The sequence below is a fragment of the Noviherbaspirillum pedocola genome (assembly GCF_016632335.1).
In the GTDB taxonomy this organism is placed as follows: domain Bacteria; phylum Pseudomonadota; class Gammaproteobacteria; order Burkholderiales; family Burkholderiaceae_D; genus Noviherbaspirillum_A; species Noviherbaspirillum_A pedocola.
This window is the reverse complement of the sequence record NZ_JAEPBG010000001.1, coordinates 512741-974113: the sequence shown is the minus strand read 5'-3', so window position 1 is coordinate 974113 and position 461373 is coordinate 512741. Positions and strand designations below refer to the sequence as shown.

The window sequence follows — 461373 nt, the reverse complement described above, 5'->3', positions numbered from 1 at the left end:
GGCATCGCATCAGCTTCTTCGGCAAGCTGGCCGAGATCGCCGGTCAGTATCTGAAGAAGGGTTCGCAGGTGTATGTCGAAGGCTCGCTGCGCACCCGCAAGTACACCGACAAGGATGGCGTGGAGAAGTACGCTACCGAGATCCGCGGCGACACGATGCAGATGCTGGGCAGCCGGCAAGGCATGGGCGGCGGCGCGCAGTCCGATGACAGCTACGGCGGCGGCTACAGCGCCCCGCAGCAGCAGCGTCCGCAATCCGGTGGCGCGAGCCGCCCGGCGCCGCAGCAGCGCCCGGCGCCGAGCTTTTCGGATATGGATGACGATATTCCGTTCTGATTCCTTCGTTTTGCCGCAAGCAGCATGAATGACGGAGCCGTTCGCGGCTCCGTTTCCATTTGTGTGTTGCCGGACCCCGATACGGTTTACAACCCCAGCAGCCATCCCGCCGCTGCCGCTAGCAATACCACCCACACCGGCGACACCCGACCCACCGTCAGCAGGCCAAACCCCGCCAGTGCCAGCCCGAAATCCGCGCGTGAATGAATGGCGCTCGTCCACACCGGTTCATACAGCGCCGCCGCCAGCACGCCGACCACCGCCGCATTGATTCCCGCCATTGCCCGCCGCACCATTTCCCGGTGCCGCAGCGCTTCCCAAAATGGCAGCGCGCCGGCGATCAATAGAAAGGCCGGCAGGAAAATTGCCGCCAGCATCAGCAGTCCGCCGCGCCAGCCGCCCAAAGGTGCCATCGCGGCGCCGAGATAGGCAGCGAAGGTGAACAGCGGTCCTGGCACTGCCTGCGCCGCTCCGTACCCGGCGAGAAAGGCTTCATTGCTAACCCAGCCGTTCGGCACGACGCTGGCCTGCAGCAGCGGCAGCACCACGTGGCCGCCGCCGAAGACCAGCGCGCCGGCGCGGTAGAACGTGGAAAAGGCGGTGAGGGCCGGGGAGGCAAAGGCGCTAGCCAGCGCCGGCAGCGCCAGCAGCAGCGCGAAGAAAAGCAGTAGCAGCGTCGCGCCAAGCCGGCGACTCACGCCGTAATCCCGGTGCACCGCGCTCGGTAATTGCGGCAGCCGCAACCAGGCCAGGCCAATGACCCCGCCAGCCGCGATCGCTGCCAATTGCCCGGCCGCGGACGGCAGCACCAGCACCAGCAGCGCGCAGGCAATGGCCAGCGCCGCGCGCGGGCGGTCCGGGCACAGCGATTTCGCCATGCCCCATACCGCCTGCGCCACCACCGCGACCGCCATCACCTTCAAACCATGCACCGCGCCCGATTGCGCGAAACCTGCGAGATGCGCCACGCCATACGCGAACAGGATCAGCGCGGCTGCCGAAGGCAGCGTGAACCCGGCCCAGGCGGCGAAAGCGCCGGGCCAGCCGGCGCGGCCCAGACCAAGCGCGATGCCGACCTGGCTGCTGGCCGGGCCGGGCAGGAATTGGCACAGCGCCACCAGGTCGGAATAGCTGACGTCGTCCAGCCATTTGCGCCGCTCAACGAATTGCGTGCGGAAATAACCGAGATGCGCGATCGGCCCGCCGAAGGAAGTGAGGCCCAGCGCCAGGAAGGCGAGAAACACCTCGCCGGCCGTGCCCTTGGCGGAGGCCTCGGTATGCGGCGCGGCGCGCGCATCGGTGTCGGCGGAGGACGTCGGCGGGAGAGAGCTCATGGCTGGGCGCAGGCGCGTCGTGAAGTTGACGATCCGGCATTGTATGCCGCGGCGTGTTGCCGGCGTCCCGACCAGCACCCTGGAAACTGCGATGGACGCTTCAAGGAAGCCATCAGCGCCTGCAGGCATTAAAATCCCGTTTCTCCGTGCGGACGTCGGTACGCCCGTCGACAATCACAGCGAATGAACAAGACTTCCCACAGCAAGCAGAACCGCTTTGCCCGCGTCATCGGCAGCCGCCCGGTGCTGGTTGCCGGCGCGCTGGCGACCGTGTATCTCGCTGGCGGCCTGTTCGGCGTGCCGGCACTGCTGCAGTGGCAATTGCCGCAGCAGGTCGAATCCCGGCTCGGCGCTACGCTGGAACTCGGCAAGGTGTATTTCAACCCGTTCACCCTGGTGCTGGAGCTGCGCGACATCAACCTGCGCACCCGGCGCGAAGGCGCGCTGCTGTCGGCGGACCGGCTGCGCATCGACTTCGAGCTGTCTTCCCTCTGGCACCGCGCCTGGACCTTTGCCGACATCCTGCTCGACCAGCCCACGCTGACCCTCGAACTCGACAAGGACGGCAAGCTCAACCTGCAGCCGCTGCTCGACGCCATGAAGTCGCCGCAGGACCAGAAGAAGGGCGCGCCGCCGCGCCTGCTGCTGCAGCGCCTGGTGCTGCGCAATGGATCGGTCAATTACACCGACGCATCGCTGACCCAGCCGCTGGTGACGCATCTGTATCCGCTCTCCATCGAAGCGACGGATCTGACGACGATTCCTTCGCGCACCGGCAGCATCCGTTTCTCGGCGCGCAGCGAAGCCGGCGAAATCCTGAAGGGCGCCGGCACGCTGGGCCTGCAGCCGTTTTCCGCCGGCGGCAGCCTCGAGCTTTCGGCACTGAAGGCCAACACGCTGGCGCGCGCGCTGCATCGGCAACTGCCCTGGCGCCGCGCCGACGGCAGCATCGCGCTGCGCAGCGACTGGCGCTTTGGCATGTCCGGCGATGCGCTGTCGGGCGAACTCGACAAGCTGGAACTGACGTTGACCGGCCTGGCCCTGGCCGAGCCAAAGGGCGCGGCGCCGGCAATGTCGCTGGACACGGCGCGGCTGCTGCTGCCGAAGACCACGCTCGGTTTCGGCAGCAACAGCGTGCGCATCGATGCGGATGCGCCGGAACTATCGCTCGGCGCCGCCAGCGTTGTGGCCAGTGGTGCCAGCGTGCAGACGCCGGGAGCATCGCTGCGCGGCAAGACGGTGACGCTCTCTACCGGCGCGAACCTCGCGCTCGCCTTGCAGGGCATGGAACTCGCGCTGCAGCGACTGCAGGTGAAGGCGGCGGGCAATGCCATCGATGTCGCCGCACCGGCGCTGCAGGCCGCCAGTCTCGACATGACGCAGGATGACAAGGGCATGGCGTGGGTCGCACAAGCGCCGGCCCTGTCGATCCGGAGCATGAACCGGCAGGGCGCGGACGGCACCGTCCGACTCGGCGCGGCCACGCTGGGCGCGCGTCGCCTCGAAGCCGGCAGCCGTGACAAGGCGCCGTTCGGCCTGCAGGCGCAGGCGGCACGTCTGACGCTGGCCGACGCCGCCTGGCGCCGGTCGCGCGATGCGGACAATCTCGCCACGCTCGGCAACGGCACGCTGGATGCAGCTGCCCTGAAGCTATCGCTGCCGACCTCGGGCGCGCAGCTGGCAGCCAGCGGCATGGAGGCGAAACTCGGCAAGCTCTTGATGAAGGACCCGCGCGCGCCCGGCGAACTGGCGCATGTCGACGCCGCCAGCATGCAGGGTGCCGCGCTCGATCTGGCGGCGCGTCGCGTCGACCTCGGTACGATCACGCTTGCCGGTGGCGCGGCGACGCTGCGCGTCGACAAGGATGGCGCTTTCAACTGGAGCGCGCTGGCTGCGCCGTCAGCGTCCACCGCGTCCACCGCGTCGTCCACGCCTGCCGCGCGCGACGCATCCACCGCTCCGACTGCGCCCGTCGCATCCACGGCTGCTTCCGCGTCCGCTGCACCCGCCGCATCCGCAACCACATCCGCCGCGCCCGATGCAGCGCCCGCGTCTCGAGGCACCGCCCCGTCATGGCGCGTCACCGCCAACAGCATCGCGCTGCAGCGTTTCACCGCGAACCTGGCCGATGCGCGCCAGACGCCAGCCGCAGCGCTGACACTCGAAAGCATCGACGCGACGCTGGCTAATGTCGACACCGCTGGCCGGGCGCCGTCCCAACTACGCTTCGCGGCCCGTTCGGGCGCCGGCAGCCTGTCGGTCGATGGCAGCATCGGCCTGTCCGACGGCGCTGGCGATCTGGCCCTGAAGGCCATTGCCCTGCCACTGCAGCCGGTGGAGCCTTACCTCGCCGGCATTGGCCGCCTGGCGCTGGCTTCCGGCACCTTCTCGGCCGATGGCCGCCTGAAACTCGCCGGCCGCGGCGGCGCGCCGATGCTGGCTTACACCGGCGGCGCCGCGCTCAATGGCGTGGCCATCGACCAGACCGCGCCGCGCCAGCGCTTCCTGTCATGGAAAACGATGGCGGCTGCCGACATGCGACTCACGCTCGCGCCGAACCGGCTCGCCATCGGCCAGCTGCGCATCGACGGCCCGGTCGGCGAACTGCTGATCGCGCAGGACGGCAGCGTGAACGTCGCACGCGTGCTGGGCCAGGACAAGGCGGCCAAGGGCGATGCGGCGCAGAAGCCCGTGCCTGCCGCAGCCGCGACCGACAACGCCGCAGCAGCCCAAAGCGATGCGGCCGATCCCTTCCCGGTGACGATCTCGCGGCTGCGCGTGGACAACGGCACGCTGACCTTCGCCGACTTCAGCCAGCAGCCGCAATTCAGCACGAAGATGCGCGATCTGCATGGCGTGATGACCGGCCTGTCCACCGTGCCGGGCCGGCGCGCGCGGCTGCAGTTCGATGCCGCAATCGCCGAATACGGCGAAGCGCGCATCGAAGGCAGCATGAATCCGTTCAAGCCGGCCTATGCGACCGATGTGCGCATGGCTTTCCGCAATGTCGACATGTCGGCGCTGTCGCCCTATGTAGTGCGTTTCGCTGGCTACGAGGTGAACTCCGGCACGCTGGCCATGGATTTGCATTACCAGGTCGAGCAGAGCCGCCTGGTCGGCGAGAACCGCGTCGTGCTTGACAAGGTGCAGCTCGGCAAGAAGGTGGAAAGCGAAGGCGCGCTCGATATTCCGCTCGAGCTGGCGCTGGCGCTGCTGCGCGACGAGAACGGCGTGATCCGCATCGGCGTGCCGGTGTCGGGCGATTTGCAGAATCCGCAGTTCAGCTTTGGCGCCGTGGTGCGCCATGCGCTGGGCAATGTGCTGCGCAATATCGTGTCGGCGCCGTTCCGGGCGCTGGCTTCGCTGCTGAAGATAGGTGGCGGCGAGGAGCTTGACAGTATCGGGTTCGATCCCGGCAGCGCCAGCCTCGCGCCGCCCGAGCGGCAGAAGCTGGACCGGCTGGCGAAGGCGCTGGCGCAGCGTCCCGGTGTGAAGCTGCTGGTGCATCCGGCGCTGAACCGGGAGGCGGATGCGGCCGCACTGCGTTCGCTGGCGCTGCGTCGCGAAGTGCTGACGAAGATGGGCGTGACGCTAGAACCGGGCGAGGACCCCGGCCCGCTGAACACTTCCGCGCCGCGGGTGCAACGCGTCATCGATGCGCTTGCCGCCGAGAGGCTGCCGGATGCGCGTGGCTTGAAGGCGCCCCCCGGCATGGCGCCGGATGCCTGGCGTGACCGCCTGCTCGAGCGCCTGATTGCCGTTCAGCCTCTGCCGAGCGAAGCCCTCGCAGCGCTGCAGCGCGAGCGCGGCGAAGCGGTACGCGCGGCGCTGACGCGGCAAGAAGGCCTCCCCGTCGAGCGTGTCGCGCTGGCCCAGCCGGAGGAAGCCGACAAGCTGCAGGATGGCGAGGTGCCGATGCGGCTGGAACTGGCGGCGCAGGAGACGCCGCAGGCGCAGCCGGCTCAGTAGGTCAGTCCCACCGAAAACCGGTTCTGCGTCGCGCGTCCGAAGTTCGCATACGGATCATGCGCGATGCGCAGAAAGCCGTGGCGATGGGTATAGGTCAGCGTCAGTCCATGCCCGTGCACCTGGACGCCGTCGTCGGACAGCCCGCGCTTGTAGGTGCCGTCGATGGAGACGCGGTCGGTATCGCTCAGGTCCACATGCGCATACAGGTGGGTGACGCGCTGCCCGGTACCGAGCCTGTCATCGCGGATCTCGTACAGCGACAGATCGGTTCTCGGAATCAGCCCGGTCCCAACGCCGATGGTATAGGCATCGTTGGGATCGAAATTCAGGTTGTAATAGTTGCGCAGGTTGGTGCGGCCGAAGCCGGCGATCAGATAGACCGGGCTTGCGGTCTGCAGCGTCGCCGAGCCGCCGAGGAAGCCGCCACTGGCCGCCTGTGCCGACCAGACCACATGGCCGGCGCGAAAGTTCTCTGTGTATTCATAGCCGGTACGTTCCTGCCGCGCGCCGCTGCGCTCGCTGTAGTAGCCGAGCCAGGCGGCGTGTGGGCCGGTGTTGGCGCGCAGGTTGAAGTCCCAGGCGTGGTTGCCGTCGGAGGATTGGTACCAGGAGGGGGTGAGTTTGAGGGAGAGCTTGTCGTCGGTGTCGGCGCATGACGCGACCGCGGGGAACAGCCAGACCACAAGCCAAGTAACAGAGTAGCGCAACGCAGAGTGTGATGGGAACGCCATCATGATTCGCAGGAATGGAAAAGCGCCCATCTTATCCGGTACGCGTCGTTTTCTCCGTTCCGGGATTCGTCGCATTGTTTTTCACGCAATCTCCGTAGGAATGCGCTTCGCCAGCCACTTGGAACCGGCGCATTCAGGCGCATGCCGCAGATGTGCCTGGACGTTCTGGCGACATGGTCGATGTCCGTGGATGCGCTCGCGCAGAAACAAAAGGTCCGGTAAAAACCGGACCTTCTTCAAAAACAGCGGCTGCCGAAGAGCGGCTCAGGACGCCTTTTTTTTCATGCGGGAGAGCGAGAATGCCGCCAGTCCCATGCCGAGCAGCACCAGCGGCATTGGCTCGGGCACAGGTACCGGGTCGCCGGTCGGCGTAATCTTGCCGTCCTTGGTGCCGATCGAACCGGAGTTGCCAACCGTGATGCCGCGAATGTCAGCGGCGGTGTAGTAACCGCCAGCGATCTGCTTACCGTCAGCGGAGCTGGTGGTGAGGAAAGAGGTTGCGCTCAGGCCAGTGGCAGACAAATCGAACACCGAGGTCATGCCGCCAGTGAAACGCGGATCATTGCCCGAGCAATTGTCACTCGAACAGGCGAAATTCATGTCAAAAATGCCAGCCTGGACGTTCGAGCCGCCGTTGGTGTCGCCGAGCAGGAAAGTTGCTTTGAAGCCGCTGACATAGCTTGCGGTGATAGGCAGCACGTTCGAATTGAACAGCCAGTCGACAACGAACTCACCCGTCGGCGTATTGGTCGTTGCATTCACCAAGTTGTTTTTCAACGTGAGCTGCACATGGTTTGCGGTGGTGTCGGTAAATGTCGCGGTAAGCCAAGGCGTGATGTCCGTCGCGGCCGGCGTGGCACCATTGATGCTCTCGGTGAGGTTGAACGTAAGGACAGCAGCATGAGCAGATACCATGGCGCCCAAAGCAGACAAGACTACTGCACACAATAGTTTCTTCAAGATGTTCTCCGTGAAAGTTGTTCGTTACGCATTCCTCTATGCAATATTGATGCCAGTAAATTTTTACTTTCATAAACAATGACTTGGAGAAATTAGGTTTCGGTACCATTAGTTGGCTGTAAATTTTATCGACAGGTCTCGCAGAAGCTTTTTGGCATTCCGCGGTAGCGTTGTTCTTGTCGACAGCGTTTACTTGTCCGCAAGAATCCATGCCATAGCTGCGCGGGGAATTTCTGCCGATATCCTATGCTGTCATCGAATTTACAGTTCGTCAGCGTATATCCGGCCCACTCGAGCTGCAGGCTGCAGGGGCGATCGGCCTCTCTTTTCCAGTGCGCCGTCCGAAAAGCGGCCAATGGCCAAGCGCGCGATGTCGACCGCATAGCGTGCAAACACGCTCTCCAGGCAACGGCTGATGAGGGTCCCATCAATGCCTTGGCGGCGACGCGAGATGGCGTCAGCAGTGGCATCCTTTAAAGCCGGCGCGAGCAGGATCGCGCCGGCTGCGTCGGTGAGAAGCTGCAGCAGCTCCAGCCTGCGATGCGTATGGCTATCGGCGCCACATGCGCCAAGGTACAGGAGGGCGGAGCATGAGATAGCTGTCGCGCGACGTATCAACCGGGAGCGTTTGCAGGCTAGACGGCGTGGGAGCAGCAACTGCCTGCGGACAGGAGTGCAGCTGAGATGAAGTGGGCATGGCAAGGAAGCGGCAACGATTGGCCTGCATCTTGGGGCAATGCAAGGCGGTTCAGTGCGAGCTCACGATTTTGATGACCTTAGCACGCCAAGCTTGGCGGCGCGGACAAGGCTTGGATCGTGCTTGATGTCGAAAGCCGTTTATATCGGTACCGAATAAAGAATGGATGCAAAAGTCGCCGCAATCAAAGATCCGTAGAGAAGTTTTTCGAGCAGCATCATGATGTTCTCCCGCTTGTGTATGTATTAATTATTTGTCATCTTGACGGGAGGATTCTTGAGTGAACGCAACAAAAATCCATAGAAGCCATGGATGCCGTCAGTCTTGCGAGGGTCTTGAGCAAGCGATATACAGCCAGGCTCCTGCTAGTGATATTGCCTGTTCTCAGTCGACCAGTTCTGCAGAAATGTGCCCCAAATCCCTGTTGTTCACTTCCCCAATATCTGGGCTTTGTTGTACAAATAAGTAAAGGGCGAGTTTGCTCTTTTGCAGGCGGACTTATGGCATAGGGATCGTGACGGGCGTGCCAAGACGCGTGAAGCGATTCAGCAAAGCGGCACGCACCTGCAATTCGGCCACTTGACGATCGAAGTCCCGCGCTCGGATGCGCTCGCCAAGGAGCTTGAAGCAGCGCATTTTCGTTTCGACGAGACTTCGTCGATGATAGCCACTCCAGTTTTCCATATCGTGCGTCCAAGTCGGCGCGTCGCTCGCAGGATCTCATTACGCGCCTGCGCGCCAGGGCGATTCGTCTTCCAGGGCTTGGCATTTCTTCGGGTAGGGATGACGGCGTGCGCCTGGCGTAGCGCGATGGTTTCATGACAGGCCTTGGTGTCATAAGCGCCATCGGCGCTGACACTGGCAATCTGCCATGGCCTGACGCAACGGCAGATTGAACAGACACTTGATGCTCAGGCAGAACTGAATCGCTTCGTCACTGAAGCATGGACTCCGCCCGCGCTTGCCAGTGGCTCGGCCCTGCCAGTTCATTGCAGGGTCGAGCCAGATCAGCAGCGAGCCGCGCGCTTTCAATGCCGCGTTATACATCTTCCAGTTCGTCGTTTGGTACTTCCGGGGAGCGGGTTTCATGCGCCTAGGCTACATGAGTACCCGACGCAGTGCCGCCTCGTCGATTTATGCAACAGAGTCGATCGGATCGTTGAAATCAAAATCCAATTTCGGCTTTCCCCACACATTCCATTCCCTCGTGGAACGCCGCTTCATTCTGCCGTCGCCTTGGCTTGCGGTCCGGGCCTGCAAAACCGATCTCATGTTTCGTAAAAGAAATTTCGCTTTCTCAGGAAGCCTGCGCCTTTAGGAGCGCCATCTGCGAACAACATGCAAACGTACTGAAATCTAGTACGAATCTCCTATTGTCTTCCAGTAAGCATGGTGCAAAATTCCTACAAATTTCGGTAGCAATGTGCGATTTGTCTGACAGACGACTTACATAAAATGGCGCTCGACGATGTGACATTTGCCTGCTGGCGTTTGACATTCGATGCCACAACAGTGCCTCAGCGGCGGTATGCAACCCAGATCGATCCAACCGACGGCGGTCCGCAAAACAGCAGCACACAACAGGATTTCTGAATAAAGACCCGCCCCATGCAGCAGACGAACGCGCTTGCCGTCGATGAAGACGGCGCCTGGGATTTGCCTCCCGCCGCAAGCATGGCCGACGACCCCCTGCTGGGCTGCCTGCTTGCGCTGACCCGCTTGCATAACAAACCGGTTTCCGCCGATACGCTCACCGCGGGGCTGCCGCTGGTCGACCATGGCCTGACGCCCGCACTGTTCATCCGCGCCGCGCAGCGCATCGGCTATTCCGCCAAGTTGGTTAAGCGTCCCCTCAAAGACATCTCCAGCCTGGTGTTGCCGGCAGTGTTGCTGCTGCACGGCAGGCAGGCCTGCGTGCTGCTCGGCATCGAGGCAGGCCAGGCTCGCATCCTGCTTCCCGAATCAGGCACCGGTATACAGGACATCGTGCCCGATGAACTGGCGCAACGCTGCACCGGCCACGCCATCTTCGTGCGGCCGGCGCACCGCTTCGATGCCCGCACCCAGGACAGCGCCGTGCCGCGCGCGCACTGGTTCTGGGGCGTCGCCGTCAAGGCCTGGCCGATCTATGCCGAAGTGCTGATCGCCTCGGTGCTGATCAATTTGTTCGCGCTGGTCATGCCCCTGTTCTCGATGAACGTGTATGACCGCGTAGTGCCTAACCATGCGACCGAAACGCTGTGGGCGCTGGCCATCGGCGTGACCATGGTCCTGACCTTCGACCTCGTCATCCGCGCGCTGCGCGGGTATTTCATCGACGTCGCCGGCAAAAAACTCGACGTGGTGCTGTCCGCCAGCATCTTCGAAAAGGTGCTCGGCATGCAGCATGCCGCGCGCCCGGCCTCGGTCGGCGCCTTCGCTTCCAACCTGCAGGAATTCGAAGCCTTCCGCGAATTCGCGACCTCGGCCACCATCACCGCAGCGATCGACCTGCCCTTCGTCTTCATCTTCATCATCGCGATGGCCTGGATCGGCGGCCCGCTGGCCTGGATTCCGGTGGCCGCCGTGCCGCTCATCGTCGGCTTTGCGATGGCGCTGCAAATGCCGCTGGTGCGCATCGTCCAGGAAAGCAGCAAGCTCGCGTCGCAGCGCCAGGCCACGCTGATCGAAAGCCTGGTGGGCATGGAAACCATCAAGGTCCATGGCGCGGAAGGGGCGATGCAGCGCAAGTGGGAACAGCTGCTCGGCCACATCGGCAAGCATGCGCTGAAATCGCGCTTTCTCGCCTCCTGCGTGGTCAACTTCTCGACCTGGGTGCAGCAACTCGCCTATGTCGCGGTGATCCTGTACGGCGTCTACCTGATCGCCGACGACAAGCTCACCACCGGCGCCCTGATCGCCTGCACCACGCTGATCGGCCGCGCGCTGTCACCGCTGTCGCAGGTAGCTGGCCTTTTGACCCGCTACCACCAGTCGCGCGATGCGTTGAAATCGATGAACCGGCTGATGAACCTGCCATCCGAGCGCCCGGCCGACAGGGACTTCGTGCATCGCCCCGAGATCCATGGCGCAATCGAATTCCGCAATGTCAGCTTCCGCTATCCGGAGCAGAGCCATGACGCGCTGTCCGGCGTGTCGTTCTCGATCGCGCCCGGCGAAAGGGTGGCCATCATCGGCCGCATCGGCTCGGGCAAGACTACGTTGGAGAAACTGATCCTTGGCCTGTATGCGCCGGCAGAAGGCGCGGTATTGGTTGACGGCACCGACCTGCGCCAGCTCGACCCGGCCGCGCTGCGCCGCGGCATCGGCCATGTGCCGCAGGACATCACGCTCTTCTACGGCAGCGTGCGCGACAACATCGTGCTTGGCGCGCCGTATGCCGACGATGCCGCGGTGCTGCGCGCGGCCGCCATCGGCGGCGTCACCGACTTCACCAGCCGCAGCGCGCAAGGCTTTGACCTGCAGGTCGGCGAGCGCGGCGAACGCATCTCGGGCGGCCAGCGCCAGGCGATCGCGATCGCGAGAGCCGAGCTGATGGCGCCGCCGGTGCTGCTGCTGGACGAGCCGAGCAGCGCCATGGACAGCCGCACCGAAGAACAATTCAAGGCGCGCCTTGCCGCGCAACTGGACGGCCGCACGCTGATCCTGATCTCGCATCGCGCATCGCTGCTGTCGCTGGTCAACCGCGTCATCGTCATCGAGCAGGGCAGGGTCGTGGCCGATGGGCCCAAGGAAGCGGTGCTGGCCGCGCTGGCGGGAGGAAAGATCCATGTCGCAGCCAATTAAGCTTCCACCCGAGCCGCGGCGCAGCCTCGCCCGTCGCGCGATCGACGCGATGATGCCCGCCGCGAACGACACCGACTACATGCGCGAATCCAGCGCCGCGCTGATGGAAGGGCCGCGCTTCTTCAGCCACTGGATCCTGTGGCTGACGCTGCTGTTCGTCGCCTGCGCATTCGCCTGGGCGGCGCTCACCGAGGTCGATGAATTTGCCGTCGGCGAGGGCAAGGTGATTCCCTCGAGCCAGGTGCAGATCGTGCAGAACCTGGAAGGCGGCATCGTCTCCGAAATCATGGTCAAGGTTGGCGACAAGGCGCAAAAGGACCAGCCGCTGATGCGCATCGACGAGACCCGCTTCGCCGCTTCCTCGCGCGAAGGCCAGGCCAAGGACCAGGCGCTCCTGGCCCGCATCGCGCGCCTGAGCGCCGAAGCCGAAAACACGCCCTTCGCACCCGCCGCCCGGCTGGAGAAGGACATGCCCGGCCTGATCGCGGAAGAGCGCAAGCTGTACCTGAGCCGTCGCAGCGAGCTGCAGGCCAATCTCGCGATCCTGAAGCAGCAGCTCGATCAGAAACGGCAGGAGCTCACCGAGAAGCGCGCGCGCGCCGCGCAACTGCAGGAGAGCCGCGCCCTGATCGGCAAGGAAGTGGCAATGATGCGGCCGATGGCGCAGCAGGGCGTGGTCTCGGAAATGGAAGTGCTGCGCCTGGAGAGGCAGAGCAGCGACCTGCAGGGCGAACTCGACGCGACCCGGCTGGCCATCCCGCGGCTGGAGTCAGCGCTGCGTGAAGCGCAGCAGAAGCTCGACGAGCTGGTCGCGCGCTTCCGCGCCGATGCCGCCAAGGACCTGAGCCAGGCCCGCGCCGACCAGGCAGCGCTTTCCGCCGCCAATGCCGCGCTCGACGACCGAGTGACACGCACCATGGTGCGCGCGCCGCTGGCCGGCACTATCAAGCAGATCAAGATCAACACCGTCGGCGGCGTGGTGCAGCCCGGCATGGACATGATCGAGATCGTGCCCGACGACGACACGCTGCTGATCGAAGCGAAGGTCAAGCCAGCCGACATCGCCTTCCTGCACCCCGGCCAGGAAGCGCTGGTGAAGCTGACCGCCTACGACTTTTCGATCTACGGCGGTTTCCCGGCCACGCTGGAGCAGATCAGCGCCGACAGCATCACCCCGGACAAGCCCGGTGAGAAGCCCGAAAGCTATTACCTTATCCGGGTGCGCACGAAGAGCAATCACCCTAGCGGCCGCAAGGACGCGGTGGCCATCATCCCGGGCATGGTGGCGACGGTGGACATCAAGACCGGTCGCAAGACGGTGCTGCACTATCTGCTCAAGCCGATCATCAAGACCCGGGACATGGCGCTGCGAGAGAGATGAGATGAACACCGCCATCATGATTGCAAGCCCATCGCCGCAGTGGCTGGGCACTTGGGCGCAGGGACTGGAAGACCGCTTGATAACGACGGCATCCAGCCTGGACCGGCTCTACGAGGAACTGGTGCGCCGGCAGCCAGAGGTGCTGCTGCTCGATCTCGCGTTGCCGGGAATGGGCACGCCCATGGAAATCGCGCCGCTGTTGCGAAGGCACGCCGGCATGCGCATCGTCGCGCTCGGAACCGACGGCGACGACCACCGCGAACTGGCGCTGTTCCGCATCGGCGTGCGCGGCTGCTGCAGGGACGACATTGCGCCGTCGCAGTTGGCGCAGATCGTCGCTGCCGTGATGCGCGGGGAACTCTGGATACGCAGGACGCTGACGCCACGGCTGCTGGACGAACTCGGCGCGCGCCTGCGCGAGGAAAGCGAAGGCAGGCGCGAAGCGGTGGCAAGGCTGCAGGAGCTGACGCGGCGCGAACGCGAGATCGCCGACCTGGTGGGCAATGGCGAATCCAACAAGGAAATCGCGCGGCGGCTGGATATCACCGAGCGCACGGTGAAGGCGCACCTGACAGAGATCTTCAGGAAGCTGCGCATTGGGGACCGGTTGAAGCTGGCGCTGCTGATCACCGAGGCGCCAATGTGTTGAGCGGGGCGATTGCGCCGCAGTCGCCTAGAGATTCCTACGTGGTTGAGGCCGGCGACGATGCCGGCTATGGATGGGCGGCCATACCCAATACGCTCTTTGAAGCACCTGGCGATACCCCGTACCTCGATACCTCGACATCGCGATACCTCGATACCCCAATACCTGGATACCCCAATACCGTTCGCCCTGAGTAGGCCACGAAGTGGGCGTATCGAAGGGTCTGCTCGCGCGGCTATAACGCCTTATTCCGATCTGAGCGCCAAACACCGCCCCAGCTAATGCTCCTGGCTGTAACCCACAGAGTGCTTACGTGCGCACGCCCGTCCGAACAGCCATAGCCTGCGCACGCACAGCAGCTTTCTTCACTCTTGCACCTCATGGAACGGCATTGCCTCCCAATTCCACGGAAGGCGCTCGCACACGCCATTCAGTTCCTTTATCGGCGCGCTGTGGAACTCGGGTGTACCAAAGTCCAATGGTCGCGCGTAATTAAGTTGATTAACTTCGCGGCATGGCAGTTCAAGTCTGAATAAATCCGTTCCGACGCAGGAATGGGAATACCAAGATCAACGATGCCGGAACCGCAATGGATACCGGCCCTGGAACCAGGATAGGGGGAAGCGATGGCTACCACGACGACGACCAGCAGCACCGGCACTATTTCCATGAGCAATACGCCGCAGGCGGTGGATGACATTTACAGCTTCAGCGAAAACGACATCACGTCCAATGTGAAGCTGTACAACGTCAGTACGCAGACGCTGATGCTCAACGTGATGAGCAACGACCTCGGCGGCAATGCGAAGACCCTGTATTCCATTGACGACGGCAAGGGCAATGTAATCAGCGGGACCGACTTCGACCTGATCGTCAAGGACGTCGGCTCCGATGGCACTTCGGCATGGGAAAGAACGACTGCCGGCAACTGGGTGCGGATCAACAATGGGCAAATCGAATTTGCACTCGGCGCGCCGGATGGAATAAGCGGCGCGCCGGCTGGAGCAACTGGCCCGACGGACAAAATGGGCTTTGACTCGCTGAAGGGGACCGACGTCGTCAACGACAGCTTCGTATATGCGATCCGCCTGGGTAATGGCACGCTTAGCGAGGCGCATGTCACGCTGACGATTCATGGGTCGAACGATGCGGCGACAATCACTGGCTACGTTCCCCAGGATATCATCGAGAAGGGCGGCAGCGCCGATATGACGACGCCTGGGGACCCGGTTGGCGGAACGCTGACCGTACAGGATGCGGACCGTGGCGAATCGATTTTCCAGACACCAGCCAGCCTGGCAGGCAATTACGGCAATTTCAGCTTCAACTCGAATACCGGGCAGTGGAGCTACGCGCTGAGCAATGATTCGCCCGCCACCCAGGCCTTGAACGTAGGCGATATCAAGCATGACTACCTGACGGTGAAGTCCCTGGATGGTACGGCATCGCAGATTATCGATGTCACGATCCACGGCACCAATGACGCTGCGGTAATCTCGGGTACCAGCACCGCTTCCATTACCGAGACCGATGCGGTTCAAGGCACGGGTGGCACCTTAAGCGCAACTGATGTTGACAGCTCAGCTGCCTTCGTAGCGCTAACGGACGCGGCGGGATCAAATGGCTACGGCAAGTTCAGCATCGATGCGAGTGGCCACTGGACTTACACAATGAATTCGGCGCATAACGAATTCGTGGGCGGCAAAACTTATACCGACAGCATCGTGGTGCAGACTGCCGATGGCACTCAGCAAAAGCTGACTGTGACCATCACTGGAACCAACGACGCTCCAGTCATTACTTCCGGCAGCACTGCGTCGCAAGCTGAAAATACCGCGACTTCCCATGTGGTGTACCAGGCAGGCGCCAGCGACGCGGACGCTGGCGATACCAGCTTCACCTACAGCCTGAGCGGCGACGACGCTGCGCGATTCAATATCGACGCGCAGACCGGCGCGGTCACGTTCAGAGCTTCTCCGAATTTTGAAGCGCCGGCGGATGCAGACCAAGACAATGTCTATCACATCGTCGTAACCGCGACCGATGCGCATGGTCTTGCCGGCCAGGGGCAGGCTGTTGCAATTACCGTTACCAATGTCAACGACGTGGCGCCGGTTATTACTGGATTTACACGCGACAGCGGCCAGTTGGGCGACCACATTACGAACGATAGCCACCCGGGATTCAGTGGAACTGCCGAATCGGGCACGACGGTCGTGGTGTATGACGGCAAAAATGTGCTGGGATCCACTACTACTGGGAGCGATGGACATTGGAGCGTCAGTATTGACACGCAAGCTGAGCTTGCGGATGGCGTACATGTGATCAGCGCAACATCGTCGTACGCAGGATCGCTAGGCGACATTCTGCAATCGCAAACGCTGTCACTGACCATCGATACGACAATTGCCACGCCGACGGTTGCACTAACCCACGATACAGGCAGCTCGAATAGCGACGGCATCACGAAGGATGGCTCCCTGACCTTCAGCGATGCGGCGAAGGATGTAACGCGCAGCTATGTGATCGATGGCGCTGCTCCGGTCAGCACCTATACCGCCCCGATGGAAGATGGTCCGCACACGGTGAAAGTGGTTGATACGGATACGGCTGGCAATACCGCTAGCTCGACCATCAGCTTCACCCTGGACAACACCATCGCCACGCCGACCGTTGCACTGACCCACGATACGGGCAGCTCGAATAGCGACGGCATCACGAAGGATGGCTCGCTGACCTTTAGCGATGCGGCGAAAGATGTAACGCGCAGCTACGTGATCGATGGCGCTGCTCCAGTCAGCACCTATACCGCCCCGATGGAAGATGGTCCGCACACGGTGAAAGTGGTTGATACGGATACGGCTGGCAATACCGCTAGCTCGACCGTCAGCTTCACCCTGGACAACACCATTGCCACGCCGACCGTTGCACTGACCCACGATACAGGCAGCTCGAATAGTGACGGCATCACGAAGGATGGCTCGCTGACCTTTAGCGATGCGGCGAAGGATGTAACGCGCAGCTACGTGATCGATGGGAAAGCGGCTGACAGCTACATCGCTCCGATGGAAGATGGCCCGCACACGGTGAAAGTGTTTGATACGGACACCGCTGGCAATACCGCTAGCTCGACCGTCAGCTTCACTCTGGACAACACCATCGCCACGCCGACGGTTGCACTGACCCACGATACGGGCAGCTCGAATAGCGATGGCATCACGAAGGATGGCTCGCTGACCTTTAGCGATGCGGCGAACGATGTAACGCGTAGCTACGTGATTGATGGCGCTGCTCCGGTCAGCACCTATGTGGCTCCGATGGAAGATGGTCCGCACACGGTGAAGGTGGTCGATACGGACACCGCTGGCAATACCGCTAGCTCGACCATCAGCTTCACTCTGGACAACACTATCGCTACGCCGACGGTGGCACTGACCCACGATACGGGCAGCTCGAATAGTGACGGCATCACGAAGGATGGCTCGCTGACCTTTAGCGATGCGGCGAACGATGTAACGCGTAGCTACGTGATTGATGGCGCTGCTCCGGTCAGCACCTATGTGGCTCCGACGGAAGATGGTCCGCACACGGTGAAGGTGGTCGATACGGACACCGCTGGCAATACCGCTAGCTCGACCATCAGCTTCACTCTGGACAACACTATCGCTACGCCGACGGTGGCACTGACCCACGATACGGGCAGCTCGAATAGTGACGGCATCACGAAGGATGGCTCGCTGACCTTTAGCGATGCGGCGAACGATGTAACGCGTAGCTACGTGATTGATGGCGCTGCTCCGGTCAGCACCTATGTGGCTCCGACGGAAGATGGTCCGCACACGGTGAAGGTGGTCGATACGGACACCGCTGGCAATACCGCTAGCTCGACCATCAGCTTCACTCTGGACAACACTATCGCTACGCCGACGGTGGCACTGACCCACGATACGGGCAGCTCGAATAGCGATGGCATCACGAAGGATGGCTCCCTGACCTTCAGCGATGCGGCGAAGGATGTAACGCGTAGCTATGTAATTGATGGCGCTGCTCCGGTCAGCACCTACACCGCTCCAACGGAAGATGGTCCGCACACGGTGAAGGTGGTCGATACGGACACCGCTGGCAATACCGCTAGCTCGACCATCAGCTTCACTCTGGACAACACTATCGCTACGCCGACGGTGGCACTGACCCACGATACGGGCAGCTCGAATAGCGATGGCATCACGAAGGATGGCTCCCTGACCTTCAGCGATGCGGCGAAGGATGTAACGCGTAGCTATGTAATTGATGGCGCTGCTCCGGTCAGCACCTACACCGCTCCAACGGAAGATGGTCCGCACACGGTGAAGGTGGTCGATACGGACACCGCTGGCAATACCGCTAGCTCGACCATCAGCTTCACTCTGGACAACACTATCGCTACGCCGACGGTGGCACTGACCCACGATACGGGCAGCTCGAATAGCGATGGCATCACGAAGGATGGCTCGCTGACCTTTAGCGATGCGGCGAACGATGTAACGCGTAGCTACGTGATTGATGGCGCTGCTCCGGTCAGCACCTATGTGGCTCCGACGGAAGATGGTCCGCACACGGTGAAGGTGGTCGATACGGACACCGCTGGCAATACCGCTAGCTCGACCATCAGCTTCACCTTGGACAACACCATTGCCACGCCGACCGTTGCACTGAGCCACGATAGCGGTATTGATAGCGACAGGCTGACCAACAATGGCAGCCTCAACATCAGCGCCGCTGCTGGCGATGTCAGCCGCGTCATTACGGTAAATGGCGCAGCGGTGGACCACTACACGGCACCGACGGTAGATGGCACCTATGTCGTCCAGGTGACAGATACGGACACTGCCGGCAATACTGCAAGCTCGAGCCTTACCTTCACGCTGGACAAGACGATTGCTACACCGACCGTTGCGCTGAGCTCTGATAGCGGCAGTGACCATACGGACAAGCTGACGAACGATGCATCGCTGACGTTCAGCACACCGAGCGAAACGGTGACGCGCACCTATTCAGTGGACGGCGCTACTCCGGTAAGCAGCTATGCCGTACCGACTGGTGATGGCCAGCACACCGTGCAAGTGACGGATACGGATGCCGCCGGCAATACCGCCAGCTCGAGCATCACCTTCACGCTGGACAAGACGATCGCTACGCCTACCGTTGCGCTGACCCACGACACTGGAAGCTCAAGCAGTGACCGGCTGACTAACGATGCATCACTGACGTTCAGCACACCGAGCGAAGCGGTGACACGCACCTACATTGTGGACAACGGTACGGCGACGAGCACCTATACGGCACCGACGGCAGACGGCCCGCACACGGTCAAGGTGGTCGACACGGACACCGCCGGCAATACCGCCAACTCCAGCATCACCTTCACGCTGGACAAGACGATCGCTACGTCGACCGTCGCGCTGAGCGTCGATAGCGGTAGTGACCATACGGACAAGCTGACGAACGATGCATCACTGACGTTCAGCACGCCGAGCGAAGCAGTGACGCGCACCTATTCAGTGGACAATGGAGTGGTGTCGAGCAGCTATACCGCTCCGGCAGCGAATGGCCAGCACACCGTTGTGGTGACGGATACGGATGCTGCCGGCAATACCGCCAGCTCCAGCATCACCTTCACGCTAGACAAGACAGCCCCAGCTGCCGGTACGCTGAGCTTCGCCAATCTAATTGATTCGGGTAGCTCGCAGACTGACGGTCTGACCAATGATAATGCGTTCAACCTGCGCCTCAGCGGCCAGGAGCAAGGCGCATCGGTGATGTATGAGAAGTCAACGGATGGTGGTACCACCTGGACGACTACCACGGCATCGCAATCGGCACTGGCGGACGGCAACTATAGCTTCCATGCTGTCGTGACCGACGCCGCTGGCAATCCATCGACCACCAACGCCATCTCGGTCACGATCGACAGGACGGCGCCGACCGCTAAGGCCACTGTAACGGAACTGAGCCAGGATACCGGCAGCAGCAGCAGCGACTTCGTCACTCGCGTGGCCAGCCAGACGGTGAGCGGCACGCTCGACACCACGCTGGGCTCTGGTGAAAAAGTCCAGGTGTCGGCCGATGGTGGCAGCACTTGGGTGGACGCAACTGTATCGGGTAAGACTTGGAGCGCCGCTGACGTGGCGCTGAGCAGCAGCGGTACGGTGCTGAGCGTGCGTACCATTGATATGGCAGGCAATGTCACAGTAGGCGTTGGCCATGGTTACACTCTGGATACGACGCCGCCTGCTGCGCCTACGTTACACGACGTACTTAATGCCAAGAACGCAAGCTATGACAATGGCTTTACGGTGGATAGCGGTGCAGCAGTGAGTGTAATGGTCAATGGAATCGTGTTGACGTCAGCACAGCTGGCGAGCGACTTCACTCTGAAATCGGATGGCGCGACCGATACTTATACAGCAAAAGCGAATGTGTTTGTCGGTTCTGAAACGATCAAGGCATCGGCAACGATCGCTGATACTGCCGGTAATACCAGTTCGGCTGCTACATTGAATCTGCAGCATATAGACACCACTGGACCAACAGTAGATTTTGCGAACAACAGTGCAACTTACTCAAACAGCAGTAAGACCTGGACATTGAAGGGAACCTATTCGGACAATGCGAGTGGAACGATATCAATCATTGATACGGCCACATCCAAAAACAACGCGGCCGTGGGCACGACAACGGTAAATTCTGGTGCTGGAGTAAGCTGGACTATCGTTGATAGTAGCGTTGACCTCACAACTGGCAATGGCAGCAACGCGACACGCGACTCCATCTCCATAACCGCTACAGATGCCGCAGGCAACTCTACAGTCATTGCAAGGACTGCGCCGGCCGGTATTGCTGGTGAAGCTATCAATCTCGGTCTTTCTCATCGACCAGAGATAACCGATGTTCTCGTCAATGTTTCTTTGCCATCCGGTTGGATACTAGCCGGCGGCACGATGCATCAAGACGGAAGCTGGACAATTCAAACCGATGATCTCAGTGCTCTTGCCGTTATAGCGCCTTCAGGCTCTAGCGGCGCAACTGTGCTGAACGTCAGTGCTAGCTGGACCAACGCCGACGGCACCACCTCCACCATGTCCATCGCCGACAACATGGAGGTCTACGCCAAAGGCTCTCCCATCTTCGCCTGGTCCGGCGACGATCACCTCACCGCCTCCAGCGGCGCCGACACCTTCGTGATTGCCCAGCCCATCGGTCATGACGTGATCTACAAGTTCGACACCGCCGCCGACAAGGTGGACCTGATCGGCTATGCCGGCTTCCACAGCTTCGCCGACGTGCAATCGCATCTGTCGCAGGACGCGGCCGGCAATGCGGTGATTACGCTCGGCGACGGCCAGGTCATCACGCTGCAGGGCGTGCAGGCCGCAGCGCTTACCGCGGACAACTTCGTCTTCGACCAGACGCCGACCATGACCAACACCGGCACCATGGCGCTTGACGACGGCACGATGCTGCCGCTGTCTGGCGACATCCATAACAGCGGCACCATCGCGTTGAACTCGGCCGGCAGCGAAACCGATCTGCTCCTGATCGGCAATGGCATCACGCTGCAGGGCGGCGGCCATGTGACGTTGTCGGACAGCGGCGCCAATGTCATCTCCGGCACCGGCGCGGCGGTCACGCTGCACAACGTCGACAACACCATCTCCGGCGCTGGCCAGATCGGCGCAGGGCAGATGAGCCTGGTGAACGAAGGCAGCATCATTGCGACCGGCAGCAATGCGCTGGTAATCGATACCGGCGCCAACACTGTCCACAACAGCGGCACGCTGGAAGCCGTCGGCTCCGGGGGCATGCATGTCATGAGCGCGGTCGACAACACCGGCACGCTGTGGGCCAATGGCGCGGAACTGGTGGTCTTCGGTCCGGTCAGCGGGGAAGGTCATGGCCTGATCAGCGGCAGCGGCACGCTGGAGTTCATGTCGGCCTCGTCGGCACATGCCAACTTCGCCGCCGATGCGGCGGGCACGCTCAAGCTCGACGATGTGCTCGACTTCACCGGCAGCGTGTCCGGCATGGACGGCAACGACAAGCTCGACCTCGGCGACCTGCACTTCAGCGACAGCCTGTCGCTGTCTTACGCGGCGAATGCAGACGGCAGCGGCGGCAAGCTGACGGTCAGCGATGGCAGCCACACCGCGAGCATCGCGCTCACGGGCCAGTACGACGCGGGCAGCTTCCATGCGGCGGCGGATACAGGCAGCGGCACGCTGGTCACCTACACGCCGACCAGCATCGCCACGCAGCTGTTCGACCCGCTGCATCAGTCGCAGCCGACCAGCGCATGATGACGGGGGCAGGCACGATCGGGCCCGCCGCGGCAACGCAGATCCCGCGGACGGCGCGACAGCGAACGCTGTCGCGCCGTCCCGGGCGCTGCGCACCTGCCGGGCCGCGTCCAGCTACGACGCCTGGGCCGAGCCGATTCGGGGCAGCCGGCACACTACGGAGGCGCGCATGCGGACCATCACGGTAGCCATCGCCGGCCAGGACCCGCGTGGAATGACGGCCTGCGAGCAGCTGCTGCGCGACCAGGACGGCATCACCGTGCTGCAGGGCGCCGGCGACACCGCGTCCGCTGTCCTTGCGCTCAAGCCGCGCATCCTGCTCCTGGCCTTGCGAGAGCGCGGCCAGGAGCAGGATGCGCTGCTGCAGGCGCTACGGCAAAGTTCGCCGGATACCCGCGTGGTGTTGCTGGCGGATTCACCGGCGGACGATGAAGACATGGTCGCGGCGCTGATGCACGGCGCGCGCGGCTACCTGGAGCAATCCGCGCTGGACCGGCATCTGGTCAAGGCGGTGCGCAGCGTCGACCAGGGCGAAGCCTGGGTGCCGCGCCGGATCCTGGGCAAGGTGATGGACCGCATGCTGCATTGAACACATGATGACCGTAGCGTGGTGTCAAAAAGCCCACGGCAAATCGCTATAGCAATTGAAGCGATTTTTTCCCTGCGGTACCATCGTTCGGCTCGTCCCTGTCGCCACCGCATGATGCCTGGCTCGACGCGCATGCGACGCTTCTCCCGGTTCGAGTGCAGCCTGCATGGCCATGCCCCGGGCTCGGCGCGCCAAGTCACTGGAATTCGATGAAACTCAATAAAGCCTTGCCCGCGGCGGCCCTCATTGCCGCGTATGCCCTATGCAGCGCCGCCGTCGCGGATACCCTGCGCGATGCTATCGACCAGGCGATCCACAGCAATCCCGAAGTGCTCGCGTCCGCCAGCCGCCGGCTACAGGCCGGCGAAGGCGTGAAGCAGGCGCGCGCCGGCTACCTGCCGCGCGTGGATGTGACCCTGGGACGGGGCCGCGAATGGCTGGACAGTCCGGATACCCGCATCTACGGCGTCAACGACCAGCTGATGACCCGGCGCGAAGCCTCGGTCACGCTCACGCAGATGCTCTTCGACGGCTTCGCGGTGAGAAGCGAAGTGAAGAGGCAGGAAGCGCGGGTAGCGTCAACCAGCTACAACGTCGCCGCGACCGCGGAGGACCTGGCACTGCGCGTCGTCACCGCCTATCTCGAAGTCCTGCGGCGCGAGGAGACAGTAGCCGAAGCGCAGGACAACCTGGACGCGCATGAGCGCATCTCCCGCCAGATCCGCACCCTTGCCGAAGGCGGCGTCGGCCGGCGCGCCGACATCGACCAGGCAGAGACCCGCCTTGCGCTCGCGCGCGCGAGCCTGCGCCAGGAACAGAGCAGCCTGCGCGATGCGCAGACGAGCTATCTGCGCCTGGTTGGCAAGGCGCCGAACGCGCTGGAAGCGCCGGCGCTGCCCGACGCGCTGCTGCCCGACAGCGAAGCCAGGGTCATCGACGAAGCACTGCATGCGCATCCATCGGTGAAGGCAGCCGAAGCCAATGTCGCGCTAGCCAGCGCAGCCAATGCCGGCGCCAAGGCCGCGCTGTCGCCGCGCGTCGACCTGGAACTGGCTTCGAGCCGCAGCAACGACCTGGTCCGCGGCCAGGTGAATGACCGCAGTGTCATGCTGCGCCTGCGCTACAACCTGTTCCGCGCCGGCGCCGACACGGCGCGCGTGGCCGAAACCGGGTACCAGGTGCAGGAAGCGGGCGAAGTGCTGAACCAGGTTCGGACCGAGGTGCGGGAGAATGCCGCGCTTGCCTATAACGCCAACGTCACTGCCCGCGAGCGCATCGGCGACCTGGAACGCTATGTGAACGCAAGCGTGGCCACGCGCGAGGCTTACCAGAAGCAGTTCAGCATCGGGCAGCGCTCGCTGTTGGACCTGCTGAATTCGGAAGGGGAGGTGTTCAATGCGCGGCAGGCTTATACGACGGGGAAGTTTGCGTTGCTGGCGGGGGGGTATCGGGTGTTGGCGGGGATGGGGGAGCTGGTGCGGGGAGTGGGTGTAGCGCCGCCGCCGGGCATGGTCGGACAGAAGGCACCGACCAAGAACGTACAGTAAATGTGCATGTCACGCCTCGACATTGATAGCGGGGACGAGGCCACACGGTAATGGCCAAACTGCGGCCATGCCGAATTCTGCCGTTCTACACCCCTGCTTGGCCCGGAGGACGGCGGCCGTAGCCGCCATACACGGCTATTTTGTAGGCGCGGCGCCAGACAAGAAATCAGGGAAAGTCACGCGCATCGCAGTAACCGGCGAGCCTGCGAGCTGCCAAGTTGCTTCTTCCGCAGGCGGAAGTCCATAGCAGGAAATTTTGGAAAATGTCTTGACTGGTATCCCTGGCAAACCAATCGCTTCCCGATTGAAGTTGTCCGCAGCACGCGAGTGATAGCCCGTGTTCAGCCGCCAAATCGCACTTAGCCTTCCGGCAGAAAATAGCGGTGCGCGTACAGCCTTGCCGACATCTGCCTCCAGCGCAGCGATTTTAGGATCCCGGACGAGGTTTTTATTTACTACTAAAGATTGCAGATAACCGGCTGGGAATGCGCGTTCATAGTGGCCGACGCGAGCATTTCTGCGTGAAGGAAGTCGAGCCAGCAAGGGATCAGCCAGACCCAGTGGATCAACCCATTTAACATTTGGGCCTGCCATGTATCCGGCCATTCCAATATTGCAGCGGGTGTACCACCCTGTATATGCACGTAGGAATTTTCCCTCTTGCAACCAAATATGGGATTCCCATGTGCCACGCCTGATGGAAGGGATCAGGCCAAGTGCTCGGTAGTAAAAGCCGCGTTCGTCTGCGATCCCGCCGGCCGAGAAGGCGCTTTGCTCATAATGGGTTGAGGAAAACAGCGTCCATTTCAGTATGCCGGACGTAAATATCAACGTAAGAGCGATGCCCCAAACGATCCTCTGGTTAGGCTGCTTCTTTACATAGATGGCGATCAACGCTGTGGCCACCAATACCGCGCCACTGAAAAAACGCCCACCCATATAGTCGGCTCCTACATAAGAAAGATATGCCTCCCAGAGCAGGAGTCCGAATGCGATAGGGCGCAGACGAGCACTGCCAGATATGCCGAGAATAATGCCTGCGATGACCAACAAAAGAGTACCCGGGTCATTTTGCAGCGCCCATTCATGATAGTAATATGCTTGAATTAAATTGTGGAGAAAACTGTTTCCCGTTTGGACCTTGGCTAGAGCCGTGTTTGGTACAGGAGTGCCATAGTAAAAGAGTGAAAATGCAATCCATAGAATTGCCGGAAGGGTGCCAACGAGGACCATCAAAAAATGCTGTTTTATGCGCCGACGCATGCTCCACAGATAAAAAATGAAACTCGGTGTCACAAGTACGATTGCGTCTGGACGTGTGAGGAACAATGCGGAAATGATGCCGGATAAGAGGAATGGTCTATATCGAAAATCCGGGTCTCTGGTCCACACAAAAACGTACCCAGCGAGAAGCGCGTGGGTAAGAGGGTTTTCGAGGCCTGAGCTTGAGTAGTCGATAAAGGAACGTGACCACAGCAATGATGCTATTACCATCAATCCGGAAATGCTTCGTTCATTGATTGTCCGGAACAGAATGATGAGCGTAGTAAGCAGCAATAAATAACTTGTAATCAGACTAACGTAAAAGGGATCGTTGAAAAGCCCAATAATAGGTAGCAATAGGCAGAGCCATAGCGGATGGGTATAGGTTTGTACTCGGTCCCCCGGGTTCCAAGTTAGCCCCAAGCCGTGAAGCGCATTATCAATCGTCCGAAACGTGATGAAAGCGTCTTCTGCAACCCAGGCTGTGCGCAAAAAAGCAATTGAGAAAAGCGCAAGGAGGACGGGAAGAAGTAATAAATGCGCGCGACTGGTAGAAAAAATCGACCGAGTTGATGCGGCCGACTGAAAATTTTTTGTGGACATATAAGTCCTGGCGAGAAGTGTGAAATATGATGGTTAAAGCAATGGCAAAGTAATGAGTTTGTGGCACGAGGACGTGAAAAATTCCAAAAATACAAGAGCGCTTGGCCTTGTACATTATTCTTGCGCAAATACTGTTGGACTAAGACTTGGCGCGTTGGGCCTTACAAGATTGGATCTTTATTATCCGCGTCACAAAAATTGCACACGCCGCGTCGAAATTAATGCTTGATTCGTATGCTTGCAACCAAAACGGGCCATACATCATTGCCACGGGCAGTTATGGAGAACTATGAGAGTCGCTGCAGCTATAACCATTCCACGTGTCCAAGGCTTTTCGATCAGCGCTGGGATTAAAAATAGCATGTAATGAAACCATGCCAGAATCGCTACCATCAACAAAATACTACTTGCATCGAATTCGCTTGGTCGGCGACGCCTTCGGGAAGGTGATCGCGGTGAATTGATTTCATGCGCATATTTACCATGTTATTGTGATGACCTTCATCGGCGGCATAATGATCTTTTCTCTACGGGAATCATGCTGCGTAAGGAATTATTAATGTGCATGTAACGCAGGAGGCTTAGGTTCGGAAGCGTCGGAATGATGAATCGTTGTGCGAGTTATATCGCGCATAATGTCAATAAAAATAAGTAGAATGGCGGTGAAGTAAATACTTCCGCCAACAATGGTTTTCCAAATAGGGCCATCCATTAACATATTCGGTATGCTGACCGGCACCAAGAGTAATATTGCCGCCAAAGTTAAAGTACGGTTCCAAGGGCGCATGATCATCGCTGGTATTAAAAACATTGCATAATCTACCCAAGCAATTGGTGACGCCAAGATTGCAACAATGAGCGCAAGCCGTGTGGTATCGATTTTCGAGAAGCGTTGACGCCAAACTAAAACTGTCGTTGTAGCCAATAATATCCCGGCCAGAGCAGTTCCAATTGCGGGTGCGCCCAGCCTAGTCATAAAGCCGTGGATTGATACTTCTATGAGAAACCTCGCGGCATGGGTATCTGCTGCTACTGCTGCATGCCACTGCTTGTAAGCGTTTATGCCATAAAGATTTAATGAAAGTGCTGCTGCGCTCGCTCCAGCCAGGAGAGCAAACCTAACAGGCCGCCAATGCTCAGCAATGAGAAGGAAGAACGGCCATACGGCTAAATTGGGTTTGACGGCAACAATAATTCCGATAATGACTCCGGCAACTCTCTCATGTCCACGTTTCAGACATATCCAAGCTGCAGTTACCATGGCAAATATGAAAATATAGATTTGGCCAATTACCAAAGTGCTTGCGAGGGAGGGAAGAAAAAATACCCATAACATTTGCCGGCGCTGGATTAAATCATCTCTTCTATCCACGAAGAGCCATAGAATTGCGATGATCAGCACGATCCCGGAAATTAATGTCCACACTCTGGCGGCAAAGACTGGGGGAAAATGCCCAATGAAATAAAATAAGGGAAGTATCGTGGGTGGATTTAAATTTACTTCTGGTATATTGAAAAAGCGTGACCAAGTGAGTGGATATATGCCAAATGGATTCATTCCTTGCATGAGAGCCTGACCCGAGGCCCAATAAGCTCCAAAAACTTTCATTCCATCTGGTTCGTCCAATCGAAAACGCAACGCAGACGTAAAAATAATTAATAGTAAATGCGCAATTCCTAAAATAATCAGTTTGTTGCGATCAATCCAAGGAAATGATGTCATAATAAATAATTGCCTTAAATGGTTATTATTCGCTTTTTTGGTATATTCGTTTATTGAATTGAAGGTCGTATAGGTGAGAGGTGCAATAAAATGTATGTGCTATAACTGGAAAATTCTACTTGGTTAATCTGTTTGCCAATTTTTTAAGGTTTGCAGATTAATGAGTTTGGATACGGATATAAAGTGCTGGTATGGCGAGTACTGATTGGTAGATAAGCCCCAGCCGCGTTAATATGCATAAACCATAATACGGAAGTCAAAAACGCTCGATGGTCATGCCTGCGTGGGCGGTTGCGTCTATCCGCTCGCGTATGGCGTTTCACTTAATAAAGTTACGGCAGTCCATTTCTTTTCTGCAAAGAATCTCCAGTTCACTGTTTCTTGCCTCTACTCTTCTGTAATTCCTTCAGGCCAGCATTTATAAAGTCAGTTCTGCCGAAGAATTTGACAGCTCTGCTTTGAATTACGCAAATACCGAGGTGCCCTCTGACTTGACACGTTGTGCCATAGAAGCCTTGATCTCTGTTAACCACATCACAAAAATTGTGCATACTGCACCAAAATACACGCTTGATCCGAGCACCTGCAACCAGAACGGGCCATACATCATTGCCATGGGAACTATTGGGGGAACCATGAGTGTAACGGCAGCGATAGTCATTCCACGTGTCCAAGGCTTTTCGATCAGCGCCGGGATCAAGAACAGCAGGTAATGAAACCACGCCAGTGGCGATGCCAGAATCGCTACCATTAACCCAATACGACTTGCATCGAGTACGCTTGGTCGGCGACGCCATACCCAATAACCTGTGCATGCGAGAAGAGCGATGGAAAGGCTCGTCCCGAGAGTTCCGAAGCCAAGACGTGAAAAATACCCATGAATCGATACTTCTACTGCTAATTTAACTGCATGAGTATCTGTCGAGAATGCCGCAATCCATTGTTGGTAGCTTTCTATTCCATACAGGAGAATTGACGCCCCCAGTATGGCCAGTCCGGTTATTCCGGCAGCAACCGCGGGTCGCCAATATCCGGCAAGAAGTAGAAAGATTGCCCATAATGCAAAATTTGGCTTCAATGCTCCAATAAATCCAATGCAAATGCCTGAAGCGAGCTGGTGTCTACTCCGCAAAAGTAGCCATGCACCAGCTGCCAATGCAAATAGGACAATGTATATCTGCCCGAGCTTTACCGTATCTGTGAAGGCCGGTGCAAGAAATACCCAAACAATCTGTCGTCGCTGGCTGCCATTTCCTTTTTCTAAAAATAGTACGAGGCATGTGGCAAGAAAAAGCAGGATTGAGAATGTTGCCCATGACTTCGCGCCTATGGTTGGATCGAATTGAGCAAAAAATTGAAACAAGGGAAGCATTGTCGGCGGGTTTAAATTTACATCAGTAACATACCCGGTGAACCAAGTTAATGGATAAACTTCAAATGGATTCTCACCTGTTAGCGCTGCTCTGCCAGCTTCCCAATAAGTGCCAAAAACTTTCAGCTTGTCATTATTTTGGATGTCAAAAGATAGTATGACAGGAATGATCAGCAAGAATGAGAACGCGCTGGCAATGAAAAGCAACTTTTTTCGCGTTAGTGCCGGAAGAAGATAAGTCATTTTTTTGCTCGCCGATAGGGAGTGACGCATTTATGTTGATTAGCGGGTAGAGGCATTGACTTTAGTTTTTGCATTCCTTTTCAGCTCTATTGGCAACATAAATTCCACGTCTCAAGATCGTTAGGAATAACAGGCACGTAATCAGCGGGCCAACTTGGATCGAACTTAGATTGGCCATGGATGGAACCAGTAATGGTGATAGCCATGCGGCGAGCAGCGTTTCCCTTTCCAGTTTCAGCCACCCATGCCGCAGTCCGTCTATCGCAATCCACGCGATTGGGAAAGCGAGCCACACGAGGTCATAGTCGTAGAGGTACGGGGTGATTAGCAGGCTACCGGTAAGCAGGGCGGAGGCTCGCAGGTAGAAAGGCCATCGCTTGAACCAGGCAACCGCAACCCCGAAAGCGACAAGGCAAGCCACAACAATATGCGCTGCATAAGATGCAGTAATGCCAGCTCCTAAAAGCCGCATGAATGCAAAGACGGTAGGCATTTTGATCCATGGGAGCATTCCGGCTTCCAGCGCGGTGCGAGCCAGCGCCATGTTCTCGATGAAAGCCTTGAGCGACTCGATACCGACCGCCGAGATGCTGAGCGCGGTGAAAACAAGCGCCGAAATGATCATCGTCATTGCTGCTTTTGTCTGACCGGAAAAAAGAAAGGCGAGTGGAAAGAGCACGGCAAGGTGCGGCTTGATGACCAACAAGCCCGCAAGCGCTCCAGCTCGTACTGATCGGCTTTCAATAAGCATCAACGAGCAAGCAGCGAGCATCGCTGTAAGGAAGCCGTTTTGACCATGAGCGGCATTGACAAAAACGCCGGGAAAGGCGAACACAGCCAAAAGCGCATTCGGAACGGGAACTATCTTGCGGATAGCCGCGATGAAGCCAAGAAAAGAAGCGCCTACGAAACTCAGATACGACGCCGCATAGGGAAGTACGGCGAGCGGGAGAATAACGAAGTAGAAGGTGGGCGGATAAAACCAGGCGAACGGGGTTGTGGTGCCTGCAACGGCAAGCTTCTGTACTTCAAAAAGCTTCGACAAGTCGTAGGCGTCTGCGGGATCGCCATGCAACCACGTATAGGAAGCACTCCAGAAGGTGATGAAGTCGTAGCCTAGAGGCTTCCCATTTGGGCTTATGCCTTCCCTGGACATCGCCACCCATCCGATGGCGATGGCGATGTACAGGGCGATGAAGATTTTCGAATAGCTCGTGACGCGCTCTGCGTTGAGCCAATGACGGCTCTCGCCCATCCCCAGCCATTCCTCGCGGGTTTCTTCGCTAATCATGGCTTCATATCTCCCGGCTTTCAGCGCGTCCCGCGAATCGATCTCTCGGCGTTTTACAAAGGATTGCTGCAGTCAGTACTGCGTCCATAAGGACTGATGGCGCCCGGCGGAGAGACATTTTGCGAACTCACATCGCCGGCCGCGACCGGGAGGGTGAAGCTTGTCGTCGCGGTCGCCTCAGTGCCCGACACCAGCGCGGTTGCCTTCAGCGTGACAGCGGTCCAGTTCGCACGGTCTTTCGGATAGGTGATTGTGGCGACCGCATAACCGGAGTTGTTGGTTGTGAGGTCCGAGTTCACCGAGAACGGGTTACCTGGGTCGAGCACTTGGTTGTGATTATTGTCTTCGCCGTATGTTAGTCCGGGCACAGGGTCGAGAATGCCGTTGAAGTTTAAGTCTTCGTTGTAGCACCCTGTTGGAGCAGGGATCGGGGCAGTGCCCCCGACATAGTCCCCATTCGTCCGCGTCCATATCGTTCCATTCCAGACGTAATAGCCCTTGAAGTAAGCATAATCGCCATCGGTCCGGCCGAAGATGCCTGCACCATAGAGCGATGGATCCACATCCTGCCGCGGTCTGATCGTGAACTGCACCGTCGCATTTGGCACCGGATTGCCTGCGGCATCGGTCACGAAAGCTGAATACTGCTTCGTATAGTTCGGCGAATTCGTCGCGGTGCCCACCAGGTTGTCCGTGCCGATACGCACGAACAGATTCTGCTGCGCGACCGTGAGTTTCACCGTCGGAGAACTCAGCGCCGTGCCGCCAACGCTCGCCGCGATCACCACGCCATTCGTCGGACTCGATTGCGAGGTCGGCACATACTGCGTGCGCGCCACGCCATTGGCATCGGTCACGGCCGACGCAGTGCTCAATGCGCCGCCGGTCGGATCCTGGTCGATGTGGAAGTTCACCACGGCGCCGGCGACGCGGTAATTATTCGCATCGCGTGCCACCGCAGTCAGCGTTGACACATTGTTGCTGCTACCTGCCGGATTGGTGCCGACGACGGTCTTGTCCGCCTGCAGATCCAATGCCGTGGCTGGCGCAACGCTGACGAAGGACAGGTTCAGCGAACCGGCGACGCCGCTGCCCGAGGGGCCGGAAGCCGTGAGCGTCGCCGGGCCGGCGGAAGTCGCCTGCAGCGTCACTGAAGCGTCGCCGCTGGCACTCGTCGTCACCGATTGCGGACTCACCGTGCCGCGCGTGCTCGCGAAGCTTACAGTCTGTCCCGCGATGGGCTGGCCATTGTTGGTCCAGCGTACCGTCACTACGGTGGAGCCACCGACTGCGACGCTGCTGCCGTTCGCCGGGCTGGAGAAAGCGAAGCCATTACTGCTCACGTTCACCGAGTAAGCCGCGCTCGCGCCGCCACCGGAAACGCTCAGGGTATCCGCACCCGACTTGGTGCCGGTAAGCGTGGCAACGGCCTTGCCCGAGGCATCGGTATTCGGGCTGGACAGGCTGACGGTATTGCCTGCGGACGAAGCGAGCTTCAGCGGAATTCCGGAAATCGGTTTGCCGGCCGAATCCGTCATGACGATGTTGTATTGCGCCGATGCGCCGAACACCAGTGCATTGGAGCCGCTGATGCTCAGAGAGGTGCCGGTGACGTTGACCACGTTGGATGCCGTCGCGCCGTCCACGCTCGCGGTGATCGTGATGCTGCGGTTGGCCTTGCTGGTGCCGAGGAAGAGGCTCGCGCCGAGCTGGCCATTGCTGCCGGTTGCGTGCGTGCTGCCGCTGGTCTGGCTGAAATTGGAAACGTAGGCGGTGTTCTCTGGATCGGAAACGACGAACTGCACCGCGCGTCCCGCTAGCGCCTGACCATTCGCGTCGCGAGCGACCACGGTCAGATCGATGGGGGCGGTGCCGGCCGAGTTGAACTGCTGGCTGCTGACCAGGAACTGCACTGTTGCCGCAGCAGTGCCGGTGGAAGTGGATGAGCCCGAAGAACCCGTGGAGCTCGAGGCGCAGCCGGGAAGCGCTGTGCTCCGGCTCGCTTCGAGAGTCGCGCATCCGCTGCTGCCGCCACCGCCGCCGCATGCGCCGAGCACTGCGGCGCCGAGCAAGGCGGCACCCATCGTCAGCATGCGCAGCGGCTTATCCATTCCTGTCCTGTGAACCATGTTCCCCCCGGTGTCGTTGGATCTCTGTTGATGTTTTTTGCCCTGGCTCTTATCGACGACTGTCGTTCAAGGCCAGCTTCGATGAGCCGCTCAGAAGCGCCAGGTGACCGCCGGCGTCCTTGCCAAGCAACAGCCGCACATCCGCGTTGGCCGGCATGTCCTTCATCGCCGCGAGCGCCACCGGAGCCTGCAATGCGCGACGCACCCGCTCCGCTTCCTGCAGATAGCCGGCCCGGTACTGGATGGCGGTCAAGGTGGTGTCGTAGGGCTTCTTGTTGCTCAGATGCCCGACCGCGATGCCCCGCTGCTCGAGTGCCGTGCGCATCCTGGCTGCCATGCCTTCGATGCCATTGCCATTGGCGATGTCGACGCGGAAGGTCTTCGCTTCCTGCTTCGGCTGCTGCCTTGTCTCGATTTCATGCGGCTTCACGGGAGCCGCGGTCGTCGCAAGGATTATTTCTTCCCGTACGGCGGCATGCGAGACCTGCGGCGCATGCGTGTCGGTCGTCACGGGAAGCTCGCGAGCAGCCTTGGCCGGTGCGCTGCGCGGTCTGAGTTCGATTATGTTCGCTTGCAGTTGCACGACACGCAGGCTTTGCTCCGGCTGTACGTATGCAGCGGCGACCGGCGTGGGAGCGGGTGCAGGCGCCACTGCGGGCGCCGCCGGTGCGACTTGCAGGGCCAGCGCGGAAGCTTTGCGCCGCAGCTCGGCGGGAGCCGGCTTCGGGAGCGCTTCGCGAGCAGTGGTGACGGCCATCTCGATGTCGGCATCCTGGCGCGGCGCCGTGGCTGGAGGCGTTGTGTCAGTCTTGGCCTTGTCTTCGTGCGCCGCATCGGCTTGCGGTGCCGGCGCACCGGTATGCCCGGCCACTAAGCTTTGCTTCTTCTCGATCAGCGCCGCCTGTACCAAGTCGAGGTTGGCATGCGCGCGCGCACTGCCCGGCTCTATCGTCAGCGCGTGCTCCAGCGCGGAAAGCGCGGCGCTGTAGTCGTGGCGCAAGTACTGAACATAGGCGAGGTTATTCTGGAGATAGGCATCCTGCGGATAGTCGCGCACCAGCGCTTCCAACAGCCGCGCCGCGTCTTCAAGCCGTCCCTGCTTCGCATCGATGACGGCCAGCGCATTGCGCGCGTCGGCTTGCCGCGCATCCAGCGCGATGGACTGCAGATAAGCCGTACGCGCCGCATCAAGGTTGCCGCGCTCCTGGTGAAATTTGCCGAGCTTGTAATAGGTCGATGCGGATTGCGCGCCGGCATGGTTCAGACGCAGCACTGGCTCGACCTGCATCGCCTTGGGCGCCACCGGCGCAGAAGGGCTGGCGCAGGCCTGCAGCAGGCAAACCATGGAAACGGCGATTGCAACGGGACGACGTGTGCTCATGTCATGTCTCCTTTCAGTGGCCGCCAGCCATGGTGGGCAGCAGCACGCGATAGATCTGGATGAACGCGGGGCCCATCAGCACTACCATCAGCGACGGGAAGATGAAAAAGATCAGTGGGAACAGCAGCTTCAAGGCGATTTTGGCCGCCGCTTCCTCGGCGCGCTGGCGGCGCTTGGTGCGCAGCATGTCGGATTGCACCCGCAGCGATTCGGCGATGCTGGTGCCGAAGCGCTCGGCCTGGATCAGCATCGCTACCAGTGCATCGACATCCTGCACGCCGGTGCGCAGGGCAAGGTTCCGCAGGGCTTTTTCCTTCGAGCTGCCGGCACGGAGCTCCAGCGTGACCAGTTGCAGTTCTTCCGCGAGAACCTGGCTTTTCAGCATCATCTCCTGCGCCACGCGATTCAGCGCCGCGTCCATGCCGAGACCGGCCTCGACACATACCGTCATCAGGTCCAGCGCATCCGGGAAAGTCTCGAAGATCTCGCGCTGCCGGCGCGAGATCAGGTTGCGCAACAGGACGTTCGGAAGGTAGTAGCCGATCGCTGCCGACAGCAGCAGCCAGAACAGCAGGTAATTGGTCCCGTGCTTGGCCGAAGAAAAGCTCAGCGCGATGAAGGTGCCCAGCGGCAGTACGATGGCGAGCAAGGTCTTCGCACCGAAGAAGACGGCTGGCGCGGAAGGATTGCGAAAGCCCGCATTCATGAAGCGGGTGCGCATTGCCGAGGCTTCCCACCCTTCTTCAGGAAGTGACAGTTTCGCAAGCGGCCCGGTCAGCTTGACGATGGTTGCCAGCCATTCATTCGCTCCGCTTTCAGGTACTTCGGCCGGGCGGCCCACGACTGCGTCGAGTCGATCGCGCATCGGATTGCCGGCGAACAGGCGCATGGCTAACAGCGCCAAGGCAAACACTGCGAGAAAGACCAGCGCCAGAAAGACGATCTGCATTGGGTTCATCACATCCTCGCAGCGGAAGGTGGTGTGGTCATGTTCATGTTCAGACCCGGATGCGGATGATCTTGCGCATGGCCAGCACGCCGAAGAACATCATCACCAGCGCGCCCGCGATCATCTTTCTGCCGAAAGGGTCGGTGTAGAGCACGCTTAGAAAGCCGGGGTTCACCAAGTGCATCAGCGTAGCCGCGCCAAAGGGTAGAAGCCCGAGTATCCAGGCCGAGAGCTTGCCTTCCGCCGACAACGCCCTGACATGACCGAGCAGCTTGATGCGGTCACGGATGATGCTGCTGATATTGCCCAGCAGCTCGGACAGATTGCCGCCGGTTTCGCGCTGTATCAGCACCGCGATGACGAAATAGCGCAGGTCGATGCTCGGCACACGGGTCGCCAGATTCACCAGCGCATCCTGCATCGAGACGCCGAAGTTGACCTCGTCGAAGGCAGTAGCGAATTCCCCTGCGAGCGGCTCACTCATCTCGTCGCCGACCATCTGCAGCGCAGTGGGAAACGCATGACCTGCGCGCAACGCGCGGCCCATCAAGTCCAGCGCATCGGGCAATTGCTCTTCGATACGCGACAAGCGCTTCTGCTTGGCATGCAGTACATACAGCATCGGCAATGCCGCCGCGCCGAGGCTGGCAGCGAGGCGGAGCAGCAGCGGCAATGCGAGAAACGACGTGCCGATAAGGACAAGGAGGAAGGCGGCCACGGTGATGCCGATCAGCTGTGACACATTCCAGGTCAATCCGGATTGCTCGAGCAGTCGGTCCACCGCATGCACCCGCGGCAGCTTCAAAAGGGCCGCCTGCAGCCCCGGACTTTCGCTGAGCAGCCGCTGCTTGACAATGGAGACCTCGGCATCGTTGCCATGCGCGCCGGCCGACATCGCGCGCAGCCGCCGCTCAATGCGGCTGGCCTCCGGACCCTTGCTGGAATTCCAAGCGGAATAGGCGCCTTCGATGAAGAGCACGATCGCGATGAACAGCAGGATCGCGAACAGATAGTAGAGATTGTCCATGGTCTGTCAGCGATATTGCCGGGTGGGATCGAACAGCTTGTCGGACACCGTGATGCCAAAGGCGCGCAGCCGCTCGAGGAAACGCGGGCGGATGCCGCTGGCCTGGAAGTGGCCGATGATGCCGCCCTTGTCGTCCATGCCGGTCTGGCGGAAGGAAAAGATTTCCTGCGTGGTGATCACATCCCCTTCCATGCCGGTGATCTCGAGGATGGACAGCATCTTGCGCTTGCCGTCGGAGAGGCGGCCGATCTGCACCACCACACCGATCGCGGAACTGATCTGCTGGCGCATCGCGCGTGTCGGCAGGCTCGCGGCGGCCATGCTGATCATGTTTTCCAGGCGGGTCAACGCATCGCGCGGCGTATTCGCATGCACGGTCGCCATCGAGCCTTCATGGCCGGTGTTCATCGCCTGCAGCATGTCCAGCGCCTCGCCGCCACGCACCTCGCCGAGGATGATGCGGTCCGGCCGCATGCGCAGCGCATTCTTCACCAGCGCGCGCTGCGTGACTTCGCCGCGGCCTTCGATGTTGGGCGGACGGGTTTCGAGCCGCACCACGTGCGGCTGCTGCAGTTGCAGTTCGGCCGCGTCTTCGATGGTGACGATACGCTCGTTGTGGCTGATGTAGCCGGACAGCACATTCAACAGCGTCGTCTTGCCGCTGCCGGTGCCGCCCGAGATCAGGATGTTGACCTTTGCCTTCGCCAGCCCCTGCAACAGCTCGGCCATCTCGGCCGTCAGGCTGCGGTATTTGACCAGGTCTTCCATCTTCAGCGGCACCGCGGAGAAGCGGCGTATCGACATGCACGGACCGTCGATGGCCAGCGGCGGAATGATCGCATTCACGCGCGAGCCGTCGGGCAGGCGCGCATCCACCATTGGGCTCGATTCATCGATGCGCCGGCCCACGCGCGAGACGATCTTGTCGATGATCTTCATCAGGTGCGCATCGTCGAAGAAGACCACGTCGGTCAGTTCCAGCACGCCGCGCCGCTCGACATAGACCTGCTTGTAGCTGTTGACCAGGATGTCCGAAACCGTCGGATCTGCGAGCAGCTCTTCCAGCGGCCCGAAGCCGAGCATCTCGTTCTGGATGTCGCGCGTGAGCAGCCGCCGCTCGGTATCGTTGACGACCGCGCCTTCCTCTTCCAGCAGCCGTTCGACCAAGGTACGCAGCTCGCTGCGTATCTGCTCCTGCGACAGACGCTGCATGCTTTCCAGGTCAATACGGTCGAGCACGACTTGGTGGATGCGGTGCTTCAGGTCTTGGTAGGCGCGGTTTTCAAGGTTGTCTGCGCGCACGCCCAGCAAGATGCCGTTGCCGAGTCCGCCTGAGGAGCGCAATCTGTCCCGCAATGTCGTTGGTTCCGCGCTCATGGTCATATTCCTTTCCAAGTTGCCTGCATGTTCATTTCCTCAGGAGCGATGTAATACCCGCCGCAGCCATCCCGACGTCGTTTGCGTAGACGTGCCGAGCAGCGACTGTGCGAAGTCGAGGAGCGCTCTGGAGACCGGGCTGACTTTCACAAGCTTCAGGATCGGCACGCCCTGATTGACCGATGCCGCCGCCGCTTCGTAATGATTGGGGATGGTGCGGGGCATCTTCATACCCAGCGCCCGCTGCACATCTTCCAGCCGGATGTCGCCGCTCTTCTCATGCCGGTTCACGATCAGCTGAATCTTGTCGCGACGATAGTCCAGCGACTGGAACACCGCGAGCAACCGCTTGCCGTCACGGATGTAGGGTAGGGTGGTTTGCAGCACTGGAAAGATGATGTCGGCTTGGTCCAGCGCGCCGATGCTGACCGCGTCGAGGTTGCGGCCGACGTCGAGCAGGATGTAGTCGTAGTTGCGGCGCAGGAGCTTCAACAGCTTGTCCACATGCTCGGGCCGCACATCGTTGGCCTGGGCCGGGTCTTCCGGCGCGGCCAGCACGTTGTAGCCGGGCGCGACTTCGATCATGCTCGCATCGAGGAAGGAGGCATCCAGGCGATGCATCTGCTGCGCGACGTCGGCGATGGTCGCCATCGGTTTCTGTTCCGACACGAAGAGCGACGCGTCGCCGAATTGCAGGTTCAGGTCGACCAGAGCGACGCGCTTCTTCAGCGTGGACAGCGCATAGCCGAGATTGGCCGCGAGGAAGGTCGCGCCGCTGCCGCCCTTGCAGGAAATGAAGGCCATGATCTTGCCTTCGGACTGCGCCTGGCCGCTGCGCTTGGCTTCGATGCGCTGGATTGCGGCGAGCAGCGCATCCCCGTTCACCGGGGCGGGCAGCACTTCGCGCACGCCGGCGCGCATGGCCTGGATCAGGAACTCCGGCGTGTTGTTGCGGGAAACGATGATGCAGGCCAGGCGTGGGTACAGATGGCTGAGGCGCTCCACGCGATCGAGCTCGCCATCTTCGATCGAGGGCTCGTTCAGAACCAGCAGATCGGGTGCGGATGGATCTCCTCCGGAAATGAGCAGATCCGGAATGGCGGGCAGCATGACCAGTTCTCCCGAAGGCAAACGCGACCGGAGGAGTTTCGCTGCTTCTGCACAGCCAGCCTCGCTTTTCGAGATAAGGGCGATTTTCAAGGGTGCTCCTGCAACTTGCAAATTCATTTATCCAATGCGTCGGAACCGTCAGACGCCCTTCTTCATCCTTCGAATCAACATGGCGTGGCATTGGGCCTGTAGCCCAGGCTTTCCGCCGGCATCACCACCGACGAAGCCGGAATCGGCAGCGAGATGTTCAATTTCTTCAGGATGGAAAAGAAGGTGCCAAGCGGCGAATAGATGATTGGGCTGCAGGCATTCGTCTGGCCGGTGCCGGGTTGGCACAAACTGACTTCGACGAAGCGGATGCAGCTCGAGCTGGTCGGGTCCTGTATGCAATTGCTGATGTTTTTTGCCGGGCAGGTGGTGGTCGGGTCGATGACCTGCTGGCTCAAGCTTAGGTAGTTGATGACAACCGAGCTGTCGGTGATTTCCATGCCCGCGGGCAGCGATCCGGAATCGGACCGGAATATCGCGTTCTGCCTGATCGTGGTCATTGCGGCCGCGTTCGTGAAGTCGGTGACTACTGCCGCTCTTGCGGCCCTGCGCGTGATTTCCTGTGCCGTGTTCCACAGGTACATGACCCGTCCCATCTCTATCATTCCGAACAGCAGGGGCAGGAAGATGAAGAGCGCGATCAACGCGAATTCGACGCTTGCCGCGCCGAGGATCTTTTTGGATTGAGGGAAGGGGCGGGTCATGGCGTTTGCTCAATTCATGTACCGCATGGTGGTTCCGGGGTTCAGCGGAATGTCCCCAAACGTGCCCCCGCTATGCGAGAAGAAGGGAAAGAGTTGCCCTATGCGCACGGAAAAATTGACGATGCTGACGGTGATGTAGGTCGGGGCGGTGCCGGAGCATGCGGCGGCATCGCATTTGATGTCGATATTGTTGGTAGTCAGGGCCGGCTGAACGTTCGCGCCGTTCGCTGTAGTGAGAGCAATGGTCTTCGCAGTGCTGATGGCGCTGGCAAGCTGCGTGGCGTCCTTCATGTCGGTAGACGCGACCATGGACATGAACCGAGCGGCATCCCTGGTTGCCTTGTCGAGCGCGTTCCTGTACCAGAACGCGCGAGAGAACTCGATCATCCCGGCCGTGATCAGCAGCATCACGGTGGCGATGATGGCCATCTCGACGGTTGCTACGCCTCGTTGAAAATGGCTTGAGCGCGACAGGGACTTGGGCGGTTTCATTTTTCCTGGCTCAGTGGTAAAGCTTGATGTCCGTCGTGAGCTCGTTGTCCGGGACGAGGCCGGCGAATTCGACGTAAAGATTGCTGGGGATATTTGCTTGAACGGGCATGAAGAAGCGCCCGATGCCCATGATTTTCAGGGTGCTGCATTTCCCATTGCTTTGATAAGTGCTGCAGTCCGCAAGGGCAACATTCAGCACGCGTCGATCGCGGGATCCGCTGCCCTGTGAAAAGAATTGGCTTCCGCTTGATTGGTTATACGGAGAGGGAGGATCTGAGAACGTCGTACTTGTCGGATAAGCAGGCAAAGCCTGAACTTGCGGCGCGGCGGTGCTCGGATAAAGCTTGGACCAGTCCGGCGTCGTGTAAGGCGTGTATCCGCCGGATGGAGGCGTGGCGGCCCATTGGACTGCTGGACTGTAAGACCACAGCACGCCCCAGTTGCTCGCGCTTGCCGCTGGCGGCGTGAAGGGAAGAGTGATCTTGTTTTGTCCGTTTCCGCTCTGGACGAGAGAAACGCCTTGGTTAGCGGGTGCCGGAGTCATCCATTGACTGGGAAATCCCTGACCCGTTTTGTTTGCCGTGTATTCCCGGATGTTGGCATCAGGAGGAGTGGTGCAGGATGCCTTGTTAGTTTTAGGATCAAGAAAGCGGGAATTGAATTCGGCGTTCAGGCTGGATTGGAAACCTGTATTCGCGAACACATATCCGGGGAGCGTGGTAATGATGGATGCCGTACCCGAGCAAATATAAGGCAGTGCCGTCGTGGTGCTTCCGTTGCTGGGATTGCAGTTGTTATCGCTGGCGCCGGTCGGGATATCAACCGGATTCAACAGATATTTATTAGCGCTTGCGCCGAGCGGATTGAGATTGACGAGGTCATAGGTCAGGCCGCGACGATATCCGAATTCCGACAGTTCATCAGGAATTCCGGCGGCGCTGTGGCTGACTTTGCCATATTTGTTCGCAGGGTCAAGCGCACAGACTGCTATCGGGGAAATGCCCAGGGAGAAGCGGCCAGCGACTGCGCTTCCATAGGTGGTTGGCGCAGTCGTGCTGCCGTCGCCGCGGGCGACAGCAGCAACCTTCATGAAATTGACGATGTCCTGAGTTTTCGAGCCCGTGTCCACTTTGATGAACAGCAATCCCGCCGGTGAACTCTGCGCCTGAGCAACCGTCTTCCAGTTGGTCGTGTCGGGATCGTCGCCAAAGCTGATGTTTGCGTCCTGCAGCGTGACAGGCGTTGAGTATTTGAATTTGTTGCTGGACGCTGCAGACTTCGCGTTGCTGACTGCAGCGTTGATGCCGACCAGTGTGCCGTTCAATGCCTTCGCGCCGGCAAGGGCAGCCGCATCGGCTGCGTTCTGAAGTTCTGTTTTCATTTCATAGGTCTGCGCGAGATCCAGGGACAGGCCCATGAAGCCGAAAACGACAGCGAGCATGAGGCCAAAAGTAATGGCCACATTTCCTTTCTCCCTGCGAACTTTAAATGTCGCTCTCATCGCGCACCTTCTTCCATGCTGGCCTGTGCCGGCTACCTTCCTATCCCAATCGTGAACACATTCGTCTGCGGCTCCTGCGCCCGATACGACTTCTGATACTGGTCATACCCGCTCTTGCCCGCCTTGCCATCGATGCCGGCCACCGGGTCCGGATTGCGACCCGCTTCCGGATTGATGATCTGCTGCGCCTTGAGCATCGTGACCGCATCGCCGAGATGGCTGTCGAGCACCGGGGCCGGCTGCACGCAACCAGCGATCAGCAGGCATAGCGGAGTAAGCGTGAAAAGTCTGCGGCTCATGTCTGGCTCCTATTTCATTTCAAAGCCCGCGCCCAGCGCGGCATCGGCGGATTCGCGGCGCGCTGCCCTGGGCGGCGTGCCTTCCATCTTTCCGTTGATGAAGAGATCGGTGCGGCTGGGTTCGATATAGCTATCGGTCGGCAGCGGATAGTCCGGGCCGAGCGGCTTGACCAGGTGCGGCGTGATGATGAAGACCAGTTCCGAGCGATCGGTCTGGAAGTCGCTGCTGCGGAACAGCGCGCCGAGCACGGGCACTTCGCCCAGCACCGGGAAGGCCTTGATGTTGGTGACCACGTTGTTCCTGATCAGGCCGCCGATCGCGAAACTCTGGCCGTCGCGCAGCTGCACCGTGGTGGTCGACCGGCGCGTGGTGAACGAAGGCAGGATCGCGGTGGTATTGGTGCCGGTGGCGCTGATGCCGACGCCATCCTTGTTCAGGTCCGACACCTCGGGCGCGACCTTCAGATTGATGCGGCCGCCATCGAGCACCGTCGGCGTGAACTTGACCGCCACGCCGAATTCCTTTTCTTCCAGCGTGATGGTCGGCGTGGCGCCGTTGTTGGTCTGGCTGACCGGGATGAAGATCTTGCCGCCGGCGAGGAAGCTGGCTTCCTGGCCGCTGATTGCCATCACGGTCGGTTCGGCCAGCACCTTGATCAGGCCATCGGTTTTCTGCGCATCGAGCGTGGCGAAGTTGCCGTTCTTGTTGTTGAACGCGTCGAGCACACCCGGGCTGCCCGTCAGCAGGTTGTTGAGCAGCGTATAGGTCCAGCTGCCATGGGTGTGGCTCGCGCCTATGCTGGCGCCGAGCTTGTCCACTAGCGTCTTGGACACTTCGGCCACCTTCACTTCCAGCATCACCTGCTGCGGCGCGCCTATGCCCATCATGTTGATGACCTTCGGCGCGCCGCCCTGCGGGCCGGCCGCAGGCGCGCCATCCTGGCCCGGCGCGCCCTGCGGCGCACCGCCCTGGCCACCGCGCGCACTGCGCTGCACATAGGCATTCGCCAGCGCCAGCACCTGGTCCGCCTTGACGACATCCGACACCGTGCCGGAGAGGATCAGCGTATCGGCCGCAGTCGTGATCTTGATGTCCTTCTCTTCCGGCATAAGCTGCGCGAGGCGTGACTGCAGGCCGGCAGTGTCCACGTTGACCGCGATGTCGACGATGGTGGCGTCATTGGTCTTGTTCCACAGCATTAGGTTCGTGCTGCCCACCGATTTGCCGAGCATGTAGACCTCGCTCGGATTCAGCAGGATCACGTCGGCCACGCGCGGATCGCCGACCGACAGCCTGCTTGCGGCATAGGGCAGTCGCATCAGTGTGGATTTGCCTTCGGACAGATTCACCTGCGGCGCGAGTTCGACATTGTTCGTCGGCGGCATGCGCATTGTTTGCGGCGCCGGGGTGGCTACGGTCCCGGCCACGGGTGCCTTTGCCGCAGCGGCTGTCCCGGTCTTGGCGGCGGCCTTTGGCGGCGTCTTCGCCGTCAGCATGCCCGCTTCGATGCTGGTCTGCCCATGGGCATGGGTAACGGCGATCACGCCGGCAATTGCCAGCGACATACGCAGCAGGCCTTGGCTCCGTTCGATCCGGGTGTTTTTCATGAAGGCTTCTCCCTCGGGTGTTTTTGTTCCTCAGAATTCCTGCGTGCTGCGCGCCAGGCCCTTGATCACTTCGACCTGTGTGCCAGCCGGCCGCGGCGCGCGCACGGCGACATGCTTCACTACAGGGCGCGGCGCGGCCGGCTTCGTCTCGGGTTGCGCCGGCGCCTTCACATTGAACAGCGTCGCCTTGGTCGCGCCATCGGTGTTCACCGGGCTCGGATCCACCTGATTGCGCAGCACCAGCGACAGCGAGCCGACGCTGCGCGCGAGATCGAGCTTTTCCGCCTGGTCGGGCGTGACTTCCAGCGTCACCGCATTGACCACCTTGGGCTTGGTGTCGTCCCGGCTCGCTTCCTGCGCGATCGCGAGCACGAGGATGCGCTCGAGCACGATCTTCGAAATGTTTTCGCCCCTGCCATTCGCACCCGCGCCTTCGCCCTGCGTGTTGACCAGGATGTCGACGTAATTGCCCGGCAGCGCGAAGCCGGCCACGCCGACCACGTCGTTGACCCGCACCGTGATGGCGCGCTTGCCTTCGGCCACCACGGCGGAAAGGCCGCCCTGAGTTCCGGGCGGCGCGAGCTTGCCTTCCATGATCGGCTCGCCGCGCGTGATGCTGGTGCGCGTCACGCGGCTCTCGAGCGTCTTGGCATCGTTGAAGATGCCGGGTGGCTTCGAGCCCGAAGGCCAGTCGACCATGCGGATCATGTCGGGTGTGATCTTTGCGCCGAGGCCGATGTCGGTCGCAGCCACTGCAACCTTGTCCGTCGATCCTTGCGCCTGTGCGCTGATCCAGCGCGCCGCGACGACCACCGCGGCGAAGGCCAGTACGACGGCGATGATCATCGTGACTAATGCGCGGGTGTTCCTCATTTTTATCCCCTCGTTGCAGCGTCAGGACAATGCCGCGGCATTGTCGAAATAATTGCGCCAGGCCCAGTCCAGCACCCGGCTGTCCAGCTCCACCGGCGTGCCTTCGTAGCGGGCCAGGTCGCGCGCCTGGCTCACGAGGTCGCGCGGATAGCAGGCCAGCAGCGGCCGGTCCTCGGTGTAGTGCTTCTTCTCGAGCAGATAGCGGAAAGCCGCTTCGGACCATGGCACCTCGTACTGCGCGCAGGCCTGGCGGAAGATGCGTGCGTATTCTTCCTCGGTCAGCTGCCCGACATGGATCTTGTAGCCGAGCCGCCGCGTGAAGGCACCGTCGGCCAGCGCTTCCGGCGCATGGTTGGACGAGAACACCACGATCACATCGAAGGGCACCATAAACTTGTGGCCGGTATGCAGCGACAGGAAATCGCGGTTTCTATCCAGCGGCACGATCCAGCGGTTCATCAGGTCGGTCGGCGAGCAGCGCTGGCGGCCGAGGTCATCGATGATGAACAGGCCGTTGTTGGCCTTCAAATGCGGCGGCGCTTGGTAATAGCGCGTGGCCGGATCGAAATGCAGGTCGAACATGTCCATGTTCAACTCGCCGCCGGTCAGCACCGTAGGCCGCCTGCAGCGCAGCCAGCGCGCATCGCCCTGCGCGCCGCGGTCCAGCGAGGGCGCGGCGGATGCGTCTTCCAGCGCGGGCAGGTGAATCGCGGGATCGTAGACCTGCACCACTTCGCCATCGACCAGCAATGCATGCGGCACCCAGATGTCGCCCTTGAGCAGCGTGGTCAGATGTTCGGCGAGGTAGGTCTTGCCGCTGCCGGCGGGCCCATGGATGAAGATTGCACGGCCGGAGTTCATTGCCGCGCCGAGCTGCTCGAGGATGCGCGGATCTAGGACGATGTTCTCGAAAACACGCGCAAGGTCTTCGCGGCGGATGCGCATGTCGGCCACCCGCTGGCTTCGCACCTGCTCGCAATAGCGTGCGAGGCTCACCGGCGCAGGGCCGGCATAGGCATTGCGGGCCAGGCATTCGCCGGCGCGCTCGCGGCCCGGGCCGGTGAGCCGGTAATGCAGGTCAGCGTCGGTATTGGTGCCGCCGACGCGTAGGGCTTCCACCAGTTTTTCAGTGCGCATGAAGTCGACCACGCCATTGAGCACAGTCGAAGGCAGGCACAGGTGCGAGGCCATCTCGCTCAGGCGGATCTGCCCGCGCAGGAACAGGATCTTCGCAATCAGCTCCAGCATGAATAGGAAGGGCAGACCGGTTTCCTCGATCGTGCGCGGTGAACGCATCCGGGTCGTGGCCTCGGATGGCGGCGGGTCGCGGTCGGATGGATTCATTTCCATGGCTGGCTGTTCGTTGGTTTGCCGCTAGCCGCGGAAGACGTAGAGGTGGAGCAGGGTGCCGGCGAAAATGGCGACGGCGTATGGAAGATGTCCGCTGGTCTGAACCGGATATTCCGCGAGGTAGACACGCTTCGCGAGCACGCTGGAGAACATGTGCATGCCGATCAGCGTGACATTCTGAAAGCTGCTCTTCCAAGTGCGTTTGAACAGGATGAAGACGAGAGCGAGCACGCCGCCCGAAATTAGTGTGTAGATCAGAGTTGAGAACGCGGCACTGCCACCCAAGAAGCTTCCAACGGCTGCCATTAGCTTTACGTCACCGGCTCCCATAACCCGCAGAGCATATAAGGGGAAAAGGGTCAGCAGTCCGACACTTAAACCAGCTAACCAAGTGCTGAAGCCGAAGCCGTAAGGTGATAGGACTTGGTAGAGAAAGCTTGATGTGATTCCGGCCAAGATCAACCAGTTTGGGATTTTCCTGGACACGATATCAGTGATGCTCGCAATCGAAAGCATCAGGATCATTAGCGCTGTTTCGACTTCAATGAAGAAACTGCCAACGTGGATCATGCCGGAATCGATCATCACTTATTCCATCAGAGCGCTATTAGATGACTGGTGTTCTAAGTCCACTTAAGGACAAGTGCCTGAGCCTTTGTTTGCGGCATAAGCCATACAATTTCTCGCCTGTTGCCAGAGTGCGGCAAGGTTCTGTCCTAGAAGGCTTACTGTAGTAGCGATCACAATCGCTATCAGTGAAGCAAGAAGGGCGTATTCGATCGAAGTGACGCCGGACCGATCATTAAGGAAAGCGTGCATTACTTCGTTTGAAAAACAATTCTTCACAGTGCCCCCTTGCTGTTTTTGGAAATACAGGCCACGTAAAGGTGGCCTGGCTTTAACTTCAGCAAGTGTGGGAGGATGAGAGGCAATCCCTAACCGAGCCGAAAACTGCGTTAAGGTTGGTTCCAACTGCTTGCACAGCCCCAGCAATAACAACCGCAATTAACGCCGCAATCAGGCCATACTCAACAGCCGTCACACCGTCTTCTTCCCGAATAAAGTTCTTGATCATTTCCATGACGTTTCCTTTCAAGTAAAAGTAAGAGATCAATTTTTCTACCGACTACCACTACGCAGGTTTTATTGTTGGCCGGCCCACCCTCGCAACAGCGCACGCCGACGACCTCCCGCTCTCCTGCCGCTCTCATTTGCCGCTGATGCGAAAAATCAGAGCCAGCCATTTTTCCCCTTGCTCCATGCGAGCGCCGCGATTCCCGCAACGACCGCAATCAGCGATGCCACCAGCGCGCATTCGATGAAGGAGACCCCGGCCTCGTCCCGCATGAACTGCATGACCCCGAGGTCCATGCCATCGATCGAATGCATTCCCATCCCCGAATGTGTTTTGGCCGTTTCGGTCGCGAGACTGAAACCGCTTCGCTGATGATGGAAACGATACCGACAAGGCCGTCAGAGAACATCTGACAAACGCACCGATTTTTGTAGGAATTGATGACCCTGGGTTGATCGAACACCCGGGAGTTAAGTACTAGATGGATCGGGACAAATGATCAGGGAGGGGGAGGGTGTCTGACGGGTTCCGTCGCTGCGCGGGCTGTGCGAACTGCGCAGGTTAGGCTTCGATATGCGTCTGTACAACTTCTCTTACGAAGCGGCACAAGGCTGAACAAGGCTGATGCGATGCTTCGATCCGCCGCGATGCAGCGGCTCGGCACGAGCGGATTGGTGGGGTGCGTCTGGATGGCTGTCAGGCTGGCGCTTCCGGCTGCCTTATTGCCCTTTGTCGTAAGGCTTCTTTGGTTGTTTGAACTTGCAGGAGCTTATGCATGCAGGCCCGGACGTATTCATCGGAGAAGGCGCAGCCCTAGCGGTTTGATTGATCGCCCGTTGACCACGCGGGCTGCGCCCACTTTGCGAAAATACCGGGAAGGGAGAATGCCTTTTCTCAGGTGGCCCTCAGGCTCGCATTTCCACGTCGCCTCCGGCTCTAGCCGCCCCCAGCCCATGCTTCACCGCATACACATACAACTCCAGCCGATTCGCCACATCCAGCTTCTGGTAAATCGAAGTCAGATGATTCCTCAGCGTGTGCTCCGAGATGCACAGGCTCTGCGCGATGGTCTTGTTCAGCGCGCCATTGCCTTCGACGATAGCTTGAATGACGCGGCGTTCCTTGCCGGTTAGGCGGCTCTGGCGTTCCAGCTCGGGATCGGGACGCTGCGGGGCCGGGTTGATCAGGTGCCCCAGCACGCGCGAAAGCATGGCCTGGTCCAGCCACAGCTCGCCGCGGTGCACCTTTTCGATGGCCTTCACCACGTCCTGCGGCGCGGAAGCCTTGCTCAGCACGCCGCGCGCGCCACGGCGCACCGCGAGGTCGAGCTTGTCCTGGTCGGTGCTTGCGGTCAGCACCAGCACCTTGGTCTTGCCGTTCCTGATGAGGCTGGGGATCAGGTCCAGCGAGTCCTGTCCACCGAGGTCCAGGTCCAGCAGCACCAGGTCCGGCGCGAACAGGCCGGCGCGCGTCGCCGCTTCCTCGCCGTTGCGCGCGGTAGCGACCACCTGCATGCGAGGCGCTTCGCAATCGATGAGCTTTTCCAGGCCCCATAACATCGTCTGGTGATCGTCGACCAGCATCACCTGAATTTCCACTGCATTGCCCTGCATGCCTATCCCTCTTCTTATATTGGTATTTCTATGCGCACCACGGTGCAGCCGCTGCCGGCCCGGTCCACCCAGGCCTGCCCGCCCAGCGCAGCGGCGCGCTCGGACAGGGAGCGCGGCGTGAAGGCCGGCGACGCTTCCATGCATTCATTGCCGATCTCGATGCCGATGCAATGGTTTTCGTCGCGCAGCTTGAGCCAGGCGCGACGCGCGCAGGTGTGCTTGCGGATGTTGGCGTAGCCTTCGCTGATCATCTGAAAGATTTCGGCGCTCAGTCGGTCGGAAAGGTCGAGCGCGCCTTCGATGCCGAGGTCGATGTCGATGCCGTAGAAGCGCGACATCTGTTCGGCCTGGCGGCGCAGCGTGGTCTGCAGCGTGGAGCCGTTCCCGATGGCGGGGTTGCGGATGCTGCCGGCATAGCGGCGCAATTCCTGGATGACCTGGCCGCCCATCTCGGTGAGGCGGTCCAGGTCTTCGATCAACGGGTTGTCGTCGCCTGCCTTCTTGCGCATCGCATGCAGGCAAAGCTCGAGGCCGATGTAGGGCTGGATCGTGGTGTCATGCAGATCGCGCGCAATGCGCCTTCGCTCTTCGGCCGCGGCCTCGGTCGCCATGCGGTCGAGCAGGGCGATGTTCTCGATCACCGGGAAGGCTTGCGCAGCAAGCTGACTCAGAAACAGCGCATCGTTCCTGGAGAAGCCGCCGCGGCGCGATGCGATGTAGAGACGGCCTTCACCATTGCGCAGCGGCACCGGTGCGGAAATGAACTGGTCGGCGTCGAGCAGCTCGGCTACCCCGGCCGCATCCTCGCCTTCCACCGCGTTCCAGCGCCGGGTTTCGGCGTCATGCAGCCGCAGGCCGCCTATGCCGGCGAGGGCGCCGAGCAGCGAGGGCGGACGGCCGTCATACACCGCGGCGTGGCCGCGCGCCAGCGCCAGCATCGGCGCGGCAATGTCGACGCCGATGCGCTCGGCCCGGGCCGAGCGCGCGCCCTGGCTGCGTACGGCGCGGTAGCTGCAGTCGGCGCTGTCGACATCGCGGCTGACCAGGATGCAGTTGTCGGCGCGGAAGAATTCCCGGGTCTTCTCCAGCACCGTGGTGATGGTGTGATCGACGCCGAAGCGCGGATTCGACAGCCGGCTCACGTCGCGCAGCAGCGCGAGCCGGCGCTTCAGGGCGATTTCCGATTCGCCCCAGTAGGCGATCATGTAGCCCAGGCCGAGCGTGAAGGCGTCACGCAACAGCAGGCGCGGCACCTCGGTGCTGGCATTGGTGGCGATGCCGATGGCGAAATACAGCGCCGCGCAGGCGACGACGACGCGGCAGCCCTCATCGAAACCCCAGCGAAAGGATGCGGTCAGGATCGCAAAGAAGAAGAAGGGGAAGAACAGGCTCTGGCTGCCGCCGGTCGAGAGCACCATCAGCGCATACCAGCACACGTCCAGCCAGTGGATCAGCTCGCTGCCGGTGAAGGGCTTGCGCAGCTGGGTCAGGACATAGAGCGTGGCGGTGTGCAGGGCATAGCCGCAGAACACCATCCAGCTCAGGTCCATGCCCTCGTGCGGCATTTCGATGAATGCGGTGAGCAGGGCGGACACCGCCAGCACCAGTCTTACCCTGGCGATCAGCAGGGCATCGGATACATCGACCGCGATTCCGCCAGTCAGCTTGTTGTTCTTCAAGATCGGCCCGAACCAGGTTTACTGAATGTTCTGAAATTTGTAGAGAAACCCGAGGCGCTGCACTAAAAGTGAAACAAATACTTAATCAGGGCGGGTGAAACTTAAAGTCAGTTCGTTCGATAGTAGCACCAGAAAAACCCATTTGCCAATGGATGAGGTTCGTTCTGTTACCCGTTGATAAAAAACGTAATTTCCTGCCGTTAAATTCGCGACAAGGTTTCTTAATATCAATTTTTTCTTTCTGGAAAATGATTCTAAACTTTATATCGATTTCGCGCATCTCTTGAGCAAGTCTTTGTTACTTTTTGGGTGCGCTCCCGCAACCGTTACAATGGCGGCTTTCCTTCGCTAGCGTCCGCTTTTTCATGGCCCGACTTTCTCGCCTCGTCGTTCCGCAGCAGCCGCACTACGTCAGCCAGGTCGGGCATGACAGGCAGCCGGTCTTCCGCGACGCCGAGGATTGCTCGGCCTATCTGAACTGGTTGCGCGAGGGTGCCCGGAAGTTCCGCGTGGCGATTCATGCCTATGTCCTGCTGCCGGAAGCAATCGATCTGCTCGCCACACCCGCCGACGCGGAGGGCCTGCCGCGGCTGATGCAGTGGCTCAGCCGCTATTACGTGCCTTACTTCAATCGCAAATACGGCCGCACCGGCACGCTCTGGGGCGGACGCTACCGGGCGGCGGTACTGGATGCGCCGAGCTGGCTGCTCGATTGCTGCCGCTACCTGGAAATGCAGCCGGTGCGGCTTGGCGCGGCGGCGGAGCCTCAGGAGTATCGCTGGTCCAGCTTTGCCCACCATGCCGGCATACAGGCCGATCCGGTGATCACCGACCATCCGCTGTACTGGGCACTGGGCAACACGCCCTTCGAGCGCGAAGCGGCTTACCGGCACCGCATGGAAGCCGGGATGTCGGCTGCGGAAACCGAGCGGCTCGCCTCGGCGCTGCGTTCCGGCTGGGCGCTGGGTCCGGAAGCGTTTCGCAGCGAGATGGAAAGAAAGACTGGACGCAGAGCTGGTCCGGCGCGGCGGGGAAGGCCGCCAAAAGCGGAAGTCGTATCCTGAAAGAGGCACAAGCTACGCGTCTCATTGATCAGGCATGGGTCCCTGCGTTGAACCTGCCGCCCGGAACGGGAACTTGCCCGAATTGCGCATTTCGTAAGCAGAAAACCAGCGATACACCCGCTTCCTGCACCGTAACCACTCTGTCCCCAATTAAAATGAACCTTGATGGGGCGTAAATTTTAATTGACTCCGACCCCAATTTTTCCTCTTGAACCGCGTACGGTGATCGACTATTCTTCAGGCTCATTTGTTAAAGCAGTGGAGAATCCCCATGCACGCGCAAGGTCTATACGATCCCCGCAATGAGCACGACGCCTGTGGCGTTGGTTTCATCGCCCACATCAAGGGCGTCAAGAGTCATTCCGTCGTCGAGCAGGGACTGCTGATCCTGAAGAATCTCGACCATCGCGGCGCGGTCGGCGCGGACAAGCTGATGGGCGACGGCGCCGGCATCCTGATCCAGATCCCGGATCAGTTCTACCGCGAAGAGATGGCCAAGCAGGGCGTGAATCTTCCGCCGGTCGGCGAATACGGCGTGGGCATGGTGTTCCTGCCGAAGGAAAGCGCTTCGCGCATCGCCTGCGAGCAGGAAATCGAGCGCGCGGTGCTGGCCGAAGGCCAGGTCGTGCTCGGCTGGCGCGATGTGCCCATCGATGTCGACATGCCGATGTCGCCGACGGTGCGCGCGAAAGAGCCGGTGATCCGCCAGATCTTCATCGGCCGCGGCCAGGACATCATGGTCACCGATGCGCTGGAGCGCAAACTGTATGTGATCCGCAAGTCCTCCGGCCATGCGATCCAGGCGCTGAATCTCCTGCACGGCAAGGAGTTCTTCGTGCCGTCGATGTCGGCGCGCACCGTGGTCTACAAGGGCCTGCTGCTGGCCGACCAGGTCGGCTTGTATTACAAGGACCTGCAGGATGCGCGCTGCGTGTCCGCCCTGGCGCTGGTGCACCAGCGTTTCTCCACCAATACCTTCCCCGAGTGGCCGCTGGCCCACCCGTACCGCCTCTTGGCGCACAACGGCGAGATCAACACCGTCAAGGGCAACTTCAACTGGATGCGCGCGCGCGAAGGCGTGATGAAGTCCGCCGTGCTGGGCGACGACCTGAAGAAGCTGTTCCCGCTGATTTATGAAGGCCAGTCCGACACCGCCTGCTTCGACAATGCGCTCGAGCTGCTGGTCATGGCCGGCTATCCGATCGCCCAGGCGATGATGATGATGATTCCGGAAGCGTGGGAAAACCACACGCTGATGGATGACAACCGCCGCGCCTTCTACGAATACCATGCCGCGATGATGGAGCCCTGGGACGGCCCCGCCGCGATGGCCTTTACCGATGGCCGCCACATCGGCGGCACGCTGGACCGCAACGGCCTGCGCCCGGCGCGCTACATCGTCACCGATGACGACTTCGTGGTGATGGCTTCCGAATCCGGCGTGCTGCCGATTCCGGAATCCAAGATCATCAAGAAATGGCGCCTGCAGCCGGGCAAGATGTTCCTGATCGACCTGGAAGCCGGCCGCATCATCGATGACAAGGAACTGAAGGACACCTACGCCAACGCCAAGCCGTACAAGCAGTGGATCGAGTCGGTGCGCATCAAGCTCGACGACCTGGCCGCGGAAAAGAGCGAGCAGAATTCCGAGCAGGCGCTGCTGGACCGCCAGCAAGCCTTCGGCTACACCCAGGAAGACCTGAAGTTCCTGATGTCGCCGATGGCGGTGCAGGCCGAGGAAGCCACCGGCTCCATGGGCAACGACTCGCCGCTGGCGGTCATGTCCAACAAGAACAAGACGCTGTACCACTACTTCAAGCAGCTGTTCGCGCAGGTGACCAACCCGCCGATCGACCCGATCCGCGAAGCGATGGTGATGTCGCTGGTGTCCTTCATCGGCCCGAAGCCGAACCTGCTCGACACCAACAACATCAACCCGCCGATGCGCCTGGAAGTGTCGCAGCCTATCCTGGACTACAGCGACATCGCGCGCCTGCGCAACATCAGCGCCCACACCGGCGGCAAGTTCCGCTCGCATGAGCTGGACATCTGCTACCCGGTCGCCTGGGGCAAGGAAGGCATTGAAGCGCGCCTGGCCTCGCTGTGCGCGCAAGCCGTGGACGCGGTGCGTTCCGGCCACAACATCCTGATCATCTCCGACCGCAACCTGAATGCGCAGAACGTTGCCATTCCGGCGCTGCTGGCGACTTCGGCCATCCATCTGCACCTGGTGTCCAAGGGCCTGCGCACCTCCACCGGCCTGGTGGTGGAAACCGGCTCGGCCCGTGAAGTGCATCACTTCGCGCTCTTGGCCGGCTACGGCGCCGAAGCGATCCACCCGTATCTCGCGATGGATACGCTGTGCGACCTGGCGCGCGGCCTGCCGGGCGACCTGTCGGCCGACAAGGCGATCTACAACTTCCAGAAGGCGGTGGGAAAGGGCCTGATGAAGGTGATGTCCAAGATGGGCATCTCGACCTACATGTCTTACTGCGGCGCGCAGATTTTCGAAGCCATCGGTTTGAACAAGGCACTGGTCGACAAGTACTTCAAGGGCACTGCGTCCAACGTGGAAGGCATCGGCGTGTTCGAAGTGGCCGAGGAAGCGCTGCGCCTGCATCGCCTGGCTTTCGGCAACGACCCGGTGCTGGCCAATGCGCTGGACACCGGCGGCGAATACGCCTTCCGCGTGCGCGGTGAAGACCACATGTGGACGCCGGACGCGATCGCCAAGCTGCAGCACTCGGCGCGCGCCAACAACTTCAGCACCTACAAGGAATACGCGCAGATCATCAACGATCAGTCGCGTCGCCACATGACGCTGCGCGGCCTGTTCGAGTTCAAGCTCGACCCGGCCCGCGCGATCCCGCTGGACGAAGTCGAACCGGCCAAGGAAATCGTCAAGCGCTTCACTACCGGCGCGATGTCGCTCGGCTCGATCTCGACCGAAGCGCATGCGACGCTGGCCATCGCGATGAACCGCATCGGCGGCAAGTCCAACACCGGCGAAGGCGGCGAGGACGAGGCGCGCTATCGCATGGAGCTGAAGGGCATCCCCATCAAGAAGGGCGAGACCCTGGCTTCCGTGATCGGCAAGGACCAGGTCGAAGTCGATCTGCCGCTCCTGGAAGGCGATTCGCTGCGTTCCAAAATCAAGCAGGTGGCATCGGGCCGTTTCGGCGTGACCGCCGATTACCTGGTGTCGGCCGACCAGATCCAGATCAAGATGGCGCAGGGCGCCAAGCCCGGCGAAGGCGGTCAGCTGCCTGGCCACAAGGTGTCCGAGTACATCGCCAAGCTGCGCTTCTCGGTGCCGGGTGTGGGCCTGATCTCGCCGCCGCCGCACCATGACATCTATTCGATCGAAGACCTGGCGCAGCTGATCCATGACCTGAAGAACGTCAATCCGCAGGCATCGATCTCGGTGAAGCTGGTCTCCGAAGTCGGCGTGGGCACCGTGGCTGCGGGCGTGGCGAAAGCCAAGGCCGACCACGTCGTGATCGCCGGCCATGACGGCGGCACCGGCGCGTCGCCGCTGTCCTCGATCAAGCATGCCGGCACGCCCTGGGAACTGGGCCTGGCCGAGACCCAGCAGACGCTGGTGCTGAACGGCCTGCGCAGCCGCATCCGCGTGCAGACCGACGGCCAGATCAAGACCGGCCGCGACGTCGTGATCGCTGCGATGCTGGGCGCCGACGAGCTCGGTTTCGCGACCGCGCCGCTGGTGGCCGAAGGCTGCATCATGATGCGCAAGTGCCACCTGAACACCTGCCCGGTGGGCGTGGCCACGCAGGACCCGGTGCTGCGCGCCAAGTTCCAGGGCAAGCCGGAACACGTGGTGAACTTCTTCTTCTTCGTCGCCGAAGAAGCGCGCCAGATCATGGCGCAGCTGGGCATCCGCACTTTCAACGAGCTGATCGGCCGCACCGACCTGCTCGACAAGTCGAAGGCGGTCACCCACTGGAAGGCCAAGGGTCTGGACTTCACGCGCATCTTCCATCAGCCACAGCTGCGCGACGCCACCCCGCTGTACCAGGCCGAGTTCCAGGACCATGCGCTGGAAAACGCGCTCGATCACAAGCTGATCGCGCAAGCCAGGCCAGCGCTGGACAAGGGCGAGCGCGTGTCCTTCATCTCGCCGGTGAAGAACGTGAACCGCACCGTCGGCACCATGCTGTCGGGTGAAGTGGCGAAGCGCTATGGCCATGCGGGTCTGCCGGACGACACCATCCATATCCAGCTGCAGGGCACCGCGGGCCAGTCGGCCGGCGCGTTCCTGGCGCATGGCATCACGCTGGACCTGGTGGGCGAGGGCAATGACTATGTCGGCAAGGGCCTGTCGGGCGGCCGCATCATCGTGCGCCCGAACACCGAGTTCCGCGGCCGCGCGGTCGACAACATCATCATCGGCAACACCGTGCTGTACGGCGCGATTGCGGGTGAAGCGTTCTTCAGCGGCGTCGCCGGCGAACGCTTCGCGGTGCGCAACTCCGGCGCGGTCACCGTGGTGGAAGGCACCGGCGACCATGGCTGCGAATACATGACCGGCGGCACCGTGGTGGTGCTGGGCAACACCGGCCGCAACTTCGCGGCAGGCATGTCGGGCGGCGTGGCGTATGTGTATGACGCCGACGGCGACTTCGCGAAGAAGTGCAACATGTCGATGGTGGCGCTGGAGCCGGTGTTGACCGCGGCCGAGCAGGAGAAAGCGATGCCGCGCGCGGTGTGGCACAGCCTGCAGCGCAATGGCGCAGGGCAAGCCGACGAGGCGATCCTGAAGGGACTCATCGAGCGCCACTTCAAGTACACCGGCAGCACCCGCGCCCGCGCGCTCCTGGACGACTGGGCCAATGCCCGCGCCAAGTTTGTCAAGGTGTTCCCGACCGAGTACAAGCGCGCCCTGGGCGAGCTTGCCGCGGCGCGGGAAGCGAAGTCCAAGGACAAGGTCGCAGCATAAGCAATCCACATAGTTACCCGCGCGGCGCATGGCCGCCGCGCGGCTTCGAGGCGAGATCACACAATGGGTAAAGTAACCGGCTTTCTGGAATTCCAGCGTCTGCAAGAGGCAAGCGAGCCTGCGAACGCGCGGATCAGGCACTACAAGGAATTCACGCTCCACCTGAGCGACGACCAGGCCAAGGTGCAGGGCGCGCGCTGCATGGACTGCGGCATCCCGTTCTGCAACAACGGCTGCCCGGTCAACAACATCATCCCGGACTGGAATGACATGGTGTATCGCGGCACCTACCGCGAAGCGCTGGAGAATCTGCATTCCACCAACAACTTCCCGGAATTCACCGGCCGCATCTGCCCCGCGCCCTGCGAGGCGGCATGCACGCTGGGCATCAACAGCGATCCGGTCGGCATCAAGTCGATCGAGCACTTCATCATCGACAAGGGCTGGGAAAACGGCTGGGTCGTGCCGCAGCCGGCCGAAACCAAGACCGGCAAGAAGGTCGCCGTCGTCGGCGCCGGCCCGGCCGGCATGGCCGCGGCGCAGCAGCTCGCGCGTGTCGGCCACGACGTGACCGTGTTCGAGAAGAATGACCGCGTCGGCGGCCTGCTGCGCTATGGCATTCCTGACTTCAAGATGGAGAAGTCGCACATCGATCGCCGCGTCGAGCAGATGAAGGCCGAAGGCGTGACATTCCGCACCGGCGTGCTGGTCGGCAAGGACTTCCCGGCCAAGATCATGAACCTGGCCAAGGAAACGATCTCGCCGGAACAGCTGCAGAAGGACTTCGATGCAGTGATCATCACCGGCGGCGCCGAGCAGCCGCGCGACTTGCCGGTGCCGGGCCGCGAGCTCGACGGCGTGCACTACGCGATGGAATTCCTGCCGCTGCAGAACCGTGTCAATGCCGGCGACAAGCTCAAGGACCAGATCAAGGCCACCGGCAAGCATGTGGTCGTGATCGGCGGTGGCGACACCGGTTCGGACTGCGTCGGCACCTCGAACCGTCACGGCGCCGCATCGGTGGTGCAGTTCGAACTGCTGCCGCAGCCGCCGGAGACCGAGAACAAGCCGCTGGTGTGGCCGTACTGGCCGACCAAGCTGCGCACCTCGTCCTCGCACGAGGAAGGCTGCGACCGCGACTGGGCGGTGGCGACCAAGCGCCTGGAAGGCAAGAACGGCAAGGTCGAGAAGCTCATCGCCGCGCGCGTCGAATGGAAGGACGGCAAGATGGTCGAAGTGCCGAATTCCGAGTTCGAGCTCAAGGCCGACCTGGTGCTGCTGGCCATGGGTTTCGTGTCGCCGGTGCAGGGCATCCTCGATGCCTTCGGCGTGGAGAAGGATGCCCGCGGCAACGCGCGCGCCGCTACCGAAGGCGACAAGGCCTATTACACCTCGGTGGACAAGGTCTTCGCCGCCGGTGATATGCGCCGCGGCCAGTCGCTGGTGGTGTGGGCGATCAGAGAGGGTCGCCAGTGCGCCCGCGCCGTCGATGAATACCTGATGGGTTCGTCGGTTCTGCCGCGCTAATAAGAGCGGATCGCGCGGCATGCGATTGCAAGCGCATGCCGCGCTCATTCGAAAACAGGCTCCGGCCTGTTTTTTTATTGGCGCGTGGACAGGAAGGCGCGCCAGGACGCTCGTAGCTCGTAGGTTGGGCTGCCAAGCCCAACATGGCAATCGCGGGCCGCGAACCTGTTGGGCTTGGCAGCCCAACCTACAATTTGTGGCGGCCGCCTCTTCAAGCGCTCATCTGCGTTGCAGCGGATGACGCACCGCCGCAGGCATTTTCGCTTTCTGCTCTACAATCACGTCTTTCCAAAAAAAATACCTCCAGTGCCCAACCTAGTAGAAATCCGCGACTTGCATTTCGGTTATGGCGAGCGGCCCATACTTTCGGGGCTGCAGATGGACTTCCCGCGCGGGAAGGTCGTCGCCGTGATGGGCGGCTCCGGTTCTGGCAAGACCACTATCCTGCGCCTGATCGGCGGCCAGCTGGCGCCGCAGCGCGGCAGCATCAGCGTCGATGGCGAGCCGGTGCGCACCAATGACACCGCCGCGCTGTACCGCATGCGCCGCAAGATGGGCATGCTGTTCCAGCACGGCGCGCTGTTTACCGATCTGACGGTGTTCGAGAACGTCGCCTTTCCGCTGCGCGAGCATGCCGACCTGCCCGAGGAGCTGATCCATGACCTGGTGCTGATGAAGCTCGAAGCGGTCGGCCTGCGCAATGCGGCAGAGTTGAAGCCGGCCGAGATTTCCGGCGGCATGGCGCGCCGGGTTGCGCTGGCGCGCGCGGTGGCGCTGGATCCGCAACTGATCATGTATGACGAACCCTTTGCCGGGCTCGATCCGATTTCGATGGGTGTGACCGCGAACCTGATCCGCCGTCTCAACGACGCGCTCGGCTCGACCTCGATCCTGGTGTCGCATGACGTGCACGAGTCGTTCATGATCGCCGACTATGTGTATTTCCTGTCCGCCGGCGCCATCGTCGCCCACGGTACGCCGCGCGAGATGATGGATTCCACCGACCCGTATGTGAAGCAGTTCGTGCATGCCGAGAGCGACGGGCCGGTGCCTTTTCACTATCCCGGAAAATCTCTCGCCGAAGACCTCGGGCTGGGAGGCCGGCCGTGATTGCGCGTTTCCTCGAGGCCATCGGCCGCGCGGTGCGCGAGTTCGTGGTCAATCTCGGTTTTGGCGCACGCACCTTTCTGACGCTGCTGCGCAGTTCCGGCAGCCTGCTGCGCCGCCTGCGCCTGGTGACCGACCAGATTCACTTCATCGGCAATTACTCGCTGGTGATCATCGCGGTCTCGGGCCTGTTCGTCGGCTTCGTGCTCGGACTGCAGGGTTATTACACGCTGGCCAAGTACGGCTCGGAACAGGCGCTGGGCGTGCTGGTGGCGCTGTCGCTGACGCGCGAACTCGGCCCCGTGGTCACTGCCTTGCTCTTCGCCGGCCGCGCCGGCACCTCGCTGACCGCGGAAATCGGTCTGATGAAGGCAGGCGAGCAGCTCGCGGCGATGGAAATGATGGCGGTCGATCCGATGGGCAGGGTATTGGCGCCGCGCTTCTGGGCCGGCGTGATCGCGATGCCGATACTGGCGACCATCTTTTCCGCGGTCGGCGTCGTCGGCGGCTACGTGGTCGGCGTGCTGCTGATCGGCGTGGATTCCGGCGCCTTCTGGTCGCAGATGCAGGCCGGCGTCGATATCTGGCAGGACATCGCCAATGGCGTGCTCAAGAGCATCGTCTTCGGCGTGGCGGTCACTTTCATTGCGCTGTACCAAGGCTATGAAGCCAGTCCGACGCCGGAGGGCGTATCGCGCGCAACGACGCGCACCGTGGTGATCGGCTCGCTGACCGTGCTGTGGCTGGATTTCCTGCTCACCGCGCTGATGTTCAATAAATAGAAGCAACCAGGATTACGCATATGCAACGAAAATCTCTTGATATCTGGGTCGGACTGTTCGTGGTGCTCGGCGCTGCGGCGCTGCTGTTTCTGGCGCTGAAGGCCGGCAACATGAGCTCGCTGTCCTTCGGCAAGACCTACGACGTTACCGCCCGCTTCGACAACATCGGCGGCCTCAAGGCGCGCGCGCCGGTCAAGAGCGCAGGCGTGGTGGTCGGCCGGGTCGCGTCGATTGCGCTCAACAACAAGACCTTTCAGGCGGATGTGATGCTTGAGCTGCAGAGCCAGTATCAGTTCCCGAAAGACACCTCGGCGAAGATCCTGACCTCGGGCCTGCTCGGCGAGCAATACATCGGGCTGGAACCGGGCGGCGACACCGCCAACCTGGCGCAGGGCGACCGCATCGAGATGACACAGTCGGCGATCGTGCTGGAAAACCTGATCAGCCAGTTCCTGTTTTCGAAGGCCGCAGAAGGAAGTCCGGGCAATGGCGGCGCCCAGGGAGCGAGTGAGGGCAACAAGAAATGAGGCATGCAGCATGGCGTCTTGCGGCGCCGATCGCGCTGGCAACGGCGCTGGCCGGTTGCGCCACCGGGCCGAACCGCAATCCGGCCGATCCGCTCGAGCCGTTCAATCGCACGGTGTTCAGTTTCAATGACAAGGTCGACCAGTACGCATTGAAGCCGGTGGCGACCGTCTACAAGAACACCGTGCCTTCGTTCGCGCAGACCGGCGTGTACAACTTCTTCGGCAATCTCGCCGACGTCTGGACCGCGATGAACAACCTGCTGCAGGGCAAGGGTGCCGACGGCGTGTCGGACATCATGCGCGTGGCGGTGAATTCGACGCTGGGCCTGTTCGGCGTGCTTGATATCGCCAGTGAAGCCGGCTTGCAGAAACACAAGCAGGATTTCGGCGCCACGCTCGGCGTCTGGGGCGTGGGTGCGGGGCCGTACGTGGTGCTGCCTTTCCTCGGCTCGTCGACGGTGCGCGACACCGCGGCGCTGCCGGCGGATTACGCCGCCGATCCGTGGCGCTATGTCGACCCGGTCTGGACCCGCAATACCGGCTCGGCGCTTCGCATCATCGATTTGCGCGCCGGCGTGCTGAACGCATCGAACCTGGTCGAGGAAGCCGCGCTGGACCGCTATGAATTCATCCGCGACGCTTATCTGCAGCGCCGTGCGAACAAGATCAACAGCGGCCGCGAGCGTGAGGGGCAGGGCGCGGACGACTATTCGTTGCCCGAAGACTTCGATGCCGAGTCGAAAACGGACAAGCCTTCATCAACGAATGCCCCTGCGGCCAAGCCTTCTCCGGAACCCGCCCCGGCGGTTGAGCTCCAACAGGAAAAGGCGCCGGCGGCGCCGGCGAACTCGGGCAGCCAGCCTGCGTTCATTCCCGAACCCGCCGCTGTCCCCTCCCGGTAATGCAGCGCCGGGCGCGATCCGCCCGGCCATCAACAAAGGAAACGCTATGTTCAGGAAACTGTTTGCATTGATACTGCCCGTCGTCATGGCGGGTTTCATGGGCGCGGCGCAGGCGCAGGAATCGCCGGAAGCCTTTGTCCAGCGCATCAGCACCGATGTGCTGGATGCGGCCAAGAACGACAAGAGCATCCAGAGCGGCAACCAGCAGCAGGTGTTGAAGCTGGTACAGGAAAAGATCCTGCCCTATGTCGACTTCAAGCGCATGACCGCGCTGGCCGCCGGCCGCTACTGGCGCGAAGCCACGCCGCAGCAGCAGGACCGGCTGTCTTCGGAATTCCGCGATCTGCTGATCTATACCTATGCCGGCGCGATCGCGCAGATCCGCGACCAGCAGCTCGAGTTCAAGCCGTCCCGCAACGATCCGTCCAGCAGCACCGTGGTCGTGCGTTCGCAGGTGGTGCAGCCGCGCGGCGAGCCGATCGAGCTGGATTACCGGCTGGCCAAGACGGGCGACGGCTGGAAGATCTATGACCTCAACGTGCTTGGCGCCTGGCTGGTGGAAACCTACAAGGGCAATTTCGCCAGCGAGATCAGCAAGGGCGGCATCGACGGCCTGATCAATACGCTGGCCGAGCGCAACAAGCGCCTCGCCGCCGGCGGCCTGCGCCCGGCGGGCAAGTCTTCCTGATCGTGGCGATGATGCAAGTCCCTGATCGTCTCACTTTGGCCAACGCGCGCGCCGCGCTGGCCGAGGGCCTTTCCGCCATCGCCGCCGGGCAACGCGAATTCGATTTGTCGCCCGTGACGGCGGTCGATTCCTCGGCGGTGGCGCTGGTGCTGGCGTGGAAGCGCGCCGCCCGTGCCAGTGGCTCGGAACTCGTCATTGCCCATGCGCCGGAGAGTTTGCATAGTCTGGCGCAGCTCTACGGCGTGGCGGGCTTGTTGTAGGGTGGGTGAAGCCCACGCGGTCTGCGCGAGATCGACCGGATGGTGGGTTTCACCCACCCTGCGGCCTTCCAAGGTCTTCGCAGGAAATCCCCTATAATCGACCCTCTTTTGCCGGCGGCTCTGTCCGCCGGTGCTCTTTTCTGAACAAGACCCAGCCAGCATGGCAGCCATACAGATCAACGACGTAAAGAAACGCTACGGTTCACTGCAGGCGCTCGGCGGCGTGTCCTTCGCCATCGAAGAAGGCGAATTCTTCGGGCTGCTCGGCCCGAACGGCGCTGGCAAGACCACCCTCATTTCCATACTCGCCGGACTGAATCGTGCCGATTCGGGCAGCGTGTCGGTGATGGGCTACGACGTGGTGAAGGATTACCGCCAGGCGCGTCGCCACCTCGGCGTGGTGCCGCAGGAACTGGTGTTCGATCCGTTTTTCACGGTGCGCGAAACCCTGCGCATGCAATCCGGCTACTTCGGCCTGAAGAACAACGACGCCTGGATCGACGAGGTGATGCACAACCTCGACCTGACCAACAAGGCCGACGCCAACATGCGCGCGCTGTCCGGCGGCATGAAGCGCCGCGTGCTGGTGGCGCAGGCGCTGGTGCACAAGCCGCCCGTGATCGTGCTCGACGAGCCGACCGCCGGCGTGGACGTGGAGCTGCGACAGACGCTGTGGAAGTTCATCGCGCGCCTGAACCGCGAAGGCCATACCGTGGTGCTGACCACGCACTATCTCGAAGAGGCGCAGGCGCTGTGCAACCGCATCGCGATGCTGCGCGGCGGGAAGGTGGTGGCGCTGGATACCACGTCGGCGCTGATCCGTCGCATCTCGGGCTCGCAGCTGGAAATCCGGTTGGCGCAGGGGCAGTTGCCCGAATCGCTCAAGCCCCTGCTCGCGCATGCGCCGACCAATGGCAATACCTATGCGCTGCGCATCAGCGAATACGCAGATGTCGAGCCGATCCTGGCGACGCTGCGCCAGGAAGGCGCGCTGATCGAAGAGATGCAGCTGCACCAGGCCGACCTGGAAGATGTGTTCATCGAAATCATGGATGGCAATAAATGACCGGCTTTTCCACGCTGTTCTACAAGGAGATCCTGCGTTTCTGGAAAGTGGCGACGCAGACGCTGACCGCGCCCGTCGTCACCGCGATGCTGTACCTGCTGATCTTCGGGCATGTGCTGCAGGGCAGGGTGGAGATTTATCCCGGCGTGACCTACACCGGCTTCCTGGTGCCGGGCCTGGTGATGATGAGCGTGCTGCAGAACGCCTTCGCGAATTCTTCCTCCTCGCTGATCCAGTCCAAGATCACCGGCAACCTGGTATTCGTGCTGCTGCCGCCGCTGTCGCACTGGGAGATCTTCTCCGCCTATGTGCTGGCGGCCATGGTGCGCGGCATCGCGGTGGGACTGGGCGTGTTCATCATCACCGCGTGGTTTGCGCATCTGTCCTTCGTCGCGCCATGGTGGATTGCGATCTTCGCATTGCTCGGCGCAGCCATCCTCGCGACCATGGGCTTGATCGCCGGCATCTGGGCGGAAAAATTCGATCAGCTCGCCGCCTTCCAGAATTTCCTGATCATGCCGGCAACATTCCTGTCCGGAGTGTTCTATTCCATCCACTCGCTGCCACCTTTCTGGCTTGCGGTATCGCACGTAAATCCGTTTTTTTATATGATTGACGGCTTTCGTTATGGCTTCTTCGGACAGTCCGACGTCCCGCCGACCACCAGCTTCGCCATCGTGGCAATCTTCTTCATCGTGCTGGCCGGCATCGCCATTCATCTGCTGAAAAGCGGCTACAAGCTGCGTCATTGACGATGCGTTCGCAACTCACCAATCTATCCAAGGCAAAAATCATGTTGCCCACCCCCGAGCTCGTGAAGAGCTATATCGCCGCCGGCCTGGAATGCACCCACCTCGAAGTGGAAGGCGACGGCCAGCATTTCACCGCGGTCATCGTGTCGCCGGCTTTTGCCGGCAAGCGCCCTATCCAGCGTCATCAACTGGTGTATGCGGCCCTGGGCGATCGCATGCGTGAAGAAATCCATGCGCTGTCGATGAAGACGCTGACCCCGGAAGAGTTCTCGCAATAATGGACAAGCTGTTGATCAAGGGCGGAAAGCGCCTGTCTGGCGATATCGCCATCGCCGGCGCGAAGAACGCCGCGCTGCCCATTCTGTGCGCCGGCCTTTTGACGGCCGATACGCTGCATCTTTCCAATGTGCCCAAGCTGCAGGACGTGGCCACGATGCTGCGCCTGTTGCAGCAGATGGGCTTGCGCGTGGAGCAGGACGGCGAGCGCGTGGCGCTCAATGGCGGTCGCATCGACAAGCTCGAAGCGCCGTATGAAATGGTCAAGACCATGCGCGCCGCGATCCTGGTGCTGGGGCCGCTGATGGCGCGCTTCGGCGAAGCCTGGGTGTCGCTGCCCGGCGGCTGCGCCATCGGCTCGCGCCCGGTGGACCAGCACATCAAGGGCCTGCGCGCGCTCGGCGCGGATATCCGCATCGAAGCCGGCTACATCCATGCCAAGGCCAAGCGGCTGCGCGGCGCGCGCATCGTGACCGACATGATCACCGTTACCGGCACCGAAAACCTGCTGATGGCAGCCACGCTGGCCGAAGGCGAAACCGTGCTGGAAAACGCGGCGCGCGAGCCGGAAGTCAGCGACCTGGCCAACCTGCTGGTGGCCATGGGCGCGAAGATCGATGGCATCGGCACTGACCGCCTGGTGATCCAGGGCGTGGAGGCGCTGCATGGCGCATCGCACTCGGTGATCCCGGACCGCATCGAGACCGCCACCTTCCTGTGCGCCGTGGCCGCGACCGGCGGCGATGTCACGCTCACCAATGTGCGCACCGACATCCTCGACGTCGCGCTCGACAAGCTGCGTGAAGCCGGCGTGGTGCTGACGACGGGGCCGGACTGGATCCGTGCGCAGATGGCGGCCAGGCCGAAGGCGGTGAGCTTCCGCACCACCGAATACCCGGGCTTTCCGACCGACATGCAGGCGCAGTTCATGGCGATCAACGCCATCGCCGAAGGCAACAGCCGCGTCACCGAAACCATCTTCGAAAACCGCTTCATGCATGTGCAGGAGATGAACCGCCTGGGCGCTTCGATCAGCATCGAAGGTCATACCGCGATCATCGATGGCGTGGATAAACTCATCGGCGCTCCGGTGATGGCGACCGACCTGCGCGCTTCGGCTTCGCTGGTGATCGCCGGCCTCGCGGCCGAGGGCGAGACCCTGATCGACCGCATCTACCACCTCGACCGCGGCTACGACCGCATGGAAGCCAAGCTGTCCGCGGTCGGCGCCGATATCCAGAGGGTCAAATGAGCACGCGCCAGCTGACGCTGGCCCTGTCCAAGGGCCGCATCTTCGAGGAGACGATGCCCTTGCTGCAGGCGGCCGGCATTACCGTCACCGAGAATCCGGAAACCTCGCGCAAGCTGATCCTGCCGACCAACGACGCCGATCTGCGCGTGATCATCGTGCGCGCGTCGGACGTGCCGACCTACGTGGAATACGGCGCTGCCGACTTTGGCGTGGCCGGCAAGGATGTGCTGCTCGAGCACGGCGGCGAAGGCCTGTATCAGCCGATCGATTTGAACATCGCGAAGTGCCGCATGTCGGTCGCGGTGCCGGCCGACTTCGATTACGCCAGCGCGGTGCGCCAGGGCGCGCGGCTGCGCGTGGCGACCAAGTACACCCAGATCGCGCGCCAGCATTTCGCTTCCAAGGGCGTGCACGTGGACCTGATCAAGCTGTACGGCTCGATGGAACTGGCGCCGCTGGTCGGCCTGTCGGACGCCATCGTCGACCTCGTCTCCACCGGCAGCACGCTGCGCGCGAACCGGCTGGTCGAGGTCGAGCGCATCATGGACATCTCCTCGCGCCTGGTCGTGAACAAGGCCGCGCTGAAATTGAAGCGCGAGCGGCTGCAACCGATTCTGGACGCCTTCGCCAAGGCATCGAACCCATAAAGACCACCATGCCCGCAGACATACGCAAACTCGATTCCACCGACGCCGGCTTTCGTGAACAGCTGCGCGCGGTACTGGCCTTTGAAGCGAACGAAGACGAAGCGATCGACCGCGCCGCGGCCGATATCCTGGCCGATGTGAAGGCGCGCGGCGACGCCGCCGTGCTGGAATACACCGCGCGCTTCGATAACGTATCCGCCGGCTCGATGTCCGAGCTCGAAATCCGCCAGGATGCGCTGCATGCGGCGCTGGCGAATTTGCCCGAGGCGCGCCGCGCGGCGCTGTCCGTGGCGGCCGACCGGGTGCGCGCCTACCACGAGCGGCAGAAGGAAGAATGCGGCTCGGACGGCTTCCTGTACACCGAGGACGACGGCACCGTGCTGGGCCAGAAGGTCACGCCGCTGGACCGCGTCGGCATCTATGTCCCAGGCGGCAAGGCGGCCTATCCGTCGTCGGTGCTGATGAACGCGATTCCGGCCAAGGTGGCCGGCGTCGGCGAAATCATCATGGTGGTGCCCACGCCTGGCGGCGTGCAGAACGAACTGGTGCTGGCCGCGGCCGCCCTGGCAGGCGTGGACCGGGTCTTTACCATCGGCGGCGCGCAGGCGGTCGGCGCGCTGGCGCATGGCACCGACATCATTCCGCAGGTCGACAAGATCGTCGGCCCCGGCAACGCCTATGTCGCCGCGGCCAAGCGCCGGGTGTTCGGCATCGTCGGCATCGACATGATCGCCGGCCCGTCGGAAATCCTGGTGCTGTGCGACGGCACCACCGACCCCGATTGGGTAGCGATGGACCTGTTCTCGCAGGCCGAGCACGACGAGCTGGCGCAATCGATCCTGGTGTGCCCGGACGCCGATTACCTCGCGCGGGTGCAGGAGAGCGTGGACCGCCTGCTGGAAACCATGCCGCGCCAGGACACGATCCGCACCTCGCTGCAGAACCGCGGCGCGATGGTCCGCGTGCGCGACATGAACGAGGCTTGCGAGATCGCCAACTTCATCGCGCCGGAACACCTGGAAATCTCGGCCGAGAATCCGCTGCAGTGGGCGCACCGGATCCGCCATGCCGGCGCGATGTTCCTGGGTCGCTTTTCGTCGGAGTCGATCGGCGACTACTGCGCCGGCCCGAACCATGTGCTGCCGACCTCGCGCACCGCGCGCTTTTCGTCGCCGCTGGGCGTGTACGACTTCCAGAAGCGCTCCAGCGTGATCGAGGTCAGCGAAGCGGGCGCGCAGACGCTGGGCAGGATCGCCGCCGAACTGGCATATGGCGAAGGTCTGCAGGCGCATGCGCGCTCGGCAGAACTGCGCATCAAGTAAGGCTCGACACCGCTTGGACGACTGGCGCAACCGGGTATTCTGTGAAGATGCGCTGTCGGGATTGGCGCGCCTGCCCGAGGCATCGATCGATTTGATCATTGCCGATCCGCCGTATGGCCTGGGCAAGGATTACGGCAATGATTCCGACAAGCTCGAAGCGCGCGCCTACCTGGAGTGGACCGAGCGCTGGATCGACGCGGCGCTGCCCAAGCTCAAGGCCAGCGGCAGCCTGTACATCTTCCTGACCTGGCGCTATTCGCCGGAGGTGTTCGTGATGCTCAAGCAGCGCATGACCATGCTCAACGAGATCATCTGGGATCGCCGCGTGCCGTCGATGGGCGGCAGCACCCGGCGCTATTCGTCGGTGCATGACACCGTCGGCTTCTTTGCGAAGGGCCGGGACTATCATTTCGACCTCGACGCGGTGCGCATCCCCTACGACGAGCAGACCAAGAAGGCGCGTTCACGCTCGATCTTCGTCGGCGCGAAATGGCTGGAACTGGGCTACAACCCGAAGGATGTGTGGAGCGTGTCGCGGCTGCACCGCGAGCATCGCGAGCGCGAAGACCATCCGACGCAGAAGCCCTTGGAAATCATCGAGCGCATGGTCAAGGCTTCGTGCCCGCCGGGTGGCGTGGTGCTGGACCCGTTCATGGGCAGCGGCACTACCGCCGTGGCGGCGCGGCGCTGCGGCCGCGATTTCACCGGCTTCGAGCTGAATCTGGAGTACTGCAAACTGATAGACAGCCGGCTCGCCGCGCTGCAAGACGCGCCGGCGAACCCGGCGCCCACCGAGAGCACATCATGTCCCTGATCGAAAACATCATCCGTCCCGAAGTCCGCGCGCTGGCCGCCTACCATGTGCCGGATTCGACCGGTTTCGTGAAGCTGGACGCGATGGAGAATCCGTACACGCTGCCGGAAGCGCTGCGCGCCGAACTCGGTCGCCGCCTCGCCGACGTGGCGCTGAACCGCTATCCGGTGCCGAGCTACAGCGGGTTGAAGCAGCGCATCCGCGCGCGGCTCGGCGTGCCGGCGGGCTTCGACGTGGTGCTGGGCAATGGCTCGGATGAATTGATTTCCATGGTTTCAGTGGCATGCGCGAAACCCGGCGCCAAGGTGCTGGCGCCGGTGCCGGGCTTTGTGATGTATGAAATGTCGGCGCGCTTTGCCGGCATGGAATTCATCGGCGTCGATCTGCGGCCGGACTTCAGCCTCGACCTGGAAGCGATGCTGGCAGTGATCGCGGCGCATCGGCCGGCGGTGACTTATCTGGCGTATCCGAACAATCCGACCGGCAACCTGTTCGATGAAGGCGCGATGTTGAAGATCCTGGAAGCGGTAGGCGACACGGGCATCGTCATCGTCGACGAGGCTTACCAGCCGTTCGCCCAGGCCAGCTTCATGCCGCGCCTGCCGGACTTCCCGAACCTGGTGGTGATGCGCACCGTTTCCAAGCTCGGTCTGGCCGGCATCCGGCTTGGCTACATGTCGGCGTCGCCCGGGCTGCTGAACGAATTCGAGAAGGTGCGCCCGCCGTACAACATCAATGTGCTGACCCAGGCCGCGGCCGAATTCGTGCTCGATCATGCCGACGTGCTCGATGCCCAGGCCGCCAGCCTGCGCGCCGAGCGCGAGCGCGTGGTGCAGGCGCTCGCCGGCTTCGACGGCGTAAAAACCTATCCGTCGGCCGCCAATTTCCTGCTGCTGCGCATCACCGCGCCGGGTCTCGACGCGGCCACCGTCCACGCTCGCCTGATGCAGGCAGGGGTGCTGATCAAAAATGTCGGTAAAATGCACGCTTCACTGCAAAATTGCCTGCGCGTGACGGTTTCGACGGCGGAAGAAAACACGATCTTCCTGAACGCGCTCCAAACCGCGCTGGCTTCCTAACGATTTCATTTCATGTCTACGCCACGCTCCGCGGAAGTCGTCCGCGATACCAATGAAACCCAGATCCGTATCGCCATCAATCTCGATGGCAGCGGACGCCAGAAGCTCGACACCGGCGTGCCCTTCCTGGACCACATGCTGGACCAGATCGCGCGCCACGGCCTGATCGACCTCGATGTCGTCGCGAAAGGCGATCTGCACATCGATGCGCACCACACCGTGGAAGACGTCGGCATCACCCTGGGCCAGGCGGTGGCGAAGGCGGTCGGCGACAAGAAGGGCATCCGCCGCTACGGCCATGCCTATGTGCCGCTGGATGAAGCGCTGTCGCGGGTAGTGGTCGATTTCTCCGGCCGTCCCGGCCTGCACTTCAATGTGCCGTTCACCCGCGCGATGATCGGCGGTTTCGATGTCGACCTGACGCGCGAGTTCTTCCAGGGCTTCGTCAATCATGCGCAGGTCACACTGCACATCGATAATCTGCGCGGCGACAATGCACACCACCAGTGCGAAACGGTATTCAAGGCATTTGGCCGCGCGCTGCGCGCGGCAGCCGAACTGGATCCCCGCGCCGCGGGCACCATTCCCTCAACCAAGGGCAGCCTGTAAGCGAAGCGCCAACCGGGTTTGATTTTCGACATGAACAGGATAGTTGTGGTGGATTACGGTATGGGCAACTTGCGCTCGGTGGCGCAGGCCTTGCGCCATGCCGCGCCGGAAGCCGATGTGCGCATTTCCGGCGAAGCGGAAGATATCCGGGCGGCCAGCCGCGTGGTGCTGCCGGGGCAGGGCGCGATGCGCGATTGCATGGGCAGCCTGCGCAGCTCGGGCCTGGTGGACGCGGTGCTGGAAGCCGCGTCCACCAAGCCGCTGTTCGGCGTGTGCGTGGGCGAGCAGATGCTGTTCGACTGGAGCGAAGAGGGCGACACGCCGTGCCTGGGCCTGTTGCCCGGCAAGGTGGTGCGCTTCCGCCTCGATGGCATGACGCAGGCCGATGGTTCGCGCTACAAGGTGCCGCAGATGGGCTGGAACCGGGTGCGGCAAACCGAATCGCATCCAATGTGGAACGGCGTGGCCGACAACAGTTATTTCTACTTCGTGCACAGTTACCATGCAGCGCCGGCCGAAAGCGTGCACGTCTTGGGCGAAACCGAATATGGCATTCCCTTTGCATGTGCCGTTGGCCGCGACAATATCTTTGCAACCCAGTTTCACCCCGAGAAAAGCGCATCGGCCGGATTGCAGCTGTACCGCAACTTCGTCCACTGGAATCCCTGATTCCGCTCATCCATCAACCATGACAACCCTTATCACGCTGTAGCCATGCTGCTCATACCTGCTATCGATCTCAAAGACGGACACTGCGTACGCCTCAAACAAGGCGACATGGACCAGGCGACCGTATTTTCCGACGACCCCGGCGAGATGGCGCGGCATTGGCTGGCGCAAGGCGCGCGGCGGCTGCACCTTGTCGACCTGAACGGCGCCTTCGCCGGCAAGCCGAAGAATGAGGCGGCGGTCAAAGCCATCATCCAGGCGGTGCGCAACTTCGCGGTGGAAAACGATGTCGAGGAAGTGCCGATCCAGCTTGGCGGCGGCATCCGCGATCTCGACACCATCGAGCGTTACCTCGACGGCGGCCTGTCGTACATCATCATCGGCACCGCCGCGGTGAAGAACCCGGGCTTCCTGCACGACGCCTGCAGCGCCTTCCCGGGGCAGATCATCGTCGGCCTGGATGCGAAGGACGGCAAGGTCGCCACCGATGGCTGGAGCAAGCTGTCCGGGCATGAAGTCGTCGACCTGGCGCGCAAGTTCGAAGACTATGGCTGCGAAGCGATCATCTACACCGACATCGGCCGCGACGGCATGATGGGTGGCGTGAACATCGAAGCCACGGTGCGCCTGGCGCGCAGCATGACGATACCCGTCATCGCTTCCGGCGGCGTGCACGACATCCGCGACGTCGAAGCGCTGTGCGAAGTCGAAGACGAGGGCATCGAGGGCGTGATCTGCGGTCGCTCCATCTATGAAGGCACGCTGGATCTGCGCAATGCGCAGGCGCGCGCCGATGAACTGAACGGCTACGAGCAAGAGCCGGAAACCGATAATTTATGACGCTGGCAAAACGCATCATCCCGTGCCTGGATGTCACCGCCGGACGGGTGGTGAAGGGCATCAACTTCGTCGAGCTGCGCGACGCCGGGGACCCGGTCGAAATCGCGCGCCGCTATGACGAGCAGGGCGCGGACGAAATCACTTTCCTGGACATCACCGCCTCGTCGGACGAGCGTGACCTGATTTTGCACATCATCGAGGCGGTGGCGTCGCAGGTCTTCATCCCGCTGACCGTCGGCGGCGGCGTGCGCGCGGTCGAGGACGTGCGCCGGCTGCTCAATGCCGGCGCCGACAAGGTCAGCATCAATACCTCCGCGGTCACCAATCCGCAGCTGGTCGAGGATGCGGCCGGCAAGTACGGATCGCAATGCATCGTCGTGGCCATCGACGCCAAGCGCGCCGGCGACGGCCGCTGGGAAGTGTTCACCCATGGCGGACGCAAGGCTACCGGCCTGGACGCAGTCGACTGGGCGCGCCGCATGCAGAAGCTCGGCGCCGGCGAAATCCTGCTCACCAGCATGGATCGTGACGGCACCCGCTCGGGCTTCGACCTGGGACTGACGCGCGCGGTGTCGGATGCGGTCGATGTCCCGGTGATCGCCTCGGGCGGCGTCGGTGGTTTGCAGGACCTGGCCGACGGCGTCACCAAGGGCCATGCCGACGCGGTGCTGGCGGCGAGCATCTTCCATTACGGACAACACACGGTTCAGGAAGCCAAGCGCTACATGGCCGACCAAGGCATTGCAATGAGGCTGGCATGAGCGTGAAGGCGAAGTGGCTGAACAAGGTGAAATGGGACGAGCACGGCCTGGTGCCGGTGATCGCGCAGGAAGTCTCGAGCAACGATGTGCTGATGTTCGCCTGGATGAACCGCGAAGCGCTGGCGCGTACCGTGGAAACCGGCCAGGCGGTGTACTGGAGCCGCTCGCGCAAGAAGCTCTGGCACAAGGGCGAGGAATCCGGCCATGTGCAGAAGGTGCATGAACTGCGCCTGGATTGCGACGAGGACGTGGTGCTGCTCAAGGTCGAGCAGGTGGAGGGCATCGCCTGCCACACCGGTCGCCATTCCTGCTTCTTCCAGAAATTCGAAGGCAGCGCGGCCGACGGCGAATGGGTCGCGGTCGACCCGGTACTAAAAAATCCCGACAGCATCTACAAGTGACGATGAACGACACACTGAGCCACACACTGAGCCGCCTTGCCGCGGTGATCGAAGCGCGCAAGCCGGCCAATGGCGGCGATCCGGAAAAATCTTATGTCAGCCGCCTGTTTGACAAGGGCGACGACGCGATTCTGAAAAAGATCGGCGAGGAAGCCACCGAAACCGTGATGGCGGCCAAGGATGCGCGCGTGTCTGGCGAGGCATCGAAGCTGCTGTATGAATGTGCGGACCTGTGGTTTCACAGCATGATCATGCTCGCGCAGTTCGGCCTGACGCCGGACGACGTGCTCAATGAGCTGGCGCGGCGTGAAGGCGTCTCGGGCATCGAGGAAAAGGCGAATCGCAAGCTTGCCGAGCGCGAGCAGGCCGAACGCCGCGATTGATCGTCAGAGACAGGGCGACGTCGCAAACGGAGAGAGATTTGGACAACTGCATTTTCTGCAAGATCGCAGCGGGTGCGATTCCGTCGAAGCGCATCCACGAGGACGAGGACTTGGTCGTGTTTCACGACATCAATCCTGCCGCGCCGGTGCATTTCCTGATCGTGCCGAAGGAGCACATTCCGACGCTGGCCGATTGTGAAGAACGGCATGCTGCTTTGTTAGGTAAAATGCTCCTTCTCGCGCCGAAACTGGCGCAACAGCAGGGTTGCGGTTTCGAGGCCGAAGGAACCGGCACTGGCGCCGGCGGCTTCAAGACCTTGTTCAATACCGGACCGGATGGCGGGCAGGAGGTTTACCATCTGCATCTGCACGTCTTCGGCGGACCGCGCCCATGGCGCGGCCAGCGTTAATCAGCAAGTGCTTAGTCGGGGCGTAAGTCCCCAAGGAGAATGAAATGGGTTCGTTTAGCGTTTGGCATTGGCTGATCGTATTGGTGATCGTCATGCTGGTGTTCGGCACCAAGAAGATCGGCAACATGGGTTCGGATCTCGGCAAGGCGGTGAAGGGCTTCAAGGACGGCATGCGCGACGACGAGCGGCCGGCCGGTCAGGCGGTTCCGCCGTCGCAGGTGGCTGACAAGAGCACCATCGACGTCGAAGCCAAGGAAAAGAGCCGCGGCTGATCGACGACATGACTACGGCTGAGCGTGGCGCCCGATGATCGATCTGGGCATTTCCAAGATGGCGTTGATCGGCGTCGTGGCGCTGATCGTGGTCGGGCCCGAGAAACTGCCGCGGGTGGCGCGCATGGCCGGCACCCTGTTCGGCCGGGCCCAGCGCTACATCAATGACGTCAAGCGCGAAGTCAGCCGCGAAATGGAGCTCGACGACTTCCGCAAGATGCAGCAGGACATCAAGGAAGCGGCCAGCAGCGTCGAACAAACCATCTCGCAGCATGTGTCCGAGGCACGCGATGCGGTCGAGTCCGGCTGGAACGACGGCACGGACTCCGGCAGCGCGGGCAGCAGCTATTCCAGCATCTCGCCAAGCTCGGCTCCGAACCCGGAAACCCTGGCGGTCAAGGCGAAAAGCTTTCGCAAGAAGCGCCTGGCGCACAGCTCGGCCGTTCCTTCCTGGTACAAGCAGCAGCAGGGCAGACGCAGCCGCGTGCAGTCCGGTGCGGCGCGCGTGGCCCGGCACCGTCCCGCCGGCGGTCGCAAAACCTCTCAATTCTTCCTGTAAATGCCTGACGATACGGAAAACGGCGCACAAGAAACTTTCATTTCGCACCTGATCGAATTGCGTAGCCGCCTGGTCAAGGCGGCTGCGGTCGTGCTCCTGGTGTTTCTTGTGCTGTTCGCAGTGTGGCCAGGCGCGGCCACCATCTATGACATCGTCGCGCGGCCGATGATGTGGGCATTGCCAGCCAATGCGCACATGATCGCCACCGGCGTGATCACGCCCTTCCTGGTGCCGATGAAGGTCACGCTGCTGGTGGCCTTCGTGATCTCGTTGCCCTGGGTGCTGTACCAGATCTGGGCCTTCGTCGCGCCGGGACTGTACACCCATGAAAAGCGCCTGATTGCGCCGCTGGTGATTTCCTCGTCGCTGCTGTTCATCCTCGGCGTGGGATTCTGCTATTTCTTCGTCTTCGGCAAGGTATTCAGCTTCATCTACAACTTCGCGCCGAAGTCGATCACGGTAGCGCCGGACATCGAAAACTATGTCGATTTCGTGATGACGATGTGCCTGGCTTTCGGCGTGACCTTCGAGGTGCCGGTGGTCGTGATCGTCCTGGTGCGGATGAACCTGGTGCCGATCGAGAAGCTGCGTGCGATTCGGCCTTATGTGATCGTCGGCGCCTTCATCATCGCCGCGGTGGTGACGCCGCCAGACATCATGAGCCAGTTGTTCCTTGCGGTGCCGATGTGCCTGCTGTACGAGATAGGCCTGCTGCTCGCGCCGGCCTTCGCCAGGGCGACTCGCGCGCCCGAAGAGGAAACTGCGCCGCAGCAGTAATCAATCGGCGGCGGTCGGCTCGATCGAAGCCGGCACGCCGCGCAACCAGCGCACCAGCGGCAACGCGGCGCGGAAATTCTCCAGCACGATGCCTTCCAGCGCATCGGCCGGCATGCCGGTCACGGTGCGCTCGTTCCAGACGATGAAACTCTTGTAGCGCAGATAGTCCGCGTGCTTTGCCCCGGCGTCGAAGCCGCGCGGCAGCCGCGCCAGCATGCCTTCCTGCTGCAATTCACCGAAGGATTCGCGCATGCGCTTGTCGGCCAGGACCTTGGAAAAGCCATTCGCATCGGCGAGCAGATGCTGCCGGATTGCACGCAGTCGGTCCGGCGGCGGCTGATATTCGCCGCCGGCAACCAGCAGCTGCGCCTTTTCATCAATGTGGAAGTAATACGCCGGACCGCCGCCCTGGTTCGGCCGCTTCAGGCCGCTGGCGGTGATCGCCGCGGAAAAATAGGTCTTGTACGGCCGTGGATCGCGGGTGAAGCGCAGATCGCGGTTGATGCGAAACAGCGCCTTTCTCGGGTTGCAGGCCGCGACCGCCGGATCGAAGCGGGCGATGCCGTCGATCAGGCTGGCGGTCAATTCCAGGAATTCCGCACGCAGGATGTCGTAGCGCGGCTTGTTCATGACGAACCAGGCGCGGTTATTGTTTTCAGCCAGTTCGGCCAGGTAGCCGGCAAGATCGCGCAGGTGCATGGTCTTACTCCGCCTCGCGCTGCTGCCGCGGCCGCGTGCCAACCTGGATGTCGAGACTCGCTTCCTCGCTGCGGCGCAGCACCTTCATCCGCGCCTTGCTGCCCGGCTCGAGTTGCGCGATCAGGTTCAGCATTTCGGTGGTGTCCCGCACCGGGCGGCCGTTGACTTCAACCAGGATGTCGCCGGGCCGCATGCCGGCGCGGTCCGCCGGGCCATTGCGCAGCACGCCGGCGATGATCGCGCCCGAATTGCGTTTCAGGTTGAAGCTGTCTGCCAGTTCCGGTGTGATGTCCTGCGGCTCCACGCCGATCCACCCGCGCACCACCCGGCCATTCTTGATGATGGCATCCATCACTGTCTTCGCCGTGGAGGCCGGGATCGCAAAGCCGATGCCGAGCGAGCCGCCGGTGCGCGAATAGATGGCGGTATTGATGCCGAGCAGATTGCCGCCGACATCGACCAGCGCGCCGCCGGAATTGCCCGGGTTGATCGCCGCATCGGTCTGGATGAAGTTTTCGAAGGTATTGATGCCGAGATGGTTGCGGCCCAGGGCCGAGACGATGCCCATCGTGACCGTCTGGCCGACGCCGAAGGGATTGCCAATGGCCAGCACTACGTCGCCGACCTGAACGCCGTCGATCGGCGCGAAGGTGATCGACGGCAGGTCCTTCATGTCGATCTTGATCACCGCCAGGTCGGTTTCAGGATCAGTGCCGACCAGCTTGGCATCGACCTTGCGGCCATCGGCCAGCGCGATCTCGATTTCATCGGCCGCCTCGACCACGTGGTTATTGGTCAGGATGTAGCCGTTCGGATTGACGATCACGCCCGAACCGAGGCTGTACTGCTTGTCTTCCTGTTCGCCCTGGCGGTCGCCGAAGAACTTGCGCAGGAAAGGATCGTCCATGAAGGGATTGCGCGATGGCTTGGCGCCCTTGGAGGTGAAGATGTTGACCACCGCCGGCATCGCATGGCGGGCACCTTCCCGATAAGTGGCCGAAGCCGCCGAGGCGCTCGGCGCAGCGCTCGTTGCCGGCGCTGCGACAGGAGTCCGCGCGCCATCGCCGGCATGGCTGATCCAGCCTGGTTTCAGGGTCGCTACAATGAACCAGACCGCCAAACCGACCGTAACGGTTTGGGCGAACAGTAACCAGAGACGTCGCATACGAAAAGGGTGAAGGAATTGGAAGAGCAAACTGTCGATCGCGAGGCGCTATCGAAATACCTGGCTTGCCTGCTTGATATCAATCGCGTCCGTGATTTTAGCCCAAACGGACTGCAGGTCGAGGGACGGGAACGCATCGCCACGCTGGTCACCGGGGTCACCGCCAGCATCGCGCTGATCGAGGCCGCGCTGGCGGAGAACGCCGATGCGATCCTGGTGCATCACGGCTATTTCTGGCGCGGCGAGGATGGCCGCATCGTCGGCACGCGCAAGCAGCGGCTCGGGCTGTTGCTGCGCAATGATTTGAACCTGTACGCCTACCATTTGCCGCTGGATATGCACCCGGAACTCGGTAACAACGCCCAGCTCGGCTTGCGCCTGGGACTGCGCGCCGATGACCGTTTCGGTGAAAACGGCATTGGTTGGCTCGGCATGGTCGACGATCCCACGGTAAGGACCGTCGGTGACCTTGCCAGGCGCATCGAGCAAGGCCTCGGGCGCCAGCCTATGGTCATCGGCGATCTCGAGCAGCCGCTGGGTCGGATCGGATGGTGCACCGGCGCCGCGCAAGCTTATCTCGAGGATGCGATCGCCGCCGGCGCGCAAACCTATCTCAGTGGCGAAATCTCGGAGCAGACCGTGCATCTTGCGCGTGAGACCGGGGTGGCCTATATCGCATGTGGCCACCATGCAACCGAGCGCTATGGCGTTCAGGCACTCGGTGCGCATATCGCTGCCGAATTCGGCATTCGCCATCTTTTTATCGATATCGACAATCCGGTGTAGGCCCTGCGTCGAATTTCGTGCGCAGCACTGCACGGATTTGTTGAACCGATTTCGTCCCTTTGACACAAAGCGCGGCCAGCATGCCTGGAAGAGAACGCAGGCGTCGCTCGATCCGGCGACGTCAGCGAGGGGCGCGACAGGCTGACGGGGGCCTTACCTGGTGCCCGTCAGCGATCGCGTGCGAAGCGCATATCCTGCGCGTATGACACGAGGGAAGACCATGTTGAATTCGGCAGCAAAGGCATCGATAGACGTATTGATTGTTGAAGACGACGCGATCACGCGCAGCATGCTTGCAGCGGCGATCGCCACGGAGCCGCATCTGAAGCTGGTTGCGGCCCTGGGCAGCGTAAAGGAGGCGCAGGACTGGCTCGCCACCGGCCGCGCGGACATGCTGCTCACCGATATCGGATTGCCTGACGGTTCGGGCATCGGCGTGATCCGGACTTGCCTGCAGCGCAATCCGGATTGCGACGTGATGGTGATCACGATGTCCAGCGACGAGGAAAGCGTGCTGGCCTGCATCGAGGCGGGCGCAGCCGAGTACGTTCTGAAAGGGACAGGCGGGATCGATATCGTCCGGTCGTTGATGGAGTTGCATGCCGGCGGTTCGCCGATCAGCCCGGTGGTGGCGCGCAAGGTGCTTGCACGCCTGCGCTCGGGCAAGTCGGGTCCGGCAATGGTGCCGCAAACGCCGGCGCTGACCAGGCGTGAATCCGACATCCTTTGCCTGATCGCCCGTGGGGACAGTTACGACGCCATGGCGCGCGAATTATGCGTATCGGTGAGCACGGTACAGACGCATGTCAAGAATCTCTATGGGAAGCTGTCCGTGCATTCGCGCGGTGAGGCGGTGTTCGAAGCGAATCGGCGCGGGTTGTTGCAGATGCATGCGCTGAAGGCGCGGTGCTGATGCGCCTTCACGGCTTGTCTGGTAGGGGTGAGCGGCCATTCCCGTCACGGTGGAGGAGGCCAGCGCACTGTTCTAGATTCGGCCTTGCGGCGTCTTCAGCGCGTCCCTGATCTCGCGCAGAAGCAGTACGTCTTCGGGGGGCGGCGCCGCTGGTGCCGCTTCTTCTTTGTCGCCGAGGCGTCCGAGGGTTCTTGCCTTGTTGATCAGTCGGACCATCTGAAAAATGATGAAGGCCAGGATCAGAAAGTTCAGGAGGATCGTGAGGAAATTGCCATAAGCGAGCACCGCGCCAGCCTTCTTTGCTTCAGCCAGGGGCAGATTCATTCCCTGATGGTTCAAGGGTAGGTAGTAATTGGAAAAGTCCAGTCCGCCGATCAGCTTGCCGACGACCGGCATGATGATGTCCTGGACCAGCGAATCGACGATCTTGCCGAAGGCTGCGCCGATGATGACCGCGACCGCCAGATCCACCACATTGCCCTTGATCGCGAATGACCTGAATTCCTGCAGCATGCCCATGCTTGTCCTCCTGGTTGACGTAGCTGTCGTTGGTAAGGGGCGTGCGATATCGCACCGCCGACAATGATGCGAGAGCATCTTGTATCGAGCAAGCGTTTACCGGCGATCTTGTTTGTGTATCGACCGAAAGCTCATGCAGTTTATTAAAAAGTGACTATCTCTTCGGATATAATCGCTGGCTGCTAGTGTCCTGAATTGCAAGTTCGTTCAATTAATAGAAGTGGCGAAATCGTGTCGAGGCAAGGGAAACGCGCGGCAAGGGTAATTCGCTCTGCGCGCATTTTCGACGCCGTCTCGGTGCGGTTCTCGCCACTTTTATTGAACGCACTTCGGCGACGGGGCACCGAAAGTTATATACATATTTCGCAACAACTTTGGGGTTGGTATGAGTGACGAGAAGCGGGTCGACGCGAGTCGACGTGTGCTGCTTGCTGCGACTTGCGCGGCAGGTGGAGTTGCTGGACTGGCTACTGCAGGAGCATTTGTATCAACTTTCCAGCCATCCGAGCGCGCCAAGGCAGCTGGCGCGCCAGTCGAGGTCGATATTGCCGGCATGGCGCCCGGCGAGATGAGGACCGTGGAATGGCGCGGAAAACCGGTATGGATTCTGAAGCGATCGCAAGAGATGGTGGCGGCTCTCCCCAAGCATGATGGCGAGCTTGCCGATCCGCTTTCGAAACGCAATCCCGACGAACTGACGCCACCCTACGCGCGCAACGAGCACCGCTCGATCAAGCCGGATGTCTTCGTCGCCGTCGGCATCTGCACCCACCTCGGTTGTTCTCCGAGCACCAAGCTCAGTCCCGGCGCCCAGCCCTCGCTGCCCGCGGACTGGCCCGGCGGCTTCCTCTGCCCGTGTCATGGATCGACCTTCGATCTCGCAGGTCGCGTATTCAAGAACAAGCCCGCGCCGGACAATCTCCAGGTGCCGCGCTACATGTTCGCCGGTGACACGAAGATCATCATCGGCAAGGACGAGAAAGGGGAGGCCTGAGCATGGCATTCGTCGAAAAGAAACTGCCCGCCGACGCACCGGCGTCCGCGAAGGCGCTGAACTGGGTTGATGCGCGTTTCCCGCTGTCCAAGCTCTGGAACGAACAGTGGGGCAAGTACTACGCGCCGAAGAACTTCAACATGTGGTACCTGTTCGGCTCGCTGGCTACGCTGGTGCTGGCGATACAGATCGTCACCGGCATCTTCCTCGTCATGCATTACAAGCCGGATGCGAACCTCGCCTTCGCGTCGGTCGAATACATCATGCGCGATGTGCCCTGGGGCTGGCTGGTGCGGTACATGCACTCGACCGGCGCTTCGGCCTTCTTCATCGTGGTCTATCTGCACATGACCCGCGCCCTGATGTACGGCTCCTACCGCAAGCCGCGCGAGCTGATCTGGCTGTTCGGCTGCGCGATCTTCCTGGCGCTGATGGGCGAAGCCTTCTTCGGCTACCTGCTGCCCTGGGGCCAGATGTCGTACTGGGGCGCGCAGGTGATCGTCAATCTGTTCTCGGCGATCCCGTTCATCGGTCCGGACCTGTCCCTGTGGATCCGCGGCGATTACGTGGTCTCGGACGCTACCCTGAACCGCTTCTTCTCCTTCCATGTGATCGCGATTCCGCTGGTGCTGATCGGCCTGGTCGCCGCGCATCTGATCGCGCTGCACGAAGTCGGATCGAACAATCCGGACGGCGTTGAAGTGAAGGATTATCTCGGTCCGGACGGCCATCCGCTTGATTCGATTCCTTCGCATCCGTATTACACGACGAAGGATCTGTTCGGCGTATCGGTCTTCCTGCTGCTGTTTTCCGCAGTAGTGTTCTTCGCGCCGGAAATGGGCGGTTACTTCCTGGAAGCCAACAACTTCATTCCGGCCGACTCGCTGAAGACGCCGCCGCATATCGCGCCAGTCTGGTACTTCACGCCTTACTACTCGATCCTGCGTGCGACCACCTCGGAATTCATGTACTGGCTCATCGCCGGCGTAGCTGCCTATGTCGCATTGCTGCTGGTGCGCTCGCGCCTGTCCGGTCGCAGCAAGCTCGCCGCGGTGGTGATCGGCCTTGCCGTCATCATCGGCATGCTGATCTTCGATGCGAAATTCTGGGGCGTGGTGCTGATGGGTGCTTCCGTGCTGATTCTGGCCGGTCTTCCCTGGCTGGATCATTCGCCGGCGCGTTCGCTGCGCTACCGTCCGACCTGGCATAAATACGTGTATGTGGTGTTCGCCATCATCTTCGTGGTGCTGGGTTATCTGGGCGTACAGCCGCCGACTGCGACGCGAACCTTGATTTCGCAGATATGCGCCTTCATTTACTTTGGCTTCTTTTTGCTGATGCCCTGGTGGAGCGCAGCCGGCAGCTTCAAGCCGGTCCCGACCCGAGTCACGTTTCATCCGCACTGAGCCGAAAGGGATCGCAGAATGAAAATACTGAAAAGGCTGATCGCGATTCTGGCATTGCTGCCCACGCTGGTTCTGGCATCCGAAGGCGGTTTTCCGTTGGACCATGCTCCGGCGCGCACTGATCTTGCTTCAATGCAGCGCGGCGCGAAGCTGTTCGTCAACTATTGCCTTAACTGCCATTCGGCAGCGGCAATGCGTTACAACCGGCTGCGCGATATCGGGCTGACGGAAGACCAGATCAGGAACAACCTGTTGTTCACCTCGGACAAGGTTGGCGACCTGATGAAATCGGCGATGACCCCGGCTGACGGCAAGCGCTGGTTCGGCGCCGCGCCGCCGGATCTGTCGGTGATCGTGCGCGCGAAGGATTCGGAGGCGGGTAGCGGTGCGGATTACATCTATACCTATCTGCGCACCTTCTATGCCGATTCGAGCCGGCCGACCGGATGGAACAATATGGTGTATCCGAATGTCGCAATGCCACATGTAATGTGGGAGCTGCAGGGCATACGCAATGCCAAGTTCGTCGAGGAAAAGGACGAGCATGAGGGCGGTGCGCCGGTCAAGAAGTTTGTCGGTTTCGAACAGGTGACGCCCGGCTCGATGTCCGAGAGGGATTATGATGAGGCAGTCGCCGATCTGGTGTCGTACATGAGCTGGATGAGCGAGCCGGTGCAATTCAAGAGGCGACAATTGGGTACTTGGGTTCTGATCTTTCTCGGATGCCTGATGTTCCTGATGTGGCGCTTGAATGCGAGCTTCTGGAAGGAAGTGAAATAAGGGTATGGCCCGCATGCATGAGCGCATGCTCTTGCCGCGGGCATGATGCAAGGGTGAGCCTTACGGGCCTCACCCTGTTTGTTTTTAAGGAACTGCAAAATGATGGTTCTCTATTCGGGCACGACCTGCCCGTTTTCTCAGCGTTGCCGACTCGTCCTGTTCGAAAAGGGCATGGATTTCGAGGTGCGCGATGTCGACCTGTTCAACAAGCCGGAAGACATTTCCACCATGAATCCGTATGGCCAGGTGCCTATCCTGGTCGAGCGGGACCTGGTGCTGTACGAATCAAACATCATCAATGAATACATTGATGAGCGCTTTCCGCATCCGCAGCTGATGCCGGCCGATCCGCTGATGCGGGCAAGGGCGCGCCTGATGCTCTTCAATTTCGAAAAGGAATTGTTCATCCACGTCCATACGCTGGAAAACGAGAAGACGCGCGCGACCGACAAGGCTCTGGAAAAGGCACGCTCGGAAATCCGTGACAGGCTTACGCAACTCGCGCCGCTGTTCATCAAGAACAAGTACATGCTGGGTGATGAGTTCTCGATGCTCGACGTCGCCGTCGCGCCGCTGCTGTGGCGCCTGGATCATTACGGCATTGAATTGTCGAAGACGGCTGCGCCGCTGATGAAGTATGCGGAACGCATCTTCTCTCGTCCTGCATATATCGAGGCGTTGACGCCATCGGAAAAAGTGATGCGTCGATAACAGACTTCGCGTCATTGTCGGTGTTGGCATCGGGCGGCCAGGCATCATGGCGGGCCGGCCCGCATAACAACGCCATATGATGTTCCAGCCGGACCATGAACCATGCAAGAAACCTCCACCAAACCCTATCTGCTTCGGGCGATTTACGAGTGGTGTACCGATAACGGCTACACCCCGTATCTTGCGGCGATGGTCGACAAGCATACCCAGGTGCCGCTGGAGTTCGTGAAGAACAATGAGATCGTTCTGAACATCAGCTTTTCCGCGACCAGCGGATTGAAGATGGGCAACGATTTCATCAGTTTCCATGCCCGTTTTGCCGGAGTCTCGCGCGAGATATTCGTCCCGGTCGACAATGTCGTCGCGATTTATGCGCGGGAAAACGGCCAGGGCATGGCATTCGAAGTCACCAGGAAACAGGATGCGGCGGATGCTCCGGCACCAGCCGAGGCGCCTTCGCTTTCCGCAGTGCCAGCGCCTTCTGGCGGTGAAGAGCAGACAAAGGGCGATGATGGTCCGGAAGACCATCCCGAGCCCCCGAAAAAAGGCGGCCGTCCAACGCTTACCCGAATCAAATAACGTATAATCGCGATCTTTCGCCGGCTTAGCTCATCAGGTAGAGCACATGATTTGTAATCATGGGGTGGCGGGTTCGAGTCCTGCAGCCGGCACCAAGATTGCCAATTCCGCACCCAGCCTCATGGCTGGGTTTTTATTTGGGCACGTCTTTCAGGTTTGCCTGGTGCATCAGCACTATCGGAGCCAGGCATGCACTAGGGTACAAGCCGATACGGTTCGATTATCGGTTCAACAGGTCGGAATGATGCATTGCACGATAGACATCCCGACAATTTCCGGTCATGATCACGCCTACAAAAATCTATCCCTTAAGGGAAGGCTGAGGAGACTAAGCAAAGCCTGCTACCGATTACGGTAGCGGGCTTTTCTTTTTCGCGGTGTCTTACCGAGCATAGCCTCTTAAGTTCAAAGGAGCGCAGGTATTCTGGCCGCCTTACCCGATCATGGCCGATCGTATCGGCTCGGCATGCCGAGCCGGTGAGCTTAGCCCCTGCCGGACCTCAGGGGATCGCGTTCGGCGCTTCATGTGGGAAGTCCAGTGCCTGCGCCACGCCGGCGGCATAGGCCGGATCGGCCCGGTAAAAATGATCCAGCTGCTTGCGCTTGATATCGTTCGGCACGCTGGCAATCGATGCCGCGATATTGCCGAACAGTCGCTGCCGTTGTCCATCGTCCATCAGGCGGAACAGCGCGCCGGCCTGACTGTAATAGTCGTCATCGACGCGGTGGTCATAGCGGTCTGCCGCGCCGCTCAGCGCCAGCGGCGGCTCGCTTGCATTCCTGTCCTGTTCGAAGCTGCCGAAACGGTTCGGCTCGTAATTCGGCATGCCGCCGAGATTGCCATCCACGCGCATGCCTCCGTCGCGATGGAAGCTGCCGTGATACGGGCAACGCGGCGCGTTAACCGGAATTTGGTGATGATTCACGCCCAGGCGATAGCGCTGCGCATCGCCATACGAGAACAATCGTCCCTGCAGCATGCGATCCGGCGAAAAGCCAATGCCGGGCACCACGTTGGCTGGGGTGAATGCCGATTGCTCGACTTCGGCAAAATAATTTTCCGGGTTGCGGTTCAACTCGAGTACGCCGACTTCGATCAGCGGATAGTCCGTATGCGGCCAGACCTTGGTGAGATCAAAAGGGTTGATGCGATACGCATTGGCGTCGCGCTCGGGCATGACTTGCACGCACATGCGCCAGCGCGGGTAATTGCCCTGTTCAACGTTGTCGAACAAATCCTGTTGCGACGATTCGCGGTCGTGGCCGATCACCTCGAGCGCCTCTTCGTTGCTCCAGTTCGCAATGCCTTGCAGCGACTTGAAGTGAAACTTGACCCAGAAGCGTTCGTTGTCGGCATTGATGAACGAGAAGGTATGCGAGCCATAGCCATGCATCTGCCGATAGTTCTGCGGAATGCCGCGATCGCTCATCAGGATCGTGATCTGGTGCAGCGATTCCGGGTGGCGCGACCAGAAGTCCCAGGCAGCGGTCGGATTGCGCAGATTCGTCTTCGGGTCGCGCTTCTGCGTATGGATGAAGTCGGGAAATTTCAGTGGATCGCGCACGAAGAACACTGGCGTGTTATTGCCGACGATGTCCCAGTTGCCTTCCTCGGTGTAAAACTTCACCGAGAAGCCGCGCACATCGCGCTCGGCATCAGCCGCGCCGCGTTCGCCAGCAACGGTGGAAAAACGCAGGAAGAGGTCGGTCGTCTTGCCGATCTGCGAGAACACCTTCGCCTTTGAATAGGCCGTGATGTCATTGGTGATGGTCAGCGTGCCGTAGGCGCCTGAACCCTTCGCATGGACTCGGCGCTCGGGAATGACTTCGCGGTCGAAATGGGCGAGCTTCTCGAGGAACCAGACATCCTGCAGCAGCAACGGACCGCGCGGGCCGGCGCTCAGGGAATTCTGGTTGTCGGCGATGGGAGCGCCGGCTGCGGTGCTTAATTTCTTCATGTTCACTCTCGGTGGTTGGTGTCGGACATGCCTTGCGGCCCGGACTGCATGCGCCTCCTGCAGCCTGTCCTCCCTGCAAAAAGCACCAGCGCATTATTCGGGAAGCACCGAGATAGATAAAGATAATTAATTTTATGAAACTGATAGCCTGTCGTGTCGGTGCAAGATCGCTATTCGCTTCCGCTCGGACTCCAGAAGGCTTGCCGAACATCGGGCGAGGCGAGCAGCCGGTCGATCAATCGGTCGAGCAAAGCCGCATCGACTGAAGTGCTGGGCAGCGTGGCCCGGATTTCCACTTCGTCGCTGCTGAAGGAGCGCATGACGAGATCGCTGATCGGATAATCGCTTTGCGCGAGCTCGGTATCCAGCATGGCAAGCACAGTTTTTCCTCGTTCCCGGCTCGTTACGACATGCACGACGCTGCTCATCTCCACCGCGGTAGCATCGAGTGGTTTGCGATTGATGGCATCGACAACCGGGCGCAGCAGGGTATTGGCGCACAGCACGAACAGCGCACCCAGTGCCGCTTCGAGTATCAGGTCGGCACCTGCGCAAGCGCCGATAGCGGCAGAGCACCACAGGGTTGCGGCCGTGTTGATGCCGCGCACATTCCCTTCCTCGCGCATGATCACGCCGGCACCGAGAAAACCGATTCCGGACACGACGTACGCCACTACATGCAGCGCACCATCCGCACCATGCAGACGGTTCGCCAAATCCACGAACATTGCCGCGCCAACTGATACGAGCACATTGGTGCGTAAGCCGGCGGTACGTTGCCGGTATTGCCGTTCGAGGCCGATCAATGCCCCAAGTAGAAAGGCGGAGAAGAGGCTGATGAAGCTGTCCCGCAGCGACAGCAAATCGATGTTGTGGATGGCTTGCATGTCACCCCTTGCGTTTGGGCGGTTTGATGCGCAACGCTGATTCAACCTTCGAATACCCGTTGCAACTGCGCAAGATCATAAGGCTTCTTCAGCATGATGGCTCGTTCGCCGCGCATATCTACCGTATCGCCGTAACCGCTGGCAAATACCACGCGGATATCCGGTCGCAAATCCCTGGCCTGCCTGGACAGCGCAATGCCATCCATGCCCGGCAGGTTGATATCGGTGAACAGCCAGTCGAACTCCTGATGACGGAGCATCTCCAGCGCTGTTTCAGCATCCTCGGCACAACTCGGATGTTGCCCGATCATCGTCAGCAATTGGACGGACATCTGGCGCAAATCCGGATCGTCCTCGACCACGAGTATGTGCTGTGCCGACCCTTGCCGCGCCACTTCAAAAGCCGTCGCGACGCGGTCGGCACGCCGATCCAGCAACTGCCTTACCCTGCGCGCCAACTGATCGCGACGATAAGGCTTGCTCAGCAATTCCACGTCGGCCTCAAGCTTGCCGTCGCGCACCATCGCATTGCGGGTATAGCCGGAAGTGAACAGGACAACGATGCCCGGATGTCTCTCGCGCGCGCGTTGCGCCAGCTCGGGGCCGCGCATACTGCCCGGCATGACGACATCGGTAAACAGCAGATCGACATGCGGCTCGTGCTCCAGGATCATGAGCGCTCTGTCGGCATCGGTGGCATGCAGGACCCGATAGCCAAGCATGGACAAGGTCGCCACCACGATGTCACGCACGCCGGCATCGTCTTCCACCGCGAGCACGGTTTCACTGCCGCCAGGCAGTGGCGCGGCGGTATCCGCGTCGGCGTCGTGTGTCGGCAGATCCTGCTGTGCTTCCAGCGAACGCGGCAGGTAGATCGACACCGTCGTGCCGCGCCCGACTGCGCTGTCGATATCGATGTGTCCGCCGCTTTGCCGCACGAAGCCATAGGCCATCGACAAGCCAAGTCCGGTGCCCTTGCCTTCGGGCTTGGTGGTAAAGAAGGGTTCGAATGCCTGTTCGATGATTTCCGGCGGCATGCCGGTGCCGGTGTCGGCCATCGTGAGCGTCACGTAGTCGCCCGGCGGCAGATCCGGATGCGTGGCCACATGCGCCGCGTTGAGCGTGGCATTGGCCAGCCGGATCGTCAGGCTGCCGCCTTCCTCCATCGCGTCGCGCGCATTGATGGCGAGATTGAGGATGACGTTTTCGAGCTGCCAGGGGTCGACCTGGGTATTCCACAGCGCGTCATCGACGACGGTCGTCAGACGGATGCCGCCGCCCAGCGCGCGCCGCAGCAGCGCATCGATGTTGACCAGCAAGCGGCCCAGGTGGATCACCATCGGCTGCAGCGGCTGTTTTCGCGCGAATGCCAGCAGCTGCGAAGACAGGCGCGAGCCGCGCTCGGTGGCAGCCAGCGCGCTGAGCAGCTGCGTGCGTTGGGTGTCATCAAGGCGGGCATCGCGCGCCAGCATGTCGAGGTTGCCGGTGATGATCTGCAGCACATTGTTGAAGTCGTGGGCGACACCGCCGGTGAGCTGGCCGACTGCTTCGAGCTTTTGCGCATGGAACAGGGCCTTGCGCGTGTCTTCGAGCGCCTGCCGTCTTTCGGCTTCCCGCCGTTCCGCTTCCTTGCGGCTGTCGATGTCGGTATGGGTGCCGATGATGCGCAGGGGCTTGCCGTCCTCATCGCGGCTGACCGCCATGCCGCGTGCCAGCAGCCATTTCCAGCTGTCGTCCTTGCAGCGCATCCGATATTCGGCGATGTAGGCGGGCGTGCGGCCTTCGAGATGGTCGGTGATGGCGGCAAGAGTCTGGTCGCGGTCATCGGGATGCAACATGCCCAGCACATCGCCGACCCGGTTGGACAGCTCGTTGTCGGCATAGCCGAGCATTTCTTTCCAGCGCCGGGAATAAAAGATTTCTCCGGTGCGGTAGTCCCAGTCCCACAGGCCGTCGCCGGCGCCTTCGAGCGCGAATTTCCAGCGGAATTCGCTGTCGCGCAATTCGCGCGTCATGTTCATTGCCAGCGCCATCGCGCGGCTGCGGCTGGAAGCCAGCGTCCAGACCAGTGCAGCCAGGAGCAGACTGGTAACGATGCCGGCGTCGCGGATGATGCCCGGCGTATCGCTGGCCATGCGCTCACGCAGCGAGGGCGTGGCACGGATGTCCAGCAGCCACGGATGGCCGGCGGTTTCGATATGGCGCTGCGCGCGCAGCATGCCATCGTCCCAGGGTGTCGACTGATCGCCGGCGCAGCCGTACAGGCAGGCTGCATTGCTAACCGATTGGCCATCGTAGATGCGAATGTCGAGGTCGGCTGAGCGTTCGCCGCCCAGGCCACGCATGAAGTCGTAGCTGCGAAATGCCGCATAAGTCCAGCCGATCAGCGCCGCACGACGCTCGGCGGCGCTGCCCGCCGGCATGTCCTTGCGGTAAATCGGTAGATACATCAGGAAACCCGGCTGCGTGCCATACCCGTTTTCCTGCACCAGCGTCACCTTGCCAGTCAAGGCGACGCTGCCCGAGTCGCGCGCACGTTCCATTGCCGCGCGGCGCACCGGATTGCTGTACATGTCATAACCAAACGCGCGCTGATTCATCGGAGAAAACGGCTCCAGCTCGCGCACCGCGGTATAGATCTCGCGCGGGCCGCTCGGATGTACCGCGTAATCGGGAAATCCTTGGGCCTGGATCGCCGCGACGTGCGCGGCCAGCCGGTCGGGCATCACCAGTTCGGAAATGCCCAGCCCCTGGATGCCGGGATAGTGCTGTTCCAGGCCCAGCGACTGCACATAGTCATGGAATATTGCGCGCTGGGGCGTTACCGATCCTTGCAGAAAGCCACGCATGCCGCGCAACACCTGTTGATAGGTATCCATGCGCTGCTGTATGCGTTCGGCGGTTTCCCGCACCCGGAAATCAAAGTCGGCGCGCACATTGCGCTCGACGACGTGCTGCGCATTGCGCGACAGCACCGCGGTGAGACCGAGCGTGATGATCAGCATCGCGATCGCCAGCAGGACCGGGCCATGTCTGCCCGTGAATGGCTTGCGGGAAAAACTCATGGATGCGCTGCACGAGGCCGGCAGGCCGCAGCAATTGTGCGAAAGCGATGATTGTAGGCGCTAGGCATCCGGCCGCTTTCCCGACGTCGCAGCTTCTTTGCGGATTTCGGGCACGCCGTTAAGACTTCATTCCCTGCCAGCGCGGCGCGAGCTCGTGCGCGATGCCGTACAGGTCGAGCACGCGGCCCAGCGTATGGTCCACCATTTCCTCGATGTTTTGCGGCCGGTGGTAGAAGGCGGGAAGCGGCGGAAACACGATGCCGCCCATCTCGGTAACCGCCGTCATGTTGCGCAGATGGGCCAGGTTGAACGGGGTTTCGCGCACCATCAGCACCAGGCGCCGGCGCTCCTTCAGCACCACATCGGCGGCGCGGGAAATCAGGTTGTCGGACAGGCCATGCGCAATCGCGGCCAGGGTTTTCATCGAGCAGGGCGCGATGATCATGCCGTCGGACTGGAACGAGCCGCTCGCAATCGACGCGCCGATGTCGCGGATGTTATGCGCCACGTCGGCCAGCGCCTCGGCCTCGCGCCGGTTCATGCCGAGTTCCTGGTGCAGATTCAGCACGCCGGCCTCGGACAGCAGCAGATGGGTTTGCACGTCGGCGCGCTCGCGCAGGGCCTGCAGCAGCCGCACGCCGTAGAGCGCGCCGGACGCGCCGGTGATGGCGACAATCAAACGCCGGGGAGGGGCCCCGGCGCTGGTTGCGGTGTCGTCGATCGCCGGCACCGGTTGCCTTACTTCTGCAGCAGCGACTTCAGTTCGCCGGACTCGTACATCTCGGTCATGATGTCCGAGCCGCCGATGAATTCACCGTTCACATACAGCTGCGGAACCGTCGGCCAGTTCGAATAGTCCTTGATGCCCTGGCGGACTTCCGGATCTTCCAGCACGTTGACGGTGACGATGTTGTCCACGCCGGAAGCCTTCAGGATCTGAATCGCGCGGCCGGAAAAGCCGCATTGCGGGAACTGTGCCGTGCCTTTCATGAACAGCACGACCGGATTGCCGGTCACGGTTTCTTTAATCCATTGCTTCACATCGCTCATGGCTGCCTCTCAAGGGGTAATAGGGGTATAGGGGAAAAGGGAAATAAGGGGGGACTGCGAACGTACCCGCCATTATAGGTAAAACCGCCGGACAGCGCCGGCGGTCCTTTCTGCTTCGGGCTTGGAGGGCCTGTTAGCGCTTGAGCTTGGCGAATGCCGCAGCCATGGCGCCGGCCGGCTGCGCTTCGACGCGTTTGCCATGCTGCGCCAAGCGTTTGGCGTCATTGCGGTCGGCGCGCTGCTCGGGCCGGCTGCCGGGCGTCGGCGCGCTGTCGGACAAGCGCATGGTCAGCGCGATGCGCTTGCGTTTCGCGTCCACCTCCAGCACCTTCACCTTCACCACCTGGCCGGCCTTGACCACGCTGTGCGGATCCTTCACGAAGCTGTTGGACAAGGCCGAGATGTGCACCAGGCCATCCTGATGCACGCCGATATCGACGAAAGCGCCGAATGCGGCCACGTTGGTCACCACGCCTTCGAGCACCATGTCCGGGCGCAGGTCGCTGATCTCTTCGACGCCTTCCTTGAAGCTTGCCGTGGTGAATTCCGGGCGCGGATCTCGGCCCGGCTTTTCCAATTCCTTCAGGATGTCGGTCACCGTCGGCACGCCAAAGCGCTCATCCGCGTATTTCGTCGGAGACAGCGCCCCGAGCAGGCGGCTGTCGCCGATGACGGTTTTCACATCCTTCTTCAGGTCAGCCAGGATCTTTTCCACCAGCGGATACGATTCCGGGTGCACCGCCGAGGCATCCAGCGGGTTCTCGCCAGCCATCACCCGCAGAAAGCCCGCCGCCTGCTCAAAGGTCTTTTCGCCCAGGCGCGGCACCGCGCGCAGCGCCGCGCGCGAGCTGAACATCCCCTTGGCTTCGCGATGGCTGACGATGCTCTGCGCCACGCTCGCATTCAGGCCCGACACCCGCGCCAGCAGCGGCGCGGAAGCGGTGTTCACATCCACGCCGACCGCGTTTACGCAATCCTCGACCACCGCATCCAGCGTGCGCGCGAGCTGGCTCTGGCTGACGTCATGCTGGTACTGGCCCACGCCGATCGACTTCGGATCGATCTTCACCAGCTCGGCCAGCGGATCCTGCAGGCGGCGCGCGATCGATACCGCGCCGCGCAGCGACACATCGAGTTCGGGCAATTCGCGCGACGCATATTCCGACGCCGAATACACCGACGCGCCCGCTTCGGACACGACGATCTTGGTCAGCTTCAGTTCCGGGTGGCGCCGGATCAGGTCCTGCGCCAGGCGATCGGTTTCGCGCGACGCAGTGCCATTGCCGATGGAGACCAGCGCCACATTGTGCTTGGCCGCCAGCAACGCCAGCTGGTGGAGCGAGCCTTCCCAGTCATTGCGCGGCTGGTGCGGATAGATGGTGGCGGTGTCGACCACCTTGCCGGTGGCGTCCACCACCGCGACCTTCACGCCGGTGCGCAGACCCGGGTCCAGGCCCATGGTGGCGCGCGATCCGGCGGGCGCGGCCAGCAGCAGCGATTTGAGGTTGGTGGCGAATACCCGGATCGCTTCCTGCTCGGCCTGCTCGCGCAGCGCTCCCATCAGCTCGGTTTCCAGATGCATGGCCAGCTTCACGCGCCAGGTCCAGCGCACGGTGTCGGCAAGCCACTTGTCGGCCGGCCGGCCCTTGCTGGCCACGCCGAAGCGGCCGGCGATGCGCGATTCGCAGGGGTTCAAGGGCGCGTCCCACTTCGGCTTTTCCTCTTCGCTGTCCAGGCGCATCGTCACGTTCAGCATTTCCTCGCGCCGGCCGCGGAACAGCGCCAGCGCGCGGTGCGACGGGATGGCGCCGATCGGCTCGGAATAATCGAAGTAGTCGGCGAATTTGGCGCCAGCATCTTCCTTGCCTTCGATGACCTTCGATTCCACCACCGCATGCTCCTGCAGATAGGCGCGCAGCGCGGACAACAGCTCGGCATCCTCGGCGAAGCGTTCCATCAGGATCTGGCGCGCACCGTCGAGCGCAGCTTTCGCGTCCGCCACGCCCGGATTCTCGCCGTTGTCCGTGCTGAATGCCGGTTTCAGGTATTTCTGCGCTTCGGCTTCCGGCGAAAGCAGCGGGTCGGCGAGCAGAGCTTCGGCCAGCGGCGCCAGGCCCGCTTCGACGGCGATCTGCGCCTTGGTGCGGCGCTTCTGGCGGTAGGGCAGGTACAGGTCTTCGAGGCGGGTCTTGTCTTCGGCCAGGCTGATTGCCTGCAGCAGTTCGGGCGTCATCTTGCCCTGTTCCTGGATCGAGGCGATTACCGCGGCGCGACGGTCTTCGAGTTCGCGCAGATAGCGCAGCCGTTCCTCGAGCAGGCGCAATTGCGTGTCGTCCAGCCCCCCGGTGGCTTCCTTGCGGTAGCGGGCGATGAAGGGAACGGTGGCGCCTTCATCCAGCAGGGCGATGGCGGCGGCGACCTGCGCCGGCCGGGCGGCCAGTTCATTGGCCAGGCGTTGTTCGATGGAAGGCAGCATGATGAAAGGAAGAAAAACGGGAGCGGTGGATGATACGCAATCTGGCTGCGGGAGGGTAGGTTGGGTTGCCAGGCTTGGCAAGCTGTCCGCGGGCAATGGGTCCTTGGGTTTGGCGTAGGGTGGGCATAGCCCACGCGTCTGTTCGACCACCGCGTGGGCTGCGCCCACCCTACGTCTTATGCGACCAGGCGCCCGCCCGACGCGCGCTCGATCCCGGCCAGGTCGCGCCAGCTCTGAACTTCGGCAAAGCCGCGTGCTGCGAGCAGCGAGCGCACCGCTTCGGCCTGGTCGTAGCCATGCTCCATCAGTAGCCAGCCGCCATCGGCCAGATGCGCCGACGCGCCCGAAACAATGGTTCGCAGTGCGCTCAGGCCATCGGCATGGTCGGTGAGCGCATCGACCGGCTCGAAGCGCAGATCGCCCTGCGCCAGGTGCGTATCGCCAGCGACGATGTAGGGCGGATTGGAAACGACCAGATCGAAGCGCATGGCCGGCAGCGCGGCATACCAGTCGCTCTGCAGGAATTCGACGCGCACGCCATGACGCTCGGCATTGCCGCGCGCCACCTCCAGCGCCGCAGCGCTGGCGTCGAGCGCGGTGAGATGGGCGTCCGGCCGCGCATGGGCGATGGCCACCGCAATCGCCCCGGAACCGGTGCCCAGGTCCAGCAGGCTGCCGCCTTCGGGCAGACGTTCGATTGCCAGCTCCACCAGCAGCTCGGTCTCCGGACGCGGAATCAGCACCGCCGGTGTCACCCGGAATTCCAGGCCATAAAACTCGCGGCTGCCGGTGAGATAGGCGATCGGCTCGCCAGCCTGCCGGCGCAAAAGCAATTGCGCCAGCAGCTCGCGCTGCGCCGCATCCGGCACCTGTTCCGAACGCGTGATCAATTGCACCCGGCTGAGGCCCAACGCATGACACAGCAGGATGCGGGTTTCCAGCGGCGGCAGCGTGCTTAGCCGCTCGATCTGCGCAATCGACAGTCCGGCCAGCGATGCGGCATCCATCATGCTTATTTGGCCCGGCGCAGCGTCGCGAAGGCCAGCAGCACGGCGAACAGCGCGAACCACAGGAAAGACCATTGCGGAATCGACAGGCCGAGGATCGGCGGATATTCGGTGGTGCACAGGCCGTCTGCCTGGAACAGGAAGGGCAACAGGCGCGCGGTCGGGATCGTGTTCAGCGGCGTTTCCAGCGGATCGATGCCGCAGGACGTGCCGGGATGTGCCAGGATCCACACATGGTGGCCGGCAATGCCGGCGCCGATCAGCGCGGTCAACAGGCCAAGTCCGGCGCCGATGCGCCGGCCGCCTTCCTGGCGTGCCGCGGCCACCAGGCAGACGATCGCCAGCACCAGGAATGCATAGCGCTGCAGTACGCACAGCGGACAGGGCGGCATGTCCTTCACATGCTGCAGATACAGCGCCTCGCCCAGCAGCAGCAGGGAAATGATGGCGACGGCGAGCAATACGGAGCGAGAGGCGCGCATGGTGGGATTCCGTTGAGATTGAAGGGAGAAGGTCAGGCGTCTTCGGCCAGCGCTGCCAGCTGTTCCGCCTGGTGTTCGGCCATCAGGGCGCTGGTCAGTTCGTCCAGGTCGCCATCCATGATGAAGTCAAGTTTGTAGAGCGTTAGATTGATGCGGTGATCGGTCATTCGACCTTGCGGGAAATTATAGGTGCGAATGCGCTCGCTCCGGTCGCCGGAGCCGATCAGGGATTTGCGCGTGGCCGCTTCCTCGGACTGCTGCTTGCGCAGCTGCACATCCTTCAGACGCGTTGCCAGCACCTTCATCGCCTGCGCCTTGTTCTTGTGCTGACTGCGGTCATCCTGGCATTCGACCACGATGCCGCTCGGCAGATGGGTGATGCGCACTGCCGAGTCGGTCTTGTTGATGTGCTGGCCGCCGGCGCCGGAGGCGCGGAAGGTGTCGATGCGCAGATCGGCCGGGTTGATGTCTACATCGCCGATTTCATCCGCTTCCGGCATCACCGCCACCGTGCAGGCCGACGTGTGTATCCGGCCCTGCGTCTCGGTCGCCGGCACCCGTTGCACCCGATGTCCGCCGGATTCGAATTTCAGGCGCGAATACGCGCCAAAGCCGACGATGCGCACAATGACTTCCCGATAGCCGCCCAGCTCCGACGCCGATTCCGACACCATTTCCACCTGCCAGCGCATGCGTTCGGCATAGCGGGTGTACATGCGCAGCAAATCGCCGGCGAACAGCGCCGATTCATCGCCGCCGGTACCGGCGCGGATCTCGAGAAAGATGTTGCGTTCGTCGTTCGGATCCTTGGGCAACAGCATGCGCTGCAAATCCTTCTCCAGGGCTTCCATGCGCGAGCGCGCGGCGGCGATTTCTTCCTGCGCGAATTCCTTCATGTCGGGATCGGACAGCATGTCCTGCGCGGCCGCAACATCGCTGCCGGCGCCCACATACTGGCGGTACAAGGCCACCAGCGGATCGAGCTCCGCATGCTCGCGGTTGAGCCGCCGGTAGTTGTCCATGTCGGCGGTGACATTTTCCTGCATCAGCAGGCTGCTGACTTCTTCCAGTCGGTTGGCGAGCTGGTCGAGCTTGGCAAGCATCGATGGCTTCATGGCGTCTCTGAGGCGAAAGGGGAGAATGCGGCCGGTAGCCGCGCGGAATGCGAAGCGGGGGCGGCGCTAGCGCCGGGTGCGGAACAGCTGCGGCAACAGGCTTGCCAGGCGCGCGCGCTCGTCGCCCTGTGCCTGGTGCAGCGCCTGCTGCGGACCGTGCAGGAATTTCGCGGTCAGGCCACGCGACAGCGCATCGAGCACGGTGTCGATATCTTCGCCGCGTGCCAGCAGCCGGCGCGCACGTTCCAGCTCGGCCAGGCGCATTTGTTCGGTGTTCTCATGCAGTTCCTGGATCACCGGCACCACGGCACGACTTTCCAGCCAATGCATGAACGATTGCACCCGGGTTTCGATGATCGCCTCGGCTGCGGTCACCGCGGCCTGGCGATTTTCCATGCCGGTTTGCACTGCGGCGCCGAGATCATCGACGGTGTACAGGAACACATCGTCGAGCCGGCCGATTTCGGCTTCGATATCGCGCGGCACTGCCAGATCGACCATGAACATCGGTCGGCGGCGGCGCGCCTTGATGGCGCGCTCCACCATGCCAAGTCCGATGATCGGTAGCGACGACGCGGTGGAAGACACGACGATATCGAAATTCGCCAACTGGTCTGGCAGGTCGGCCAAGCGGATCGCCTGGCCATGCAGGCGGTGCGCCAGCGCTTCGCCGCGTTCGAGCGTGCGGTTGGCAATCGTGACCGATTTCGGGTTCTGCGCGCAGAAATGCGTCGCGCACAGCTCGATCATTTCGCCGGCGCCAATGAACAGCAGGCGCTGGTCGGCGATGTTGTCGAAAATGCGTTGCGACAGACGCACCGCCGCGGCGGCCATCGACACGCTGTGCGCGCCGATCTCGGTAGCGGTACGCACTTCCTTGGCCACGGCAAAGGTGCGCTGGAACATCTGGTGCAGATAGGTGCCCAGTCCGCCGGCGGCTTCGGCCTGACGCACCGCATCCTTCATCTGGCCGAGAATCTGCGCCTCGCCGAGCACCATCGAGTCGAGGCCGGAAGCCACGCGGAAGGCATGACGCACTGCATTGTCCTGCGGCAGCGTGTACAGATAAGGACGCAGCTCGGAGTAGGGCATGCCGTGGTATTCGGCGAGGAAGTAGGCGATGGCGTCGATGCTGCTTTCGGCATCACCCGCCGGCTGGTAGGCGGAATACAGTTCGGTGCGGTTGCAGGTGGACAGGATTGCCGCTTCGCCGCCGCTCTTGGCGTTGCGTCCAAACCACGCACGCGCCGCCGCCACCGCGTGACCGATGGTATCTGCCGGAAACGCAACGCGTTCCCGCAGAGCGAGCGGAGCGGTGTGGTGATTGAGGCCGACGGCGAGAAGTTGCATTGCTGGGCGAAAGCGCGAAAAGAGCGCCATTATAGCCTGACGCTCTTCATCCCGCCTGTTACCGAACAGCGGGCTTTTTCAATGAAATCAAGCCTTATCAGCTCTGCATTTGCTCGAGACGGTAGCCGTAGCTGTAGACCGGAGCCAGGCGGAAACCATGTTCCGGCCGCAATTGCAATTTGCTGCGCACCCGCGATACATGGGTATCCATCGTGCGCGACGGCACCTGGATATCGCGCGCCCAGACCGCTTCGAGGATGTAAGCGCGCGACAGTGGCCGACCGAGGTTGCGGAAAAACAGCAGTGCCAGGTCGAATTCCTTTTGCGTGACTTCGATCGGCTTGCCCTGCATCGTCACGCGGCCGGTGCGTGCCTGGAATATATAGGGACCAAACTGGATCTGCTCGGCTTCGTTCTGCGCTGGATAAGCGCGCCGCAGCAATGCCTGCACCCGCGCCACCAGTTCGCCGCGACGTATCGGCTTGATCATGTAGTCGTCCGCGCCGGCGGCGAGGCCGGCGACGATATCGTCTTCACTCGATCGCCCGGTGATAAACAGCACCGGCAGCGTCGGCGACAGTTTTTCACGCACCGCCCGCAACACTTCCTCGCCGCTGGCATCCGGAACCTGCCAATGGATGATCAGCATGTCGAAGCTGTCACGTCGGAGATTGGCCAGCATGTCTCTGCTGGTGGAATAGGAGTGGCAGGAATGCCCCGCAGAAGAGAGCACCTGGCAGACCAGATCGGTCTGACTGCGATCATTATCGAGTACGGCAATTCTCATAACGGTAGCGGATGAGTGGAAGAGCGTTGAACGACAATCGGTTTGACTGCCGGTTATCTTGTCTTAATGTAAATCAAATTGCAAGGTAACAATATTTCACACTATCAATTTATTTTCAAGCTTGTTCGACACAATACTCCAAGGAAAAAACAATTTGTAACCATTCGTCAATCGAACATAAAGCGCAGGTTTAGTAACGACAACATTCCTTTGTATTCATGATTTTTGAAAAAAATCCGCACGGCAATCCGGTTAACACAGGAACAACGCGTGCACTCAAGACTTTCAGCACGGTTTTCCCATGCGTCGTATTCGAAACAAACAAAAAAATTAAATTCCTTTTGAAAACAAACTGAGTTAGTGCTGCTATGATTTTACAGTTCGACTATCGATCAATAATGTCGTCTTTAGAACTATAAAGCGTCGGCGGGTGGCGTGCTTGCAACCACCTCAGACATCCGAGCCATGCAGAACTGTCGATGCAGGTGATGCGTTATTGCCGCCTTCTCCGCCAGCCTGTAACCGGTAGTAGGAAGGAGCTCAGCAGTGGCAAATATTCCGAGCGAACGGGAACGTTTCAGCCAGCGTCTTCAGCAGACACTTCGCAATGCACATCATTCCCCGGATAGTCCCACCGAACTGGCACGGGAATTCAATATCCGTTTTAGCGGGCGGCCGATCACCGTGCATGCGGCAAGAAAGTGGCTGGTGGGCGAGGCCATTCCGACACAGGACAAAATGCGCACCCTGGCCGACTGGCTGATGGTGCCAATCGACTGGCTGCGCTTTGGTACCGAAGACGAGCGCGGCGATGCGCCGCCCACCTCGCTGCAGGCGAATTCAATCGACATCAAGCTCATCGCCGACATGCAGTTGCTGGATGAGCATCATCGGCAGATCGTGCGCGAGTTCGTGCGCATACTGATTCGTACCAGTCGTGCCCGGCACGATGATAGTGAGCAGGGCACAGCCGCCAGGCAAGCCTGAGTTCCCATGACTCGCCATTGCGGGATGCGATAATCGCGATCCCTTTCCCGCTACTGGAAGCTGATCGATGAATTCCGAACCGGGCGGCGCGTTGCCGGGCGCCGCCGCATCCCTGTTGCGCGGGCGCCGCGGCCGTCATCGCGGCTTGTCATTCAACGGACCCGGTGTGCGCTGACCCCGTCATGCCGGCGCACGAATCCCTTCCATTCCTGCGGGAAGCCCTGCTGTTCCTGGCGCTGGCCGGCATGCTGATGCCGCTGCTGCAGCGCCTGAAAATCAATCAGGTGCTCGGTTTTCTTGCCGCCGGCGTTGTAGTCGGTCCCTACGGCGCGGGATTGTGGATCGCCGAGCATCCATGGCTGGCGCGCGTGGCTTTCCTGCGTCCCGAGGGCGTAGCACCGCTGGCCGAATTGGGCGTGCTGTTCCTGATGTTCATGATCGGCCTGGAATTGTCCGCCGCCCGGCTGTGGGCGCTGCGGCGCTGGGTATTCGGTGCCGGCAGCGCACAGGTGCTCTTGTGCGCGACGGCCATTGGCCTGTGCGCTCGTGCCTTTGGCAATCCGGGCGCCGCGTCGCTGCTCCTCGGCCTGGTGCTGTCGCTTTCCTCGACCGCGGTGGTGATGCAACTGCTATCCGAGCGCCGGGCGCTGGGCTATCCGCTCGGCCAGGCGGCATTCTCTATCCTGATGCTGCAGGACCTTGCGGTGGTGCCGATCTTTATCCTCATCAGCGTGCTCTCCGGCGGCCAGAGCAACTGGCTGCCGCTTGCCGGCGCCGCGCTGGCGAAGTCGATAGGCGCCATCCTCGTGATCTACCTGGCCGGCCGTCCGGCGGTGCGCTTGCTGCTGCGCACCTTTCTGCGTCAGCGCCAGCCGGATGTCTTTGTGGCGCTGACGCTGCTCATCGCGCTCGGCATCGCCGCGCTCACCGCTCTAGCGGGCCTGTCGCTGGCGCTCGGCGCCTTCCTGGCTGGGCTGCTGCTGGCCGAGACCGAGTTCCGGCATGAAATGGAAACCGTGATCGCGCCGTTCCGCAGCCTGTTGATGGGCCTGTTTTTCCTGTCGGTCGGCATGCAGACCGACCTGCGCGCGCTGGCCGACACGCCGCTATGGCTGCCGCTGTCCGTGCCCGGACTGTTCGCGATCAAGGCGTTCTTTACCGGCACGATCCTGCGCATCGGCGGCTTTTCCTGGGGACGCGCACTCGAAGGCGGACTGTTGCTCGGGCAGGGCGGGGAATTCGCGTTCATCGTCGTGGGCCAGGCAGTGGCGGCGCATCTGATGAGTCCGGCGCTCGGGCAATTCATCATGCTGGTGGTGGCTTTCAGCATGTTCGCCACGCCGCTGGCCTGGCGCGCCGGTCGCGCCTTCGGCGACTGGTGGCAATTGCGCCATCCGGACACGGCGCTGCGCCGCGAAGAGCCGCTGCCGGAAGGGCATGTGGTGATCGTTGGCTTCGGCCGCGTCGGCCGCATGCTGGCGCAGATTCTCGACGGCCAGGGCACGCCCTATGTCGCCATCGACAACGATCCGCAGCTGGTGACCTCGCTGCGCGGCGGCGGCGGCCGGCTGCATTACGGCGACGCCGGCGCCCATGCACTCTTGAAAACGCTGCATGCGGAAAGCGCCGCCGCCATCGTGCTGACGATGGACGACTCGGCATCGGCGCTGCACACGACCCTGGCGATACGCCGTGACTTCGCCAGCGTGCCGATCTTTGCGCGCGCCCGTGATGAACGTCATGCCGGCGCGCTGCTGCGTGCCGGCGCAACTCAGGTGGTGCCGGAGACGCTCGAATCCGGTTTGCAGCTGTCCGGTTTCGTATTGCAGCGCCTGGGTTTTCCCGACAGTGCGGCCGCGCAGGTCATCGACGAGGAACGCGAGCGCCGCATCGCGCAGACCCGGCCGCGCAAAGCCTGATGAAGGCGGCGCAGGAAATTTCTGGAGGAATGCCGGGCGTACCAAGAGTTGTGTTGACGAAACGCCATACCTCACCGAGTATCCCGAGTTACCTTCACGCTTCCTCTTCCAGTCAAATCGAGCAGCGCTCAAAACTGCTGCCGGCAGAATCGAATCAATGAATACGTTCCCCATCCGGGTTGATCATGATTGAAATGCGCCTTCGTCCGCGCGTGCTCGTCATCGATGACCAGGAAATTTCAGCCGGACTGGCATGCGACATGCTGTCGGCCGAGCCCGATATCAGCATCGAGGCGCTGTACGAATCCTCCCTCTCCCTGGAAAAGGTGCGCGACTTCTCGCCCAGCGTAATCCTGGTCGATGTCTGCATGCCCGGCGTCGATGGTTTCGCCGTGATCGCGCGACTGCGAAAGTCTGCTGAAGGCGCGGCCATCCCCATCATCCTGCTGTCCTCCGAAGACGCGCCCGAACGCAAGGCGCAGGGCTTTGCCGCGGGCGCGAATGATTACCTGGTCAAATGGCCGGCGCGCGCCGAGCTGGTGGCCCGGGTGCGCTATCACTCGGATGCGCATTACGCACGCGTGGAGCGCGATGCCGCCTATGCCTCGCTGCAGAGCAGCCAGGCGCAGCTGCTGCAGCGCACGCGCCAGCTCGAACTGAGCCAGGCCGCGCTGCACCAGGCGCAAAAGCTCGAAGCGATCGGCCAGCTCACCGGCGGCGTGGCGCACGACTTCAACAATGTGCTGCAGATCATCAGCGGCAACCTGCACCTGCTGCGCGAAGGCGCGGTCGACAGCGCGGGCGCGCGGCGCATCGATGCGGCGATGTCCGCGGTCCAGCGCGGCGCCAGCCTGGCTTCGCAGCTGTTGGCCTTCGCGCGCCAGCAGCCGCTGCAGCCGTTGGTGGTCAAGCTCGACGGCATGATCCGCAACATGCATCAGATGGTGCATCGCACGCTGGGTGACGATATCGAAGTCTCGACGGTGGTCGACGACGATCTGTGGAACAGCCTGGTCGATCCGAGCCAGTTCGAAACCGTGATCCTGAATCTGGTCATCAATGCGCGCGACGCGATGGATGGCCATGGCCGGCTCACGCTGCAGGCGACCAATGTGGTCCTCGACAACGCTTATGTCGACGCGCATCCGGAGGTCAAGCCGGGCGAGTATGTGCGCATTGCCGTTTCCGATACCGGCTGCGGCATGACACCGGAGTTGATCGACCGCGTGTTCGAACCCTTTTTCACCACGAAGCGTCCCGGTCGCGGCACCGGGCTCGGCTTGTCGATGGCCTATGGTTTCGTACAGCAGAGCGGCGGCCACATCGATATCGAAAGTCGCGTCGATGCAGGCACCACGGTGACGGTCTATCTGCCGCGCTGCACCGGCGAAGTCGAGCCCATGCCGGACATGCACGCGGGCAGGGTGCTCGGCGGCGAGGAAAGCATCCTCGTGGTCGAAGACGACCATGCGCTGCGCGACACCGTGGTGGCCATGCTCACGGGCCTCGGTTATCGCGTGGCGCAGGCGCATGATGCGCTGTCGGCGCTGCGCCTTCTGGAAGGCGGCCGTCGCTACGACCTGCTGTTCTCCGACGTGGTCATGCCAGGGCCCATGCATGCGACCGAGCTGGCCGAGCGCGCAAAGGCGCTGCTGCCGGACATCGAAGTGCTCTATACCTCCGGCTATGCCGAACATGCGATCACCCATGGCGGCCGGCTCGATCCCGGCGTATCACTGCTGTCCAAGCCCTACCGCCATGAGCAGCTCGCACGCAAGCTGCGGCAGCTGCTGGACGCCCGCGCCGAACGTCTTGCCGAGCGCAGCGCCGACGGCAAGACGCCGCGTGTGCTGATGGTCGAAGACAATGCCGACCTGCTCGATCTGACCATGATGATGCTGGCCGAACTCGGCCATGAAGGCGTGGGCGTGGGCAGCGCCGAGGAAGCCCTGGCAATGCTGGAGCGCGAGCGCTTTGGCATGCTGATGACCGACATCACCTTGCCGAAGATGTCCGGCATCGAACTGGCGCGCCGGGTGCGGACCCGGCATCCGGCAATGCCGATCGTGGTGGCTTCCGGCTACGGCCGCAGCAATGAGCTCGATGGCCTGGATGTGGCTTATCTGAAAAAGCCCTTCCAGCTGGCTGAGCTGGAAGGCGTGGTGGCGGCGGGATTCAGAAACGTCAGCGCCTGATGGATTGTGCAGCGCGCAGCCTCACTCGACATGGCGCGCGTTCATGCGGATTGCGAGCGCAGCGCGAAATCGAGCGCGATGCCGGCGAACATCGCTGCGCCCAGCCAGTTGTTGTGGCGGAAGGCGGCGAAGCAGGGCATGCGCTCGCGGCCGCGAATCAGGAAGTAATGGTAGATCGCCATGCCGGCCGCGCAGAGCATGCCGATGAGGAAGATCGTGCCAAGACCTGCAGCCAGGCCAACCAGGGTGAACAGCGCCAGGCTCGCCGCATAGCACAGCATCACGGCCAGCACATCGTAGCGGCCGAAGGTAATTGCCGATGTGCGTATGCCTATCTTCAGATCGTCGTCCCGGTCCACCATCGCATATTCCGTGTCGTAAGCCAGTGCCCAGAAGATGTTCGCCGCCAGCATCACCCAGGCTTCCGGCGGCACCCGGTCCTGCACCGCGGCGTAGGCCATCGGTATGCCAAAGCCGAAGGCGATGCCCAGATATGCCTGCGGCAAGGCAAAGAAGCGCTTGAAATACGGATAGGTCGCGGCGATGATGACAGCCGCTACCGACAGCTCCTTCGTCAAGGCATTCAGCGGCAGGATCAGCAGAAAGGCGATGAGCGAGAGCCCGGCTGCGATCGCCAGCGCTTCCCAGGCGCGGATGCGGCCGCTGGTCAGCGGACGTTCCGCGGTGCGCTTGACGTGGCGATCGAAGTCGCGGTCGGCATAGTCGTTGACGGCGCAGCCGGCCGAGCGCATCAGCAGCGTGCCGATCACGAAGATCGCAACCAGACTGGGCGCGGGATGGCCTTGCGCGGCAAGCCACAGTGCCGAGAGCGTCGGCCACAGCAGCAGCAGGCTGCCGATCGGCTTGTCCATGCGGACCAGGCGCAGGTAGAGATGGAATCGATTCATCGGAAGCAAGTGAAGTGAGAAACAAGGGTAGCGGGCGCAGACCCGGATTATAGATGGCACGAATGACAGTGGACCGACGGGTTGAATCGTCACCACGGCGTCATGCGCAGTCATTAACATGCAGCATCTTTTCGGAGGAGACTCGACATGCAACACAAGATCAGCAAACTGCGCGGCGCAATGGCCGCCATCACCCTGCTCGGCGCCAGCGGCCTGGCACAGGCCGCCACCGAAGTCACCTGGTGGCACTCGATGACCGGCGCGCTCGGCGACCGCGTCGTCGCGCTGGCCGATGAATTCAATCGCGGCCAGAGCGATTACAAGATCGTCCCGGTATTCAAGGGCAATTACGATGAATCGATGGCCGCAGCCATCGCGGCCTACCGCGCCGGCAATGCGCCGGACATCCTGCAGGTGTTCGAAGTCGGCACCGCGACGATGATGTACTCCAAGGGCGCGATCGTGCCGGTGTCCGAGGTGATGAAGCGCGGCGGCGAGAAGTTCGACACCTCAGCCTACATTCCCGCAGTGGCCGGCTACTACACCTCGCCCAAGGGCGAGATGCTGTCCTTGCCGTTCAACAGCTCGACCACCGTCTTCTTCTACAACCGCGACATGTTCGCCAAGTCCGGCCTCGATCCGAACAAGCCGCCAAAGACATGGGAAGAAGTCGTGGCCGCCGCGGCCAAGATCAAGGCCAGCGGCAATGCCTGCGCCTTCACCACCGGCTGGCAATCGTGGACGCAGCTGGAAAGCTTCTCGACCTGGCACAACGTGGAATTCGCGTCCAAGAACAATGGCTTCGGCGGCCTGGATGCGCGCCTGAAGTTCAACAGCCCGCTGCATGTGCGCCACATCGGCAACCTGGCGAACTGGGCCAAGCAGGGCTACTTCACCTATGCCGGCCGCAAGACCGAGGCCGAGTCGAAGTTCTATTCCGGCGAATGCGGCATGCTCACCTCGTCGTCCGCTGCCTACGGCAACATCGCCAAGAATGCCAAGTTCAAGTTTGGCGTCTCGCAGCTGCCGTATTACAGCGATGTCCAGGGCGCGCCGCAGAACACCGTGCTCGGCGGCGCTTCGCTGTGGGTCATGAATGGCAAGAAGGCCGACGAGTACAAGGGTGTGGCGAAATTCTTCCAGTTCCTGTCGCGCCCGGAAGTGCAGGCGAAATGGCATCAGGAGACCGGCTACCTGCCGATCACCAAGGCCGCCTATGAAGCGACCAAGGCTTCCGGCTTCTATGAAAAGAACCCGGGCACCGACGTCGCGGTGCAGCAGATGATCGTCAAGACCACCGACAAGTCGCGCGGCATCCGCCTGGGCAATTTCGTGCAGATCCGCACCATCATCGACGAGGAACTGGAAAACGTCTGGACTGGCAAGAAGACCGCGCAGCAGGGCCTGGACGACGCGGTCAAGCGCGGCGATGAGCAACTGGTGAAGTTCCAGCGCGCCAACGGCGGGCAGTAAGAAGAAAGGCGCGGACGTGGTCCGCGCCTCGCATTGCAGCATTGCCGGCGGTCCGGCTTGTCCGTGCCGCCGGCTTTAGCTTTTCAGTCTTCCTCGGGCTGCGCATCCGGCAGCATCTGCGCGCCGTGCAGATTGCAGGCCAGCACCGCCTGGCGCACCGCCTCGATCGCTTGCGGCCGGGTGAAGCTCTTGCGCCAGGCAATGACCACGCGCCGTGACGGCACCGGTTCCTCGAACGGGATGTAGCGCAGCATGCCGCCCTGTTCCTGCATGTCCGGCACTGACGCCGTGGGCAGCACCGTGATGCCGATGCCTGATGCCACCATGTGGCGGATGGTTTCCAGCGATGAGCCTTCGAAGCTACGCGCGATGCCGTCGCCGGAGGTCGAGAAGCGCGACATCTCCGGGCAGACTTCCAGCACCTGGTCGCGGAAGCAATGGCCGTTGCCAAGCAGCAGCATGGTCTCGGCCTTCAACGCATTCGAATTGATGGCCGCATGCTGCGCCCAGGGATGCTGACGCGGCACCGCGACCACGAAAGGCTCGTCATACAGCGGCTGCACCAGCAGGCCCGGATGCGGAAAGGGCAGGGCCATGATCGCCGCATCCAGGTCGCCCTGGCGCAGCATCTCGATCAGCTTGGTGGTGAAGTTTTCCTGCAGGATCAGCGGCATCTTCGGTACCCGCTCGATCATGGTCTTCACGAGTTGTGGCAACAGGTAGGGCGCGATGGTGTAGATCACGCCCAGGCGCAGCTGGCCGACCAGCGGGTCCTTGTTCTGCTTGGCGATTTCGCGGATGGCCGCGGTCTGCTCCAGCACGCGCTCGGCCTGGGCCACGATCTGCGCGCCCAGCGGCGTGGTGGAAATCTCGGAACCGCCGCGCTCAAAGATGATCACGCCGAGTTCATCTTCGAGCTTCTTGATAGCCACGGAGAGCGTCGGCTGCGCGACGAAACAGGCTTCGGCCGCATGGCCGAAGTGCTTTTCGCGGGCGACCGCGACGATGTATTTCAATTCAGTGAGCGTCATGGGGCGCCATCATGACACAGCTTGCGCATGGAGGCGTTCGCACTTTACGGCAGTTCGTAGGTTGGGCTGACAAGCCCAACGTGAAGCTCGATCAACCGCCGGCGCTATTGTTGGGCTTCCTGCGTCAGCCCAACCTTCGCACTGCCGCTCCAAAGCGGGACGCGCTCACACCTTCAGATATTCCTCGCGTGAACCCAGCCAGCGCGCCAGATGCGCTTCCACCGTAGCCAAGTCCTCGCGCAGCAGCCGCTGCGCCGCTTCGCGCGCGCCTTCGACCAGCACGCTGTCATGCTCCAGATCGGCAAAGCGCAGCAGCGCCTGGCCCGACTGGCGCGCGCCGAGGAATTCACCCGGGCCACGGATTTCCAGATCGCGCCGGGCGATTTCGAAACCATCGGTGGTTTCGCGCATCGTCACCAGACGCTGGCGCGCCACCGGTCCCAGCGGCGACTGGTACAGCAGCACGCACACGCTGGCCGCGCTGCCGCGACCGACACGTCCACGCAACTGGTGCAGCTGCGACAGCCCGAAGCGCTCGGCATGCTCGATCACCATCAGCGAGGCATTCGGCACATCGACGCCCACCTCGATCACCGTGGTGGCCACCAGCACATGGATTTCCGCGCGCAGAAAGGCATCCATCACCTCGGCCTTCTCCGCCGGCTTCATGCGCCCGTGCACCAGGCCCACGCGCAGATCGGGCAGGGCCGCGGCCAGCGTGGCATGGGTATCGGTCGCGGTCTGCAATTGCAGCGCTTCGGATTCCTCGATCAGCGGGCAAACCCAGTACACCTGCCGGCCCTCGAGCGCGGCCGCATGCACCCGCGCGATGACCTCTTCGCGCCGGTTCTGGTCGATGACGCGGGTGACGATGGGCGTGCGGCCCGGCGGCAGTTCGTCGATCACCGAGACTTCCAGGTCGGCGTAATACGTCATCGCCAGCGTGCGCGGTATCGGCGTGGCCGACATCATCAGTTGATGCGGCACGATGCGCGACGCCTCTTCCTCGCCTTCCGCCCCCTTGTTGCGCAAGGCCAGCCGCTGGCCGACGCCGAAGCGATGCTGTTCGTCAATGATCACCAGGCCAAGCCGCGCGAACGCTACGGCTTCCTGGATCAATGCATGGGTGCCGACGACGAGCTGCGCCACACCGGCTTCCACCAGCGCCAGCGACTCGGTCTTTTCCTTCTTTTTCTGGCTGCCGGTGAGCCAGGCTACCTTGACGCCCAGCGGCTCCATCCACGCGGCGATCTTGCGGAAGTGCTGCTCGGCCAGGATCTCGGTCGGCGCCATTAAGGCGGCCTGACAGCCGCTGTCGATGGCCTGGGCCGCGGCCAGCGCCGCGACCACGGTCTTGCCGCTGCCCACATCGCCCTGCAGCAGCCGCTGCATCGGATGCGGCGCGACGAGGTCGTTGCGGATCTCGGCCAGCACCTTCTGCTGCGCCCGTGTCAGCGAAAACGGCAGCGTTGCCAGCAGATCCTTCGACAGCGCGCCCACGACCGTGAGCGGCACCGCACCCTTGCTGCGTCGCGCCTCCTGGGCACGCTTCAACGAGAGCTGCTGCGCCAGCAACTCATCGAACTTCATGCGCATCCAGGCCGGATGGCTGCGGTCTTCCAGCGCCATCTCGTCGACGTCCGGCGGCGGATGATGCAGCAGCCGCACCGCGTCGGCGAAAGGCATCAGGCCCAGCGCGTCGCGCAGCGCAAGGGGCAGGGTATCCGCAAGGTTAGCGCGCGCAAGCGCGGTTTCGATCGCGCGCCGCAACGCCGTCTGCGACACGCCTTCGCCGCTCGGATACACCGGCGTCAATACGTCCGGCAGCGGCGCGCCTTCGTTGATGACCTTGTAGGCCGGATGCACCATCTCCGCGCCGAAGAAGCCATGACGCACTTCGCCGCGGGCGCGCACCCGGTTGCCCACGGCCAGCTGCTTGGCCTGGCTGCCGTAGAAATTCAGGAAGCGCATCGTGACCTGGCCGGTGTCGTCCGCGATCGTCACCACCAGCTGGCGCCGCGGCCGGTACTGCACTTCGCAATCGGTGACCACGCCTTCGACCTGGGCCGCGCCGCCGCTCATGAAACCGGCGTCATGCATGTCCACGACGATGGTCTCGTCCTCGTAGCGCATCGGCAAATGCAGCACGAAATCCATGTCGGATCTGAGGCCCAGGCGGGCCAGCTTGTCTTCCAGCTTGCCGGAGCGGGCCGCTCGGGAAGTCTTGGCGGAGGGTTCGGTCTTTTGCTTGGTTTCGGGCATGTACGGGAAGAACTCGGGCGGCTCGGCGTAAAATAGCGGACTTTTGTGCCTGCGGCGCCGGCTTTGCCAGGCTGCTTGTTAAGGCTTCAACTCAGGGCTGTAACCATAGCAGTTCCAGACCCGCTCCGATACCCGTCCCATCGCATGTACTCACTGTCCGACTTCGACTTCGCGCTGCCCGAGGAATTGATCGCGCAATTCCCGCTGCAAGAGCGCAGCGCCTCGCGCCTCTTGCACGTCGCCCCCGATGGCCTGCACGACCGCGTCTTCACCGACATCGTCGACCTGCTCTCGCCCGGCGATGTGCTGGTGTTCAACGATACCCGCGTGCTGAAGGCGCGCTTCTTCGGCGTCAAGGAAACCGGCGGCAAGATTGAAGCCCTGGTCGAACGGGTGCTGGATGCGCGCACCGTGCATGCGCAGGTGCGGGCCTCGAAGTCGCCGCCACCGGGCACGAAGATCCGCCTGGCCGATGCCTTCGACGTCACCGTCGGCGAGCGCGCCGGTGAATTCTTCACGCTGCATTTTCCCGGCGATGTGTTCGAGCTGATCGATGCGCATGGCCGCCTGCCTCTGCCGCCATACATTGAGCATGCGGCCGATGCGCAGGATGAAACCCGTTACCAGACCGTATATGCGAAACAGCCCGGCGCGGTCGCCGCGCCCACCGCCGGCCTGCATTTCGATGAAGCGCTGCTGGCGCGCCTGCGCGAGAAGGGCGTGCTTCTTGCCTTCATCACGCTGCATGTCGGCGCCGGCACCTTCCAGCCGGTGCGCACCGAGAACCTGGCCGAGCACCAAATGCACAGCGAGTGGTACACGATCCCGCCGGAGACGGTGGCCACGGTGCGCGAAGCGCGCGCTGCCGGACGCGATGTGATTGCCGTGGGCACCACCAGCCTGCGCGCGCTCGAATCGGCGTCGCAGTCGGGTCAGCTCGAAGCCGGCAGCGCTGACACCCAGCTTTTCATTACCCCGGGTTACCGCTTCCACACGGTGACCCGGTTGATCACCAATTTCCATCTGCCCAAATCCACGCTGCTGATGCTGGTGTCGGCCCTTGCCGGCTATGACACGATGCGCGCGGCCTACCGTCATGCGATTCAAGCGCGCTACCGCTTCTTCAGCTATGGCGACGCCATGCTTCTGACCTGTACCTCCCATGCTTAAATTCACCCTCAAGAAAACCGACGGCCGCGCGCGCCGCGGCACCGTCGAACTCAATCACGGCAGCGTCGAGACGCCGATCTTCATGCCGGTCGGCACCTATGGCACGGTCAAGGCGATGTCGCCGCTGGAGCTAAAGGAAATCGATGCCCAGATCATCCTCGGCAACACCTTCCACCTGTGGCTGCGCCCCGGCACCGAGATCCTCGACCGCTTCGGCGGCCTGCATCGCTTCATGGGCTGGGACAAGCCGATCCTGACCGACTCCGGCGGCTTCCAGGTGTTTTCGCTGGGCGCGATGCGCAAGATTACTGAGGAGGGCGTGAAGTTCGCCTCGCCGATCAATGGCGACAAGCTGTTCCTGTCGCCGGAGATCTCAATGCAGATCCAGCGTTCGCTGAACTCCGACATCGTGATGCAGTTCGACGAATGCACGCCGTACGAAATCAATGGTCGTCCCGCTACCAGCGAGGAAGCGGCGAAATCGATGCGCATGTCGCTGCGCTGGGCCAAGCGCTCGCGCGATGAATTTCATCGGCTCGAGAATCCGAATGCGCTGTTCGGCATCGTCCAGGGCGGCATGTTCGAGGATTTGCGCGACGAATCGCTGGCAGGCCTGAACGACATCGGCTTCGACGGCATTGCCATCGGCGGCCTGTCGGTGGGCGAGCCCAAGGAAGACATGATGCGAGTGCTGCGCCATGTCGGGCCGCGGCTGCCGGCGGACAAACCGCATTACCTGATGGGCGTGGGCACGCCGGAAGACCTGGTCGAAGGCGTGGATGCCGGCGTGGATATGTTCGACTGCGTAATGCCGACCCGCAATGCGCGCAACGGCTGGCTGTTTACCCGCTTCGGCGACGTGAAGATCAAGAACGCCCGCCACAAGGATGAAGACCGGCCGCTCGACGAGAGCTGCGACTGCTACACCTGCCGCAACTTCTCCCGCGCCTACCTGCACCACCTGCACCGCGCCGGCGAAATCCTCGGCGCGCGGCTCAATACCATCCACAACCTGCATTACTACCTGCAGCTGATGCGCGAGGCGAGGGATGCCATCGACGCCGGCCAATTCCAGGCTTTCCGCCTGCGCTTTCATGCGGATCGGGCGCGCGGCGCATAGAAGCGGGCGAAGGCCGGACATGTGGCACGAGCGCAGCTTGTCCAAACACAAGCTGGCGCACTATCCGGGGGCGGCCTGGGAACAAGCTTTTGCGCATTCTTCCTAAGAGGTCCCGCGCTTGCTGAAGGCGGCAGCGCACACCTACCGCAAAGGAGAGAGCATGAGTCAACCCGCAGACCAACGCTTCAATCGCACTGGCAGCATCCCGACGCCGCCATCGCCCATTCCACCTTTTCCGCAGCCACAGTCCGGGGAAGCGGCGCATCCTGGCCATCGGCATGCGCCAAGTGTGCATGCACAGGATGGCGAGCTGTCGATACTGGAGAAGTTCGCCCCGGTACAGGACGGCAAAGAAAGCCCGGAGCATGATGTTCAGGTCGAATACGGAATTTCCTGGCTGAGCGGCCCGGCCGCCTCTTCAGCGCAAGCCGATGCGCAAGACACGGTTCCTGGACACAGCCGCAAGCGTACGGCTGGCAGCGCATTTCATTTTTTGCCGTTGCAGCCGTCGCCGAAGCGCGTGCGCCTGAGTCCTGCAACGGCGCCGGAAGCCGCGCGTTTGCCCCGGGGGGGCAGGGCGGATTCACGGCGGGGTGAACAAGCGATCACATCCAACCTGGTCCATGCTTTCGCGCTGTCCGATTCCCGGTCCTCCCCGGCAGGCGGTGTTGATGCGGACTTGCCACCAGTGGATTCGAGCAATGACGAAAGGTCGGCCGATGACGATGAAGCAATGCGCTCGCGTTTGGCCAACCTGCTTCGACATGGTTTCGTCATTACCGATGAAAGCGATGCAAACAGCTACGTGCTGACGCTGTTCAATCCGGATCGCACCAGGGCCAGAGCCATTGTTCAAATACCCACAGACCTGCTTGCGAAAATGCGCGACCCGGCCGAATTGACTGAACTGATCTTCGCTCAGTCCATCGAGCGTTCGCGGCTGGATGTGGCTGAAGTCATTGCCAGCCAAGGTTGGCGACCCAGCGCTGCGCAAGCGCGCGATGCAGAGCTGGTTGAGCGAGCGGCGCTTGAAGATCGGTTTCATTTGCTGCGCGGTCTCATGGAGGCGGGCGCGGACATCGCCAGACTGGATGGCCACGGCAATTCTCTGTTGCACCTGGCAGTACAGGGAGATTTTTCCGAAGTGGTGCAATTGCTTGCCGTGCCCGCGGTCATCAATCTCGTGAATCAGTCCCGCGACACGGCGCTGCATCTGGCGATCAAGAGGGAGAGGGGCCTGGACAGGTGCGTGGCCCTGCTCAAAAAGGGCGCCGATACGGAAATTCCGGACGCGAATGGCGATACGCCGTTGCTCTGCGCCATCCGGCTCGGCAAGACCCAGGAAATGACGGCGTTGCTAAGCGCTGGCACGAATCCGGATGCCGCTGATCGTGCTGGAAGCACATCATTGCACCTCGCATGCGCGGCAGCCAATGAGACAGCCGTGCAGTTGCTGCTTGCCAAAGGCTGCAATACCAACGCTGTCGATGCCTTTGGTCGCACCGCGCTGGACATCGTTGAACGGATGCTCGATGCCCAGGAGGGCCTGGCCCAGGAAGCCATAGACCAGGATGCCTTCGGCCAGGACACCTACGACCTGTTGCGCTATCACACCCTGACGCAGGAGGAAGAGCACGCGCTTGCTGCCGAGCTCGACCGGAACACGCACTGATCGCTCTTCGTTTCGCGGTGCGGGATGCGCGATGATCCGGTGCTAAAATGCCGGGTCTTTCGACGTTCCACCACCACCATACCCATAACGGAGAGCAGTTGATGTTCATTTCCAATGCCTACGCCCAGGCGGCTGGCGGCGCCGCCGGCATCGAGGGCAGCCTGACCAGTTTCCTTCCCATCATCCTGATGTTCGTGGTGCTGTACTTCCTGATGATTCGTCCGCAGATGCGGCGTCAAAAGGAACAGAAATCGATGATGGACGCGCTGGCCAAGGGAGATGAAGTCGTCACCTCCGGCGGCCTGCTCGGCCGTGTGACCAAGGTGGCCGATGCCTATCTCACCCTGGACATCGGCAACGGCACCGAAGTCGTGGTGCAGAAAGTCGCCGTCACTACCCTGCTGCCCAAGGGCACCATCAAGTCGCTGTAAGCGCGCCACGCCGGGGTCCCGCCCCGGCGGCCAACCCCGCCGCCGCTTTCCATCCTTCCCAGCCATGAACCGCTATCCCCTCTGGAAAAACATCCTCATCGCGATCGCGCTGCTGTTCGGCGTGATCTACACCCTGCCCAATTTCTTCGGCGAGTCGCCGGCGCTGCAGATCAGCAGCGCCAAGGCCACGGTGAAGATCGATTCGAGCCTGACCGGTCAGGTCGAGGCAGCGTTGAAGAAGGCGGCCCTGCCTTACCAGGCCATCAGTTACGACAGCGCCGGCGATCAGGGCTCGGTGCGGGTGCGCTTTGCCGACACCGATACCCAGTTCAAGGCCAAGGGCCTGCTGGAGAAGGAACTCAACACCGACCCGGCCGACCCGACCTATGTCGCGGCCTTCAACCTGCTGCCCAATACCCCGGCGCTGCTGCAGAGCCTGCATGCCTTCCCGATGTATCTCGGCCTGGACTTGCGCGGCGGCGTGCATTTCCTGATGCAGGTCGATACCAAGGCGGTGATCAACAAGCGGCTGCAGGGCATGCAGTCGAGCGTGCGCAGCATCCTGATCGACAAGAAAGTGCGCTATGCCGGCATCTCGCGCAGCGGCGACAGCGTCGAGGTGCGGCTCAATGACGAAGCGTCTCGCAACGCCGCGCGCGACATCCTGTCGGCGCAATTGTCGGATGCGGTATTGAAGGACGGCGGCACGGCGACCGAGCCGTCGCTGATCGTCAGCCTGAATCCGCAGGCGCTGAAGGGCACGCTCGAAGACGCGGTACAGCAGAACATTTCCACGCTGAGTAAGCGCGTCAATGAGCTGGGCGTGGCCGAGCCGGTGATCCAGCGCCAGGGTGCGGACCGCATCGTGGTGCAATTGCCGGGCGTGCAGGACGTGACCCGGGCCAAGGACATCATCGGCCGCACCGCGACGCTGGAAGTGCGCTTCGTGGATGAGTCGGTGCAGCGCGGGACCGAAGACAGCGCGACGATCCCGTTCGGCTCCGAGCTGTTCAAGGTCGGACGCGGCGCCCCGGTCGTGCTGTACAAGGATCCGATCATCACCGGTGACTACATCTCCAATGCCACCGCCAGCTTCGACCAGAACCACCAGCCGGCGGTCAGCATCGATCTGAACGGCGACGGCGGCCGGCGCATGCGCGAAGCCACGCGCGACAAGATCGGCAAGCTGATGGCCATCGTGCTGTTCGAGAAGGGCCGCGGCGAGGTGCTGACGGTGGCCACGATACGCGATGAGCTCGGCGCGCGCTTCCAGATCACCGGCATGGGTTCGCCACAGGCCGCTACCGACCTGGCGCTGCTCTTGCGCGCCGGCTCGCTGGCCGCGCCGATGGAGATCATCGAGGAACGCACCATCGGCCCGCAGCTCGGCGCCGACAACATCGCCAAGGGCTTCCATTCGACGATCTACGGCTTTGCCGCGATCGCGATCTTCATGATCATTTACTACCTGATGTTCGGCGCCTTCTCGGTGTTCGCGCTGGCGGTGAACCTGCTGCTGCTGATCGCGGCGCTGTCGCTGTTGCAGGCCACGCTGACCTTGCCCGGCATCGCGGCAATCGCCTTCACGCTCGGCATGGCGATTGACGCCAACGTGCTGATCAACGAGCGCATCCGCGAGGAGCTGCGCAACGGCAGCACGCCGCATGCGGCCATCGCGGTCGGCTTCGACCGCGCCTGGGCGACGATTCTGGACTCGAACGTCACCACGCTGATCGCCGGCGTGGCGCTGCTGATCTTCGGCTCCGGCCCGATCCGCGGCTTCGCGGTGGTGCACTGCCTGGGCATCGCGACCTCGATCTTCTCTTCGGTGTTCGTATCGCGCGGCGTAGCCAACCTCTGGTATGGCCGGCGCAAGAAGCTTTCGCGCATCTCGATCGGCCAGGTCTGGAAGCCGAACACCTGAACCACGCATAGGGAAACACAGTCATGGAATTTTTCCGCATCAAGAGGGACATTCCCTTCATGCGCCACGCGTTGGTGTTCAACGCGATCTCGGCAATCACCTTCATCGCCGCGGTGTTCTTCCTGTTTCACAAGGGATTGCATCTGTCGATCGAATTCACCGGCGGCACCGTGATGGAAATGCATTATTCGCATCCGGCCGATGTCGAGGCGATACGCAAGTCGGTCGAGGGCATGGGATTTGCCGACAGCCAGGTGCAGAGCTTCGGCACCGCGCAGGATGTGCTGGTGCGCCTGCCGACGCAAAAGGGCATGAACTCGACCCAGGTCAGCCAGAAGGTGATGGATGGCCTGAAGGCCCAGGATAATGGCGCCGAATTGCGTCGCGTCGAGTTCGTCGGCCCGCAGGTGGGTGACGAACTCACGCATGATGGCCTGATGGCGCTGGGCATGGTGGTCATCGGCATCATGATCTACCTTGCCTTCCGCTTCGAATGGAAGTTCGCGGTGGCTGCCATCATTGCCAACCTGCATGACGTGGTCATCATCCTTGGCTTCTTCGCCTTCTTCCAGTGGGAGTTCTCGCTGACGGTGCTGGCCGCAGTGCTGGCGGTGCTCGGCTATTCGGTCAATGAATCGGTGGTGGTGTTCGACCGGGTGCGCGAAACTTTCCGCGACCGCCGCTATGGCAAGCTCTCTACCGCCGACGTGATGAACCATGCGATCACCAGCACCATCTCGCGCACCGTGATCACCCACGGCTCCACTGAAGTGATGGTGCTGTCGATGCTGATCTTCGGCGGCCCGACGCTGCATTACTTCGCCGTCGCGCTGACCATCGGCATTCTGTTCGGCATCTATTCGTCGGTGTTCGTTGCTGCCGCGGTGGCGATGTGGCTGGGCGTCAAGCGCGAGGATCTGTTGAAGCCGGCCAAGGAAAAGGACACCACCGGCGGCGCGGTGGTGTGAAGGTTCGGGAGCGCCGCGCGCTCCCGGCTTGTTTTCCGACCGGCGCTGCAATGGCTGTCGGTCTGGCGCCAAGGTGCCTTACGCCGGGTCGACCCGGCGTTTGTTTATTGTCAACGCGTTCGCGTGAATCTTTTACGTTTCTTTGCCACATACCCTCCTGTTTTGCGGCCAATGTCGGTCGCTTGCGCAACAATCTTTCAGGAGGGATTTCATGGCTACATCCATTGGCGCCGCCTCGGCTGCAGGCTCGCATGTCAATTCTGCCCAAGGGGGTGGATCGCCGCCGACTTCAGCTGTGCCGCAGGAAAAACCAAGCCTGGGATACAAGCCGTCCTTTATCTTTAATACGGCCCATGGGGTGGGAGAGGTTGCCAACGCATCCATTCCATTGCCGCTTCCTTTAGTAAATTCCTCACAGATGCCAATGCCGAAGGGCAGTGAGCCGGGTGTCAGCTCGAAGAAACCTGCGCCGGGGTTTTTTGAAGAGATCAGCAGCAGTTCGGAGGATGAAGCCCCCATTAAGTCGAACAGTGGGGCGAAAAATTCAGGCAAGCAAGCTGACCTTGAAAAAAAGCGGCGCACGCCTAGCATCATTGCGGAGGCTAATCCGGGGCTAGCAGGTCTGGGAGACGCCGAGTTCGCTGCTTCGGAAGACAATAGTTCCAGTGAGGAGCATGAAAAGGCGGAAAAGACTGTGCCAGATCCCATCAGTGGCGCAACCAAAAAGGAAGCATTACCAGAAGAGATTGAGGCCGCTATAGACTCCGTCCTTGCTGACCAAAACATTTCAAATGAGCGAAACTCATCTGTGCCGTCTTCCTCCACGAATGGCGATTCGCACAGCGGTGGGCCTGCGAAGAAGACCAATGCGAAAAAGCTTGCCAGTTCGAGCGCGACACCGAAAAAAGACGAGTCAGCCTCGCGCTCCAGCCAGGACGAACCACCGCAACCCGTATCGCCTTCGACGCCCCAATCACTCAAGCCCGATAGCAGCAAGCGGACCAAACCCGCCTCGGCAACCATAACCCCAGCTGTGCTGCCTGCGACACCGGCACCATCCTCCAGCACAACACCTCCATCATCCGCCCGGTCTCCGAAGCTGGATAAGTTCACTTCGATTCGTCCCAAGAAGGCCGAAGCCAAGACCGAAGTTGAGATCGACGGCAAACAACCCCCTGAGCCGGAAAAGCGGACAAAGCTGAAGAAATCTCCCCGTTCGGAAAGACCGGAGAGGGCAAAACGCCGCTCGCAACGCATGGCCGCACTCACGCTGCAGCCGCGCTATGTCCCCGATACGGGTGATCGCGATGTCCCTACCAGCTCGCAAGCCAGCCTCGAGCAGTGCCGGGGCTTGCTGCAGTTGCTGGAGGCGGGCTGCGATAAGGAACTTCGCTGGCAGCTACTCGGCGCGCTGGTCGAGATGGCATTCGCGTTGCCAAAGAAGAGCCGGGCGGAGGTGCTGGAGCGTTCCTGGCGCTGTGCACGCGCGCTGCCGGATGCGCAATTGCGGCAATGGGCCCACCAGGTATTGAGCAGGTACTACAAAGCCAAAGGCGCTGACGATGATGATTCAAGCGAAGAGTCTTCCGCGGCATCATGCCATCAGGCGATGGAAGAATTCACCGCGCTGTGCAGAGATGTGAAGGGCGCCACAACTAGAAAGGCATGGAACGAGTTGGCGGCAAAAATCGCCGGCAGCAGGCTTGACGTTCAGGCCCAACTGGAAGCTACGGCAGTGGCAATCGATAGTTTTAAAAGCATGAAGGACAAGGCCGCAATCCGCGATGCCATGTCCGCATTGAAGAAAAAACTGGGCGCAAAACTGCTGGTTCTGGCGTTTTTTCAGTCGTCGGCATGTCCTGGCGCCAAGAGCTTGCGCGGGGAGATTCAACATACTGCTTCCGCGGTGCTGCGGGGCATCCTGGCCGGTGAACCTAGGGCCATCGAGGATTTTAAAAGTTTGTTGAGCCTGGACATCATCGCCGACGGTATCGAAGAGGCACTGCACGGCTGCATGCGGGAATTGGCTACAGATCTCATGGCACGGCAGCCGGGCAACGCCAGCCCGGCGCCCGCCAATACCGGAGATGTCAGGAGCGCCACTGCGACGAGCAACGCGCCAACGGACGCCACGACCGCAACGCCCCAACCCGTTTCGGCCCCGGAGACGATTCTTGACATCGTGCGGGAGTTGTTGCTGCTGGAAGGGCAGAGCGGTGTGCCCGGCGCGACCTGGCTGCCCGACCGTAGCATCTGTCTCCTGCTAAGCGTGCTCGAACTCGAGCATGATGCGGCCTTGCGTGCCATCGACGATGTTGCCTACGACAACGCGACGTCCTTTATCCACGGCGTATGCGCCAGCACGCTCACGCCGCTGTCCTGCAAGATACTGCTCGAGGATATGGTGCCGGACCAGGACAATAAACCCACGCTGCCGCTGCTGCAGCACTTGATGGTCAGCGGGAACATCCATGTTGCGCGTGAATATCTGGGCAAGCTCGACGCATCGGATATGCGGAAGAGCGATTTGAACCGTTTGCTCAGGCGAATCGATGGTAGCGGCCCAAGCGCAATGGAGTTAGCCATCATCCTGGGGCGCGATGACAATATCAGGGAGTTTATCGACATCGTTGCGGGACTGGGCAAGCTAGGCGCGGATGAAAAGCTCGCGCTGCTCGAAGCGAAACGTAACGACGGCACGCCAGGCTTGCTGTGCGCAATACAAAGCGATAGCACAAAGATGGAAGCGAGCGTTTACGCCTATATGACAGGTTTGCTGCAGTTTGACGAAAAGCATATTCGCGATGTGATTGGCATGCTGTCCGCGCCGAATAAGGACGGCAATTCTCCATTTCGGCTTGCCTTGATGAAGGATGATGCCAGCCTGGTATACAGCATGGTGCGCGCCATCTGCGAGGACAAAACGCTCGCCCCCGATGAGAAGGCGGCTCTGCTTTCCGGGCAAACGTCGGTGGCCGATGCCAATGTGGACTATAGGGAAAAAGGATTGACTGCCTATTATTTGGCTGTAAAGGCGATCTATCTGAAAAAATTCCCGAACGACGGTATTCCCAAGAGCAAGGCCGCGGATAACGGCAAAATCACTTACTTCACATCCACCCCAGTTTCATTCGAAAAGCCTTTCGATAGGGTTGATGCGGACGCCAAACTGCAATGGGACAAGGCGCGTGATGAGTCCCTGTTCGCGATGATGTCTCGATTCACCGAGAGTGAGCGCAAGGAGTGCAAGCAATTGGGGCGCCGCCTGGTGCGCCAGGAACGGGAAAAAGCGACCTCCGCCTTTCATGCGGCGCTTCGAAATGGAAAGGCACAGTCGGTTACCGGGTATATCAGGGCGATGATCGAATACGCTGTAACTGGCAGCCATATCAGGCCGATCAGCTTTATCCTCGCCGAGGACGCCAGTGGAAATCCTGCGTTGTTCAACGCAATGGAAAACGATGAATTCCGCGCGGTCGGGGCGTATGTCGAGGCCGTGCTGTCTTCGGACTTGCAAATCGAAGACAAATATGCCTTGCTGAAGCCTTACGGAGAAGATGGTTATACCCCATTGCAAATCGCGATGGCTTCAGGAAGTCGCCGCGCAATGAGTGCCTACGTTGCTTCCGTTCTGGACTCGTCGTTGAGCGACGACCAAAAACAGCAATTGTTGCTTTCCATAGGGAAGAATGGAAAGTCGGCCAGGCAAATGCTCGACGATCTTCTGCAAAGAAAGCCGAACATGGATAGGGCATCCCTGCAGCAGTTCGACGCGATGATCACCGAGTCGAATCTTGGCGGGCTAATCAAGAGGTTCCTCATCCATGACTACGGGAACAAGGGCGGCGTCAAGAAAACCTGAAGCCTCGTCATGGGCCTCCTTCCCGGCAGGCCCATGGCTGCCGGGAAGGCGGCGCAAGCGCCTCAGATCTCCTTCGCCAGCCTCGCTGCGATGCCGGTATAGCTCGCCGGCGTCATCGCCAGCAGCCTGTCCTTCGCTTCCTGCGGCATGGCCAGCGTCGCCACGAAGGCTTGCAGCGCCTCCTTCGAAATGCCCTTGCCGCGGGTCAGCTCCTTCAGCTGCTCATACGGATTCTCGATGCCATAGCGACGCATCACCGTCTGCACCGGTTCAGCCAGCACTTCCCAGGTTGCGTCCAGGTCCTCGGCCATGCGCGCCGGATTGGCTTCGAGCTTGTTCAGGCCGCGCAGGCAACTGTCGTAGGCCAGCAATGCATAGCCGAAGCCCACGCCGATATTGCGCAGCACGGTGGAGTCGGTGAGGTCGCGCTGCCAGCGTGAGACCGGCAGCTTTTCCGCCAGGTGCTTGAGCACGGCGTTGGCCATGCCGAGGTTGCCCTCGGAATTCTCGAAGTCGATCGGGTTGACCTTGTGCGGCATCGTCGACGAGCCGATCTCGCCGGCGCGGGTGCGCTGCTTGAAGTAGCCGAGCGAAATATAGCCCCAGATGTCGCGGTCCAGGTCGAGCACGATGGTGTTGGCGCGGGCGACCGCGTCGAACAGCTCGGCCATGTAGTCGTGCGGCTCGATCTGGATGGTGTAGGGATTGAAAACCAGGCCGAGGCGCTCTTCGATGACGCCCTTCGAAAACGCCGGCCAGTCGACTTCCGGATACGCCGACAGATGCGCGTTGTAATTGCCGACCGCGCCATTCATCTTGCCGAGTATCTCGACGGCGGCGATGCGTTGCGCCGCGCGCCGCAGTCGCGCCACCACGTTGGCGATTTCCTTGCCCAGCGTGGTCGGGCTGGCCGGCTGGCCGTGGGTGCGCGACATCATCGGCACGTCCGTATGCGCATGCGCGAGTTCGGCCAGCTTGTCGATCACGGCTTGCAGCGCCGGCAGCATCACCTCGTCGCGCGCGGCCTTGAGCATCATGCCGTGCGAGGTGTTGTTGATGTCTTCCGAGGTGCAGGCGAAATGGATGAATTCGGACGCAGCCACCAGCTCCGGCATGTCCTTGACCTTGTCCTTGAGCCAGTATTCGACCGCCTTTACGTCATGGTTGGTGACGGCTTCGATTTCCTTGATGCGCGCCGCGTCGGCTTCGCTGAACTCGGCGGCGATGCGTTCGAGCAGCGCGCGCGCCTCAGTCGAGAACGGCCGGATTTCGGGCAGGCCCGCTTCCGACAGCGCCTGCAGCCAGGCCAGCTCGACCTTCACGCGGTGATGCATGAAGCCGGCTTCGGAAAGAATCGGGCGCAGTTTGTCGGTCTTGGCGGCATAGCGGCCGTCGAGCGGGGAAAGGGCGGTCAGTGCGGAGAGACTGGACATGGCGGTGGAAAGTGGATGAAAGCGGAATCGGTGGGAAGCCGGCCCGGCGCGGCCGCGAAGCTTGGTGGAACCCGGTACATGCACCGGCCTGGTACGGGCCCATGCAACGAGCGCGTCGCCGGCAAGGGCGCCATTCTAACATTGGCGTTCCCCTCGGCGCGGCAGGCCCGTACGAAGATGGTCGGATTGTCAATGCTATAATCGGCCGCATCCTTTCCAAACATCATCTATGAAACTCATCGGCTCACTCTCCAGTCCCTATGTGCGCAAGGTGCGCGTTGTCATGGCGGAAAAAAAGCTGGATTACGCGCTGGTGCTGGACAATGTCTGGGGCCCGGATAGCGTTGTGCCGCAATCGAATCCGCTGGGCAAGGTGCCTTGCCTGATCATGGAAGACGGCGCAGCGATGTTCGATTCGCGCGTCATTGTTGAATATCTCGATACGCTGACCCCGGTCGGCAAGCTGATTCCCACACAGAGCCGCGAGCGCGCGCAGGTCAAATGCTGGGAAGCGTTGGCCGACGGCGCGGTTGATGCCGCAATACTGGTACGGCTGGAACGCACGCTGCGGCCGCAGGAGCAGCAAAGCCCGGCCTGGATCGAGCGCCAGATGGGCAAGGTACACGCCGGCCTGAAGGCGATGGCGAGCGGTCTGGGCGACAAGCCCTACTGCATGGGGAATCACTTCACGCTGGCCGATGTGGCCCTGGGCTGCGCGCTCGGATGGCTGGCGTTCCGCTTTCCCGAGATCGGCTGGCGCGATGAATATCCGAACCTGGCCAAAGTTTTCGACCGCATCTCGGAGCGCCCCTCGTTCCGGGATACGATGCCGCAGTGAGCATCGTCTTCGCGAGCAAGGAAAAAACGGCGCTTTCCGCGCCGTTTTTCATTCCTCTCCCATCTGCGATTGCAGGTAATTCTGGATGCCGATTCTGCCGATGAGTTCCAGCTGGGTTTCCAGCCAGTCGATATGCTCCTCGGTGTCTTCGAGGATGGCGACCAGGATCTCGCGCGACACATAGTCGCCAGCCGCTTCAGAAGCCGCGATGCCTTCCGTTACAGTCTGGTGCGCGGCGCGCTCGAGCTGCAGGTCACAGTCCAGCATTTCCTCGGCGTTCTCGCCAATCAGCAGCTTGTTCAGGGCCTGCAGATTGGGCAGGCCTCCCAGCATCAGGATGCGGTTGATCAGATTGTCGGCATGCTTCATCTCGCCGATGGATTCTTCGTATTCCTTCTTGCCCAGCCGCTCGAAACCCCAGTGTCGATACATGCGCGCATGCAGGAAATACTGGTTGATCGCAGTGAGTTCGTTGGTGAGCTGCGCATTGAGCAGCCGAATGATGTTCGGATCGCCCTTCATGGATTCCTCGCTGTTGTTGTGAGAGAAGCGCCGCGCTTCCCTGTGTGCGGCGCCAAGGCGATGATAACCCAACAATTTCAGGCGCCGCTTACCAAATGTCGCTGGCATCGATCCGGCGCAATATTGTTAAGTCTATTGGTCTTCAACTGTTAAATTCGACAGGTTTTCAGCAAAGCGACCCTTCCTATACTGGCGCGCGGCGGTCGCATTCCACGACCGCGATTCCAGCCACCCAGCGTCACCGGCAAGCAGATCCGGCCGGCGCCATTCATACAAGGGGAGTGTTTGCCATGCAAAAAACCAGGACGCCGCAGCGCGGTCAGGGCATGACCGAATACATCATCATCGTGGCCCTGATCGCCGTCGCGGCGATCGCGGTGTACCAGTTCTTCGGGCAGACCATACGCAGCCAGATGTCCGCGATCGCCAATGAAGTCGGCGGCAATTCCGGCGCATCGGCGATGAGCGCCGCTGCCAGCGCGGCAGCGAAGACCGATGCCGAACAGGCCGCCAAGGGCCTGGCGAAGTACGCCGACGGCGCCGACAAGGCCAAGTAGGGCGCGCCATGGCATCGCAGCGCATCGCCTGCCGCAATCGACCGGCACTGGCTGTGCACTTCGCGCGGCGCCAGCGCGGCCAGGCGCTGGTCTATGGCATCGGCCTGCTTCTGGCCGGCCTGGCGGGGCTGTATCTGCTGTTCAATCTCGGCCAGGTGACGGCCGAGAAGACCCGGCTCATCAATGCCGCCGACGCGGCGGCGCATGCCGGTGCGCTGATGCAGGCGCGCGCGCTGAATTACGACGCCTATTCGAATCGCGCTCTGGTAGCCAACGAGGTGTTGATCGCGCAGATGGTGAGCCTGTCGTCGTGGGCGCAATATGCGCAGCAGCACGCGTCGATGCTGCCTTACCAGTTCCCCGAATGCCTGGATCCCCAAGGATATGGCTTCGCGATCGGCGCGGCTTTCAAATATGGACCGGAGTACGCGGCTAAGTGTTATCTGATGGCGCAGTACACCGGCGACGCCGTCGAGGCCGTCGCCGAACAGATACCCGACATCGCTGAAACGCTGGTGGATATCGTCGAAGCCAGCAAGGCCGCCATCCTCGGCGCGCGTCGCCTGGTGCACGGCAGCGGCGATGCGGCCGGCGCATCGCTGTTTTCCTCCCTGCGCGACCAGGTGATACAGCAGGTTGCCGACGCCAATTACCGTGGCGACGGGCCGGTCAAGGCGAGCGTGAAGCCGGGCAGCGACGGCTGGGCCGGATTTCTGCGTCTCTACCAGGGCAACGAGCGCGGCCGCTTCGCCGATGTCGCGCAAGAAGCAGCCTGGAGCGACGAATTCGTCAAGCAGCGCAATGCGGATGGCGCCGCTCCATCGCCGCCGCCCTGGGAATGGACGTGTGTCGCGGCGAACCGCAGGAACTCGGTCAAGCGCCGCGGCGGCACGGAGCTGGTCAACTACGATGAATGGAAGGCCGAGGACACCGAATCCTACTGGGAAGTGCGCAATACCGGACGCTGGTTTCCGCGTTGCGGCAGCGCCGAGCAGCCGATCGCCTGGGGCGGACAGGCGGCGTATGCGAGCGCCGAAGATGGCGACGACGGCACTGCCAGTTTCGGCGGCTCGGCGGCCACCAATCCGAGCGCGCATGCCTATGTGTCGAGCCAGGCGTGGGCGCGTTACAGCGGCTTGCCGGGCTATCTCGACCTGGCTCCGGAATGGCTTCGCATCGACTCTCCGGAGCCGCGGCTCGGCCTGACGGTCACGCTGTCGCGCGAGCGCGGCGACCTTGCCATCCCCGAGGGGCGCTCGGTGATCCGCCAGGCGGAAGATACGCCGGGACGCGTCAGCGTGACTGCCTACCATGGCGACTTTGCCTCCGGCCGAATGGCGGCAAGCGCGGCGGCCGAGGTATTTTTCGCCAGGCCACCAGACAGCGCGGACAATGCCTGGGGCGAGCGCTTCGGCAAGCCGCGCGAGCTGGCCAGCCTGTTCAATCCGTATTGGCAGGTGCGATTGATCGACGCGCGCGACAGCGGCGGAGGGAAGCCATGAGCCGCCCCGCGCCCTTGTGTATCGACGCTGTTCGGGGACAGGCGTTGACGGAGTTTCTCGTGATTTCGCTGGTGCTGCTGCCACTGTTCCTGCTGCTGCCGCTGATCGGAAAGATTCAGGACATCGCACACCAGGCGCAGTTGGCGAGCCGCTATGCCGCATTCGATGGGCTGCTGCGCAACGACAGTCACAACCAATTCAAGCAGCCCGAGCAGCTCGAGCGCGAACTGGCGCAGCGCTTCTTCAGCGCCGGCGTAGCGATATCAACCGAAGACAGATCGCAGTCTTTCACATCGCGACCCCAGTGGAGCGATCCGTGGGCGCATCCACTCGTCGGCGCGGCAACGGCGGTGCGGCTGTCCTTCGGACCGTCGCATGGCAAGACACACCGTGACGCTTTCACCGCGGCAAGCGACGCCGAGCGCTTCATGCTGGCATCAAAGGCCGGGCTGCACACGGATGGCATCTACAACGTCAATGTCTCGGCGGATGTCGCGAACCTGCCCGCCGGCCTGAAGCTGATCGAACCGTTCGACCGCCTGAACCTGCGCATTGAACGGCATGCCAGCGTGCTGCTGGATGCCTGGACGGCGAATGGACCGGCGCAGGTTGAGAGGCGTTTCGGCCCGCTGGCCGGGGTGAACAAGCCGCTGCAGGCGATCGAAGGAATATTTGGCACCGCCATGAAACTGGTCGACCTGCACGATGTGGCAGCGCCTTCCTTCGGCGCGCTCGAGCGCTGGCGCGATGCGGTGCCGAGCGACCGGGTGGTGCCGCGGGAGGCGGCGCAATGAAGAGAGCTATTCCGTCGCTGACCTGCCTGCCGGCCTTGTTGCTGGTCCTGTGGCTTGCATTACCGCGGGAAGCGCAATCGCAGGCTGCGACGGCGCAAACCGGCTGGCGCCTGCCGTCCGAGGCGCAACGCATCGACATCGGGCGCGAGCTGAAGGCTGGCGACATGAGCCTGCGCCTTTGCGGCTTCGTATCCGCGTTGCCACCACAGCGCCTCGCCGAGCGCTTCGCGCAGTCCCTGGGCGAGCCGCTGGCAAGAACGGCCTTGCCGCACGGCCGGGGCATCGTGCTCGGACGTCCGCAACGGGATGGCTACCTGACGGTGCAAATCACCGAGGCTGGTTCCGGCGCGCGCGGCATCGTCGCGCTGGCCAGCATGGCGCATGAGAGGCCGGACGGTGGCGCAGCGGCGGATGTTCGACGCTGGCTGGAGCGGCTGCCGGCCGGTACGCGCGTGCTGTCCGATAAGGGCAGCCGTGACGGCGGCCGATCATGGCGCCAGCGCGTGCTGTCGAACACGGCCACAGCCGAGGTGAATCGAAACGCGCTGGAGGCGGCCATGCGCGAAGACGGCCTGCTCATGCGGCATGCGAGCAAGACGCGGGAGGAAGAAGCGCTGTTGTTCGCTGCGCCGGGCCGGGAAGCGGTGGCAGCCATCCTGCGCCGTGCCGATGGTTCCAGCACGGTCGTGCTCGATACCATCGACAACATCGACAACATCGGCAGCACCAATCCAGGCAGCTGGACCCATGCAGGCGATGCGGCCGGTACGTCACGCGCCATCGGGCATGAAGGGAGCAGGCGATGAAACAGGCTCGCAGCCGTGGCCAATCCTCAATGGAATACACGGTGATCTGCGCCGCGATCGCGGCAGCACTCGGCCTGGGCATGGCCGACCGTGACAGCGTTCTCTGGCAACTGGTGCAGGCCTTTCGTGCCGGCTACCAGAAGATTACTCATGCGATCTCCGTTCCCGACTGATCCCGACTGATGCGATGAAACTTAGGCTCCCATCCTTTCCGCGCGTTCGCAAAGCCTGGCTGTTGCCTGCGGCGGCGCTCGGCATCGGCCTGTTCGCCACCGTGGCCGCGAATCGCTTTCTCTCCGGCCGACTTGCCGATATCGAGGCCAAGGCGCGCCGTGCCACGGTCGATGTGGTGGTGGCGCGGCGCGACATCGGCCGTGGCGAAGCGTTGAAGGCAGACAGCCTGGCGCTGCGCGCGGTGCCGAAGGACTATGCGCCTTCGGGCGCGGTGCGGCCGGAAGACTACCGGCAGCTCGAAGGTCGCGTATTGCAGGTCGATGTGAAGGATGGCGAGATGATCCTCTGGGGGCTTCTGCAGTCGCAGCGGCCGCCGAGCTTTTCCGCCAGAGTGGCGGCCGGCCGCCGGGCAATGACGCTGTCGGTGGATGAAATCAACTCGATTTCCGGCATGCTCGAGCCGGGCGACAGCATCGACATGCTCGCCAGCATCGAGCGCAAGGGCAAAAGGCTGGCCTTGCCACTGGTGCAGGACGTGCGCGTGATGGCGACCGGCCAGCGCGCCGCGGAGGATCCCGCCACCGGAGAGCGCCGCCAGTTTTCTACCGTCACCGTCGACGTCACGCCGCAGCAGGCCGCCAGCCTGATCCTGGCGCGGGAAACCGGCAGGATCACTGCGCTGCTGCGCAACCCGGCCGATCGCGATCATGCCCGCGGCGCTGCGTTCGACCTTGCAGCGCTGCTCGGCGGCGCCCGCGATGTGGATGAGGTACCGGTACTGTACGGCGGCACGCCGCTGAAGCTGCCGCCGGAGGCGCTGCAGTTGCGCGGCGCATCGGGCGCGGCATCGAATGCCGCGGCGGCTTACATCGCAAATCCGCCATCCATTGCGCAGCCCGAGCTGTCAGCGCATTCCGCACGGGCAAGCGCCGAGACCATGACCGCCGTTCCCGTTCTTTCCTCACAGCGCGCCGATGGCGTTCGCCGCTAGTCCTGCCATGCCAATGACGCCATGCCGATTCTCCGCCGCAGCCTGATGCCCTGTCTTGCTGCGCTTGCCTGTGCAGGGCAAGCGCTCGCCGACGCCACGCCGGTCGCCACGGCAGCGGCGTCCTCGCCACGCAACGTCTTCGCCGATTCCCTCAAGCGCGCCAGGCATCCGGCCGCCGCGCAAGCGCCGTATGCACCGATCCGGGTTGATGACGATAGTGCGCAGTTGCCCGAGATAGAGATGTTCGTCGGCGAGTCACGGGTTTTCCCTACGCCGGGCGTCTCGCGCATCGCGGTCGGTAATGGCCGCATCATGACTGCCGCCGCGCTCGATGGCCGTGAAACCCTGATCTTCGCCAATGAGGTCGGCACGTCTTCGCTTTTCGTCTGGAACGAGGATGGCCGCTATCAGCGCATCAAGATCAACATCGTCCCGGGCGACACCAGCCGCCATGCCCGCGAGATCGCCGCCTTCCTGTCTGCGATGCCGCGCGCACGGGCTTCCGTCATCGGCGACAAGGTCATCGTCGAAGGCGATGGCTTGTCCGATGTCGAGCTCGACAAGATCGATGAACTCGGCAAGCGCTATCCGCAGATCGTCAATTTCACCAACCGCCTCGGCTGGGAGCGCATGGTGCTGCTGGATGTGAAGATCGCCGAGTTTCCATTGAGTGCATTGTCCGAGGTCGGCGTGCGCTGGACGCCGGCCGGCGGCGGTGCGCTCGGCGCGATCTGGGCGCCGCTGCGTTATGGCAGCGACGGACCGTATCAGATCAATGTCCAGAACAGCGGCGGCGGCAATGCGGCGCCGATCACGTCGCCGCAAAGCGGGGGCGGCGGGCAGGGCGGCGTGCCGCTGCCCTCGGGGCTCAACATTCTGTCCGGCGTCAATCTCGGGCTGAATGCGCAATTGAATCTGCTGGCACAAAACGGCCGCGCCGCCATCCTGGCCGAGCCGCAGCTCTCGGCGCGCAACGGCGCCAAAGCCAGCTTTCTCGCTGGCGGCGAATATCCGTACACCGTCTCCACGATCAATGGACCGACCGTGCTGTTCAAGCCCTATGGCGTGAAGCTGGAAATTCAACCCAGGGTCGATAGCGCCGGCGTGATCCGCGCCAAGATCGATAGCGAAGTCAGCTCCATCGATGCCGCGATTTCCACGCCCGCGGGGCCAGGGCTGCGCACCCGCAAGACCAGCACCGAATTCAATGTGAAGAGCGGCGAAACCATCGTGCTCGGCGGCCTGCTGTCGCGAGAGACCAGCACCGACATCGACAAGGTGCCGCTGCTCGGCGATTTGCCGGTGCTGGGGCCGCTGTTTCGCTCAAAGCGTTTCCAGAACAAGGAGACCGAACTGGTGGTCTTCGTCACGCCGACGGTGGTCGACAGCCAGACGCCCGAGCTTGCCGAGCGCATCACCAGCACGAAGCGCAGGCTCGAGCAAACCATGGGCCCGCCGCCTTACCTGAGCGATGCGCTGCAGCCGGGGCAGGATCCCGGCAGCTTCCGTCCGGCACGGAGCGAGGCCGAGGGGCCGCATGCCGATGCCGCGACTTCAGCTACGTCCGATGCCGGCGGCAGCCTGCTCGTCACACGGCGCGCCCACACGCTGCTGCGCGCCGAGCCAGCGCGCGATGCCGCGATCCTGTTGAGCTTGTCGCGCGGCGCGCGGCTGCGCCTGGGGGAGAGCGATGCGCCCGATGGTCGCTGGCGTCATGTCGTCGCTGGCGAGATTGCCGGTTGGGTCGAAGCCGAAGCTGTCGCGCCGGCGAGCGAGGCCGACGCGGCGACATGGGCGCGCGGACGCGACGCGACGGCCGAACAGCGCGGCGCAGCGCTCGCGCCGATCACGGCGCAAGCCGCGCCGACGCAGGCAATGCCGCCGCGCGAGATGCGGGTGACGCTGGACAGGCTCGCGCTCCGGGTAGCTCCGGACATTAATGCCGCGGTACTGCGCAAGCTTCAGGCCGGCACGATCGTGCGCCTGTTGCCGCAGGCGCAGCGCGGCTACTGGAGCGCGGTGGAAATCGATGGTCGGCGCGGCTGGGTGGCGACCCAGTGGCTGGCGCCGCAGGAAGGAATGCCGCGCGCCGCGCGGTGATGGGCGCCCGGTCTGCCGGGTTAGGCCACATGGCAGCACAGCTTCATTTACCACCACACCAAACGGCGATGCCGCGTGTGAACCCCGACGACACGGAGTAAGTCATGCTCGAAGTCGAAGTGCTGGACGCCGACGGCGCCCGTCGCACGCTGCGCGTGCCGGACGATTGCATGATCGGCAAGGCGGCGCAAAGTGAAATCCGGCTCGAAGGCTGGCGCATTGCCCGCGAGCATGCGCGGCTGTTCGCCACGCCGGCCGGCGTGGTGCTGGAAGACCTCGGCGCCTTTGGCGGCGTCACGGTGAATGGCGAGCGCATCATCGGACAACACGGGCCGCTGTCGGGCGCGGATCTGATCGGCATCGGCGCATACCGTCTGCGCATACTCGAAGGCGAGACCTCGCACGCCGATGCGCCGGCGGCAGTGTGCGCGCCACTGTCCCCGTCCACCGCCGCGGCGCCTTCGCACGATGCGCCAGCCGCCACGGCGCGAGCACAGATGAAGCTGCCGCAGACGGGGACCGAACCACCGCAGACGCGAATCGAGCCGCCGCTGCGCCAGCTGGAATTCGCCTGGCGCCAGCGCCTGCATGCGCGCCTGCTGGAAACGATGGATTTGCGTCGCCAGGATGTGCACGGCATGTCGGATGCGCAGCTGCGCCGCGAAACCGAAAGCCTGGTGCGCCAGATCCTGCAGGAAGCCGAGGCCGAATTGCCGCGCGAACTTGACCGCGATCTGCTCGCCACGCAGGTCATCCATGAAGCGATTGGTCTCGGCCCGCTGGAGGAATTGCTGGCCGATGAAGCGGTGACCGAAATCATGGTCAACCGACACGATGAAATCTATGTCGAACGCGCCGGCCGGCTGTTTCGTCATCCGCTGGCATTCACTGGCGAGCGCGCGGTGCTCGGCGTGATCGAGCGCATCGTCGCGCCGCTGGGGCGCCGCATCGATGAATCCTCGCCCATGGTCGATGCCCGGCTCAAGGATGGCTCGCGCGTGAATGCAATCATTCCGCCGCTGGCCTTGAAGGGGCCGTGTCTGACGATACGCAAGTTCGCGCGGCGCAAGCTCGATGCCGCCGATCTCATTGGCTTCGAGGCGATCAGCCCGGAAATGGCGCGCTTTCTCGAGGTCTGCGTGGTCGCGCGCAAGAACATCATCGTTTCCGGCGGCACCGGCTCGGGCAAGACCACGCTGCTCAACATCCTGTCGAACTTCATTCCGCCCGGCGAACGGGTGATTACGGTGGAAGACGCTGCCGAGCTCAAGCTCAACCATGCGCACCTGGTCAGCCTGGAATCGCGTCCGGCCAATGTCGAAGGCAAGGGGGCGGTGCCGATCCGCGAACTGGTGAAGAACACGCTGCGCATGCGGCCGGACCGCATCGTCGTCGGCGAATGCCGAGGCGCCGAGGCGCTGGACATGCTGCAGGCGATGAACACCGGCCACGAGGGATCGCTGACCACGCTGCATGCGAACACGCCGCGTGATGGCCTGGCGCGGCTGGAAACCATGGTGCTGATGGCCGGCATGGAATTGCCGCTGGCGGCCATCCGCGAGCAGATCGCCAGCGCGGTGCACATCGTGGTGCAGCAGACCCGCTATGCCTGCGGCAGCCGCAAGGTGTCGTGCATCGCCGAAGTCACCGGCATCGAGAGCGGCAAGATACAGATGCAGGAACTGTTCCGCTTCGTCAACTGCGGTTACACCGGACCGGGCAAGCGCGTTGCCGGGCATTTCACCGGCTGCGAGGTGGTGCCGAGCTTTTATGAGGAATTGCGCGCTTGCGGCACGGCGCTGGACATGGGGTTGTTCGCGGCGAACCCGGTGGAGTCGACGCGCAGCGCTGGCATCGGAGACGTGCCATGAGCGCGCCGTCGGCCTTGCAACTTGCGGTGCTGATGGCCGTTGCCCTGGCTGCCACGCTGCTCGCCTGGTTCATGCTGCGCGCCGGCGCCGCGGCCATGACACGCTATCGCGAGCACTTCACCGAGCGCACCCGCTTCCAGGCGCAGGAATTTTTTCTGTTCATCGATCCGCGCCATCTGTTTGTCGCCAATCTTGGCGTCATGCTGGCCGGTGCGCTGGCCGCATGGCTGGTTACTGGCAGCCTGGCCTTCGCGCTGCCGACGCTGTTGTTGCTGGCGCTGCTGCCGCGTCTGCTGTATGCGGCCCTGCGCCGACGCCGGCTGCGTCGCTTCGAGGAGCAATTGCCGGATGCCTTGATGATGCTGTGCGGCGGCCTGCGCGCGGGCGTTGGCATGAGCGCGGCGATGCAGCAGCTCGTGGCCGAAGCGGAGGCGCCGCTGGCGCAGGAATTTGCCCTGGTTTTGCGCGAGGGGAGGCTGGGCGTGACGCTGGAGCAGAGCCTCTCCAATCTGGCGCGGCGCATGCCGACGCAGACGACGGTACTGGTGGTATCGGCAATGCGCATCGCCGGCGAAACCGGCGGCGGCCTGGCCGAAACCCTGGAACGCACCGCGCAGACGATACGCAGCCGGCTGCAGATGGAAGGCAAGATCCGTGCGCTGACGGCGCAGGGCAAGCTGCAGGCCTGGGTAGTGGCGCTGCTGCCGCTGTTGCTGATGCTGATCCTTGACCGGATGGAGCCTGAAGCGATGTCCTATCTCTGGCACAGCCGCATTGGCTGGGCCGCGCTTGTGGCGATCGGCCTGCTGGAAACCTTCGGCGTGCTGCTGATTCGCCGCATCGTTGCCATCGATGTCTGAGGAGCGAACGATGTCCAGCCTGTCTTCCACGATCCCGGTCACACTGTTGCTCGCGCTGGTCTTCGGCTCTGGTTTCGCGCTGCTGGCCTGGGCAGCCGGCCGTGCGCTTGCCGCGGTGCCGCCCGAAGATCGCAGCTACCGGGATGCGCCGCCGCCGGGATTTCGCCTGTTGTGGTGGCCGATTCATTGGCTCGCGCATTTCCTGCAGCCGCTTCTGTCGGCACAACGCGTCGATCGCCTGCTGATCCGTCTCGGCCAGGCTGGCGTTGATTTCAGCCTGAGTCCGGCGCAGTTCATTGCCAGCCGTGCGCTTGCCGCGGTCAGCACAGCCGCGCTGCTGTGCTGGATGCTGGGCGCGTTTGATCACGGCGCAACCAGCATGCCACTGTCGCGCTATGCCTGCGCCGCCTTGCTCGGCGCGCTCGGTGGCTGGGCCTATCCTGGCATTTGGCTGCGCGAGCGCATCGCGCAGCGCCGGCGCGAACTGCAGAAGACGCTGCCGTTCTATCTCGACATCATCACCTTGTGCGTCGAGGCCGGGCTCAACATCCAGGGCGCGCTGAACCAGGCGGTGGTCAAGGGGCCGAAGGGCGTGCTGCGTGAAGCTTTTCAGCGCCTGCTGCGCGACATCCGCGCCGGCAAGCCGCGTGCCGCCGCGCTGCGCAGCCTGGCCGCGCGCCTGAACGAGCCTGCGGTGAGCGCCTTCGTCACCGCGGTGATCCAGGCGGAGAGCATGGGCACCAATCTGGGACCAATTCTGCGCGCCCAAGCCGATCAGCGCCGCGTCGAGCGTTTCCTGCGGGCGGAAAAACTGGCCATGGAGGCGCCGGTGAAGCTGCTGTTTCCGCTGCTGGCCTTCATCTTTCCCTGCACCTTCATCGTGCTGTTTTTCCCAATCGCGATGAAGTTCATGCATGCCGGCCTGTGAACATGCGCATCGACGTCGCGACGCTGAGGACCGCCAGGGGCAGCCACAGTTTGCGACTGCGCCTGGCGGAGCGCTTTGCGAGCCGCCTTGTCGGGCTGATCGGCGCCCCGGCGCTTGGCATCGACGAAGGGATGCTGATCACCCGCTGTCGCGCGGTGCATACCTGTTTCATGCGGCAAAGCCTGGACCTGGTGTTCCTGGACGCCGGTGGCCGGGTGCTGTGCTGCGTGCCGAGGGTGCCGCCATGGCGCGCGCATCGCGCTGCCGGTGCGGCGCATACGCTCGAACTGGCGCCAGGGAGCATTGCGTATTACCGCATCGCGCCGGGCGATCGGCTCGAGCACGCGCGCCTGTCGCCGCCGTGCACGGGCCTAAAAAGCCAGCGCGGCGCGGCCATGGTCGAGTTTGTCATCATCGCGCCGGTACTCACGATGATCGGCCTCGGCGTGCTGCAGGCAAGCCTCCTGTATTTCGCAAGGAACGGCGTCAACCACGCAGCCTTTCTCGCGGCCCGCGCCGGCAGCATGCACAACGCCAGCCTCGCTTCGATACGCGACGCCTATCTGCGCGGTCTGGCTCCGCTGTATGGCGGCGGCGCGAATGACGTGGAGATCGCGGCCGCGCGTGTTCGCGCCGGGGCCGACATGCGCGGCAACTTGCGCATCGAACTGCTCAATCCTGGTCGCGCCAGCTTCGACGATTTCAACGATCCGGCGCTGCAGGCACTGCTGAAGACCGGCGCACGGGTGATTCCGAACAGCGGCCTGGCATTCCGCGATCCGGCGCGCATCGGTCCGACGTCGCAACAGAATTTGTTCGACGCGAATCTGCTGAAGCTGCGCATCACCCATGGCTATGCGCCGAAAGTGCCGCTGGTGCGCAGACTGATGCAGGCGGCGCTGCAGGCGCACGATGCGGCTGGCGGCGGCGATGCCTTTGTGCGCAGGCTGCATGCCGAGGGCCGTATCGACATGGTGTCGGAAGTCACGCTGCACATGCACAGCGACGCCATTGAATGGAGCGAGCCGGTCTGGATTTCGCCGGCCGATGGAAAGGAGCCGGCGCCGCAGCCGCCTGCCGATATGCCACCGTCCACGCATCCGCCCGGTACTGGCGTCCCTGGACCCGGCGTCGGCGCGCCGCAGACGCCCACACCGGCCATCGGGCAGGATCCGCCAGTCTGCGGCGCCTGGGGGTGCTTCTCCTGCCGGGCCGAGGTACAGCCAACGCAGAGCTATGCACTGTCGGCGGATGTGCTGTTCAACTTCGACCAGGCCACGCTGCGCGCCGACGGCCTGGCCGACCTGGATGCGCTGATCGAGGAGGCGAAGGCGGCGCAGGCTGAAGGGCAGGGCATCGCATCGGTACGCGTCTCGGGTTACACCGACCAGCTCGGCAGCGAAGCGGTCAATGCCCGACTGTCGACCGCGCGTGCTGAAGCGGTGCGCGATTATCTGAAAAGCCGGGGTTTTCCGGACGTGCCAATTTCGGTGCGAGGCATGGGCGCAGCCGAGCCGAAGGTCGCGCTGGAAGCCTGCGCCGGGACACAGGAAGAGCGCATTGCCTGCCTGGCGCCGAACCGGCGCGTGGTGGTCGAGATCACTCGCGCGCAAAAGGAGAAATGAGGTCATGGATAGCCAACTGTGGGGCGAAGCCGGCGACTGGTTCGCCGCGAACGAAGAAGCGCAAACGTGGGCCGCGCATGAGCCCGGCTGTACTTGGGTGCGGCCGATGCCGGCGCAGGCGCACGCAGCGGCATGGAGCAATGGCCGGATGCTGTGCGTGTTCAGCCGGCCGGCCGGCATCGACCCCTGGCTGCTCGGACGGGCGCGCATGCTGCATCCGGATATCAACGGCCCGGACGGTCGGCTCGGCGCGGCGATCAGGGCAGCGCTGCTCCACAGCCGGCTGCGCGCCGAGGCGCCGCGGCAGCTTCCGATGGCCATGCTCAGCCGGCGCGAACGCCGCATCCGCTATCTGCGCTGGCTGACGGCACTCATGGATCGCCATGGCTGCCGCACGATACGCAGCTTTCTGCTGCACATGCAGTGCTGCCTGATCCTGCAGCGCGAAGACGGCATGCTCATCGTGCCGAGCCGGCACGAGCGCATCGAGGGCTGGACTTGCCTGCCGCAGGAAAGTGCGCTGACGCTGTCGCCCGAAAGCGGCAATGGCGAACTTGGCGCGGCGCTGCGGCAAGGGTTCGCGCGTTGCATCGATGACTATGGGATGCGCGTGCGTGCGGGTTAAGATGCGCGTCGCGGTCGACGGAAGCATGGTCGGATGTGGCCGCGCCCTTTCCCGAAACCCAGGCACGAGGCTATGCCGGTAAGCACCCAGAACAGGCACGACGTCGTCGGCGAGGAACAGCCGCTGGTGTCAGTCATCATCCCGGCCTACAACTGCGCCGCCTATATCCGCGAAGCGATTGACAGCGTATTGGCGCAAGATTATCCGGCGCTTGAAGTCATTGTCATCGACGACGGCTCCACCGATGGCACCGGCGCAGTGCTGGCTTCCTATGGCAAACAAATCCGCCTGCTGTCACAGGAGAACCGCGGCTGCGCAGCGGCGCGCAACGCCGGGATAGCGCATGCCCAGGGCCGCTATGTCGCCTTTCTTGATGGCGACGATGTGTGGCGACCAGACAAGATCTGCCTGCAGCTTGCAGCAATGCGGCGCAGCGGACATGCAATGTCATATAGCCGCTTCATTGTCTGGCGACCGGATGCGGATGGCGGCTATCCCAGCGCCGAGCGCATGTTCGGTGAAGATGGCGCGGCCCATGTATCCGATTGCGTGCTGCTTACCGGCGATACTTATGACGCGCTGCTGTTGGATTGCATCGTGTGGACATCGACGGTGATGGTGGAACGAGAAGTGCTGATCGAGGCGGGCGGCTTCGATGAATCGCTGCAGCTGGGCGAGGACTACGAGCTATGGCTGCGCCTGTCGCGCCGGCTGACCATGCTCGGCATCGACGAGCCCACCGCGCTGTATCGACAGCATCCGGCAAGCCTTACGCGCAGCGCGCGGGCGATCAACTACGAATATCTGGTGTTGAAGCGGGCTCTGGAAACTTGGGGCGGCGGCGCGTCGGGTGGGTCGGCGGCGATCGAAAAGCGGCTTGCAGGCAGTGCGTTCAATCATGGCTATGCGCATTACAGGCATGGCGATGCGCGCATCGGCGCCGCATCCTTCCTGCTATGCCTGCGCCATGGTCACAGGCGCACCAAATCATTGCTCCTGTTGCTGGCCTGCGCCGGACGCGCAATGCTGGACCGAGGCTGACTTGTCTATGCAGCCAGCGCATCGACCCGGAACAGCACCGGCTGCGCCTTTTCCTTGTCAGACACGCACTTTTTCAACACCTGTTTCGCGCTGAAATGGCATTTTCCGCAACAGGTGCCCAGCGCGAGGTTCTCGCGCAATTGCGGCATGGTGTCCATGCCAGCATCCACCGCCTGGCGGATCTTGCGGTCGGAAATGTTGTGACAGACGCAGACGATCATCGATATTCCTTGCGATGGCGGCCGGTTGGACGGCGGAAAGAAGATGCTTACGCTAGACAGGAAGCAATGCGGATGGCGTTTCCGAATTCAGGCGCTGTTGAACGACCATACAAGCCATCCGTGTTCAGCTCCGCTTCCTGTCAAAATGCAAATGCGAACAATTCGCATTAAGATTATTCCCGATGATTCGTCCGCTGGCAAGAATTAATTTGCATTTGGCAGGAATGCGCTCAGAAAGCGACGGCGCAGGCTTGTCCCAGCCGGTGGAGGGCGTGTGTCAGTGTTAAATCGGGAAGGCAAGACTGGCGGAGACGACAGCGAGCGGGGCGAATGTGTGGGCGCGGACGGCGTCAGGGAGGGAAGATGAGCGGCGGGCGCAGTCGGCGCCGCGCCGCGGAGTCAAACCAGCGACAGGGCTTCGGCGCTGCTGATGATGCCGCCGCCGAGGCAAACCTCGCCCTGGTACAGCACGGCCGACTGGCCGGGGGTGACTGCCCATTGCGGCTGGTCGAAGGCAAGCGCGAAGTCGGCATCTACATCTTCGAGACGACGGCAGGACACGTCGGCCTGGCGGTAACGGGTCTTGGCCGACAGCATGCCTGCCTCGGGCGCCTCGCCTGCGATCCAGCTCGCCTGGCCGGCCTGCAATGTGCCGGACAGCAGCCACGGATGGTCGTGACCCTGCACCACATACAGCGTGTTGCTTTCCACGTCCTTGCGCGCGACATACCAGGCATCGTGGCTGCCGTCGTCGTTGCGGTTGGATTTTATGCCGCCCAGGCCGATGCCCTTGCGCTGACCCAGCGTGTAAAAGCTCAGGCCGACATGCTCGCCGACGGTCTTGCCGTCCGGCGTCTTCATCGGGCCCGGCTTGAATGACAGATAGCGGTTCAGGAAATCCCGGAACGGACGTTCGCCGATGAAGCAAATGCCGGTCGAATCCTTCTTGCGCGCATTCGGCAGCCCAAGTTGCTCGGCGATGCGGCGCACCTCGGTCTTGTGGATTTCGCCCAGCGGAAACAGTGTCTTCGACAACTGCGCCTGGTTCAGCCGGTGCAGGAAATAACTCTGGTCCTTGCTGGCGTCGACCGCCTTGAGCAACTGGTGCCGGCCATCGGCGGCCTGGCGCACCCGCGCATAGTGGCCGGTGGCAATCAGATCCGCGCCGAGCTTCATCGCATGGTCGAGGAAGGCCTTGAACTTGATTTCGGCATTGCACAGCACATCCGGGTTCGGCGTGCGCCCGGCCTGGTATTCGCGCAGAAATTCGGCGAAGACCCGGTCCTTGTACTCGGCGGCAAAATTCACCGCCTCGATGTCCACGCCGATCACATCGGCTACGCTGACCGCGTCGATCCAGTCCTCGCGCGTCGAGCAGTATTCGGAATCGTCGTCGTCTTCCCAGTTCTTCATGAACAGGCCGACAACGTCGTAACCCTGCTCCTTCAGCATCCACGCGGCCACCGACGAATCAACGCCGCCGGACATGCCGATGACCACCTTCTTACGCATGCAACTCTCCAAGCACGCTGGCATGGGTATAGAGCAGCGACAGCGGCGCGCGCTTGCCGGCAAGGTAATCATCAACGCTGCGCAACACCAGTTCGCTGCGATGGCGTTCGCGGCTGGCCAGCAGTTCCGGATAGTCCATCCATACCGCGCGCAAAATGCCAACGTCCAGCGGCGTGTCGTAGCGCGCGCCGACCTTGCCGGCGAACGCGAATCGCAGATACGTCACTTCCTGGCCGGTGCGCGAAGACAGATAGCGCGCCATGTAAATGCCGATCAGTTCGGTCGCGGTGAAATCGTGCGCAGCTTCTTCCATGGTTTCGCGTTGAACCGCCTGCTCCAGCGATTCGTTCGGGTCGAGATGGCCGGCGGGCTGATTCAGGCGCACGCCGTCGCTGGTCTCTTCTTCCACCATCAAAAACTTTCCGTTGCGCTCGATGACCGCTGCCACCGTAACCGAGGGTTTCCAAACTTCACTCATAGGCTTCCTCGAAAGAATCCGGCATTTTACCGTGGTGCGGTCAATAGCTGCCCAGACATATGGCAAAGGAAATGGCTGGGCCTCTGCGTGGAAACGGTCGCCGTAGCAGAAAAGACATTGCGTGCTCTTGCGCTTTGCGAAGGAAAAGCGCCGGATGAGTCTTGTAACTTTTTTAAAAAAGCCGTGTAAGATCGTGCCCGGATTTTTTCATCTGGAGATGGCAATGAGGATAGGCATACCGGCGGAAACCCGTGCCGGGGAAACCCGCGTAGCCGCAACACCCGAAACGGTCAAGAAGCTGGTGTCGGCCAAGCACGATGTCATCGTGCAATCCGGCGCCGGCGTGGCGTCTTCGATCACCGACGAGGCTTATGCTGCCGTCGGCGCCCGCATAGTCAGCGCCGCTGAAGCATTGGGCGCAGAGCTCGTGCTCAAGGTGCGCGCACCCAACCCCGAAGAGCTGCCGCAGATGCAACGCGGCGCCGTGCTGGTCGGCATGCTCAATCCCTTCGATGCCGAAAACATCGCCACCATGGCCTCCGCCGGCATCACCGCCTTCGCCCTCGAAGCCGCCCCGCGCATCACCCGCGCGCAAAGCCTGGACGTGCTCTCCTCGCAAGCCAACATCGCCGGTTACAAGGCCGTCCTCCTCGCCGCCAACACGTATGGCCGCTTCATGCCCATGCTCATGACCGCCGCCGGCACCGTCAAGGCAGCGCGTGTGCTGATCATGGGCGTCGGCGTGGCCGGCCTGCAGGCCATCGCCACCGCCAAGCGCCTGGGCGCGGTCATCGAAGCCTCCGACGTGCGTCCGCCGGTCAAGGAACAGGTCGAGTCGCTCGGCGCCAAGTTCATCGACGTGCCGTATGAAACCGATGAGGAACGCGAAATCGCCCAGGGCACCGGCGGCTATGCCCGGCCGATGCCGGCCGCATGGATGGCGCGCCAGGCAGCGCTGGTGCACGAGCGCGCCAAGCAGGCCGACATCGTCATCACCACGGCGTTGATCCCGGGCCGCAAGGCGCCAGTGCTGATCAATGAAGAGACCGTCAAGGCCATGAAGCCCGGCTCGGTCATCGTCGACATGGCCGTGGAGCAGGGCGGCAATTGCCCGCTGTCCGAGCTTGGCAAGATCGTCACCAAGTACGGCGTGCACCTCATCGGCCTGCCGAACCTGGCCACGCTGGTGCCGGCCGACGCCTCGGCCCTGTATGCACGCAACGTGCTGGACTTCCTGAAGCTCGTCATCGACAAGGAAGCCCAGCTCGTCATCGACCGCAACGACGAGATCATCGCCGCCACCCTGATGTGCCAGGGCGGCGAGATCGTGCGCAAGAACGGATAAAGGAGACGCATCATGGAAGTCAGTCATACCATCATCAACCTCATCATCTTCGTGCTGGCCATCTATGTCGGCTACCACGTGGTCTGGACCGTCACCCCGGCGCTGCATACGCCGCTGATGGCCGTCACCAATGCGATCTCCGCCATCATCATCGTCGGCGCCATGCTGGCCGCCGGTCTGACCGAAGGCACGCTGGGCCGCGTCATGGGCGTGCTGGCCGTGGCGCTGGCTGCGGTCAATGTCTTCGGCGGCTTCCTGGTCACGCAGCGCATGCTCGAGATGTTCCGCAAGAAAGAGCCGAAGGTAGCCAAGCCGGCTGAAGCCGGCAAGCTGGCAGGCGAAGGAGCGAAATAATGAATCTGGCATTCGTATCGATGAACCTGGTGACGATGCTGTACCTGATCGCATCGGTGTGCTTCATCCAGGCGCTGAAGGGCCTGTCGCATCCCTCGACGGCGCGGCGCGGCAACACCTTCGGCATGAGCGGCATGACCATTGCCGTGCTGACCACGATCCTCTTGATCGTCAAGCTGCAGGCCGAGATGAACAGCAGCGGCCTGGGCCTGGGCCTGGTGGTGCTGGGCGTGGTGGTAGGCGGCGCGATCGGCGCGACACTGGCCAAGCGCGTGGAAATGACGAAGATGCCGGAACTGGTGGCGGCGATGCATTCGCTCATCGGTCTGGCGGCGGTATGCATCGCGGTGGCCGCGGTGTCCGAGCCGTGGGCCTTCAGCATTGCCGCGCATGGCACGCCGATTCCGACCGGCAACCGCATCGAGCTGTTCATCGGCACCTTCGTCGGCGCGATCACCTTCTCCGGTTCCGTGATTGCCTTCGGCAAGCTGGCCGGCAAGTACAAGTTCCGCCTGTTCCAGGGTGCGCCGGTGGTGTTCAAGGGCCAGCACTTCGTGAACCTGGCGCTGGCGGTATTGATGATCGGCTTTGGCATCATCTTCGTGCTCACGCAAGCCTGGCTGCCGTTCGTGCTGATGACGGTGATCGCGTTCGTGCTGGGCGTGCTGATCATCATCCCGATCGGCGGCGCGGACATGCCGGTGGTGGTGTCGATGCTGAACTCGTATTCCGGCTGGGCGGCGGCGGGCATTGGCTTCTCGCTGAACAACTCGATGCTGATCATCGCCGGCTCGCTGGTCGGTTCCTCAGGCGCGATCCTGTCGTACATCATGTGCAAGGCGATGAACCGCTCGTTCTTCAACGTGATTCTGGGCGGCTTCGGCGGCGACGCGGCAGCGGGTGCGGCAGCGGGCGGCGCGCAGGCGCAGCGCAATGTGAAGTCGGGCTCGGCTGATGACGCGGCCTTCCTGATGACGAATGCGGAGACGGTGATCATCGTGCCGGGCTACGGTCTGGCGGTGGCGCGGGCGCAGCATGCGCTGAAGGAGCTGACCGAGAAGCTGACCCATGCGGGCGTGACGGTGAAGTATGCGATCCACCCGGTGGCGGGCCGCATGCCGGGGCACATGAACGTGCTGCTGGCCGAAGCCGAGGTGCCGTATGACCAGGTGTTCGAGATGGAAGACATCAACAGCGAGTTCGGCCAGGCCGACGTGGTGCTGGTCTTGGGCGCGAACGACGTGGTGAACCCGGCGGCGAAGGATCCGAAGTCGCCGATCGCGGGCATGCCGATCCTGGAAGCGTACAAGGCCAAGACGGTGATCGTGAACAAGCGCTCGATGGCATCGGGCTACGCGGGCCTGGACAATGAGCTGTTCTACATGGACAAGACCATGATGGTCTTCGGTGATGCGAAGAAGGTCATCGAGGATATGGTCAAGGCCGTGGAGTGAATGCGTAGGTTGGGCTGCCAAGCCCAACATCAGGCGTCTGCGGCCCGCGAGCTTGTTGGGCTTCCTGCGTCAGCCCAACCTACGAGCCAACACGAGACACTCGCGGCCCGCAAGCAGGTTGGGCTTCCTGCATCAGCCCAACCCGCAAACATGGTCAGCGTGCGGCAGTTTCAGCAGTTCCCCTTCTTCGCCTGTCCCGGCGGACAAAAGCCGCGGTCCTGGGACGCTGGCGCGCAATTGCCTTTCTTGGCCTGCCCTGGCGGGCAGAAATTTTCGTGATGCGCTTCACGTGTCACCGGCACGACCGGAACTACGTCGCAAGCGGACAGCAAAAGCGCAAACGTCAGGGAAGTCAGCAAAGCCTGTTTCATCAGTTATCCATGCAATCTCGCGGCGGGTTCATTCATCCATGGCCGCGCCGCCGCGCTTCCGCGCCCATAGTAGTCGTTGCCCGTGGCATGTCCTCATGCGCACGGGGCGCTCAATGCGTGCGGGCCAGGCTTTCCCGCAGTCGCTCCAGCGTCAGATAGGCCGGCATCACCTGCGCTACGCTGGTCACGGCTTCGCGCCGTTCACTGATCGCCGCGATGAATTCCCGGTCCTGCAGCGCGATGCCGTTGCCGCTTTCCTCCATGCCGGAAAGGTCGACCGCATTGTCATGGCCGTCCACCAGCGCATCCTCGCGCGCGACCCAGGTGCCGTCGTCGCACAGGTAACGGAAGGCGCTGCCGAAAGGCCCATCGTTGTTGAACGACAGCGCTAGCGTACATAGCACACCGCGCGGCGAGGCCAGTTGCACCGACATGTCCATCGCAATGCCGAGCTTGGGATGCGGCGGTCCCTGCATCGCATGCACCCGTAGCGGCGGCTGGCCGGTCTGGTGGTGGAACAGGTCCACGGTATGACAGGCATGGTGCCAGAGCAGGTGATCGGCCCAGTTGCGCTGCTGGCCGAGCGCATTCAGATTCGAGCGACGCAGGAACCAGGTCTGCGCAACCAGATGCTGCAACTTCGCCTTTCCGCCGCGCAGCCGCTGATGCATCCATTGATGGCCATGGTTGAAGCGTCGGGTATGGCAAACCATCGCCACCAGGCCGGTTTCGCGTTGCAGGCGCACCAGCATGTCGGCATCGGCAAGCTTGTCGGCCATCGGGATTTCGATCAGCACATGCTTGCCGGCGCGGAGAACGGCTGCGGCCTGCGCGGCATGCAGCGGCGTCGGCGTGCACAGCACCACCGCATCGATGTCGCGCCGCTTGAGTGCTTTATCAAGCTCGGTGCAGACATCGACAATGCCGAAGCGCAGCGCCGCCTGGCGCGCGCGCTCGCATTCCGGATCGATCAGGCAGACCACCTCGGCATCGCGCATTGCCGCGAAGGCCGCGAGATGGCGCAGGCCGATTGCGCCGATGCCGGCGATGGCAAGGCGAATCATGATGCGCGCCGGCCGAACATCATTTGTTCGGCGAACAATCGCCGCGCCGGCGCGACCGCATCGAGCAAGCCCAGCGACATGCCGAGCAGGCTTTGTCCGGCGCCCCCGGACGTGTCGGCGAACAGGCGCGCCATCGCATCGGTGATGCCGATGGTGAGGCCGCGGTCGGGGCGGCGCGCGGCGGTAAAGCGCGTCAGCGTCGCCGGCTCGGGTTCGCGCGCCAGCATGCGCGCCAGCACCGCCGCGTCGCGCAGGCCGAGATTCAAGCCCTGGCCCGCGACCGGATGCAGCGTCTGCGCCGCATTGCCAATGGCAACGGTGCGTGCGCTGGATCGGCTGCCGGCATTCAGGCCGAGCGGATAGGTCAGGCGCGGCGAGGCGCTCAGAAAGCGGCCCAGGCGCTGGCCGAAGGCCGCCTGCAGCTGCGCCAGGAAGCCCGACTCGGGCAGCGCGGCGACCAGTTGCGCGCGCGCCGGCCGCAGGCACCAGACCAGCGCATAGCCATCGTCCTGCGGCAACAGCGCGAGCGGACCTTCGTCAGTGAAGCGCTCGAAGGCGCGCTGCGGCTGGCGCTCGGACACGGTGACATGGCAGATCACCGCGCTCTGGTTGTAGTCGCGCGAAATCGGCTTGCCGGAGCGCTCGGCATACAGTCCGCCCTCGGCCTGCACGAACAGGCGCGCGTGCACTTCGCGCTTGTCGGCGAGCGTGAGTACGACGCGGTCCGTCCGCTCGTCGGCGGCGGCAATCTGCACCGGCCGCAGCGCGCGCACCCCGACGCGTTCGCCGGCCGCGGCCAGCGCCGTCACCACCGCGCCGTAGCGGCTGACATAGCCGAGCGCCGGCACGCCGGCATCGCGGCTTTCGATGAGCGTGCGGCCGAAATGACCGCGGCGCGACACATGAATTTCCTGTATCGGATGCGTTTCCTTCGGCCAGGCGCCGATGTCCTCGAGGATCTGGCGGCTGCCCCAGGACAGCGCCAGCGAGCGCGGATCCATCGCCGCCTTTGCCAGCTCGCGCGCATCGATCAGGGCGATGCGCGACGCCGCCATGCCGCGCTTGACCAGCAGCGCCGCCAGCGCCAGGCCCACGGGGCCGGCGCCGCCGATGGCGATGTCGTAGTCGATGTGATGGTCGATGTCAGCCACGCCGCTTCAGGACCGCATCAGGGCTTCGATGTCGGCGATGCGCTTGGGCGCATTGCGCGTGATGATGTCGCAGCCGTCCGGCGTGATCACCGCATCGTCCTCGATGCGGATGCCGATGTTCCAGTACTGCTCGGGCACGCCTTCGGCCGGGCGCACATAAATGCCCGGTTCGACCGTCAGCACCATGCCGGGCTGCAGCACGCGCCAGGGTTGCTCGATGCCGTCGGCGTCCTCGTCGCGGTACTGGCCGACGTCATGCACGTCCATGCCCAGCCAATGGCCAGTGCGGTGCATGTAGAACTGGCGGTAGTCGCCGTTGGCAATCACGTCATCGAGCGTGCCGACACGGTCGCGGTTCAACAGGCCGGTGTCGAGCATGCCCTGGGCCAGCACCCGCACCGCGGCATCATGGCCGTCGGTGAAGCGGCGTCCCGGGCCGGTGGCGGCGATCGCCGCTTCCTGCGAGGCCAGCACGATTTCATACAAGGCCTTCTGCGGCCCCGAGAACACGCCATTGGCCGGGTAGGTGCGGGTGATGTCGGAGGCGTAGCCGTCCAGCTCGCAGCCGGCGTCGATCAGCACCAGGTCGCCGTCGTTCATCACCGCATCGCCGGCGCGGTAGTGCAGCACGCAGGCGTTCGGGCCGGCGGCGACGATCGAGGTGTAGGCCGGAAATTGCGAGCCGTTGCGGCGGAATTCATGCAGCAGTTCGGCCTCGATCTGGTATTCGCGCATGCCGGGTTTGGTCATGCGCATTGCGCGCGCATGGGCTTCGGCCGAGATGTCGGCGGCGCGCTGCATGATGGCGATCTCGTCGGCGTCCTTGATCAGCCGCATTTCATCCAGCAGGCGGCGCACGTCATGCGCCGAGGCCGGCGCGACCACGCCGGCGCGTGCCTGCATGCGCACCGCAGCCAGCCATTGCCGCATCTGCGCATCGAACTTTTCGCTTGCGCCCAGCGCATAGAACAGTGCAGGAGCGTTGGCCATGAGCTTCGGCAATTCGGTATCGAGCGCTTCGATCGCATGGGCGGCATCGAAGCCGAAGGTCTCGCGCGCGGCTTCGGGGCCATAGCGGTAGCCGTCCCAGATTTCGCGTTCCAGATTCTTTTCACGGCAGAACAAGATAGCCTGATTGCCCTGGCCATTCGCGATCAGCACCAGCACCGCTTCCGGCTCGGTGAAGCCGGACAGGTAATAGAAATAGCTGTCGTGGCGGTACGGATAGTCGGCGTCGTTGTTGCGCTGGGCTTCGGGCGCGGTCGGGATGACGGCCACGCCGCCGCCCTGGGCGCGCATCTGGTCCAGGAGCTTGGCACGCCGGGTGGAATACGGAGTCATGGGCGGTTTCCTTTGTCGTAGGGAGCGTTCAATTGTGCCAGTCGTTCCGGCGTGCCGACGTCGAGCCAGTCGCCGCGCCAGACTTCGCCGCCGACCTGGCCGCGCGCGGCATATTCGCGCAGCAGCGGTGCGAGCTTGGCGGCTTCACCGGGTGTGATTGCGTCGAACATCTGCGGCCGGTACACGCCGATGCCGGAGAAGGTGTGCTTGTCCTCACCCTCGTTGGCGATGGAAAAGCTGTGCAGCGCGAAGTCGCCACCCGGGTTGTGCGTCGGGTTCTTCACCAGGTACAGCCAGGCGACGTCGCGTGCATCGAGCGGCAGCGGATTGCCCCAGACGTCGTTGTCCGGCAGCGTCTCGGTCGCAGCGGCGAAATCGAAATGCGGGCACCAGATGTCGGCAGCGATGGCGATGAAGGGCTCCTCGCCGAGCAGATGGCGCGCTTTCGCGATGCCGCCCGCGGTTTCCAGCGCCGTGCCTTCCGCCGAGTAGACGATGGAGGCGCCGTAGCGGCTGCCGTCGCCGAGCGCTTCTTCGATCATGCCGCCCAGGTGCGCATGGTTGATGACGATCTCGGTGATGCCGGCGCGCACCAGGTTCAGCACATGCCAGACGATCAGGGGCCGGCCGCGCACCTTCAGCAGCGGCTTCGGGCAGGTGTCGGTCAGCGGGCGCATTCTTTCGCCGCGTCCGGCGGCAAGCAGCATGGCTTTCATGGGTGCCATCAGAAGGTAAAGCCGACGCCGGATTCCGTGCCTTCGATCGCATCCAGGATACGGATCAGCGGCGCCAGTTCGCGGTAGCGGCCCGCGGTCTTGCGGGTGTATTCCATCACCAGCGGGATGTCGTCGAGATAGGCGGCCTTGCCGTCGCGGTGATACAGCCGCGCGAAGATGCCGAGCACCTTCAGGTGGCGCTGCAGGCCCATGAATTCGAAGTCGCGGTAGAAACTGTCGACGTCCGGCGGCACCGGCAGGCCGGCGCGGCGCGCCTTTTCCCAATAGCGGATCGCCCAGTCCAGCACCTGCTCCTCGTCCCACTGGATGTAGGCGTCGCGCAGCAGCGAGACCAGGTCGTAGGTGATCGGGCCGTAGACCGCGTCCTGAAAATCCAGAATGCCGGGATTGCCGCGCGGCAGCACCATCAGGTTGCGCGAATGATAGTCGCGGTGCACATAGACCTGCGCCTGCGCCAGGTTGTTGGCCAGCAGCGTGTCGAACACCTTGTTCAGCTGCGCCGTCTGCGTCTCGTTCAGCGTCGCGCCGCGGTGCTTCGCGACATACCACTCCGGAAACAGATTCAGCTCGCGCAGCAGCAGCGCGCGGTCGTATTCGGGCAATACATCGGGCTGGCTCTGCGCCTGCAGCACGACCAGCGCATCGATCGCATCGATGTAGAGCTTGTGCGCGGTGTCGGCATTGAGCTGATGCAGATAGGTGGTATTGCCGAGGTCGCTCAGCAGCAGGAAGCCGCGCTCGCGGTCTTCGGCCAGCACTTTCGGCACCGACACGCCGGCACCGCCGAAGACTTCGGCGACATGGATGAACGGCCGCACGTCTTCCTGCGGCGGCGGCGCGTCCATCACGATGTAGCTGGCGCCGTCGGCGGCGTCGACGCGGAAATAGCGGCGAAAGCTCGCGTCCGAGGAGGCGGCGCGCAGGGTGTCGGGAAGCAGGGCGGGCGCGGAAAGCGCGGCCAGCCAGGCGCGGATCAGGTTCTGGCGCTCGTCGGAAAGATTGTGCTCGGGCATGTGCAACAGGGATGTGGGATCGGAAAGGATTGGGTCTTGCTGCGGAGGTAGGGCCGCGGAGTTCCCATATAATAAGGGATTCATCCCGAAAAATCCGTCTTCTTCCCCGACCAAATTTCCCTACTGCATGACTCGCCGCCAACGCCCTCATTCCTCAAGAAGCCTGGTTCGCGCGCTGACGGTAGCCGTTACCGCTGTCTCCATTCCGACGCTGTCCATGGCGCAGACCGAGGCGGCACGCGCGCCGGAAGATCCGAACGCCCCGACCCAGGTCGGCGCCGAACGCATCACCGGTCGCCCGGACCGCGAAGTCACGCTCGACCGCGACGCCGAAGTCACGCGCGGCCCGATGACGCTCAACGCCGACCATGCGACCTATGACATCGTCGATGACCGCGTGAAGGCGGAAGGCAATGTGAAGATGCGGCGCTACAACGAGCGCTATTCCGGCACCGACCTCGACATCAAGCTCGATACCGGCGAAGGCTATATCAACAACCCGACCTACAATCTCGGGCCGCGCGCCCGTAATGCGCAGGGCAAGGCAGGCCGCATCGATTTTGCCTCGCGCGAAGAAGCGGTGGTGCAGAACGGCACCTACAGCACCTGCGAAGGCCCGGACCCGGACTGGTATCTGCAATCCGGCACGATGAATCTCGACAGCAGCCGCGACATCGGCACCGCATCGCGCTCCATCGTGTATTTCAAGGGCGTGCCTATCCTGGGCACGCCTTTCATCACCTTTCCGCTGTCCGACCAGCGCAAGTCGGGTTTCCTGCCGCCGGCGATCGGTACCACCAGCAAGGGCGGCATCGAGGTTTCCACGCCGTATTACCTGAACATCGCGCCGAATCGCGACCTGACGCTGTTTCCGCGCATCATCAGCCGGCGCGGCGTGCAGCTCGGCGCCCAGGCACGCTATCTCGGCGAAGACTATTCCGGCCAGATCCGGGCGGAAGACCTGCCGAGCGACCGGATCACCGGCACCAACCGCTATGCGTACAGCATTACCCATGCGCAGAAGCTGGCGCCCGGGCTGACGTTCGGCGCGAATCTGAATGGCGCATCGGACGACAACTATCCGAACGATTTCCAGAGCAGCATCACCAACAGCAGCCTGCGCCTGTTGCCGCGTGACCTGAATCTGACCTACGCGCGCCCGTACTGGACGGCGGTGGCGCGCACCACGAGCTACCAGGTGCTGCAGGATCCGGCCGCGCCGATCACCAAGCCCTATTCGCGGCTGCCGCAGATCACGGTCACAGGCAATCGCGCCGACTATGGCGGCTTCGATGTCAGCATGGTCACGGACTACACCCGCTTCTCTCAGGACCAACTGGTCGAAGGCGACCGGATGGTGGTCAATCCGCGGATTTCCTACCCGATCATCGCGCCCGGCTATTTCATCCGGCCCAGCGTCTCGCTCAACGCCGCCAGCTACAATTTGCAGAACACCGCGCCCGGCCAGCCGACCACGATCACGCGCACGCTGCCGACGCTCTCGGTCGACAGTGGCCTGGTGTTCGAACGCGATACCAGCTTTCTCGGCCGTCCGGCGACGCAGACGCTGGAGCCGCGCCTGTTCTATGTCTACACGCCGTACCGCAACCAGAACCAGATCCCGCTGTTCGATACCGCGCTGTCCGACTTCAGCTTCGCCCAGCTGTTCAGCGAAAACCGCTACATCGGCTATGACCGCATCAGCGACGCCAACCAGCTCACCGCGGCGGTGGTGTCGCGCTATCTGGAAGAGGATGGCACCGAGCGGCTGCGCCTGGCGTTGGGGCAGCGCTTCTATTTCAATCAGCAGCTGGTAACCACCGGTACCGCTGCATCGGAAAACAAATCTGATATTCTGGCCGCCGTTTCCGGTCAGGTGACGCCGACGCTGCAGTTCGATGCCGGAGTGCAATACAGCCAGAGCCTGCACAAGACCAATGCGGAAACCTACGGCGTGCGCTGGCAGCCGGGGCCGCAGCGCGTGCTGAATCTGCAGCGCCGCCGCGATGTCGCCACCGCGCTGGACCTGGTCGATGCATCGGCCCAGTGGCCGCTGGCGGCGCGGCTGTACGGCGTAGCACGCGTCAATTATTCAATGATCGAGAAGAAAGTCTCCGAAAGCTTGTTCGGACTGGAGTACAAGGCCGACTGCTGGGTGTTCCGCGTTGTGGCGCAGCGCACACCTACCGCCACCAACGTCGCCACATCCTCGCTGTTCTTCCAGCTGGAGCTCAACGGCCTGTCGCGCCTGGGTTCCAACCCGTTGACGGCGTTGCGCAACAACGTTCCCGGCTACACGCCGGTGAACCAGCCGCCGCTGCCATGATCCGATGCGGCGCGGCGCATTTTCCGATTCAAGGCTAGCCATGAGAAATCCACACAACCCGCGTTTCCCTTCACGCTTAGTGCGTGCCAGCCGGCTGATGCCGGCGCTCATCGCCGCGCTTGTCGCCGCGCCGCAGGCGTGGCCGCAATCCTTCAAGCTGCCGGGTGCAGGCAGTCCCACGCTGCCCGCCGCGACCGCGCCCGCCACGGCGTCACCAACTTCTCCGGCATTGCCGGCATCCACCACTTCGGCGACCACTTCTGCGCAGAGCCGGCCGTCGGCTGCGCCGGCGCAGGCCGGCCGCGTGGTGCCGGTCGATGCGATCGTCGCGGTAGTCAACAACGAAGTCATCACCGCGCAGGAACTCGAATCGCGCATGCAGCTGGTCGAGGCGCGCCTGAAGAGCCAGGGCGTGAGCCTGCCGCCGCGCGCGGAATTCCAGAAGCAGCTGCTCGAGCGCATGATCGTCGACCGCGCCCAGATGCAGGAAGCCAAGGAGCAGGGCATACGCGTGGACGATAATCTGCTCGACAACGCGATCGCCCGCATCGCGCAGCAGAACAGCATGTCGCTGCAGGAATTCCGCAACAAGGTCGAGCGTGACGGCACGCCTTACAACCGCTTCCGCGAAGACATCCGCGGCGAAATCATGATGCAGCGGCTGCGCGAGCGCGAAGTGGTGAACAAGGTGCAGATCACCGAATCCGAAGTCGACAATTTCCTCGCGGCCAACGGCGGCGCGATGTCGGCGCAGCCTGAACTGGACATTGCGCAGATCCTGGTGCGCATCCCGGAAAACGCCACGCCCGAGCAGATCGCCCAGCGCCGCGCGCGCGCCGACGAAGCGCTGCAGCAATTGCGCGGCGGCGCCGATTTCGCGCGCGTGGCCGCCACCTATTCGGATGCCTCGGACGCATTGAACGGCGGCGACATGGGCTGGCGCAGCCCGGACCGCCTGCCGCAATTGTTCGTCGATGCCGTGGCGCAGCGCCAGGATGGCGAGATCAGCGTGGTCAAGAGCGCCAACGGTTTCCATATCCTCAAGCTCGTGGGACGCCGCAGCGCCGCCGCCGGCAACGGCAAGAATGGCGCCGCGCTGCCGGCCGTCACCGAGACCCATGTGCGCCATATCCTGATCAAGGTGAACCAGGTAGTGCCGGCCAACGAGGCGCGGCGCAAGCTGGTCGAGCTGAAGGAGCGCCTGGACCATAAGGCCGCGACTTTCGAAGAACTGGCGCGGCTGTATTCGAACGATGGCTCGGCATCCAAAGGCGGCGACCTGGGCTGGATTTATCCGGGCGACACCGTGCCCGAATTCGAGAAGGCGATGAATGCGCTGCAGCCAGGGCAGATCAGCGATCCGGTGGAGTCGCCCTTCGGCTTCCACCTGATCCAGGTCCTCGAGCGCAAGACCGACGACATGTCCAGGGAGCGCCAGCGCACGCTGGCCAAGCAGGCGCTGCGCGAGCGCAAGGTCGATGAAGCCACCGAAGACTGGCTGCGTCAATTGCGCGACCGCACCTACGTCGAATACCGCAACGACGAACTGGCCGGACTGGCCGGCGCGGCCCGGCAATGACAGACGTGGCCAATGCGGCACTGCATGCCGACCCGAAGCCGACACTGGGCATCACCGTCGGCGAGCCGGCCGGCATCGGCCCCGAGATCGCCATCCGCGCGGCCTGGGAATTGCGCGAGGAAGTCCGTAGCGTGCTGATCGGCGATTCCGCCTTTCTTGCCATGCTCGCCGCCGAGATCGATCCGGCAATCCGCCTGGTGGCCATCTCGCAGTTCGCGCTCAGGAACGATGGTTTGCCGAGCTTTCCGGCGGATCGCATTGCCGTCGTCGATTGCCCGCTCGCCGCGCATGTAACGCCGGGCATGCCGAACGCGCTCAATGGCCGTCAGGTGCTGCAGACGCTGGACGTGGCGATTGAAGGCGCAATGGCCGGCTGGCTCGATGCCATCGTCACTGCGCCGCTGCAGAAAAGCACGATCAACGATGCCGGCGTGCCCTTCACCGGGCATACCGAATACCTGGCCGAGAAAACCCGCACGCCGCAAGTGGTGATGATGCTCGCCACCGAGGCCACGACGCCGCCGCTGCGCGTGGCGCTGGCCACCACGCATTTGCCATTGAAGGACGTGCCGGCGGCGATCACCTTCGACAGCCTGTCGCGCACGCTGGACATCCTGCATGCCGATCTGCGCGGCAAGTTCGGCATGGCTACGCCGCGCATCCTGGTCACAGGCCTGAATCCCCATGCCGGCGAAAACGGTTATCTCGGCCGCGAGGAAATCGAGGTGATCGCGCCGGCACTGGAAGCGGCGCGCTCGCGTGGCATCGACGCCGCCGGGCCGTATCCGGCCGACACCCTGTTCCAGCAGAAGTACCTGAAAGACGCCGACGCGGTGCTGGCCATGTACCACGACCAGGGCCTGCCGGTGTTGAAGCACGCGAGCTTCGGCCGCGGCATCAACATCACGCTCGGCCTGCCCATCATTCGCACCTCGGTCGACCACGGCACCGCGCTGGACGTCGCCGCGCAGGGCCTGGGTCGGGCCGACCATGGCAGCATGATCGAAGCGATCCGCGCCGCAGCGCGCATGGCCGCAACAAAAACCGCAACACAATGAAACACATCCCGAGAAAACGCTTCGGCCAGAACTTCCTGACCGATGACACCGTCCTGTTCGACATCATCCGCGCCATCGATCCGCGACCCGGCGACACGATGGTCGAGATCGGCCCCGGCCTGGCGGCGATGACGGCGCTGCTGCTCGATCAGCTCGATCATCTGCACGTGGTTGAACTCGACCGCGACCTGGTGGAGCGGCTGAAGAAGCGCTTCGATCCGCAGCGCCTGACGATACATGCCGGCGACGCGCTGAAGTTCGATTTCGCCTCGCTCGCGCCCGAAGGCGGCAAGCTGCGCGTGGTCGGCAACCTGCCTTACAACATTTCCAGCCCGCTGCTGTTTCACCTCGCCGACATCGCGCCACGGGTACGCGACCAGCATTTCATGCTGCAGAAGGAAGTGGTCGAGCGCATGGTGGCCGAGCCGGGCAGCAAGACCTATGGCCGGCTGTCGGTGATGCTGCAATGGCGTTACCACATGGAGCTGCTGTTCGTGGTGCCGCCGACCGCGTTCGACCCGCCGCCGCAGGTCGATTCGGCCATCGTGCGCATGATCCCGCTGGCCGCTCCGCTGCACTGCGATGCCGGCAAGCTCGAGCGCGTGGTGCAGAAGGCGTTCTCGCAGCGGCGCAAGGTGATCCGCAATTGCCTGGCCGGGATGTTTGCGGAGCAGGACCTGGTCGATGCCGGCATCGATCCGCAGGCCAGGCCCGAGGCGGTGGCGGTGGAAGCCTACGTCGCGCTGGCGAACCGTCTGCGCGACTGAGCCGGACCGCGCTGCGCGGCAACGGCGTGCGCCTGACATTGCCACCCAGTGCCGCGCAGCACATCAGACGTCCCAACTTCTCTTGTACTTGCTGATCAGCTTTACTTTCTGTTGATTGCCGCTTTCCTGCGCCATCTTTGTCGCTGCCTCGATGACTTCCGCAAGCACCTCTTCGGGTTCATCGTCATCGATACTTGTTGCTATGGGCATCAAGCACTCGAAATATTTTCTTGCCCGGCTTTCGGCCATCGACAAAGTCTCGACCGCATGGTCAGGCGACGCGAAAATGAGTGCGCACATGATGTCGATCTTTCTGTCGTCGTCGATCAGTTGCGAGGTCAAGGCTTCCAGCAGCCTGTTCTCCTGCGCAAGACTGTAGCCCGGCACGCCGAAGACCGTAGCGCCTTCCTTTTCGCTGGCTCCCCCCGAAGAAGACGCCGTATCAGCGAGCAGCATGCCGGCGCATTCGAACGAGAAGGAGTCGCTGTCGAGCAGGAGAGCCAGCGCATCGGCGCCGCAGGGATGCTCATGCTGCGGATCGGCGCCGCGCTGCAGCAACTCCGTGATTACCGCCTTGTCCCCCGAGCGCGCCGCCGAAAAGAGCAGTGCCTGCAACGCCGGTTTCGGCACCGGCATGTCTTTCGTATGCTGCAGCAGGCATGCAAGGACTTCCCCTGGTATTTCTGGCACGAGGTCGACTTCCATGATGCTCTTCTCGATCAATGCGCCCAGCGACGGCAGGATGGCGCCGAGCTCGGCGGGTAAGTGCGGATCGTGTTTCATCAGGATGGGCAGCGCCTTCCATGTTTCACGCTCCCACGGTTCACGCTTACACTTCCAGGCCACGTGCAACGCGCTCTTATACGAGTTGCTTTCAGGAGTTTTCCTGACCATGGCGCAGGCGTGAGCGCCATGCTCGAGCAGCAGTGGAATCAGCTTGATCTTGTTCAGCCTCACCGCGAGCATCAGCGGATTACGGTCGCGCAGCGCGTCCGGCTGCAAGCGCAGTTTTCCTTTCTTCAGGATCAGCTCGCAGGAGGGTTTGCTGCCAATTTGCACCGCCAGGCACAGGCGATCCAGAAGCTCGTCTGGATCGTCGTGTGGCGAGATATCGCAGGCTTCGAGGATGGCGTTGAATACTTCCTTCCCATGAAAGGCGCGTCTTTTGACCAGGCTTTTCAGCACGGCGTTGGCATTGCCGTTTTCCGCGTTCAACAGGCGTTGCACGGGCGCCGGCGGGCTCAGCAGCACGCGCACGAACTGTCCTGAACAGAACTCGGAGACGGACATCAGCAGTGATTTCTCGCGATCGTCATGATCGTCGTAATCCACCTGGCCGTCCCGGATCAATCGCTCGAGCAGCTCCGGCATGTCCATACTCAGCGCGATACGCAGCAGCATCTTGGCCGCTCCCTTTTCGGCATAGGGCGCGGGATGGTGGTCCAGCAGGAACATCACCAGGTCTTGCGCCTTTTCCTCAGCCTTTGTCGCCGCTTCGAGCGGGGAAGAGTTTCCGTCAAAACCGAATCTGTCATCACCATCGTCACCGAAGCAAATGCGCGCGCCGCGTTGCAACAGAATCTTGATGATGTCGCGATTGTCTTGCTGTACCGCCGCGGTCAACGCCGTCATTTTGGTGTCCGGGCTGGCGCCGTCGACGTAGGCACCGCCATCAAGTGCGTAAAGGACAAGGTCAAGGCTGCCGAATTTCGCGGCAAGACGCAGCAGCGACTGGCGCCACGCGCGACCGAGCTGTTGCGGTTTGCCCGATAAGGCGAAGGCCATCAGCGCCTCGAGGTTGCCGCGGTCGCAGGCCCCCACCTGGGGCGGCATTCCAGATTTATTGACCTGTTCGGCCGATGCGCCATGGCGAAGCAGCCAGGTGACGACGGCGGCATTGTCGTTCACATTCAGCGCCGACCACAGCGCCCGTTGCGCGGCTTTGCGCAGGCCGGCGGCATCGACGCATTGCGTGAGCCGGGCATGGATGTTTTCCAGCACCGTGATGTTGCCGCGCTTCGCTGCATGGCGCAGGTCGGCGGCCAGCTTCGCGCCCATGCTCGTGTCCTGCGTCTTGCCGGACAGGCTGATTTCCCATTCGGCCAGCGCATTGAAGGCATCGGTGTGCTCGCGGATGGCGGCGAGTTCGCGCGCGGTGCGGCCCTGCGCATTCGGCAGGTCGGCGCGCGCGCCGCATTCCAGCAGCAGCCGGATGATGCCGGCATTGCCTATCCTGGCTGCTTCCATCAGCGCGCTGTGTCCCTTGCCATTGCAACGATCGATATCGATTTGCGCGCCCGATCGCAGCAGCAGCTTGACGACTTCGACATTGCCGCTGGCCGCGGCCAGCGTCAGCGGCAGGTTGCCGTTGCCATCCGCCCCGTTCAGCAGGGCGGGGGTATGTCTGGCGCAATGCTCCACCAGCAGCGCGATCACTTCCATCGGCGCTTCGTAGGAGATCGCCAGGGTCAGCGCGTTCTCGCCGGCATGCGCGGCGAAAACGGTGGCGCGCACGCCTTCTGCCTGGTCACGCGCTTCCTGCAAGGCATCGACGATGTGCTCTTTCAATTTCGCGTCGAGCGCATCCTCGTTTCCGAAGGAGTACTCGAATGTCTTGCTCGCCTCCCTGCGGTCGCTGTCGTGCTTGGCGGCTACTGCTGCCATCGCGTCGGCCTCTCGTTGCCGCTGCTCCGGTTGCAGCACGTCGCCCGGTGACGCGCTTTGACGCAGCAGCTCGCGCACCAGCGCGCCATCCCAAGTCAGGATTGCTTCATGCAGTGGCCCCGAGCTATTCACGATAGGCTTCTTGTTCTCTCCTCCTTTTTTTTCTGCTTCCCCTTGCTGCCTGAGCGGCAGGAACAGGATGCGCCGCTGTGCAACCAGCTTTTGTTCACGCGCCTTGTTGAGCACGAAAGCAACCACACCTTCATGGTCGAACGGCATTCCCTTGTCGACGAAGTCCTGGTGAAAGGCGGCAAGCTCGTCGACCTCGGGAAAGGTGGCTTCGATCGCGCCGCGCAGCCTGTCGGGAAAGCGCGCCAGCAATTCCGCATACCCGTTGGGGGCGGTCGTGTTGTGCAGGGGCTGGGCGCCGGAAGTTACTGTCGGCGCGTTGGAAGTCGAAAAAGCGGAACTCGAAAAGGCGGAACTGCTGCTGCGGTCCATAAGCGCATCTCCATGGTTGAAGACGAGCGTGACATGCACATGTCAGGCTCGAGGGAGCGCTTAGTGAGATGCGGTAGGGGGCGGTTCAGTAGTGCGAACCGGAATGCGAAAGCCGCACCGGGCCATGCGGCGGGAGGCCAGGGAAGGTGCAGGGGCCACGCACCGGCAGTGCGCTAGACCAATCCGAACCAGCCCAGCAGCGCCCCCGCGCCGAGCAGCCATAGCAGGTGTATGCGGGTGCGCCAGACGATCAGCGTCGATGCTGCAGTGACCAGCCATAGCGGCCAGTCGGTGGCCAGCTGGTTGTGCGCCGCGGTCATCAGCCAGCCGGTGGCGATGATCAGCCCGATGACAATGGGAGACAGCCCGGCCTTGAAGGCCCGCACGGCGCGCAGGTCGCGGTTGCGATGGCCCCAGCGCGCGGCGTAGTAGGTCAGCGTGGTGCTGGGGATCAGGATGCCGCCCATCGTGATGGACGCGCCGAGCAGGCCCAGCAGCATGCCGCCGGCATTGGTGCCGACCGTCCAGCCCATCAACGCGATGAACAGCACGTTCGGTCCCGGCGCGGCCTGCGCCAGCGCGATCGAGGCATTGAACTGGGCGTCGGTGAGCCAACCCTGCTGGTCGACCAGGTAACGATGCATGTCCGGCGCGGTGCTGATCGCGCCGCCCACGGCCAGCAGCGACAGGCCGAGGTAATGGATGAACAGGCTCAGCCAGTCGGCCGCCTGCAGATGCAGCGTCGGGCTCATGCGCGGATCCTGTGCCAGGTCAGCACGCAGGACAGCGTGCCGAGGATGCCGAGCACCCAGGCCAGCGGCACATGCCACAGCGCCACCGCGACGAAGCACAGGCCCGCGATGGTCAGGCCCGCCGGACGGCCCAGCGGATGCCGGTTCAATGCCGTCACCAGCTTCAGGCCCGAAGCGATGATGAGTCCCGCGGCCACCGCGCCCATGCCGCGCAGCGCGCCGGCCACGCCGGGATGCTGCGCATACTGCGCATAGGCGATCGCCATGGCCAGCACCACGATCGTCGGGAAGGTCAGCATGCCGGCCAGCGCTGCGATCGCGCCCGGCAGGCCGAAATAGCGCGAGCCCAGCATCAGCGACAGGTTGACCACGTTCGGTCCCGGCAGAATCTGCGCGACCGCCCATTCCTCAACGAATTCTTCTCGGGTAAGCCAACGCTTGCGCTCGACCAGTTCATGCTGGACTACGGCCAGCACGCCGCCAAAGCCTTGCAGCGCGAGGAAGGACATGGACAGGAACAGGTCGAGCAGTGAGCGGGGTTGCGGACGGTCGGGTGAAATGGTGGGCGTGGACGCGGACATGTGCTTGTTCGAGGCGAGGTACCGGAAGCCGCCAGCGCGGAAGGCGCCGGGGCTCGTGCATCCTATCATCCACCGGCCTTTGCACCCAACTCTTCTATAAGACTTGCGGCCCGCGCAAACGTTGGCGCGCGGTTTCGGGTTAAGCTCTGGCCTCTTCGTCAACCCTTATCAACAACGGAGCGATCCATCCATGCGATTTCGAAACAGCATTCTGGCTGGCGCGCTGCTGCTCGCGGGCGCGGCGCACGGCGAGACAGTGGGCGAGGTCAGCACCGTGTTCAAGCTGGTCGGACCGAATCACAAGATCGTGGTCGATGCCTATGACGATCCGAAGGTCGAGGGCGTGGCCTGCTACCTGTCCCGTGCCCGCACCGGCGGCATCAAGGGCGCGCTCGGCGTGGCCGAGGACAAGGCCGAAGCGTCAGTCGCCTGCCGCCAGGTCGGCGAGATCCGTTTCAAGGGCAACTTGCCGCAGCAGGAGGAAGTGTTCAACGAGCGCGCATCGATCATGTTCAAGCGGGTGCGGGTGGTGCGCATGGTCGATGCGAAACGCAATGCGCTGGTCTACCTGGTGTATTCGGATCGGGTCATCGAAGGCAGTCCGCAGAACAGCGTGACCGCCGTGCCGCTGCCGGCGGGCACGAGCGTGCCGCTTGCCAGATAAGCGCGAGGGAGAACCTGGATGATGCAAGCAATGCGCACCGCCACCCTGGTCACCGCGCTGACGCTGTTGGCCGGCTGCGAACAGGCCAGGCTGCCGCTGATGGCCGGCACCGGTCCGAACCCGACGCTGCCGCCGCCGGTGCACAGCCTGGTTCCGACGGTGCATATCGCGCCGGCGCAGGGCTGGCCGCCGGGCGCCGCGCCCACCGCCGCCGCCGGGCTCGAAGTCAAACCCTATGCGACCGGGCTGGACCATCCGCGCTGGCTCTATACCTTGCCCAATGGCGATGTGCTGGTGGCCGAGACCAATGCGCCGGAAAAGCCGCAGGATGCGAAGGGCTTGCGCGGCCGCATCATGAAAATGGTGATGAAGCGCGCCGGCGCCGGCATGAAGAGTCCGGACCGCATCACGCTGCTGCGCGATGCGGATGGCGACGGTGTGGCCGAGACCAAGACCGAATTCCTGAAGGGCCTGCATTCGCCGTTTGGCATGGCGCTCATCGGCGACGCGCTGTACGTGGCCGATACCGACGCGGTGCTGCGCTTTCCCTACAAGCCGGGCGCGACCGAGATTAGCGCCAAGGGCGAGAAGGTGGCCGATCTGCCGGCCGGTCCGATCAACCATCACTGGACCAAGAACATCCTGGCCAGCCCGGATGGCAAGACGCTGTATGCGACCGTCGGCTCGAACAGCAACGTTGCCGAGAACGGCATCGAAGCCGAGGAAAACCGCGCCGCGATTCTGGAGATCGATCTGGCCAGCGGCAAGTCGCGGGTCTATGCATCCGGCCTGCGCAATCCGAACGGCATGGCCTGGCAGCCGAAGACCGGCGCGCTGTGGACCGTGGTCAACGAGCGCGACGAGCTTGGCAGCGACCTGGTGCCGGACTACCTGACCTCGGTGAAGGAAGGCGGCTTCTACGGTTGGCCCTACAGCTATTACGGCCAGATCGTCGATGCCCGGGTCAAGCCGCAACGGCCCGAGCTGGTGGCGCGTGCCCTGAAGCCGGACTATGCGCTCGGCGCGCACACCGCATCGCTCGGTCTGCTCTTCTATCAGGGCAGGCTCTTGCCCGAGCGCTATCGCAACGGCGCCTTCATCGGCCAGCATGGTTCCTGGAACCGCAGGCCGAGAAGCGGCTATGAAGTCGTGTTCGTGCCCTTCGATGATGCGGGCATGCCATCGGGGCCGGTCGAGGAAGTGCTGACCGGTTTCGTCGACAAGGATGGCAATGCGCTCGGACGGCCGGTCGGCGTGACGGTGGACAGAGCCGGCGCGCTTCTGGTGGCCGACGATGTCGGCAATGTGGTGTGGCGGGTGACGCCGGCGAAGTAGGCTGCGGCGAAGACCGCGCGTCGGTGCGGCTTGCGGCGCAATTGGTGTACCCTCACGCGATGACGAATCCAGCCACCACCACTCCATTCGCCGCCGGGCGCTTCATCAAGGAAATCGGCCGCGGCAAGAAGGGCGCGCGCAGCCTCTCACGCGACGATGCCCGTGAGCTCTATGCCGCGATGCTCGACGGCCGCGTGTCCGACCTGGAAATGGGCGGCCTGCTTCTGGCCATGCGCATCAAGGGCGAATCGGTAGACGAGATCGCCGGTTTTCTCGATGCCGCTGAAGCCTCGTTCTCCCTGCTTGCAGCGCCAGCCGCCAGCCATGCGCCTGTGGTTATCCCGAGCTACAACGGCTCGCGTTCGCTGCCCAATCTCACGCCGCTGCTGGCGCTGCTGCTTGCGCGCGAAGGCGTGCCGGTGCTGATGCATGGCGTGCTCACCGATCCGGGGCGGGTGACCAGCGCCGAAATCCTGCGCGAGCTCGGCTTGCCGGTGGCGCAATCCGCCGCGAACGCCGCCGCAGCCTTTGCCGCCGGCAGGCCGGCCTTCCTGCCCATCGAAGCGCTGGCGCCGAAGATGGCGCGGCTACTGGCCTTGCGGCGCATTCTGGGCGTGCGCAATTCCACGCATACGCTGGTCAAGATCCTGCAGCCCTTCAGCGCTCCGGCGCTGCGGCTGACTTCGTATACCCATCCCGAATACTTCACGATGCTTTCCGAGTATTTCGCGCAATGCGCTCCCGCCGACCGTGGCGATGCGTTCCTGATGCGCGGCACCGAGGGCGAGACCGTGGCCAATCCGAAGCGCGCGAACCGTATCGACTGGTTCCATGCCGGCGCGGCGCAAGTGCTGGTGGAGCGGCAGCCGCCGCAGGAAACCCTGCCGGATCTGCCCGATGGCAGCGATGCCGCGACCACCGCGCGCTGGATCGAAGCCGCGCTGCGCGGTGAACGGCCGATGCCGCCGGCGATACTCGAGCAGGTGGCGCATTGCCGCGAGGTGGCGGCCAGCCTGCGCGTCTGAGACGCTCTGGCTTCGCTGGCGCCCTTTCCGGGTGAGTCGCGGCACCGCGCTGGTGCTCGGGCTCACCGCGAACCGGCGCCATACGCTCGCGCATGCGTTGCAATGGGGCATGCGGCAACTCTGGAGCATGGAACGGGGCTTGCAAGTAGCGGGCATTACGCCTTTCAGCAGACTTCCCATGACCTACGCAGCAAAAACCTATCTCGTCGGCGCCGGTCCCGGTGATCCGGAACTGTTGACCATCAAGGCGGCGAAGGCGATCGCCGCTGCCGATGTGATCCTGATCGACGATCTCGTCAACCGCGCGGTGCTGCAGCATGCGCGGGTTGATGCGCGCATCGTCGAAGTCGGCAAGCGCGGCGGCTGCCAGTCCACGCCGCAGGAATTCATCGAACGGCTGATGATCGCCGAGTCGCGCGCCGGGCATTGCGTGGTGCGATTGAAGGGCGGCGATCCGTACATCTTCGGCCGCGGCGGCGAGGAATGCGCGCATCTGCGCGAAGCGGGCATCCCGGTGGAAGTCATCAACGGCATCACCAGTGGCCTGGCCGCGCCGGCCTCGATCGGCGTGCCGCTGACCCATCGCGACCATACCCAGGGCGTGATCCTGGTCACCGGGCATGGCAAGAGCGCGGACACGGAGCCGGACTGGGCCACGCTGGCGAAGCTGGATTTGACCCTGGTGATCTACATGGGCATCGCGCGCTGCGGCGAGATCGTCGCGGCGCTTCTGGCCGGCGGCAAGGCGGCCGATACGCCGGCGGCGGTGATCCATGCGGCCACCGGCACGGGGCAGGCGCATCTGATCAGCACCCTGGCCGCGCTGCCGCAGGCGCTGGCTGAGTCAAGCTTGGGCAGCCCGGGCATCATCGTGATCGGCGATGTGGTGCGCTGCGCCGAACAATTGCAGACGCTTGCCGCGGAGCAGGCCGCGGCCGCATAGAAACCGCGTGGGGCAGGGCGCGGCGGATGCCGCTACAATCGCGGCTTTTCCCGCTTTCCCCATTTCCATGTCCCAGCAGTTTGATGTCGCCGTCATCGGCGCGGGCGCGGCCGGCATGATGTGCGCCGGCGTCGCCGGCCAGCGCGGTCGGCGCGTAGTCATCATCGACCATGCGAGCCGGCTCGCCGAAAAAATCCGCATCTCCGGCGGCGGTCGCTGCAATTTCACCAATATCGATGCCGGCCCGCAGAATTTCCTGTCCGGCAATCCGCATTTCTGCCGCAGCGCGCTGGCGCGCTATACCTCGCGCGATTTTCTCGATCTCGTGAATCGGCATCGCATTCCCTGGCATGAGAAGCACAAGGGGCAATTGTTCTGCGACCGTTCGGCGGAAGACATCATCGCCATGCTCAAGGCCGAATGCGATGCCGGCGGCGTAGCCTGGCGCATGCCGGTGAAGGTGGCGGGCGTGAGTCGTGCCGGCGAGCGTTTTCGCATCGATACCGATGGCGGTGTGATCGAGGCGGCCAGTCTCGTGATCGCGACCGGGGGTTTGTCGATACCGAAGATCGGCGCTACTGATTTCGCCTTTCGGATCGCCAAGCAGTTTGATGTTCCGGTGGTAGCGACAAGGCCGGCGCTGGTGCCGCTGACCTTCGATGACGCCGGCTGGCAGGCTTACACGCCGCTGGCGGGCATCGCGCTGCCGGTCGACATCGAAACCGGCGAGAAGCGCTCGCGCATGCGCTTTCGCGAAGACCTGCTGTTCACCCATCGCGGTCTTTCCGGGCCGGCGGTGCTGCAGATATCGAGCTACTGGATGGATGGCGCGGCGCTGACGATCAACCTGCTGCCGGAAGTCGATGTCGCCGCAGAACTGCTGGGCAACAAGGGCGCGATCCGCAAGAACCTGGCCAATCACCTGTCGGGCTGGCTGCCGGCGCGGCTGGTCGAGGGTTTGCTTGCCGCCAACCGCTTCGATCCCGCCGCGCGGGCGGCCGACATGCCGGACCGCGAATTACGTCGGCTGGCCGACATCCTGAACCGCTGGACCATCGTGCCGAGTGGCTCGGAAGGCTATCGCAAGGCTGAAGTGACTCGCGGCGGCGTCGATACCCGGGCGTTGTCGCAGCAGACCATGATGGTCAATGCAGTGCCGGGTTTGCACTTCATCGGCGAAGCGGTCGACGTCACCGGGTGGCTCGGCGGTTACAATTTCCAGTGGGCATGGGCTTCCGGCGTGGCGGCGGGGGTGGCGACTTGAAGAAAACCGTTGACTTGTCAATACGCGCTGTTATACTCGCCGACTCCCAATTCAAAACCAACTTTCCTGGTTTAAGTACATGACCACTATTCGTCTGAAAGAAAACGAGCCGTTCGAAGTCGCAATGCGACGCTTCAAGCGCACCATCGAAAAAACCGGTCTGTTGACCGAACTGCGTGCGCGCGAGTTCTACGAGAAGCCGACCGCAGAGCGCAAGCGCAAGCTCGCCGCTGCCGTGAAGCGCCACTACAAGCGCATCCGCAGCCAGCAGCTGCCCAAGAAACTGTACTGAGATTTCGCCGCCATGATGCGGCCGCGTTGTTAACCCGCTCCGGAATTCCGCAGCGGGTTTTGCCATTTATCCCACCGCAGTTTGCGGATTGCACAGAAGGAAAATCATGGGCCTGAAGGAAAGAATCACCGAGGACATGAAGGCGGCAATGCGCGCCAAGGATAGCGCCCGTCTCGGCACGATCAGGTTGCTGACCGCGGCGATCAAGCAGAAGGAAGTCGATGAGCGCATCGTGACCGATGATGCGCAGGTGCAGGCGATCGTCGAAAAGATGATCAAGCAGCGCAAGGATTCGATTACCCAGTTCGAGGCCGGCGGTCGCCAGGATCTGGCCGACAATGAACGCGCCGAAATGGCCGTGCTGTCCGAATACATGCCCGCCGCCGCTTCCGAAGACGAAGTGCGCGCCGAAGTCGCCGCCGCGGTGGCTGCCACCGGCGCTTCCGGCCCGCAGGACATGGGACGCGTGATGGCGCTGGTCAAGCAGAAGCTGGCCGGCCGCGCCGATATGACCCAAGTGTCCGCGCTGGTGAAAGCCGCGCTGGCCAAGAGCTGATTCCCCTGCAAGACGAAGCCGGGGCGCCTTCTTGATACCCGCTTCCTTCATCCAGGACCTGCTGTCCCGCGTCGACATCGTCGACGTGGTGGGTCGCTATGTGCAATTGAAGAAGGGCGGCGCGAACTACATGGGCCTGTGCCCATTCCATAACGAAAAGTCGCCCAGTTTTACGGTCAGCCCAACCAAGCAGTTTTATCACTGCTTCGGCTGTGGCGCGCACGGCAGCGCAATCGGCTTCCTGATGGAGTATTCCGGCCTTGGGTACGTCGAGGCGATCAAGGATCTGGCGCAGAACGTCGGCATGGTCGTGCCGCAACAGGAAGACCGGCTGCCGCCCGGCAAACGCGCTGAAGTGCAGGCGAAGTCGCTGGCATTGTCCGAGGCGATGAGCCGGGCGAACGTTTTTTATCAACAACAGTTGCGCGGCGCACAGAATGCAAAAACTTATTTGCAGGGGCGCGGTCTCACGGGTGAGATCGCGCTGCGCTTTCAACTGGGTTACGCACCGTCGGGTTGGGACAATCTGCGTGCAGCCTTCCCCGATTATGAGGATGCGGCGCTGGTCGAGTCGGGGCTGGTCATCGAGCGCAACGAAGATGGCGGTCCACGCAAGCGTTATGACCGCTTTCGGGATCGCATCATGTTCCCGATCAGGAATACCAAGGGCCAGGTAATCGCCTTTGGTGGTCGCGTGCTCGATGGCGGCGAGCCGAAATACTTGAATTCACCCGAGACGCCCCTATTTCAAAAGGGCAGCGAGCTCTACGGCCTGTTCGAGGCCAGACAGGCGATACGCGAAGCGGGATACGTGCTGGTGACCGAGGGATACATGGATGTGGTGGCCCTGGCGCAACTGGGCTTTCCCCAGGCGGTGGCAACGCTGGGAACCGCGTGCACACCGGTTCACGTGCAAAAGCTCTTGCGACAAACCGACAACCTGGTGTTCAGCTTTGATGGCGATGCCGCTGGCCGCCGCGCCGCGCGCAGGGCGCTCGATGCCTGCCTGCCGCATGCCGGTGATGCCAAATCGATGAAGTTTCTGTTTCTGCCCAGCGAGCATGACCCGGACAGCTATGTGCGTGAATATGGCACGGAAGCATTTGAAACGCAGATCCGCGACGCGATGCCGCTCTCGCAATTCCTGTTGAACGAGGTGAGCGCCGAGGGCGAAATGCATACTGCCGAGGGCCGTGCCCGGGCGCAATTCCACGCAAAATCCTTGCTGCAGGCAATGCCGGCTTCCGGGTTGCGTTTGCAAATCGTGCGCAGTCTGGCGCAAATGACACAGACCACGCCGGCGGAGATCGAAGCGCTGTTTGAATTGTCCAAACCCGTAACTCCACGCCGCGCCGCGCCGCCGCCCAGGAGCAGCCGCGCCGCGCCGGCGGATATGGAAAAGAAGGTGATTCGCCTGTTGCTGGCGCAACCTGCGCTGGCTGCCGAAATGAGCGCCGGGGCGGTGGATGCGCTGGCTGCGGTGGCGCCCGACGGCGGCGCCATGCTGCGTCAACTGCTCGAAACGATCGAAACCATGGGAACCAGTCCGAATTTCGCCGCGCTTGCCGAGCAATTGCGCGCCTCGGGCCCGGATTTCGATGGAATGATCGCCGAGCTCCTGGGCGAAGCCGAATACGAGCCGGAAGTGGCTCGACTCGAATTGCGCGGCGCAGTGCGGCAGTGCCGGATGAAGCTGGTCAAGGCGGAAATGGACCGGCTGACCGCATCAGGTTCCACCACGCCCGAGGTGCTCGCCCGCTTGCGAGAATTGTGGAATCTGCATGAGCGGCTGAAGCAGCAGGCCGCTGCCGATACCGCTTCCACAGGGGCAGCATAGTTGCTGAAGCGCTAATGTGCTATGGTATGATTTAAAGCTTTTGATTCAAAGTCTTACGGTATTCGGCTAGCGATCAGAAGGGATTTTGGCAGTTCAGCACAGGACCAGCGTCGTGACGAGCGGCACGGCGCAACACTTTAATAGCAGGCAGTCGCCCGCAAATTGTTGATAGTGGATTCCATGACGAACGCAATGAAAAAACCCGCGAAAGATCAAACGGCCCTGACCGCCAAGGTCGGGAAGGCGCCAGGCGAGTCGGCTGCCAAGGCCGGCGCAGGCGCGCCGAAAGCGGCTTCCGGCGCGCTCGTCTCGAAACCAGGCAGCAAGGCAGCAAAGACGAAATCGGCATCCATGGCGGCGCCCGAGGCAATCGCACAGACGTCGGCAAAGGCTGACGCCAAGGCCTCCCGCTCCATGGACACATCTTCATCCAAGGCGGCTGATCAGCCGACCTCTGCGCATCCGAAAGCTCCCGTGACCACCAAGAAAACCGAATCGAAAACTTCAGGCAAATCCCCGAAGGCCGATGTCCAGGCTGAAGCCGCACAGGGGCGCGTGAGTCAAACCACCGATGCCGCCGCGCTGGCGGCAATCGACACTTCCGGTTATGTGCTGCCGACGGTCAAGGTGCCGGGCAGACGTGGTCGCAAGCCCAAGGAATTTCAGCCCGAGAACGAGGAAGTGGCGGCGCTCAATGCCGTCGAGCGCGCCGAACTGAAGGCCGCTGACAAGGCGCGCGCGAAAGACCGCAAGGCCAAGGAAAAGGCGCTGCTGAAGGACGCGTTCTCCTCCGACACGGAAGCCAGCGAGGAAGAACTTGAGCGTCGCCGCCAGAAGCTGAAAAACCTGATCAAGCTAGGCAAGGAACGCGGCTTCCTGACCTATGCGGAAATCAACGACCACCTGCCGGAAAACATAGTCGACCCCGAGGCGATCGAAGGCATCATCGGTACCTTCAACGACATGGGTATCGCCGTCTACGAGCAGGCGCCGGATGCGGAAACCCTGCTGCTGTCGGACAACGTCGCCAATGTCGCCAGCGACGACGATGAAGCCGAGGCCGCCGCTGAAGCCGCACTGTCCACCGTCGATTCCGATTTCGGCCGCACTACCGATCCGGTGCGCATGTACATGCGTGAAATGGGCTCGGTCGAACTGCTGACCCGCGAAGGCGAAATCGAGATTGCCAAGCGCATCGAGGATGGCCTGAAGGACATGATCCAGGCGATTTCCGCCTGCCCGACCACGATTGCCGAGATCCTGGCCGCGGCCGAACGCATCCAGAAGGAAGAAATGCGCATCGACGAGGTCGTTGATGGCTTGGTTGACCCGAATGAGTCGGCTGAAGCGGATGCGCCCGTTCAGGGCTCCGCCGATGCGGACGAGGACGACGAGGACGAAGACGCGGAAGACGAGGAGGAAGAAGGCGAAGAGGAAGCTGCAAACACGCCAAGCGCCGCCGCCGGCTTCTCCGCGGAACAGCTGGAACAACTGAAGCGCGATGCACTCGGCAAGTTCAGCTTCATTTCCCAGCAATTCGACAACATGCGCAAAGCGTTCGAATCGCAGGGTTACAACTCCAAGCCTTACGTCGACGCGCAGGAAACGATTTCGAACGAGCTGCTGAGCATCCGCTTCACCGCGAAAATGGTTGAAAAACTCTGCGACACGCTACGCGGCCAAGTCGATGAAGTGCGTCATATCGAAAAGCAGATCCTGGATGTGGCGGTGAACAGATGCGGCATGCCGCGCGCCCATTTCATCAAGGTCTTCCCCGGCAATGAAACCAATCTCGACTGGATCGATGGCGAAGTCACCGCCGGCAATTCGTACAGCGCCGTGCTGGGCCGCAATGTGCCGACCATCAAGGAATTGCAGCAGAAGCTAATCAACCTGCAAGCACGCGTGGTGCTGCCGCTGCCGGATCTGCGCAACATCAACAAGAAAATGGCGGCCGGCGAAATGAAGGCGCGCAAGGCCAAGCGCGAGATGACCGAAGCCAACCTACGTCTGGTGATTTCGATTGCGAAAAAATATACCAACCGCGGTCTGCAATTCCTGGATCTGATCCAGGAAGGCAACATCGGCCTGATGAAGGCGGTGGACAAATTCGAATACCGTCGCGGCTATAAGTTCTCGACCTATGCGACATGGTGGATCCGCCAAGCTATCACCCGCTCGATCGCGGACCAGGCGCGCACGATTCGCATCCCGGTGCACATGATCGAGACGATCAACAAGATGAACCGGATCTCGCGTCAAATTCTGCAGGAAACCGGCGCCGAGCCCGATCCAGCAACCTTGGCGCAAAAGATGGAAATGCCCGAGGACAAGATTCGCAAGATCATGAAGATCGCCAAGGAGCCGATCTCCATGGAAACGCCGATCGGTGATGACGACGATTCGCATCTGGGCGACTTCATCGAAGACAACAACACACTGGCACCTTCGGATGCCGCGTTGCATGCCTCGATGCGCGGCGTGGTGAAGGACGTGCTCGATTCGCTGACGCCGCGCGAAGCGAAGGTACTGCGCATGCGCTTCGGCATCGAAATGTCGACCGATCACACGCTGGAAGAAGTCGGCAAGCAGTTCGACGTCACGCGCGAGCGCATCCGTCAGATCGAGGCTAAAGCGCTGCGCAAGCTGCGTCATCCGTCCCGCTCCGACAAGCTGAAGAGCTTCCTGGAAGGAAGTTGATCGGCCTGATCTGATGTACAATGCTTGCCGGCCCGCACACGCGGGCCGGTGTTGTAAAGGCGGACCGTTCGGTCCGTTTTCCTTCAGTTTTTCAGAAAAGGGCCTCTAGCTCATGCTTGGTTAGAGCAGCGGACTCATAATCCGTTGGTGCCGTGTTCGACTCACGGGAGGCCCACCAAAATATAGTAGTAAATTCAAGGGGTTACGAGAAATCGTAGCCCCTTGCTGTATGTGGGAAAGATTTATTATGCTACGCTTATGCTACACAACGATGCTTTTAGGATGCTTTACCAACGAGCTGGATTGAAGGAAGTAGCATAAAGAGTGCGGTATGTAGAAAGAAATCTTAAACCAGTAGCATACGAGAGCCCCTTCGGGGCTTTTTTTCTTTGTGGGTTAGGGAGTTTGTCCGATATAGATGGAATATGGGCTAAGAACACCCGTACACAGCTCCATGGCACATCCCAACGATACCAACAGAATCTGCTCTAGCAACCACCGCAGTCAATCCAATACTGGATGTCAGAAAATAAAAAATCTGATGAAGGAAAGAATCGCCCTTGTTTGGAAAAAGCTCGACGCAAAAAAATCAATGGATATAATTGCTGGTGTAGATTAAATCAATTGATTTATCAATAACGGGGAATGAAATGACTACTCTTGCAGAACTTAATAAAAAGATCGCTGAGATGCAAGCTCAGGCAAATAAAATGCGAGAAGAGGGGAAAGCAAATGCAATAGAAGAAATAAAACAAAAAATGGAAGAATTTGCTATCACACCTCAGGACCTTGGATTTGGACATCAAGCTAAAGCCAAAAAAACTAAAGCAACATCAATTCCGAAAGATAGAATTGTTGCCTATAAAAAAAGCGAAACCGAAACTTGGAGCGGAGGCCGTGGACCAAAACCACAATGGGTCAAAGATGTAATTTCCAAAGAGGGCATTGATGCCCTTGAGAAATACAAAACCAAATAAAATAAAAACACCACGCAAAGCCCAATGTGGGCTTTGTTTACTTATAGGGAAATAGGCTACTTCATAACTTGCTCAGTTTTACTTCAAGCGCATCATTAGCATATTCTGAGTGACTTTCATCTGATTAACTGTCTTGACCAGTTCGGAAAATGTTTCTCTTAACTCAGCTTGGTCTTGTGTTTGCTGGCCACCTCTTATGAGTTTTGTTAGGACATCTTTTGTGTCTATTTGCCCCTGTGCTAATTGACTGTTGAAAGCCTCAACCAAAGATAGCCTGCTATTAATAGCCATTAATGCTATTTCCATATTTTGTATATTCCTAGCTAAATCAGAAAAATCCCGAACTTCTTCCATGCTATTCATCCTTTTCTAATTATTCTTTAAAGATCGCTGGGATGGAAAGTTCTAAAAACTGTGGCTTTTTCACATGGAATAATTCTTTTGGGTGCAGCCGCTTCTTTCTCTCTCCGGGCTAATTTAAAAAAATTTCGGACGAGAGCAGAAGGAATCTTTCCGCCATCTTTCCAAGTAATTCCGCGCTCATGTAGAAGGTGACAAGCAAGCCTTTCATACTTTTTCATACCATTGCCAAAAGAAAATCTAGAATTAGCATTCAAAAAAATTTCAAACTCATCATAATTCTCTACAAAAAAATTTAGATAGCTTTGAAAATCACCAGTCTTGCTAAAAGTTTTAGCTCGGATGTATTCCGCAATCTTTTCATTCTTTATCATTTGGCTCTCCATTGTCATTATTTTTAATATATAAAAATAATATGGAAAAGCAAATTCCGAAATGCTTCAAAGAACTCTTTGAGGCATTTTCACTTAATTAAGAAGCGGGCATTTGACTTTATAAAGAAAATTTATTAAAGAATGCAGGCTGAAAAGAAAAAAGCCAAGTCGGTAAACTTGGCCTTTCTAGAAAAGGAACATTGATCTCGCCAGATTTTTCGTTCATGAAGATATATAAGCATTTAAATATAAAATGTCAAGCATCTAAATAAACACACAATCTACACGAATAAGAAATTCCTTTTTTGGCTTTTCAGCCAATTGAAAAGGAATTTTTTTATGTTAGACACATTTATAAAGTCGTTGCCCGAAAAAGTAAGGTGCAGTAATAACCCTGGTGACGAAGGAACGAAATTTAGAAGTAAAGAAGAAGCTTTGCAATACAAGTATGTTGAACACAATCAGAGCTATAAAAAGTATCTAATCATTGATATTGACATCGACAAGTCTGCTAATAACGAACGGATTGGACCAGCATTCCGTTATGAAGAAAAGGGAATGCCTGTCCCATCAATCATTACGATCAATCCAGAAAAAGGAACACCGCACTACCAGTATGAGTTGAACACCCCAGTGATTTTTACACCTAATGCGAGGAAAGAACCCCAACAACTATATGAAGCAGTGACTAGGGCACTTATTGAAGCACTACAAGGTGATAGGAGCTACGACGGACATTTAACAAAAAATCCACTCTGCCCATACTGGAAAGTCATAAGACACGATGTTTCCTATGATTTGAAAGACTTTCTTGAGTATGTGGATATAAAAAACTCATTCTGGAAAAAGCCTATAACCCATGACATCTTGGGAAGAAACCATACGCTTTTCAATAACTTGAGGTTTTGGGCATACCAAGAAGTAAGGAAGCATGCAGACCTCGAAAACTTCAAATTGGCAGTGGAGGATCGTGCATTCCAAATCAACGAAGAGTTCCAGAGCTATCCACAAGGTCAATTAGGCACTAAAGAAGTATTGCAAATTGCAAAGTCAGTTAGTAGATGGACTTGGAGGAATAGATACGATTTGGATAGACACGGGAATCGCGGAGTCATGCGACTGTGGGATAAGGATTTAGCCTTAGATGAAAAGCAGAGACTATCAGCAGAACGAACACATAAGGAGCAAACAAACACGACGAGAAGTGCCTTATTTACATCAATAACGCTGTTGAAAGCTCAAGGTATTCCTATTACTCAAAAAAGCCTTGAGATACACAGCAAAATATCATTGAGCACCATTAAAAGATATTGGAAGGAATTCGAGCCCATAATTTATAAAAAGATGGCTGCATGATCGACTTAGTTGAAATAACAACTATGGTGTTATATGGTGTTGTCCGGTAATTACCCTCTAAGGGAGGGTATCGCAAGATTTCAAAATCAGTAAAAGAATTGCTTTAGCAACCCAAAAAATTAAATTATTAGAACTGCTTTGGCAGTCCCAATCCAAATAATAAGGATTTGCTTAAGCAAGTTTCAAGAATTGAAACAAAAAAGCGCGAAACTGAAAAAATAAAAAAATTTCTATTCGATCCAATTAAAAAGCCTGCATTCGCAGGCTTTTTTATTTTCCTATATCTTATTAATGCTTTTCCGAGGAGCATGTTTAACAATTAATTTCTTGTTTAGTTCTAGGTATGCCATTTCTTTCTGAAGATGCAAAACTTTTTCCTTGGCTTCCTCGTTCTCGATGCAGTAAAAAGGTTTTTTTATTTGGATCGCAAGTCTATTCTTTTTAATCAATGAAAGAACTTTTCGTATTTTGAATAAATTCGCGGAACCGAATTTAGTCCTAACCGTTTCGTCAGGGCTAGGGAAAAATTCTTCAACATCCTTGCTGCTTAAAAAGCTTCTCAACTGAGTTAAAGTAAAAAAATTCTTCTTCTTTTCTTCTTTCTGTTTATTTAGGCTGTATAGATATTCTTGTTTCTTCTTTTCGGCATAAGCCCTTTTTTCTTCCCAAGAATAAACCCATTTACCTCTTCCCATCCAATCTCCCATCTCAAAATTCTCCTTAATTTATTGTGTTTTACATATAGCAAAAAGAAAATTTTAATCAAGGCAAAAATTTGATTTTTAAAATCTTTCTGTTTTAATTAAAGAGGGAAACGAAATCTAAAGCAAGGGTAACTATTCCCAAGGGGAATAAGATATATGGGGTTCCCCCATGCCCCTAGCTTCACTAAAAACAATAATAAAAAAGGTGACGAAAATGACTCATTACAAAAAGTTCATAGAACAAAAAAATCTACAACCAGATGAGAAGAAAAGACCTGGTCAAGCTGGCTATGACGGTAATTCAAAACTAAGAACAAGGAATGTGCAGATAGCACTTTCTGAACTGGAATATGAAGATTTGGTAAAGCAGTTTAATCAATCTTCTTACTCAAAATTGGCACCTTACTGTCGTAGAAAACTACTTTCAAAAGAAGTAAAAGTAACCGACGAAAAACAACTAAACCTTGAAAATGTGGCAGCGCTTTACCGGCTTTATAAACAAACTGACATATCCCAGACAGGAAAAATGGGGAGCAATTTAAACCAAATTGCCAGAAAGTTTAATAGCAACGAGGGTGTCCAAAACTTTAAAGAAAAGATGTTAGAAGAACTCAATTTGATGAGGGAGATGAATAGAAAATTAGAGATTGTTTTGAAAAAAATGGTTGGGGGTAACTCATGATATTAACTTTCGTTAATAAGGGTGAGTCCGGACCTGAAGGAATTAATTATCTCTTCAGTGAGAAGGACGCAAACGGTAAGGAAAGAAATCCACCAGCCGAATTATTGGAGGGGGATATATTGCTTACAAAGTATTTGATTGAAAACAATTCAAGAATAAAAAAATATAGCAGTTATGCTCTTTCATTTCGGGATAATGAAAAAGTTACGGACGAACAGCTAAAAGAAATTGTTCAATCTGTGCGAGATACCTTTTGCACAGGCTTAGGGTCTGACAGAATAAATATTCTTGCAGTCAAACACACTGACAAGGGAAATACTGAGGTTCATCTAATTATCAATGACGAAGATATGCTCACTGGGCGTAGATTCAATCCGTGGCCACCAGGTGAAAGGTCCCAAAAATTACAGCAGGATTTTTGTGCATGTTGGAACCATAGGTTAGGATTTGAGCAGGTTGTAAGTAATCCGTTTAAAGCATCTTTTAGCCGATTTGACGCCAAAGTTCCTAAAGAAAGAAGAAAGAAATTTCTACAAAAAATAGACGAAAAGGAAGCCGTAAAGGCTTTAGAGGAAAACAAGGACAGCAATCAAAGGAGGGAAAAACTAAGCAGTATTACAGCCGAAGCTGTAATGGCAGGCAAGATTAATAATAGAAATGACTTGGTTAAATTCTTGGAAAGGAATAACTGCAGGATAACTAGGAAAGGAAAAGATTACTTATCTATAATATTGCCTGGAAAAGAAAAGCCTATCAGATTTAAAGGTGGTTGTTTTAAAGAGGATGTGGATTACAGATCATTAATCGCTGAACATAATACGGCTTCCAAGCACCTTAGGCCCGATCAGTTTAGAAAAGTAGAAGCTAGGCTTGACGAAGCTATGGTTTACAAAAGGGAGCTACATGCAAAGATTTATGCTCCTAAAGAAAAGAAAATACGATTGCCAAAAACTGAATCTGTAAAAATAAAGGCACCACAGCAGATTAAGCCAAATAATAAAGTTAAGCCGAAAGAACAACGAAAACAAACTATCCAACCAGTTGTTAAGTCCAATTCCAATGTTTCTAAAAAGCAAAAGAACTTCAATAATTTCAGGTCTATTGGAATTTCAAGCTCGCTCGGAACCCATATCGCAGAAAAAATTGGCAGTGTTGAATTGCAATTAACTGCTCTATACACTCAGCTATCAAATGCTCCAAATTCAAAACGGGCGGAAATTGAGCAAAAAATATTTGAATTAAAATTTCAATTAACGGTGCTACAGCAGCAGCAAATTGAAGATAAAAAAGCGGAATTGAATAGAGATAAGAAAGATAAATTTAAAATTTAATACTTTCCGCATACATAAAAGCCGCTATAAAAAGTGGCTTTTGTTGTTTTTGGATCACAGATTCAATATTCAAAACCTTCAAAGAGTTCTTTGAACCTTTTGTTATAAAAACGTTAATTAAATTGTGGACTTTTTAATTATTTATTTATAGAATTAAAGCTCAACTTTAAATGACGGAGATGAATATGAATAATTATCGAGCTGTAATTAATTTTAAAAATGCTTTTGACGGGGTGAATTACTTAGACTTATGTGAATCCCTTAAATTCTCATTCAGGATTTGGGATGTTTGCTGTAAAAATGAGGATTTTGACAGTCCGGGAATTAGCCAGGAGATTAAGCAATTTTTTATGCTTCATGACATGATGGCTATTCATTATGGTTATTGGGGTTATCTTGAGTATGAAGATGTAAGGCAAAAACTGAATGGATATCTCAATGATTTATGCAAAAAGCCGAAAAAAGAAATCGTAGAATTTTATGTAAAGGAATATATGAGACAAATAGAAAATAGAGCCAAGATTGATTTAATGGAAGCTCAAGGCAATATTCATGTTATTGATTTGCAGTAAGATTGGAGAGTAATATGAAGGAGAGCAAAGATCTGAAAGCTCTGATCTATCACAGCATTAATCAATTGTTTTATGACGGTCGTGATGATATTGATGATGAAAACATACCCATAGAGCATATTGGCAATCAATTCCACATTGCATTTGCTGAAGACCACGGTCAATGCTTTGCATACACAGTTGAGGCAACTTCTAAGGCTGTAGCATCTTTTCTTGATGAGCTTGGAGAATTAAGAGCAAGATTGACCAAAGAGCATAGATCTATTGACGAAAAAGTATCTGAAATAACTAAGCCATAAAATGAAATCAAAAAAAAGCCCCAATTTTGGGGCTTTCGCATTTTTCCGATATATAGGAATGTCTTAATAAAAAATTTGGCTGTTTTGGCTTCCAAGTCAGGTTTGCTTTGATTTGGCAAACACGATGAAGTCCTTAAGGCTCAGTAACCATCCCTGTTGTTTTGTACTAAAAGTTGAATGATATTGCTTTGGGACTACCAATTGTAGGCCATGTGCCATCATCTGATTGGTTTGATTCTCCGATATGCCGGCCTCCAAAGTGCATAGATGCTTGTTTGTTATTCTTGCAGCCTCAGCTAAAACCTGCCTCCATCTATCTTTGCACGATGTTTTCGCTCCAAGCATCAAAAGCTTTTCAGTTGCAAAAGCAGGGTCATGGTATTCAGATGCGCCGGGAAACAGAAAATCAGGTTTCTGCTTATTTTCGGTGACGCCTTGAGTTTCAAACTTCAAGCCATAGGCTTTGAAGATTGGAGTCAGGTGGTTTTGCAAAGCACTCCCTGCACGAGACTTTCTCCGGTTCTGGACACTGAGAGACAAGTCAAGGAACTCCTTCACTGATGGGAATCCATCCTTGATCTTACTACCTAGAAAGTGCTCTTCCAGCGTTCTGAACATTATGAACTCGCGTTCATACCAGACGACCAATGCAGCATCTGGGTCGTCCAGCGGATTTATGTTCACAGAATCACGGACATATCGGGAGAGTGTTGCTGTATCAGGAAAGACACCATTGAAAAGGTGGAGCATGTGTTCCAGATAATTTTCATCTGTCTCCGCTGCTTCAATTCCAACCTGTTCCAATATTAGACGACTGACGAAATCTAACTTTACTTGGTCGTTCTCGATCTCACCTTTGACTGAAAAGCCTGGATGGGTAATATCACTTTCTCCCATCAACCACATGAGCTGGTTCTCTATGGTGGAACCAGCTTCAGCAACGATAACAAGCACTGTATCGTCGGGCTTTTTAGCTATTAGAAGAAGGTCGCCTTCATTGGCATTCTGGGATACGGTCGTTGTGGGAAAGTAAAGGCGGTTTTCTGACCGGGTGGGATGATTTTCCCTTGCGTCATACCATGTCACAAAACCATCAGATTCGATAGGTTCTGGGTCATCATCGTTCAGATAAAGGAATGTGGCATCAAACTTTTGCTTAGGTATGGCAGGCCCTAAAACTTTCGCCAGCGAGCCGACCCCATTGAATTCATGCTGATTCGATTTTTCGGGATGAGCTTCTACAGCAGACAGCCTTTTAACCGCTACCCCTTTAAAATATTGTGATAAATACCCCTGCTTCATTTGCTCCCTTTCTGAACAGCTTCGGTTTCAAATTGTTGTTCATCGCTGTGTAACCAGGAGTAAATTATATCGACCAACCCAGCTAGCTGTTCTGGCTTTTTGGCACGAACTGCGCATTCCCATACTGTGCATACTCTCCAGCCCATAGACAGAAGCTGTTCTACAACCCGTTTATCTCTTTCCTTATTTTTTCCAAGTTTGGTATCCCAAAATTCTGTATTGCTGGATGGTCGTTTGGAGAGATAACAGCCATTGCCATGCATATGCCAGAAGCATCCATGTATGAGAATCACAGCTTTGAAACGAGGGAAAACAAGGTCAGGTTTGCCAGGCAAATCTTTGCGGTGCAATTGGTAGCGGATACCTCTTGCAAACAGGAGTTTTCTGACAGTGAGTTCAGGAGCAGTGTTACCGCTCCTGATTTTTGACATCATGGCACTTCTGGCAGAAGGAGAAACAATATCTGCCATGAATACCCGATTTAGAAGAGGCGTGGATGGATGTTGTCAGCTTCCAGCTTTTTCATCTCCATGATGAAAGGCTTCATGAAACCGGCAACATGGGCGACCAATGGCACCACAACCGAGTTGCCAAACTGCTTATAGGCTCGTGTATCAGAAACAGGAATCTTGAAGTCATCACCAAAGCCCATCAGACGAGCACATTCTCTAGGTGTCAGCCTTCTAGGGTTCTTGCCTTTACCACGGAATATTAAAATTTCAGAACCATCCTTGTAATAGCGGGCAGAAAGTGTTCTTGCTGTTTTATCTGGAGTGACCAGCCCAAACCCAAAACCATTGCCTGCTGCCTTGTGCTTATCTGCATAAGCTTGGAGGTAAGCCCACAGCTTGTCAGTCAGGATGTATTTTTTCTGAACCTTGCCATTTTTGTCAATGCATCGTCCATCATCAACATCTATCTCTGTTCCATCTTCAGGATGAAGGATGGACGACAGCTTCGGACCGTCATCAAGGCTCGGCAAATTCAGGTTCTTCCAGTTATCGCCAATAGCATCTTTGAAGCCAATATCTTTCCTGAAGCCCACAATCAAAATTCGCTCCCGATGCTGAGGAACGAAGTGCTTACCGTCTATCACCTTATAAGTGATGTTGTAACCAAGCCGTTCTTCCAGCACCTGTTTAATAACACTGAAGGTGCGCCCCTTATCATGGTTGACAAGGTTTTTCACATTCTCAAGGAGGAATGCTTTGGGTTGTTTTGCAAGAATGATCCGTTCCACATCAAAGAACAATGTCCCTTGAGTTGAGCAATCAAAGCCGTGAGACAGGCCGAGCGAATTTCTTTTTGATACCCCTGCAATAGAGAAGGGTTGGCATGGAAATCCTGCAAGCAGCACATCATGGTCTGGAACCTGATTGACAGGGTCATCAATCAGTGTAATGTCCCCATGGATGTCATGGTCATCATTGGGATAGTTAGCCTTGTAAGTCTTCTGTGAGTAGCTGTCCCATTCACTGGTCCAGACACATTTCCCGCCCTGTGCTTCAAAACCCTTACGAATACCACCGATACCTGCAAACAAGTCTATGAATGTGAAATCGTGGTCAGCAGGAGCTGGGGCCTTAGAAAGGATATTTCGCAGAACCAGAAGGGCATTGGGGTCAACAGGACACTCCCCACTTTCCCATCTAGCAATTGTTCTTGGCACTTTGTTAAGTAGAGAAGCAAGCTCTTTCTGGGAATAAAGCTTTTTTGCTTCAGCCAACAGGATAGCGGCTTCGGGGAGTGGACTGTTCATAGCACCTCTGGGAATAATTGATGACATTATGTCAGTTGTCATGCCCAGAAACAAGGGGGATACTGGTTAAAAAACCAGTATTTTCGATGATTTGCAACAAAGTTTTGTCACCATCAAACTTCCTTTGGCTACGGATAATAAGGATTAGTTTTATTTAATCAGGCCTTATCCCTATTTTCTTGGCCAATTGGCCTGCTAGGCAGTTCAGTCTGTAATTGCCAATATAGACTGTAAGAGGACAAAATCTTCATTAAGAATTGATTCCCACATTCCATTGCAAGCTGAATGGCATTTCGTCCCTGTTCGTCAGTGATGGTGAAATCAATCCCACTATCCAGCATTTCTATTACGAGTTCTTTGTATTGCTCTGTCTCATAGGTAGGGAAAGTGGCTATTGCATGAGCAAGAGTCCTTTTCTGAATCGTTTCACCTACGAGGAAATGGGAGACTTGGTTAAGGTCCGTTTTATCTTCTTGAAGGGTACGAATGACAGTTTTGGGGCTGTGAGCTAGCTGTTCCAAAAACTTGGTTGCCAAGCTTCCAGCTTCATTCCACTGGACCTCATAGCCTGTGATATTCATTTCAGGGTCTAGAGTCTCAAAGAATGGCATGGGTTTATCATCAACAAAGATAGTGGCTGTAAAAGAATCCCATTCCATACCACCGAAAGAAAGCTTTTTTACTTTGCCGTTCATTCTTTTTGTGAGCTCTTCCTGTTCTGCTTGCTGCCATTCTCCAATTGAATTGTGAGTATTTTTTTTAAACCAATTCCTTACATCTTCTACTCTGTAACGAACGTTTTTTCCTTGCCTTTTGATAAATGCTGGACCTTTTCCTGGAATTTCTCTCCATTTTTCAATTGTCCGTGGTGATTCGCCTAACCATTCAGCCAAAGTGTCTTGGTCGATGATTTTTTGGTTATCCCATTGGCTGTAATTTTGGTCTCTCGCCGGTTTAGGCTGTAGTGCCGCCAAAATCGCAAGAATATGCTGTGCAGTTATTGGAGTATCAGAAGGAAGCTGCGATAGCTGCTCTTGAAAATCTGAAGGGGTCATGCAAGCTCCATATCTTTCTCTTGTTTTTCTGGTCCTACTAATTGTTCAAGTGCTGAAAACTCGGCTACCTTGCTTAGCAGTGCATCCTCTACCTTTTGTAAAGTAAAGGTAATTTCGCCTTTTTTGTCTTGGAAGTAGTGTTCACCTACATCACTCCGATGGTGTTTCAGACAGTAGGCAATATTCCTCTCATCAAACATATTCCTACCATCGGGCGTTTTCATCCGTCTTGCTTCGGTAGCCCAAGTCCTTCTCAAGTCATGATGTGAAATCAGAACTCCCGAAACTTCGGCTATTGCTTTGAAGTGGTCTTTACAGTCTTGAGGAACATACCCATTTTTGGAATTGGGGTATTCAAATATGAATTCTTTCCCCTTGTTGTATTCCCATCGCCGCTCAAGAATTTCTAATGAAAAACGAGTCAGCGGAAAGATGTAATTTCTGCTGTTTTTTGTGTCGCTGTATGTAATTGTTTTTTCTTTGAAATTGACTTTATTCCAGGTCAATGAAGCAATATCAATAGAGCGACCGGCTTGAATAAGGCTGAAAAACAAATAGTCAGAAACAACACCATCTGCTTTTTTGTAGTTAAGAACTGCACTCCACCATCTCGCACATTCAGGCCTATCGAAGTCTATGAATTTTTCCCGGATTTCTGTTTTCTTCCATTTTTTTGTTACACTCAAAACTTCAAATGGATTAGTAAGTGCTTCAGGTTTGCCTGAATCGGTTAGGTCAAATTTCAGCCGATTGATAGAATAAGAGAATGCTGAAAGGGCATATTTGAAAACAAGTTGGTGAGTTCGTTTGATTGGTGCAAGTTGTTTTTCTTTATTCGTCCTAGTTGGACAAGCCCTACTAAAATATTCAAATCTCTCAACAACCATCGTGGCTGTTATGTCCCTGAAAGGTATATCTAACCAGCTCGGTAAATTTACTGTTGCATCTTTCACCCATTCATTGCCAATTTTTTTGAGTGTAATGATGGTTCGTTCGTCAAAATACTTAACCATCAAATCAGCATCTTTGAGGGTGGATGACTGTTTGATGATTATTTCATTACCATCATCGTCTATCTGAGTAATCCGTTCGTTGCCTTTGTTTTTAATCAGTTGTTCCTGAATATAATAAGTAAATACATCTTGAACTGTATAAACATCTTCAAATGCAATCGATTTGCCTTCAGCTTTGGCTTTTCGTCTAGCCTCTAGCCTTGCATCTTCTTCTGCCTTTGCTTTTGCTTTAACGGCAGCAGCTTCTTTTTCTAGTTTGATGCGGTCAATACCTTGGCTCAAATCAGCGCTATTTTTATTGGCTGCAATTTTTGCATCTTCAAGGCTAATAAGTGGAAATTCCCCAATTGTTATCCTGACTGGCCTTCCTCCCTTGACTCTTCTGTAGACGAAAAAGGTCTTTGTTCTTTTGCCAACCCGTATTCCTAACCCTTTGGTTTTTGTGTCGTAATAAACAACCTGCTTGCCATTGGTGAATGGAAGGTCAAGTAAAAGTTTTTTGGTGAAGTCGAACCGTTTATTCGCATCTTCTTGTTCATGCTTCTCTGGCATCGTTGCTCCCAAGGCATTGGAAAAAATTGTCCTTTGCGGAACATTTTATGCTACAGGACAAAATTATGCTACAGATTATGCTACAGGATGATGGGCATAGATGGGTATCAATGGGTAGCAACGGGTAGAGTTAATTGGCGGGAAGCTTAAAAAAATACTCTAATAATCAGTGGCTTGTGATGAAAATTAAGGATTTTCAAGGCTTTGGGTTAAAAAGCAAAAAGGCATAAGAAAAGGACTCATAATCCGTTGGTGCCGTGTTCGACTCACGGGAGGCCCACCAGACACTTGAAGGGTTGCGTTTCGACGCAGCCCTTTTTTGTATTTTCCTTGCGGCAAGCTGACGAGAGTTTCGGAACGGTACTATGTGGAGAACGTTCCATTGAACATCGAATACAAAGCTTTGCAAGCAACTGAAATTTACCTACCGGAACTATGCCCACTTTTCGGATCTGGAACTTGGCTATAAGCGTTTTTCGCGGCAGAACTTTACTTTTCATTCTTGCGAAAACGATACGACCCATGTGAGAACGCGCGGTAATTGATTTTCCCTTTTTAATAAGAAGTGCTTAATCTTAATTAACCCTCCGACGCGGCTACGTTTGTCTCACATTATGAAACACGCTACGGTGCCAGTAATTTCCTTTTCTCAATAATGTTTGAGAGTGCGTACTGCTACCACCTCCTGTTTCGAGAGCCACGCGGATGTTTCTCGGCTGCAAGGGATAGGGAGATAAAGAATCTTTGCATTATGTACGGCGGACGCGACGCTCCAAAAATAATATTGCTCAATAGAAATATCACGCCAAGTATTCGCTACAATCTGGATTTCTCTATAACAATAAGAGACGTCCATGCTGAAAGCGGTCATTTTCGACAACAACGCCATCGCCCGCAGCCTGCTGCGTACCGTACTGACGGATGGCGGCCATGATGTGGTTGCAGATTCCAATATCAATCCCACCAACCTCGCGCGCGGTCGCATGCTTGCGCCGCACATCTTGTTCATGGATAGCGGCGGCGATACCGCCAACCTCGACGCGTTATCCGAACTCCGTACAGCATTGCCGAAAACCGTAATTTTCCTCGTATCAAGCGGTTTCACCGCCGAAGTGATTCAAGAGGCGGCGCAACGCGGCGTGAATGGATTCATTGTTAAACCCTTCAATGGTGCGACGGTGTTGTCGACGATACGCACGACAGTGCTGAAGCTGGTTGCAAAACAAAAGGCGGCTGCCGGATAAGCTCGGCGCGCCGCCTTTGCAAGTTGAGACCAGCGGTCAGCAACAACTTCCAACGCGTCCATTTCCGCCGCCATAGCGGGCCTGCAGGCGCTCGCGGAAAAACTCCTCGTAATTCATAGGCTGCTGTTCGGGATGCGTTCTCTGCATGTGGGACAAATACGCGTTGTAATCCGGCAATCCCACCATCAGCCGCATCGTCTGGCCAAGATAGCGGCCGGCGCGGGCAAGATCCTCCAGCATCGTGGCCTCCTTATGAACCACTCATCGCTCTGACTGGCAGCGTTTCGAATGGCGCTTCCTGCGAGCTGGGCCGATCATGCGCCCGGGCTCGCAGGATGGTGCGCAGGCCGAACATCGCGACCGCGGTCACAACGACCAGGAAGAGGCCGGCCATCGCCGCATCGATGTAATCGTTGAGCACGATTTGATGCATTTGCGCCATCGACTTCGCAGGCGCCAGCAATTGTCCCTGGCTGATCGCCGCACTGTATTTCTCGGCGTGGGCAAGGAAGCCGATCTTCGGGTTGGCATGGAAAACCTTTTGCCAGCCGGCTGTCATGGTGCAGATCAGGAGCCAGGCGGTCGGCAGCAGCGTGACCCAGGCGTAGCGGTCGCACTTCATCTTGAACAGCACACAGGTGCAGAGAATCAGAGCAATGCCGGCGAGCATCTGGTTGGAAATGCCGAAGAGCGGCCACAGGGTATTGATGCCGCCAAGTGGATCAACCACGCCCTGATACAGAAAATATCCCCAGGCGGCCACGCACAAGGCGGTGGCGATCAGGTTTGCGGGCAGCGAATCGGTGCGGCGCAGCGCGGGCACGAAAGTGCCGAGCAGGTCTTGCAGCATGAAGCGGCCGGCGCGGGTGCCGGCATCCACCGCGGTCAGGATGAAAAGCGCCTCAAACAGAATCGCGAAGTGATACCAGAAAGCCATCAGCGTCTTGCCGCCGATGACCGAAGACAGGATTTGCGCCATGCCCACCGCCAGCGTCGGTGCGCCGCCGACGCGGGAAATGATCGTGCTTTCTCCAACATCGGCAGCGGTTTGCGTCAGCATTTCCGGCGTGACAACAAAGCCCCAACTCGAAATGGCCTGAGCTGCCGATTGCGCCGTCGTGCCGATCAGCGCGCCCGGACTATTCATCGCGAAATACACGCCTGGCTCGATACAGGATGCCGCCACCAGCGCCATGATCGCGACAAAGGATTCCATCAGCATGCCGCCGTAGCCGATGAAGCGCGCTTCGGTTTCGTTTTCCAGCAGTTTCGGCGTCGTACCCGAGGAAATCAGTGCGTGAAATCCGGATACCGCACCGCAAGCCACAGTGATGAACAGGAAGGGGAACAGGTTGCCCGACCAGACCGGTCCGCTGCCATCGATGAACTGGGTCACCGCGGGCATGCGCAGATGCGGCGCCACCACCAGGATGCCGAGCGCCAGGCCGACGATGGTGCCGATCTTCAGAAAAGTGGAGAGATAATCGCGCGGTGCCAGCAGTAGCCATACCGGCAGTACCGAAGCGATGAAGCCGTAGCCGATCAGCAGCCAGGTCAGCGTCTTGCCATCGAGGGTAAACAGCGTCGCCAGCGACGGATGCTCGCTGACATACTGGCCACCGAGAATTGCCATCATCAGCAGCACGAAGCCGATCAGCGAGACTTCGCCGATGCGGCCCGGGCGGATGCTGCGCAGGTAGATGCCCATAAACATCGCAATCGGAATCGTCGCCGCGACGGTGAAGGTACCCCAGGGCGAGCCGACCAGCGCCTTGACAACGATGAGCGCCAGTACCGCAAGCAGGATCACCATGATCATGAAGGTGCCAAACAGCGCGATCATGCCCGGCACCACGCCGAGCTCGGATTTGATCAGCACGCCAAGCGAGCGTGCATCGCGGCGGGTGGAAATCACCAGCACGATGAAGTCCTGCACCGCGCCGGCGAAAACGACGCCGGCCAAAATCCACATCATGCCGGGCAGGTAACCAATCTGCGCGGCGAGCACCGGGCCGACCAGCGGACCGGCGCCGGCGATTGCGGCGAAGTGATGACCGAACAGCACATATTTGTTGGTCGGCACGAAATCGAGGCCGTCGTTGTATTTATGCGCAGGCGTCATGCGGCGGGAATCGAGTTGCAGGATCTTGTCGGCGATGTACCTGCTGTAGAAGCGGTAGGCAATCAGGTAGACGCACACCGCGGCCGCCACCAGCCAGACTGCATTGATCGATTCGCCGCGATGCAGCGCCACGGTGCCCAGCGCAAATGCGCCGAACAGCGACAGCGCCATCCAGCCTATTCGGCTTCCTATACTGTTCATTTCGTCTTCTCCGTAGTTGGGTTAAAAGAGGGACCACCGGCGATGGTCTGTGGCCGCAGGAGATTAACTACTGGTTAAAAGCCGTCATTTGGCCGTTCGCAAATGAAGCGCGGGAAAACCGCAAGCACCGATGGCGCAAGGAACGATTGCGGATGCGCGTCATCAGACGGTATGCGAGCCCGCCGGGCCGGGCGCTATCGTCGAGGGGGTGGGAATGTCAATGCAAGAATGGCCAAGACATTTAACGGTTCTGGCTTGCCTAGGCCTGTCGCTTGGCGCCGCGCTGGCGCAAACCGGACCGAACGCGCCGAAGGAGCCGGTGGATGCTGGCGCGATCGTCGTGCCGCCGAAGACAGGCGATGCCGAGGCTGTGCAGAAGACGCCGGCGCCGGCCGCGGTCGATCCCGGCATGGTGGCGCCACCAAGTCTCGGAAAGGGCGCGCAGGCGGGGCATACCAGTCCGCCCAAACCGACCACGCGCGGCTCGAAGGATTCTTCGTGCAAGGGACCGGCCGAACTCTGCAAGCAGAATTCGCCGAAGTAGATGGCAGAGGGCGCGCCTCAGCGCTGGCGCTGGTGCCGGAGCCGGAGGAGGCGCTTCGCGCGGCCGACGCGATGTTCCTGCCGGGTGCCGCGATTCACTGCTGCGGACCGGCGACGATGCGCGTCTGACTGTGCTGTTCCTCGTCGCGATGCTGGATGGCTTCGGTCCATTGCGCGATGTCGCTGTCGGTCATCGTGCATGGCGGCAATTGCCGGGCGTCGCGATACCGGCCGGCATCGATGTCGCACAGGTACTGCTCGCGCGACAGCAGCGTGCCGGCGCAGATGCTTTCGCCCGTACCCGCCGCTTTTTCCTCGCGCAGCCGGCGCAGCAATTCCTCCATCAGCCATTCCGGCACCAGGTCTTCCTGAGCGGGATAGATAAAGCCGAAAATGATCAGATGTGACAGCAGCACGCGCCAGTGCGGGCCGAAACGCTGCAGCAGCCGCGGCCAATCCATCATCGGCGCGCGCGCCAGGATCAGATGGGCGACGTCGGCGCCGTCATAGCGTTCCCGTTCCATGACAAAGGCCTTGGACCACAGCGTTTCCTCCACCGGCGCCAGGTTGACTTCCACGCCAAGCACGGCGGCCGGAATCGCATGCTGGAACCACAGATCGTCAACCTTCGCCAGACCGTTGCCCGAGTTGAAGATCAGATCGACCATGTCACCATTGGTGCGGACCTTCGCCAGCCAGTGGGGAAACGTCAGTTCTGTTTCATAGCCAACGCGCTGCATTGCTGCGCTGGCCGCGGGGAGGTCTTCGCGCCGGATGAAGAGATCCAGGTCCTTGGTGTCGCGCGAAATGCCAGTGCAGGCGCTGAAGGCATACGCGCCGCCGACCAGAAAGGGCAGGCCGGCGGCATGTAGTGTTTCCAGGACATGCCGGTAAAACCGGGTGCTGGCGTCGGCGCTATCGCTTGCGGCGGACATCGTAGTCATCTCTTGCATGATGCGTGTCTCCAGAGAGGTGGCGCCGAGCGCGTCGTGCGCGCCGCGCCCCGGCATAAGCTGTCCTACAGCAAGAGCGATGCCATGGCACCGGTCTTGCACAGCGCAGTCCGAAAGCATCGATACAGGAGAGCAGCCGATGTCCAAAGACAAGATACGCGTGGCCGCGGTGGGAGACCTTCATTGCACCAAGGAATCCGGAGGCCAGTTGCGCGAGCTGTTCCGGCAGGCAGCCGACAGCGCCGATGTGCTGGTGCTCTGCGGCGACCTGACCGATTACGGTCTGCCCGAGGAAGCGCATGTGCTGGCCGATGAATTGTCCGGCGCGCGCATACCGATTCTGGCGGTGATGGGCAACCATGACTATGAATCCGGGCAGCAGGAAGAGGTGTGCAAGATTCTCTCGAGCGCCGGCGTGCGCATGCTGGATGGCGATGCCTGCGAAATCCATGGCGTGGGCTTTGCCGGGGTGAAAGGCTTCGCCGGCGGTTTCGGCCGCAGGACGCTCGGGCCCTGGGGGGAAACCACGATCAAGCAATTCGTCAATGAAGCCATCGCCGAAGCGCTGAAGCTGGAATCGGCCCTGGCCAAGCTGCGTACCAGCGAGCGCATCGCGGTGCTGCACTATTCGCCGATCGAGGCGACGGTGCAGGGCGAGCCGCTGGAAATCTTTCCTTTCCTTGGCACCAGCCGGCTGGAAGAACCGCTACTGCGCTATCCGGTGACTGCCGTGGTGCATGGCCATGCGCATCGCGGCACGCCGGAAGGGCGCACGGTGAACAATATTCCGGTCTACAACGTCGCCCGGCCTTTGTTGCGACATACGTATCCGGACCGGCCAGCGTTTCGCCTGATCGAAGTCGCGCATTCCGAACCGGTGCGGATGTAACTCCTCACAGGGAGGCACGCCGGGCGCGCCACGTCGCCAGGGCGATGAGTGCCGACGGCATGTCGAGCAACGGCACAATGCCATCGGCGGCGTTCACGCGCGCGCTGCCGGCGCCGCCGCTCCAGATATCGATGTGTTCGGGCAGCATCCCGCGCAGTTCAGCCAGAAGCGGGGCGATGCGGCGTGCCGGATACACCGCCGAAAACGACAGCGCGACGATATCCGCGCCGTGACTGAGCGCCGCCATGCGGATGTCGGCAAGCGGCGTCTGCGTGCCAAGCGACACGCAGCAGGCGCCTTCCAGCGCCAGCAGCGCTTCGGCCATCAGCAGACCGAGGCCGTGCTGTTCTTCGGGCACCGTGGTCAGCAGGATGCGCGGGCTGCCGGCGCCCGAAGGCAGATTGACGATGCCCTGGCGCAGCACCATGCCGATCTGCTCGGTGTACAGATGTTCTTCGAAGATATGCAGCTCGCCGCGCATCCAGGCGTCGCCCACCTCGCGATTGAGTTCGGGGACGGTGTTGAGGACGAAATCCTGCATGCCCTGTCGCAGCATCATCTGGTTCAGGGTCAGCCGCAGTGCGGCGACATCGTTTCCACGAAGCAGGCCGAGCACGTCCCGGACCGGACCTCCCGTAGCAGCAGCGCGTGGCGGCTCGCACACTTCGCACAGACGCTGCAGTTCTTCATCGCTTGCCGGCACCAGCTTGCCTGGTCGGTGACCATGGTCCATCAGGCGCTTGATCAAGCGCAGTCGCTCCACCTGCTGCATGGAATACAGCCGTTCGCCATTGCTGTCGCGCAGCGGACTCGGAAAGCCATACCGCCGCTCCCAGACGCGCAGCGTATCCTTGCCCAAGCCGGTATCCCGCTCTACCGCGGCGATGCTCAGCGCCGTATCCAATACTTTACTGTTCATGCTTTGTTCTAGACAAAAGATTGACACCCAAAATGCCGTTGCTTATATTGGCGACGTCAATCGCTTTTGTCCATGACAAATCTCCATTTGTTCACCCGGCGAGCATTATCCGTAGCAGGCGCGACGCACGAACGCCGTGTCGTGTGCCGAAAAGGTTTGCTGTGATTTTTGCGGCAAGGGCAATTGACTGAAGTTTCCTCAGTTTTGTCATGGACAAAACTTCTCAATCATGAGCCTCGCCGCGACGGCAGACTGGAGAACAACGATGAATGCACCTGAACATTTCTTTTTGCCCGATGTGCAATCCGGCGCCGACAACCGGCGTCTGGCGATTCAAAAGGTCGGCGTCAAGGGCGTGCGCTATCCACTCGTGTTGCTGGACGGCGCCGGCACTGTGCAGCACACCGTGGCGGAGCTAACGATGTCGGTCTGCCTGCCGCCCGAAGTCAAGGGCACGCACATGTCGCGTTTCATTGAAATCCTCGAACAGCCGCGAGCGCCGCTGGATGCGGCCGGCATGCTGGCAATGCTCGATGCAATGCTCAAGCGCCTGGAAGCCGACAGCGGCGAGATCGAGATGTCCTTCCCTTACTTCCTGCGCAAGAAGGCGCCGGTCTCGGGCGTGGAAAGCCAGCTGGACTATCAGGTGCGCATCATCCTGTCGCGCGAGAGCGGTCGGGAAAGCGTGATGACGGTGGGAATCGTGGCGCCGGTGACCAGCCTGTGCCCATGCTCCAAGGAGATCAGCGAATACGGCGCGCACAACCAGCGTTCGCATCTCGGCATCCGCGCTACCCTGCGCGAGCCGATGCTGCCGGATGCGCTGATCCGCATCGCCGAGCAGGAAGCGTCCTGCGAGGTGTTCGGCCTGCTCAAGCGGCCGGATGAGAAATGGGTTACCGAGCGCGCCTATGACAATCCGAAGTTCGTCGAAGACTTGGTGCGCGATGTCGCGCTGCGCCTGATGGCGGAAAAGCGCATCGCTTCCTGGACCGTGACATCAGAGAACTTCGAATCCATCCACAACCATTCCGCCTATGCGGAACTGAGCGGCGTCAATCCGTAGCAGTCTGCATCCCGTCGCATCGTCCGGTTAAGGGGGATAAGCTGCTGAGCAGTCCGCTATGGCGGACCGCTCGTTACGTTTTTCAACGGCCTGCTAAGCCGGCCGACGCGGCTCCTCGTCCGATTCCGGCTCCTGCACCACCATGCCCGACATGGGCTCGCACCAGACGAGATGGTCGCGTACTGCCTTCACGCCCGGGATGTTTTCCGCGGCCACCTTCAGCGCGGCGCGCTCGCGCTCATCGAAGATCGTGCCGTGCAGATGGACTACGCCGTCGCGCACCACGATATTGAGCAGCGCGCATGGCGCCCACGAAGTCGACTGCAGTTCGCGCCATAGCCGCTCGCGGATCTCGTCATCGCAGACGCTGGCGGCGGGCAGCGACAGATTCGCCAGCAGCAGCGCGCGCAGCAGATTCGCGCGGCTGATGATGCCGACCACGCGGCCATCTTCCAGCACCGGCAAGCGCTTGACGCGGTGACGCTCCATCAGCTCGACCACCGCCTCGAGCGTGGCATCCGGACTCGCGCACACCGGCTTTTCCGTCATCACGTCGCCGACCTTGCGGCCATGCAGATGGGTGTATTCCCGGGCTTCCAGTCCAGGGCCGCGCAAAAATTCCAGCCAGCGCGGCCGGTGGCGCCCGGTGCCGATTTCCGCGCGCCGCAGCAGATCGCCTTCGGTCAGCATGCCGACCGGCGCGCCGGCGTCATCCACCACCGGCACGCCACTGATGCCGTTGGCCAGCAGCAGCGCGATGGCTTCCTGCAGCGGCATATCCGCTTTCACGGTGATGACGTGGCGGGTCATCACTTCCTGTGCTTTCATGCTGTTCTCCCGGTGAGGCAAGACACGGCGCCCACGCGCCTGTGAAATCGATCTTAGGCGCGCCTCGCCGGCCTGGTCCGAACCTGGATCAAAAAATGCCGACTCCGCGCTGGGTCGGATGCGGATAGGCTGCGCCTATCCGAAACACCGCAGCGGAAAGGCTCATTCCTTCTCGATGGTTGCGACGATCGCCGCCGCCAGGTCGGACTGTATCTGTCCGAGGTCGCGGTTCATGGCGTCCAGGGTGAGATTGTCGCTGCCCGTCACCGGCAGCCGGTTGAAGGCGATGGCCCAGGTCCAGCCATCGGCGCGCGTCTGCACGAAGGCATAGCTACCGGTCTCGAGCGCGCCGCCATGCTCAAGCATGGCCACGCCGTCGCGGTTCCAGACCTCCCAACCCAGGCCGTATCTGGCATCGGCGAAGCGCGCATCGGCCTTGGACATCAGGGTCACCGTCTTTTCCTTGAACAAGGCGGCCGCGCTTTCGGTCTCGGTTGCCGCCAGTGCGAATCGCACCAGGTCCGCCGGTGTGCCGGCCCAGCCGCCGTGGGCATCCATGCTCGGAAAGTGGTAACCGTAATAGGCTTCGGGCCCGGTGTCGCCGCTGCCGTCCTGCGCGCGCACAGTCGCTGCGAGCGGATTGTCGTAATAGAGGCTTTCACTGGGCTTGCGCTCGGCCAGCGTCGAGCCGGCGATGAACATGCCGGAAGCGCCGGCAGGCGTGAGCACCAGTTCGCGTACCGCCTGCGCATAGGACCTGCCGCTCTTGTATTCGATGACGCGGCCGAGGATGTTGTAGCCGAAATTGCTGTACTGCACGCGCGTGCCCGGATTCACGCCGAGGCTGCGGTTCTGCAGCATGTAGGCGACCACAGTGCGGGCCGATGCGGGCGGTGTCACACCCATCGCGCGGGCGATATTGACGAGGTCGAACTGCGGATCGTAGCCGTCGATTCCCCAGCCAGAGGTGTGCTGCAGCAGGTCGCGCAGGCGGATATTGGCCATGCGGGCATCGCGCCGCACCGCGAACTCCGGAAAGGCGGAGTCGGGCAGGATGCCCTTCGCACCGAACACCGGATAATCGAGCGCGGCGGGGAGTTCGTTCTCGTACAGCTTCAGGATGGCGGCCGCGGTGATGGCCTGTGACACGCCGGCCACGCGGAACGCGGTATCCGAAGTGACCGTGGTCTTTGCATCGCGGTCGGCATAGCCATACCCCTGGTTGAACAGGATGGCGCCCTTGTAGGCAATGGCAATCGCAGCTCCGGGCACATCATGGCGCCGCATGGCGGCCTGCATCACGGAAGGAATGCGTTCAGTCAGTTTTTCGGTCAGCGCGCGGTCGTTGTTGGTGCCGCCGTCGCAGCCGGGGGGAAGGGAAACGCAGCAAACGGCGGCCAGTGCAATGCCGCTCCTGATCTTGGCAAAAATCTGCATGTTGGAAGGCTGGGGTCGGATGAGCCTGCGATGGCGCCCGCAACACGGTGCAAAGGCGGGCAGGAATGCTTTGCAAGCGGCGCCAATCGCAGGGGTTTTGAATTCGCGCAATGCGCGCCAGCAGCCTGAGTGGCAGCGGAAGCCGGATCGTTCATCGAAACGCGTTATAATCCGGCGCTCATTCCTTCCCACAGTCTGGTGCAGTTCGCTGGCCCAGGAGCCCACCAATACCATGTCCGACACCCAGTCCAGCGCCGCGCAGCAAGACGCGGCCACCATCCGTTTTGAAGATTTCGGCTTGTCGCCAGACATCCTGCGCGCCTTGTCCGAGCAGGGTTATGTGCACCCGACGCCGATCCAGGCGCAGGCCATCCCGGTGGTGCTGCAAGGGCGCGACGTGATGGGCGCGGCCCAGACCGGCACCGGCAAGACCGCGAGCTTCTCGCTGCCGATCATCCAGCTGCTGCTGGCGCATGCGAGCAGCAGCGCTTCGCCGGCGCGGCACCCGGTGCGCGCGCTGGTGTTGACGCCGACGCGCGAGCTGGCCGACCAGGTCGCCGACAACGTCCATGCCTACAGCCGCTTCACGCCGCTGCGCTCCACGGTGGTATTCGGCGGCGTCGACATGGCGCCGCAGACCAATGCGCTGCGCGCCGGCGTGGAAATCGTGATCGCCACGCCCGGCCGCCTGCTCGACCATGTGCAGCAAAAGACGATCAACCTGTCGCAGACCCAGATCCTGGTGATGGACGAGGCCGACCGCATGCTGGACATGGGCTTTCTGCCCGATCTGCAGCGCATCATCAATCTGCTGCCGAAGCAGCGCCAGAACCTGATGTTCTCGGCCACCTTCTCGCCCGAGATCAAGAAGCTGGCGTCGAGCTTTCTGACCAACCCGGTGTCGATCGAAGTCGCGCGCAGCAATGCCACCGCCGAGCGCGTCACGCAGGCGGTGTACAAGGTGGCCGAGGATGACAAGCGCGACGCGGTGGTGCACCTGATTCGCGGCCGCGACGCCAAGCAGATTCTGGTCTTTTCCAACACCAAGATCGGCGCTTCGCGCCTGGCGCGCGTGCTGGAGCAGGAAGGCATACGCGCTTCCGCCATCCATGGCGACAAGACCCAGAACGAGCGCATGGCCGCGCTGGAAGCCTTCAAGAACGGCGGCATCGACGTGCTGGTGGCCACCGACGTGGCCGCGCGCGGGCTGGATATCTCCGATCTGCCCTGCGTGATCAATTACGACCTGCCGTACAACGCCGAAGACTATGTGCACCGCATCGGCCGCACCGGCCGCGCCGGCGCCTCGGGCGACGCCATCTCGCTGTTTTCCGACAAGGATGCGCGTCTGCTGCAGGACATCGAAAAGCTGATCCGGCAAAAACTGGTTCCTTCCACCCTGGCCGGCTTCACGTCGCGCGCGCAGGGCGAGCGCTCTCCGGAACGTGGTGAACGTGGTGAACGTGGTGAACGTGGCGAGCGTCGCCCTCGTCGGGAAGAGGGCAGCCGTCGCGACGAGTCGCCGCGTTCGGCCTCGCGCGCCTATGCGCCGCGCAAGGAAAAGGTCGATCCCTGGTTCCTCAAGCCCTACGAGCCCAGCGTCTCGAAGGAAGCGGTGCCGGCCAATGAAGCGTCGGAGCCGGAAGCCAAGCCGCAGAAGCGGGCAGCTTTGCTTGGCGGATTGATCAAGCGCTGACGGCGCACGGACATCACCTCGTATCCCATCGCGCTTGTTCAGAATGGCTAGCGTCCATGCCTGCCGTTGTTTCGTCCCCCATTTCAAACGCTTCGGCATCGTGCGGCTTGCCCGCCTGCCGTTGCGTCCCGCATCCCTGGCGTCGAATCGCCGACCATCCCTGACGAATCTCGACTTTTCCAAAACTAAAAGTCTTCTTTTCGCACGAAGCAATCCTGGCTTGCTTTTAAAGCAACTTTAATTCTGGCCGGAATTCCAGGGCGAAAGGCACGGCAATGCCGTACGCGCCGTGCCTTTCGCCCTGTCCTTTATGGTCATGCGAAAGGATATCGAGATGCGTTGTAATGCCCAATCCCCATGGCGATTGTCCATATTCGCGCCGCTGCTGTGCGCCGCGATTCTGTCCGCCTGCCACGGCGGCGATGACACCTCAGGCAATGCCGCTACGCCTTCCAGGCCTTCCACGTCTTCCACACCATCTACGCCTTCCACGGCGGCCAATACCGTCACCTTCAACGTCGCAGAAGGCTCGGACCTGCTTGCCTATGTCGGTCAGACCAGAACCGTCACGCTGAGCTTTAAAACCAGCGATGGCGCAGCGGCGACGAAGCTGAATCTTTCCTTGCCTGCTGCGCCGGGTTGGCAATCGCAAACGGGTGCACTGTCCTGCGCCACGGTCGTCCGGGAGGGTAGTTGCGTGTTCCGGCTGAGCTATGCACCGACGCAAGCCGCCGCGGCCGCGACGCTGCGCCTACCCTACGGCTATGTCGACAGCGCGGGAGTGAGTCAGAGCGGCAGCATCACACTGAACTACCGCGCGCTGGCGGCCAACGCCGCCGTGGTCACCGCCACGCCCAATCCGGTGCCCGGCATCGCGAGCCAGCAAAGCACGGTAACGATCGACTTCACCACCAATGACGGCACCATCGCCAGCGAGCTCTCGGCGTCCTATGCATTGCCAGGCGCATGGAGCAGCGATGTTGCCAACTTTACCTGCGCAAGCTTCGGATCGGGTGCACCGTGCCGGCTAACGCTGCGCTATGCGCCGATACAGCCCACACCGCAATCGAGCTTCAAGATCGGCTACAGCTACATCGATAGCGCCGCTAGGGCGCAAAGCGATGCGATATTGATCAGCTATGCGGCTGTGGCGCCGAACACAGCCCGGGTTTCCATAGACAGCGCGAACCAGCCGTCCCCGGCGCTGATCGCAGTCGACCCCGGCGACAGTCAGGACGTCAGCTTTACGTTCACCTCCAGCGATGGCAACGCGCTGTCCAATCTGCGGCTTGCTCAAGACTTCAGGCTGCCGAAGGGTTGGGCTTCAGATGCGCCACTATCAAGCTTTTCCTGCGCCTCGGTCACGCAGGATGGAAAGTGTCGGCTGGTGCTGCACTTCAAACCCCCAGCGGACCAGATACTGCCCCGGCAAATCTTCTTTCTTCGATACACCTATCAGGATGACGCCGGGCGGTCGCTGGACAGCGTTGCTTCATTCCATTACACATCGACGATTTATCGTCTTTATGCCGGCAATACGGATTTTGGGCCCAGTTTCAAGCAATGCTGGCTGAAGATGGCCAGCGGCTCCGGGAAGTACGATTTGGACGCGTGTGAAAATCTCTCCCTGGAATTCCCAATCCAAAGCATGCTGATCAGTAGTTCAACCGCGTATCTGCTCGACAATGCCGCTTCCGTGATACAGATATGTGGTGTGGGGGCCGATGGCGCCTTGCTGGACTGCGTTGGCCAAATCAAGACGCCGGCAAATGCGCAATCCATCGCGTTGCTGGGTAACGCGATCTTTCTGCGCAACGGTTCGGATATTAATGCGAACTTATATGCATGCCCGTTGAGCGGGGGTGGCGGCTGTTCAACGATCAAGGTTGTTTCGAAAGACGTCGCGGTCGGCTCAGTCGCCGGGGTTACAAGCTACGGCAACGCGCTTTATCTGCTCGACAATTCGCAGCCGCAAGGTCGTGTATTCAAATGCACACCCGACTTGGCGACTTCGGATATCACCTGCGAATCTCTGCAAACGAATGCGCAGGAGCCTATTCAAGCTATGGCAGCAGGACAAATCGGTGATTCTATCTATCTCTTCCTTGGAAAAAATTCCGCAACAGGTCCTGAGTTTTCCAAATGCAGCGTGAACAATGGCGCATGTTCGCAATTTCAGCCCGCAGCCGTGTTTCCGGTTGGTAGAAATCACCTTCCGCTGACGCTCGCAGGAATGAAATTCGCAAACAACAGTGCAAGCGATACTGCGCTTTATCTGCTGATGGCTGATGCGCCTGATAACACGCGTGGCGTGGTCCGATGCGCACTGGCGACTGCAAAGACGGCTACGAGTGATATGGGTGACATCCTCAGTTGCGCCGCGTACACGCCGTTTACGTTTACGACGGATACCCAGCCGACGGTAATCGAAGTGCGCTGATGTGCCAGGAAGCGGAATGTTCCGCTTCAGTAAACGCACACTCCGGGGATGCGCAATCGTATCCTCGGCCGGCCCTTCAGATGCTGGGGTCTCGATTAATAGATAAAAACCTTTCGAACCCTCTCGAACGGGGTTTCACAAACAAGCCCGCCGGTGTGAGACCGAAGCGCGCAATGTGCCGCCAATGTTCGTCAACGCCACCGGTCCCATTGACTCGGGAGATTTCATGCGTTTGACAAGCTGCGCCGCGCACGGCGGCAACGTCCTTGCCTCTTTCTTCTGCGCCGTCCTTCTCGCAGCCTGCGGCGGTGGCTCCAACGCCCCATCGCAGGCTCCTTCCACGAGCGACACGCCAAGCGCCGGCGCCAAGCTTGTCAGTGCCGAAGTCGACGAAGGCGCCGATGTGGCTGCCTACATTGGCAAGTCGGCCGCCATCACCGTGCGCTTTTCCGTGAGCGAAGGCGCGGTCACCGCGCTGCAATTGCAGGCGCCCGCCACGCCCGGCTGGCAGAGCGCAGACGGCAAGCTGGCCTGTGAGCGCGTTTCAGCCGAAAGCCCGTGCACGCTGCGGCTGCTGTATGCGCCCAAGGCGTTTGCGGCCAGCGCAACGCTGAAACTGCTCTACAGCTATGTCGATGCCGCCGGCCGGGCGGGCACCGGCAGCCTGGCTGTGAATTACCGCACGCTGCCGGCAAATTCCGCGACAGTCACACTGCAGCCGGCCGGCACGCTGACCGCCGTGGTCGGCACCGGCGGCATCGTCAGCGCCAGCTTCAACACCAGCGACGGCTCGGCGGCGAGCGCGTTGCGCATCGATCTGTCCAGCCTGCCGACCGGCTGGAGCGGCGATGCGGCGCTCTTCGAATGCGCCAGCTTCGGCGGCAACAACGCCTGCCAGCTGCAATTGCGCTACCAGCCCAGCGCCGGCATCGCGCAAACCAGCTTCGATCTGTCCTACAGCTATCTCAACAGCGCCGGCAATGCGCGCAGCGGCAAGCTCACCGTCGCGTATGCGGCCCTGATGCCCAACACCGTGTCGGCCGGCATCACGCCAGCCGGGAAGATTGTCGTCATCCCCGGCGCAAGCCAGGAAGTCAGCCTGGACTTCCAGTCCAGCGACGGCAACCTCGCCAGCAACCTGGACCTGGATGCCGGCGCCAGCGCCGCATTGCCCGAAGGCTGGAGCGTCAAGACCTCGACGCTGCCGTGCCAGCGCGTCGAAGCCAACGGCTCCTGCAAGCTGTTGCTCACCTATGCGCCGAAGGCCAGCCTGGCGCCGCAGCAGATCAGCTTTGGCTACGCCTACGTGGATGCCGCCGGCCAGGCGCGGCAGGGCACGGCCAGCCTGTCCTATACCTCGCGTATTTACCGGGCCTACGTCGCCGATGCCGACGACGGCAGCGGCAGCGGCAGCGGCGGCGCGCGCCAGTGTGAAATCGACGTCGATGGCACGCTGCAGAACTGCGTCAGGGCGGAATCGACCTGGCCCACACCGGGCAGCAGCAAGGTGCTCGTCAGCGGCGCGCGCGCCTATGTCGTCGCGAACCGGCCCGCCGCCAGTCCGACCCGCGCGCTCAGCCTGTGCGCCGTCGAGGGTGATGGCGCCCTCGGCAAGTGCGTCGACGCCGGCCTCAATCAGGGCGGCGTCACCAGCCTTGCCCTGCTCGGGCAATACCTTTACCTAACCGCGCCCGGCGATGGGTCAACGGGCGGAGCCACCGGCACGGTGCGCTGCGCGCTGGACGACAGCGGCGCGGTACAGGCGGGCAGTTGCGCGCGGGTATCGCTGGACAGCGCCTCGGCGTTCGCGCCGGCCGCGCTGACCACGTTCAATGCTGCGCTGTATGCAGCCGCCGTGGATACCTCGGCCAATAACAGCACGACGTTATTGCGCTGCTTGCCGGACTTCTTCGGTGGGATCCAGTTGCAGTGCCTGACTTTCCCAACCGACTATGCGCACGCGGCGCAGAGCCTGGCCGGGGTGACATTGACCAGCGGCGATTACCTGTATCTGCTTGGTGCCGACAGCGGCGGCGGCGCCATCGTCAAATGCCAGCTTGCGGCCAATGGCAACGTGTCCGGCTGCGATGCCGGCAGGGTGCCGTCCGGCGTAGCGGCCGACGAGCTGGCTCAGGCGAGGGAAATCTCCGTCATCAACAAGCGGGCTTACATCGCCATCGCCGGCGGCAATCGGAAAGGCATTCTGCGTTGCGCGATCGATGAGGCCAGAGGGAATTTGCAGTCCTGCGTGGTCGCTGGCGACACCGGCAGCATCGCGCCGGTCGGCATCGGCTCTCGCTGAAATCGGTACGGGGGCGGCGTTAACGACATTCTGTGACGCTCCCTTCAGTTAAAAATGTTGAAATAGGGAAGCTTTCCGGAACATCAACGCACGGGATTGCACCCAGTGCCTTGGCAGCGTCTATCGCAGCCGTCGACCCCTTCCGGAGAAGCCCATGCGTAGCCATTCTTTCTTTCCCCGAATCGGCATTCGGGCCTGCAAACTTCTTGTCATTTTCCTTGCCGGTCTTTGCCTCTGGGCCTGCAGCGGCGCTGACGATAACGCCACGCCGGCCGCGCCCGACAATCCGGCGCCGGTCGTCAAGGCCAATACCGTCAGCGCCTCCGTCGTCGAAGGAGACGATATCGTTGCCTACGTCGGCAATTCGGCGGCCATCACCGTCGCCTTTTCGACTGCAGACGGCGTTGCCACCGCGTTGAAGCTCGACGCACCCGCCGCGCCGGGCTGGCAGAGCGCCGACGGCAAACTCGCCTGCGACACCGTGTCCGCCACGCAGCCATGTCGGCTGCGCCTGCGCTATGCGCCGGATGCGCCAGCAGCCAGCGCGCCGTTGACCCTGACTTACACCTATACCGATAGCACCGGCAGCGCGCGCAGCAGCAAGGTGACCGTGAACTACCGCGCGCTGCCGGCGAACGCGGCGACCGTCACCCTCAATTCGGCAGGCACGGTGAAGGTTATCGTCGGATCCGCCAAGATCGTCACCGTAAGCTTCAGCACCAATGATGGCTCGGCCGCGGGCCACCTGCACGCCGATCTGACCGCCGCGCTTCCCGCCGGCTGGAGCACGAGCACGCCGGTCTTTGATTGCGCCAGCTTTGGCGTCGGCAACGCCTGTCAGCTGCAACTGCTGTATCAGCCGCTCGCCTCCACCGAAGCGGCCAGCTTCGACATTCCCTACGCCTATGTCGATAGCGCCGGCAAGGCGCAGTCCGGAAAGCTGACGATCGCCTATGTCGCGCCGATGCCTAACGCGGTCTACGCCAACGTCAGTCCGGGCGTGCGGATTGCCGTCATGCCGGGCGCAAGCCGCGAGGTGACGTTCACCTTCGTTCCCGCCGACGACCGCTCGGCCAGCGCAGTAAAGCTTGCCGACGGCGCCAGGCTGCCGGAAGGCTGGAGTGTGAAGTCGTCGACGCTGCCCTGCGCCACCGCCGGTCCCGAGGGCGAATGCCAGCTCGTGCTCAACTACGCGCCAACGACGAGCGTGCCGCCACAGCGGCTCGAGCTCGGTTTCGACTATGTGAACGCGAATGGCCAGCCGCAACAGGGCGTTGCCCGCATTTCCTACAGTTCGCCTGCGTACGCCGCCTATGTGGCGGACTTCGGCAGCAGCCAGAACGGCGGCGGTCCGTTGCAGTGCGAAGTCACGGCGGACGGCTCGCTGATCAACTGCGCGAAGGTCGCTTCGGCCTGGCCGGCAATCGGCACCAGCCGGATCGCCATCAACGGCGGGCGCGCTTATGTCACGACGAGTGCGCCTTCCGAGAGCAACCCCCGTACGATCAGCGTCTGCGATGTCAATATCGATGGCAGCCTCGTCAATTGCACCGAGGCCGGCGCGCGTTTTGACGGCATCATCAGCTTTGCCGCGCTTGGGCAGGATGTTTATCTAGTTTCGCCAATCGAACGCATCAATCGCATTACCCGGTGCATGATGGACGACCGCGGCGGCGTGCCGGAGGATGGTTGCCGGCAATTGCCGTTCGACATTACCGGCTTGGTCGTGCCCTCGGCGCTGACGGCGTTCAAATCGGCGCTGTATGTTGCCTCCGCGATCGATCGTTCGGACACGGGAGCGCGCTTGCTGCGCTGCGTTAACGATCCGAACAATGTTATACGCAACCTGTGCCAGACCTTCCCCGCCGTATATCCGCAACTGGTACAAAGCATGGCCGGCGCCAGCCTGTCCGGTGGCGACTATCTCTATCTGCTCAGCAGCAACTTAAAGACCGGCGCCCTCGTCAAATGCACGCTTGCGGAAGACGGCAGCGTTTCCGCCTGCGATGGCGGCACGGTGCCGCCCAACCTGGTCGCCTCGGACTTGGGTCCGGTGAGCGATATTGCGATTTCGGGCAAGACGGCTTACCTGGCGGTTGTGCAAGGCAACATGAAGGGCATCCTGCGCTGTGCGATCAATGAGACGAACGGCGATGTCAGCGATTGCGTGGCCGCTGGCGACACCGGGGCAACTCTTCCCGTTGGCATCGCCTTGCGCTGATGCCGGCATGCGGCCGCGTGTAGTGGCCGCATGCAGTACAGAGACCAAGGCAGCGCTCTCCCACCGCCTGGTGCCGGTACGCCAGCTCTCTCCCTCGTTGCTTACGCAAGGCCTTCCTCCGCGCCGGCCATTCGTGCCGGCGCCCTCACGCTTTTCCGGATTGCGCATGATCTCTGGCGACTGCCGCTGACCATTGGTGTCGGCCATCCCGGAAAGTGCTACGTCGACAGCGTCCCGTAGCCGTATTGCCCGGATTCGGTAACCAGGCCGTGCTTGCGCCATGCCGACGAATCGCTAACAAATCCTGATGAATTGCGATTTTTACCAAACTGAAACCCTTTTGATTCCACCAAGTCATCCCGGTTGTCTGATTGGCAATATGGTTTGCGGTCCGACGCTCGGGTAAGACGGCGCGAGAGCCCGGAATGCGCCGTCCATTGCCGCCACGACCACTGCCCTGCATGCGAAAGGATGACGAAATGCGTTTCGATACTCGCGCTTCATACCGAATGTTCAGACTGGCGCAAATGATGCTGTGCGCCGCGATGCTGTCCGCCTGCCGCGGGGGCGACGATGCCACCACAGCCGCTCCATCTGCGGCCGTGGTGGCCAATACCGTTGCGGGCAGCATTGTGGAAGGCACGGACCTGCTTGCCTATGTCGGCCAGAGCAAGACCGTCGCGTTGAGCTTCAAGACCAGCGACGGCGCGGCGGCGACGAAACTGAGCGTATCGTTGCCAGCCACGTCGGGCTGGCAATCGCAAACCGGAGCGCTTTCCTGCGACACGGTGGCGCGCGAAGGCAGTTGCGTGCTGCGGCTGACCTATACGCCGACACAGGCCGCACCGGCCGCAACGCTGCGCCTGCCTTACCGCTATATCGATAGCGCCGGCGCAAGCCAGGGTGGCAGCGTGACGCTGAACTATCGCGCGCTTGCCGCCAACGCCGCCGTTGCCACCGCCGCGCCCAACCCCGTGCCAGGCATCGTAGGCCAGACGAGTACGCTCACCATCGACTTCGCCACCAACGACGGCACGGTCGCCAGCGCGCTCGCCGCATCCCTTGCCCTACCTGCCGGATGGAACAGCGATGCCGCCAATTTCAGTTGCGAGCGTTTTGGTGGCGGCGCGCCGTGCCGGCTGACGCTGCGCTATGCGCCGACGCAGAGCGCGCCCTCATCGCGGTTCACGATCAACTACAGCTACGTCGACAGCGCGGACAAGCCGCAGAGCGACGCGATTTCGGTCGGCTATTCGGCGGCGGTGCCGAATTCGGTCCGAGTCGACATTGGCGGCGCAAACCTGGCGTCGCCCGATCTTGTCGCCGTCGATCCCGGCGACAGCCAGGACGTAAGCTTCACTTTCACTTCCAGCGACGGCAATGCGCTGGCCGACCTGCGGCTGGCCGCAGATGCCAGCCTGCCGGCCGGATGGACCTCGGACGCGCCCCTGTCGACGTTTTCCTGCGCCGAGGTCACGCAGGATGGCAAGTGTCAACTGGTGCTGCATTTCCGGCCGGCGCCGGAACAGTCGCAAGCGCAGCAAACCCTTGCGCTGAATATCACGTATCGCAATGCCCTAGGGCAGTCGATGAGCGGCAACGCCTCGATTGATTACACCTCGCGCATCTACCGGCTCTACGCCGCTGGCACGCGAGACGGGCTAGGCGTTAGCCAGTGCTGGCTGAAGATGGCCGACGGCGCCACGAAGTACGAGCTGAATGCCTGCGACGATCCTGGCGCGGGCATTCAGCCGACCGGCCTGCGGCGCATGGTTATCAGCGGATCGAAAGCCTATGTGCTCGACGCCCCGGCCGCGGTGGTCCATGTCTGCGACGTGGGCGCCGACGGCGCTCTTCTTGACTGCGTCAATCAGATCAACGTCCCCGCGAATGTGACGTGGATGGCGGAAGTCTCGGGCGCGCTCTACGTGCTTGTCGGGCAGGGCGGCGCGTCCATCTACGCCTGTCCGCTCGGCGCCAATGCCGGCTGTGAACAGATAAAAATCGATACCGGTAACATCAAGCTCGGCGCGATCGATGCGTTGGCAAGCGATGACGGCGCGCTGTACCTGCTCGATAACCTGCAACTGCAGTACTTCCGCTGCGTGCGGCTTCAGGGCGCCGGGTTTGACGTGCAATGTGAAAGCTATGGGCACAACTATACGGACGTCTTCACGACCATGACTGTTGGACAACTTAGCGATGCCAGCCATGTGTTCATGGGCGCCAATTCCAGCAGTGGCCCGCTGCTAATCAACTGCGCGGTGGGAACCACGCAGTGTGGGGCTGCGTGGTCTATTTCCAACAATATTGCGTCGTCGCTCCTCGACCTGCAATTCGCGTACAACACCGCCACGGAACCCGCACTCTATCTACTCGTCAGCAATGAGCGTACAAGCACTCGCGGCGTCATCCGATGCAAGCTCGCGAACGCGAAAACGGATACGAATGGCATCGGAGATCCGGTCTCCTGTGGAGCCTATACGCCGTTTGCGCCGTCGACCCTCGGTGATCCGTCCGGCATCACCCTGCGCTGAGCCGCGCATCAACGTCAGATGAAGCGGGCAACGGGGAACGAGCGCTTCATGCGCTGTGTCTTCCCGTCGCCCAGCCATTGTGACGATGTGCAGCTACAGCGCCGCGTGTGCATCCCCCCATGCCGCGATCGCGCTCTCCCAGAACTCGGCCAGCGTCTGCGGCTCGCCGAGCGGCAAGCGCAGAAAGCGCGCCGCGCGCAGCAGGTTGGGCAGCGCTTCGGCATGGTCCAGCGCCTGCGCACCGGTCTGCTTCGACAATTTCTCGCCGATCGGATTGGTCAAAACCGGCACGTGCAGATAGCGCGGCGTGGGCAGGCCGAGCAGCCGCTGCAGCAGGATCTGGCGCGCGGTGGAATCGAGCAGGTCCGCGCCGCGCACGATGTCGGTAATGCCCTGGTCCGCGTCATCCACCACTACCGCGAGCTGGTAGGCCCAGAAGCCGTCGGCGCGTTTCAACACGAAATCGCCGACCTCGGTGGCAAGCTGCTGGCGCACCGTTCCGACCCAGCGGTCTTCGAAGGCGATCGTTTCCTCCAGCACCCGCAGCCGCCAGGCGCGCGGCGCGCGTCCCGGCGCTAGGCCAGCGCGGCAGGTGCCCGGATATACCGCCGCGCCGTCGCTGGCCATGCCGATGCGCGAATCGGCAATTTCCCGGCGGCTGCAGCCGCAAGGGTAGGCCGCATCACCCAGCCGCTCGAAGGCGGCGCGATACAGCGCCTTGCGTCGGCTTTGCCACACCGGCTTTTCATCCCATTGCATGCCATGCGCGGCCAGGCAGCGCATGATGGCTTCGGCCGCGTCGGCCTGCGCGCGCGCTTCATCGATATCCTCGATGCGCAATAGCCACGCGCCGCCGTGCGCGCGGGCATCGAGATAACTGGCCAGCGCCGCCACCAGCGAGCCGGCATGCAGCGGCCCGGTGGGCGAGGGCGCGAAGCGGCCGCGATAGCCGCCATAGCCGCCATCGTCGCGATAAGGCGCGCTCATGCATCGCTCCCGAGCAGCATCTGCCGCGTTGCCGGTTCAGCCAGGCGATCGAGAAACCATTGCAGCGCCTTGCCCCGAGCGGAGGCGCGCCAGGCGATGTGCGCGGTGCCGCCGGGCTTGGCCTCGGCCGTGTCCTTTTCCACCAGCGCGCCGGAGGCCAGATGCGACGCCGCCAGCGCGCGCGGCAGATGGCCGCAGCCCAGGTTCGCCAATTGCGCGGCCAGCTTGGCTTCCAGCGTCGGCACGGTCAGCGTGTGCTGGCCGGAAAGCAGGCCGGCGGTGACATCGGGCAGCGTGCGGCCGGTGTCGCCGACCGCGATCGCCCGGTGTCGGCGTATCGCTTCGGCCGGCAGCGGATCCGGCTCGCGCGCCAGCGGATGGGTCGGCGCCACGGCAAACACCCAGTTGATGCGTCCGAGCGCGCGGCTCTTGTACTCGCTGTTCATCTGCACCGCGTCCGGACCTTCGTAGGCCGCGCCGATGGCCAGGTCGGCCCGACCCTGCAGCAGCGCTTCCCATACGCCGGACAGGACCTCGCAGGAAAAGCGCAGCCGGGTGCTGCATTCCTCGCGATCGAAATCGGCCACCAGCGGCAGCATGCGTTCAAACGGAATCACGCTGTCGACGACGATGCGCAGCTCGGTTTCCCAGCCGGTGGCGGCGCGCTTGACCCGTTGCTCGAGCTCATCGGCGGCGCGCAGCAGATGCCGGCCCTGGGTCAGCAATTCCTCGCCGGCGGCGGTCAGGCGGGCGCGGTGGCCGCGCCGGTCGAAGAGCAGCACATCGAGGTCGTCCTCGAGCTTGCGCACACTGTAGGTCAGCGCCGATGGCACGCGGTCCAACGCCGTTGCGGCGGCCGCAAAGCTGCCGCGGCGGTCGATCTCGTCGAGGATGCGCAGCGCTTCCAGGGTCAGGTTCATGGGCACGGCTTGTTCAATGGATTTGAATGAAAGAGACGGAATTATGCCCTCGTTCTTTCTGGCGCGAGCCGCTATATTGGAAGCCATCGACAGATCTGAATTGAAAGGAGTTGAACGATGAGACAACTGCGCAGAAGCGAGGAACGTGGCCATGCGAACCACGGCTGGCTGGATTCGTATCACAGCTTTTCCTTCGCCGACTACTATGATCCGCGGCACATGGGCTTCGGCGCATTGCGCGTCATCAATGAAGACCGTGTCGCCCCGGGCAGCGGCTTCGGCACCCACGGGCATCGGGACATGGAAATCATCAGCTATGTGCTCAACGGCGAACTGGGCCACAAGGACAGCATCGGCAACGGCAGCGTGATCGTGCCCGGCGATGTGCAGCGCATGAGCGCGGGCAGCGGCATCATGCATTCCGAGTTCAATCATGCCAAGGATGCGACCACGCATTTCCTGCAGATATGGATACAGCCGGATGCCCGCGGCATTGCGCCCGGCTACGAGCAAAAGCATTTCCGCGCCGAAGACAAGCGCGGCCGGCTGCGCCTGATTGCCAGCCCGGACGGCGCCGATGGCTCGGTGACCATCCACCAGGATGCGCGGCTGTATGCCGGCTTGCTCGATGGCGATGAAACCGCCGAAGCCGCCATCGCGCATGGTCGCCGCGCCTATGTGCACGTGGCGCGCGGCAGCGTCAATGTGAACGGCGAGACGCTGCAGGCCGGCGATGCGTTGATGCTGGAAGGCGAGCCGAGCGTGGCCCTGAAGGAAGGGAAGGGCGCCGAGGTGCTGGTGTTCGACCTGGCGTAACGATGTGTAGGGTGGGTGAAACCCACGCGGGTGTTCGATCGCCGCGTGGGCTGCGCCCACCCTACAGGTTTTTCACGCGGACTCCTCCGTCGCGCAATGCGGGCAGCTTTCGCCGTACCTGTACAGCGGCGACAGTTGCTCGCGCGGCGTCACCACGGCGCGGCAGGCATAGCAGGTCACGGTCGGTGTGGCTTCCAGCTTCGGATTCAATGCAGTCCGGCGGTCGAAGACGAAGCAATCGCCGCTGTAATGGTCGCCGCCGACTTCCTCGAAATACTTCAGGATGCCGCCCTCGAGCTGGTACACCCGCTCGTAGCCGACGTTGTGCATATGGATCGCCGCCTTCTCGCAGCGGATGCCGCCAGTGCAGAAGGTGACCACGGTCTTGTCCTTCAATTCCTCGCGATGCGCTTCGGCCACCGCCGGAAACTCGCTGAACTTCTCGATGCGGTAATCGATGGTGTTGTCGAAAGTGCCGACATCGACCTCGAAAGCATTGCGGGTATCCATCATCACCACCGGCCGGCCTTCATCGTCATGGCCGCGATCGAGCCAGCGCTTCAGGTCAGCGGCCGTCACCGCCGGCGCGCGGCCGAGTTCCGGCTTGATCAGCGGATGCTTCATCGTGATGATTTCGCGCTTCAACTTCACCAGCATGCGTTTGAACGGCTGCTCGTCCGAGAAGCTTTCCTTGACTTCGAGATCGGCGAAGCGCGCATCGGCGCGCAGCCAGGCGAGAAACGCGTCGATGTCCGCGCGCGCGCCGGCCAGAAACAGGTTGATGCCCTCAGGCGACAGCAGGATGGTGCCCATCAGGCGCAGCTCGGCGCACTTGGCCTGGTAGACCGGGCGCATGGCTTCGGTGTCGTCAATGCTGATGAACTTGTAGGCGGCGATGTTGACGATGGGGGCGGGTGCGTGCATGGATGGCAAGGGTAAGTCTTTGATTCGCCGGCATTATACGCGGTCGGACAAAGGCGGCCGGGCAAATGCGGTCGCCGCGCACGGGCGGGCTTCGGTACAATGCCGGCCATGACTTCGCCGCAATTCATCCACCTCCGCCTGCATTCCGAATATTCCATCGTCGACGGCCTGGTCCGCATCGATGACGCGGTCAAGGCAGCCGCTAAAGACAACCAGCCCGCTCTGGCCATCACTGACCTTGCCAACCTGTTCGGCATGGTCAAGTTCTACAAGGCCGCGCGCGGCAAGGGCATGAAGCCGATCGCCGGTTGCGATGTCTGGATCACCAACAATGACGACCGCGACAAGCCGTCGCGCCTGCTGCTGCTGGTCAAGAACAACCAGGGTTACCTGCAGCTGTGCGAACTGCTGAGCCGCGCCTGGCTGTCGAACCTGCACCGCGGCCGCGCCGAGATCCGCGCCGAATGGCTGGCCGAACTCGCGCCGGGCGGCCTGATTGCCTTGTCCGGCGCGCATTTCGGCGACATCGGCTGCGCCTTCGAGCGCGGCAATCCGCAACTGGCCGAGCGTTGCGCGCAAGCCTGGGCGCAAATCTTCCCCGGCCATTTCTACATCGAGATTCAGCGCGCCGGTCAGCCCAACATGGAGCAGATGGTGCGCCAGTCGGTGGCGCTGGCGGCGAAGCTCGGCCTGCCGGTAGTGGCTACGCATCCGATCCAGTTCCTGTCCGAGGAAGAATTCATCGCCCACGAGGCGCGCACCTGCATTGCCGAAGGCGAAATCCTGGCCAATGGCCGCCGCGCCAGGCGCTTCAATCCGAACCAGGCATTCAAGACCCAGGCCGAGATGGCCGAACTCTTCGCCGATCTGCCGGGCGCGCTGCAGAACAGCGTCGAGATCGCGCGCCGCTGCAATCTGCAACTGACATTGGGCAAACCGCAGCTGCCGAACTTCCCGACGCCGGACGGCATGAGCATCGACGACTTCCTGATCGCGCAGGCCAGGGCCGGTCTCGAGGAACGCCTCGTGCATCTGTATCCGGATGCAGCCAAGCGCGAAGCCGCGCGCGAACGCTACGAGGCCCGGCTCCAGTTCGAGACCGACACCATCATCAAGATGGGCTTTCCCGGCTACTTCCTGATCGTGGCCGACTTCATCCAGTGGGCCAAGAACAATGGCGTGCCGGTTGGCCCGGGTCGCGGCTCGGGCGCGGGCTCGCTGGTGGCGTATGCCTTGAAGATCACTGACCTCGATCCGCTGGCCTACAACCTGCTGTTCGAGCGCTTCCTGAACCCGGAGCGGGTATCGATGCCCGACTTCGATATCGACTTCTGCCAGGAAGGCCGCGACCGCGTCATTCAATATGTGAAAGACCGCTACGGCCGTGACGCGGTGTCGCAGATCGCCACCTTCGGCACCATGGCTGCCAAGGGCGCGGTGCGCGACGTCGGCCGCGTGCTCGACATGGGCTACAACTTCTGCGACGGCATCTCCAAGCTGATCCCGTTCAAGCCCGGCAAGCTGGTGACCATTGCCGATGCGATCCAGGAAGAGCCGCTCCTGAAGGAGCGCATGGAGAAGGAAGAAGAGGTCAAGCAATTGCTCGACCTTGCGCAGCAGGTCGAAGGCATCGCACGCAACATCGGCATGCATGCCGGCGGCGTGCTGATCGCGCCGGGCAAGCTGACTGACTTCTGCCCGCTCTACACGCAAGGCGGCGATGCGGGCGTGGTATCGCAATACGACAAGGACGATGTGGAAGCGGTGGGCCTGGTGAAGTTCGACTTCCTGGGCCTGACCACGCTGACCATTCTCGATCGCGCGGTGAACTACATCCGCCAGCTCGATCCAGCCATGGCTGACTTCAATCTCGAGCGGCTGCCGCTCAACGACAGAGCCTCGTACGACTTGCTGACCAAGGCCAAGACGGTCGCGGTGTTCCAGCTGGAAAGCCGCGGCATGCAGGGCATGCTGAAGGATGCGCGGCCCGACCGCTTCGAGGACATCATCGCGCTGGTGGCGCTGTATCGACCCGGCCCGATGGACCTGATCCCGGACTTCTGCCGCCGCAAGCACGGCGAGAAATTCGATTATCCCGATCCGCGCACCGAGGGCATCCTGTCCGAGACCTACGGCATCATGGTCTACCAGGAGCAGGTGATGCAGATGGCGCAGGTCATCGGCGGCTATTCGCTCGGCGGCGCGGACTTGCTGCGTCGCGCGATGGGCAAGAAGAAGGCCGAGGAGATGGCCAAGCACCGCGAGCTGTTCCGCGAAGGCGCTGCCAAGAATGGCCTGAGCACCGAAAAGGCCGACGAGATCTTCGACCTGATGGAGAAGTTCGCCGGCTACGGCTTCAACAAGTCGCACGCGGCCGCGTATGCGCTGCTGTCGTATTACACCGCCTACCTGAAGGCCCATCATCCGGCCGCGTTCATGGCAGCCAACTTGTCGCTGGCCATGGACGACACCGACAAGATCAAGATCCTGGTCGAGGATGCGATCGATGTCTGCGGTCTGACCCTGCTGCCGCCGGATATCAATCAATCGGTTTACCGCTTCATGCCGGTGGGCGAAGCGCCGAGCGTGACGAAGAAGAAGGTCACGCAGATCCGCTATGGCCTGGGCGCGGTGAAGGGCTCGGGGCAGAGCGCGATCGAAGCGATCATCACGGCGCGGCGCGAAGGCGGTCCGTTCAAGGACTTGTTCGACTTCTGCAAGCGCGTGGACAAGAAGCAGATCAACCGCCGCACCATCGAATCGCTGATCCGCGCCGGCGCCTTCGATGGCTTCAACGTCGATCGCGGCATCCTCCTGGCTTCGGTCGGCTATGCGCTCGAATGCGCCGAGCAGGCCGAAGCTTCGGCCAATCAGGTCAGTCTGTTCGGCGATGAAGACAGCGGCATGATCGCGCCGCCGGAATATGTGAAGGCCCAGCCCTGGAGCGACAAGCAGAAGCTCACCGAAGAGAAGGTCGCGCTCGGCTTTTATCTGTCGGGCCATCTGTTCGACGCCTATGCGGAAGAAGCGCGCAAGTTCGCGCGCACGCGCTTGTCGGATTTGGCGCCATCACGCGAGCCGCGCCTGATCGCCGGCGTGATCTCGGGCCTGCGCGCGCAGATGACCCAGCGCGGCAAGATGCTGATCGTGACGCTCGACGATGGCTCGGCCGCAGTCGAAGTCACGGTGTACAACGAAGTCTTCGACGCGAACCGCGAGCTGTTCAAGGAAGACGAATTCCTCGCGGTGCAGGGCAAGGTGTCGGAAGACCGCTTCTCCGGCGGCCTGCGCATCACCGCGGAAAAGGTGATGGACATCGCCACCGCGCGCATTGCCTTCGGCCGCAAGTTCGCGTTCTCGCTGACCGACAGCAGCGATGCGGCGCAGATCCGGGCAATTCTTTCGCAGTTCCGTTCCGAGAGCGGCCTGCCCTTGGCCATGCGCTATACCCGCGATGGCATCGATTGCGAAGTGCAGTGGCCGGATGAATGGCGCGTCGCGCCGGCGGACGCGCTGCGGCAATCCCTGTTCGAGAGGCTGGGGGCGCGCAGCGCGGCGGTGGAGTATTAAGCGGAGGGGAGTTGCGGGCGAGAGCCAGTGGTCTTCGTCATCTTGATGGGGCCTGCTCCGTCCACACGTCCGCTTGCACACCGATGAAGCGTGGGCGAAGCGGGCCATGCAGCATTAGCAGCAATCCCAGGTATAGAACACCTTGGAGAAGTCGCGCCGTTCCAGGTCTTCCCGGCGGATGAACCAGTGCGCGATGCCGGCGTCGCCCCACATCATGCCCGCGTCGTCGCTGTCGAGCTGCAGCAGCTGTATCCATTCGCGGCTTGTGCCGAAATCCTGGCCATTGCGCGGGTCGCTCTGGGTGAAATAGGCAAAGCCACCCAGCTTACAGCCGGCATTGTCCACGTGGTCATCAAGAAATTCGTGGAGCGCTTCGTGATCGATGTCAGGGAATTGCGCATCCAGCAGCTTCGCGTAGATGCTGGAGGCCTCGTAATCCTCAGCGCCGCAATGCTCGAGGGTGATCTCCTCCGGATTGAGCAGCAGCGGCGCGTCGGCCGGACAGAATTCCATCTCCATCACCGGATAGGGCACGTGCCTGGCGATATCGGGCATGGGCCAGTAGATGACGTGACTCTTCGCATGGTCGACTTCGGCATCCGCCGAGTAGCCGTATTGATCGTCGTCCGCGATGAAGAACTGCAGCACTCCCTGCGCCGGGAACGTGGGCAGCCGTGGAAGCAGGGCGAGATTGAGCTGGGCAATCATCTGCAGCGGCTTGCCATCGTCATCCATGGGCACGGGGACGCCGTCTTCCCAATACGGCATGCCGAGAATCTTCGATGCCAGCACATCGTCCTGGCCTTCGGCGCGCCGCAATGCCAGCCTGAGCATGGGTTTGCGGCGCGATTGCACCGCTTCCAGCATTTGTAAAAAGCGTTCCTGTGTGTCCATCTTTTCTCCCGAAATTGAGCCAATGACTCCGATGCCCGCGCAGCGTGCGCCTCTGCATTGTCGGCATACAGGGGCTTTGGCCAGTTTTGTTGAGCCAGTGATCTGCGGCTGGCTGCGGCCTTAGTGGAGCGCACGCTGATCCGGTTCTGTAGGCGTTGCTTAATCCTGTGTGGTATCGGGCTCGAAAAATTCGGCATGCCCTACCGCAGCGGTGGAACCCACAAGCAGTTTTTTTGACAAAACGTCAACTTAATTGTTATTGGAGACATCATGCATCCCACCGGACCCAAAAAGGGAGATCCACTCTCGTCGGCGCCTGTAGATGCGGCCAGCCCGACGCAGGAGCCACAGCAGGAAAATGCCGCGCCTGGCGTGCAGAGCCAGACACAACCCCCCTCGCTGTTGTCAACGCAGGGGCAACCCGAGGGCGCCACCACTGACGCACGGTTGACGTCGGCGCCGACGTTGCAAGCAGCAGCGACGACTGGCAGCGATGGAGGAGTCGCGATGACCGAAGAAAGGGGTCCGGACCTAACCGGGCTACGGGAGCAGGCCGAGCATGGCGATGCACAGGCCCAATTCGACTTGGGGCGGGAGTTCATACAAGGCAATGCCGTGCACCAGGACATGGCGCAGGCATTCGAATGGATCAGCAAGGCAGCGCAGCAAGGACATGCTGAAGCCCAAGCCAGTCTCGGATTGATGTACTACCTTGGCAGTGGCGTGGAGGACGATAACGAGCAGGCGTTCAAGTGGCTCAGCAAGGCGGCGGAGCAGGGAAATAGCCGCGCACAGGCACACGTAGGGTACATGTACCTGAATGGCGAGCACGTGCAGAAAAACCCGCAGCAGGCGTTCGAATGGTTCAGCAAGGCCGCGCAACAAGGCGACATTCTTGCGCATCGGTCATTGAGCGACATGTATCGCGAGGGTATCTACGTCAAGAAGGACATTGAAATGGCAGCGCAACACCTGTTGCGTGTGGATGGATGGGGCCAGCCCGACGTGAAGGAACTCGATCTCACGTCCTGCAAGATCAACGATGAGATGGTGACTGCCATCGCATCGCTCATGCAAAACGATCAGACGATCGAGAAGCTGTCCCTCAGCGGGAATGACATCACCGATGTAGGCGCCGCCGCGCTTGCGCGGATGCTTGAGCAGAACACCAGGCTGCGGCTGCTGAATCTGCACTACAATCCGATCGGCCAACCGGGATTGAAAGCCATAGCCGATGCGATGCGCAGCAATACGACGCTGCAAGAGGTCCTTGTCACGCTTCCAGCTGAAGCCAGCGAGGACATGCGTCTGCAAGTCAGTGTGATTGAGTCCCAGACGGCAAACAACAAGCGCATCGAGGGAAAGCGCACTGAACAGCAGTCCTAGCAGACGGGCGCCGGGTGGAGCGGCCTGCCACCCGAATTGACCTCGCAGCGGGAACAAAGTCTGATCCGTACCGACATCAAGCTGCACGACAGCACCGACGAAGCGACCAGGCAGCGCCTGCTGGAAGTGCAGCTGTCCCTGTCCAGACTTTGATCGATCGATAGCGCCTCCCCTCCCATGAGCATGGGAGGCCGCACGTTCCTCCCGCTTTAACGTTCTGTCACAGGCCCCCGCTCCCGCTGACCGCTCCCCCGAATCCGCGCTACATCAAGCCTTTTCCGCCCCTTGCGCTGTCTCAAGCCAGCCGCATGCCGTGTCATGAAACTACCGCTGCGCCGACGAGTCACGCCGGCGCATTTCACTCCACCTCATGCAAGGAGCACACAACAATGAACGCACTCAGGGAATTCTGGCGGGATGAAGATGGCGCAGCGGCAGTCGAATACGGCTTGCTGGTAGCGCTGATCGCGGCGGTGGTCGTCGCGGTAATCGCCACGCTGGGCACCAAGATCAAGGCCGGCTTCTCCACCGTCTGCACCGCGCTGACCGGCGGCAGCGGCGTATGCACCTGATCGCCGCGATCCATCATGCCGATGTCGCAGACCGCCATGTCCGCATCGCTGTGGCTGCTGCTGCTGCTGTTGCTTGCGGCGGCGGGGAGCGATCTGCGCAGCCGGCGCATACCAAATGCGCTGGCGCTGGCCGGCGCGCTGGCCGGCATTGCGCTCGGCTGCGCGCCGGGCGGCGTGGGCTTGCTGGCGTCACTTGCAGGCATGGGCATCGGCCTGGTGGCGCTGTTGCCGATGTATCTGCTGCGTGCGCTCGGCGCCGGCGATGTGAAGCTGATGGCCGCGGTCGGCGCCATCGTCGGCGCGTCGGCGATGCCGGCGGTGCTTGCCGCCACCTTTGTTGCCGGCGGCCTGATGAGCATCGTTGTTGCCGCCTCGCGCCGGCGCCTGCTGCGCCTCTTCGCCAATCTGCGCGACATGCTGCAGGGCGCGTTCTGGTGCCTGGCTTGTGGCGAAGCGCCGCGTCTGGACGCAGCGCGCGATTCGGCGGGGCGCATGCCCTATGCGCTGGCGATTGCCGCCGGCGCGGGCATCGCGCAATTGTGGTGGGCCGCATGAATGCCCAAGCCATGACAGTGCGCGCGCGGCAGGGATGGCGCGGATGAGCATCGCGCGCATGCTGCTGGCCCTGGCGATCGCGCTGGCGGCGGCGTTCGCCGCGGTCGGCGCGGCCGGGCGCTGGCTGGCGCCGGCCGCGCCGAAGACGATGCCGGTCGTAGTTGCGGCGGCCGATATTCCGGCCGGCGCACGTCTGACCCCGGAAATGCTGAAGCTGGCCGACTGGCCTGCCGCCAGCGTTCCGGCCGGCGGCTTCACCCGCATCGAAGCGCTGCAGGCGCGCGTGTCGCGCATGGCGATGACGCGCGGCGAGCCGGTGCTCGAAGCGCGACTGGCGCAAAGCGGCGCGGCCGGCGGTTTGTCGGCACTGGTGGCGCAGGGTCGGCGGGCGATGACGGTGCGGGTCAACGATGTGGTCGGCGTGGCGGGCTTTGCGCTGCCGGGCAATTACGTCGACATCCTGGTCAGCACCCAGGACCCGCGGCATGCGGCGGGCGATGGCGCGGGCAGCGTTTCCAAGCTTGTGCTGGAGCGCATTCTGGTGCTGGCGGTGGCGCAGGAAGCCAGCGCTTCGGATAACCGTCCGCGAGTGGTGAACGCGGTCACGCTCGAAGTTACGCCGGATGAGGCCGAGCAGCTCGACCTGGCGCGTAGCGTCGGCCAGTTGTCGCTGGTGCTGCGCAACCAGATCGATGCCGCGCCGGTGCAAACCAGAGGCGCGACCAAGGCATCGCTGCTGCGGCTCGAAACCCAGGCGCCGCTGGCCGCAACGCCCGCCGTGACGCGAACGGCGCGCAGCACACCGCAATGCGCGCAAGTGTTCACCGCATCGGGGCCGGTATCGCGTTGCTACTGAGCTCAATGGTGACAATCGATGCAGCAATCGATGCAGCAATCGGCGCATCAATTCACGTCGGACTTTTCAGGGAAGGACATGCCATGCAAGACGCAAGAATGCGCGGCTGGCTGACGCTGGCTGCAGCCTGGCTGCTGTCGCCGGCAGCGTTGGCCCAGCCGACGCTGAAGATTGCCGAGCCGGCGCCTGCGGCGCCGCAGCAGCCACCACAGCACACGCAGCAGCTGCCGCCATCGCCGCAGCCGCGTTCCGGCATGCCGGCGCCGCCCTGCATTGGCGAGCTCACGCGCTCGGCGCGCCTACGCGTGCCCGAGGGGCAATCCCTGTTGCTCGATCTGGTGAGCGCGAATCTGCCCGCACCGGCCTGGCTGCGCGCCATCGGCAGCGCCGAGACGCTGCAGGTCGAACCGATGGCCGCAGTCGCGCCACGATCGAGTTTTTTCCTGTTCGGCAAGCGCGTCGGCGCCACCAATCTGCTGTTCCAGGATCGGTACAACCGCTGCGCGCTGGTGGATGTGGTGGTGGATGTCGACGCGGCCGCGGTCGAGGCCAGCCTGCGCGAACTGCTGCCGCGCGAAACCGGCATACGCATTGCCGCCGCCGCCGATGCGCTGGTGCTGACCGGCATGGCCAGCGATGCCGTGGCGGTCGAGCGCGCGGTATCGCTGGCCGGCGCTTTCGCGCGTCGCAGCAGCGGCAATGGCGGCAATGGCGGCAATGGCGGCACGTCGGGCACTGCCGTCAGCGGCGGCGAACGCGTCGTCAACATGCTGACGGTCGCAGCGCCGCAGCAGGTGATGCTGGAAGTGAAGGTGGCGGAAATCTCGCGCACGCTGCTCGAACGCCTCGGCGTGGATGTATTGCTCACGCGCAGCCGCGGCAACTGGTCCACGCGCCTGTCCTCGGCTTTCGGCGGCACTGGCAGCGGCGTGCTCGGTGTGGTGAAGACCGCCAGCGGCGAATTCATCAACATCGACGCGGAAAAACAGGATGGCGCGATCCGCATCCTGGCCGAGCCGACCATCACCGCCATCAGCGGCCAGGAAGGCAGCTTTCTCGCCGGCGGCCGGGTACTGATCCCGGTCGCGCAAAACAGCGCCGGCGGCGGCGCGAGCTTCACGCTGGAGGAACGCGAATTCGGCGTCGGTCTGCGCTTTCTGCCCACGGTGCTCGATGGCGGCAGGATCAATATCCGCGTCGAGCCGGAAGTCTCGGAACTCTCGCGCGAAGGCGTCGCCGTCAGCGGCGGCGGCAGCACGTCGGTGCTGCCGCTGTTCACCACCCGGCGCGCGGCCACCACGGTGCAGCTGCGCGACGGCCAGAGCCTGGCCATCGGCGGCCTGATCCGCAATACCGTCGCGCAGAATGTGCGCGCGCTGCCGCTGCTGGGCGAGGTGCCGGTGCTGGGCGCGCTGTTTCGCAGCAGCGACTTCCAGAACGACCGCAGCGAACTGGTGTTCATCATCACGCCGCGGCTGGCGCAGGCTTTGCCCGAGGACATGCCGCTGCCGACGGACCGCTCGCCGCCGCCGTCGCGGCGCGAATTTTTCCTCGAGGGCCGCATGGAAGGCGGCATAGGGCAGGGGGATGAGCGATGAAGGCCGCACTCAGGAAAACCATGCGGATGACGTTGGCGTGGCTGCTCGTCGGCCTGCTCGCCGGCTGCGCGCCGACGATGCCGCGTACGGATGCGCGTTTCGGGCACGAAGTGCGCGCGCTGCTGGCGGCACAAGCGCTACCGGGCACCGAGCCGCCAACGCAGGCAGAGGACGGGACAAACAAGGATGCGGCGCGCATCTTGCCCGCACTCGATGGCACGGCCGCGCGCGCGGCGCTGACGGCTTACCAGCGCCATGCTGTGACAGCGCGGCCGGGAGGCGGGAATGGCGGAATCAGCGCCGGCGGCGGCGTGGGCATTGCCGGCGGGAGCGCGCGATGAAGCCCGGCTTGCCACGGCTATGCCTGATCTCGCCCGAACGCGCCCGGCTCGAGGCCTGGCAGGCGGCGCTGGGACGCATGGCGGAACTGGAGTCGGTGGTGGCGCTGCATGGCCGGCCGCAGACCATGGCCGCGCGGGCGGCGCAGGCGGGCGAGCTGCTGCTGGCCGATATCGATGCCGAAGACGCCAGCATTTCCGCGCTTGACGCACTGGCCGCGCTGGCCGCGCGCGCGGCCGGCATGCCGCTCATTCTTGTCTGCACACGCCAGGATGCGACGTTTCTGCTGGCGGCAATGCGCGCTGGCGTGCGTGAAATCCTGCCGCCTGGCGTGGATGCCGAGGCGCTGCGCGCCGCGGTCGAGCGCGTAGCCGCCGGCTTGCGACCACCCAGGGCCCGCGGCAAGGTGCTGGCCTTTGTCTCTTGCAAGGGCGGCAGCGGCGCGAGCTTTCTGGCGGCCAACCTCGCTTACGCGCTGGCAGCGCAGGGACATTCCGCCGCGCTCATCGACGCCAACCTGCAATGCGGCGATGCGCTGCTGTTCCTGTCGGACGAGCCCCCGGTGCGCACGCTGGCCGATGCCGCGCGTGCCGGTCCGCGCCTGGACGCCAGTGCGCTTGAAGCGAGCATGAGCGCGGTCGGACCGCTGCCGGTGCTGGCCGGCGTGGAGGATCCGGCGCAGGCGCTGGAAATCCTGCCCGAGCATCTGGACGCGATTCTGGCGGCCGCGAAGAGCCGCTGGGACTGGGTGCTGGTCGATGTCGGCCGCAACCTCGATGCGCGCAGCCTGCGTGTGCTCGATGTGGCCGATCTGATCTACCCGGTGCTGCAGACGACGCTGCCCTTCATCCGCGACGCGCGCCGTCTGCTGCAGGTATTTCGCGGCCTGGATTATCCGCTGGAGAAATGCCGGCTCGTGGTGAACCGGCATGAACGGCGCGGCGACATCGGCATCCATGAAGTCGAGAAAACCCTGGGCGCGCCGGTGGCGCGGCTGGTGCCGAACCACTATGCGGCGGTGGCAGCGTCAGTCAATGGCGGCATTCCGATGCTGCGGCTGGCGCGCACCAGCCCGGTGTCGAGGGCGCTGCTGCAATGGAGCCGCGAATGCGCCGGCACGCCGCCCTCGCGCGCCGGCTGGATCCATCGTGTGCTGTCCCTTGCCGGCATCGTCATGAAAGGCAAACCCCATGTCACTGAGACACCGGCTTGAAGCCGGCATGGCCGCGCAGGCCGCCCATGCCGCGCCGTCGCCGCTGCGCGACGATGCCGGCATGCGCATCCGCCTGCACCGGCTGCTGCTGGAGCGCATCGATCTCGCGGCGATGGCCGCGCTGCCGCCGGCCGAGGCGCAGGCGCAGCTGGGCGCGCTGCTGTCTGAAACGCTCGCCGCCGAGCGCATTGCCGTGGCCGATGCCGAGCGCAGGCTGCTGCTGCGCGACATCCGCCATGAAATGTTTGGCCTCGGTCCGCTCGAACCCTTGCTGGCCGACCCAGGCATCTCCGACATCCTGGTCAATGGCGCGGCCCAGGTCTGGGTCGAGCGGCGCGGTCGGCTCGAACGCAGCCCGGCGCGCTTTCACGACAATGCGCACCTGATGAAGATCGTCGAGCGCATCGTCTCGCGCGTGGGCCGGCGCATCGATGAATCCAGCCCGATGGTGGATGCGCGCTTAGCCGACGGCTCGCGCATCAATGTCGTGATTCCGCCGCTGGCGCTGGATGGACCGTGCCTGTCGATCCGCCGTTTCGCGCAGTCGCCGCTGACGGTGGAAGACCTGTGCCGCCACGGCAGCGCCACGCCCGAGATTGCGCGCTATCTGGCGCAGCTGGCGCGCGCGCGGGTGTCGATGCTCATCTCCGGCGGCACCGGCAGCGGCAAGACCACGCTGCTCAACATCCTGTCCGGTTACATCGACGCCGGCGAACGCATCGTCACCATCGAAGATGCGGCTGAGCTGCAATTGCGCCAGCCGCATGTGGTGCGGCTGGAAACGCGGCCCGCCAACATCGAGGGCCGCGGCGAGGTGACCACGCGCGCGCTCTTGAAGAATGCGCTGCGCATGCGGCCGGACCGCATCATCGTCGGCGAAGTGCGCGGCGCAGAAGCGATCGACATGCTGCAGGCGATGAACACCGGCCACGATGGCTCGCTGGCCACGATCCATGCGAATTCCCCGCGCGATGCGCTGCTGCGCCTGGAAAACATGCTCGGCATGGCAGGCATGGCGCTGTCGTCGCGCGCGGCGCGGCAGCAGATTGCTTCAGGCATCGGCGCGATCGTGCAGGTGGCGCGCATGGCCGACGGTCAGCGCCGCATCGTCAGCGTGCAGGAAGTGCTGGGGCTGCAGGGCGAGGACATCGCGTTGCAGGAGCTGCATGCGTTTCGCCAGACCGGCGTGGGGCGCGACGGCGCCATCCTCGGTGAATTTCATGCCGCCGGCCTTGCCTCGCGCTTCGCCGCGCGCTGGCATGACGCTGCCCGGGAGGCCGCATGACGCCGCTCGTATGGCTGGCCGGCATGGGGGCGTTTCTGGCGGCGCTGTGGTGTGCCGGTGCGCGGCTGGGCTTGTTCGGCGCGCGCTCGCGCAGCCAATTGCGCGCGCGTCTGCGTCAGGCCGCCGGCGCATCGCCGGCCAGCGTATCGATACGGCGCCAGCCGCCGCTCCCGCAGGACGCTCCCATCACGCGCCTGCTCGTGCAGACGAACTGGGCCGGATCCATCGAGCGTCTGATGGCCCAGGCCGGGCTGCGCATGCCGCTTGCGCGCTTCGTGCTGGTATCGCTGTGCCTGGCCGGGCTGCCGCTGCTGTTTGCCTGGCGTGCCCGTGGCAAACGGCTGACGCGCATCGAAGCCGCGTTGCCGGATGCGCTCGAACTGATGGCGCGCTCTCTGCGCGCGGGCCATGCCTTGCCCGGCGCCCTGCGCATCGCCGCTGAAGAAGCGGCCGAGCCGCTCGCGGCGCAGCTACGCATCGTCGTGGACGAGGTGGATTTCGGCGCGCCGCTGCCCGATGCGCTACGCGATCTTGCCGCGCGGCTGCCGTTGACCGATATCGGCTGCCTGGTCGCGGCGCTGTCCGTGCAGCGCGAAACCGGCGGCAATCTGCCGCTGCTCATGGCCAGCATCGCCGACGTGGTGCGCGAACGCGCGCTGCTGCGCGACCGCATCCGCGTGGGCACTGCCGAGGGCAGATTGTCGGCCTGGATACTGGGCCTGTTGCCGCTGGCGCTGGGCGCGGCAATGCACTTCCTGCATCCGGATTTCCTGCGCCTGCTGTGGGACGAGCCCTTGGGGCGACGCATGCTGGGTGCGGCAGCGCTGCTGATGCTGGTGGGCGTGGCATGGATGCGCGCGCTGGTGCGCATCCGGCTATAGGGGCGGCGCATGCAGAACCTGCTTCTGTCCCTGTCACTATTCGCCGCCGTATTCTGCGGCGCGGCCCTGCTGTTGCTGCGCCTGCGGCCCAGCCGCGCGCGCTTGCGTCTGCAGCGACTCGATGGCTTGCGCGCCGCTGCGCCGGGAAAGCCTTTGGTCCTGGACGCATCACGGCGCGCCGCGGCGCCGATGTTCAGAGCGCTGCGTCTGCCTCTCGGATGGACGCACCGTTCCTTCGGCGCGCGCAAGCGCCGCGCGATTGCACGTGAATTTCCGCAGGCGCTCGACCTGCTGGTGCTGTGCCTGGAAGCGGGCCTGGCACTGGATGCCGCGCTGGCGCGGGTGTGCGAGGAAATGGAACGCATCGCGCCGGCCGTCACCCGCGAACTGTCGCGCGCCGTGCTCGAGATGCGCGCCGGCGCCGGCCGGGAAAGCGCGCTGCGCGACTTTGCCGCCCGCTGTGGCCTGGCCGAAGTCACGGCTTGCGTGGCCACGCTGCTGCAGGCCGAACGCTTCGGCGCGGGCGTGGCCGAGGCGCTGCGCCAGCATGCGTCGGATCTGCGCCTGCGGCGCCGCATGCAAGCCGAGGAAGCGGCGGCCAAGCTGGCCTTGAAGCTGCTGTTCCCGCTGATCTTCTGCGTGTTTCCGGCGCTGCTGGTGGTGCTGATGGGACCGGCCATCATTCAGGCCGGCCGGGCGCTGCTGCCGGGGTTGGGATCATGAGCGCGCGCCGCCTGCACCGCACCATGCAACATCGCAGGCAAGCCCGCGGCCAGCGCGGCGCGGTCCTGATCGAATTCGCGCTGGCTGCGCCGGTGCTGCTGCTGCTGATCTTCGCCGCGCTCGAACTGGGCGTGCTGTCCTGGGTCACGCTGACAATGCGGCATGCGCTGCAGGATGGCGTGCGCCAAGCGGCGCAGATGGGAGAGGCGAACGACACGACAAGGCTGCTGGCGCGCGTGGCCGAGCAATCGATGGGCTTGTACGCACGCCTGCAGCCACAGATCACGCTGGTGGCCGCGCCCGGCGGCCACGCAGTGCTGCGGATGGAATGCGCCTGGCCGGTGACGACGCCGCTGCTCGCGCCGTTCTTCCCCGACGGCTATCACTTCGAATTCGCCGCTGCGCTGCATGACGGGGGCGGGGAGTGAGCGCGTGCACTGTGGCCCGCATGCGCGGCGCAGCGCTGGTCGAGCTGGCGCTGCTGCTGCCGATGTTGCTGCTGCTGGCCCTGGGCATGGCCGAGCTGGGGCGTGCGCTCGAAGCGCGGCTGGCGCTCGAAGGCATGAGCCGCGCCGGCGCGGAACTGGCCGCTGCCGGCGCGTTGCCGCTGCGCGAAAGTAGCGACGGGCTGATGGAAACCCTGGCCGCGACCGCATCGCCGGAACTGCGCGCGAACGGCGCCATCGTCATCACCCGCATTGCCGATGCCGGCAACGGACCGATCGTCCTGGAGCAATACCGCTGGGACGGCGGCGATGCGCGGATGACGAGCGCGCTTGCGCAATGCGACGCCGCATCCGGCTGCATGCTGAGCGACGAGGCATGGCGCCGACTGCCGCCGCTGAGCGAAGGCGCATCGGTGCTGGCGGTCGAGGCGCATTACCGGTATGCGCCGCTGTTCTCGCTGTTTTCCGGGCTTGCGGGGGAATGGTGCGCCATTACCTTGCTGTAGAAAGGCGCGCGTCGCAGGCAGGCGCGACAGGGCATGCGTGGGCTCTCGGGCGCACGTCCACACGCAAGGAGGGCGGAGGCGGATGGCCGCGTCATCTTCCATCCGCGCCTGCCTTGCCGCTACCTGTCTTGCGACCGTGGGCACAGGTACGGCGGCGGCATCAATCCGGCAGCGTGCTGGTGCTGGCGGCGTTCTGCCTGATCGTGCTCATCGCCATGGCTGGCCTGGTCATCGATTCCGGCCGGGGCTACCTGGTGCGCGCGCGGCTGTCGGCCGCCGCGGATGCCGCCAGCCATGCCGCGCTGCGCGCCGCCGCTTCCGCCGACAACGCCTACGCCGCCGATGCGGCGGCGCAGGATGCCGCGGCGGCCGCCTTCGACGCGAATTTCCCCCAGGGCTGGCTGGGCGCCGCAGCGCGCCTGTCGCCGCTGCAGCTGGCATGGGAGCCCGACGGCCTGCGCGTGCAGATCGATGCCGCCGCCGACATGCCGACCGGCCTGATGGCGGCCATCGGATTCGCTTCGGTGCCGGTAGCGGTCGATGCGCAAGCGCGGCGGCGCGGTATCGACGTGGCGCTGGCGCTGGACCTGTCTTCCGGCCAGGCCGCCTCCGCTACGCAAATCACGGACGCTGCCGGTCTGCTGCTGCGCCAGCTCAGTCCCATGCTCGACCGTGTCGCGCTGGTGCGCTTTGGCTATGGCGCGCAGCTTGATGCGGCCATGCGCGTGAGCGGCCGCGGCTTCGATCGCGCGTCGCTGCAGGCGCGCCTGGCGTCTTCGAATCTGGACGGCTGCGCCAATCTCGCCGAAGGCCTGTGGCAGGCGCGCAATGCCTTGACCGCCGTAGCAAGCACATCCGATACGCCGCGCGTGCTGCTGCTGTTCGCCGGCAATGCGCCCGGCGCGCTGGCGGCGCGCTTTGCCTTCACCGATCCCGACGCGTGCCCGACAACAGGCGTGCTGGCCGGAGCAGGGGCCGCATCCGTCAACGGGCTATGGCATGCCGACCGGCAAGCCGAAGCGCTGCCCGGCGCCTGCGGCAATGCTGCCGCGCTTGGCCTGCTCGCGCCGGACGCCTTGCCGCCCTGGTACAACGCCCACGGCGAGGATCGCGCCATCCCGCTGCTGACCGATGCTGGCGATGCCGCCCAGCGCGCCCCGACCGCGGCCAACCTGCGCCGCGCCGCGGCCATGGCGAGCATGGCCATCGCCAGGCGCGCGCGCGCGGCCGGTGTCCGCATCCACGTGATCGGACTCGGCCCCGCGCCTGATGGCACACCCGACGGCGCGCTGTTGCGCTGCCTGGCCAACACCGGCGACGCGCCGTCCTCCTGCCGCGATCCGGCGCAGCCGGCGGGCCGGTATTGCCATGCGGCCAGCGCGGCCGATCTGAAGCCCTGCGCCGCGCTGCTCGCCGCCGAGCTGCTGCGCGCAGCGCATTGAGCGAGGAGTCCGCGCCGCAGCAGGAAAGGATCAAGCCCGGTGCTGGAACATTTCACCAGGCGCGCACGTCGAAAAGCTTCATGCACGCATTGAAGAGGACACTATGACGGCAACCTGGATCGTTTCAGCCAACGCCAGCCGGGCGCGTATCTTTGCGCAGGACAACGCTACCGGACCGCTGCGCGAGATCAACGACATGATCAATGATGAATCGCGGCTGCGCGTGTCGCAAAACACCGAGTCCGAAAGGATAGGCCCGACGGCAGGCACCAAGACCATGCACAACACCGGCGGCGCCGTGCCGAACAAGGGATATGAACCGCCGCAGACGCCGGACAAGCACGCCGCTGAGCTGTTCGCGCGTGACATCATCGGCTACCTGCAGCAGGGTCAGCAGCGCGGTGAATTCCGTGAACTGTCGCTGGTGGTGTCGCCGAAGTTTCTCGGCATGCTGCGCTCGCTGATGACTCCGCAGCTGCAGGCCGCGGTGCGACTGGAAATCGACAAGGACTATACGCATGCCGGAGCCGAGGAGCTTCGGCGCAATATCGAAACGCAGAAGCCTTGAATCGCAAGGGGTCTTCAGGCATTCCGGGCATCTTCCGCCATGCAGGCACTTCACCTTGGCGATAGAGAGGTGAGCGATTCGTAGGGTGGGCGCAACCCACGCGGCAGATGGTCGAGCGACCAGGCGCGTGGGTTGCACCCACCCTACGGTTTCCTGCACGCGCCTGTGGTGAAACGCATGTCGCAGCCACTTTGAAAGGTCTGCATCCGCATCGTTGTCTGCCGTCACGCGCAGTTGCGACAATAAAAAAGCCGGCTCGCGCCGGCTTTTTTGATCGAGCAAATGCCGATCAGCTGTTTTCCAGAAATGCCTTCAGCGCATCCGAACGCGACGGATGACGCAGCTTGTTCATCGCCTTGGCTTCGATCTGGCGGATGCGCTCGCGGGTCACGTCGAACTGCTTGCCGACTTCTTCCAGCGTGTAGTCGGTCGACATTTCCACGCCGTAGCGCATGCGCAGCACCTTTGCTTCGCGCGGCGTCAGCGAGTCCAGCACTTCCTTGACCGCGTTGCGCATCGACGCATGCAGCGCCGCGTCCACCGGGGCCAGGGTGTTGCTGTCTTCGATGAAGTCGCCGAGCTGGGTGTCGCCGTCCTCTCCCATCGGCGTTTCCATCGAGATCGGCTCCTTGGCGATCTTCATCACTTCGCGGATCTTGTTCTCGGGCATGTCCATCTTCTCGGCCAGCGTGGCGAGATCCGGCTCGGAGCCGGTTTCCTGCATGATCTGGCGCGAGATGCGGTTCATCTTGTTGATCGTCTCGATCATGTGCACCGGCACGCGGATCGTGCGCGCCTGGTCGGCGATGGCGCGGGTGATGGCCTGGCGGATCCACCAGGTGGCATAGGTCGAGAACTTGAAGCCGCGGCGGTATTCGAATTTGTCCACCGCTTTCAACAGGCCGATATTGCCTTCCTGGATCAGGTCCAGGAACTGCAGGCCGCGGTTCACATACTTCTTCGCGATCGAGATCACCAGACGCAGGTTGGCCACCGTCATTTCACGCTTGGCCTGGCGGGTGCGCATTTCGCCGGCGGACATCTGCTTGTTGATGCGGCGCAGTTCCGGCAGCGGCAGGCGCACGCGCTCCTGCAGGTCGGCCAGCTTCTTCTGCGCTTCCTTGATCGCCGGCACATTGCGGCCCAGCAGCACGCTGTACGGATGCTTGCCATTGACTTCGCCATCGACCCAGTCGAGATTGGTCTCGTTGCCCGGGAAGACCTTGATGAAGTGGGTGCGCGGCATGCCGCACTTGTCCACCGCGATCGACAGGATCTGCTTTTCGATATGACGCACTTCATCGACCTGGGAACGCAGCGAATCGCACAGCGTCTCCACGGTCTTCGCGGTGAAGCGCATGCCCAGCAGTTCATGCGAGATGATGTCCTGCGCCTTGACGTAGGCCGGCGAGCCGTAGCCATCCTTCTTTGCCGCGGCGACCATGCGCTCGTACTGCGCGCGGATCGCGTCCAGCTTCTCCAGCACGCCCTTTCTCAGCTGCGCGAGCTGCTCGCCGGAGAAGGTGGAGGAACCGCCGGTGCTGCCGCTGCTTTCCTCTTCTTCCTCGTCTTCCAGCTCGTCCTCGTCCTCGTCTTCCTCGTCATCCGAGGCGGCGACCGGCGCCGGCGCTGCCGATTCCTCGCCTTCTTCCAGGTTGACCAGGTCGTCGACGATGTCATCGACCTTGATCTCATCCTTGGCCAGGCGCTCGCCGGAAGCGAGGATCTGTTCGATCGTGGTCGGGCAGGCCGAGATCGCCTGGATCATGTCGCGCAGGCCGGTCTCGATGCGCTTGGCGATTTCGATTTCGCCTTCCCGCGTCAAGAGCGGTACCGCGCCCATCTCGCGCATGTACATGCGCACCGGGTCGGTGGTGCGGCCGAAGTCGGAATCGACGGTCGACAGCGCGGTGGCAGCGGCGGCTTCGGCTTCGTCATCGCTGGCGGCGGTGGCGACATTGTCCGACAGCAGCAGCGTTTCCGCGTCCGGCGCCTGCTCGTAGATCGCGATGCCCATGTCGTTGAAGGTCGCGACCAGGGTTTCGATCGCTTCCGGGTCGTTGACGTTTTCCGGGATGTGGTCGTTGATCTCGGAGTAGGTCAGAAAGCCGCGTTCCTTGCCGAGATGGATCAGCGTCTTGATGCTCTGCAGCCGCTTCTGGATTTCGGCTTCGGTGGCGCCTTCATCGAGCATGCCGGTCTTGCGGCGGTCCTTGGCCTTGCTGGCGGCCTTCAGTTCCGCGCGCTCGACCGCGTTCAGCGCGGCGATCTCGTCGTTTTCCGGAACGAATTCGGACGGCTTGCGGCCGCGTCGGCCCGGCACCTTCACGCCCGGCAGCACATAGCCGGAAGTGTCGATCGAGGCCAGCGCGGCGGCATCCTTGGTCGCGCTCACCGGAGCGGGCGCGGCGTTCTGCTTGGTCGCTTGCGCATCCTGGACTGATTTGGCGGCGCGCGGCGCGGCGGCGGTTTTCACCACGGCCTTGGGCGTTTTTTTCGTCACGGCGGGGGCATCCTTTTCCGGTTCGGCTGCGTTTGCCAACGGTGCGGCGACGTCAGTGCTCGCGGTCGGTGGCGCAGTCTCGGCAGCTTCGGGGCTGTTCGCAGGTTCCTGGTGTTCGGCTTCCTTCAGCACGGCCAGGCGGGAGCGCTTTCTCACCACGGTCACCGGGGCGGCGCTCTGGGCCGGATCGAGCGGCTCAACCATCGTGGCGTTGGCCGGCGTAGCGGAAGAGGACTTCGCGGATTTCGAGGTGAGGGTAAGCGTTTTAGCGGGTTTGTTCATTGCGTCGGTATCAGGCACTCAGTCTTGCAAAAACCATGGTCAGCCGCGGCATCGATGTCCGGATGCGGACTGGCACTTCAGGGAATTCTGTGGTCAGGGGCGTCAATTGAGGTCTTTAGGTTGGAAATCAACCGGCAGGTTCCTTCAGGCGAACAGGTATGGAGGCTGTGGTCCTGCTGATGCGGCGGACTTCCATTCCTGCGGGCAAACCGGGGATGATAGACGTTCGCGCATCCCGCGTCATTAAAAGAGACTGAAATTTGGTCCTCAACAAGCTTTGTTTGCGCATTGAGTTGCAGGCAAGAGACAAAATGGCATCGCAAACTGTCCAACATCGGCATGCAGAACCCACCAAGAAAAAAGCCCGCTGACTGGAGCGGGCTGAAATCTATGCTCTGGAAGGAGATAGAGGAGACGGTTTGGATTATGTTGGCTTGTGGAAAAATTTACCAATTGCATGTTTGGATACCAGACATATGTTTTGTGAATGACCGATTCTCAGTGTTGTCAATATCGCTTCCCTTTGTGATCGCCTTTGTTATATAACCCATCACCCACCGCCACTGGCGAGGCCAGACACTGCCCAGCCCCAAGCCGAAGGACCGCACATGACCCCTGTTGTACGCAGCCTGCTCGAGACCGATCTCTACAAATTCACGATGTGGCAGGCGATGTTGCACAGCCACCCGGGCGCGCAGACCGAGTACACCTTTGCCTTGCGCAATGATCCGGCGTTCCCGCTGACCGAGCTGCTGCCGGAGCTCGAGCGCGAGCTGGACCACCTGTGCCGGTTGTCCTTCAGCGACGATGAGCTCGATTACCTGCGCCGGCTGCGCTTCATCAAGAGCGACTTTGTCGACTTCCTCACGGTGTTTCGTTTTCAGCGCAAGTTTCTGGAAGTCAGCGCGGAAGGCGAGCATTTGCGCATCCGCGCCGTCGGCCCGCAGGTGCATGTGATGGGGTTCGAAATCTTCATCCTGTACATCGTCAACGAGCTGTATTTCCGCCGCTTTCCTCAGGAAGAGGCACTGCGCGACGGCCGTCGCCGTCTGGCGGAAAAGATTGAACTGCTGCGCCAATTCAGCCGCGAAGTGCCGGAGCGGCACAGTTTTTCCTTCTTCGACTTCGGCACCCGCCGCCGCTTTTCCGGCGACTGGCATGACGAGGTGTTGGCCACGCTGGCGCGCGAAGTGCCGATGTATTTCAAGGGCACATCCAACGTCTACCTGGCCAAGAAACATGGCCTGGTGCCAATCGGCACAATGGCGCATGAGTATCTGCAGTCCTATCAGGCATTCGGTGTGCGTCTGCGCGACTTTCAGAAGGCAGCGCTGGAAGGCTGGGTGCAGGAATTCCGCGGCGACCTCGGCACGGCGTTGACCGACGTGGTCGGCATGGACGCCTTCCTGCGCGACTTCGACCTGTATTTTTCCAAGCTCTTCGACGGTCTGCGCCATGATTCCGGCGATCCGATCATCTGGGGCGAAAAGGCGCTGGCGCATTATGCGAAGCTGCGCGTGGATGCGCATACCAAGCGCCTGGTGTTCTCGGACGGGCTTGATATTCCGAAGGCGATCCGGCTGTATCGCCATTTTGCCGGCCGGGTGCAGACCGGTTTCGGCATCGGCACCAATCTCACCAACGACACCGGCATCGCGGCGCTGAACATCGTGATGAAGCTGACGTCGTGCAATGGCCAGGCCGTGGCCAAGCTGTCCGATTCGCCAGGCAAGACCATGTGCACCGACGAGACTTTCCTCGCTTATCTGAGGCAGGTATTCAACCATCCTGCCGTGGTTTGAGACGTTTCGTTCAACGACGTCGGAACACCAGATCCCACACGCCGTGGCCGAGCTTCACGCCACGGTTCTCGAACTTCGTCACCGGCCGGTAGGACGGGCGCGGCGCATAGCCGTCGGCGCTGTTTTCCAGCGCCGGCTCGGCACCGAGCACTTCGAGCATCTGCTGCGCATATTCTTCCCAATCGGTGGCGCAATGCAGATAACCGCCCGGCGCGATGCGCGTGATCAGGTGCGCGATGAAGGGCGGCTGGATCAGGCGGCGCTTGTTGTGGCGCGCCTTGTGCCAGGGGTCCGGAAAGAAGATGTGTACGCCGGCCAGCGACGCCGGCGCAATCATGTTCTCGAGCACTTCGACTGCGTCATGCTGGATGATGCGCAAATTTTCCAGGCCCTGTTCGCCGATCAGCTTCAACAGGCTGCCCACGCCCGGCGTATGGACTTCGACGCCGATGAAGTTCTGCTCCGGCATACCGGCGGCAATCGTCGCCGTGGTGCCGCCCATGCCGAAACCGATTTCCAGGATGGTTGGCGCCGCGCGGCCGAAGGTCGCGGCGAAATCCAGGGTTTCCTTGCGATAGGGCAGGCAATAGCGTGGTCCCAGTGTTTCCAGGGCGCGCGCCTGGGCGGTGGAAAGCCGGCCGGCGCGGGTGACGAAGCTGCGGATGCGGCGTTCGGTCGGGTCGTAGAACAGCGGCTTGCCGGCGGCGTTGGCGGGGGAATGATCGGACATGCGGACAGTAGCGACAGGGGCGGGGTGCGGAAAGGGCCGTATTTTATCCCAGCCGGCAGGGGCGCAAGCCATGCCGGTGTTGACGGATGCGCAGCGCTCAGTGCCAGGCGCCGCTGGCGAGCGTCTCAATGAGCAAGGTCGGATGCAATGCGGTGGTGCCGGCGAAAGGCCGATCGTAGACCAGGATCAGCCAGGAAATGGAGCCGAACGCCAGGGAAAGCAGAACGAGTCCGACAAGCTGTTCCCGCAAGCGGACCGGGTTGAGTTCGCAGACCGCGCAGGCATTGACGAAGAAAAGCAGCAGCAGAATCGCCCATTTCATCGGGCTGACGCAAAGCTGCGCGATGCTGTGCCTTATTTCGCGGTTTTCCACCATGATGCCGATTTGCTCGGACAGCGTTTGCCATACCGCCTCCAGGTCGGGTAGATGTCGTTTCGCCTCGTACAGCCGCTCGCGCAGCAGATACATCGCTTCCTCGGTGTTTTCGCTGCGCTGTTCCGCGCGCATGGCATCCCAATCCTCGGTGACCACCGTTCTGGCGTAGGCAAGCAAGGCCTCCTGCAGCGGCGGTCTCGCGTCCGACGGTAAATGGCGCAGCAGCTTCAGGCTTTCGGCGATGGCCATGCCTTCGCGCAGCACCACGGTCTTCGCCCGGTTGTCCGCTACCCAAACTTCGTTGGCAATAAAGGTGATCATCAATGCCGCGGGGACAACGGTTGCGGACAGCGTCGTGGAAATCATCAGTGCCCCTGTCGCCGCCGGCCAGAGCCGCCTGCACCAGCGTGTGATGCCCAGGGCAAGTCCCGAAATGGCGAAGGCCACGCTGATGCTGATGAGGAAGAGCAGGGCGGTGGGAAGGTCGAACAGCAGGTCGTAAAGACGCATGTCAGCTCCGGAACAAGGACGGCGAAACCGGAAGTTAACATTCAAAGTGTTAATCGGTAAGCCTGTCTCGAACGCAATGATTCCTGCGGAGTGCGCAGCCAAGGCTGGCGAACCAGGATATGGCGCCGGATGCCGGGAAGCGTGTTGGGAAATGCGGTAGGGGGAAGATGGAGCGGGTGAAGGGAATCGAACCCTCGTATAAAGCTTGGGAAGCTTTCGTTCTGCCATTGAACTACACCCGCGAGCCCGGCAATTCTACGCAGGTTTCCGGCTGGCTGGCAAACCCGTCGCGTGATGCGCGCGCATGACAAAACTCCATGACCGCGAGGTCATGGAGTCGGCGGGTACAGCGCCTTTGGAGAGGCTTACGCCTGCTTGCGACGACGCGACAGGCCCAGGCCCAACATGCCCAGACCGATCAGCGCAACGCTGGCCGGCTCAGGAACGCCGAACACCACGTCCATCGAGCCATTGATCACCTGCGTGCCGGTCGGGCTGAAGTTGTTCAGCTGGCCCGACTGGAAGGACACGTTGTAGAACGGCGTCGGCGAAGTGAAGTACTGGCTGCCCTGTGCGGTCAGGTTGAAGCTGGTGGAAGAACCGAAGCTGCCGCAGTTGATGCCGGCGCCGGTGCCGTTGGAGCAGGTCGACAGTGACGGATTCAGCGTGCCCTGACCGGAGGTCGGGATGCCAGTGGCGATCAGGTAGTCGTCGCTGTTGTTGCTCACGGTCCAGGCGGTCGAGCCATTGGCTGGCTGGTTGAAGGTCGAGTTGGTGCTCGGATCGATGAACACCTGCAGGCTGCCGCCCGGCGTGAAGTTGAAGGTAGTGGTGCCACCCGCGCCCGAGCTGACGGTGCCGGAACCAGTGTAGAGCGCATACATGCCGTACTGCTGCGAAATCGTCGAACCGGTCTGGCCCAGTTGCGTCGGCACTGGCGAGGTGCCGTTATTGGCGACGAACTGGCCGGCATTCCACAGCAGGGACACGTTGAAGGTACTGCCGCTGAAGGTAATCACTTCGGTGTAGTTGCCGGTGATCTTGTCAGCGGTGAAGGAGCCTGCGGCCGCGCCCGGCACCGATGTCTCCGTGACCCGGAAATCCGGGAAATTGACTTGAGCCATGGCGCCCGAGCTCGCCAGACCCAAAGCGCCGGTCAATGCAGCTGCCAGCAGGGTTTTGCTGAAAATCGTTTTCATGTTTTCTCCGAAAATTTTCATTTCGTGCAATTACAGAGCCTCCCAGTGAATCGGCACGGCCTGTAAACTCTCGGTTTTTCGCTGATGTCGCTAAGTTTTGGTTATTCGACATGTTTCTTCTAGCAGTAACCATGCCAAATAAAAAACTTATTAAAAAACATGACCTTATGTGAAATTTATGCTTGCTGATGTGAAATCATGTAAAAACACACGACATTCCCGTGTTGCAATCCTTGATTTCGCGCAAGCGGAGTAATGCACTTAGGAAAAGTGCAAATCAGAAAATTCTCGAAAGGAAGTGAATTGCGCTCCGTTGAGTAGCGCTAAAGAGAGGGGGAAGGTCTTGCTATTTGAATAAAGTTTGGGAGGACGCTGCGGTCGAATGACATTGCAAAATCGGAAAAGGTTTCCGCTTTACTGCAGGAATTGTGTATTTCGATCAACTCGTGCACAAAAAACATCTTGTAAATTGTTCAACCGCTAAAAGGAGACAGGCATTCGTTCCATGCCGTACAAGAAAATCGATAAAGCTATGACTCAGAAGAAAAGTTTCTCCGCGAAAACACGCGGATATGCAAAATCCTCCTGCATTTCGTCGAAACCTGCATACCTGACTCGGCCAGTCATTCACTGGGCACTACAGAGAGCATTTTGACCATGTTTTCTATTTGCCAACGGGAAAAATTGCCGTTCGTCGCCTAATTTCGCACTTCGCGAACCTATTGGAACTACCCCCTTCTAATCTCCCGTGTTGCCGATAGTCAAAATCTTTCGATGGAATACGCTGTCCTGGCGGCAACTTTGAAACGAACGGAAAGTATCTGCAAATTTAAGGAGCCTCTACAGTGTTTGATCATCAAGACCAAAAGACCTATCTGAAGACCGAAGCTTCTGGTCAGGATCGGCTGCACGAGCGCCGTGAACAGGAGACCAGAACTTCGGTACATGCTTATTCAGAGGTGCATGATCTTGAAGTCGATGAAAGAAGTTTCCAGATTCGCATGGTTTCCAGTGAGACCTGCCGCAGCGATGCCAGTTCACTGATACATCGCATGTATGCCACCCGTGGCTACACCGTTTCCAATCCGCTCGCCGAGCATTCGCATCGCTACACGATGACGATTTCCCAGGGCGATCAGGTGCTCGGCACGATTACCATGGGCATCGATTCACCGTCCGGCATCCTGGCCGATGAAATCTTCAAGGATGAGATCGATGTTTCGCGCCGCCAGGGCCGCAAAGTGTGCGAATTGACCAAGCTGGCTTTCGATCCTTCCGTTCGGTCGAAAGTGGCGCTGGCATCGTTGTTTCACATGGTTTTGATTTATGTGCGCCGGGTGCAGGGCGTCAGGGACGTGTTCATTGAAGTCAACCCGCGTCATCGCCGCTTCTATGAGCGCATGCTCGGTTTCACCGCGCGCGGCCCGAAGAAGATGAACCCGCGCGTGAATGCGCCGGCTTATCTGCTGTGTGTCGACACCGACTTCGTGGAAGAGCAGGTTCGTCGCGTCGGTGGTACCAGCACCCATGAAAACGCAGAAAAGACCCTATATCCCTACTTCTTTTGTCCGATCAGCGAGCAGCAAAACAAGGTTATCATTGAGAAATACATTGCCATGCTGCGCAAGGACCCCGGTAACGCTGATGTGCTGAATGCATTGGCCGGTGTTTATCAGGCAAGTAGAGGGACCACAACCGTGGAACGCATGACGAATTCGCATTAGGGCTTTATGGGTATCCAGCGATTCAATTTGGAAGCAACTTCCTGATGTCCGGCATTTCTGGACCGGACGATCCGCTGGGACCGCACGAAGGCAGCCGCGTCATCAGCGATGGCCATGCGACGCCGGACGATGATCCGCAGGCGGGGCCCGTTGACGACTTCGTCATCGAACAAAAGAACTTCAAGATCCGTCTCGCCGACACCGAGAAGGGCCGCAATTCGGCCAGCATGCTGATCAACAAGATGTATCAGTGGCGCGGCTATGGCGGCGGTCATCAGGTCAGGCAGCATCCGTCGCGCCTGACGCTGACCGCATCCGATCATGAACGGGTCATAGGCACTGTCACGCTCGGCATCGACTCCGACGAAGGACTGCTCGCGGACGAGATTTTCAAACCGGAAGTGGACAGCTTTCGCGCCAGGGGGCGCAAGGTATGCGAGATGACCAAGCTCGCGTTCGATCCGGACATCCGATCGAAATTCGCGCTGGCCTCGCTGTTTCACATCATCTTCATCTACGGCAGGCGCATCCATGGCTGCACCGATGTCTTCATCGAGGTCAATCCGCGCCATCGCCGCTTCTATGAATCGATGCTCGGCTTCAAGCGCCAGAGCGAGATCCGCACCAATCCACGCGTGAATGCGCCCGCGTATCTGCTGTGGGCTGACCTGGATTATGTGGAAGAGCAGATCCAGATCCATGGCGGCAGCAGCGACCGCGCCGCCCATACCCGTTCGCTCTATCCTTTCTTCTTTTCGCCGCGCGAGGAAGCCGGTATCCACCAGCGTCTGCTCGCCATCGGCTGAGCTGCCGGTGTCCTGCATCGGGGACACCGGGCAACTTTCCTTCCTCAGGCAGCCCGTTTGGGTTTGCGCACGACCACGTTCCAGGTATTGCCGGACTTGAATTCCCGCGCCACTTCATAGCCAATCGCCAGCATGCGGCGACGGATCTCTTCCTCATGGAACGGGCTGTACAGGATGCCCTTGCGTATGCCCCAGTCGTTGATGCGCTGCGCGGCCCAGCGCAGCGGCGGTATGCCTTCGGGGTACAGCAGCACGTTCGCAGCCAGGGTGCCGCCGGGCTTGAGTACGCGGAAGATGTCGCGCAGCGCATCATCGACCGCCGGGAAGCAATGGATCGAATTGGCGATGTTGGCGGTATCGAAGCTCGCGTCGGGGAAGGGCAGGTTCGCCGCGTCCGCATGCTGCACCTGCACGTCCGGCTCCTTGGCAAAGCGCTTCTTCGCGCCGGCAAGCATCGATGGCGCATAGTCGATGCCGGTGATCTTCACCTGCGGCATCTTCTTCCAGCGCCGCCAGCGCAGCATCAGTTCGAGCAGCGTGCCGGTGCCGCAAGCCACCTCCAGATGGTTCGGCCCGAAATGCGGACCGAAGAAGCGCAGCTGCGTGCCTATCGTGCTGTTGTAGGCGAAGGTCAGAATGAAGAAGCCGCGTATGTCATACCACCATGGTTCGGATGAATAAGCCTCGGCGATCTCATCCCGTGTTTTTCCACTGCTCATGAAGCTGTTCCCTGTTTCCGATTGGTACGGTTGTCGAATATAAAAGCTGACAGTCGAACTATCAAGCTGCTAAACGGACTATCAACTTGGTGAGCGGACTATCAAGCGACAAGCCACAGCGCGCCGCGACACTTGATGAAAGCGGAACCAGCGCCGGACTTGTCGAGTCAGTAGACCGGGGTTTTCTGTTACAGTTTCCGCTTTTCACTTCCCTCTGCCCTGAGATTGCTCAAGGCAATCCGGTCACAGCACGGGACGCCGCGGCGCTGGCCATACCCGTTCCGATGTCAGTCATGAACAAAGAATTCGATTACCAAAGAGCGTTTTCGCGCAATATCGGCTGGGTCACTGTGGAAGAGCAGGGGCGGCTGCGTGGCGCGCGCGCTGCCATTGCCGGCCTGGGCGGCGTCGGCGGCTCGCATCTGCTGACCCTGGCGCGCCTGGGCATCGGCAATTTCAACATCGCCGACTTCGATCATTTCGAGGTGCACAACTTCAACCGCCAGGCCGGCGCGATGATGTCCACCCTCGGCGAGCCCAAGGCCGAGGTCATGGCGCGCATGGCCAGGGACATCAATCCCGAAGCCGATGTGCGCGTGTTCGGCGAAGGCGTGACGCCGGAAAACGTCGACGACTTCCTGAAGGATGTCGATATCTATGTCGACAGCATCGATTACTTCTCGGTCGAATCGCGCCGTTTGCTGTTCGCCGAATCCTACCGGCGCGGCATCCCGGCGGTGACGGCCGCGCCGCTGGGCATGGGCGTGGGCTTCCTGTATTTCGAGCCGGGCAAGATGAGCTTCGAGGATTACTTCCAGCTCGAGGGCCACAGCCGGCGCGAGCAATTGCTGCGCTTCATGGCCGGCCTGGCACCCAAGGCGATCCACCGTCATTACCTGGTCGTGCCGGAAGCGGTGAACTTCAAGGAGGAGCGCGGTCCTTCCACCGGCATGTCATGCGACTTGTGCGCCGGCTTCACCGGCACCCAGGTGCTGAAGATCCTGCTGGGGCGTGGTAAGGTCCGCGCGGTGCCATGGAGCCTGCAGTTCGACGCCTATGCGCAGAAGCTGGCCTTTACCTGGCGTCCCGGCGGCAATGCCAACCCGATGCAGAAGCTGCTGTTGGCCATCATCCGCCGGCACATCAAGGAGTAGGGTGTGTTTGATAAGCTACTGCGCGGCCCGCCATGCCGCCTGCGATGCTCTGCGTACCATTCGTACGCGTGCGCTTCTCGGCGCCATGGCGGACCGCTCGCTACTCTTCTCAAACACACCCTAGGGCAGATCAGGCGCTGCCGGTCACGCCGCCCATCACCGGCAGGATCACGCCGGTAATGAATCCCGAGCACACCGGCGCAGCCAGGAACACATAGGCCGGCGACACCTCTTCCGGCTGCGCCGGCCGCTTCATGTCGGTGCCGCTGCCGAACTTCGATACCTTCTCTTCATCCGAATCTGCCGGGTTCAACGGCGTCCACACCGGCCCCGGCGCTACCGCATTGACGCGGATGCCGCGCGACACCAGGTTGGTGGCCAGCGACATCGTGAACGCATGGATTGCGCCCTTGGTGGTCGAGTAATCGAGCAGCTTCGGGCTGCCGAACAAGCCAGTCTCGGAACCGGTGTTGATGATGGACGAGCCATTCTTCAGATGCGGCAGCGCGGCCTTGGCCATGTGGAAGTAGCCATAGATGTTGGTGCGCATCGTTTCATCGAAATGCTCTTCGGTGATGTCTTCGAGCGACTCCGCATGCAGCTGAAACGCGGCATTGTTGACCAGCACATCGAGCTTGCCGAATTCGCGTACCGTGCGCTCGACCGCATCACGGCAGAAGTCTGCATTCTTCACATCGCCCGGAATGCACAGGCAGCGCCGGCCTTCGCGCTCGATGTGCTGCCGGGTTTCCTCGGCGTCGCCATGCTCGTTCAGATAGACGATGGCCACGTCCGCGCCTTCGCGCGCGAACAGTACCGCAACCGCGCGGCCGATGCCGGAATCGCCGCCGGTGACGATCGCACTCATGCCTTCAAGCTTGCCGCTGCCCTTGTAATCGGGCGCAAGGAAGTTCGGCCGCGGATTCAGGTCCGATTCATTGCCCGGCTTGGCCAGGTGCTGCTTCGGCAGCGGCGGCGCCGGCTGCGCGCGGGCGCCGGCCTGCACTGCGCCCTGTTCGCCGGAAGAAGATTTGCCGGACTTGTCCAGCGCATCGATTTCCTGCTGGATCTTGCGCTGCTTGGCTGCCACGTCTTCCACGTCGGCCTTGCCGTTTTGCGTTGCCATGTCGCTTTGCTCCGTTGAACAAAACGCTCAGTGTAGGCAGGGGCTGCGCGCGGCGTCGCGGGCGCGCCGGAGCGCGGTTGCGAACCGTCAAGCGGCAATGCGCGCGCGCCGCCGCCGCGCCAGCAGCCACAGCACGAGCGCGGTGCCGGTCAGAGCGAGCTGGCCGCTGGCGAGGATCAATACCGAACCGGACAAGGCCGGCGCCAGCACGCCGGAAACAAAGGCGCCGAGCACCGTCATCGAGCAGGACTGGCACGAGGCGGCGATGCCGCGGATCTGCGGAAACAGGTCCAGCACCAGCAGCGTTGCGCCGGGTGCCACCACCGACATGCCGAAGGTGTAGAAGAACAGCGGCAGCACCGACCAGGGCAGCGCAGGCGGCAGGAAGGCGTGGTAGGCGACGTTGAACAGCGAGGAGCCGATCAGCAGCGCAAAGCCGGCGTTGGCCTGCTGCCGTATCGTCGCGCGGCCTGCCAGGCGATTGACCGTCAGCGCGCCGAGGAAGATGCCGGCCACCGAGGGCACGAATTGCCAGGCGAACTGGCTCTCGGAAAGATGCAGATGCTGGATCAGGAACACCGGCGCGGCCGACACGTACAGGAACAGCCCGGCGAAGTTGAAGGCCACCGTGCCCGCTTCGAGGTAAAACAGCGTCGACGAGAACACGCCCTTGTAGCTTTGCCACAGCACCGAGGGATTGAAGGGCTGGCGCTTCTCCGGCGGCAGCGACTCGGGCAGGCCGCGATAGCACCACCACAGCAGCAGCGCGGTGTAGAAGAACAGGAAGATGAAGATCGAGCGCCAGTCGAAGATCTTCACGATCCAGCCGCCCATGATCGGCGCGATCGCTGGCGCGATCGAGAAGATCATCGTCACCAGCGACAGCAGCCGCGCCGCCGCCGCGCCGGCATATAGGTCGCGGATGATGGCGCGGCCGATCACCACGCCCGCGCCGGCGGACACGCCCTGCAGGATGCGGAAGATCCACAGATAGGTAATGCTGTGCGACGCCGCGCAGGCCAGTGAAGCCACGGCGAACGCTGCCAGGCAGATCAGGATGATGCCGCGCCGGCCATAGGAGTCCGACAGCGCGCCGTGCCACAGCGTCATGATGCCGAAGGACAGCATGTAGGCCGTCAGCGTCTGCTGCACTTCGATGGGCGTGGCATGCAGCGACTGCTCGATGCTGGCGAAGGCGGGCAGGTAGGTGTCGACCGCGAACGGTCCCAGCATCGCCAGCGCGGCGAGCATCAGGGCCAGCGCATTGGTGGTGGGGGCGGCTTTTTCCGGTGTGGGCGAAGACAAGGTTCAGTTGCCTCCGCCACGGCGCCGTCGCATTGCGGCGCGCTTACTGCCGAGAAGTGTTGTGCCATTCGTCGTTAAAGGCTGTCCTGCCGAGGTGACGCCGTGGAAGCGGAGCGACCGAATGGTGAGGCCGCGCGCGGGCTGGCCGACATGATTGCCGCGGCGCGCAGCGAATGCGCTCGATTGCTTGACATCGCGTCGCGCGCAGCCGCGCCGCATCCCGGCATGGCGCATCCCTGAAATCTCTCTTGCTACCGCATTCATGCACCGCGCTCCGCTCCGGTTTTTGGAAGCACGAAGCATAGCGTAATTGCATCGACGCCGCCTTGCGAGCAAGCCGGCGCGGATCATCAGCGCCAGGGCATGAAACCCATTGCCCGCGTTGCGACGCGTGCCAACGCTAACGCAGGCGCGCCGCAGTGGTTTGGATCGCCCGGGCACCGTCCCGAACCGGAAAACCTGGTGCAGAAGTCGCTGTCGCGCTCGCGCCGTCAATGGGCATTGCTAGCCACGAGAATCTGGATTGGACTTGGCATCCGCAATATCGGGTGTGACGTGTTCGACATCCACGTGGCCGATATCATCGCTTTCATCCATGGACATTAAAGATAGATTGGCCTGTCACCTTCGCGCAAGAATGTCGCCAAATCGATGATCGAATGAGCGAGCTCGCACTCTCTATCCGTCATGGGGTATGAAAATGAAAAATCGTTGGAAACAAGCAGCATCAATAGACGCAAGCGTACGTCCGAAGGAGATTCGTGCAGCCGCCTTTTCAAAAACGGAAGGATCTCCAAAACCGGTGCGATGTCCATGTTTTTCATGTTTTCACACTGTGCAAGAATGGATGGAAGATTTTCATATCCATCGCAAAGTTCCAGCATGAGCAGTATGTGAGCTCGGGTTCCTCTTTGGATGGTGGAAGCGAAATCATTACTATATGGCATAAGCGTTGGATACCTCAGCACTGCTGTTCCGACGAACATATCGATGGCTGAATAGCCGTTTCCCATTAGGCGTGCCAAATATTTTATCTGTACGGCTGGGGACAGAATCTTCTGCAATTGTTTTACTTCATCCTCGCGAGTCTCCGGGTCAATAAAAATGGCGTTTTCGTGATTGTCAGCGCAGCAAAAAAATATCAATGGCTCAGTCAGGTAAGTTTTGCTGTTCGCCGGCCATACGCGCATTGCATTTAATTGGATGAAAAATGAGGATATTAATCCATCGTGATGTTTCTTCGAAAGAATTGAGTTCGCCACCGGCCTTAACTCGTCGTCTATACCCATTTCGAATGATTCATGGTCTTCCATATGGTAGACCCAGAGATTCATAAAAAAGGACTGCACGTCAAAACCAGATTCCGCCATGTGCCTTGCCAGCGAGTTAGCCTCGGCCCTGGCGCGCGCGACCATGCTTGCCTGCCTTTCAGGCATGCGTTGCAGAAAATCTCTCAAAGTATCTTGCAATAGTTTTCCGTCGCTGCCTTTAAAGAAAACCGATAGATGCGCGAGCAAGCAAAATAAGCGAAGATGGCCCGGTGGAGACTTCTTCTTTAAAACCGCAACAATCCAGGCGAGCGTTTTGGATTAAAATTTTGGCGTACGCAGATAGGCCGTCACGCACGAAAACATTGCCAACACATCTTCTGTCAGTTCATCGGGCGGCAAATTTCCGAAAATCTCGAGCATTCTTTTCAATGACACTATCGGGGAGGCGCTGCGAATCCGCTCGGTGTAATAGTTTTCGTTCAACCAGCATTGGTCCATAACGTAGCCGATCATCAACTGGGCAATCAGTGTGGCTCTATTTTCAAGTGCCGACTCCATAATGTGCTCGCACAACGTTGCGACATCCGCGCCCTCCATGTGAAGAAAATAAGTCATTCTATAGGCAAGATAAATTACTTCCTTGGTGAGCGCATCGCCCTTTAGCTGCAGCAAATATCGCATCAGTGCTTCAGCAATCTTTACGAAAACCGGCTTCGTGAGTATGGAACGTCGCTCAAATCGGGATGGTATCCATAATCTCCCTGTCCACCGACAAGTAGCATTTCCAAGCTGGCCATAAGCATTCTTGCGGAGAGCGCTGGTTCGAGGATATTGCAAAGGTCGAAGCATGCCGGGATTAATTGAATTGCCAGTTTTTCCTTCGCGGACTTTTTTTCATCCAATGGAAATTCATCTTCTCGATCACTTTCATCGTCGCAGTAGTAGTCGCAAGAAGATAGTACGACTGGGATAATGTCGAATATTTCGGTGCGGTCGGCATTCCTTGTAAGCGCAATCAGTGTTTCGCGAGACGAATTGTTATCGTCATTTGATTCGAGGGCACTCCAAAAAAGTAGTTTTGTTTTATAAAATGCTTTGCATGGTGTTGACATGGAATTTGTATCCAGTTCTTCTGCAAAAGCTTGTTCGTAATTTTCTCTCTTGCCAAAAAATTCCGCAAGCTTGTGTTGAAGTAGGAATCAGGGTGTCCATAGTTATCGAAATTTTTGGTTTTAAAAAGAAATTCCAAAGTCTGACTTCTTAAATTTTTGTCCAGCTTTCGAAAATGCTCAAAAAAAGATCGCACAAATTTTGCTTCCAAGGTGTGGATATAGGCGGATTCATCATCAATACAGGGTTTTGGGCCAAATCCGTTCCAGAGCATTTTTCATTTTTTAAAGCTTTACTTAATTCGCCAGAATTTATGCTTTCTATGTGCCTGTCGCGGGCCACGAAGTTTGGCCTTGAAGCCAAGGTAATTCGACGCTCCGATTTTTGCGATATTTTCAAATCCTTATCAAAATAGAAGCGTTTGGCCGTGCATGGCAGCGCTGCCTTCGCTTCTTCCGGCAAACGCAGCCAGATGTTGGGCATGACGTCGCCTGGCAGGGTGATCAGCGTATTGATTGTGAAGTCCGGTGCAGGCTGGACGCAAAGTTGGGAAGAAGATTCGTGCGCGCGTCTCATGGCGGGATCCGTTTAAAAAAAGATTCTGAGTGACACGAAACCTGCAATTGCTCGGATTGCCGAACGCCAAGCTGCGATGTTTAAGTTGGGAAATTTTTGCTGCGTTAGAGGTAACCGGCCGGCCGATATCAATGACTGACCGAAAGCCCGCGGCCTCGACAAGACGGCGACATGTGCCGATTTCCTAGGACACGTACCACCGCCTGCGGGGACCCGTGATGGAAAGCTAATCAAACACAGCCTGCCGCGCAGGGTGCGCAGACCGGTATTAATGAACGGGTAATGATCCGATGAGGAACAGGTTTACGGCTAGCTATCGACCCGGGCTTCGATCTTTTCCAGACGCAAGCGATGGGAAAATTCCTCGGGAATCCTGGCGGCAACGGCTTTGATCGGCTCGAAAAGCTTGAGTCCTGCTTCATTAATGGGCATATCGACGTTCTTGACCAGCAAATTCAAGTAGTCGGGCTTATCGCCGTCGCGCAGGAATTTTGCCAGTTCGGCCATCGATTTCATGAATGCCAAGTCAGCCGAGCTTGGCGTTCCTTCAATTGGATAATGGCCGGATGCGAGTTGATGCAAAATGCGATAGCGTTCCGCAGGCGTACATTTCTCCAACACTTTCTGCCAGAAAGGCAAGAGGTTGACGATGTGCTGATTACCGGCGGCGCACGCCTTTTTTCCGGTTTCGAGAATGAGCGGAAGGTCCTCCTTGTTTCTCGCGCAAAGCTCGAACACGGATCGGAGGTGTGACAGGGAAACCTGTTGCATATCGAGCTGCGAAGGTAGCATCTGCGGATACCTCAGTACCGCCATCGCGACCGCTTGTACAGCAAAGCCATAATGGCCATTTTCAATCATGCCTGCCAAATACTAACCTTTTACAAAGTAGAGTCACTATCTCGCGTATTGACATTCAGGCTGCAGGAAGAAGGATCGCACCAGACGTGGGAGTTTCTGAAGGCGGCGTAGGGCGCCAAGCGCCAACTTTTTCATATCGTCCTTGGCCTGTACCGCCTGCTTGCTGACACGGCGCTTAACGTGAGCCCACACCTGCTCGTCCGGGTTCAAATGTGGCGCGTACGGCGGCAGGTAAAACAGCCGAAGCTGTCCATTGAGTCCTTCTACATAGTCCTGTACCTGCCGGGACTTGTGAATCGGATGGCCGTCCACAATCACAAAGACTGGCCTGGTGGCACCGATCATCAGGCGGCTCAGGAAGTCCTTGAACACTGGCGCAGTCACCGTTCCATCATGCACCATGAAACGGAAGTCACCGCGTGGGCTGACGGCAGAAATCATATTCAATGAGAAGCGGCGGCCAGTGACCGTGACGACCGGTGTTTCGCCAACCGGTGCCCAAGTCGTGCCGGTGTGGTAATCAGAGCGGATACCGGCTTCATCGGCAAAGTACACCGTGGCACCGACTGCGCGTGCTTCTGCCTTGATCTGCGGATACGTTTCGGTTTCCCAGCGCCTGACCATGGCAGCATCCTGTTGCCAAGCCTGGTACAGCGGCTTCTGCGCCGAAAAACCGAGCAGCTTCATGATCCGGCTGACAGACGCCAACGAGAGCGACTTGCCAAACTGGCGGTGGATCAGCTTGGCAATCAGCGACAGCGTCCACAGGCCGTATTCCAACTCGAACTGCTGGGGCGTATGGTTTCTGACTGCCTGAGCGATCCAGTGCATCTCTTCATCGCTGACCTTGGCTGGACGTCCCGGAATCGGTTTGGCGAGCAGCGCCTGTTCGCCGCCGTCGGAAAACTTGGCCAGCCAGTTGAATACCGTGCGCACGTTCAGCCCGAAAACTGCCGCGACGCTGGTCACCGTCTGCCCCTCATGTACGGCCCTGATGGCCTGCTGCCGCATCACCTGCAGCGTGTGGTGGTCGAGCTTGCGACCATCTGACGTTCGTTTGCATCTCATGTCCACCATCATAGCAGCGACATGGCATTACTTCATGAAAGGTTAGTAATTCAGCTGTGTTCCCGGAGACAAGGTCATATTCAATTCTTGCAACTCATCCTGTGATGAATCCGATACGACATGATCGGAATTTTTCCAACCATCGTTGCTTGAAAAAAATAGCAGTGGCTCGGACAAGTGCTGCTTATTCAGCGACGGCCAGGTTTGCATAGCCTCCATTTGAAGAAAGAATGAAGTAGTGAATTCTTGGTGATAATTTCCGGATAAGATCAACTCCATTCCTTGCGTCAGACAATCCAGCGCAGGAAGATCGACAAGGGTAGAACTGTAATTGCGCCAAAGGGATGAATAGAAAACTTTCTGTCCGATTTCAAGTTTCCCAAGCGCATCCGCAAGCGCGAAGGACCCGTGCAAGGCCGCAGTGAGCACATTTTCATACGGCTTCGACAGCCTCTTTGCAAACTCCTTCAGAACCGTCCGCAATCTCGTTCCATCCTCGGAGCTGAAGAAAACGGATAAATGCGCCAGTAAAACGAGTAATCGCGGATGCTCGAACGGCGATCTGGATGCCAGGATCGCGATAATCCAGTCAAGCATGCGGGATTGCAATTCTGGCTCATTCAGATAGGCAGTCATGCATGAAAATGTTGCCAATACTTCGGCTGTCATGTCTTCAACAGGCAGGGACTGGCAAATATCAGCCATGCTTTCCAAGGCGGAGCATGCATCGTCGTGATTTTTCCTGGCATAATTAATTGACTGGTTGAGTGCATAGACCAGCATCGCCTGAGCGATCAGCCTGGCTCGGTTTTTTGTGGCTGAGTTCTCTACGATCTGATTGCACAGTTTCTCGAAATTAAGATTAATTTCAAAGAAATGGCTTCCCATCCGGTGCATCAGATATTCCATGGTTGCGTCATGCGTCTCGCCCTTTAATTGAGCCAATGCATAAATCAATGCTACAACGGTTTCGAATTGTATTTGTTCGGCGAATTTTCGATTCGGATCATTCGGTGCAAAGCATATATCGATTCCCTGCAGAAAAAGTAATTCCAGGCTTGCCATGTGCAATTGAACTGCGAGTTCCGGCTGTATGTCCCGGCATCTATGAAAGTAAACTCGCGCAAGGGTATTCAGAGATCCCTGAGTCGGAAGCGCTTCGCAAAAGCTGATCCCGAAGGGCCTGTGCCGCATTTGGGTTTTTCCGGTTTTCGCGGCGCAAAAGGCCAGAACCCAGGGCAGGGCATCGACCACTTGTGAGTCTTTCGTGCCTTTCATGAATTCGATCAGCTCTGCGAATGTTGTGCCGGCAGCTATTTCCGCATTGGCGTTTCTGTTCGTCATTTCTTGGGCGAGCTGACGTTCCTTTACGTACCCCTTTGCGTAAAGGAACCATATTTTCATGGACGTGCCGCAATGTGGCGACATGGACGTTACATCGAACTCTTCGGAAAGGGCGCGTTCACTGGTGTTTCGCGTGGTAGTGAACGCAAGCTGGAAATCGGCGAGCATTTGCCTGTTCGAATGCGTTTGCCTTGAAATCTCGCTTTGGAAAATTCGATCGAGGACGCGGCCCCTGAGACTTTTATCCAGATTCCTCAATGCGTCGAAGCAAATCCGGAGATATTCCGCGCGTTGATGGGAAGGTTTCGGCTGATCTATAAACGATTCCAGGTTTCGAGCCCGGCCTGCCTGCGTGAGGCTTTTGTCATCAAGCATATCGCGCACCTTGTCGAAGTAGGCGGACGGCATGCCTGAATGATGGAAAAACGAGCCTTCCTCAACGACAAAAGTAGGTCGCGCGGTTAAATCGAATCTACGCTCCAGGCGTCGAAACGTGCGAAATTCTTCTTCGTCATAAAAGCGCTTGGCTGTGCATAACAGCGCTGCCATCGCGTCTTCCGGCAAGCGCAGCCAGATATTGGGCATGACCGCATGGGGCAAGTCGGACAGGCCGGGATACGTCGCCTCCGGCGCAGCCTGCGTGCGGGAAACGGAATTGCTTGCTAGTTGAGATTTCATGGTTACATCCCAAAAAAGAGCTGCCTTGGTAACGGCGGGCACGAAATTGATCAGCACACTTTTGAACGGAGACTGTCATGCGCGCCGAAAGAGCATGCGGTAGCCGCAATCACAGGCTGGTTGCTGTTTTGAGAACGTTCGCGATAGGCTGGCAAGCGCTGTAATGCGTTTCTTGCAACCGGTCTGAACGCCTTCAGGCGGCGCTGTCATGGATATACGTGCCTTTTTTTCGGGGAATATAATTCTCCATCCCGATCCATGCGCGGCAGAATTAGCGATATCAGGCTTCGGACTTGCGCGCATATTTCAATCTTTTCTAGATCCAAGCGTTCGGCGAATTTAGGTGGAATGTTGGCTGCAACTGCCTTGATTGCGGCGGCCGACCAATCAATTGCATGGTTATCGCAAGGCGTGATCTTGTACGGGGGCGGCGCCAATTGGGTTGCGCTGGCCATGGTCACCAGGCATTGCCTTCCTCTTGGAAGAACTCAACAGCGTCCGACTCGATCAATGGGCCATGCAACAGGGTATTCAACGCCAGGCGCCCATCCGGAATGCACTCTATGAGAACAAGCAATCGTTCCGGCCTTTGCTCGTATTCGGCAACGAGCGCCGCTTCCCAATCGGGAGAGGCCTGATAGGCGGAAAGCACCAATTCCCATTTTTCCGTACTCAGGGAAGTGCATGCCAATTTCAGAGAGATATCGCTTCCATTCTCCAGGTGCGATATCCATTTGAAAATCATTTTAATATCTGAAAATGACAGGCGCCTATCCCGGGGCGCCGCTATAATACGGCCCACTTTTTCCAGGGGGTGTAATTTTTCTCCGCGATTCGTACGATCCCGGATCAATGAGGCCAGTTTCTGCACATGCACGCATATTGCGATGGCCTGTAATTGCAGGCGGCTGCCAAATTCTGGAGGAATGCTGGCCGCAACTGCCTTGATTGGCGCAAAAAGATGGACCCCGGATTCGCTAATGGTAATGTCAATTCTTTGCGCCAGCCTGTTCAGGTAATCAGGTTTGTCCCCATCGCGCAGATATCTTGCCAATTTGCTCATTACTTGCGTAAATGCCAAATCTCCAGATGTCGGCGTTCCTGTAATGAAGTAATGGCTGGATGCGATCATCGTCAATAATCGATAGCGGTCTGCCGAAGAGTATTCCTTCAGCAACTTATGCCAGAAAGGCAGAAAACTCACGATGTGCTTGTTGTTGGCGAAAGTGACGCCTCTCCCTGCTTCGATTATCAGGGGAAGATCGCTTTTGTTCTTTCGAAAAATTTCCAGTATCGATTTTATGTGGAACACGGATGGCATTTGCGCGTGGCCATGCAGCCATACTGGGGTGGGTGAAAACTGCGCCACCGAGCTTAACGGAGGAAGTTCCCGGTATTTCAGCACCGCCAGCGCAAGGAATTGGATGCCATGGCCATGATGGCCGCTATTGAGCAAAATTTTCAGATATTGCAGTTGCGCCGCGGGGGAAAGAACCGTCTCCAATTTTCGCAATTCCTGCTGCGCCGAATCCGATGTAATGGTGGTGGAATTTTCGGGGCTATCGTTGTCTCCAAAAAACGAGAATGGCTCGAATACGTAATTTTTCTGGAGCTCAGGCCAGGTGCGTATTGCATTCAATTGGAGAAAGAATGATGCAATGAACTCTTCGTGGCAGTTTTCCGAGAGAATCAACTCCCTCTCTTTTCTCTTGCAGACGTCCCAGTCTTCGTGTCCGGTAGACAAGTCGTGATCCCGCCAGAGCGTAGAGTAGAAGGCGCTCATTTCGACATTCCACTCCGCAAACTTGTTCGCGAGGAAGTTTGCACCTTTCAGGCTGGAGGTGAGCTTGTCCCTGTGCGCACCCGACATGCTTTCCACAATATTTTGCAAAAACAACTGAAGCGTGAATTTTTTCTCATGGTCAAGGAATGCAGACAAATACGCGAGCAAACAAACCAGTCTTATATTTCCGGAATATGGATTGGTTTGTAAATATTTGATGAGCCAATCGAACATGTTCGACTGCAATTCCGTGTTCTTCATGTATGCGGTCATACATGAAAACATCGCGAGGGCATCCGCTGTTAACGCTGTGGCAGGAAGGTTCCGCCAAAATGGTTCCACGCTATGAAAAATCCGGATGTTATTCGATGCAGCATGGCATGGAAAAGAAGAAAGAACATCAATGAGCATTAGTTGAGCACCCAGTCCGGCACGGCTTCTGCAAGCCGATTTCATGGTTTTCTCGCACACGTGCATTATTTGGAGCTTGTAAAAATCATGTCCGCCAAACGTATGCCTTATTCGATGTAATGGGTACTGCAGTAAGTCGATACTCGCTTCGTCATCGAGTTGGAGCAGGGTGCGCACCAAGGCTTCACAGGTTGTTTGTCGTACAGTCTGGTTTGACCGCCAATATTGGCTGGGGTCTTGGAAAATGTGGTCACCGTTATGGAGCTGCAACAATTCCAGGCTTGCAGAATGCACCTTGGCGGATAGTACAGGGTCGATCCTGTCACAGTACTCGTAATAAGCCATTATCAGAGCAACCTCGGGTTGGGCTGCGGATCCTGCATTATTTTTGGTGAGAACATTTCTATTGTGAAGGCACGGTATCCAGGACAGGGCGTGGATCATTTCGCCTTCTTCCACGTTTTTCATGAAATCGATCAGCGCTGTGGACGCTTTGGCGGAATTTTTGCAGAACTCGTCGTTTTTGCAGGAAATTACAAAAAACAGCCATATTTTTATGGTTGCCCTGCTTTGTTCCGACATGAATGCGAGCTCAAATTCTTCTGCAAGGCCTAGTTCCCAGTCTTCCCGCTCGCCGATGATTTTCAGCAGAAATGGCGCGAAATTGTTTCCTAGTAAACGATATTGTTCCAGAATCCAATATTGAAAAATTTTCTCCAGAGCCCGGCCTCTCGCATATCTATCCAACTTTTCCAGTGCGCTGAAACAGGTTTCATAAAATGCGTCGCTCGGGCAGGAAAAAGCCTGAGCGTCGATAAACAATTCCAGACACCGGGCCAGGCCTATCGAATCGAGATTCGTGTCGTTGAGCAAGGCTTGCACCGCTTCGATGTCCGGCGAATGAGTTCCGTTGCCAAGGAAAGTGGGTCTCGCGGTCAGCGCGATCTTGCGCTCCAGGGCTCGCGCCGTGAACAAGCGTTGATCGGAATGGAAACGCTTGCTGGTGCATAGCAGCGCCGCCATCGTTTCTTCGGGCAGGCGCAGCCAGATATTGGGCATGACATCGTGCGGAAGATCGGTAAGGGTGCCGGTCGAAACATAGGGCAGGGTGCGGACCGGGGAAGTGCGATCGTCAAGTCTGCGTTTCATTGCTGATCTCCAGGATCGTGGGCCGGGTAAGTAACGCGGTATCCCACTGCGCTCAGCCTTTCGCACACCTGATCGGATGGTTGCCAATCGCGACATGGACAGGCCGGCCGCCCGCTGCCTCCCGGCCGATTTTGACTTACATCAAGGATCGCCAGAGGCCCGATTCCCTACACTGCAAGCGCTCGCAGTGCCGCCACATCCGCGCGGCAGCGTGCCCAGGAGTTTTCTTACCATGTCGGTTCTTTCGCCATCCGCGCTTGCCTGTCCCGCGGTCGAATTCGATGCGGCGCTGATAGGCAGGATGAGCCTGCAGGGACCGCGCTATACCTCGTATCCCACGGCGGACCGGTTTTCCGAGTCCTTCGATTACGGCGACTATCTCGAAGCCGTGGCCGGGCTGCGCGCTCGCAACAAGGCCAATCCGTTGTCGCTGTATGTGCATATCCCGTTCTGCGACACGGTCTGCTACTACTGCGCCTGCAACAAGATCGTCACCCGCGACCGCGAAAAGGCCACTACCTATCTCGATTACCTGAAGCGCGAGATCGCGATGCAGGGCCAGCAGTTCGTCGGCATCAATGAAGTCTCGCAACTGCATCTGGGCGGCGGCACGCCGACCTATTTCAGCGATGCGCAGATGGACGAGCTGCTCTTGACACTGCGCCGCTGGTTCCGCTTCGCGCCGGATGCCGAAGGCGAATACGCGATCGAAGTCGATCCGCGCAGTGTCGATGCGGCACGCATTGCCCGCCTGCGCGAGCAGGGCTTCAACCGCATCAGTCTTGGCGTGCAGGACTTCGACGACCGCGTGCAGCGCGCTGTCAATCGCATCCAGCCTGAGTCCGAGACCCGCGCCATGATCGATGCTGCGCGCGCTGCGGGTTTCCGCTCGATCAACATCGACCTGATTTACGGTCTGCCATTGCAATCGACGGTGACGATGGCGGCTACGCTGGACAAGGTGGTCGCGGCCGCGCCGGACCGCATCTCGATATACAACTATGCGCATCTGCCGCATTTGTTCAAGCCGCAGCGACGCATCGCGGATGCCGACCTGCCCAGTCCGGAAGAGAAGCTGCGCATGCTGTCGCTGTGCATCGAGCGGCTGCAGGAAGCCGGCTATGTGTACATCGGCATGGACCACTTCGCGCGGCCGGACGATGAACTTGCGATTGCGCAGCGCCAGGGCCGGCTGCATCGCAACTTCCAGGGCTACTCGACCCATGCCGACGCCGACCTGGTGTCCTGCGGCGTGTCGGCCATCAGCGCGGTCGGCGCGACCTACAGCCAGAACGTGAAAACGCTGGACGCGTATTACAGCCTGCTCGACAGCCACCGGCTGCCGATCGCGCGCGGCATCCGCCTCTCCATGGACGATGTATTGCGGCGCTCGATCATCCAGATGTTGATGTGCAATTTCGAGTTATCGATCGCGGCCTTGCAGCAGGCGTATCCGATCGAATTCCGCAGCTACTTCGCCGCCGAGCTCGAGCAGCTCGAAACGATGCGCGAAGACGGCCTGCTTACGCTCGATGACGAATGGATCACCATCAGCGCCCGTGGCCGGCTGCTGGTGCGCAATGTCTGCATGGTCTTTGATCGTCATCTGCGCAATCGCAGCGCCGAGCCGCTGCGCTACTCGCGCACCATCTGAAGACGCGTCCATGAATCCGCTGCAACTGTTCCCGATCTTTCTCGCCGGCCTGGTTGGCGGCGTGCATTGCGTGGGCATGTGCGGCGGCATCGTCAGCGCGTTTTCGGCGACTGGCCGGCACGCGTTTCCGGTGCCGGTGGTGACGATGACTACCGCCCAGGCATTAGACGAGACGATGGGCAATGGCTTGCGCATGACGGCCTATCACGCCGGCCGCATCGGCAGCTACATGACGGCCGGCGCCATCGCCGGCGGGGTGATCGGCGGCGTGCAGAGCCTGGTGCAATTGGCCTGGCTGCAGCTTGTGGGCCTATGGCTGGCTAATCTGATGCTCGTTGCGCTCGGGTTGTATCTGATGCGCGCCTGGCTGGGGTTGAACTGGCTGGAAACGAAAGGACAACTGCTGTGGCGGCATCTGCAGCCCTACACGCGACGCCTGTTGCCGCTGGATAGCCCGGGGAAGGCGCTGGCGCTAGGCATGCTCTGGGGTTGGCTGCCTTGCGGCATGGTCTACAGCATGCTGACGCTGGCAATGCTGGCCGGCTCGGCCACGCGCGGCGCGGCAGTGATGCTGGCCTTCGGTCTGGGCACGCTGCCGGCCCTGGTCGCCGCGGGCCTCGCCGGAACCCGACTTGCCGAAGGCATGCGTACGCCACGCATGCGCCAGGCGGCGGGGCTGGTGGTGCTCGGCTTCGGCATATTCGGCATCGCGCGCGCCTTATACGGCATGCCGCTCGCGTGGGCCGATGCTTTCTGCCTCACGCCGGGAGTGATGCAATGAGCGCGGCGCCGCAGACGCTTGCGGACTGCTTCCATTGTGGCGGACCGATTGCCGGCGCTGCAGCGACCAGCGTTCTTATCGATGGCGTCGCCCAGCCGATGTGCTGTCCTGGCTGCGCTGCGGTCGCGCAAGCCATCGTTGACAACGGCATGAGCAGCTACTACCGCGAGCGCACCGCATTCGCCGCGCCGGGCTCGGAGCAGCCGCTGCCGCAGGGCTTGGCGCTGTATGACACGCCGGCGGAGCTGGAGCGTTATGGTCAGCGCAATGCAGACACGATCGAAGCCACGCTGTGCGTCGAAGGCCTGCGTTGCGCTGCGTGCGTATGGTTGATCGAGCGCGTGCTCGCGCGCGTCGACGGCGTGCTGGCGGCGGACATGAATCTTGCCACCGAGCGCCTGCATCTACGCTGGGACCCGACGCGCACCGGGCTGGCCGCGGTGCTGGCCGTGCTGGCGGGCATTGGCTACCGCGCCTATCCGTATGACGCCGCGCGGCGCGAAGCCGGGCTTGCGGCCACGGCCCGTGGCTTGTCGCGCCGGCTCTTCGTCGCCGGCTTGTCGATGATGCAGGTGATGATGTACGCCGTGCCGGTGTACATGGCCACTGACGGCAGCCTCGATGCCGACATGGAAACCCTGATGCGCTGGGCCAGCCTGCTGCTGACGCTGCCGGCCGTGGCGTATTCCGCATCGCCGTTTTTCCGCGGCGCCTTTGCCTCGCTGCGCGCACGCGCGCTATCCATGGATGTGCCGGTCGCGCTGGCGATTGCCGCTGCTTTTGCCGCCAGCCTGCTTTCCACCTTCAGCGGCCGGGGCGAAGTGTATTTCGACTCGGTGACGATGTTCATCTTTCTGCTGCTGTGCAGCCGCTGGCTCGAGCTGCTGGCACGACGGCGCGCGGCCGAGGCGCTGGAACGCTTGCGGCATGGCTTGCCGGCATCGGCGCAGCGCCTCATTGGCTATCCGCAAAGCCGCGTGACGCAAACTGTATCGGCCGCGAGCCTCGCTGAAGGTGATGTGGTGCTGGTTGCACCCGGCGAGGCGGCGCCGGCGGACGGCATCCTGCTTGAAGGCGCAAGCCGTGTTGATCTGTCACTGCTGTCCGGTGAAAGCCGGCCGCAGGCGCGTATCGAGGGTGAGGAGATACCGGGCGGCGCAGTCAATGTCGAACATCCGATGCTCATGCGCGTCACGCGCCCAGCGGCGGCCAGCACGCTGGCGCAGCTGGTGCGCATGGCGGAAAACGCCGGGCAGGGCAAGCCGATGCTGGCGCAATGGGCTGATCGGGTCGCGGCATGGTTCGTCTTCGGATTGATGCTGCTCGCGGCTGGCGCTTTCGTCTGGTGGCACATCCACGATCCGGCGCGCGCCTGGCCGATCGCCATCGCGGTGCTGGTGGTGTCCTGCCCGTGCGCGCTGTCGCTGGCCACGCCTTCCGCGCTGGCCGCGGCGACCGACAGCCTCTTGCGCGCCGGCGTGCTGATCGTGCGGCCGCATGCGATCGAGACCCTGCACCGCGCCACGCATATCGTTTTCGACAAGACCGGCACGCTGACCCTGGGCCGCATGACGCTGCGCGACGTTGCCTTGTATGGCAGCGCCGAGCGTGCCGACTGCCTGCGCATTGCCGCCGCGCTCGAGGCGGGCAGCGCGCATCCACTGGCGCGGGCCATCGTCGCGGCGGCAGATACAAACCTGCGGCAAGCAAGCGAACAGCAGCAAAGCGCCGGGCAGGGCGTGTCCGGCATGATTGATGGCATGCGCTATCGGCTCGGACGCGCGGATTATGTCGAGGAGCTGAGCGGCCGCTTCATCGGCAGGAGCGCACAGGGCGCGTTCAGCAGCGTGTATCTCGGCAGTGCACATGGCGTGCTGGCGCGCTTCGATATCGCCGATGGCCTGCGCGAAGATGCGCGCGAGCTCGTTGCGCAATTTGCCGCCGCCGGCAAGGAAATGATTCTGTTGTCGGGCGATGGCAACGCGGTGGTGCGCGATGTGGCTGACACGCTCGGCATCCGGCGCGCGCATGGCGAGCAGACGCCGCAGCAGAAACTCGACTTCGTGCGGCGGCTGCAGCGCGATGGCGCGGTGGTGGCCATGGTCGGCGATGGCATCAACGATGCGGCGGTGCTGTCCGCCGCCGATGTGTCGTTCGCCATGGGCAATGGCGCGGCGCTGGCGCAGGCGCATGCCGACGCGGTGCTGCTCAGCGACCGACTCTCGACGCTGGCGCAAGCCGCGCTCATTGCCCGCAAGACCATGACAGTGGTGCGCCAGAACCTGGGCTGGGCCATGGTCTACAACGCCGTGGCGATTCCCGCCGCCGCCTGTGGCCTGATCAATCCGTGGATTTCGGGCATCGGCATGTCGGCCAGCTCGATGCTGGTGGTCGGCAATGCGCTGCGCCTGATGCGCGCGGCAAGGAGGATTTGATGGATGCGCTGTTCATTCTGATACCGCTGTCGGTGGTGCTTGTCTTCGCCGCGATCGCGGTGTTCTTTCTGATGTCCGATGGCGGGCAGTTCGAAGATATGGTCGGGCCGGCGTTGCGGGTACTCCAGGATGATGATCGCGGTGGCGAGCCGAGTGCGGGCCGGGTGCATCAGGGCCGCGACGGTAGGTTGGGCTGACGAAGGAAGCCCAACAGGAGTCTGCACCGGGTCGAGCTTCATGTTGGGCTTGACAGCCCAACCTACGCGACTGTCTCGCATGGCATCGCGCCATGCTTGTTGTTCATTCGTCTTCGCAATGACGCTGCAATACAAGGCCATACCATGGCGCTCGGGTCGTCCTCGTTTTCTCCCCTTGTCATAAGGCCAAAAGCCGATCCGATGCCAACAGGGGTCCGTTGCATCGCGCTGCGATTGTCTCCATGACGTCACGCTCGCTGCATGAATCGCTACAGGCTTCATGCCGATTTTCCCAAGCCGGGCCATTTTGACTCAAGTCAAAGATTTTCGGACCCCCGATACGTACTCTGGCTCCAGAACAACATTCATCATCACATCTGGAGCCCCTCGTGGACACAGCATCGAATTACAACTACCGCGTCGTGAAGCAGTTTGCGATCGCCACCGTTTTCTGGGGCGTCGTCGGCATGCTGGTCGGCGTGTTCATCGCGGCGCAGCTGGCATGGCCGGCGCTGAACTTCGATATTCCCTGGCTGAGCTATGGCCGCCTGCGCCCGCTGCATACCAATGGCGTGATCTTCGCGTTCGGCATTTGCGGCCTGTTCGCGACGTCGTATTACGTCGTGCAGCGCACCTGCCAGGTCAGACTGTTCTCGGACAAGCTTGCCGCCTTCACCTTCTGGGGTTGGCAAGCGGTGCTGGTGTCGGCGGTGATCACGCTTCCGATGGGCATGACCCGCGGCAAGGAATACGCGGAGCTGGAGTGGCCGATCACGATCCTGATCGCGGTGGTGTGGATCGCGTATGCGACCGTGTTCTTCGGCACCATCATCAAGCGCCGCGTCGCGCACATCTATGTGGCGAACTGGTTCTTCGGCGCCTTCATTCTCGCCGTCACGCTGCTGCATGTGGTCAATGGCGCCAGCATGCCGGCCTCGCTGACCAAGTCCTATTCGGCTTATGCCGGCGTGCAGGACGCGATGATCCAGTGGTGGTACGGCCATAACGCGGTCGGCTTCATCCTTACCGCCGGCTATCTCGGCATGGTCTATTACTTCATTCCGAAGCAGGCCGAGCGCCCGGTGTATTCATATCGCCTGTCCATCGTCCACTTCTGGGCGCTGATCTTTACCTACATGTGGGCGGGCCCGCACCATCTGCATTACACCGCGCTGCCGGACTGGACCCAGTCGCTGGGCATGGTGTTCTCGCTGATCCTTCTGGCGCCGTCCTGGGGCGGCATGATCAACGGCATCATGACCCTGTCCGGCGCCTGGCACAAACTGCGCTCGGACCCGATTTTGAAGTTCCTGATCGTGTCGCTGTCCTTCTACGGCATGGCTACCTTCGAAGGTCCGATGATGTCCATCAAGACCGTGAACTCGCTGTCGCACTACACCGACTGGGGCATCGCTCACGTCCATGGCGGCGCGCTCGGCTGGGTCGGCCTGATCACGATGGGCTCGCTGTACTACCTGATTCCGCGCATCGCCGGCAAGAACGCGATGTGGAGCACCCGCCTGGTCGAGACCCACTTCTGGGTCGCCACCATCGGCATCGTGCTGTACATCGCCTCGATGTGGATCGCCGGCGTGATGCAGGGCCTGATGTGGCGCGCGGTCAATGCCGATGGCACGCTGACCTACAGCTTCGTCGAAGGCGTGAAGGCCACCTATCCGTATTACGTGATCCGTTTCACCGGCGGCCTGCTGTACCTGTCCGGCATGCTGATCATGGCCTGGAACACCTATATGACGGTGCGCGATTCCCAACCGGTGGCATCCCGCATTCCCACCACCGTCGCGCATGTCTGATCGGAGTCGAAAATGCTGCTTACTCATGAAAAAATCGAAAAGAGCCCGTGGCTGCTGATCATCTTCGTGGTGCTGGTCATCAGCATCGGCGGCGCGGTGGAAATCATTCCGCTGTTCTTCCAGAAGTCGACCACCGAGCCGGTCGCGGGCCTCAAGCCCTATTCGCCGCTGCGCCTGATGGGCCGCGACATCTATATTCGCGAGGGCTGCTACGGCTGCCATTCGCAGATGATCCGGCCCTTCCGCGCCGAGACCGAGCGCTATGGTCATTACTCGGTGGCCGGCGAATCCGTGTACGACCATCCGTTCCAGTGGGGCTCCAAGCGCACCGGCCCGGACCTGGCGCGCGTGGGCGGCCGTTACAGCGATGAATGGCATCGGGCGCATCTCGACAACCCGCGCAACGTAGTACCCGAGTCGAACATGCCGGGCTATCCGTGGCTGGCAACGACCAAGCTCGATGCGCAGGAAGTCATGCCGCGCATGCGTGCCTTGAAGCGCCTGAACGTGCCCTACACCGATGAAGAGATCGCGGCTGCGCCCAAGGATCTCGAGGGCAAGACCGAGCAGGATGCGCTGATCGCCTATCTGCAGGGCCTGGGCACGCAGATCAAGGCAAGGAATTGAGGAGCGGACGATGAATTTTGAGAGCCTGTTCGAGCTGGCCAGCCGTGCGATGACGGTGGCGAGCTTCATCACCTTCGTCGGCATCCTGTGGTGGACCTTCGTGCATCACAAGCGCGCCGACTTCGACAATGCCGCCGCGGCCGTGCTGGCCGACGACGACGCGAACAACAATACGGAGCAGCGCCATGTCTGATTTCACCAGCGGTTTCTGGAACCTGTATGTCACGCTGCTGACAGTGCTTGGCATCGTCGGCTGCGCGGTGCTGCTGTGGTCGCAGTCGCGCCACAAGGTCACGCTGCCACCGGGCGTGAGCCCGAAGGAACACACCACCGGCCACATGTGGGACGAGGATCTCACCGAGCTGAACACGCCGATGCCGCGCTGGTGGATGTGGCTGTTCGTGATCACCATCCTGTTTTCCATCGGCTACCTGGCGCTGTATCCGGGCCTGGGCACCTATGCCGGCAAGCTCGGCTGGAGATCCACTGGCGCCTACGAGCGCGAGTTGCAGCAGGCGCAGGCTGAATACGGCCCGCTGTTCGACAAGTATCTGCAGCAGGACCTGAAGGCGGTAGCCGCCGATCCGCAGGCGCGCGCCATCGGCGAGCGACTGTTCCTGACCTATTGCGCGCAGTGCCATGGCTCGGATGCGCGCGGCAACAAGGGCTTTCCGAATCTGACCGACCATGACTGGCTGTATGGCGGCGAGCCGGACACGATCAAGACCACGATCATGAACGGCCGCAACGGCCAGATGCCGCCGATGGGCGAGGCGCTGGGCTCGGAGCAGGATGTGCAGAACGTCGCGCACTATGTGCTGTCGCTGTCGGGCTCGCCGGCCTCGGATCCGATCAAGGCCGCGATGGGCAAAGGCAAATTCGGCGCCTGCGCCGCATGTCACGGCGCTGATGGCCATGGCAACCAGATGATTGGCGCACCGAACCTGTCGGACAAGATCTGGCTGTATGGCGGCAGTCCGGACACGATCATGGAAACCATCCGCAAGGGCCGCAATAACACCATGCCGTCGTTCAAGGACTTCCTGGGCGAAGCCAAGGTGCATGTGCTGGCCGCTTATGTGTGGAGCCTGTCCAATATTGATGCGGGCACGCAGCGTTAAGTATTGAGCATTGAAGGTTGAGGAGTGAGCGCCGTGGACCAGGCAATGAAAGGTGAAGGCCAGACCGCCGTCATCAAGATGTATGAAAAGCGCGAGGAGATTTACGCGCGCGAAATCAGCGGCCGCTACGCCAGCCTGCGCTGGGTGTTCGTCTGGTTGACGCAGATCGTCTTCTACGGCTTGCCCTGGCTGTGGTGGAACGGTCGCCAGGCGGTGCTGTTCGATCTGGTGGCGCGCAAGTTCTACCTGTTCGGCCTCGTGCTGTGGCCGCAGGACTTCATCTACCTGGCCGGCCTGCTGATCGTCTCCGCCTACCTGCTGTTCCTGGCCACCGCGATCGCCGGCCGCGTCTGGTGCGGTTTCACCTGTCCGCAGACGGTCTATACCGAGATCTTCATGTGGATAGAGCGGAAGATCGAAGGCAACCGCAGTGCGCGCATGCGCCTGGACCGGCAGGGAGCATCGCTGGAGAAGTTCGCGCGCAAGAGCGCCAAGCATCTGGCCTGGGGCCTGCTCGCGCTGTGGACCGGCTTTACCTTCGTCGGCTACTTCACGCCGATACATACGCTGGCACGTGAAATCGCCACGCTGTCACTCGGGCCGTGGGAATGGTTCTGGGTGGTGTTCTATTCCTTCGCGACCTATGGCAACGCCGGCTGGATGCGCGAACAGGTCTGCAAGTACATGTGCCCGTATGCGCGCTTTCAGAGCTCGATGTTCGACAAGGACACGCTGATCATCACCTACGACGTCGCACGCGGCGAGCCGCGCGGGCCGAAGGCGAAGAAGGCCGACCCGGCGAAGAAGACTGGCGATTGCATCGATTGCACGATGTGCGTGCAGGTGTGCCCGACCGGCATCGATATCCGCAAGGGCCTGCAGTATGAGTGCATAGGCTGTGCCGCCTGCGTCGACGCCTGCAACAGCGTGATGGACAAGGTCGGCAGCCCGCGCGGCCTGATCCGCTACAGCACCGATCATGCAATGACGGAAGGCCTGTCGAACAAGGGGATTGCGCAGCGTATGCGGCGGCCGCGGGTGCTGATCTACGGCGCGATTCTGCTGCTGATCGTTTCAGCCCTGTTTGGCTCGCTGGCCATGCGCAATCCGGTCAAGCTCGATGTGCTGCGCGATCGCGGCGCGATGGGCCGGGAAGTCGAGGATGGCATGATCGAGAACGTCTACCGTCTGCAGATCATGAACACCTCGGAAGAGTCGCATCGTTATCAGGTGCATGCCGAGGGACTTGCCACGCTGACGGTGGCCGGCAGCGATGAAGTCGAAGTCGGCTCGACCGAGACCCGCTCGGTACCGCTGCGTCTGCGCATTGCGCCGGGGCAGGGCGCGAAGGGTTCGAACCGGATCACCATCACCATTCAATCGCTCGACGATGCACGGCTGAAGGCCGTCGAAAAAGCGGTATTCATTGTGCCGCGCTGACAGGGAGCTTCACATGCAAGTCGCAAATCTTTCCCCATCTTCATCGGCGGCGCCGTGGTACCGGCATGCCTGGCCCTGGCTGCTGATGCTCGGGCCCTTCCTGGTGATCCTGGCCGGCGGCTACACCTCTTGGCTGGCTTTCAGCCGGCAGGATGCGCTGGTGGTTGGCGATTACTATCTGAAGGGCAAGGCGATCAATCAGGATCTGCGGCGCGAGCGCACGGCGGCTACGCTCGGTTTATCGCTTGCGCTGTCCTATGATGCGGCCAGCGGCCGGCTCAGCGGACGTGTTGCTGGCAGCACGCCGGTGCGGGGCGCGATGACCCTGCGCCTGATCCATCCGACCCGGCCCGACCGGGATCTGACGCTGCCAGTGCAGCCGGATGCCAACGGCGCATTCGCATTGACGCTGCCGATGCTGGATATGGCGCGCTGGCAGGTGCTGCTGGAAGATGGCGCGCTCGCATGGCGGCTCGAAGGCGACTGGTCCTGGCCGCAGCAGCGCGACGTGCGCATCGCCGCGCAGCATTGAAGAGAAAGGGCGCCGACGTTTGCGGGCATCGGCGCCAATGAACTATCACGAGGAGGAGACAATGCGGCGACTGGCGATGGTGATCCTCTGGCCGTCCTTTCTGGTGGCGGCGCTGGCCGAGGGCCTGTTCTTTTCACTGTTCGATCCGGCCGATCTGCCGCTCGACAGCATGGCGATGCACATGTCGCCGCTCGGCGCCTATACGCTGGGCTTTTTTCTGTTCTGGTTGTTCTGCGCGCTGGCGGCGATGCTCAGTCACTACCTGGCTTATGTGCCGGCGGAGCGGCAGCCGCCGTTCTGAGCAATCCAGGTCAATCGCAGGTTTCCGTGCCGGCGGCCATCGCCTTCAGGCGGTCGAGGTCGAGAATCTCGATCTCGCGGTTGCTCACCCGCAGCAGTCCCTGCTTCTTGAAGCGCGACAGCAGCCGGCTGATGCTTTCGATCGTCAGACCCAGGTAGTTGCCGATTTCCTCGCGCGACATGCGCAGCTGAAAGCTGCTGGCGGAGTAGCCGCGTGCGGCATAGCGTGCGCCGAGGTTGACGAGGAAGGCAGCGAAGCGCTGGCCGGCGCGCATGTTCCCGAGCAGCAGCATTACGCTCTGCTCGCGCGTGATTTCCTGGCTCATCATGCGGTGGAAATGGTGCAGCAGCGTCGGAATCTGACCGAACAGGTCTTCGAGGCGGGTGAACGGGATTTCGCAAACTTCGCTGTCTTCCAGCGCCACCGCGGAGCAGTGATGGCGCTCGGCGCTGATCGCATCCATGCCGAGCAGCTCGCCCGCCATTTGAAAACCCGTGATTTGCTGTTCGCCGCCGACATTGATCTGGAAGGTCTTGAAATGGCCGAGGCGGATTGCGTAAAGGGTGGTGAACGGATCGCCCATGCGATAAAGATGGCCATCGCGCGCCACCTTGCGCCGGCGACCGATGATGGCGTCCAGACGCGACATGTCGTTACTGTCCAGGCCCATCGGCAGGCAGAGCTGATGCATGCTGCAGGCCGCGCAGCTTGCGCGCAGCGCGGGAATTGGCACAGTCAGGACATCCGCTTTGGGAACCGGTATGGAAACTGTCATGGATTCTCAACGATGAGGATCATTGCGGGCGCGCAAAACGTGCGCAGGCCGGGCGAAATAGGCGACCGAGTGTAACGCACAATGTAACGGCTGGGTACGCCGGCATACCGAAAACGCTTGAGAAGCGCCGATTATGTGCGGCAGCGTACTGTCGAGGCGCGCGTCCTCGCTTAGGCTTTGCCCAGTCGTTGCCTTGTCATTCTTTTACTCACCCAAGGAAGCCGAAAATGAAAAAAACATTAACCGTGTTGGCTTTTTCCCTGGCTCAGGCTGCAATGGTTTCTGCCTTTGCCCAGACTCCCGCAACCAATCCGGGTGCAAGCCCCAGCCGTGCCGATGTAAAGGCGGGCGCAAGCGCCGCTAACGCGGACAAGGTCAACCAGTTCGAAGACAAGCCGGGCGCGGGCACGGGCGCACGCTCGCGCGCCGATGTAAAGGCCGAGCGCAACGCCGGTGCCGAACAGCTGCGTGCGAATACTGAAGTACCGACGCCGGGCACCTCGTCGCAGCCGAACCTGAAAAATCCAAAGGCAATGACGGCAGAGGAAAAAGCGCAACGCCGCGCCGACCGCAAGGCCAAGCGTGAAGCGCGCCGCGCCAAGCATGCCCATTCGACCGCCAACGCTACCCGTCCGGCCGATGGTGGCGCAGGGACTGGCTTGGGTGAATCCGCTACCGGCTCGGGCACCATGTCCAAATAAAGCGTTTTTCGGGCCTTAAGCCCGATCTTCTCTGATACGGCGCGTCTGGTACGCGCCGTATGCTTTTGCGCCAGTGGTTTTCGCGCAATCCCCCTCCTATTCTGGCTTTTTGCTTGCCGTTTCGACATGCAACCGTCCGGTGCAATTTCGCTGCGACAGACAATTCCTCAACTTATGGTTTTTCCTGCCGTAAATGTTTCTGTACGGTCAGATAGAATGCGGATTCCCGGATCGGCTGGGCCGCGCACATGTGCGGCAAGCCGTTTCCCTCGGATAAAACCATGACAACTCATGTTTTCACATTCCAATAACCCGTTGATCACCACGCTCCAGAGCCGTCTGTCCCGTCTTGTCGAGGCAGCGGGCGACCTGGTGCTGATCCTGTCGGAAGACTGCGCCATCATTCATGCCAGCCAGCGCGCGCTCGCGCTGTTCGGGCCGAGCGGTGATTACGTTGGCAGGCAGATGTACGACCTGGTCGACGGACCGGATCGGCATGCGCTGGCCGCCACGCTCGCCGAAGCGATCAGTTCGCGCGAACGGCAGCGTGTCAACCTGCGCATCCAGACCTCCTCCGGCTCGCAATGGTTCGAGCTGGAAATCTGTGCCGATGCCGCGCCGGGAGTGTCGGCAGGCGAGTCGCTGGAGCTGCTGGTCATCGGACGCAATATTTCGGGCCAAAAAGAAACCCGCGAGCGGCTGCTGCATATCGCCACCCATGACACGCTGACCGGGCTTCCCAACCGCGCGCTACTGTCAGACCGGCTGCGCATGGCCTTGGCCCAGGCGCGTCGGGTCAGCTCGGGCTTTTCGGTCCTGGCGCTGGATCTGGACGGCTTTCGCAAGGTCAACGATGCGCTCGGTTACGGCGCCGGCGATGCCTTGCTGTGTGAAGCGGCCGCGCGCATGCAGAAGGTGCTGCGCGATCACGATACGCTGGCGCGGGTAGGTGGCGACCGGTTCCTGGCTATCCTTCCGGGCGTGCGACGCGAGGCGGAGATCATGCCGATAGCGCGCCGCATGATCGGCGCGGTGCAGCTGCCATTCGAGATTGAAGGTCAATCGCTGTACGTCAGCGCCTCGGTCGGCGCGGCGGTGTATCCGGAGCATGGCGAAAACGAGGTCAGGCTGCTGGCGCATGCCGAAACCGCGATGACGCGCGCCAAGGAAACCGGACGCGCGCGCTGCGTGGTCTACAACAGCGACACCTTCGCCTCGGTCGACCATGATGTGTCGATGGAAGCGGCAATGTTCGAAGCGGTGCGCAATGGCGAATTTTTCCTGCAGTACCAGCCCATCGTGCGCGCGGACAATCGCGAGATCGTCGGTTTCGAAGCGCTGATGCGCTGGCGGCATCCGGAGCTCGGACTGATCTCGCCGGGCCAGTTCATACACATGGCCGAGAGCAATGGACTGATCAATCTGCTTGGCGCCTGGGTGCTGAAAGCGGCCTGCGTGCAGCTGGCAAGCCTGCAGGAGGCGGCCGGCCGGGATTTGTATGTGTCGGTCAATGTCAGTCCGCGGCAATTCCGCAACGACCAGTTCCTGCACCTGATGGACGATGCGCTGAAACTCTCGGGCATCGCCGGCAGGCAGCTGTTGCTCGAAATTACCGAAGGCATCCTGATGTCGGACCCGGCGCATGCCGAGGACCTGCTGCAGCGCATCGCGTCGCGTGGCGTGCGCATCGCCATCGATGATTTCGGCACCGGCTATTCTTCGCTGGCTTACCTGAAGCGCTTCCCGATCAGCACGCTAAAGATCGATCGCGCCTTCATCAAGGATTTGCCGCGCTCGGTGAAGGACGCGGCGATCTGCAACGTCGTGCTGAGCCTGGCGATGCATCTGGACTTGAACACCGTGGCCGAAGGCGTCGAAAACGAGGAACAGCTGGCATTCCTGATGGCGCACGGCTGTGGCTTGATCCAGGGCTTCCACACTGGCCGCCCGATGCTGTTCGCCGATGCGCTGCAGACTTTGAAGGACGAACGTGCGCGCGTAGAGCGAGCGCCGGCGCAGACGCGGGAAACCGAAGAAGGAGGGATAGTGGGATGAACGCAGTCGCTATTGGGTTCGGCGATGCCGGCAAGACCCAGGATCTGCTGTGGCTGCGCGTGAAAGAGCAGGGCAACCTGCCGGGATTTTCCAGCGTGGTGCGGCAGATCGTTGGCGCGATGCAGAGCGACGACGACCGCGAATTCAGCATGACGCGCACAGTGCTGTCGGACCCGGCGCTGACGCAGCGGGTGCTGCGGCTGGCCAACAGCGCGATGTATGCGATGTTTGGCGAAATCAATACCGTGTCGCGCGCGGTGATGGTGCTGGGCACCGAATCCATCGGTCATCTGGCTCTGGGCCTGAAACTGGTCGACGGCATGGCCGATGTCTCGACCGGGTCGAGCCAGGTGCGCATGGAGATGGAGAAGTCGGTGCTGGCGGGGCATATCGCCCGCCAGGCCACTGCCCAGGCCAGCACCCGCGATGCCGAAGAGGCGGTGGTGTGTTCGCTGCTGCACGGGCTGGGCCGCATGATGACGGCGTTCTACCTGCCGGAGTACTGGGAAGCCTTGCAGCATGCGACCCAGGAGCGTGGTCCCGGCATCGGCGCAGAAGTCGCCACACTGGGCATGACGCTGTCCGACATCGGCAGGCTGATCGCGCGGCGCTGGGGCTTGCCGCATGGCCTGATCGAAAGTTTGCAGGATGTCGCGCCGCAGGCTGGCGAGCCATTGGATCACACCGCCTGGCTGGCGGCGCTGGCGACGATGTCTTCGAATTGCGCGCAGGCGATCTGCGAGGATGGTGCGGACGAGGAGGCCTTGTCGCTCATCGTTGAAAGCTATGCCGAGATGCTGGGCATGGAAAGCGCAAACCTGCTGGGTGCGATTGCCTCGGCGCGCGAGGCGGCGCATGAGGATCCCGCGCTCGCCCGTGCTGTCTCCACCACGGCGCGTCCTGCTGCGCCGCAGGAAGCGCCGCGCGAAGCCAGCCGCTCCGACGCCACGCCGGTGCTGGTGCGCGGCGTGGCCGACATGCGCAATGCGTCGGCCGGCATCACTGTCAGCCAGTTGATGACGATGGCGCTGGAAACGAGTTATCAGGGCCTGCGCCTCAAGCGCGCGGTGGCTTTCCTGCGCAACCGCAAGGAAGGCAGGTATGTGGCGAGCATGTTCTTCGGCGAGGATATGCAGCCGACGCTGCAGCGCCTGGCCTTCGATGATGCGTATCAGCCCGATGTGTTTCATGCCGCGCTGGCCAACGACAAGATGGTGTGCGTGAAGGATGCGCAGGACGCGGCATTCCGCGCCAAGCTGCCACGCTGGTGGAAGGAAGCGTTTCTTTCCACGCGCAGCTTCATCGTGCTGCCGCTGACGGCGAACCGGCATCCGGTGGGCTTTCTCTATGGCGACTGGGGCGATGCGCCGCCGGTTTCGCTGTCCAACACCGAGATCATGGCCTTGAATGAAATGCGTCAGCTGGTGATGCGGCGCGACATCGCGCAAGGCGTTTGAACCGACGCAATCCTGTTTCGTGGCAATGTAGGGACAAAACGACAAGCGCAAGATTTATATTGCGCTGCACCATAAACTTGCCTATATTGGCCTTGTCTCCTCCACCCTGAAACAGGATGGATTCACCCGCTACCGCAAGGTCAGCGGGTTTTTTTTGCCTTGTACAATGCCTGCCTCGCCATTTCTTCCGGGAGTTGCCATGCAAGCCGTCCACTGCAGCCTTGAGCGCCATGGCCAGGCGGTGCTGGACATCTTCAACGATGCCATCGCCAACAGCACTGCGTTGTATGACTATCGTCCTCGCACGGCGCAGAACATCGATGACTGGTTTGCTGCGAAGGAGCGCGGCGGCTTTCCGGTGCTGGGTTTTGAAGGCGAGGAAGGGGATTTGCTCGCCTTCGGCAGCTATGGCCACTTTCGCGCCTTCCCCGCTTACAAGTACACCGTAGAGCATTCGATTTATGTGCAGCGCGACCATCGCGGCCAGGGTCTGGGCGAGGCGTTGATGCGGGAGTTGATCGCCGCGGCGCGCGCGGCCGACATGCATGTGATGATCGGCGGCATCGACATGGGCAACGCTGCCAGCATCGCGCTGCATGAAAAGCTCGGCTTCGTGCATGCCGGCACGATACGGCAGGCCGGCTTCAAGTTCGGCCGCTGGCTCGATCTGGGCTTTTATCAATTGACGCTGGATACGCCGCGCGATCCGGTCGATGGCTGATGGTCGATGAGCCTGCCCATGTTCATGCAGGGCAGGGCGGCGCCAAAACAAAAAGGGACTTCCGAAGAAGTCCCTTGAAAACACCGAGGTGTTTGGTAGGCCGTGCTGGGCTCGAACCAGCGACCAACGGATTAAAAGTCCGCTGCTCTACCAACTGAGCTAACGACCCGAAACGGTTGCGGAAAACTCCGCATTAAAAAAGGACATCCTTGCGGATGTCCTTCGGATACAACCTGTACTGCTGCTGTACCTCTTTATTCTTGGTAGGCCGTGCTGGGCTCGAACCAGCGACCAACGGATTAAAAGTCCGCTGCTCTACCAACTGAGCTAACGACCCGAAAGAGACCGCAATTATAGGGAGCCGACCCTGGACTGTCAAATCTCGAACAGGGATTCCTGTTCCGGTCGGCGTCGTCTTATTTCAGGCTGCCCAGGCGCTGCCGCGCGGTCTGCGCAGCATTCGAGTCCGGGTATTGCGCGATCAGGTTTTCCAGCGCCTTCTTGGCCGCGGCCCGGTCCTTCATCTCGGTGTAGCTGCTGGCGATATTGAGCATGGCATCCGGCGCCTTCGGATTGTCCGCATAGCTGCTCACCACGATTTGCTGCGCGGCGATCGCATTGCGGTAATCCTTCTGCGCGTAGTACGCATTGCCCAGCCAGTAGTTCGCCGCGGCCGCAAAGCCCGACTTTGGATAGCTGCGCAGGAAGGCGGCGAAGGCCAGGCTTGCAGCCTTGTAGTCGCCGGACTTGAACTGCGACAGCGCCGCTTCATAAGCCTGCTGCTCGCCCGGCTGGACCTGGACATCCTTGCCATCGACCGTCATCTGCTGCGGTTCCAGCTTGCGCAGACGACCGTCGAGGTCGGCGTAAAAGTCCTTTTGCCGGCGCTGCTCGTTGGCCAGGTCGTTGGTGAGCACCTCGATCTGGCCGCGCAGCCGCGCAATCTCCGCCTTCAGCTGATCGTTCTGCGCGGCGAGGTCGAGACTGGTCCCCTTGTCGGCCTTGCCATCGACGCGGTTGTTCACCGCGTCGATCTTGGCGCGCAGATCGAGTATGGCGCGTCGTGCTTCATCATCATCAAACATGCCGGCATGCGCCATCAAGGGCGCTGCGCATGCCGTCGCGGTGATCGCCGCCGCGAGGAGCGTTCGGATCGAGGTGCGCATGGCGCTTAGTAGGCGATGTCGGCGCGACGGTTTTCGGCGTAAGCCGCTTCGTCGCTACCCAGGGCCTTCGGCTTTTCCTTACCGAAGGAGATCGCTTCCATCTGGCTCTGCTGCACGCCCAGGAGGCTCATCGCGCGGCGCACTGCTTCAGCGCGCTTCTGGCCCAGCGCCAGGTTGTACTCGCGGCCGCCGCGTTCGTCGGTGTTGCCCTGGATGACGATGTGGCGATCCTTGTGCGCGTTCAGGTACTTGGCATGGGCTTCGAGCACCGGCTTGTATTCATCCTTGACGGTATAGCTGTCAAGGTCGAAGTAGACGCTGCGCTTGGCCAGCACGCCTTGCGGATCGTTCAGCGGATCCATGTTGGAGCCGGTGGCGTTGATGGTGTTGACGCTGCGCGGATCGGCGCTTTGCGTGCCGGCGGCGGAACGATCGACGACGGCAGCCTTGTCGTCCAGCTTGACCGGCGACGAGCAGGCGGTGACGAGCAATGCGCTCGACAGAGCGAGCACGAATTTATGCGAAATACGCATGGGGGGTTCTCCTTGTTGGATTGAGCGGTGGTGTTTACTTCATGAACGGGCCCCAGTTGGGCTCCCTGATATCGCCCGCCTGTGTCGTCAGGCGCTGCTTCACGCGGCCATCGACCGAGACCACGGCGAGCGAGCCGCGGCGTCCGGATTCGGTGGCATACATGATGTATTTGCCGTTGGGGGAAAAGCTGGGCGATTCGTCCTTGGCGGTATCCGACAGGCGCAATTCCTGGCCATTGGTCAGATCCAGCACATACAACTGGAAGCGGCCTTCACGCCGCCCGATGTAAGCCAGCGTCTTGCCATCGGGCGAGATGCGCGGGCTGATGTTATACGGCCCGTGGAAGGTAACGCGCTGCGCGTTGCCTCCGCCGGCGGGCATCTTGTAAATCTGCGGGCCGCCGCTGCGGTCGCTGGTGAAGTAGATCCACTGGCCGTCCGGGGAATACTGCGGCTCGGTGTCGATGCCATCGGTATGGGTCAGGCGCTGCAGGTTGCCGCCGTCGGCGCTCACCGTATAGACCTGGGTCAGGCCGTCGCGCGCCAATGCGATGGCGAGCTTGGTGCCGTCCGGCGACCAGGAGGGCGCGGAATTGCTGCCCTTGAAGTCGGCGACGACCGTGCGCTGGCGGGTCACCAGGTTCTGCACATAGACCACCGGTTTCTTCTTCTCGAAGGACACATAGGCGACCCTGGTGCCGTCCGGCGACCAGGTCGGCGAGATGATCGGCTCGTTCGAGCGCAGCGCCACGTTCACGCCTTCGCCGTCGGCATCGGCGACTTCGAGCCGGTATTCATTGCCGACCTTGGTCACGTAAGCCATGCGTGTGGCAAAGGCGCCGCGCGCGCCGATCAGCTTTTCATAGATGTCGTCGGCGATCTTGTGGCCGGTGACGCGGGTGAACTGCGGCTGCGCGGCCAGCGCCAGCGCGGAGAGCTGCGTCGATTTCACCGTGTCGAGCAGGCGGTAATGCACATCGAAGCGGCCATCGGGCAGGCGCTGCACGCTGCCGACCACGAGCGCGTCGGCGCCGCGCGACTTCCAGTCGCCGTAGTTGACCTGCGCGTTTTCCGGCAGCACGCCGGCATCCATCACGCGGAACATGCCGCTGCGTTCCAGATCGGCCTTGATGATGGCGCTGACCTGCGCCGGCGCGATGGTTTCATCGGCGAAGCCGGCCACGGCGATCGGTATCTGTTGCGCGCCGACGCCGGCGATTTCAACCCGCAACTGCGCATGGGAGGCGGACGCGGCCAGCAGCGAGGCCACGGCGACCGTTCTGACGAATAGGGTTTTGAGCATGGCTTTTACTGATCCTTCGGTTTATGGGAGACGGTGAATCCGGACGGTACCTGTCCGGTCTTGTCTTTCGGGAAGGGCTGTGATTTTTCGATGGCGCGCCGCACCGCTTCGTCGAAGCCCGGCACGCCGGAGCTCTTGACCTTGCGGATCGAGCGCACCGATCCATCGGGCAGCAAATCGACCGCATACTCGGCCGCCGGATTGCCGGCCAGGTCGTCCGGTACGTTGAACACGGTGTTGGAGCGGATCTTGCCGGCGACCTTGGCGACGTAGCTGGCGTCGCCGCGCGACGGCCCCGAAGAATGCGCCGCTTCGCCGCTGCCGCCGGAGCCGGCGGCCTGCGACAGCATGCGGCTCATTTCTTCCTTGCGCACTGCCTCGGCGCGCGCGGTTTCTGCCGCGTCGCGTTTCTTCTTCTCGGCGGCTTCGGCGAGCTTCTTCTTCTTGTCCGCTTCAGCGAGTTCGCGCTTCTTTTCCTCGGCTTCCTGCTTCTGCTTCGCGAGTTCAGCCTGCTTGCGCTTCTTCTCTTCCTCGAGCTTGCGTTCCTTCGCTTCCTCGGCCTTCGCGAGTTCTTCCTTGTGACGCTTGTCCTCGGCGCGCTGCTGTTCCTGCTTCTTCTGCGCGGCGAGGCGCTCCTTCTCTTCCTGGCGCTTCTCTTCCTCGCGCTCCTCGGCCAGACGGCGTTCGCGCTCTTCCTTCAGGCGCTTCTTGCGCTGCTGCTCGATGGCGATCTCGGGGTCGGGCACCACCGGCTTTTCCACCGGGCGGGCGGCTTCGCGCTCCACCGGCGGCGGCGCCGGTTGTGGCTTCGGCGCTTCCTGGACTTTGGGCACGGGTTCCGGTTCCGGTTCCGGCTGCGGTTCGGGCTTGGGCGCGGCCTGCTGCGCCTGCGGACTCCAGATCTCGGCTTCCACCGCCACCGGCGTTTCGCTGTGCCAGCGTATGCCTATCCACAGAAAGGCGACCAGGGCCAGATGCACCACGGCCGCCAGCGTCATTGCACGCCAGCGGCCGGGTTCCTTCGGTATGTGATAACGCGTTGCGTCGTTCATGGCCTGATGTCGGGAGGGCTAGCGGGTGGCAAGTCCGACGCGCTTGAATCCCATCTTCTTCGCTTCGGACACCACCTGTATCACTTCGTCGTACTTGATGTTCTTGTCGGCGGCGATCATCACCGCCATGTCCTCGTTGCTGCCGTGCAGATCGCGCAGGCGGCGCACGAGTTCGTCGCGTCCGCTGACCTTGTCCTGCGTGCCGACGCTCTTGCCGCCGACGATGCCGATGGTCGCGGCTTCCTCGGGCTTGAGCGAAATCTGTATGTATTCCGGCGGCGGCAGCGCCGACTTGCCGGCCGTGGGCAGATCGATCATCGACGGGTTCACCATTGGCGACACCACCATGAAGATCACCAGCAGCACCAGCATCACGTCGATATACGGCACGACGTTGATCTCGGCCTTGAACTTGCGCTGGCGGCCGCCGCGCATCGTGGTATTGGCCATCAGCGGCCCTGCCTTTGCAAGATGTTGGAGAACTCTTCGATGAAGGTTTCGAAGCGGATCGCCAGGCGATCGATGTCATGCGAATAGCGGTTGTAAGCCACCACTGCCGGAATCGCGGCGAACAGGCCGATGGCGGTGGCGATCAGCGCTTCGGCGATGCCCGGCGCTACCGTGGCCAGGGTTGCCTGCTGCACGTTACCGAGGCCGCGGAAGGCATTCATGATGCCCCACACCGTGCCGAACAGGCCGACATACGGCGACACGGAGCCGACCGAAGCCAGGAAGGCGAGGTGCGATTCGAGCGCATCCATCTCGCGCTGGTAGGCGGCGCGCATCGCGCGGCGGGCGCCTTCGAGCGGCGCGCCGCTAGCGTCACGGCCGCCGACGGAGGCGCGCACCTTGTTGAATTCGCTCATGCCGGATTCGAAGATGCGTTCCAGCGCGCCGTTGTCGCCGGTCTGCTGGCGGCGGGTCGAGATCGCGTCCCGATACAAGGCATCGAGATTGCCGCCGGACCAGAACAGGCGCTCGAATTCCTCGGTCTGGGCGCGCGCGCTGCGGATGGCGAACATTTTGCGGAAGATGTAGGTCCAGCTCATGATCGAGACGGACAGCAGCAGCGCCATGACCAGCTGCACCAGCAGCGAGGCATTGCCTATGAGGGACAGGAAACTCAGATCGACGTTGGACATGGATGGTTTGTGATTTCAGGGCGTATCGGTTGCGGCGCGACGCGATGACGGCGTCATCGTGCGCCGCGTGATCAGGCGAAGGTTCATGCTGGGTTCAGCTGGATCCTGGCGAAAACCTCGGTCGGGATGGCGCCGGGACGCAGCGTTTGGGTATCGACACAGCCGACGCGGATCCGGCCGGTGCAGAGCAATTGTGGTTCGGCGTCGCTTATGCGCCACGCTTGTTGAAAGAATTGCACCGAAGCGCGCCCGAGGCGCTCCACCTCGACGGTCAGCTTTAACGTATCGTCGAGCCGCGCCGGCGCATGATAGTCCACCGCAGTGCTCATGACGACGAACATCTTGCCATGGGTTTGCGCAAGAGCCTGCTGACCAACACCGCAAGCACGCAGCCATTCGGTGCGCGCACGTTCAAAGAACTTCAGGTAATTGGCATAGAACACGATGCCGCCGGTGTCGGTGTCTTCGTAGTAGACGCGGATCGTCCAGTTGAACTCGGCTGCTGACGACATGGGACGATCTTTCAGAACTTTCCTTTTAACAAGGCCGCGTCGCGGCGGGGCACATTCTACTACTGCTCGCGTTTGATGGTAAATGCTGAAAAACCTTGCGCCACGGGCATCATTTCGATGACGTTGATGTTGACATGCGGCGGCAGCGTGGCGATCCAGAACGCGGTATCGGCGATGTCTTCCGGGGTCAGCGGCGTCGTGCCTTCGTAGACCTTTGCCGCTTTGGCATCGTCGCCATGCAGGCGCACATTCGAGAATTCGGTGCCGCCGACCAGGCCGGGCGCGATATTGGTGGCGCGCACGCCGGTGCCGACCAGATCAGCGCGCAGGTTCAGCGTGAACTGGTCGACGAATGCCTTGGTGGCGCCGTAGACATTGCCGCCCGGGTAGGGATAGGAACCGGCAACCGAACCGATGTTGATGATCAGGCCATTGCGGCGCGCCAGCATGCCGGGCAGCAGCTGCCGCGTCATCGTCACCAGACCCTTGCAGTTGGTGTCGATCATGGTTTCCCAGTCTTCCAGCAGCGCGCGGTCGGCCGGCTCGACACCGAGCGCGAGGCCGGCGTTGTTGATCAGCACATCGATGTCCTGCCAGTCAGCCGGAAGCCCCTGGATGCCGGCGGCAATCGATTCCCGGCTCGTTACATCCATTTCCACCGGCAGCAGCGCCGCGCCGAGTTCGGCGGCGAGCGCGTCGAGCCGCTCGCGGCGCCTCCCCGTGGCGATCACCCGATGACCCGCGCCGACAAACTTGCGCGCCATCGCCGCGCCGAAGCCGGCGGTGGCGCCGGTGATGAGAACGATCATGGCCTGTTCCATTCGAGCAAAAACAAAATTGTATCCCAAGGGACAATTGGCCGGTGTTCGGCGTGCCATCGCGCCCGCGGTTTGTTGTATTGCCCAAAAAGCGGGCATCCACTACAATGCGGCCACCATTTCGTCTCACGTGACTGGCGAAAAACCGGGATCCTCTCCCGGCACAAGGTGGGCACCCACCGGGAAGCGTGAGATTTCACACCGCCGTGCGCCTGGGCAGCCAAGATGGTCAGCAGGTGTTGAAAAGCGCGATGCAGGCCGCACGATAGCTCGCAACCGTTTCAACATCCTGTTCCGTGTCGGTTGGGCTGCCTGTCACATTCCACTCGCTGGCCTTCAGCCGATCGCATCCGAAGCTGTCCACATTCATCCGTTTGGAGCATCCATGTTTGCCAAAGACCATACCATCGCCCATGTCGACCCCGAACTCTGGTCGGCCATCCAGCAGGAAAACCGCCGCCAGCAGGACCATATCGAACTGATCGCCTCGGAAAACTACACGTCGCCGGCGGTCATGGAAGCACAGGGCAGCCAGCTGACCAACAAGTACGCCGAAGGCTATCCGGGCAAGCGCTACTACGGCGGCTGCGAATTCGTCGACATCGCCGAAACCCTGGCGATCAACCGCCTGAAGGAATTGTTCGGCGCTGAAGCCGCCAACGTGCAGCCGAACTCCGGTTCTCAGGCGAACCAGGGCGTATTCTTCGCCATGCTCAAGCCCGGCGACACCATCATGGGCATGTCGCTGGCCGAAGGCGGTCACCTGACGCACGGCATGGCGCTGAACATGTCCGGCAAGTGGTTCAACGTCGTGTCCTACGGCCTGAACGACAAGGAAGAGATCGACTACGAGGCGATGGAAGCCCTGGCGCGCGAGAAGAAGCCGAAGCTGATCATCGCTGGCGCTTCTGCTTATGCGCTGCGCATCGATTTCGAGCGTTTTTCGAAGATCGCCAAAGAAGTCGGCGCCTATTTCATGGTCGACATGGCGCACTATGCCGGCCTGATCGCGGCCGGCGTCTATCCGAACCCGGTGCCGCACGCCGACTTCGTCACCTCCACCACCCACAAATCGCTGCGCGGCCCGCGCGGTGGCGTGATCCTGATGAAGGCCGAGCATGAGAAGGCGATCAATTCCGCGATCTTCCCCGGCATCCAGGGCGGCCCGCTGATGCATGTCATCGCCGGCAAGGCGGTGGCCTTCAAGGAAGCGATGTCGCCGGAATTCAAGGCCTACCAGCAGCAGGTGGTGAAGAATGCCAAGGCGCTGGCCGAGACGCTGATCGCACGCGGCCTGCGCATCGTTTCCGGACGCACCGAGTCGCATGTGATGCTGGTCGATCTGCGCGCCAAGAAGATCACCGGCAAGGAAGCTGAAGCTATCCTCGGTTCGGCCCACATCACCTGCAACAAGAACGCGATTCCGAATGATCCGGAAAAGCCGTTCGTGACCTCCGGCATCCGTCTCGGCAGCCCGGCGATGACGACCCGCGGCTTTGGCGAAGCCGAGTCGGTAAAGGTCGGCAACCTGATCGCCGACGTGCTCGACAATCCGCACGACGCCGCCACCATCGATCGCGTGCGCGCCGAAGTAAAGAAGCTGACCGACGCCTTCCCGGTCTACGCTTCCTGATCGCATCGCCCCTGGCACACCCGGGGGCGATGTTTCCTGTTGCACAGACAAACTGGCAACATTTATACTCCACGCCATTCCAGAATCGCTGCCGCCCGGGGTGAACCTTCATGAAATGCCCGTTCTGCCAGCATGAAGACACGCAAGTCCTCGACACCCGGGTGTCCGAGGAGGGCGACAGCATCCGGCGCCGGCGGCGGTGCAACCAATGCGAGAAGCGCTTCACCACTTATGAGCGCGTCGAGCTGGCAATGCCGGCGGTGGTCAAGAAAAACGGCAGCCGCACTGAATTCGATCCCGAAAAAATCCGTTCCAGCATGATGCTTGCGCTGCGCAAGCGACCGGTCCCGGCCGGCGATGTCGACAGCGCGATCCAGCGCATCGAGGAAAAGCTGCGCGCTTCCGGTCAGCGCGAAGTGCCGTCCGGTCAGATCGGCGAGCTGGTCATGCACGAGCTGCAGCGCCTGGACAAGATTGCCTACATCCGTTTCGCTTCGGTCTATCGCAGTTTCAAGGACGTTGCCGAGTTCCAGAATGTGATCGCGGAAATCGACATCGACCGCAAGAAGTCCGGCAGATAAACCTCCGTTTTCCCCCTGCGCGTGCCACTTCCCCGGCCGCAGGTGCTCTCGTGACAGGCGCATTGCTGCGCACACAGGAGTGTCAGGCATGGGAATTCCCCGCTTTCATCGTTGCGACGGCTATACGCTGCTCGAAGTCCTGGTGGCGCTGTGCATCTTTTCCATCGCCGCGCTAGGCGTATCCGAGTTGCAATGGCATGCCTTCTCCGCCATCCAGCGTGCGGCGCTGCAGGGCGAAGCGCTGGCGCTGGCAACCGACATCGCGGAACGCCTGCGCGGCTTGCCCGACAGGGAAACGCTGCTCCTGGACAGCGATTCCCCGCTTCCCGACATCATGGATTGCGAGCGCCTCGCCTGCAGCGCCGCGCAGCTGGCGGCAGTCGACCTGCGCGAATGGCTGACGGCGGTGCGCAGCCGGCTGCCGGGGGCGCGGCTGCGCGTCTGCGCTGACGGCGCGCCCTGGGATGCGGCGACTGCCGCGCTGCGCTGGGACTGCGCCGATGCCGGACCGGTATGGGTCAAGCTGGGATGGCGCGACGACGTCGACAACGCGTCTGCGCCGCGGCTGGCGCTACCCTTGCCGGAGAGCGGGCGGTGACGCGGCGCAGGTGTCGGCAACAGGGCTTGAGCCTGTCCGAGCTGATGGTGGCCATGGCGGTCGGCTTGCTATTGATTCTGGCCGCCTGCGCCGTGCTTCTCGCCACGCGCACGAGCTATCTGCTCAATGAAGACCGCGCCCGGCTGAACGAAACCGGCCGATTCGCCATCGATGCCATCTCACGCGCGGTGCGGCAGGCTGGCTATCTGGACCCAAGCGCGATGCCTGCTTACGCCGCTGCGCCGCCCGCAGTGCAGGGCCTCGATGCGCGCGGGTTGAAGACAAGCACCGAGGGCATCGCCGGGCCATGGCAGAAGGCCGTCAACGGCAGCGATGTGCTGGCGCTGCATTTCGATGGCGCGGATGACGGCGGGATTCTCAATTGCGCGGGCGCGGCGGTGCCCGCAGGTCCGGACCGAGGCTGGAGCATCTTCCATGTCGCCGAGGATGCGCGCGGCGAACCCGAACTGCGCTGCAAATACCGGGGTGCTTCGGGCTGGAAGTCGGATGCGATCGCCCGCGGCGTGGAAAGCTTCCAGGTGCTGTATGGCATCGATACCGAAGGCGACGGTCTGCCGCATCGCTACATGACGGCCACCGCCGTCGATGCCGCGGCGCCTGGCGGCGCGCTGTGGCGCACGGTGGCGGCGATCCGGATCGGGCTGCTGGTGCATGGCGCCGAGCGTGCCAGGCCGGGCATGCGTCGCCTCGCTCTTTTCGGCGCGGAGTATGCGCGGCGCCACCCGGAGGATGCGGGCGCGATGGTGGATGAAGCGATGCTGCCCGAAGCCGCGCGCGGACTGGCGCGACGCATCTTCACCGCGACGATCCCGCTGCGTAATGGCAGTGCCGCGCCATGATGCCCGTGCCGGCACAGGCCATGATGCCATTGCAGGCATTGCACGCATTGCACGCATTGCACTCTTCGCGTTCATCACGTCCATCACTCCCGATGACGCCTCCGCCACCGCAAGCCGGCCTGGCGCTGCTGGCTTGCCTGGTGTTGCTCGTGGTGGTGGCCTTGCTCGGACTGTCGGCGGCGCGCGTGGCGATCGAAGCCGAGCTCTGGTCGCGCAACGATCACGACCGGCGCATCGCTTTTCTGGCTGCCGAGGCAGCGCTGGAAGATGCGCAGCGCGATATCGAAGAAGCGACAGACGAGCGTGGTCTGATGTTTGCCGATGGCGCGCTGCGCTTTGATGCCGACTGCGGCGCCGGGTTGAACAATCCGCGCCTCGGCCTGTGCGCCGGCCCGTCGGCCTGGCTGGGCGCGGATCTTATCGAGGCGTCGGCAACCGGGGCCAGCAGCGTGCCCTACGGTCACCTGACCGGCAGCCGCATGCCAGTCGCCGGCGGCATGCTGCCGGCGCGGCTGCCGCGTTACATCATTGAAGATTTTCCGCTGCGCGAAGCCGGCGCCAGCGCCGAGCCGTCCGACCGGCGTCGAATTTTCCGCATCAGCGCAATCGGCTTTGGCAGGCGCGAGTCCACCCGCGTGTTGCTGCAGGCCTGGTATCGCCGCGCCAGGAGCGGCTAACGATGCGCAGACTTCGCCTTTCCGTTGCAGCGGCTTGTCTGCTGATTGCGAGTGGCCAGGCAGGCGCAATGCCGCCGCGCGAGCTGGCCAACGCGGCGCAACTGGTTTATTCCTCCGCCTGCGTTGCCGCTGCGCTCGATGCCGACGGCGCCGGCCTGTACCGCGCGTCCTCGCTGCCGGATGGCGTCACTGGCAGCCTGAAGCGTTACGAGGTGAGTATTGACAGCGCCGGCCGACTCGGCGCCGCCGACCAGCCGCAATGGGATGCCAGTGCGCTACTCGATGCGACGCCATCCGCTGCCCGGCGAATCTACACCACGCGGCGCGATGACGCTGGCATGCGCACGATCCCGTTCCTCTGGGAAGCGCTTGGCGAAACCGAGCGCGCGCTTCTGGATATCACCGCCAGCGGCGAGCAAGACGGTCTCGGCGCGCTGCGACTGGCTTACCTGCGCGGCATGCGCGAGGCTGAAAGCCCTCGCCAGGGCGGCATGCGCGACCGCCTCGGTCTTCTCGGCGCCACGCTTGCCGGCGTGCCGCGCGTTGCAGGGCGCGGTGCGCATGCCGCCATCTACCTCGCCGCGAACGACGGCATGCTGCATGCCTTTGATTCCGCCAGCGGCGCCGAACTGTTCGCCTACCTGCCGCGCGCGATCGCCCCCTGGTGGAGTCGGCTGACCACGCCGTCGTATCGGAATGCGCCGTATGTCGAAGGTGCGATTGCCGTTGGCGAAGCGAAGGCGCGCGGCAAGCGCATCACGGTGCTGGCCGTCGGGATGGGCGGCGCGGCCAAGGGTGTCTATGCGCTCGACGTCAGCGATCCCGTGCATTTCGGCGATAAGGGCGGCGTCATGTTCGAGTTCACTGAGCAGGACGATGCCGACATCGGCCATGTCTACGGTGCGCCGCAAATCGTACGGGCGCGCATAGGCGCAGCGCCGGCGGCGGATTACCTCGTCGTCGGTGGCGGTTACAACACCGGTGGACGTGGCCGCATCGCGCTCTTCCTGCTGTCGCTGGACAAGGATCCGGCCGATCCCTGGAGGCGCAACGCCAATTACTTCAAATGGTTTGCGCCGGCGGACGATGCCGTGGCCAACGGTCTGGGGCCGGCGTCGCTGACCGTCGATGACGCCGGCGATGTGCGCTATGCCTATGCCGGCGATATGCGCGGCAATCTGTGGCGCTTTGATCTGGCCGACACCTCGGAAACCGCGCCGCGCAGACCGGTGTTCATCGCTGCGGACGCCGGCGGCCAGCCCCAGCCGATCACAGTCGCGCCGCGCATTGCCCAGGCGAGCGATGGCGTGCTGCTGCTGTTCGGCACCGGCAGCCTGCTGTTCGCCGGCGATGGCGCCGACCGTTCCCGGCAAACCCTGTACGGCGTGCGCGACCATGGCATGACAACGGAGGGCGCCACCCGCGCGCAGCTGGCCGAGCGGCTGCTGGCCATCGATGGCAGCTATCGCATCGCCAGCGTGACGGCAAACGACGGCTGGTATCTCGATTTTCCTGAGGCCGGGGAGAGAAGCGCCTGGGGCATCGCGCTGGAAGGAAGCGCGCTGGTAGCCGCGAGCATGATTCCGCGCGGCGCGCCCTGTTCGGCTGATCTCCGGCTGTACTGGCTCGACGCATTGTCCGGAAAACCGGCGCCGGGCATCAGCGCGCCGCCATTGCTGCCGGCCGAGGCGATCGGGCGCGCGCCGATGGTGCGGCAGCGTGATGAAGTCGCGCCCGCGGATGGCCGCGGGCAGCGCCGTGTCGTCAGCCGGCGTCGTCTGGTGGGCGCGGGCAGGCCGTCGGCCATGCCGACGCAGGATACGGCAAGCAGCGCGCCCGGCCGGACCGGCAGGCTGGGGTGGCGTGAAGTCGTGGATGTCGAGGCATTGCGCGATGCGGCCCGGCGCTGATCGTCGCGGTTTCAGCCTCGCTGAGCTGGCCGCCGTGCTTGCGCTGGCCGCCTTGCTCGCGTGGATGGGCGCGCGTTCCTGGCAGGACCTGGTGCGCACCCAGCGCCGCGCGGAAGGCCGATCTGCCCTGGCGCGGGCAATGCAGGCGCAGGAGCACTATTTTTCCCGCTACGGCCGCTATCGCGCATACGACGTCGCCGCGCCAGCGGGCTTTCCCTGGCATTCCGGGCCGACACCCGCGGCCAGCGCTTATTTGCTGTCCGCAGTGGCCTGCAGCGATGCGCCGCTGGAAGACTGCGTGCAACTGCGCGCCGAGCCCGGTGCTAGCGCATTCCGCGACTCGGAGTGCGGCATGCTGATGCTGGACAGCCGTGGCCGACAGGGTGCGCAAGGGGAGGGCGGGCGATGCTGGTGACACGTTTCGATGCCTGTCGTCATCCTGCCCGGCGGCGCGGCTACACGCTGGTGGAATTGCTGTGCATCTTCGTCATCGCTAGCGTCCTGCTGGCGGCCGGCACGCCGGGTTTTCTGCGCCTGCTGCGCCAGCATCGATTGTCGGCGGCGGTCAACGATTTCCATGCCGCGCTGCTGGTTGCGCGCTCCGAGGCCTTGCGGCGCGGCGTGCGGGTGGATGTCGTGGCCGCCGACGGCGGCTGGCGCGCCGGCTGGATGGTGCTGGTCGACAGCAACCGCAACGGCCGCGCCGACCCGGGCGAGGAAATCATCCGGCAGCATGGCGCGCTGCCCGGGGACATGTCAGTCAGCGCCAGTCTGGCCGACATGAGCGCTGCCTATCTCGGCTACAGTCCGGCAGGCCGCAGCAGCAGTTATGCCGGCGGGGCGCAATTCGGTTTGTGGACCTTTGCCTGCGGCGACGTGCGGCGCAAGCTGATCCTGAATTTCTACGGCCGTGCACGCAGCTGCAATCCGGACGGGGACAAGGCGAATTGCTGAGGCGGAAGCTGTCCAGTGGCCACCGCGCTGCGGCCAGCGGTAGGCCGTCCCGCTCGCACCGACCCTGGTCAGGCCGGCGCTTCCTGTTCCCTCAAGGGCCTACACATCACCAGGCCTGGATCGCGCAACCGATGAGTACCTTGCAGGCCATCAAGCCGTCTTCTTCGTCCGTCCCATCATGCGCTCGCGCACATGCTCCTCGAGGAAGCTGTTGCGCGCCGGCTTTACCAGATCGCTGCGGCTGATGATGCCCACCAGCTGCCTGCCTTGCCGGTCGCGCACCACCGGCAGCCGCTCCAGGTGCAGCGACGCCATGCGCCGGGCCACGACCTGGCAAGTCTCGGTCGGCAGCGCCACCTCGGCCTCTTCCAGGAAGAGCGATGCGGCCACGGCATCGGCGCGCACTTCGCCCTGCTGCAGCAGGGCCCGATCGAGCATGCCAAGTACCCTGCCATCGGCGTCGATTACCGGATATGCACGATGCGTTTGCGTGGACCCGAAGAAGCGCGACTCGACCTCGGCCAGCGCCATCGTCGCCGGCACCGCCACTGCCTTGGCGCTCATCACTTCCTCGACGAAGGCGCGTTCCTGCGGATCGACACCGTATTCGCGATAGATATGCAGCCCGCGCCGCGCGATCTTCTCGGTCATGATCGAACGCGGCATGATGATCACCGTCAGTCCGTAGGACACGCCGGTCGCCAGCAGCAGCGGCAGGAAGGCATTGAAGTTGCCCGTCAGGCCAAGCGCGAACACTGCGGCGGTCAGCGGCGCGCCGAGCACGCCGGCCAGCACCGCCGCCATGCACACCAGCGGCCACAGCGTGGGATCGCTGCCCGGGAACAGGATGGCGACCGCGGTCCCGAGGCCTGCGCCCAGCATCAGCAGCGGCGCGAGCACGCCGCCCGAAGTGCCCGAGCCGAGCGAAATCACCCAGATCACCGCCTTCACCGCCAAGAGCGCCAGCGCGGCCGCCGGCAGGATGCGATGGTTCAGCAAATCGTCGATGACGTCGTAGCCGACGCCAAGCGCGCGCGGCTGCAGATAGCCGCCGATGCCGACCGCCACCGCGCCGATCGCCGGCCACCACATCCAGTGCACCGGCAGATGCGCGAACAGGTCTTCTACCTTGTAGAGCGCCTTGGACATCAGCGCCGACAGCGTACCGCACAACAGGCCGGCCACCAGGCACACGCCCAGCGCCGGCAATCCGGCCGGCGCGGTGTGCAAGGGGAACAGCGGGCCGGGTTCCAGCAGCAGCGGCCGGCCGAATCCGGCCACGGCGCAAGCCACGATCACCGGCAACAGGCTGCGCGGCCGCCATTCGAACAGCAGCAGCTCCACCGCCAGCAATACCGCGGCCACCGGCGTGCCGAACACCGCCGTCATGCCGGCGGTGGCGCCCGCGACCAGCAATGTCTTGCGCTCGGCCGCGCTGACCGGGAAGTGTTGGGCGATGAGCGAGCCGATCGCACCGCCGGTCATGATGATCGGGCCTTCCGCGCCGAATGGTCCGCCGCTGCCGATCACGATGCCCGAGGCCAGCGGTTTGAGGATCGCCACGCGCGGCGACATCTTGCTCTTGCCGAACAGGATCGCCTCGATCGCTTCGGGAATCCCATGACCGCGTATCTTGTCCGAACCATAGCGCGCCATCAGGCCGACGATGAGGCTGCCGATGATCGGCACCGCGATCACCCAAGCGCCGAGGTGATGCCCGGCCGGCGAATGGAACTGGAAGGACAGCGTCTGGAAGAAGAAGAGATTGGTGAAGAAATGGATCAGGTTCAGCAGCACCCAGGCGGCGATGGTGCTGAGAACGCCGATGATCGCAGCAATCGCACAAAGCAGCAGAGAGCGCCGGTCGGTGTTGAAGTCGCGTTGATGGTATTGCATGCGCTGCTCCTCGAAGCGCACCGCGCGTGCGGCATGGTGCGATGTAGTTGCGTTCGTTGATCGAATAACTGTTAATTATAATTGCGGGAATATAAATTTGCTGGCGCAGCGATGCGGTGTGACGAGGCAGGGCGGCTCGGCCGAGCGTCGCAACTACAATAGCGACTTTCAACAGGACGACACCGCCGTGGGAATCGACAGGGATAGCGACAAGGATCTGGAAGCCATGCGCCTGGCGCTGGAATGGGCCGCAAGGGGCATGTTCATCACGACGCCGAACCCCAGGGTGGGCTGCGTCATTCTGCGCGACGGCGCGCTGATCGGCGCCGGGCATACGCTGCCGGCCGGACAGCCGCATGCGGAAGTCCAGGCGCTACGCGACGCCGCGGCGCGCGGCAACGATGTGCGCGGCGCCACCGCCTATGTGACGCTGGAGCCATGCAGCCATCATGGCCGCACGCCGCCTTGTGCCGATGCCTTGATCGAGGCTGGCCTGGCGCGGGTAGTGGTGGCGGTGTCCGACCCGAATCCGCTGGTTGCCGGTCGCGGCATGGACAAGTTGCGCGCGGCCGGCATCGCCGTCGATTACGGTGTGTTGGAGCATGAAGCGCGCGAAATGAACATCGGCTTTTTCTCGCGCATGGAACGCGGCCGCCCCTGGGTGCGCATGAAATCCGCCGCCAGCCTGGATGGCGGCACGGCCCTGCACAATGGTCGCAGCCAGTGGATCACCTCACAGGCCGCGCGCGACGACGGCCATTGGTGGCGCGCCCGCGCCTGCGCCATCCTGACCGGCATCGGCACCGTGCAGGAAGACGATCCGCAATTGACCGTGCGCGCCGTCGACACACCGCGCCAGCCGCGCCGCATCGTCATCGACAGCCGGCTGCAGATTTCCCCGGACGCGAAAGTGCTGTCCGGCGGCGGCACCTGGGTCGTGGCCGCGCAGCCCGACGCGGACAAGGAAGCGCTCTTGCGCGAGCGCGGCGCCGAAGTGCTGCTGCTGCCGAATGCGCGTGGCAAGGTCGATCTGCCCGAGCTGCTGCGCGAACTGGGCCGGCGCGGCATCAACGAGCTGCATGTGGAAGCCGGGTTCAAGCTCAATGGCTCGCTGCTGCGCGACGGCTGCGTCGACGAGCTGCTGCTGTACTACGCGCCGACGCTCTTGGGCGATGCGCAGCGCATGTTCGATTTGCCCGCGCTGGAAGACTTGTCCGGCCAGCGCCGCCTGGCTTTTCACGAGCTCCGGCAGATCGGCGCCGATTTGCGTATCCTTGCCCGTTTTCCTTCCCACTGACCTCACACCGAGCACCATCCATGTTTACCGGAATCGTCGCTGCCGTCGGCAGCATCACTTCAATTCATCCCCTGGGCAGCGAGCCGGAAGCCGGCGTGCGCCTGTCCATCGATGCCGGCGGCCTGCCGCTGGAAGATGTCGCGCTCGGCGACTCGATCGCCATCAATGGCGCCTGCATGACCGTCATCGCCAAGACCGACGCGAGCTTCGATGTCGATGTCTCGCGCGAAAGCCTGAACCGCACTGCGGGGCTGGACGCGCTGGGCGAAGTCAACCTCGAGAAAGCGCTGACCCTGGCTGACCGCCTCGGCGGCCACCTGGTCTCGGGCCATGTCGATGGCCTGGGACAGGTGCAGAGTTTTGAGCCGGTCGGCGAGTCGCGCGAATTGGTGATCGTTGCGCCGCGCGAGCTGGGCAAGTATCTGGCCTACAAGGGCTCGATCGTCGTCAACGGCGTGTCGCTGACGGTGAACCGGGTCAGCGACACCGAAGCCGGCTGCGAGTTTTCCATCAACCTGATACCGCATACGGTCGAGGTGACGACGCTGAAGCATCTGAAGGCGGGCAGCAGGGTGAATCTTGAGATCGACCTGATTGCGCGGTATGTCGAGCGCATGCTTGGCAAGCCCGCTTCCTCTTGAAAATCGGGCATGGCGAAATGGCCTGAACGTATGCGGGGAGATTGTTACACAGCCGCTCTGCGGGTTGTGACATTGGGTCGCACTCCAGTTACCAGGGAGGTTGTGCAATGGCAATGCAAGGCGCGAACAATCAGGCAACGCAAGTTAGGTCCTCGATCACGCTTGCGACCGACGCAGGAAAAAAGGCTTCCGGAAGCGAGTCGTCCACCAGCAGTGCCACTCCCGTGGTGGGTAAGCAGGGCGGCACAGTCGGTGGCGGCTTCATGCAGTCTGCGACTGCTCAGCCTGGCGCGACCTTGAATTCGGCGCCAACGACGACAACCAATCCGCGTTATACGGCCTCATCTGCCACCGCCTCGCGAGCTAAGCAGTTTGAAAACAAGGACGGCGAAGACGAAGTCGATGCATGGCAGGAAAAGCGCCTCGAGGCGGCCCGCAACGGCGATCGAAAGGCTTATGAAAAGGCGGTAAAAGAGAGCGGCGACGACATTCGGGAAAGCGATCAGCTACTGGCTTGCCTCACCGGTGAATCGGAACTGGACCTGGCGATTCTTGCCGGCAGCAAGAAAACGGCAAAAGCCCTGTCGAAAGCTGGATTCAAGACTTCAAGCTGGGCCGGACTTGATGACAATACCCTGGCTCAACTGCCCAAGGTATTCGACTCGAAGAACGAAGCAGAGCTCGAAAAGGCGATGTCAAAGTCTGTACTGGAAATGAATCAATTGGTGACCGCGAATACCGGAACAGAGTTGCTGGTACTGGCCTGTCGTATTGATTCGCCCAAGCTTGCAGAAGCCTGGATCAAGGCGCATCCGAAATCCCTGCAGAGTCAGCGCCTGGGAAACGCGATTTTGCAGCGTACTGAATTGCACGTCCCCATTCGCGCCGGATCCATGGCGATCACCAAACTCATGCTCGAACTGGGGGCCATCCCCGGTTTAATGGACATTGCGATGGCACAAGGGCAAATCAAGGAATTGCTGCAGCGGACTTACGATGCCCTGCCGTCTGAACAACGGTATGAATAAGTTGTGCTGATCGTGCTGGCCGCGCCGACATAGCCGGTTTTCGCAAGTGCCGGCAATGCGAACATGGCGATTGCCTCGAATCGCCTGCAACAAGGGGGCAATCGCCAGTGACGGTAATCAAGCACTGGTGCTGGCTGTTTCCCTGAAATTCCGCTCTCCCGAGGCTTGTTCAAAGACAAAAGCCCCGGCTTCCCGCACCGCCGCGGGGCTGCTCGCGTCATATATTGACGAGACGACTGTTCCTCCTTGCTTCGCAAGGAATCTTCGTCAGAGAGCGTCAAGGTGATTACAAACAGGATGGAAGTGCCGATAGGCATCTTGCCGCAGCCCGATGAAACCACCTGCGGGCCGACCTGCCTGCATGCGGTCTATCGTTACTGGGGCGAGCGCGAAGCGCTGGATGAGGTCATCACCCGCACCGGCAAGCTGGAGCAGGGCGGCACCTTCGCGGTGTTCCTTGCCTGCGATGCGCTGCGCCGCGGCTATGACGCGGCGATCTACACCTACAACCTGAACGTCTTCGATCCGACCTGGTTCACACGTCGCGATGTCGATATCGCCGAACGGCTCGAGCGGCAGCGCGAAGCCAAGGACGATCCGCGGCTGCGGCTGGCCACCGAAGGCTATCTCGAATTCCTGAAGCTGGGCGGCAAGCTGCGCATGCTCGATCCGTCGCGCGGGTTGATCCAAGGTTACCTGCGCCGTGGCTATCCCATCCTCACCGGCCTGAGCTCGACCTATCTGTACCGGGTCGCGCGCGAGTATGGCCCCGACGATACGCCGAACGATGTACAAGGCTTGCCCTCCGGGCACTTCGTGATCATTGCCGGCTATGACCGCGCCAAGCGCACGCTGAGGGTTATCGATCCCTACGGACGCAACCCGTTTGCGACCAAGCATGAATACTGGCTTTCCGCGGAGCGGGTATTCGCGGCGGTGCTTTTGGGCATCGTCACGCATGATGCCAATCTGCTGGTCATCCATCCGCGCCGAAAGCAGGAACAGGCACACAGATGAACATTCTCTTCGTGGTCAGCCAGCAGCAGGACTGGCCATTCGATATCCCGGGCATCAGCGCCATCACGGCGCACAGCTATCTGACCGACCCCGCCTACGGCGATCTGACCTGTACCAAGGTCTTCAACCTGTGCAGGAATTATCGCTATCAGAACTATGGCTATTACGTGTCGCTGCTGGCCGAGGCGCGCGGCCATCAGCCCTTGCCGGATGTGGAGGCGATCCGCAGCCTGCAGGCTGCCGACCTGCTGCAACAAGCGCAATCGCGGCTCGAGAACCTGATCCAGTGCGCGCTGTTCGAGGCCGAGCGCACCGAGCTTGAGCTCGATATCTATTTCGGCCGCGAACCCACGGGACGGCATGAGTATCTGTGCGCCGAGCTGTTCCGCATGCTGCGCGCGCCGGTCTTGCATGCCCGCTTTGAACGCGGCGAGGGCGGCTGGAAGCTCACGCGCGTGCAGACCGGCAATGTCAGCGATATCGAAGAGGCGCATCACGCCTTTTTTACCGACGCGATCGCAGCCTATCTGCGTGAAGCGAAGATCCGCATCAACCGCCCGCGCGAGGACCAGCCGACCTTGGCGATCCTGCACGATCCGCAACGCGCGGAAACGCCATCGAATGCGCAGGCGCTGCAGAAGTTCGTCGAAGCCGCCACGTTGCTCGACATGCGCGCGGAGCTGATCACGCCGCGCGAAGCGAAGCGGCTGCCGCAGTTCGACGCGCTGTTCCTGCGCGCCACGACCAACGTCAATCACTACACCTATCAACTGTCGCGCCAGGCCGCGGCGGCCGGCATGGTCGTGATTGACGATCCCGATTCGATCCTGCGCTGCACCAACAAGATTTATCTTGCCGAGCTCTTGGCCCGCAATCATGTGCCGGTGCCGAAGAGCCTGGTGGTACACAAGGGCAATGTCGACCAGATTGTGCCCACGCTGGGCTTGCCCTGCATCCTGAAGCTGCCCGACGGTGCCTTCTCGATCGGCGTGGAAAAGATCCACAGCGAAGCACAGTTGCAGGAGCGCGCGCAAGCCTTGCTGAAGGAGTCCGAGCTGATCCTGGCGCAGCAATATCTGCCGACCGAATTCGATTGGCGCATCGGAGTGCTGGACAAGCGGCCGCTGTTCGTTTGCAAGTACTACATGGCGCCGGGTCACTGGCAGATCATCAAGCATGACCGGCACCAGGTCAGCGAAGGCAGGACCGAAGCGCTGGCGCTGCGCGAGGTACCGGATGAAGTCATCGAGATTGCGGTGCGTGCGGCCAACCTGATCGGCGATGGCTTTTATGGCGTGGACATGAAGCAGGTCGGCGGCCAGTACTACATCATCGAAATCAATGACAACCCGAATGTCGATGCCGGCAACGAGGATGGCGTGCTTGGCGATGCGCTGTATCGCGAAGTGATGGGCGTGTTCAGGAAGCGCATCGATGCCCTGAAGCGGAATACTTCGCTATGAGCGAACCGGCCGCAGCATTGCATGCCTTCGATGCGTTTGGCATCGAGCTGGAATACATGATCGTGTCCGATGCCGATCTCGCGGTGTTGCCGGCAGCGGACGCGCTGCTGCGCGCGGCATCGGGCGACGACAGCGGCGAGGCCGATCGTGGCGTGTATGGCTGGTCCAATGAGCTGGTGCTGCATGTGCTCGAGATCAAGAACGCACGGCCGCTGCCGGATCTCGACGCATTGGCGGCGGGCTTCCAGCATGAGGTCGCCGCGATCAACGAAAGCCTGCACGACATGGGCGCGCGGCTGATGCCCGGCGCGATGCATCCATGGATGGACCCGGCCAGCGAGACCCGGCTCTGGCCGCACCGCAATGAAGCGATCTACGCGGCCTATGCGCGCCTGTTCGATACGAAGAGCCATGGCTGGGCCAATCTGCAGAGCATGCACATCAATCTGCCTTTCGCCGACGATGCCGAATTCGCGCGGCTGCACGCGGCCATACGCGTGCTGCTGCCGATACTGCCCGCGCTGGCGGCAAGCTCGCCGATTGCCGATGGCCGCGTCACCGGCGATGCGGACCATCGCATGCAGGTGTACTGGCACAATGCCGACCGCATGCCGGCGATCGCGGGGCTGGTGGTGCCGGAACCTGCGCGCAGCCGGGCCGAATACGAAGCAACCATACTCGAGACGATGTATCGCGAGATCGCGCCCTTCGATCCCGAAGGCATCCTGCGCCATGAGTGGCTGAATTCGCGTGGCGCAATCGCGCGCTTCGACCGCAATGCCGTCGAGATCCGCGTGCTCGATGTGCAGGAATGTCCGCGCGCGGACCTGGCGATCGCGGCAGCGGTGATTCATGCGGTGCAAACGCTGTATCGCAGCGACGCGACGGCGCAGCAGAATGCGATGAGCACCGAGGCGCTGGCGCAATTGCTGCGCGATTGCATCCGCGACGGCGAGCGCGCGCGCATCGATGACGCGACCTATCTCGCGCTGCTCGGTTATCCCGGCGCGCAATGCAGCGCGGTCGAACTGTGGGCGCACCTGATCGCAAGCATGCCGCAGGGCGCGCAGGCCTTCTGGCAGGAGCCGCTGAACACCATCCTGGAACAGGGCACGCTGTCGCGGCGCATCCTGCGTGCGCTCGGCACGGACGCTTCGCCCGCGCGCATCGATGCGGTGTACCGGCAGCTGTGCGACTGTCTTGCGCAGGGAACGATGTTCCGGCCGGGCACGGCGTGAAGAGGGCATGGAGCGCGATGCTTTCCTGATCAGCTGTGAACATGGCGGCAAGCGCGTTCCGCCGCAATGGCGAGCGCTGTTTGCGCCGCATGCTGCGCTCCTTTCCAGCCATCGCGGCTATGACAAGGGCGCGCTGCGCATGGCGCGTGAGCTTGCCGCCGCCCTCGATGCGCCGCTGTTCGCCGCCACGGTGAGCCGGCTGCTGATCGAGCTGAACCGCTCGCCGGGGCATCCGCAGCTGTATTCCGCCGTCACGCGCGCATTGAGCGTTGCCGAGCGGCGCGACATCTTCGAGCATTGCTATCTGCCGTACCGGCGCGCGGTGGAAGAGCGCATCGCCGACCTGGTTGCGCAGGGCAGGAGGGTAATCCATGTGTCCTCGCACAGTTTCACGCCGGAACTCGACGGCGCGGTGCGCAATGCCGATATCGGCCTGCTCTACGACCCGAAACGTCATGGCGAAGCGGCATTGTGCCGGCGCTGGCGTGAGGCGCTGGGACTGCGCGCGCCGGCATTGCGGGTGCGCATGAATTATCCGTATGCGGGCAGCGCCGATGGTTTCACCACCTGGCTGCGCCGGCGCTTCGGTGCCGAACAGTACGTCGGCATCGAACTCGAGATCAATCAGAAGCATGCGAGCATGCGCAGCGGCGATTGGCCCGCGCTGCGCGCCGCGGTGATCGCTGCCTTGCGTGAGGCTGGCGATGCGCATTGAAGCGGCCTCCTGTGCCATTCGCGGCCGGGCTCTATAATCTGCGCTCATTTACGCGCGCCCGAGAGTGGACGCATCCAGAACACAGGAAGAACCCCCATGGCCGATACCGACATCCACGGCGCCGCCGCCGCGCAACCCGACTGGAATCTCGACAAGGTGGTGCAGGAATTGCGCCAGTCGCGCGAAGTCACGCACAAGATCCGGCACCAGGGCAGCATCCGCGAACTACCATCCAAGACCGCCCTGGTCGGCATATTGCATGGCTTGTGCGCCGTGCTGTTTCCGACGCATTACGGCCGCGACAAGCTGACTGATGAAAGCATCGACTATTACGTCGGCGACACGCTCAATACCACGCTCGGGTTGCTGACCGAGCAGATTCGGCGCGGACTGGTGTTCGGCGAAGATATGCAAGGCGCCGGGCCGCGCGAGTTGCTGGAGCGCGCTCGCGCAATCAGCCGCGAATTTGCCAGCCAGCTGCCTGCGCTGCGCGCGCTCCTGGTCAGCGACCTGCATGCGGCCTATCAGGGTGACCCGGCAGCAAGCAGCATCTCGGAAATCCTGCTGTGCTATCCGGGCACGGTCGCGGTGATTTACTACCGCATCGCGCATGCGCTGTTCCGGCTCGGCGCGCGCCTGGTGGCGCGGTTGGTGTCCGACATCGCGCATTCCGACACCGGCATCGATATCCACCCGGGCGCGCAGATCGGCGGCAGCTTCTTCATTGACCATGGCACCGGCGTGGTGATCGGCGAAACCGCCATCATCGGGCAGCGGGTGCGGCTGTACCAGGCGGTGACGCTGGGCGCGCGCCGCTTCCCGGCCGATGAAAGCGGCGCCTTGATCAAGGGCATTCCGCGCCATCCCATCGTCGAGGACGACGTGGTGATTTATGCCGGCGCAACCATACTCGGGCGCATCACCATCGGCCACGGCTCGACCATCGGCGGTAATGTGTGGATCACCCAGGATGTGCCGCCGGGCAGCAATGTCTCGCAGGCGAGCCTGCGCAACAGCGATCCCTGCCGCGGCGCACAGTAAGTCCGCCGCGCCCGCGTGAGGTTTTAGTACCCCGGCTCAGGGGCTTTTGAAAGCTTGCGCCGGCCGCTCGAAGGCGATTGCGGCGTTGCAAATGCTCGTCGGGGTACCACCCCGACTGTGCTTTGCGTCTTGCACTCACCCCCGATCGACTCGGCTCAAGCGTTCAAATTCCCTGAGCCGGGGTACTAGCCGCCGCCGTGGGCCGGCGGTGGCGCAAATCCATTAGAATAGCGGCCTCATCCGAACTGATCTCCCATGTCTCTTTCAACTACCCAGGAAATCGTTGCCGAGCTGCGCGCCGGCCGCATGGTCATACTCGTTGACGAGGAAGACCGTGAAAACGAGGGCGACCTGCTCATGGCCGCCGAATTCGTCACCCCCGAGGCGATCAACTTCATGGCCAAGTACGGCCGCGGCCTGATCTGCCTGACGCTCACCGAAGAGCGCTGCGCGCAATTGAACCTGCCGATGATGACCGCCAAGAACGGGACATCCTACGGCACCGCATTCACGGTCTCGATCGAAGCCGCCGAAGGCGTGAGCACCGGCATCTCGGCGGCCGACCGCGCCACCACCGTCAAGGCCGCGGTGGCGCGCAATGCCAAGCCGTCCGACATCGTGCAGCCCGGCCATATCTTTCCGCTGAAGGCGCAGAAGGGCGGCGTGCTGATGCGCGCCGGCCATACCGAAGCCGGCTGCGACCTGGCCGAACTGGCCGGCCTGACGCCAGCCGCGGTGATCTGCGAAATCATGAATGACGACGGCAGCATGGCGCGGTTGCCCGACCTGATCGAATTCGGCCGCGAGCACGGGATCAAGATCGGCACCATCGCCGACCTGATCCACTATCGCAGCCAGCATGAAAGCATCATCGAGCGCGTGGCCGAACGCACGATGCAGACCGCGCACGGCACCTTCCGCGCAATCGCCTATCGCGACAAGCCCAGCCGCGGCGCGCATCTTGCGCTGCTGCACGGCGAGCCGCGCCCGGAACTGGAGACCCTGGTGCGTGTCCATCAACCGGTATCCATTCTCGACCTGCTCGAATCGCAGGAGACGACGCATTCGTGGAACATGGCCTCGGCGCTGCAGGCAATCAAGGATGCCGAGCGCGGCGCGGTGGTGCTGCTCAATTGCGAAGAATCGGCCGAGCAGATGTTCGCGCAGTTCGAGGCGCTTGCATCGAAGCCGGAGGAGCGCAAGCCCTCGCGCGATGCGCGCATGGATTTGCGCACCTATGGCATCGGCGCGCAAATCCTGAAGGATCTTGGCGTGGGCAAGATGACGCTGCTGGCCAGCCCGCGCAAGATGCCGTCGATGACAGGCTTCAACCTGGAAGTGCTGGGCTTCAAGGCCTGCCCCGATACCAAGTAATGACGGCGGGCGATGTCCTTGCCCGCAAGCTTTGATCAACACACCCGCGCGTGAGCGCTGAAGGAAGAACATGACTGTCGGTACCTACGAACGCAATCTGGACGGAGAAGGTTTGCGCATCGGCATCGTCCAGGCCCGTTTCAATGAAGACGTCTGCCATGGATTGCTGTCGGCCTGCCTGGCCGAATTGAAGCGTCTCGGCGTGGCCGACGAAGATGTGCTTCACGTCAGCGTGCCCGGCGCGCTGGAAATTCCGCTGGCGCTGCAGAAGATGGCCGAGACGCGGCAGTTCGACGCGCTGGTGGCCATCGGCGCGGTGATCCGCGGCGAAACCTATCACTTCGAGCTGGTCTCCAATGAGTCTGGCGCGGGCATCACGCGCGTGGCGCTGGATTACGGCATTCCGATCGCCAACGCGGTGCTGACCACCGAGACCGACGAGCAGGCCGAAGTGCGCATGGCCGAGAAGGGCGCCGACGCCGGCCGCGTCGCGGTGGAAATGGCCAATCTCGCGCTGGCGCTGCAGGAACTGGCCGAAGCGACCGAAGAGGAGTAACGCAGTCCGGGCGCGCTGTATTGCGGCCTGATTCGACTGCCCCTTTCGCGGTTTTTCGCGGCTTTTCATTCACTTACCTACTACGCCCGCGCCGTGTCCCGATCAACTCAGGATGCGCTACGCGGGCGCAATCCATCCATGACCCAGAAATCCCAACATGCCAATCCCAGCAAGAACCGCACGCCGCGCCATCGCGCGCGCGAGTTTGCGCTGCAGGGCCTTTATCAATGGCTGATCAGCAATGAAGACTCGGGCGTGATCGACGCCCATATCCGTCAGGCGCATGGCTTCGACAAGGCCGATGCCGAGCATTTCAATACGCTCCTGCACGGCGCGATCCGTGATGCCGCCGAACTGCGTCGCGAACTCACGCCCCTGATCGACCGGCCGCTGAACCTGCTGTCGCCGATCGAGCATGCGGCGCTGCTGATCGGCGCTTACGAGCTGAAGCACCACATCGAGATTCCGTACAAGGTCGTCATCAACGAGGCGGTGGAACTGACCAAGTCCTTCGGCGGCGCCGAGGGCCATCGGTATGTGAACGGTGTGCTCGACAAGCTTGCGCTGCAACTGCGCGGACCGGAGACGAATGCGGCCCGGGGCGCGCAGGAGTAAGCGATGGATCTGAATCTGCTGGCGTCGCGCCTGGACAATATCCAACCCTTCCATGTGATGGAACTGTCGAAGATGGCGGCCGAGCTCGAGCGCCAGGGCAGAAGCATCATCCACATGAACATCGGCGAGCCGGACTTCACCGCGCCGGCGCCGGTTCTGGAAGCGGCAACGCGCGCGATGGCCTCCGGCCGGCTGCAGTACACCGCCGCCACCGGCATACCGCAGCTGCGCGAAGCAATCTCGCAGCATTACCGCGCGGTGTACGGCCTGGATGTGGCGCCATCGCGCATCATCGTCACCGCCGGCGCCTCGGGCGCGCTGCTTTTGGCCTGCGCCGCGCTGGTGTCGCCGGGCAGCGAAGTGCTGATGCCCGATCCTTCGTATCCATGCAACCGGCATTTCGTCGCCGCCTTCGAAGGCCGCGCGCGCATGATCGCCAGCGGCCCGGAAGCGCGCTTTCAGCTGACCGAAGCGATGGTGCGCGAGCACTGGAATGAACACACGCGCGGCGTGCTGCTGGCCTCGCCATCGAATCCGACCGGCACATCGATTCCGCACGAGGAATTGCGGCGCATCGTCGGCGCGGTGCGCGAGCACGGCGGCTACACCATCGTCGACGAGATCTACCAGGGGCTGTCGTACGAAGGCGAGCCGTTTTCGGCACTGTCGGCGGGCGAGGACGTCATCGTCATCAACAGCTTCTCGAAGTACTTCAACATGACCGGCTGGCGCCTCGGCTGGCTGGTGGTGCCGCCGGAGATGGTGCGCGCGGTCGAGAAGCTGGCGCAGAACCTGTTCATCTGCGCCTCCAGCATTGCGCAATATGCCGGCGTGGCCTGTTTCACGCCGGAGGCGATCGCGATCTTTGAAGAACGCAAGGAGGAATTCCGACGCCGGCGCGACTACATCGTGCCGGCCCTGCGCGATCTCGGCTTCTCGGTGCCGGTGACGCCGGATGGCGCTTTCTATGTGTATGCGGATTGCAGCGCGTTGGCCGACGATGCCGATAAGCTCACGCTGCGCATGCTCAATGAAGCGGGCGTGTCGCTGACGCCAGGGCTGGATTTTGGTCCGTACACCGCGAAGAACTACATCCGCGTGTCGTATGCGACCTCGATGGAAAACCTGCGCGAGGCAGTGTCGCGCCTGCAGCGGTTTTTCGGGAAGGGGTAGGGGGAGTGCTGCCATGCCGGCTGGTGCGCCGGCATGGCGGGACGAGATTGGATTACAGCGAGGCGGACATCACGCCATCGGCATCGGCTTCATGCCGTTGCCCGGAATGCGAGACCACGGTCGACTGGCTGGACGCCACGTCTTCCTTGTCCTGCGGCGCAGCTGGCGGCGTGGCCGGCTTGGCGGGCGCCTTCGCGGTCAGCGTCGGCACATTCACCGGCACGCGCTTGCCGCTGGCCACTTCCTTCAGGCGCCGGTATTCGGCGAGCACCTTCCAGCCGTAGCCGGCATCGTTGTCGAAGGCCGCGGCGCCGACATAGCGCTTCAGGCCGCCTTCAAGCGAACCGGTTTCGCGCACATAGTCGCGCAGGATGGTCGAGCCGACCTTGATGTTGGCTACCGGATTGAGCGCTGCCTTCACACCGCCCAGCGGACGAAACTTGTCATGGTGCACATCGGCCATCACCTGCATCAGGCCCTTGGCGCCCATCGGGCTTTCGGCCAGCGGGTTGAAGCCGGATTCGATGGCAATCACCGCCAGGATCAGCAGCGGGTCGAAATGGATTTCGGTTGCGGTGTTGTAGGTCGTCGCCACCAGCATGTGCGCGGCGTCGCTGGCCACGCGATAGCGTTTGGCCAGCCATTCAGTGACAAAGGCCTGGTCGCGCGGCGTTGCTGCAGGCTTTTTGGCTTGAGCGGGCTGAGTGACGACGGCAAGCGCGTCAGTCGCGCCGGCCTGGGTGTCGATCGGCTGCACAGCCTTGCTCTTTTCAGCAGCGACGATGATTGCTTTTTCAACGACGGGCTTTTCTACCGAGGCGGATCGCTGCTCCGTGTTCGCTTTCGCCGCAGGCGATGGCAGGGTGGCTGCCTGCTGCGGCAGCGCCATGGGCTGCGTTTCGGCGGTTTCTGCGAACGGGGAAATCGTTTTGATACGCTCTGCCAATTCAGGCTTGACGAACAACATGGTCATCGCGCCGATCGCGGTCACGCCTGCGCACATCACGGTACGGTGCGCGAATTTCTTCAATGCCGGAATGCCAATGCCGGAAAACGGCGTCCTGGCTGCATTGCTGCTTCTGACTGACTCTGGCGCTGGCCCTGTGTCACTCGTCAACATTATGTCCTCCTGTATCAGCGCGACAATGCTCCGCCATGCAGGAAAAGCGCCTGCCGGGAAAGAATTGCTTCCATTGCCGCGTACCAGAAACGATCGTCTGCTCGCTTTGGGAGCGGACCGCAGACGGCGGAGTCATCATTCACGGACCGCAGCCTGGCCAGGCGGGTCGGTGTCCGATAACGTTGTCGGGGAGATAAGGCTGACGCCTTGAGAAAACACTCCTTAAAATGTCGCGTGGGGCCCCGAACCCCGTGAACTTATCCTTTCTGCCCTGGGCAGCCCGGCACAAAATGACCGGCGGATGACTCAGACTTCGGGCGCATTGTATAAATGTGAATATATCGCGTCAAGAATATAAAAAGCCTTCGTTATTATTTTTGGATATGATGTCGGCAACGGCTTCTTGGCAATTTCAAATGAATTCAATGACTTGTCTATTGCTGCTTCAAGCAAAAAGACATGTTTGAAAAAGATCAACAAACCATGAAATACGCAGATTTGCGGGACTTTATTGCGCAGTTGCAAATAATGGGCGAGCTGAAACAGGTGGATGTTCCAGTTTCGCCGCATCTGGAGATGACCGAGGTCTGTGATCGGACGCTACGAGCCGGCGGACCGGCCCTGCTTTTCAGGCACCCGACCGGCTATGCGATGCCTGTGCTCGGCAATCTGTTCGGCACGCCGAAGCGCGTCGCGCTCGGCATGGGCGCGCAGGATGTCGGCGAATTGCGTCGCATCGGCCAGGTACTGTCGAGCCTGAAGGAACCGGAGCCGCCGAAGGGCTTGCGCGATGTGATGGGTCTGGGCGCCCTGGTGAAATCGGTCTGGGACATGGCGCCGAAGGAAGTGCGCGGCGCGCGCTGCCAGGAAATCGTCTGGGAAGGCAAGGATGTGGATTTGTCCCGGTTGCCGATCCAGCATTGCTGGCCGGGCGATGTGGCGCCGTTGATTACCTGGGGTCTGGTGATCACGAAAGGGCCGCACAAGAAGCGGCAGAACCTTGGCATCTATCGCCAGCAGGTGCTGGGACCTAACAAGGTAATCATGCGCTGGCTCGCGCATCGCGGCGGCGCGCTGGATTTCCGCGAGCATGCGATCGTTAATCGCGGTCAGCCGTATCCGGTGGCGGTGGCGCTCGGTGCGGATCCGGCGACGATCCTCGGCGCGGTGACGCCGGTGCCGGATACCCTTTCGGAATATCAATTCGCCGGCCTTCTGCGCGGCAGCCGCACTGAGCTGACCCGGGCGATCGGCAGCGAGCTGCGCGTGCCGGCATCGGCCGAGATCGTGCTGGAAGGGCATATCTACCCGGACGAGTCGCATCCGAGCGGCTATGAGCATGCGCTGGAAGGGCCGTACGGCGACCACACCGGCTATTACAACGAGCAGGACATGTTCCCGGTATTCACCATCGACCGCATCACGATGCGGCGCGATCCGATCTACCACTCGACCTACACCGGCAAGCCGCCCGACGAGCCGGCGGTGCTGGGGGTGGCGCTGAACGAGGTGTTCATCCCGCTGCTGCAGAAGCAGTTCACCGAGATCACCGATTTCTACCTGCCGCCGGAAGGCTGCAGCTATCGGATGGCAGTGGTGCAGATGAAGAAATCGTATCCGGGGCATGCGAAGCGGGTGATGTTCGGCGTCTGGAGTTTCCTGCGGCAATTCATGTATACGAAGTTCATCGTCGTGGTCGACGAGGATGTGAATATCCGCGACTGGAAGGAAGTGATCTGGGCGATCACCACCCGTGTCGATCCGATACGTGACACCACGCTGGTGGACAACACGCCGATCGATTACCTGGATTTCGCTTCGCCGATCAGCGGCTTGGGCAGCAAGATGGGCATCGATGCGACCAACAAGTGGCCCGGCGAGACCAATCGTGAATGGGGTGTGCCTATCGTGATGAGCGATGAAGTGAAACGGAAGGTCGACAGCATCTGGCAGCAGCTTGGCATTTGAGCAATGCGCGCCGCGGCGTGTGCGATTCCAGCACGCCGCCCGCGCTTTGCTGTTAGAATCGCGGTCGGCGGGCCCCTGCGCATTGTGGCATGGTCAACCTGGTCAGGTCGGGAACGAAGCAGCCACAGCCGTTCACCACGAGTGCCGCAGACAAGGCTCGCCTCCTTCCGTTTCTTCTCTCGCAGTTTCTCCCCTTCGATTCATTGTCATTGCGGAAACGCCCGTTCGAGTATGCGTGCGTCCAGCGTCGTGCCTGGCAGCGTGCCGTGGACCTTGCCATGCATCGCATCGGTGCGGCTGGCGACGAAGGCTTCAGCGATGTCGGCCGGCGCGGTGTGCAGCAGCAGGGCGCTCTGAGCGATCAACACGAGTTCCTGCGCCAGGGTGCGTGCCAGCGCTTCGCGCATCTCCGCCGGCGCCGCCAGCATCTGTCTGAGCCCGGCAAGCCTGGCCTGCAGCGCGGCATGACCGGCAGCGGCTTCGTCGAAATCGGCGAGCAGCAACAGAAAGCCTTCCGGATCGCGCTCGATGGCGCGCAGCACATCCAGGCACATCACATTGCCCGAGCCTTCCCAGATCGAATTCACCGGCGCTTCACGGTACAGGCGCGCCATCGGCCCGGTTTCGACATAGCCGTTGCCGCCCCAGACTTCCATGCATTCCCCGGTGAAAGCGATGGCACGCTTGCAGATCCAGAATTTCGCCGCCGGCGTCAGGATGCGGCGCCAGGCGCGCGCCAGCGCATCGGTCTGTGCGTTCTCGAAGGCGGAGGCGAGCTTGAGCATCAGCGCGGTCGCGGCTTCGCTTTCCAGCGCCAAATCGGCCAGGACATTGCGCATCAGCGGCTGCTCGGCCAGCAGCCGGCCAAAGGCGCTGCGGTGGCGGGCATGATGGAGGGCCTGGACCAGCGCATGCCGCATCAGCGCGGCGCTGCCGATCACGCAATCGAGCCGGGTGGTATTGGCCATTTCGATGATGGTCGGAATGCCGCGGCCTTCCTCGCCGATCAGAATTCCTGAGGCATCGAGAAATTCGACCTCGCTGCTGGAATTCGAGCGATTGCCGAGTTTGTCTTTCAGGCGCTGGATCTGGATCGCGTTCTTGCTGCCGTCGAAACGCCAGCGCGGCACGAAAAAGCAGGACAGGCCGACATCAGTGCGCGCCAGCACCAGATGCGCATCGCACATCGGCGCCGAGAAAAACCATTTATGACCGGTCAGCGCATATTCAGCGCCGCGCCCGACGCCGCTCACCGGGCGGGCCGTCGTCGCATTGCTGCGCACATCCGAGCCGCCCTGTTTTTCCGTCATGCCCATGCCGATCAGCATCGAGGTTTTCTGCGCGATCGGCAGGTCACGCGGATCGTGCTCGCGGGAATAAAGCTTGTCGCGCAGTTGCTCGAACAAGGCCGGCTCGTTCTGCAACACGGGGATGGCGGCGTAGGTCATCGTGGTCGGGCACAGCGAACCGGATTCGATCTGTCCCTGCAGGAAATAGCCGGCGGCGCGCGCCACCTGCGCCCCAGGCCGCGGTTCGGCCCAGGGCAGGGCTTGCAGGCCCTCGCGGCGCAGCATCGCAAGCAATTCGTGCCAGGCTGGATGAAATTCGACGCTGTCGATGCGCCGGCCGACGCGGTCATGAGTGTGCAGTTCGGGCGGATGCGCGTTGGCCAGCGCGCCCAGGCGCAAGGTTTCCGGCCGGCCGAGTTCGGCGCCTAAACGCTGCAGCTCGCCCTCGTACCAGCCCGCGCCGTAGCGGCGCAGGCCATCGGCCAGCGCGGCATCAGTGTTGTAAAGGTTGAAATTTTCGAGATCGGGCGCCTGATTGGCGACCTCGTGCGTGGGCCAGGACATGGGAGGCGTCTCCTGCTGTGATGATGTTTTCGGTTCCCGCTGACCCGGCCATTCTGCTTCAAGCGCCGATCGGCTGTCAGGTAAAATGCGCGTTCCATTCAATTTCCGCATCGTCATGTCCTATCAAGTTCTTGCCCGCAAGTATCGTCCGAGGAGCTTCGAGTCGCTCGTCGGGCAGGAGCACGTGGTGCGGGCGCTGACGCATGCGCTGGAACAGAAGCGGCTGCATCACGCCTACCTGTTCACCGGCACCCGCGGCGTCGGCAAGACCACGCTGTCGCGCATCCTGGCCAAGTGCCTCAACTGCATCGGTCCCGACGGCCAGGGCGACATCACCGCCCATCCCTGCGGCGTATGCGAAGCCTGCGTAGCCATCGATGCCGGGCGCTTCGTCGATTACATCGAGATGGACGCCGCCTCGAACCGCGGCGTCGACGACATGGCGCAGCTGCTGGAGCAGGCGGTGTATGCGCCGTCGAATGCGCGCTTCAAGGTCTACATGATCGACGAAGTGCACATGCTGTCGAACCAGGCCTTCAACGCGATGTTGAAGACCCTGGAAGAGCCGCCGGGCCATGTCAAATTCATCCTGGCTACCACCGATCCGCAAAAGATTCCGGTCACGGTGCTGTCGCGCTGCCTGCAGTTCAATCTGAAGCAGATGCCGCCGGGACATATCGTCGGCCATCTGGAAAACATACTCGGCCAGGAAGAGATTCCCTTCGAAACGCCCGCGCTGCGGCTGCTGGCACAGGGCGCGCACGGCTCGATGCGCGACGCGCTCTCGCTGACCGACCAGGCCATCGCTTATGCCGCCGGCAAGGTCACGCTGGATGCAGTGCAGACCATGCTGGGCGCGCTGGACCAATCCTTCCTGGTGCGCTTGCTGGATGCGCTGGCCGCCGACGACGGCGCCGGCCTGCTGGCCGTGGCCGACGACATGGCCGCGCGCAGCCTGTCCTACGACGCCGCGCTGCAGGATCTCGCTTCGCTGCTGCACCGCATCGCGCTGGCGCAGCTGGCGCCGGCAGCCTTGCCGGAAGACGCGCCGGAGCGTGAACACATCCTCCGCCTGGCAGGGGTGCTTGATGCCGACGAGGTGCAGCTGTACTACCAGATCGCGGTGCATGGCCGCAATGAGCTCGCGCTGGCGCCGGACGACTATGCCGGCTTCACGATGACGCTGCTGCGCATGCTGGCTTTCCGTCCGGGCAATGCGCCGGCCGAAGCGGCGCCGGCGCCGTCGCCTGCGCGGGAGGCCCCGGTTGCGCGCGCCGCGGCTCAGCCGCGGACCGCCCCGGCTGCAAGCGCCGCAGCACCGGTTGCGCCAGCGAGCGCGCCGACTCCGGCTGCATCCGCCGCGCCGGCCGGCCGTCCCGCTGCTGGCACCATGAGTCCGGCCCGCGCGGCGCTGGAAGCCGCGCGCGGTTTGAAGCGCGGCGCTGGCGCCTCGAGCGCCGCCGAAGCCGCGCCGGCCGCGTTCGTCGCCGCGGTGCCGCCGCCGAAGAAGGCGCCGGCATCCGAGCCGCCGCCCTGGGACGATCTGCCGCCGTTCGACGATTTCGAACCCGCTCAAAAAAAAACTGAACCGCCAGCCGTAGCCGCGCGTCCGACTGTTGAGGCAATGCCGGTTGCCGCGGTGACGGTGTCGATAGAGCCTGAAGCGCCGGTTGCATCGGCTGTGGTTGAAGCGCCGCCGCAGCGCCCGGTGCCCGAACTCGGTTGGGACGGCGACTGGCCGCAACTGGCGGCCATGCTGCCGGTGCGCGGCGTCGCACATCAGTTGGCGCAGCAGAGCGAGCTACTTGAATGTGCGCCGGAAGGCAATACCTATGTATTCCGCTTGCGCGTTCCGGTCGATACGCTGTGTTCGGCGATCAGCATCGAGAAGCTCACCGCCGCGCTGGCCGAGCGCTTCGGCAAGCCGGTACGGCTGCAGCATGAAATCGGCCCGGTGCAGCGCACCGCGAATGCCAAGGCGGAAGCTGCGCGCGCGCAGCGTCAGCGCGAGGCGGAACAGACCATGCACAGCGATCCGTTCTTGCAGACGCTGATGCGCGAATTCGGCGCGACCATCGTGCCGGGATCCATCAAACCAGTTTAATCACGACAGGAAGCACGATCATGATGAAGAACCAGTTGGCAGGCCTGATGAAGCAGGCGCAGGCGATGCAGGACAACATGAAGAAGATGCAGGACCAGCTCGCTTCCATCGAAGTCGAAGGCCAGTCCGGCGCCGGCCTGGTGAAGGTCGTGATGACCTGCAAGAACGATGTGAAGCGCGTCTCCATCGACCCGTCGCTCCTGGGCGATGACCGCGACATGCTGGAAGACCTGGTCGCCGCCGCCTTCAACGACGCGGTGCGCAAGGCCGAAGCCACGACCCAGGAAAAGATGGCCGGCATTTCCTCGGGCCTGCCGCTGCCGCCGGGCTTCAAGCTGCCGTTCTGAGGTCCGCCGCTTGAAAACGCCGTCCAGCCTGGCTTACCTGACCGAAGCGCTGCGCCGCCTGCCCGGCATCGGCCCGAAATCCGCGCAGCGCATCGCCTATCACATGATGCAGCATGACCGGGAAGGCGCCGGCATGCTCGGCCGCGCCTTGACGCAGGCGGTCGAGCGCATCCATCACTGCGCGCTGTGCAATACCTTCACCGAAAGCGAGATCTGCGAGACCTGCGCCGATGAAGAGCGCGACCGCAGCCTGCTGTGCGTGGTCGAGACGCCGGGCGACCAGGTGATGATCGAGCAGACGCTGACCTTCAAGGGGCTGTATTTTGTGCTGATGGGCCATCTGTCGCCGCTGGATGGCATCGGGCCGAAGGACATCCACCTCGAGCGCCTGATCGCGCGCGCTTCCGATGGCGCGGTCAAGGAAGTGATCCTGGCCACCAATTTCACCAACGAGGGCGAAGCCACCGCGCATTACATCAGCGAGACGCTGAAGGCGCGCGGCCTGAAGGTCACGCGGCTGGCGCGCGGCGTGCCGGTCGGCGGCGAACTCGAGCATGTGGATGCCGGTACAATCGCGCGCGCGATGCTGGATCGGCGCGCCACCTGAAGAAAGCGAAAGATGGAATTCCATAAAGATGTCGATGCGCGCGGCCTGAATTGCCCGCTGCCCATCCTGAAGGCGAAGAAGGCGCTGGCCGAGATGGCCAGCGGCGAAGTTTTACGCGTGGTTGCCACCGATACCGGGTCGGTGCGCGATTTCCAGGCCTTCGCCCGGCAGACCGGCAACGCGCTGCTGGAGCAGTCGGAAAGCAACCGGGAATACACCTTCTTCCTGCGCCGCAAGTAATTCAGGAAGAAAGCGGGCGAGGGCGAACAAAGATTTAGTGACCGCACTCTATTCACATTTAGCACGATCGTGCTAAATTCTCGTCCGTGTTCCAAATCTTCATATAATCCCGTTTCGGTTTACGTAAACGTCAATACGATTCTTCAAAGGCAAAAGCGATGAAAGTCCTGGTTCCAGTCAAGCGCGTAGTGGATTACAACGTCAAGGTTCGAGTGAAATCCGATGGCACGGGCGTCGATATCGCCAATGTCAAGATGAGCATGAATCCCTTTGACGAGATCGCCGTCGAGGAAGCGGTCCGGCTCAAGGAAGGCGGCAAGGTCACCGAAATCGTCGCCGTCTCCGCCGGCGTCACCCAATGCCAGGAAACCCTGCGCACCGCGATGGCCATCGGCGCCGACCGCGGCATCCTGGTCGACACCGCCGAAGAACTGCAGCCGCTGGCCGTGGCCAAGCTCCTGAAGGCGCTGGCTGATAAAGAGCAGCCGCAACTCATCATCCTCGGCAAGCAGGCCATCGACGACGACAGCAATCAGACCGGCCAGATGCTGGCCGCGCTGCTCGGCTGGGGCCAGGCGACCTTTGCGTCCAAGGTCGTCATCGAAGACGGCAAAGCCACTGTCACCCGCGAAGTCGACGGCGGCCTGGAAACCGTGGCACTGCCGCTGCCGGCCATCGTCACCACCGACCTGCGCCTGAACGAGCCGCGCTACGTGACGCTGCCCAACATCATGAAGGCCAAGAAGAAGCCGCTGGAAACCGTCAAGCCGGCCGACTTGGGCGTGGATGTGACGCCGCGCCTGAAGACGCTGAAAGTGTCCGAGCCGCCCAAGCGCAGCGCCGGCATCATGGTCAAGGACGTGGCCGAGCTGGTGTCCAAGCTCAAGAACGAAGCCAAAGTCATCTAATCCCCGCATAGATACCGAATAAAGGCAGACAAACATCATGGCCGCACTTGTTATCGCAGAACACGACAATGCCCACCTCAAGGGCAGCACGTTGAATACCGTCACCGCGGCCGCGCAATGCGGCGGTGACGTCCATATCCTGGTCGCCGGACAGAATGTCGGCGCCGTGGCAGAAGCCGCGGCGCAGATCGCCGGCGTGGCCAAGGTGCTGGTGGCCGACGCGGCGCAGTTCGCCGACGGCCTGGCCGAGAACGTCGCCGAGCAGGCGCTCGCGCTGGCCAGCAACTACAGCCACATCCTGGCTCCGGCCACCGCCTACGGCAAGAACATCCTGCCGCGCGTGGCAGCCCGCCTGGACGTGGCGCAGATTTCCGAAATTACCAAGGTCGTGTCGCCGGACACCTTCGAGCGTCCGATCTATGCCGGCAACGCCATCGCCACGGTGCAATCGGCCGATCCGGTGAAGGTCATCACCGTCCGCACCACCGGCTTTGATGCCGCAGCGCAGGGCGGCTCGGCGCAGGTCGAGACCATCACCGCGGTAGGCGATGCCGGCAAGTCGAGCTTCGTGTCGCGCGAAGTGGCGAAGTCGGACCGTCCGGAACTGACCGCGGCGAAAGTCATCGTCTCCGGCGGCCGCGGCATGGGCTCCGGCGAAGCCTTCAAGGTGCTCGAGCCGCTGGCGGACCGTCTCGGCGCGGCCATGGGCGCCTCGCGCGCCGCGGTGGACGCGGGCTTCGTGCCGAACGACTGGCAGGTCGGCCAGACCGGCAAGGTCGTGGCGCCGCAGCTGTACATCGCGGTCGGCATCTCGGGCGCGATCCAGCATCTGGCCGGCATGAAGGATTCGAAGACCATCGTCGCCATCAACAAGGATCCGGAAGCGCCGATCTTCCAGGTGGCCGACTATGGCCTCGCCGGCGACCTGTTCGAGATCGTGCCGCAGCTGGTCAAGGAACTCGGCTAAGCGCAGCATCCATAACAAGATGAGAACCAGGGCAGGAAACGTGGCATCCGCGTGACCTGCCCGATTTTTTTGGAGACTCCAATGAGCTATGTCGCGCCCCTGAAGGACATGTTGTTCGTGGTGAACGAGCTGGCCGATCTCGCCGCCGTCAATGCCCTGCCGGGCTGCGAGGAAGCCACGCCGGAAACCGTGGAAGCGGTGCTGGAAGAGAATGCGAAATTTTGTGGTGAAGTCATCGCGCCGCTGAATGTGACCGGCGACCGCCAGCCAAGCAGCTGGCAGGATGGCCGCGTAACGACCACGCCCGGATTTGCCGACGCCTTCCGCGCCTTCGGCGAAGCCGGCTGGCAGGGCGTGCAGCATCCGACGGAATTCGGCGGCCAGGGCTTGCCGAAGCTGGTGGCCACGCCCTGCATCGAGATGCTGAACTCGGCGAACCTGTCTTTCGCGCTGTGCCCGCTGCTGACCGATGGCGCGATCGAAGCGCTGCTGACTGCGGGCAGCGATGAACAGAAGGAGACCTACCTCGCCAACCTGATCTCGGGCAAGTGGACCGGCACGATGAACCTGACCGAGCCGCAGGCCGGCTCGGACCTGGCGCTGGTACGCACCCGCGCGGTGCCGCAGGGCGACGGCAGCTACAAACTGTTCGGCACCAAGATCTACATCACCTATGGCGAGCACGACATGGCCGAGAACATCGTCCATCTGGTGCTGGCACGCACGCCGGACGCGCCCGAGGGCGTGAAGGGCATTTCGCTGTTCGTGGTGCCGAAGTTCCTGGTCAATGCCGACGGCTCGCTCGGCGCGCGCAACGATGTGCATTGCGTCTCGATCGAGCACAAGCTCGGCATCAAGGCCAGCCCGACCGCGGTGCTGCAGTTCGGCGACCATGGCGGCGCGATCGGCACCCTGGTCGGCGAGGAAAACCGCGGCCTGGAATACATGTTCATCATGATGAACGCCGCCCGTTTCGCCGTTGGCATGCAGGGCGTGGCCGTGGCCGAGCGCGCGTATCAGAAGGCGGTGGCCTATGCGCGCGAGCGCATCCAGTCGCGTGATCTGGCTGGATCCGCCGGGCCGGTGGCCATCATCCATCACCCGGATGTGCGGCGCATGCTGATGTCGATGCGCGCGCAGACCGAGGCGGCGCGCGCGCTGTCTTACGTCACCGCTGCCGCCTACGATGCCGCGCACCATGCCACGGATGAAGCGACGCAGCGTGCCAATCAGGCCTTCTACGAATACATGGTGCCGATCGTCAAGGGCTGGTCGACCGAAATGTCCATCGATGTGGCTTCTACCGGCGTGCAGGTGCATGGCGGTATGGGCTTCATCGAAGAGACCGGCGCGGCGCAGTACTACCGCGATGCCCGCATCCTGCCGATCTATGAAGGCACGACCGCGATCCAGGCCAACGACCTGGTCGGCCGCAAGACCGCGCGCGATGGCGGCGCCGTTGCGAAGGCGATCCTGGCGCAGGTACGCGCCACCGTCGATGCGCTGGAAGGCCAGGCCGGGGACGATTTCGTCGCGATCCGCAAGCGCCTCGCCGACGCGGCTTCCGCGCTGGAGGACGTGGTCGATTTCGTCGCCGGCAACATGAAGAGCGACATCAAGGGCGTCTTCGCCGGCAGCGTGCCTTACCTGAAGATGGCCGGTGTGGTGCTCGGCGGCTGGCAGATGGCGCGCGCGGCGCTGGCGGCGGGCAAGCGCCTGGAGGAAGGCTCGGGCGACGCGAAGTTCTACCAGGCCAAGATCGGCACCGCGCGCTTCTACGCGGATCATTTCCTGTCGCAGGCGCCGGGCAGCCGGGATGCGATCGTCTCGGGCAGCGCGGGCGTGCTGGCGCTGGCGGAAGACCAGTTCTGATCCCTTCCTCATCTCCATCGACGGCAAGCTTTAGGGCTTGCCGTTTTTTTTTGGCGCCGGACATGCTCGGGCGCCGCTGGCCTGGCGCAGCGCCCGCATTGCCCCGAACAGGCATAATGGTTGTCCTGCCAAGACTGCCGCCAACCATGCCTGTCTACAAGATTCCCGAATCGGTCCTCGTCGTCATACATACTCCTGAACTCGATGTGCTGCTGATCGAGCGCGCGCAAAACCCGGGTTTCTGGCAATCGGTGACGGGTAGCAAGGACAGCCTCGATGAACCCTTGATCGAAACCGCCATGCGCGAGGTGTGGGAAGAGACCGGCATCAAGGTTGCGGCGGATCATCTTCGCGATTGGCAACTTTCCAATGTTTACGACATCTACGCTACGTGGCGGCATCGTTATGCGCCGGGCGTGTTGAAGAACACCGAGCATGTGTTTTCGCTGCAAGTGCCGCGCGGCACCGAGGTGGTGCTGGCGCCGCGCGAGCATCGCGATTTCATGTGGCTGCCCTGGCGCGAAGCGGCGGATCGATGCTTTTCGCCATCGAACGCGGAAGCGATCCTGCAATTGCCGCAGCGCGTCGCGCCGTCCCTTTCCGGCGGCGCGAACCAGACGGAAACGACTTCATGAAACTGCGTATTGCAACCTACAACATCCACAAGGGCGTCTCGACCATAGGCGGCAAGCCGCGGATCCAGTCACTCAAGCAAGCGCTGTCGACGCTGAACGCAGACCTGATCTTCCTGCAGGAAGTGCAGGGCAGGCATGACGTGAACGCAATCAAGCATGCGGCGCTGTGGCCCGACGAGGCCCAGCATGAATATCTGGCGGGAGCCGAGCGTCATACCGCCTACGGTCTGAATGCGGTCTATGACCATGGCCACCACGGCAATGCGCTGATCAGCAATTTCCCGATTGCATCGTCGAACAACCGCGACGTGTCGGACCATGCGTATGAATCGCGCGGCATCCTGCATTGCGTGGTGCAGGCCGATGGCGCGAGGCTGCATTGCTATGTGATCCATCTCGGCCTGTTCGCGCGCAGCCGCCGGCGCCAGACCGAGGCGCTGATCGAGGCGGTGCGGGAAAGCGCGCCGCCGGATGAGCCGGTCATCATCGCCGGCGATTTCAATGACTGGAACAACCAGCTATCCGACACGCTGCGCGAGTGCCTCGGCGTGGTCGAGGTCTTCGACCACAATCTGCCCAGCCGCAGCTTCGGCACCTATCTGCGCCGGCTTTCCGGGCGCGGTCCCAAGCTCACGCCGGCGCGCACCTTCCCGGCGGCCATGCCGGTGCTGCAGCTCGATCGCATCTATGTGCGCGGTTTCAAGGTGCATGCGGCCAAGGTGCTGCATGGCCTGATGTGGAGCAGGCTGTCCGACCATGCGCCGATCATGGCCGACCTCGAACTGGCGTAACCGGACAGCGTCTTCATGCAACGGGTCGCCTTTACCGGCAATAACCGCCTCGCGCTCCTGCATTGCGGCGCCGAATTCTTTCCGGAGCTGATCAAGGCCTGCGATGCCGCGGCGTCCGAGATTCACCTCGAGACCTATATCTTTGCCGACGATCCGACCGGCAGTGAGGTGCGCGAGGCGCTGGTACGCGCCGCCGCCCGTGGCGTGCGGGTGCAGGTGATTACCGATTGGGTCGGCACCGGCCGCGCCGAATCGGAAAAGCTGCATGCGATCTTCAAGGCCGCGGGCGTGGCGCATCGCAGCTTCAATCCGTGGTTCCGGCGCGGCTTTGCGCGCACCCATCGCAAGATCTGCGTGATCGACGGCAAGACCGCTTTCCTCGGCGGTTTGAACATCAATGACGACCTGATCTCGGACGATGATTCGGCCGCGCCGCTGCCGGCGCCGCGCTGGGATTTCGGGGTGCGCATTGATGGGCCGCTGGTCGAGTCGGTGCAAAGGGAGATCGTCACGCAATGGATGCGCGTGGGCCATCTGCGCATCAAGTCGCGGCTGGAACAGTTGCGGCGGCTGCGCACCCGCCATGTCGAAAAGGAAGAAGATGCGCCTTCCTATGCGGCGCTTGTGGTGCGCGACAACCTGCGCAACCGCCGCACGATCGAGCGCGCCACGCTGCATGCGCTTGGCCATGCGCGCGAAAGCGCCTGGCTGGCCAATCCGTATTTCGCGCCGGGCCGCAAGCTGCGCGTGGCGCTGACGCGCGCGGCCGAGCGCGGCGTCGATGTGTCGCTGCTGCTCGGCGTGGGCCAGTTTCCGATCCAGGACGCGGTGGCGCGCTCGTATTACCCCAAGCTGCTCAAGAGCGGCGTGAAGATCTACGAATACCAGCGCACCCAGCTGCACGGCAAGGTCGCGACGATAGACAAGGATTGGTCGACGGTGGGCTCGAGCAATTACGACGGCTTTTCGCTGTTCGTGAACCAGGAAGCCAACATCGTGATCCGCGACGAGGAATTTGCCTGCGCCCTGCGCGAGCACATTGGCAACGGCATCCGCGACGCCGTGCGCGTGCGCGCCGAGGACTTCGGCCGCCAGCCCTGGTATCGCCGCTTCTGGTATGGCATGGCGTTCCTGCTGTATCGCGGCGTGCTGCAGATGATCACGATGGGGCGCTATGGTTGAAATCCGGCGCAAACCCTCGATATGGGAAGCATGCATAAACAGGATACGAAACCGATGAATCAGGACAATGTGCGCGTCGACAAATGGTTGTGGGCAGCGCGCTTCTTCAAGACCCGCACCATGGCCACCGACGCGGTCGATGGCGGCAAGGTCAAGCTCAACGGCGAGCGCATCAAGCCGGCGCGCGGCGTGAAGCTTGGCGACAAGCTCGACATCGACAACGGCGCCACCGAATGGGAAGTCGTGGTCGAAGGCTTGTCCGAGGTGCGCCGTGGCGCGCCAGAGGCGCAACAGCTCTACCGCGAAACGGAAGACAGCGTAAAGCGACGCGAAGAAGCCGCCGAACAGCGCCGCTATTTCCGCGAGCCCGGCGAAACGATCCGCGGCCGTCCGACCAAGCGCGACCGGCGCGTGCTGAGCCGTTCGCAGGGCTGATTTCCCCACCGGGCAAACGACGGTTTCAATTCGAGCGGATTGGCTTGCCCGTCAGTTTGCGGGCAATCAGCAGGGCCGCGCTGATGGCCAGGCTGCACAGCGCGAACAGCAGCAGTTCCAGCGGCCATAAATTGTGTGAAGTCGGATCGCGCGTGACTTCGATCTCGAAGCGTAGTACTGCGAAAGACATCAATGCGACCGGCATCGCGGCAGCGAAGCGCCAGCCGCCGCGCCAGCGCCAGCACAGCCACAGTGGCAGTGCCAATCCCGAGAGACCCAGTGCAAGCATGGTCAAGCCGAGGGCGAATATCAGCAGCCTCGTTACAATGCCGACCGGCTCGCGCATGCTCGCATCCATTGCCTGTTTTTCAGCGGCGGCCACACGCGCACTGGCTGCGCTTACCCATGCAGGGGACGTTTCCGCTGCCGCGCTCGACCCTGTTCCGACGACATGAACGCGGTAGGTCGCCACGACCGGGTTCTTGCGGCCGTCGCCGGCAGTGATGCGGATTTCGTCGACTTCCTCTCCCGGCCTCATGAAGAAGAACCAGGCCACTGCTTCGCCTTCGCCCGCATATTGCGCGGAGGGACTGGTACCGGCATCCGGCACCCGCTTTCCCTGAAAGAAAGGCTGGATCCAGATGCCGACCGGCACGTCGGTCGCATAAGCCAGGCGCAGGTGGAAATTCCAATTGTTCGGCAGGCTGATGCTCGGGCCTGAAGGATAAGTCTCCAGCACCCGTATCGTCGTGTTTGCCTGCGCCACCCCGAACAGGCACAGGCTCCATAGCAGCACCAGCAGCTTCGCGACCCGGATGCGCATGACGATTTTCCCCCTGGCATTGTGCTGCGTGGATTGTGGCGGAACGCCGCCGTGCGGCGATTGTAGCCAGACAATTGCGCCGAGGCATCCCTAGAGCTGCTACTCTAGGACCAGGTTTGACTTTCGAATTCCCGTGCATAATAGTACGAACGTTCGCATTCAGTTCGCGCACGGAACCTCATCACCCGACTTCCTCGTTCCAACATGACTGACACGACACCCAAATTCATGCGCAAGGGTGAAATGACCCGCGCCGCCATTCTCGACGTTGCTCTCGGGCTTGCCAGCCGCGACGGCCTCGAAGGCCTGACCATCGGCCTGCTGGCCGACAAGATGAACATGAGCAAGTCCGGCGTGTTCGCCCATTTCGGTTCTCGCGAGGATTTGCAGATCGAAGTGTTGAAGCTGTACCACCATCACTTCGAGCAGGAAGTGTTCTATCCGGCGATGAAGGAGCCGCGCGGATTGCCGCGTCTGGAGGCCATGTTCGCCGGATGGGTGAAGCGGGTGACGGTGGAGATTGCCTCGGGCTGCATCTATATCAGCGGCGCGGTCGAGTATGACGACCGTCCCGGCGCGATCCGCGAGGAACTCGTCGGCATGGTCAAGGCCTGGCAGGACGCCTTGTACCGCTGCGTGGTGCAGGCCGTGGAGATGGGACACCTCCGCGCCGACGCCGATCCGCAGCAGCTCGTCTACGAGATGTATGGCCTGATTTTGGCGCTGCACCACGATGCCCGCTTCATCAAGCGGCCCGGCAGCGTGGAGCGCGCGCGACTCGGTTTCGAGCGGCTGCTGCAAAGCTATCGCGCCGATGGGCTTGAAGGCGATGCGAAGAATGCGAAGCATGTGAAGACGTCCGGCAGAAAACCTGTCGGCACCGAGTAGAACAACCAGCCGGAATATCCAGGAGAAGACCATGCCCCAATACATCGCACCCCTGCGCGACATGCAGTTCGTGCTGCACGAGCTGCTGCAGGTGGACCAGGAATTGAAGCAGCTGCCGCCGCACGCCGAAGTCGATGCCGACATCATCAACCAGGTGCTCGAAGAGGGCAGCAAGTTCACCCAGGACATCCTGTTCCCGCTGAACCATTCCGGCGATCGCGAAGGCTGCAGGCTCGACGTCGCCACGCATGAAGTGAAGACACCCGAAGGCTTCCGTTCGGCCTACCGCCAATATGTGGAAGCCGGCTGGCCGGCGCTGTCCTGTGACCCGGAATACGGTGGCCAGGGCTTGCCGGTGGTGCTGAACAATGCCTTCTATGAAATGCTGAATTCGGCGAACCAGGCATGGACCATGTATCCGGGCCTGTCGCACGGCGCTTATGAAGCGCTGCATGCGCATGGCACGCCCGAGCTGAAGGCGATGTACCTGCCGAAGCTGGCCTCGGGCGTATGGACCGGCACCATGTGCCTGACCGAAGCGCATTGCGGCACTGACCTGGGCCTGTTGCGCACCAAGGCCGAGCCGCAAGCCGATGGCTCCTACAGCCTCACCGGCGGCAAGATCTTCATCTCGGCCGGCGAGCACGACATGGTCGAGAACATCGTGCACCTGGTGTTGGCGCGCCTGCCGGACGCGCCCGCCGGCACCCGCGGCATCTCGCTGTTCCTGGTGCCGAAGTTCATCCCGGACGCGAACGGCAAGCCGGGCGAGCGCAACCGCATCTACTGCGGCGCGATCGAAGAAAAGATGGGCATTCACGGCAACGCCACCTGCCAGATGAATCTCGACGGCGCGACCGGCTGGCTCATCGGCGAGCCGAACAAGGGCCTGAATGCCATGTTCGTGATGATGAACGCAGCGCGCCTCGGCGTGGGCATGCAGTCGCTGGGCCTGACCGAAGTCGCATTCCAGAATGCGCTGGTCTATGCAAAGGACCGTCTGCAGATGCGCAGCCTGTCCGGCGTGAAGGCGCCGGACAAGGCGGCCGACCCGATCATCGTGCATCCGGACGTGCGCCGCATGCTGCTCACTGCGAAGGCCTATGCCGAAGGCGGCCGCGCGTTCAGCTACTACACCGCGATGCTGATCGACCGCGAGCTGAATCATCCGGATGAAGCGGTGCGCCGTGAAGCGGCCGACCAGGTCGCGCTGCTCACGCCGATCATCAAGGCATTCCTCACCGACAACGGCTGGATCGCCACCTCCGAAGCGCTGCAGGTCTACGGCGGCCATGGCTACATCTCGGAATGGGGCATGGAGCAGTATGTGCGCGACGCGCGCATCAACATGATTTACGAAGGCACCAACACTATCCAGTCGCTGGACCTGCTGGGCCGCAAGGTGCTGATGGACAACGGCGCCAAGCTGAAGGTCTTCGGCAAGCAGGTGCAGGCTTTCGTCGAAGAGCATGGTCTGGATGAGCGCATGGCCGAGTTCGTCGGCCCGCTGGCCGATCTCGGCGAGAAGGTCACCAAGCTGACGATGGAAATCGGCATGAAGGCCTTCCAGAACCAGGACGAAGTCGGTGCGGCCGCCGTGCCTTACCTGCGCGTGGTCGGTCATCTCGTCTTTGCCTACTTCTTTGCCCGCATGGCGAAGATCGCGCTGGACAAGCAGGATTCCGGCGACAGCTTCTACAAGTCCAAGCTTGGCACGGCGCGCTTCTACTTCGCCAAGCTGCTGCCCGAGACCGCGATGCTGATCCGCCAGGCGCGCGCCGGTTCGTCCAGCCTGATGGCGCTGGATGCGGACTTGATCTAAGTCCCATGTAGGGTGGGTGAAACCCACGCGGCCTGCGGTTGATCAATGAAGCCGCGTGGGCTGCGCCCACCCTACGTTTGCCCGAAACATCATCCCCGGAAATCACCATGTCCAATTTCATCGTGAAGAAAGTCGCCGTGCTCGGCGCTGGCGTGATGGGCGCGCAGATCGCCGCCCATTGCGTGAATGCCCGCGTGCCGGTGCTGCTGTTCGACCTGCCTGCCAAGGAAGGCCCGAAGAACGGCATCGCGCTGCGCGCCATCGAGAACCTGAAGAAGCTGTCGCCGGCACCGCTGGCCGACAAGGATCTGGCCGCGCTGATCACGCCGGCCAACTATGAGGAAAACCTGGCGCAGCTCGCCGAATGCGATCTCGTCATCGAAGCCATTGCCGAGCGCATGGACTGGAAGCATGACCTGTATGCGAAGGTCGCGCCGCATATCGGTGCGAACGCGATCTTTGCGTCGAACACTTCCGGCCTGTCGATCACGGCGCTGTCCGAAGGATTTGCCGCCGAGCTGAAATCGCGCTTTTGCGGCGTGCACTTCTTCAATCCGCCGCGCTACATGCACCTGGTCGAACTGATCCCGACGCCGGCAACGCAGCCCGAGATCCTGGACCGCCTCGAAGCCTTCCTCACCACCACGCTCGGCAAGGGCGTGGTGCGCGCCTTCGATACGCCGAACTTCATCGCCAACCGCGTCGGCATCTTCGGCATGCTGGCCACGATGAAGGAAGCGGAAAAGTTTGGTCTGTCGGTGGACGTGGTCGACGATCTCACCGGCGCACGTCTGGGTCGCGCCAAGTCCGGCACCTTCCGCACCGCGGACGTGGTTGGCCTGGATACGATGGGCCATGTGATCAAAACCATGCAGGACAACCTGAAGGACGATCCCTTCTATGAGGTCTATGCAACGCCGCCGCTGCTGGCGAAGCTGATCGAAGCCGGCGCGCTCGGCCAGAAAGCCGGCGCGGGCTTTTACAAGAAGGTCGGCCGCGATATCCAGCGCGTCGATCCGGCTTCCGGCGGCTACGTGGCCGGCGGCGCGAAGGCCGACGATTTCGTTGCGCGCGTGCTGAAGGAAAAGGATGCGGCCAAGCGCATGAAGGCGCTGCACGATTCCACCAATCCGCAGGCGCAGTTCCTGTGGGCCATCTTCCGCGATGCCTTCCATTACATCGCGCTGCATCTGGAGTCCGTCGCCAACAATGCGCGCGATGTCGATCTGGCGCTGCGCTGGGGCTTCGGCTGGAACATGGGACCGTTCGAGAGCTGGCAGGCCGCGGGCTGGAAGCAGATCGCGCAATGGGTGCAGGAAGACATCGAGGCCGGACGCGCGCTGTCGAAGGCGCCGCTGCCGGCCTGGGTCTTCGATGGCCGCGACGGCGTGCACACGCCCGCAGGTTCCTGGTCGCCGAAGAAGAATGCCTATGTGCCGCGCTCGACGCTGCCGGTGTATGCGCGCCAGGCCTTCCGCGCGCCGGTGCTCGGTGAAGCCGCGCCGGAAGGTGCCAAGGCTGGCGAGACGGTGTTCGAGGATGACTCGGTGCGCATCTGGCATGGCGGCGACGACGTGCTGGTGCTGTCGCTGAAGACCAAGATGCATGTGATCGGGCCGGGCGTGATCGATGGCATTACGCGCGCGGTCGATGAAGCCGAGCGCAATTACCAGGGCCTGGTGATCTGGAACAGCGATGCCGCTGCCGGCGGCGCGTTCTCGGCCGGCGCCGATCTGCAGGCGATGATGCCGGTCTTCATGTCCGGCGGCGCCAAGGCGATCGGTCCCGAAGTGGCGCGGCTGCAGGCGGCACACCAGCGCCTGAAATATGCGCAGGTGCCGGTGGTGGCCGCGGTTGCGGGCCTGGCGCTGGGCGGCGGCTGCGAGCTGATGCTGCATGCGGCGCGGCGTGTGGTCGCGCTGGAAAGCTATGTCGGCCTGGTTGAAGTCGGTGTCGGTCTGGTGCCGGCCGGCGGCGGCCTGAAGGAAATCGCGGTGCGCGCGGCGCAGGCGGCGCAGGGCAACGACATCCTGCAGTTCCTGAAGAACGGCTTCATGGCCGCGGCCACTGCCACGGTGTCCAAGTCGGCGCATGAGGCCCGGAAGATGGGCTACCTGTCGCAGGACGATGTGATCGTCTTCAACCCGTACGAGCTGCTGCACGTGGCCAGGAGCCAAGCGCGCGCCATGTTCGACGCGGGCTATCGTCCGCCGCTGGCGGCGCCGGTCCCGGTGGTCGGCCGCTACGGCATCGCCACCATAGGCGCGCAACTGATCAACATGCGCGACGGCGGCTTCATCTCGGCCCATGACTACAAGCTCGGATTGATGATTGCGGAAATCGTCTGCGGCGGCGACGTCGATGCCGGCAGCCTCGTCAACGAGCAATGGCTGCTGGACCTCGAACGCAAAGCCTTTGTCGAGCTGCTCGGCAATCCAAAGACCCAGGAACGGATCATGGGCATGGTGCAGACCGGCAAGCCGGTGCGCAATTAAGTTCTCAGGAGAGAAAAAAATGGCACAACAACTGCAGGACGCCTACATCGTCGCCGCGACCCGCACCCCGATCGGCAAGGCGCCGCGCGGCATGTTCAAGAACGTGCGCCCGGACGACTTGCTGGTGCGCGCAATCCAGTCCGCCGTGGCCCAGGTGCCGAACCTGGACCCGGCATTGATCGAAGACGCCATCGTCGGCTGCTCATTCCCGGAAGCCGAGCAGGGCCTGAACATGGCGCGCATGGCGGTATTGCTCGCGGGCTTGCCGAAGACGGTGGGCGGCGTGACCGTGAACCGGTATTGCGCCTCGGGCGTGACCGCGCTGGCGATGGCCGCCGACCGCATCCGCGTCGGCCAGGCCGATGTGATGATTGCCGCCGGCGCCGAGTCGATGTCCATGGTGCCGATGATGGGCCACCATCCTTCGATGAACATGGGCATCTTCAAGGACGAGAACATCGGCATGGCCTATGGCATGGGCCTGACCGCAGAAAAGGTCGCGCAGCAATGGAAGGTGTCGCGCGAAGACCAGGATGCGTTCTCGCTCGAATCCCACCGCCGCGCGATCGCAGCCCAGCAGGCCGGTGAATTCAATGACGAGATCACGCCGGTGGAAATCATCGAACGCGTGCCCAACCTGGCCAGCGGCGAAGTCCAGATCAGGACCCGCACCGCGACGCTGGATGAAGGTCCGCGCGCCGATTCGACCATCGAGGCGCTGGCGAAACTGAAGCCGGTGTTTGCCGCGAAGGGCACGGTCACCGCCGGCAACAGCTCGCAGACCTCGGACGGCGCCGGCGCGCTGATCCTGGTCAGCGAAAGAATCCTGAAGCAGTTCAACCTGACGCCGCTGGCACGCTTTGCCTCCTTCGCCGTGCGCGGCGTGCCGCCGGAAATCATGGGCATCGGTCCGAAGGAAGCGATACCCGCAGCGCTGCGCGCGGCCGGCATCACGCAGGATGCGATCGACTGGTTCGAGCTGAACGAAGCCTTCGCCGCGCAGGCGCTGGCAGTGATCCGCGACCTGGGCCTGGATCCGGCCAAGGTCAACCCGATGGGCGGCGCAATCGCGCTCGGCCATCCGCTTGGCGCCACCGGCGCGATCCGCGCCGCTACCGTGGTGCATGCGCTGCGCCGCCGCAACCTGAAGTACGGCATGGTGACGATGTGCGTCGGCACCGGCATGGGCGCGGCCGGCATCATCGAAAGGGTTTAAGCAACACATCGCCATACCGGGGCCGCGCGACCTTTCGTCCTGCGGCCCTTATTCATTCCCGCTACCAACAACAGGAAACAAGCATGGATATCGCAAGCCACGTCGAAGGGGGCATCTGCAGCATCGAATTCAATCGCCCTGAAAAGAAGAACGCGATCACCGCGGCGATGTATGCCGCAATGGCCGATGCGCTGGAGTCCGCGGAAAAGGATGCCGCGGTGCGGGTCATCCTGTTCTCGGGCGCCGGCGGCATCTTCACTGCCGGCAACGATCTCGAGGACTTCATGAAGCAGCCGCCGGCAGGGGAGAGCAGCCCGGTATTCCGCTTCATGGAAGCGTTGCGCCATGCGAGCAAGCCGGTGGTGGCCGTGGTCGGCGGCGCTGCGATCGGCATCGGCACCACGATGCTGCTGCATTGCGACCTGGTGTATGCCTCCGAGAACGCAAAGCTCTCGCTGCCCTTCGTGCAGCTCGGCCTGTGCCCGGAATTCGGATCAAGCCTGTTGCTGCCGCTGCTGGCGGGCCACCAGCGCGCGGCCGAGAAGCTGATGCTGGGCGAGCCGTTTTCGGCGCAGGAAGCGCAAGCCTTCGGCCTGGTGAACCGGGTGGTGGGCAATGAGGAATTGCACGCATTCGCCCGCGCGCAGGCGGCCAAGCTGGCGGCGCTTCCGGCGTCCTCGCTGCGTGAGACCAAGCGCTTGATGAAGGCGGCGCAGCGCGATGCGGTATCGACGCAGATGGCCGACGAGGGCGCGCAGTTCCGGCGCATGCTGAATGCGCCGGAAGCGAAGGAAGCCTTCACTGCCTTCTTTGAAAAGCGCAAGCCGGACTTCAGCCGGTTTGCGTGATTGCCTGGTTGCCTGATGGCGAGCGCAGCGTTTGCGCACAGTGGCTGATCAAGCCTGTGCCGCGCCGCTCGCCGCATCGGGCGCGGTCAGCATGTCGTCAGTTTCGTAATCACGCTGTCATTTCCTGTCCTTAATCTGTCGCGGTTTCTGCGCATTGCCTCTGCCGCAGCTTTCGCATCCACAAACGACAAGAAAGGACAGTCCATGACCACATCTCACCTCCCTGGCCGTCGCCGTCTTCTGAAAGCGCTTTCCGGCGTGCCCTTGCTGCCGCTGGCCGGCGGCGGCCTTGCCGGCTCGCTGCTGTCTGCCAGCGGCGCCGCCCATGCCGCACCCTACGCCGCACCCCGGAAGAATCTGAACGTCAAGCATGTGTCGTTCACTGGCATGCCCGCGCCCACGCTGGCTGATCCGAACGCGATGGCCACCACCACCGTCGGCTCCCATCTCACCGCGACCTTTCATGACGGCAGCACGCAGCAATACGCGCTGCGCTATGAGCCCTTCTTCATCACCGGCGCGCAGGTCCCGGACGGCAAGGGCGGCTACATGGTGGCGGGCGGCTATTACGACATCCACAATCAGCCGATCCGCGATACCACGTCCAACGATCTGCATCAGTTCTTCTCGGACAGCCCGGACGGCATGTCGCTGCTGACGCTGCCGCATGCCACCGTGCCCGGCGTGCGCGGCAACACGGTGTTCGCCGTGGTCCAGTTCGAATACACCAGCCGCAATGCCGCCGGCACATCGATGTATGGCCTGCTGCCATCGCCCATCGCCGTGCTGACGCTCGACCAGGACCCGCATACCGGCAAGCTGTCCCTGGTCAAGTACCACAACGTCGATACCAGCGGCGTTGGCGGCTTGTGGATTACCTGCGGCGCGAGCCTGTCGCCGTGGAATACCCATCTGTCCAGCGAAGAATATGAACCGGATGCGATGCTCGCTTCGAATGCGCAGCTTGCCGGCTTCAGCCGCAATCTGTACGGCGATGCGAGCCGCGCTAATCCGTACAACTACGGCCATCTGCCGGAAGTGACGGTCAATCCGGACGGCACCGGTAACATCCGCAAGCATTACTGCCTGGGTCGCATCTCGCATGAGCTGGTGCAGGTGATGCCGGACCAGCGCACGGTGCTCATGGGCGACGATGCCACCAACGGCGGCGCCTTCCTGTTCGTCGCCGACCGCGCGCGCGATTTGTCCAGCGGCACGCTGTATGTCGGCAAGTGGCATCAGACCTCGGGCGTGGGCCCTGGCGCTGCAACGCTGTCCTGGATCCGTCTCGGCCATGCGACCAGCGCCGAGATCAAGGCGCTCATCGACAGCGGCATCGAGGGCGCGGACATCATGGAAGTGAAGACCAGCGATCCGAATGACGCCAGCTTCAGGAAGATTCCGTTTGGCGGCAAGTTCAACTGGATCCGCATCCGGCCCGGCATGGAAAAGGCAGCCGCCTTCCTGGAGACGCACCGCTATGCCGCCTGCATCGGCGGCAGCATGGGCTTCACCAAGTGGGAAGGCACGACCGTCAATGCGAAGGACAAGGTCGCCTACATTGCGATGTCGCGCATCGAGTCGAGCATGCTCGACGGTTCCGGCGACGTGCGGGTGCAGGGCCCGTATTCGGGCGCGGTCTACATGCAGCAATTGCGCGGCGACCAGGTGGACACCGGCGGCGTGGCCATTGCCAGCGCCTGGGTGCCGGTGAACATGGCGGCGGTGCCGGCGCTGGTGTCCGAAGACTTCGGCGGCGGCAAGCTGAAGCAGCAGGATGCGCTGGGCAATTATGCGAATCCGGAAAAGATCGCCACGCCGGACAATCTGAAGTTCTCGGAAAAGCTGCGCACGCTCTTCATCGGCGAGGACAGCAATACCCACGTCAACAATTTCCTGTGGGCCTATAACGTCGATACCGGCGTGCTGTCGCGCATCCTGTCCTGCCCGGCGGGCGCGGAATCGACCGGCCTGCATGCGGTCGATGATGTGAATGGATACACCTACATCATGAGCAACTTCCAGCATGCCGGCGACTGGGAACTCAATCGCGACAGCGCCGGCAATGTCACCGGCGGGCTCCATGCCGTGGTGTACAAAACGCTGGAGCCGCTCATCAATGCGAATTACCGTAACCGCTTCGGCGCGGCGGTTGGCTATATCACTGGCATGCCGATGCTGAAGTAAGTTCCGGCGCGTTTCGCCAAACGCAACAAGGCCCGGCTTCGCAATGCGGAGCCGGGCTTTTCATTGGAGGACGCATCAGCCGGGAATGGGCCGCTCGCTGCGCTGCGCATCGCCTTCCAGCACCAGCAGATATTGGCCACTGGCGTCGGGACCGAAGAAGGCCTTGCAGATGTAGTAGGTGTGCTCGTCCATCGGAAACGGCTCGCCGATCGGCGGCATATGGTCGAGTTCGCGGGTGCCCAGCTCGCGTGTGGAGCCGTCGGACTGTTGATGGCTGATTCTGACTTGCATGCGCGTGGCCTCGTGGTTGGTGAATGCTTGGATAGACGCCGCGCGCGGGAAACAGTTCTTGAGCGCGTACGGGACGCCTGCAGTCGCCCCGTACGATCGCAAGGTTTAGCGCCGGAAGCGCTGATACAGCAGCCAGGCGATTGCGCCGACGATGATGATCGTCAGAAACCCGCCGCCACCGCCGCCGCCTTCCATCGGCATGCCGCTGGCCGCGCCATGGCCCAGCATCGAGCCGAGGCCCAGGCCGAGCAGCGCGCCACCGAGCATGCCGCCCATGCCGGAGCGGTTCGCGTATTGCGGCGGCGTTTGCGGCGCCGGCGCATACCCGCCCGGCGCATAGCGCGGCGCGGGCTGGGGCATGGGCTGCGCCTGGCGCATCGGCGCCGGCGGCGGTGCGATCCGGCTCGACTGCCGGCCGAAGGAGCCGCCGCCGCCCAGGCGGCGCGCATCGGCATTCGGCGCAATCACCATGAGCGTGGACAGCATCAGCAGAAAAATTCCGAGGTAGCGTTTCATTGATACTCCTGAAAGGAACGACGCGGCTATGTGCGCCCGCGTACGGTCTTCAATCTGGGGGCGAAGTATTCTGCTTGCAAGTGATGGCCGGTATCGCCGGCTAAACATGTCTATGGGAATGCTCATGAACAAGATCGTCGACATGCCGCGCGGCGCGCTGCGCGAACAGGACCGCGATAGCGCCGAGCCGCAGCAGGACCAGCCCATGATGGAACGCATCGGCGCGGTGGCCAAGTCACCGACAACCGTGGCCGGCGCAGTGCTTGGCGCGGCGGCCCTGGGTTTTCTCAGTGCGCGGCGCAAGCTCAAGCCCGCATTGCGGCAACGCGCAGCGATCGCCTCACCGAAAGCCGCGGCGCATGCGCTGGCGCGCAAGCCATTGCCGGCACAGCGCATGGAGGAGCAAGCGAGGGCTGCCGTTCTGCCGCAAGCTCCCGCACAGCGGCGTCTGCTCGGCTTGCCTCTCCCCATGGGAAAGAGCCGGGCCGCGAAACGTGCCCGGGCCGATGCGAAGGACAAGCGCAACGCGAAGGGCACCACGCGGCAACTGATGGATCTGGGCAAGTCGGTGGTGGCGTTGGGCAATGCCTTTGCCGCATTCAAGGCCGCGCAGGCGCAGGTCGACCCGGTGCCGGCGCCCGAGGATACCGATCCCGTCACCGCGCCGACCGGCGTGGCAGCGGCAAAGGCGCAGGCGACCGGTGCTGCAATTGCAAGCACAGCGCCAGCCGCCGCTGCAGAACCGCAACTCGCCTTTCAGCCTATGCCATCAGGTTCGCTCTTCAAGCGCGCCTGGTATCTGATCAAGACCACGCTTTCCGCATGGAGCGACGACTATGCGCCGAGCATGGGCGCGGCGCTGTCCTACTACACGCTGTTTTCGCTGGCGCCGATGCTGGTGATCGTGATCGCGGTGGCCGGCCTGATCTTCGGCCAGGATGCGGCGCGCGGCGAGATCGTGCAGCAGCTCGGCGGCCTGATGGGCACCGAGGGGGCGACCGCGGTCGAGGGTCTGCTGAAGTCGGCGAACCGGCCCGGCGGCGGCAGCATCATCGCCACTGTGCTCGGCGTGATCACGCTATTGATCGGTTCGACCGCGGTCTTCGCCGAGCTGCAGTCTTCGCTGGACCGCATCTGGCGCGCACCGGCCGCGCCGAATGAAAGTGGCATCTGGACCCTGATCCGCACCCGCATCCTGTCCTTTGGCCTCATCCTGGGCCTGGGCTTTCTGTCGATGGTGTCGCTGGTGCTCAGCGCGGCGCTGGCTGCGCTTGGCCGCTGGTGGGGCGGCTTGCTCGGCGGCTGGGAAGTCGTGCTGCAGGTGCTGAACATCGCCGTGTCCTTCGGTGTGGCCACAGTGATGTTCGCGATGATCTACAAGTTCATGCCGCGCGTGAAGATGAGCTGGCACGACGTGTGGCTGGGCGCTGCGTCCACCGCGCTGCTGTTCACGATCGGCAAGTTCCTCATCGGCCTGTACATCGGCAAGAGCGGCGTGGCTTCCGGCTTCGGCGCGGCCGGTTCGCTGGTGGTGCTGCTGGTCTGGGTGTATTACTCGGCGCAGATCTTCCTGCTCGGCGCGGAGTTCACCTGGGTCTACACCCATCGCCATGCGCCGCCGCCGATGCGGCCCGATGCCGCGATTCCCGCGCGCAACGATGAGGCTGCCGTGCCGAAGGCGGCCTGAGGTCGCCGCCATGGTCAAACAGGTCAGCCGGAACGACTTCTACTGGATACTGCAGCGGCTGTGCGCGATGCACAGGAAGCCGCTGCCATTGCCGCCGGTTCATGCAGCGGCCTTCTACAGCCCCGAGGCGATGATGCGCATCGCGGGGCTGTTCGGTTTCGAGTCGACGTCGCGCCTGTGCAAGGCCTGCCGTCTGCACAAGCAGGTGTTCCCGTTGATTGCCTGGCTGCGCGGCAGGCAGGGACCGGGGCTGCGCGAGACGCTGCTGCCGGTGCTGCTGCTTGCCGCCGATGCGCATGGCGTGCTGATCCTGGCCGAAGGTGATGCGGTGCCCAATACCGTGCCGCTGGTGGAGTTCGCGCGCCGCTATTCCGGCGCGATCACGGCGATCCGGCTTGCCGATATGCCAGGCGCAAGCGATGCGGCTTGCAATCATGGGACGCGCGAAGCGGCGTAATGGGCTTTGCCTGTCAGCCCGAGCGATGCGATGCGGCGACTCAACGCCGCAGCAGTTTCTGTACTTTCTCCAGCAGTTCAGCTTTCACAATCGGCTTGCTCAGGAAGTCCGCGACGCCGAGGCTTTCGCCCTTGCCGCGCAAGGCTGCGTCCACGTCGGCGCTGATCAGCAGCACCGGGACATTCGCGCCTTGCGGCAGTTGCCGCAATCGTTCGATGAATTCCAGGCCGCAGAGTCCGGGCATCCATTGATCGATGAGCACCAGGTCCGGCGCCTGCGCTGCGCACCATGCGAGCGCCGCCAGCGGATCGGCGAACTCGAGCGCTGGCGCCGGCTCGACTGTGCGTAGCAGATAGGACATCAGCGTCAGATTGAGCGGGTCGTCATCGATGATGAGCACAGCCATTTCAGCAGGCTTCCTGTTGCAGATGGTGCTCGAAACGCTGCCATGCCGCTTCCAGCGCCGCATGGCTTTGCCGTGCCGCGTCGATATCGCCATTGCGCAGCGCCAGGCGCAGGGATTTCGTCAGCATTTCGATTTCACGCGCGCCCAGGTTGCCGCTGGAGCCAGCGAGCTGATGCGCAATGCGCTCGGCTTCGTCACCATCGTCGTCCGCAAGCGCGGCGCCGAGCTGATGCAGCATCGGCAGCGTGCCGTTGCAGAACCCGCGCAGCAGGCTGCGTCGCATCTCGGCATCGTCGCCAAACAGTTCCTGCAGGCGTTCACTATCCAGCACTGGCGGCGCTTCAAGCGTCGGCGGCAGATAGCGCTGCAGCATTGCCGCAAGCGCATCGGAGCGCACCGGCTTGGCAAGATAATCGTCCATGCCGGCCGCAAGACAGCGCTCCCTGTCGCCCTCCATCGCATTGGCCGTCATCGCAATGATCGGCAAGCGCCGCTCGATGCTGCGTTCGATGTCGCGGATGCGGCGGGTGGTCTCGAAGCCATCCATGACCGGCATCTGGCAATCCATCAATATCAGCGCATAGTCATGCGCGGCGAGGGCGGCGAGCGCCTGGGCGCCGTCTTCGGCCACATCGGCGCGCAAGCCGAGGCGTTCGAGCTGATACACCGCGAGCTTGCGATTGATCGGGTTGTCTTCGACCAGCAGGATGGGCCGCTTCCCGGCGCCAGTGGGCGCGATTTCATCGACACGTTGCTCGCTCTGCGTCGGCTGGCCCAGTTCACCGCGCTCCTGGACGAAACGCAGTGCATCCAGCAGTTGCGCCTGCCGGATCGGCATCGGCAGCAAGGCGTGGAAGCTGTCGCCGCGCATGCTTTCCTGCGCTTCGCCATTGCGCGTCAGCAGCAGCAGACGCAGGTTGGGGCATGCCTGCCGCAGTCTTTGCGCCAGCGCATCAAGCTGCGGCAGCGCGCTGTCGAGCAGCGCCAGCGGATGCGATCCGGGCGAGACATCGGGCAGGGCAGCGAGCACCGCGCACGCCTGCTCTGCGCTCGCCGCGGGCGCGGCATGCATGCCCCAGTGGCGCAGGCAATCGATGAGCATTGCTGTCTGCCGCGTCTGCGCGGTCATGATCAGCGCTGAAGCGCCGGGCAGCGTTGGCGCATGCGTCGCCGCTTCCAGCTCGCGCAGACGCAGCTCGAAGCGGAAGCTCGAGCCGCGGCCCAGCGCGCTTTCCACGCTGATCGTCGAACCCATCATGTTCAGCAGATACTTGCAGATCGACAGCCCCAGGCCGGTGCCGCCATAGCGGCGCGTCACCGAACTGTCGGCCTGGGTGAAGGGCTGGAACAGCCGTGGCAGCGCCTGCGGCGCGATGCCGATGCCGGTGTCGATGACTTCGAAAACAATACGCGCGCGGCCCTCGTCCTGCGGCAGCGGCGCCGCGCGCGCCACGCGCAACGTGACTGATCCCGCGTCGGTGAACTTGATGGCGTTATCCAGAAGATTGAGGATGATCTGGCGCAGCCTGCCGCCGTCGACCAGCACCGAGGCGGGCAGCGCCGGGTCGATATGCGCGATCAGATCGAGGCCGCGCGCGCTGGCCTTGCCGAACAACAGCTCGATGCAGGACTCGGCCAGCGGCAGCAGCGCGGTCGGCGAGGGCGCAAGGTCCATCCGCCCGGCTTCGATTTTCGAGAAGTCGAGGATGTCGTTGATGATGGCCATGAGCGCGCCAGCCGATTCCTCGATGGTGCGCGCATATTCCTGCTGCCTGGCGTCGAGCGCGCTGTCGCGTAGCAGCGCCGTCATGCCGAGCACGCCATTCATCGGCGTGCGGATCTCATGGCTCATCGTCGACAGGAACACGCTTTTGGCCGCATTCGCCCGTTCCGCGGTTTCCTTCGCCTGACGCAATTGCTCGCCGGTCTTTTCATTGGAACGCATTACCCAGTGCAGCAATGCGGTATAGGCCAGTCCGAACACGGCGGCGACGACGCCGATGAAGCGCAGGTTGCGCGCGCCGCCTTCCCATGCGGAGAGGATGTCGTCTTCGGATACACCAACCATGGCGGCCAGCGGAAAGCGCGGGCTGGCCTGGAAGCTGATGCGGTGCGCGCCGTTGCCTGGCGCAGCGCCGGGTTCGAGTCGGAAGGCGCCGAATTCGGCGTCGCGCTTGAGTGCGGCAATCATCGGCAGGCGCGCATAACGCTGGCCCACCGTATAAGGCGCATTCGGCGTCGCAGCCAGCGCTGTGCCCTGGTAGTCAAACAGCGCCGCGTAGTTGCGGCCCAAACCGGAGGCGCTGCGCGCTTCGGGAAACAGATAAGGCGGATGCAGCAGCGCCAACAGCGTCAGACTCGTTGCGCCAATACGCAATTGCCTGGCAAGCGGCAGCGCATAGACACCGCGTTCGCGCAGCGTGCCGGCATCGGTGCGGGCGTCGAGATCATTCAAATCATGCGCAAACACCGGGCGACCGATCTGGACCATGTTGTCCAGCACTTGCTCGAGCCCAAGCTGGCTGTTGGAGAAATGCAGGCCAACATTCGACGCCGTGGAGCTGGCGACGACATTGCCGGCGCTGTCCAATACCGATATCGAGCGCAGGTAAGTCGCGCCCGACATCACGGCGTCGAGCTGGGCCTGAAATTCGGCGCTGGCCAGCGTGCGGCCGGGCTGTCCGCTGCTGCGCAACAGCATGCCGCCTATCGCGTCCAGGCTGTTGTCGACGCTGCCGATGGTGCGGCTGATATGGCTCTCCAGCATGCTCGACAGCAGCTTGCTGCGCTCGCTCTCGGTATGCAGCGCCGCGTCGCGGTCGCGTGTAAGCAGGAATTGCGTGCCGAAAAAGATGGCCATGGCGCACAGCGCGCCGATGGTCACCAGGGCGAATCGTCCGCGGCGCCGGAGCAGGTCGGCAAGAAAGAATCGTCGCTTCATCGCGTTGCGGTCTCAGTCAGCCAGGACGATGTCTTCCAGACGATGCGCTTGGGCGAAACGGCGCAGCCGTCCATCCTTGCGTATGGCGGCGACAAAGGCGTCGACACGTTCAAGCAGCGAGCGGTCGCCGCGCGCAAGCGCGTACGCATAGTCGGTCGGATGAAACGGCTGGGGCGGCGCGATCAGGCGTGCCCAGTCGGTCAGATCGAGCATGCGCCGGCTGAATGGAAAATCGGTGATGAAGGCATCGGCCCGGCCCGATTCCACTTCTTGCGCATGGCTGCGCGGCGGTTGCACCAGGAGCATGGTGGCGTGCTGCAGACGCTGCCGCAGCACCGGTTCCATCACCGTTCCCTGCAGCACTGCGATCACCCGGCCTGGCTGGTCCAGGTCGGACCAGGTATGGATGCTCGAACTCTTGCTGGTAATTGCGTAGAAATCGCTGCGCAGGTAAGGACGGGTGAATTGCACCCGCGTCTGCCGCTCCGGGCTGATGCCGATCGCATGCATCGCGATGTCGCATGCGTCGGTGTTGAGCTTGTCGATGAATTGCACGAAGGAACTGTCGACAAAGCGCACCGTGACGCCGAGTTCGCGCGCCAGTTCATTGGCGATATCGATGTCGATGCCCGAAAGCAGGCGCGTTTTCGGGTTGCGGTAGGTAACGCTGTAATACTGCGGCCAGATGCAGACCCGCAGTTCGCCCGCTGCCGCGACCCGCTCCAGGCGTGTGGGCATGGCCACCGATGTGGATTGCGGCGCCGCATGCGATGCGCTCGCCGCTGCGGCAACAAACAGGGCTAGCGCTAATCGGCAAGAGTGCAGCAAATGATTCATGGTGGGCAATGGAGGCATGCGGATGGCGGATGCGTGGCGGGCGTATTGTAGAGCTAGCGTTATCCGAACAAATGATCGAAGGAATGTTTTCTGGTGGAAATATACCGCCTTTTACCTCGTGAAGGCGTTTTCCACGAGGCTGAAGATCGGCGATTCGGGTTTGCGGTGGCACATCGGCTACAATGGCGCCCGAAGCGGGCCAGACAGTCGCTGGCTTGCGGGGTTTCCCCGCGGGCGGGAGGAAGGTCCGGACTCCACAGAGCAGGGTGACGGCTAACGGCCGTCCGCCGAAAGTCGCAAGATATAAGGCGCGGAACAGGGCCACAGAGACGAGCGTATTTAGTTACGGTGAAACGCGGTAACCTCCACCCGGAGCAATTCCAAATAGGCACGCGATGATGCTGCTCGCGGAGCGTGCGGGTAGGAAGCTTGAGCCGTGGAGCAATTCACGGCCTAGAGGAATGACTGTCACGCCGGTCTTCGGACAGGCGCTACAGAATCCGGCCTATCGGCCCGCTTCAATGTTTTCTTGAGCAGGGTGCAATATGCATGCCCTGCCAATCATTATGCGAAGCGCTTGCAAAGGCCCACCGCTTACAAAGGCCTACGCAAGCCCTTCGCTGATCGACAAGCAATAAGCTGCTTTTGTGCGGCGCACACGGCGCGACATCACCCTTTTCACACTGGAAATTGCTACATGATTTGGGCTCAGCGATGTTGCCTCGTGCCCAATGTGGTCGCGCCCAATGCCACCGCTTTGTTCTCCTCCAATGGCACTGTGGCTCGGTTCGTTCTCGCGGAGGCATGTCTGCCGCAGACACTCGGTATTTCATGGAAAGCGAGAGCTGTCGCATCGAGCTCGCCGGCATCCTGCGCCCTGGCGCTCGCTACTGCGGGCTTCATAGAGTCCCGGCGGGCATCCAGGTCCTTGCGCATATTGCGATAACGGTCGATTCGGCTGTTTCCTGATAAGAAGACGCGGGAACTTGCCGGATTTGCGATGCCATCCTGTAGAAGTTGATTGCTCTTTCCTCTGCAAGCGGATTGAAACGCTTCGCAAGGACACTGGGCCTACGCTTTACAGGGAACTTCCCTTATTGCTTTTTAATAGGCCACGGAGAAATCGGTGTCATTGATGGCTACGGCATAGAACAATGCCAGCAGTCCTCCTAAACTTATGTTTTTAATAGCATTTTTGTTATTTTGGAAATGCTTCTGCACGCGCCCGTTGTTGCTTATATGCAGCTTTTGTTAGCCATTTAAATCAAGAAAAATATCACCTTCATTCATTGTCCTTCGGACATTAATTTCCTGCATTCCACAGAACAAACACATGTGTATACATTGAAACCACGTTTAGAATATCGTGCAAGTCATTGATTAATATATAAATTAATTAATAGAAACTTTCTCTATGGCTCCGCTAAGTCTTTGACTTCATTGGGGAAAGTCGGTCATTTCCCTGTGATATTCCTTGACCGCAAAAAGAGCATCCTCTAAAGTGGGCAGCAGTGTGAAAAAGTGGTGTTTTGTGGGTGATCTGGAGCAACGCTGCAGCAAAGTGGGAAGCGGTGGCGGCGTCAACCGAATACAAATAACAAGGGATTTCCAGGGTGTTCCAAGGCGCGTCCGCATTAACTCTCGATGCCAAGGGCAGGATGACCATTCCTGCCAAGCATAGAGACGCGCTGACGGTGCAATGCGAAGGCAGAGTCACATTGACCAAGCATCCGCACGGATGTTTGCTGTTCTTTCCGCGACCGGTGTGGGAAGTGCATCGCGAACAGATTGCTGGATGGCCGATGTCGGCACGTGCCTGGCAGCGAATTTTTCTGGGCAATGCGTCGGATGTCGAAATGGATACCGCCGGGCGAATCTTGATCGCGCCGGAACTGCGCAGCGCGGTCGGGCTGTCGCGGGAAGTCATGCTATTGGGCATGGGTAGTCATTTCGAGATCTGGGATGCGGCAAGACTGGCGGAAAATGAAGCGCAGGCGGTGGCCGACGGCATGCCTGATGTGTTGAACAGCTTCTCCTTCTAGCCCGTGCAGCGATGAGTGAAACGGTGCCAGGGTTGCAGCACCGAACGGTGCTGCTGGAAGAAGCGGTCGATGCACTTGCAATCGAAGGCGAGCGCGCGAATGGCGTCTTTGTTGACGGCACATTCGGTCGCGGCGGCCATAGTCGAAGGATTCTCGAGCGACTTGGCCCTGGCGGCCGGCTGATCGCCTTCGACAAGGATCCGCAGGCGATCGCCGTTGCACAGTCTCTGATGCTTACCGACAGCCGGTTCGAAGTCATACACAACAGTTTCGCAACAATCAGCGATGCGCTGGCAAGCCGCGGCATAAGTGCCGTGGACGGCGTATTGCTCGATCTGGGCATTTCCTCGCCGCAGGTGGACGACGCCGCGCGGGGATTCTCGTTCAGAGCGGATGGGCCGCTCGACATGCGCATGGATACCACGCGCGGCATGTCGGCAGCGGAGTGGCTGGCGACGGCAAACGGTGAAGTCATTGAGAAGGTGGTACGGGATTATGGGGAAGAACGGTTTGCTTTTCAGGTTGCAAAGGCGATTGTTGCTGGCAGGGCAGTCCAGCCAATTTCAACTACACGACAGCTTGCCGAGATCGTGGCACGCGCCGTCAAAACCCGCGAGAAGGGCAAGGACCCGGCCACTCGCACCTTTCAGGCTGTCCGGATTTTCATCAATCAAGAGCTTGAAGAACTCGAAATAGGCTTGCGCGGCGCTTACGACCGCCTGGCTGTGCACGGGAGGATGGCTGTGATCAGCTTTCACTCGCTCGAGGATCGCATTGTCAAGCAATTCCTCGCCTCCCTTGCGCGCGCCGAGCAACCGGACCGCCGCCTGCCGATACGCGCCGCTGACCTGCCGCAACCGAAAATGAAGCTGCTCTCCAAAGTGAAACCGTCCGCCGCCGAAGTCGCAGCCAATCCGCGCGCGCGTTCCGCGGTCATGCGCGTGGCCGAAAGGCTACCCCCCGCTGGAGAGTCTGCATGAGCGGTCGCATCGGGATGCTGCTGACCGCGCTCGTGGTGGCCAGCGCGCTGTCGCTGGTGAATGCCCAGTATGAGGCGCGGCGCCTTTTCATCGAACTCGAGCGCGCGCAATCTTCCGCGCGCCAGCTTGACATCGAGTGGTCGCAGCTGCAGCTCGACCAATCCACGTTGGGCAAGCACGCCCGCATCGAAGCCAGCGCGCGCAGCGAGCTGCACATGGTCCCGGTCACACCGGCCCGCACGCAATATCTGAACGTGGAGCAAAAATGACCCGCGCCATGTCTCCCCGCCGTGCCGCCGCGAGGGGTGTTCCCTTTTCCGCCAGTCCGCTTCTGGCGATGGGAGGCCTGCCTTCATGGCGTTCCCGTTTGGTGCTGTTCCTGCTGTTCGCAGCCTTCCTGGCTCTGGTTGGGCGCGCGCTGTGGCTGCAGGGATTGTCCACCGACTTCCTGCAGAAGCAGGGCGAAGCCCGCTATGCGCGCACGCTGGAGTTGCCGGCCACGCGCGGCAAGATCACCGATCGCAATGGCGAGGTGCTGGCGTCTTCGGTGCCGGTCAAGGCAATCTGGGCCATTCCCGATGACGTGCTCGAAGCGCCAGCCGACAAGATCCGTACGCTGGCAAAGCTGCTCGAGATGCCCGAGTCCGAGCTGCGCAAGAAGCTCGATTCCGATCGCAACTTCGTCTATCTGAAACGCCAGGTCGAGCAGGACACCGTCGACAAGGTATTGAAGCTGCAGATCGCCGGCATCGAGACCCGCAAGGAATACAAGCGCTTTTATCCGCAGGGCGAAGTGACCGCGCACGTGGTCGGCTTCACCAATGTCGAAGATTCCGGCCAGGACGGCATGGAGCTCGGCGCGCAGAAGACGCTGGCCGGCACTACGGGCAGCCGCCGCGTGATCAAGGACCGCCTGGGCCGCATCGTCGAAGACATCGCCGCGATCCGCGAACCGCATGACGGCCAGGACCTGGTGCTGTCCATCGACAGCAAGATCCAGTACATCGCCTACACTCAGCTGAAGGAAACGGTCGACAAGTTTCATGCGAAGGCTGGCGCCGCCGTGGTTGTCGATGCCAAGACCGGCGAAGTGCTGGCGCTGGCAAACCTGCCTACGTACAACCCGAACGACCGCTCGGTGCTGACCGGCGCGCAGCTGCGCAACCGCGTCATCACCGATACCTTCGAGCCGGGCTCGACGCTGAAGCCGTTCACCATCGCGCTGGCGCTGGATACCAAGCGCGTCACGCCCAACACCGTGATCCAGACTTCGCCGGGACGACTCACCATCGGCACCGCCACCATCGGCGACTCGCATGCGCATGGCCCGCTGACGGTGTCGCAGGTGATCCAGAAATCGTCCAACATCGGTACCGCCAAGATCGCGCTGCAGATGCAGCCGCAGGAAATGTGGGAAATGTTCACCACCGTCGGCTTCGGTCAGGCGCCCAAGTTCGGCTTCCCCGGCGCGGTCGCGGGTCGGGTGCGGCCCTACAAGTCCTGGCGTCCGATCGAGCAGGCGACGATGAGCTATGGCCACGGCATCTCGGTGTCGCTGCTGCAGATCGCGCATGCATACACGATCTTCGCGCGTGACGGCGACCTGATTCCGCTGTCCTTCACCAAGGTTTCCGCGCCGCCGACGGGGCAGCGCGTGATCACCGAAAAGACTGCCCGCACGATGCGCGGCATGTTGGAAACCGTGGTCAGCCCGGAAGGCACGGCGCCAAAGGCGCAGGTGCCGGGCTATCGCGTCGGCGGCAAGACCGGTACCGCATACAAGATCGAGCACGGCCGCTATGTGAGCAAGTATGTCGCCTCCTTCGTCGGTTTCGCGCCGGCCTCGGATCCGCGCATCATCGTCGCCGTCATGCTCGACGAGCCACAGGGCGCGCACTATGGCGGCGACGTGGCCGGCCCGGTGTTCTCGAATATCGTCGGCAGCTCGCTGCGTTCCATGAACGTGGCGCCGGATTCGCCAGTGACCTCGATCATCATCCCGGCCAACGCTGTCCAGGAGAGCATGTGAGCCCAGCCGAGAATCCGCTCGTCATGGAACTCCTGACCTGGCTGCGCACGCTTGCGCCGAACGCGCAGTTGTCTTCCGACTCGCGCAGCCTGGCAGCGGGCGATGTGTTCCTTGCCTATCCGGGTGACGATGCCGATGGCCGCGACTACATCGATGCCGCTATCGCGCGCGGCGCAGCAGCCGTGATCCATGAAAGCGGCGACGGCTATGCCTGGAAAGGCGAGTCGGAGTTTGCGCATCGCGGCGTCAGTGACCTGAAGATGCTCGCCGGCGACATCGCCAGCGGCTGGTACGGCAAGCCTGACGAGGGCATGTTCGTCGTTGCCGTGACCGGCACCAACGGCAAAACCTCGTGCAGCCAATGGCTGGGACGCGTGCTGTCGCGGTCCAACGGACCAACGCTGGTGGTCGGCACGCTCGGCACGGGCACTTACCGCAACGGCTCGGCCGGCAGCTTCCAGGCCACCGGCTACACCACGCCCGACGCCGTGCTGCTGCAGCGTCGGCTGGCGCAAGCCAAAACTGCGGGCGCGCGCTCGGTCGCCATCGAGGCCTCGTCCATCGGCCTGCACCAGGGCAGACTGAACGGCATGCACTTCGATGCCGCGCTGTTTACCAATTTCACCCGCGATCATCTCGATTACCACGGCGACATGGAATCCTATGAAGCGGCCAAGCGCGCCCTGTTTGACTGGCCCGGCCTGCGCCACGCGGTGATCAATCTCGATGACGCAATGGGCGCCCGCCTTGTTTCCCATCTGCGCGAGACGCGTCCCGATGTGACCGTCATCGGCTACAGCAGCGCTGGCGCCACGGCAGAGGGTGTGATGACGCTGCAAGCCACCGATATCCGCTTCGGCAACGTCGGCACGGTGTTTCAGCTCATGACGCCGCAAGGCACGGCCGCGGTGCGCAGCCAGCTCGTCGGCAGCTTCAATGTCAGCAATGCGCTTGGCGTGGCCGGTGTGCTGCATGCGCGCGGCGCGACCTTCAAGAGCATCGTCGAAGCGCTGGAATCGCTGCCGCCGGTGCCGGGGCGCATGCAGCAGCTTGGCGGGCAGGAAGCGCCGCTGGTGGTCATCGATTATGCGCACACGCCCGATGCGCTTGAAAAAGTCATTGCCGCTCTGCGCGAGGTCGCACAGCAGCGCCACGGCAAGCTGTGGTGTGTATTCGGTTGCGGCGGTGATCGCGATCCGGGCAAGCGTCCCCAGATGGGCGCGGCGGCAACAGCCGCGGATCACGTCATCGTCACCAGCGACAATCCGCGCAGTGAACATCCCGCGGACATCATTGAACAGATAGTTGAAGGAATGAAGATTCGCCAGGTAATGCAGGGCGCGCCGCATGTCATCGAAGACAGGGCGGCGGCCATTCTTTATGCAATCAAGCACGCGGCCCGGGCCGACGTGGTGCTGTTGGCCGGCAAGGGCCATGAAACCTACCAGGAGATCAAGGGGCGCAAGCTGCCTTTCCTCGACGCCGATCATGCCGCGCTGTCGCTGGCCGCGCGGGTGACGATGAAGGGGGCGCTGTAATGAAGTCTTCGCTGACGCAGCTGTTGCCGCGTCTTACCGGCGCAACGATGAGCGCCGCCGCTGCCTTCGATGGCGTCTCTACCGACAGCAAGACGGTGGCGCCGGGCAACCTGTTCGTCGCGCTGCGCGGCGAGCGTTTCGATGCGCACGATTTCCTCGCCGATGTTGCCGCGAAGGGCGCGGCCGCGGTCGTGGTCGAGCGCATGCCGCCGGGCCTGAACCTGCCGGCGCTGATCGTGCCCGACACCCGCGTCGCTCTCGGCGAAATCGCCGCCCACTGGCGCCGGCAATTCGATGTTCCCGTCATTGGTGTCACCGGCAGCAATGGCAAGACCACGGTCAAGGAAATGATCGCGGCCATCCTCGCCGCCGAGTTCGGCGCGGACAACATCCTCGCCACCCGCGGCAATCTGAACAATGACATTGGCGTGCCGTTGACGGTGCTGCGCATGGATGCCCGCCATCGCGCCGCCGTGATCGAGCTTGGCATGAACCATCCGGGCGAGATCGCGCAGCTCGCGGCCATTGCCCAACCCACCGTCGCGCATGTGAACAATGCGCAGCGCGAGCACCAGGAATTCATGGCCACCGTCGAGGCGGTGGCGCAGGAAAACGGCTCGGTGATCAGCGCGCTGCCGGACGGCGGCATCGCGGTGTACCCGGCTGACGATGTGTACACGCCGCTGTGGCGCGGTCTGGCCAAGGCATCGGGCCAGCGCAAATCGCTGACCTTCGGCCTGTCGCTGGATGCGAACGTCGGCTGCAGCTATGTGCCGCAGGCCTTCGGCAGCACGATGACGGTGCGCGTCGGCCAGCGTGAATTCGAAGTGAATCTGCAAGCGGCGGGCGCGCACAATGTACGCAATGCGCTGGCCGCGATTGCCTGCACACTGGCCATCGGCGTGCATCGCCGCGCGATCGTGCAGGGGCTGGAAAATTTCGCGCCGGTCCATGGCAGGCTGCAACGCAAGCAGGCCAGCAGCGGCGCCACGGTCATCGACGACACTTACAATGCCAACCCGGATTCAGTGAAGGCCGCCATCGATGTGCTGGCCATGGCTGCCAGCCCGCGCGTGCTGGTGCTGGGCGACATGGGCGAAGTCGGCAGCGAAGGCCGCAAGTTTCATGAGGAAGTCGGCGCCTATGCCAAGGGCCGCGGCATCGAGCATCTGCTAACACTGGGCGAACTGGCCGAGTCGGCCAGTCATGCATTCGGTGCGCGCGCAAAGCATTTTGGCGGCATCGACGAGCTTGCCGCTTACGCCAGCGAATTGGCAAAGCCCGCAGCCACGCTGCTGGTAAAGGGGTCGCGTTTCATGCGCATGGAACGGGTGGTGCAACACTTGGTCGGCGCGCCTGCCGCATCTTCGGCGGAGGCGCACTGACATGCTGCTCTGGCTCGCGCAACTGCTGCAGGACCAATTCGGTCCGCTACGCGTATTCAACTTCATTACCTTCCGCGCCGTGTTCGCGACGATGACCGCGATGGCCATCGGCATGATCTGCGGCCCCGGCGTGATCCGCATGCTGACCCGGCTGAAGGTTGGTCAGGCGGTGCGCACCGACGGCCCGAAGACCCACCTCGTCAAGTCCGGCACGCCGACCATGGGCGGCGCGCTGATCCTGATCGCCATCGGCTTGTCCACGCTGCTGTGGGCCGACTGGAGCAACCGTTTCATCTGGCCGGTGCTGGTGGTCACGCTCGGTTTCGGCGCGATTGGCTGGGTCGATGATTACCGCAAGGTGGTCCACAAGGATCCGAAGGGCATGCCGTCGAAGGAAAAGTACTTCTGGCAATCCCTCATCGGCCTGGGCGCGGCGTTTTATCTGGCGTTCTCGGTGTCGGGCGTGACCAATGCCAGCGTCTGGCATCTGTTCGCCGCCTGGGTGCGTTCCGGTTTCTCGATGGACCTGCCGCCGAAGGCCGACTTCATCGTGCCGTTCTTCAAGTCCATCAGCTATCCGCTCGGCGTCTGGGGTTTCATTGCCCTGACGTACTTCGTCATCGTCGGCACCAGCAACGCGGTGAATCTCACCGACGGCCTCGATGGCCTGGCGATTCTTCCGACTGTGATGGTCGGCGCCGGCCTGGGCCTGTTCGCGTATCTCACCGGCAGCGCCACCTATGCGCGCTATCTGTTCATTCCGCATATCCCCGGCGCTGGCGAACTGATCGTGTTCTGCGGCGCCATGGCCGGTGCAGGTCTTGCATTCTTGTGGTTCAACGCGCATCCGGCCCAGGTGTTCATGGGCGACGTCGGCGCGCTGGCGCTCGGCGGCGCGTTGGGAACCATTGCCGTGATCGTGCGTCAGGAGATCGTGCTTTTCATCATGGGCGGCGTGTTCGTCGTTGAAACCCTGTCGGTCATGGTCCAGGTTGCTTATTTCAAATACACCAAGATGCGCTACGGCACCGGCCGTCGCGTGCTGCTGATGGCGCCGCTGCATCATCACTACGAGCAAAAGGGTTGGAAGGAAACCCAGGTCGTGGTGCGTTTCTGGATCATCACGATGATGCTGGTGCTGTTCGGCCTTTCCACCCTGAAGCTGCGCTGATGAAGACCCAAGGCAAAACGATACTGGTTCTGGGCCTGGGCGAATCCGGGCTGGCGATGGCCTTGTGGCTGGCACGCTCTAGCGCCTCGCTGCGCGTGGCCGACACCCGCGATGCGCCGGCGCGCCTGGCGCAACTGCGTGAAGCGCTGCCCGCAGCGGAATTCGTCGGCGGCGCCTTCGGCCCGGATCTGCTCGATGGCGTAGACATGCTTGCCGTCAGCCCGGGCCTGGCGCCGAACCGCGAGCTGGCGACGTTGTTGCCTGTGGCGAGCGAGCGCGGCATTCCCGTGGTGGGCGAGATCGAATTGTTTGCGCAGGCGCTGGACGAGCTGCGCGAAGAGCGCGGCTATGCGCCCAAGGTGCTGGCCATCACCGGCACCAATGGCAAAACCACTGTGACCAGCCTGACCGGCCTCCTGGTGGAGCGCGCGGGAATGACCGTGCAGGTCGCCGGCAACATCAGCCCGGCGGCGCTGGACATGCTGCGCGCGCGCCTGGATGCGGACGATCTGCCGCAGGTCTGGGTGCTGGAGCTCTCCAGCTTCCAGCTGCATGCGACCGAAAGCCTGAATCCCGACGCCGCCGCGGTGCTGAACGTGACGCAGGATCATCTCGACTGGCATGGCGACATGGCTTCCTATGCGCAGGCCAAGGCGCGCATCTTCGGACCCCAAACGCTGCGGGTGCTCAATCGCGACGACCCGCAGACGATGGCCATGGCCAAAGGCGCGGCGCGCGTGGTCAGCTTTGGCATGGACCAACCGGCGCAGGCCGATTGCCTTGGTCTGATGCAGGAGCACAGCATGTCCTGGCTGGCGCTGGCGGTGCCGGAGGAAGAGGGCACGCGCCGCCGCCGCAAGAAGGACGAGGCGCCGGTGCCGGTGGTGTTGAACCGGCTGATGCCGGTCGATGCGCTGCAGATACGCGGCCGCCACAATGCCGCCAATGCGCTTGCCGCGCTGGCGCTGTGCCGCGCGATCGGGCTGCCGCTGGCGCGCCTGTTGCACGGCTTGCGTGAATACCGGGGTGAACCGCACCGCGTGGAAATGGTGGCCAATGTCGGCGGCGTCGATTATTTCGACGACAGCAAGGGCACCAATGTCGGCGCCACCGTCGCCGCGCTCAATGGCCTGGGCGAAGAGGGCAGGCAAGCGCGGCTGCTGCTGATCGCTGGCGGCGACGGCAAGGGCCAGGATTTCTCGCCGCTGGCCGAGCCGGTCAAGCGCCATGCGCGCGCTGTTCTGCTGATCGGGCGCGATGCGCCGGCGATCCGCGCTGCGCTGGCTGACACCGGTGTTGAACTGATCGATTGCCCGACCCTGGAAGAGGCGGTAAGCAAGGCCGCCGAAATGGCACGCGCCGGCGATGCCGTATTGCTGTCGCCGGCCTGCGCCAGCCTGGACATGTTCCGTAATTACGCGCATCGCGCCGAAGTCTTCATCGATGCGGTGCGCGAGATCGCGGCCGCACGCGGCGAGGTGCTTGCATGAAGCTGTCTTTCCTGCTGCCGCAATTCAAAGCTTCGGAAGCGCTGTCGCAGCGCCCGCGCATGGCCGAGTACGATCAGCTGCTGATCTGGGTCACGGTGCTGCTGATGCTGTTCGGCATGGTGATGGTGTATTCCGCATCGATCGCATTGCCGGATTCGCCGAAATACGCGGCCTACACCCGCACGCACTTCCTGGCGCGCCAGGCCTTGTTCATCGGCTCGGCGCTGGTCGCCGGCGCCCTGGCGTTCCGCGTGCCGGTCGCCACCTGGCAGAAGATCGCTCCGTATCTGTTCGTCGGCACGCTGGTCCTTCTTGTCCTGGTGCTGGTGCCAGGCATCGGCAAGGGCGTCAACGGCGCCAAGCGCTGGTTGCCGCTGAAGATCGTGAACCTGCAGCCATCCGAAATGATGAAGCTGTTCATGGTGCTGTACGCCGCCGACTACACCGTGCGCAAGCAGCAGTACATGCACAAGCTGACCAAGGGTTTTCTGCCGATGACGGTCGCGGTCGGCTTCGTCGGCCTGCTGCTGCTGCTCGAACCGGACCTCGGCGCTTTCGGCGTGATCGTCTGCATCGCCATGGGCATCCTGTTTTTGGGCGGCATCAACGGCATCTGGTTCGGCGGCATCTCGGCTACGCTGGTCGGCGTGTTCACGATGGTCATCATCCTGTCGCCGTGGCGGCGCGAGCGCATCTTCGCTTACCTCAATCCCTGGCAGGAAGACAATGCACTTGGAAAGGCTTACCAGCTGTCGCATTCCCTGATCGCTTTCGGCCGCGGCGAATTCTTCGGCGTGGGCCTGGGCGCCAGCGTCGAGAAGCTGCATTACCTGCCCGAAGCGCATACTGACTTCCTGCTCGCCGTCATTGGCGAAGAACTCGGCTTTGTCGGCGTGATGGTGGTGGTGCTGCTGTTCTACTGGCTGGTCAAGCGCGCATTTGAAATCGGCCGCCAGGCCATTGCGATCGATCTCACCTTCGCCGGCCTGACCGCGCAAGGCATCGGCCTGTGGCTGGGCGTGCAGACCTTCATCAACATGGGCGTGAACCTCGGCCTGTTGCCGACCAAGGGCCTGACCTTGCCGCTGATGAGCTATGGCGGCTCCGGCGTGCTGCTCAACTGCGTGGGCCTGGCGATCCTGCTGCGCATCGATTATGAGAATCGCATACGCATGCGCGGAGGTCGGGCATGAAGCGGCTGATGGTGATGGCTGCCGGCACCGGCGGGCATATCTTTCCGGGTCTGGCGATTGCCGAGACCATGAAGACGCGCGGCTGGGACGTGTGCTGGCTCGGCACCGCGCGCGGCATGGAAAGCGAGATCGTGCCCAGGCACGGCGTGCCCATGGACGCGATCGACTTTTCCGGCATGCGCGGCAAGGGCTTGAAGCACACGATCACCGGCGCGCTGCGCATGGCTGCGGGCTTCTTCGCCTGCCGCCGCATCCTGGCGCGCAGAAAGCCGGATGTGGTGCTCGGCATGGGAGGCTACGTTACCGTGCCTGGCGGCCTGATGGCACGCCTGGCCGGCCTGCCGCTGGCGCTGGTGAATGCGGACGCGGCGCTGCTGCTGTCGAACAAGACGCTGGCGCCGGTCGCGCGCAAGGTGCTTTTCGGCTTTCCCGCCGATTTTGGCGCAGCCAAGGGCAAGGCTGTCGTGACCGGCAACCCGGTGCGTAGCGAGATCCTCGCCTTGCCGCAGCCGGCGGCGCGCTATGCGGGGCGCACTGGAGCGCTGCGCATCCTCGTGGTCGGCGGCAGCCTCGGCGCCAAGGCGCTCAACGATTGCCTGCCTGCCGCGCTGGCGCTGCTGCCGCAGGACCATCGCCCCATGGTCACGCATCAGACCGGCAGGCAGCATGCCGATGCGGTGCGCCGGGCCTATGCCGAGAAGGGCGTGCAAGCCGAAGTGCTGCCCTTCATTGATGACATGCCGCGCCGTTATGCGGATGCGGACCTCGTGATCTGCCGCGCCGGCGCGATCACGGTGTCCGAATTGACTGCGGCCGGCGTGGCCAGCGTGCTGGTGCCTTTCGTGGCATCCACCACCAGCCACCAGCGCGACAATGCGCAATGGATGGCGGGGCAGGGCGCGGCGATCCACGTTCCACAAGCGGAACTGACGCCGCAACGCGTTGCCCAGCTGATCGGAGAAATGACCCGCGAGACTTGTCTCGCCATGGCCGAAGCGGCTTACCGCAACGGCCGACGCGACGCCAACGAGGCGATCGCGAACATACTGGAAAACCTGGCGCAAGCGCCACAGCAAGCATGAAACACAAAGTCAAGAACATACATTTCGTCGGCATCGGCGGCAGCGGCATGAGCGGCATCGCGGAAGTGCTGCTCAATCTCGGCTACACCGTGTCCGGTTCCGACCTGGGCAGCAACGCCGCCACCGAGCGCCTGGCGCGCCTGGGCGCGCGTATCAGCCGTGGCCATGCCGCGCACAATATCCAGGGCGCGGATGCGATCGTCACCTCCACCGCGGTCAAGCATGACAATCCGGAAGTGCAGGCCGCACGCGCGCAGCGCATTCCCATCGTCCCGCGCGCAGTGATGCTGGCCGAGCTGATGCGCTTGAAGAACGGCATCGCGATCGCCGGCACCCATGGCAAGACCACCACCACCAGCCTGGTGGCCAGCGTGCTGGCCCAGGGCGGCCTGGATCCGACCTTCGTCATCGGCGGCCGCCTGACCAGCGCCGGCGCGAATGCCAAGCTCGGCTCGGGCGACTTCATCGTTGCGGAGGCCGATGAGTCGGACGCCTCCTTCCTCAACCTGTCTCCGGTGATCGAGGTCATCACCAACATCGATGCCGATCACATGGAGACCTATGACCACAGCTTCGCCAAGCTGAAGCAGACCTTCATCGAATTCACCAACCGGCTGCCGTTCTATGGCGTGGCCATCCTGTGCGTGGATGATGCGAATGTGCGCGAGATCATGCCGTTCATCTCCAAGCCGGTGCTGACCTATGGCTTCCACGCCGAAGCCAGCGTGCGCGCCGTCGATGCGCGCGCCGCCGGCGACCGCATGGAATTCACGGTGCTGCAAAAGGGCTATGCGCCGCTGGACATCAGCCTGAACCAGCCCGGCATGCACAATGTGCAGAACGCCCTCGCGGCAGTGGCGATTGCGCGTGAGCTTGGCGTGCCGGATGCGGCCACGCAAAAGGCGATGGCCGAGTTCCACGGCGTCGGCCGGCGCTTCACCCGCTACGGCGAACTGACCGCGCCTTCGGGCGCGCGCTTCGCGCTGGTGGACGACTACGGCCATCATCCGGTCGAGACCGCTGCCACGCTGGCCGCCGCGCGCGGCGCCTTCCCGGACCGCCGCCTGGTGCTGGCGTTCCAACCGCATCGCTATACCCGTACCCGCGATCTGTTCGAAGACTTCGTCAAGGTGCTGTCGACCACGGATGCGCTGCTGCTGGCCGAGGTTTACCCGGCCGGCGAACAGCCCATCGTCGCCGCCGATGGCCGCGCGCTCGCGCATGCGCTGCGCGTGCTGGGCAAGGTCGAGCCGGTGTTCGTGGAAGACATCGCCGAGCTGCCGGGCACGATCCTGGACCTGGTGCGCGACGGCGACGTGGTGGTGACCATGGGCGCAGGCTCGATTTCCGGCGTGCCGGCACAACTGCAGCAACTGACGAAGGATCAGGCATGAGCGGCGCGATCAACATGGGCCGGGTCGGCGTGCTGTACGGCGGGCGCTCGGCCGAGCGCGAAGTGTCGCTGATGTCGGGCGCGGGTGTGCTGGCCGCGCTGCGCGCTGCGGGCATCGATGCGCACGGCTTCGATCCGGCCGAGCAGGACATCGGGCAATTGGCGGCACAGGGCTTCGACCGCGTCTTCATCGCGCTGCACGGCCGCTATGGCGAAGACGGCACGCTGCAGGGCGCGCTCGAGCAGCTCGGCATTCCTTACACCGGCTCCGGTGTCATGGCCTGCGCGATCGCGATGGACAAGACCATGACCAAGCGCGTCTGGCTGTCGCATGGCCTACCGACGCCGCGCTTCATGTCGCTGGACGCCAACGCCAATGCGCAGCAGGTGCGCGCCGCGATGGATGAGCTCGGCCTGCCATTGATGCTCAAAGCGCCGCATGAAGGCTCGACCATCGGCATCGCCAAGGTGGAGCGCGCCGAGGATTTGGCTTCCGGCTTCGCCCACTGCGCGCGCTACGACGACACGGTGCTGGCCGAAGAATTCATCGCCGGGCGCGAGCTGACGGTGCCGGTGCTGGGCACCGGCCGCGAGGCGCGCGCGCTGCCCATCGTCGAGATCCGCGCGCCGCAGGGCAATTACGACTACGAGCACAAGTATTTCAGTGACGACACCCAGTACCTGTGCCCGGCGCCGCTGGATGCGGCGTTGACCGAGCGCATACAAGCCATCGCGGTGCGCGCGTATAACGCGCTGGGTTGCGCCGGCTGGGCCCGGGTCGACTTCATGCTGCGCGAGCGCGACAACGAGCCTTTCCTGCTCGAGATCAATGCGTCGCCAGGCATGACTGGTCACTCGCTGGTGCCGATGTCGGCGCGTGCGATCGGCATGGAATATGAAGAGTTGTGCGTGGAAATCCTGCGATCGGCGGCGCTGTACCTGCAGCCGTCATCGCAATGGACCGTGAAATAAGCGAAGAGACGGACGAAACCGATCATGTGGCAAGACGTGCGACTGCTCAATGCGACGGCCAATACGCTGTTCGGCCTGCTGGTGCTCGCCATCATCGGTTCCGGCATGTGGTGGGTCATGCATAGGCCGATGTTTGCGCTGCGCGAAGTGCGGCTCGAAGGGCCGGAAGGCACGGCGCTCAAGCATGTGAGCCCGTCCACCGTGCGCGCCACCGCGCTGCCGCGCATCAAGGGCAACTTCTTCACCGCGGACCTGGAGCAGGTGCGCGTGGCGTTCGAGTCGGTGCCCTGGGTGCGCCGCGCGGCGGTGCGACGCGAGTGGCCGAACAAGCTGGTCGTGGCCATCGACGAGCACAGGCCGCTGGGGACCTGGGGCGATGACGGCAGGCTGATTTCGCAGGATGGCGACCTCTTCACCGCCAACCTCGACGAAGCCGAAGAAGATGGTCGGCTGCCGGAGTTTTTTGGGCCGCGAGGTAGCGAGCGTGAAGTGGTGGGACGTTTCCGCGATTTCATCGACTGGCTCGCGCCGGTGCAGTTGAAGCCGGAGTCGGTGCAGTTGTCGGGGCGGTATGCATGGACCGTCAAGCTGTCGAATGGCATGACGGTGGAGTTGGGCAGAGAACAAACCAGGGAGACCCTGAAAAACAGGGTGGAGCGGCTGGTGCGGGTCTATCCGCAACTGGTCGCGCGGCTGCCGGGGCAGATCGAATACGTCGACATGCGCTATCCCAACGGGTTGGCGCTGAAGGCGGACGGTCTGAAACTCGCGCCGGAAACAAAGAAAAAATAATGGAATGAAATGACTAAGGACGCTAAGAACCTGATCGTTGGCCTGGATATCGGCACATCCAAGGTGGTGGCGGTGGTGGCTGAAGTGCTGTCCAACGGCAGGCATGAAGTGATCGGACTCGGGCAGCATGAATCGCGCGGCCTGAAAAAAGGCGTGGTGGTGAACATTGAGGCCACCGTGGAGTCCATACAGCGGGCGCTGGAAGAAGCCGAGCTGATGGCCGACTGCAAGATCCGCAATGTCTACACCGGGATTGCCGGCAGCCATATCCGCAGCTTCAATTCCAGCGGCATGGTGGCAATCAAGGACAAGGAAGTCACCGCGACCGACGTGGCGCGCGTGATTGAAACGGCGAAGGCGGTCAATATCGCCACCGACCAGCAGCTGCTGCATACCGTGCCGCAGGAGTTCATCGTCGACAACCAGGAAGACGTGCGCGAGCCCATCGGCATGAGCGGCATCCGCCTGGAAGTGAAGGTGCACATCGTGACTGGCGCGGTGTCGGCAGTGCAGAATATCGTCAAGTGCGTGCGCCGCTGCGGCCTCGAAGTCTCGGACCTGATCCTGCAGCCGATGGCTTCTGCCGATGCAGTGTTGACGCCCGATGAAAAGGAACTCGGCGTCGTATTGATCGACATAGGTGGCGGCACCACCGACGTGGCGATCTTCACCGAAGGCGCGATCCGGCATACCGCGGTGATTCCGATCGCCGGCGACCAGATCACGAACGACATCGCGATGGCGCTGCGCACGCCGACCGCGGAAGCCGAAGAAATCAAGCTGCGTTACGGCGTGGCGAAGCAGGTGCTGGCCGACCCGGGCCAGCATCTCGAAGTGCCGGGGCTGGGTGACCGCGATCCGCGCACCCTGTCGCGCCAGGCATTGGCCGCGGTGATCGAGCCGCGCGTGGAAGAATTGTTCGCGCTCGTGCACCAGGTGGTGCGCGAGTCGGGCTACGAGGAAGTTCTGTCGTCAGGCCTGGTCCTGACCGGCGGCACCTCGATGATGCCGGGCATGGTGGAGCTGGCGGAGGATATCTTCCTCAAGCCAGCCCGACTGGGCATGCCTGAATACAGCGGCCAGCTGGCCGACGTGGTGCGCAGTCCGCGCTACGCGACCGTGCTGGGCCTGCTACTGGAAGCAAAGAAGCAGTATCTGCGCGGCCATATCGTCGCCCGCCAGGAAGGCTCGGCAAAGGCGGTGTGGCAGCGCATGAAGGAATGGTTCTTGGGAAATTTTTAAGGGTAGCAGTTCTTGCGAAGCAGGCAGTAGGCAGTTGCTAGACGTCACGGGCCGTGAGGCCTACTGACTGCAGACTGCAAACAACATATTGGAGAGTCAGCATGGAAATCGATATTCTGGAAAATGCGGCGCCGGGCACTGTGATCAAGGTTGTCGGCGTCGGCGGCGCTGGTGGCAACGCGGTCCAGCACATGATCAACAAGGGCGTCTCGGGCGTGGAGTTCATCTGCGCCAACACCGATGCGCAGGCGCTGAAGGCGTCGAAGGCCCACAACATCATCCAGATCGGCGATACCGGCCTGGGCGCAGGCATGAAGCCCGCGGTCGGTCGTCAGCTCGCTGAAGATTCGCGCAGCCGCATCGAGGATGCGCTGCGCGGTGCGCACATGGTCTTCATCGCTGCCGGCATGGGCGGCGGCACCGGCACCGGCGCGGCGCCAGTCGTTGCGCAGATCGCCAAGGAGCAGGGCGCGCTGACGGTGGCCGTGGTTTCCAAGCCCTTCTCCTACGAAGGCCAGAAGTGCATGGACATCGCCGAGGAAGGCCTGGAGCAGCTGTCGCAGCACGTCGATTCGCTGATCATCATCCTCAACGAGAAGCTGGAAGATATCTACGAGGACGACAGCATGATCGAGTGGCTGCAGCATGCCGACGATGTGCTGAACAACGCGGTGGCGGGCATCGCCGAGATCATCAACGTGCCGGGCCACATCAACGTCGACTTCAACGACGTCAAGACCATCATGGGCGAGCAGGGCAAGGCAATGATGGGTACCGCGGTGGCTTCTGGCGTGGATCGCGCGCGCCTGGCCGCAGAAGCAGCGGTCGCTTCGCCGCTGCTCGATGGCATCGATCTGTCCGGCGCGCGCGGCGTGCTGGTCAACGTCACCGCCAGCCGCAATCTGAAGGGCAAGGAAATCAAGGAAGTCATGGCCACGGTGCGCGCCTTTGCCGCGCCGGACGCCTCGATCGCTCAGGGCATTGCCTATGACGATGCGATGGGCGACGACATCCGCGTGACCGTGGTCGCCACCGGTCTGGGCCGCGCCCGCAAGACCGTGCAGCTGGTGCAGACCCAGTCGATGCGCACCGGTACCCATGACGGGGCCATCGGCGCCATGGGCATGTCGGGCGGCGCGCATCATGTCGGCCATGCATCCACCACGGAAAGCCCGAAGGGACCGGCGGTATGGCGCAACAAGACCGCGTCCGAGACCGTGCGCGCTCTCGAGAAGAACGGCATGGAGACCTACGACATTCCGGCTTTCCTGCGCAAGCAGGCGGATTGATCGTCTCTCTGCAGAAAACCGCGGCACAGGGCATACTGCCCGTCGCGCATCGGGCCCGATTCGGGCCCGTTTTTTTGGCGCTGCCACCAGGAACATTGAGGGGAACACGAATGACCATTGCAAAAGGCGACAAGCTGCCCGAAGGCACGCTGTCCGAATACATTGAAGTTGAAACCGAAGGCTGCGCGCTGGGGCCGAATGTCTTCAAGGTCGAAGACCTCGTGCGCGGCAAGACCATTGCCATCTTTGGCTTGCCCGGCGCCTTTACGCCGACCTGCTCCGCCAAGCATGTGCCGGGCTATGTGGCGAATGCCGAGGCGCTGAAGGCCAAGGGCGTGGACGAGATCTGGTGCATCTCGGTCAACGATGCCTTCGTGATGGGCGCGTGGGGCCGCGATCAGAAATCGACCGGCATCGTGCGCATGATGGCCGACGGCAGCGGCGAGTTCACGAAAAAGCTGGGACTCGAGTTCGATCTGACCGCGCGCGGCATGGGCGTGCGTTCGCAGCGCTATTCGATGCTGGTGAAGGATGGCGTGGTGCAGCAGCTCAATATCGAAGGACCGGGCAAGTTCGAAGTCTCGAATGCGGAGACGATGTTGCAGCAGCTGGGCTAAGTCGCTGAAGTTGATGTTCCGAGGCTTGTCGCGCAGGCGCGGCAAGCCTTATTCATTTTGCGGTGGCATCGATCTATCCGCGGCGCGGGACAATTCCCGCTCGAGTTGCTCGGCGCTCGGCAGCGCTTGCGCCAGTGCCGGGGGCAAGGTTCGATACTCCGCCACGCCTATCGGCCTCGTTGCATCGCGCAAGGTGTATTCGACGATGATGCCGTTCCTGGTCTTGCACAGGATCAGGCCTATCGTCGGGTCGTCGCGCTCGGACTTGAGCTGCGCATCGATGGCGGCGAGGTAGAACTGCATCTTGCCCGCGTATTCCGGCTTGAAGTCATCCATCTTCAAATCGATCGCGACATGGCAATGCAGCTTCGTGTTGTAAAACAGCAGATCGAGATAGAAGTCCTGCCCGCCGACTTCGAGATGATGCTGACGGCCAATGAAGGCAAAGCCCTTGCCGAGTTCAAGCAGGAAATCCTTCAGGTGCTCGATGAGACCGCTCTCCAGGTCGCGCTCGGCGGCGTTTTCGGCCAGGGTCATGAAGTCGAGGATGTATGGGTCCTTGAACAGTTGCTGCGCCAGGTCGGATTGCGGTGCTGGCAGTGTTTGACTGAAGTTGGTGATGGCTGCGCCTTGACGCGTGTGTGCCTGTGTTTCGATCTGGTGATGCAAAACAGCCAGACTCCAGCCATTCGAAGCAGCCGCCTTCGCGTACCAGGCGCGCTCCTCAGCATGCTTGACCTTGTCGAGTAGCGCGCAATGATGTGACCAGCTGATTTGTGCAGACAGCGTCTGCACAATTTCCGGATCCGTCCAAGCTTGCGCAAATGCGCGCATGTACTTCAGATTTCGTGCTGAAAAGCCGCGCATCTCAGGGAACTCTGTCCGTAGATCGGCCGCCAGTTGATCCACCACCTTCGCTCCCCACCCGCGCAGCTTCTGCCGATCCAGAATCTCCCGGCCGATATGCCAGTACAACAGCACCAGTTCGCGGTTGGCCGCGGTGACGGCGCGCGTTTGCGCGTTGCGTATTCTGTCCTTCAGCTTGCGTAGCCAGTCCTGGTAACCGGGAAATTGCAGTGGAGTCATCCGCAGCCTTTCGTTCTGAAAAATGGATCGTCAAGGCGCATTAGTGGCGAGGGCTGCGCATGCGCTGCAATTCCCGGCCTTTGCTGTCGTGGTATTTCATCCACAAAGTTCCCGCGGCGAAGTCTGCCGTTGGCTGATTGTTATAATCGCCGGATGTTAAGACAACGCACCATCAAGCAGCAGGTCACGACCATCGGCGTCGGGCTGCATTCCGGCACCAAGGTCGAACTGACGCTGCGGCCCGCGGACATCGACACCGGCATCGTCTTTCGCCGCGTCGATATGCAGCCGCCGGTTGCCATGCCCGCATCCGCGCTCGCTGTCGGCGACACCCGCATGGCATCCACGCTGCAGCGTGATGGCGCGAAGATTTCCACGGTTGAACATCTGATGTCGGCCTGCGCGGGACTCGGCATCGACAACCTGTATGTCGATGTCACCGCCGAGGAAATCCCGATCATGGATGGCTCGGCGTCGTCCTTCGTGTTTCTGCTGCAGCAGGCCGGCCTGCAGGAACAGGAAGCGCCAAAGAAATTCATCCGCGTGATCAAGCCGGTGGAAGTCAGGGAAGGCAAGGGCGCGCAGGAGAAGTGGGCGCGGCTTGATCCTTATGACGGTTTCCGTCTGAAGTTCTTCATCGAATTCAATCATCCGGCGGTGGATGCGACCGGTCAGATCGCCGAAGTCGATTTCGGCGTCGAATCCTATGTGCGCGAGATTGCGCGCGCCCGCACCTTCGGCTTCATGCAGGACGTGGAAACCTTGCGCGGCCTGGGCCTGGCGCGCGGCGGCTCGCTGGAGAACGCGATCGTGATGGATGAATACCGCATTCTCAATCCGGATGGTCTGCGCTATGAGAATGAATTCGTGCGCCACAAGATCCTGGATGCCATCGGCGACCTGTATCTGGTAGGGCGCCCCCTGCTGGCAAGCTATAGCGCGCACAAGTCCGGACATGGCTTGAACAATCAGCTGCTGCGCGCGTTGCTGGCGCAGCCCGATGCGTACGAGATCGTCAGCTTCAACAAGATCGCCGATGCGCCACTGGCTTATGCGCGCCAGGTTGGCGAGGAGTGGGCATTGAATTGAACGTGGAATGCCGCGAAACAAAAAGCCGCCTGACAGGCGGCTTTTTATTTGTCCATCGATTAGCAGGCTGTTGAAAAACTACTGCGCGTGCCGATCTCGGGGGCTGCGGTGCTCACCGTACTACTCGTACGGTTCCGCTTCTCGCCCCCAATCTCGACCCGCTCGCTACGTTTTTCAACAGCCTGTTAGAACGAATACGCCCTACCGCGAATCAACGCCCTTGGCGCTTGTGTCTTCCCACCATCGCCGCGATCGCCGCGCGCAGGGCCGCATTGCGCGGCGTGTCTTCCAGGTTGTCATTCAATTCGGCCAGCGCCGAGACCGCGCCATGGGGCAACTGTGCAGTCTTTTCCGGCAGCGGCCGCTCCATGGTCGGCATGATCTGTATCTTCAGGCGGATCGCATTCACCTGCCAGCCCTGACGCTGCAACTCGTCCTGCAGCCGCGGCAGGCGCTGCTTTAGCCGCGCGGCCAACGCCGCGTTGGGCACGGCCAGAAGCAGTTGCTCGGAGTGGAAGTGCAGCACCGAGCAGGGGCCGAACATCTCCGGAAGCGCCGTGGCGCAGGCGCGCTGTATCGCAGCGATGCGCTTGACCGCGGGCAAGAGCGCAGCCATGCGTTCATGCACGCCGAGATAAGTGAGCGCATCGGATGCCTTGGACACGGTCTTGCCTTTGGGATGCCGCGAAATCATTGGTGAACTAAACATCGCCGAACCTTATCACAGTCCGTGGCATTCAAAAATCCGGAGAAGACATGCAAATCATCCTGGTGCATCCGCGCCTGGCTCAGGCCCGCTCGCTGAAGCTTACGCGCCACCACGCCTTTCTGTTTTCGCTCGCGATGCTGATGACGGTGCTGTTCGTTTCGCTGCTGCTGTGCTACACGCTGCTGCGCCATGCGGCGCAATCCCATCTGCCCTTCCTGCGCAATCTGCTGCCGGCGGTGAAGATCGCGCCGCCGCCGGATCCGCAGGTGCAGCAGAAGCTTGCCATCATGGCGGCGCGGATAGGGGAAATGCAGGCGCAGCTGGTGCGACTCGATGCGCTTGGCGAACGGGTGCGCGACCTGGCCGATGTAAAGCCCGAGGAATTCGATTTCAAGGCATCTCCGGCACGCGGCGGCACGGACACCGCCGCCATATCGGGACGCCAGATCGACGTGCCGGAATTCGGCCAGTTGCTGGAGCAGATGTCGCGTGAGCTGGAACGTCGCGCCGACCGTCTTGCCACGATCGAGGAAGCGCTGTCGACCAAGCGCGTGGAAAAGCGACTTCTGCCTACCAGCGAACCGGTCGCCCTGGGCTATCGTTCCTCGAACTTCGGCTGGCGTTTCGACCCGTTCAATGGCCGCAATACGCTGCATGAAGGCATCGATTTCGCCGCGCCGGCCGGCACGCCGATACTTTCCGCCGCGCCCGGCGTCATCATCACCGCCGAACGCCATCCGCAATTCGGCAACATGATCGAGATCGACCATGGCAATGGCATCGTCACCCGTTATGCGCATGCGTCGAAGCTGCGCGCGCGTGTCGGCGAGATCGTTGAACGCGGCCAGCAAGTGGCCGACGTCGGCGCCACCGGCCGCGCCACCGGCGCGCATCTGCATTTCGAAGTGCTGGTCAATGGCGTACATCAGGATCCGGAAATCTTTCTCAGCGCTGGCGCGGCCAGGGCGCTGAAGGTGGCTGCGGCGCAATGAGCGATCGCAAGGCGGGTTTCCTTTCATTACCATCCTGCCGGCCCCGCACCGATTCTGTTAGAGGCAGCGTGCTAAAATCCCCCGCTTCAGCATGAGACCGAATCTCGCTCGCGCGACCACGGCAGTGCGCGCGGGCCTGTTTCCACGCCGCCCCTATACAGAATCCAAGCATGTCATTACTGACTCAGATTTTTGGCAGCCGCAACCAGCGGCTGGTCAAGCAGTACCAGAAGACCGTTCGCCAGATCAATGCGCTCGAAGCGGCCATCGAAAAGCTCTCCGATGCGGAACTGCAGGCAAAGACGCCCGAGTTCAAGACGCGCATCGCCAATGGCGAATCCCTGGATGCGATCCTTCCCGAAGCTTTCGCGGTCTGCCGCGAAGCCAGCCGACGCGTGCTGCGCATGCGCCATTTCGATGTGCAATTGATCGGCGGCATGGTGCTTCATTCCGGCAAGATTGCCGAGATGGGTACCGGCGAGGGCAAGACGCTGATGGCCACGCTGCCCGCGTATCTGAATGGGCTGGCGGGCAAGGGCGTGCATATCGTGACCGTCAACGATTACCTGGCGCAGCGCGATGCGGAAAACATGGGCCGCCTGTACGGCTGGCTGGGCCTGACCACCGGCGTGAACCTGTCGCAGATGGAGCACAGCGCCAAACAGGCCGCGTATGCCTCCGACATCACCTACGGCACCAACAACGAATTCGGCTTCGACTATCTGCGCGACAACATGGTCTACGACACGGGCGACCGGGTGCAGCGCAGCCTGAATTTCGCCATCGTCGATGAAGTCGACTCGATCCTGATCGACGAAGCCAGAACGCCGCTGATCATCTCCGGCCAGGCCGAAGACCATACCGAGCTGTACGTCAGGATGAACGCGGTGCCGCCGATGCTCACGCTGCAGGTCGGCGAGGAGACCCCGGACGGCAAGGGCCAGATCGAAGTGCCGGGCGACTACACCAAGGATGAAAAGGCGCACCAGGTGCTGCTGACCGAAGCCGGCCATGAAAACGCCGAGCGCATCCTGACCGAGATGGGCCTGTTGCCCGAAGGCGCGTCGCTGTACGACCCGGCCAACATCACGCTGATCCATCATCTGTATGCGGCGCTGCGCGCGCACGTGCTGTATCACAAGGACCAGCATTACGTGGTGCAGAACGGCGAGGTCGTGATCGTCGATGAATTCACCGGCCGCATGATGACCGGCCGGCGCTGGTCCGATGGTCTGCATCAGGCGGTGGAAGCCAAGGAAGGCGTACGCATCCAGAACGAGAACCAGACCCTGGCCTCGATCACCTTCCAGAATTACTTCCGCATGTACGGCAAGCTCTCGGGCATGACCGGCACCGCCGACACCGAAGCCTATGAATTCCAGGAGATCTACGGCCTGGAAACCGTGGTGATTCCGCCTAACCGGCCGAATCAGCGCAAGGACCGCCAGGACCAGGTCTACAAGACCGCCGAAGAGAAATACGGCGCCATGGTGCGCGACATCCAGGACTGCTACGAGCGCGGCCAGCCAGTGCTGGTGGGCACGACCTCGATCGAAAACTCCGAGCTGCTGTCGTCGATCCTCACGAAAGCCAAGCTGCCGCACAACGTGCTCAACGCCAAGCAGCATGCGCGCGAAGCCGAGATCGTGGCCCAGGCCGGCCGCCCGAAGATGATCACCATCGCCACCAACATGGCGGGCCGCGGCACCGATATCGTTTTGGGCGGCAACGTCGACAAGCAGGTGCAGATGATCGAGGCGGATGCGGCCCTGTCCGACGAGGACAAGAAGGCGCAGTCGCAGAAGCTGCGCGACGAATGGCAATCGCTGCACGACCAGGTGGTCGCCGCCGGCGGCCTGCACATCGTCGGCACCGAGCGCCATGAATCGCGCCGCATCGACAACCAGCTGCGCGGCCGTTCCGCGCGCCAGGGCGATCCGGGCTCTTCGCGCTTCTACCTGTCGCTGGACGATCCCTTGCTGCGCATCTTCGCTGGCGACCGCGTGCGCTCGATCATGGACCGGCTGAAGATGCCCGAAGGCGAGCCGATCGAAGCCGGTATCGTGTCGCGCTCGATCGAATCGGCGCAGCGCAAGGTCGAGGCGCGCAACTTCGACATCCGCAAGCAGCTGCTCGAATACGACGACGTCGCCAACGACCAGCGCAAGGTGATCTACCAGCAGCGCAATGAATTGCTCGAGGCGCAGGACATGTCCGAGCTGATCACCGCGCTGCGCCGCGGCGTGATGACCGATGTGTTCCGCAGCTACGTGCCCGAGGAATCGCTGGAAGAGCAGTGGGACCTGAAGGGACTGGAGCAGGCGCTGGCCGACGAGTGGCATCTCGAGGTGCCGTTGTCGCAGATGCTGGAAGCCGAGCCGAACCTGACGGACGACGAACTGCTCGAGCGCCTGCTGAACGCTTCCGACGATGTCTATGCTGCCAAGATCGCTATCGTCGGCCGCGAAGCCTTTGCCGGGTTTGAGCGCAGCGTGATGCTGCAGGCGATGGACAGCCACTGGCGCGAGCACCTGGCCGCGCTGGACCATCTGCGCCAGGGCATCCATCTGCGCGGCTATGCGCAGAAGAATCCGAAGCAGGAATACAAGCGCGAAGCCTTCGAACTGTTCGGCCAGATGCTGGATCTGATCCGCAACGAAGTGGCGCGCGTGGTGATGACGGTGCGCATCGAGTCGCGCGAGCAGATCGACGCCGCCGAGCAGGAACTGGCCCCGCCGGACCTGAGCAACGTGCATTACCAGCATTCGGACTTCAATCCGAATCTGCCGCCGGAAGACCTGCTGGCGCCGGAGGCGGTGGCGGATGCGGGCGAGCAGGCGGTGGCGTCGCTGCCTAAAGTGGGCCGTAACGATCCTTGCCCTTGCGGCAGCGGCAAGAAATACAAACAGTGTCACGGCCGCCTGGCTTGATACGGTTTTCAGAACACGTAACGAAGAAGAGCAAACATGGCCGTCAATCTTCCCCTTCCCGTCGCCGCGAATCTGAAGCCTGTGCCGGGCATCGCGCTCGGTCATGCCGAAGCCGGCGTACGCAAGGCCAATCGCAAGGACCTGCTGGTGATGCGCCTGGCCGAAGGCGCGACCGTCTCCGGCGTGTTCACGCTGAACCGCTTCTGTGCCGCGCCGGTGCAACTGTGCAAGGCGCATCTGCAGTCGGGCAAGCCGATCCGCGCGCTCGTGGTCAACACCGGCAATGCCAATGCTGGCACCGGTGAAGCCGGCCTGGCGAATGCGAACCGCACCTGCGCAGAGCTTGCGCAACTGCTCGGCTGCGCGCCGGAACAGATCCTGCCGTATTCGACCGGCGTGATTCTGGAGCCGTTGCCGGTGGAGCGCATCGTCGCCGGCATGCCGCAGGCGATTGCCAACCTGGCCGAAGACAACTGGTACAAGGCCGCCGAAACCATCATGACCACCGACACCCAGCCGAAGGCGGCGTCGCGCACGGTCGAGATCAATGGCAAAACCATCACGCTGACCGGCATCAGCAAGGGCGCCGGCATGATCAAGCCGAACATGGCGACCATGCTGGGCTATATCGCCACCGATGCCAAAGTGGCACAGCCGGTGCTGGACGCCATGGTGAAGACGGCTGCGGACCGCTCGTTCAACTGCATCACCATCGATGGCGACACCTCGACCAATGATTCCTTCATGTTGATCGCCACCGGCGCTTCCGGCGTGGATGTCGGCGCGGCCGGATCCGAGGCGCATGCCTTGCTGCAGGACGCGGTGATTTCCCTGTCGCAGGAACTGGCGCAGATGATCGTGCGCGATGGCGAAGGCGCGACCAAGTTCATGACCATCACCGTCGAAGGCGGCGCCTCGGTTGAAGAGTGCCGCAAGATCGCTTATTCGATCGGCCATTCGCCGCTGGTCAAGACCGCGTTCTATGCCTCGGACCCGAACCTCGGCCGCATCCTGGCTGCGATCGGCTATGCCGGCGTGGACGATCTCGACGTGTCGAAGATCAACCTGTGGCTGGACGATGTCTGGGTCGCGAAGAATGGCGGACGCAACCCGGACTACCAGGAAGCCGACGGCCAGCGCGTCATGAAGGGCAGCGAGATCACGGTGCGCGTCGCGCTCGCGCGCGGCGATGCCAGCGCCACGATCTGGACCTGCGACCTCTCGCATGACTACGTCAGCATCAACGCCGACTACCGTTCCTGATTCTTTTCAACCAACCCTATCTTCAAGCGGCGCCATGTGGCGCCGCGTTGCCATCATGACCCAGCTTGATCAGTTCCTCGCTCGCGCCGAATCGCTGCTGCAACGTATCGAAGCCATCCTGCCGCAAGCCGGCCCTGCCGCGCCCGACTGGGACGCCGGCCATGCTTTCCGCTGGCGCAAGACCAATGGCCGCGGCTGGCTGCAGTCGGTGCGGCACCTGTCATCGATCGCGCTGGCGGACCTGCAGCACATCGGCCCGCAAAAGGAGCAGATCGCGCAGAACACGCTGCAGTTCGTGCGCGGCCTGCCGGCCAACAATGTGCTCTTGACCGGGTCGCGCGGCACCGGCAAGTCTTCGCTGATCAAAGCTTGTTTGAATGAATATGCGAACGATGGCCTGCGCCTGATCGAGGTCGACAAGGCCGATCTCGCCGATTTGCCCGACATCGTCGATCTCGTCGCCGCGCGCCCCGAGCGCTTCGTGATCTTCTGCGACGATTTGTCCTTCGAGGAAGGCGAGGCTGGCTACAAGGCGCTGAAGGTGGCGCTGGACGGCAGCATTGCGGCGCAATCGGACAACGTGCTGATCTATGCCACTTCCAACCGGCGTCACCTGATGCCGGAACGTATGTCCGACAATTCAGGCTACAGCCATGACGACGACGGCGACCTGCATCCGGGCGAAACGGTGGAGGAAAAGATTTCGCTGTCCGAGCGCTTCGGCCTGTGGGTCACCTTCTACTCCTTCAAGCAATCCGATTACCTCGACATCGTCGCGCACTGGCTGCGCCATTTCGGCTGCAGCGATGAGCAGATCGAAGCTGCGCGCGCCGAAGCCTTGCGCTGGGCGCTGCAGCGCGGCTCGCGTTCCGGCCGCGTCGCCTGGCAATTCGCGCGCGACCATGCGGGCAAGATGCGGGCGGCGTGATGGCTGCGCCCATCGATGTCGCCGTCGGCATCCTGATGCGTGATGACGGCGATGTGCTGCTGGCGCAGCGTCCGGAGGGCAAGCCCTATGCCGGCTACTGGGAATTCCCGGGCGGCAAAGTCGAGGCGGAAGAATCGATACTCGATGCCTTGAAGCGCGAGTTCGTCGAGGAACTGGGCATCGCGGTGCTCAGTGCCGAAGCCTGGTGCTGCGTCGAGCATGTGTATCCGCATGCGCATGTGCGCCTGCATTTCTATATCAGCCGCGAATGGCGCGGCGAAGCGCAGAGCCTGGAAGGGCAGGCGTTTTCCTGGCAGGGCAGGGTGGCGGTGGAGCCGCTGCTGCCGGCGACGATACCGCTGATTGAATGGCTGGACCGAGTGAGGTATGGGCAGAAGTTGTAGGTCGGGCTGACGAAGCAAGCCCGATAGGGAGGTCTGCGGCGATCGAAGATCACGTTGGGCTTGTCAGCCCAACCTACGCGGCATCAATGCCTGTCGAGATCATCCTTGTCGCCGGGATTCGGCTCCGCCCCCGGTATCACATACTTCTCTTCAGCCCATGCGCCAAGATCAATCTGCTTGCAGCGCTCCGAGCAAAAGGGCCGGTATTTGTTGGCCTCGGTCCATTCCACTTTCTTGCCGCAGGTCGGGCAGTCGACGATTGCTACCATTCTTGTAACCGTTCTAGAAATTGCACAATGCCAGGTCGAAGGGCACGTCGTGGTCATACGGCCTGGGCTTCATGTCGCCGCCCTGCGTCGTGAAGCGCACCCATAGCATGTACTTGTTGGCGGAAATCTCGGGAATCGCGCCGATGCGCTCATCCAGCGTCAGCCGCAGCATCTGGTAGACCTTGCCCTGCAACATCTGCTGGAAGCTGCCGGCCTGGGCGATGATTTTCGTCGGCCGGCCGGTCTCGCGCAGCAGCTTCAGCACGAAGGCGATCGCCTCGAACAGCGGCTGCAGCGGCGCGAACCAGGCGAAGATGTCGGTGAGACGCTCCTCGCGGGTGCGATGCTGCCAGGCATAGTAGGACGGCAAATCGAATTCGCAGGCGCCGCCGGGAATGATGGTGCGGCCGCGTATGCTCATCAGCCATTCATTGTCGCGGATATGTTGACCGGTCTTGCCGGCGGTGGCCATCAGCGCGCTGCTGATGCGGTCGACTTCATCGAGCACCATGTTGAGCCGGTCGGCCTGCACATTGGGATTGGCCTTGAAGCCGAGCAGCGTCTGTTTCTGCCGTTCCAGTTCCTGTAGCAAATCCGATTTCAGATCGGCGCGCCCGGCGACTTCAAGCATTTCAAAGATCGTCGACAGGGCGACATGATGCTGCAACGGATCCGACTGCTCCGCGAAGAACACAAATTTCTCGTACAGGTCCTCCAGCCGCAGCAACGTGCGAATACGCTCGTTGAAAGGGTATTCGTAGACGATCAAGGTGACATCCCTTTAAAGCTTGGCCCTATGACTTGCACATGCGGGCTTCGATTGGCGAAACCGCATCATATTACAAACAAGGCAAATGTTTTTGCACCGCGGCGCGCTGCGGCTGCATCCTGCCTTGCTATGCCGCCTTCGCCGCTGCCGCATATTGCGCATGCAGCCTTTCCACCTGCGGCGTCAGCGCGGCGATGTCGGCATCGTTGACGATCACGTCATCCGCGGCGGCGAGGCGTTGCTCACGACTGGCCTGGGCTGCCATGATCGCCCGCACCTGGGGCTCAAGCATGCCGTTGCGGGCCATTACCCGTTCGATTTGCAGCGCTTCCGGGCAATCCACCACCAGTACGCGTGACACCCGAGCTTTCCAGCTACCGGATTCGACCAGCAGCGGCACCACAAAGATCCGGTACAAGCCTTGCGCTTCGTTGGCGGCGCGCTCGGTTTCGATGCGGATCAAGGGATGCAGGATGGCTTCAAGCCGCCGCTTCGCGCCCGGATCGGAAAAGACCTTGGCGCGCATGCGCTCGCGGTCGAGCGCGCCGGAAGGCGACAGGTACTCGGGGCCGAATTCCTCCGCGATCGCCGGCATGGCGCCGCCTTCGGGCGCGGTGAGCTGGTGCGCAATGCGGTCGGTATCGATCAGGGAAGCGCCAAGGGCGGCGAACATGTCCGCAACCAGGCTCTTGCCGCTACCGATGCCGCCGGTCAGGCCGATCGAGAATGGGGTGGCGATGATGAACTCCTCATGGCGTGTTCAGGGCATGTTCAGGGCATGTAGAGAGTGATCAGCGTGTCGCCCCAGACCAGGCTGATCAGTCCGGCCGCAGCCAGATAGGGGCCGAAGGGAATCGGATTGTCGCGGCCGCGGCGGGTGAACACGATCAGGCAGATGCCGACGATGGCGCCGACCACCGAGGACAGCAGGATGATGGGCAGCAGCATTTTCCATCCCATCCATGCGCCGAGCGCGGCCAGGAGCTTGAAGTCGCCGTAGCCCATGCCTTCCTTGCCGGTGGCCAGCTTGAAGGCCCAGTACACCAGCCACAGCACCAGGTAACCGGCAGCGGCGCCGATCACCGCGTCAGACAGCGTAGCGAAGGTGCCGTTCAGATTGACGAGCAGCCCGAGCCAGAGCAGCGGGAAAGTGAGGTCGTCCGGCAGCAGGCGGGTGTCGGCATCGATGAAGGTCAGCGTGATGAGCAGCCAGACGAACACCACCGCAGCCATGCCGGCGACGCCACTGCCAAAATGCCAGACCAGGCCGGCCGAGAGCAGGCCGGTCAGGGCTTCCACGAGCGGATAGCGCGCCGAGATCGGCGTCTTGCACACGCTGCATTTGCCCCGCAGCGCCAGCCAGGACACGACCGGTATGTTCTCCAGAGCGGTAATCTGGTGGCCGCAATGCGGGCAGGCCGAGCGCGGCAGCATCAGGTTGTAGCGATCGGTATGCGGCAGCGGCTTGCCGCTTTCCTCGGCCACGTAATTGTCGGACTCGCGCTGCATCATCTTCGGAATGCGGTGGATCACCACGTTGAGGAAACTGCCGACCACGAGACCAAGGATGCCGGCGACGATGCTGGGCAAGAGGCTTGCCGGCGCAGCGAACAGGAGCATGCCGTAAAACGAATCGTCGAGGATTGCCGCGTTGACCATGAATCTTCCGAGGGCGAGAGGAGGGGACAGGAGATGCTTCCGGGAATCGACGCATTGTACTGAAACTCGCGCGGCAAAACCGCTGTTCCTTTGCGTCTGTCGTCCATGTCGGCGAGATGACGACGGCATACTGCGGGGCTGCCAACGTGATGAAAACGGGAGTCAACATGCAAAAGCGCAAGCTCGGCCGCACCGGCCTGGAAATCGCGCCGCTGGTCTTCGGCGGCAACGTGTTCGGCTGGACCGCCGATGAAGCGACCTCGTTTGCGATGCTCGATCGTTTCGTTGACGCCGGCCTCGATGCCATCGACACCGCCGACGCCTATTCGCGCTGGGTGCCGGGGCACCAGGGCGGCGAATCGGAAACCATCATCGGCAAGTGGCTGGCCGCAAACCGCAGCCGGCGCGACCGCGTCACCCTCATCACCAAGGTCGGCGTCGATCTCGGGCCGGGCAAGAAGGGCTTGTCGGAGCAGCGCATCCTGGCAGCGGTGGAAGATTCGCTGCGGCGGATGCAGACCGACGTGATCGATCTGTACCTGTCGCATTATCCGGACGCGGAAACGCCGATCGAGGAAACGCTGGGCGCCTACGACAAGTTGCTGAAAGCGGGCAAGGTGCGCGCGATCGGCTGCTCGAATTACGATGTCCCCGGCCTGCGCGCTGCGCTCGATGCAGCGCAGACGAAGGGCCTGCCGCGCTACGATGTGCTGCAGCCGGAATACAACCTGATTGACCGCTCCAGTTTCGAGAACAATCTGCGCGAGCTGTGCATCAATGAGGAACTGGGCGTCATCACTTACTACAGCCTGGCGTCGGGCTTTTTGTCCGGCAAGTACCGCGGCGAGCAGGATCTGGGCAAAAGCGCGCGCGGCAGCCGCGTTGCGCAGTATCTGAATCCGCGCGGCATGCGCATCCTCGATGCCCTGGACAAGGTGGCACAGGCGCATGGCGCGAAGCCGGCCGAAGTGGCGTTGGCCTGGCTGATTGCGCAACGCGGCGTCACCGCGCCGATTGCCAGCGCAACGAGCGTCGAACAGCTTGAAAGCCTGATCCGCTCGGTGCAGCTGACGCTGACGTCGGAAGACCTGAACCTTCTCGATACGGCCAGCGCGCCGTAATGCGCAAACCCGATGCACTTGGGATAGATCCGTACGGAACTTCAACGCAAGCGGGTCTGTCCCAAAACCAATCTTAATTATCAGTCAACAGGAGAGGTCCATGAACAAGCTCACCATCGCTGTCGTTGCCACGATGTTCACCATCGGTGCGCATGCCCAGGATGCCAAGGAAGTCAAGGCACAGGGCAAGGTCGACCAGGCCACGATCAAGGCACAGGAAAAGGTAAACCGCGCGCAGCTGAAGGAAGCCGAAGCCAATGTGAAGGCCGATGCCAAGGCCGACAAGGCAAAGCTGAAGGCGCATCGCAAGGCCAACAAGGAAATCGCCGATGCGGCTTCGGATCTGTCGAAGGCGCAGACCAAGGCCGAAGCGTCGACCGCGCGCAGCAGCGACAAGTAATTCTTCTTTTCCAGGGCGCGCCCGGCCGGGCTGCGCCCCAGTTTCTTCCTTCCGAGTCTTCTCTTCCTACCTGAACAAGCGTTCACGCTGCGCAGAAGCGCGCGCGCATCGCTTCCATCATCCCGCGCGAGATCGCGTGTCCCTCGGCCGCTGCCTTGGCCAGCCACATCATTCCGAGATTCTCGTCCTTGAGCATGCCATTGCCTTCCAGATAGCAGCGTCCGAGCCAGTGCATCGCATCGGCGCTGCCGCCCTTGGCAGCCAGTTCCAGCCAGTACAGCGCGCTGCGCGGCTTGCCGTGTTGCAGAAACAGCAAGGCAAGCTCGCTCTGCGCGGCATTGTTGCCGGCGTCGGCCGCGGCGATGAGGGCGATGTCTTCCGGTGCAAGCGGAATGCAGGCATGCGGCCGGATCGAGGCGAAGTCGACCATGACCCGGCCGCTGCCCCCGCTTTCCATCGAGCGCGTCAGGGATCCATCCGCGACGCGGCGGCGGAAGGTGCTGTCGCTCCATTCAGTAAGAGTGATGGCGGAGGCAATGCTGATGAAGTTCACGGTGAGTCCGATGGAAAGAATGATCGTTGATCGAACAGTCTACCTGACTAAGACAGGGGGATGGCAAGTGACCCGGTTACACCTCCTCGGCACCGGCAGGGCGCACGATCGCCGCGTGCGTTCTTGATGCGCTGCATAGCCTGCGCGTGTGCTCATTCTGGCGACTGCAATTCATTGTCAGTGGCTGCTGACTAGGCCGAAGGGGTAGTCAGTAGTGGCGTGAACACCTGTTCCGGACATTCATGCATGAATAAAAAGCAATTTTTAGTTCAATTCGGGCACTACATTTCCCTGGCACAACAGTTGCTCTAGAGAATGCAGCGGTACCGAACTTAACAGGCTCACTCACCCGGAAGGAAGATCATGAAATACGCTCAAATCAAGCAAATGAAACAGCAAGCACAACAAGGCTTCACCCTGATCGAATTGATGATCGTTGTTGCGATCATCGGCATCCTGGCAGCTGTTGCGCTGCCGGCGTATCAGCAATACACGAAGAAGGCGAAGTTCAGTGAAGTCGTGCTGTCGACCTCCGCAGCAAAAGTCGCCGTTGAACTGTGCGCGCAAGACCAGAACAGCCTGACCGGTTGCACCGGCGGCAGCGCTGGCGTTCCGGCCGATATCTCGACCGCTTCCGGTAACGTGGCAAGCGTCGCCACCGCGGATGGCGTGATCACCGCTACGGCAGTTGGCGCCAGCGGCACCCCGGTCAATGGCCTGTCTGGCGAAACCTACATCCTGCAACCTGCACTTGCCGCCGGCAAAGTGAGCTGGAGCACCAAGTCGACCAGTACCTGTATCGCTGCAAACCTCTGCAAATAATCGCTTCCCGATTTCACAGCAAGCGCAGTACCAGGCACCTTCGGGTGCCTTTTTCATTTCTGGTTTCCGCTGGCAGATTCCGTGGGCAGCAACGGCTCCCGATGCGGATGCACTCCGGAGCCAGCGGCCGCATGGCACACCAATTCAATTCGCCGCTGGGCCATTCCTGTTTCGACACTCTTGTCCATGCATGGCGGCATCAGCGCACGGCCATTACCGCCTTGTCTCGCGGATGGCAGCGAAAGGGCCTCGGTGCGCACCGTGCAATACCTTCACGCAGGCCTATCCTGCTGCCTTTCCCGGTTTCATATCCTGAAGCATCGGGCTTGCATTCTTCTTTTTTTCCGATGAATCGATTTCACCTTCCGGGCGGTATGCATTCCGGAAGACGGAGCTGGAGTGTGAATACGCGCACCATGAGCACCCGTGCCTTGAGAAGCTGAAAGGGAATGCAGCGCAACACCCAGAGCTGATGCCGGCTTGGAAGTATCCAGCCATTCCGGAATGCACCCTGGCAGCTCCCTCCAAGGGATTGCCAAGTCAGGCCATGCCCTGATCAGCTGGTCGATGCGAGCACAGCCTCTGCGCTGTACGAAGCGATCCACCCGGGCAATTGCTGCGCCGGCATCGGCCGGGCGATTCCGTACCCCTGCGCGATATCGCAGCCGTGTTCCATCAGCCAATGCAGGTCGGCCGGCGTTTCCACGCCTTCGGCAACGACGCTCAGCCCCAGCGCATGGCTGAGCATGATGGTGGATAGCACGATGGCGCTATCCTTCGGCGACTCGGCAATGGCCGTGATGAAGCTGCGGTCCAGCTTGAGTTCATTGACCGGCAGACTTTTCAGATACGTGAGCGATGCCTGGCCGACGCCGTAGTCATCGATGGACAGCTTGATGCCCAGCGCCGCCAGTTCGGCAAGATGTTCCAGCGCCAGCGCGGGATCGTCCATCAGCGCGCTTTCCGTGATTTCCAGGCATAGCCTTTCGGCCGCAACGCCATGGCGCTTCAGCAATCCGGACACGCGGCCGCTCAAGCCGGCATCGAGCAGGTCCAGCGCCGAAAGGTTGGCGGAGACGGCGATATCCAGGCCCGCACCCTGCCACAGGGCGAGCTGTTGGATCACCGCATCGAGCAGCCAGGGCGTGATCTCGCGGATGAAGCCGGTCTGCTCCGCGAAGGGAATGAAGCGCGACGGCGCAATCATGCCGCGTTCCGGGTGATTCCACCGCAGCAGCGCTTCGGCCGCGACAATGCGTCCGCTGCGCAATGCCAGCTTGGGCTGATAGAACACGACAAACTCACCATTGGCCATCGCCTCGCGCATTTCGCCGATCAGCGATAGCTGTTCATGCGCGGGACCGGTCCCGATGTCGGCTGCAAACGCAATGCCGCAATGACGGCGCTTGGCCTCGGTCATCGCCAGTTCGGCGCGACGCAGCACCGTCCCGGCATCCGAACCATCCTGCGGATAGCGCGCAATACCGATGCTGCCGCCCATGTCCAGACGCTGGCCGTCCAGCGTGAGTGGGTCGATCAATGTCGCGAGGACCGCGCTTGCGAAGGTCCGTGCCGCATCGCTGTCGGCATGCCTGAGCAGGAAGGCAAACTGGTCGCCCCACAATCTTGCAAGCATGTCGTCCGGTGTGAGCAGTTGCGAAAGCCGAGCGCCGAGCGCATGCAGCAGGCGGTCGCCGATGGGATAGCCAAGCGCATTGTTGATCAGCGCAAAGCGGTGGATGTTCAATACCGCTATCGCTCCGGATGAGCCCGCAGGCAGCTGCGCGAACGCTTCTTCGAAGCTGGTGCGGTTGGCAAGCTCCGTCAGGTTGTCGACATAGGCCAGCCGGATGATGCGCTCTTCGCGGCTGGCGATTCCTTCGCGCATGTGTTCGAAACTCGCTGCGAGTTGGCCGATTTCATCCGGCGGCAGCGATGGCAGAGGCTGCGCGTAATCGCCCATTGCGACACGGCGTGCCGCTGTCGACAGCGCATTGAGCGGTTTGACGATTCTGCGCGCCAGCATGGCGCTTCCCAGCGCGAACACAAGGATGCCCGCGCCAACCACGATGAGCAGCGTGCCTTGCAGGAAGTCGAAAGGCGCCTGGACCTGCGCCACCGGCAGCTCCAGCACTGCCTCGATATCGCCGCCCAGCGGCACTTGCGCGATCTGATACAGGGCCCTACCGATTTGCTGCAGTTCGCTGCCGGAGCGCAAGGCCTGTTCCATGCCGGCAGTGCTGTTTTCGGGAGTCGAGGAAGCCAGCAATGCCGGCTGGCCGGCATCGTTGCGCACCACGTGCACGGCAAGCCCGGTGACTTCGGCGAGGTCCTGCGCCCAGCGGCTATCGACATGGAAACCCATGGCTACCCACGCGATGCGCTGCGGCGCCATGATGGGCACCACCACCACCTGGTAAAGCTGTCCATTGCGCATTTGCCGGAAGCCGGCGCTCTTGCCGGCCGACTCCGCAGCCGCAAGCAGGTCGGGAAAGGGGAAGGGCGCTCCGGTGGCGCTCTCGCGCTGGGTCGTGGCGAGCAGACTGCCTTCGGGGTTGGCAACCATCATGACTTGCGCATGAATGCGGTTGCCGTGATTGCGGATGACCGAGCGCATCGTGGGCTGATCCTGCGTGGCGATGGCTTCGCGAAACGCGAAATCGGCCGACAGCACGGTGGCCGCCGTCTCCAGCTGGCGCTGGTTCTGTTCGAGCAGCTTGCGAAACACCTTGGTGCCGACCGCTAGTTCGCGCCTGGCTTCGCTGCTCACGATTCCCTTGCTGCTGGTATGAACCAGGGCAAGGATCAGGCCCATGACCAGCACCAATAGGCCGACAAAGACCACGGCGATGCGGCGCTGAAGGGACGTCAATACCATGATCAATAGCGATCCGGGTCAGTCTCGGCCCGTGGTTTGCGCTCGCGTGGTTTCACATCAAGCTTCATCGTGATGCGCGCGGGAGAGGGGCCGATGTCCACCTCGCTCGGCGCTTGCCCGGCCTTTTGCTGCGGGTGCCACAGCTGTAGCCGATAGCGCCCGGCAGGGACATTGGCAATCGCCGCGCTGCCGTTGGGCGCCGTCCTGGCGAAGTACGGCGAGTCCACCACCAGGACATGGGCCTCCATCCAGTCATGGATATTGCAGCCGATGACGACCTCGCCGGGCTTGTCGAAGATGACCGGCTGGCCTGGCTTGCCCGCATACAGCTTGATCTCGAATCGCTTCGCCGCCGAAAACGAATAGGCGTGATGCTTGATGCTGTCGTTATTCGGAAATTCGACGGCGGTTCCGGTCTGCACCACGGTGACGTAGGGGATGAATTCGCTGCCGCGCTGCTCGATGGTCGCGGGCAGACGCGGCTTGTGCGCGGCTGGCGCAAGCGGATAAAGCACCACCGCCGCATCCGGCACGGGCTGGCCCTTCGGATCGAGCACCAGCGCATCGACCGTGGCGGCCTTGGCGCTCCCCGCCAGCACGAACAACAGCGCCATGCGCGCGGCGGTGCCGCGCATCATTGGTCGATCTGCAGCGCAGGGGCGATCTGCCAGATCTCGGTGCTGAGCTCGCCATCCCGGTAAGTGAGCACGTGCCAAACCTTCAGCGGCAGTGCGCCGCCATATTCGGCCCCGGACTGCAGCGATGTGCCCTTGGGGTTGGTGAAGGCGGATACCTTGCCAAAATGCGCCGGCCGCGGCTTGCCGGCATTGATCGCGATGAAGCGCTGCCATACGGAACGGATGGCATCCTTGCCCCGGTAGCGTCCGTCGAGTGGGCCGCCCACCCATTCCATGTAGGCGTCGTCGGTGTAATCCTGCATCAGCGCATCAAGGTTGCCCTCCGCGACGGCATCAAGGTGAGCGCGCGCCTTCGCTTCATCCAGTGCTCCAGCGATTGCGCCATGGCCCATGCAGTACGGCAGCACTGCCATGGCCATCATCAAGCTGTATTTCCCTATCTTTCCCATCATCGCGGCGCGTCCCTTGGTGTCCTTTTTGCGTAAAGCCTGCTGCGTGTCTGTGTTCGACCTGTGAATCGATTATCGGCACGAAATGTTAAATGATGATACATGGAAATAATTTAAGCGGGACATTGCGCGTGAAAAATACTGCGCAGGACGCGCCACCTCCCACTTCGTCGCAAACAGTGCCGGGGCTGGAGTCATCAAAGTTGCGCGAAGGGGTGTCATCGCCCCTACCTGCTCAATTGGCTTTGCCAAGCCTGCGCGCTTCCTTGTATGCCGCTTCTGCATCGGCAGTGGCATGCTGCGCCGCGAACAGGTCTCCCAGGCGCTGCCACTTCACCGGGTCGTCCGCACTGGCGAGCTTGGCGGAGCGAATGGTAGGTGTCGAGAACTCGAACGCCTGCTTGTACAGGTTGCGGGCGATGTCGGGCCGGTCAGTCGCCAGCGCGAGGTCACCGAGCAGTCCTATGAGCGTGTGATCGCTCGGCCCTTTCAGTGCCAGCGCCTTGCCGAGATCGGCGCTGGCCTCGTCGTATCTTCCGGCCTTGGTCAGAAGTGAAATACGCTGCACGAGAAATTGCGCCTTCTGCTTCTGAACCGGTTCGGCATCGAAAGCCGCGGTGGCTGCGGCAATCGCCTCGTCATTGCGGCCGAGCTTTGCCAAAGCCCTGGACCGCACATCATGGGCTGTTGCAAGCTGCCAGGGCTGCTGGGCGCGAGCAAGACCAAGATCAGCCTCTTTCAGACCCATTTCCGGACTCAGGCCATAGATGAGATGCCTTCCATAGTTGGTATGGCACATCGAACATGCAGGATTATCGGTAGACAGCCAATGCCACAACACCAGATCACTGGACCATAGCGGCAGGATCGCCCGAATGATGAAGACCGAAAGGATCATCCATACTGCGGCAACAAGTCCGGCCAGGGCAAAGCCGTTGCGATTGGCGTGCATGACAATCGCGCCGCCTATGGCCAGCGACAGGAAGAGGATGGGCACCATCGTAGCGCGGTCCGCTGTCAGGGTGTTTCCGAGCAGCATTGGGACGGCGGTGATGTGCAACACGGGCAGAAGGCTCACCAAAGCCGCGCCCAGACAAAGGATGGGCAAGCGCCACGCTTGACGTCGCGCGAGAAGGAGACCGAGCCCAATGATGAACGCCAGCAGGAACAAACCCAGCCACGCGGACATGTCGGACACCGGGATAGGCAGACTGGTGTAGTGCAGGGGCGCGATCCCGGAAAGCGGCATCAGCATGGTGCAGAGATAACCCCACAGCGCCGCGCCGATCAACAGCATGCGCTGCAGCGTCGTGCCAAGCTGCAGGAAGGCCATTTCCGGCTCGGACGTCAGGAAGTATCCAAGCGACGCATAGCGCACACAGGCATACGCGGCCAAGGCAAGCAGAAGCGCCGCATAAACTTGCAGCCGTTCACGCGTGAACAGATAGTGAATCCCGGTTTGCGTCGATCTCGCCGCATGGAGCAACACCAGAAGAATCGGCAGAGTGATTGCCATTTCCTTGCACAGCAGCGCCGCGAAGAAGCAAAGACCTACGATGAATGCACGTTGCGGCGCCGAACGCACCGCGCTGTCGGCGAGCAGTGCCAGCAGAATGAAGGTCGTAACAAGAAGATCGAAACGGCCGGCAATCCAGATGGTGCCTTCCGACATTGCCGGATGCAGCGCATAAACAATGCCGACTCCCGTTGCGACGATGCGGTTCAAACGCGCATCCTGCCCTTTGGGCCACATCCTTTCGGCAAGGAGAATCAACAGCGCGCTGTTGGCGCCGTGAATGAGGATGTTCAGCAGGTGGGAAAAGGAATCGGTGAGCCCGAAATACCCTTCGAGAATGAAGGAGAAAACAACCAGCGGGCGGAAATAGTTTTCCGAGAAGGGCAGGGGGTTGGCGAGGAAGCGCCACCACAATGCGGGTTCCTTGTAATGTCCGAATTCCCCAAGCAGCAACCAGTCGTCCCAGACTTTCCCGTAATTCAATATCGGCCAGTACACGGCCAGGACAATGACCAGGGGCAGGAGCAGCAACCCATACTGCATGCGGCGCGCTAACTGTGACAAGTGGACTCCTTCCAGACGCATTGGATGTGCAAAGGTGTTCAATGCGGATATATGAGAAAAAGAATGGCAATTTCAGGAGCGTCAAGGCCGCAGACTGCCAGCGATCCCTGTTCCTGAAGACTGCCCCGAAATATTCCTGATCACCAACACAAGCAGTGCCTGTCAGTGCTCAACAGGACGCGCCTATTCGCATCAGGCATCATCGCTTGCAGTGTGCTGGCTAGCGTCCATAGCGTGTCTACTGAGGCATCGATCCTTGCCTGGGACCGAAAGCGCAGCTTCAATGCGAAGCCGCATGCACGATCTGATTCTCGGAATGGGGACGTTGCTGACTCGGTATCGATTGAATGACCGCTTTCCGGAAGCGGTCACTCCGCCTTGAATCGAGGTAGCCAAAGACCTCCGATCCCGCCGACGTCGTCAGGACACGGCAGGCGCGGGCAAAAGTCACACCACCGAGCCCAGCTTGAAGATAGGCAGATACATCGCCACGACCAGGCCGCCGATGAGCACGCCAAGAATCACCATGATCAGCGGCTCCATCAGGCTGGACAGAGATTCCACCGCTTCATCGACTTCCTCTTCATAGAAGTCGGCGACCTTGCCCAGCATTGCGTCCAGCGCGCCGGATTCCTCGCCAATGGCAACCATCTGGGTGACCATCATCGGAAACACATTGGCGCTCTGCATCGCCACCGTCAGGCTGGTGCCGGTGCTGACGTCGGCCTGGATCTTGCGCGTGGCATCCTGATAGACCGCGTTGCCGGAAGCGCCGCCAACCGAATCCAGCGATTCCACCAGCGGCACGCCGGCCGAAAACATGGTTGCCAGCGTGCGGCTCCAGCGGGCGATCGATGCTTTACGAATGACTGCACCGAAGATCGGCAGTTTCAGCAGCAGCTTATCCATGCGGCGCTGCATGGTCACCGAGCGCCGCCAGGACTGGAAGAACAGATACAGCGCACCACCGATGCCACCGAAGATGAAATACCAGTTCGCGACGAAGAAGTCGGAGATCGCCATCACCAGCAGCGTCGGCGCCGGCAGATCGGCGCCAAAGCTGGTGAACACGGTCTTGAAGGCCGGCACCACCCAGATCATGATCACCGCGGTGACGATGAAGGCAACCGCGAGAATCGAGACCGGATAGAACATCGCCGACTTGATCTTGCCCTTGATCGCCAGCGTCTTTTCCTTGTAGACCGCCAGTCGGGTAAGCAGCTCTTCCAGGATGCCGGCCTGTTCGCCGGCACCGACCAGATTGCAGAACAGCGGATCGAAGTGCAGCGGAAACTTGCGGAAGGCCTGATTCAGGCTGGTGCCGGTTTCCACATCGCCGCGTATGTCCTGGATCAGTCTGGCCATCGCCGGATTGCCGGCTCCCTTGGAGAGGATGTCGAAGGATTGCAGCAGCGGCACGCCGGCCTTCATCATCGTCGCCAGCTGGCGGGTGAACAGGGTAATGTCCTTCTCGCTGACCTTCTTGCCGCCGCGCAGCGAGCGCTTCTTGACCTTGGTGACCAGAATGCCCTGGCGGCGCAGCGTGACATTCACCATGTTTTCGCCGGAGGCGCGCAATTCGCCGCGCACCAGCTTGCCGCTGCGGTCCTTGCCTTCCCAGGCGTACAGCGTTTCCTTCACATTGTTGGCGGCGATTGCGCTTGCCATGGCGGTTTTCCTTTATGAGTTCGTGCAGCCCAGCACTTCTTCCAGGCTGGTGAGTCCCTGCATCACCTTGGCCAAGCCGGCCTCGCGCAGCGTGCGTACACCGTCGCGCCGGGCCTGGGCTTCGATTTCCAGCGCAGTGCCGTGCGACAGAATGATTTTTTCGATCGCTTCGGAAATCGGCATCACCTGATAGATGCCGACGCGCCCCTTGTAGCCGCTGCCGCTGCAGCGCTCGCAGCCGACGGCGCGGTAGGGCACCCAGGCGCCGTCGATTTCTTCTTCGCGAAAGCCGGCTTCCAGCAGCGCCTCTTCGGGGATCTCGGTCGGTTGCTTGCAGCTGCACAGCCGGCGCGCCAGGCGCTGCGCGGTGATCATGATCACCGACGAGGCGATGTTGAACGGCGCCACGCCCATGTTCATCAGGCGCGTCAGCGTCGATGGCGCGTCGTTGGTGTGCAGTGTGGAAAACACCATGTGGCCGGTCTGGGCGGCCTTGATCGCAATGTCCGCGGTTTCGAGGTCGCGGATCTCGCCGACCATGATGATGTCTGGATCCTGGCGCAGAAAGGCTTTCAGCGCGATCGGAAAGGTCAGGCCGGCGCGTTCATTCACGTTGACCTGGTTGATGCCGGGCAGGTTGATCTCGGCCGGGTCTTCGGCGGTGGAAATGTTGATGCCGGGCTGATTCAAAATGTTCAGGCAGGTGTACAGCGACACCGTCTTGCCCGAACCGGTCGGGCCGGTCACGAGCACCATGCCGTACGGGCGCTGGATGGCGTCCATCAGCAGCGCCTTCTGATCCGGGTCGTAACCGAGCGCATCGATGCCGAGCTGAGCCTGGGTCGCGTCCAGGATACGCATGACGATCTTCTCGCCGTGCAGCGTGGGCAGTGTCGAGACGCGGAAGTCGATCGAGCGCGTTTTCGACAGGGCCAGCTTCATGCGGCCGTCCTGCGGCACCCGTTTCTCGGAGATATCCAGCTTCGAGATCACCTTGATGCGCGAAGCCAGCTTTTCCTTGATCGCCAGCGGCGGCTGCGCTACTTCGCGCAGCACGCCGTCGACGCGAAAACGGATCTGGTAATACTTTTCGAAGGGCTCGAAGTGCAGGTCCGATGCGCCCATGTTGATTGCATCGATCAGGATCTTCTGCAGGAAGCGCACCACCGGCGCATCGTCAATTTCCGCCGTGGCTGCGCCGTCGCCCGGCGACGGCTCTTCCTCGGAAAGATCAACGCCCTCGAGATCGTCGCCGATCAGTTCCTGCAGATTCTGGTTCGCATCCTGGTCAAGTCGCTCGACTATGCGCAGCAATTGCTGATGATCGACGATCACCGGCTCGACGGTGAGTTCGGTCTGGAACTTGATCTGCTCGAGCGCGGCGCTGTTGGTCGGATCCGATAGCGCCACGGACAAACGGTTGCCGCGCCGGGCCAACGCAATGACGCGCAGGCTTTGCATCAGTTTCGGATCGATTGCCTTTTCCGGCAGCGTTGCCGGATTGACAGCGGAGAAGTCGAGAAGAGGGTAGCCGAAGGTTTCGGAACAGAACGCTGCCAGGCTTTTCGAATCGATGGCCTTTTCCTGCAATAGCACATCGATCTGCGACACCTTTTCCGCCTGCGCCTTGCGACTGCAGGTTTCCGCCTGTTCGGCCGAAATCCGTCCGGCCGCCAGCAGCGATCGTGCCAGGCCGGAAACCGGCGTGCTCGAGACTGTATTGGGTGATGTCGCCGCCATGGGATCGTCGGGAATAGCTCTGCGTGGGGAAGTGGTCGCCACAGATGATGCCCATGAGCATCATTTTTGTAAACCGCGCGGGCCGATTTCGTGGCGCTTTCGAAGCGCCGGGCGGCTGGAATGATACCTGCCTGCTACAGTTTACGTACAGAAACTTTTATTTTCCCGGGCGAATCAGCTTGACGACCTTGATTGCCTGGTTCTGGGCCTGGATGATTTCGATGACGCAACCGGCCAAGCGCACGCTGACATGCGCTTCCGGTATGTCCTGCAGATATTCCAGCAGCAGTCCATTGATGGTCTTCGGTCCGTCGAGCGGGAAATCCAGGGCGAGTCGCTTGTTCAGATCGCGCAGCAGCGCCGAGCCTTCGACCAGGCATTCTCCGTTGGCATCCCAGCCGGGCGCATCGGCGCGTGCCGCGCCCGGGGCCGGCGTGGTGAATTCGCCAACCATTTCCTCGATGATGTCGTCCAGCGTGACCAGACCCTGTACCTCGCCATACTCATCAACGATGATCGCCAGCCGCTCATGGTTTTCCTGGAAATACTGCAGCTGGGCGAAGACATCGGTGTCCGGCGGAATGAAATAGGGCGCCGACAGCAGCGCGCGGAAATCTTCGGCAGCCAGGTCTTCCTCAGCCAGGAGCGCCATTGCCTTGCGCACATGGAGGATGCCGATGATGTCGTTGATCTCGCCTTCGTGCACCGGCAACTGGTTGTGATAGCAGGTGGTCAGCTGGTGCCGGATCTCTTCGACCGGCATGGCCAGGTTCAGCGCTTCGATGTGCGCGCGCGGCGTCATCACATCATCGACGGCAATCTTTTCCAGTTCGAACAGGTTCAAAAGGATGCTGCGATGCTTGCCCGGAATGAAGCTGCCACTTTCCAGCACCATCATGCGCAGCTCTTCGGTGGACAGTCTGGCGTCGACATCGCCCGCGCGTATGCGCAGCAGCCACATCAGACTGGTCACCAGCAGGTGCATCACCCAGATCAGCGGCTGCGCCAGCGTCATCAGTGCCCGCAGCAGCAGGCTGGTGGCCAGCGCAATGCGTTCCGGATGGGCGGCACCAACCACCTTTGGTGAAATCTGTGCGAACACGATCAACAGCAGCGACACCGCAGCCACGGTAATGACCAGCTTGATTTCCTGGCCGCCGAAGAGGTTGAAGGCAATCAGCGTGGCCAGCGCGGTGGCAAGCGCATTGGCCAGGGTGCTGCCGATGAGCACCAGCGACAGCAGGCGATCAGTACGCTCCAGCAGCCAGAGCGCGGCGGCGGCGCTGCGGCTGCCGCGGCGCGCAAGGTGGCGCAGACGGTGCCGGTTGGCCGCCATCAACGCGGTTTCCGTCATGGCAAAGAATGCGGACAGAAAAATCAGTATTGCCAGCGCGGCAAATTGCGCCCACAAAGGAACGGCATCCAATGCATCACCGAGGGAAGGAATGCCGGGCGGGGCGCCGGCGGTGGGTTATTGATCTTGTCTGAATATCATCAGGGTTGCCGCAGTATACCAAGGGCCGCGCCGTACACAAACCGCAGCCCGAACGAGCGTGCCGACGGCCGGCTGACTATGGCAGATATGCGGATGGAAATCTTATGGCAATTTTTTTCAAAAAATCTCTCAAGGTTTTTCAGGACTGTCCGTAAAGCAATCATGCCTCCCGGCGATTGCGAAAAACGCGCTGCGGGGGAGGGCCAGAAAAGGCCAAACCCTAACGTAACGAGTCAACTAGGAGATTGGAATGTCTTCCGTAATCAATACCAATATTGCTTCCCTGAACGCCCAGCGCAATCTGAGTTCTTCGCAAACCTCGCTGCAGACTTCGCTGCAGCGCCTGTCCTCGGGACTGCGCATCAACAGCGCCAAGGATGACGCCGCCGGCCTGGCGATCTCCAACCGCATGACCTCGCAGATCAACGGTTTGAACCAGGCATCGCGCAATGCGAACGACGCGATCTCGATGACCCAGACCGCAGAAGGCGGCCTCTCCACCACCAGCGACATGCTGCAGCGCATGCGTGACCTGTCGGTGCAGGCAGCCAACGGCTCGAACTCGTCGTCCGACCGCGCCGCGCTGCAGAAGGAAGTCAGCCAGCTGGCACAGGAAATCAACCGCACCGCGACCACGACCCAGTTCAACGGCCAGAACATCCTGGACGGCAGCATGGGCAACATCCAGTTCCAGGTCGGCGCCAACGCGAACCAGACCGTGGGCTTCTCGATTGCCAGCGCCAAGGCGACCGACCTGGGCAACTACTCGGTCAGTACCAACGCCAGCGCCACTTCCATCACCGCGGCCAAGGCAGGCACGACGGCTGCCACCGCGGCAGCGAACAACACGGCTTCTCAAACCCTGACCATCGGCGGCAACGGCACCACGAGCACGGTCTCGGTCGCTGCGGGTGATTCGGCACAAACCATTGCCGCAAGCATCAATGCCAGTTCCTCATCGACCGGCGTCAGCGCCACGGCGAAAACCGACGCCACGCTGTCGAACGTCGGCACCGGTTCGGTCAGCTTCAAGCTGACCGGCAGCAACGGCACCACGGTCAACATCACGGGCACGGTTTCCAACAGCAACGACCTGTCGAGCCTGGCCGCATCGATCAACTCGCAAAGCTCGTCGACCAACATCTCCGCCGTGGCCGACTCCTCGGGCAACCTGAAACTGACGAACTCCGACGGCGCTGACATCAAGCTCGTCGGCGTCTCCGGCACCACCGGCGCGAAAGTGCAGGGCGCTTCGGGCACCCAGGTCACCCTGGCCGCGGCTGGCTCCGTAGGCGATGCGGCTACCGTCGGCGGCTCAGTGTCCTTCAAGTCGTCCAACGGCTTCACCGTCACCTCCACCGATGCCACCAGCACGCTGATCAGCGGCACCTCGGCCGCCAGCTCGCTGTCCTCGGTCGCCGCCATCGACGTCTCGACCGCTTCCGGCGCCAACAATGCGCTCGACGTGATCGACTCGGCGCTGCAGTCGATCAACAACAACCGCGCCGCACTGGGCGCACTGCAGAACCGCTTCACCTCGACGATCAGCAACCTGCAGGCCTCGTCGGAGAACCTGAGCGCCTCCCGCAGCCGCATCCAGGACACCGACTTCGCTTCGGAGTCCGCAAACATGACCCGCAACCAGATCCTGCAACAGGCGGGCACCGCGATGCTGGCGCAGGCCAACCAGCTGCCGAACAGCGTGATGTCGCTGCTGCGCTGATGCCGCAAGGGCGATTGCCGCAGTCCAAAGAGACGATCGCTTGAACAAGGCGGAAAACAGGCGACTGTTTTCCGCTTTGTCTTTACCAGGGAGAGTGCATCATGAATGTCAGTTCGGTCGGCAATTCCGCCGCCAGTGCCATGCAGTCGTTGCAGAAAGCCAATCTCGATGCGCAGGCTGCGCAATCCGCGCCAGCCGCGCAGACTGCCGCTGTGGCAAAGCCAACATCCGGCGTGTCTGGAGACACAGCTTCCTCCAGCGAAGCGCAGAAGAAGGAATTGAAGGGATCGGTCGATGCGATCAATACCTTCCTCAAGACCTTCTCCAACAACATCGAGTTCAGCATCGATGCCGACAGCGGTCGCACCGTCGTCAAGCTGGTCGATACCGAGACCAACACGGTGCTGCGCCAGTATCCGACCAAGGAAGCCTTGGCCCTTGCCAAGGACATTGAAAACCTGCAGGGCCATCTGTTGAAGACAGAGGCCTGAAAGCGGAGGCCCCATGGGAATCTCGTCGCCGGGCATCGGCTCCGGACTGGATGTCAACAGCCTGGTGTCGCAATTGATGACGCAGGAAAGTCAGCCGCTGACGCTGCTGCAAAAGAAGGAAGCGACCTACCAGTCGCAAGTCTCGGCGCTTGGCCAGGTCAAGAGCGCGTTGTCCAGCTTCCAGTCAGCGCTCGACGGACTGACCGACGTCAAGAGCTTCCAGGCAGTGAAGGCCACGGTGGGCGACAGCGCCGTGATGACGGCCAGCGCCAGCTCCAGCGCCGCGCCGGGCAGCTACGCGCTCGAAGTCACGCAGCTCGCGCAGGCACAGAAGCTGGTCTCGGCCGGGCAGGCGAGCACCAGCGCCGCCATCGGCACCGGCACCATCACCTTCGATTTCGGCACCGTCAGCGGCGGCAGTCTCGACGCGTCCACCGGCAAGTACACCGGCGCCTCCTTCGCGTCCAGCGGCAGCGGCAGCAAGAGCGTCACCATCGACAGCACGCATGCGACGCTGTCCGGCATACGCGATGCCATCAATGCCGCCGGCATGGGCGTGACCGCCTCCATCGTCAACGATGGCAGCGCCGCGCCGAACCGGCTGGTGCTGACCAACAGCGCCACCGGCGCGGCGTCGAGCATGAAGATCTCGGTGTCGGGCGATGCGGCCTTGTCAAGCCTGCTGTCGCAGGACCCGGCTGGCAGCCAGGCGATGCAGCAGACCATCGCGGCGCAGGATGCGAAGTTCAGCATCGATGGCCTGGCGGTGACGAAGCCGTCGAACCATGTGACCGACCTCATCGATGGCGTGACGCTGGACCTGACCAAGACCAATGCTGGCAGCCCGACGACATTGAGCGTGGCGCGCGACACCGCATCGGCAAGCTCGGCAGTAAAGAAATTCGTCGACGCCTACAATGCCGCCAGCAAGACCCTGACCGACGCGACTTCCTACAATGCGGAAACCAAGACCGCCGCTGTGCTCAACGGCGACTCTACGGTGCGCAACCTGCAGACACGCATGCGCAGCATGCTGTCCAACGTGGTCGCGGGCGGCGGAGCGTACAGCCGGCTCGCCGACATCGGCGTGAGCTTCCAGAAGGATGGGACGCTGGCGCTGGACTCGGCCAAGCTGAACAAGGCGCTGACGTCCAATTTCAATGATGTGGCGAGCCTGTTCGCCGTGGCCGGCAATGCCAGCGACGCACTGGTCAGTTATCAGGATGCGACTCCTGCCACCAAGGCGGGCACTTATGCGGTCAGCGTCTCCCGACTGGCGACACAGGGCAGTCTCGTCGGAAGTTCGGCTCTGGGCAGCACCACGATCACCGCAGGCGTCAACGACAGCCTGACGGTGAACCTGGACGGCAACAGCGCGACGATCACGCTCAAGCCTGGCGACTACCAGACCGCAAGCGCATTGGCGCTGCAAATCGAGTCGCAAATCAATGGCAACAGCGCATTTTCCGATTCCGGCGTGGCGGTGAGCGCGGACAGCAGCAATGTTCTCAGCTTCACCTCGAACCGCTACGGCTCGGCGTCGAAGATCACGCTTGCCGGCACCGCTGCGGCCAACCTGGTGGGCGCGAGTCCTGTAGCCAGCGACGGCGTCGATGTGGCCGGCACGATCAATGGCATGGCTGCGTCCGGCAGCGGGCAGAAGCTCACCGGCGCCAATGGCGACGCATCGGAAGGACTTTCCATGCTGGTGACGGGCGGCGCGATCGGCGATCGCGGAACCATCCGCTATGCGAAGGGCTATGCCAGCCAGCTGGATGACCTGATCGCCGGAGTCCTTGATACCGATGGCAGCATCAGCGCACACACCAAGGGCATCAATGCGGCGATCAAGGCGGTGCAGAAGCAGGAGGATGCCATGAGTCAAAGGCTGACTCTCAGGGAAACGGCGCTGCGCGCACAATTCAATGCGCTCGACACGCAGCTCAGCGGCCTTACCGCGACCAGCACCTACCTGACGCAGCAACTCGCCGCGATCAAGGCGAATTCGAGCAGTAGTTGAGCACCATGAGCGGTGATTCATCCGGCCTGTGCGCCATTTACCAGCAGCTCGCCGAGCTGAGCCTTGACATGCTGCGTGTTTGCCGCGAGCGCGATTGGGAGAGTTTCGCCGCGCTCAACGCGGGTGAAGCAGCGCTCCTGGCGCGGCTGCAGGCTTTCGATGCAGCGCAGCGCGCGCAATGGGCCGCGCCCGAGCGCATCGAAGCACTGATCCTGCAAACTCTCTCCAATCAGCGCGAGGCGCAGCGCCTGCTTGCGCCGTGGCGCGAAGAAATCGCTGTGCAATTGCGCAGCGCCGGCTCGTCGAGAAAGCTTGCGAACGCCTATGGCGGACAGGGTCCGCGCTAGCAGGCAATGATGCAGGGGCTGGTATCGCAAACGCCGGCGCCACGCTGATGAACGTCGCCCCGATGCCTTTTCCGCAAGCAATCCTTGCATTTTTTTACTACAGAAAAACCCGAAGCTGCCGTTAAGGAAATCATGGTTGCAACAGCGCGGCGCGCACAGATCGCAGCCAACAACGCGCTTGCCATAGTGGTTATGGCGCACGGTTTTTCAGAGGATGCCAATGTTTGGTTCAGCTTTCGGTTCGGCTAATAAAGGTGCCAGCGCCTACGCAACGCTGGGTGTGGAAACCGGCGTGGGATTCGCCAGCCCGCATCGTCTGATCGTCATGCTGTTCGACGGCGCGCTCGCGCAGATTTCCACCGGACTCAATGAAATGCGCAACGGCAATGTCGCTGCGAAGGGGCGCGCCATTTCGCGTGCCGTCACCATCGTCGGCGAAGGTTTGCGAGCGAGTCTGAACAAGGACGTGGGCGGGGAGATCGCGCAGAGCCTGGACGCGCTCTACCTGTACATCGAAGGCCGAATGTTGCAGGGGAATCTGCACAACGAGCCCGAGCATCTGCTCGAAGCGCAGCGCCTGCTCACCGAGCTGCGCGACGCCTGGCTGCAAATTGATCCGGACAAGGCCCAGGCGGCAGCGCCCGCGCCGGCCAGTCCCGCCGCGCGCATGGCGGCGCAGAGCTACGCCTGAGCCCGCGCGGGCGCAAGGTTTCCACGCGGACCGCGGTGCGGGTAAAATCCGTGCCTTTCGTCCGTGTGCCGCCTTGACGCCAGCCGTTCTTTTTCGCGCCTGGCATGGGGCCTCGGACCTTGGCGGCGATCCACGCCTGCCCCACGAGGATATGCAAAACTGAGCCCCATGGAAAATCCTTCGAACACTGCTTCCGGCGCAAGGTCGGCCATTCTGCATGTCGCGTTCTGTGTTGATGATCGCTATGTGCCGCGCATGGGCGCGACCATCGCGTCGATCATGGCCAACAATGCCGGCGCACACTTCGTGTTTCATGTGTTCGTCTTCTCGATCTCCGACGAGAACCGGCGCCGGGTAGCGCAGCTGGAACAGCGCTTCGGCGTGGGCACCATGATCCATGTGATCGACCCCGAGCAGTTCCGCGAATTTCACCACTTCATCAAGTCGTCCTACTATTCCGCAGCCACCTTCACCCGGCTGGTGGTACCCAAGGTTCTGGCCGGCGTCGCCGACAGAGTCGTGTACCTGGACGCAGACATACTCTGCGTGGGCAATGTGGACGAGCTGCGCACCCTCGACCTTGCCGGCAAGGTCGTGGCTGCGGTGCCCGATGCGCCGGTGACGATGGCTCGCCGCACGAAAGCCCTGGACATGCGCAGCAAGCTGTATTTCAACGCCGGCATGATGCTCGTCGATGTGGCGGCATGGATGGCAGCTGGCATTTCGGAAAAGGCGGTCGAGGTGCTGTCCAGCGACAGGGAAGATCTGCGCTTTCAGGACCAGGACGCACTGAACCTGGCGCTTGAAGACAGGACGCTGTTCCTTGATAACAAGTGGAACCATATCTACGGCCTTGTCGCGGACCTGGAACGGGACCGGCGCAAGCTGAGCCTGCAGGGCGAAGCGGTGTTCATCCATTTCGCCGGATCGGTCAAGCCATGGAGCCTGTGGACGGGGCATGAGGCGACGGAGCTGTTCCGCACGTATCATGCGATGTCGCCGTGGGGCGATTTGCCGCTTGAAGCCGCGCCACAGAACTACAAGGAAATGCGCATGTATTCGCGTTTTCTGTTCCAGCGTCGCGAGTTCGGTAATTCGCTCGCATGGTATTGGCGCTATCTGGCGAAAAAACGCAGTCGAGCGCGCGCCACCGGTTGAAACGGTGCAGCGACATCCAGCCATCCTTCCGATGCCTTCCCCCGGCGCAGCAGCCATGCAAGCACATGAATCAGCATGAACGATAGCTCCAGCACTCCATTCGCAGTCCCGGCCGAGCTGCTTGCCAGCGGCGGCAAGATGCTCTTCATTGCTCATCTTGCCTTGGGCGACTACACCTATCTGCAGAACTTCTTCAAGGCATTCGCCCAGGCGCATCCGGGCCTGCAGATTCATCTGTGGGTGGACGAGGTGCGGCGCACCAGCAAGCGCGAGGAATGGAAGTTCCTGAAATCCTATGCGCTGTATGACTGGGTCGAAGCCTGTCCATTCTTCGAGAAAGTCTATCGGCGCACCTACAGTCCGGAACTGTTCCAGGAGTCCATCGCCGAAGCGCAGCGCGAGGCTTATCCGCTCGTGGTATCCCTGGCGACGCTGAGACCGCATTTCTATGCTGGCCTCGCGCGCGAGATCAGTCCGAATGGATTCGTCGCTGGCATGAAGCCGCGGACCAAGCTGACGCAGCTGCATCATCTGCCTGCGTACCGCAAGCTGGATGCGGCGATTTCACCGGACGCGCCGCCGGGCATGCCTGAGGCGCATATCACCGATGTGTATGGCGGCTGGTTCCGGCAATTGTTCGGACTGGAATTGCCGCCGGCCGGGCGGCAGCCTTTCGTCGATATTCCGGCGCCATGGATCGCCGCGGCGCATGAGCAATTGCGGCAGTGGGAATTTCCCGAAGGCGCAACGCTGGTGTTCATCAATCCGTATGCGAAGACCGTCAAGCGCTGCTGGCCGCTTGAAAAGGTCGCTGCGCTGATCCGTGAGATGCGCGCGCAACCTTCCTGGCGCGATGCCTGCTTCATCGTCAACGCGGTGCCCGAGCGGCTCGAGGAAGCGCGCAATGCCATCGAGCATCAGCGGCTGGAACGCACACGTATCTTCTCGGCCCAGGAAAATTTCTTCCAGTTGCCGGCGTTGCTCAAGCAATGCGATCTGATCATTTCGGTGGAGACGGCGGTGATGCACCTGGCAAATGCGGTCGGCGTGCCGGTGATTGCGCTGATGCGGCAAAAGAACCCGGAATGGGCGCCGATAGACCGTGAAAACAGCATCGTGATTACTGCGGCCAAGCGCAGCGACTGGGTCAAGGAGATACCGGTTGCTGCGGTGATGAATGCGCTTGCGGCCGCGCGCTGAGCGGCCTTACCGCCGCCTTCAAGCCTTGGCCTTGCGTTTGGCGGCGAACGCAATGAAGCTTGCGATGCTGAGGGAATAAAACGGAAAGACTTCCCACCAAAGGAACACCACGTCGGTGAAGCCAAGCAACAGAAGGCCCGTGCACAGCGAAAGCCCCATGCAGGCCGAGGCGCGGACCTGCCCGTCCGCATGGCGCAGGTCACGCGCGAAATAGGTCGCAGGAACCAGCAGCAGCGCCAACATCGCGGCCAGGCCTACCAAACCCAGCCTCGCCATCGCAAAGAGCATCTCATTATGGGAATGCGCATAAGTGGATGCCGTTGGAGAAATGATTTTGCGCGCAGCGAGGTCCTTTAGGGCATCGCGGTATCGATCCACGCCGACGCCGAAAATCGGATGCTCGCTGAAGATCACCATCGAGCCGCGCCACAACTGGAAACGGATGCCGATTGATGTATCGACATTGCTCTTCTGGAGATATTGCTGGATATCGTTGCGCGCGACTTCCACACGCTCACGAAGCTTGGTTGCATTGCCGCCCGCCAGCGCGATCGTCACGACCAAAGCCGCGGCGATCGCGAGCTTTGTCTTTGTCTTCATCGAATTGCAGGCAACGAGCGCTATCGCGGCGAACAGCGGAATCGTTACCCAGGCTCCGCGCGACTGGGAAATATAGCTGCCGTAGAGGATTGCAATCGCCGCCACCAGCTTCAATGCGATCGAGAGCGTGTTTCCACGGGCATTCCATGCGATGGAAAGCAGCGCATACACGCCGAGCAGCATGCCCATCTCGATGAAGATTGTGATTGGAATGAAATCCGTCACATAGCGATCCTGACCGTTATGCGATAGCAGATAGATCTTGATCGCGGACAGTACGGCTCCAGCGACGAAAGCCCATTGCAGTTGTCGCAGGCGAGCGATAGGCAACAGCCATACTGCCCACAGCGCCAGGGGAAACAGAGCCAGGCGCAGAGGCGCGTCCATATTTCTGCCCGAGAAATGGCCGCGCGACATCTCATTGGCCAACACAGCAAAAAGCGGCGCGGCCAGCGCAAGGATCAGCGGCCAATAGCACCGCAACAGTTCAGTGAAGGAGAGATTCTCTGGCTTGCTGCGGCTGAGCAGAGCGGCAAGGCTGGTCAAAATCAGCGCGCCATACAGGACGCCGGCTGCACGGTCGATGATAAGCGCAAACGCAAAGAATGCGATGAGTGAAGCTGCGATGAGCGCTTGTAGGTAACGCAAGTCTGTTCCTGTTCTTTCTCTGGTGATCTTCGAGCGGCTCGCCTGGGCAGGCATGCCCGGCACAGGGGCTCATGCTGATTTCCGTTTTTGCCTGAGTCTTGCCCGCAGGTATCGGCAGTGCCAACTTATGCTTTCAACAATGCGATTCTGCCTCATCAGGAACCTGGAGAACAATTTCAGCTCCCGGGCAGTGCGCGGTGCGTCAAGCGGCATGCCAGCCCAGGGCGAGCGCGACTGGAGTTCCAGGAACATGCATCTGACTTCGTGAAGGCACCAGTCATGCCATGGCTTGACCGGACCGGTGAAGTGCATCAGTGCAAAGGATGGGCCTACGTTCAACCGAGTCTCTCCTCTGTCCAGGTAATCGACCAAGTGGTAGCGGTAGTTCCATTTCGCATCGACGTATCTGACGCGGCCGTCCAGCGCGATGTTCAGCGCATCCTGATCGGCAAACCGCAGTTCGCGCATGCTCAGTGCTTTCAGGGCGATATCGCTCACGTCGGCGGCAACCCAACGCTCGATATCGATCAGCATTACCCCCGCATTGAAGTATTGACCATGTTTGAGGCCGAGCGCCGGCACCTGTGTGCTTACCGTGGTGCTCTGTTCATCGGTGACTGCGGCGGCAATGCAATCGCCAAGGTCCGTTTGAAGCAGGTCTGAGATATCGCCGAAGCAGAGCAGGTCGGCGTCCAGGTATAGCACCCGGTCCGTGACGCCGCGCAGGCCCTCGGGAATCAAGAGGCGGATGAAGGTGCCCAGCGAATGCTGCGAGAAGCAGGGAAAACGGCGAAAGGCATCCAGAGCGCCTGTATCGAGTTGATGCACTTCGATGCGTTGGCCATGTTTCTCCTCGAGCGCGCGCAGCCTGTCCCGATCCTCGGCTGTGACGGTGAAGGCAAAGACATGGAAGATGAAGCGCCGCTTCGGATTGTTTTCGATGATGGAGGTGATGGCGACACCCATGCCGCGGTAATACCCAGCGTCCACGCCGAAAGCGATATGGACTGGATTTGTGCCGTGCGAGGACGGCGTAAAGGACATTGGGGATGCGGTAGACACTTCGCGCTTTCTTGAATTGGCGGACTCGTCGCAGCTTCAGGCGTGCCGCTGCGAGACGGCATCGGCAGCGGTCGCTCCAGCTTCTGCTATGCGTGCCCGCGCGTCATTGCCGCATGCCTCGTTGAACCATTCGAGCACAATGCTCTCGACGACCTCGGGCGGGATGTTTTCCATGCATTCGCAGCTCAGCGTCTTTCTTTTCGCGCATCCGCTGCAGGAAGTCGGCATGCAGATCATGCGGGCACGCGGTCCAACCGGCGCCCATCTGCCGGGATGCATCGGCCGAGTCGGGGGAAACAGGCCGAGCGTACGCTGGCCCAGCGCGGCTGACATGTGCAGCGGCCCGGTGCCGCTGGCAATCAGGCCGTCTGCATTGCGGATGAAGGCCGAGAACTGCGCCAGCGTGAAGCCTCCGCAGACATTGCTGACATTGGGCATGTTGAGGAGTTCGGATGCGTTCTGCTCCAGCCAGCGTCCTTCGCTGGCGCTTCCCGTCGCCCATAGATGAATGTCGGGATGCCGCGACAGCCGCCGCGCGAGCTCAAGAAAATGCTGCGGTGGCCATTCGCGGCCATGGCCATTGGACTTGGTATGGATCACCAGGTTGAAGCGATATCGCTTCAGCATGGCGTGTACCTGAGGATTGGCGGAAGGCTTGAATGCGTACATGCCGCCAATGGTCTCCAGATCTGGAATTTCCGTGAGACCGAAGGGTTTGAGAAATTCGAAATTGATCTGAGCTTCATGCAGCGGCGAAGTGCGCTTGGAGAAACGGACTCGCTGATTGCAGAAGATCATCTGGTACAGCTTTTGCCGAGCATTTCCGATCCGATTGCGCACGCGCGCCTTAAAGGCGGCAACGGCCAAGCGCTTGTCCGGCTGCGCAAAGATGACGGTATCGACGCCAGACTTCCTGAAATAAGTGACCGGATCCTGTATCACGCTTTCAATCTCGACCACCTCATCCACCGTCGCGCATTCGCCAACCGCTGCGGCAGCATAGGCGCGGCACATGAAGCTGATCTTCGCCGCTGGAAACTGTTGCTTGAGCCAGGCCGTAATGGGCAGCGTGAGAATGACGTCTCCGATATTGTCGTTACGACATATCAAGATGTGCGAAGGCTGTATTGCCATTGAATGCTATTCCACAGGAGAAGGCGGGATTGTATCGCAGTGTGAAGTGGCCAATGTCATTGTGTGCGGACGGAAACATACTCTTGATGAATGCGCGCCCGTTTCCTCTGTTTCAAAGCGCACTTTCTCCATCCTGAAGTGGCTTTCCTTCATTGTCCTCGTGGTGTGTCAAAAGTGATCCAAGGAAGGGTGGCATTGCTGGCATTGAAGGCTATCCATGCCAGACAAGCCAAAGAAAACATTGATCCCCCACTTCGCCAACATGATTCGATGCACTGAAATAGGAAGGAGAACATTTTGCAATGCAGGCGTGTTTTCGCTTTTCGGCATGGGCATCATCAGAGGTGGCAGCTTTTTGGATTGCACCCGGTGCAAAGACTGCCTGTAATTCCTCGCCCCAACGAATATTCGGCAGCCGAAGATTATATCGATTTCATCAAGGCTGTCTTTCAGTTGAACGTTTCCAGAAGTTTCTTGCCTACGACAACAGACGTTACGCGTCGGCTTGCAATGCGCACCCCCATGGGTATTGCCTGCCGGCCTGTAACGACCGGCAGTCGAATTTTCCGAAGGAGTATGGCAATGGCGAATACCTTGAAGAAAGGCGACAAGGTGGAATGGAAATCTTCACAAGGTACAGTCCAAGGCAGGGTGAAGAAGAAATTGACCGCGCCTGACGATATCAAGACTCATCATGTGGATGCATCAAGAGAAGATCCCCAGTACCTGGTGCAAAGCGACAAGACTGGCGCCGAGGCGGCGCACAAGCCGGATGCGCTGAAGAAGACATCTTAAAGGGTCTGGTATTTCGAGGGCCTGCGCTTGGCCGCGGCTGTCCAGGTCTGCGCGGATGCGTCCGGATGCATGCATGAGAAGCGCATTGCCAATGCAAGCGGATTCGAAGTCAGAGTGCAAGAAGTGGCGATGTGCCGGGAAAGGAGGGTCAGCGTTTGAAGCGATACGCCTGACGAAGTCGTTTGGTCGGGGTGAGAGGATTCGAACCTCCGGCCTCTACGTCCCGAACGTAGCGCTCTACCAGGCTAAGCTACACCCCGACGACCAGAACAACTTGTTTGCGGTTTAGCGCCGATCACTGCATTAGTGATTGCGGTCAACTGCGAAGGCGCACAATTGTAGCAAAGAGTTTTTGAAATCGCTAGGAGGAATGCGAACAATCGCATCTCTGGCGTTACGAGACGCCGTCTCGGCCTGTTGCCTGGTATAAGCGAGCGCACCAGAATCGGTGACCGCGGCAAGCACCGCGCCAAAGTTGGCTTCGTCACCGTTCTCAATGCATGAGCGCACCAGTTCACGCTGCTGCTGGGTGCCATGCTGCATCAGATAGATCAGGGGAAGCGTCGGTTTGCCTTCGCGCAGATCATCGCCAACGTTCTTGCCAATGTCGGCGGCATTGCCTGAGTAATCGAGCACATCATCGATCAGCTGGAATGCGGTACCGAGCGAGCGTCCGTACTCGGCTGCTGCGTCGATCTGCTCTTCCGGTGCGCCGGCAATCAGCGCGCCAAGCTGCGAGGCGGCTTCGAACAGCTTCGCGGTCTTGGAGCGGATCACCTGCAGATAGCGCGCTTCCGATACATCGGGGTCATGCATGTTCAACAGCTGCAGCACCTCGCCCTCAGCGATGACATTCGTCGCGTCCGCAAGGATGCGCATCACGCGCATGTTGTCGATGTCCACCATCATCTGGAAGGAGCGCGAATAAAGAAAGTCGCCCACCAACACTGAAGCAGCATTGCCGAAGAGCGCATTCGCGGTCTCACGTCCGCGTCGCAGTGAGGATTCATCGACCACGTCGTCATGCAGAAGCGTTGCGGTATGAATGAATTCCACGATGGCCGCCAGCGCATGATGCGCGCTGCCTCGATAACTCCAGGCGTTTGCAAAGAGCAGCACCAGCGCCGGACGGATTCTCTTGCCGCCAGCGCTGATGATGTATTCAGCAATCTGATTGACCAGCGCGACATCGGAATGCAATTCACGGCGGATGAGGACATCCACAGCAGCGGTATCGGCCGCGATCGGCGCATTCAATGCGCTGGATGGGGCAATGGAGGGTGTGGCGGACAAGATGAATCCTGCTTGTTATCTTTCAATCCCGGCATTATACGATGAGCGACGCAGCGCTCAGGGGCGCTGACGTAATCGCTCGCCAGCGCGGTGATGGCGGCAAATGCTTTGACTGAATTGTTGGGTCCATGTATTATTCGCGGTTTTCCTGATTGCTCGTTCCCAGTGCGGTTGCTGCGGAAGCGAAGGGTCAGGAGAAGATCCCTAAAATATTTGACGAGGTTTCACATGTACGCGGTCATAAAAACCGGCGGCAAGCAGTACAAAGTTGCGGCTGGCGAAAAACTCAAAGTAGAACAGATACCGGCAGACATTGGCTCCGAAATCACCCTGGATCAAGTCCTCGCAGTAGGTGCAGGCGACGCCATTCGTTTTGGCGCGCCGCTGGTCGAAGGTGTGAAGGTGCTGGCTACGGTTGTGGCGCATGGTCGCCACGATAAGGTGAAGATTTTCAAGATGCGCCGTCGCAAGCATTACCAAAAGCGCCAGGGCCATCGCCAAAACTACACCGAATTGCAAATCGTCTCGATCAACGGCTAAGCGCCGGTCGGGTTAAACAGTTACCTAGGAGTCTGAAATGGCACACAAAAAAGGCGGCGGCACTACGCGCAACGGCCGTGATTCCGAGTCGAAACGACTGGGCGTCAAGGTCTACGGCGGCCAGGCGATCAACGCCGGCGGCATCATCATTCGTCAACGCGGCACCCGGGTGCATGCAGGCGAGAACGTTGGCATGGGCAAGGATCACACCCTGTTCGCGCTGATCGATGGCAAGGTGCAATTCGCAACCAAAGGCCGTCTGCAGCGTCATATCGTTACCGTCGTTCCGGCGTAACGCTTACCGCAGGCGCAAGCCTTGCCGAAGGAGGCTCTGCCGCTGGTAGGGCCTTTTTCTTTTTCAGGCGGCAAACATCATGAAGTTCATAGACGAAGCAAGGATCGAAGTTATCGCGGGCGACGGCGGCAACGGCGTGGCCTCATTCTGCCGTGAGAAATTTCGCCCGTTCGGCGGTCCCGATGGCGGCGACGGCGGCAGGGGCGGCAGCATCTACGCTGTCGCCGACCGCAATATCAATACGCTCGTGGATTACCGCTTTTCCAAGCTGCACAAGGCGCGCAATGGTGAAAATGGCCGCGGCGCCGACTGCTATGGCAAGGGCGGCGAGGACATCGAACTGCGCATGCCGGTCGGCACCCTGGTTGTCGATGAGGATGACGGCGAAATCGTCGCGGACCTGACCGAGCATGGCCAGCGCATCCTGCTGGCGCGTGGTGGCGAGGGTGGCTGGGGCAACATTCATTTCAAGAGCTCGACCAATCGCGCGCCGCGTCAGAAGACCGATGGCAAGGAAGGCGAGCGTCGGCATCTGCGTCTGGAGCTGAAGGTGTTGGCCGATGTGGGCCTGCTTGGCATGCCGAACGCCGGCAAGTCTACCTTCATTACCGCGGTGTCGAATGCGCGCCCCAAGATCGCGGATTATCCGTTCACGACCCTGCATCCGAACCTTGGCATGGTGCGGGTGAGTCATGAAAAGAGCTTTGTGATCGCCGATATTCCCGGGTTGATCGAGGGCGCAGCCGAGGGCGCCGGGCTCGGCATCCAGTTCCTGCGCCATTTGCAGCGCACCCGCTTGCTGTTGCATATCGTAGACCTTGCGCCGTTCGACAATGTCGATCCGGTCAAGGAAGCCAAGGCGATCGTCAAGGAACTGAAGAAGTACGATGAATCCCTGTTCGAAAAGCCGCGTTGGCTGGTGCTGAACAAGCTCGACGTCGTGCCTGAGAATGAGCGCGCGAAACGGGTGAAGGACTTCATCAAGCGCTTTGCCTGGAAAGGCCCTGTCTTTGAAATTTCAGCGCTGACCCGGGACGGTTGCGAAGAACTGGTACAGGAAATATATCGCTACCTCGAGCAGCAGCGCCTGCAGGAGCAACGCGTCGAAGAAACGCCGCAGATGGACCAGTCTGCGCGCGGCATCGACAGCATCGACCCGGACGATCCACGCTTCAAGATTCTTGATTAGGCATAAGACGGTCAATGCATCACGGGGCGCCACGGGCGCCCCTTATAATTGCAGCCGCGGTTCAACTCTTTTCAAAGCCTCATGATTTCCGTCATTCAGAATGCCAAGCGCCTGATCGTCAAAGTGGGTTCCTCTCTGGTCACCAATGAAGGTCGCGGGCTCGACCATGCCGCGATTGCGAAATGGGCCGCACAGATTGCGGAGTTGCGCGCCATTGGCAAGGAAGTCGTGCTGGTGAGTTCGGGCGCGATCGCCGAAGGCATGCAAAGGCTGGGATTCGAAAAGCGGCCCACCGGCATTCATGAATTGCAGGCTTGTGCTGCGGTCGGACAGATGGGGCTGGTCCAAATCTACGAGACCAGCTTCCGAGCCCACGATTTGCGCACCGCGCAAGTGCTGCTGACCCATGCGGACCTCGCTGACCGCGAGCGTTATCTGAATGCGCGTTCGACGCTGTTCACGCTGCTGCAGTTCGGCGTGATACCGATCATCAATGAGAACGACACTGTCGTTACCGACGAGATCAAGTTCGGCGACAACGATACCCTGGGCGCGCTCGTTGCCAATTTGATCGAAGGCGATGCGCTGATCATCCTGACCGACCAGCGCGGCTTGTACACCGCCGATCCGCGACGCGATCCGGATGCCCGCTTCGTCGAAGAAGCAAAAGCCGGCGATCCTGCGCTCGAGGCTATGGCTGGCGGCGCCGGAACCGGCATTGGCCGTGGTGGCATGCTGACCAAGATTCTTGCCGCCCGGCGCGCCGCCACTTCAGGGGCCCACACGGTGATTGCCTGGGGCAGGGAAGAGCAGGTGCTGTGTCGATTGGCGCAGGGAGAAATGATTGGTACGCAGCTTACCGCCCAGACCGCGCAGTTGACTGCACGCAAGCAATGGATGGCCGATCATCTGCAGACAGCCGGTCGGGTTACTCTCGACGATGGCGCGTCGCAAGTGTTGACCGCGCATGGGAAATCGCTGTTGCCGATTGGCGTGATTGAAGTCAGTGGCGACTTCGGCCGCGGCGATGTCATCACCTGTGTTGACGGCAACGGCAAACCAGTGGCGCGCGGCATTACGAATTATTCGAGCTCCGAAGCGCGGCTGATCATGCGCAAGCCATCAAGCGAGATTGCATCGGTGCTCGGCTTTGTCGAGGAACCCGAGCTGATTCATCGCGACAACATGGTCTTGATCTGAGCAGAAAGCGAAATGCGCCTGTTGGCGCCGCTGGAGGAGCTCAGGCACCGTACGTCGGCGTCACCGACTGGCCGGTCCGCAAGCGTCTGAGCATCTGGTCCTTGTTGCCCGCTACCGTCTTCCCATCGCATAGAAAATCCTGCGCCAGCACCGCATGCTGCCGATTGGCCGAGTTGCGAGGGATCGGCTCCCATTGATCGCGCCGCGAGCGCGACCATGTTCCATCGGGATGGCCAAACGCATAGGTCTTCTTCTCGAAAGTCGCGCAGCGTATGCCTTCGTAGCTAATGCTCTTCGCGCCAGATGGACTTACCGCAACCAGCGTATAACGCACTACGCCATCCGACCCAACGGATAGGGAATTGGCATCCACCGCGAAGCGCAGCGTTGCCGTCGCACTCACATCGAAGGGCAGCAGATTGGCATCGATTGGCGCCGCTGGCATTTGTACGGTGACTTCCTGCCATGGCTTCTCGACGTCATCGAAGTCTTCTTCGAAATGGGATTGCGACCAGGATGCGCTGGCACATACGGCCAGCGCGCATGCGGTCGCGATACGGCAAAAATTCAGAAGCATGAAGCGCTCATTTGTTATCGGTTCCAGTGATCGGGAACTCGGGAGCGAGCACCAGTTTCTGCGCTTCGCGCGCCGCACGGATTTCGCGCGCAGAACGTGCGTCTCGGCCAGATGCTGCGCCATCATGCGGTTGGCGCAGATAGCGCTGCCGATGGCCCCCTTGGCCTGGACGCTGCAGAAAGCGCGATAGCTCCTGTAGCGCACGCTGATACACCTCACGCTTGAATTCAATCACCACGTCCAGCGGCACCCAATAGTTGTGCCAACGCCAGGCGTCGAACTCGGGATGATCGGTCATGCGCAGATTCACGTCGCAATCGCGGCCGGTCATGCGCAGCAGGAACCAGATCTGCTTTTGCCCGCGATAATGGCCACGGATTTCGCGCTTGATGAAATGATCGGGCACTTCATAACGCAACCAATCGCGCGTACGCCCGATGATCCTGACATGCGCCGGCTTCAGGCCGACTTCTTCCTCGAGTTCCCGGAACATTGCCTGTTCCGGAGTCTCGCCAAACTTGATCCCGCCTTGCGGAAACTGCCACGAATGTTCGCGCACCCGCTTTCCCCACCACACTTCATTGTGCGTGTTGAGAAGGATGATGCCGACGTTCGGGCGAAAGCCTTCGCGGTCCAGCATGTCGCACCTCAAATTTTCTGTGGCTGCGCGCTGTTGTTGAGCGAAGTTCGATGACCTTGTCCGATATGCAGCAAGTCGGAGAGAGACACGGAGACGCCGCAAAGAGTGGGCGCAGGCAGCCAGCTTATCCTTTAAAATTGGGTCGATTATAACTCTCTCTTTTTAAAAAGAATTCACCCTTATGCGCGCCTCACGTTTTTTTGTTTCGACCCTGAAGGAAGCTCCATCCGATGCCGAGATCATCAGCCACAAGCTGATGATGCGCGCCGGCATGATCAAGCGCCTCGGGTCTGGCATCTATACCTACATGCCCATGGGTCTGCGCGTGATTCGCAAGGTGGAGGCCATCGTTCGTGAAGAGATGAATCGCGCCGGCGCGGTCGAGCTGCTGATGCCGGTAGTGCAGCCAGCCGAGTTGTGGCAGGAAACCGGCCGGTGGGACAAGATGGGTCCGGAACTCATGCGCGTGAAGGATCGTCATGGCCGCGACTACGCGATACAGCCGACCTCAGAAGAAGTGGTGACGGATGTTGCCCGTAGCGAGATTCGCTCGTATCGCCAACTACCGGTGAACTTCTATCACATCCAGACCAAGTTTCGCGATGAGCGTCGGCCGCGCTTCGGCCTGATGCGGGGCCGCGAATTCACGATGAAGGATGCGTACTCCTTCGACCGCGATGTGGAAGGCATGCAGAAGTCCTACCGCATCATGTATGACGCCTACACCCGCATTTTCAATCGCTTCGGCCTGCAGTTTCGCGCAGTAGCCGCGGACAATGGCGCAATCGGCGGTTCCGGGTCACATGAATTTCACGTCATTGCCGATACCGGCGAAGATGCGCTGGTTTATTGCCCGACTTCGGACTACGCGGCCAATATCGAAGCGGCCGAAGCGCTGGCTCCTGCTGGCGAACGCGCTGCCGCAGCCGAGCCATTGACGAAAACTGCGACGCCCAACAAGACGCGCTGCGAAGACGTAGCCGAATTCCTTAACCTACCGCTTGCGCGCACCGTCAAATCCATCGTGCTCACTGTTGATGCCGCAGAAGAGGGCGGTGAGAAAACGCTGTGGCTTCTGCTTCTGCGTGGCGATCACGAGCTCAATGAAGTCAAGGTCGCCAAGATCCCTGGCCTTGCGGAATTCCGCTTTGCCGGTGCCTCCGAGATCGTCGAATGGTTCGGCTCCGAGCCGGGCTACCTCGGCCCGATCGGCACCAGAAAGCCGGTCAACATTGTCGCTGATCGCGCCGTGGCCAACATGAGCGACTTCATATGCGGCGCCAACGAGGAAGGCTTCCACTACACCGGCGCAAACTGGGGCCGTGATATTCCCCAGCCGATTGTGCATGACATCCGCAATGTCGTCGAAGGCGATCCCTCACCCGATGGCAAAGGCGTGCTCGCGATCCAGCGCGGGATCGAGGTTGGCCATGTCTTCCAGCTCGGCACCCGCTATTCGAAGGATATGAACGCAACCTTCCTCGACGTCGATGGCAAGCCGGCGCTGATGCAGATGGGCTGCTATGGCATCGGCATTACCCGCATCCTCGGCGCCGCAATCGAGCAGAACTTTGATGAACGCGGCATCATCTGGCCGGCATCGATTGCACCCTTCCAAGTGGTGCTGTGCCCGATGGGTTATGACCGCAGCGAGACTGTGCGCAACGAGACCGAGCGTCTGTATGCGGCGCTGCAGTCGGCTGGGATTGACGTCATCCTCGACGATCGTGGCGAGCGCCCGGGCGCGATGTTCGCGGATTGGGAGCTGATTGGCGTGCCGCACCGCGTGGTGATCGGCGATCGCGGACTGAAGGAAGGCATGCTCGAGTACCAAGGCCGGCGCGACGCCGCCGCGACCGGAGTGCCGGTGGAACAAATGGCCGACTTCATCCGGGACAAGCTCGCTGCTTGAGACAGGTGAAGCAACACTGGCTGGCGCACCTGCTGCTGTGTGCCGTCTTCACCTGCAGCGCCGCGCACGCGGGCAACCAGAAGGAAGAGGCGCTTGCGGATTCGGTGCGCCTGGCCCTGTCCAGGGCCATTACCGATTCGCAGCCGCCGAAGCCGCACTTCGACAACATCAATCAGCGCATTCAGTATCTATTGTGGCTGGGTGAGATGTCGCAGCGGCTGAAGAAACGCTTGCCGGACTGGCAGGTGCGCAAGGAATTCCTTGAGACCCTCTGGTATGAAGCCAAGCGTGCCGGGCTCGAACCGGCCATGGTGCTGGGTCTGGTGCAGGTCGAGTCGGCATTTCGCAAGTACGCCGTTTCCGGCGCGGGTGCACGCGGCTATATGCAAGTCATGCCGTTCTGGACACGCGTCATCGGCGATGGCGATTCAGGCAAGCTGTTCAACATGCAAACCAATCTGCGCTACGGCTGTTCAATACTGCGCATGTATATCGACATGGAGGGCGGCAACCTGTATCTGGCGCTCGGCCGCTACAACGGCAGCCGCGGTCGGCCCGAGTATCCGAATGCGGTGCTGGCGGCATGGAAAGGCTGGGAAACGAAGTAGCGAGCGCTCGCCGAAGTGCACCAGCGTTCCAAAATTCGGAACAAACAAAAACGCCCGCTTGCGCGGGCGTTTTTGTTTGGCTCCTGGAATTTATTTCAGGTGGCCGGAAATGATCTTCGTCATTTCAAACATGGAGACCTGATTCTTGCCGCCAAAAACAGCTTTCAACTTGTCATCCGCATTGATGTTGCGCTTGTTTTCCGGATCTTGCAGATTGTTCTTCTTGATGTAGTCCCAAACCTTCTTGGTGACTTCGGTGCGCGGCAACGGGCTGCTGCCGATGACGGCGGCCAGGTCTTGCGACGGAGTCAGGGGTTTCATGAAGGCCGGATTCGGTGCGCGGGTGCCTGCGGCTTTGGTAGCTTTCGCGGCCGGCTTGGCTGCGGCTTTCTTCGCTACGGGCTTGGCTGCGGCTTTCTTTGCTACGGTTTTCTTTGCTGCGGCCGCGGGCTTCGCGGCGGATTTCTTGGCGGCCGGTTTGGCGGCTGCTGATTTTTTGGCGGTTGCCATCTTCGAACCTCCTTCACTATCTATATAGCAGTGGAAAATTGCGCCATGTCACGCACCGCTAATAGTCGTTGCCTTTTGCTGGGTACGCAAGTGTTTTTTGAAAGTATTTTGCCAACGTTGCATATCCCGTGCGACAACCCGCTTTCATAGGGAAAAAACGGGTTTGGGGGTCGGTTTCAACACCGGTTTGACTACCTGGTCTCGATACCGCCGAAGCGGCGTGCAGATCAACGCATTCCTGGCATCATGCCCTTCATGCTGCGCATCATTTTCATCATGCCGCCGCCCTTCAACTTCTTCATCATCGACTGCATCTGTTCGAACTGGGCCAGCATGCGATTGACTTCCTGTACCGGAACGCCAGCGCCAGTAGCGATGCGACGCTTGCGCGAAGCCTTGATGAGCTCGGGCTTGCTGCGTTCAGCCGGCGTCATCGAATTGATGATGCCTTCCATGCGTCGCACCTGCTTCTCGGCCTGGTCCATGTTGGCACCGTTGGCTGCTTGCTGAAACTGCGCCGGCAGCTTGTCCATCATGTTCGACAGTCCACCCATCTTCTTCATCTGGCTCAACTGTGCCTTGAAGTCGTTCAGGTCAAACTTGCCGCCGCCCTTGATTTTTTGCGCAAGGTCCTGAGCCGCTTCGATGTCCACGCCTTTACGCGCTTCCTCCACCAGCGCGACGATGTCGCCCATGCCGAGAATGCGGTTGGCCATGCGCTGCGGATCGAAGGCTTCCAGGCCGTCGAGCTTTTCGGCAACACCGGCAAACTTGATCGGCTTGCCGGTGATGTGCCGCACGGACAGGGCCGCGCCGCCACGCGCATCGCCGTCGAGCTTGGTCAACACGATGCCGGTCAGCGGCAGTGCTTCATTGAAGGCGCGAGCAGTGTTGATGGCGTCCTGGCCCAGCATCGCATCGACCACGAACAGGGTCTCGATAGGCTTGGCTGCCTTATGCAGCGCGCTGATCTCCTGCATCATCGCTTCATCAATGCCAAGGCGACCGGCGGTGTCGATGATCAGCACATCGGCGAATTGGCGCCGGGCATGGTCGAGCGCTGCCAGGGCGATGTCGACCGGTTTCTGATCCGGCTGCGAGGGGAAGAAGTCGGCGCCGACCTGAGCACTGACCGTTTGCAGCTGGCCGATCGCGGCAGGGCGATATACGTCGGTCGATACCGTCAGCACTTTTTTCTTCTTCTGCTCACGCAGATATTTGGCCAGCTTGCCGACGGTTGTGGTCTTGCCGGCACCCTGCAGGCCGGCCATCAGGATCACCGCCGGCGGCTGGGTCGCGAAATTCAGTTGCGTGGCTTCCGGGCCGAGGTCCGCGCCCATGATTGCCGCGAGTTCGTCATGCACCACGCCAACCAGTGCCTGGCCGGGAGTGAGCGATCCGACGACTTCCTCGCCGAGCGCCTTTTCCTTCACGCGGGCAACGAATTCGCGCACTGCCGGCAGCGCAACGTCAGCCTCCAGCAGCGCCAGGCGCACTTCGCGCAGCATCTCGGCAGTATTCGCTTCGGTCAGGCGCGCTTCGCCGCGCATGGTCTTGACCACTTTGGCAAGACGTTGAGTCAGATTGTCGAGCATGGATTCCGTATCCGGGGAGAGTGGGGCGCGGCGTGCGCATGGCCGCCGCGAAAACGAAACATTTTACCCGATGCCGATGCGACGATTTTCCCATCGCATCAAGCCGCGGCGCCGTCCGCGCGTCGGCGCCCGGCACAACGCCATGGTGTAGACTTGCGCGATGCAAAACACTCTCTTCTTCCTGGCCGCGCTGATCTACCTGGCCACCGCTTTTCTGCCTGCGCGCATGCGCGGCGCGGCATCAGTGGGCACCGTGCTTGCCTGGCTGTTGCACGGCGGCGCGCTGTGGGCTGACATGCTTGCCCGGCCGGATTCGCTGCGACTCGGATTCGCGGTGGTGCTGTCGGCGACGCTGTGGATTTCGGTGGCGGCCTACTGGCTGGAAAATCGCAATTTTTCACTCGACAGTTTGCGCGTGCTGGTGCTGCCGAGCGCCGCGGTCGCGGTGGTCTTGCCCGCAATCTTTCCCGGAAGCGTGGTGTCACTGCAGGACAATGCGGGCCTGTATACGGCGCATATCGTCATCGCCATCCTCGCCTACAGCACACTGACCATCGCCGCGTTTCATGCGGTGCTCATGGCAGTACAGGAAGCCAGCCTGCATACCTCTCCCGGTGCGGCACGCGGCTGGTTCACGACCATGATCGAGCGCCTGCCGGCACTGTTGACGATGGAAAAGCTGCTGTTTCGCATGATCGGTTTCGGGTTCACATTGCTCACGCTGACGGTGCTGTCCGGCATTGTGTTTTCCGAAGAACTGTTCGGACGCCCGATACGCTGGGATCACAAGACCATCTTCACGATGCTGTCCTGGGTGCTGTTCGGCCTGCTTCTCGCCGGCCGGCGCCTGCGCGGCTGGCGCGGCAAGACCGCGCTGTCATTCACTTTGTCCGGCTTTGCCACGCTGCTGCTTGCCTATGTCGGCAGCCGCTTCGTGCTGGAAGTGCTGTTGCATCGGGGCCTGGCATGAAACTCCTGCTGCTGGCCGGCCTGATTGTCTTTGTTGTGATGTGGCTGCAACGTCCCAAGGACAGGCCTCTGCCCGGCGGACCGGCACGGCAGCTGCGCCTGACGACCGAACCCATGCTGCCCTGCGCGCAATGCGGCGTGCACGCACCGTCTTCCGAGATGCTGCATGACGCGGCGGGACGCGCCTACTGCTGCGAAGAGCATCGTAGCTTGTACGCGGCGCGCTGATAGATGGCTCGATTCGCGGATGCGGCGCCATTGGTCGGCGACAGGCAAACCTTGTGGCGTACGCTGCAGACCTTCAACTTCACCCGGGTTGCGATTGCGCTGGTGCTGCTGGTCTATCTCAGCATTAATGCGCATACCGGCTTCTGGCTATATGGCGACTTCCTCTATCGACAAGCTTGCGGTGTCTACCTGGCGCTGGCGGTGGTCGGGGCGCTGACCACCGAGTTCTGGCGACGTCACTTCCTGCTTCAGCTGACCGTGGGCATTGCCATCGATCTGCTGCTGATCACCGCGCTGTATGTCGCCGCGGGCGGCGCCAAGAGCGGACTGGCCATCCTGTATTTGTTTCCGCTGGCTGGCGGCGCGGTACTGGCGCCAACGGTGCTGGCCCTGTTCTTCACTGCGCTGGTCGCGCTGACCCTGCTGCTGGAAAGTGCCTGGCAGCTGTTGAACTTCACGTCCGAGTCGACCATCTCGCAAGCGGGGCTGTTCGGAGCAGCCTTTTTTGCCGCATCCTATCTGCTGAACCGACTGGCGGCGCGGCTGCTGAAGCAGGAGCGACTGGCCGTCGAACATGGCACGGATCTGCGGGTGCAGCAGGCGATCAATCAGCTCGTCATCGCCGACATGCGCGATGGCGTGCTGGTCCTTGGACCGGACATCACGGTGCTCACCGCAAATCCCGCAGCCGAGCGACTTCTCGGCCTGGCCAATGTGCCGCAGGCAGAACGCCGTCTTGCGCGCATCACCTGGCTGGCCCCGATTGCCCAGGCCCATGCCGCCTGGTCCGCCGGAGGCGCGGCAGCATCGTTCGTAATGATCAAGCCGGCGGAGGAAAAGATGGCGCATCTGCGGCTGCGTTTCGCCAGCGTCGACGCTGCCGTGCCGGACAATGCCCGCACCGTGGTGTTCATGCAGGATGTCAGCGAGATCGAGAACCGGGCTCAGGAACTGAAGCTGGCGTCGATGGGACGGCTCACTGCCAGCATCGCGCACGAGGTGCGCAATCCGCTGTCCGCGATCGGGCATGCGAATTCCCTGATGATCGAAGATGCGGCCGATCCGGTGCAGCTGCGCCTGTTGAACATCATCAATGACAACGTGGGGCGCCTGAACCGCATGATCGAAGACATCCTGCGCCTGTCGCGCAAGGCGCAAACCGGCGGCGAGCCGGTGTCGGCAGCGCTGCTGGTGCCGGAAATCGTCGAGGAATTCCGCGAGTCGCAGGCGCTGCGGCCGGGCTTCATTCATGTCGGCGCGATGGACGAGCGCAGCGTGCTGTTCGATCCGCTGCATCTGCGCGAGGTGATTGTCAATCTCCTGTCGAATGCACTACGCTACGCCAGCGGCCGGGACGCGTCGATCCGATTGTTCATGGTCTCGGACGCAGGCCGTCGGCGCGAATTGCATGTACAGGATGACGGCGCCGCCATTACCCCCGAAGTACGCTCGCATCTGTTCGAACCGTTTTACACCACATCCAGAAAAGGCACCGGCCTGGGACTGTACCTGGCCCGCGAACTGTGCCTGAACAATGGAGCCACGCTGGATTATGAATACCGTACCGATTCCTGGAACCACGAGCAGGGCCAGGCCAGCGGACGCTTTGTCATCACGCTGGCCGCGCCCGACGCGGCCGTGCAAACCGAGTGAGTCCTGATGGCCGCGCCCCGCATTCTGATCATCGACGACGAAGCAGACCTGCGGGAGCTGCTCGAGATCACCTTCCTCAAAATGGGCCTGGATACCGACAGCGCCGGCACGCTGGCCGAAGCGCGCGAACTGCTGGGCCGGCAATCCTACGCTCTTGCGCTGACCGACATGCGCCTGCCGGACGGACAGGGCATCGACCTGGTGCGCGAGATCGCCGCGCATTACCGCGGCACGCCGGTCGCGGTGATCACCGCCTTTGGCAGCACCGATAACGCGGTAGCGGCATTGAAGGCCGGTGCTTTCGATTACCTGTCCAAGCCGGTGGCGCTGGACCAGTTGCGCACGATGGTGCAGTCGGCGCTGAAACTGGTGCCGGGATCACCGCTGCGCAGCGCGAAGGCCGACGAGGCGGAAACGGGCTTTCGCCTGCTCGGCGAGTCGGCAGCGATGCGCGAAGTGCGCGCCCAGATCGCACGATTGGCGCGAAGCATGGCGCCGGTCGCCATCACCGGCGAGTCCGGCACCGGCAAGGAGCTGGCCGCGCGCGACATTCATGCGCAGAGCGCGCGCGCCGACAAGCCCTTCGTCGCCGTCAACTGCGGCGCGATACCCGAAGCGCTGATGGAAGCCGAGTTCTTCGGCTATCGCAAGGGCGCCTTCACCGGCGCTGCGGAAGATCGCGATGGCTTTTTTCAAGCTGCCAATGGCGGCACGCTGATGCTCGATGAAGTGGCCGACCTGCCGTTGCCGATGCAGGTCAAGCTCTTGCGTGCGATCCAGGAGAGAAGGGTGCGCAAGGTCGGCTCCACGGTCGAGGAGCCGGTGGATGTGCGCATCATCAGCGCCACGCATCAGAACCTCGCCTCGTGCGTGGAGGCCGGCAAGTTCCGGCAGGACTTGTATTACCGCTTGAATGTCATCGAACTCGGCTTGCCGCCGCTGCGCGAGCGCGCCGACGATATCGCGCTGCTGTCCGGGGCGATTCTGAATCGGCTGTCGGGCGGCACGGCGCCTGCACTGTCGCCAGCGGCGCGGGCCACGCTGGAGGCTTACGCGTTTCCGGGCAATGTGCGCGAGCTGGAGAACATTCTGGAGCGGGCGCTGGCCTTCGCCAGCGGGGATGCGATCGGGGCCGAGGACCTTGCCTTGCGTCCGGCAGCCCCGCGTACGCAAGGCGCGTCGCCTGAGACAGCGCCGCCCGCGCCACTTGCCCCGGCCGCACCGACAGCGTCGGTATCGGCAGCGGTATCGCCTGCACCCGAGCCGCCGGCCATTGCGCCGAGCGCGCCAACCTTGCCCGGCTCGCTCATTGATCATCTTGATGCGGTCGAGCGCGACATCATCCGCGCCGCGCTCGACCGCACCCGCTACAACCGTACGCAGGCCGCTGATCTGCTGGGCCTGACGCTGCGGCAGCTGCGTTACCGCATGCAGAGACTGGATATCCATGAACCCGATTGAAACGATGGCCGCGCTGCTCGCGCCTGACGACAGCGGCTGGTGCGGCGACGTGCGGCGACTGGCTTCGCCGAATTGCGACGCGCGGCCGCAGGGCATGGAGATCGACCTGCTGGTGATACACAACATCAGCCTGCCGCCAGGTCAGTTCGGCGGCGATGAGATCGCCGCGCTGTTCACCAACAGCCTCGATCATGCAGCCCATCCGTATTTCGAAGGCTTGCGCGGCTTGCGGGTCTCGGCGCATTTCCTGATCCGCCGCGACGGCGCCACGCTGCAATTCGTTCCGGCCGGGATGCGCGCCTGGCATGCCGGCCTGTCGCGGTTCGGGGAACGAGAGCGCTGCAATGACTTCTCGATCGGCATCGAGCTGGAGGGCACTGATGAGGAAACGTTCACCGCCGTCCAATATGCGCGCCTGGCCGCGTTGACCGAAGCGCTGGCGCGCCGCTATCCGTTGCGCCATGTCGCTGGCCATCAACATATCGCGCCCGAACGCAAGACCGACCCGGGTCCGTATTTCGACTGGCCGGCCTATCAAGCCGCATGCCGCCAGCTTCCCGCGGCGGCAGCTCTACAGTTCCCAACGGCGGTGTAAAAAGTCAATGCTTTTTTTTAAAGACGAGTTGGGAAAACGCTATTGCACGGCCGGTATCGTCCCACTAGAATTAGTGCCCATCGCCTCGAGAATTACTACATATAGTGTTGTGTAGTGATCGCAGGCAAGATGGTTCGCTCCATCACGGTTTGCTCTTCCGCTCTTTTGCCCGTCCGTGCCTGGCACCTTTATCGCCATGGCGACGGGCATGGCCCGCAGGCCGATACGGCGGGCAAGCCGCCGAGGTCAGTTCAAAACAGCCGCACCCCATATCGATTCAGGAGGCCACGTGCAATCACCTCAGGATATTTCCGTTACCAAAGGCGCCGAAACCATCGGCAAACCGAACTACGCCGGCATTGCCGCCGGCAGCCCGACCACATCGAGCGCCGCGGAATACCGCATCATCCGCCGCAACGGCGCAGTGGTCGGCTTCGAGCCGTCGAAGATTTCCATCGCCATGACCAAGGCTTTCCTCGCCGTCAACGGCGGCCAGGGCGCAGCCTCGGCCCGCGTGCGCGAACTGGTCGAGCAATTGACCGACAACGTGGTGGGCGCGCTGATGCGCCGCCAGCCAACCGGCGGCACCTTCCATATTGAAGACGTGCAGGACCAGGTCGAGCTGGCGCTGATGCGTTCCGGCGAGCATGACGTGGCGCGCGCTTATGTGCTGTACCGCGCCAAGCGCATGGAAGAGCGCGCGCAGCAGCAGGCCGCGCGCCGCCAGGCCGATGCCGACCGCCCGGCGCTGCATGTCACCGACAACGGCGAACGCCGCGTGCTCGACCTCGACCAGGTGCGCAGCCTGATCGTCGCCGCCTGCATCGGCCTGGAAAAGCATGTCGACTCCGAAGCCATCCTGACCGAAACCCTGAAGAACCTGTACGACGGCGTGCCGGTGGCCGAGCTGCACAAGTCCGCGATCCTGGCCGCGCGCGCGCTGATGGAAAAGGACCCGGCTTACAGCCTGGTCACCGCGCGCCTGCTGATGCACACGATGCGCAAGGAAATCTTTGGCCGTGAAGTGGCGCAGGCCGACGCCGCTGCGCATTACCTCAGCTATTTCCCGCAGTTCATCAAGAAGGGCGTCGAGGCGGAACTCCTGGATGCCAAGCTCGCCGAATTCGACCTGGCCCGTCTGGCCGCCGCGCTCAAGCCCGAGCGCGACCTGCAGTTCGGCTACCTTGGCCTGCAGACGCTGTACGACCGCTACTTCCTGCACATCCGCGGCACGCGCATCGAGATGCCGCAAGCCTTCTACATGCGGGTGGCGATGGGCCTGGCGCTGAACGAGCCCAAGCGCGAAGAGCGTGCGATCGAGTTCTACGACCTGCTGTCCTCCTTCGACTTCATGAGCAGCACGCCGACACTGTTCAACTCCGGCACTCAGCGCTCGCAGCTGTCGTCCTGCTACCTGACCACGGTGTCGGACGATCTCGAAGGCATCTACGAAGCGATCAAGGAAAACGCGCTGCTGTCGAAGTTCGCCGGCGGCCTCGGCAACGACTGGACTCCGGTGCGCGCGCTCGGCTCGCACATCAAGGGCACCAACGGCAATTCGCAGGGCGTGGTGCCGTTCCTGAAGGTGGTCAACGACACCGCAGTGGCGGTGAACCAGGGCGGCAAGCGCAAGGGCGCGGTCTGCGCCTACCTGGAAACCTGGCACCTGGACATCGAGGAATTCCTCGATCTGCGCAAGAACACCGGCGACGACCGCCGCCGCACGCACGACATGAACACCGCGAACTGGATTCCGGACCTGTTCATGAAGCGCGTGATGGAAAAGGGCGACTGGACGCTGTTCTCGCCCTCCGACGTGCCGGACCTGCACGACAAGGTCGGCCGCGCATTCGAGCAGGCTTACCTTGGCTATGAAGCGAAGGCCGCCAGCGGCGAGCTGCGCCTGTTCAAGAAGGTGGCGGCGCTGGACCTGTGGCGCAAGATGCTGTCGATGCTGTTCGAGACCGGCCATCCGTGGATCACCTTCAAGGATCCCTGCAACATCCGCTCGCCGCAGCAGCATGTCGGCGTGGTGCACAGCTCGAATCTCTGCACCGAGATCACGCTCAACACCAACGACGGCGAAATCGCGGTCTGCAATCTGGGCTCGGTGAATATGCCGGCGCACATGAAGAACGGCCAGCTCGACCATGTCAAGTTGCAGAAGACCATCCGCACCGCGATGCGCATGCTCGACAACGTGATCGACATCAACTACTACGCGGTGAAGAAGGCGCGCGATTCCAACCTGCGTCATCGTCCGGTCGGCCTGGGCATCATGGGCTTCCAGGATTGCCTGCACATGATGCGCGTGCCCTATGCCAGCAATGACGCGGTGGAATTTGCGGACCGTTCGATGGAAGCGGTGTGCTACTACGCCTACTGGGCCTCGACCGAACTGGCCGAAGAGCGCGGCCGCTACAGCACCTATGAGGGCTCGCTGTGGGACCGCGGCATCCTGCCGCAGGATTCGCTGAAGCTGCTGGCGGAAGAGCGCGGCGGGTACCTGGAAGTCGACGCTTCCGAAAGCATGGACTGGACCGCGCTGCGCGCACGCATCAAGACCCATGGCATGCGCAACTCGAACTGCGTGGCGATTGCGCCGACGGCGACGATTTCCAACATCATCGGCGTGTCGGCCTGCATTGAGCCGACCTACCAGAATCTGTATGTGAAGTCGAACCTGTCCGGTGAATTCACCGAGATCAACGAGCACCTGGTGCGCGATCTGAAAGCGCGCGGGCTGTGGGATGAGGTCATGGTTTCCGATCTGAAGTACTTCGACGGCAGCCTGGCGCGCATCGACCGCATTCCGCAGGACCTGCGCGAACTGTATGCGACCGCGTTCGAAGTCGAGCCGAAGTGGCTGGTCGAAGCCGCGTCGCGCCGCCAGAAGTGGATCGATCAGGCGCAGTCGCTCAATATCTATATGGCGGGCGCCTCGGGCAAGAAGCTGGACGAGACCTACAAGCTGGCGTGGCTGCGCGGTCTGAAGACCACCTACTATCTGCGCACCATCGGCGCGACGCACACCGAGAAGTCGACCACCCGCACCGGCGCGCTGAACGCGGTGTCGACCGACGGCGGCGTGGGCAACGGCGGCATGCTGTCGCAGCCGGCCCTCGCGGCGGAAGAGCCGGCTGGTCCGGTGTGCATGTTGCGTCCGGGCGATGCGGGCTTCGATGAATGCGAGGCTTGCCAGTAAGCGGCAAGGCATGAAGGCGTGAAGGCCTGAAAACCTTCACGCCGGAAAGCTGAAAGCACAAAGCCCTGCCCGGTTCAACCGGGCAGGGCTTTTTCGTAGGGTGGGCTGCCAAGCCCAACATCCGGCGTCCGCGGGCCGCGAACATGTTGGGCTTGTCAGCCCAACCTACGGATTGACCCGAAAGCGCCTTCGGCCACGCTGCCGCTCATTCTTCTTTCCCGCCTTCCGGCGTATCCACGCCCCGCACCAGTTCCCCCGCATCCGGCAAGGTCGTGCCCGGCCGCGTCAGCTGTTCCGCGTCGAGCTGATGCGAAAAGCTTTCCACCGAGTCCAGCCGCCGCTGCCGGTCTTCGGCGATGGTCGGCCCGCTCTGCATGTAAAGCGCCAGCAGTTCCGCGAGGTTCAGCAGCGTCGACATGTGCGTGCGCTCGTAGCCGTGCGAGGCATCGGTGCCGAAGCACAACAGCGCGGTACGCACGTCTGCACCGGCGCTCACCGCCGCGCCGGCATCGGAATGGTAGAAGCGAAACACATCGCGATGGCTGGGAATGTCATGTTCGTCGCAGAGCCGCAGCAGCCGGCGCGTCAGGTGGTAATCATGCGGGCCGGCCGAATCCATCAGCGGGATCGTCACGCCGTATTCCTTCGCGCCCTGTCCGGCCGCAACCGGGCCGATGTCCACGCCGATGACTTCGCTGACATCAGCCTCGATCACGGCGCGCGCGCCCGAGCCGACTTCTTCGGAAATCGTGAACACCAGGTGGCAATCCATCGGTATCGGCGCGCGGCCCTCGACCACGGCCTTCACCGCCGCCAGCACCGCGGCCACGCCGGCCTTGTCATCGAGATGGCGCGACACGATGTAGCCGTTGTCCAGCATCTCGGGGTTGGGATCGAAGGCCACGAAGTCGCCAATCTGTATGCCATGAGCCCTGGCTTCGGCTTCGCTGTGGATTTCCGCATCGACGCGCAGCTCGAGCTGATCCCATTCCACCGGCTGGCTGTCGATCGCTTCATTGTAGACATGGCCCGAAGCCTTCAGCGGCAGCACCGAGCCGCGTTCGCGGCCCGATTCGGTGAACAGAGTCACCCGTCCGCCTTCGGCCCAGCGGCTGGACCAGGTGCCTACCGGCATCAGCGACAGCCTGCCATTCGGCTTGATTTCGCGCACCATCGCGCCGAGCGTATCGAGATGCGACACGATGGCGCAGGCCGGCGGATCGCGCCGCCGCTCGGGCATGTTGCGACGCAGGACCGCGCGTATCGTGCCGCGTCGCGTCAGCTCATAAGACACGCCGAGCGCTTCGAGCTTCGCGCCGGTGTAATGCACGATTTCATCAGTCAGGCCCGCCGGGCTTGGTATGGCCAAGAGCTCGAGCAGGGTGGTCTTCAGGTATTCGTCATTGATGACGAGCTTACGCATGCGCAATTCTTCCATCCGTACTCCTCACGATGCCGTATAGGGAAACACAAGATCGACGAAGCGCTGCGCAGTCGGCTGCGGCTCATGATTCGCCAGGCCAGGCCGCTCGTTGGCTTCGATGATCACGTACTCTGCGGCGTCCGGCGCCGGCACCAGGAAATCCAGGCCAACCACTGGAATGCGCAGCGCGCGTGCTGCGGCCTCGGCGGCTTCGCGCAGTGCCGGATGCAGCATCGCGGTGACATCGTGGATGGTGCCGCCAGTATGCAGATTGGCGGTCTTGCGCACCTGCACTGGCTGGCCATCCGCGGGCACCGCATCGTAGTTCAGGCCCTGGCCGGCGAGACATCGCTCGGTTTCACCATCGACCGGGATGCGGCTCTCGCCACCAGTGGCCGCGGCGCGGCGCGCGCTCTGGCGTTCGATCAGTTGGGCAATCGTCGACTGGCCGTCGCCCACGACCTCGGCCGGCTTGCGGATCGCGGCCGCGACCACCTTGTAGCCGATGACCACGATGCGCAAATCCTGCCCGGCGCAGAATTGCTCGAGCACCACATGGCCGCCTTCCTTGCGCGCCCGCACGATCGCATCGCGCAATTGTTCTTCTGTCCTGACATCGACGCTGATGCCGCGGCCCTGTTCGCCGAGCGCCGGCTTGACCACGATGGCGCCGTGTTCCTGCATGAAGGCGATATCGTCCGCGCTCTCGTCGGCCACGCGCTGCTGCGGCACGCGCAGCCCGACAGAAGCCAGGCGTCGCAGCGTCAGGGTCTTGTCCTGGCACCAGGTCATCGCGACGCCGCCGGTGAGCTCGGTCAGCGATTCCCGGCACAGCATTTCATGGCCCGCATGGCGCAGCTTGAAGATGCCGGCTTCGGCGTCGACCACTTCCACGCTGATGCCGCGCCGGCGCGCTTCATCGATGATGATGCGGGCATACGGATTCAGCGCCGAATAGTCGCCGGCATCGACATACAACCTTTCATTGATCGAGTTCTTGTGTTTCACCGCAAAGCCGGTCACCTGCTCGAAACCGAGCTTGTGATACAGCGCGATCGCATTCGTGTTGGTATGCAGCACCGACAGATCGAGAAAGCGCCGGCCGCGCCCGGTGAAGAGCTCGATCAGCGCATTGACAAGGGATTTGCCGACGCCGCTGCGCGCGGTTTGCGGATCGACAACCAGGCACCAGAAGCTGCTGCCGCCGCCGGAGTCGCCAAAGGCCAGCGTGTGGTCGATGCCCATCACCGAGCCGATCACTTCACCGGTTCGTTCATCCTCGGCGATGAGAAAGATCAGCGCATCGGAATCGCGCTGCATCCAGACGGTGCGCGGCTCCAGCGGCACCATGCCGCGCATCGTATACAGGCGGTTCATCGCGGCGATGTCGGCGCGGGTGGCCAGGCGCCGGATCACCATGCCCGGCGCGGGGCCTTCGGCTGGCGCATCGATAGCAAGCCGCCTGCGGTACAGCAACGATGGATCGAGAAACAGGTCGGCTGGCGCTTCGGCCAGCAATAGTTGCGGCGCTTCGACATACAGCGCGATGTCGCGCTTGCCCATCTGCTCGCGTATCAGCTCTTGCGCGAGATGTTTCGGCGTATCGAAAGAGGGCGCGTACATCAGGCGGCCCCAGCCGCAATCGAGAATCACATTGTCGTGCGGCGCTAGCGCTGCTTCCTCGTCCAGCGGCTGCGGCGGCGCCGTGCGCTTGGCGCGGCTTTCCACATCGTAGTGGGTAGTCATCATGGCAGTTTCCTTACTCTCTTACTCTGCTTGCTCTGCTTGATCTGCTTGATCTGTTGTCCGGGGTCATGTCAGCGGGCCTACAATCCATGCGATTGCAGCCAGGCTTCCAGCAGAGCGATCTGCCAAACGGTGGAACCGCGCAGCGGCGTGATGTATTCGTCGGGAGAGGTCAGCATGCGGTCGAGCGCGCTGCGTGAGAACAGGCCACGCTCCTTCGCCTGCGGCGCATCGAGCACGCCGCGCACATAGTCCAGGAACGGTCCGCGCAGGTACTTCAATGCCGGCACTGGGAAATAGCCCTTGGGCCGGTCGATGACCGCGGCTGGTATCACTTTCCGCGCGGCTTCTTTCAGCACATGCTTGCCGCCTTCGGCGATCTTGTGCCGCGCCGGAATGCGCGCGGCCAGCTCCACCAGCTCATGGTCGAGGAAGGGCACGCGCGCTTCCAGCCCGAAAGCCATCGTCATGTTGTCCACGCGCTTGACCGGGTCGTCGACCAGCATCACGGTGGTGTCCAAGCGCAATGCCCGATCGATCGTGCTCGATGCGCCGGCTGCGTGGAAATGCGCGCGCAGGAAGTCGCCGCTCCAGTCAGGCATGTTCCCGCCGTTTTGCAGCAGGCCAAGCAGCTCGGCATGGCTGCGGTCGAAGAACACCTTGCGGTAAGCCTCGACGCCGTCTTCCTCGTTGGCGATCTCGGCCAGCGGCGGATACCAGTGATAGCCGCCGAAGACTTCGTCCGCGCCCTGGCCGCTCTGCACCACGCGGCTGTGCTGCGACACCGCCTGCGACAGCAGATAGAAGGCGACGCAGTCGTGGCTCACCATCGGCTCGGCCATCGCATGAATCGCATCCGGCAATGCCGAGAGCAGCTTGTCGGCGCCGATGTGCATCTTCTCGTGCACGGTGCCGTAATGGCGCGCGATCAGATCTGAGTAATGGAATTCGTCGCCCGCTTCCTGATCGACCGCTTCGAAGCCGATTGAATAGGTGCGCAGATCCTGCGTGCCGGCTTCGGCCAGCAGACCGGTGATGAGGCTCGAATCGAGTCCGCCCGACAGCAGCACGCCCACCGGCACATCGGCCACCAGGCGCCGGCGCACCGACAGGCGCAGGCTTTCCAGCACCATGTCGCGCCATTCGTCGAAGCTGCGCGCTTCATCGGCCGTGCTGCGCGCAAAGTCGAGGCGCCACCAGGTCGTGGTTTCCGAGCGCCCATCCGGATGCACCGTCATGTGCGCGGCAGGCGGCAGCTTGCGCACGCCGCGCAGGATCGTCAGCGGTGCCGGCACTACGGCGTGCCAGGACAGATAGTGATGCAGCGCCTCTGTATCGAGCGTGGTGTCGATGTCGCCGCTCCTGAGCAGCGCCGGCAGGGCCGATGCGAAGCGCAGTCGTGACGCATTCTGGCTGTAGTACAGCGGCTTGATGCCGAGGCGGTCGCGCACCAGGTGCGTGATGCCGCTGTCGCGTTCCCACAGCGCAAAGGCGAACATGCCATGGAAGCGCTGCAGCGCCGCATCGCCCCAGGCATGCCAGGCCTTGATGATGACCTCGGTGTCGCCGGTGGAAGCGAAGCGGTAGCCCATCGCTGCAAGCTCGCTGCGCAATTCGTGATGGTTGTAGATCGCGCCGTTGAAGACGATGCCCAGGCCCAGCTCATTGTCGATGAAGGGTTGATGCGCGCGCCGGCTCAGGTCCATGATGGACAGACGTCGATGGCCGAAGCAGCGCGCGCCGATGCTGAAGATGCCTTCGCCATCGGGACCGCGACGCGCTTGCGCCTCGGTCATCGCCAACACTGCCGCGACGTCGGCATTGGCCGCGTCGAACCGAATTTCTCCTGCTATGCCGCACATGAATTGATTCCCGTTAATTGAATGATGCGGCCCCGTCTTGTCACGCTACGCGCACGGGACCATTCTGATAGAAGCGCCAGGACAAGCAGGGTTCCTAGGGCTTGCTCGCATCTCGCACCGCACCACGAATCGCGCAAAGAGCACGCGCGAAGAAAAGGATTTCAAGCAGGGTATTGATGATCTTCGTCATGCTCGTCGAGCAAGGCGGAAGGACATTCGGTAGGGAAACGACGCACACTAGATATGGCATTTTGTCGCTGATTTGCACTATAGGTAGTGGTGTTTTCCGGGTGCTCGTGTAAAATCGGCAGCATCATTTTCAACGCCGTTTTTTAGCTTCGTGCCACCGGCTTCACGCCGCGGCGGCATGGCCAGGGCAGGGTGGTGAGGCCACCATGTCCGAGTACGCAACCCGGCGGCTTCACGCAGGTGCACCACTGCGCCCTGCATGCCCCGATCAAGACAGTAAAGGAAACCATATGCTCTCCTGGGACGATGACGTCACTTCGACTTCGGCGCCGGCTTCGCAAGCCCGGCCGCAACCGCAACCGGCAGCGCTCGCGGCCATGTCCGCCGATGCCCCCGATTCAAGCGGCGAGCGCCGCGTCAATGCCGCTGACAAGCGCATCATCAACGGCGCGACCGACGTCAATCAGTTGGTGCCGTTCAAGTACAAGTGGGCATGGGACAAGTATCTCGCCGGCTGCGCCAATCACTGGATGCCGCAGGAGATCAACATGCAGCGCGACATCGAGCTGTGGAAGAACCCGAACGGCCTGACCGAAGACGAGCGCCGCATCGTCAAGCGCAACCTCGGCTTCTTCGTCACCGCCGATTCGCTTGCCGCCAACAACATCGTGCTGGGCACCTATCGCCACATCACTGCGCCGGAATGCCGCCAGTACCTGTTGCGCCAGGCTTTCGAGGAAGCGATTCATACGCATGCCTATCAGTACATCGTTGAATCGCTGGGTCTGGATGAAGGCGAGATCTTCAATGCGTATCACGAAGTCGCATCGATACGCGACAAGGATGAATTCCTGATCCCCTTCATCGACACGCTGACCGATCCTGCCTTCAAGACCGGCACCATCGAGAACGACCAGAAGCTGCTGCGCTCGCTGATCGTGTTCGCATGCCTGATGGAAGGCCTGTTCTTCTATGTCGGCTTCACGCAGATTCTTGCGCTGGGCCGGCAGAACAAGATGATGGGCGCAGCCGAGCAGTACCAATACATCCTTCGCGATGAATCCATGCACTGCAACTTCGGCATCGACCTCATCAACACCATCAAGATGGAGAATCCTCACCTCTGGACCAACGAGTTCAAGGAGGAGCTCAAAGCGTTGTTTTTGCGCGCGGTGGAGTTGGAATATCGTTATGCAGAAGATACAATGCCGCGTGGCGTGCTAGGCCTCAACGCTCCGATGTTCAAAGGCTACCTGCGCTTCATCGCAAACCGCCGCGCGCAGCAGATTGGTCTCGATACCATGTTCGCGCAGGAAGAGAATCCCTTCCCCTGGATGAGCGAGATGATCGACCTGAAGAAGGAACGAAACTTTTTCGAGACCCGGGTCATCGAATACCAAACGGGTGGCGCGCTGAATTGGGATTGATGAAGAGACTGTGAAGCAATCGCGGCAGACCAGATCCAACGCGAGCTTCCCAGTCTTCAGCAACCAAGGGTGCATGAAGCACTGATCAAGGCAGATCATCGATTCCGCGGCAGCGGGACTGATGAACGAAGCAGGTCCGAAGGCAGGTCCGTCTGTCGATACGAAGGCAAAGAAGAGACGACGGACGAAGGAAGGTAGACAACCGAATTGCATGGACATCAGAAGATCTGATCGCTGTGACCCGCGAACGCCGCTGCGTCCGACCCTGTCGGGCAAGGCGGCGTTTTCTTCGAAGATTGGTTTGTCCTTTTTTAAACTGTGTTCCGACGCCGGCATTGTGTCCGGCGTTTTTTTTGGCGTGTGCTGCGCGACTCTTCGCGCGCAACGACCATGATGGCTGAAGTGCTGCATGAACGAGGAGATGCAGCAGTTCAGCTGGTGCCAAATTCATTAGCGCAAACGCAGTTCGCTTGTGCCGATGAATAATCCGCCCGGGCCAGCGCGATGTCCCGGACGGGTTTCGATCTTTAGCTTGATACCTATCACGTGAAGGAGAAATTTATGGCAACAGCAGCAAAGAAAGCGGCGGCGAAGAAAACCGCCGCCAAGAAGGCAACGTCGGCCAAGCCGGCAGCCAAGAAAGCCGCCGGCAAGCCGGTAGCGAAGAAGGCAGCGGCCACCAAGTCCGCGGTCAAGTCTGCAGCCAAGTCCGCAACCAAAACCGCAGCCAAGAAAACGGTAGCGAAGAAGGCCGTAGCCAAGAAAGCTGCAGCCAAGACCGTCGCCAAGAAAGCGGTAGCGAAAAAGGCCGTGGCGAAGAAGGCAGTCGCCAAGAAAGCCGTCGCCAAGAAGGCAGTAGCCAAGAAGGCGGTAGCGAAAAAGGCCGTGGCGAAGAAAGCCGTCGCCAAGAAGGCCGTTGCCAAAAAGGCGGTAGCCAAGAAGGCTGTGGCCAAGAAGGCGGTAGCGAAAAAGGCCGTCGCCAAGAAGGCGGTAGCCAAGAAGGCTGCAACCAAGACCGTCGCCAAGAAGGCAGTAGCGAAGAAGGCGGTCGCCAAAAAGGCTGCGGCGAAGAAGTCCGCTGCGCCTAAGGCTGCTGCCAAGACTGCCACCAAGACCGCCGCGCCGAAGAAGGCCGCGCCGAAGAAGGCTGCCACCAAAGCCGCCGCTCCGGCAGCGGCTCCGGCTGCGCAAACTTCCGCTCCTGCGCCTGAAGTGAAGACTGTGCTGAACCCGGCGGCCGCATGGCCGTTCCCGACCGGCACGCGTCCGTAAGACCCGCTGCCTTGGAAGCCCGAAGGACTTCGGGCACAATGCCCGCTGTGTGGCCGAAAGTCGCACAGCGGGTTTTTCATGAGGGGGAAGCTGTGCTCTACAGCATTGTTGGATTGATTGTCGATACCGTCGCCGTGCTCCTCGGCGGCATCATGCTGCTGCGCTTCTGGATGCAGGCGGTCCGTGTGCGACCGCCATACTCTCTCGGCCATTTCATGTACCAGCTCAGCGATTGGCTGGTGCAGCCTTTACGCAAGCTGATTCCCGGCCGGGGCGGTTATGACTGGGCAAGCCTGATTGGCACCTACCTGGTCGCGCTGGCGGCGATGGCCATCGAGCTGGCATTGATGATGGGACTCAATATCCAGATGCTTCTGGTGCTGTCCCTGGTTCGCGTGCTGCAATGGGCTGTCTATGGCTTCATGGGCCTGCTGCTCATTGAGGTGATCTTCAGCTGGGTCAATCCTCAGGCGCCGCTGGCGCCGGTGGTGCGCGCGCTCAACGAGCCGCTGATGCGTCCCCTGCGTCGCATCATTCCGCCGCTGGGCGGCATCGACCTGTCGCCGCTGGTGGCTTTCATCCTTCTGCAGATCGCATTGCGTCTGATCGGCGCGATCCTGCTGCCCTTGGCCTGATCCTGGCGCGCCCCGGCAGCGCGCAGCGTATTACGGTCCAAACTTTTCAATATCGATGGCATTGCGTCGCGTAACGACGCGTACCCGGTCTCCCGCAAGAAAGGCATGGGCCTGCGACGTGGCGATCGTCGCGCTGCCGCCATCGTCATAGCGCAGCAGCAGGCGCGGCGGCGCGCCAGCCTCGGCCGGCGGCAGCACCGCATTCACTACGCCGACGCGCACGCTCGTGGTTCCTTCGGTTGAATAGACTGGCGCCGGCTTGCGCGCGTCGGCGCAGCCCGCCACGGCAATCATGGTCAGTGCCAGCCCCAACAGCTTGCGCATGTGTGCCTCCGCAGCGCCATCGATTCAGAAACGGTAGCCGAATGCTCCCTGGAAGCGCTCTTCGATTTCCGCCAGCGAAGGCGCATGGTTCTGGCCGCCCTGGTGAGCGATCTTGATCGCGCCCATCAGGCTGGCGATGCGGCCGGTGGTTTCCCAGTCCATGCCCATCGATAGTCCATGCAGCATGCCGGCGCGGAAAGCGTCGCCGCAGCCGGTCGGGTCGACGATGTTTTCCACCGGCACGCAGGGAATGTCGAAGCGCTTGCCATCGGCATGGATATGCGCGCCTTGCTCGCCCAGGGTAACGACCAGCGCATCGACGCGCTCGGCGATCTGTTGGAGCGACAGGCCGGTGCGACTGGTCAGGAGTTCGGCTTCGTAGTCATTGACCGCCACCCAGGTCGCGAGTTCGATAAAGCGAATCAGCTCCGGTCCGTCGAACATCGGCATGCCCTGGCCCGGGTCGAAGATGAAGGGAACGCCGGCTTCGGCGCATTGCTGCGCATGCTGCAGCATGCCGTCGCGGCCGTCCGGCGCGATGATGGCCAGCTTCACCGGACCGGCGTCACTGATGCGGTTCTGATGCGACAGCGTCATCGCGCCCGGATGAAAGGCGGTGATCTGGTTGCTGGCCGCATCGGTGGTGATGAAGGCTTGCGCGGTATAGGCGTCAGCAACGGTGCGCACGCAGCGCTGCGAAATTTCCAGCCCCTGCAGGCGCTCGAGATAGGGCGCGCCGTCCTGCCCAAGCGTGGCCATGATCAGCGGATCACCGCCGAGCAGCTTCAGGTTGTAGGCGATGTTGCCGGCGCAGCCGCCGTATTCGCGCCGCAGCGTCGGCACCAGGAAGGCGACGTTGATCTTGTGCAGTTGATCGGCGAGCAGCGCTTCGGAAAAGCGGCCGCCGAAGGACATGATGCTATCGAAAGCGAGCGAGCCGCAGATAAGGGAAGTCATGAGAAATCCGATTGGAAGGTTGGAAATCAGGGATAAAACAGGTAGACGCGATAGCCCGAGGCCTTGAGCTGCGACAGCGAGAACACCAGCTTCAGCGACTGCTCCGAAGTTGGCGCAAAGCCTTGTTCCGGATCCTGCCCAGCCGGGAGATAGTCGCGCGGCGTGAATACGCGGCGCGCGATCGCGTGCTCATCGACGTCATTGAGCGTGAGTTCGAGATTGGGCCATTGCTGCGCGACGCTGGCGCGATTGCGCAGCAGCGCGATCAGCGCGAAGGTGTCGGTCGCATTCGGCAACGCCTGCAATTCGCTCGATTCGATGGTGACCTGATCGATGCGCGCCGGCAAACCGATGTGGCAGCCGAACAGGGCGCAGCCGCGCTTCAATAGCGGCGCCGCGCCCGGCAGTGTGGAGGCCAGTTCGACGCGCCAGGTGTAGAGCGCCTGAAACAGCAGCAACAGCGCCAGCACGGCCGAGCCTGCGCCGAGCGCGATGTTTGTCGTCCTGTCGCGGCGCTCGCGCCGTGTCGCATGCGCGATGAATTGCGGCTCGTTCGAGTCCAGCGCATCGATGGCATCCTCGTCCGGTCGCGCCGGCTTGGCCTGCGTGCCGCGCCAGGGCTTGCGCTTGAGTTCATCAATGGCGCGACCGAGCTCATCATCGTTGGCGCTCGGCATCGGCGCGCGCTGCGCCGGCATGCGCGGCAACGCGAAATCCGCTTGCATCGGATGCGGCGCCGTCATGATGGTCGTCGGTACAGGACCGGGCATGCTGATCGACGCCGGTGCACTTACTGACTCGGCCTGCACATTCGCTTGATTCGTGGGCTGGTCTTCGTGCCGGTTCTCCGACTCATCGCCAGGTTGATCCTCGTACGCATGCGAGAAATCCATCAGCGTCATGCGCAGCAAGGGATCGGGTGGCTGCCCGGCGACGGGTTCGGTCGGGATGGATGACGGCGCGGGGACGGTGGCTGCAGATGCCGCGTCCTCCGACGGTGGCTGCGCCGTGTCCGGCCCTGCATCCGGCGGCGCCACGGCTTTGTCGGTGTTGTCCGACTGCGGCGCATTCCGCGTTGCCATGTCATCGCCAGCAGCGCCGTTCGCCCCTGGCTGATGCTGCGCTGACTCCGGCTCGACCGGCTTCTCCGCTCGCTCCTGCGGTGGCTGTGTCGGCCGCAGCAGATTTTCCACGCCGTTGAAGATTTCCTTGCAGGCGCCGCAACGCACCAGGCCGCCGCGCAGCTTGAGCTGATCCTGCACCACGCGGAACGTGGTGCGGCAATGCGGGCAGCGCGTGGCGAGCACCATGGCGGTCAGCTTGCGGCCTGCGCGGCGCTACGTCCCGCCAGTGCGACCCAGCCGTCGCGTTCGGCCCAGACGCTCAGCGGCAGATAGGGCGCGTAGGCGGCAATGACTTCATCGGCCTGGCGCGCCAGCACGCCGGACAGGACCAGCGCGCCGCCGGGAGCGACACGACCGCACAGCATCGGCGCCATCAGCTTCAGCGGATTGGACAGGATGTTGGCCACCACCACGTCGAAGCGCTCGTCACCGCGCGCGGCGAAATCGTCGGGAACGAAGAAGCTGATGTCGCAAGCGTTGCGCTCGGCATTGAATCGCGCCGCCTCGATGGCTTGCGCATCAATGTCCACGCCGATGGTCGCGCTCGCGCCGAGCTTGGCCGCGACCATGGCCAGAATGCCGGAGCCGCAACCGTAGTCGAGCACCGAGAGTCCCTTCGGGGCATGCGCTTCCAGCCATTCCATGCACAGGCGCGTGGTCGGATGGCTGCCGGTGCCGAAGGCCAGGCCCGGATCGAGTTCCAGCACCAGCGCATTCGGGTCGGGCGCGTCATGCCAGCTCGGCACGACCCAGATATTCCTGCCGATCTGCATCGGCTCGAATTGCGACTGCGTCAGTCGCACCCAGTCCTGCTCGGCGACTTCACGCAGCGTGGTTTTGGCGCCGGCCGGATCGATGCCGCAGGCGGCGAAGGCTTCGGCAATGAGCGCGGCATGGTCGGCATCGGCATCGGCCAGCGCGACGACACGGCTGTGTTCCCAGGCTTCCTGCTCAGGCTCCATGCCCGGCTCGCCGAACAGCGGGCGCTCGGCCTCGGTGCCTTCGTCCGCGTCTTCGACGGAGACCGACAATGCGCCGGCTTCCATCAGCGCATCGGAAAGCGCCTCGGCCTGCTGCAGCGGCACTTCGATCACGATTTCAGTCCAGCTCATGCTTGCCTCGGTGATGTTGATGATTCATCGCAAAATGGATGAGGCCAGGGCGTTGCCCTGGCCTGCTTGTGCGGGTCCCGGATTGCAGGCCCCGCGATCGTTCCACTATATATAACAGATCGCCTCAGCCGGCGTCGCGCTTCAGATCGGGCTTGGCTGCGAGCTTTTGCTCGAGGTAGTGGATATTGGTGCCGCCTTCGATGAAGCGGGCATCCACCATCAGCTCGCGATGCAGCGGGATGTTGGTCTGTATGCCTTCGACCACCATTTCCGACAGCGCAATCTCCATGCGCCGGATCGCCTGTTCGCGGGTGGCGCCGTAGGTGATGACCTTGCCGACCATCGAGTCGTAATTCGGCGGCACGTAATAGCCGGCATAGGCATGCGAGTCCACGCGCACGCCGGGGCCGCCCGGCGCATGCCAGGACACGATGCGTCCCGGCGACGGCGTGAACTTGAACGGATCTTCGGCATTGATGCGGCACTCGATCGCATGACCCTTGAGCTCCACGTCGCGCTGGCGGAAGCGCAGCTTCTCGCCGCAGGCGATACGGATCTGTTCCTGCACCAGGTCGATGCCGGTGATCATTTCCGTTACCGGATGCTCGACCTGAATACGGGTATTCATTTCGATGAAGTAGAACTCGCCGTTCTCGTACAGGAATTCGAAGGTGCCGGCGCCGCGGTAGCCGATGCGGCGGCAGGCTTCGGCGCAGCGGTCGCCGATGCGCTCGATCAGCTTGCGCGGAATACCGATCGCCGGCGCTTCCTCGATTACCTTCTGGTGCCGGCGCTGCATCGAGCAATCGCGCTCGCCGAGCCAGACCGCGTTCTTGAATTCATCGGCCAGTATCTGGATTTCCACGTGACGCGGATTCTCCAGGTACTTCTCCATGTAGACCTCGGGATTGCCGAAGGCGGTGCCGGCTTCAGTGCGGGTCATCGTCACTGCGGACAGCAGCGCCGCCTCGGTATGCACCACGCGCATGCCGCGACCGCCGCCGCCGCCGGCGGCCTTGATGATCACCGGATAGCCGATGCGACGCGCAATGCGGATGATTTCCTTCGGATCGTCCGGCAGCGCGCCGTCCGAGCCGGGCACGCAGGGCACGCCGGCCTTGATCATCGCCTGCTTGGCCGAGACCTTGTCGCCCATCAGGCGGATCGAGTCCGGACGCGGACCAATGAAGGTAAAGCCGGATTGCTCGACGCGCTCGGCGAAGTCGGCATTCTCGGAAAGGAAGCCATAGCCGGGATGGATCGCTTCGGCATCGGTGACTTCGGCGGCGCTGATGATGGCCGGCATCGACAGATAGCTCTGCGCCGAGGGCGCCGGGCCGATGCAGACCGATTCATCGGCCAGCTTCACATACTTCGCCTCGCGGTCGGCTTCCGAGTACAGCACCACGGTCTTGATGCCCAGCTCGCGGCAGGCGCGCTGGATGCGCAGGGCGATTTCGCCGCGATTGGCAATGAGGATTTTTTCAAACATGTTGGTTGGGGAATGTCAGCGTTGAGGATGAGCGGGAAGGGCGCCGCCGGCATGGCGGCGCGCCCGGTCTCATCCGATGATGAACAGCGGCTGACCGTATTCGACGGGCTGGCCGTTCTCGACCAGGATTTGCTGGATCACGCCGGAAGCGTCGGCATCGATCTCGTTCAACAGTTTCATCGCCTCGATGATGCACAGCGTGTCGCCTTCCTTCACGGTGGAGCCGACATCGACGAAAGGCGCTGCGCCCGGCGCGGCGGCGCGGTAGAAGGTGCCCACCATCGGCGACTTGACCACGTGGCCGGTCGGCGCGGCTTCCGCGGCCGGCGCGGCAACGGCCGGCGCGGCGGGGGCGCTCATTGCCGGCGCCGATGCGCCCATCGCCTGCGGCATCATCACGACCTGATGCTGCGCAGCCGCCGAGGATTTCACGATCCTGACCTTGCTTTCGCCTTCGGTGACTTCGAGCTCGGCGATGTCTGATTCTGCGACCAGGTCAATCAAGGTCTTCAGTTTGCGTAAATCCATGGGAACCCCTCAAAAATACTTTTATGCAAAAAATGCGGCGGATGAATCCGCCGCCTGATATCGGAATACTTGCCGGAGACTACATCGCCGTGAGCGCATGCGCGATTGCGGCGCGATAGCCTCCCACGCCCAGTCCGCAGATCACGCCGACGGCGACGTCGGACAGATAGGACTTGTGACGGAAGGCTTCGCGCCGGTGGATATTCGAGATATGCACCTCCACGAACGGAATCGCGACCCCGGCCAGCGCATCGCGCAGCGACACGCTGGTATGCGTGAGTCCACCGGGATTGATGATGATGGCGTCGGTGCCGTCGGTCCGCGCCGCGTGGATGCGGTCGATCAGCTCGCCTTCATGATTGCTCTGATAGCTGTGGAGCTCAGCCCCGGCGTCCTTGGCCTGGGCTTTTGCTGCTTCCTCGACATCGGCCAAGGTGGTCGATCCATACACTTGCGGCTCGCGCGTACCCAGCAGATTCAGGTTGGGGCCATTGAGCAACAGCAGTTTTTTGGCCATCGAGGTCTATCCGTTTGACGATGTTGGCGGCATTTTGCCGTCTTATGCTGATGGTTGGCAAGGAAAATGGAAAAAATGACCTTATAGCGAATCGAGTTCGCGGCGCAGATCATCCATCTTCAATCGTCCCAGCCACGTCCGCTTCACCGCGCCATCCGCGCCGATCAGCACCGTAAATGGCAGACCGCCGGCGCGGTTTCCCATCCGGCGCGACAGTTCGCTGCCTTCCATGCCGGCCACGTACACCGGGTAGGCGATGTGATACTTGTCGGCGAAAGCAGCGATGTTGGCCGCAGTATCGACGCCGATGCCGAGGATCTGGATATTGCGCGGCTGCAGCTGCGCCTGCAGCGCCGACAGCTCTGGCATCTCCTCGACGCAGGGATCGCACCAGGTCGCCCAGAAGTTCACCACGAGCGGCTTGCCCCGCCATTGCGCCAGCGCAGCCGGCTTGCCGTTCATGTCGCTGAGCGTGCTGGCGTAGAACACGGCGCTGGCATCGGGCGATGCGGTCGCGGCCTTTTCCCGGTGCATGCCGAACCAGGCGCCGGCAACGGCGAAGAGCAGAGCAACGGCCGCCAGCAGAGCGCGCTTCAAGCGCCACCCATCTCTTCGATCAGCGCGCGCACCGCATCGATGTTGGCGCGCTCTGGACGTTCCGGATCGGCCTTGCGCGAAGCGCGCAGGTCGTTGTAGTTGAACAGCGCGAGGTGCACGCCTTCGTTGTCGCGCATGAAGCTCAGCGTCTCCACCGGCTCGCCGCGCTTGTGAAAGTGCGAGGTCTCGGAAACTTCGAAGTCGACATTGCGGTTCATCAGGAAGATTTCGACATCTTTTTCGCTTTCGACGAACAGCTGCAGGTGGATATCGGACTGTTCGCCGGCGGTGCCGTTGAGCACCGCGCCGGTGAGATAAGGTGAGAACTCGGCGAGTTCGGTCATGATGCGCAGGGCCAGCTTGCGCAGATGCAGCAGGCGCGCGGGTTGCGTATCGGAATGGAACAGCTCGTTGTATACCCGCACTTCGTCCTCTATCTGTGCATTGTCGGGCAGGATGTCGCCCCGGACCCGGACATCGCCGAGTATCTGCCGCGCGGCGCGGCGCTTGGCGCTGCCGTAATCGGCGCCATCTTCCGCGATCATGCGCGCGGCGGCGGCGGCGATTTCAGCCCGCAGCAGTTCGGTTTCGCTGGAATGGTTATTCATGGTGGGTATCGAGCGGCGCGGGCCAGGAGTCTGCGCGGCAGCCGCCTTGCCTCTGCCGCGCAGACTCCCCGGACCCGTGGGTCGGGTAGAATTCCCCGTTATTCAAGAATCCGAAATTCTACAATGCATATACATATCCTTGGCATTTGCGGCACGTTCATGGGTGGCCTGGCAGTGCTGGCGCGCCAGGCCGGGCACAAGGTCACCGGCTGCGATGCCAATGTCTATCCGCCGATGAGCACGCAATTGCAGCAGCAGGGCATAGACCTCGTCGAAGGATTCGGCGTCGAGCAGCTGGCGCTGGAGCCGGATCTGTACGTGATCGGCAATGTGGTTTCGCGCGGTAATCCATTGATGGAAGAAATTCTCAATCGCGGCCTGCCTTATATGTCGGGCCCGCAATGGATAGGCGAGCACATTCTTTCGAAACGCTGGGTGCTGGCCGTTGCCGGCACCCATGGCAAGACCACCACCTCGTCAATGCTGGCGTGGATCCTCGAAGACAATGGTTATGCGCCCGGCTTTCTGATCGGCGGCGTGCCGATGAACTTCGGCATCTCGGCGCGCCTCGGCGGCAAGGAAGGCGAGGATTCGGCCTTCTTCGTCATCGAAGCCGATGAATACGACACCGCCTTCTTCGACAAGCGCAGCAAGTTCGTCCACTATCGGCCGCGCACCGCCATCCTGAACAACCTCGAATACGACCATGCCGACATCTTCCCGGACCTGGCCGCGATCGAGACCCAGTTCCATCATCTCGTGCGCACCGTGCCCGGCGTGGGCCGCCTCGTGGTGAATGCGCGCGAGCCGGCGCTGCAGCGGGTGCTGGCGCGCGGCTGCTGGAGCGAGCGCGAAATCTTTGGCAATGCCGAAGGCGAAGGCTGGACGCTGGAAGCGCATCACGACGGCAGCTTCGATGTCGCCTTCGACGGCGTGCCGCAGGGCAGGGTGCAGTGGCAGATCCAGGGCGAGCACAACCGTTTGAATGCGCTGGCCGCAATCGCCGCCGCGCGCCATGTCGGCGTGCCGCCGGCGCAGGCGATCGCCTCGCTGTCGAAATTCATCAGCGTCAAGCGCCGCATGGAAGTGCGCGGCGTGGTCGATGGCATCACTGTTTACGATGACTTCGCCCATCATCCGACCGCGATTGCCACCACAGTGGCCGGCCTGCGCGCCGCGGCCGGCGGCGCCGCGCGCATCCTCGCGGTGCTTGAGCCGCGCTCGAACACGATGAAGCTGGGCACGATGAAGGCAGCCTTGTCGGCGAGCCTGGCCGAGGCCGACCTGGTCTACGGCTATGGCGCGAAGTCCGGCAAGGATGCATTGGGCTGGGACCTGGCCGAAGCGCTGGCGCCGCTGGGCGCGCGCGGCCAGGCGCATGACGATATCGATACGCTGGTGGCTGCGATCGCGCGCGACGCCCGCGCCGGCGACCATGTGCTGGTGATGAGCAATGGCGGCTTCGGCGGCGTGCATCAGAAGCTGCTCGATGCGCTCGCCGCGCGTTGAATCGAAGGAACGGTTCGCATGATCCTGTATCTGCACGGTTTCCGTTCTTCACCGCTGTCATTCAAGGCGCGCGTGATCGGCGAACGCATGCGTGAACTCGGCCGCGAAGCGCAATACCTGTGTCCGCAACTGCCGGCCTCGCCGAAGGCGGCGATCGCGCTGGCCGAAGACCTGATACGGCGCCACGGCGCGGACCGCATCAGCCTCATCGGTTCTTCGCTCGGCGGCTTCTACGCCACCTGGCTCGCGGAAAGATACGGCTGCCGCACTGTGCTGCTGAACCCGGCAGTGCATGCGCCGCGCGATCTGGCTTCCCAGGTCGGCGTGGCCGTGGCCTGGCATTCCGACGAGCCTTTCGTCTTCCTGCCGGAACACCTGGAAGAACTGCGCGCCTTTGAGGTGGTCACAATCACCCGGCCCGAACGTTATCTGTTGCTTGCCGCAACCGGCGACGAAGTGCTCGACTGGCGCGAGATGGTGGCGCACTATCCCGGCGCGCAACAACGGGTGATCGAAGGCAGCGACCATGGCATCTCGGACTTCCCGCGCTATCTCGACAGCGTGCTGGCATTCTGCGATGGCAATGACGATGCCCAGGTCAAGGGCAGGGCCGCAGTTTGACTCCATGGCGGCGCGGCATGGCGCGCGCAGTGATGCCGGAAACGATGCGCGCATGGCTCTTTTCGCGCGGCTCGCTCACGGCGCGGCTGGTTGCGCATTGCGCCGCGTTTGAGGTGCGCCTGTTGCGGCAGGCGATGGGCAGGCCGCTTGCGGACCAGCGCGATATCCTCGGCATGCGGCGCGGCCGCGTGGTGTCGCGCGAAGTGCTGCTGTGCTGCGATGGCGTGCCGGTGGTCTATGCGCAGACGGCGTTGCCGGCAGCGCATCTGGCCGCATGGCCTTTCCTGCGCCGCCTGGGCGCGCGCTCGCTGGGGAGCCGGCTGTACACCGATGCGCGCATCGCCGCCGGCGCATTGCAGGCCGCGCGGCTGGCGCCGAGCCATGCGCTGGGCAAGCGCGCGCGCATGGCGGTGGCTGGATTACCGGCGCAACGCCTCCCGGCGCGGCGCCGCTTGTATCGCCGTGGTGGCACAAATCTGCTCGTCACCGAGCTGTTTCTGCCGGCGGTCATGGCGCTGAATCCGGCGATGCGCCGGCGCCGATGAACAAACATGAATGAATGACGATAGGCAGTAATTGATGAATCTATTTTTTGAAGAGTCCGGCGATTTCAAAGCGGGATCGGTGTTGTCGCAGCAGGGCGAGGCCTACCAGGTCGAACTGCAAACCGGTAAGCGTGCCAAGGTCAGGGCGCGCGATGTGCTGCTGCAATTCGCTACACCCGAGCCGGCCGAAATGCTGGCCGCCGCGCAGCGCATCGCCGACGAGGTCGATCTCGACTTCCTGTGGGAAGTCGCTGGCCAGGAAGAATTCGGTTTTGCCGAACTCGGCACCGAATATTTCGGCCATGCGCCGCAGCCGCATGAAGCCGCCGGCCTGCTGCTGAAGCTGCATTCCGCGCCGATCTATTTCCAGCGCAAGGGCCGCGGCCGCTACAAGGCTGCGCCCGAGACGACGCTGAAGGCGGCGCTGGCCGGCCTGGAAAGAAAACGCCTGCAGGCTGAGCAGCAGGCGGCCTATGTCGAGGAACTGAAGGCCGGCCGTCTGCCGGAGGCGATCCGCGCCGCGGCCACGCAATTGCTGTTCCGCCCCGACAAGAACAGCATCGAATACAAGGCGCTGGAAACCGCCGCCAACGACATGCAGACCACGCGCGAGCGGCTGATGCTGTCGGTCGGCGCGATTCCCAGCCCGAAGGCGCTGCACCTGACGCGCTTTCTGCTCGAGCATTTCCCGCGTGGCGTTGGCTTCCCGGCAGTGACGATGCCCGCGCGGCCGAAGCTGGCTGTAGCCGAGGTGCAAGCCTTCTCGATCGACGATGTCACCACCACGGAAATCGACGACGCCTTCTCGGTCACCTGGCTGGACGAGGGCAGGGTGCGCATCGGCATCCACATCGCCGCGCCGGGCCTGGGCATTGCGCGTGGCGACGCTATCGATGCGATCGCGCGCAGCCGCATGTCCACCGTCTACATGCCCGGCGAAAAGATTACGATGCTGCCCGATGCGCTGGTCGAGGTTTTCACGCTGGCCGAAGGGCAGGATTGTCCGGCGCTGTCGCTGTATGTGACGCTGGACACCACCAACTGGAACGTACTGGCCACCGATACCCGCGCCGAGATGGTGCCGATGGCGGCCAATTTGCGTCACAACCTGCTGGATGAACAGGTCACCGAGGAAAACCTGGCCAGCGGCGGCGGCGACTATCCGTACAAGCGGGAGATCACGCTCTTGTGGCAATGGGCGCAGGTGCTGGAGCGCGGCCGCATGGCCAAGCGCGAAGCTTTTGGCCTGAAGCCCGAGCAGAACAACCGGGTCGACTTCAATTTCTATGTCGAAGACGAGGTCGTCACCATTACCCGCAGAAAGCGCGGCGCGCCGCTGGACAAGCTTGTCGCCGAGCTGATGATTTATGCCAACAGCAGCTGGGGCCGGCTGATGCACGACCATGGCGTGCCCGGCATCTACCGCATCCAGGGCGGCGGCAACTGGGCCACGCGCATGCAGGTGCGCATGGTCACCCATGCCGCGCCGCACCAGGGCCTGGGCGTGGACCAGTACGCGTGGAGCACTTCGCCGCTGCGCCGCTACACCGACCTGGTCAACCAGTGGCAGATCCTGGCCTGCGTCGAGCATGGCGTGACCGCGCCGCTGGCCGCGACCTTCAAGCCCAAGGATGCGGATTTGTACGCGATCGTTTCCGCCTTCGACAGCGCCTATTCGTCCTACGCCGAATTCCAGACCGTGATGGAGCGCTACTGGTGTCTGCGCTGGCTGGCGCAGCACGAGGCGCGCGTGGTCGAGGCGGTGGCGCTGAAGGAAGAAATCATGCGCCTGGTCGAGATTCCGCTGGTGCTGAAGCTGCCCGGCATGTCGCCGCTGCCGCGCGGCACCGCGGTCAAGCTTGATCTGCTGCGCTGGGACGAGGTGGATCTGTCGGTCGAGGCGCGGCTGATCGAGGTCGAATCCGCGCCGGGCGCCGAAAGCCTGGCCGAAGCCGAGGACGCGCTGGCCGACGAGGAAGAGCTGGCCGAAGGCATGCCGCCCTTGGAAGCGCAGATCGATCCGGCGCAGGCCGAGGAAGCGGCGGAAAGCGTGGCCGCGAATCCGGCCGGGGATGCGGCGGGCTGAACCAAGTGCGTAGGTTGGGCTGCCAAGCCCAACATCGAACGTCTGCGGTCCGCGAACATGTTGGGCTTGCAGCCCAACCTACGAGCCGTTCCGTACGTCCGCGGTCCGCGAACACATTGGGCTTCTTTCGTCAGCCCAACTTACCTCTGTTGGAATTGAGCCACCCGTGCGATCCCCGGCTTTTCTATTGACGTAAAATCGTGCCTCCCTTCATTTCTTTCCCAAGATGCGCGTGAAGCCTTTTCTCCAAGACCGTTTCCTGACGACGGCCGTTGCGGTATCCGTGCTGGCGCATGTGCTGCTGCTGGCAGTGCATTTCGCGCCGCCCGAGCCGTTCCGCTTCAAGCCGGTCGACCCGGGCCTGGAAGTCATCCTGGTCAATGCCCGCCACAACAAGGCACCGGTCAAGGCCGAAGCCTTGGCCCAGGCCAATCTCGACGGCGGCGGCAATGCTGACAAGGGCCGTGCCAAGTCGCCGCTGCCCAACATGAAGAAGACCGAGGATGGCGATGCAGTGCGCGCCGCGCGCCGCCGCGTGGCCGAGCTGGAAGAGCGGCAAAAGCTGCTGGCCCAGGAAGCGAAGCAGACGCCCAAGCGTGTGGCAAAGACGGCCGAGCACGATACGCCGAGCCCGACGCCGCCGATGCCCGCCGCCACCGAGGACACCGAATCCACCCGCGAACTCGCGCGCCGCACAGCCGAGATCAACCGCCAGATCGAGGATTACAACAAGCGCCCGCGCAAGACCCAGATCACGCCATCGACCCGTGAAGTCGGCTATGCGATGTATTACAGCCAGTTGCAGCGGCGCATCGAAAATATCGGCACCCTGAATTTCCCGCAGCAGAACGGCAGGAAGCTGTACGGCGAACTGGTGGTCTATATCCCGGTGTTCCAGGACGGCACGATTTATGAGAAGGAAGGCGGGCCGCGCATCGAGAAGACGTCCGGCAATCCGGCGCTGGACGCCGCTGCCCTGCACATCGTCCGCCGCGCCGCGCCCTTCGGCCGCTTTCCGGAAAACATGCGCACCAATGGCAAGGACGATGTGTGGGAGATCATCACCCGCTTCAAATTCACGCGCGATGATGCAGTGAGAGCCGAACTGCGAGGTAACTGATGTCCCAGCCCGACCGTTACGCCGTCATCGGCAATCCGATTGCCCACAGCAAATCGCCGGAAATCCATGCCCGCTTTGCGCAGCAGACCGGGCAGAACCTCGTCTACGAACGCCTGCTGGCCCCGCTCGACGGCTTCGAGCGCACGGTGCGCGACTTCATCGCCGCTGGTGCGCGCGGCGCCAATGTCACGGTGCCGTTCAAGCTTGAGGCGCATGCGCTGGCCACCGAGTTGTCGGTGCGGGCGCAGGCGGCGGGCGCGGTCAACACGCTGCGCTTTTCCGACGATGTGATCTTCGGCGACAACACCGATGGCGTCGGCCTGGTCACCGACATCGTGCGCAATGCCGGCGTGGCGCTGCACGGCAAGCGCGTGCTGCTACTGGGCGCGGGCGGCGCGGCGCGCGGCGTGATGTTGCCGCTGCTGGATGAAAAACCGGCCGAGCTGGTGATAGCCAACCGCACTGTCGCAAAGGCTGCCGAACTGGCGCGGGAATTCTCGCCGCCGCATGGCCGGGTGCATGCCTGCGGTTTCGGCGAACCCGAAGGCCGCTTTGACGTGATCATCAACGCCACCTCATCGGCCATTGCCGGCGACATGCCGCCGCTGGCGCCTGAGCTTTTCGGCCCCGGCACGCTGGCCTATGAAATGATGTACGGCCGCGAAGCTACGCCCTTCATGCGCTTTGCCGCGCAGGCCGGCGCCGCCACGCGCGACGGCCTGGGCATGCTGGTCGAGCAGGCCGCTGAAGCCTTCCTGGTCTGGCGCGGCGTGCGTCCGGACACGGCGCCGGTGTACGCGGCGCTGCGCGCGTCGCTGTAGTCCATGCTGCGCCGTCTGCTTTTCTGGCTGGTGCTCCTGCCGGTCGCAGCGATCCTGTGCCTGCAGCTGTATTACTGCGCGCAGATCTGGTGGTGGGTCGACCACAATCCCACGTCCACCGCCTTCATGCGCCAGCAGCTCTCCGCGCTGCGCGATACCAATCCGAAGGCGCAGCTGCAATTCCAGTGGGTCGATTACGAACGCATCTCGGGCAACCTGAAGCGCGCCATCATCGCGTCCGAGGATGCCAACTTCGCCGATCATGAAGGCGTGGATTGGGATGCGCTGGAAAAGGCTTACGAGAAAAACACGAAGAAGGGGAAGGTTGTCGCCGGCGGTTCCACCATCACCCAGCAACTGGCGAAGAATCTGTTCCTGTCCGGCTCGCGCAATTACTTGCGCAAGGGACAGGAAGTGGTGATTGCCTACATGCTCGAGTACTGGATGGACAAGGAGCGCATCCTCGAGATCTATCTGAACGTGGTCGAGTGGGGCAATGGCGTCTTCGGCGCCGAGGCGGCGGCGCGGCATTACTATGGTGCTTCCGCATCCAGCCTGTCCGCGCCGCAAGCCGCGCGGCTGGCAGTGATGCTGCCCAATCCGAGGTATTTCGATACGCATCGGGCTTCACCTTATCTGGCGCGCAGGACGGCGGTGATTCTGCGTCGGATGGGGGCAGCGGCGCTGCCTTGAGCAGCATTCGCAGTGTGTCTAGTTAGGAGTCTGAAATGGCGACACACCAGGCAACGATTTCTACGCCCGGAAGATTTAGACGATGTGGCAAGCCGACCTGCGCGTGCAGTGCCCTTTCTTTTCTTATTTACTGAACAATTTCTCGCGCCACTCCACTTAGGTCCTACGCCACGAAGCAACACATTTTGTTGTTGATGCGTATATCGAAAAGGCCCCAGCCCGTTCTCCGTATTCCAGTCGTGTACAAGCATGAAGCATCCTGGAACGAACGCGCGTTGAGCCGGATCCGCGACTCTTATTTGATTCTTCCTTGTTCAAGGTTTGTGCCGAGAGAGTATTGGTTTGAACACGCCTGGGGGGTCTGCATGAAACGCAGGGATTTTTTTTATTCCATAGCTGGTGCAGCGGCCACGCTGAGCGCGGGCGGCTGCGGCAGCAGTCAGGCCGGTGAATTACTGCTGGGAAGGGAATTCATGGATGCCGTGGCGCGTTTTCTCAATTTGCCTGGCACCCCCGTTTACAGCATCGATATCGTGTCGACGCCGAGTCAGCAGGCATGGGCCATGGAGCATCTTGCTGACCGCGAGACTGTGATAGGCAGCGCTTTCAAAACCTTCATCGTTGCCAAATGCTTGCAAGATGTGGAAGCCGGGCGACTGACATACATGCAGCTTGTCGATATCAATGACGAGATTCGTGTCAACGGTAGCCCGGTGTTCATCAACCTCGCTGGAAGCGTGCAATTGCGCAGTGTGCTTGATGCCATGATCGCGTACAGCGACAACACTGCTACGGATGCGGCCATGAAAATGGTTGGCGCTGAGCACGTGCGCGCCTTTCTCACGTCCGCAGGACTGCTTTCAACGCGGATTCCTGACTCCATACGTATCTTTGAGTCTTATGCGGCAGGAGCACCGCCAGGAGTGGATATCGGCTGGGAGGGCATAAAAAGCCTTTTGCAAGGCGTCCTGCCCGGCACGCCACGTCCAGTAGACAATGATCAGGTCTCGATTGTCAGCACGATGAAAGAACTCGTCTCTTATTACAAGCGCGTGCTGCGCGGAGAATTTTTTTCGAATGCATCAACTGTCAGCGAATTCAAGCGCGTTCATGCCGATGGCAATATCTTTTTCGCCGATCTTCCTGAAACCTCGATTTATGGCAAGCGTGGCAACGCTAGCTGGATGGAGTTTCATGTCTTGTGTTACGCGGGTCAGATGATTCCATGCGACGGCGTTACCGTAACCTTTGCCTTTGCGGTCAACTGGAATGGTCCCGATGCCGGTATGGCGGAAATCTCTGGTGATTTCAACGGTGCCATCAAGGATGCACTGTTGGCAATCAAACGGCATTTCGGAACTGCACCTGCTAAATGAGGCAATAGCAGTTTCCGCCCGCTTTGACTAAGCCTTTATCAGCACTTCAGGCTGCCTCACTAGTGAAGGTCGAGACCATTGCGTCATCTCGCCTTTCCCTCCCGTTTTACCTTGCCTGCCGCAAAGCTTCTCAGTACACTTGCCCCTGTTTTTTTCCGCCGGAGACCCGTCTTGGGTAGTCCTTCAAGAGACACGCAGCCATCGCAACATGGCGCCACGGCGAGATAAGCGTTCCTTCCGCACGCGCATCTCGCCATCCTGAAAATCAATGGTGGGTGCGCAGATTCCTGGCCGATCCGGCCGCGTTCCCGAATACAGTCGAATCCCGCGATGCCCGGCAGCGCGGGCTATGCCGCATGCCAGCGCTGCGGCGCGGAGTCCGAATGATCAATGTATTTGCGCTGCAGGGCGGCAGGCTCTCCCAGGTGAATGTCGATACTCGGGAAGATCTGGTGCAAGCCAGCCCGGTCTGGGTCGATCTGACCGACCCGAACGAGGAAGAACGGGAATGGGTGCGCAGCATCTATGGCGTGCACTTGCCGGGCGAGGACGAGGTCAAGGATATCGAAGCCTCGGCGCGCTATTACGAAGCTGAAAACGGCGACCTGCACCTGCGCACCGACTTCCTGCTCGACGATGACGAAGGCCCGGCGCGGGTCGTCACGGTGGCCTTCATCCTGGCGCGCAACATGCTGTTCTCGGTGCACAACGACGATCTGCCGGTATTCCGCCTGGTGCGGCTGCGCGCGCGCTCGCGGCCCGGCTCGATCAATGACTACAAGGATGTGCTGCTGGATTTGTACGCCACCGACGCCGAGTATTCAGCCGATGCGCTCGAAGGCATCTACAAGAGCCTGGAGGACGTGAGCCGCAGCGTGCTGCAGAAGGAATTCACCGACCAGGACGCGGCGGCCTCATTGAATGCGATTGCGCAGGAGGAAGACCTGAATGGCCGCATCCGTCGCAACATGATGGATACCCGGCGCGCGGTCAGCTTCCTGATGCGCGGCCGGCTTCTGAATGCCGACCAGTTCGAGGAGGCGCGGCAGATCCTGCGCGACATCGAATCGCTGGACAACCACACCGCCTTCCTGTTCGACAAGATCAACTTCCTGATGGATGCCACCGTCGGCTTCATCAACATCAACCAGAACAAGATCATCAAGATCTTCTCAGTGGCCTCGGTCGCCTTCCTGCCGCCGACGCTGATCGCGAGCATTTACGGCATGAACTTCAAGATCCTGCCGGAGCTGAACTGGGACCTCGGCTATCCGTTTGCGCTGGCCCTGATGGTGGGCAGCGCGATCGCGCCGTTCTGGTACTTCCGAAAGCGCGGGTGGTTGAAGTAGGTTGGGCTGACGAAGGAAGCCCAACATGCTCGCGGGCCGCAGACGCCTGATGTTGGGCTTGTCAGCCCAACCTACGCGTCATCGGATGCCTTACGCCTTCTTGTGCAGCCCCGAGCTCGCTTCCGGCCGCTCGATCAATTCCACCTTGTAGCCATCCGGGTCGGTCAGAAACGCGATCACGGTGCTGCCGCCCTTGACCGGGCCCGGCTCGCGCGTGACGTTGCCGCCCTTGGTGCGGGCCGCGTCGCAGGCCTTCTTCGCATCGTCCACGCCGATGGCGATATGGCCGTAGGCGGTGCCCATGTCGTACTTGTCCACGCCGTAGTTGTAGGTCAGCTCGAGCTCGGCATGCTCGGGATTGCTGCCGTAACCCATGAAGGCGAGCTTGTACTTGTATTCGGGGTTGTCGCTGGTGCGCAGCAGCTTCATGCCCAGCACGTTGGAATAGAAATCGATGGAGCGCTGCAGGTCGCCGACCCGCAACATGGTGTGCAGTATGCGCATGATGTTCCCTGTGGTTGAAACGGAAAGCCACGATTGTAGCCGCGCCGGTAGCGGCTTGCAGGAAGCGCAACAGCAACATGCATGCTCGCGCGCAAAGCGCTCAAAGCGGCGGCAGCGTCGTCAATCCATGTTCGCGCAATACCCGGCGTGATGCCGCATGATCCGGAAACACCGAGGCCACCACCGCCCAGAAGCGCGGGCTGTGATTCATTTCGATCAGATGCGCCAGCTCGTGCGCGATCACGTAGTCGATATGCTCGGGCGCGAAATGCATCAGCCGCCAGTGCAGCCGGATCATGCCGGCGGACGTGCAGGAGCCCCACTGGGTCTTGGCCGAGGTCAGCGTGAATGCGCGATACGACACGCCGAGCCGTTCGGCAAACACCGGCAGGCGCGCGGCGTAGCAGTGCCGTGCCTGCTCCTGCAGCCAGGCCTTCACCAGCGACTTCATCTTTTCCTCGGTCGCGCCCTCGGGCAGATGCAGCGCCAACTCGGCTGCATCCGCATCATGGCTGACCGCGGCGCGCCGGGCGGCAAAGAGGCGCAGCGTCAGCATGCCGCCGAGATAGGGCAACTGCGCGCCGTCTTCCCAGCGCATCTGCTCGGCTTGCGCCTGCGCCACGCGCTCGCGCCGCAGGGCCAGCTTGGACAGGATCCAGGCTTCCTTGTCGCGGATCGCGCTTTCGATATCGGCCAGCGTAACCCAGCGCGGCGCGGTCACGCGCAGGCCGTGCTCGTTGATCAGAAAGCCGATGGTCCTGCGCTTGCTGCGGCGCAGGGTGTATTCGAGGATCGCCTGCCGCAGCTGCAGCCGGCGCAGGCTGCCGGCCAGCAGCCCGCCCTTGGGCACGGCTTCCAGCGGCAGCGTGGACGAGGAGGGCGCGCTCATGGCCGATGCGCGGGCTCAGGCCGCCGGGACCTTGCGCTCGCGGCGATAGTCCCAGGGCGCGATGACACGCATCTCGCCTTCGATCCAGGCCTCGACCCTTTCCATCAATTCCTGCGCCGTCATGCCATCCGGCGCGATCGGCTTGCCGATCGACACCGTGATCACGCCCGGTGTCTTGATGAAGCTGTTGCGCGGCCAGCAGTCGCCGGAATTCATCGCGATCGGCACCACCGGCGTCTGCGTTTCCACCGCCAGGCGCGTGCCGCCGACCTTGTACTTGCCCTTCTGGCCCACCGGGATGCGCGTGCCCTCCGGGAACATGATGATCCACTGGCCGTTGGCCAGGCGCTTGCGGCCGTGCGCGACGATCTGCGCCATCGCATCGCGGCCCTTGCTGCGGTCGATCGGAATCATGCGCAACAGCGCAATCCCCCAGCCGAAGAAGGGGATGTACATCAGCGACTTCTTGAACACATACACCAGCGGCCTGGGCATGACGTTCAGGTAGAAGATCGTTTCCCAGGTCGACTGGTGCTTGGACAGCAGGACGACCGGCGCATCCGGCAGGTTTTCCATGCCGCGTATCTGGTAGCGGATGCCGCAGACGACGCGCGCGGACCAGATCACGAACACATTCCAGCGCCGCGTCCACCAGTAGCGCTGGCGATACGGCAGCGGCGCGGACAGAAAGCACAGCGGCGCCCAGATGCCGGTGGCGATCGCCATCAGGATCATGAACAGCAGCGAGCGCAGGAACAGGATGGGACGGGACATCATGACTCCGGTTTTCGACCTAGGCATTTCTGCGCCTGCCTTCCTTTTGCGACGGCAGCTCTTCGGCTTCCTTCGGCGGTTGCGCCAGCAGCGCATCGACCACGCCTGCCAAATCCGGATACACCAGCGTGCCCGGCGGCAGGCCGCCTTTCTCGCGGGTGCGCTCGCCCTTGCCGGTCAATACCAGATAGGGCACGCAGCCGGGACCGTACCCGGCCTGCAGGTCGCGCAGCGAATCGCCGACGCAGGGCACGCCCTTCAGGCTGACGTTGAGGCGCTTGGCGATCGTATGCAGCATGCCGGGCTTGGGCTTGCGGCAGTCGCAATTGTCATCGGCCGCGTGCGGGCAGAAGAAAATCGCATCGATGTCGGCACCGACCCGTTGTGCCTCGCTGTGCAGCTTCTGATGGATTGCGTTGAGCGTGACGATATCGAACAGGCCGCGTGCCACGCCCGACTGGTTGGTGGCGACCACGACGCGGTAGCCGGCCTGGTTCAGGCGCGCGATCGCTTCCAGCGAGCCGGGAATGGCTATCCATTCATCCGGCGACTTGATGAACTCGTCCGAATCCTGGTTGATGACGCCGTCGCGATCGAGAATGATCAGTTTCATGCGCACTCGCTCAGGCCGCCAGCTTCGAGATGTCGGCCACGCGATTCATCATGCCGTGCAGTTCGGATAGCAGGGCAATGCGGTTGTTGCGCAGCGCGACATCTTCGGCCATCACCATCACGTCATTGAAGAAGGCGTCGACCGCGTCGCGCAAACCAGCCAGCGCGCGCAGCGTGCCGGTGAAGTCGCCCTTCGCCCAGGCGGCGTCGATCTCGGACTTCAGGTTCGTCATCGCGGCATGCAGCGTCTTCTCGGCGGCCTCGACCAGCAGTTCGGGCTTGACCGTGGCGCTGACCTCATCCGTCTTCTTCAGGATGTTGCCGATACGCTTGTTGGCCGCGGCCAGTGCTTCGGCTTCCGGCAGCGCCGCGAAGGCCTGCACCGCGTTCAATCGTTCGACGATGTTGTCCAGCACCTCGGGCTGCTGCGCCACCACCGCCTCGACTTCGTTGCCGCTGTAGCCGCGCTCGCGCAGCAGGCCGCGCAGGCGTTCGTACAGGAAGGTCGTGACCTCAGCGGTCGGATCCTTGAAGTTGGCATTGCCGGCGAACAGCGTCGCGGTTTCCAACAGCAGCGCCGGAATTGCCAGCGGCAGGCGCTTCTCCACCAGCATGCGCAGGATGCCCAGCGCATGGCGGCGCAGCGCGAACGGGTCGCGGTCGCCGGTGGGGGCGAGACCGATGCCCCAGATGCCGACCAGGGTTTCGAGCTTGTCGGCCAGCGCGACGACGGTGCCGGTCATCGTCGACGGCAACGCATCGCCGGCGAAGCGCGGCTGGTAATGCTCGGAGATGGCCAGCGCCACTTCTTCCGGCTCGCCGTCGTGGCGGGCATAGTAAGTGCCCATGATGCCCTGCAGCTCCGGGAACTCGCCGACCATGTCGGTCAGGAGGTCGGTCTTGGCCAGCATCGCGCCGCGTTCGGCCAGCGTGGCATCCGCGTCGAGCATCTTCGCAATGCGCATGGCCAGCACCGTGATGCGGCCGGTGCGCTCGCCCTGGCTGCCGAGCTTGTTGTGATAGACCACGTTGGACAGACCCGGCATGCGATCCACCAGACGGCGCTTCTTGTCCTGCTCGAAAAAGAACTTCGCATCCGACAGGCGCGGGCGCACCACGCGCTCGTTGCCGCCGATGATGTGCGACGGGTCATCGGTCTCGATATTCGAGACGATCAGGAAGCGCGAGCGCAGCCGGCCCGATGCATCGGTGAGCGCGAAGTATTTCTGGTTGGTCTGCATCGTCAGGATCAGGCATTCCTGCGGCACCGACAGGAAGGCATCTTCGAACTGGCAGGCATACACCACAGGCCATTCGACCAGCGCATTGACTTCATCGAGCAGCGCTTCGGGCATCAGGATCCGGTCGCCCTCGGCCTTGGCCTGCAGCTGAGCGCGAATGCGCTGCTTGCGATCGGCGATGGACGCGATCACGCGGCCTTCGGTTTCCAGCGTGGCGGCATAGGCGTCGGCATTGGCAATCGTCAGCTCGCCCTGCGATAGGAAGCGATGGCCCAGCGTGACGTTCGATGCTTCCAGGCCGAGCAGCGATACCGGCACGACCTGCGAACCGTGCAGCGCGATGAGCTTGTGGACCGGGCGCACGAAGTGCACGGTCTCGCCATCCGGACGCTGGTAGCTCATCACCTTCGGAATTGGCAGTTTCGCGACCGTCTCGGTCAGCGCATCCTGCAGCCCGGCCGACAGCGGCGCACCCGGCGCGATATAGCTGTAGAACAGGCTTTCATTCTTGCCGTCGGCGGCGCGCTCAAGCGTATCGATCGCGATCTCCGGCACATTGGCCGACCTGGCCAGCGCCGCGAGCTTCTTCATCAGCGGCGCGGTCGGCTTGCCTTCAGCATCCAGCGCCACGGTGACCGGCAGCACTTTCTCGCGCACGGTCTTGTCCGGCGAGCCGGCGCGCACCGGGGTGATGGAGACAGCCAGGCGGCGCGGCGTGGCATAGGCGGTGGCAATGGCGCCGTCTTCGAGAAAGCCGCGCGATTTCAGGCCTTCGAAGATGCCGGCGGCAAAGGCCGCGCCCAGGCGATCGAGCGCCTTCGGCGGCAGTTCTTCGGTTAGGAGTTCGACGAGTAGGGTCTGGTTCATTGTGCTCATGCGGTGATGTCAGGCGGGGGCGCGGTTGTCGCCGCACATCGGGAAGCCGAGTTTCTCGCGCGATTCGAAATAGGCCTGGGCCACCGCGCGCGACAGGTTGCGGATGCGGCCAATATAGGCGGCGCGCTCGGTCACCGAGATTGCGCCGCGCGCATCCAGCAGGTTGAAGGTATGCGCCGCCTTCAGGATCATTTCGTAGGCCGGCAGCGTCACCGGCACGGCCAGCAGGCGCTTGGCTTCGGATTCGTAATTGCCAAACAGCGAGAACAGGAACTCGGTGTTGGAATGCTCGAAGTTGTAGGTCGATTGCTCGACCTCGTTCTGGTGGAACACGTCGCCGTAGGAAAGCGACTTCTTCACGCCGTTTTCTTCCCACTCGGTCCATACCAGGTCGTAGACGTTTTCCACGCCCTGCAGATACATCGCCAGGCGCTCGATGCCGTAAGTGATTTCGCCGAGCACCGGCTTGCAATCGAGGCCGCCGACCTGCTGGAAGTAGGTGAACTGGGTCACTTCCATGCCGTTCAACCACACTTCCCAGCCCAGGCCCCAGGCGCCCAGCGTCGGGTTTTCCCAGTCGTCCTCAACGAAGCGCACATCGTTCTGCTTCAGATTCAATCCCAGCGCTTCGAGCGAGCCGAGATAGAGGTCGAGGATGTTTTCCGGCGCGGGCTTCAAGACCACCTGGTACTGGTAGTAGTGCTGCATGCGGTTCGGGTTTTCGCCGTAGCGGCCATCCTTGGGGCGGCGCGACGGTTGCACATAGGCCGCGCGCCAGGGTTCCGGGCCGATCGCGCGCAGGAAGGTCGCGGTATGCGAGGTGCCGGCGCCGACTTCCATGTCGTAGGGCTGCAGCAGCGCGCAGCCCTGGCGGTCCCAGTATTCCTGCAGCTTCAGAATGACTTGTTGAAATGTGAGCATCGTGGTTTCGCGCCGCGTGAGCGGGCCGAAAGGGGAATGGGAAAGATTTGGAACAAACCCGGGATTCTAACAAAGCATGATGCTCGCAGGGTGGGCGCAGCCCACGCGGCTTGCTTGGTCGACCATGAACGTGTGAGCTGCGTTACCCCGTGAGGCCCATGCGGCTTTTGTAGGTTGGGCTGACAAGCCCAACGCAAGCGCAGCATCGACGGCTGATGTTGGGCTTGTCAGCCCAACCTACGCAGGCTACGCAGGCTTTCTTCTCCCCGCCAGCCACATCCCGCCAAGCAGAAGCAGCGCCGCCGTCACCGGCAGCGCGTTGCCCATCACGATATAGGGCGTCAAGCCATGCATGCCCTGCACCGACGCCGCCAGCGTGCCGCGGGTGAAGGGCTTGAGTTCGGCCTGCACCTGTCCGCGCGCATCGATGACCGCGGTGGCGCCGGTATTGGTGGCGCGCAGCATCGGCCGGCGCAGCTCCAGCGCGCGCATCTGCGAAATCTGCAGATGCTGCGGCAGCGCGATCGAGTCGCCGAACCAGGCGATGTTGGACATGTTGAGCAGCATCGTCGGCTCAGGCTTCTTCGCGAAATGCGCGGCCGCGATCTGGTCCGCGATCTCCTCGCCGAACAAGTCCTCGTAGCAGATGTTCGGCATGATCCATTGCCCGGATGCTTCGAACGGCGGCTGCAGCTTGTCGCCGCGGGTGAAGTCGCCCAGCGGGATGTTCATCATGTCGACGAACCAGCGGGCGCCGGGCGGAATGAATTCGCCGAAGGGCACGAGATGATGCTTGTCGTAGCGCCAGGCATGGTTGCCGCTGTCGGGGCCGAAGCCGAGCGCGCTGTTGGCGTAGCGATTCGGACCGTCGGACACCGGCACGCCGAGCACCAGGTGGCTCTTCGAGTCATGCAGGAAGGAAGTCAGCGACTCGAGGTAATCGGGCGGCAATTGCTGCGCGAGGATGGGCATCGCCGTTTCCGGCGTGGCGATCAGATCGGCCCGGGCCTCGGTGATCATTTCGCGGTACAGCGCGAGGCTGGCTGGCACCTGTTCCGGATTGAACTTCATCTCCTGTGGCACATTGCCCTGCAGCAGACGCACCGAGATCGGTTTGCCCTGCGGCTCGGTCCAGGCAATGCGTGCCAGCGGCAGACCGGCGATGAGCAAGACCGCGCCGAGGATCAGCGCGCGCGGCCGCCGCATCGCTGCCAATGCCAGACATCCGGCCACGAGCATCGCCAGCCAGCCGATGCCGTAGACACCGACCAGCGGCGCATAGCCGGCCAGCGGGCTGCCCGTATGCGCATAACCGGACGCCAGCCACGGAAAGCCGGTCGCGATCCAGCCGCGCAGCCATTCGCCGAGCATCCACAGCGGCGGATGGATGAGCAGCAGCGCCGTCGCGGTGGAGGCCGACAGGCGCAGCCGCAGCCGCGTGGCCAGCCACATCGCCAGCGCGGCATAGGCCGCCATCCAGGCCGCCAGCAGCGCGACCGCGGCCGCGGCCATCAGGGCCGGCATGCCGCCATAGTCGTGCATGCTGATGTAGAGCCAGTACACGCCGGCGGCCATCCAGCCGAAGCTGAAGCACCAGCCAACGAGCGCGCTGCGCACAGCCGAGACTTGCTGCGATACCAGCCACGACAAGAGTGCCAGGCTGGCGATCTCAAGCGGCCACCAGCCGAGCGGCGCGAAGCCGGCGACCGCGGCGATGCCGGCCAGCAGGGCCGCCAGCGGCGCGAAGCGTGACAGGGCCCAGGACGACAGGGCAGGGGACTTGGAATCGGAAAGCATCCGCGGCAGGTTCAGGAAAATTGGGTGGGTTCAATGGGACGGAAAAAGCAGCGCGCCCGGAACGGCCGGGCGCGTGCGCATGGCAAAGGCAGCGGCATCAGGCCAGCGCTTCGTCTTCCCGCGCCGGCTGCAGCTTTTCCACCAGCAGCACATGCAGCTGGCGCGCATCGGCGCGCAGCACTTCGAAGCGCAAACCGTCGAGTTCGAAGACTTCACCCTTGCGCGGCATGCGGCCGAGATGGCCAGCGACCAGGCCGCCTATGGTGTCGACATCGCCGTCGGCGAGATGGGTGCCGAGGCATTCGTTGAACTGCTCGATCTCGGTCAGCGCCTTGACACGCCAGCGCGGGCCGTTCGGACCTTCCTTCAGCTGCAGGACGTTGTCCTCTTCCTCGTCGTAGTCGTATTCATCCTCGATGTCGCCGACGATCTGCTCGAGCACGTCCTCGATGGTGATCAGCCCGGCCACGCCGCCGTATTCATCGACGACGATGGCCATGTGGTTGCGGTTGGCGCGGAAGTCGCGCAGGAGCACGTTCAGGCGCTTCGATTCCGGGATGAACACCGCCGGGCGCAGTGCGCCGCGCAAATCGAAGCTTTCTTCGGCGTAATAGCGCAGCAGGTCTTTCGCCAGCAGGATGCCGGCGACGCGGTCGCGTTCGCCATCGATGGCCGGGAAGCGCGAGTGCGCGGTTTCCAGCACCATCGGCATCCATTCCTCGATCGGCTTGGAAATGTCGACCGTGTCCATCTGGGAGCGCGGCACCATGATGTCGCGCGCGGACAGGTCGGAAACCTGGAACACACCCTCGATCATGGACAGCGCATCGGCGTCGATCAGGTTGCGTTCATGCGCTTCATGCAGGATTTCCAGCAGTTCGGCGCGGTTCTCGGGTTCGGGGGAGATGAGAGCGGTCAGGCGTTCCAGCAGTGACCGGTGAGGCTTGGCGTCAGGGTTTCTGGCGCTACTAGGGTAGTCTTGCATTTGGCGAGATGCCGTTGTTTCGAAGGGGGTTAGGATACAACAAAGCCATAAGGGTTCCGGAAAACGGGCTTGCCGGGATTGTTCTGCACACGCACTTGACCCATGGGTGCTGGCGCGCGGGCGAAGCAGGGACCCGTAGGGTGGGCGAAGCCCACGCGGCAGTCGCACAACCGCGTGGGCTTCGCCTACCCTACGATAGACCGGCGATCCGCGCGCTAATTCCCGGATCTTTCCCGATACGGATCGGCAATGCCAAGCCCGGCCAGGATCTCGGTTTCCAATCCTTCCATCTCGGCAGCTTCCTCGTCATCCTCGTGGTCATAGCCCTGCGCATGCAGCACGCCATGCACGATCAGGTGCGCCGCATGCGAGCGCACCGTGATTTCCTGCTCGGCGGCTTCGCGCTGCAGCACATCGGTGCACAGGATGATGTCAGCCTGCGTCGTTTCAGCGTCCTCGTCCTCGGTATAGGCGAAGGTCAGCACATTGGTCGCATAGTCCTTGCCGCGGTATTCGCGGTTCAGCGTCCGGCCTTCGTCGGCATCGACGAAGCGGATCGCCAGCTCGGCCGGCGCAAACAGCGCGGCCTGCGCCCAGCGCCGGATGTCGGCACGGGGCAGCTCGTCCTTCAGGCGCGGATCGGCGAACTGCACCGACAGCGTCAGCTTGGGTTTGGCCGCCATCGTCAGGAACGCGGCGCGTTGCCGCCGTCGCCCGCGGCTTCATAGGCATCCACGATGCGCGCCACCAGCGGATGACGCACCACGTCGGCGCTGGTGAAATGGGTGAAGGCAATGCCGCGCACGTCGTCCAGCACCCGCATCGCATCGACCAGACCGGATTTCTGGTTGCGCTGCAGATCGATCTGCGTCACGTCGCCGGTAATCACCGCCTTGCTGCCGAAGCCGATGCGCGTCAGCAGCATCTTCATCTGCTCGGGCGTGGTGTTCTGCGCTTCGTCGAGGATGATGAAGGCATGGTTGAGCGTGCGGCCGCGCATGTAGGCCAGCGGCGCGATCTCGATGGCCTGCTTCTCGAACATCTTCTGCACGCGGTCGAAGCCCATCAGGTCGTACAGCGCGTCGTACAGCGGACGCAGATACGGATCGACCTTCTGCGCCAGGTCGCCCGGCAGAAAGCCCAGGCGTTCGCCGGCTTCCACCGCGGGACGGGTCAGCACGATGCGCTTGACCGCGTCGCGCTCGAGCGCATCGACCGCGCAGGCCACGGCGAGATAGGTCTTGCCAGTGCCGGCCGGGCCGATGCCGAAGGTCACGTCATGTTCGAGGATGTGCTTCAGGTAATGGTTCTGATGCGGCGTGCGGCCGCGCAGATCGCTGCGCCGGGTTTTCAGCACCGGGCTTTCCACCGGCTCGAGTTCTTCGGACGCGGTCTTGCGCGCGAGGATGGCCGGCTTTTCCTTGTCCTGCGCCAGGCCGGCGCGCTGCTCGACCAGGGCCAGCTGCACATTCTCGATCGAGACCGGCTTGTCGGCCGCCGCATAGAACTTTTGCAGCATGTCGACCGCGCGCTCGGCATTGGCGCCCGAGACGATGAACTTCTCGCCGCGGCGAAACAGCGTCACATCGAGCGCGGCCGAGATCTGGCGCAGGTTCTCATCCATCGGTCCGCAAAGGTTGGCGAGCCGGTTGTTGTCCACGGGCTGCGGTTCGAAATGCAGCGCCTGCATCGGGGTTTTGGTTTTCAAATCGAAAGAGTTCCTGGTGGGCTACTGCACGACGATGTCGCCGCGCAGCGAATTGGCGAAAGCATGGGTGATGCGCACGTCGACGAGCTGGCCGACGAGGCGCGCGCCGTTCGGGCCGCCGTTGAAGTTCACCACGCGATTGCTCTCGGTGCGGCCCTGGTATTCGTTGGCATCCTTCTTCGAAGGACCTTCGACCAGGATGCGCTGCGTCGTGCCGAGCAGGCTGGCGATGTAGCGGCGGCCGTTTTCATTGATTACCGATTGCAGATGCTGCAGTCGCGCGAGCTTGACTTCATGCGGCGTATCGTCGGGCAGATTGGCCGCCGGCGTGCCGGGGCGGGGGCTGAAGATGTAGGAAAAGCTGTGGTCGTAGCCGACGTCGGCAATCAGTTTCATCATCGCTTCGAAATCCGCATCGGTCTCTCCCGGAAAGCCGACGATGAAGTCGGATGAGATCGCAATATCGGGCCGCACCGCGCGCAGGCGACGGATGATGGACTTGTATTCCAGCACGGTGTAGCCGCGCTTCATCGCCGCCAGGATCCGGTCCGAGCCATGCTGCACCGGCAGGTAAAGATGATTCACCAGCTTCGGAACTTTCGCATAGACATCGATCAAGCGCTGACTCATTTCCTTCGGATGGCTGGTCACGTAGCGGATGCGTTCTATGCCTTCGAACTCGGCGATGTATTCGATCAGGAGCGCAAAGTCGGCGATCTCGCCATCTTCCATCGCGCCACGGTAGGCATTGACGTTCTGGCCCAGGAGCGTGATTTCCTTTACGCCCTGTTCGGCCAGGCCGGCGACCTCGGCCAGCACATCCTCGAAGCGGCGCGAGACTTCCTCGCCGCGGGTGTAGGGCACCACGCAATAGCTGCAGTACTTCGAGCAGCCTTCCATGATCGATACGAAAGCGCTCGCGCCTTCCACGCGCGCCGGCGGCAGATGGTCGAACTTCTCGATTTCCGGAAAGCTGATGTCGACCTGCGGTTTGCCGCTGGCACGGCGCTGCTGCAGCATGTCGGGCAGGCGGTGCAGCGTCTGCGGGCCGAACACCACGTCGACATACGGCGCACGGCGGATGATGGCCTCGCCTTCCTGCGACGCGACGCAGCCGCCGACGCCGATCACCAAGCCCGGCTTGTCGCGCTTCAGTTCGCGCACGCGGCCGAGGTCGGAAAACACTTTCTCGGCGGCCTTCTCGCGTACCGAGCAGGTGTTGAACAGGATGACGTCGGCATCTTCCGGCGTGTCGGTCTTGACATAGCCTTCGGCCGCGCCGAGCACGTCGGCCATCTTGTCCGAGTCGTACTCGTTCATCTGGCAGCCAAAGGTCTTGATGAATACTTTCTTTTGCATGGCGTCTTTGCCTGTAGGGCGTATGGGGCGTATGGGGCTTGTAGTGCGTATGGGGCGCGTGGTCAGCGGCTTTGGGCCGGCGCAGGCTTCGTGGCTTCTTCGGGCGTCAGGATCCAGACGCGGTCGATGTCGCCCTGCGGATTTTCGGTGTAGTTGACGGTGAATTCCCGTCCACCCAGGCTGGCCGGCACGTCCACGGTGTTGAACTGATTGCGGATCCACGCGCCTGGCGCGAACTTGCGCACCGCGCCGTCCATGCGCATGGTCGGATAGTCGACGGTGGACAGCGTGCCGCGCTTGGCCGTATTCGGGAACATGCGCTCCATGGCTTGCGCTGGCAGGCAGGAAAACAGCGCCGCGGCAAGCGCGATGCCGGGCAGAATGCGGTGTGCGCGCATGGTGGTTTAAGGAAAACGTAAAACCGCGCAGTTTACCGCAAGCACAGCGGCAATGCCGCGCTACGTCCGGGCGCATGGGCCACGCGCAGCAGAATTTTTTTGTGAACTGGCAATCCTGCGACGCGCGGCGTTACCAAGTCGGCTTCAAAACGGAGGAAATGATGTCGAGCTTGAAACAATGGCTTGCCGCCGCGCTGTGCTGCCTGCCGCTGGCCGCTGCTGCCGCGGTCGGCGGCATTCTGTTTTCGCCGCAGGGCGAGGCGCCGAACGCGCGCCAGGTGCGCGCCAGCTTTCCGGAGGCTGCGGTGCGCTTCGGTGATCCCCGGCTACCCATGCCTTTCGATATCGATTGCGCCGAACCCGGTAGCGGGCGCTGGGCCGACGATCGCAACTGGGTCTATGACTTCAAGCGCGAGCTGCCGGCCGGCGTCACCTGCAGCTTCCGGCTGAAGGCGGATTTCCGGCTGCTGTCCGGCGCGGCGCTAACCGGCAAGACGATGTTCCGTTTCGACACCGGCGGCCCCGCGGTGGCGCATATCCATCCCGCTGCCGGGGTTGCCTGGCATCAGATCGATGAAGAGCAGATCTTCCTGCTGCGCCTGACCGGTCCGGTTGCCGAGAACAGCATCGCCGGACATGCCTGGTGCGAAGCCCAAGGCGTCAATGAACGTGTTCCGGCGCGGCTGGTCAAGGGCAAGCCGCGCGAGGACCTGGTCAGGCAGCTCGAGCCGAACACACCGGCCGCGCATCTGCTGGCCCTGCAGTGCGCGCAGCGCCTGCCTAATGATGCAGCGCTGCGCCTGGTCTGGGATCGCGGCATCGCCACCCCGAACGGCATGGCGACGCGCCAGCCGCAGCGCTTCGATTACAAGGTACGCAAAGCCTTCACCGTCAACTTCTCCTGCGAACGCGAAAGCGCGCATGCCGGTTGCGTGCCGCTGCGGCCGATCCGGCTCGAATTCTCCGCGCCGATCTCGCGCGAGCTGGCCGAGCGCATCCGCCTGAATTCAGTCATGGGCGCGCGCAAGCCCGACGATACCGATGGCGCCGGCGATACGGTCACCGGCCTGGAATTCAAGCCGCCATTCCCGGAAAACGCGACGCTGACCATCGACCTGCCGCGCGAACTGAAGGATGACGCCGGCCGCGCGCCGGCCAATGCCGCGCAGTTTCCGCTGCATCCCCGCACCGCGGCGATGCCGCCGCTGGCCAAGTTCGCCGCAGCGCCCTTCGGCATTCTTGAGCTGAATGACGAACCGGCGTTGCCTGTCACGCTGCGCAATGTCGAGCCGGATCTGCTTGTACGAACAGGAGATGGCCGCGTCGCGCCGATGGCGTCCACGCTCGCGGTCGATGGCGATGCTGCGGTCATCGAGTGGCTGTCGCGCTTGCAGCGCTATCACGAAAGCGCGATCGATATCGATGGCAAGACCGTGGAAACCCGCAGCCTGTCGCTGCTGGCGAAACAGCCCGGCGCGCAGCGCATGAATCTGCCGTCGCCGCATCCGGACGAGAACGGCCAGCGGCCGTTCGAAGTGATCGGCATTCCGTTCCGCTCGCCCGGCTTCTATGTGGTCGAGCTGGAGTCGCAGCGGCTGGGCGCGGCGCTGCTGGGCAAGATCGCGCCGATGTATGTGCGCACGAGCGTGCTGGTGACCAATCTCGCGGTGCACCTGAAGATCGGCCGGGAGAATGGCGCGGTCTGGGTGACGACGCTGGATGGCGGCAAGCCGGTCGCCAATGCCGACGTGCGCATTGCCGATTGCTTCGGCAAGCCGTTGTGGCGTGGCGCAACCGGCGCGGACGGCGTGGCCCATGTGCCGGTGGCGCTGGATCCGAACTGCGGCGACAGGAATTACGACCAGCGCCTGGTGCAGGGCCTGTTCGTCAGCGCCCGCGCCATCGATGCAAAGGGTAGGCCGGACATGGCGTTCGCGCTGTCGAGCTGGAATGACGGCATCGAATCCTTCCGCTTCAATGTGCCGACCGACATGTCGCAACCGTCCACGCTGCGCGCGCATACCGTGTTCGACCGCACGCTGCTGCGCGCCGGGCAGACGGTATCGATGAAGCACATCCTGCGCACCGAAACCGGCGCCGGCTTCGCGCTGCCGCGACGGGAGCAGCTGCCGACGCGGGTGCGCATCGTGCACCAGGGCAGCGGCCAGGAATATCGCTTCCCGCTGACCTGGCGCGACCGCGCCGCGGCGGAGACGATGTTCCGCATTCCGCAAGAGGCCAGGCTCGGCAGATATGAAGTCATCCTCGACCAGGGCAAGGTCGACGCCGCCGGCGAAGCGCAAACCGCGCCGTCCTTCGATGGCGATGACGGGGCGCGCTCGCGCATGAGCGGCAGCTTCCGCGTCGAGGAATTCCGGCTGCCGGTATTGCAGGGCCGGATCGCGCCGCCGAAGACGGACCAGGTTGCGCCGAAGTCGCTGCCGCTCACGCTGCAGCTGAATTACCTGAACGGCGGCGGCGCTTCCGGCTTGCCGGTGCAGGTTAGCGCCTTGCTGCGGCCGCGCGCGCTGCGCTTTGCCGGCTATGAGGAATTCAGCTTCGCGACCAGGGAGCGCGGCGAGGGCGGGCAGCGCGAAGACGATCAGAAGATCGTCGCCGACAAGCTGGCCGCAAAGCTCGATCGCAATGGCATTGCCAGCATCACGCTGCCGGATCTGCCGCCGGTTTCCGCCGCCGCCGAACTGCTGACCGAGATGACCTTCGCCGATCCGAACGGCGAGATCGGCACCGTGTCGCAAACGGTGCCGCTATGGCCGGCGGCGGTGATTGCCGGCATCAAGACCGAATCGTGGATGCGCTCGGGCAAGCGCTCCGCCATCACCGCGCTGACGCTGGACCTCGACGGACGGCCGCTGGCCGGCGTGCCGCTCGAAGTGCGCGCGCGCGCCAGGCGCATCGATACGCATCGCAAGCGCATGGTCGGCGGCTTCTATGCGTATGAGAACACCCGCAGCGAACGCGATCTGGGCCTGCTGTGCCAAGGGAATTCCGATGCGCACGGCATGCTGCGCTGTGACGTCGACATCGGGGTCGATGGCGAAGTGGAGTTCGAGGCCAGCGCCAGGGATGAAGCCAAGCGCAGCGCCACGGCCTTCGCCACCGCGTGGCTGGGCAATGCCGAATGGTTCGGCGGCGACAATGGCGACCGCATCGACATCCTGCCCGAGAAGCGCCGGTACAAGCCCGGCGAGACCGCCAGCTTCCAGGTGCGCATGCCCTTTCGCCAGGCGACCGCACTGGTGGCCATCGAGCGCGAAGGCGTGATCGAGACGCGCGTGGTGCAGCTCTCGGGCAGCAATCCGGTCATCAAGCTGCCGGTGCGCGCGGAATGGGGGGCCAACGTCTATGTCTCGGTGCTGGCCGTGCGGCCGCGATTGCGCGAAGTGCCCTGGTATTCCTTCTTCACCTGGGGCTGGCGCGAACCGCGCAACTGGTGGACGGATTACCGCGCCTACACCGCGCCGGGCACCACCGTCGATCTGGGCAAGCCGGCCTTCCGTTACGGCATCGCCGAAATCGGCGTCGGCGCCGAAGCTTTCCGGCTCGATGTGAAGGTCGACCCGGCGCAGGCGGTGTATCCGGTGCGTGGCAGAGCCGAGGTCGCCATCCGCGTCAGTCTGCCGGATGGCAAGCCGGCGGCCGGCGCCGAAATCGCGCTGGCCGCGGTGGATGAGGCGCTGCTGGAACTGCAGGCCAATGACAGCTGGGACTTGATCGGCGCCATGGTGCAGCGGCGCAGCTATGGCGTGGAAACCGCAACCGCGCAGATGCAGGTGATAGGCAAGCGCCATTTCGGCCGCAAGGCGCTGCCTGCCGGCGGCGGCGGCAAGGCGGTTACGCGCGAACTGGTCGACACGCTGCTGCTGTGGCAGCCGGCAATCCGGCTTGACGGGCAGGGCCGCGCCCATGTCACGGTGCCGCTCAACGATGCGCTGACGAGCTTTCGCATCGTCGCCGTGGCCACCGCCGGCGAAGGACGCTTCGGCACCGGCTCGGCCAGCATACGCAGCAGCCAGGACGTGCAGCTGATCGCCGGCCTGCCGCCGCTGGTGCGCGAGGGCGATCGCTACGGCGCGATGGTCACGCTGCGCAATGGCGCAGCCCGCGCGATGGCCGTCGATGTCGAAGCGCGCATGGCCGGCCGCGCGCTCGATGCGCAGCCGCGGCGCGTGCGCCTGGAGGCGGGCGAATCGCAGCAGCTGAGCTGGGATGTCGTCGCGCCGCAGGATGTGAAGGAAGTCGCCTGGGAACTGCGCGCGCAGGAGGTGGGCAGCGGCGGGAACGTGGGCGCGCGCGATGCGCTGAAGCTGTCGCAGAAGGTGCTGCCCGCGGTGCCGGTCACGGTGCAGCAGGCCACGCTCATCCAGCTTGACGGCGCGGCCGAATGGAAACTGGGTCCGCCCGCCGGCAGTCTGCCGGGGCGCGGCGGCGTGGCGCTGTCGCTGTCGCCGTCCATCACCGGCGCGGCCGATGGCCTGCGACGCTATTTCGAGACGTATCCGTATTCCTGCCTGGAACAAAAGACTTCGCGCGCCATTGGCCTGCAGGATGAAACGATGTGGCAGCGCATCGTCGCCGAGCTGCCTATCTATCTCGACGACAACGGCCTGGCGCGCTACTTCCCGTCCTCGGCCTCCGGCATCGAAGGCAGCGAAATCCTGACCGCCTATGTGCTGGCGATCACGCATGAAGCCGGCTGGAGCGTGCCGGACGCCAGCCGCGAGCGCATGCTCGCCGGACTGCAGGCTTTCGTCGAAGGACGCATCGAACGCCGCTACGAGTGGCTCGGCCGAAATGATCGCGATGAGCGCCGCCTGCAGGCGCTGGAAGCGCTGTCGCGCTATGGCCGCATGCCGGTGCGCGCGCTGGATGCGATCGAGATTGCGCCGGCACGCCTGTCCACCGCAGCGTTGCTCGACTGGCTGTCGATTTTGCAGCGCACGAATGGCATTGCCGGCCGCGCGCAATTGCTGGAAACCGCCCGGCAGGAACTGGCGTCGCGGCTGGATTTCAGCGGCACGACACTGAAGTTCCGCAAGGAAGCCGATGAGGATTTTTGGTGGCGCATGGTCGGCCCCGACCTGAATGCCGGGCGCACCGTGCTGCTGGCGCTGGACGATGCGACGCTCGTCGCGGATGCGCCGCGCCTGGTCACCGGCGCGCTTGGCAGGCAAAGCCGCGGTCACTGGTCCACCACCACCGCGAACGCCTGGGGACTGCTGGCGCTGAAGAAGTTCGCTGCGCGCTATGAAGCCGACAAGGTCGGCGGCACAACGCGCGCCACGCTGCGTCAGGGCGGCGCGGCGACGAGCGCCAGCCACGCCTGGGGCGGCGCGGGTCGAATCGACTTGCCATGGAAGGTGGTCGCGCCGCGCGCGGACGATGGCCTGACGCTCAAGCATGACGGCCCGGGCCGGCCTTGGGTCACGATGCAGAGCCTGGCCGCGGTGCCGTTGAAGGCGCCGTTCGAAGCCGGCTATGCAATCCGCCGTCGCATCGAGGCGGTCGAGCAGAAGGAGAGCGGGCACTGGAGCCGCGGCGACATTCTGCGTGTGACGCTTGAAGTCGATGCGCAGGCTGACATGAGCTGGGTTGTCGTGTCCGACCCGGTGCCGGCCGGCGCTACGGTGCTCGGCTCCAGCCTGGGACGCGACAGCGCGATCGCCGCGCAGGGCAATCAGCAGAAGGGCGCTGCCTGGCTCGCGTTCGAGGAGCGCAGCTTCGACGCTTTCCGCGCCTATTACCAGTGGGCGCCGGCGGGCAAGTTCAGCATCAGCTACACGCTGCGGCTGAACAATCCCGGCAAGTTCCATCTGCCGCCGACCCGCGTCGAGGCGATGTATGCGCCCGAGCGGCAGGCGATGATGCCGAACGCGGTGCTGGAGGTGCAATAGCATGGGCACCGGCAAGCGCATCGACATGGCCATATCGCGTCGGGCCTCGCCGCCCGGTCGCCGCTTCGTCACAGCGCTTGCGCTGGCGCTGTGCTGCGCAGCCAGCACGGCGCGCGAGCTGCCTTCGTATGCCGAGGCCCGCGCGTCCTACCGCTCTTCCGACGCCTTGCTGCTGGACCGCCATGGCGCGCCGCTGCATGCGCTGCGCGTCGATGCCACGGTGCGCCGCCTGCCCTGGGTGCGGCTGCAGGATGTTTCGCCGGCGCTGCGCAATGCGCTGGTCGCTTCCGAGGACCGGCGCTTCTATGAACATTCCGGCGTCGACTGGAACGCGGCCGCCGCGGCGGCCTGGGGCAACCTGTGGCATAGCCGCACCCGCGGCGCGTCGACGATCACGATGCAGCTCGCCGGCCTGCTGCAGGAAGACCTGAAGCGCGGCAAGGGCGCGCGCAGCCTGAAGCAGAAGCTGTCGCAGGCGCTGGCCGCGCGCGAACTCGAGCGCGAATGGCGCAAGGACGAGATCCTCGAAGCCTATCTGAACCTGGTGAGCTTTCGCGGTGAACTGGTCGGCGTACATGCGCTGGCGCGGGTGATGTTCGGCAAGCATCCGGATGGCCTGGATAAGGTGGAATCCGCGCTGGCCGCAGCGCTGGTGCGCGCGCCGAATGCCGGCGCCGGCGAGGTCGCGCGCCGTGCCTGCGGCATCCTGCGCGAGCAGGGCGCGCCGGACGCATGCCTCGGACTGGAGGGCGTGACGCAATTGCGGCTGGCGCGGTTGACCGACCGTTCGGCTCGCCGGCCGGAAGCCGCGGCCATCGCATCGTCCGTAGCGCCGCAGCTCGCGCCGCATCTGGCGCGCCGCCTGCTGAAGCGGCCCGGCGAGCGCGTTGTCAGCACGCTGGATGCAAGCCTGCAGCGCCAGGCCCGCGACGCGCTCACGCGCCAGCTCGCCGCGCTGACGGGGCGCAACATCGAAGATGGCGCGGTGCTGGTGCTGGACAATGCCAGCGGCGATGTGCTGGCCTGGGTCGGCTCCTCGAGCGGCTTGTCGGATGCGCCCGAGGTCGATGGCGTGCTGGCGCGGCGCCAGGCCGGCTCGACCTTGAAGCCCTTCATGTACGGCCTGGCGCTGGAGCGGCGCTGGCTGACCGCGGCATCGCTGCTGGACGACAGCCCGGTGAACCTGGCCACCGCCGGCGGGTTGTACATGCCGCGCAATTACGACGGCGGCTACAAGGGACTCGTGAGCCTGCGCACCGCGCTGGCCTCGTCGCTGAACATCCCGGCGGTGCGCACGCTGGTGACGGTCACGCCCGAAGCGATGTTCGAGCGCCTGCAGACGCTGGGCTTTGCGCTGCCAGAATCCGGCGACTATTACGGCTACAGCCTGGCCCTGGGCAGCGCCGATGTGACGCTCCTGGCGCTGACCAATGCCTTCCGCACGCTGGCCAATGGCGGGCGCCTTGCAGCAACGCGCACCCGGCTCGATCAGGCGGCGCCGGCATCGACGCAGGTAATGGATGCGGCCGCGGCCTGGATCGTCAGTGACATACTGTCCGACCGGCAAGCACGCGCCCGCACGTTCGGCCTGGACAGTCCGCTGGCGCTGCGCACCTGGAGCGCGGTGAAGACCGGCACGTCGAAGGACATGCGCGACAACTGGTGCATCGGTTATTCCGCGCGCTACACGGTCGGCGTCTGGGTCGGCAATGCGTCCGGCGCGCCGATGTGGAATGTCTCCGGCGTGACCGGCGCGGCGCCGGTCTGGCAGGAGATCATGCAGCTGCTGCATGCCGGCGCGCCGGCCGCGCCGCCCGCCATGCCCGCCGGCGTCAGGGCGCAGCGCATCCGCTTCGATGGCGGCATCGAAGCCGCGCGCACCGAATATTTCCTCGACGGGACCGAGCGCGACCTCATCCTTGCCGCGCAGCCGGAGGCGATCCGCCCGGCGATCCGCTATCCGGCGCGGGGCATGCTGGTGGCGCTCGACCCGGACATTCCACCGGCGCGGCAGCGCCTGCACTTTCAGGCCACCGGCGTGGCGCGGCCGCGCTGGCTGCTCGACGGCAAGCCCTTGCCAGCGGCAGCGCAGCACGATGGCTGGCTGCCCTGGCCGGGGCGGCATGCGCTGGCACTGGTGGACGAGGCGGGCAGGGAGCTGGATGCCTTGCGCTTTGAAGTGCGCGGCGCGGTGGGCAAGGTGGCGAAGGGGAGGTAGCGGTCGCTGGCATGGCGGCTGCTTCCTGGCGCTGTGCACGGTCGCGATGTTGGCATGCCATTGCGGGTCGTGATTGCGGCTGACTCGACGCAGGGCTATGCAGGCAAGCACATCCAGCCCTTTCAAGATCCTTGTGAAGTGCGACTTGCAGCGCCTGCGGGATTGAAGTCCGTTCGCGCTGGTGTCGTGAAACCGAAGGCTGGTAAAGCCATCCCTACCCGCATGCCCGACTTCGGGATCGCGCATCCATCGCTATTTACGGCGTCATCGGCGCCGCTCCTGCCATCACGTTCACTTCCAGTTCGCCGCAAGCACCGGCATCAATGCGGTTCGGTAATCATCAGGCAGCGTCGTCTGACCCATGGCCGGCGGCGCGAACGCCGCCATCGCATCCACGAGCTGGTTCACCTGGGCGTCGAGCAGCATCCTGCCATCGGCAAGGCGAAATCGTTCGATATGGGTTGGGTTTTGTGAACCGGCATCTTCACCGCGGCCCCAATTCTCGATCGTCATGCTGTCTGCGGTGCCGATGATGCTGACGGTCAGGTCTCCCCAGTCCGTTTTGCGAAACCAGAGCTGTTCCGGGCTGATGCGCGAGGTCATTTGCAGCGTATCGGCATTTCCCGGGGTGGCATCGTATTCAATGATGGCGTCCTGTCCCATGCCGCGATACATCAGGTAAGTGTCGTTGCCCGCATCGCCATGCAGGCGGTCATTACCGGGGCCGCCATCCAGCACATCGTTGCCGCCGTCCCCGTAAAGCGTGTCCTTCCCCGGGCCGCCGTACAGTGAGTCGTTGCCCTCGCCGCCATACAGCACATCGTCGCCGCTCTGACCGACGAGCACATCCATGCCGCTGGTGCCGTTGACGATCAGCGGCGCCATCGCTATCGACAATTTGAAATTGCTGGCCGCGCTGCCGCCGCGGCTATCGCTGGCGGTGATGCGCACATCCACCGGCGTTAGATTCGGCGGCGTGCCGTGCAAGCTTCGCCGCACCGGATCGAAACTCAGCCAGGAGGGCAGGGGCTTACCGTCGGCGCTCGTGGCGGAGAAGGACAGCGTGTCTGCGCGGTCCGGATCCTGGAAGGCGGCGGCGGGTACGGTGAATTCGAAAGCCTTGCCGCGATAGGCGCGTTGATCGGCAATTGCCGTCATCACATGGGGCTGATGATTCTCGGCGGCGATGGCGGCGGCGTCGGCGCGGATGGCGGCATACGATGCATCGGCGGCCCAGTCCGATGTCGACGGCGGCGCGAATCGCGCCATGGCGTCGACCAGGCGGTTAACCTGGTTGGCCGTCAGGAACGCGTCATCGCTGAAGCGCAAGCGCTCGGCCGAGGCATCCAGCGCCGTCGAAATGCCATCGGCCGGCGCATACCAGTCGATGATGGTCATGCTGTCGCCGCTACCCGCGATCCCGATTTGCAAGCCTTGCGCGCCACTGCGCTGGAACCAGAGCTGATCGGCGGTGAGGCCGGCATCAAGCTTGATCACATCGCTGTTGCCGCTGGAACGGCCAAAGTCGTCAATCGTATCGGCATCCATGCCGCGCTCCAGCACATAGGTATCCGTGCCCCTGCCGCCGCTGAGCATGTCATTGCCCGGACCGCCATCGAGCGTGTCATTGCCATCGTCGCCCTGCAGATAGTCGTCGCCGTCGCCGCCGAACAGCACATCGTTGCCATCGCCGCCGACGAGCAAGTCCGCATCCCCGAGACCGAACAGCATGTCGTTGCCGCTCTTGCCGAATAGCGCTTCGCTGGCTTGCGTGCCGACGAGAAAATCGCTGTCTGCGCTGCCGGATGTGCCGTAAGTCGGGCCGGCAATATGGAGAGTCATGGTCGCGGCGCTGCTGCCTTGTTCATCATCCGTGGCGACAAGCCGCAGCGCCAGCGCGCCCGATTGCTCGGGCGTGCCGCTGAGCACGCCGCTTTGCGGATCGAAGCGCATCCAGGCAGGCAGCGCAGCCCCGTCGGCGAGCGTCATGGAAAAGCGCAGCGCGTCCCCGGCGTCCACATCGCTGAACATGCCCACAGGCATGGACAGCGCGAACGGCAGGCCTTGCCAGGCTTCGAGGTCGCCGGTCTCCGCGCTTGGCACCGGCGCATGGTCTTCTGCGGCGATCGCCAATATCGTCGCGCACAGCCACGCATGATCGTCGCGCGACATGTCCTCAAGCTGCTGCGGGGGCGCATAAGCCGCCATTGCGCTTGCCATGCGCTCGATCTGGTCCGGCAGCAGCAGCGTTCCATCCGCAAGCCGGAATTGCTCGATGCGGTTCGGGTAGAGAACCGACCAGCCCTCGAAACGGGAATCCCAGCCCTCGATGGTGAGACGGTCGTCCGTGCCGATGACGCTGATCTCGAGTTCATCGAAACCCGTCTTGCGCAACCAGAGCCCATCGATGCCGATGCCATCGCCGATGTATACGACATCGGTTGCGTCATCCAGAAAGCCCGAGTCATCGATGCGATCCGCGCCCATGCCGCGGTACAGGAAATAGCTGTCGCTGCCGGCGCCACCTTCCAGCTTGTCGTTTCCGGGGCCGCCATCGAGGCTGTCATTGCCGTCGCCACCCCTGAGGACATCATTCCCGGCGCCGCCGTACAGGCGGTCGTCGCCTTCATAGCCCCACAGCGTGTCGTTGCCTGCCTTGCCGCGCAGAATGTCGGCTTCGTCGCCGCCGTGAAGCGCATCGTCGGTGGCGACGCCGTCGAAGCCGGGCGCGCCGGTGTCGGGTAGTCCGGTCGGCGTGGGCGGCGCAACCTGTATGCGTATCGTCGTGCTGGCGTTGCCGCCCGCATGGTCATCCACGGCCACCGCGACATCGACGCGGCCGCTCGCCGCTGGCGTGCCGCGCAACGATGCAGAAGCCGCATCGAAAGACAGCCATTCGGGCAGCGGCTTGCCATCGGCCATGGCAACGGTGTAGGTCAGCGTATCGCCGGCATCGACATCGATGAAGCCGCGCTGCGGCAGAGCGAAGTAGAAGGGCTTGCCCTGTACCGCCATCTGCTTGCCGATCGTCTGCACCAGCCTCGGCGCATGGTTGACATGCTCGATCGTCAGATCGAAAGCGCCGTCCGCGCGCGCGCCCGCAGCATCGGTTGCGCTGACGACAATCGATAGCGTGCCCACTGCCGCCGCGCCCGGCAGGCCGCTGAAACTGCGGTTGTCGGCATCGAAGCGCAGCCATTCCGGAAGCGCCGCCCCGTCAGCCAGGCGCGCGCTGTAATGCAAGGTGTCGCCGGCATCGACATCGGTGTAGGCATCGTCGGGCAGGCTGAATCCGCATGCCGTGTCCTCGAGCCCCTGTTGCGCCGACAGCGGCCGCGTCAGCCGCGGCGCATAGTTGACGTTGACGACGCTGAGGCGAAAGCGGCCTGACTGGCTTTGCGCAATGTCCGCGCTGGTCTGCACCAGGATGTCGAAGTCGCCGACCGCGTCGTTGTCCGGCTGGCCGGCGAAGCTGCGGCTGTTTGCATCGAAGCGCAGCCATGCCGGCAGCGGCGAGCCATCGGCCAGCGTTGCCACCAGCGGCAACGCCTTGCCCGAGGCGTCAGTAAATGCGGTAGCCGACAGCGCCAGGCGCAAGGCCTGGTCTTCAGTGGCAATGACGTCGCGCAGCTGCGCGAAGCCGGCGGGGATGCGGTCAAGCCGCTGCGCGAAGTCCTCGGCCTTCCACACCGTACCGTCGTCAAACGCAATTGTTTCGATGGCCGCCTGTTCGGCGGTGCCGGGCAGGGCGATGCGCTCACCGCTGGCAAGCCGCAATTGCCAGCCTTGCGCGGCGCGCTCCAGCACCACGTCATCGACGCCGATGCCCGCGCCGAGCACCAGCGTATCGATGCCGCCAGCCGGGCCGGCTTCCTCGACGATGCGATCGTCTCCCGCGCCGACGCCGAACAGGTAGCGGTCGTTGCCGGCGCCGCCGATCAGCACATCGTTGCCGCCAGCGCCGTCGAGCGTGTCGTCGCCTTCGGCGCCGATGAGCAGGTTGTCGCCGTCGTTGCCGGTAATCCGGTTGTCCTGCGCATTGCCGTAGCCAGCGATGTTTGCCTTGCCGGTGAGCTGCAGGTTCTCGAGATGGGCGCCGAGCGCGAAGGAGATGGATGAGCGCACCAGGTCGACGCCTTCATTCGCCGCTTCCACGATGCGGTCGCCGCTGTCGTCGACGACATAGATATCGTCGCCGTCGCCACCCACGAGGGTATCCGCGCCGGCGCCGCCATCGAGCACATTGGCCGCGTCATTGCCGCGAATGCGGTTGTCCAACGCATTGCCCGTGCCATCGATGGCGGCCGCGCCGGTAAGTTGCAGCTCCTCGACTTCGTCGGGCAAGGCATAAGAGACACTGGCCTGCGCCAGGTCGTAGCCGCCACCGGCGACTTCGACGATGGCATCGCGCGCAGCGTCGACCACATAAGTGTCGTCGCCACTGCGGCCTTCCATCCGGTCCGCGCCGGGACCGCCATCGATCAGGTTGCCGCCGGCGTCGCCGATGAGCGTGTCGGCAGTATTGGTGCCGGTAAGTATCGGAATCGCTGCCGAAGGCTTACGGATGATTGCAATCGCCGGAAGCGCAGCACCGGCAGCGGAGGGCAGCGCGCTTTCGCCGTCCGCCAGCGAAGCCATCGTCGCTGCCGACATGCAGGCGCTCTGCCAAAGGCGCAGCGCCTGCATGTCGGCGAAGCCGCGCAACAGGCCCGGCTCCAGGTCCTGCAGCGAGCGATTGCGCAGCCACACGGTCTGTCCGTGGCCGAGGTCGATGCGCACGTCCGTTCCGACCTGAATACGCGTAATGCCGGCCAGCGCGCTGTCATCCAAGCCGACCAGCGCAACGACATCCGCGGCGCTCGCATCATTAATCACATCGCTATCGCCCGGATGTTTCCCAATGATGAATAAATCCGCACCTGCGCCACCCGTTAGCGTGTCGTTGCCAATCCCGGCATCGAGCGTGTCGTCGCCATCGCCGCCGTTGAGCACATCGCTGCCGCGACCACCGATCAGCAAATTGTTCCCGCTATTGCCAGTAAGGATGTCATCGCCTTCGCCACCGATCGCATTGACCACCGCCTCGGGATTGAGAATCTGCAGCGCATTGCCCGCCAGCGTGGCCTGGGCGATGGAAAGATCAATTCGGCTTCCGCTGCTGATGGCCGCCGCGTTGATCGTCGCCGTCGAGCCGGGGGCGATGCTGAGACTGTTCCTTCCCGCCTGCGGCGACAGCTGCGCATACGCGTTGGTATAGACATATTGCAGCGGCGCCTCCGCGCCGGCGCCGTACACATTCATGCTCCATCCATGCAGCACGCCACTCCCGCCGGAAGCGGCGTCGATCACCTGCAGCGTCCAATCGCCATTGGACGATTCGCCGCGCAACAGCGCCGTATTCAGTACGAAGCGCAGCGTGTCGGAACCGTTGAAGCCGACATCGCCGCGGTCGGCTGCGTCACCTGGCGCCTTGCCGGGGCGGTCAATCAATACCGATTCGGTGCCGGACGGAGAACGCAGCTTGACGATCAGATCGCCGGCATTGGCATGGCTGATGTCGAGCAGCACTTCAACATGCTCGATGCGGATCGCGGCATCGGCTACATGCAGCGTGCTGAAGACGCCATTGCTGTCGCCATCAGGTATCGTCAATTCGATGCTGCCCGTCTGCGGCGCGACGGCAAGCGTGTGTTCGTTGGCTGCGGTCTGTTGCGTGATCCAGGTTTCGGCCAGGCGCACGGCGGCGCGCGCATCGACTTCGCCATAACCGTAGTCATGCGACACCAGCATGCCGCCGCCATTCCAGGTGCGCGCGCCATTCTCGGCCCACGAAGTGGCCGGATCGTCGACGCGGGTGGCGGACAAGGCCAGGATTTCCTGCACATCGCGATACCCGAGATTTGGGTTGGCTTCCAGCATCAGCGCCACGATGCCAGAAACGATGGGCGTGGCAAAGCTGGTGCCCTGCACGCTTTGCGCATCCGCGCCGAAGCTGCTGCCGCTGGCATTTCGCACCATCCGCGCTGTGGAAGTGACGTTCGAACCCGGCGCCGCTACCAGAATGCTGGCGCCTGGATTGGAGAAGGGTTTGCCACCGAACCGCAGCGCACCGAGATCGGTGGCGGCATTGACTGCGCCGACCACGATGGCGCTGCGGTTGTTCGACGCATTCGAATAATTGGTATTGCCGCCGGATTGGCGCGCGTTGCCGCCGGGATTGACGATCACCGTGCCCAAGCCGTCGCGGCCATAGCGGATCGCGTCCTCGAATGGCGCGTATATCCGGCCCAGAGCCGCGGGCGAGTAGCGCAAGGTAAAGTTTCCGATGGCGGCCCAACTGCTGTTGGCCACCTCGTACTCCTGCATGTGACCGATTGCGGAATAGTCCTCGGCACTTAACCAGTAGCCGGCGATGCTGGCGTCAAATGCCACGCCGACGCCGCCTTCTCCATTGCTGGCCGCCACCATCACGCCAGCTACCAGCGTCGCATGGTTGCTGAAGCGATCTTCGCTGCCTTCGCCGGCACGCTCCCCGGGATTCGGATTGGCTAGCCAGGCGGCATCGACATTGGCGCGCAAGTCAGGGTGACGGTAATCGAAGATTTCCTTCGTCACTGAAAACGGACCATTTGCTTCGAATTCCGCGATGCGTATGCCGCGGCCGGTGTAGTCGCGCCAGACTGGCAGGATATTGGCTTCGGACAGATACCATTGGTCCGGCAACAGCGGATCGCGCGGCAGCTCAGGCGTGCGCAGATACACCGCAGAGCGCATCGGCGCCCGATTACCGCTGCTTGTATCAATGATTTCTGTGCCGAGGCCGGTTGCAACATTGACGATGCCGTATTTGAATCCCATCAGTCCCGTATAGGCATCATCGGGCGTGAACAGCACATCGCCAGCATCGGTCAGCGTAGCAGTGCCGCCAATCGCGTCGTAGATTTGGTCGATGCGGATGGCGCCGAGGCCGCGATCGAAGTCATTTCCCAGTAACTGCGACGCTGCAATCAGATGCGGCTGTTTGTGATCGAAAGCCTTTCCGCTTGCATCCGCGTCGAGCACGTCCTTGACCGATAGCGGGTATTTCGCCTTATCGCTGTTGTCGGGCATGTCGACCAGGCCAAGATCGCTGAAGTTCAGCTTTTCGACGTTGCGTACGAAGTCGCTGCCATCGCGTCCGGCTGCGGTGTCGGAGATGCGGTAGCCATCGCCCTCCCGGCTGATGCGGTAATCCGCGTAGCTTCCCGCGAGTTCCAGCACATCGATGCCGTCGCCGCCATCGATCGTATCGTTGCCATTGCCTCCTTTCAGGATGTCGTTGCCGGCGCCGCCGACAAGCCTGTCGTCATCCAGTCCGCCATCGAGCAGGTCGTCTCCTTCGCCACCGAACAGCACATCAGCGCCGCGACCGCCGCGCAGCACATCGTTGCCCGTGAGGCCGTCGAGCATGTCGTCGCCGTTCTCGCCGGACAGCGCATCGTTGGCCGCGCCGCCGATCAGCACGTCGTCGCCATCGCCTCCGCGCATGAAGACGCTGCTGCGGCCGCCGCCGATCAGCACATCGCGCCCGACTCCCCCTTGGGCGATTTCCACTTCGGCCTGCGCCAGGTTCAGCATCACGCCGCGCTTGCCGACGACTTGCACGATGTCCATGCCGGTACCGCCGTGGATGTGAGAGGGTAGGTCGTCGGCATCGATGAGCAGCACATCGTCGCCAGCGCCGGCATCGAAGCTGTCGCTGCCGGCGCCGCCAGCCAGCCAGTTGTTACCGGCGTCGCCGATCAGCGTGTCATTGCCCGCTGCGCCGAGGGCATTATTCACTTTCTTCTCCGCCACATCGATGCGTTCACCCTTGTCGGACGCGGCGACATAGCTGGCGGTATCGCCCGATTGCACGATCACGCCGCTGCCATCGACGCGGCTGGTGCTGCCGAGCGGATTGGACAGGAAGTTTGCCGCCAGCGCTTCCTTGCGCCGACCATCGATCAGGAAGCCGCCGGTAGCAAGTACTTCATTGCCATCGCGAATGGCACCCGATTGCTTCTGGCTGGATAGCTCAATGCTAGTGATGCCGAGTTCTCCGAAGGTATGCAGCTCGTTGGTTTCGCCGGCATCAAAAGAACGGTTGCCATTCGCATCGATCCAGCTGTGGCCGTCGTGATTTGTATCGACCCATACGCGCAGCAGGTTCCATGCGTTGTCCCGACTGTCGAACCAGCCGTCATGGTTGACATCAAGGCTGGCAAGCGCGGCGAAGCCGTTGGTATAAGGCTTGATGCCGGATTCATCGTCGACACCGGCAGCGCCGCCAAAATATTCGGACAGCAGTTCGCCGCTGTCATCGATGATGCCATTGCCATTGCGGTCGGCGACCACCAGGCCATCGCTGGCGCTGACCCAACCGGTTTGTTCCGAAGCGCCATCGTGGTCGATGTCAAACAGCACTGGTCGGCTGGCGTAATCAGTCAAACGCACGCCGTCTCCATTCAGGTCCAGCACTAGAGGATCGGTGGGCCAAGAATTGCGGGCCAGATTGGACATCGCATTAAGAGACGCGCCGGCTTGGTCAGGCGCGTTGTCATAAAAGCCACTGCCGAGCTTCGACAGATCGGGGGCGATGACACTGGGCGCCGCGTTTATATCTCCGGGTCTGAAGCCGTCCGAAAGGATTTGGGTGAAGGCCGCCGAAGCGGTGTTGCTGATCTGGCCATTGACGAACTGGCTCTGGTTGAGTTGCCGCCCGTCGGTAGTCAACTTCCAGCCCGTACCGAAGAGAAGCAGTCCCAGACTGAGTGGAGAACTTACGGGATCGAAATCGGTGGAATTCGGGGAAAGCGCCTCCAGGCTGGGCCTCACGCTCAACTCGAGGTCGTTTGCCGTGGTGCCATCGTTTAGCGTGGCTGGAATGGCCGGCGTATCCGAGGCTTCATTGATTTGAAACTCGAACTGCGAATGCGGCACCGTGGCGACAGAACCGATGTCTGTCGTTTCGGGCGGGGTCCAAGTCGAAACGTCTGCAAGATAGTCAGTCGTGGAAGTGAGAAAGAAGGACATAGTCAATGGAATCAGGCTTTCGTTGGATTCCATGCTGGACAGGAGCGACACGGAAATCGTGGAAAGCCCATCTGTGGACAATGTTCCGGAAATGCGGGCATACGATGCATTCGACGGATCGCTCGGGTCGGGTTTGAGTGGCACGGTGCCGGTGAAAAAGCAGCTGCCGTTGTTGGTCTTGGTGTACCCCAAATCGCCTGGCTCGACTTTGGACCAGTCCACTTTTCTCGGATTGACCTTCGTTTCAAGTCCGGCGGAAACGCAGCTGGAAATGATGTTGAAATCGCTGTAGTACTCGCGGTAGGAAATGCTCATTCCGGACGGCGTTTGATAGTCCAGATTGAAACTGGCGGCGATGGATTGTGCTGGAGAATTTATTGCGGTGAAGGAAATGGCTTCGGAAGAGCCATATCGCAAAGAGGAAATATCGATGCCCATCCGGATTGCCGCGTCGTCCAGTAACGCCGTCAGCGTTCCGGGGGCGGGTTGATTGCCCTGACCATTATCGGAATGCATGTAACCGGTTTGCGGCGCGCCCAAACCGCTCTGCTTGGCCACGATATATTCCGTGGTCAGTCCGACGCCCTCATTGTTGCCGCCCGTGATCGCAGCCTTGGCTGGGTCGTTCGCGGGAGTGCCTTCATTTCCGCCGGGGAGGAGCGCGTGTCCTAATTCGTGGGCGAGTACGGTGGCGAATATGATGGGGTTTTTGTCGATGTTTGTGGTGCCGTTGGTTTGGTTGCCGGGGTCGAAGGAGCGGTCTATTACTATTTCTATAGTTCCATTTTGCTGCTTCGCGGTGTAGGACCCTTGCCCCTCTTTGCCAACGACAATAGAGAGAATTTTGTTCGCTGCGTCGTTCAGCATGCTGGCAAAATATGGGGAGATTTCTGCGACGTTTTTAATTGCATTTATTCCTTCACGAGAGATTTCCGAATTATTTAAAAGAATTAAGGCATTTTCGTTCAGTGCGGACTTGGTTTCCATTAATTACTTCCTTTTATTGATAGATGAAAGCCGCTGATTACGCCACTGCCAAGTGTTGTGAATGAGAACTCGGATTTGCAGTTTCCAGACTGGAGGTAATAGAAAATATCGGCATGTCCTAAAGGATCAGTCTGTGGTCCGTACCTGATGATTCGGCCATGCGGAGGCGGGGATGTGCCGAATATTGGCTCAATTGCGCTTGGTTCTCCCAGAATAGATTTAATGTTGCTTATAGTGAGGCTCTGGCATTCTGGAAGAATGTCATTGATATTTGCGACCAGTCCAAATGAGATGCCAACTTTATTTTCGCCTATTTTGAATTTTCTCCATATCGCAGTACTTTGTATGATGCAGTTATATGGAAAAGCGGGCGAGGCATCCATCTTGATTAATTTTTCTTCCGGCATGTAATCAATCCACTTGAACGAGTGCTCGCCAAATATGGCGCTCAGATTGTTCTCATTCAAAAACTCGCCATCGATAAAAGGAGAGCTTTTCAGCACGATGTCGATGTTCTTGATAATGTCAATCGGCGTAACTGGCGCGGTAAATCGCGTCGTCGCGTGTTCGGTTTTCATCGCGCATATATCGCTCGGTTCGATTTTGTAGACTGATGGTCGAGTGTCTTTATCTTCGGCATGGCACGGGAAAACTGTCATCAGTGCTGAAAGCAGAGCCGCGGAAAAGGTTTGATGACTGAGTTGAGTATTTTCACTAGGGCTTTTTCCGCACAATCGTGTTTTCATTGTTCTTCCCTCAAAGCGTTGTGTTTCTTTTTTCCTAATGGGAAAGGCAGTGGAAATTTGTGGCGTTTCCACAGCGAATGGCATCGCCGTATAGATCGGACAGGAGTGAATTGATGGGCCAGATGTTCATATTTGGATTGCCGCGTCGTCCAGTAACGCCGTCAGCGTTCCGGGGGCGGGTTGATTGCCCTGACCATTATCGGAATGCATATAACCGGTTTGCGGCGCGCCCAAACCGCTCTGCTTGGCCACGATATATTCCGTGGTCAGTCCGACGCCCTCATTGTTGTCGCCCGTGATCGCAGCTTTGGCTGGGTCATTGGCGGGAGTGCCTTCATTTCCGCCGGGGAGGAGCGCGTGTCCTAATTCGTGGGCGAGTACGGTGGCGAATATGATGGGGTTTTTATCGATGTTTGTGATGCCGTTGTTTTGGTTGCCGGGGTCGAAAGATTTGTCTATCACTACCACAATTTTTCCATTCGATTGCTTTTCTGTGTAGGTTCCTTGTTGCTTCTCGTTAAGGGTGATAGACACATTTTTTTTCGCGGCGTCATTCAGGAGTTCTGCGAAGTAGGGGGATTTTTCTGCAGTAATTGTGATTGCACTGATGCCCTCTTCAGAGATGTCAGATTTTTCTAAAAGCGCTAATGTGCTTTGATTCAGGTCTGCTCTCGTTTCCATTATTTATCCCCTTCGATTGTTAGGCGAAAACCGCTGATCACCCCACTGCCAAGTGTTGTGAATCTAAACTCCGATTTGCAATTTCCAGACTGGAAGTAATAAAAAATATCGGTATGTCCAAGGGGGTCAGTTTGTGGTCCGTACCTAATGATTCTCCCATGAGGGGGAGGGGACATGCCGAATATTGGCTGGATTGCGCTTGGTTCACCAAAAATAGACTTGACGTTGCCTACATTAATACTCTGGCATTCTGGAATTTCATCGTTGATACTGGCAATAATCCCGAATATGGATTCTCGCTTCTCCTTACTTATTCCATATTTTCTCCAGAACGCGTAACTGTCCCTGATGCAGTTATTCGGAAACATGGTATTTGTCGTCATGTCAACAGATCTTCTTGTTGCTGTGTGATCAATCCATCTAAAATTGCGGTCTCCAAATGTTGCACTTAGATTATTCTCATTCATAAAATCACGATCAATGAAAGGCGATTCATTTATCAAGATTTTTATGTTCCTGATAATGTCAATCGGTGTTGCAGGCGTGGCAAAGCGCGTTGAAGCATGTTCGCTTTTCATTGCGCATATATCGCTCGGTTCGATTTTGTAGATTGATGGTCGAGGATCTTTTTCTTCGGCATGGCACGGAAAAATTGCTATCAGTGCACAGAGAAAAAGCGCACAAAGAGTTTGATGGCTGAGCTGAGTATTTCCATTGAGGCTTCTGTCGCCTGATCGTTTTTTCATTGCCTTTACCTCTTGAAAAGGCCCGCAATATCAACGCATGCATGCGGAATGGCATTTCTCCCTGGCGTTTCCCAAAAAGCTTGGGATGAACGCCCGGTTCAGCCTCGCATTGCGAGGTCAGCAAGAATTACGTAGAAGGCGCTTATTCGCTTTAAGCCGATATCAAGGGTCGGCTATCGGCAGGCTGCTCTAACGAAGCGAAGAATCAACAGATTTGAAGCGAGTGATGCGGCACTGCGAGTGATGCCACGGAGAAGATGAGCATGTGCGACTTGTTACGGTGCTGGGCAGGCGTACAAGCCGTGCCGTCATGCGAACCCGGATGGTAAAAGTCGGCCAGATTGTGAGCAAAACTTGTTTGGCAGTTGCAACATTCGTGCGCGCGACTTGGTTTATCCGCCTATGTGGAGCATGCATCCGCTCGCAACGGAAGTTCAAAAATGCCGTCGCTGCAAAAAGGCGCGATTCGTACCGCCCATTGTCCACGCCAGCTCTGGCGCCAGGTCTCGATGACAAACCAAGCGGCTCACGTGTCAGGCTTGTTCCCATTGTTCGGCAGTCGCTAGGAGGCTGCGCCCAAAGCGAGCGTCTGCCTATCGAACTTGCTACACTTGCGCCTCCGCTTTTCCCCATCGACGCCATGCTCAAGCCCTACCTGGCCGGCTTGCCCGGTCACCTGCTGTTCTGGTCCGTTTCCCTGGCGCTGTCGCTTGCCGACGATGCGGCGCTGCTGGCAATGATGTTCTGCTGAGGCGAGGCCAACGATGTCACTGATCACTTTGCAAGGAAAGCGCATCCTGGTCACCCAGGCCGATGCCTTCATGGGGCCGATGCTGTGCGAAGTGCTCGCCGAGTTCGGCGCGGAAGTGGTGCCGGACATGCGCTCGCTGCTGCCGGTGGACGCTGCCACCGAGATGGTGCGCGAAGCCGGCGACATCGACGTGCTGATCGCCAATCTCGCAGTGCCGGCGCCGTCGACGCCGGCCGCACAGGTTGATGAGGAAGAATGGCGCCATGTATTCGGCCACATGGTCGATCCGTTGCCGCGCCTGGTGCGCGCGGTGCTGCCAATGATGAGTGCGCGGCGCGCCGGCAAGATCCTGCTGATGGGCAGCGCCTCGGCGCTGCGCGGCATGAAGCGCACGTCGAGCTACAGCGCCGCGCGCGGCGCGCAGCTGGCTTACATCCAGGCGGTCGGCGTCGAAGTCGCGCCGCTGGGCGTGCAGGTGAACGCGATCGCGCAGAACTTCGTCGATAACCCCACCTATTTCCCGCCCGAAGTCCAGGCGCTGCCGGCGTTCCAGGAGCGCCTGAAGCGCGAAGTGCCGCTGGGCCGGCTGGTGTCGCCGCGCGAGGATGCGACGTTCGCCGCCTACCTGTGCACCGAGGCGGCGGACTGTTTCGTCGGGCAGGTTTTCCCGGTGTGCGGCGGCTGGGCGCCGCGCTGAAGGCGCGGGCCGCTTTTCCTTTCCCGGTCTCCGAAGATTCAGCGCGCGTCAAACGCGAACGCGCTCGTCATGTCCCCGGTATTGGCACGCACGCCTGGTAAGGGCTCCAGGCCATGGCGTTTGGTGATGAATTTCAGTATCGACGTGGTATCCAGCGAGGTGTGGTCGACGTAGCCACGCCGGGCGAACGGGGACACGACGATCGTCGGTATGCGCGTGCCCGGCCCCCAGCGGTCGCCCCAGCCGGGGCCGGTCGGCGGTGACACATGGTCCCAGTACCCGCCGTTCTCGTCATAGGTCACGATCACCGCCATCCGTTCCCATTGCGGGCTCTTCCTCAGCCGCTCCAGCAGCTCGGCGAGGTGGACGTCGCCGCTCTGGATATCGGTATAGGACGGATGCTGGGTCAGGCGCCCGGCCGGCTTGTAGAACGCCACCTGCGGCAGGGTGCCCTTGTCGATCGCGGCAAGAAAATCATCGCCGTCCTTCAGGTGCGCGGCGCGGTCCGGCGTGCCCGGCGCGAAGCGGGCGAAATAGTTGAACGGCTGATGGTGCGGCTGGAAGTTCGGGCTGCCCGCATCCCGGTTATAGATGACGGCGCGCTTTTCGCCCGGCGTCTTGCGGCCGTCAGCCACCGCCGCGTTCCAGCCGCCGGCATACCAGGTCCAGGAAACACCCTTGGCCGATAGCGTGTCGCCGATGGTTTTCGCATGCTGCGGCGGCACCGGATGCTTGGCCGGATCGGCGAAGTCCGCGCTGCCTCCTGCGGCCGGCGCGACGCCGCTGGGCTGGTATGACGGCTGCGAGGTGTTGACGACAAAGCCGTCCGGCGTGACCGGGCCGTCGAAGACCTGCACCGGGCCATCGAGCACAGACGCCGGCGATTGCGGCTTCTTCTTCAATCGCCCCTGTTCATCGAGCTGCGCGCGCATCGAGGCCGGCGCATCCGCGTAGACCGGGGTGCAGGCGCAGACCAGCCACTGGTGATTCAGGAAGGAGCCGCCGAAGGCGCCCATGAAGAAGTTGTCCGCCAGCGTATAGTCACGCGCCCATTGCCAGACTTTTTGCGTGGAGCCGTCGTAGTAGCCCATGGTCCAGGCGCCGACCGTGGTCATCGCGACGAAGCGGTTGTTCGCGCCGCCGTTGATCTGCTCGATGTTCTGGTAGTAGTTGTGGATCGGGCTCGGCACCACCTGGTCGATGCGCGCATTCACCGGCGGCGCGTCGATGCGGAAGGGACCGTTCGGCAGGCCGGCGGGATAGCGCGCATCCGGCTTGCCCTGCGCGGTATAGACGGCTGGCAGCTGCGGCAGCGGCCGGCCGTCGTGATCGAGCTGCGTCTTCGCCAGCGCACTGGCGTTGGCCACGCCATTCGCGCCGGGGAACAGGCCGTACATGTTGTCGAAGCTGTGGTTCTCGGCGTAGATCACGACGATGGTGTCGATACGGTTCAGGCCGGCGCTCGGCCCGGTGTCGACGCTCTTCGTGGAGGCGCAGCCGGCGAGCGCGATGGCGATGGCGATGGCTGCGGCTGCGGCAATGCAGGTGGGCTTCATGGTGGTCTCCCTTGCTTCCGTTCGGATGGAATGCATTCTTTTTGCCCGGAGCATTCTACAGACTGAAGGCGCTGAACATTCCCTTTCCCGGACAACCGCATCGCATGGGCGACCGGCAGCTGCGGCAGCGGCCGGCCGCCGTGATCGAGCTGCGTCTTCGCCAGCGCACTGGCGTTGGCCACGCCGTTCGCGCAGGCAACAGGCCGTACATATTGTCGAAGCTGTGGTTTTCGGCGTAGATCACGACGATGGTGTGGATGCGGTCCAGGCCGGCTTGCGATGCGCCATCGCTGCCTTCTGTCGATGCCCGGCCGGCGAACGCAATGCAATCGCTGCGGGAATGCAGGCAGGTCAGGCTACCAAATTATGTTTGACCGCATACCGGATCAGCTCCGCACTATTGTTGAGCTGCATTTTCTCCAGGATGCGCATGCGGTAGGTGTTCACCGAGCTGATGCTGATGTCGAGCCTTGCGGCGATCTGTTTCAGCGCCAGTCCGCTGGCCAAAAGGCGCAGCACCTCGGTTTCGCGATTGGTCAATTGCTCATGCGGCATGCGCTGCCTCGGTGCAGACAACTCCTGCGCCAACAGTTCGGACAGGGATTCGCTGATGTAGCGGCCGCCCGCACGAACTTTACGGATGGCTTTGACGATCACATCGACCGTCATCGATTTGGAAATGTAGCCAGCCGCGCCCAGCCTCAATGTTTCCAAGCCGAACTGGCTTTCGTGATGCGAACTGATGACGAGCACCGGCAGCGCCGGATAGCGCTTGCGCACGGTCCGCAAGGCATGCAGTTCATCGTTTCCGCTCAAGCTGAGATCAAGCAGCAGGATGTCGACCTGCTGTTGCGAAAGTTCCGTCAGCAGCGATTCCAGATCCGAAGCTTCGGCCGCCAGTTCCATATCCGCATGCAGCGCAAGAATCTTCTTGATGCCTTCCCGTACAAGCTGGTGGTCATCCGCCACGACAATCCTGATCATAGTTGCCATTCCCAAACACGAGCCAAGCAGTTTCGGGCCGCCGTGCTGAATTTTTGCCAAGCCGCCCTC

At 61.9% G+C, this 461373-nt stretch carries 395 protein-coding genes, 7 tRNA genes, 2 other RNA genes, 1 pseudogene and 1 riboswitch (1 of these 406 running past the window's edge); of the genes and pseudogenes, 241 read left to right on the top strand and 164 right to left on the bottom strand.

Annotated features, from left to right (window positions below; all coding sequences use genetic code 11):
• Nucleotides 1-335, top strand: the 3' portion of a protein-coding gene (gene ssb / locus JJB74_RS04355; protein ID WP_200590558.1) for a single-stranded DNA-binding protein. The gene continues 157 nt to the left of window position 1, outside the view; the window shows 335 of its 492 coding nt (coding positions 158-492); its start codon lies off the left edge, out of view; the stop codon is at nucleotides 333-335.
• Nucleotides 336-421: 86 nt separating this feature from the next.
• Here the strand turns inward: ssb and chrA are convergent, their stop codons facing one another.
• Nucleotides 422-1669 (bottom strand): chromate efflux transporter, encoded by a 1248-nt coding sequence (chrA, locus tag JJB74_RS04350; RefSeq protein ID WP_200590557.1) that lies wholly within the window; start codon nucleotides 1667-1669, stop codon nucleotides 422-424.
• A 183-nt stretch (nucleotides 1670-1852) separates the two neighbouring features.
• On the opposite strand from chrA, the gene JJB74_RS04345 reads away from it, so the two are divergent.
• A complete protein-coding gene (locus JJB74_RS04345) occupies nucleotides 1853-5638 on the top strand; it encodes a DUF748 domain-containing protein (RefSeq protein WP_200590556.1) in 3786 nt (1261 codons plus the stop codon).
• Here JJB74_RS04345 and JJB74_RS04340 read toward each other — a convergent pair.
• The 3 genes and pseudogenes from JJB74_RS04340 to JJB74_RS04330 form a co-directional block, all read right to left on the bottom strand.
• Nucleotides 5632-6345 carry a hypothetical protein gene (locus tag JJB74_RS04340; RefSeq protein WP_200590555.1) on the bottom strand — a complete coding sequence of 238 codons (714 nt, stop codon included), beginning with the start codon at nucleotides 6343-6345 and terminating at the stop codon, nucleotides 5632-5634. The two genes, JJB74_RS04345 and JJB74_RS04340, sit on opposite strands and share 7 nt — an antisense overlap.
• 288 nt (nucleotides 6346-6633) lie before the next feature.
• On the bottom strand, nucleotides 6634-7329 hold the full coding sequence (locus JJB74_RS04335; RefSeq protein WP_200590554.1) for a PEP-CTERM sorting domain-containing protein: 696 nt from the start codon (nucleotides 7327-7329) through the stop codon (nucleotides 6634-6636).
• Between the two features lie 1195 nt (nucleotides 7330-8524).
• A pseudogene (locus JJB74_RS04330) lies at nucleotides 8525-9115 on the bottom strand (IS5 family transposase).
• A gap of 519 nt (nucleotides 9116-9634) precedes the next feature.
• Here JJB74_RS04330 and JJB74_RS04325 point away from each other — a divergent pair.
• From JJB74_RS04325 to JJB74_RS04300, 6 genes are all read left to right on the top strand, one after another.
• The gene (locus JJB74_RS04325; RefSeq protein ID WP_200590553.1) at nucleotides 9635-11812 is read left to right on the top strand and encodes a type I secretion system permease/ATPase; all 2178 of its coding nucleotides are present in this window, start codon (nucleotides 9635-9637) and stop codon (nucleotides 11810-11812) included.
• Entirely contained in the window at nucleotides 11796-13193 is a 1398-nt protein-coding gene (locus tag JJB74_RS04320; RefSeq protein ID WP_234483700.1) for an HlyD family type I secretion periplasmic adaptor subunit, read from the top strand. The genes JJB74_RS04325 and JJB74_RS04320 overlap by 17 nt, the downstream gene beginning before the upstream one ends.
• Nucleotide 13194: 1 nt before the next feature.
• Nucleotides 13195-13842 carry a LuxR C-terminal-related transcriptional regulator gene (locus tag JJB74_RS04315; RefSeq protein ID WP_200590552.1) on the top strand — a complete coding sequence of 216 codons (648 nt, stop codon included), beginning with the start codon at nucleotides 13195-13197 and terminating at the stop codon, nucleotides 13840-13842.
• Between the two features lie 623 nt (nucleotides 13843-14465).
• The gene (locus tag JJB74_RS04310; protein WP_200590551.1) at nucleotides 14466-22175 is read left to right on the top strand and encodes an Ig-like domain-containing protein; all 7710 of its coding nucleotides are present in this window, start codon (nucleotides 14466-14468) and stop codon (nucleotides 22173-22175) included.
• Between the two features lie 169 nt (nucleotides 22176-22344).
• Nucleotides 22345-22764: a response regulator transcription factor gene (locus JJB74_RS04305; protein ID WP_200590550.1), complete on the top strand. Its 420-nt coding sequence runs from the start codon at nucleotides 22345-22347 to the stop codon at nucleotides 22762-22764.
• A gap of 209 nt (nucleotides 22765-22973) precedes the next feature.
• Nucleotides 22974-24311 (top strand): TolC family outer membrane protein, encoded by a 1338-nt coding sequence (locus JJB74_RS04300; RefSeq protein ID WP_200590549.1) that lies wholly within the window; start codon nucleotides 22974-22976, stop codon nucleotides 24309-24311.
• Nucleotides 24312-24446: 135 nt separating this feature from the next.
• Here the strand turns inward: JJB74_RS04300 and JJB74_RS04295 are convergent, their stop codons facing one another.
• The 23 genes from JJB74_RS04295 to JJB74_RS04185 form a co-directional block, all read right to left on the bottom strand.
• Nucleotides 24447-26177, bottom strand: a complete 1731-nt coding sequence (locus JJB74_RS04295; protein WP_200590548.1) for a hypothetical protein — start codon at nucleotides 26175-26177, stop codon at nucleotides 24447-24449.
• Between the two features lie 556 nt (nucleotides 26178-26733).
• Nucleotides 26734-27900, bottom strand: a complete 1167-nt coding sequence (locus JJB74_RS04290; protein WP_200590547.1) for a glycosyltransferase family 87 protein — start codon at nucleotides 27898-27900, stop codon at nucleotides 26734-26736.
• A gap of 463 nt (nucleotides 27901-28363) precedes the next feature.
• The gene (locus JJB74_RS04285; protein WP_200590546.1) at nucleotides 28364-29515 is read right to left on the bottom strand and encodes a glycosyltransferase family 87 protein; all 1152 of its coding nucleotides are present in this window, start codon (nucleotides 29513-29515) and stop codon (nucleotides 28364-28366) included.
• A 61-nt stretch (nucleotides 29516-29576) separates the two neighbouring features.
• Nucleotides 29577-30806 (bottom strand): glycosyltransferase family 87 protein, encoded by a 1230-nt coding sequence (locus JJB74_RS04280; RefSeq protein ID WP_200590545.1) that lies wholly within the window; start codon nucleotides 30804-30806, stop codon nucleotides 29577-29579.
• Between the two features lie 53 nt (nucleotides 30807-30859).
• Nucleotides 30860-32917: an Ig-like domain-containing protein gene (locus tag JJB74_RS04275; protein ID WP_200590544.1), complete on the bottom strand. Its 2058-nt coding sequence runs from the start codon at nucleotides 32915-32917 to the stop codon at nucleotides 30860-30862.
• Nucleotides 32918-32984: 67 nt separating this feature from the next.
• Nucleotides 32985-34316 (bottom strand): LytR C-terminal domain-containing protein, encoded by a 1332-nt coding sequence (locus JJB74_RS04270; protein WP_200590543.1) that lies wholly within the window; start codon nucleotides 34314-34316, stop codon nucleotides 32985-32987.
• 13 nt (nucleotides 34317-34329) lie between these two features.
• Nucleotides 34330-35274, bottom strand: a complete 945-nt coding sequence (locus tag JJB74_RS04265) for a type II secretion system F family protein (protein WP_200590542.1) — start codon at nucleotides 35272-35274, stop codon at nucleotides 34330-34332.
• A gap of 40 nt (nucleotides 35275-35314) precedes the next feature.
• On the bottom strand, nucleotides 35315-36292 hold the full coding sequence (locus tag JJB74_RS04260; RefSeq protein WP_200590541.1) for a type II secretion system F family protein: 978 nt from the start codon (nucleotides 36290-36292) through the stop codon (nucleotides 35315-35317).
• A gap of 6 nt (nucleotides 36293-36298) precedes the next feature.
• Nucleotides 36299-37669, bottom strand: coding sequence for a CpaF family protein (locus tag JJB74_RS04255; protein WP_200590540.1), 1371 nt, complete (start codon nucleotides 37667-37669; stop codon nucleotides 36299-36301).
• A 39-nt stretch (nucleotides 37670-37708) separates the two neighbouring features.
• On the bottom strand, nucleotides 37709-38779 hold the full coding sequence (locus JJB74_RS04250; RefSeq protein WP_234483693.1) for an AAA family ATPase: 1071 nt from the start codon (nucleotides 38777-38779) through the stop codon (nucleotides 37709-37711).
• Between the two features lie 164 nt (nucleotides 38780-38943).
• Nucleotides 38944-39531, bottom strand: a complete 588-nt coding sequence (locus tag JJB74_RS04245) for a TadE/TadG family type IV pilus assembly protein (RefSeq protein WP_200590538.1) — start codon at nucleotides 39529-39531, stop codon at nucleotides 38944-38946.
• A 9-nt stretch (nucleotides 39532-39540) separates the two neighbouring features.
• Nucleotides 39541-40023 (bottom strand): TadE/TadG family type IV pilus assembly protein, encoded by a 483-nt coding sequence (locus JJB74_RS04240; protein WP_267913128.1) that lies wholly within the window; start codon nucleotides 40021-40023, stop codon nucleotides 39541-39543.
• A gap of 10 nt (nucleotides 40024-40033) precedes the next feature.
• Entirely contained in the window at nucleotides 40034-41524 is a 1491-nt protein-coding gene (locus JJB74_RS04235; protein ID WP_200590536.1) for a TadE/TadG family type IV pilus assembly protein, read from the bottom strand.
• A gap of 32 nt (nucleotides 41525-41556) precedes the next feature.
• Nucleotides 41557-41823 (bottom strand): pilus assembly protein, encoded by a 267-nt coding sequence (locus tag JJB74_RS04230; protein ID WP_200590535.1) that lies wholly within the window; start codon nucleotides 41821-41823, stop codon nucleotides 41557-41559.
• A gap of 9 nt (nucleotides 41824-41832) precedes the next feature.
• Complete coding sequence (locus JJB74_RS04225) at nucleotides 41833-43431, bottom strand: type II and III secretion system protein family protein (RefSeq protein ID WP_234483670.1); 1599 nt, start codon at nucleotides 43429-43431, stop codon at nucleotides 41833-41835.
• A 30-nt stretch (nucleotides 43432-43461) separates the two neighbouring features.
• Complete coding sequence (cpaB, locus tag JJB74_RS04220; RefSeq protein WP_200590534.1) at nucleotides 43462-44304, bottom strand: Flp pilus assembly protein CpaB; 843 nt, start codon at nucleotides 44302-44304, stop codon at nucleotides 43462-43464.
• Between the two features lie 21 nt (nucleotides 44305-44325).
• Entirely contained in the window at nucleotides 44326-45654 is a 1329-nt protein-coding gene (locus JJB74_RS04215) for a P-loop NTPase family protein (RefSeq protein ID WP_200590533.1), read from the bottom strand.
• 24 nt (nucleotides 45655-45678) lie between these two features.
• Nucleotides 45679-46239 (bottom strand): A24 family peptidase, encoded by a 561-nt coding sequence (locus tag JJB74_RS04210; protein ID WP_200590532.1) that lies wholly within the window; start codon nucleotides 46237-46239, stop codon nucleotides 45679-45681.
• A 48-nt stretch (nucleotides 46240-46287) separates the two neighbouring features.
• Nucleotides 46288-46473 (bottom strand): Flp family type IVb pilin, encoded by a 186-nt coding sequence (locus JJB74_RS04205; RefSeq protein WP_200590531.1) that lies wholly within the window; start codon nucleotides 46471-46473, stop codon nucleotides 46288-46290.
• An 85-nt stretch (nucleotides 46474-46558) separates the two neighbouring features.
• Nucleotides 46559-46735 (bottom strand): Flp family type IVb pilin, encoded by a 177-nt coding sequence (locus JJB74_RS04200; protein ID WP_200590530.1) that lies wholly within the window; start codon nucleotides 46733-46735, stop codon nucleotides 46559-46561.
• Between the two features lie 149 nt (nucleotides 46736-46884).
• Nucleotides 46885-47043 carry a Flp family type IVb pilin gene (locus JJB74_RS04195; RefSeq protein ID WP_200590529.1) on the bottom strand — a complete coding sequence of 53 codons (159 nt, stop codon included), beginning with the start codon at nucleotides 47041-47043 and terminating at the stop codon, nucleotides 46885-46887.
• A 591-nt stretch (nucleotides 47044-47634) separates the two neighbouring features.
• Nucleotides 47635-48342: a response regulator gene (locus tag JJB74_RS04190; RefSeq protein ID WP_234483659.1), complete on the bottom strand. Its 708-nt coding sequence runs from the start codon at nucleotides 48340-48342 to the stop codon at nucleotides 47635-47637.
• 14 nt (nucleotides 48343-48356) lie between these two features.
• On the bottom strand, nucleotides 48357-50021 hold the full coding sequence (locus JJB74_RS04185; protein WP_200590528.1) for a sensor histidine kinase: 1665 nt from the start codon (nucleotides 50019-50021) through the stop codon (nucleotides 48357-48359).
• 365 nt (nucleotides 50022-50386) lie between these two features.
• Between JJB74_RS04185 and JJB74_RS04180 the strand changes: the two genes are divergently transcribed.
• The 27 genes from JJB74_RS04180 to tatC all read left to right on the top strand — a co-directional run bounded on the left by JJB74_RS04180 (nucleotide 50387) and on the right by tatC (nucleotide 74724).
• On the top strand, nucleotides 50387-51085 hold the full coding sequence (locus JJB74_RS04180; RefSeq protein ID WP_200590527.1) for a transposase: 699 nt from the start codon (nucleotides 50387-50389) through the stop codon (nucleotides 51083-51085).
• A gap of 271 nt (nucleotides 51086-51356) precedes the next feature.
• Nucleotides 51357-56042: a glutamate synthase-related protein gene (locus JJB74_RS04175; RefSeq protein WP_200590526.1), complete on the top strand. Its 4686-nt coding sequence runs from the start codon at nucleotides 51357-51359 to the stop codon at nucleotides 56040-56042.
• A gap of 63 nt (nucleotides 56043-56105) precedes the next feature.
• Nucleotides 56106-57569 carry a glutamate synthase subunit beta gene (locus JJB74_RS04170; protein WP_200590525.1) on the top strand — a complete coding sequence of 488 codons (1464 nt, stop codon included), beginning with the start codon at nucleotides 56106-56108 and terminating at the stop codon, nucleotides 57567-57569.
• Between the two features lie 306 nt (nucleotides 57570-57875).
• The gene (locus tag JJB74_RS04165; RefSeq protein WP_200590524.1) at nucleotides 57876-58679 is read left to right on the top strand and encodes an ABC transporter ATP-binding protein; all 804 of its coding nucleotides are present in this window, start codon (nucleotides 57876-57878) and stop codon (nucleotides 58677-58679) included.
• Nucleotides 58676-59458 (top strand): lipid asymmetry maintenance ABC transporter permease subunit MlaE, encoded by a 783-nt coding sequence (mlaE, locus tag JJB74_RS04160; protein ID WP_200590523.1) that lies wholly within the window; start codon nucleotides 58676-58678, stop codon nucleotides 59456-59458. Before JJB74_RS04165 ends, mlaE begins: the two co-directional genes overlap by 4 nt.
• A gap of 20 nt (nucleotides 59459-59478) precedes the next feature.
• Nucleotides 59479-59985, top strand: coding sequence for an outer membrane lipid asymmetry maintenance protein MlaD (mlaD, locus tag JJB74_RS04155; protein WP_200590522.1), 507 nt, complete (start codon nucleotides 59479-59481; stop codon nucleotides 59983-59985).
• The gene (locus tag JJB74_RS04150) at nucleotides 59982-60887 is read left to right on the top strand and encodes an MlaA family lipoprotein (protein ID WP_200590521.1); all 906 of its coding nucleotides are present in this window, start codon (nucleotides 59982-59984) and stop codon (nucleotides 60885-60887) included. Before mlaD ends, JJB74_RS04150 begins: the two co-directional genes overlap by 4 nt.
• Nucleotides 60888-60933: 46 nt before the next feature.
• Nucleotides 60934-61575, top strand: a complete 642-nt coding sequence (locus JJB74_RS04145) for an MlaC/ttg2D family ABC transporter substrate-binding protein (RefSeq protein WP_200590520.1) — start codon at nucleotides 60934-60936, stop codon at nucleotides 61573-61575.
• Nucleotides 61576-61583: 8 nt separating this feature from the next.
• Entirely contained in the window at nucleotides 61584-61835 is a 252-nt protein-coding gene (locus JJB74_RS04140; RefSeq protein ID WP_200590519.1) for an STAS domain-containing protein, read from the top strand.
• A gap of 160 nt (nucleotides 61836-61995) precedes the next feature.
• Nucleotides 61996-62901, top strand: a complete 906-nt coding sequence (locus JJB74_RS04135) for an ABC transporter ATP-binding protein (RefSeq protein ID WP_200590518.1) — start codon at nucleotides 61996-61998, stop codon at nucleotides 62899-62901.
• On the top strand, nucleotides 62898-63653 hold the full coding sequence (locus tag JJB74_RS04130) for an ABC transporter permease (RefSeq protein ID WP_200590517.1): 756 nt from the start codon (nucleotides 62898-62900) through the stop codon (nucleotides 63651-63653). The genes JJB74_RS04135 and JJB74_RS04130 overlap by 4 nt, the downstream gene beginning before the upstream one ends.
• Nucleotides 63654-63694: 41 nt before the next feature.
• Nucleotides 63695-63931 carry a BolA family protein gene (locus JJB74_RS04125; protein ID WP_200590516.1) on the top strand — a complete coding sequence of 79 codons (237 nt, stop codon included), beginning with the start codon at nucleotides 63695-63697 and terminating at the stop codon, nucleotides 63929-63931.
• On the top strand, nucleotides 63931-65181 hold the full coding sequence (gene murA, locus JJB74_RS04120; RefSeq protein ID WP_200590515.1) for a UDP-N-acetylglucosamine 1-carboxyvinyltransferase: 1251 nt from the start codon (nucleotides 63931-63933) through the stop codon (nucleotides 65179-65181). Before JJB74_RS04125 ends, murA begins: the two co-directional genes overlap by 1 nt.
• Entirely contained in the window at nucleotides 65178-65828 is a 651-nt protein-coding gene (hisG, locus tag JJB74_RS04115; RefSeq protein WP_200590514.1) for an ATP phosphoribosyltransferase, read from the top strand. The genes murA and hisG overlap by 4 nt, the downstream gene beginning before the upstream one ends.
• A gap of 8 nt (nucleotides 65829-65836) precedes the next feature.
• Nucleotides 65837-67150 (top strand): histidinol dehydrogenase, encoded by a 1314-nt coding sequence (hisD, locus tag JJB74_RS04110; protein WP_200590513.1) that lies wholly within the window; start codon nucleotides 65837-65839, stop codon nucleotides 67148-67150.
• Nucleotides 67119-67964 (top strand): DNA-methyltransferase, encoded by an 846-nt coding sequence (locus JJB74_RS04105; protein ID WP_200590512.1) that lies wholly within the window; start codon nucleotides 67119-67121, stop codon nucleotides 67962-67964. The genes hisD and JJB74_RS04105 overlap by 32 nt, the downstream gene beginning before the upstream one ends.
• A complete protein-coding gene (gene hisC / locus JJB74_RS04100) occupies nucleotides 67955-69043 on the top strand; it encodes a histidinol-phosphate transaminase (protein ID WP_200590511.1) in 1089 nt (362 codons plus the stop codon). Before JJB74_RS04105 ends, hisC begins: the two co-directional genes overlap by 10 nt.
• A gap of 12 nt (nucleotides 69044-69055) precedes the next feature.
• Entirely contained in the window at nucleotides 69056-69652 is a 597-nt protein-coding gene (gene hisB / locus JJB74_RS04095; protein WP_200590510.1) for an imidazoleglycerol-phosphate dehydratase HisB, read from the top strand.
• A 30-nt stretch (nucleotides 69653-69682) separates the two neighbouring features.
• Nucleotides 69683-70321, top strand: a complete 639-nt coding sequence (gene hisH / locus JJB74_RS04090) for an imidazole glycerol phosphate synthase subunit HisH (protein ID WP_200590509.1) — start codon at nucleotides 69683-69685, stop codon at nucleotides 70319-70321.
• A gap of 45 nt (nucleotides 70322-70366) precedes the next feature.
• Complete coding sequence (hisA, locus tag JJB74_RS04085; protein WP_200590508.1) at nucleotides 70367-71161, top strand: 1-(5-phosphoribosyl)-5-[(5-phosphoribosylamino)methylideneamino]imidazole-4-carboxamide isomerase; 795 nt, start codon at nucleotides 70367-70369, stop codon at nucleotides 71159-71161.
• Complete coding sequence (hisF, locus tag JJB74_RS04080) at nucleotides 71158-71922, top strand: imidazole glycerol phosphate synthase subunit HisF (protein ID WP_200590507.1); 765 nt, start codon at nucleotides 71158-71160, stop codon at nucleotides 71920-71922. Before hisA ends, hisF begins: the two co-directional genes overlap by 4 nt.
• Nucleotides 71919-72323: a phosphoribosyl-AMP cyclohydrolase gene (gene hisI, locus JJB74_RS04075; protein WP_200590506.1), complete on the top strand. Its 405-nt coding sequence runs from the start codon at nucleotides 71919-71921 to the stop codon at nucleotides 72321-72323. The genes hisF and hisI overlap by 4 nt, the downstream gene beginning before the upstream one ends.
• 14 nt (nucleotides 72324-72337) lie before the next feature.
• Nucleotides 72338-72706 carry a phosphoribosyl-ATP diphosphatase gene (locus JJB74_RS04070; protein WP_200590766.1) on the top strand — a complete coding sequence of 123 codons (369 nt, stop codon included), beginning with the start codon at nucleotides 72338-72340 and terminating at the stop codon, nucleotides 72704-72706.
• Between the two features lie 38 nt (nucleotides 72707-72744).
• Complete coding sequence (locus JJB74_RS04065) at nucleotides 72745-73116, top strand: histidine triad nucleotide-binding protein (protein ID WP_200590765.1); 372 nt, start codon at nucleotides 72745-72747, stop codon at nucleotides 73114-73116.
• Nucleotides 73117-73160: 44 nt separating this feature from the next.
• Entirely contained in the window at nucleotides 73161-73388 is a 228-nt protein-coding gene (gene tatA / locus JJB74_RS04060; protein WP_200590505.1) for a Sec-independent protein translocase subunit TatA, read from the top strand.
• A gap of 34 nt (nucleotides 73389-73422) precedes the next feature.
• On the top strand, nucleotides 73423-73947 hold the full coding sequence (tatB, locus tag JJB74_RS04055; protein ID WP_200590504.1) for a Sec-independent protein translocase protein TatB: 525 nt from the start codon (nucleotides 73423-73425) through the stop codon (nucleotides 73945-73947).
• A complete protein-coding gene (gene tatC, locus JJB74_RS04050) occupies nucleotides 73948-74724 on the top strand; it encodes a twin-arginine translocase subunit TatC (RefSeq protein WP_200590503.1) in 777 nt (258 codons plus the stop codon).
• Here the strand turns inward: tatC and JJB74_RS04045 are convergent, their stop codons facing one another.
• On the bottom strand, nucleotides 74725-75423 hold the full coding sequence (locus JJB74_RS04045) for a DUF2461 domain-containing protein (protein WP_200590502.1): 699 nt from the start codon (nucleotides 75421-75423) through the stop codon (nucleotides 74725-74727).
• Between the two features lie 4 nt (nucleotides 75424-75427).
• A complete protein-coding gene (locus JJB74_RS04040) occupies nucleotides 75428-76588 on the bottom strand; it encodes a Do family serine endopeptidase (RefSeq protein WP_200590501.1) in 1161 nt (386 codons plus the stop codon).
• Nucleotides 76589-76606: 18 nt separating this feature from the next.
• Here JJB74_RS04040 and JJB74_RS04035 point away from each other — a divergent pair, with 18 nt between their 5' ends.
• Both JJB74_RS04035 and JJB74_RS04030 read left to right on the top strand, forming a co-directional pair.
• Nucleotides 76607-77374, top strand: coding sequence for a Nif3-like dinuclear metal center hexameric protein (locus JJB74_RS04035; protein WP_200590500.1), 768 nt, complete (start codon nucleotides 76607-76609; stop codon nucleotides 77372-77374).
• Nucleotides 77375-77594: 220 nt separating this feature from the next.
• Nucleotides 77595-78287 carry a response regulator gene (locus tag JJB74_RS04030; protein ID WP_200590499.1) on the top strand — a complete coding sequence of 231 codons (693 nt, stop codon included), beginning with the start codon at nucleotides 77595-77597 and terminating at the stop codon, nucleotides 78285-78287.
• 72 nt (nucleotides 78288-78359) lie between these two features.
• Here the strand turns inward: JJB74_RS04030 and mscL are convergent, their stop codons facing one another.
• Complete coding sequence (gene mscL, locus JJB74_RS04025; protein ID WP_325170083.1) at nucleotides 78360-78806, bottom strand: large conductance mechanosensitive channel protein MscL; 447 nt, start codon at nucleotides 78804-78806, stop codon at nucleotides 78360-78362.
• Nucleotides 78807-79191: 385 nt separating this feature from the next.
• On the opposite strand from mscL, the gene petA reads away from it, so the two are divergent.
• From petA to JJB74_RS03995, 6 genes are all read left to right on the top strand, one after another.
• The gene (petA, locus tag JJB74_RS04020) at nucleotides 79192-79800 is read left to right on the top strand and encodes a ubiquinol-cytochrome c reductase iron-sulfur subunit (RefSeq protein WP_200590498.1); all 609 of its coding nucleotides are present in this window, start codon (nucleotides 79192-79194) and stop codon (nucleotides 79798-79800) included.
• A 2-nt stretch (nucleotides 79801-79802) separates the two neighbouring features.
• The gene (locus JJB74_RS04015) at nucleotides 79803-81206 is read left to right on the top strand and encodes a cytochrome b (protein WP_200590497.1); all 1404 of its coding nucleotides are present in this window, start codon (nucleotides 79803-79805) and stop codon (nucleotides 81204-81206) included.
• 18 nt (nucleotides 81207-81224) lie between these two features.
• A complete protein-coding gene (locus tag JJB74_RS04010; RefSeq protein WP_200590496.1) occupies nucleotides 81225-81986 on the top strand; it encodes a cytochrome c1 in 762 nt (253 codons plus the stop codon).
• Nucleotides 81987-82085: 99 nt separating this feature from the next.
• The gene (locus JJB74_RS04005; RefSeq protein WP_200590495.1) at nucleotides 82086-82697 is read left to right on the top strand and encodes a glutathione S-transferase N-terminal domain-containing protein; all 612 of its coding nucleotides are present in this window, start codon (nucleotides 82086-82088) and stop codon (nucleotides 82695-82697) included.
• A 102-nt stretch (nucleotides 82698-82799) separates the two neighbouring features.
• Nucleotides 82800-83276, top strand: coding sequence for a ClpXP protease specificity-enhancing factor (locus tag JJB74_RS04000; RefSeq protein ID WP_200590494.1), 477 nt, complete (start codon nucleotides 82800-82802; stop codon nucleotides 83274-83276).
• Nucleotides 83277-83295: 19 nt separating this feature from the next.
• Nucleotides 83296-83371 (top strand) — tRNA-Thr (locus JJB74_RS03995).
• 405 nt (nucleotides 83372-83776) lie between these two features.
• On the opposite strand, the gene JJB74_RS03990 is transcribed toward JJB74_RS03995, so the two are convergent.
• From JJB74_RS03990 to JJB74_RS03940, 11 genes are all read right to left on the bottom strand, one after another.
• Nucleotides 83777-85234, bottom strand: a complete 1458-nt coding sequence (locus tag JJB74_RS03990) for a catalase (protein WP_200590493.1) — start codon at nucleotides 85232-85234, stop codon at nucleotides 83777-83779.
• A 170-nt stretch (nucleotides 85235-85404) separates the two neighbouring features.
• Nucleotides 85405-86121 (bottom strand): MgtC/SapB family protein, encoded by a 717-nt coding sequence (locus JJB74_RS03985; protein ID WP_200590492.1) that lies wholly within the window; start codon nucleotides 86119-86121, stop codon nucleotides 85405-85407.
• A 41-nt stretch (nucleotides 86122-86162) separates the two neighbouring features.
• Nucleotides 86163-89186, bottom strand: a complete 3024-nt coding sequence (locus JJB74_RS03980; protein WP_200590491.1) for a CHASE domain-containing protein — start codon at nucleotides 89184-89186, stop codon at nucleotides 86163-86165.
• Nucleotides 89187-89304: 118 nt separating this feature from the next.
• Nucleotides 89305-89916 (bottom strand): UbiX family flavin prenyltransferase, encoded by a 612-nt coding sequence (locus JJB74_RS03975; RefSeq protein WP_325170082.1) that lies wholly within the window; start codon nucleotides 89914-89916, stop codon nucleotides 89305-89307.
• Between the two features lie 8 nt (nucleotides 89917-89924).
• Entirely contained in the window at nucleotides 89925-90236 is a 312-nt protein-coding gene (gene grxD / locus JJB74_RS03970; protein WP_200590490.1) for a Grx4 family monothiol glutaredoxin, read from the bottom strand.
• Nucleotides 90237-90369: 133 nt separating this feature from the next.
• Nucleotides 90370-92712 (bottom strand): Tex family protein, encoded by a 2343-nt coding sequence (locus tag JJB74_RS03965; RefSeq protein ID WP_200590489.1) that lies wholly within the window; start codon nucleotides 92710-92712, stop codon nucleotides 90370-90372.
• 176 nt (nucleotides 92713-92888) lie between these two features.
• Complete coding sequence (gene prmC / locus JJB74_RS03960) at nucleotides 92889-93722, bottom strand: peptide chain release factor N(5)-glutamine methyltransferase (protein ID WP_200590488.1); 834 nt, start codon at nucleotides 93720-93722, stop codon at nucleotides 92889-92891.
• 2 nt (nucleotides 93723-93724) lie between these two features.
• Entirely contained in the window at nucleotides 93725-94201 is a 477-nt protein-coding gene (locus JJB74_RS03955) for a disulfide bond formation protein B (RefSeq protein ID WP_200590487.1), read from the bottom strand.
• Between the two features lie 32 nt (nucleotides 94202-94233).
• Nucleotides 94234-95316: a peptide chain release factor 1 gene (gene prfA / locus JJB74_RS03950; RefSeq protein ID WP_200590486.1), complete on the bottom strand. Its 1083-nt coding sequence runs from the start codon at nucleotides 95314-95316 to the stop codon at nucleotides 94234-94236.
• A 66-nt stretch (nucleotides 95317-95382) separates the two neighbouring features.
• Nucleotides 95383-96666, bottom strand: a complete 1284-nt coding sequence (hemA, locus tag JJB74_RS03945) for a glutamyl-tRNA reductase (RefSeq protein ID WP_200590485.1) — start codon at nucleotides 96664-96666, stop codon at nucleotides 95383-95385.
• Between the two features lie 97 nt (nucleotides 96667-96763).
• Entirely contained in the window at nucleotides 96764-97453 is a 690-nt protein-coding gene (locus JJB74_RS03940; protein ID WP_200590484.1) for a response regulator transcription factor, read from the bottom strand.
• A 546-nt stretch (nucleotides 97454-97999) separates the two neighbouring features.
• Between JJB74_RS03940 and JJB74_RS03935 the strand changes: the two genes are divergently transcribed.
• The 3 genes from JJB74_RS03935 (at nucleotide 98000) to JJB74_RS03925 (ending at nucleotide 102554) form a co-directional block, all read left to right on the top strand.
• On the top strand, nucleotides 98000-98440 hold the full coding sequence (locus JJB74_RS03935; RefSeq protein ID WP_234483650.1) for a hypothetical protein: 441 nt from the start codon (nucleotides 98000-98002) through the stop codon (nucleotides 98438-98440).
• A 182-nt stretch (nucleotides 98441-98622) separates the two neighbouring features.
• The gene (locus JJB74_RS03930; RefSeq protein ID WP_200590483.1) at nucleotides 98623-100359 is read left to right on the top strand and encodes a cation:proton antiporter domain-containing protein; all 1737 of its coding nucleotides are present in this window, start codon (nucleotides 98623-98625) and stop codon (nucleotides 100357-100359) included.
• Between the two features lie 185 nt (nucleotides 100360-100544).
• The gene (locus tag JJB74_RS03925) at nucleotides 100545-102554 is read left to right on the top strand and encodes a response regulator (RefSeq protein WP_200590482.1); all 2010 of its coding nucleotides are present in this window, start codon (nucleotides 100545-100547) and stop codon (nucleotides 102552-102554) included.
• A 41-nt stretch (nucleotides 102555-102595) separates the two neighbouring features.
• Here the strand turns inward: JJB74_RS03925 and ubiA are convergent, their stop codons facing one another.
• The gene (gene ubiA, locus JJB74_RS03920; protein WP_200590481.1) at nucleotides 102596-103462 is read right to left on the bottom strand and encodes a 4-hydroxybenzoate octaprenyltransferase; all 867 of its coding nucleotides are present in this window, start codon (nucleotides 103460-103462) and stop codon (nucleotides 102596-102598) included.
• A 180-nt stretch (nucleotides 103463-103642) separates the two neighbouring features.
• On the opposite strand from ubiA, the gene ugpB reads away from it, so the two are divergent.
• The gene (gene ugpB, locus JJB74_RS03915) at nucleotides 103643-104935 is read left to right on the top strand and encodes a sn-glycerol-3-phosphate ABC transporter substrate-binding protein UgpB (protein WP_234483940.1); all 1293 of its coding nucleotides are present in this window, start codon (nucleotides 103643-103645) and stop codon (nucleotides 104933-104935) included.
• Nucleotides 104936-105018: 83 nt separating this feature from the next.
• Here the strand turns inward: ugpB and JJB74_RS03910 are convergent, their stop codons facing one another.
• Together JJB74_RS03910 and recG are read right to left on the bottom strand one after the other, a co-directional pair.
• Nucleotides 105019-105966, bottom strand: a complete 948-nt coding sequence (locus JJB74_RS03910; RefSeq protein WP_200590479.1) for a hydrogen peroxide-inducible genes activator — start codon at nucleotides 105964-105966, stop codon at nucleotides 105019-105021.
• A gap of 165 nt (nucleotides 105967-106131) precedes the next feature.
• Nucleotides 106132-108228, bottom strand: coding sequence for an ATP-dependent DNA helicase RecG (gene recG, locus JJB74_RS03905; protein WP_200590478.1), 2097 nt, complete (start codon nucleotides 108226-108228; stop codon nucleotides 106132-106134).
• 144 nt (nucleotides 108229-108372) lie between these two features.
• Between recG and queA the strand changes: the two genes are divergently transcribed.
• The 7 genes from queA (at nucleotide 108373) to JJB74_RS03870 (ending at nucleotide 119375) form a co-directional block, all read left to right on the top strand.
• Nucleotides 108373-109398, top strand: coding sequence for a tRNA preQ1(34) S-adenosylmethionine ribosyltransferase-isomerase QueA (gene queA / locus JJB74_RS03900; protein ID WP_200590477.1), 1026 nt, complete (start codon nucleotides 108373-108375; stop codon nucleotides 109396-109398).
• Nucleotides 109391-110518 (top strand): tRNA guanosine(34) transglycosylase Tgt, encoded by a 1128-nt coding sequence (gene tgt / locus JJB74_RS03895; protein WP_200590476.1) that lies wholly within the window; start codon nucleotides 109391-109393, stop codon nucleotides 110516-110518. The genes queA and tgt overlap by 8 nt, the downstream gene beginning before the upstream one ends.
• A gap of 160 nt (nucleotides 110519-110678) precedes the next feature.
• Nucleotides 110679-112190 (top strand): ankyrin repeat domain-containing protein, encoded by a 1512-nt coding sequence (locus JJB74_RS03890; RefSeq protein ID WP_200590475.1) that lies wholly within the window; start codon nucleotides 110679-110681, stop codon nucleotides 112188-112190.
• A gap of 101 nt (nucleotides 112191-112291) precedes the next feature.
• Nucleotides 112292-112621: a preprotein translocase subunit YajC gene (gene yajC / locus JJB74_RS03885; protein WP_200590474.1), complete on the top strand. Its 330-nt coding sequence runs from the start codon at nucleotides 112292-112294 to the stop codon at nucleotides 112619-112621.
• Nucleotides 112622-112685: 64 nt separating this feature from the next.
• Nucleotides 112686-114545 (top strand): protein translocase subunit SecD, encoded by a 1860-nt coding sequence (secD, locus tag JJB74_RS03880; protein ID WP_200590473.1) that lies wholly within the window; start codon nucleotides 112686-112688, stop codon nucleotides 114543-114545.
• A gap of 23 nt (nucleotides 114546-114568) precedes the next feature.
• Nucleotides 114569-115513 carry a protein translocase subunit SecF gene (secF, locus tag JJB74_RS03875; protein ID WP_200590472.1) on the top strand — a complete coding sequence of 315 codons (945 nt, stop codon included), beginning with the start codon at nucleotides 114569-114571 and terminating at the stop codon, nucleotides 115511-115513.
• 211 nt (nucleotides 115514-115724) lie between these two features.
• On the top strand, nucleotides 115725-119375 hold the full coding sequence (locus JJB74_RS03870; protein WP_200590471.1) for a hypothetical protein: 3651 nt from the start codon (nucleotides 115725-115727) through the stop codon (nucleotides 119373-119375).
• A 62-nt stretch (nucleotides 119376-119437) separates the two neighbouring features.
• On the opposite strand, the gene purB is transcribed toward JJB74_RS03870, so the two are convergent.
• Nucleotides 119438-120808 carry an adenylosuccinate lyase gene (gene purB / locus JJB74_RS03865; protein ID WP_200590470.1) on the bottom strand — a complete coding sequence of 457 codons (1371 nt, stop codon included), beginning with the start codon at nucleotides 120806-120808 and terminating at the stop codon, nucleotides 119438-119440.
• Nucleotides 120809-121037: 229 nt separating this feature from the next.
• Between purB and JJB74_RS03860 the strand changes: the two genes are divergently transcribed.
• Complete coding sequence (locus JJB74_RS03860) at nucleotides 121038-121646, top strand: glutathione S-transferase family protein (RefSeq protein WP_200590469.1); 609 nt, start codon at nucleotides 121038-121040, stop codon at nucleotides 121644-121646.
• Between the two features lie 48 nt (nucleotides 121647-121694).
• Here JJB74_RS03860 and bfr read toward each other — a convergent pair whose 3' ends face one another.
• On the bottom strand, nucleotides 121695-122168 hold the full coding sequence (gene bfr, locus JJB74_RS03855) for a bacterioferritin (protein WP_200590468.1): 474 nt from the start codon (nucleotides 122166-122168) through the stop codon (nucleotides 121695-121697).
• 290 nt (nucleotides 122169-122458) lie between these two features.
• On the opposite strand from bfr, the gene JJB74_RS03850 reads away from it, so the two are divergent.
• The 13 genes from JJB74_RS03850 to JJB74_RS03790 all read left to right on the top strand — a co-directional run bounded on the left by JJB74_RS03850 (nucleotide 122459) and on the right by JJB74_RS03790 (nucleotide 136042).
• Complete coding sequence (locus JJB74_RS03850) at nucleotides 122459-122725, top strand: hypothetical protein (protein WP_200590467.1); 267 nt, start codon at nucleotides 122459-122461, stop codon at nucleotides 122723-122725.
• An 8-nt stretch (nucleotides 122726-122733) separates the two neighbouring features.
• Complete coding sequence (locus tag JJB74_RS03845; RefSeq protein WP_200590466.1) at nucleotides 122734-124227, top strand: pilus assembly protein TadG-related protein; 1494 nt, start codon at nucleotides 122734-122736, stop codon at nucleotides 124225-124227.
• The gene (locus tag JJB74_RS03840) at nucleotides 124224-125021 is read left to right on the top strand and encodes a hypothetical protein (RefSeq protein WP_200590465.1); all 798 of its coding nucleotides are present in this window, start codon (nucleotides 124224-124226) and stop codon (nucleotides 125019-125021) included. Before JJB74_RS03845 ends, JJB74_RS03840 begins: the two co-directional genes overlap by 4 nt.
• A complete protein-coding gene (locus JJB74_RS03835; RefSeq protein ID WP_200590464.1) occupies nucleotides 125018-125827 on the top strand; it encodes a hypothetical protein in 810 nt (269 codons plus the stop codon). The genes JJB74_RS03840 and JJB74_RS03835 overlap by 4 nt, the downstream gene beginning before the upstream one ends.
• A complete protein-coding gene (locus JJB74_RS03830) occupies nucleotides 125824-126000 on the top strand; it encodes a hypothetical protein (protein WP_200590463.1) in 177 nt (58 codons plus the stop codon). The genes JJB74_RS03835 and JJB74_RS03830 overlap by 4 nt, the downstream gene beginning before the upstream one ends.
• A 14-nt stretch (nucleotides 126001-126014) precedes the next feature.
• Nucleotides 126015-126992, top strand: coding sequence for a Flp pilus assembly protein CpaB (gene cpaB, locus JJB74_RS03825; RefSeq protein WP_200590462.1), 978 nt, complete (start codon nucleotides 126015-126017; stop codon nucleotides 126990-126992).
• 21 nt (nucleotides 126993-127013) lie between these two features.
• Nucleotides 127014-129092, top strand: a complete 2079-nt coding sequence (locus JJB74_RS03820) for a pilus assembly protein N-terminal domain-containing protein (protein ID WP_200590461.1) — start codon at nucleotides 127014-127016, stop codon at nucleotides 129090-129092.
• A gap of 104 nt (nucleotides 129093-129196) precedes the next feature.
• On the top strand, nucleotides 129197-130963 hold the full coding sequence (locus JJB74_RS03815; RefSeq protein ID WP_200590460.1) for an ATPase, T2SS/T4P/T4SS family: 1767 nt from the start codon (nucleotides 129197-129199) through the stop codon (nucleotides 130961-130963).
• Nucleotides 130960-131823, top strand: coding sequence for a type II secretion system F family protein (locus tag JJB74_RS03810; RefSeq protein ID WP_200590459.1), 864 nt, complete (start codon nucleotides 130960-130962; stop codon nucleotides 131821-131823). The genes JJB74_RS03815 and JJB74_RS03810 overlap by 4 nt, the downstream gene beginning before the upstream one ends.
• Nucleotides 131824-131833: 10 nt before the next feature.
• The gene (locus JJB74_RS03805) at nucleotides 131834-132751 is read left to right on the top strand and encodes a type II secretion system F family protein (protein WP_200590458.1); all 918 of its coding nucleotides are present in this window, start codon (nucleotides 131834-131836) and stop codon (nucleotides 132749-132751) included.
• Nucleotides 132752-132753: 2 nt separating this feature from the next.
• On the top strand, nucleotides 132754-134376 hold the full coding sequence (locus tag JJB74_RS03800) for an OmpA family protein (protein WP_200590457.1): 1623 nt from the start codon (nucleotides 132754-132756) through the stop codon (nucleotides 134374-134376).
• A 4-nt stretch (nucleotides 134377-134380) separates the two neighbouring features.
• On the top strand, nucleotides 134381-135001 hold the full coding sequence (locus tag JJB74_RS03795) for a contact-dependent growth inhibition system immunity protein (RefSeq protein WP_200590456.1): 621 nt from the start codon (nucleotides 134381-134383) through the stop codon (nucleotides 134999-135001).
• A gap of 72 nt (nucleotides 135002-135073) precedes the next feature.
• Entirely contained in the window at nucleotides 135074-136042 is a 969-nt protein-coding gene (locus JJB74_RS03790; protein ID WP_200590455.1) for a glycosyltransferase family 2 protein, read from the top strand.
• Between the two features lie 5 nt (nucleotides 136043-136047).
• On the opposite strand, the gene JJB74_RS03785 is transcribed toward JJB74_RS03790, so the two are convergent.
• From JJB74_RS03785 to JJB74_RS03775, 3 genes are all read right to left on the bottom strand, one after another.
• Nucleotides 136048-136263 (bottom strand): (2Fe-2S)-binding protein, encoded by a 216-nt coding sequence (locus JJB74_RS03785; RefSeq protein ID WP_200590454.1) that lies wholly within the window; start codon nucleotides 136261-136263, stop codon nucleotides 136048-136050.
• A 399-nt stretch (nucleotides 136264-136662) separates the two neighbouring features.
• Entirely contained in the window at nucleotides 136663-137775 is a 1113-nt protein-coding gene (gene mnmA / locus JJB74_RS03780) for a tRNA 2-thiouridine(34) synthase MnmA (protein ID WP_200590453.1), read from the bottom strand.
• The gene (locus tag JJB74_RS03775) at nucleotides 137768-138253 is read right to left on the bottom strand and encodes an NUDIX hydrolase (RefSeq protein WP_200590452.1); all 486 of its coding nucleotides are present in this window, start codon (nucleotides 138251-138253) and stop codon (nucleotides 137768-137770) included. Before JJB74_RS03775 ends, mnmA begins: the two co-directional genes overlap by 8 nt.
• Before the next feature lie 223 nt (nucleotides 138254-138476).
• Between JJB74_RS03775 and JJB74_RS03770 the strand changes: the two genes are divergently transcribed.
• Genes JJB74_RS03770 through JJB74_RS03760 form a run of 3 tightly spaced genes read left to right on the top strand, consistent with a single transcriptional unit; the run spans nucleotide 138477 to nucleotide 141406 of the window.
• Complete coding sequence (locus JJB74_RS03770; RefSeq protein WP_200590451.1) at nucleotides 138477-139598, top strand: Re/Si-specific NAD(P)(+) transhydrogenase subunit alpha; 1122 nt, start codon at nucleotides 138477-138479, stop codon at nucleotides 139596-139598.
• Between the two features lie 12 nt (nucleotides 139599-139610).
• Nucleotides 139611-139952: an NAD(P) transhydrogenase subunit alpha gene (locus tag JJB74_RS03765; protein ID WP_200590450.1), complete on the top strand. Its 342-nt coding sequence runs from the start codon at nucleotides 139611-139613 to the stop codon at nucleotides 139950-139952.
• Entirely contained in the window at nucleotides 139952-141406 is a 1455-nt protein-coding gene (locus JJB74_RS03760) for an NAD(P)(+) transhydrogenase (Re/Si-specific) subunit beta (RefSeq protein WP_200590449.1), read from the top strand. The genes JJB74_RS03765 and JJB74_RS03760 overlap by 1 nt, the downstream gene beginning before the upstream one ends.
• A gap of 481 nt (nucleotides 141407-141887) precedes the next feature.
• On the opposite strand, the gene JJB74_RS03755 is transcribed toward JJB74_RS03760, so the two are convergent.
• The 5 genes from JJB74_RS03755 to JJB74_RS03735 are packed head-to-tail and all read right to left on the bottom strand — an operon-like array spanning nucleotide 141888 to nucleotide 147083.
• A complete protein-coding gene (locus JJB74_RS03755; RefSeq protein WP_200590448.1) occupies nucleotides 141888-142841 on the bottom strand; it encodes a Gfo/Idh/MocA family oxidoreductase in 954 nt (317 codons plus the stop codon).
• Nucleotides 142838-143992 (bottom strand): FAD-dependent monooxygenase, encoded by a 1155-nt coding sequence (locus JJB74_RS03750; protein ID WP_325170081.1) that lies wholly within the window; start codon nucleotides 143990-143992, stop codon nucleotides 142838-142840. Before JJB74_RS03750 ends, JJB74_RS03755 begins: the two co-directional genes overlap by 4 nt.
• A 6-nt stretch (nucleotides 143993-143998) precedes the next feature.
• Nucleotides 143999-145333: a Xaa-Pro aminopeptidase gene (pepP, locus tag JJB74_RS03745; RefSeq protein ID WP_200590447.1), complete on the bottom strand. Its 1335-nt coding sequence runs from the start codon at nucleotides 145331-145333 to the stop codon at nucleotides 143999-144001.
• The gene (murU, locus tag JJB74_RS03740) at nucleotides 145330-146049 is read right to left on the bottom strand and encodes an N-acetylmuramate alpha-1-phosphate uridylyltransferase MurU (protein WP_200590446.1); all 720 of its coding nucleotides are present in this window, start codon (nucleotides 146047-146049) and stop codon (nucleotides 145330-145332) included. Before murU ends, pepP begins: the two co-directional genes overlap by 4 nt.
• Before the next feature lie 8 nt (nucleotides 146050-146057).
• Nucleotides 146058-147083, bottom strand: a complete 1026-nt coding sequence (locus JJB74_RS03735) for an aminoglycoside phosphotransferase family protein (RefSeq protein WP_200590445.1) — start codon at nucleotides 147081-147083, stop codon at nucleotides 146058-146060.
• Between the two features lie 127 nt (nucleotides 147084-147210).
• Between JJB74_RS03735 and JJB74_RS03730 the strand changes: the two genes are divergently transcribed.
• From JJB74_RS03730 to rsmA, 4 genes are read left to right on the top strand one after another with little or no spacing between them, the layout of a single operon-like run.
• Nucleotides 147211-149409 carry an LPS-assembly protein LptD gene (locus JJB74_RS03730; protein WP_200590444.1) on the top strand — a complete coding sequence of 733 codons (2199 nt, stop codon included), beginning with the start codon at nucleotides 147211-147213 and terminating at the stop codon, nucleotides 149407-149409.
• 40 nt (nucleotides 149410-149449) lie between these two features.
• On the top strand, nucleotides 149450-150988 hold the full coding sequence (locus tag JJB74_RS03725) for a peptidylprolyl isomerase (RefSeq protein ID WP_234483648.1): 1539 nt from the start codon (nucleotides 149450-149452) through the stop codon (nucleotides 150986-150988).
• Nucleotides 150985-152046, top strand: coding sequence for a 4-hydroxythreonine-4-phosphate dehydrogenase PdxA (pdxA, locus tag JJB74_RS03720; protein ID WP_200590443.1), 1062 nt, complete (start codon nucleotides 150985-150987; stop codon nucleotides 152044-152046). Before JJB74_RS03725 ends, pdxA begins: the two co-directional genes overlap by 4 nt.
• Entirely contained in the window at nucleotides 152043-152813 is a 771-nt protein-coding gene (rsmA, locus tag JJB74_RS03715; protein WP_200590442.1) for a 16S rRNA (adenine(1518)-N(6)/adenine(1519)-N(6))-dimethyltransferase RsmA, read from the top strand. Before pdxA ends, rsmA begins: the two co-directional genes overlap by 4 nt.
• Nucleotides 152814-152876: 63 nt before the next feature.
• On the opposite strand, the gene JJB74_RS03710 is transcribed toward rsmA, so the two are convergent.
• The 3 genes from JJB74_RS03710 to JJB74_RS03700 all read right to left on the bottom strand — a co-directional run bounded on the left by JJB74_RS03710 (nucleotide 152877) and on the right by JJB74_RS03700 (nucleotide 157311).
• On the bottom strand, nucleotides 152877-155978 hold the full coding sequence (locus JJB74_RS03710; protein ID WP_200590441.1) for an ankyrin repeat domain-containing protein: 3102 nt from the start codon (nucleotides 155976-155978) through the stop codon (nucleotides 152877-152879).
• Between the two features lie 173 nt (nucleotides 155979-156151).
• On the bottom strand, nucleotides 156152-156730 hold the full coding sequence (locus JJB74_RS03705) for a chromate transporter (protein WP_200590440.1): 579 nt from the start codon (nucleotides 156728-156730) through the stop codon (nucleotides 156152-156154).
• The gene (locus JJB74_RS03700; RefSeq protein WP_200590439.1) at nucleotides 156727-157311 is read right to left on the bottom strand and encodes a chromate transporter; all 585 of its coding nucleotides are present in this window, start codon (nucleotides 157309-157311) and stop codon (nucleotides 156727-156729) included. Before JJB74_RS03700 ends, JJB74_RS03705 begins: the two co-directional genes overlap by 4 nt.
• Before the next feature lie 190 nt (nucleotides 157312-157501).
• Between JJB74_RS03700 and JJB74_RS03695 the strand changes: the two genes are divergently transcribed.
• The 11 genes from JJB74_RS03695 to JJB74_RS03645 all read left to right on the top strand — a co-directional run bounded on the left by JJB74_RS03695 (nucleotide 157502) and on the right by JJB74_RS03645 (nucleotide 168904).
• Entirely contained in the window at nucleotides 157502-157975 is a 474-nt protein-coding gene (locus JJB74_RS03695; protein ID WP_200590438.1) for a CreA family protein, read from the top strand.
• A 21-nt stretch (nucleotides 157976-157996) separates the two neighbouring features.
• On the top strand, nucleotides 157997-159310 hold the full coding sequence (locus tag JJB74_RS03690; RefSeq protein WP_200590759.1) for a PQQ-dependent sugar dehydrogenase: 1314 nt from the start codon (nucleotides 157997-157999) through the stop codon (nucleotides 159308-159310).
• Nucleotides 159311-159369: 59 nt separating this feature from the next.
• Nucleotides 159370-160335 (top strand): DNA-binding protein YbiB, encoded by a 966-nt coding sequence (gene ybiB, locus JJB74_RS03685; protein ID WP_200590758.1) that lies wholly within the window; start codon nucleotides 159370-159372, stop codon nucleotides 160333-160335.
• A gap of 178 nt (nucleotides 160336-160513) precedes the next feature.
• Nucleotides 160514-161278, top strand: a complete 765-nt coding sequence (gene cobA, locus JJB74_RS03680; RefSeq protein WP_200590437.1) for a uroporphyrinogen-III C-methyltransferase — start codon at nucleotides 160514-160516, stop codon at nucleotides 161276-161278.
• A gap of 67 nt (nucleotides 161279-161345) precedes the next feature.
• Nucleotides 161346-162542 carry a BaiN/RdsA family NAD(P)/FAD-dependent oxidoreductase gene (locus JJB74_RS03675; RefSeq protein ID WP_200590436.1) on the top strand — a complete coding sequence of 399 codons (1197 nt, stop codon included), beginning with the start codon at nucleotides 161346-161348 and terminating at the stop codon, nucleotides 162540-162542.
• 79 nt (nucleotides 162543-162621) lie between these two features.
• Nucleotides 162622-162834, top strand: coding sequence for a 30S ribosomal protein S21 (rpsU, locus tag JJB74_RS03670; RefSeq protein ID WP_005665410.1), 213 nt, complete (start codon nucleotides 162622-162624; stop codon nucleotides 162832-162834).
• Nucleotides 162835-162940: 106 nt separating this feature from the next.
• Nucleotides 162941-163390: a GatB/YqeY domain-containing protein gene (locus tag JJB74_RS03665; protein ID WP_200590435.1), complete on the top strand. Its 450-nt coding sequence runs from the start codon at nucleotides 162941-162943 to the stop codon at nucleotides 163388-163390.
• 31 nt (nucleotides 163391-163421) lie between these two features.
• Entirely contained in the window at nucleotides 163422-165227 is a 1806-nt protein-coding gene (gene dnaG, locus JJB74_RS03660; RefSeq protein ID WP_200590434.1) for a DNA primase, read from the top strand.
• A gap of 414 nt (nucleotides 165228-165641) precedes the next feature.
• Nucleotides 165642-167927, top strand: coding sequence for an RNA polymerase sigma factor RpoD (gene rpoD, locus JJB74_RS03655; protein ID WP_234483936.1), 2286 nt, complete (start codon nucleotides 165642-165644; stop codon nucleotides 167925-167927).
• Nucleotides 167928-168026: 99 nt separating this feature from the next.
• Nucleotides 168027-168105, top strand: a tRNA-Ile gene (locus tag JJB74_RS03650).
• A 472-nt stretch (nucleotides 168106-168577) separates the two neighbouring features.
• Nucleotides 168578-168904 (top strand): H-NS histone family protein, encoded by a 327-nt coding sequence (locus JJB74_RS03645; protein WP_200590433.1) that lies wholly within the window; start codon nucleotides 168578-168580, stop codon nucleotides 168902-168904.
• Between the two features lie 78 nt (nucleotides 168905-168982).
• Here JJB74_RS03645 and JJB74_RS03640 read toward each other — a convergent pair whose 3' ends face one another.
• Together JJB74_RS03640 and JJB74_RS03635 are read right to left on the bottom strand one after the other, a co-directional pair.
• A complete protein-coding gene (locus JJB74_RS03640; RefSeq protein ID WP_200590432.1) occupies nucleotides 168983-169258 on the bottom strand; it encodes a hypothetical protein in 276 nt (91 codons plus the stop codon).
• Between the two features lie 26 nt (nucleotides 169259-169284).
• A complete protein-coding gene (locus JJB74_RS03635; RefSeq protein ID WP_200590431.1) occupies nucleotides 169285-169638 on the bottom strand; it encodes a hypothetical protein in 354 nt (117 codons plus the stop codon).
• Nucleotides 169639-169977: 339 nt separating this feature from the next.
• Here JJB74_RS03635 and JJB74_RS03630 point away from each other — a divergent pair, with 339 nt between their 5' ends.
• The gene (locus JJB74_RS03630) at nucleotides 169978-170994 is read left to right on the top strand and encodes a replication initiation protein (RefSeq protein ID WP_200590430.1); all 1017 of its coding nucleotides are present in this window, start codon (nucleotides 169978-169980) and stop codon (nucleotides 170992-170994) included.
• A gap of 278 nt (nucleotides 170995-171272) precedes the next feature.
• Here the strand turns inward: JJB74_RS03630 and JJB74_RS03625 are convergent, their stop codons facing one another.
• Nucleotides 171273-171701, bottom strand: a complete 429-nt coding sequence (locus tag JJB74_RS03625) for a hypothetical protein (RefSeq protein WP_200590429.1) — start codon at nucleotides 171699-171701, stop codon at nucleotides 171273-171275.
• Nucleotides 171702-171912: 211 nt separating this feature from the next.
• On the opposite strand from JJB74_RS03625, the gene JJB74_RS03620 reads away from it, so the two are divergent.
• From JJB74_RS03620 to JJB74_RS03605, 4 genes are all read left to right on the top strand, one after another.
• Entirely contained in the window at nucleotides 171913-172380 is a 468-nt protein-coding gene (locus JJB74_RS03620) for a plasmid mobilization protein (RefSeq protein WP_200590428.1), read from the top strand.
• Entirely contained in the window at nucleotides 172377-173711 is a 1335-nt protein-coding gene (locus JJB74_RS03615; protein ID WP_200590427.1) for a relaxase/mobilization nuclease domain-containing protein, read from the top strand. The genes JJB74_RS03620 and JJB74_RS03615 overlap by 4 nt, the downstream gene beginning before the upstream one ends.
• 185 nt (nucleotides 173712-173896) lie before the next feature.
• The gene (locus JJB74_RS03610; RefSeq protein ID WP_200590426.1) at nucleotides 173897-174283 is read left to right on the top strand and encodes a hypothetical protein; all 387 of its coding nucleotides are present in this window, start codon (nucleotides 173897-173899) and stop codon (nucleotides 174281-174283) included.
• A gap of 14 nt (nucleotides 174284-174297) precedes the next feature.
• Nucleotides 174298-174582, top strand: coding sequence for a hypothetical protein (locus tag JJB74_RS03605; RefSeq protein ID WP_200590425.1), 285 nt, complete (start codon nucleotides 174298-174300; stop codon nucleotides 174580-174582).
• Nucleotides 174583-174678: 96 nt separating this feature from the next.
• Here the strand turns inward: JJB74_RS03605 and JJB74_RS03600 are convergent, their stop codons facing one another.
• From JJB74_RS03600 to JJB74_RS03580, 5 genes are all read right to left on the bottom strand, one after another.
• Nucleotides 174679-175884 (bottom strand): type II restriction endonuclease, encoded by a 1206-nt coding sequence (locus JJB74_RS03600; protein WP_200590424.1) that lies wholly within the window; start codon nucleotides 175882-175884, stop codon nucleotides 174679-174681.
• Nucleotides 175881-176354 carry a very short patch repair endonuclease gene (locus JJB74_RS03595; RefSeq protein WP_200590423.1) on the bottom strand — a complete coding sequence of 158 codons (474 nt, stop codon included), beginning with the start codon at nucleotides 176352-176354 and terminating at the stop codon, nucleotides 175881-175883. The genes JJB74_RS03600 and JJB74_RS03595 overlap by 4 nt, the downstream gene beginning before the upstream one ends.
• An 11-nt stretch (nucleotides 176355-176365) precedes the next feature.
• On the bottom strand, nucleotides 176366-177643 hold the full coding sequence (gene dcm, locus JJB74_RS03590; RefSeq protein ID WP_200590422.1) for a DNA (cytosine-5-)-methyltransferase: 1278 nt from the start codon (nucleotides 177641-177643) through the stop codon (nucleotides 176366-176368).
• A 158-nt stretch (nucleotides 177644-177801) separates the two neighbouring features.
• Entirely contained in the window at nucleotides 177802-178698 is an 897-nt protein-coding gene (locus JJB74_RS03585; RefSeq protein WP_200590421.1) for a helix-turn-helix transcriptional regulator, read from the bottom strand.
• Nucleotides 178695-180263 (bottom strand): integrase family protein, encoded by a 1569-nt coding sequence (locus JJB74_RS03580; RefSeq protein ID WP_200590420.1) that lies wholly within the window; start codon nucleotides 180261-180263, stop codon nucleotides 178695-178697. Before JJB74_RS03580 ends, JJB74_RS03585 begins: the two co-directional genes overlap by 4 nt.
• Nucleotides 180264-180469: 206 nt before the next feature.
• Here JJB74_RS03580 and JJB74_RS03575 point away from each other — a divergent pair.
• Together JJB74_RS03575 and JJB74_RS03570 are read left to right on the top strand one after the other, a co-directional pair.
• A tRNA-Ser gene (locus tag JJB74_RS03575) sits at nucleotides 180470-180546 on the top strand.
• Between the two features lie 571 nt (nucleotides 180547-181117).
• Entirely contained in the window at nucleotides 181118-181507 is a 390-nt protein-coding gene (locus JJB74_RS03570) for a response regulator (RefSeq protein ID WP_200590419.1), read from the top strand.
• A 36-nt stretch (nucleotides 181508-181543) separates the two neighbouring features.
• Here JJB74_RS03570 and JJB74_RS03565 read toward each other — a convergent pair whose 3' ends face one another.
• Entirely contained in the window at nucleotides 181544-181747 is a 204-nt protein-coding gene (locus JJB74_RS03565) for a YbdD/YjiX family protein (RefSeq protein ID WP_200590418.1), read from the bottom strand.
• Nucleotides 181748-181757: 10 nt separating this feature from the next.
• A complete protein-coding gene (locus JJB74_RS03560) occupies nucleotides 181758-183830 on the bottom strand; it encodes a carbon starvation CstA family protein (protein WP_200590417.1) in 2073 nt (690 codons plus the stop codon).
• 214 nt (nucleotides 183831-184044) lie between these two features.
• Here JJB74_RS03560 and JJB74_RS03555 point away from each other — a divergent pair, with 214 nt between their 5' ends.
• Nucleotides 184045-184374, top strand: coding sequence for a hypothetical protein (locus JJB74_RS03555; protein WP_200590416.1), 330 nt, complete (start codon nucleotides 184045-184047; stop codon nucleotides 184372-184374).
• Between the two features lie 94 nt (nucleotides 184375-184468).
• On the opposite strand, the gene JJB74_RS03550 is transcribed toward JJB74_RS03555, so the two are convergent.
• Nucleotides 184469-185326: a nucleotidyltransferase gene (locus JJB74_RS03550; RefSeq protein WP_200590415.1), complete on the bottom strand. Its 858-nt coding sequence runs from the start codon at nucleotides 185324-185326 to the stop codon at nucleotides 184469-184471.
• Nucleotides 185327-185465: 139 nt separating this feature from the next.
• Between JJB74_RS03550 and JJB74_RS03545 the strand changes: the two genes are divergently transcribed.
• Nucleotides 185466-186215 (top strand): metallophosphoesterase family protein, encoded by a 750-nt coding sequence (locus JJB74_RS03545; RefSeq protein ID WP_200590414.1) that lies wholly within the window; start codon nucleotides 185466-185468, stop codon nucleotides 186213-186215.
• A gap of 4 nt (nucleotides 186216-186219) precedes the next feature.
• Here JJB74_RS03545 and JJB74_RS03540 read toward each other — a convergent pair whose 3' ends face one another.
• The gene (locus tag JJB74_RS03540; protein ID WP_200590413.1) at nucleotides 186220-187134 is read right to left on the bottom strand and encodes a MerR family transcriptional regulator; all 915 of its coding nucleotides are present in this window, start codon (nucleotides 187132-187134) and stop codon (nucleotides 186220-186222) included.
• Between the two features lie 265 nt (nucleotides 187135-187399).
• Here JJB74_RS03540 and folE2 point away from each other — a divergent pair, with 265 nt between their 5' ends.
• A complete protein-coding gene (folE2, locus tag JJB74_RS03535) occupies nucleotides 187400-188200 on the top strand; it encodes a GTP cyclohydrolase FolE2 (RefSeq protein ID WP_200590412.1) in 801 nt (266 codons plus the stop codon).
• 93 nt (nucleotides 188201-188293) lie between these two features.
• Here folE2 and JJB74_RS03530 read toward each other — a convergent pair whose 3' ends face one another.
• Together JJB74_RS03530 and JJB74_RS03525 are read right to left on the bottom strand one after the other, a co-directional pair.
• Nucleotides 188294-189028, bottom strand: coding sequence for a CBS domain-containing protein (locus tag JJB74_RS03530; protein WP_200590411.1), 735 nt, complete (start codon nucleotides 189026-189028; stop codon nucleotides 188294-188296).
• 162 nt (nucleotides 189029-189190) lie between these two features.
• Nucleotides 189191-190465, bottom strand: coding sequence for a serine hydrolase domain-containing protein (locus JJB74_RS03525; protein WP_200590410.1), 1275 nt, complete (start codon nucleotides 190463-190465; stop codon nucleotides 189191-189193).
• A 232-nt stretch (nucleotides 190466-190697) separates the two neighbouring features.
• Between JJB74_RS03525 and JJB74_RS03520 the strand changes: the two genes are divergently transcribed.
• The 5 genes from JJB74_RS03520 to JJB74_RS03500 all read left to right on the top strand — a co-directional run bounded on the left by JJB74_RS03520 (nucleotide 190698) and on the right by JJB74_RS03500 (nucleotide 201661).
• Nucleotides 190698-192161, top strand: coding sequence for a DEAD/DEAH box helicase (locus JJB74_RS03520; protein ID WP_200590409.1), 1464 nt, complete (start codon nucleotides 190698-190700; stop codon nucleotides 192159-192161).
• A 289-nt stretch (nucleotides 192162-192450) separates the two neighbouring features.
• Nucleotides 192451-194601 carry a hypothetical protein gene (locus JJB74_RS03515; RefSeq protein WP_200590408.1) on the top strand — a complete coding sequence of 717 codons (2151 nt, stop codon included), beginning with the start codon at nucleotides 192451-192453 and terminating at the stop codon, nucleotides 194599-194601.
• A gap of 226 nt (nucleotides 194602-194827) precedes the next feature.
• Nucleotides 194828-196903 carry a hypothetical protein gene (locus JJB74_RS03510; RefSeq protein ID WP_200590407.1) on the top strand — a complete coding sequence of 692 codons (2076 nt, stop codon included), beginning with the start codon at nucleotides 194828-194830 and terminating at the stop codon, nucleotides 196901-196903.
• A gap of 154 nt (nucleotides 196904-197057) precedes the next feature.
• Nucleotides 197058-199124 carry a hypothetical protein gene (locus JJB74_RS03505; protein WP_200590406.1) on the top strand — a complete coding sequence of 689 codons (2067 nt, stop codon included), beginning with the start codon at nucleotides 197058-197060 and terminating at the stop codon, nucleotides 199122-199124.
• 479 nt (nucleotides 199125-199603) lie between these two features.
• On the top strand, nucleotides 199604-201661 hold the full coding sequence (locus JJB74_RS03500; RefSeq protein WP_200590405.1) for a hypothetical protein: 2058 nt from the start codon (nucleotides 199604-199606) through the stop codon (nucleotides 201659-201661).
• 93 nt (nucleotides 201662-201754) lie between these two features.
• Here JJB74_RS03500 and gluQRS read toward each other — a convergent pair whose 3' ends face one another.
• Nucleotides 201755-202648 carry a tRNA glutamyl-Q(34) synthetase GluQRS gene (gluQRS, locus tag JJB74_RS03495; protein ID WP_200590404.1) on the bottom strand — a complete coding sequence of 298 codons (894 nt, stop codon included), beginning with the start codon at nucleotides 202646-202648 and terminating at the stop codon, nucleotides 201755-201757.
• Nucleotides 202645-203568, bottom strand: a complete 924-nt coding sequence (locus tag JJB74_RS03490) for a LysR family transcriptional regulator (RefSeq protein ID WP_200590403.1) — start codon at nucleotides 203566-203568, stop codon at nucleotides 202645-202647. Before JJB74_RS03490 ends, gluQRS begins: the two co-directional genes overlap by 4 nt.
• A 117-nt stretch (nucleotides 203569-203685) precedes the next feature.
• On the opposite strand from JJB74_RS03490, the gene JJB74_RS03485 reads away from it, so the two are divergent.
• Complete coding sequence (locus JJB74_RS03485; protein ID WP_200590402.1) at nucleotides 203686-204384, top strand: pirin family protein; 699 nt, start codon at nucleotides 203686-203688, stop codon at nucleotides 204382-204384.
• A gap of 72 nt (nucleotides 204385-204456) precedes the next feature.
• Here the strand turns inward: JJB74_RS03485 and JJB74_RS03480 are convergent, their stop codons facing one another.
• Nucleotides 204457-205308, bottom strand: coding sequence for a sulfurtransferase (locus tag JJB74_RS03480; RefSeq protein ID WP_200590401.1), 852 nt, complete (start codon nucleotides 205306-205308; stop codon nucleotides 204457-204459).
• Nucleotides 205309-205416: 108 nt separating this feature from the next.
• Between JJB74_RS03480 and dnaE the strand changes: the two genes are divergently transcribed.
• Nucleotides 205417-208878, top strand: a complete 3462-nt coding sequence (gene dnaE, locus JJB74_RS03475) for a DNA polymerase III subunit alpha (RefSeq protein ID WP_200590400.1) — start codon at nucleotides 205417-205419, stop codon at nucleotides 208876-208878.
• Between the two features lie 114 nt (nucleotides 208879-208992).
• On the opposite strand, the gene JJB74_RS03470 is transcribed toward dnaE, so the two are convergent.
• Nucleotides 208993-209772 carry a YwqG family protein gene (locus JJB74_RS03470; RefSeq protein WP_200590399.1) on the bottom strand — a complete coding sequence of 260 codons (780 nt, stop codon included), beginning with the start codon at nucleotides 209770-209772 and terminating at the stop codon, nucleotides 208993-208995.
• A gap of 270 nt (nucleotides 209773-210042) precedes the next feature.
• On the opposite strand from JJB74_RS03470, the gene JJB74_RS03465 reads away from it, so the two are divergent.
• The 14 genes from JJB74_RS03465 to JJB74_RS03400 all read left to right on the top strand — a co-directional run bounded on the left by JJB74_RS03465 (nucleotide 210043) and on the right by JJB74_RS03400 (nucleotide 222142).
• Nucleotides 210043-211158, top strand: coding sequence for an SEL1-like repeat protein (locus JJB74_RS03465; RefSeq protein ID WP_200590398.1), 1116 nt, complete (start codon nucleotides 210043-210045; stop codon nucleotides 211156-211158).
• Between the two features lie 389 nt (nucleotides 211159-211547).
• On the top strand, nucleotides 211548-211730 hold the full coding sequence (locus JJB74_RS03460; RefSeq protein ID WP_200590397.1) for a Flp family type IVb pilin: 183 nt from the start codon (nucleotides 211548-211550) through the stop codon (nucleotides 211728-211730).
• Between the two features lie 36 nt (nucleotides 211731-211766).
• Complete coding sequence (locus tag JJB74_RS03455) at nucleotides 211767-212285, top strand: A24 family peptidase (protein ID WP_200590396.1); 519 nt, start codon at nucleotides 211767-211769, stop codon at nucleotides 212283-212285.
• 43 nt (nucleotides 212286-212328) lie between these two features.
• Nucleotides 212329-213141, top strand: a complete 813-nt coding sequence (gene cpaB / locus JJB74_RS03450) for a Flp pilus assembly protein CpaB (protein WP_200590395.1) — start codon at nucleotides 212329-212331, stop codon at nucleotides 213139-213141.
• An 83-nt stretch (nucleotides 213142-213224) separates the two neighbouring features.
• Nucleotides 213225-214739, top strand: coding sequence for a type II and III secretion system protein family protein (locus tag JJB74_RS03445; RefSeq protein WP_200590394.1), 1515 nt, complete (start codon nucleotides 213225-213227; stop codon nucleotides 214737-214739).
• A gap of 20 nt (nucleotides 214740-214759) precedes the next feature.
• Complete coding sequence (locus JJB74_RS03440) at nucleotides 214760-215080, top strand: hypothetical protein (protein WP_200590393.1); 321 nt, start codon at nucleotides 214760-214762, stop codon at nucleotides 215078-215080.
• Nucleotides 215077-216291: an AAA family ATPase gene (locus tag JJB74_RS03435; RefSeq protein WP_200590392.1), complete on the top strand. Its 1215-nt coding sequence runs from the start codon at nucleotides 215077-215079 to the stop codon at nucleotides 216289-216291. The genes JJB74_RS03440 and JJB74_RS03435 overlap by 4 nt, the downstream gene beginning before the upstream one ends.
• Entirely contained in the window at nucleotides 216269-217576 is a 1308-nt protein-coding gene (locus JJB74_RS03430; RefSeq protein WP_200590391.1) for a CpaF family protein, read from the top strand. The genes JJB74_RS03435 and JJB74_RS03430 overlap by 23 nt, the downstream gene beginning before the upstream one ends.
• Complete coding sequence (locus JJB74_RS03425; protein ID WP_200590390.1) at nucleotides 217573-218457, top strand: type II secretion system F family protein; 885 nt, start codon at nucleotides 217573-217575, stop codon at nucleotides 218455-218457. The genes JJB74_RS03430 and JJB74_RS03425 overlap by 4 nt, the downstream gene beginning before the upstream one ends.
• A gap of 9 nt (nucleotides 218458-218466) precedes the next feature.
• Nucleotides 218467-219180 carry a type II secretion system F family protein gene (locus tag JJB74_RS03420; RefSeq protein ID WP_200590389.1) on the top strand — a complete coding sequence of 238 codons (714 nt, stop codon included), beginning with the start codon at nucleotides 218467-218469 and terminating at the stop codon, nucleotides 219178-219180.
• Entirely contained in the window at nucleotides 219177-219608 is a 432-nt protein-coding gene (locus tag JJB74_RS03415; RefSeq protein ID WP_200590388.1) for a TadE/TadG family type IV pilus assembly protein, read from the top strand. The genes JJB74_RS03420 and JJB74_RS03415 overlap by 4 nt, the downstream gene beginning before the upstream one ends.
• Nucleotides 219605-220132, top strand: a complete 528-nt coding sequence (locus JJB74_RS03410) for a TadE/TadG family type IV pilus assembly protein (protein ID WP_325170080.1) — start codon at nucleotides 219605-219607, stop codon at nucleotides 220130-220132. The genes JJB74_RS03415 and JJB74_RS03410 overlap by 4 nt, the downstream gene beginning before the upstream one ends.
• Nucleotides 220133-220245: 113 nt before the next feature.
• On the top strand, nucleotides 220246-221574 hold the full coding sequence (locus tag JJB74_RS03405; RefSeq protein ID WP_200590387.1) for a VWA domain-containing protein: 1329 nt from the start codon (nucleotides 220246-220248) through the stop codon (nucleotides 221572-221574).
• Nucleotides 221575-221677: 103 nt separating this feature from the next.
• Nucleotides 221678-222142 (top strand): host attachment protein, encoded by a 465-nt coding sequence (locus JJB74_RS03400; protein ID WP_200590386.1) that lies wholly within the window; start codon nucleotides 221678-221680, stop codon nucleotides 222140-222142.
• A 289-nt stretch (nucleotides 222143-222431) separates the two neighbouring features.
• Here the strand turns inward: JJB74_RS03400 and rpoD (JJB74_RS03395) are convergent, their stop codons facing one another.
• Complete coding sequence (rpoD, locus tag JJB74_RS03395) at nucleotides 222432-224927, bottom strand: RNA polymerase sigma factor RpoD (protein WP_200590385.1); 2496 nt, start codon at nucleotides 224925-224927, stop codon at nucleotides 222432-222434.
• A gap of 608 nt (nucleotides 224928-225535) precedes the next feature.
• Between rpoD (JJB74_RS03395) and pncB the strand changes: the two genes are divergently transcribed.
• Nucleotides 225536-226729 (top strand): nicotinate phosphoribosyltransferase, encoded by a 1194-nt coding sequence (gene pncB, locus JJB74_RS03390; RefSeq protein ID WP_200590384.1) that lies wholly within the window; start codon nucleotides 225536-225538, stop codon nucleotides 226727-226729.
• A gap of 10 nt (nucleotides 226730-226739) precedes the next feature.
• Here the strand turns inward: pncB and trmB are convergent, their stop codons facing one another.
• The 4 genes from trmB to pepA form a co-directional block, all read right to left on the bottom strand.
• A complete protein-coding gene (trmB, locus tag JJB74_RS03385; protein WP_200590383.1) occupies nucleotides 226740-227459 on the bottom strand; it encodes a tRNA (guanosine(46)-N7)-methyltransferase TrmB in 720 nt (239 codons plus the stop codon).
• Between the two features lie 97 nt (nucleotides 227460-227556).
• Nucleotides 227557-228345, bottom strand: a complete 789-nt coding sequence (locus JJB74_RS03380) for a bestrophin-like domain (protein WP_200590382.1) — start codon at nucleotides 228343-228345, stop codon at nucleotides 227557-227559.
• Between the two features lie 168 nt (nucleotides 228346-228513).
• Nucleotides 228514-228587, bottom strand: a tRNA-Gly gene (locus tag JJB74_RS03375).
• A gap of 123 nt (nucleotides 228588-228710) precedes the next feature.
• The gene (pepA, locus tag JJB74_RS03370; protein WP_200590381.1) at nucleotides 228711-229544 is read right to left on the bottom strand and encodes a flocculation-associated PEP-CTERM protein PepA; all 834 of its coding nucleotides are present in this window, start codon (nucleotides 229542-229544) and stop codon (nucleotides 228711-228713) included.
• Between the two features lie 845 nt (nucleotides 229545-230389).
• On the opposite strand from pepA, the gene JJB74_RS03365 reads away from it, so the two are divergent.
• A complete protein-coding gene (locus JJB74_RS03365; RefSeq protein ID WP_200590380.1) occupies nucleotides 230390-231268 on the top strand; it encodes an N-acyl amino acid synthase FeeM domain-containing protein in 879 nt (292 codons plus the stop codon).
• 44 nt (nucleotides 231269-231312) lie between these two features.
• Nucleotides 231313-232074 (top strand): GNAT family N-acetyltransferase, encoded by a 762-nt coding sequence (locus JJB74_RS03360; RefSeq protein ID WP_234483639.1) that lies wholly within the window; start codon nucleotides 231313-231315, stop codon nucleotides 232072-232074.
• Between the two features lie 44 nt (nucleotides 232075-232118).
• Here JJB74_RS03360 and JJB74_RS03355 read toward each other — a convergent pair whose 3' ends face one another.
• Nucleotides 232119-232793: a class I SAM-dependent methyltransferase gene (locus JJB74_RS03355; RefSeq protein ID WP_200590379.1), complete on the bottom strand. Its 675-nt coding sequence runs from the start codon at nucleotides 232791-232793 to the stop codon at nucleotides 232119-232121.
• 293 nt (nucleotides 232794-233086) lie between these two features.
• Here JJB74_RS03355 and JJB74_RS03350 point away from each other — a divergent pair, with 293 nt between their 5' ends.
• Nucleotides 233087-233947, top strand: a complete 861-nt coding sequence (locus JJB74_RS03350) for a ThiF family adenylyltransferase (protein ID WP_200590378.1) — start codon at nucleotides 233087-233089, stop codon at nucleotides 233945-233947.
• 130 nt (nucleotides 233948-234077) lie between these two features.
• Here the strand turns inward: JJB74_RS03350 and JJB74_RS03345 are convergent, their stop codons facing one another.
• The gene (locus JJB74_RS03345; RefSeq protein WP_200590377.1) at nucleotides 234078-235073 is read right to left on the bottom strand and encodes an SDR family oxidoreductase; all 996 of its coding nucleotides are present in this window, start codon (nucleotides 235071-235073) and stop codon (nucleotides 234078-234080) included.
• A gap of 87 nt (nucleotides 235074-235160) precedes the next feature.
• On the bottom strand, nucleotides 235161-236378 hold the full coding sequence (locus tag JJB74_RS03340; RefSeq protein WP_267913124.1) for a multidrug effflux MFS transporter: 1218 nt from the start codon (nucleotides 236376-236378) through the stop codon (nucleotides 235161-235163).
• A 102-nt stretch (nucleotides 236379-236480) separates the two neighbouring features.
• Here JJB74_RS03340 and JJB74_RS03335 point away from each other — a divergent pair, with 102 nt between their 5' ends.
• Together JJB74_RS03335 and JJB74_RS03330 are read left to right on the top strand one after the other, a co-directional pair.
• Nucleotides 236481-236618 (top strand): hypothetical protein, encoded by a 138-nt coding sequence (locus tag JJB74_RS03335; RefSeq protein ID WP_200590376.1) that lies wholly within the window; start codon nucleotides 236481-236483, stop codon nucleotides 236616-236618.
• Between the two features lie 123 nt (nucleotides 236619-236741).
• Nucleotides 236742-236984 (top strand): hypothetical protein, encoded by a 243-nt coding sequence (locus JJB74_RS03330; RefSeq protein ID WP_200590375.1) that lies wholly within the window; start codon nucleotides 236742-236744, stop codon nucleotides 236982-236984.
• Here JJB74_RS03330 and JJB74_RS03325 read toward each other — a convergent pair.
• The 8 genes from JJB74_RS03325 to JJB74_RS03290 all read right to left on the bottom strand — a co-directional run bounded on the left by JJB74_RS03325 (nucleotide 236981) and on the right by JJB74_RS03290 (nucleotide 246629).
• Nucleotides 236981-237847 carry a hypothetical protein gene (locus tag JJB74_RS03325; protein WP_200590374.1) on the bottom strand — a complete coding sequence of 289 codons (867 nt, stop codon included), beginning with the start codon at nucleotides 237845-237847 and terminating at the stop codon, nucleotides 236981-236983. The genes JJB74_RS03330 and JJB74_RS03325 overlap by 4 nt on opposite strands.
• A gap of 120 nt (nucleotides 237848-237967) precedes the next feature.
• Complete coding sequence (locus JJB74_RS03320; protein WP_200590373.1) at nucleotides 237968-238330, bottom strand: hypothetical protein; 363 nt, start codon at nucleotides 238328-238330, stop codon at nucleotides 237968-237970.
• A gap of 17 nt (nucleotides 238331-238347) precedes the next feature.
• The gene (locus JJB74_RS03315; protein WP_200590372.1) at nucleotides 238348-238761 is read right to left on the bottom strand and encodes a hypothetical protein; all 414 of its coding nucleotides are present in this window, start codon (nucleotides 238759-238761) and stop codon (nucleotides 238348-238350) included.
• 148 nt (nucleotides 238762-238909) lie between these two features.
• Complete coding sequence (locus JJB74_RS03310) at nucleotides 238910-239335, bottom strand: hypothetical protein (protein WP_200590371.1); 426 nt, start codon at nucleotides 239333-239335, stop codon at nucleotides 238910-238912.
• Between the two features lie 309 nt (nucleotides 239336-239644).
• Nucleotides 239645-240205 (bottom strand): hypothetical protein, encoded by a 561-nt coding sequence (locus tag JJB74_RS03305; RefSeq protein ID WP_200590370.1) that lies wholly within the window; start codon nucleotides 240203-240205, stop codon nucleotides 239645-239647.
• Between the two features lie 27 nt (nucleotides 240206-240232).
• Nucleotides 240233-241264 carry an IS630 family transposase gene (locus JJB74_RS03300; RefSeq protein ID WP_200590369.1) on the bottom strand — a complete coding sequence of 344 codons (1032 nt, stop codon included), beginning with the start codon at nucleotides 241262-241264 and terminating at the stop codon, nucleotides 240233-240235.
• Nucleotides 241265-241306: 42 nt separating this feature from the next.
• Nucleotides 241307-243286, bottom strand: a complete 1980-nt coding sequence (locus tag JJB74_RS03295; RefSeq protein WP_200590368.1) for a hypothetical protein — start codon at nucleotides 243284-243286, stop codon at nucleotides 241307-241309.
• Between the two features lie 457 nt (nucleotides 243287-243743).
• Nucleotides 243744-246629, bottom strand: a complete 2886-nt coding sequence (locus JJB74_RS03290; RefSeq protein WP_200590367.1) for a hypothetical protein — start codon at nucleotides 246627-246629, stop codon at nucleotides 243744-243746.
• A gap of 232 nt (nucleotides 246630-246861) precedes the next feature.
• Here JJB74_RS03290 and hemN point away from each other — a divergent pair, with 232 nt between their 5' ends.
• From hemN to JJB74_RS03235, 11 genes are all read left to right on the top strand, one after another.
• The gene (gene hemN, locus JJB74_RS03285) at nucleotides 246862-248283 is read left to right on the top strand and encodes an oxygen-independent coproporphyrinogen III oxidase (RefSeq protein WP_200590366.1); all 1422 of its coding nucleotides are present in this window, start codon (nucleotides 246862-246864) and stop codon (nucleotides 248281-248283) included.
• Between the two features lie 10 nt (nucleotides 248284-248293).
• On the top strand, nucleotides 248294-249064 hold the full coding sequence (locus JJB74_RS03280) for a sulfite exporter TauE/SafE family protein (RefSeq protein ID WP_200590365.1): 771 nt from the start codon (nucleotides 248294-248296) through the stop codon (nucleotides 249062-249064).
• A complete protein-coding gene (locus tag JJB74_RS03275) occupies nucleotides 249061-251499 on the top strand; it encodes a heavy metal translocating P-type ATPase (RefSeq protein WP_200590364.1) in 2439 nt (812 codons plus the stop codon). Before JJB74_RS03280 ends, JJB74_RS03275 begins: the two co-directional genes overlap by 4 nt.
• Nucleotides 251499-251696: a cbb3-type cytochrome oxidase assembly protein CcoS gene (gene ccoS / locus JJB74_RS03270; protein WP_200590363.1), complete on the top strand. Its 198-nt coding sequence runs from the start codon at nucleotides 251499-251501 to the stop codon at nucleotides 251694-251696. Before JJB74_RS03275 ends, ccoS begins: the two co-directional genes overlap by 1 nt.
• A gap of 389 nt (nucleotides 251697-252085) precedes the next feature.
• Nucleotides 252086-253510 carry a cytochrome-c oxidase, cbb3-type subunit I gene (gene ccoN / locus JJB74_RS03265; protein WP_200590362.1) on the top strand — a complete coding sequence of 475 codons (1425 nt, stop codon included), beginning with the start codon at nucleotides 252086-252088 and terminating at the stop codon, nucleotides 253508-253510.
• A gap of 12 nt (nucleotides 253511-253522) precedes the next feature.
• The gene (gene ccoO, locus JJB74_RS03260; protein ID WP_200590361.1) at nucleotides 253523-254137 is read left to right on the top strand and encodes a cytochrome-c oxidase, cbb3-type subunit II; all 615 of its coding nucleotides are present in this window, start codon (nucleotides 253523-253525) and stop codon (nucleotides 254135-254137) included.
• A gap of 10 nt (nucleotides 254138-254147) precedes the next feature.
• Nucleotides 254148-254330: a CcoQ/FixQ family Cbb3-type cytochrome c oxidase assembly chaperone gene (locus JJB74_RS03255; protein ID WP_200590360.1), complete on the top strand. Its 183-nt coding sequence runs from the start codon at nucleotides 254148-254150 to the stop codon at nucleotides 254328-254330.
• Nucleotides 254323-255258, top strand: coding sequence for a cytochrome-c oxidase, cbb3-type subunit III (gene ccoP, locus JJB74_RS03250; RefSeq protein WP_200590359.1), 936 nt, complete (start codon nucleotides 254323-254325; stop codon nucleotides 255256-255258). Before JJB74_RS03255 ends, ccoP begins: the two co-directional genes overlap by 8 nt.
• A 45-nt stretch (nucleotides 255259-255303) precedes the next feature.
• Nucleotides 255304-256698, top strand: coding sequence for a cytochrome c oxidase accessory protein CcoG (gene ccoG / locus JJB74_RS03245; protein WP_200590753.1), 1395 nt, complete (start codon nucleotides 255304-255306; stop codon nucleotides 256696-256698).
• A 13-nt stretch (nucleotides 256699-256711) separates the two neighbouring features.
• The gene (locus JJB74_RS03240) at nucleotides 256712-257230 is read left to right on the top strand and encodes a FixH family protein (protein ID WP_200590358.1); all 519 of its coding nucleotides are present in this window, start codon (nucleotides 256712-256714) and stop codon (nucleotides 257228-257230) included.
• A gap of 61 nt (nucleotides 257231-257291) precedes the next feature.
• Entirely contained in the window at nucleotides 257292-257531 is a 240-nt protein-coding gene (locus JJB74_RS03235) for a hypothetical protein (RefSeq protein ID WP_200590357.1), read from the top strand.
• A 10-nt stretch (nucleotides 257532-257541) separates the two neighbouring features.
• Here the strand turns inward: JJB74_RS03235 and fnr are convergent, their stop codons facing one another.
• The gene (gene fnr / locus JJB74_RS03230; protein WP_200590356.1) at nucleotides 257542-258306 is read right to left on the bottom strand and encodes a fumarate/nitrate reduction transcriptional regulator Fnr; all 765 of its coding nucleotides are present in this window, start codon (nucleotides 258304-258306) and stop codon (nucleotides 257542-257544) included.
• A 227-nt stretch (nucleotides 258307-258533) separates the two neighbouring features.
• Here fnr and JJB74_RS03225 point away from each other — a divergent pair, with 227 nt between their 5' ends.
• From JJB74_RS03225 to JJB74_RS03210, 4 genes are all read left to right on the top strand, one after another.
• Nucleotides 258534-259007, top strand: a complete 474-nt coding sequence (locus tag JJB74_RS03225; protein WP_200590355.1) for a hypothetical protein — start codon at nucleotides 258534-258536, stop codon at nucleotides 259005-259007.
• A gap of 291 nt (nucleotides 259008-259298) precedes the next feature.
• Nucleotides 259299-261062: a putative bifunctional diguanylate cyclase/phosphodiesterase gene (locus JJB74_RS03220; RefSeq protein ID WP_200590354.1), complete on the top strand. Its 1764-nt coding sequence runs from the start codon at nucleotides 259299-259301 to the stop codon at nucleotides 261060-261062.
• Nucleotides 261059-262519 (top strand): HDOD domain-containing protein, encoded by a 1461-nt coding sequence (locus JJB74_RS03215; protein ID WP_200590353.1) that lies wholly within the window; start codon nucleotides 261059-261061, stop codon nucleotides 262517-262519. The genes JJB74_RS03220 and JJB74_RS03215 overlap by 4 nt, the downstream gene beginning before the upstream one ends.
• Nucleotides 262520-262685: 166 nt before the next feature.
• Complete coding sequence (locus JJB74_RS03210) at nucleotides 262686-263240, top strand: GNAT family N-acetyltransferase (RefSeq protein WP_407672257.1); 555 nt, start codon at nucleotides 262686-262688, stop codon at nucleotides 263238-263240.
• Nucleotides 263241-263333: 93 nt separating this feature from the next.
• Here JJB74_RS03210 and JJB74_RS03205 read toward each other — a convergent pair.
• The 10 genes from JJB74_RS03205 to JJB74_RS03160 all read right to left on the bottom strand — a co-directional run bounded on the left by JJB74_RS03205 (nucleotide 263334) and on the right by JJB74_RS03160 (nucleotide 269757).
• Nucleotides 263334-263409: transfer RNA gene (locus JJB74_RS03205), tRNA-Lys, on the bottom strand.
• A 92-nt stretch (nucleotides 263410-263501) separates the two neighbouring features.
• Nucleotides 263502-263577 (bottom strand) — tRNA-Lys (locus JJB74_RS03200).
• A gap of 79 nt (nucleotides 263578-263656) precedes the next feature.
• Nucleotides 263657-264406: a tol-pal system protein YbgF gene (gene ybgF, locus JJB74_RS03195; RefSeq protein ID WP_200590351.1), complete on the bottom strand. Its 750-nt coding sequence runs from the start codon at nucleotides 264404-264406 to the stop codon at nucleotides 263657-263659.
• Between the two features lie 5 nt (nucleotides 264407-264411).
• The gene (gene pal / locus JJB74_RS03190; RefSeq protein WP_200590350.1) at nucleotides 264412-264939 is read right to left on the bottom strand and encodes a peptidoglycan-associated lipoprotein Pal; all 528 of its coding nucleotides are present in this window, start codon (nucleotides 264937-264939) and stop codon (nucleotides 264412-264414) included.
• A gap of 34 nt (nucleotides 264940-264973) precedes the next feature.
• Nucleotides 264974-266242 (bottom strand): Tol-Pal system beta propeller repeat protein TolB, encoded by a 1269-nt coding sequence (gene tolB / locus JJB74_RS03185; RefSeq protein ID WP_200590349.1) that lies wholly within the window; start codon nucleotides 266240-266242, stop codon nucleotides 264974-264976.
• 5 nt (nucleotides 266243-266247) lie between these two features.
• Nucleotides 266248-267294, bottom strand: coding sequence for a cell envelope integrity protein TolA (tolA, locus tag JJB74_RS03180; RefSeq protein ID WP_200590348.1), 1047 nt, complete (start codon nucleotides 267292-267294; stop codon nucleotides 266248-266250).
• A gap of 18 nt (nucleotides 267295-267312) precedes the next feature.
• Nucleotides 267313-267744, bottom strand: a complete 432-nt coding sequence (locus tag JJB74_RS03175; RefSeq protein WP_200590347.1) for an ExbD/TolR family protein — start codon at nucleotides 267742-267744, stop codon at nucleotides 267313-267315.
• Entirely contained in the window at nucleotides 267744-268436 is a 693-nt protein-coding gene (gene tolQ / locus JJB74_RS03170; RefSeq protein ID WP_200590346.1) for a protein TolQ, read from the bottom strand. Before tolQ ends, JJB74_RS03175 begins: the two co-directional genes overlap by 1 nt.
• A gap of 83 nt (nucleotides 268437-268519) precedes the next feature.
• Nucleotides 268520-268948, bottom strand: a complete 429-nt coding sequence (ybgC, locus tag JJB74_RS03165; RefSeq protein WP_200590345.1) for a tol-pal system-associated acyl-CoA thioesterase — start codon at nucleotides 268946-268948, stop codon at nucleotides 268520-268522.
• A 59-nt stretch (nucleotides 268949-269007) separates the two neighbouring features.
• Entirely contained in the window at nucleotides 269008-269757 is a 750-nt protein-coding gene (locus JJB74_RS03160; protein WP_200590344.1) for an SDR family NAD(P)-dependent oxidoreductase, read from the bottom strand.
• Nucleotides 269758-269886: 129 nt separating this feature from the next.
• Nucleotides 269887-269991, top strand: a riboswitch (ZMP/ZTP riboswitch).
• A gap of 160 nt (nucleotides 269992-270151) precedes the next feature.
• Between JJB74_RS03160 and glyA the strand changes: the two genes are divergently transcribed.
• The 8 genes from glyA to JJB74_RS03120 all read left to right on the top strand — a co-directional run bounded on the left by glyA (nucleotide 270152) and on the right by JJB74_RS03120 (nucleotide 276979).
• Nucleotides 270152-271399, top strand: a complete 1248-nt coding sequence (gene glyA / locus JJB74_RS03155; RefSeq protein WP_200590343.1) for a serine hydroxymethyltransferase — start codon at nucleotides 270152-270154, stop codon at nucleotides 271397-271399.
• 110 nt (nucleotides 271400-271509) lie between these two features.
• Nucleotides 271510-271980 (top strand): transcriptional regulator NrdR, encoded by a 471-nt coding sequence (gene nrdR / locus JJB74_RS03150; protein ID WP_200590342.1) that lies wholly within the window; start codon nucleotides 271510-271512, stop codon nucleotides 271978-271980.
• 88 nt (nucleotides 271981-272068) lie between these two features.
• Nucleotides 272069-272578, top strand: coding sequence for a type IV pilus modification protein PilV (pilV, locus tag JJB74_RS03145; RefSeq protein ID WP_200590341.1), 510 nt, complete (start codon nucleotides 272069-272071; stop codon nucleotides 272576-272578).
• Nucleotides 272575-273438, top strand: coding sequence for a PilW family protein (locus tag JJB74_RS03140; protein ID WP_325170079.1), 864 nt, complete (start codon nucleotides 272575-272577; stop codon nucleotides 273436-273438). Before pilV ends, JJB74_RS03140 begins: the two co-directional genes overlap by 4 nt.
• A 92-nt stretch (nucleotides 273439-273530) precedes the next feature.
• Nucleotides 273531-274115 carry a PilX N-terminal domain-containing pilus assembly protein gene (locus JJB74_RS03135; RefSeq protein WP_200590339.1) on the top strand — a complete coding sequence of 195 codons (585 nt, stop codon included), beginning with the start codon at nucleotides 273531-273533 and terminating at the stop codon, nucleotides 274113-274115.
• A 2-nt stretch (nucleotides 274116-274117) separates the two neighbouring features.
• Entirely contained in the window at nucleotides 274118-276025 is a 1908-nt protein-coding gene (locus tag JJB74_RS03130) for a pilus assembly protein (RefSeq protein WP_200590338.1), read from the top strand.
• Nucleotides 276009-276440: a type IV pilin protein gene (locus JJB74_RS03125; RefSeq protein ID WP_200590337.1), complete on the top strand. Its 432-nt coding sequence runs from the start codon at nucleotides 276009-276011 to the stop codon at nucleotides 276438-276440. Before JJB74_RS03130 ends, JJB74_RS03125 begins: the two co-directional genes overlap by 17 nt.
• The gene (locus JJB74_RS03120; protein WP_200590752.1) at nucleotides 276431-276979 is read left to right on the top strand and encodes a GspH/FimT family pseudopilin; all 549 of its coding nucleotides are present in this window, start codon (nucleotides 276431-276433) and stop codon (nucleotides 276977-276979) included. The genes JJB74_RS03125 and JJB74_RS03120 overlap by 10 nt, the downstream gene beginning before the upstream one ends.
• A gap of 150 nt (nucleotides 276980-277129) precedes the next feature.
• Here the strand turns inward: JJB74_RS03120 and JJB74_RS03115 are convergent, their stop codons facing one another.
• Nucleotides 277130-278875, bottom strand: coding sequence for a chloride channel protein (locus JJB74_RS03115; RefSeq protein WP_200590336.1), 1746 nt, complete (start codon nucleotides 278873-278875; stop codon nucleotides 277130-277132).
• A 193-nt stretch (nucleotides 278876-279068) separates the two neighbouring features.
• Here JJB74_RS03115 and ribD point away from each other — a divergent pair, with 193 nt between their 5' ends.
• The 12 genes from ribD (at nucleotide 279069) to JJB74_RS03055 (ending at nucleotide 291033) form a co-directional block, all read left to right on the top strand.
• Nucleotides 279069-280172, top strand: a complete 1104-nt coding sequence (ribD, locus tag JJB74_RS03110) for a bifunctional diaminohydroxyphosphoribosylaminopyrimidine deaminase/5-amino-6-(5-phosphoribosylamino)uracil reductase RibD (RefSeq protein ID WP_325170091.1) — start codon at nucleotides 279069-279071, stop codon at nucleotides 280170-280172.
• Between the two features lie 20 nt (nucleotides 280173-280192).
• The gene (locus tag JJB74_RS03105) at nucleotides 280193-280813 is read left to right on the top strand and encodes a riboflavin synthase (protein ID WP_200590335.1); all 621 of its coding nucleotides are present in this window, start codon (nucleotides 280193-280195) and stop codon (nucleotides 280811-280813) included.
• A 107-nt stretch (nucleotides 280814-280920) separates the two neighbouring features.
• Nucleotides 280921-281841: a hypothetical protein gene (locus JJB74_RS03100; RefSeq protein WP_200590334.1), complete on the top strand. Its 921-nt coding sequence runs from the start codon at nucleotides 280921-280923 to the stop codon at nucleotides 281839-281841.
• A 282-nt stretch (nucleotides 281842-282123) separates the two neighbouring features.
• A complete protein-coding gene (locus JJB74_RS03095; RefSeq protein WP_200590333.1) occupies nucleotides 282124-282858 on the top strand; it encodes a cysteine peptidase family C39 domain-containing protein in 735 nt (244 codons plus the stop codon).
• Nucleotides 282855-284321: a RimK family protein gene (locus tag JJB74_RS03090; RefSeq protein WP_200590332.1), complete on the top strand. Its 1467-nt coding sequence runs from the start codon at nucleotides 282855-282857 to the stop codon at nucleotides 284319-284321. The genes JJB74_RS03095 and JJB74_RS03090 overlap by 4 nt, the downstream gene beginning before the upstream one ends.
• Nucleotides 284318-285559 (top strand): carboxylate-amine ligase, encoded by a 1242-nt coding sequence (locus JJB74_RS03085; protein ID WP_200590331.1) that lies wholly within the window; start codon nucleotides 284318-284320, stop codon nucleotides 285557-285559. The genes JJB74_RS03090 and JJB74_RS03085 overlap by 4 nt, the downstream gene beginning before the upstream one ends.
• A gap of 7 nt (nucleotides 285560-285566) precedes the next feature.
• A complete protein-coding gene (locus tag JJB74_RS03080; RefSeq protein ID WP_200590330.1) occupies nucleotides 285567-286274 on the top strand; it encodes an N-formylglutamate amidohydrolase in 708 nt (235 codons plus the stop codon).
• A gap of 96 nt (nucleotides 286275-286370) precedes the next feature.
• A complete protein-coding gene (gene epsC / locus JJB74_RS03075; protein WP_200590329.1) occupies nucleotides 286371-287315 on the top strand; it encodes a serine O-acetyltransferase EpsC in 945 nt (314 codons plus the stop codon).
• 255 nt (nucleotides 287316-287570) lie between these two features.
• Nucleotides 287571-288689 carry a bifunctional 3,4-dihydroxy-2-butanone-4-phosphate synthase/GTP cyclohydrolase II gene (ribBA, locus tag JJB74_RS03070; protein WP_200590328.1) on the top strand — a complete coding sequence of 373 codons (1119 nt, stop codon included), beginning with the start codon at nucleotides 287571-287573 and terminating at the stop codon, nucleotides 288687-288689.
• A 70-nt stretch (nucleotides 288690-288759) separates the two neighbouring features.
• Nucleotides 288760-289245, top strand: a complete 486-nt coding sequence (gene ribH / locus JJB74_RS03065) for a 6,7-dimethyl-8-ribityllumazine synthase (RefSeq protein WP_200590327.1) — start codon at nucleotides 288760-288762, stop codon at nucleotides 289243-289245.
• 138 nt (nucleotides 289246-289383) lie between these two features.
• Nucleotides 289384-289860, top strand: coding sequence for a transcription antitermination factor NusB (gene nusB, locus JJB74_RS03060; protein WP_200590326.1), 477 nt, complete (start codon nucleotides 289384-289386; stop codon nucleotides 289858-289860).
• 3 nt (nucleotides 289861-289863) lie between these two features.
• Complete coding sequence (locus tag JJB74_RS03055; protein ID WP_200590325.1) at nucleotides 289864-291033, top strand: pyridoxal phosphate-dependent aminotransferase; 1170 nt, start codon at nucleotides 289864-289866, stop codon at nucleotides 291031-291033.
• Between the two features lie 52 nt (nucleotides 291034-291085).
• Here the strand turns inward: JJB74_RS03055 and JJB74_RS03050 are convergent, their stop codons facing one another.
• On the bottom strand, nucleotides 291086-292153 hold the full coding sequence (locus tag JJB74_RS03050) for a lytic transglycosylase domain-containing protein (RefSeq protein WP_234483636.1): 1068 nt from the start codon (nucleotides 292151-292153) through the stop codon (nucleotides 291086-291088).
• A 483-nt stretch (nucleotides 292154-292636) separates the two neighbouring features.
• Here JJB74_RS03050 and ubiD point away from each other — a divergent pair, with 483 nt between their 5' ends.
• Together ubiD and ffs are read left to right on the top strand one after the other, a co-directional pair.
• The gene (gene ubiD, locus JJB74_RS03045; RefSeq protein WP_200590324.1) at nucleotides 292637-294121 is read left to right on the top strand and encodes a 4-hydroxy-3-polyprenylbenzoate decarboxylase; all 1485 of its coding nucleotides are present in this window, start codon (nucleotides 292637-292639) and stop codon (nucleotides 294119-294121) included.
• Nucleotides 294122-294187: 66 nt separating this feature from the next.
• An RNA gene (gene ffs / locus JJB74_RS03040) (signal recognition particle sRNA small type) lies at nucleotides 294188-294286 on the top strand.
• A gap of 41 nt (nucleotides 294287-294327) precedes the next feature.
• On the opposite strand, the gene JJB74_RS03035 is transcribed toward ffs, so the two are convergent.
• On the bottom strand, nucleotides 294328-295974 hold the full coding sequence (locus JJB74_RS03035) for an isovaleryl-CoA dehydrogenase (RefSeq protein WP_200590323.1): 1647 nt from the start codon (nucleotides 295972-295974) through the stop codon (nucleotides 294328-294330).
• Between the two features lie 115 nt (nucleotides 295975-296089).
• Between JJB74_RS03035 and dnaX the strand changes: the two genes are divergently transcribed.
• The 11 genes from dnaX (at nucleotide 296090) to JJB74_RS02980 (ending at nucleotide 306062) form a co-directional block, all read left to right on the top strand.
• Complete coding sequence (dnaX, locus tag JJB74_RS03030; RefSeq protein ID WP_200590322.1) at nucleotides 296090-298078, top strand: DNA polymerase III subunit gamma/tau; 1989 nt, start codon at nucleotides 296090-296092, stop codon at nucleotides 298076-298078.
• A 20-nt stretch (nucleotides 298079-298098) separates the two neighbouring features.
• On the top strand, nucleotides 298099-298425 hold the full coding sequence (locus JJB74_RS03025; RefSeq protein WP_200590321.1) for a YbaB/EbfC family nucleoid-associated protein: 327 nt from the start codon (nucleotides 298099-298101) through the stop codon (nucleotides 298423-298425).
• A gap of 10 nt (nucleotides 298426-298435) precedes the next feature.
• Complete coding sequence (gene recR, locus JJB74_RS03020; protein ID WP_200590320.1) at nucleotides 298436-299032, top strand: recombination mediator RecR; 597 nt, start codon at nucleotides 298436-298438, stop codon at nucleotides 299030-299032.
• A 12-nt stretch (nucleotides 299033-299044) separates the two neighbouring features.
• Entirely contained in the window at nucleotides 299045-299272 is a 228-nt protein-coding gene (locus JJB74_RS03015) for a sulfurtransferase TusA family protein (protein WP_200590319.1), read from the top strand.
• A gap of 158 nt (nucleotides 299273-299430) precedes the next feature.
• Nucleotides 299431-300180 carry an electron transfer flavoprotein subunit beta/FixA family protein gene (locus JJB74_RS03010; RefSeq protein WP_200590318.1) on the top strand — a complete coding sequence of 250 codons (750 nt, stop codon included), beginning with the start codon at nucleotides 299431-299433 and terminating at the stop codon, nucleotides 300178-300180.
• A gap of 37 nt (nucleotides 300181-300217) precedes the next feature.
• Nucleotides 300218-301147, top strand: coding sequence for an electron transfer flavoprotein subunit alpha/FixB family protein (locus tag JJB74_RS03005; protein ID WP_200590317.1), 930 nt, complete (start codon nucleotides 300218-300220; stop codon nucleotides 301145-301147).
• 81 nt (nucleotides 301148-301228) lie between these two features.
• Nucleotides 301229-303019 carry an acyl-CoA dehydrogenase gene (locus JJB74_RS03000; protein WP_200590316.1) on the top strand — a complete coding sequence of 597 codons (1791 nt, stop codon included), beginning with the start codon at nucleotides 301229-301231 and terminating at the stop codon, nucleotides 303017-303019.
• A 146-nt stretch (nucleotides 303020-303165) separates the two neighbouring features.
• Nucleotides 303166-303654 (top strand): dihydroneopterin triphosphate diphosphatase, encoded by a 489-nt coding sequence (nudB, locus tag JJB74_RS02995; RefSeq protein WP_200590315.1) that lies wholly within the window; start codon nucleotides 303166-303168, stop codon nucleotides 303652-303654.
• The gene (locus tag JJB74_RS02990; RefSeq protein ID WP_200590314.1) at nucleotides 303651-304445 is read left to right on the top strand and encodes an endonuclease/exonuclease/phosphatase family protein; all 795 of its coding nucleotides are present in this window, start codon (nucleotides 303651-303653) and stop codon (nucleotides 304443-304445) included. The genes nudB and JJB74_RS02990 overlap by 4 nt, the downstream gene beginning before the upstream one ends.
• A 15-nt stretch (nucleotides 304446-304460) precedes the next feature.
• Nucleotides 304461-305627, top strand: a complete 1167-nt coding sequence (gene clsB / locus JJB74_RS02985; RefSeq protein ID WP_200590313.1) for a cardiolipin synthase ClsB — start codon at nucleotides 304461-304463, stop codon at nucleotides 305625-305627.
• 54 nt (nucleotides 305628-305681) lie between these two features.
• The gene (locus JJB74_RS02980; protein WP_200590312.1) at nucleotides 305682-306062 is read left to right on the top strand and encodes an RNA-binding S4 domain-containing protein; all 381 of its coding nucleotides are present in this window, start codon (nucleotides 305682-305684) and stop codon (nucleotides 306060-306062) included.
• 25 nt (nucleotides 306063-306087) lie between these two features.
• Here the strand turns inward: JJB74_RS02980 and JJB74_RS02975 are convergent, their stop codons facing one another.
• Nucleotides 306088-306885 carry a hypothetical protein gene (locus JJB74_RS02975; RefSeq protein ID WP_200590311.1) on the bottom strand — a complete coding sequence of 266 codons (798 nt, stop codon included), beginning with the start codon at nucleotides 306883-306885 and terminating at the stop codon, nucleotides 306088-306090.
• Between the two features lie 228 nt (nucleotides 306886-307113).
• On the opposite strand from JJB74_RS02975, the gene JJB74_RS02970 reads away from it, so the two are divergent.
• The 6 genes from JJB74_RS02970 to JJB74_RS02945 all read left to right on the top strand — a co-directional run bounded on the left by JJB74_RS02970 (nucleotide 307114) and on the right by JJB74_RS02945 (nucleotide 316341).
• Nucleotides 307114-307773 carry a TetR/AcrR family transcriptional regulator gene (locus JJB74_RS02970; protein WP_200590749.1) on the top strand — a complete coding sequence of 220 codons (660 nt, stop codon included), beginning with the start codon at nucleotides 307114-307116 and terminating at the stop codon, nucleotides 307771-307773.
• Between the two features lie 31 nt (nucleotides 307774-307804).
• Nucleotides 307805-309595 carry an acyl-CoA dehydrogenase C-terminal domain-containing protein gene (locus JJB74_RS02965; RefSeq protein ID WP_200590310.1) on the top strand — a complete coding sequence of 597 codons (1791 nt, stop codon included), beginning with the start codon at nucleotides 307805-307807 and terminating at the stop codon, nucleotides 309593-309595.
• Nucleotides 309596-309702: 107 nt separating this feature from the next.
• Nucleotides 309703-312090 (top strand): 3-hydroxyacyl-CoA dehydrogenase NAD-binding domain-containing protein, encoded by a 2388-nt coding sequence (locus tag JJB74_RS02960; RefSeq protein ID WP_200590309.1) that lies wholly within the window; start codon nucleotides 309703-309705, stop codon nucleotides 312088-312090.
• 19 nt (nucleotides 312091-312109) lie between these two features.
• Nucleotides 312110-313306 carry an acetyl-CoA C-acyltransferase gene (locus JJB74_RS02955; protein ID WP_200590308.1) on the top strand — a complete coding sequence of 399 codons (1197 nt, stop codon included), beginning with the start codon at nucleotides 312110-312112 and terminating at the stop codon, nucleotides 313304-313306.
• Nucleotides 313307-313389: 83 nt separating this feature from the next.
• Nucleotides 313390-314154, top strand: a complete 765-nt coding sequence (locus JJB74_RS02950; RefSeq protein WP_200590307.1) for an enoyl-CoA hydratase — start codon at nucleotides 313390-313392, stop codon at nucleotides 314152-314154.
• Nucleotides 314155-314358: 204 nt separating this feature from the next.
• The gene (locus tag JJB74_RS02945; RefSeq protein WP_200590306.1) at nucleotides 314359-316341 is read left to right on the top strand and encodes a PhoX family protein; all 1983 of its coding nucleotides are present in this window, start codon (nucleotides 314359-314361) and stop codon (nucleotides 316339-316341) included.
• A gap of 75 nt (nucleotides 316342-316416) precedes the next feature.
• Here the strand turns inward: JJB74_RS02945 and JJB74_RS02940 are convergent, their stop codons facing one another.
• Nucleotides 316417-316632: a hypothetical protein gene (locus JJB74_RS02940; protein WP_200590305.1), complete on the bottom strand. Its 216-nt coding sequence runs from the start codon at nucleotides 316630-316632 to the stop codon at nucleotides 316417-316419.
• Between the two features lie 105 nt (nucleotides 316633-316737).
• Nucleotides 316738-317148: a hypothetical protein gene (locus tag JJB74_RS02935; protein ID WP_200590304.1), complete on the bottom strand. Its 411-nt coding sequence runs from the start codon at nucleotides 317146-317148 to the stop codon at nucleotides 316738-316740.
• A gap of 124 nt (nucleotides 317149-317272) precedes the next feature.
• On the opposite strand from JJB74_RS02935, the gene JJB74_RS33875 reads away from it, so the two are divergent.
• Together JJB74_RS33875 and JJB74_RS02925 are read left to right on the top strand one after the other, a co-directional pair.
• Nucleotides 317273-318835, top strand: a complete 1563-nt coding sequence (locus JJB74_RS33875) for a YihY/virulence factor BrkB family protein (protein WP_325170078.1) — start codon at nucleotides 317273-317275, stop codon at nucleotides 318833-318835.
• Nucleotides 318836-318845: 10 nt separating this feature from the next.
• Nucleotides 318846-319292, top strand: coding sequence for a hypothetical protein (locus JJB74_RS02925; protein WP_200590303.1), 447 nt, complete (start codon nucleotides 318846-318848; stop codon nucleotides 319290-319292).
• A 40-nt stretch (nucleotides 319293-319332) separates the two neighbouring features.
• Here JJB74_RS02925 and JJB74_RS02920 read toward each other — a convergent pair whose 3' ends face one another.
• Genes JJB74_RS02920 through JJB74_RS02910 form a run of 3 tightly spaced genes read right to left on the bottom strand, consistent with a single transcriptional unit; the run spans nucleotide 319333 to nucleotide 323377 of the window.
• The gene (locus JJB74_RS02920; protein WP_200590302.1) at nucleotides 319333-319698 is read right to left on the bottom strand and encodes a response regulator; all 366 of its coding nucleotides are present in this window, start codon (nucleotides 319696-319698) and stop codon (nucleotides 319333-319335) included.
• Nucleotide 319699: 1 nt separating this feature from the next.
• Nucleotides 319700-322639 carry a hybrid sensor histidine kinase/response regulator gene (locus JJB74_RS02915; protein ID WP_200590301.1) on the bottom strand — a complete coding sequence of 980 codons (2940 nt, stop codon included), beginning with the start codon at nucleotides 322637-322639 and terminating at the stop codon, nucleotides 319700-319702.
• 12 nt (nucleotides 322640-322651) lie between these two features.
• Entirely contained in the window at nucleotides 322652-323377 is a 726-nt protein-coding gene (locus JJB74_RS02910; protein WP_234483635.1) for an ABC transporter substrate-binding protein, read from the bottom strand.
• Nucleotides 323378-323667: 290 nt separating this feature from the next.
• On the opposite strand from JJB74_RS02910, the gene rnpB reads away from it, so the two are divergent.
• The 17 genes from rnpB to JJB74_RS02825 all read left to right on the top strand — a co-directional run bounded on the left by rnpB (nucleotide 323668) and on the right by JJB74_RS02825 (nucleotide 342691).
• Nucleotides 323668-324000: RNase P RNA component class A (gene rnpB, locus JJB74_RS02905), an RNA gene on the top strand.
• A 1089-nt stretch (nucleotides 324001-325089) separates the two neighbouring features.
• A complete protein-coding gene (gene mraZ, locus JJB74_RS02900) occupies nucleotides 325090-325518 on the top strand; it encodes a division/cell wall cluster transcriptional repressor MraZ (RefSeq protein WP_200590299.1) in 429 nt (142 codons plus the stop codon).
• 11 nt (nucleotides 325519-325529) lie between these two features.
• Nucleotides 325530-326498: a 16S rRNA (cytosine(1402)-N(4))-methyltransferase RsmH gene (gene rsmH / locus JJB74_RS02895; RefSeq protein WP_200590298.1), complete on the top strand. Its 969-nt coding sequence runs from the start codon at nucleotides 325530-325532 to the stop codon at nucleotides 326496-326498.
• Complete coding sequence (ftsL, locus tag JJB74_RS02890; protein ID WP_200590297.1) at nucleotides 326495-326767, top strand: cell division protein FtsL; 273 nt, start codon at nucleotides 326495-326497, stop codon at nucleotides 326765-326767. Before rsmH ends, ftsL begins: the two co-directional genes overlap by 4 nt.
• Complete coding sequence (locus JJB74_RS02885; RefSeq protein WP_200590296.1) at nucleotides 326764-328527, top strand: peptidoglycan D,D-transpeptidase FtsI family protein; 1764 nt, start codon at nucleotides 326764-326766, stop codon at nucleotides 328525-328527. The genes ftsL and JJB74_RS02885 overlap by 4 nt, the downstream gene beginning before the upstream one ends.
• Before the next feature lie 23 nt (nucleotides 328528-328550).
• Nucleotides 328551-330065 carry a UDP-N-acetylmuramoyl-L-alanyl-D-glutamate--2,6-diaminopimelate ligase gene (locus JJB74_RS02880; RefSeq protein ID WP_200590747.1) on the top strand — a complete coding sequence of 505 codons (1515 nt, stop codon included), beginning with the start codon at nucleotides 328551-328553 and terminating at the stop codon, nucleotides 330063-330065.
• The gene (locus JJB74_RS02875) at nucleotides 330065-331450 is read left to right on the top strand and encodes a UDP-N-acetylmuramoyl-tripeptide--D-alanyl-D-alanine ligase (protein ID WP_200590295.1); all 1386 of its coding nucleotides are present in this window, start codon (nucleotides 330065-330067) and stop codon (nucleotides 331448-331450) included. The genes JJB74_RS02880 and JJB74_RS02875 overlap by 1 nt, the downstream gene beginning before the upstream one ends.
• A 1-nt stretch (nucleotide 331451) precedes the next feature.
• Nucleotides 331452-332621 carry a phospho-N-acetylmuramoyl-pentapeptide-transferase gene (gene mraY / locus JJB74_RS02870; protein ID WP_200590294.1) on the top strand — a complete coding sequence of 390 codons (1170 nt, stop codon included), beginning with the start codon at nucleotides 331452-331454 and terminating at the stop codon, nucleotides 332619-332621.
• A complete protein-coding gene (gene murD / locus JJB74_RS02865) occupies nucleotides 332621-334111 on the top strand; it encodes a UDP-N-acetylmuramoyl-L-alanine--D-glutamate ligase (protein ID WP_200590293.1) in 1491 nt (496 codons plus the stop codon). Before mraY ends, murD begins: the two co-directional genes overlap by 1 nt.
• The gene (gene ftsW, locus JJB74_RS02860) at nucleotides 334108-335304 is read left to right on the top strand and encodes a putative lipid II flippase FtsW (RefSeq protein WP_200590292.1); all 1197 of its coding nucleotides are present in this window, start codon (nucleotides 334108-334110) and stop codon (nucleotides 335302-335304) included. Before murD ends, ftsW begins: the two co-directional genes overlap by 4 nt.
• Nucleotides 335301-336386, top strand: a complete 1086-nt coding sequence (murG, locus tag JJB74_RS02855) for an undecaprenyldiphospho-muramoylpentapeptide beta-N-acetylglucosaminyltransferase (RefSeq protein WP_200590291.1) — start codon at nucleotides 335301-335303, stop codon at nucleotides 336384-336386. Before ftsW ends, murG begins: the two co-directional genes overlap by 4 nt.
• Nucleotides 336383-337780, top strand: coding sequence for a UDP-N-acetylmuramate--L-alanine ligase (gene murC / locus JJB74_RS02850; protein ID WP_200590290.1), 1398 nt, complete (start codon nucleotides 336383-336385; stop codon nucleotides 337778-337780). The genes murG and murC overlap by 4 nt, the downstream gene beginning before the upstream one ends.
• On the top strand, nucleotides 337777-338751 hold the full coding sequence (locus JJB74_RS02845) for a D-alanine--D-alanine ligase (RefSeq protein WP_234483626.1): 975 nt from the start codon (nucleotides 337777-337779) through the stop codon (nucleotides 338749-338751). The genes murC and JJB74_RS02845 overlap by 4 nt, the downstream gene beginning before the upstream one ends.
• Nucleotides 338752-338775: 24 nt before the next feature.
• Nucleotides 338776-339543 carry a cell division protein FtsQ/DivIB gene (locus JJB74_RS02840; protein ID WP_200590289.1) on the top strand — a complete coding sequence of 256 codons (768 nt, stop codon included), beginning with the start codon at nucleotides 338776-338778 and terminating at the stop codon, nucleotides 339541-339543.
• 9 nt (nucleotides 339544-339552) lie between these two features.
• Nucleotides 339553-340785: a cell division protein FtsA gene (gene ftsA, locus JJB74_RS02835; RefSeq protein ID WP_200590288.1), complete on the top strand. Its 1233-nt coding sequence runs from the start codon at nucleotides 339553-339555 to the stop codon at nucleotides 340783-340785.
• Nucleotides 340786-340886: 101 nt separating this feature from the next.
• Nucleotides 340887-342074 (top strand): cell division protein FtsZ, encoded by a 1188-nt coding sequence (gene ftsZ, locus JJB74_RS02830; RefSeq protein ID WP_200590287.1) that lies wholly within the window; start codon nucleotides 340887-340889, stop codon nucleotides 342072-342074.
• A 110-nt stretch (nucleotides 342075-342184) separates the two neighbouring features.
• Nucleotides 342185-342691 (top strand): peroxiredoxin, encoded by a 507-nt coding sequence (locus JJB74_RS02825; protein WP_200590286.1) that lies wholly within the window; start codon nucleotides 342185-342187, stop codon nucleotides 342689-342691.
• Nucleotides 342692-342739: 48 nt separating this feature from the next.
• Here JJB74_RS02825 and JJB74_RS02820 read toward each other — a convergent pair whose 3' ends face one another.
• Nucleotides 342740-343777 carry a PDDEXK nuclease domain-containing protein gene (locus tag JJB74_RS02820; RefSeq protein WP_200590285.1) on the bottom strand — a complete coding sequence of 346 codons (1038 nt, stop codon included), beginning with the start codon at nucleotides 343775-343777 and terminating at the stop codon, nucleotides 342740-342742.
• Between the two features lie 153 nt (nucleotides 343778-343930).
• On the opposite strand from JJB74_RS02820, the gene lpxC reads away from it, so the two are divergent.
• Nucleotides 343931-344866: a UDP-3-O-acyl-N-acetylglucosamine deacetylase gene (lpxC, locus tag JJB74_RS02815; RefSeq protein ID WP_200590284.1), complete on the top strand. Its 936-nt coding sequence runs from the start codon at nucleotides 343931-343933 to the stop codon at nucleotides 344864-344866.
• 211 nt (nucleotides 344867-345077) lie between these two features.
• Here lpxC and JJB74_RS02810 read toward each other — a convergent pair whose 3' ends face one another.
• A complete protein-coding gene (locus JJB74_RS02810) occupies nucleotides 345078-345530 on the bottom strand; it encodes a DciA family protein (RefSeq protein WP_325170077.1) in 453 nt (150 codons plus the stop codon).
• A gap of 92 nt (nucleotides 345531-345622) precedes the next feature.
• Between JJB74_RS02810 and JJB74_RS02805 the strand changes: the two genes are divergently transcribed.
• From JJB74_RS02805 to JJB74_RS02785, 5 genes are all read left to right on the top strand, one after another.
• The gene (locus JJB74_RS02805) at nucleotides 345623-346567 is read left to right on the top strand and encodes a M23 family metallopeptidase (RefSeq protein WP_200590283.1); all 945 of its coding nucleotides are present in this window, start codon (nucleotides 345623-345625) and stop codon (nucleotides 346565-346567) included.
• 170 nt (nucleotides 346568-346737) lie between these two features.
• The gene (gene secA, locus JJB74_RS02800) at nucleotides 346738-349497 is read left to right on the top strand and encodes a preprotein translocase subunit SecA (protein WP_200590282.1); all 2760 of its coding nucleotides are present in this window, start codon (nucleotides 346738-346740) and stop codon (nucleotides 349495-349497) included.
• A 36-nt stretch (nucleotides 349498-349533) separates the two neighbouring features.
• Complete coding sequence (argJ, locus tag JJB74_RS02795) at nucleotides 349534-350760, top strand: bifunctional glutamate N-acetyltransferase/amino-acid acetyltransferase ArgJ (RefSeq protein ID WP_200590281.1); 1227 nt, start codon at nucleotides 349534-349536, stop codon at nucleotides 350758-350760.
• A 55-nt stretch (nucleotides 350761-350815) separates the two neighbouring features.
• On the top strand, nucleotides 350816-351688 hold the full coding sequence (locus JJB74_RS02790) for an ATP-binding protein (protein WP_200590280.1): 873 nt from the start codon (nucleotides 350816-350818) through the stop codon (nucleotides 351686-351688).
• A complete protein-coding gene (locus tag JJB74_RS02785; RefSeq protein WP_200590279.1) occupies nucleotides 351688-352092 on the top strand; it encodes an NUDIX domain-containing protein in 405 nt (134 codons plus the stop codon). The genes JJB74_RS02790 and JJB74_RS02785 overlap by 1 nt, the downstream gene beginning before the upstream one ends.
• Before the next feature lie 83 nt (nucleotides 352093-352175).
• Here the strand turns inward: JJB74_RS02785 and yacG are convergent, their stop codons facing one another.
• The 4 genes from yacG to JJB74_RS02765 all read right to left on the bottom strand — a co-directional run bounded on the left by yacG (nucleotide 352176) and on the right by JJB74_RS02765 (nucleotide 354789).
• Nucleotides 352176-352361, bottom strand: coding sequence for a DNA gyrase inhibitor YacG (yacG, locus tag JJB74_RS02780; protein WP_200590278.1), 186 nt, complete (start codon nucleotides 352359-352361; stop codon nucleotides 352176-352178).
• Nucleotides 352362-352374: 13 nt separating this feature from the next.
• Nucleotides 352375-353130 carry a cell division protein ZapD gene (gene zapD / locus JJB74_RS02775; RefSeq protein WP_200590277.1) on the bottom strand — a complete coding sequence of 252 codons (756 nt, stop codon included), beginning with the start codon at nucleotides 353128-353130 and terminating at the stop codon, nucleotides 352375-352377.
• Between the two features lie 127 nt (nucleotides 353131-353257).
• Complete coding sequence (coaE, locus tag JJB74_RS02770) at nucleotides 353258-353872, bottom strand: dephospho-CoA kinase (RefSeq protein ID WP_200590744.1); 615 nt, start codon at nucleotides 353870-353872, stop codon at nucleotides 353258-353260.
• 29 nt (nucleotides 353873-353901) lie between these two features.
• Nucleotides 353902-354789, bottom strand: a complete 888-nt coding sequence (locus tag JJB74_RS02765; protein WP_407672255.1) for a prepilin peptidase — start codon at nucleotides 354787-354789, stop codon at nucleotides 353902-353904.
• Between the two features lie 167 nt (nucleotides 354790-354956).
• Between JJB74_RS02765 and JJB74_RS02760 the strand changes: the two genes are divergently transcribed.
• A complete protein-coding gene (locus tag JJB74_RS02760; protein ID WP_200590276.1) occupies nucleotides 354957-355910 on the top strand; it encodes an aldo/keto reductase in 954 nt (317 codons plus the stop codon).
• 100 nt (nucleotides 355911-356010) lie between these two features.
• Nucleotides 356011-356310 (top strand): hypothetical protein, encoded by a 300-nt coding sequence (locus tag JJB74_RS02755; protein ID WP_200590275.1) that lies wholly within the window; start codon nucleotides 356011-356013, stop codon nucleotides 356308-356310.
• 82 nt (nucleotides 356311-356392) lie between these two features.
• On the opposite strand, the gene JJB74_RS33870 is transcribed toward JJB74_RS02755, so the two are convergent.
• Nucleotides 356393-356863, bottom strand: a complete 471-nt coding sequence (locus JJB74_RS33870; protein WP_325170076.1) for a tetratricopeptide repeat protein — start codon at nucleotides 356861-356863, stop codon at nucleotides 356393-356395.
• A 363-nt stretch (nucleotides 356864-357226) separates the two neighbouring features.
• Between JJB74_RS33870 and JJB74_RS02745 the strand changes: the two genes are divergently transcribed.
• Nucleotides 357227-357685, top strand: coding sequence for a pilin (locus JJB74_RS02745; protein ID WP_325170075.1), 459 nt, complete (start codon nucleotides 357227-357229; stop codon nucleotides 357683-357685).
• A gap of 556 nt (nucleotides 357686-358241) precedes the next feature.
• Here JJB74_RS02745 and JJB74_RS02740 read toward each other — a convergent pair.
• The 7 genes from JJB74_RS02740 to JJB74_RS02710 all read right to left on the bottom strand — a co-directional run bounded on the left by JJB74_RS02740 (nucleotide 358242) and on the right by JJB74_RS02710 (nucleotide 368564).
• The gene (locus JJB74_RS02740) at nucleotides 358242-360563 is read right to left on the bottom strand and encodes a putative bifunctional diguanylate cyclase/phosphodiesterase (protein WP_200590274.1); all 2322 of its coding nucleotides are present in this window, start codon (nucleotides 360561-360563) and stop codon (nucleotides 358242-358244) included.
• 2 nt (nucleotides 360564-360565) lie between these two features.
• Entirely contained in the window at nucleotides 360566-361201 is a 636-nt protein-coding gene (locus JJB74_RS02735) for a methylamine utilization protein (protein WP_234483609.1), read from the bottom strand.
• The gene (locus JJB74_RS02730) at nucleotides 361198-361623 is read right to left on the bottom strand and encodes a nuclear transport factor 2 family protein (protein WP_200590273.1); all 426 of its coding nucleotides are present in this window, start codon (nucleotides 361621-361623) and stop codon (nucleotides 361198-361200) included. Before JJB74_RS02730 ends, JJB74_RS02735 begins: the two co-directional genes overlap by 4 nt.
• Nucleotides 361624-361885: 262 nt before the next feature.
• Nucleotides 361886-363730 (bottom strand): tetratricopeptide repeat protein, encoded by a 1845-nt coding sequence (locus JJB74_RS02725; RefSeq protein ID WP_234483596.1) that lies wholly within the window; start codon nucleotides 363728-363730, stop codon nucleotides 361886-361888.
• 447 nt (nucleotides 363731-364177) lie between these two features.
• Complete coding sequence (locus JJB74_RS02720; RefSeq protein ID WP_200590271.1) at nucleotides 364178-365398, bottom strand: type II secretion system F family protein; 1221 nt, start codon at nucleotides 365396-365398, stop codon at nucleotides 364178-364180.
• A 12-nt stretch (nucleotides 365399-365410) separates the two neighbouring features.
• Nucleotides 365411-367138, bottom strand: a complete 1728-nt coding sequence (pilB, locus tag JJB74_RS02715) for a type IV-A pilus assembly ATPase PilB (protein WP_200590270.1) — start codon at nucleotides 367136-367138, stop codon at nucleotides 365411-365413.
• 157 nt (nucleotides 367139-367295) lie between these two features.
• Nucleotides 367296-368564, bottom strand: a complete 1269-nt coding sequence (locus JJB74_RS02710) for an HlyC/CorC family transporter (protein ID WP_200590269.1) — start codon at nucleotides 368562-368564, stop codon at nucleotides 367296-367298.
• Nucleotides 368565-368883: 319 nt separating this feature from the next.
• Between JJB74_RS02710 and JJB74_RS02705 the strand changes: the two genes are divergently transcribed.
• The 7 genes from JJB74_RS02705 to JJB74_RS02675 all read left to right on the top strand — a co-directional run bounded on the left by JJB74_RS02705 (nucleotide 368884) and on the right by JJB74_RS02675 (nucleotide 376263).
• Nucleotides 368884-370356, top strand: a complete 1473-nt coding sequence (locus JJB74_RS02705; RefSeq protein ID WP_200590268.1) for a flagellin N-terminal helical domain-containing protein — start codon at nucleotides 368884-368886, stop codon at nucleotides 370354-370356.
• Between the two features lie 101 nt (nucleotides 370357-370457).
• On the top strand, nucleotides 370458-370847 hold the full coding sequence (locus JJB74_RS02700; protein WP_234483586.1) for a flagellar protein FlaG: 390 nt from the start codon (nucleotides 370458-370460) through the stop codon (nucleotides 370845-370847).
• 13 nt (nucleotides 370848-370860) lie between these two features.
• A complete protein-coding gene (fliD, locus tag JJB74_RS02695; protein WP_200590267.1) occupies nucleotides 370861-372867 on the top strand; it encodes a flagellar filament capping protein FliD in 2007 nt (668 codons plus the stop codon).
• Nucleotides 372868-372872: 5 nt separating this feature from the next.
• Nucleotides 372873-373214, top strand: a complete 342-nt coding sequence (locus JJB74_RS02690) for a flagellar protein FliT (protein WP_200590266.1) — start codon at nucleotides 372873-372875, stop codon at nucleotides 373212-373214.
• 220 nt (nucleotides 373215-373434) lie between these two features.
• Complete coding sequence (gene fliS / locus JJB74_RS02685) at nucleotides 373435-373905, top strand: flagellar export chaperone FliS (RefSeq protein WP_200590265.1); 471 nt, start codon at nucleotides 373435-373437, stop codon at nucleotides 373903-373905.
• A gap of 168 nt (nucleotides 373906-374073) precedes the next feature.
• Complete coding sequence (locus JJB74_RS02680) at nucleotides 374074-375063, top strand: glycosyltransferase family 8 protein (RefSeq protein WP_200590264.1); 990 nt, start codon at nucleotides 374074-374076, stop codon at nucleotides 375061-375063.
• A gap of 75 nt (nucleotides 375064-375138) precedes the next feature.
• Entirely contained in the window at nucleotides 375139-376263 is a 1125-nt protein-coding gene (locus JJB74_RS02675) for a glycosyltransferase family 9 protein (protein ID WP_200590263.1), read from the top strand.
• An 18-nt stretch (nucleotides 376264-376281) separates the two neighbouring features.
• On the opposite strand, the gene JJB74_RS02670 is transcribed toward JJB74_RS02675, so the two are convergent.
• Genes JJB74_RS02670 through JJB74_RS02660 form a run of 3 tightly spaced genes read right to left on the bottom strand, consistent with a single transcriptional unit; the run spans nucleotide 376282 to nucleotide 379587 of the window.
• The gene (locus JJB74_RS02670; RefSeq protein WP_234483584.1) at nucleotides 376282-377565 is read right to left on the bottom strand and encodes an O-antigen ligase family protein; all 1284 of its coding nucleotides are present in this window, start codon (nucleotides 377563-377565) and stop codon (nucleotides 376282-376284) included.
• 15 nt (nucleotides 377566-377580) lie between these two features.
• Nucleotides 377581-378555, bottom strand: a complete 975-nt coding sequence (locus JJB74_RS02665) for a glycosyltransferase family 8 protein (RefSeq protein ID WP_200590737.1) — start codon at nucleotides 378553-378555, stop codon at nucleotides 377581-377583.
• Nucleotides 378556-378609: 54 nt separating this feature from the next.
• Nucleotides 378610-379587 (bottom strand): glycosyltransferase family 9 protein, encoded by a 978-nt coding sequence (locus tag JJB74_RS02660; protein ID WP_234483579.1) that lies wholly within the window; start codon nucleotides 379585-379587, stop codon nucleotides 378610-378612.
• On the opposite strand from JJB74_RS02660, the gene JJB74_RS33045 reads away from it, so the two are divergent.
• Complete coding sequence (locus JJB74_RS33045; protein ID WP_234483563.1) at nucleotides 379586-379885, top strand: hypothetical protein; 300 nt, start codon at nucleotides 379586-379588, stop codon at nucleotides 379883-379885. The genes JJB74_RS02660 and JJB74_RS33045 overlap by 2 nt on opposite strands.
• A 191-nt stretch (nucleotides 379886-380076) precedes the next feature.
• Nucleotides 380077-380502: a hypervirulence associated TUDOR domain-containing protein gene (locus JJB74_RS33040; protein WP_325170074.1), complete on the top strand. Its 426-nt coding sequence runs from the start codon at nucleotides 380077-380079 to the stop codon at nucleotides 380500-380502.
• A 183-nt stretch (nucleotides 380503-380685) separates the two neighbouring features.
• Here JJB74_RS33040 and JJB74_RS02650 read toward each other — a convergent pair.
• Together JJB74_RS02650 and ispB are read right to left on the bottom strand one after the other, a co-directional pair.
• Nucleotides 380686-380762: transfer RNA gene (locus tag JJB74_RS02650), tRNA-Pro, on the bottom strand.
• A gap of 43 nt (nucleotides 380763-380805) precedes the next feature.
• Nucleotides 380806-381795: an octaprenyl diphosphate synthase gene (gene ispB, locus JJB74_RS02645; RefSeq protein ID WP_200590261.1), complete on the bottom strand. Its 990-nt coding sequence runs from the start codon at nucleotides 381793-381795 to the stop codon at nucleotides 380806-380808.
• 228 nt (nucleotides 381796-382023) lie between these two features.
• Between ispB and rplU the strand changes: the two genes are divergently transcribed.
• From rplU to proB, 4 genes are all read left to right on the top strand, one after another.
• Nucleotides 382024-382335, top strand: coding sequence for a 50S ribosomal protein L21 (gene rplU / locus JJB74_RS02640; RefSeq protein ID WP_200590260.1), 312 nt, complete (start codon nucleotides 382024-382026; stop codon nucleotides 382333-382335).
• 37 nt (nucleotides 382336-382372) lie between these two features.
• Entirely contained in the window at nucleotides 382373-382630 is a 258-nt protein-coding gene (rpmA, locus tag JJB74_RS02635; RefSeq protein ID WP_200590259.1) for a 50S ribosomal protein L27, read from the top strand.
• Between the two features lie 79 nt (nucleotides 382631-382709).
• Nucleotides 382710-383819: an Obg family GTPase CgtA gene (gene cgtA / locus JJB74_RS02630; protein WP_200590258.1), complete on the top strand. Its 1110-nt coding sequence runs from the start codon at nucleotides 382710-382712 to the stop codon at nucleotides 383817-383819.
• A gap of 81 nt (nucleotides 383820-383900) precedes the next feature.
• Complete coding sequence (proB, locus tag JJB74_RS02625) at nucleotides 383901-385019, top strand: glutamate 5-kinase (protein ID WP_200590257.1); 1119 nt, start codon at nucleotides 383901-383903, stop codon at nucleotides 385017-385019.
• Between the two features lie 40 nt (nucleotides 385020-385059).
• Here proB and JJB74_RS02620 read toward each other — a convergent pair whose 3' ends face one another.
• Together JJB74_RS02620 and JJB74_RS02615 are read right to left on the bottom strand one after the other, a co-directional pair.
• Nucleotides 385060-385596, bottom strand: coding sequence for a CNP1-like family protein (locus tag JJB74_RS02620; RefSeq protein WP_200590256.1), 537 nt, complete (start codon nucleotides 385594-385596; stop codon nucleotides 385060-385062).
• Nucleotides 385597-385603: 7 nt separating this feature from the next.
• Nucleotides 385604-386236 carry an RNA pyrophosphohydrolase gene (locus tag JJB74_RS02615; protein ID WP_200590255.1) on the bottom strand — a complete coding sequence of 211 codons (633 nt, stop codon included), beginning with the start codon at nucleotides 386234-386236 and terminating at the stop codon, nucleotides 385604-385606.
• 181 nt (nucleotides 386237-386417) lie between these two features.
• Here JJB74_RS02615 and JJB74_RS02610 point away from each other — a divergent pair, with 181 nt between their 5' ends.
• Both JJB74_RS02610 and JJB74_RS02605 read left to right on the top strand, forming a co-directional pair.
• Nucleotides 386418-388148, top strand: coding sequence for a proline--tRNA ligase (locus tag JJB74_RS02610; RefSeq protein WP_200590254.1), 1731 nt, complete (start codon nucleotides 386418-386420; stop codon nucleotides 388146-388148).
• A 5-nt stretch (nucleotides 388149-388153) separates the two neighbouring features.
• Nucleotides 388154-388756, top strand: a complete 603-nt coding sequence (locus tag JJB74_RS02605) for a lytic transglycosylase domain-containing protein (protein ID WP_325170073.1) — start codon at nucleotides 388154-388156, stop codon at nucleotides 388754-388756.
• A 90-nt stretch (nucleotides 388757-388846) separates the two neighbouring features.
• Here the strand turns inward: JJB74_RS02605 and JJB74_RS02600 are convergent, their stop codons facing one another.
• Nucleotides 388847-389266: an SWIB/MDM2 domain-containing protein gene (locus JJB74_RS02600; protein WP_200590252.1), complete on the bottom strand. Its 420-nt coding sequence runs from the start codon at nucleotides 389264-389266 to the stop codon at nucleotides 388847-388849.
• 227 nt (nucleotides 389267-389493) lie between these two features.
• Nucleotides 389494-390861 carry a signal recognition particle protein gene (gene ffh, locus JJB74_RS02595; RefSeq protein WP_200590251.1) on the bottom strand — a complete coding sequence of 456 codons (1368 nt, stop codon included), beginning with the start codon at nucleotides 390859-390861 and terminating at the stop codon, nucleotides 389494-389496.
• 160 nt (nucleotides 390862-391021) lie between these two features.
• On the opposite strand from ffh, the gene JJB74_RS02590 reads away from it, so the two are divergent.
• The 6 genes from JJB74_RS02590 to JJB74_RS02565 all read left to right on the top strand — a co-directional run bounded on the left by JJB74_RS02590 (nucleotide 391022) and on the right by JJB74_RS02565 (nucleotide 398972).
• Nucleotides 391022-391831, top strand: coding sequence for a cytochrome C assembly family protein (locus tag JJB74_RS02590; RefSeq protein ID WP_200590250.1), 810 nt, complete (start codon nucleotides 391022-391024; stop codon nucleotides 391829-391831).
• Nucleotides 391828-392058 carry a PP0621 family protein gene (locus JJB74_RS02585; protein ID WP_200590249.1) on the top strand — a complete coding sequence of 77 codons (231 nt, stop codon included), beginning with the start codon at nucleotides 391828-391830 and terminating at the stop codon, nucleotides 392056-392058. The genes JJB74_RS02590 and JJB74_RS02585 overlap by 4 nt, the downstream gene beginning before the upstream one ends.
• A gap of 3 nt (nucleotides 392059-392061) precedes the next feature.
• The gene (locus JJB74_RS02580) at nucleotides 392062-393711 is read left to right on the top strand and encodes a sensor histidine kinase (protein ID WP_200590248.1); all 1650 of its coding nucleotides are present in this window, start codon (nucleotides 392062-392064) and stop codon (nucleotides 393709-393711) included.
• Nucleotides 393712-393717: 6 nt separating this feature from the next.
• Complete coding sequence (locus JJB74_RS02575; RefSeq protein WP_200590247.1) at nucleotides 393718-395172, top strand: sigma-54-dependent transcriptional regulator; 1455 nt, start codon at nucleotides 393718-393720, stop codon at nucleotides 395170-395172.
• Nucleotides 395159-395767, top strand: coding sequence for a 1,6-anhydro-N-acetylmuramyl-L-alanine amidase AmpD (ampD, locus tag JJB74_RS02570; protein WP_200590246.1), 609 nt, complete (start codon nucleotides 395159-395161; stop codon nucleotides 395765-395767). Before JJB74_RS02575 ends, ampD begins: the two co-directional genes overlap by 14 nt.
• 334 nt (nucleotides 395768-396101) lie before the next feature.
• Nucleotides 396102-398972, top strand: coding sequence for a ribonucleoside-diphosphate reductase subunit alpha (locus JJB74_RS02565; RefSeq protein ID WP_325170089.1), 2871 nt, complete (start codon nucleotides 396102-396104; stop codon nucleotides 398970-398972).
• Between the two features lie 205 nt (nucleotides 398973-399177).
• On the opposite strand, the gene JJB74_RS02560 is transcribed toward JJB74_RS02565, so the two are convergent.
• The 3 genes from JJB74_RS02560 to JJB74_RS02550 form a co-directional block, all read right to left on the bottom strand.
• Nucleotides 399178-400410 carry an osmoprotectant NAGGN system M42 family peptidase gene (locus JJB74_RS02560; RefSeq protein WP_234483550.1) on the bottom strand — a complete coding sequence of 411 codons (1233 nt, stop codon included), beginning with the start codon at nucleotides 400408-400410 and terminating at the stop codon, nucleotides 399178-399180.
• A gap of 9 nt (nucleotides 400411-400419) precedes the next feature.
• Nucleotides 400420-402144 carry an N-acetylglutaminylglutamine synthetase gene (gene ngg, locus JJB74_RS02555; protein ID WP_234483543.1) on the bottom strand — a complete coding sequence of 575 codons (1725 nt, stop codon included), beginning with the start codon at nucleotides 402142-402144 and terminating at the stop codon, nucleotides 400420-400422.
• A 77-nt stretch (nucleotides 402145-402221) separates the two neighbouring features.
• Nucleotides 402222-404003, bottom strand: coding sequence for an N-acetylglutaminylglutamine amidotransferase (locus tag JJB74_RS02550; protein ID WP_200590245.1), 1782 nt, complete (start codon nucleotides 404001-404003; stop codon nucleotides 402222-402224).
• Nucleotides 404004-404482: 479 nt separating this feature from the next.
• On the opposite strand from JJB74_RS02550, the gene JJB74_RS02545 reads away from it, so the two are divergent.
• From JJB74_RS02545 to JJB74_RS02535, 3 genes are all read left to right on the top strand, one after another.
• Nucleotides 404483-405619: a ribonucleotide-diphosphate reductase subunit beta gene (locus JJB74_RS02545; RefSeq protein ID WP_200590244.1), complete on the top strand. Its 1137-nt coding sequence runs from the start codon at nucleotides 404483-404485 to the stop codon at nucleotides 405617-405619.
• Nucleotides 405620-406180: 561 nt separating this feature from the next.
• Nucleotides 406181-406891, top strand: a complete 711-nt coding sequence (locus tag JJB74_RS02540) for a histone H1-like DNA-binding protein (RefSeq protein WP_200590243.1) — start codon at nucleotides 406181-406183, stop codon at nucleotides 406889-406891.
• A gap of 92 nt (nucleotides 406892-406983) precedes the next feature.
• Entirely contained in the window at nucleotides 406984-407526 is a 543-nt protein-coding gene (locus tag JJB74_RS02535) for a YggT family protein (protein WP_200590242.1), read from the top strand.
• Between the two features lie 30 nt (nucleotides 407527-407556).
• Here the strand turns inward: JJB74_RS02535 and JJB74_RS02530 are convergent, their stop codons facing one another.
• From JJB74_RS02530 to JJB74_RS02490, 9 genes are all read right to left on the bottom strand, one after another.
• Entirely contained in the window at nucleotides 407557-407850 is a 294-nt protein-coding gene (locus tag JJB74_RS02530) for a hypothetical protein (protein ID WP_200590241.1), read from the bottom strand.
• A 24-nt stretch (nucleotides 407851-407874) separates the two neighbouring features.
• Nucleotides 407875-408807 carry a carbohydrate kinase family protein gene (locus JJB74_RS02525; RefSeq protein WP_200590240.1) on the bottom strand — a complete coding sequence of 311 codons (933 nt, stop codon included), beginning with the start codon at nucleotides 408805-408807 and terminating at the stop codon, nucleotides 407875-407877.
• Between the two features lie 26 nt (nucleotides 408808-408833).
• Nucleotides 408834-410117: a DUF3426 domain-containing protein gene (locus tag JJB74_RS02520; RefSeq protein ID WP_200590239.1), complete on the bottom strand. Its 1284-nt coding sequence runs from the start codon at nucleotides 410115-410117 to the stop codon at nucleotides 408834-408836.
• Nucleotides 410118-410122: 5 nt separating this feature from the next.
• Nucleotides 410123-411043 (bottom strand): 50S ribosomal protein L11 methyltransferase, encoded by a 921-nt coding sequence (prmA, locus tag JJB74_RS02515; protein ID WP_200590238.1) that lies wholly within the window; start codon nucleotides 411041-411043, stop codon nucleotides 410123-410125.
• 124 nt (nucleotides 411044-411167) lie between these two features.
• Nucleotides 411168-412535 carry an acetyl-CoA carboxylase biotin carboxylase subunit gene (accC, locus tag JJB74_RS02510; RefSeq protein WP_200590237.1) on the bottom strand — a complete coding sequence of 456 codons (1368 nt, stop codon included), beginning with the start codon at nucleotides 412533-412535 and terminating at the stop codon, nucleotides 411168-411170.
• Between the two features lie 69 nt (nucleotides 412536-412604).
• Nucleotides 412605-413063 (bottom strand): acetyl-CoA carboxylase biotin carboxyl carrier protein, encoded by a 459-nt coding sequence (gene accB, locus JJB74_RS02505; RefSeq protein ID WP_200590236.1) that lies wholly within the window; start codon nucleotides 413061-413063, stop codon nucleotides 412605-412607.
• A 79-nt stretch (nucleotides 413064-413142) separates the two neighbouring features.
• Nucleotides 413143-413580, bottom strand: coding sequence for a type II 3-dehydroquinate dehydratase (gene aroQ / locus JJB74_RS02500; protein ID WP_200590235.1), 438 nt, complete (start codon nucleotides 413578-413580; stop codon nucleotides 413143-413145).
• 81 nt (nucleotides 413581-413661) lie between these two features.
• Nucleotides 413662-414177, bottom strand: coding sequence for a TlpA family protein disulfide reductase (locus JJB74_RS02495; RefSeq protein WP_234483532.1), 516 nt, complete (start codon nucleotides 414175-414177; stop codon nucleotides 413662-413664).
• Nucleotides 414174-414785, bottom strand: a complete 612-nt coding sequence (locus tag JJB74_RS02490; RefSeq protein ID WP_200590234.1) for a hypothetical protein — start codon at nucleotides 414783-414785, stop codon at nucleotides 414174-414176. The genes JJB74_RS02495 and JJB74_RS02490 overlap by 4 nt, the downstream gene beginning before the upstream one ends.
• Nucleotides 414786-414908: 123 nt before the next feature.
• Between JJB74_RS02490 and mpl the strand changes: the two genes are divergently transcribed.
• From mpl to corA, 9 genes are all read left to right on the top strand, one after another.
• Nucleotides 414909-416294: a UDP-N-acetylmuramate:L-alanyl-gamma-D-glutamyl-meso-diaminopimelate ligase gene (mpl, locus tag JJB74_RS02485; RefSeq protein WP_200590233.1), complete on the top strand. Its 1386-nt coding sequence runs from the start codon at nucleotides 414909-414911 to the stop codon at nucleotides 416292-416294.
• An 18-nt stretch (nucleotides 416295-416312) separates the two neighbouring features.
• Nucleotides 416313-416915, top strand: a complete 603-nt coding sequence (locus JJB74_RS02480) for a YqiA/YcfP family alpha/beta fold hydrolase (protein ID WP_200590232.1) — start codon at nucleotides 416313-416315, stop codon at nucleotides 416913-416915.
• A 17-nt stretch (nucleotides 416916-416932) separates the two neighbouring features.
• Nucleotides 416933-417460 (top strand): chorismate--pyruvate lyase family protein, encoded by a 528-nt coding sequence (locus tag JJB74_RS02475; RefSeq protein WP_200590231.1) that lies wholly within the window; start codon nucleotides 416933-416935, stop codon nucleotides 417458-417460.
• Nucleotides 417461-417494: 34 nt separating this feature from the next.
• Nucleotides 417495-419546, top strand: a complete 2052-nt coding sequence (locus tag JJB74_RS02470) for a ribonuclease catalytic domain-containing protein (protein ID WP_200590230.1) — start codon at nucleotides 417495-417497, stop codon at nucleotides 419544-419546.
• A 226-nt stretch (nucleotides 419547-419772) separates the two neighbouring features.
• A complete protein-coding gene (locus tag JJB74_RS02465) occupies nucleotides 419773-420666 on the top strand; it encodes a TonB C-terminal domain-containing protein (RefSeq protein ID WP_234483531.1) in 894 nt (297 codons plus the stop codon).
• On the top strand, nucleotides 420666-421487 hold the full coding sequence (gene aroE / locus JJB74_RS02460; RefSeq protein ID WP_200590228.1) for a shikimate dehydrogenase: 822 nt from the start codon (nucleotides 420666-420668) through the stop codon (nucleotides 421485-421487). Before JJB74_RS02465 ends, aroE begins: the two co-directional genes overlap by 1 nt.
• Nucleotides 421488-421490: 3 nt before the next feature.
• Nucleotides 421491-422180, top strand: a complete 690-nt coding sequence (gene mtgA, locus JJB74_RS02455; protein WP_200590227.1) for a monofunctional biosynthetic peptidoglycan transglycosylase — start codon at nucleotides 421491-421493, stop codon at nucleotides 422178-422180.
• 365 nt (nucleotides 422181-422545) lie between these two features.
• Nucleotides 422546-423556, top strand: coding sequence for a serine hydrolase (locus tag JJB74_RS02450; RefSeq protein WP_200590226.1), 1011 nt, complete (start codon nucleotides 422546-422548; stop codon nucleotides 423554-423556).
• A gap of 383 nt (nucleotides 423557-423939) precedes the next feature.
• Nucleotides 423940-424905, top strand: coding sequence for a magnesium/cobalt transporter CorA (gene corA / locus JJB74_RS02445; RefSeq protein WP_200590225.1), 966 nt, complete (start codon nucleotides 423940-423942; stop codon nucleotides 424903-424905).
• A 90-nt stretch (nucleotides 424906-424995) separates the two neighbouring features.
• On the opposite strand, the gene gloA is transcribed toward corA, so the two are convergent.
• The 12 genes from gloA to JJB74_RS02385 all read right to left on the bottom strand — a co-directional run bounded on the left by gloA (nucleotide 424996) and on the right by JJB74_RS02385 (nucleotide 436969).
• The gene (gene gloA, locus JJB74_RS02440) at nucleotides 424996-425409 is read right to left on the bottom strand and encodes a lactoylglutathione lyase (RefSeq protein WP_200590224.1); all 414 of its coding nucleotides are present in this window, start codon (nucleotides 425407-425409) and stop codon (nucleotides 424996-424998) included.
• A 100-nt stretch (nucleotides 425410-425509) separates the two neighbouring features.
• Complete coding sequence (locus tag JJB74_RS02435; protein WP_200590223.1) at nucleotides 425510-426298, bottom strand: M48 family metallopeptidase; 789 nt, start codon at nucleotides 426296-426298, stop codon at nucleotides 425510-425512.
• A 15-nt stretch (nucleotides 426299-426313) separates the two neighbouring features.
• On the bottom strand, nucleotides 426314-427072 hold the full coding sequence (locus tag JJB74_RS02430; protein ID WP_200590731.1) for a lysophospholipid acyltransferase family protein: 759 nt from the start codon (nucleotides 427070-427072) through the stop codon (nucleotides 426314-426316).
• A 19-nt stretch (nucleotides 427073-427091) separates the two neighbouring features.
• The gene (gene gmhB / locus JJB74_RS02425; RefSeq protein ID WP_200590222.1) at nucleotides 427092-427685 is read right to left on the bottom strand and encodes a D-glycero-beta-D-manno-heptose 1,7-bisphosphate 7-phosphatase; all 594 of its coding nucleotides are present in this window, start codon (nucleotides 427683-427685) and stop codon (nucleotides 427092-427094) included.
• 10 nt (nucleotides 427686-427695) lie between these two features.
• Complete coding sequence (glyS, locus tag JJB74_RS02420; protein WP_200590221.1) at nucleotides 427696-429792, bottom strand: glycine--tRNA ligase subunit beta; 2097 nt, start codon at nucleotides 429790-429792, stop codon at nucleotides 427696-427698.
• Between the two features lie 18 nt (nucleotides 429793-429810).
• Nucleotides 429811-430722, bottom strand: coding sequence for a glycine--tRNA ligase subunit alpha (gene glyQ / locus JJB74_RS02415; protein WP_200590220.1), 912 nt, complete (start codon nucleotides 430720-430722; stop codon nucleotides 429811-429813).
• Between the two features lie 246 nt (nucleotides 430723-430968).
• Complete coding sequence (gene lnt / locus JJB74_RS02410; protein ID WP_200590219.1) at nucleotides 430969-432519, bottom strand: apolipoprotein N-acyltransferase; 1551 nt, start codon at nucleotides 432517-432519, stop codon at nucleotides 430969-430971.
• Between the two features lie 97 nt (nucleotides 432520-432616).
• On the bottom strand, nucleotides 432617-433504 hold the full coding sequence (locus JJB74_RS02405) for an HlyC/CorC family transporter (RefSeq protein ID WP_200590218.1): 888 nt from the start codon (nucleotides 433502-433504) through the stop codon (nucleotides 432617-432619).
• 215 nt (nucleotides 433505-433719) lie between these two features.
• Nucleotides 433720-434187: an rRNA maturation RNase YbeY gene (ybeY, locus tag JJB74_RS02400; RefSeq protein ID WP_200590217.1), complete on the bottom strand. Its 468-nt coding sequence runs from the start codon at nucleotides 434185-434187 to the stop codon at nucleotides 433720-433722.
• Between the two features lie 2 nt (nucleotides 434188-434189).
• Entirely contained in the window at nucleotides 434190-435212 is a 1023-nt protein-coding gene (locus tag JJB74_RS02395; RefSeq protein ID WP_234483528.1) for a PhoH family protein, read from the bottom strand.
• Nucleotides 435213-435233: 21 nt separating this feature from the next.
• Nucleotides 435234-436571 (bottom strand): tRNA (N6-isopentenyl adenosine(37)-C2)-methylthiotransferase MiaB, encoded by a 1338-nt coding sequence (gene miaB, locus JJB74_RS02390; RefSeq protein WP_200590216.1) that lies wholly within the window; start codon nucleotides 436569-436571, stop codon nucleotides 435234-435236.
• A gap of 62 nt (nucleotides 436572-436633) precedes the next feature.
• Nucleotides 436634-436969 (bottom strand): hypothetical protein, encoded by a 336-nt coding sequence (locus JJB74_RS02385; RefSeq protein ID WP_200590215.1) that lies wholly within the window; start codon nucleotides 436967-436969, stop codon nucleotides 436634-436636.
• Between the two features lie 161 nt (nucleotides 436970-437130).
• Here JJB74_RS02385 and JJB74_RS02380 point away from each other — a divergent pair, with 161 nt between their 5' ends.
• Nucleotides 437131-442884, top strand: coding sequence for an alpha-2-macroglobulin family protein (locus JJB74_RS02380; protein ID WP_234483864.1), 5754 nt, complete (start codon nucleotides 437131-437133; stop codon nucleotides 442882-442884).
• A 1-nt stretch (nucleotide 442885) separates the two neighbouring features.
• Nucleotides 442886-445102 (top strand): penicillin-binding protein 1C, encoded by a 2217-nt coding sequence (gene pbpC, locus JJB74_RS02375; RefSeq protein WP_234483519.1) that lies wholly within the window; start codon nucleotides 442886-442888, stop codon nucleotides 445100-445102.
• Nucleotides 445103-445393: 291 nt separating this feature from the next.
• On the opposite strand, the gene JJB74_RS33025 is transcribed toward pbpC, so the two are convergent.
• The 4 genes from JJB74_RS33025 to JJB74_RS02290 form a co-directional block, all read right to left on the bottom strand.
• On the bottom strand, nucleotides 445394-454714 hold the full coding sequence (locus JJB74_RS33025; protein ID WP_325170072.1) for a putative Ig domain-containing protein: 9321 nt from the start codon (nucleotides 454712-454714) through the stop codon (nucleotides 445394-445396).
• Nucleotides 454715-455142: 428 nt separating this feature from the next.
• Nucleotides 455143-455889, bottom strand: a complete 747-nt coding sequence (locus JJB74_RS02300; RefSeq protein ID WP_200590214.1) for a hypothetical protein — start codon at nucleotides 455887-455889, stop codon at nucleotides 455143-455145.
• Between the two features lie 126 nt (nucleotides 455890-456015).
• On the bottom strand, nucleotides 456016-456570 hold the full coding sequence (locus tag JJB74_RS02295; RefSeq protein WP_200590213.1) for a hypothetical protein: 555 nt from the start codon (nucleotides 456568-456570) through the stop codon (nucleotides 456016-456018).
• Nucleotides 456570-457316, bottom strand: a complete 747-nt coding sequence (locus tag JJB74_RS02290) for a hypothetical protein (protein WP_200590212.1) — start codon at nucleotides 457314-457316, stop codon at nucleotides 456570-456572. Before JJB74_RS02290 ends, JJB74_RS02295 begins: the two co-directional genes overlap by 1 nt.
• Before the next feature lie 764 nt (nucleotides 457317-458080).
• On the opposite strand from JJB74_RS02290, the gene JJB74_RS02285 reads away from it, so the two are divergent.
• The gene (locus JJB74_RS02285) at nucleotides 458081-458764 is read left to right on the top strand and encodes an SDR family oxidoreductase (RefSeq protein WP_200590211.1); all 684 of its coding nucleotides are present in this window, start codon (nucleotides 458081-458083) and stop codon (nucleotides 458762-458764) included.
• 38 nt (nucleotides 458765-458802) lie between these two features.
• On the opposite strand, the gene acpA is transcribed toward JJB74_RS02285, so the two are convergent.
• Nucleotides 458803-460320 (bottom strand): acid phosphatase, encoded by a 1518-nt coding sequence (gene acpA, locus JJB74_RS02280; RefSeq protein WP_200590210.1) that lies wholly within the window; start codon nucleotides 460318-460320, stop codon nucleotides 458803-458805.
• Between the two features lie 351 nt (nucleotides 460321-460671).
• Nucleotides 460672-461364: a response regulator gene (locus JJB74_RS02275; protein ID WP_200590209.1), complete on the bottom strand. Its 693-nt coding sequence runs from the start codon at nucleotides 461362-461364 to the stop codon at nucleotides 460672-460674.
• Nucleotides 461365-461373: the final 9 nt, after the last annotated feature.

What these genes read in the sequence shown, in the direction of transcription:
- JJB74_RS04140 (WP_200590519.1), top strand. Translation starts at nt 61,584, where the DNA reads ATGATGCAAGTCCCTGATCGTCTCACTTTGGCCAACGCGCGCGCCGCG.
- ybgC (WP_200590345.1), bottom strand. Translation starts at nt 268,948, where the DNA reads ATGTCGTCAGCAGCCGAGTTCAACTGGACGATCCGCGTCTACTACGAA.
- trmB (WP_200590383.1), bottom strand. Translation starts at nt 227,459, where the DNA reads ATGTCCGATCATTCCCCCGCCAACGCCGCCGGCAAGCCGCTGTTCTAC.
- accC (WP_200590237.1), bottom strand. Translation starts at nt 412,535, where the DNA reads ATGTTTGAAAAAATCCTCATTGCCAATCGCGGCGAAATCGCCCTGCGC.
- JJB74_RS02785 (WP_200590279.1), top strand. Translation starts at nt 351,688, where the DNA reads ATGGCTGCGCCCATCGATGTCGCCGTCGGCATCCTGATGCGTGATGAC.
- JJB74_RS03795 (WP_200590456.1), top strand. Translation starts at nt 134,381, where the DNA reads ATGGATAGCCAACTGTGGGGCGAAGCCGGCGACTGGTTCGCCGCGAAC.
- JJB74_RS02295 (WP_200590213.1), bottom strand. Translation starts at nt 456,570, where the DNA reads ATGGAAACGAGAGCAGACCTGAATCAAAGCACATTAGCGCTTTTAGAA.
- JJB74_RS03785 (WP_200590454.1), bottom strand. Translation starts at nt 136,263, where the DNA reads ATGATCGTCTGCGTCTGTCACAACATTTCCGACCGCAAGATCCGCCAG.
- yajC (WP_200590474.1), top strand. Translation starts at nt 112,292, where the DNA reads ATGTTCATTTCCAATGCCTACGCCCAGGCGGCTGGCGGCGCCGCCGGC.
- mnmA (WP_200590453.1), bottom strand. Translation starts at nt 137,775, where the DNA reads ATGCGTAAGAAGGTGGTCATCGGCATGTCCGGCGGCGTTGATTCGTCG.
- chrA (WP_200590557.1), bottom strand. Translation starts at nt 1,669, where the DNA reads ATGAGCTCTCTCCCGCCGACGTCCTCCGCCGACACCGATGCGCGCGCC.
- JJB74_RS02940 (WP_200590305.1), bottom strand. Translation starts at nt 316,632, where the DNA reads ATGCAAGTCAGAATCAGCCATCAACAGTCCGACGGCTCCACACGCGAG.
- JJB74_RS03820 (WP_200590461.1), top strand. Translation starts at nt 127,014, where the DNA reads ATGCCGATTCTCCGCCGCAGCCTGATGCCCTGTCTTGCTGCGCTTGCC.
- JJB74_RS02480 (WP_200590232.1), top strand. Translation starts at nt 416,313, where the DNA reads ATGATCCTGTATCTGCACGGTTTCCGTTCTTCACCGCTGTCATTCAAG.
- JJB74_RS03240 (WP_200590358.1), top strand. Translation starts at nt 256,712, where the DNA reads ATGCAAGTCGCAAATCTTTCCCCATCTTCATCGGCGGCGCCGTGGTAC.
- JJB74_RS03255 (WP_200590360.1), top strand. Translation starts at nt 254,148, where the DNA reads ATGAATTTTGAGAGCCTGTTCGAGCTGGCCAGCCGTGCGATGACGGTG.
- JJB74_RS03600 (WP_200590424.1), bottom strand. Translation starts at nt 175,884, where the DNA reads ATGAAGCAGGGGTATTTATCACAATATTTTAAAGGGGTAGCGGTTAAA.
- JJB74_RS03085 (WP_200590331.1), top strand. Translation starts at nt 284,318, where the DNA reads ATGAGCGAACCGGCCGCAGCATTGCATGCCTTCGATGCGTTTGGCATC.
- JJB74_RS03790 (WP_200590455.1), top strand. Translation starts at nt 135,074, where the DNA reads ATGCCGGTAAGCACCCAGAACAGGCACGACGTCGTCGGCGAGGAACAG.
- rpsU (WP_005665410.1), top strand. Translation starts at nt 162,622, where the DNA reads ATGACCACTATTCGTCTGAAAGAAAACGAGCCGTTCGAAGTCGCAATG.
- JJB74_RS02950 (WP_200590307.1), top strand. Translation starts at nt 313,390, where the DNA reads ATGGATATCGCAAGCCACGTCGAAGGGGGCATCTGCAGCATCGAATTC.
- JJB74_RS03215 (WP_200590353.1), top strand. Translation starts at nt 261,059, where the DNA reads ATGAACGCAGTCGCTATTGGGTTCGGCGATGCCGGCAAGACCCAGGAT.
- JJB74_RS04145 (WP_200590520.1), top strand. Translation starts at nt 60,934, where the DNA reads ATGTTCAGGAAACTGTTTGCATTGATACTGCCCGTCGTCATGGCGGGT.
- JJB74_RS02475 (WP_200590231.1), top strand. Translation starts at nt 416,933, where the DNA reads ATGGCGCGCGCAGTGATGCCGGAAACGATGCGCGCATGGCTCTTTTCG.
- JJB74_RS04270 (WP_200590543.1), bottom strand. Translation starts at nt 34,316, where the DNA reads ATGAGCACACGTCGTCCCGTTGCAATCGCCGTTTCCATGGTTTGCCTG.
- mraY (WP_200590294.1), top strand. Translation starts at nt 331,452, where the DNA reads ATGCTGCTCTGGCTCGCGCAACTGCTGCAGGACCAATTCGGTCCGCTA.
- JJB74_RS03565 (WP_200590418.1), bottom strand. Translation starts at nt 181,747, where the DNA reads ATGCTGGAGGATCTTGCCCGCGCCGGCCGCTATCTTGGCCAGACGATG.
- JJB74_RS02740 (WP_200590274.1), bottom strand. Translation starts at nt 360,563, where the DNA reads ATGGTATTGACGTCCCTTCAGCGCCGCATCGCCGTGGTCTTTGTCGGC.
- ftsZ (WP_200590287.1), top strand. Translation starts at nt 340,887, where the DNA reads ATGGAAATCGATATTCTGGAAAATGCGGCGCCGGGCACTGTGATCAAG.
- JJB74_RS02805 (WP_200590283.1), top strand. Translation starts at nt 345,623, where the DNA reads ATGCAAATCATCCTGGTGCATCCGCGCCTGGCTCAGGCCCGCTCGCTG.
- JJB74_RS03620 (WP_200590428.1), top strand. Translation starts at nt 171,913, where the DNA reads ATGACTCATTACAAAAAGTTCATAGAACAAAAAAATCTACAACCAGAT.
- argJ (WP_200590281.1), top strand. Translation starts at nt 349,534, where the DNA reads ATGGCCGTCAATCTTCCCCTTCCCGTCGCCGCGAATCTGAAGCCTGTG.
- JJB74_RS02600 (WP_200590252.1), bottom strand. Translation starts at nt 389,266, where the DNA reads ATGGCAACCGCCAAAAAATCAGCAGCCGCCAAACCGGCCGCCAAGAAA.
- JJB74_RS04000 (WP_200590494.1), top strand. Translation starts at nt 82,800, where the DNA reads ATGCAAGAAACCTCCACCAAACCCTATCTGCTTCGGGCGATTTACGAG.
- JJB74_RS04295 (WP_200590548.1), bottom strand. Translation starts at nt 26,177, where the DNA reads ATGTCCACAAAAAATTTTCAGTCGGCCGCATCAACTCGGTCGATTTTT.
- JJB74_RS02820 (WP_200590285.1), bottom strand. Translation starts at nt 343,777, where the DNA reads ATGACTCCACTGCAATTTCCCGGTTACCAGGACTGGCTACGCAAGCTG.
- petA (WP_200590498.1), top strand. Translation starts at nt 79,192, where the DNA reads ATGAGTGACGAGAAGCGGGTCGACGCGAGTCGACGTGTGCTGCTTGCT.
- clsB (WP_200590313.1), top strand. Translation starts at nt 304,461, where the DNA reads ATGCAACGGGTCGCCTTTACCGGCAATAACCGCCTCGCGCTCCTGCAT.
- JJB74_RS04320 (WP_234483700.1), top strand. Translation starts at nt 11,796, where the DNA reads ATGTCGCAGCCAATTAAGCTTCCACCCGAGCCGCGGCGCAGCCTCGCC.
- JJB74_RS02540 (WP_200590243.1), top strand. Translation starts at nt 406,181, where the DNA reads ATGGCAACAGCAGCAAAGAAAGCGGCGGCGAAGAAAACCGCCGCCAAG.
- mscL (WP_325170083.1), bottom strand. Translation starts at nt 78,806, where the DNA reads ATGGGCATGCTGCAGGAATTCAGGTCATTCGCGATCAAGGGCAATGTG.
- cpaB (WP_200590462.1), top strand. Translation starts at nt 126,015, where the DNA reads ATGAAACTTAGGCTCCCATCCTTTCCGCGCGTTCGCAAAGCCTGGCTG.
- ftsA (WP_200590288.1), top strand. Translation starts at nt 339,553, where the DNA reads ATGACTAAGGACGCTAAGAACCTGATCGTTGGCCTGGATATCGGCACA.
- murC (WP_200590290.1), top strand. Translation starts at nt 336,383, where the DNA reads ATGAAACACAAAGTCAAGAACATACATTTCGTCGGCATCGGCGGCAGC.
- ybeY (WP_200590217.1), bottom strand. Translation starts at nt 434,187, where the DNA reads ATGGCGGCCAAACCCAAGCTGACGCTGTCGGTGCAGTTCGCCGATCCG.
- mpl (WP_200590233.1), top strand. Translation starts at nt 414,909, where the DNA reads ATGCATATACATATCCTTGGCATTTGCGGCACGTTCATGGGTGGCCTG.
- JJB74_RS03810 (WP_200590459.1), top strand. Translation starts at nt 130,960, where the DNA reads ATGAGCGCGCCGTCGGCCTTGCAACTTGCGGTGCTGATGGCCGTTGCC.
- JJB74_RS03845 (WP_200590466.1), top strand. Translation starts at nt 122,734, where the DNA reads ATGGCATCGCAGCGCATCGCCTGCCGCAATCGACCGGCACTGGCTGTG.
- JJB74_RS04230 (WP_200590535.1), bottom strand. Translation starts at nt 41,823, where the DNA reads ATGAGCCGCAGACTTTTCACGCTTACTCCGCTATGCCTGCTGATCGCT.
- JJB74_RS03665 (WP_200590435.1), top strand. Translation starts at nt 162,941, where the DNA reads ATGGGCCTGAAGGAAAGAATCACCGAGGACATGAAGGCGGCAATGCGC.
- JJB74_RS02450 (WP_200590226.1), top strand. Translation starts at nt 422,546, where the DNA reads ATGAAACGCAGGGATTTTTTTTATTCCATAGCTGGTGCAGCGGCCACG.
- JJB74_RS03570 (WP_200590419.1), top strand. Translation starts at nt 181,118, where the DNA reads ATGCTGAAAGCGGTCATTTTCGACAACAACGCCATCGCCCGCAGCCTG.
- JJB74_RS03550 (WP_200590415.1), bottom strand. Translation starts at nt 185,326, where the DNA reads ATGCAAGAGATGACTACGATGTCCGCCGCAAGCGATAGCGCCGACGCC.
- JJB74_RS03505 (WP_200590406.1), top strand. Translation starts at nt 197,058, where the DNA reads ATGCGTAGCCATTCTTTCTTTCCCCGAATCGGCATTCGGGCCTGCAAA.
- acpA (WP_200590210.1), bottom strand. Translation starts at nt 460,320, where the DNA reads ATGAAGCCCACCTGCATTGCCGCAGCCGCAGCCATCGCCATCGCCATC.
- JJB74_RS02960 (WP_200590309.1), top strand. Translation starts at nt 309,703, where the DNA reads ATGTCCAATTTCATCGTGAAGAAAGTCGCCGTGCTCGGCGCTGGCGTG.
- JJB74_RS03805 (WP_200590458.1), top strand. Translation starts at nt 131,834, where the DNA reads ATGTCCAGCCTGTCTTCCACGATCCCGGTCACACTGTTGCTCGCGCTG.
- JJB74_RS02755 (WP_200590275.1), top strand. Translation starts at nt 356,011, where the DNA reads ATGAACAAGCTCACCATCGCTGTCGTTGCCACGATGTTCACCATCGGT.
- hisA (WP_200590508.1), top strand. Translation starts at nt 70,367, where the DNA reads ATGCTGCTCATACCTGCTATCGATCTCAAAGACGGACACTGCGTACGC.
- JJB74_RS03925 (WP_200590482.1), top strand. Translation starts at nt 100,545, where the DNA reads ATGATTGAAATGCGCCTTCGTCCGCGCGTGCTCGTCATCGATGACCAG.
- JJB74_RS02720 (WP_200590271.1), bottom strand. Translation starts at nt 365,398, where the DNA reads ATGGCAAGCGCAATCGCCGCCAACAATGTGAAGGAAACGCTGTACGCC.
- JJB74_RS02885 (WP_200590296.1), top strand. Translation starts at nt 326,764, where the DNA reads ATGACCCGCGCCATGTCTCCCCGCCGTGCCGCCGCGAGGGGTGTTCCC.
- pilB (WP_200590270.1), bottom strand. Translation starts at nt 367,138, where the DNA reads ATGGCGGCGACATCACCCAATACAGTCTCGAGCACGCCGGTTTCCGGC.
- JJB74_RS03415 (WP_200590388.1), top strand. Translation starts at nt 219,177, where the DNA reads ATGAGCGCGCGCCGCCTGCACCGCACCATGCAACATCGCAGGCAAGCC.
- JJB74_RS03160 (WP_200590344.1), bottom strand. Translation starts at nt 269,757, where the DNA reads ATGATCGTTCTCATCACCGGCGCCACCGCCGGCTTCGGCGCGGCGATG.
- JJB74_RS03990 (WP_200590493.1), bottom strand. Translation starts at nt 85,234, where the DNA reads ATGAAGAAATTAAGCACCGCAGCCGGCGCTCCCATCGCCGACAACCAG.
- JJB74_RS03090 (WP_200590332.1), top strand. Translation starts at nt 282,855, where the DNA reads ATGAACATTCTCTTCGTGGTCAGCCAGCAGCAGGACTGGCCATTCGAT.
- ccoS (WP_200590363.1), top strand. Translation starts at nt 251,499, where the DNA reads ATGGATGCGCTGTTCATTCTGATACCGCTGTCGGTGGTGCTTGTCTTC.
- JJB74_RS04265 (WP_200590542.1), bottom strand. Translation starts at nt 35,274, where the DNA reads ATGAACCCAATGCAGATCGTCTTTCTGGCGCTGGTCTTTCTCGCAGTG.
- JJB74_RS02550 (WP_200590245.1), bottom strand. Translation starts at nt 404,003, where the DNA reads ATGTGCGGCATAGCAGGAGAAATTCGGTTCGACGCGGCCAATGCCGAC.
- dcm (WP_200590422.1), bottom strand. Translation starts at nt 177,643, where the DNA reads ATGAACAGTCCACTCCCCGAAGCCGCTATCCTGTTGGCTGAAGCAAAA.
- JJB74_RS03440 (WP_200590393.1), top strand. Translation starts at nt 214,760, where the DNA reads ATGCGGATGACGTTGGCGTGGCTGCTCGTCGGCCTGCTCGCCGGCTGC.
- JJB74_RS03400 (WP_200590386.1), top strand. Translation starts at nt 221,678, where the DNA reads ATGACGGCAACCTGGATCGTTTCAGCCAACGCCAGCCGGGCGCGTATC.
- JJB74_RS03460 (WP_200590397.1), top strand. Translation starts at nt 211,548, where the DNA reads ATGAACGCACTCAGGGAATTCTGGCGGGATGAAGATGGCGCAGCGGCA.
- JJB74_RS04130 (WP_200590517.1), top strand. Translation starts at nt 62,898, where the DNA reads ATGACCGGCTTTTCCACGCTGTTCTACAAGGAGATCCTGCGTTTCTGG.
- rsmA (WP_200590442.1), top strand. Translation starts at nt 152,043, where the DNA reads ATGAAACACATCCCGAGAAAACGCTTCGGCCAGAACTTCCTGACCGAT.
- ftsL (WP_200590297.1), top strand. Translation starts at nt 326,495, where the DNA reads ATGAGCGGTCGCATCGGGATGCTGCTGACCGCGCTCGTGGTGGCCAGC.
- secD (WP_200590473.1), top strand. Translation starts at nt 112,686, where the DNA reads ATGAACCGCTATCCCCTCTGGAAAAACATCCTCATCGCGATCGCGCTG.
- JJB74_RS03350 (WP_200590378.1), top strand. Translation starts at nt 233,087, where the DNA reads ATGAACAAAGAATTCGATTACCAAAGAGCGTTTTCGCGCAATATCGGC.
- ampD (WP_200590246.1), top strand. Translation starts at nt 395,159, where the DNA reads ATGAACCCGATTGAAACGATGGCCGCGCTGCTCGCGCCTGACGACAGC.
- JJB74_RS03430 (WP_200590391.1), top strand. Translation starts at nt 216,269, where the DNA reads ATGTCACTGAGACACCGGCTTGAAGCCGGCATGGCCGCGCAGGCCGCC.
- JJB74_RS03510 (WP_200590407.1), top strand. Translation starts at nt 194,828, where the DNA reads ATGCGTTTGACAAGCTGCGCCGCGCACGGCGGCAACGTCCTTGCCTCT.
- JJB74_RS03835 (WP_200590464.1), top strand. Translation starts at nt 125,018, where the DNA reads ATGAAGAGAGCTATTCCGTCGCTGACCTGCCTGCCGGCCTTGTTGCTG.
- JJB74_RS02520 (WP_200590239.1), bottom strand. Translation starts at nt 410,117, where the DNA reads ATGGTGCTCGCCACGCGCTGCCCGCATTGCCGCACCACGTTCCGCGTG.
- JJB74_RS02675 (WP_200590263.1), top strand. Translation starts at nt 375,139, where the DNA reads ATGAACGATAGCTCCAGCACTCCATTCGCAGTCCCGGCCGAGCTGCTT.
- JJB74_RS02690 (WP_200590266.1), top strand. Translation starts at nt 372,873, where the DNA reads ATGAGCGGTGATTCATCCGGCCTGTGCGCCATTTACCAGCAGCTCGCC.
- JJB74_RS02435 (WP_200590223.1), bottom strand. Translation starts at nt 426,298, where the DNA reads ATGAGCGCGCCCTCCTCGTCCACGCTGCCGCTGGAAGCCGTGCCCAAG.
- JJB74_RS04275 (WP_200590544.1), bottom strand. Translation starts at nt 32,917, where the DNA reads ATGGATAAGCCGCTGCGCATGCTGACGATGGGTGCCGCCTTGCTCGGC.
- JJB74_RS02825 (WP_200590286.1), top strand. Translation starts at nt 342,185, where the DNA reads ATGACCATTGCAAAAGGCGACAAGCTGCCCGAAGGCACGCTGTCCGAA.
- JJB74_RS03290 (WP_200590367.1), bottom strand. Translation starts at nt 246,629, where the DNA reads ATGAAACGCAGACTTGACGATCGCACTTCCCCGGTCCGCACCCTGCCC.
- JJB74_RS04030 (WP_200590499.1), top strand. Translation starts at nt 77,595, where the DNA reads ATGTTGAATTCGGCAGCAAAGGCATCGATAGACGTATTGATTGTTGAA.
- JJB74_RS02970 (WP_200590749.1), top strand. Translation starts at nt 307,114, where the DNA reads ATGCGCAAGGGTGAAATGACCCGCGCCGCCATTCTCGACGTTGCTCTC.
- JJB74_RS02285 (WP_200590211.1), top strand. Translation starts at nt 458,081, where the DNA reads ATGTCACTGATCACTTTGCAAGGAAAGCGCATCCTGGTCACCCAGGCC.
- JJB74_RS03635 (WP_200590431.1), bottom strand. Translation starts at nt 169,638, where the DNA reads ATGATAAAGAATGAAAAGATTGCGGAATACATCCGAGCTAAAACTTTT.
- ubiA (WP_200590481.1), bottom strand. Translation starts at nt 103,462, where the DNA reads ATGAATCGATTCCATCTCTACCTGCGCCTGGTCCGCATGGACAAGCCG.
- ubiD (WP_200590324.1), top strand. Translation starts at nt 292,637, where the DNA reads ATGAAATACGCAGATTTGCGGGACTTTATTGCGCAGTTGCAAATAATG.
- JJB74_RS02990 (WP_200590314.1), top strand. Translation starts at nt 303,651, where the DNA reads ATGAAACTGCGTATTGCAACCTACAACATCCACAAGGGCGTCTCGACC.
- JJB74_RS03275 (WP_200590364.1), top strand. Translation starts at nt 249,061, where the DNA reads ATGAGCGCGGCGCCGCAGACGCTTGCGGACTGCTTCCATTGTGGCGGA.
- JJB74_RS03330 (WP_200590375.1), top strand. Translation starts at nt 236,742, where the DNA reads ATGAAACCCATTGCCCGCGTTGCGACGCGTGCCAACGCTAACGCAGGC.
- JJB74_RS02955 (WP_200590308.1), top strand. Translation starts at nt 312,110, where the DNA reads ATGGCACAACAACTGCAGGACGCCTACATCGTCGCCGCGACCCGCACC.
- JJB74_RS03890 (WP_200590475.1), top strand. Translation starts at nt 110,679, where the DNA reads ATGAGTCAACCCGCAGACCAACGCTTCAATCGCACTGGCAGCATCCCG.
- JJB74_RS02530 (WP_200590241.1), bottom strand. Translation starts at nt 407,850, where the DNA reads ATGCGCAAGCTGTTGGGGCTGGCACTGACCATGATTGCCGTGGCGGGC.
- JJB74_RS02920 (WP_200590302.1), bottom strand. Translation starts at nt 319,698, where the DNA reads ATGGCTGTGCTCATCATCGATGACGACCCGCTCAATCTGACGCTGATG.
- nusB (WP_200590326.1), top strand. Translation starts at nt 289,384, where the DNA reads ATGACCCAGAAATCCCAACATGCCAATCCCAGCAAGAACCGCACGCCG.
- JJB74_RS03345 (WP_200590377.1), bottom strand. Translation starts at nt 235,073, where the DNA reads ATGGCAACGCAAAACGGCAAGGCCGACGTGGAAGACGTGGCAGCCAAG.
- JJB74_RS03465 (WP_200590398.1), top strand. Translation starts at nt 210,043, where the DNA reads ATGCATCCCACCGGACCCAAAAAGGGAGATCCACTCTCGTCGGCGCCT.
- ftsW (WP_200590292.1), top strand. Translation starts at nt 334,108, where the DNA reads ATGAAGCTGTCTTTCCTGCTGCCGCAATTCAAAGCTTCGGAAGCGCTG.
- aroE (WP_200590228.1), top strand. Translation starts at nt 420,666, where the DNA reads ATGTCCCAGCCCGACCGTTACGCCGTCATCGGCAATCCGATTGCCCAC.
- JJB74_RS03425 (WP_200590390.1), top strand. Translation starts at nt 217,573, where the DNA reads ATGACGCCGCTCGTATGGCTGGCCGGCATGGGGGCGTTTCTGGCGGCG.
- murA (WP_200590515.1), top strand. Translation starts at nt 63,931, where the DNA reads ATGGACAAGCTGTTGATCAAGGGCGGAAAGCGCCTGTCTGGCGATATC.
- JJB74_RS03480 (WP_200590401.1), bottom strand. Translation starts at nt 205,308, where the DNA reads ATGCACGCACCCGCCCCCATCGTCAACATCGCCGCCTACAAGTTCATC.
- JJB74_RS03775 (WP_200590452.1), bottom strand. Translation starts at nt 138,253, where the DNA reads ATGAGTGAAGTTTGGAAACCCTCGGTTACGGTGGCAGCGGTCATCGAG.
- JJB74_RS04250 (WP_234483693.1), bottom strand. Translation starts at nt 38,779, where the DNA reads ATGCTGCCCGCCATTCCGGATCTGCTCATTTCCGGAGGAGATCCATCC.
- purB (WP_200590470.1), bottom strand. Translation starts at nt 120,808, where the DNA reads ATGTCCAGTCTCTCCGCACTGACCGCCCTTTCCCCGCTCGACGGCCGC.
- cobA (WP_200590437.1), top strand. Translation starts at nt 160,514, where the DNA reads ATGACCTACGCAGCAAAAACCTATCTCGTCGGCGCCGGTCCCGGTGAT.
- JJB74_RS03770 (WP_200590451.1), top strand. Translation starts at nt 138,477, where the DNA reads ATGAGGATAGGCATACCGGCGGAAACCCGTGCCGGGGAAACCCGCGTA.
- queA (WP_200590477.1), top strand. Translation starts at nt 108,373, where the DNA reads ATGTACTCACTGTCCGACTTCGACTTCGCGCTGCCCGAGGAATTGATC.
- dnaE (WP_200590400.1), top strand. Translation starts at nt 205,417, where the DNA reads ATGACTTCGCCGCAATTCATCCACCTCCGCCTGCATTCCGAATATTCC.
- JJB74_RS04180 (WP_200590527.1), top strand. Translation starts at nt 50,387, where the DNA reads ATGGCCCGACTTTCTCGCCTCGTCGTTCCGCAGCAGCCGCACTACGTC.
- JJB74_RS04150 (WP_200590521.1), top strand. Translation starts at nt 59,982, where the DNA reads ATGAGGCATGCAGCATGGCGTCTTGCGGCGCCGATCGCGCTGGCAACG.
- JJB74_RS04010 (WP_200590496.1), top strand. Translation starts at nt 81,225, where the DNA reads ATGAAAATACTGAAAAGGCTGATCGCGATTCTGGCATTGCTGCCCACG.
- JJB74_RS03610 (WP_200590426.1), top strand. Translation starts at nt 173,897, where the DNA reads ATGAATAATTATCGAGCTGTAATTAATTTTAAAAATGCTTTTGACGGG.
- aroQ (WP_200590235.1), bottom strand. Translation starts at nt 413,580, where the DNA reads ATGGCCAAAAAACTGCTGTTGCTCAATGGCCCCAACCTGAATCTGCTG.
- fliD (WP_200590267.1), top strand. Translation starts at nt 370,861, where the DNA reads ATGGGAATCTCGTCGCCGGGCATCGGCTCCGGACTGGATGTCAACAGC.
- JJB74_RS03955 (WP_200590487.1), bottom strand. Translation starts at nt 94,201, where the DNA reads ATGCGCGCCTCTCGCTCCGTATTGCTCGCCGTCGCCATCATTTCCCTG.
- fnr (WP_200590356.1), bottom strand. Translation starts at nt 258,306, where the DNA reads ATGACAGTTTCCATACCGGTTCCCAAAGCGGATGTCCTGACTGTGCCA.
- prfA (WP_200590486.1), bottom strand. Translation starts at nt 95,316, where the DNA reads ATGAAGCCATCGATGCTTGCCAAGCTCGACCAGCTCGCCAACCGACTG.
- hisI (WP_200590506.1), top strand. Translation starts at nt 71,919, where the DNA reads ATGAGCGTGAAGGCGAAGTGGCTGAACAAGGTGAAATGGGACGAGCAC.
- JJB74_RS03645 (WP_200590433.1), top strand. Translation starts at nt 168,578, where the DNA reads ATGACTACTCTTGCAGAACTTAATAAAAAGATCGCTGAGATGCAAGCT.
- JJB74_RS03765 (WP_200590450.1), top strand. Translation starts at nt 139,611, where the DNA reads ATGGAAGTCAGTCATACCATCATCAACCTCATCATCTTCGTGCTGGCC.
- JJB74_RS02385 (WP_200590215.1), bottom strand. Translation starts at nt 436,969, where the DNA reads ATGCGCGCACACCGCATTCTGCCCGGCATCGCGCTTGCCGCGGCGCTG.
- JJB74_RS03690 (WP_200590759.1), top strand. Translation starts at nt 157,997, where the DNA reads ATGCAAGCAATGCGCACCGCCACCCTGGTCACCGCGCTGACGCTGTTG.
- JJB74_RS03940 (WP_200590484.1), bottom strand. Translation starts at nt 97,453, where the DNA reads ATGAGAATTGCCGTACTCGATAATGATCGCAGTCAGACCGATCTGGTC.
- JJB74_RS02290 (WP_200590212.1), bottom strand. Translation starts at nt 457,316, where the DNA reads ATGAAAAAACGATCAGGCGACAGAAGCCTCAATGGAAATACTCAGCTC.
- JJB74_RS02620 (WP_200590256.1), bottom strand. Translation starts at nt 385,596, where the DNA reads ATGCTTCTGAATTTTTGCCGTATCGCGACCGCATGCGCGCTGGCCGTA.
- cpaB (WP_200590534.1), bottom strand. Translation starts at nt 44,304, where the DNA reads ATGAGGAACACCCGCGCATTAGTCACGATGATCATCGCCGTCGTACTG.
- JJB74_RS04135 (WP_200590518.1), top strand. Translation starts at nt 61,996, where the DNA reads ATGGCAGCCATACAGATCAACGACGTAAAGAAACGCTACGGTTCACTG.
- JJB74_RS04215 (WP_200590533.1), bottom strand. Translation starts at nt 45,654, where the DNA reads ATGGAAATGAATCCATCCGACCGCGACCCGCCGCCATCCGAGGCCACG.
- JJB74_RS03850 (WP_200590467.1), top strand. Translation starts at nt 122,459, where the DNA reads ATGCAAAAAACCAGGACGCCGCAGCGCGGTCAGGGCATGACCGAATAC.
- folE2 (WP_200590412.1), top strand. Translation starts at nt 187,400, where the DNA reads ATGAATGCACCTGAACATTTCTTTTTGCCCGATGTGCAATCCGGCGCC.
- JJB74_RS03640 (WP_200590432.1), bottom strand. Translation starts at nt 169,258, where the DNA reads ATGGAAGAAGTTCGGGATTTTTCTGATTTAGCTAGGAATATACAAAAT.
- JJB74_RS03725 (WP_234483648.1), top strand. Translation starts at nt 149,450, where the DNA reads ATGAGAAATCCACACAACCCGCGTTTCCCTTCACGCTTAGTGCGTGCC.
- JJB74_RS04195 (WP_200590529.1), bottom strand. Translation starts at nt 47,043, where the DNA reads ATGCATTCGATCGATGGCATGGACCTCGGGGTCATGCAGTTCATGCGG.
- JJB74_RS03815 (WP_200590460.1), top strand. Translation starts at nt 129,197, where the DNA reads ATGCTCGAAGTCGAAGTGCTGGACGCCGACGGCGCCCGTCGCACGCTG.
- JJB74_RS03615 (WP_200590427.1), top strand. Translation starts at nt 172,377, where the DNA reads ATGATATTAACTTTCGTTAATAAGGGTGAGTCCGGACCTGAAGGAATT.
- JJB74_RS03025 (WP_200590321.1), top strand. Translation starts at nt 298,099, where the DNA reads ATGATGAAGAACCAGTTGGCAGGCCTGATGAAGCAGGCGCAGGCGATG.
- JJB74_RS04245 (WP_200590538.1), bottom strand. Translation starts at nt 39,531, where the DNA reads ATGACCCGCCCCTTCCCTCAATCCAAAAAGATCCTCGGCGCGGCAAGC.
- JJB74_RS03235 (WP_200590357.1), top strand. Translation starts at nt 257,292, where the DNA reads ATGCGGCGACTGGCGATGGTGATCCTCTGGCCGTCCTTTCTGGTGGCG.
- ribBA (WP_200590328.1), top strand. Translation starts at nt 287,571, where the DNA reads ATGTCTCTTTCAACTACCCAGGAAATCGTTGCCGAGCTGCGCGCCGGC.
- nudB (WP_200590315.1), top strand. Translation starts at nt 303,166, where the DNA reads ATGCCTGTCTACAAGATTCCCGAATCGGTCCTCGTCGTCATACATACT.
- JJB74_RS02470 (WP_200590230.1), top strand. Translation starts at nt 417,495, where the DNA reads ATGAATCTATTTTTTGAAGAGTCCGGCGATTTCAAAGCGGGATCGGTG.
- JJB74_RS02705 (WP_200590268.1), top strand. Translation starts at nt 368,884, where the DNA reads ATGTCTTCCGTAATCAATACCAATATTGCTTCCCTGAACGCCCAGCGC.
- JJB74_RS03280 (WP_200590365.1), top strand. Translation starts at nt 248,294, where the DNA reads ATGAATCCGCTGCAACTGTTCCCGATCTTTCTCGCCGGCCTGGTTGGC.
- JJB74_RS03500 (WP_200590405.1), top strand. Translation starts at nt 199,604, where the DNA reads ATGCGTTTCGATACTCGCGCTTCATACCGAATGTTCAGACTGGCGCAA.
- tatB (WP_200590504.1), top strand. Translation starts at nt 73,423, where the DNA reads ATGATCGATCTGGGCATTTCCAAGATGGCGTTGATCGGCGTCGTGGCG.
- JJB74_RS03530 (WP_200590411.1), bottom strand. Translation starts at nt 189,028, where the DNA reads ATGAAAGCACAGGAAGTGATGACCCGCCACGTCATCACCGTGAAAGCG.
- glyA (WP_200590343.1), top strand. Translation starts at nt 270,152, where the DNA reads ATGTTTGCCAAAGACCATACCATCGCCCATGTCGACCCCGAACTCTGG.
- lpxC (WP_200590284.1), top strand. Translation starts at nt 343,931, where the DNA reads ATGTTAAGACAACGCACCATCAAGCAGCAGGTCACGACCATCGGCGTC.
- JJB74_RS03965 (WP_200590489.1), bottom strand. Translation starts at nt 92,712, where the DNA reads ATGCTGCCTTCCATCGAACAACGCCTGGCCAATGAACTGGCCGCCCGG.
- JJB74_RS03585 (WP_200590421.1), bottom strand. Translation starts at nt 178,698, where the DNA reads ATGACCCCTTCAGATTTTCAAGAGCAGCTATCGCAGCTTCCTTCTGAT.
- JJB74_RS03470 (WP_200590399.1), bottom strand. Translation starts at nt 209,772, where the DNA reads ATGGACACACAGGAACGCTTTTTACAAATGCTGGAAGCGGTGCAATCG.
- JJB74_RS02405 (WP_200590218.1), bottom strand. Translation starts at nt 433,504, where the DNA reads ATGCAAGACTACCCTAGTAGCGCCAGAAACCCTGACGCCAAGCCTCAC.
- JJB74_RS03710 (WP_200590441.1), bottom strand. Translation starts at nt 155,978, where the DNA reads ATGGACCGCAGCAGCAGTTCCGCCTTTTCGAGTTCCGCTTTTTCGACT.
- ngg (WP_234483543.1), bottom strand. Translation starts at nt 402,144, where the DNA reads ATGATGACTACCCACTACGATGTGGAAAGCCGCGCCAAGCGCACGGCG.
- JJB74_RS02670 (WP_234483584.1), bottom strand. Translation starts at nt 377,565, where the DNA reads ATGCCTGCCCAGGCGAGCCGCTCGAAGATCACCAGAGAAAGAACAGGA.
- JJB74_RS02575 (WP_200590247.1), top strand. Translation starts at nt 393,718, where the DNA reads ATGGCCGCGCCCCGCATTCTGATCATCGACGACGAAGCAGACCTGCGG.
- JJB74_RS03485 (WP_200590402.1), top strand. Translation starts at nt 203,686, where the DNA reads ATGAGACAACTGCGCAGAAGCGAGGAACGTGGCCATGCGAACCACGGC.
- JJB74_RS03985 (WP_200590492.1), bottom strand. Translation starts at nt 86,121, where the DNA reads ATGCAAGCCATCCACAACATCGATTTGCTGTCGCTGCGGGACAGCTTC.
- JJB74_RS02430 (WP_200590731.1), bottom strand. Translation starts at nt 427,072, where the DNA reads ATGTCCCGTCCCATCCTGTTCCTGCGCTCGCTGCTGTTCATGATCCTG.
- JJB74_RS02915 (WP_200590301.1), bottom strand. Translation starts at nt 322,639, where the DNA reads ATGAAGCGACGATTCTTTCTTGCCGACCTGCTCCGGCGCCGCGGACGA.
- JJB74_RS03830 (WP_200590463.1), top strand. Translation starts at nt 125,824, where the DNA reads ATGAAACAGGCTCGCAGCCGTGGCCAATCCTCAATGGAATACACGGTG.
- JJB74_RS03435 (WP_200590392.1), top strand. Translation starts at nt 215,077, where the DNA reads ATGAAGCCCGGCTTGCCACGGCTATGCCTGATCTCGCCCGAACGCGCC.
- JJB74_RS03625 (WP_200590429.1), bottom strand. Translation starts at nt 171,701, where the DNA reads ATGGGAGATTGGATGGGAAGAGGTAAATGGGTTTATTCTTGGGAAGAA.
- yacG (WP_200590278.1), bottom strand. Translation starts at nt 352,361, where the DNA reads ATGGTAGCAATCGTCGACTGCCCGACCTGCGGCAAGAAAGTGGAATGG.
- tolA (WP_200590348.1), bottom strand. Translation starts at nt 267,294, where the DNA reads ATGAACGACGCAACGCGTTATCACATACCGAAGGAACCCGGCCGCTGG.
- ybiB (WP_200590758.1), top strand. Translation starts at nt 159,370, where the DNA reads ATGACGAATCCAGCCACCACCACTCCATTCGCCGCCGGGCGCTTCATC.
- JJB74_RS03080 (WP_200590330.1), top strand. Translation starts at nt 285,567, where the DNA reads ATGGAGCGCGATGCTTTCCTGATCAGCTGTGAACATGGCGGCAAGCGC.
- JJB74_RS02615 (WP_200590255.1), bottom strand. Translation starts at nt 386,236, where the DNA reads ATGCTGGACCGCGAAGGCTTTCGCCCGAACGTCGGCATCATCCTTCTC.
- JJB74_RS02910 (WP_234483635.1), bottom strand. Translation starts at nt 323,377, where the DNA reads ATGCCCACACGCCTGGAGCGGGTCGCGGCAGCGGGCGAACTGCGGGTC.
- JJB74_RS04170 (WP_200590525.1), top strand. Translation starts at nt 56,106, where the DNA reads ATGGGTAAAGTAACCGGCTTTCTGGAATTCCAGCGTCTGCAAGAGGCA.
- JJB74_RS03175 (WP_200590347.1), bottom strand. Translation starts at nt 267,744, where the DNA reads ATGGCCAATACCACGATGCGCGGCGGCCGCCAGCGCAAGTTCAAGGCC.
- hisF (WP_200590507.1), top strand. Translation starts at nt 71,158, where the DNA reads ATGACGCTGGCAAAACGCATCATCCCGTGCCTGGATGTCACCGCCGGA.
- tolQ (WP_200590346.1), bottom strand. Translation starts at nt 268,436, where the DNA reads ATGTCCAACGTCGATCTGAGTTTCCTGTCCCTCATAGGCAATGCCTCG.
- JJB74_RS03540 (WP_200590413.1), bottom strand. Translation starts at nt 187,134, where the DNA reads ATGAACAGTAAAGTATTGGATACGGCGCTGAGCATCGCCGCGGTAGAG.
- ffh (WP_200590251.1), bottom strand. Translation starts at nt 390,861, where the DNA reads ATGCTCGACAATCTGACTCAACGTCTTGCCAAAGTGGTCAAGACCATG.
- mlaD (WP_200590522.1), top strand. Translation starts at nt 59,479, where the DNA reads ATGCAACGAAAATCTCTTGATATCTGGGTCGGACTGTTCGTGGTGCTC.
- JJB74_RS02610 (WP_200590254.1), top strand. Translation starts at nt 386,418, where the DNA reads ATGCGCGCCTCACGTTTTTTTGTTTCGACCCTGAAGGAAGCTCCATCC.
- JJB74_RS03490 (WP_200590403.1), bottom strand. Translation starts at nt 203,568, where the DNA reads ATGAACCTGACCCTGGAAGCGCTGCGCATCCTCGACGAGATCGACCGC.
- JJB74_RS04280 (WP_200590545.1), bottom strand. Translation starts at nt 30,806, where the DNA reads ATGATTAGCGAAGAAACCCGCGAGGAATGGCTGGGGATGGGCGAGAGC.
- JJB74_RS02580 (WP_200590248.1), top strand. Translation starts at nt 392,062, where the DNA reads ATGGCTCGATTCGCGGATGCGGCGCCATTGGTCGGCGACAGGCAAACC.
- JJB74_RS03105 (WP_200590335.1), top strand. Translation starts at nt 280,193, where the DNA reads ATGTTTACCGGAATCGTCGCTGCCGTCGGCAGCATCACTTCAATTCAT.
- JJB74_RS02880 (WP_200590747.1), top strand. Translation starts at nt 328,551, where the DNA reads ATGGAACTCCTGACCTGGCTGCGCACGCTTGCGCCGAACGCGCAGTTG.
- JJB74_RS04300 (WP_200590549.1), top strand. Translation starts at nt 22,974, where the DNA reads ATGAAACTCAATAAAGCCTTGCCCGCGGCGGCCCTCATTGCCGCGTAT.
- JJB74_RS03695 (WP_200590438.1), top strand. Translation starts at nt 157,502, where the DNA reads ATGCGATTTCGAAACAGCATTCTGGCTGGCGCGCTGCTGCTCGCGGGC.
- lnt (WP_200590219.1), bottom strand. Translation starts at nt 432,519, where the DNA reads ATGCTTTCCGATTCCAAGTCCCCTGCCCTGTCGTCCTGGGCCCTGTCA.
- JJB74_RS04305 (WP_200590550.1), top strand. Translation starts at nt 22,345, where the DNA reads ATGCGGACCATCACGGTAGCCATCGCCGGCCAGGACCCGCGTGGAATG.
- grxD (WP_200590490.1), bottom strand. Translation starts at nt 90,236, where the DNA reads ATGAGCGATGTGAAGCAATGGATTAAAGAAACCGTGACCGGCAATCCG.
- ccoO (WP_200590361.1), top strand. Translation starts at nt 253,523, where the DNA reads ATGCTGCTTACTCATGAAAAAATCGAAAAGAGCCCGTGGCTGCTGATC.
- JJB74_RS03130 (WP_200590338.1), top strand. Translation starts at nt 274,118, where the DNA reads ATGCGCAGACTTCGCCTTTCCGTTGCAGCGGCTTGTCTGCTGATTGCG.
- JJB74_RS03700 (WP_200590439.1), bottom strand. Translation starts at nt 157,311, where the DNA reads ATGTCCGCGTCCACGCCCACCATTTCACCCGACCGTCCGCAACCCCGC.
- JJB74_RS03735 (WP_200590445.1), bottom strand. Translation starts at nt 147,083, where the DNA reads ATGCCCGAGCACAATCTTTCCGACGAGCGCCAGAACCTGATCCGCGCC.
- tolB (WP_200590349.1), bottom strand. Translation starts at nt 266,242, where the DNA reads ATGCTCAAAACCCTATTCGTCAGAACGGTCGCCGTGGCCTCGCTGCTG.
- bfr (WP_200590468.1), bottom strand. Translation starts at nt 122,168, where the DNA reads ATGAAGGGCGATCCGAACATCATTCGGCTGCTCAATGCGCAGCTCACC.
- JJB74_RS03015 (WP_200590319.1), top strand. Translation starts at nt 299,045, where the DNA reads ATGGAATTCCATAAAGATGTCGATGCGCGCGGCCTGAATTGCCCGCTG.
- JJB74_RS02965 (WP_200590310.1), top strand. Translation starts at nt 307,805, where the DNA reads ATGCCCCAATACATCGCACCCCTGCGCGACATGCAGTTCGTGCTGCAC.
- JJB74_RS03310 (WP_200590371.1), bottom strand. Translation starts at nt 239,335, where the DNA reads ATGAGACGCGCGCACGAATCTTCTTCCCAACTTTGCGTCCAGCCTGCA.
- JJB74_RS02925 (WP_200590303.1), top strand. Translation starts at nt 318,846, where the DNA reads ATGGTCAAACAGGTCAGCCGGAACGACTTCTACTGGATACTGCAGCGG.
- JJB74_RS03980 (WP_200590491.1), bottom strand. Translation starts at nt 89,186, where the DNA reads ATGAGTTTTTCCCGCAAGCCATTCACGGGCAGACATGGCCCGGTCCTG.
- JJB74_RS02875 (WP_200590295.1), top strand. Translation starts at nt 330,065, where the DNA reads ATGAAGTCTTCGCTGACGCAGCTGTTGCCGCGTCTTACCGGCGCAACG.
- JJB74_RS03135 (WP_200590339.1), top strand. Translation starts at nt 273,531, where the DNA reads ATGACGCCTCCGCCACCGCAAGCCGGCCTGGCGCTGCTGGCTTGCCTG.
- cpaB (WP_200590395.1), top strand. Translation starts at nt 212,329, where the DNA reads ATGAGCATCGCGCGCATGCTGCTGGCCCTGGCGATCGCGCTGGCGGCG.
- JJB74_RS02660 (WP_234483579.1), bottom strand. Translation starts at nt 379,587, where the DNA reads ATGTGCCGCGCCTATGCTGCCGCAGCGGTTGGCGAATGCGCGACGGTG.
- JJB74_RS03420 (WP_200590389.1), top strand. Translation starts at nt 218,467, where the DNA reads ATGCAGAACCTGCTTCTGTCCCTGTCACTATTCGCCGCCGTATTCTGC.
- JJB74_RS03455 (WP_200590396.1), top strand. Translation starts at nt 211,767, where the DNA reads ATGTCCGCATCGCTGTGGCTGCTGCTGCTGCTGTTGCTTGCGGCGGCG.
- murG (WP_200590291.1), top strand. Translation starts at nt 335,301, where the DNA reads ATGAAGCGGCTGATGGTGATGGCTGCCGGCACCGGCGGGCATATCTTT.
- pbpC (WP_234483519.1), top strand. Translation starts at nt 442,886, where the DNA reads ATGGGCACCGGCAAGCGCATCGACATGGCCATATCGCGTCGGGCCTCG.
- JJB74_RS04210 (WP_200590532.1), bottom strand. Translation starts at nt 46,239, where the DNA reads ATGATCGATTCCGGCATGATCCACGTTGGCAGTTTCTTCATTGAAGTC.
- JJB74_RS03210 (WP_407672257.1), top strand. Translation starts at nt 262,686, where the DNA reads ATGCCTGCCTCGCCATTTCTTCCGGGAGTTGCCATGCAAGCCGTCCAC.
- JJB74_RS04105 (WP_200590512.1), top strand. Translation starts at nt 67,119, where the DNA reads ATGCGCGCTCGGCAGAACTGCGCATCAAGTAAGGCTCGACACCGCTTG.
- JJB74_RS02465 (WP_234483531.1), top strand. Translation starts at nt 419,773, where the DNA reads ATGCGCGTGAAGCCTTTTCTCCAAGACCGTTTCCTGACGACGGCCGTT.
- JJB74_RS03320 (WP_200590373.1), bottom strand. Translation starts at nt 238,330, where the DNA reads ATGCGATATTTGCTGCAGCTAAAGGGCGATGCGCTCACCAAGGAAGTA.
- secF (WP_200590472.1), top strand. Translation starts at nt 114,569, where the DNA reads ATGGAATTTTTCCGCATCAAGAGGGACATTCCCTTCATGCGCCACGCG.
- JJB74_RS03125 (WP_200590337.1), top strand. Translation starts at nt 276,009, where the DNA reads ATGCGGCCCGGCGCTGATCGTCGCGGTTTCAGCCTCGCTGAGCTGGCC.
- JJB74_RS04290 (WP_200590547.1), bottom strand. Translation starts at nt 27,900, where the DNA reads ATGACATCATTTCCTTGGATTGATCGCAACAAACTGATTATTTTAGGA.
- JJB74_RS03120 (WP_200590752.1), top strand. Translation starts at nt 276,431, where the DNA reads ATGCTGGTGACACGTTTCGATGCCTGTCGTCATCCTGCCCGGCGGCGC.
- JJB74_RS04260 (WP_200590541.1), bottom strand. Translation starts at nt 36,292, where the DNA reads ATGGACAATCTCTACTATCTGTTCGCGATCCTGCTGTTCATCGCGATC.
- JJB74_RS03630 (WP_200590430.1), top strand. Translation starts at nt 169,978, where the DNA reads ATGTTAGACACATTTATAAAGTCGTTGCCCGAAAAAGTAAGGTGCAGT.
- JJB74_RS03525 (WP_200590410.1), bottom strand. Translation starts at nt 190,465, where the DNA reads ATGCAGATTTTTGCCAAGATCAGGAGCGGCATTGCACTGGCCGCCGTT.
- JJB74_RS03000 (WP_200590316.1), top strand. Translation starts at nt 301,229, where the DNA reads ATGAGCTATGTCGCGCCCCTGAAGGACATGTTGTTCGTGGTGAACGAG.
- JJB74_RS03115 (WP_200590336.1), bottom strand. Translation starts at nt 278,875, where the DNA reads ATGCAATACCATCAACGCGACTTCAACACCGACCGGCGCTCTCTGCTG.
- JJB74_RS02760 (WP_200590276.1), top strand. Translation starts at nt 354,957, where the DNA reads ATGCAAAAGCGCAAGCTCGGCCGCACCGGCCTGGAAATCGCGCCGCTG.
- epsC (WP_200590329.1), top strand. Translation starts at nt 286,371, where the DNA reads ATGGCCGATACCGACATCCACGGCGCCGCCGCCGCGCAACCCGACTGG.
- JJB74_RS03595 (WP_200590423.1), bottom strand. Translation starts at nt 176,354, where the DNA reads ATGGCAGATATTGTTTCTCCTTCTGCCAGAAGTGCCATGATGTCAAAA.
- JJB74_RS04285 (WP_200590546.1), bottom strand. Translation starts at nt 29,515, where the DNA reads ATGACTTATCTTCTTCCGGCACTAACGCGAAAAAAGTTGCTTTTCATT.
- ybgF (WP_200590351.1), bottom strand. Translation starts at nt 264,406, where the DNA reads ATGCGCACCTCGATCCGAACGCTCCTCGCGGCGGCGATCACCGCGACG.
- JJB74_RS02590 (WP_200590250.1), top strand. Translation starts at nt 391,022, where the DNA reads ATGCAAAACACTCTCTTCTTCCTGGCCGCGCTGATCTACCTGGCCACC.
- JJB74_RS02545 (WP_200590244.1), top strand. Translation starts at nt 404,483, where the DNA reads ATGCTCTCCTGGGACGATGACGTCACTTCGACTTCGGCGCCGGCTTCG.
- gloA (WP_200590224.1), bottom strand. Translation starts at nt 425,409, where the DNA reads ATGCGCATACTGCACACCATGTTGCGGGTCGGCGACCTGCAGCGCTCC.
- JJB74_RS03315 (WP_200590372.1), bottom strand. Translation starts at nt 238,761, where the DNA reads ATGTCAACACCATGCAAAGCATTTTATAAAACAAAACTACTTTTTTGG.
- recG (WP_200590478.1), bottom strand. Translation starts at nt 108,228, where the DNA reads ATGCCCGAAACCAAGCAAAAGACCGAACCCTCCGCCAAGACTTCCCGA.
- JJB74_RS02935 (WP_200590304.1), bottom strand. Translation starts at nt 317,148, where the DNA reads ATGAAACGCTACCTCGGAATTTTTCTGCTGATGCTGTCCACGCTCATG.
- accB (WP_200590236.1), bottom strand. Translation starts at nt 413,063, where the DNA reads ATGGATTTACGCAAACTGAAGACCTTGATTGACCTGGTCGCAGAATCA.
- JJB74_RS04190 (WP_234483659.1), bottom strand. Translation starts at nt 48,342, where the DNA reads ATGCAGGGCAATGCAGTGGAAATTCAGGTGATGCTGGTCGACGATCAC.
- fliS (WP_200590265.1), top strand. Translation starts at nt 373,435, where the DNA reads ATGTTTGGTTCAGCTTTCGGTTCGGCTAATAAAGGTGCCAGCGCCTAC.
- JJB74_RS02490 (WP_200590234.1), bottom strand. Translation starts at nt 414,785, where the DNA reads ATGAATAACCATTCCAGCGAAACCGAACTGCTGCGGGCTGAAATCGCC.
- JJB74_RS33045 (WP_234483563.1), top strand. Translation starts at nt 379,586, where the DNA reads ATGAAGCTGATCTTCGCCGCTGGAAACTGTTGCTTGAGCCAGGCCGTA.
- JJB74_RS02980 (WP_200590312.1), top strand. Translation starts at nt 305,682, where the DNA reads ATGAATCAGGACAATGTGCGCGTCGACAAATGGTTGTGGGCAGCGCGC.
- JJB74_RS03930 (WP_200590483.1), top strand. Translation starts at nt 98,623, where the DNA reads ATGCCGGCGCACGAATCCCTTCCATTCCTGCGGGAAGCCCTGCTGTTC.
- pepP (WP_200590447.1), bottom strand. Translation starts at nt 145,333, where the DNA reads ATGACTCCGTATTCCACCCGGCGTGCCAAGCTCCTGGACCAGATGCGC.
- gmhB (WP_200590222.1), bottom strand. Translation starts at nt 427,685, where the DNA reads ATGAAACTGATCATTCTCGATCGCGACGGCGTCATCAACCAGGATTCG.
- JJB74_RS03050 (WP_234483636.1), bottom strand. Translation starts at nt 292,153, where the DNA reads ATGTTGACGAGTGACACAGGGCCAGCGCCAGAGTCAGTCAGAAGCAGC.
- JJB74_RS03295 (WP_200590368.1), bottom strand. Translation starts at nt 243,286, where the DNA reads ATGAAATCTCAACTAGCAAGCAATTCCGTTTCCCGCACGCAGGCTGCG.
- ugpB (WP_234483940.1), top strand. Translation starts at nt 103,643, where the DNA reads ATGGCCGCCATCACCCTGCTCGGCGCCAGCGGCCTGGCACAGGCCGCC.
- JJB74_RS02380 (WP_234483864.1), top strand. Translation starts at nt 437,131, where the DNA reads ATGTCGAGCTTGAAACAATGGCTTGCCGCCGCGCTGTGCTGCCTGCCG.
- JJB74_RS03840 (WP_200590465.1), top strand. Translation starts at nt 124,224, where the DNA reads ATGAGCCGCCCCGCGCCCTTGTGTATCGACGCTGTTCGGGGACAGGCG.
- JJB74_RS04315 (WP_200590552.1), top strand. Translation starts at nt 13,195, where the DNA reads ATGAACACCGCCATCATGATTGCAAGCCCATCGCCGCAGTGGCTGGGC.
- pilV (WP_200590341.1), top strand. Translation starts at nt 272,069, where the DNA reads ATGGGAATTCCCCGCTTTCATCGTTGCGACGGCTATACGCTGCTCGAA.
- secA (WP_200590282.1), top strand. Translation starts at nt 346,738, where the DNA reads ATGTCATTACTGACTCAGATTTTTGGCAGCCGCAACCAGCGGCTGGTC.
- corA (WP_200590225.1), top strand. Translation starts at nt 423,940, where the DNA reads ATGATCAATGTATTTGCGCTGCAGGGCGGCAGGCTCTCCCAGGTGAAT.
- JJB74_RS03220 (WP_200590354.1), top strand. Translation starts at nt 259,299, where the DNA reads ATGTTTTCACATTCCAATAACCCGTTGATCACCACGCTCCAGAGCCGT.
- JJB74_RS04240 (WP_267913128.1), bottom strand. Translation starts at nt 40,023, where the DNA reads ATGAAACCGCCCAAGTCCCTGTCGCGCTCAAGCCATTTTCAACGAGGC.
- ccoG (WP_200590753.1), top strand. Translation starts at nt 255,304, where the DNA reads ATGAAAGGTGAAGGCCAGACCGCCGTCATCAAGATGTATGAAAAGCGC.
- JJB74_RS03560 (WP_200590417.1), bottom strand. Translation starts at nt 183,830, where the DNA reads ATGAACAGTATAGGAAGCCGAATAGGCTGGATGGCGCTGTCGCTGTTC.
- JJB74_RS03730 (WP_200590444.1), top strand. Translation starts at nt 147,211, where the DNA reads ATGACTCGCCGCCAACGCCCTCATTCCTCAAGAAGCCTGGTTCGCGCG.
- JJB74_RS04200 (WP_200590530.1), bottom strand. Translation starts at nt 46,735, where the DNA reads ATGGAAATGATCAAGAACTTTATTCGGGAAGAAGACGGTGTGACGGCT.
- murU (WP_200590446.1), bottom strand. Translation starts at nt 146,049, where the DNA reads ATGAAAGCCATGCTGCTTGCCGCCGGACGCGGCGAAAGAATGCGCCCG.
- gluQRS (WP_200590404.1), bottom strand. Translation starts at nt 202,648, where the DNA reads ATGAGCGCGCCTTATCGCGACGATGGCGGCTATGGCGGCTATCGCGGC.
- JJB74_RS03055 (WP_200590325.1), top strand. Translation starts at nt 289,864, where the DNA reads ATGGATCTGAATCTGCTGGCGTCGCGCCTGGACAATATCCAACCCTTC.
- pdxA (WP_200590443.1), top strand. Translation starts at nt 150,985, where the DNA reads ATGACAGACGTGGCCAATGCGGCACTGCATGCCGACCCGAAGCCGACA.
- dnaX (WP_200590322.1), top strand. Translation starts at nt 296,090, where the DNA reads ATGTCCTATCAAGTTCTTGCCCGCAAGTATCGTCCGAGGAGCTTCGAG.
- JJB74_RS04310 (WP_200590551.1), top strand. Translation starts at nt 14,466, where the DNA reads ATGGCTACCACGACGACGACCAGCAGCACCGGCACTATTTCCATGAGC.
- nrdR (WP_200590342.1), top strand. Translation starts at nt 271,510, where the DNA reads ATGAAATGCCCGTTCTGCCAGCATGAAGACACGCAAGTCCTCGACACC.
- JJB74_RS03760 (WP_200590449.1), top strand. Translation starts at nt 139,952, where the DNA reads ATGAATCTGGCATTCGTATCGATGAACCTGGTGACGATGCTGTACCTG.
- JJB74_RS03705 (WP_200590440.1), bottom strand. Translation starts at nt 156,730, where the DNA reads ATGAGCCCGACGCTGCATCTGCAGGCGGCCGACTGGCTGAGCCTGTTC.
- JJB74_RS04255 (WP_200590540.1), bottom strand. Translation starts at nt 37,669, where the DNA reads ATGAGCGCGGAACCAACGACATTGCGGGACAGATTGCGCTCCTCAGGC.
- ribH (WP_200590327.1), top strand. Translation starts at nt 288,760, where the DNA reads ATGACTGTCGGTACCTACGAACGCAATCTGGACGGAGAAGGTTTGCGC.
- mtgA (WP_200590227.1), top strand. Translation starts at nt 421,491, where the DNA reads ATGCTGCGCCGTCTGCTTTTCTGGCTGGTGCTCCTGCCGGTCGCAGCG.
- JJB74_RS02790 (WP_200590280.1), top strand. Translation starts at nt 350,816, where the DNA reads ATGACCCAGCTTGATCAGTTCCTCGCTCGCGCCGAATCGCTGCTGCAA.
- JJB74_RS04125 (WP_200590516.1), top strand. Translation starts at nt 63,695, where the DNA reads ATGTTGCCCACCCCCGAGCTCGTGAAGAGCTATATCGCCGCCGGCCTG.
- JJB74_RS03800 (WP_200590457.1), top strand. Translation starts at nt 132,754, where the DNA reads ATGCGCATCGACGTCGCGACGCTGAGGACCGCCAGGGGCAGCCACAGT.
- JJB74_RS03545 (WP_200590414.1), top strand. Translation starts at nt 185,466, where the DNA reads ATGTCCAAAGACAAGATACGCGTGGCCGCGGTGGGAGACCTTCATTGC.
- JJB74_RS04235 (WP_200590536.1), bottom strand. Translation starts at nt 41,524, where the DNA reads ATGAGAGCGACATTTAAAGTTCGCAGGGAGAAAGGAAATGTGGCCATT.
- pncB (WP_200590384.1), top strand. Translation starts at nt 225,536, where the DNA reads ATGACCCCTGTTGTACGCAGCCTGCTCGAGACCGATCTCTACAAATTC.
- hisC (WP_200590511.1), top strand. Translation starts at nt 67,955, where the DNA reads ATGTCCCTGATCGAAAACATCATCCGTCCCGAAGTCCGCGCGCTGGCC.
- JJB74_RS02735 (WP_234483609.1), bottom strand. Translation starts at nt 361,201, where the DNA reads ATGATGCGCGGCACCGCCGCGCGCATGGCGCTGTTGTTCGTGCTGGCG.
- JJB74_RS03755 (WP_200590448.1), bottom strand. Translation starts at nt 142,841, where the DNA reads ATGATTCGCCTTGCCATCGCCGGCATCGGCGCAATCGGCCTGCGCCAT.
- JJB74_RS02525 (WP_200590240.1), bottom strand. Translation starts at nt 408,807, where the DNA reads ATGACTTCCCTTATCTGCGGCTCGCTCGCTTTCGATAGCATCATGTCC.
- rpoD (WP_234483936.1), top strand. Translation starts at nt 165,642, where the DNA reads ATGGACACATCTTCATCCAAGGCGGCTGATCAGCCGACCTCTGCGCAT.
- glyQ (WP_200590220.1), bottom strand. Translation starts at nt 430,722, where the DNA reads ATGCTCACATTTCAACAAGTCATTCTGAAGCTGCAGGAATACTGGGAC.
- tatA (WP_200590505.1), top strand. Translation starts at nt 73,161, where the DNA reads ATGGGTTCGTTTAGCGTTTGGCATTGGCTGATCGTATTGGTGATCGTC.
- JJB74_RS02945 (WP_200590306.1), top strand. Translation starts at nt 314,359, where the DNA reads ATGACCACATCTCACCTCCCTGGCCGTCGCCGTCTTCTGAAAGCGCTT.
- rpmA (WP_200590259.1), top strand. Translation starts at nt 382,373, where the DNA reads ATGGCACACAAAAAAGGCGGCGGCACTACGCGCAACGGCCGTGATTCC.
- JJB74_RS02585 (WP_200590249.1), top strand. Translation starts at nt 391,828, where the DNA reads ATGAAACTCCTGCTGCTGGCCGGCCTGATTGTCTTTGTTGTGATGTGG.
- proB (WP_200590257.1), top strand. Translation starts at nt 383,901, where the DNA reads ATGATTTCCGTCATTCAGAATGCCAAGCGCCTGATCGTCAAAGTGGGT.
- JJB74_RS03605 (WP_200590425.1), top strand. Translation starts at nt 174,298, where the DNA reads ATGAAGGAGAGCAAAGATCTGAAAGCTCTGATCTATCACAGCATTAAT.
- JJB74_RS02300 (WP_200590214.1), bottom strand. Translation starts at nt 455,889, where the DNA reads ATGAAAACACGATTGTGCGGAAAAAGCCCTAGTGAAAATACTCAACTC.
- rsmH (WP_200590298.1), top strand. Translation starts at nt 325,530, where the DNA reads ATGAGTGAAACGGTGCCAGGGTTGCAGCACCGAACGGTGCTGCTGGAA.
- JJB74_RS04040 (WP_200590501.1), bottom strand. Translation starts at nt 76,588, where the DNA reads ATGCGACGTCTCTGGTTACTGTTCGCCCAAACCGTTACGGTCGGTTTG.
- hisH (WP_200590509.1), top strand. Translation starts at nt 69,683, where the DNA reads ATGAACAGGATAGTTGTGGTGGATTACGGTATGGGCAACTTGCGCTCG.
- JJB74_RS03360 (WP_234483639.1), top strand. Translation starts at nt 231,313, where the DNA reads ATGTCCGGCATTTCTGGACCGGACGATCCGCTGGGACCGCACGAAGGC.
- JJB74_RS02840 (WP_200590289.1), top strand. Translation starts at nt 338,776, where the DNA reads ATGTGGCAAGACGTGCGACTGCTCAATGCGACGGCCAATACGCTGTTC.
- hisD (WP_200590513.1), top strand. Translation starts at nt 65,837, where the DNA reads ATGCCCGCAGACATACGCAAACTCGATTCCACCGACGCCGGCTTTCGT.
- JJB74_RS03300 (WP_200590369.1), bottom strand. Translation starts at nt 241,264, where the DNA reads ATGAGATGCAAACGAACGTCAGATGGTCGCAAGCTCGACCACCACACG.
- JJB74_RS33875 (WP_325170078.1), top strand. Translation starts at nt 317,273, where the DNA reads ATGAACAAGATCGTCGACATGCCGCGCGGCGCGCTGCGCGAACAGGAC.
- cgtA (WP_200590258.1), top strand. Translation starts at nt 382,710, where the DNA reads ATGAAGTTCATAGACGAAGCAAGGATCGAAGTTATCGCGGGCGACGGC.
- JJB74_RS03870 (WP_200590471.1), top strand. Translation starts at nt 115,725, where the DNA reads ATGGCTACATCCATTGGCGCCGCCTCGGCTGCAGGCTCGCATGTCAAT.
- JJB74_RS03860 (WP_200590469.1), top strand. Translation starts at nt 121,038, where the DNA reads ATGAAACTCATCGGCTCACTCTCCAGTCCCTATGTGCGCAAGGTGCGC.
- murD (WP_200590293.1), top strand. Translation starts at nt 332,621, where the DNA reads ATGAAGACCCAAGGCAAAACGATACTGGTTCTGGGCCTGGGCGAATCC.
- JJB74_RS03380 (WP_200590382.1), bottom strand. Translation starts at nt 228,345, where the DNA reads ATGCGTCTTTACGACCTGCTGTTCGACCTTCCCACCGCCCTGCTCTTC.
- JJB74_RS02730 (WP_200590273.1), bottom strand. Translation starts at nt 361,623, where the DNA reads ATGATGGCCATGGCAGTGCTGCCGTACTGCATGGGCCATGGCGCAATC.
- JJB74_RS03355 (WP_200590379.1), bottom strand. Translation starts at nt 232,793, where the DNA reads ATGAGCAGTGGAAAAACACGGGATGAGATCGCCGAGGCTTATTCATCC.
- JJB74_RS03445 (WP_200590394.1), top strand. Translation starts at nt 213,225, where the DNA reads ATGCAAGACGCAAGAATGCGCGGCTGGCTGACGCTGGCTGCAGCCTGG.
- JJB74_RS04045 (WP_200590502.1), bottom strand. Translation starts at nt 75,423, where the DNA reads ATGCACCTGCGCGATCTTGCCGGCTACCTGGCCGAACTGGCTGAAAAC.
- hemN (WP_200590366.1), top strand. Translation starts at nt 246,862, where the DNA reads ATGTCGGTTCTTTCGCCATCCGCGCTTGCCTGTCCCGCGGTCGAATTC.
- JJB74_RS03520 (WP_200590409.1), top strand. Translation starts at nt 190,698, where the DNA reads ATGTCCGACACCCAGTCCAGCGCCGCGCAGCAAGACGCGGCCACCATC.
- JJB74_RS02560 (WP_234483550.1), bottom strand. Translation starts at nt 400,410, where the DNA reads ATGGAAGAATTGCGCATGCGTAAGCTCGTCATCAATGACGAATACCTG.
- JJB74_RS04015 (WP_200590497.1), top strand. Translation starts at nt 79,803, where the DNA reads ATGGCATTCGTCGAAAAGAAACTGCCCGCCGACGCACCGGCGTCCGCG.
- hisB (WP_200590510.1), top strand. Translation starts at nt 69,056, where the DNA reads ATGTCTACGCCACGCTCCGCGGAAGTCGTCCGCGATACCAATGAAACC.
- rpoD (WP_200590385.1), bottom strand. Translation starts at nt 224,927, where the DNA reads ATGAACAAACCCGCTAAAACGCTTACCCTCACCTCGAAATCCGCGAAG.
- JJB74_RS04175 (WP_200590526.1), top strand. Translation starts at nt 51,357, where the DNA reads ATGCACGCGCAAGGTCTATACGATCCCCGCAATGAGCACGACGCCTGT.
- prmC (WP_200590488.1), bottom strand. Translation starts at nt 93,722, where the DNA reads ATGATGGATGCCGCATCGCTGGCCGGACTGTCGATTGCGCAGATCGAG.
- prmA (WP_200590238.1), bottom strand. Translation starts at nt 411,043, where the DNA reads ATGAGCTGGACTGAAATCGTGATCGAAGTGCCGCTGCAGCAGGCCGAG.
- JJB74_RS02680 (WP_200590264.1), top strand. Translation starts at nt 374,074, where the DNA reads ATGGAAAATCCTTCGAACACTGCTTCCGGCGCAAGGTCGGCCATTCTG.
- JJB74_RS02845 (WP_234483626.1), top strand. Translation starts at nt 337,777, where the DNA reads ATGAGCGGCGCGATCAACATGGGCCGGGTCGGCGTGCTGTACGGCGGG.
- JJB74_RS03035 (WP_200590323.1), bottom strand. Translation starts at nt 295,974, where the DNA reads ATGTCCTGGCCCACGCACGAGGTCGCCAATCAGGCGCCCGATCTCGAA.
- tatC (WP_200590503.1), top strand. Translation starts at nt 73,948, where the DNA reads ATGCCTGACGATACGGAAAACGGCGCACAAGAAACTTTCATTTCGCAC.
- JJB74_RS04005 (WP_200590495.1), top strand. Translation starts at nt 82,086, where the DNA reads ATGATGGTTCTCTATTCGGGCACGACCTGCCCGTTTTCTCAGCGTTGC.
- JJB74_RS02700 (WP_234483586.1), top strand. Translation starts at nt 370,458, where the DNA reads ATGAATGTCAGTTCGGTCGGCAATTCCGCCGCCAGTGCCATGCAGTCG.
- JJB74_RS03225 (WP_200590355.1), top strand. Translation starts at nt 258,534, where the DNA reads ATGAAAAAAACATTAACCGTGTTGGCTTTTTCCCTGGCTCAGGCTGCA.
- JJB74_RS03910 (WP_200590479.1), bottom strand. Translation starts at nt 105,966, where the DNA reads ATGACGCTCACTGAATTGAAATACATCGTCGCGGTCGCCCGCGAAAAG.
- JJB74_RS03100 (WP_200590334.1), top strand. Translation starts at nt 280,921, where the DNA reads ATGGCAATGCAAGGCGCGAACAATCAGGCAACGCAAGTTAGGTCCTCG.
- JJB74_RS03005 (WP_200590317.1), top strand. Translation starts at nt 300,218, where the DNA reads ATGGCCGCACTTGTTATCGCAGAACACGACAATGCCCACCTCAAGGGC.
- JJB74_RS03580 (WP_200590420.1), bottom strand. Translation starts at nt 180,263, where the DNA reads ATGCCAGAGAAGCATGAACAAGAAGATGCGAATAAACGGTTCGACTTC.
- JJB74_RS04345 (WP_200590556.1), top strand. Translation starts at nt 1,853, where the DNA reads ATGAACAAGACTTCCCACAGCAAGCAGAACCGCTTTGCCCGCGTCATC.
- rplU (WP_200590260.1), top strand. Translation starts at nt 382,024, where the DNA reads ATGTACGCGGTCATAAAAACCGGCGGCAAGCAGTACAAAGTTGCGGCT.
- JJB74_RS02745 (WP_325170075.1), top strand. Translation starts at nt 357,227, where the DNA reads ATGAAATACGCTCAAATCAAGCAAATGAAACAGCAAGCACAACAAGGC.
- JJB74_RS03010 (WP_200590318.1), top strand. Translation starts at nt 299,431, where the DNA reads ATGAAAGTCCTGGTTCCAGTCAAGCGCGTAGTGGATTACAACGTCAAG.
- pal (WP_200590350.1), bottom strand. Translation starts at nt 264,939, where the DNA reads ATGCGTATTTCGCATAAATTCGTGCTCGCTCTGTCGAGCGCATTGCTC.
- JJB74_RS04225 (WP_234483670.1), bottom strand. Translation starts at nt 43,431, where the DNA reads ATGAAAAACACCCGGATCGAACGGAGCCAAGGCCTGCTGCGTATGTCG.
- glyS (WP_200590221.1), bottom strand. Translation starts at nt 429,792, where the DNA reads ATGAACCAGACCCTACTCGTCGAACTCCTAACCGAAGAACTGCCGCCG.
- JJB74_RS02975 (WP_200590311.1), bottom strand. Translation starts at nt 306,885, where the DNA reads ATGCGCATCCGGGTCGCGAAGCTGCTGGTGCTGCTATGGAGCCTGTGC.
- miaB (WP_200590216.1), bottom strand. Translation starts at nt 436,571, where the DNA reads ATGCAAAAGAAAGTATTCATCAAGACCTTTGGCTGCCAGATGAACGAG.
- JJB74_RS03675 (WP_200590436.1), top strand. Translation starts at nt 161,346, where the DNA reads ATGTCCCAGCAGTTTGATGTCGCCGTCATCGGCGCGGGCGCGGCCGGC.
- JJB74_RS04325 (WP_200590553.1), top strand. Translation starts at nt 9,635, where the DNA reads ATGCAGCAGACGAACGCGCTTGCCGTCGATGAAGACGGCGCCTGGGAT.
- JJB74_RS02665 (WP_200590737.1), bottom strand. Translation starts at nt 378,555, where the DNA reads ATGTCCTTTACGCCGTCCTCGCACGGCACAAATCCAGTCCATATCGCT.
- pepA (WP_200590381.1), bottom strand. Translation starts at nt 229,544, where the DNA reads ATGAAAACGATTTTCAGCAAAACCCTGCTGGCAGCTGCATTGACCGGC.
- hemA (WP_200590485.1), bottom strand. Translation starts at nt 96,666, where the DNA reads ATGCAACTTCTCGCCGTCGGCCTCAATCACCACACCGCTCCGCTCGCT.
- ccoP (WP_200590359.1), top strand. Translation starts at nt 254,323, where the DNA reads ATGTCTGATTTCACCAGCGGTTTCTGGAACCTGTATGTCACGCTGCTG.
- tgt (WP_200590476.1), top strand. Translation starts at nt 109,391, where the DNA reads ATGCTTAAATTCACCCTCAAGAAAACCGACGGCCGCGCGCGCCGCGGC.
- JJB74_RS04205 (WP_200590531.1), bottom strand. Translation starts at nt 46,473, where the DNA reads ATGCACGCTTTCCTTAATGATCGGTCCGGCGTCACTTCGATCGAATAC.
- JJB74_RS03555 (WP_200590416.1), top strand. Translation starts at nt 184,045, where the DNA reads ATGTCAATGCAAGAATGGCCAAGACATTTAACGGTTCTGGCTTGCCTA.
- hisG (WP_200590514.1), top strand. Translation starts at nt 65,178, where the DNA reads ATGAGCACGCGCCAGCTGACGCTGGCCCTGTCCAAGGGCCGCATCTTC.
- JJB74_RS02765 (WP_407672255.1), bottom strand. Translation starts at nt 354,789, where the DNA reads ATGGTCAACGCGGCAATCCTCGACGATTCGTTTTACGGCATGCTCCTG.